The sequence below is a fragment of the Afipia sp. GW822-FHT03D08 genome (assembly GCF_058801645.1).
Genome location: NZ_JBXANK010000001.1, coordinates 1294454 through 1743198, shown reverse-complemented (window position 1 = coordinate 1743198; position 448745 = coordinate 1294454). Strand labels below are relative to the sequence as shown.

Genomic DNA, 448745 nt, shown 5'->3' with positions numbered 1-448745 from the left:
ACGTGGCTCACCGCGCAGCGCCGCCAGTTTCGCAGCCGCCACGCGGCGTTGCTTGAACGGCTCGCCGGAAGCGAAGCTGGCGTTGAGGTGTTCGGATATCTGGAGAAATGGCTGGAGCTCGCGCCGTTCGATCTGCGCGTTCATGAAAATCTCCTCAACGCGTTTGCCCGGCACGGCCGGATTCGTGAGGGTGAAGATCATCTGTCGGCGACGGCGCGGCTGTTCGATGCCGACGGTCTCGATTCCGCGCCGATCCGGGAGGCGTGGCGGGCAGCTCGGGCCCATGCGGACGGATCGCCGAAGCCTCAGGTTCATGCGGCTGATCTGTCGATCATCGCGCCGACCGGGACTGACAGCATCATCACGCCTGCCGAGAGTGTCATCACGTCACCTCGCCGAGCCTCCATCGCCGTCATGCCGTTTGTCGAACGGACCGCCGAGGCCTCGATAGCCCCGGGCGGGCCTGCGGGCGGTCTCGCTCATGACCTCATTACGAGACTCGCAAAGCTGCGAAGTCTCTTTGTCATTGCGCAGGGCACAGTCTTCGCCCTGAGCGAGCGGCATGTGGGGCCGGAGGAAGCCGGCCGCATGCTCAATGTGGATTATGTTGTCAGCGGATCGCTGCAACGTCGGGGCGACCGCCTTACGGTAACCGTCGAACTCGCCGAGACCCGCTCCGCCCGGGTGGTGTGGGCGGAGGTCTTCGATCAGAAATCAGACGATGCATTTCTTGTGCTCGGCGAAATCGGCGACAGGATCGTTGCGTCCATCGCGAACGAAATCGAGATGATCGAGCGAAACCGCGCAATGCTGAAGCCGCCCAGCTCGCTGGATGCCTGGGAGGCCTATCACCGCGGCCTGTGGCACATGTATCGGTTCAACAAGGCCGATAACGAGCGCGCGCAACAGTTTTTCCAGACGGCGGTACATCTCGATCCCACCTTTTCGCGGGCGTATGGCGGTCTGTCCTTCACCCATTTCCAGAACGCATTTCAGGGATGGACCAGGCGCGAGCCGGAGGTTGAGCGTGCCTTCGATGCCGCCGGTCAAAGCCTGATGGCCGACGACCGCGATCCCGGCGCGCACTGGGCGATGGGCCGGGCCCTGTGGCTGCGCGGCCATCAGGATCAGTCGCTCGTCGAACTGGAGCAGGCGATCGACCTCAGTCCGAATTTCGCGCTCGGCCACTACACGCTCGCGTTCGTTCATTCGCAGGGAGGCGATCCGCGGGCTGCCGTGCGGTTCTCCGACCATTCGCGTCACCTGAGCCCGTTCGATCCACTGCTGTTCGGCATGCTCGGCGCCCGCGCGATGGCGCTGGTGAGGCTCAAGCAGTTTGATGAGGCTGCGGAGTGGGGCCTCAAGGCGGCCGCCCGTCCCAATGCCCACGCGCATATTCTGGCGATAGCTGCTTATTGTCTGGCGCTGGCAGGCCGCCTTGAAGAGGCGCGTGCTCAAATGGCTGCGATCCGCAAACGACTTCCCGGATATCGTGTCGATGATTTTCTGACCGCCATGCAGTTCGCACCGGAGAGCGCCGAGTTGTTCCGGCAAGGGGCACGGCGCATCGGCTGATCCGGGCGCCGAATGACTAACGCAGGTTGACCGTTTTGCGGCTGATCGCGTTGTGGTCTTGAAAATCGTCGCCGTCGTTCAACGAAGGAACAAGGTGCGGCGCCACCGTGTAAACGGCGTAGCCGCTTCTCGTTCGTTTGGCCTGATAGAGCGCCTGATCGGCGCGGGCGAGCAATTCGTCCGGTGCGAGCGCGTCGTCCGTCAGCAGCGCAATGCCGACGCTGGTGCCGATCTCGATGGTGTAGCCGTTGACGCTGTAATAGCTGCCGATGTCCTCGACGATGCGGGAGGCCAGTCCGGTGGCTTGTTCACGCTCGGCGACGCCGGTCTGCACCAGCACGAATTCATCGCCGCCGAGCCGAACCAGAATGTCGCTGGCGCGCGTGAGGCGTGACAATCGCTGTGCGACCTGCTTGAGGATCGCGTCGCCTGCGGGATGGCCGTAAAGATCGTTCGCCGCCTTGAAGCGGTCGAGGTCGAGGCTGTGAACGGCAAGGCCGCAGCCGTTGCGCTGTGCATCGCCGATTGCAAGTTCAAGCCGCTCGTTCAGTTCAAGCCGGTTGGACAAGCCGGTCAGCGCGTCCTGCCGTGCAAGCCCCGCGAACTGCCGTTTCAGGGTAATCTGGCTGACGGTGGTGTTGTAGCTGTGCCGGATGACGTCGAACGCGCCAACCAGGAGAATGCCGGTCATCAGCGCGAGGCTCAGGTAGATCGGCCCGCCATGGATGATGCCGGCGACAGGGGTGGGTATGCTGATAATGAGAAGATTGACAATCGCAAGCCGTGGCCGGTGTGCGACCCGCATCAATGTTCCTGCGCAATATGTCGACAGCATCCCGACGGCCAGCATGTGGATCGTCGGATCGGCGAGCATGAAACAGCGCACGCCAATCGCGCTGATGACAAGGGCGCTGGCGATACTGCGGCTGACGTAACGTCGCTCCCAGAGCGTGACGTCAGCACGGGAGAGCGGTTTACCGGATGCCGCATGACGATAGCGGCGCATCATGACAATGCGCTCGATCGAGATCAGGACGATGGCAATGGTCAGTCCGAGAACAGTCAGGTCGCCGGTGTGCAGGGAGATGGCCGAGCCGATCACGCCCTGGCTGATGGCGACCACGACGACCGAGGGCGCGGCGGCAAACAGCTCGTCGATCAGTTCGGCATAGACACCATCGGAAAGCCGTTCCGCCGCAAGCCATTGGAGGGATCGAAATTGCATCGTCTGCTCGTCAGTCCGCCTCGATCATGTGGGGCGATGCTACAGACGGCGAGTAAAACGAAGGGCTTGGGGATTGTTTCAATTTTAATGATTTGGAACTGCGGCCCAAAACTGGCGAGGGGTCCGGCGTATTCCGCCGAACCCCTCATTCTTGCGCATGATCTTTTTCGGATCATGCGACCGGTATCAGCCGGCCTGTAAGCCGGGTTCTGTAGGGCCTGAGTGGTTCGCACCACGCAGACGTGACGGCCATTCCTCTGGGACGCAAGTTACCTTGCGCCTCAAGCAACCTACCCGGACAGCGGGCCTGACATCGCCCCGCGGAGTTATCGCCCGAGAGCGAACTTTCCACTGTGCCGTCCCTATTCGGTTTTGCTCCCGGTGGGGTTTGCCATGCCGTCTCTATTGCTAGAAACGCGGTGCGCTCTTACCGCACCTTTTCACCCTTACCTTCACGGAGTGAAGGCGGTTCGTTCTCTGTGGCACTTTCCCTGGGGTCGCCCCCGCCGGGTGTTATCCGGCACCGTATGTCGATGGAGCCCGGACTTTCCTCCCCGGCGACCTTTCGATCCTTGCCGGAGCGGCCGTCCAGCCGACTGACAGATGAGGACATGAGCGTTCCCGGCAGTCGCGTCAAGTCAAATGCGGTGCGGCGGGCCTCTCAAATAATTTATGCTGAAGATGTCGTTCGGGCCTCGCCCCGTTCGTCTAGGGTTACGGCGAACCGCGCCGGTCAAACGGAGTGACCCACATGCAGTATTTGTTGCTGATCTATCGAAGCGAAGCAGATGAAGCCAAACGGAGCGAGGCTGAAGCCAAGGCAATGACCGACGAATATGGCGCGTTCACGCAATCCATTATCCAAAGCGGGAACTTCAAGGGCGGTGACCGGCTTCACCCGACGTCGATGGCGACCACAGTGCGCGTGCGCGACGGCAAGACCCTGACCACCGATGGCCCGTTTGCGGAAACCCACGAGCAGCTCGGCGGATACTACATCGTCGACGCGAAGGATATCGATGCAGCGCTGGCGATTGCAGCCCGAATTCCGGGCGCCCGGGTCGGTTCGATCGAAGTCCGGCCCATCTACATGTACAACAACTAGCAGAATGCCGCGGTCCACGTCCTGATGGGCAAGGCGATGACGATCGCTGACATCGAAGGCATATTCCGCAATGAGGCGGGTCGCGCGCTTGCGACGCTGATCCGCCTCGTCGGAAGTTTCGATCTTGCCGAGGATGTGTTGCAGGAAGCTTTTGCCGCAGCGTTGGAACGCTGGGCGGAGAACGGCGTGCCGTCAAATCCGCGCGCATGGTTGATCAGCACCGGCCGCAACAAGGCCGTCGATCGTATCCGCCGCGAGACCGCGTTTCGCGCGAAGGAAGGCCAGATCGCCCGTGAGGTAGAACTGCTTGGCACAAACGTGGTGGACGGCGATGGTTCGGCGGACGCGGTTGACGACGACGCGCTGCGGCTGATCTTCACCTGCTGTCATCCATCATTTGCCATCGAAACCCAGGTCGCGCTGACTCTCCGGACGATCTGCGGCCTGACGACGGGGCAGGTTGCGCGTGCTTTTCTGACCAGCGAGGACGCAATGGCGCAGCGTCTGACCCGCGCCAAGCAGAAAATTCGCCTCGCCGGAATTCCCTATGAAGTGCCGCAGCACGATGCGCTGAATGCGCGGCTGCACGGTGTGCTTGCGGTGGTCTATCTCGTTTTCAACGAAGGTTATGCCGCGACCGCCGGTGAGGCGCTGATGCGGTCGGACCTTGCACGCGAAGCGATCCGGCTGTGCCGCTTGCTCGATGTATTGATGCCGGGGCGAAGCGGGGTTCGCGGCCTGCTTGCGCTGATGCTGCTGCACGATGCACGGCGCACCAGCCGCGAGACAGCGGAGGGTGACATCGTACTGCTGGAGCATCAGGACCGCACGCTATGGGATCGCGTCCAGATCTCCGAGGGACTGGCGCTTGTCGAACAGGCGCTGTCGGAGCCGGGCCGCCCCAATTCCTACGCGGTGCAGGCGGCGATCGCAGCGCTGCATGCGCGTGCGCCAAGTTTTGCGGAAACGGACTGGCCGCAGATTGCGGGACTCTATGAGGTGCTGGTCCGGATTGCGCCGTCGCCGGTCGTCGCACTCAACCACGCCGCCGCCATCTCGATGGTCGATGGACCGGCCAAGGCGCTGGCGCTGGTCGATGCTCTTGCCGCGCGCGGCGAACTCGACGGCTATGGTCTGTTGCCTGCTGTTCGTGCGGACCTGTTACGGCGGCTGGAATGCAGCGATGAAGCGCGCGCCGCCTACACGCAGGCGCTCGAATCCACCAGCCTTGAACCGCTGCGGCGTCTCTATCTGCGCCGTCTCGCGGAACTGGACTAGCTCACGAGCGCTTCTTTCGGCATCAGCGCGAGCAGATCGTTCAATGTCGTCAATGTCGATGTGTCGGCGATGCCGTCGATCCGCTCCGGACGGAAGTGCCGCTGGAAGGCGGCGACCACGTCCATGGTGGCCGCGTCATAGAGTCCGTTCAGCGGAACGCCGTAACCGAAGCTCGCCAGCAGCTTTTGCAGGGCGAGTACATCGTCGCCGGATTGTCCGAGCATGGTCTGCACGCCGCGCACGATCGGCGCAGGTTCGACCCAGAGGCCGACGCCGGAATCCGCCAGCAACCGCCACGGAAACTTCTCGCCGGGATCTTTCTTGCGGCCCGGCGCGACATCCGAATGTCCGAGGATGCGATGCTTCGGAATATCGCGGCGGATCATGATGCCCTTGCACAGCGCGATCACCGCCGCGATCTGCCGCAATGGAAAATCGGTGTAGCCGAGATCGTGGCCCTGATTGACGATCTCGATGCCGATCGAAAGCGAGTTGATATCGGTCTCGTTGCCCCACGACGATGCGCCAGCATGCCAGGCGCGATTGGACTCGCGCACGCACTGGACGATGTTGCCGTCCTCGAGCACGACATAATGTGCGGAGACTTCGGTACCAGTCGTACACAGCCGCACGATCGCACTCGCGGCATCGGCCATCCCGGTGTAGTGCAGCACGATCATGTTCGGCGCCAGCACGCCCTTGCGGTCGCCGAAGTTCGGCGATGGCGTGACGGTCGACACGACGGATGAATCGGGCACGAAGTTCAGCATGTCAGCAGGTTCCCCCAGGAAAGTAATCGGGACGCTGACGCTTCGATCCAAATCCAGCAGACTCAAACGATCCTCGCGGCATACAGGGACTCGAAACTGGGCGAGAGAAGGGCGGTAGCAGGCTAGTGGTCCGATTCTGACATTCGCTTCGCGGACTCGCCGCCCGCTGGGCCGCGAATGTCAAATCCACTCCACCCGTCATACGGCAATGCTTTTCCGGTGCAATCGGCGCGGGTTCCATGGCCGGTTCTTGCCCCCAGAACATTGCGCATGGCCGGGTTGCTCGCCGGCGCCGCGGAAGACACCTTCTTTAAAGGCAATCCTCCGCGTCAACCATTCCTTAACGATAACTGCCGCCAATGAAGGGTGGAGAGTCGCGCCGGAACGGTGCGGCTGTGGTCCTTAAATGCGCAAAAAGCCCTGCGAAAAGCTCGATGGCTGGCCAGAAAATCCCATGCGGAACCTCGAATTTAAGGCGCGTCATCGCCAGCGCTTCCGCGTTCAGGTCGATCTGGATGCCGGAAAGGGCCAATCTGGGGCTGTTCGGCCGCGATCTTGCGGACCGCACCGGATATTCCGGCCGGCATGCGGCCGTCTTTCACCGGCAGGCGTTTGAAATGTCGCCCGACGATGCACCCGTACGTCATGTTCCGGTTCTCGGCCGCGAAGCGGTCGAGGCGCTCGCGCCCCGCGACGGCGGCATTTACGTGGACGGAACGTTCGGAGCGGGCGGCTACAGCCGCGCAATCCTGAAAGTTCCCGGCACCCGCGTGATCGGCATCGATCGCGACCGCACCGCAATTGCCGGCGGCTTCGATCTCGTGGACTCCTCGGGCGGGCGGCTGACGCTGGTCGAGGATCGTTTTTCCAATCTGGCGGACGTCTGCGCGGCGCAGGGCATTACGGCCGTCGATGGCGTCGTCATGGATGTCGGCGTCTCGTCGATGCAACTCGATCAGTCCGAGCGCGGCTTCTCGTTCCGCCTCAACGGCCCGCTCGACATGCGGATGGGCCAGGACGGGCCGACCGCCGCCGATGTGGTCGCGAAGGCGTCCGAAACCGACCTCGCCAATATCATTTATATCTTCGGCGAAGAGCGGCATTCCCGCGCGGTTGCGCGCGCCATCGTCGCGGCGCGGAAGGAAGCGCCGATTACAACGACACGCGCGCTGGCTGACATTGTCTCGCGCGTGGTGCGCTCCAAGCCGAATGAAATTCATCCCGCGACGCGGACGTTCCAGGCGCTGCGCATCTTCGTCAACGAGGAACTGGATGAACTTCACGCGGCGCTGGTGGCGGCGGAGCAGATGCTGAAGCCGGGCGGCAGGCTGGCCGTGGTGTCGTTCCATTCGCTCGAAGACCGCATCGTCAAGAATTTTCTTAACGAGCGTGGCAAGCGCGGCGGCGGTTCGCGGCATCTGCCCGAAATCGATCAGGCGTTGCCGAGCTTTGAAATCCTCACCAAGCGCCCGATCGTGGCGGACGATGAGGAAGTCGCGGACAATCCGCGCGCGCGCTCCGCGAAGCTGCGCGCCGCTGCGCGCACCGGTGCGCCTGCGCAATCGGAGACCGCATCATTCGACTGGCCGCAGCTTGCCGACGTGATGAGGGGAGGCTGACATGCGGTTTGTCCACCTCTTTGTCATCTGCGCACTGATCTTCGGCGCGGCCTACGTCTACCGCATCAAGATGGAATCGACGGTGCGGACCGAAAGCGTTCTCCGGCTGCGTGCGGACATCCGCAAGGAGCGCGATTCCATCGCCGCCCTCAAGGCAGAGTGGGCCAAACTGGAATCGCCGAAACGTTTGCAGGAACTGGCCTCGCGTCACCTGTCGCTGCGTTCGATCGAAGCCACACAATATGACTCGCTGAAGAACCTGCCGCCGCGTCCGCCGAGCTTCGTGAGGCCGGGCGATCCCGATCCGATCGGGACCATGATCGAAAGCGTCGATCTGGAAGCGCTTGCCAAAGCCGCGTCGGAAGATGAATCGCTCACCGGCTCGATACCCAAACCGGAGGGCGCGCAGTGACCGAGCAAATCACACGGCCTCCGGAACCCTGGCGGCAACGGCTGATCCGCACGCTGCTTTACGGAAAGAACGTGGACCGCTCGGCCAAGGCGCGTGCGCGCGTCGGCCTTGCGATCATCGCTTTCGCTGCGGTTTACGCTATCATTGCCGGCCGCCTCGTCATGTTCGCGATCGGCGGCGATGGTCACGGCACGCGGCGCACGGCCTCGCAGGATGCCGTCGCCACGGCGCGGCCCGATATCCTTGATCGCAACGGGACGATCCTCGCCACCGACGTCAAGACGCCGTCGCTGTTCGGCGAGCCCCGCCGCATTATCGATAAGGACGAGGCGATCGAGCTTCTCACCGGAACGCTGCCGGATCTCGACGCGGGCGAAGTGCGGGATCGTCTTTCGTCGAAGAAGGGGTTTGTCTGGCTGAAGCGCGAAATTACGCCAACGCAGCAGAAGGAAATCTATCGTCTGGGTCTGCCCGGCGTCGGGTTCCTGCGCGAGAACAAGCGGGTGTATCCAAGCGGCCCCGTGGTGTCGCATCTGATCGGCCATGTGAACATCGACAACCAGGGCATTGCCGGCATCGAGAAGTGGCTGGACACCAACGGTCTGGCCGACCTGCATCGGGCCGGCTTCGCCACGGACCGGCAACAGGAGCCCGTGCGGCTCGCAGTCGATCTGCGCGTCGAACATGCGCTGCGCGATGAACTGCTCAAGGCCAAGGACAAGTTCAAGGCGAAGGCGGCCGCTGGTCTGGTTTCGAACGTCAATACCGGTGAGATCATCGCAATGGTCTCGGTGCCGGATTACGATCCCAACAATCCGCGCGAAGCCAACGACCCGACCCGCATCAACCGCCTGACCACCGGCGTGTTCGAGATGGGCTCGACGTTCAAGTCGCTTACGCTTGCGATGGCGCTGGATTCCGGCCGCGCCACCGTCAACACGCTCTACGATGCGCGTGCGCCGCTGACCTACGGCAAGTTCAAGATTCATGACACCCACAATCTGGGGCGTGCTGTCCCCATGTGGGAGGTCTTCACCGAATCCTCCAACGTCGGCGCGGCGCGTGTCGCGCTGTCGATGGGCGTTGAGGCGCACAAGGCGTTCCTGCGCAAACTGGGACAGCTCTCGCGGCTTCGCACCGAACTGCCCGAAAGCGCAGAGCCGCTGGTGCCGAAACGCTGGGGCGAGTTGAACACCATCACCATCGCGTTCGGACACGGCATGGCCGTGGCGCCGTTGCAGGCCGTGATGGGCATCAACGCGCTGGTCAATGGCGGCTATCTGATCCCGCCGACATTCCTGAAGCGATCACGCGAGGATGCGATGCAACTCGCCAAGCAGGTCGTGAAGCCGGAGACCAGCGCCAGCATGCGCTACATGATGCGGCTGAATGCGGAGCGGGGCACGGCGCGCAAGGCCGACGTCAAAGGTTATTATGTCGGCGGCAAGACAGGCACCTCGGAAAAGGTCGTCAACGGCCGCTATTCCAAGAAGCAGGTGCTGAATTCGTTCACGGCCATCATGCCGGCGGACAATCCGCAATATCAGCTGCTGATCATGCTGGACGAGCCGCAGCCGCTGCCCGAAACCCACGGCTTTATCACCTCGGGCTGGAACACGGTCCCGACCGGCGGCAAGGTCATCGAGCGAATCGCCCCGCTGCTCGGGATGGTGCCGCGGTTCGATTTACCGCCGTCCGACCGCCTTATTCTTGCGGCATCGAAGGAAAGCCGGTAACCGCTCACGGAGTTTTGTGGACGTGCGTATCCCGCAGCGCGGGCGCCGGTTCTGCGGTTAGAATACGCTATGATTCCAAATCCGGGGTGAGATGAAGTTACGCGATCTTTTCAGCGGGGATGCCGTGGTCGGCGCGCAGCATGCCGATGTTGCGGTCGCGGGGATTGCCGTGGACAGCCGCGTGGTGAAGCCGGGCGATGTTTTCTTCGCGCTGGCGGGGACCAGGACCGACGGTGCGCGCTTTATCGATCAGGCGATTGCGTCCGGCGCTGTCGCTGTCGTCAGCGACCGTGTTCCGGAGAGCGACGGTCGCGTTGCATTTATTGCCGTGCCGAATCCGCGACGCGCGCTGGCGCTCGCCGCGGCAAAATTCTATCCCCGTCAGCCCGCGACCATCGCCGCCGTCACCGGCACCAGCGGCAAGACTTCGGTAGCGGTGTTCACCCGGCAGATCTGGCAGCGTCTCGGTTATGCAGCCGCGAGCATCGGGACCATTGGTCTCGTGTCGCCGAAGCGCACTGTCTACGGCTCGCTGACCACGCCCGATCCGATCGCGCTGCATCGGTCACTCGACGAGATCGCGGGCGAGGGCGTGACCCATCTGGCGTTCGAGGCGTCGTCGCATGGTCTCGACCAGCACCGCCTCGACGGGGTGCGCGTCAGCGCGGGTGGATTCACCAATCTGTCGCGTGACCACATGGATTATCATCCGACTGTCGAGCACTATCTCGCAGCGAAGCTGCGGCTTTTCACGGATCTGATCGTCGATGGCGGCGCGGCGATCATCGCCGCCGATCACGAACATTCGCAGGCGGTGATCGATGCCGCGCGCATCCGCAAGCTGCGAATCATCACGGTCGGACGCAAAGGCGAAGGCATCAGGCTTGTCGATGCGGCTGTCGATGGCTTTGCGCAGAAGCTGACGCTGGAGCATGACGGCAAGCGCACTCAGGTGCGGCTGCCGCTGGTCGGAGAATTCCAGATCGAGAACGCGCTGGTTGCGGCCGGACTTGTGATTGCCACCGGCGGCGATGCGGAGCGTGTGTTCGCGGCGCTTGAGCATCTTCAAGGAGCGCCGGGACGCCTCGAACTGGTCGGCGAGCGCAACGGCGCGCCGGTATTTGTCGACTACGCACACAAGCCCGATGCGCTGGCGAAAGCGCTCGAAGCACTGCGCCCCTATACAAAGCGCAAGCTCGTGGTGGTGTTCGGCGCGGGCGGCGACCGCGACGCCGGCAAGCGCCCGCTGATGGGGGCGATCGCCGCTGAGAACGCAGATACTGTCATCATTACCGATGATAATCCCCGATCGGAGAATCCCGCCTCGATCCGGGCCGCCATCATGGCGGCTGCGAAAGGCGCGAAGGATATCGCCGACCGCAATGAGGCGATCCGCGCCGCCGTCGCAGGCCTGCAACAGGGCGATGCGCTGCTGATCGCGGGCAAGGGTCACGAGACCGGACAGATTGTTGGAGATAAAGTGTTGCCGTTCAGCGATCACGACGCCGCCGCGGCGGCATTGGCGGAGCATGCTGCATGAGTGCGCCCTTGTGGACGAGCGCGGCGATGGCGAAGGCGATGCAGGCCTCGACGCGCGGCGCGTTGCCCGATGCGATCACCGGCATCTCGATCGACAGCCGCACACTGACGCCGGGCGAGGCTTACTTCGCCATCAAGGGCGACGTGCACGACGGGCACGACTTCGTTGAGGCGGCGCTGAAGAACGGCGCGGGGCTCGCCGTGGTCTCGAAGGCGCATGCGGACAAGTTCGCCGCGGATGCGCGGTTGCTCGTGGTCGAGGACGTGCTCGCCGGGCTGGTGGACCTCGGCCGCGCGGCACGGGCCAGGCTCGGCGGAAAAGTCATCGCCGTGACCGGATCGGTCGGCAAGACCTCGACCAAGGAAGCGTTGCGCGCGGTGCTCGGCGCGCAGGGCGAGACCCATGCATCGGTTGCGTCCTTCAACAATCACTGGGGCGTGCCGCTGACGCTGGCGCGTTGCCCGGCGTCGTCAAGGTTTGCGATCTTCGAGATCGGCATGAACCATGCCGGCGAGATCGAGCCGCTGGTGAAGATGGTGCGCCCGCATGTGGCGATCATCACCACCGTTGAGCCGGTGCATCTGGAATTCTTTTCCGGCATCGAGGCGATTGCCGACGCCAAGGCTGAAATCTTCTTGGGCGTCGAGCCGGGCGGAGCCGTTGTGCTCAATCGCGACAACCCGCAGTTCGCGCGCCTGACCAAGAGCGCCAACGCAGCGAAGATCGAACGTATCGTCTCGTTCGGCAGTGACGAAAAAGCCGATGCGCGGCTGATCGACGTCTCGCTGCATCCCGCATGCTCGGCGGTGCACGCCAGCATTCTTGGCCAGGACATCACTTACAAGATCGGCATGCCGGGACGGCATATGGCGATGAATTCGCTCGCGGTGCTGGCCGCGGCGTCCCTCGCAGGTGCGGACCTTGCGCTGTCGGCGCTGGCGCTGGCGCAGCTCAAGCCCGCCGCGGGGCGCGGCGTGCGCGAGGTGCTGACCCTCACGGAAGGTACCGCCACGCTGATCGATGAAAGCTACAACGCCAATCCGGCTTCGATGAAGGCAGCGATCACCGTGCTCGGCCAGGCCAGTGTCGGTCCGCGCGGGCGGCGCATCGCGGTGCTCGGCGACATGCTGGAACTCGGCGCGACGGGCCCCGATCTGCACCGCGGTCTCAGCGAAGCCATCAAGGCGAATAATATCGATGCCGTATTTTGCTGTGGTCCGCTGATGCTCAATCTCTGGGAGGCCCTTCCTTCCGCCAAGAAGGGCGGCTATGCCGATCATTCCGCTGCTCTCGAACAGCAGGTTGTCGCCGCTGTTGGCGCCGGCGACGCGATTATGGTCAAGGGTTCGCTTGGTTCTCGTATGAAATTGATTGTGACTGCGTTGCAGAAGCGTTTTCCCGAAAAGGCCGCGCTCGACGGCGCCACACACTAAGGCAATTGGAATGTTTTATTGGCTCACTGAATTGGCCGGCACCATCCCCGGCATCAATGTGTTCCGTTACATCACCTTCCGCACCGGCGGCGCGATGGTCACCGGTGCGCTGTTCGTGTTCATGTTCGGGCCCTGGATTATCGACCAGCTTCGTCTGGCGCAGGGCAAGGGGCAGCCGATCCGTGCAGACGGTCCGCCGACGCACCTGGTGACCAAGAAGGGCACGCCCACCATGGGCGGGCTGATGATCCTGTCGGGACTGATCGTCTCGACACTGCTGTGGGCCAACCTGCGCAATGCGTATGTCTGGATCGTGCTGCTGGTCACGCTCGGCTTCGGCTTTGTCGGTTTCTACGACGACTACCTGAAAGTCTCCAAGCAGACCGACAAGGGATTCTCCGGGCGCTCGCGCCTCGCGGTCGAAGGACTGATCGCGCTGATCGCGTGCACCTGCATCGTCTGGTTCGGCCGCGACGCGTCCGTCACGGCTGTATCGATTCCCTTCATCAAGGAATTCCTCCTCAATATTGGCTGGTTCTACGTGATGTTCGGCATGTTCATCATCGTCGGCGCCGGCAACGCGGTGAACCTCACCGACGGTCTCGATGGTCTCGCGATCGTGCCGGTGATGATCGCGGCCGCGAGCTTCGGCATGATCGCCTATCTGGTAGGCAACGCGGTGTTCGCGGAGTATCTGCAAATCCGTTACGTCCCCGGCACCGGCGAACTCGCCGTGCTCTGCGGCGCGGTGCTTGGCGCGGGCCTCGGCTTTCTCTGGTTCAATGCGCCGCCCGCCTCGATCTTCATGGGCGACACCGGGTCGCTGGCGCTCGGCGGCATGCTCGGCGCGATCGCGGTCGCCACGAAGCATGAAATCGTGCTGGCGGTGATCGGCGGGCTGTTCGTGGTCGAGGCGCTGTCCGTCATCGTGCAGGTGGCGTCGTTCAAGCTGACCGGCAAGCGTTTCTTCCGTATGGCGCCGATCCATCATCACTACGAACAAAAGGGCTGGACCGAACCGCAGATCGTGATCCGCTTCTGGATCGTTTCGGTGATGCTGGCGCTGGCCGGTCTCTCCACGCTCAAGCTGCGGTGAACGCGTGACGCCTGTCACTTCCTTCAAGGGCAAGACGGTTGCCGTGTTTGGCCTCGGCGGATCGGGGCTTGCGAGTTGTCATGCGTTGAAGGCGGGCGGCGCGGAAGTGATCGCCAGCGACGATACGCCGGCGAAACTTGCGGAAGCGGCGAGGGCCGGTTTCATCACCGCGGATCTGCGGACGGTCTCCTGGGCGAATTTCGCGGCGCTGGTTCTGACGCCGGGCGTGCCGCTGACCCATCCTCAGCCGCACTGGACGGTACTTGCTGCAAAGCAGGCGGGCGTCGAGGTGATCGGCGACATCGAACTGTTTTGCCGCGAACGTAAACGTCATGCGCCCGACGCGCCGTTCGTCGCCATCACCGGAACCAACGGCAAGTCCACCACCACCGCGCTTGTCGCGCATCTGATGCGCGAAGCCGGTTACGATACCCAGATGGGCGGTAACATCGGCACCGCGATCCTGTCGCTGGAGCCGCCGGCCAAGGGCCGCGTCCATGTGATCGAGATGTCATCATACCAGATCGACCTCACGCCGTCGCTCGATCCCAGCGTTGGCATCCTGCTCAATGTCACCGAAGATCATATCGACCGTCACGGCAGCATCGAACATTACGCCGCAGTGAAGGAGCGGCTGGTGGCGGGCGTGCAGCGGAACGGGACCGCGATCGTCGGTGTCGACGATCACTGGTGCGCGGCGATTGCCGATCGCGTCGCGCAGGCAGGCAGGAATGTCGTCCGCGTGTCGGTGAAGCATCCGGTGGCCGACGGCATCTGCCTCGAAGGCGACACCATTGTTCGCGTCGATAGCGGAGCCCGGTCGCGGATCGCGAGCATCAATGAGATCGGTTCGCTGCGCGGACTGCATAACGCGCAGAACGCGGCGTGTGCGTCGGCCGCGGTGCTGGCGCTCGGCGTCAGTCACGAGATGTTGCAGCAGGGACTGCGCAGCTTTCCGGGCCTTGCGCACCGCATGGAGCAGATCGGGCGCCAGGGCAATGTGCTGTTCGTCAACGACTCCAAAGGCACCAATGCCGACGCCGCGGCGCGCGCATTGTCGTCGTTCAGGGACATTTTCTGGATTGCCGGCGGCAAGCCGAAGACCGGTGGCATCGAATCCTTGCGCGAATTCTTTCCGCGGATCCGCAAGGCCTATCTGATCGGCGAGGCGGCGCAGGAGTTTGCGGCGACGCTTGGCGATGTGCCGCACGAAATCAGCAAGACCCTTGAGGAAGCGGTGCCGCATGCTGCACGCGATGCGCAAGCGTCTGGTGTCGGAGAGCCGGTTGTCCTGCTGTCCCCGGCCTGCGCCTCTTTCGACCAGTTTCCGAATTTCGAGAAGCGGGGCGACCGTTTCCGCGAAGTCGCCAACGCGCTGCCGGGCGGCCTGACGCCTCCCTGAAGCGAGCCTCTTCCGTTATCCCGTTGCACTTTGACGAGATTTTTTCTCGTATTTGCCCATCCTTAACCCTCCGGAAACCATGATGCGGGAGTAATACCCCGTTAACCGCTCGTGTGGCGGTTCGCAGGTCCGCATCGCTGTGCAGCTAGCTCAATTTGCGGACCGGCGAACCAAGGCCACACGAGAAGTCATATTTATTCAGTGTCCTTCCGAATCCGAAGTTCGCTACGGAACGTGCAGCAGGACTGGCGAACTTCGGATTCGAAAGGACACTGGTACCAGGATGGCGGACGGCCCATGATCTCCCGCGAGCAACGCACACCCTTGAGCGAATGGTGGTGGACGGTGGACCGGCTGCTGGTGGCCGCTTTCATCACGCTCATGCTCGGCGGCGTGATCTTGTCGCTGGCCGCGAGTCCGCCGGTGGCGGCGCGCATCGGCCTCGATCCGTTTCACTTCTTCAACCGGCACGTGCTGTTTCTGGTGCCGTCGCTGATCGTGATGCTCGGCGTGTCGTTCCTGTCGCCGCGTCAGGTGCGCCGTACCGCGCTGGTTGTGTTTACGGTCAGCATCCTGCTGGTCGTGGCAACACTGCTGTTCGGGCCGGAGGTGAAGGGCGCCAAGCGCTGGATCACCATTCTCGGCATCAACATTCAGGCCTCGGAATCCCTGAAGCCAGCTTTTGTCGTTCTCGTGGCGTGGCTGTTCGCCGAATCCGCCAAGCGGCCCGAAATGCCGGCGACGTCGATGGCGCTCGGCTTGCTGCTGATGACAGTCACGCTGCTGGTGCTGGAGCCGGACTTCGGCCAGACCATGCTGATCCTGATGGTGTGGGGCACGCTGTTCTTTATCGCCGGCATGCGGATGATCTGGGTGTTCGGTCTGATGGGCGCGGGCGCGGTCGGATTGTTCGGCGCCTATATGATGGTGCCGCACGTGGCAGGCCGCATCAAACGCTTCATGGACCCTGCTTCGGGTGACACGTTCCAGGTCGACACCGCGATGGAAGCTTTCACCCATGGCGGCTGGTTCGGACAGGGGCCGGGCGAGGGGACAGTGAAGCGCATCTTGCCGGACAGCCATACCGACTTCGTGTTCGCAGTCGCTGCCGAGGAATTCGGAATCATCCTGTGCCTCGCGCTGCTGGCGCTGTTCGCCTTCATCGTGATCCGCGCGCTGTCGCGGGCCTATGCCAGTGAGGATATGTTCGCGCGCTTTGCCGCTGCGGGCCTTGCGATCATGTTCGGTATCCAGGCGTCGATCAACATGGCGGTGAACCTGCACCTGATGCCGGCCAAGGGCATGACCCTGCCGTTCATTTCCTATGGCGGCTCGTCGATGATCTCGCTGGCCTACGGCGTCGGCATGTTGCTCGCGCTGACGCGGCAGCGTCCGCGCGTCGAAATGGAATCGATCGGCGCTGCCAACGCCGCACACGGCTTCGCCTGACGAGGCGGTCATGCCCGACACACCTCTCATCATGCTGGCGGCGGGCGGAACCGGCGGGCACCTGTTTCCCGCCGAGGCGCTCGGCGTGGCGCTGATGAAGCGCGGCGCGCGCGTGCGGCTGATGACGGACTCGCGCGCGGTGCGCTACGGCGGAATGTTCACTTCCGACATGATGGATGTGGTGCCTAGCGAAACCGTCCGTGGGCGCACGCCGTGGGCGCTCGCGCGCACCGGCGCGATGCTCGCGGCCGGCGGCGCGATGTCGCTCGCGCTGCTGTTACGGCAGAAGCCGAAAGCCGTGATCGGGTTCGGCGGCTATCCGACACTGCCACCTTTGATTGCGGCGAAACTCCTCGGCATCCCGACGATCATTCACGATTCCAACGCCGTGCTCGGCCGCGCCAATCGCTTGCTGTCGACGCGGGTCAGCGCGATCGCGACATCGCTGCCTGGTGTCCTTGACCGCGATCCGGCGCTGGCTGGAAAAGCGACGGTCACCGGCACGCCGATGCGGCCTGCGATCCTCGCTGCCGCTGCGGTGCCTTACGCTTCGCCGGATACAACGGGGCCGTTGCGTCTGCTCGTTGTCGGCGGCAGTCAGGGCGCGCGCATCATGGCGGACATCGTGCCGCCGGCGATTGAGAAACTTGAGCCGGCGCTGTGGCGCAGGTTGAGTCTGGTGCAGCAGGTGCGCGAGGAAGACATGAGCCGCGTACGCGCGGTCTATGATCGTCTCAAGATCGAAGCCGAACTGGCGCCGTTCTTCGCCGATCTGCCGGCGCGGCTCGCAGCAACGCATCTGGTGGTCTCGCGTTCCGGAGCAGGGACGGTCGCCGAACTTGGAGCGATCGGTCGTCCGTCAATTCTGGTGCCGCTCCCCGGCGCAATCGATCAGGATCAATTCGCCAACGCCGGCGTGCTGGAAAACGCGGGCGGCGCGATCCGGATTCCGCAAAACGAATTCACACCGGATCGTCTGGCGTCGGAAATCTCCACGCTCGCGGCCGATCCCGCGCGGCTGACCACGATGGCGACCAGCGCGCGTTCGGTCGGACGCCTCGATGCCGCGGAACGTCTCGCCGATCTCGCGGTAAAGGTTGCGGGAATTTAGCTAAAGCTTCACGTGCTCAACCAGGTAATCCAGAAACGCCCGCACCCGCGCCGGCAGTTGTCCGCCATGGCCAACGAACACCGCATGGATCGGTTCGAGATCGCCCGGGTTGAAGTCTTCGAGCACCGGCACAAGGCGGCCCGCCTTGATATCCGCATCGACATGAAAGCGGGCGAGCCGGGAGAGACCTGCGCCTGCAACGGTCAGCCGTTGCATGGCCTCGCCGTCGGAGACCAGCGCAGTACCGACAGGCGGTACGGAGACGATGCCGCCGCTGCTGTCACGAAACGGCCAGCCGTCCATCTGCTTTGAAAAGCAGAAGCCGAGCATATTGTGCTTGGCAAGATCGGCGGGCGTGCGCGGCGTTCCGTGGTCCGCGAGATAGGCGGGCGCCGCGACCACGACCATCCGGCTCTCGCCGAGCTTGCGCGCGAGCAGACGGGACTCGCGCAGCGGTCCCACGCGGATGGCGATGTCCGCGCGCTCTTCCATCAGGTCCACCACCGTATCTGTCAGCGCCACGTCGACATTGACGCCGGGATGCAACTTGAGAAATCCGGGCAATAGCGGCAGCAGCCAATGCAGCCCGAACGGCACGCTGGTATTGACCCGCACGCGGCCGCGCGGGGTTGCGCCGATTGCGGCTTCGCGCTCCGCCGTATTGATGTCGTCGAGAATGCGGATGCTGCGGTCGTAATAAGCCGTACCTTCCGGGGTCAGTTGCAGCTTGCGTGTCGACCGGTTGATAAGGCGCACGCCGAGCCGGGTTTCCAGCCGCGCCACCAGTTTGCTGACCGCGGACGGCGTCATCCGGAAGGCGCGCGCCGCGGCCGAAAAGCCGCCCAGTTCCACCACGCGGGCGAACACTTCCATTTCGCCGGATCGGTTGACGTCCTGACGTGCCATTGTGACTTTGTTTCACAAATATTGTTACTTATGGCAGTCTAGTTCACGAATGGCTTTGCGTCCACTTCTCCGAAGTTGCCGGCGGTCGGCCGGATTCGCCTGAGGGATGCTCCATGCCACTCGCACTTTATGCGCTCACCGCCGGCGCTTTCGGAATCGGCGTCACTGAATTCGTCATTATGGGCCTGCTGATCCAGGTCGGCGCCGATCTCGGCGTCTCCATTCCGGCTGCGGGCCTGCTGATCTCCGGCTACGCCCTCGGTGTCGTGGTCGGTGCGCCGATCATGACCATCGCCACCGCCCGGTGGCCGCGGAAAACGGCGCTGCTGGTGCTGATGGCGGTCTTCACCCTCGGCAATCTGGCCTGCGCGCTTGCGCCGAACTACTGGACCCTGATGGCCGCGCGTGTGCTCACGGCCTTCGCGCATGGAACATTCTTCGGGGTCGGCTCGGTGGTCGCCACCTCGCTCGTGGCGTCCGACAAGAAGGCATCGGCCATCGCGATCATGTTCACGGGACTCACCGTCGCCACCATTCTCGGTGTGCCGTTCGGGACCTGGCTCGGTCAGCATTTCGGCTGGCGTGCAACATTCTGGGCCGTGACGCTGGTTGGTGTGGTTGCCTTCGCCATCATTGCGCTGCTGGTGCCGGCCAGCAAGGAAGCGCCTGAAGCCTTCAATCTCAGGGAAGATCTTGCGGTTCTCAAGCGCGGCCCCGTGCTGGCGGGACTGCTCACCACGGTGCTGGGATGGGTCGGCGTATTCGCTGTCTTCACCTATCTCGCGCCGCTGCTGACCAAGGTGACGGGCTTCTCCGATGCTGCCGTGTCGCCGATCCTGCTGGTGGTCGGCATCGGATTGCTGATCGGAAACCTGCTCGGTGGACGGTTCGCCGACAAGCGGCTCATGCCTACCGTATTTGGCAGCCTGTTCGCACTCTCGGTTGTGCTCGCACTGATGACATTCGCGGTTCACAACAAGATTGCAGTGGTTGCCTTTGCCGCTCTGTTTGGTGTTGCAGCGTTCGCGACGGCTCCGCCGCTTCAGATGTGGGTACTGGACAAGGCGCATGGTGCCGGCCAGTCGCTGGCCTCGAGTTTCAACATCGCAGCATTCAATCTCGGCAATGCTATCGGTGCGTGGCTCGGCGGTGTTGTGATCGATCGCGGACCGGGCCTTGAGTCGGTGCCATGGATCGCGGCGCTGGTGCCGCTGGCTGGTCTCGTGCTCGCGATGGCGAGTTATCGGCTTGAGATACGCGCGAAGCCGGTTCCGGCCCCTGTTTGCCCCGCTGCCGCCGAATAGCGGACGAAGTCGGGCCTTTCCGGCCTATTTGAAAAGAATCGTGTATTTTTCCGAGCTGGCCGGGCTTGTCCCGGCCAGCTTCGTCTGTTTGAAGGACGCCATGGATGCCTGAGACGGCGTCCCCCCATGACTGGAAGATATTGATGAGACTGCCGCGCGAGATCGGACCCATTCACTTCGTCGGTATCGGCGGCATCGGCATGAGCGGCATTGCCGAGGTGCTGTGCAATCTCGGCTACACCGTGCAGGGCTCGGACGCTTCCGAGAATGCCAACGTCACCCGGCTGCGCGACAAGGGCATCAAGATCAGCATTGGCCACAAGGCCGAGAACGTGAACGGCGCGGACGTGATGGTGGTCTCCACCGCCATCAAGCGCGACAATCCTGAATTGATGGCGGCGCGCGGATTGCGCATTCCGGTGGTGCGCCGCGCCGAAATGCTGGCCGAGCTGATGCGGCTGAAAAGCTGCATCGCCATTGCCGGCACCCACGGCAAGACCACCACGACCTCGATGGTCGCGACCCTGCTCGATGCGGGCAATATGGACCCCACCGTCATCAACGGCGGCATCATCAATGCCTATGGCACCAACGCACGTCTCGGCGCAGGTGACTGGATGGTGGTGGAAGCCGACGAGAGCGACGGCACATTTCTCAAGCTCCCCGCCGACGTGGCCATCGTCACCAACGTCGATCCCGAGCATCTCGATCACTTCAAGACGTTCGAGGCTGTGCAGGACGCGTTCAGGGCTTTCGTTGAGGGCGTGCCATTCTACGGCTTTGCGGTGATGTGCATCGATCATCCGGTGGTGCAGGCGCTGGTCGGCAAGATCGAAGACCGCCGCATCATTACCTATGGCGAGAACCCGCAATCCGACGCACGGCTTGTCGACCTGGTGCCGTTCAGCGGCGGTTCGAAATTCAAGGTTGCATTCCGTCATCGCAAGACGGATGCGGCCCACGAGATTTCCGATCTGGTGCTGCCGATGCCGGGCCGTCACAACGCGCTGAACGCAACCGCGGCCATCGCCGTCGCGCACGAGATCGGCATTTCTGACAATGCGATCCGCAAGGCGCTGGCAGGCTTCGGCGGCGTAAAGCGGCGCTTCACGCGCACCGGCGAGTGGAACGGCGTCACCATCATCGACGACTACGGCCATCATCCGGTGGAGATCGCCGCCGTGCTCAAGGCTGCGCGGGATTCCACCAAGGGCAAGGTGATCGCCGTGGTGCAGCCGCACCGCTACACGCGCCTGCAATCGCTGTTCGAGGAATTCTGCACCTGCTTCAACGATGCGGATACGGTCATCGTTGCGGATATTTATGCAGCAGGTGAAGACCCGATCCCGGGCGTGGATCGCGATGCGTTCGTGCTCGGTCTGCGCGCGCACGGCCATCGTGAAGTGATTCCGCTGCCCGGCGTGGACAAGCTTGCGTCGGTGGTGCGCGATGTCGCCAGGCCCGGCGACTTTGTGGTTTGTCTCGGCGCGGGTAACATCACGCAGTGGGCCTACGCGTTGCCGGACGAGTTGAAGGCGCTGGACAAATAGAGTGGCCTTTCCCGACATCAGCGCCGATCTGAAGTCTGCGATGCCCGATCTGCGCGGGCGTCTGCTGGCGAATGAATCCCTCGCGCCTCTCACATGGTTTCGCGTCGGCGGCCCGGCGCAGATTCTGTTCACGCCTGCCGATGAGGACGATCTCGCTTACTTCCTTATGAGGCTGCCGCAGGACATTCCGGTTTATACGGTCGGCGTCGGTTCGAATCTGATTGTACGCGATGGCGGCGTGAGCGGTGTGGTCATTCGCCTGTCGCCACGCGGCTTCGGGGAAGTGAAAGCCGATGGCGATATGGTTCGCGCCGGCACCGCCGCACTGGACAAGCGCGTGGCGGAGACTGCTGCCGCCGCCAACATCGGCGGGCTCGAATTCTATTTCGGGATTCCCGGCTCGATCGGCGGCGCGCTGCGCATGAACGCGGGCGCCAATGGTGGCGAGACCAAGGACGTGCTGGTCGAGGCGCGGGGCATTACGCGCGCGGGCGAGAAGGTCACGTTCTCGAACGCCGATATGAAATTCGTCTATCGCAATTCAGGTGTCGACACCTCGGTGATTTTCACTTCCGCGCTTTATCGCGGGCGGGTCACCGATCCCGAGACGATCCGCACCCGCATGGCCGAGGTGCAGAACCACCGGGAAACCGCGCAGCCGATCCGTGAGAAGACCGGCGGTTCGACCTTCAAGAATCCGCCGGGTCATAGTGCCTGGAAACTGATCGACGCGGCTGGGATGCGCGGCTTTCGTGTCGGCGGAGCCCAGGTCTCCGAGATGCACTGCAATTTTCTGATCAACACCGGCGACGCGACCGGGCACGACATCGAGACACTGGGCGAGACCGTGCGCGCGCGGGTGATGGAGAATTCAGGTATCGATCTGCATTGGGAAATCAAGCGGATCGGCGTCGCGCTGCCCTAGTTCAGCTTCCCTAGTTCAGAGGGCGCGGCGTGATCGCTTCGGGCAGCGACAGGAGCTGCGCCAGAGGCGCCGGCGAAACCCTGAATGCGCCGTTGAACGGATATTCCTGCAGTGCGATGATTCCCAGTGTGACGATCACCGCGCTTGAAAACACGGTCATCGAAGCAGCGAATGCGCGCGGGCGTTCGAGGTGAACGAGGGCGATCGCCACCTGCGTGAACAGCGCCAGCAGGATCACGACGAGCCATTTCAGGTCGTTCGTGTGGTCCGACGAGATGGCCACGCGCTCGTTTCGCGTTGTGCCGATGCGCAGTGCTGAGCCAAGCATTGCGGATTGGACGGCAGAGCCCGACGCTTTTCCGATCGATGGGACGCTTACTTCGTGCAGCAGGTCGTCGTATGCGGCCCCCGTGATCGGCGACGTCTGGCCCCTGTCGAGCGTCGGCCACTCGTCGGTGACGACCGATGTGACATACACTTTGATCGCCCTGCGAATGGACTGCATGTCCGAGACCGACGCCACGCTCAGCGTATGAAGGTTGTGTATTTCACCGGCTTCCGTTTCGACGGCGCGATGGGCGCGCCGGTTGCGTTCGCTGACATCGTTGGCGAGGAAGCCGGTCAGGAGCGCGAACAGGATTGCAACCGAACCGAAGAATGGCGCGACCACGCCGGTCAGCGATTGCACGTGCCGGGCCAAAGGGCTGCGAAAAGAGATCAGCGCCAGAAACAGCGAGAAGCCGAAATAAAGCACGATAAGGACGGCGAAAATTCCGATGGCGGACAGGTCGAGCCAGGCTCGGATCATGAAAATAGCCTTCTTGTTGAGCCTCGCTGCCGGCTCCGATTGCTGTGTCGCGGCGACAATACCTGAATTGCTGCGGCTTGGTCATCGGCTCAAATCAGCGTAGGTAGGCGTATCGGGAGAGATCATGAATCAATTCAAACACGTCGCAGTGCTGATGGGCGGATGGTCGTCGGAGCGGGAGGTCTCGCTGCGCTCTGGCAAGGCTTGCGCCGATGCGCTGGAGCGCAAGGGCTACAAGGTCACGCGCATCGACGTGAAGCGCAACATCGCGACCGTTCTCGAACAGTTGAAGCCGGATGCGGCGCTGGTGATGTTGCACGGCAAGCCCGGCGAGGACGGCACCATTCAGGGCGTGCTCGAAACGCTCGGGATTCCCTATTCGCACTCCGGCGTGCTGTCTTCGTCGCTGGCGATGCAGAAGGACCTCGCCAAGACGGTGATGGCGACGGCGGGGGTGCCGGTGCCGGAAGGGCTGACGCTGACCCGCGCCGAAGTGGCCAAGGGGCACGCCATGGCGCCGCCTTATGTCATCAAACCGGTGGCGGACGGCTCCAGCGTCGGGGTTTTCATCGTCACCGAGGCCCATGCCCACCCTCCGCAGGAGCTGTTCCGCGAGGACTGGCCCCATGGCGACCAGCTTCTGGTCGAGAAATACATCGCGGGTAAGGAACTCACCTGTGCCGTCATTAACGGCGAGCCGACCGGGGTGATCGAGATCGTACCTTTAATCAAATTCTACGATTACGAGGCAAAGTACTCTCCGGGCGCATCAAAACACATCCTGCCTGCACCTATTTTACCTTTTGTTTACCAGGAAGTCCGAAGGTTAACGCTGGCGGCGCATGTGGCGCTTGGCTGCCGGGGCGTAAGCCGTGCGGATTTCCGTTACGACGATCGCATCGAGGGAACAGGGGGATTGACCTGCCTCGAGGTAAACACCCAACCCGGCATGACCGAGACGTCACTTGTTCCAGAGCTTGCGGCTCACGCAGGCGTAACATTTGACGAGTTGGTGCAATGGATGGTGGAGGACGCCTCTCTCGATCGGTGAGATCGCAGAGGCCCCAATCTAATCCTCAGACGAGGGGCGCTTCCGCAGCCCAGCGTCCGCGCGCCCGCGCGCAAGGTGCGGCTCGCCGTGCGAACACCGCACACGTCACCCGATACGAAGAGCCGCAATGGATCGCCGTGCTGGAGCGCCGGCGTCCGCGCGGCTTCGGACTGTTCGCGACCGCCGTGGTGCTGATCGGCGCCGCCGTGCTGGGCGTGGTCAAGGGCGGTCACACCGACGAAGTGCTCGGGGCGCTGAGCGACGCCCGCAACGCTGCGGCCAATTCCGTCGGCTTCCGAATCACCAGCGTCGCTATCACCGGCCGCAAACAGCTTACGCAGGACGAGATTCTCGCCGTCGGCGGCGTCACCGGCCGCTCGTCGCTGCTGTTTCTTGACGCCGCGACCGCGCGCGACAAGCTGAAGGCCGACCCGTGGATTTCCGACGCCACCGTGCAGAAGCTTTATCCGGGCCGCTTGCAGATCGACATTACCGAGCGCTCGCCCTTCGCGCTGTGGCAGGAAAACGGCCGGGTATCGGTGATTTCGTCCGACGGAACGGTGCTTGAGCCCTATGTGGCGCGGCGTTTCGTGTCGCTGCCGCTGGTGGTGGGCAAGGGTGCCGAAACCCGCGCCAAGGATTTCCTCGGACTGCTGGAGCAATACCCGCAGGTGCGCTCGCAGGTGAAGGCGATCGTGTTCGTCGGCGAGCGGCGCTGGAATCTGCGTCTGGCCGACGGCGTCGACGTTCGCCTGCCGGAATTCGAGGTCGAGAAGGCGCTGGCGACCCTGTCCAAGATGGACAAGGAGACCGGCCTGTTCTCGCGCGACATCACCGCCATCGACATGCGGCTGCCGGATCGCCTGACCGTGCGCCTGTCAGAGGACGCGGCCAAGGCGCGCAATGATCTGCTCAAGGACAAGAAAACCCCGAAGAAGGCTGGAAGCGCATGACCAGTCTTGATGGCGTTCAAACCCCGAAGACCCGGCAGATGCCGCCGAACAAGACGGCGCTCGTCGCCGCGCTCGACATCGGCACCAGCAAGATCGCCTGCCTGATCGCGCGGCTGAAGCCGTGCCCGCCGAGCGATGCGCTGCGCGGCCGGACCCATGCCGTCGAACTGATCGGGCTGAGCCATATCCAGTCGCGCGGCGTCAAGGCCGGCGCGGTGGTCGATCTCAATGAATGCGAGCAGGCTGTGCGTCAGGCCGTGGCGCTGGCCGAGCGGATGGCCAAGGTCCGCGTCGAATCGGTGCTGCTGTCGGTCTCCGCCGGCCGCCTGCAAGGCGCTATGGTCGAGGCCTCCTCGGAATTGCGCGGCGGCGCGGTGACGCCCGCCGATATGAGCCGCGTCATCAGCGCCGGCATGCATCATGCGACCCCGCGGGGACGCACGGTGCTTCACGTTCTGCCCGCCACTTACTCGCTGGACGGCGTCAAGGGCGTCCGCGATCCGAGCGGAATGGTCGCACGCCACTTCGGCATCGACATGAACGTCATCACGGCCGACGCGACGGCGGCAAAAAACCTGATGCTGGTGGTCGAGCGTTGTCATCTCAACGTCGAGGCCATGGCTTGCGCGCCTTACGCGTCCGGGCTTGCGGTTCTGACCGACGATGAAGCCGATCTGGGCGCCGCCGTCGTCGAGATGGGCGCGGGTACCACGACGATCGCGACCTATTCCGCCGGTCAGTGTGTTCACGCCAGCGGATTTGCCGTCGGCGGACAACACGTGACGATGGATTTGGCGCGCGGTTTAGGTGCGTGCATTGCGGATGCCGAGCGAATCAAGACGTTATATGGCACCGTGCTGACCGGCGGTTCTGACGCGCGCGAAGTCATGAGTGTGCCGACGGTAGGTGGTCACGACGGTGACGCGCCGCAGATTGTATCCCGCGCCACGATTGCAAACATCGTGAAGCAGCGGGTCGAGGAGATTTTTGAGATGGTCAGGGACCGGCTCGCGGATTCCCCCTTTGCGGCAGAGCCGCGGGCGCGAGTGGTATTGACCGGCGGCGCATCGCAGCTCACCGGCATTCCGGATCTCGCCAGCCGCATTCTCGGCCGCGAGGTTCGTATCGGGCGTCCACTCGGCTTCGGCCGGCTGCCCAACGAGGCCAAGAGTGCATCGTTCGCGGTGCCGACCGGCCTGCTGGTCTATCCGCAATTCGCACACCTTGAACACGTCGAACCGCGGCACACGCGGCAGCTCATGACAGGGACTAACGGCTACTTCGGAAAGGTCGGCAGATGGCTTCGAGAGGGCTTCTGATGATCTCAACACCGGATCGGACCAATTCATCAACCGCTTTGGCGTGCAGCCCAAGCCCCCACGCGCGCGCATAATCGAGAGGCAACCATGACCATCAATCTCACACCCCCGGATGTTCGCGAGCTGAGGCCACGCATCACCGTGTTCGGCGTCGGCGGCGCGGGCGGTAACGCTGTCAACAACATGATCTCCGCCGGTTTGCAGGGGGTCGATTTCGTCGTCGCCAACACCGACGCGCAGGCCCTCACCATGTCGAAGGCCGAGCGCATCGTGCAGATGGGCACTCAGGTCACCCAGGGTCTCGGCGCGGGTTCGCAGCCGGACGTTGGCGCCGCGGCCGCCCAGGAAGTCATCGATGAGATCAAGGATCACCTCTCGGGCGCGAACATGGTGTTCGTCACCGCGGGCATGGGCGGCGGCACCGGCACCGGCGCAGGCCCCGTGATCGCCGCGACCGCGCGCGAGATGGGGATCCTCACCGTCGGCGTCGTCACCAAGCCGTTCCACTTCGAAGGCCAGCGCCGCATGCGCACGGCGGAGGCCGGCATCGCCGAGCTTCAGAAGGTGGTCGATACGCTGCTGATCATCCCGAACCAGAACCTGTTCCGCGTCGCCAACGAGAAGACCACGTTCGCCGACGCCTTCGCGATGGCCGATCAGGTGCTCTATTCGGGCGTCGCCTGCATCACCGACCTGATGGTCAAGGAAGGACTCATCAACCTCGACTTCGCCGACGTCCGCGCCGTGATGCGCGAAATGGGCAAGGCCATGATGGGCACCGGCGAAGCCACCGGCGAGAAGCGTGCGCTGACCGCGGCGGAAGCTGCGATCGCCAACCCGCTGATCGACGATTCGTCGATGCGCGGGGCGCGGGGCCTGCTGATCTCGATCACCGGCGGCAAGGATCTGACGCTGTTCGAAGTCGACGAAGCCGCCACCCGCATCCGCGAGGAAGTCGACAACGACGCCAACATCATCGTCGGCGCGACGTTCGATGAAACCCTTGAAGGCGTTATCCGCGTGTCGGTGGTTGCCACCGGCATCGACACGGTCGCTGCCAGCCGCGCCGCTCCGGCGCCGCAGGTCACTTCAGGTGCACCTGAAAGCCGCCTTGCCGAACTCACGGCGCGTCTGCGCGCCGACAACCAGCGTATGGCCGAACGCGCGCAGCAGCAGAAGACCGCTGCCGCACCTGCGCCGGTACGTGCCACCGCCGACCAGATCGACCGCGCGGCGCTTGCTGCCATCGCGGAAGCTGTCTCTCCGACCGAGCGTCCGGCTCCGGCGCCGATGCAGCCCGCCGCCTATGGCGACGTCAGCGTGCGTCCGATTCCGCCGAAGCCCTCGCTCTTCCCGGATCACGACGAGCCGATGAACCTCCAGGAAGCTGCCCCGCCTGCGTCGTTCATTCCACAGCCTGCCGAGCGCATGCCGCTCCGCGCGCCGCGGATGCCGCAGTTCGAGGAATTGCCGGTTCCGGCCCAGAACCAGATCCGGCAGGCACGCGGCGAAACCGCCGAGGAGCATCCGCCTCAGAAGCGCGCTTCGCTGCTGCAGCGTCTGGCCAATGTCGGCCTCGGCCGCCGCGACGAGGAAACCGAGCCGCCGATCGCCGCCCGTGCGTCCGGCCCGGCCATGCCGTCGATGCCGCCGTTGCCCGAGCGCAAGCCGCAGCGTCCGGTTCCCGCCGAGTTCGGTGGCTCTGGCGCTCCGGTATCTGAATACGCTCGCCGCCCGGCACCTCAGGGGCTTGATTCGCACGGACGTCCGGCTCCGGCTGCACCGCAGGGCGGTGGGGAGGACCATCTGGATATCCCCGCCTTCTTGCGGCGCCAGGCCAACTGACAATTGTTACAATCGCTGAATGCGGCAATGCCCCGGTCACAGGCCGGGGCATTTGCATGAGGCGCCCGCGCAGTTGCCGGGATGTAAATTAAATATTTGTTTTTCCTGATAAAATCTTTGCGTTACAGGCTGCCCCGGATCGGGTGAAAGCCGTCCCCCGGGATCGGGAAAATGGCCAGACCGGCGGCGTGATTGCGGCGAGTTTGGGGTAACAATCTGTAAACAAGCGTGAGTGGCGCTCTTTGTTGCAGAGGTTAAGGTTCTCGCACTTGGGGACGATCCACGGTCGCACCGCCGGCTCAACAGGCGAAACCAGTTCGGTTACAGCGACTTGGGATGACTAAAACTTTGGGCAATCGGGAATGAAATCGAGTCGGCAGACAACGCTCCGGTCGCAGGTCACCGTGACGGGCATCGGCGTTCATTCTGGATCTCCGGTCAGTGTGACGATCGGACCAGCCGAAATCAATTCAGGTTTCATCTTCACCCGCGCTGATCGTGAAGTTGCCGCCATCGCGGCCTCCGTCATCGCCACTGATTTCGCGACCGTGCTGGGCGACGACCAGGGTCCGCTCGTTTCCACCGCCGAACATGTTCTGGCCGCGCTGCGCGGCATGGGCGTCGATAACGCCACCATCGAAGTCGACGGGCCTGAAGTGCCGATCATGGACGGCAGCGCCGCTCCCTTCGTGGATGCGATTGATCAGGCCGGCATCGTTCAGCAGAACGCAGCTCGCCGGTTCATCGAAGTTTTGAAGCCCGTACAGGTCGAGATGGGCGAATCGTTCGGCGAACTCCGCCCCCATGCAGGCGGGTTCCGCGCCGAACTCGAAATTGACTTTGCCAATTCTTCAATCGGCCGACAGGCTTACGCCTTCGACCTCGACGCCGGCAGCTTCCGCCGCGATATCTGCCGCGCCCGGACCTTCGGCTGCGTCGGCGACGTCAACAAGCTCTGGAGCGCGGGCTACGCCCTCGGCGCTTCGCTTGAGAACTCCGTCGTGTTCGACGACACGCGCGTGCTGAACACCGAAGGCCTGCGCTATGCCGACGAATGCGTCCGTCACAAGGTTCTCGACGTGGTGGGCGATCTGGCGCTGGCCGGCCTGCCGCTGATCGGCCTCTATCGCTCGGTGCGTGGCGGTCACAAGCTCAACCATGCCGTGCTCACCGCGCTGATGGCTGATCGCCATGCCTGGCGGATCGTGGAAGCTGTCGAGCCGGTGCTCGAACGTCCGGCGGTTGCACGCCGCGCCGCGCGAGGCCACGCCGATGTCGCGGGCGGCATGGTCGCCGTAGCCTACGGCCCGAACGTCTCCTGAGCGTTTGCCGTTTGCGCGCTGACGGGTTTCGAAACTCCCGGTTTAACGAGTTCGTCGGTTGACCGGGGTAGCGTTTAACCAAGCCATTGTTGAACTGCCGAAATCCGCCTTAATCCCGGCGAATTGTCCACCTATCCGGTTGGTTAAGGCCCGTTTTTCAGTTACATAGGCGCGCTGAACGAGCCTTTGGGGATTGTTTGTGCCGCGATGGCGGCAGCAGGCTGGTCAGCGACCCAAACCACGTCGGATTCATATTCAGGTCGGCCCAAACGTATGACGCTCGAACTGCGCAATAGTCCCGACCCGTCCCTGATGAGCCGTATCGGCCGTCAGGCGCGCCTTGCGTTCGGCCTGATGGTTCTGGCCGTGCCGCTCAGCGGCTGCGGTACCGGCGCCCTGTGGGACAAGTATTTCGCCAAGGAAGAAACCTTCGTCGATGAACCGGCGGACAAGCTCTACAACGAGGGCTTGTACCTGATGAACAAGAAGGGTGACCGCAAGTCGGCGATGAAGAAGTTCGAAGAGGTCGACCGCCAGCATCCGTATTCGGAATGGGCGCGTAAATCTCTTTTGATGTCGGCCTACGCGGCCTACGAGAACGGCGACTACGACGAGTGCATTTCCTCCGCCAACCGGTACGTCGCGTTGCATCCTGGCAGCCCGGACGCCGCCTATGCGCAGTATCTGATCGCCGCCTCGAACTTCGACCAGATTCCGGACGTTTCGCGCGATCAGGGCCGCACCGAGAAGTCCATCGCCGCGCTTGAGGAAGTGATCCGCAAGTATCCGACCTCGGAATACGCGACCAGCGCCAAGCGGAAGATCGAAGCCGCCCGCGACCAGCTCGCCGGCAAGGAAATGACCGTCGGCCGCTACTACATGGACAAGAAGGACTACACGGCGGCGATCAACCGCTTCAAGGTCGTGGTGACTCAGTACCAGACCACCCGGCATGTCGAGGAAGCGCTGGCGCGTCTGACCGAGGCCTATATGGCGATCGGCATTGTCGGCGAGGCGCAGACCGCCGCCGCCGTGCTTGGCCACAACTTTCCTGACAGCCGCTGGTACAAAGACGCCTACAATCTTGTAAAGTCCGGCGGTGTCGAACCGGCCGCCAACAAGGATTCGTGGATGACCCGCGCATTCAAGAAGGTTGGCCTCGGCTGATCTTCTCGTTGCAGGACTAACTCCGCATGCTGGCCCGCCTTTCGATCCGCGACATCGTCCTGATCGAGCGGCTCGATATCGATTTCCTCAAAGGTTTGGCTGTCCTCACCGGTGAAACCGGCGCGGGCAAATCCATCCTGCTGGATGCGTTCGCGCTGGCGCTTGGCGGGCGCGGCGATGCGAGTCTGGTCCGCAACGGGGCCGAGCAGGGCCAGGTGACGGCCGTGTTCGATGTTCCGAAGAAGCATCCCGCCAGCGCCATCCTCCGCGAGAACGGCCTCGACGATACCGGCGAGATGATCCTGCGGCGGGTGCAGCTTGCCGACGGGCGAACCCGGGCTTTCCTCAACGATCAGGCGATCAGCGTGCAAACCCTGAAGGCGGTCGGGACCACCCTGGTGGAAATCCACGGCCAGCATGACGAGCGCGCGCTGGTGGATACCGCCACGCATCGGCGGCTGCTCGATGCTTTCGCGGCCCTCGAGAAGGACGTGACCGCCGTCGAAGCACTCTGGGATGCGCGCCGCACCGCCCGAACGGCGCTGGACGAGCATCGCGCCGGGATGGAACGCGCCGCCCGCGAGGCGGACTATCTGCGCCACGCCTCGGACGAATTGAAGAAACTCAATCCGCTGGAAGGCGAGGAGACCTCGCTGGCGGAACGCCGCACAGTGATGATGCAGGGCGAGAAAATTGCCGAGGATTTGCGCGAGGCGCAGGCCGCGGTCGGCGGTCCGCAATCGCCGGTCTCGTCACTGGCTGCGGCGGTGCGCCGGCTGGAGCGCCGAGCCGGCACCGCGCCGGCGCTGATCGAGCCCGCGGTGAAGGCGATGGACGCCGCGATCAATGCGCTGGAAGAAGCCGACCAGCATCTCAGTGCGGCGCTGATCGCCGCGGACTTCGATCCGCTCGAACTGGAACGGATCGAGGAGCGGCTGTTTGCATTGCGCGGAGCTGCGCGAAAATATTCGACACCGGTCGACGGGCTTGCGGCGCTGGCGCAGCGTTATGCTTCGGACGTCGCGCTGATCGACGCCGGCGCGGACCAGTTGAAGGTTCTGGAAAAGGCGGCCACCGCCGCCGACAAGGCTTACGACGCGGCTGCGCAGAAGCTTTCCGCCGCGCGCAACAAGGCCGCCGAGAAACTTAACAAGGCCGTCAATTCAGAACTCGCGCCGCTCAAGCTGGACCGCGCGAAATTCTCGACGCAAATTGAATCCGATCCTGCGTCGCCGGGACCGCAGGGTTTCGATCGCGTCGAATTCTGGGTGCAGACCAATCCGGGCACCAAACCGGGACCGCTGATGAAAGTCGCGTCCGGCGGCGAGCTGTCACGCTTCCTGCTGGCGCTGAAAGTTGTGCTTTCGGACCGTGGTTCGGCGCCGACGCTGGTGTTCGACGAAATCGATACCGGTGTGGGCGGCGCCGTGGCCGACGCCATCGGCGCGCGGCTGGCGCGGCTGGCCGAGAAGGTTCAGGTCATGGCCGTGACCCACGCACCGCAGGTGGCGGCGCGGGCGGATCAGCATTTGCTGATTTCCAAGGATGCGCTCGACAAGGGCAAGCGTGTCGCGACGCGGGTGGCGACACTGGCCAAGGATCATCGCCGCGAGGAAATCGCGCGCATGTTGGCAGGTGCGGAGATTACCGCCGAGGCGCGCGCGGCGGCAGACCGGCTGCTCAAAGCCGCGACCGCGTGAGGCGCGTCATGGCAGTGAAACCGAAGAAAGCTCCCATCGCCGTCGACAAGCTCACCGAGACGCAGGCCAAGGTCGAGCTCGTTCGGCTGGCGCTCGAGATCGAACGTCACAACGAGGCATATTACAACGAAGACGCGCCGAAGATTTCGGACGCGGCCTATGACGAACTGCGCAAGCGCAGCGACGCTATCGAGGCGCGGTTTCCCGGTCTCGTTACGCGGGACTCGCCATCGCAGAAAGTCGGCGCTGTACCCACAGGCCGCTTCACCAAGGTGCCGCACAGCGTGCCGATGCTGTCGCTCGGCAATGCGTTCAGTGACGAGGATGTCACCGATTTCGTTGATCGGGTGCGGCGGTTTCTGAAACTTGGTGAGGATGAGATTCCGGCCATCGTTGCGGAGCCGAAGATCGACGGGCTGTCGCTGTCACTGCGTTACGAGGATGGCGTTCTGGTACGCGGCGCGACACGCGGCGACGGCTCGGTCGGTGAAGACGTCACAGCCAACGTGCGGACCATCTCGGACATCCCGCACAAGCTGAAAGGCCGCAACATTCCGGCGGTCTGCGAAATCCGCGGCGAAGTCTACATGCTCAAGAAGGATTTTCTGGCGCTGAACAAGCGGCAGGCGGAAGCCGAGGATACGGTGTTCGCCAATCCGCGCAACTCGGCGGCCGGATCGCTGCGTCAGAAGGATGTTTCGGTCACCGCATCGCGGCCGCTGAAATTCTTCGCCTATGCATGGGGCGAGATGAGCGAGATGCCGGCCAAGACCCAGTTCAAGATGATTGAATGGATGGAGAAGGCCGGTTTTGTCACCAATCCGCTCACCACGCTGTGCGACAGTGTCGAAGGTGTCCTGAAATTCTACCGCAAGATCGAAGCCCAGCGCGCCAAGCTTGGCTATGACATCGATGGTGTGGTCTACAAGGTCGATCGCCTCGACTGGCAGGAGCGGCTCGGCTTCATCACGCGCACGCCGCGCTGGGCGATTGCACACAAGTTCGCCGCCGAACAGGCGACCACGGTTCTCAACGATATCGAAATTCAGGTCGGGCGTACCGGGGCGCTGACGCCGGTGGCGAAACTCGCACCGGTGACTGTTGGCGGCGTGGTGGTGCAGAACGCGACGCTGCATAACGAGGATTACATCAAGGGCATCGGCAATGATGGCCAGCCGATCCGTGAAGGCGTCGATATCCGCGTCGGGGACACGGTGGTCGTGCAGCGCGCGGGCGATGTGATTCCGCAGATCGTCAGTGTCGTGCTCGACAAGCGGCCCAGGGATGCAAAGCCGTACAAGTTTCCGACGGTGTGTCCCGCTTGCGGTAGCCATGCTGTGCGTGAGGAAGATCCCAAGACCGGCAGGCCTGACTCGGTGCGCCGCTGCACCAATTCTCTCGCCTGTCCCGCGCAGGCGAAGGAGCGGCTGAAGCACTTCGTCGCCCGCAATGCGTTCGATATCGATGGGCTTGGCGACAAGCAGATCGAGGAGTTCTTCACCGACGGTCTGGTGATGTCGCCGGTCGATATTTTTACGCTCGAAAAACGCGATGCGCGATCGCAGAAAAAACTGGCCGACCGCGAAGGCTTCGGCGCGACGTCGGTGCGCAATCTGTTTGCGGCGATCGATGCGCGGCGGACCATCGCGCTGCATCGCTTTATCTTTGCGCTCGGCATTCGTCATGTCGGCGAGGGCAACGCCAAGCTGCTGGCGCGGCACTACGGCACGGTCGAGGCATTCCGCGCGGCGATGATCGCGGCGGGTGAGGGGCCGCAGTCCGAGGCCTATCAGGATCTCAACGGGATCGAAGGTGTCGGCGCGGTTGTCGCAAACGCGCTGGTCGAGTTCTTCAGGGAGCCGCACAGCGTCAAGGCAGTGGACGATCTGCTCGGTGAGATCGAGGTCCAGCCTGCGGAGAAGGCGAAGACCGACTCCCCGATCGCGGGAAAGATCGTGGTGTTCACCGGGTCGCTTGAGAAATTCACCCGCGAAGAAGCCAAGGCCACGGCAGAACGTCTCGGCGCCAAGGCGTCCGGCTCGGTATCGAAGAAGACCGACTATGTGGTCGCGGGGCCGGGCGCGGGCTCCAAGCTGGCCGAGGCGAACAAGCTCGGCGTCCAGGTGCTGACCGAAGACGAATGGCTGGCGCTCGTGGGTGGTGCTTAACCCCACCTCTCCCGTGGGGAGAGGTCGACTTCGCGGCAGCGAAGTCGGGTGAGGGCGTAGAATCTCTCGATAGATCCAGAGCCCCTCACCCCAACCCTCTCCCCGCCGGGGAGAGGGAGTAGCAGCATTGAGGTGGCGAAGCCTCGATCTAAAGGGAAGTGGTTGCCCTAGATCAGCCCCGTCTCTTCGGCTTCCGCCTCGACAATCTTTTCCGTTGTCACCGCGACATGCGTGCGCGGCACCAGCAGAACGATCACGACCGCGCACGACGCCGAAATAATCAGGATCGCGATATTGAGCGGCAGCGGCGTTGTGAACTGGCCGCCGAGGAATGCGCCGAGCTGAGAGCAGAGGGAGCCGAAGCCCATTTGCAGGAAGCCCATCGTGCCGGCGGCCGTGCCTGCCGCTTGCGGACGAATGCTGATGGCGCCAGCGGAGGCGTTGGCCATCGCGAACGCGTTGCCGAACATCACGATCATATGGGTACCGAACAGCCATAGCGGCATCTGGTTGAGGCCGGTGACGCCCCAGATGACATTGATAATCGATCCGCCGATCTGAAGCGCGATTCCGAGCCAGATCATACGGTCGATGCCATGGCGCGGAGACAGGCGCACCGACACCAGATTGCCGAGCAGGTAAGCCAAGCCCGACGTCGCGAACCACAGTCCGTACTCCGCTGTAGAGCGGCCCATCTGGTTGACGACGATGTAAGGACCGCCGCCCGCAAAGGTGAAGATGATTGCCGAGGCCAGCATTTGACACAGCACATAGCCGAAGAACACGCGGCTGGCCGACAGCGCGCGCACATCCTTAAAGAATCCGCCGTCCTCCGCCGGTCCGCGTGCCGGTCGGGTTTCCGGCAGACCAGCCGCAATTCCCGCCGCGACGGCGACCGACGTTGCCGCCATGAAATAGAAGATCGCGCGCCAGCCGAAGCTGGTTTCCAGCAAACCGCCGATCAGCGGGCTGAGCAACTGCGCGATCATCATCACCGCGATCACAAGGCTGATCATGCCGCCGACGCGTTCGCGCGGGTAGAGATCGCGGATGATGGCGCGGCTCATCACCATGCCGGTGGCGCCGCCCAGGGCCTGCAGGAAACGCCCGGCAATCAGTTGCGGCAGGGTCTGCGCGAACATGCAGATGACGGTCGCAATCACCGCAAGGCCGAGCCCCGCCAGCAGCACCGGCCGCCGCCCGAAGCGATCCGACAATGACCCGGTCACGAGTTGCGAGATCGCCAGCCCGACCATGAATAGCGAGACATTGAGCTGCACGGCGGAGACGTCGCTGTTCAGTGTCTTCGCCAGGATCGGCAGCGCGGGTACGAGAATGTAGAGCGAGACCGGCGCAAGGCCGTTCATCGCCACCAGCATCAGCAGCAGTTTCCACATGGCGGGCGGTGCAGCCTTCACGGCTGCGATCTTTGGTTCGGTCACGTTGTCCGGACTCTTGTTCGTTGTATTCAGCGCGCGGCTTTCACTGTCTCTCGTGTGTCATGGGTTCGGTCGCTGCGTCGAGCCACACTTTCGTCGCCTCGTCGACCAGCGGGCGGATCTCCTGGCGGACTCGCGCGTGATAATCGTTGAGCCAGCGCAGCTCCTGTTTGCTGATGCGGTTGGCGTCGATCAGCCGCCGGTCGATCGGCGCGAGCGTCAGGGTCTCGAACGCGTTCATCTGCTTTTCCGCACCCTCGATCCTGGCCTCGACCACCAGTTCGAGATTTTCGATGCGGATGCCGAAGGCGTCGGTCTTGTAGTAACCGGGCTCGTTGGACAGGATCATGCCGCGCCTCAGTGGCGTGGTGCCGAGCTTGGAAATGCGGGCCGGGCCTTCATGCACCGACAGATAGCTGCCGACGCCGTGACCGGTGCCGTGATCGAAGTCGATGCCGGCGTGCCACAGAAACTGCCGTGCGAAAGCGTCGATCTGCGCGCCGGTGACCCCGTCGGGAAACACCGCGCGCGAAATGGCGATATGCCCGCGCAGCACGCGCGTGAACCGGTCGCGCATCTCGTCTGTCGGCTCGCCGATGGCGATGGTGCGGGTGACGTCGGTGGTGCCGTCCTCATATTGCGCGCCGGAATCGATCAGCAGCAGGTCGCCCGGCGCGATGCGGCGATTGGACTTGCGGGTGACGCGGTAATGCACGATGGCGCCGTTCGGGCCGGTGCCGGAAATCGTCGGGAAAGACACGTCTTTCAGCGCCCCGGTTTCGCGGCGGAAGGTTTCCAGGGCTTCGACGGCGTCGATCTCGGTGAGTTTGCCGCTCGGTGCTTCCTTGTCGATCCACGCCAGAAACCGTACCAGCGCCGCGCCGTCGCGTTTATGCGCTGCGCGAGTGCCCGTCATCTCGGCGGCATTCTTCACGGCCTTCAGCATGGCGACCGGATCGGTCACCCGCACCGGCTTGCCGCCTTCCGCCGCGATCATGCGGCTCAGCGCGTCGGCAGCGGTCGCTGAGTCGAGACCGATGGCGGCCTTGGTGCGCGCCAGTTCGGCGAGCTTCGGCATCAAGGCATCGGGCTCTTCGACGGTGGCGTTCTTCTCCAGATGATCGCGCGCGCTGTTCGACAGTTTGCGGTGATCGATGAAGATGGTCGGCCTGCCGTCTTTAGGGACCAGTGCGTAGGACAACGGCAGCGGAGTGTGCGCAACATCCGCGCCGCGGATGTTGAAGGTCCACGCCACGGCGTGAGAATCCGACAGCACCAGTGCCTCGATGTTGAGCTTCGCGATCTCCTTGCGGATACGCGCGAGCTTGTCGCTTTCGCTCTCACCGGCGAATTGTGCGGGATGAACTTTCACTGCCCCGAGCGGCGGGGCAGGCCGATCATTCCAGATCGAATCGACCGGATTGCTGTCCACCGCGACCAGTTCAGCACCGGCCTTTTCGCAGGCTCTGGCGAGGCGCTCCGCTGCTGCCGAAGTGTGCAGCCATGGGTCAAATCCGAGGCGGTCCCCCGGCGAAAGGTTCGCGGTCAACCAGGTTTCCGGCGGTGGTTCGATCAGGGATTCGATGGTCCAGGCGGTCGTATCGACCTGCTTGGCCGCCTGGATGGTGTAGCGCCCGTCGACGAAAACCGCGGCTTTTCCGGTCAGGACGGCGGCCAGTCCCGCCGAGCCGGTAAAGCCTGTCAGCCACGCCAGCCGCTCGTCGGAGGGCGGCACATATTCGTTTTGCTGGCTGTCGGCGCGGGGAATTACGAATCCCGTCAGTTGCCGGCGCAGCAATTCCTCGCGAAATGCGGACAGCCGCGCGGTCAGCGCAACGCCGCCTTCGGGCTCTTCAAATGTCTGGAACTGGGCTTCGAACATCGCTCGACCTTAGGATTCCGGGGCGGGGGCGGCAATCGGCTGCCGACGTCCGCAAGGGTGGCATGACTTGTGCTTATACATACTCAACCCCGCTTCCAACGACGGCTGTGGGGATTAACAGGTGACGGGGAACGGTTTGGCGATTGCAATTGTTGAGGTTACTGCGCCGCCAGGAAATGCGGAGGGGTGTGTTTTCCAACTCAATGAAGAGGGGATAGGGCATGCCAGCTTTTATGTTTGAGAAGATTTCGGCTCCGGCTCGCGCAAGCACTCCGGCGGTGACAATCAAGGAGCCACGCGGGGTTATCGTTCAGATGCTCGACCGGCTGACGGAAAGCCGGTTGCAGCGTGAAGCCCGCAGGGCGCGATTTGAGGCTGGCTATACCGAGGCGGACATCACGCCCCACCGGATGAGACGGGAATAATCCAGACAATTGAGCGCAAGGTTTCAGCGCCGTTGCATCAAGAGGCTGCTCCAGCCTTCGATCTGAATTCGCTTGAGCAGCTTCAATCCTGCGCCGCGATAGGCGGCGACCACGCTGCTCGCCTGGTGCGGCAGCAATCCCGATAAGATCACGAATGCCTGCGGAGCCAGATGCGCCGCCAGCGACGGCGCAAGCTGCCGCAGCGGGTTGGCGAGAATGTTCGCCAGCACCAGTCCGAACGGACCGTTGGCCGCAAAATGCGGCGACTGAAATCCGGTGGCATGGATCGCCTCGACCCAATTCCCGGCACCGTTAAGCTGTGCATTTTCCCGCGCCACGGCCACCGAGCGGGGATCTATATCGCTGGCCAGCACACGCCGCCGAAGCGCCTTGGCGGCCGCAATGGCCAGGACGCCGGTGCCGGAGCCGAGATCGAGCACGCGCTTCGGGGTGCGCCGGTTCAGGACCTGATCGAGCAGCAGCAGGCAGCCGCGGGTGGTGCCGTGATGGCCGGTGCCGAATGCGAGCGCGGCTTCGATCTCGATCCCGATCTTGTTGGGCGGGACGCGCTCGCGGTCGTGGCTGCCGTGGACGACGAACCGTCCGGCATTCACCGGCACCAGATCCGCGAGGCTGGCCTTGACCCAGTCCTTGGTCTCGACCGTGCTGAAGATGATCGACTGTGCCGCCGCGTCGCCGGCGGTCTCCGTCACCAGCGCCCGGATGAAGTCCTCATCCGGGGCTTCGGCGAAATGCATGGTGATGTCCCAGCGGCCGCCCGGCACCTCGAAGGCGGCAATGGCGAGGTCGTGGCTGGGGTAACGTTCGGTGATGGCATCCACAATGCGGCTGGCCGTGCGCTCATCGCCAATGGCGAAGGTGGCCTGCGTCGCGGGTGAGGAAGGAGATGACATCAGGGACGGGTCCAAATGGCTGAAATCACAGACTGCTTGGCCTATTTCCCCACAGTCTGTCCACAGGTTAGGGGCGTGCAGGGAGCAGGTTCTTCACAGGTTCTTAACCAGAGTTTTCCACACGTTAGTGAAGCTTTAACCATACGGAATTCCACAGGTTATCCACAGGCTTACCCACAGCTTTTCAACAGCCGTGCGGGCCACTTCAAGTGAATAATCCTTGATGATCTTTCAGAATCACCTGGGCGGCGTTGTGCCCCGGTGCACCGGTCACGCCGCCACCGGGATGGGCGCCCGAGCCGCAGTGATAAAGCCCCTTGAGAGGTCCCCGATAGTCCGCATGGCCGAGCATCGGGCGGGCCGAGAACAACTGGTTGAGCGACAGCGCGCCATGGAAAATGTCGCCGCCGAGCAACCCGAATTCCCGTTCGAGATCGAGCGGCGACAGCACCTGCCGCTCGATGACGCTGCGGGCAAATCCCGGAGCGTAGCGATCCACGGTGGCGATCATCAGGTCGGCAACCTCGTCGCGATGATCGTCCCAGGACCGGCCGCCCGGAAGCTGAGGCGCGACATGCTGACAGAACAGACTGGCGACATGCTTGCCGGACGGGGCCAGAGAGTTATCGAGCGTGGAGGGGATCAGAACCTCGACCACCGGCTCGCGGCTCCAGCCATGTTGGCGGGCATCGAGCCAGGCGCGGTCCATGTAGCCGAGGCTCGGCGCGAGGATGATGCCGGCGGTGAGATGGTCGCCAGGGCCGGGCAGCGCCTTGAACGAGGGGAGCGCCGACAGCGCCACGTTCATCCGGAAGGTCCCCGAGCCGTTGCGCCAGTTCTTGATGCGGTCGAGGAACGGCTTCGGCAATGCGTCAGCCGGGATCAGCCCGGTGTACAGCAGCTTCGGATTGACGCCGGATACGATATAGCTCGCGCGGACCGTTTCGCCGTTGTCCAGGATCACCCCAATAGCGCGGTCCTTTGCGACGACCACCTCGCGGACACCGGCATCGGTTTCGATCTCCGCGCCGTGGGCGCGCGCGGCCGCAGCCATCGCCTGCGTGATTGCCCCCATGCCGCCGATGGCGTGGCCCCACAGCCCCTTCCGGCCGTTCACCTCTCCGAACGCGTGATGCAGCATGACGTAGGCCGAACCCGCCGCGTAGGGGCTGGCATAGTTGCCGACGATGGCGTCGAAGCCGAATAGCGCCTTGACCAGATCGCTCTCGAAGCGGTCATCGAGCATGTCCCCCGCAGAGCGGGTGAACAGGTCGAGCAGGGTGCGCTGGCTCTCCAGCGTCAACCTGCGCAGGATGTTGGTTGAGCCGGCCGCGTTGATAGCTTCGCGGATCGCGTGGAGGCCGAAACCTTCGACGATATTCGGGGGCGCGCGGAGCACAAACGCGCGCAGCACGTCGGCAATGGTTTCCAGTTCGCGATTGAATTCGTCGATTTGCAACGCATCCCGTTCGCTGAATTTTGCGATCGATTGATGCGTGCGGCCGTCTCCGGTCAGCAGATAGCGTCCGTCCGGCGCGGGCAGAAAGTTCTGCGCGCGGCGCTCAACGATCCGCAGGCCGTGGCGATGCAATTGCAGGTCGGCGATGACCTTCGGATTGAGCAGGCTGACCGTGTAGGCCGCCACCGAATTGCGGAAACCGGGATGGAATTCCTCGGTCACGGCTGCGCCGCCGACCACCTTGCGGCGATCCACCACCTTCACGCGCAGGCCATTCATCGCGAGATAGGCCGCGCAGGTCAGGCCGTTATGGCCCGCACCGATGATGAGTGCATCGTAATCCGACATGGCTCAGTCATAATCGCGGGGCGCGTCACGTGCGAGTGATTTCTGTCACGCGCATGTTATTGCCCGCTTGTGAAGGCTATGCTCCACTCCGCGCCGCGTCCGGTGATTTGCCGGAAACTGTCCCGGAGCTTCCATGATTTCAGTGCCGTCCGATACCGCGAGCCAGTCCACCGGCGCGAGGAATACGCTTGTCCTGGTGGTCTATACCGCCGCGATCTTCACCAGTGCCCTGCTGCTGTTTTCGGTGCAGCCGCTGTTCACGAAGATGGTGCTGCCCCGGCTCGGCGGATCGCCCGCGGTCTGGTCGGTGGCGATGGTGTTCTTCCAGTCGCTGCTGCTCGGCGGCTACGCCTACGCGCATTACCTGATGACGCTGAAAAGCCGGACCGCGCCGGTGGTTATTCACCTTGTGCTGCTGGCGGTCGCGCTGCTCACATTGCCGCTGTCGATCGCGGGTGGGTGGGGCGAACCGCCGGCCAGCGGCTACGCGTTCTGGCTGCTGGGCTTGTTCGCGGTCTCGATCGGCCTGCCGTTTTTCGCGCTCGCCGCCAACAATCCGATGTTGCAGGCCTGGTTCGTCCGCACCGGGCATCCTGACGGTCCCGATCCGTATTTTCTCTACGCATCGTCGAACATCGGAAGCTTCCTCGCGCTGCTGTCCTATCCCGTGCTGCTGGAACCGATGTTCTCGCTGCGGACCCAGAACCTGATCTGGACCGGCGGCTATGCGCTGCTGATCGTGCTGATCGCGGCATGCGGCGTGCTGCTGCTCCGCTCCCCGCCGATGACGGTCGCGGCGGTCAGCGCCAGCGAAGGCGACGCGCCGGCGCCGACGTGGCCGATGCGGCTGCGCTGGATATTCCTTGCAGCGGTTCCGTCGGGTCTGCTGATCGCGGTCACGGCGCATATCTCCACCGACGTGGCCGCAGCCCCGCTACTGTGGGTGCTGCCGTTGTCGCTGTATCTGCTGACCTGGGTGCTGGTGTTCCAGTCGCGTCCGCTGCTGCCGCATGATCTGATGCTGTCGTTGCAGCCGTTCGCGATTGCCGGCGTCATGGTTCTGCTGGTGGTCGGCGGCGAGCAGAACCTGCTGGCGACACTCGGCGGCCATCTGCTTTGCTTCTTCATCATCGCCATGGCCTGCCACGGCGAGCTGGCGCGCACGCGTCCGGCGGCTCAGTATCTCACCGGCTTCTACGTTGCATTGTCGTTCGGCGGCATGGTCGGTGGTTTGTTCGCCGGCCTGATCGCGCCCTACACGTTCTCGTGGATTGCGGAGTATCCGATTCTGCTGGCGCTGGCCGCGCTATGCCGCCCCGCGGAGACATCCATCGCCCGCGGCGGCTTTGCGCTGTGGGGTCTCGCGGCTGTTGCCGCGCTCGCCCTGATCGGACTGTCGTTCAGGGAAGGGGGCACGTCCGGGTTGTTCGAGACCAACAGGATCTGGCTGGTCGCCGGCGTGGCTTTTGTCATGGTGGTGCTTGCGGTGCTGTGGAAGATCAACCGCTGGCAAATCACCGCACTGGTGGTGCTGGGGTTGATCCTGATCCGGGTCTATCCCGCCGATGACGGACGCGTCGAGACGGTGCGCAGCTTCTTCGGCGTCCACAAGATCGTGGTGACCTCGAACGGCCAGTACCACGTGCTGATGCACGGCACGACGATTCACGGCGCAGAGAAATTCCTGGAAGACGACGGCTCGCCGGTGAAGGGCCGGCCGGAACCGATCAGCTACTATCACAAGGATGGCGGCATGGGCCGCGCCATCGCTGCGATCCGCGAGCGTAAGGGCGGTCCGATCCGCGTCGCGGTGATCGGCCTCGGCGCGGGCACGCTCGCCTGCCACTCGCAGCCCGGCGAGGACTGGAAGTATTTCGAGATCGACCAGACCATGGTCGATACCGCGCGCGATCCGAAATATTTCAACTACGTGAACGCGTGCGATCCCAACATGAAGCCGGTGATCGGCGACGCGCGGCTGACCTTCGCCAAGGAGAAGGACGGGACCTACGACCTCATCATCGTCGATGCCTATTCATCGGACGCAATTCCGATTCATCTGGCCACCGAAGAAGCAATGGCGATCTACAAGGCCAAGCTCGCGCCGCAGGGTGCGGTGGTGATGCATGTCTCCAACCGGCATCTCGAACTCGCGAGCGTTGTCGTCGGCATTGCCGAGGAAAATGATCTCAAGAGCTGGGTCTTCAATGAGGATTCCGGACGTGACGGCGAATACATCTTCACGACCAATGTCGTGATCTCGGCGCATGAAGAGGCGGACGTCGGCAAGATCGCGTCGGACGAGAAGTGGGTGCTGACGGAAGCCACCGAAGGCCAGCGGGTCTGGACCGACGACTATTCCAACGTACTCGGCGCGGTGTGGCGCAGGCTCAGGAATCCCGACGAGTAGCTCACTCAGTCCGCGTAGTAGTAATATCCGCCACGCGGATTGGGAGATCGCGGCTGCTGGTAACGTGCGTCCTGTTCGTAATAGCCCTGTTGTGCGTAACCCTGCGGATAGCCGCGCTGCTGGTAGATGCGGCGCTGCATCGGTCCCGCATCACTGGGGCCGTAGTAAGCCTGATCTTGCGGATAGGACGGATCGCGATAGGCGCGGTCGGGCGTGATCTGGCGTGCGCGTGTGTTGGCGTTGAGGTCTTCGCTGTAAGCCTCCTGCTGACCGGGCGCGATCTGCAACGGCCGGCCATACGCATCGACGTCGCCGCGCGTGGTCGCGACATTGGTGCGCGGCCTTGGATTGCGTGCGAGCGCGACCCGCGACGATCCCGTCAGAGTGACTGTGGTGGTGAGCAGCCCTTCGGCCTTGACCAGGTCCCAGAGCTTCAGCGCATTGGCGCGCGACAGCCGCACACAACCGTGTGACGCCGGGGTGCCGAGACGGCTCACCGCATCGGTGCCGTGGATGGCGTGGCCCTGCTTGGTGAAGAAGATCGCATTCGGCATCGGCGCTTCGTCGAATTCCTTCGAATAATGATCTTCCTCCATGCGGAAGGTCTTGAAGCTGCCGTTGGGTGTTTCGTGCGAGGGATTTCCGCTGGAGACGGGCCAGGTGTACTTCGTCACGCCGTTGACCGAGACGGTCATCTGCTGCGCGTCTTTGTCGACGAGAATGGACACGGCAGCCTGCGCCGCGCTGCCGGAAAGCAGCATCAAACCAGTAAGTGAAATCAATACCGCACGCATGACTGTTGCCTCGTCTCTACCCCTCCCTCTCAATAAAGCATGGAAAGCGGCTTTTTTAACAGTGTCTTCGTCTTAAGGTTGACGGAAGCGGCCATACAGTTTCGTGAACGGCGCACGTTTGTGGCGTCTTTTCGCCAAACTTGACGCAACTTTCCGGCGGTTAAGACGTTGCACGACTGGTCAGAATTCGGCCGCTCATGGAGACTTTCACGATGAAGACTGAGGCTTTGTTCATGTTTACCGCGGCGCATCGCCGCTTCACATTTATCGCAGCGGCTTTGGCGATCCTTGCATTGCCGATTGCGGCGCATGCGCAAGGCGTTTTCAGAGGCATGGAAGGCGGCGCAAATGAAGGTGTTTACCGGGGCAATCGTGCGGCAGGGCCTGTCGGTGGTGTCGTCGGCGGCGCGGTCGGGGCGGGCGTCGGCGGTGTCGTTGGAGGCGTGAACGGCGTGCTCGGCATCGACAACCGCCGCAGCTATCGCGGCCGTCACTATCGCAGCCGTCACTATCGCCATCACAGGCGTTATCGCTAACCTGATGTAAGATCATTTCAAATGGCGCATTCAGAAATGGATGCGCCATTTTTATGTGCCGATGGCCTCGGGCCTTGGGGCCGAATCTGAGATGAGAAATGCTCCAGAGACACCACAGTCGCGCATTGTGTTTCTCCCAAACCTGACGCAACCTCAGCGCTGCTGATTTGCTTCAGGGCGGGCCGGGAGTCGGCCGGGCAGGGAGGTTTCCTCACATGAGAATTGCAGCTTCGTTCATATCCATTTCGGTGCTGGCGTTTCTGGCAGTGCCTGCTGCCGCTCAGCAGCAGGATCCCATCAACGGTGCCATCAGCGGCGCGGCGCAGGGCACGTATCAGGGAAAGACCGCGGCCGGACCGGTCGGCGGTCTCGTCGGCGGCGCGCTCGGTGCAGGTGTCGGCGCGGTGGCCGGCACGCTCAACGTGGTCGGCACCGGTGTGAGCAATGCCGTGCAGCCGGCGACGGTACCTCCGCCTCCGGGCACAGGCCCGAGCGGCTATTACGACAGCAACGGAAACTGGCGCCCGAACTAAGCGGGCCGCACAACCGATTTCCAATACGCCCCGCTTGCGGGGCGTATTTCGTTTGGGGTCAGGTCTTGAGCCGATAACCGGTGCGGAAAATCCACCACACCACGATCATGCACAGCGCGAGAAAGCCCAGGGTCATGCCGAGGCTGACAGCCACGCTGACGTCGGCGATCTCGAAGAAGCTCCAGCGGAAACCGCTGACGAGATAGACCACCGGGTTGAACAGCGTCACGGTCTGCCAGAACGGCGGGAGCATGTGGATCGAATAGAAACTGCCGCCGAGAAAGGTCAGCGGCGTGATCACCAGCAACGGGATCACCTGCAATTTCTCGAAGCCGTCGGCCCAGATGCCGATGATGAACCCGAACAGGCTGAACGTCACCGACGTCAGCACCAGGAAGGTCAGCATCATGAACGGGTGCGCGATCTTCAGCGGCACGAACAGGCTTGCAGTCGCGAGAATGATGAGCCCGAGGATGATCGACTTGGTCGCCGCCGCGCCGACATAGCCGACCACGGCCTCGAACGATGAGACCGGCGCGGAGAGCAATTCGTAGACCGTACCGGTGAATTTCGGAAAGTAGATCGCGAACGACGCATTGGCGATGCTCTGGGTCAGCAGCGACAGCATGATGAGGCCCGGCACAATGAAAGTACCGTAGCTGACGCCGTCGATCTCCGTGATGCGCGAACCGATCGCCGAGCCGAACACCACGAAGTACAGCGACGTCGAGATCACCGGCGAGACGACGCTCTGCAGCAGCGTGCGGAAGGTGCGCGCCATTTCGAATTTGTAGATCGCGCGAATGGCATACAGGTTCATTATTGGTGCACCAGACTAACGAAGATTTCTTCGAGCGAGCTTTGGGTGGTGTTGAGATCGTTGAAGCGGACACCGGACGCATTGAGGTCGTTCAACAGCGCCGTGATGCCGGTGCGCTCGCCCTTGGTGTCGTAGGTGTAAATCAGTTCATCGCCGTCCGGTGACAGTTCGAGATGATGCGCGGCGAGGGCGGCAGGGATTGCGGCGAGCTTCTCCTGCAGATGCAGCTTGAGTTGCTTTCTGCCGAGCTTCTGCATCAGCTTGGCCTTCTCCTCGACCAGCACGATCTCACCCTTGTTGATGACGCCGACGCGGTCGGCCATCTCCTCGGCTTCCTCGATGTAGTGCGTGGTGAGAATGATGGTGACTCCGGCGTCGCGCAGTCCGCGCACGACCTCCCACATCGCCTTGCGCAGTTCGACATCGACGCCAGCCGTCGGCTCGTCGAGAAACAGAATCTGCGGCTCATGTGCCAGCGCCTTGGCAATCATCACGCGGCGTTTCATGCCGCCGGAGAGGGTGATGATCTGGCTCTTGCGCTTGTCCCAGAGCGAGAGCTCCTTGAGCACCTTCTCGATATGCGCGGGGTTGCTTGGCTTGCCGAACAGGCCGCGGCTGAATGAGGCGGTCGACCACGGCGATTCCCATGCGTCGGTATGTAGCTCCTGCGGCACCAGTCCGATCAGCGAGCGTGCAGCGCGGTAATCCTTGACGATATCGTGCCCATCGACCGTCACCGTGCCTGCGGTCTGGACCGCGAGACCGCAGATCACGCTGATCAGCGTGGTCTTGCCGGCGCCGTTGGGGCCGAGCAGCGCGAAGATCTCGCCGCGGCGAATATCGAGATTGATATTCTTCAGCGCGGTGAATCCGGACGCATAGGTCTTCGAGACGTTGGCAACGGAGATGATGGGAGACATGGGGGCAATCTGTCGAGGCGGGAGCATGACATAGGCGCGCGGACGCGCTTGCGCAATGCACTATAACTATCGGGGGGCAGTTACGCGTATCAAAATTCTATTGCGACGAATTCAAATTTGTCATGCGCCTTGGGCGCAACGGCTATGCCTTTGTCACGAAACTGTCGACGACCTTCTTCTCACCGGCCTTTTCAAAGGCGATGGTGAGCTTATTGCCGTCCACCCTAGCGACGTTGCCGTAGCCGAACTTCTGGTGGAACACGCGGTCGCCGAGCGAGAATTCGGAATTGGTGCCGGTCGACTTGGCGATCAGTTCGCCTTCGATCACGGTCGCCTTGCGGCTGAAGCTGCCGCGCGAACCGGAGTCGTAGCGTGCTCCGGTCTCATCGAATCCCTTGCCGCCGCTGCGTGCGCGATTGGCCTGTGCGCGTTGCCAGCCAGGCGTCGTGTAAGTCGAGCCGAACGATTCCACGTTGTCGAAGCGCGATGCGCCGTAACCGCCAGAGCCGCCCCATCCGGAGCCGCCCTTGCTTTCGGTGATCTCGACATTGGCCGTCGGGAGTTCATCGAGGAAGCGCGATGGAATGGTGGTGGTCCATGAGCCATGGATGCGCCGGTTGGTGGCAAAGTAGAGCATGGCGCGCTTGCGTGCGCGCGTAATGCCGACATGGGCGAGGCGGCGTTCTTCTTCGAGCCCCGCGCGGCCCTGCTCGTCGAGGGTGCGCTGGCTTGGAAACAGGCCCTCTTCCCAGCCCGGGAGGAACACGTTGTCGAACTCCAGTCCCTTGGCCGAGTGCAGTGTCATCAGGGACACGGCGTCGTCGTCGGCGCCGCCTTCGCGGTCCATCACCAGCGAGATGTGTTCGAGGAAGCCTTGCAGGTTCTCGAACTCTTCCATCGAGCGCACGAGTTCTTTCAGGTTGTCAAGGCGGCCCGCGGCATCGGCGGACCGGTCCTTCTGCCACATCTCGGTGTAACCGGATTCATCCAGCACAATCTCGGCAAGCTGTGTGTGCGGAACGATGTCGCGTTGCGCGCGCCAGCGGTCGAAATTGGTCATGACGTCGCGCAGGCTGCCGCGCGCCTTCGGCTTCAGCTCGTCGGTCTCGATCACCGCGCGGGCAGCTTCCGTCAGCGGGATACGGCGCTTGCGGGCGACATCGTGCAGCATCTGCACGGTGGCGTCGCCGAGGCCGCGTTTCGGCACGTTGACGATGCGCTCGAAGGCTAGATCGTCGGCGGGCGAATTGATCACGCGCAGATAGGCCAGCGCATCGCGGATTTCGGCGCGCTCGTAGAAGCGCGGCCCGCCGATCACGCGATAGGGCAGGCCAAGCGTGACGAAACGGTCTTCAAACTCGCGCATCTGAAACGAGGCGCGCACGAGAATCGCAATTTCATTCAGCTTCTGGCCGGCGCGCTGAAGCTGCTCGATCTCCTCGCCGATGCCGCGGGCTTCTTCTTCCGAATCCCATGCGCCGGTAACAGTGACCTTCTCGCCGTCCTCATCCTCGGTGCGGAGCGTTTTCCCGAGGCGGCCTTCGTTGTACGCGATCAGGTGCGAAGCGGCAGCGAGGATGTGACCGGTCGAGCGGTAGTTGCGCTCGAGGCGAATGACCTTCGCGCCAGGGAAGTCGTGTTCGAAGCGCAGGATGTTGTCGACCTCCGCGCCGCGCCAGCCATAGATCGACTGATCGTCGTCGCCGACACAGCAGATGTTCTTCGGTGCGGCGAGGGGGGTAACTTTACCCGAGTTGTCATCACCGGGCCGACGCGAAGCGTCGAGACCCGGTGATCCATCTTGTGAAGATTCGATGGATTGCCGGGTCAAGCCCGGCAATGACGAAGCAGAGGACGGCGCCTGCGCCAGCAGCCGCAGCCACAGATACTGCGCGACGTTGGTGTCCTGATATTCGTCGACCAGGATATATTTGAAGCGCTGCTGATACTGCCGCAGCACGTCGGGGTGCTCGCGGAACAGGCGGATGTTCTCCAGCAGCAGATCGCCGAAGTCCGCGGCATTGAGAATCTTCAGCCGCTCCTGATAGCTCGCATAAAGCTTGCCGCCCTTGCCGTTGCCGAACACGGCGGCTTCACCGGCCGGCACCTGCGATGGCGTCAGCCCGCGGTTTTTCCAGCCGTCGATCAGTCCGGCCAGCATGCGCGCGGGCCAGCGCTTGTCGTCGATGTTCTCGGCTTGCAGCAACTGCTTCAGCAGACGGATCTGGTCGTCGACATCGAGCACGGTGAAATTGGATTTCAACTGCACCAGTTCGGCGTGATAGCGCAGGATGCGTCCGCCGATGGAATGGAACGTGCCGAGCCACGGCATGCCCTCCACCGCCTGGCCGAGCATCTGGCCGAGGCGGTGCTTCATCTCGCGCGCCGCCTTGTTGGTGAAGGTGACGGAGAGGATTTCGTGCGGCCGTGCGCGGCCGGTCGAGAGAATATGCGCAATACGCGAGGTCAGGACCCGCGTTTTGCCGGTGCCCGCACCGGCCAGAACGAGGACCGGCCCGTCGAGCGTTTCCACGGCCTCCCGCTGCTCGGGATTGAGCGCGCTCAGATATTGCGGTGCAGCCGACGCGCGCGCCCGCGCAGCGATTCCGCCAGCGGCTGGCTGGTGGCTCGGCACGTCGCGGGACAGGTCTGACGGCGGCAGCTTGTTCGGTTCGGTCATGCGATTCGTCTTTGCCGTCACGATGGCATCGCGACGCCCGAAAGGGGAGGCTTCATATCAGGGTACGGGGACATATAGGCATGATTGGGCTCGCCTGACACCGTTGATCCCCCGCAAACGGGCCGGCGCCGAGGCTGTCCCGCCCATTTTTGTTCCATTTCGGCTGGATTTTTTGACCTTCCAAGCAATGGCACCGGGCTGGAACCCGGGCGCGTCTGGCGGATTGGTTTTGCAGCAGGAGCGCTCGCCGCTCCCCGAACGAAACGCAGGAGCGTGTCATGATGAGTTGGGTGGTTACATTTCTGATTATCGCGCTGGTCGCGGCTCTTTTGGGCTTTGGCGGCATCGCGGGCGCGTCGATCGAGCTTGCCAAGATTGTTTTCTTCGTTGCCCTGATCCTGTTCGTGATTTCGGCGGTGGTGGGCCTTGCCCGCCGCAGCAGCGGTCCGTGATGTGACGACAGACAGCGGCGCGGTGGCGTCATTTGGCCGGCATGGTGATGCGCCGGCCAATGCCATCGGGCCGTGCGACAGTGCCATGCGCCGTGACGACGTCGCGGATGCGCGCAGCGATGTCAGCGGGAAATGGCGCGGTTTTGCGTGCGTTGATGTCCACATGAAGCGTCATGTTTTCGGACGTTGCCGAGAGCCAGCCTTCAGTCGCATGGCGTAGCTCCTCGAAGGTATGGATGCGCTTGTCGTCCGCTTCGATCAGATAAACCGACACCTGCACCGGATCGCCCAGATGCACCTCGCGCAGGTATCGTACATGCGCTTCGGCGGTGAAAGTCGATCCGTGACGTGTCTTCATGTAGTCGGGGCCGATACCGAGTTCGAGCCACATCTGATCGATGCCGCGGTCGAACAGCACGTTGTAGTAAGCCATGTTGAGATGGCCGTTGTAGTCGATCCATTGCGGCTCGATCTGCATCACCGTGGTCAGGAACGGCGCAGCGATATGTTGCGGCGCATTGTTTTTCTGAGGCATGCTTGATGTCATCTCAATTCCCGGTTGGCGTCGGCCCTCTCTCTTGACCCGCTATATATCCTTTGCCACGGTCCGCGCCATAACCGGATCAAAAGAAGAAACGAGCGACCGTGGCCTTTTCCAACGCAGCCCTGACACGTCCCGCAGCATCCGCGCTCTCCAGCGCCATCGAAGCGCTTGCCGCGCGGTTCGGTAATAATCTGATCACGTCGCAGGCGGTGCGCGAGCAGCATGCCCATACCACCACCTGGTTGCCGATGCAGCCGCCGGATGCGGTGGTGATGGCGCGGACCACGGAAGACATCCAGGATGTGGTGCGGATCTGCGCGAAGCACCGCGTTCCGGTGATCCCGTTCGGCACCGGCACCTCGCTGGAAGGGCAGGTCAACGCGCCGGCCGGCGGCGTCTGCATCGATCTGCGGGAGATGAATCGCATTCTTGCGGTGCATGCTGACGATCTCGATTGCGTGATCGAGCCGGGTGTGACGCGCAAGGCGCTCAACGAACATCTGCGCGATCAGGGTCTGTTTTTCCCGATCGATCCCGGTGCCGACGCATCGATCGGCGGTATGGCATCGACCCGCGCGTCGGGCACCAACGCCGTGCGCTACGGCACCATGAAGGACAATATTCTGGCACTGAAGATCGTGCGTGCCGACGGCGAGATCATCACCACCGGCACGCGCGCCAAGAAATCTTCGGCGGGCTACGATCTCACTCACCTGTTTATCGGTGCGGAGGGCACGCTCGGCATCATTTCCGAAATTACACTCAAGCTGCGCGGCATTCCCCAAAGTATCGCCGCCGGTGCCTGCTCGTTCGAGACGGTCAAGGGCGCGTGCGACGCCACCATTCTCGCTATCCAGACCGGAATTCCTGTGGCGCGGATCGAACTGTTGAACGCCGCGCAGGTGAAGGCCTGCAACGCGTATTCAAAGCTAACCTTGCCTGAGACGCCGCTGCTGCTGCTGGAATTCCACGGCACCGAAGCCGACGTGGCCGAGCAGTCAGCAATGTTCGGTGAGATCGCGAAGGAATGCGGTGGCGGTGGATTCGAATGGGCGACACGCCCGGAGGACCGCACCCGGCTGTGGCAGGCGCGGCATGACGCCTACTGGGCCGTGCGCGGGCTTCGCCCCGGTGCGCAGGCGGTGGCGACGGATGTTTGCGTGCCGATCTCCCGGCTGGCCGAATGCGTGGTCGAAACAGAGAAGGATCTCGAAACGGTCGGCTTGATCTCGCCGATCGTCGGTCATGTCGGTGACGGCAATTTTCATTGCTCGATGCTGGTCGATGTCAGCGACCCCGACGAAATGCAGCGCGCGGATGGATTTCTGCATCGTCTGGTCGAGCGGGCTCTGGCCATGGGCGGCACCTGCACCGGCGAACATGGCATCGGGCAGGGCAAGCAGCAGTATCTGGAAACAGAACTCGGGCCCGAAGCCGTGCAGGCGATGCGCGCGCTCAAAGCCGCGCTCGATCCGCACAACATTCTGAACCCCGGCAAGATTCTGCCGTCATGACCGGGACCATAGCCCTGGATGCGAAGAGCGTCGCTGCCGAGGCGTTGTCGGTACTCGGTCAGGGCCGGCAGATTTCGCCGTTCTCGTCGCGCGATCCGGCCTTTGGTCTGGACGAGGCCTACAAGGTCACGCCGATCGTCCGGCAGATGCGCGAGGCGCGAGGCGAAAAGGTACTGGGCCGCAAGATCGGTTTCACCAACAGCACGATCTGGGCGCAGTACAATGTGAGCCGCCCGATCTGGGGCTACATGTACGACCGCACCATTCGCAACCTGAGCGACACCGGCGGGTTAGCCTCTCTTGCGGAACTGACCGACCCGCGGATCGAACCTGAAATCGTCTTCGGTTTGTCGGCTGTGCCTGATGCTGCGATGGACGAGCGCGGCCTGCTGTCCTGTATCGGCTGGGTGGCGCTCGGTTACGAGATCGTGCAGTCGATCTATCCCGACTGGAAGTTTGCCGCGTCCGATACGGTAGCCGCCTTCGGCCTGCACGGCGCAATGCTCATCGGCGAGCGGCATCCGGTGTCCGGCAACGCCGAGGCATGGATGAAGCAGCTTTCGGATTTCGACGTCGAACTCGCCTGTAATGGCAATGTCGTGGATCGTGGCCATGCGCATAATGTGCTTGGCGGCCCACTGTCGGCCTTGCGCCATTTCGTCGATGTGCTGTCAAAGGATGACGTGAACCCGGGCCTCGCGGCGGGAGAAATCGTCACAACGGGCACGCTGACGCGCGCGCTGCCAATCAAGCCGGGTGAGACGTGGACCACGACAGTCTCGGGTATTCCGCTCGGCAGTATCAGCGTCGCCTTCGGATGAAGCCGGCGATCAGTACTTCTTCCGGAAACTGTAACGCATCAGGCTGACCATCCCGGCCCGGAAGCCGCCGGCCGACATGCGCAGGTAGCGGCGGAATTCGTCGGTGTTCGACTTGCCGACAAGCTCCACCGCTTTATCGTAGTTGGCGAGCAGGTTCTGTTCCCACAGTACCAGCGTCCGGTAATAGTGATCGGCGTCGTTGCGCGCGGCGATCAGACTGAACGTGCCTTCGGCGGCCGCGATCGGCTCCCATTCCAGCGGCAGATCGCTTTCCGGGAAGGTCTTGTCCAGCAGCGGCTGAACCTTGGTCCGTTCGGAATAGGCGATGGTTTGCAGCGACACTTTTCCGTTGATCGCCAGCACGCTGTCGCAGTACGCGAAAAATTCGCGATAGGATTTGAGCTTGGCTGCGGGGTCGAGTCCTTTCTGGACGAAATGCTCGAACGCACCGACCGAAATGATGGCGTCGTATCGGCGTTCAGGCTTGTGGTCGCGCCAGTCCTGCTCCAGCACTTCGATTTTTGGATTCTTGCCGTCGCGGATCCAGGCGGCCTGGGACGGGCTGAGCGTCAGCCCGACCGCATGGGCGACACCGGCATGATCGACCAGCCGCCGGAGCATCGCGCCCCATCCACAGCCGATGTCGAGAACCCGCGCGGCGTTCGCTGCACCGGCGGCTTCGATATGGTGATCGAGTTTGCGGCGCTGTGCTGTGACAAGATCGTCGCCGTCCTCGAACAGCGCGCACGAGTAGATCATCTCCGGATCAAGCACGAGCCGGAAAAAGTCGTTGCCCATGTCGTAATGCGACATGATCGCCTCAGGCGACGCGCCTGTTCTCTCCGCGGGCCGCGCAATTTTCTCGGACATTTTCCCCACTGGGTTACAGGGTTGTGAACGGAGCCTGATAAACTTAGTATTCCAAGCTACACACAGGTTCAATATTCGTGCCATCCGGTGTCCGATCCCACTGAGGAAAGACCTTGCAGACCACGCTGCTCGGACTGGCCATCGCTTTCATCCTTGCGCTGATTGCGGCGCTGGTCGGCCCGTATTTCGTCGACTGGAACCAGTTCCGCTCGCAATTCGAGACGGAAGCATCCCGTATTGTCGGTGCGCCGGTGCGCGTCGGCGGCAAACTGGACGCCCTGCTGCTGCCGACGCCGACGCTGCGGCTGCGGTCGGTCGCCATCGGCGGCGACAGCGATCCTGCCAGGGTCCGGGCCGGCAAGCTCGACGTCGAGTTCAGCCTGGGCGCACTGATGCGGGGCGAATGGCGGGCCAGCGAACTGTCGCTGGAGGATTTCGCGCTGGATCTCGGCCTCGATCGTCAAGGCCGCTTCGAATGGCCGGCGACGGCGGGCCGCTTCAATATCGGCTCGCTCGCCATCGACCGGATGAACGTCGCCGGGCGGATCGCGCTGCACGATGCGTCCAGCGGCAAGACGCTGCGGATCGACGATCTCAAATTCAGCGGCGATGTGCGCGCACTGGCCAGCAGCCTGCGCGGAGATGGATCGTTCACGCTGCTCGGTGCGCGGACGCCCTTCCGCATCTCGTCGGGTCAGAGCAGCGACGGCAAGGGTACGCGTGTGCGCTTTGTCGCCGAGCCGGGTGAGCGGCCGCTACTGGCCGATCTCGATGGCGTGCTGACATTCGACAATGCCGTGCCGAATTTCGAAGGTGGCCTGACACTGGCGCGGCCGTCCGATGCCAAATCCGCGGTGCCCGGACAGCCGTGGCGGATGACATCGCGGGTGAAAGCCAGTCCGTCGTCGGCAACGTTCGAGCAGATCGAAGCGGCTTATGGCCCGGAAGACAATGCACTGCGGCTGACAGGCGGCGGGGAAATTCGCTTCGGCGCGTCGCCGTTGCTGCGTCTCGCGCTGTCGGCGCGGCAACTCGATGCAGACCGTCTGTTGATCCGAGGTGCAGCGAGCGCCGAGCCGCTGCGATTGCTTCCCGCGCTGCGGACGCTGGTCACGTCGCTGCCGGTGATGCCGCTTCCCGCGCAAATCGAAGCCAGTGCCGATCAGATCGCGCTCGGCGGACGGCCACTCCAGAATATTGCCGTCGAACTGCGTGGCGATGAGCAGGCGTGGACCGTCGGAAAGTTCGAGATGCGCGCCCCGGGCGCGACCCGCGTCTCGGCAAACGGCACCGTTGCGCAGCCGGGAGCGTCGGCGCGTTTCACCGGGCCGATCAATATTGAATCGTCCGACCCCGATGTGCTGGCTGCATGGCTGCAGGGCCGCAGCGACGCCGCGTATCGCAATCAGAAGTCGCTGCGCCTGCGCGGCGATGCGACGCTTGCGGCGGATCGGGTCGCGCTGGACGGTATCAAGGCCGACATCAATGGCGGCACGATGGAGGGCCGCATCGCGCTGTTGAATGTCGCCAACGGCAAGACGCGGATCGAGGCTGCTCTGAATACGGCGAGCCTCGATCTCGACGCGATGTCGTCGCTTTCAGGTGCACTGGCCGGTCCGCAATCCGGATGGCCGGACGAAGGGCAGGTCGCGCTCAATGCCGAGAGCGCCGTGCTCGCGGGAGAGACGGTTCGCCCGGTCGCTGTCAGTCTGAGTTACAGTCCCACAAAATTCACGCTCGATCGTGTCGAGATCGGCAACACGAGCAGTGATTTCGCCGTCAGCGGGACTGGATCGTTCGATCGCACCGAAGGCGGCGGCAAACTTGGCCTGTACGCATCGGCGTCATCGCTGGAGCGTGTCGGAAGCCTTGTCTCACCGTTCGCCCCCGCGCTTGCGGAGCGACTGGCAGCGGTTCCGAAAGAGCCCGGATCCGCGGTGATGCTGGTGGCCGCCACACTTGGCAAGGCGAAGGACCGCTCCGGCCGCACCGATGCGGAAGCTGTGTTCAATCTGGAAGCGCCGCAGCTCAAGGGTACGATCACGCTAAAGGGATCTCCGAATATCGATCTCGCGCGCGGGCTTGATCTTGCGGCGTTGCGAGGCAACCCATTCAATCTGGAAACCAGCCTGACGGCGAACCAGACTTCAACCATCGTGGCATCGCTCGGCCTGGACCGGATCATTTCGCCGGGTGATGGCCCCGCGCAATTTGAATCGTCGATCGCCGGCGTCTGGGGTTCGCCGCTGCAATTGAAAGCCAAGCTGACCGGGGCGGGTGTCGATGGCGACATTCAAGGCACCGGCAATCCATGGGCGGACCAATCGACGGCCGCGTTGACCGTCGCGGTGCGCCGCGCCGATCTCGCCGCGCTGTTCGATCTGCAACGTGGGAGCATGCCAGCGCCAGGCGTTTCGCTGTCGTCGCGTCTTGGTGTCGCGGGCAACATCTTCACCCTCGACGATCTCGACGCCACGGTGGACGGGTCGCGGATTCGCGGACGGCTCGTGTTGACGCGCGGTGACGAGATCGGCGTCGATGGTGAGCTTGGTCTCGACACGCTCGATCTTGCGGCGGTCACCGGCGTCGCATTCGGAGCTATGGGACGTGATGCCTCGGCGCCGCTCGGCCGGGGATGGTTGCGCGGCTGGCGCGGACGTCTCGCGTTTCAGGCCTTGAGCGGGGTGTTGCCCGGAGGCGGAGAGTTGCGTCCTGTCAGCGGCGCGATCAAGGGCGACGGACAATCCCTCGTGCTGGAGAATGTCAAAGCGAGCATCGGCGGCGGTGAAGCAGTGATCGATCTCGATGCGCGTCAGGGCGCGCAGGGAACCGGTCAGGGAACATCGTTCAATGCGCGGGTGCAGTTGACCGGCGTCGATGGCCCGGCGCTTCGCTACCGCGGCCTTGCGGTGCCGGACGGGAAGGTGGCGCTGCAAATGACACTGGCCGGGCAGGGGCGCAGCGCCGCCGGATTGACCGGTGCGCTCTCGGGCGCTGGCACGCTGACGCTGACCGATGCGCGAATCGCCGGACTCGATCCACGCGCGTTCGAGGTGGCCGTTCGCGCCAGCGACGGCGGGCAGGCGACCGACGATCTCAGGCTGAAGGAGATCGTCGAGCCTGTGTTGACGGCGGGTGCGTTGAAGGTTCCGTCGGCGCAGATTCCCTTCACCATCAAGGATGGCCGCTTGCGGATCGAAGCGGCGACGCTGGGCGCTGCGCGCGCCCGCGTCGCAATTGCCGGTGGATACGACCTGCTGGCGGATCAGGCCGACATCCGCGCGGTGATGTCGCCAGTCACCACGCGCCCGATTCAGGGCCGTCCCGAAATTCGCATTGACCTGAATGGTTCGCCGGACCGGCTGGCGCGTGCCGTCGACGTTGCTGCGCTATCCTCCTGGCTCGGCATGCGTGCGATCGATCGCGAAACGCGGCGGCTCGATCAACTCGAGCGTGGCGTCGGGCCGGGGCCTGAACCCGACGAGCTGTGGGAGGAGGAGTTGCCGAAGGCGGAACCGATTCCACCGTCGGAAGTGAAGATTCCGACTCGCGATCCGCGGCGAAAGAATTCCGGCACAAAGGCCGCGTCTCCGAGACCGCCTGCTGTGCCGCCTGTGGCTGTCCAGCCGGTCCCGCAACCTGCTCCCGCGCCGAGCGGAGGGCCGCTGGTGCAGCCATTGCCGCCGCCGATCGACATCAAACCTGCGCCGGGTGCCATGCGGCTGCCGAAGCAGCGGCCGGCTACCCAAGCGCCCGCCGGGACGTTCTGATTCGATTTCTAGCTTGTCGGCGCGATGCTCGGCGATGGTTGCCGTTCGCCGATGAAGACTGATGTGACGGCGCGCGCGCGGAAGTGATCCAGCACGAACAATCGAATCGCGGACGACAGGTTGCTGGTCTTGCGGGTGCGATCGATGGCGTCGATCTGGGTCGAGAGCGGCAGGCCGCGCCGTGTCGCGATGTCCTTCAGGCTGGTCCAGAATGCGTCTTCAAGGCTGACACTGGTCTTGTGGCCGCCAACCACGACAGAGCGTTTGACCACCGCGAATTCTTTCACGCCCCGGGTCCGGATGTTGTCCGCAGCATCCGCATCCGGCATCGTCGTGTCGTCCTGCATCGAAGTTTCCTCCGCTTCGGCCAAGCGTCCGCACGCGGCGAGACGCTGTCTCGCCGCAGAGGAACTCTGGCACATTGGGTCCGATGTTCGCTCGGACTGCGCGGGATCAGAATACAGATCGCTGCCGCGAAAACTGTAATGGCCGCCCCCGCAGCCGGTCTCGAAACGGTATGTGGTTCGAGACACGGGTACATAGTAACTGAAACCAGTTACCTGCGGTATTCGTGCGAAAACCTATGACGGAGTCAGGATCGTAGCTGGGCCGTGCGCAAAACTACGGATGCGAATCTTCCGCCTGCATCCGGCTGCTGCCGTTCCCCGCTGAAGGCATTGCCCGCGAGCGGAAGTAATCCAGCACGAACAGACGGATTGCGGAGGACAGGTTCCCCTGCTGCCGGCCGCCGTCGATCTCACCGACGAGTTCCGACAGCGTCAGGTTCCGCACCGATGCGATTTCCTTCATGCCATTCCAGAAGGCTTCTTCGAGGCTGACGCTGGTCTTGTGGCCGGCGACGACGATCGATCTTTTGACGACGGGGGATTTCATGCCGGCGTCCCATCATCGATGCGGTGGTGATCGAGGATGTCGCTGGCGCGCTGCGCCTGCTGTTCGTCGCGGCTACGCTCGCCCTTGGTGCGGCCGAAGCGAATGCGATTGGTCTCCGCCTGCTTGTCTGCTTGTTCGCGCGCAATGCGCTTTTTGATTTGTTTCAGGTTGACCAGGTCGCCCATGACGCCTCCTTTATTTCAGGACAGGTTCAACAAAGGCGCGGCATGTAACGGCGCGGTTTGTTCTGTCCTGCGACTCATCCGAGCAGGCTGCTCACACGAGTCCGTTTAAAAGTTGTTCGTTTTGGTGCACGTGCAGTGCGGCAGCTCCCAAAAGTTAGCATGCGATAAGTAGGAGATGGTAGCCAATCGGCGTAGGACTTTAGAAGGTGCGACGAGATGTCCGAACGTTACAGCGAGTTAATGTAAGTGAAACGCGCTCTAACCGGGGTGCGTCATCTTGTCGGGCTTTACGAGCCGATCGAATTCTGCCTCCGAAACGAAGCCGAGACGCACTGCTTCTTCCTTTAGCGTCGTGCCGCGCGCGTGAGCAGTTTTCGCGACCTTTGCAGCATTGTCGTAGCCGATCTTCGGCGCCAGCGCCGTCACCAGCATCAGCGAGCGCCGCATCAACTCGTCGATGCGCTTTTCGTCGGCGCGGATGCCGACGACGCAATGTTCGGTGAACGAACGCGCCACATCGGCCATCAACTGGATCGATTGCAGCATGCAATGCGCCAGCACGGGCTTGTAGACGTTGAGTTCGAAGTGGCCCTGGCTGCCGGCGACGGTGATCGCCGTTTGATTGCCGAAGATCTGGCAACACACCATGGTCATTGCCTCGCACTGAGTCGGGTTGACCTTGCCGGGCATGATCGATGATCCCGGTTCGTTTTCGGGCAGAATCAGTTCGCCGAGCCCGGAGCGCGGCCCAGAGCCGAGCAGCCGGATGTCGTTGGCGATCTTGAACAGGCCGGTCGCCATGGAATTGATCGCGCCGTGCACGAATACATAAGCGTCGTTCGACGCCAGAGCCTCGAACTTGTTCTGCGCGCTGGTGAACGGCAGCTTGGTGAGCGAGGCGACCTGTTTGGCGAACAGTTTGGCAAACCGCGGCTTGGAGTTAAGGCCGGTCCCTACCGCCGTTCCGCCCTGCGCCAGCGGGTAGAGATCCTTCGCGGCGGCGCGGATGCGCGCGATGCCGCTCTCGACCTGCGCGGCGTAACCGGAGAATTCCTGGCCAAGCGTCAGTGGCGTCGCGTCCTGTGTATGGGTACGGCCGATCTTGACGATCTTGGCGAAGGCTTTCTCTTTCTGGCGCAGCGCTTTCAGCAGGATAGTCAGTGCGGGGATGAGGTCGTGGGTGATGCGCTCGGCGGCGGCGATATGCATCGCGGTAGGAAACGAGTCGTTCGACGACTGGCTCATGTTGACGTGATCGTTCGGATGCACCGGCTTCTTGGTGCCAGGCTCGCCGCCGAGCAATTCGCTGGCGCGATTGGCGATCACCTCGTTGAGGTTCATGTTGGTCTGCGTGCCCGAGCCGGTTTGCCAGACCACCAGCGGGAAGTTGTCATCGAGCTTGCCGTCGATGACTTCCCGAGCCGCGCGGACGATGGCGCGTGCGCGGCGCTGGTCGAGCAGGCCAAGCTCAAGATTGGTCTGTGCCGATGCCAGCTTCACGATCGCCAGTGCGCGGACGATCGGCATCGGCATCCGCTCATTGCCGATCTTGAAGTTGTGCTTCGAGCGTTCGGTCTGTGCGCCCCAATAGTGGTCCGCCGGCACTTCGATCGGTCCGAACGTGTCGGTTTCGGTGCGCGTTGTCTTCTTCTGGACGGCCATGATGCTTTTCCGGTGCGTTTTGGGGATGCCGAAGTGTAGGACTTCGCAACCGATCGACGCAACCGCTGCGCGCCTCCGCATGTGCGGAAACGCGTGTCCGAATTTAGAAAAGCTTCAAGATGATGTGAGGTGAGGGCGCGCCGGATTACTTCTTGCGGAAGCGATCGAGCCGCACGACTTCGGCGCCTTCGCCCTGCTTGACAGGCTCGCCGTCTGTTTCAGCAGGGGCTTCGGGTGCAGCCGCGACCGGCAGCGTCTCCACGGTGGGCGCGTCGGCCGCCGCGTCGGCCGCCTCAACGGGCTCGAACTGCAAGCCGAACTGCACCGACGGATCGAAGAAGCTCTTGATTGCGCTGAACGGAATGACCAGGCGCTCCGGAATTCCGTTGAACGACAGTCCAACCTCGAAGCGGTCATCGGTCACGACCAGATCCCAGAACTGGTGCTGAAGGATGACAGTCATTTCCTGCGGATACTGCGACAGCAGGCGCGGGGAAATCTTCACGCCTTCGGCCTTGGACATGAACGTGATGTAGAAATGATGTTCGCCAGGCAGGCCATGCTCGGCAGCGTCCGCGAGCACATGCTTCAGCACGCCGCGCAAGGCGTCGCGCGCGAGAACGTCGTAACGAATATGATCGGTCGCCATCAATGTAGTCCTGTCGAAAGGTAGCTAGTCGAATTTCAGGTCGTCAGACGTGAACGTTCCGACTCGCAAATTCGATCCATGCTATCCGGTCATGGCCCGCAGGTCAGCACCTGCGCTTGGCAGATCGCAGATATTCTCATGCGCCGCAACGCATCCGCCTGACAAATTCAATGCAACAAGATGAAAGTGGAGGCTTCTGTTGCCAGGTGCCTCCGAACCCCGCCTAGAGGGGCTTAATCCCCTAGGACTTTAGACTTGGTTTTTCAAACTGCGTTACGCAGCCTGAGCAACCGGAGCATAGTTGTCGTTTGCAACTATTGCATAGCCCGATAACGGCGGAACCATACCGGGAAAAAGCGAGCCCTTTACGCCCTCGTCGATCCTGTTTCGCCCCCGCCGAAACCCGCCCTTTGGTCGGGAAATCCGGGCTTTGGTGGAGGCGCCGGGTGCTGCCCCCGGGTCCGAATGGTTTATTACGACGGCCATTTATTTCCATAGCCGGCGAACCGGCTCCCTCAATATAGGGGGCAAACCCTAACGACAAAAGGCCTTGTTTCCACTTTCGGGATGGCGCGCGCGGACGGTTTCAGGACGGAAGGCAAGGTTGCGCACTTCGCCTGATCCGCGTCCAGCGCATGCGCCCCGCACCGGAATATCGTTTGGCCGCCGCCTGCGGCCATTCTAAATCGGGCCATGTCTCAAGAGACCGCTCCCGCGATTCCCCAGACCCCTGATGCTTTCGCGCCGGAGCGGCCGGGACTGCTCGAACTGTTCGTGGCGTTCGCCAAGATGTCGCTTGCGGGCTTCGGCGGGGTACTGGTGTGGGCGCGCCGCGCCATCGTCGAGCAGCATCGCTGGATGACGCCTGAAGAATTCAACGAAGCTTTCGCGCTCTGTCATTTCCTGCCGGGCCCGAACATCGTCAATCTGTCCGTGGTGTTCGGCGCGCGCTTTCGCGGAATCCCGGGAAGCATTGCCGCTTTCTTTGGGCTGGTCGGACCGCCGGTGGTGATTGTCACGGTGCTGGCCGCAATCTACGCGCGCTATGGAGAGATTCCGGCGTTGCAGCGCACACTGGCGGGCGTGTCCTGCGCTGCGGTCGGACTCTTCCTTGCGGTTATCCTGCGCATGATGATGCCATTGCTCAAAAAGCGCGATCCCATCGCGCTTGCGCTGCTCGTCGCCGTTTTCATAGCGATCGGGGTATTGCGGTTGCCGCTGGTGGCGGTTCTGCTGACAGCGATCCCGCTCAGCGTTGTCGTGACGTTCCTGATGCGAAGGAGGGCGTCATAGTGAGTTCGCCTAGCGGTACGCTTCTGACGATGGCGTGGACGTTCGGTCTGATGTCGCTGCTCGCGATCGGCGGCGCCAATTCCACGATTCCGGAAATGCATCGGGTCGCTGTCGACGTGCAGCACTGGATGTCGAATGCGCAGTTCGCGGACATGTTTGCGATCTCGCAATTATCGCCGGGGCCGAATGTCCTGATCGTGACGTTGATTGGATACCATGTGGCCGGCATCGCGGGCGCACTGGTCGCCACATTCGCCATGTGCGGTCCGTCCGCGGTCTTTGCCTATTTCGTCAGCAACATGCTGACGCGGTCGAGCCAATCGATCTGGCCTGCGATCCTGCAGGCTGCGCTGGTTCCAATCTCGATCGGGCTGATGTGCGCCAGCGGCTTCATTCTCGCATTAACCACCGGCAGCACATGGGTCGGGGCCGCCCTTATTATCGGCGCCGGGGTGCTTGCATTGGCAACCCGGCTCAACCCACTGTGGATGCTGATTGTGGGTGGCATTCTCGGTTTTGCTGGCGTCGTCTGACGAAAATCGATAAGCAAAGTGCGCAGGGGACAGCCTGCCCGACAAGAATAGACCGGGCTCAAGCCCGTGACTTAAGGGGGATGACGATGAGTGAAGCGCCAGATAGCGCTGCGGGAAAACCCGCGCCGGGGCTTATCAAAGGACCACAGGACTTCTACGGCGGCCTGGCGCTGATGGCGATCGCGCTGTTCGCCCTGTGGGCATCGAGCGATCTGGCGGGGATGCGGGGATTTTCATTCGGTCCCGGCACCGCGCCGCGCATGTTCGCTTATCTCCTTCTGGCGCTCGGTGCTGGTGTTGCCCTTACCGGCTTTTTAGTCGAGGGCCCGCAGTTGCAACGCTACGGCATTCGCGGCCCTGTCTTCGTGACGTTGTCGATCCTGGCTTTCGCCGTCGCAATTCGTCCGCTCGGTCTGATTGTTTCTGCATTCGTGAGCTTCCTGATCGCGGCGATGGGAAGCGACGAGACGCGGTGGAAGGAAGCCGTCATCGTCGGAATATGCCTGACGATCGGCTGTGCTCTGCTGTTCCCGTATGCACTCGGGCTTCCGCTCGATCTCTTCCCACGCATTCTGCGCTGAGGCCGTCATGGATGTTTTTGCAAATCTCGCGCTCGGCTTCGGCGTTGCGTTCTCACCCATCAATCTTGGTCTCTGTCTGATCGGCGCGCTGGTCGGTACGCTGGTCGGCGTGCTGCCCGGAATCGGCACCATTGCTACGGTGGCGATGCTGCTGCCGATCACGTTCGGATTGCCGCCGGTCGGCGCGCTCATCATGCTCGCCGGCATTTATTACGGTGCGCAGTACGGCGGTTCGACCACGTCGATCCTGGTCAACATTCCCGGCGAAGCCGGCTCGGTTGTGACGGCGCTCGACGGCTTCCAGATGGCCAAGCAAGGCCGCGCCGGCCCGGCGCTGGCTATCGCCGCGATCGGCTCGTTCTTCGCGGGCTGCATTGCAACCTTTCTGATCGCATTGCTGGGCGCGCCGCTGACCAAGCTCGCACTGGCATTCGGTCCTGCCGAGTATTTCTCGCTGATGGTGCTCGGCCTGATCTTCGCCGTCGTGCTGGCGAAGGGCTCAGTGCTCAAGGCCATCGCGATGATCGCCTTCGGCGTGCTGCTGTCGATGGTCGGCTCCGACATCGAGACCGGCGCGTCGCGCATGTCGTTCAACATTCCGGAACTCGCCGACGGTCTTGGTTTCGCGACCGTGGCGATGGGTCTGTTCGGTTTCGCCGAGATCATCCGCAATCTCGATCACGGCGCGTCGATGGACCGTGAACTGGTGCAGCAGAAGATCTCGGGTCTGATGCCGACCAAGAAGGATTTGAAGGATTCGGCGCCGGCCATTGTGCGCGGAACGATCCTCGGATCGATCCTCGGCATTCTGCCCGGCGGCGGCGCGGTGATCGCGTCGTTTGCGGCCTACACTTTCGAGAAGAAGATTTCGAAGCATCCTCAGCGCTTCGGCCGCGGTGCGATCGAAGGCGTCGCGGCGCCCGAAAGCGCTAATAATGCCGCGGCGCAGACCTCGTTCATTCCGCTGCTCACCCTCGGCATTCCGCCCAACGCGGTGATGGCGCTGATGGTCGGCGCGATGACCATTCATGGCATCGTTCCCGGTCCTCAGGTGATGCAGAAGCAGCCCGAACTGGTCTGGGGCATGATTGCCTCGATGTGGATCGGCAACCTGATGCTGCTGGTCATCAACCTGCCGCTGGTCGGCATCTGGGTGCGATTGCTGCGGGTGCCTTACCGGCTGCTGTTCCCGTGCATCGTCATCTTCTGCGCGATCGGCATCTACTCGGTGAACAACGCGCCGATGGACGTGGTTCTGACAGCCGCTTTCGGTCTCGTCGGCTACTGGCTGGTGAAGCATGACTTTGAACCCGCGCCGCTGCTGCTCGGCATGGTGCTTGGCCCGTTGATGGAAGAGAACCTTCGCCGTGCGCTGCTGATCTCGCGCGGTGACTGGTCGGTCTTCCTGACCCGGCCGCTGTCTGCGACCCTGATGGCGATCGCAGCGTTCCTGCTGATCCTCTCGCTGCTGCCCGCACTTCGCAAGAAGCGCGACGAGGTCTTCGTCGAGTCCGAGAACTAAGGGTAACGAGGTGCGGCGTTGCGCCGCGCCTCTTCCCTTTGTCTTGGCTGCAAGTTGAATAGACATATCCGGCCCGGTGGTGCTCAGACTGCCGGGCCGAATTTCATCAAAATACTCGGGAGAGCCCAATGAATTTGCTTAAGCGTATGCTCGCGACGTGCGGGTTTTCCGCGCTGGCCGCGGTCGGCGTTGCCGTCGGCGCAGCTCAGGCGCAGGATTATCCGACCCGCAACATCACGATGATTGTGCCGTTCGCGGCGGGCGGTCCGACCGATGTCATCGCGCGCATCGTGACCGGTCATATGCAGCAGACGCTCGGCCAGTCGATCATCATCGAAAACGTGGTCGGTGCCGGTGGCACCACGGCGTCCGCGCGCGCCGCCAAGGCCGCGCCGGATGGCTACACCCTCATCACCGGCCACATGGGCACGCACGCCGCTTCTGTGCCGCTCTATCCGAAGCTGGCCTATCATCCTTCGAAGGACTTCGAGCCCGTCGGACTGATCGCCGGCACGCCGATCCTGATCCTGGCGCGCAAGGATTTCCCGGCAAAGGACCTCAAGGAATTCGTGGCCTATCTGAAAGCCAACACCGACAAGCTCAATGAGGCTCATGCGGGTGTCGGTTCGGTGTCCTACTCGTCGTGCCAGCTTCTGGACGCGGTGCTGAAGATCTCCCCGACGGGCGTTCCGTTCAACGGCACCGGTCCGGCCATGAATGCGCTGGTTGGTGGCCAGGTCGATTACATGTGCGACCAGATCGTCAACGCCGTTCCGCAGGTCAAGGGCGGCACGATCAAGGCCTATGCCGTGGCGACCCCTGAGCGCAATCCCTCGCTGCCTGACGTTCCGACCACCGCGGAAGCTGGGCTGCCCGAATATCAGGCGCAGGCCTGGAACGCGATCTTCGCGCCGAAAGGCACCCCGGCGCCGATCGTCGCCAAGCTCAACGCCGCACTGGTCAAGGCGCTGGATGACGAAGGCGTCAAGAAGCGTCTGCTCGACCTCGGCAGCGTCATTCCGAAGCCGGCAGAGCGAACCCCGGAATCGCTGAAGACCCTCGTCGACAGCGAAATCACCAAATGGTCGGGCGTGCTGAAGCCACTTTCGAACTGATATTGTTGAAAACGAACGGGTTTGGCAGGGGCGGGACGTGAGTTCCGCCCCTTGTCTTTTGTCATTTGGGGCATGATCTTCCGGAAAACCGGTTCCCGCTTTTCCAGATCATGCGCGTTCGCCGCGGGCGGCCACTTTTCAGGGTATAATTGCCCGGCCGAAATCGAATCGCGGCACGCGTCAGGCTAAATAGGTCCCATGAACCAGTATCACGACCTCCTCGAACGCATCCTCAGCGACGGCGCGGAAAAGACCGATCGCACCGGCACCGGGACGCTGTCGATCTTCGGCCATCAGATGCGGTTCAATCTGGCATCGGGTTTCCCGCTGCTGACAACCAAGAAGCTTCATCTGAAGTCGATCGTCCACGAACTGCTGTGGTTCCTGGCGGGTGACACCAACATCAAATACCTGAACGACAACGGCGTTCGCATTTGGGACGAGTGGGCTGACGAGAACGGCAATCTCGGCCCGGTTTATGGCTCGCAGTGGCGGTCATGGCCCGCGCCGGATGGCGGCACGATCGACCAGATTTCCAATGTGATCGAGATGATCCGGAAAAATCCGGACTCGCGCAGGCTGATCGTCAGCGCGTGGAATCCGGCCGAAGTCGACAAGATGGCGTTGCCGCCATGCCACTGCCTGTTCCAGTTCTATGTCGCGAACGGCAAGCTCTCGTGCCAGCTCTACCAGCGCTCGGCGGACGTGTTTCTCGGCGTGCCGTTCAATATCGCGTCCTACGCCCTGCTCACGATGATGGTGGCGCAGGTGACCGGACTGAAGCCCGGAGACTTCGTGCATTCGTTCGGCGATACGCATCTCTACCTGAATCATCTCGATCAGGCGCGGCTGCAACTGACGCGCCCGACGCGTCCGCTGCCGACCATGACAATCAATCCCGATGTGAAGGACATCTTCTCGTTCCGCTACGAGGACTTCAAACTCGAGAACTACGATCCGCATCCGCATATCAAGGCCGAGGTCGCGGTGTGACAGCGCCGCCGTCCGGGACGTCATCTCCGCAGATCGTCTTTGTCGTTGCCGTCGCGGAGAACGGCGTCATCGGCCTCGATAATGCGATGCCGTGGCATCTCAGGTCCGATCTTAAACGCCTGAAGGCGATCACGATGGGGCGGCCTGTCATCATGGGCCGCAAGACGTTCGCGTCGATCGGCCGGCCACTGCCGGGGCGGACCAACATTGTCGTGACCCGTGACAAGGACTTTCAGGCGCCGGGTGTTGTTGTTGCGACGTCTCTCGAGGCCGCGCATGACATCGCGCTCGGCGATGCGCTGCGGCGTTTGGTCACTGAGATCATGGTGATCGGCGGCGCCGACATCTTTGCGCAATGGCTAAGCAGGGCGGATCGTCTCGAAATCACCGAGGTTCATGACAAGCCTGAGGGCGACACCTTCCTTCCGCCGGTCGATCCGGCAAAATGGGAAGAAACCGCACGCGCACGTCATTCCAAAGCGGACGGCGATACGGTCGATTTCTCCTATGTCAGCTATCGGCGGCGCGGCTGAACACCGCATTTCACGCAACCGCTATCCTTGGCATTAACTGCAAACAGCATGTTTGCATTGACAAATTCGCCCTGCGCCATAGCTGTCGTGGGCGGGTGTCCTGCGTTGTAAGGACCGGGCGCGTCCCCTATAAGGCCCCAAGAGTTTGCGGAGCGTGAGCTTCGCGCGGAGGAGATCGACGATGCCGTGGAAGAATCAAGGCGGAGGCCCCTGGGGCTCCGGTCCGAAAGGTCCCTGGGGCTCCGGACCGCAATCACCGGGACCGAAGCCGCCCGATCTCGAGGATCTTCTGCGCCGCGGCCAGGACAAATTGCAGACGATGCTGCCCGGAGGAAACTTCAGCGGCATGGGCATCGCGCTGATCCTCGTCGCCGCACTGGCGATCTGGGGATTGTCCGGCTTCTTCCGCGTGCAGTCCGAAGAACTCGGCGTGGTGCTGCGCTTTGGCAAGCACGTGCGCACGGTTCAGCCTGGTCTGAACTATCATCTGCCTTATCCGATCGAGACCGTGCTGCTGCCGAAGGCGCTGCGTGTTTCGACTCTCAGCATCGGCATGCGCGTTGTCGATGACTCGCGCCGCGGCGGTGGCACCACCATCCGCGACGTTCCCGAGGAAAGCCTGATGCTGACCGGCGACGAAAACATCGTCGACGTGGATTTCACCGTGCTCTGGCGCATCAAGCCCGACGGCGTCGGCGACTTCCTGTTCAACATCCAGAATCCGGAAGGCACCGTGAAGGCAGTCGCCGAGAGTGCGATGCGCGATGTCATCGGCCGCTCGCAGATCCAGCCGATCCTGACCGGCGCGCGCACCCAGACCGAAGCTGCGGTGCTTGAGCTGATGCAGAAGACGCTGGACACCTACGGTTCCGGTATCCTGATTCAGCAGGTGCAGATGCAGAAGGTCGATCCGCCGTCGCAGGTGATCGACGCGTTCCGCGACGTTCAGGCGGCCCGCGCCGACTTCGAGCGTCTGCAGAACGAAGCCCAGACCTACGCCAACCGTGTTATTCCAGATGCGCGCGGCCGTGCTGCGCAGATCCTGCAAGTCGCGGAAGGATACAAGGAGCAGGCGGTGGCCGAGGCCAAGGGCCAGAGCGCGCGCTTCCTGAAGGTCTATGAGGAATACAAGAAGGCGCCGGACGTCACGCGCCAGCGCCTCTATCTTGAAACCATGGAGCGCGTGCTCGGCAACTCCGACAAGCTCGTGCTCGATCAGGGCGCGAACGGATCGGCTCCGGGCGTTGTGCCTTATCTGCCATTGAACGAGATCGGACGCCGCACGACGCCGGCTGCGCCGCAACAGGGCGGGAGCAACCGATGAAAAACGGCATCGCAGGTATCGTTTCTCTTTTCATTCTGCTCGTCGCGGTCGTCGTCGGCTACAGCTCGCTGTTCACTGTGAGCGAGACGCAGCAGGTTCTGCTTGTGCGCCTCGGCGAGCCGGTGCGCGTGGTGACGACGCCGGGCCTGAACTTCAAGGTGCCGTTCATCGACACCGTGATCAGCATCGACAAGCGTATTCTCGATCTGGAGAATCCGGCGCAGGAAGTGATCGCCTCGGACCAGAAGCGTCTCGTGGTGGATGCCTTCGCGCGTTATCGTATCAAGGACGCGCTGCGCTTCTATCAGACCCTCGGCTCGATTCAGGCTGCCAACATCCAGCTCACCACATTGCTGAACGCGGCGATGCGCCGTGTGCTGGGCGAAGTGACCTTCATTACCGTTGTCCGGGATGATCGCGATGCGCTGATGAGCAAGATCCGCACGCAGCTCGACCGCGAAACCGCGAGCTACGGCATTTCGGTGGTCGACGTCCGTATTCGCCGCGCCGATCTGCCCGAGCAGAACAGCCAGGCGGTCTATCAGCGCATGCAGACCGAACGTCAGCGCGAAGCGGCCGAGTTCCGCGCGCAGGGTGGTCAGAAGGCCCAGGAAATTCGCTCCAGGGCTGACCGCGAGGCGACGGTCATCATCGCCGACGCCAACTCGCAGGCCGAGCAGGTCCGCGGTGAGGGCGACGGCGAGCGCAACCGGCTGTTCGCCGAAGCCTACGGCAAGGATGTGGACTTCTTCGCGTTCTATCGCTCGATGACGGCTTACGAGAACAGCATGAAGAGCAACGACACGCGCTTCCTGTTGCGGCCAGATTCGGAGTTCTTCCGCTACTTCGCCAACCCGGCGGGCAAGCCTCCCGCCGCTGCCGGTTCCGCGCGTTAGTATGCGGCGCGGGGTGCGGGATCAGGCAGGAGCCGTATTCGGATGAAATCGATCGGATACGGCGACCTCCTTGTCGGGGTCGGAGTTATGCTGGTTCTGGAGGGCTTGCTGTTTACAGCGCTCCCCAACTGGATGCGTTCGGCGATGAAAAGCGCGCTCTCCTCGCCGGACAACATCCTGCGCGCCGTAGGACTGGTTTCCGCGGTGGTCGGCCTGCTCCTGATCTGGCTGGTGCGGCACTAGCACACATGAGCCAGACCCGGCCCAAAGCCGGGTTTTCGCCGTAATCGGCAGGTTGATCGCTTGAATTACGCTGAATGGTGGTGCTTGCGCACCCGTCGTGTTCAGGCGCAATCTAGATGCAAATGATCCGCCCCTTTTCAGGAGATTTTTCGACCATGTCCGATGCGTTTCAAGCATTGAGCCGCCGTCTGTTGCCGCTGGCCGCGGCTGTCGGCTTCGCCATCGTTGCGACGCCGGCGCTGGCCCGCGGACCGGAAGGCATCGCCGACGTCGCGGAGAAAGTGATTGACGCAGTCGTCAACATTTCCACTTCGCAGACCGTCGAAGCCAAGAACTCCGACAATGACAAGGGCAGCGACGAGCGCGGCAACAGGCGCGGCGCCAATCCGCAACTGCCGCCGGATTCGCCGTTCAGCGAGTTCTTCGACGAGTTCTTCAAGAACCGCCGCGGCGGGCCGGGTGGCGGCAACAATTCGCCGCGCAAGGTGAACTCGCTCGGCTCCGGCTTCATCATTGACACCGACGGCACCGTGGTGACCAACAATCACGTCATCGCCGATGCCGACGAGATCAACGTCATTCTCAACGACGGCACCAAGATCAAGGCCGAACTGATCGGCCGGGACAAGAAGAGCGACCTCGCGGTCCTGAAGTTCACGCCTGAGAAGAAAATCACCGCGGTGAAGTTCGGCAATTCCGACAGCCTGCGTCTCGGTGAGTGGGTGATAGCCATCGGCAACCCTTTCAGCCTCGGCGGCACTGTCACCGCCGGCATCGTCTCGGCGCGCAACCGCGACATCAACTCGGGCCCGTATGACAACTACATCCAGACCGACGCGGCGATCAATCGCGGCAACTCCGGCGGTCCGCTGTTCAATCTCGACGGCGAAGTCATCGGGGTAAACACCGCGATCATCTCGCCATCGGGCGGTTCGATCGGCATCGGCTTCGCCGTGCCGTCGAAGACCGTGATGGCGGTGGTCGATCAGCTCCGCCAGTTCAAGGAAGTCCGCCGCGGCTGGCTCGGCGTCCGCATCCAGCAGGTCACCGACGAAATCGCGGAGAGCCTCAGCATCAAGCCTGCGCGCGGTGCGCTGATTGCCGGCGTCGACGACAAGGGGCCGGCGAAGCCCGCCGGCATTGAACCGGGTGACGTCGTCGTCAAGTTCGACGGCAAGGACATCAAGGAGATGAAGGATCTTCCGCGCGCTGTGGCCGACTCACCGGTCGGCAAGGCCGTGGATGTCGTCATCATCCGGAAGGGCAAGGAAGAGACCAGGAAGGTGACCCTCGGCCGTCTCGACGATGGCGAGAAGCCGGTCGAGGCCTCGGCCAAGACCACCAGTCCGGTCGAAGCTGAAAAGCCGGTGACGCAGAAGGCGCTGGGCCTCGACCTCGCCGGTCTCAGCAAGGATCTGCGGACGCGCTACAAGATCAAGGACAGCGTCAAGGGCGTGATTGTCACCGGCGTTGACGATGGCTCCGATGCCGCCGAAAAGCGGCTCAGCGCCGGCGACGTGATCGTCGAGGTCGCGCAGGAGGCGGTGACGAATGCCGCCGACGTCAAGAAGCGCGTCGACCAGTTGAAAAAGGACGGCAAAAAGTCCGTGCTGCTTCTGGTGTCTAACGGCGCCGGCGAACTTCGCTTCGTGGCGCTGGCGGTGAAGTAACGCCCCAGATCAACAGAATAAAAAATGCCCGGCCAATGTGTCGGGCATTTTCGTTTCGGACAGCGATCGATATGCGGTTTCAGCCCGCAACGAACTCGCTGCGCTTGTAACCCTGCATGTAAAGCAGCGCGGTGAGATCGCCGTGATCGATCCGCGCGCCGGCGGCGGCCGCAACAGCGGGCTTGGCGTGATAGGCGACGCCCGCGCCGGCCTGTTCGATCATGGCAAGATCGTTGGCGCCGTCGCCGACCACCATGGTGTCCAGATTGTCGAGATCGAAGGACTCGCGCAGGTCCACCAGCGTCGCGAGCTTCGCTTCGCGTCCCAGAATTGGCTCGGCCACCTCGCCGGTCAGCTTGCCGTCCTCGACCAGCAGCACGTTGGCGCGGTTTTCCTGAAACCCGATCATTTCAGCAACGCGCTGTGTGAACAGCGTGAAGCCGCCCGAAACGAGGCAGGTATAGGCGCCGTGTGCGCGCATGGTGCGGACGAGGGCGACCGCGCCCGGTGTCAGCGTAATGCGGCTCTTGAGAACTTCATCGACCACGGTGACCGGCAGGCCTTTCAGCAGCGCAACGCGTTCGCGCAGCGCGGGCTCGAACTCGATCTCGCCGCGCATGGCGCGCTCGGTGATCGCAGCGACGTGCGTCTTGAGGCCCGCGAAGTCGGCGAGTTCGTCGATGCATTCCTGGCCAATCATGGTTGAATCCATGTCCGCCAGCAGCAGTTTCTTGCGCCGGTCGGCCAGCGGCTGCACCACCACATCGACGGGAAGCTCGCTCAGGGCCGCGCGCAGGCGATCCGAAATTGTGCGAATGTCCTCGGTGCTGCTAAAGCGAATGTCGGCGGCCACTTCGTTGAAAAGCCATTCCGCCTGAGACGGAGAGGGAAGCGCGGCGCTGGCCGCGTCAATCACGGTGGTGTCGAGTTGGGGATCGACGGGATTGCTGATCAGCGTGGCGACGAGAGACATGACGGCTCGATGTTGAAAGATGGCATAGACGGAAAGGGTGACACCAAGGCCGTGCTTATCGCAGGGCCGACGGCCAGCGGCAAGTCGGCGCTGGCGCTCGCTCTTGCGGAAGCGACCGGCGGCGTCGTCATCAATACCGATTCCATGCAGGTTTATCGGGACTTGCGGATCATCACGGCGCGGCCTTCGCCGGAAGAAGAAGCGCGTGTTCCGCACCGGCTCTACGGATACTGCGACGCTGCGGTGAACTGCTCGGCCGGCACGTGGGTGGCGGATGCCGCCGCAGTGCTCGCGGAAGCCCGGACGGCCGGGCGTCTGCCGATTTTCATTGGCGGTACCGGCTTGTATTTCAAGGCGCTGACCCGTGGTCTATCTGCCGTGCCGCCAATCCCACAAGAGGTGCGTGACGATGTGCGGGCGCGGATGGAGCGCGAGGGCGTCGAAGCGTTGCATGCTGAGTTGGTGCGGCGCGATCCGGTGTCCGGCGCAAAACTCAAGCCCCGCGACAGCGCGCGCATCGCGCGTGCGCTCGAGGTGATCGAGGCGACAGGGCGCGCATTGCCGGACTGGCATAGCGAAGGTCTGCCGCCGCTGCTCGAACCGGGCGGCGTCAAAGCCATATTCCTCGCGCCGGACCGCAAGGAGCTTTATGCGCGGATCAATGCGCGCTTCGAAAGCATGCTTGAGAAGGGAGCGCTGGACGAGGTCGCGGCGCTGGCCGCGCGCAAGCTCGATCCGATCTTGCCGGCGATGAAGGCGCACGGGGTGCCGGCCCTGATCCGGCATCTTGCGGGTGAGATTACGCTGGAACAGGCGATCTATACCGGCCAGATCGACACCCGTCATTACGCCAAGCGGCAATACACCTGGTTCAGGCACCAGCTGCCGGAATTCGAATGGATCGTGCCCGGCGAAGCGGCCAGCCGCTTTCGGGAGTGGGGCTTGCACTAGGTCATTGCGTGGGAATGCGCCGCAGGCCCCAGAGTGCGAGGATCGCAGTTGCCAGCATCGCGACGCCCACTGACACAAATCCGGCGGTCACAACGGCTTCTTGTAACGACGAAGCGCCAAATCCCGCGCCCGCGAGCGGTGTCATGCTATTTGTGCCCGCCGCTGCGGCGAAGCAGGTCATTGCCCAATTGACGTAGGCGCCATAGAGCGCGCTCCAGTACAGCCCTGCCGATAATCCCGTTGGAAGTCTGATGCAGTGCCAGATGGCACCGACGGCTATGAGGAAGGTCCCGTTCATCAGGCCTTCCATATGGGCGGCCAGTCCCATGCGCGGATTCGTGAACTGCATCTGCGCAAGGCCCGTCAGCAGGCCGAGCAGAAACAGAAACATCCCATGCCAGATGATGCTGCGCGCTGTATCTGCGGTCATCGAGCCTCCCGTCTTTCCGTTGGCGATTGGACGTAGCAGCGAGGCTCGCATGGTCGTCCGGCCTGATGCCAGTCCCCATGTCACTTTGGCTCTCGCCAAATGCGAGGAAACCGGTAAGCTCCGAAACCTGAGCGCGGGCTTGACTTTCCCCGACCGGGTCGTATAACCCCGCGCAACCTTTGGAAAATGACGGCGTAAGATGCGCAATAAAGTTACCGACCTTCTTATTATCGTCGTAGCCCGGCACACCGCTGGGGGTGGCTGACGGCTACCCACGACAAAGCGGTGTGCACAGGGTCCTTTCGGGGCCCTTTTTTATTGGCGCGCATGACCCGGACCATCAGGGCAATGCGCAGAAGACGGATGCAGACAGCGCCTCAAGCGCCCCGGAGCGAACCATGAGCGACAGTAAGACACACGATCCCAACCAGATGACCGGTGCGGCGATGATCGTCCGCGCGCTCAAGGACCATGGGGTCAAGCACATCTTCGGTTATCCGGGCGGCGCGGTGCTTCCGATCTACGACGAGATTTTCCAGCAGAGCGATGTCGAGCACATTCTTGTGCGGCACGAGCAGGGCGCGGGCCATGCGGCGGAGGGCTACGCGCGCTCCACCGGTCTGCCGGGCGTTGCGCTGGTGACGTCCGGGCCGGGCGCCACCAACATGGTGACGCCGCTGACCGACGCACTGATGGACTCGATCCCGCTGGTCTGCATCACCGGACAGGTTCCGACGCATCTAATTGGTAATGATGCGTTCCAGGAATGCGACACCGTCGGCATCACCCGGCCCTGCACCAAGCACAACTGGCTGGTGCGGCGGATCGAGGATCTGCCGAAGGTGCTGCATGAGGCGTTCTATGTCGCGACCACGGGCCGGCCCGGCCCGGTGGTGGTGGACGTGCCGAAGGACGTGCAGTTCGCGACCGGCACCTATCATCCGCCGCGCAAATCCGACGTGCATGTTTCCTACGCTCCGCGCGTGAAGGGCGATGCCGCGCAGATCCGCAAGGCAGTGGCGCTGCTCGCGTCGGCCAAGCGGCCGGTGATCTATTCCGGCGGCGGCGTCATCAATTCCGGCCGGGAAGCCTCGAAGCTGTTGCGCGAACTGGTCGAGGTCACGGGCTTTCCGATCACCTCGACGCTGATGGGCCTCGGCGCCTATCCGGCGTCTGGCAAGAACTGGCTCGGCATGCTCGGCATGCACGGCACCTACGAAGCCAACATGGCGATGCACGACTGCGACGTCATGCTGTGCATCGGCGCACGCTTCGACGATCGCATCACCGGCCGCACCGACGCGTTCTCGCCGAACTCGAAGAAGATTCACATCGATATCGATCCGTCGTCGATCAACAAGAACATTCGCGTCGATGTACCGATCATCGGCGATGTCGCCAATGTGCTCGGCGACATTCTGACGGTGTTCAAGGGCGAGGCGAAGAAACCGAAGATCGATCCGTGGTGGTTCGAGATCGGGCGCTGGCGCGCACGCAACTCGCTGGCCTACAAGAAGAACGACGACATCATCCTGCCGCAGTATGCGATCCAGCGGCTGTTCGAACTGACCAAGAAGCACGACACCTACATCACGACGGAAGTCGGGCAGCACCAGATGTGGGCGGCGCAGTTCTTCGGCTTCGAGGAGCCGCATCGCTGGATGACCTCCGGCGGTCTCGGCACCATGGGTTATGGATTGCCGGCCGCGCTCGGCGTGCAGGTCGCGCATCCGGACAGCCTCGTGATCGATATCGCGGGCGACGCCTCGGTGCAGATGACCATGCAGGAAATGTCGTCGGCGGTTCAGTATGAATTGCCGATCAAGATCTTCATCCTGAACAACCAGTACATGGGCATGGTGCGCCAATGGCAGCAACTGCTGCACGGCAACCGGCTGTCGCATTCGTATTCCGAGGCGCTGCCGGATTTCGTCAAGCTGGCCGATGCATTCGGCTGCGTCGGGCTCCAGGTGATGAAGCCCGGCGACCTCGACGGCGCGATCAACGAGATGATCAAGGTCAAACGGCCGGTGCTGTTCGATTGCCGCGTCGCCGCGCTGGAAAACTGCTTCCCGATGATTCCGTCGGGCAAGGCGCACAACGAAATGCTGCTTCCGGCGGAAGCAAATGAAGAAGCAACGACCGCGGCGTTCGCCGGTGGCAAGGCTCTGGTTTAAAGGCGCTGGTGTGACAATGAAAGCAGACACAATGGAACAGCCCGCATCCGCGTACTTCATGGAGGAGCGTCACGATCCGAACGAGACGCACACCTTGTCCGTGCTCGTGCAGAACGAGCCGGGTGTGCTCGCGCGCGTCATCGGCCTGTTTTCCGGCCGCGGCTACAACATCGACAGTCTCACGGTGTCGGAGACCGAGCACGCCAAGCACATGTCGCTGATCACCATCGTCACCACCGGTACGCCGATGGTGATCCAGCAGATCAAGCATCAGCTCGACCGCATGATCCCGGTCTATCGCGTCGTCGATATGACGCTGACCGGACGCGCCATCGAGCGCGAACTGGCGATGGTGAAGGTCAAGGGCACGGGCGATCTGCGGATGGAAGCGCTGCGGCTGTCGGAAGCGTTCCGCGCGCGCGTGATCGATGCCACCACCGAAAGCTTCGTGTTCGAGATCACCGGCGGCACCGCCAAGATCGATCAGTTCATCAACCTGATGGTTCCGCTCGGTCTTGTCGAAGTGTCGCGCACCGGCGTTGCAGCGATCTCCCGCGGCCCGGAAAAGATGTAATCTCGCGCGCATCCCATGAAACCGATCGACATCGTGCTGGCGGTGGTCGTCGCCGTCATCTGGGGCGTTGGCTTTGTCGCGACCCGGTTTGCGGTTGACGAGATGTCGGCGACACTGCTGACCACGCTGCGGTTTGCCATCACCGCGCTGCCGTGCCTGTTTTTGCCGCGCCCGAAATTATCATGGGGACTGATCATTGCGATCAGTTGGCTGCTGGTCGCGCAGTTTCTGGCCCAGACCTATGGTCTGGCCCATGGCGTGCCGGCCGGTCTGACTGCGGTGATCGTGCAGAGCCAGGCGCTGTTCACGGTGGCCTTTGCAGCAATTTTCTTGCGGGAATTGCCGACGCGGATTCAGGTGCTTGGTATTGCGATCGCGATGTGCGGGTTGCTGCTGATCTGCTTTACGGTCGGCTACGACTTCAGCGTCTGGGCGTTTTCGGTGTCGATGACCGCGCCGGTCAGCTTTGCGGTTTCCAACCTGATGCTCCGCCGCGCTCAGGACGTGTCGATGCTCGACCTGTTCGCATGGATTGGCCTTCTGGCAATGGTGCCGTTGCTGATGGTGCTGTGGTTTGTCGATGGTCCCGCTGTGACATGGCAGGCATTGACTCATATGTCGCTGCTGGCGGCGCTGTGTGTGCTGGCGCTGGCGGTGCTCGGAACGACGCTGGGCTACTGGATTTGGGGCCGGCTGCTACGGAGGTATTCCGCCGCGCAGGTGGTGCCGTTCGCGCTGCTGGTGCCGTTCTTCGGCGCGGGGGCGTCGAGCCTCGTTTTCGGAGAGACTTTCGGGACCCTGCGCCTGACCGGCATGATCGTCGTTGTGTTCGGGATTGCGGTGATGCTGCTGTCGCGCCGTCCGCCGCCTCTGGTGGAAGTGGCCTGAACCATGATCTCTCAGCAACTCGCCATCGCCTTCATCGCCTTTGCCGCTGCGGCGCTGTTCACGCCGGGGCCGAACAACATCATGCTGATGGCGTCTGGGCTGAACTACGGATTTCGGCGAACATTGCCGCATGTCGCCGGTGTCACCATCGGATTCTCGTTTCTGGTGGCGGTGATCGGGCTTGGATTGGGCGCGGTATTCGCGGCCTACCCGGTCCTGCACACGATCCTGAAGTATGCGGGCGCGGCCTATCTCATCTATCTCGCGATCATGATTGCGCTGTCCGGGCCTGCGGATACCGGCGGAGCAGGCGAGGGCAAGCCGATGACCTTCCTCGGGGCCGCAATGTTCCAGTGGGTGAACGTCAAAGGCTGGGTGATCGCGGTGGGCGCCATTACCGCCTATGCCGCCATCGCAGCCTATCCGCTGAACATCGCGGCGCTCTCGATCCTGCTGTTCCTGATCGGGCTGGGCTCCTCGCTGACCTGGGTGGTGCTCGGCACCTCGCTGCAAGCGCTGGTAAAATCCCCGCGCGCCGTCCGGATCTTCAATATCGTCATGGCCCTGCTTTTGCTGGCCTCGCTTTACCCCGTTCTGAAGGAGCCGTGAGCTTACTGCACCGCAGAAATCGGGGTTGCGGGCTTGTCTCGCACCACCAGCCGCCCTACACAACGGCGGCAATTCATCCGGGCCCTGGCCCGATCCACCCGAAAACGTTCGATAATTGGCCAATCGGGGCCGCCTGAGAAGGAAAATGAAAATGCGTGTTTATTACGATCGCGATGCCGACCTGAACCTGATCAAGGGCAAGAAGGTGGTCATCGTCGGTTACGGCAGCCAGGGCCACGCCCACGCGCTGAACCTGAAGGACTCCGGCGTCAAGGATGTCGCCATTGCGCTCCGCAAGGGCTCCGCCACCGTCAAGAAAGCCGAGAATGCCGGCTTCAAGGTGATGGAAGTTGCCGACGCCGCGAAGTGGGCCGACGTCGTGATGATGCTCACGCCTGACGAACTGCAGGGCGACATCTATCGTGAGCACCTGCACGACAACATGAAGCAGGGCGCTGCGCTGCTGTTCGCACACGGCCTCAACGTGCACTTCAACCTGATCGAGCCGCGTGCCGACCTCGACGTGCTGATGGTCGCGCCGAAGGGTCCGGGCCATACCGTCCGCTCAGAGTACCAGCGCGGCGGCGGCGTACCGACCCTGATCGCGATCCACAAGGATTCTTCGGGCAACGCGCATGACCTCGGTCTGTCCTATGCTTCCGCTATCGGTGGCGGCCGCGCGGGCGTCATCGAAACCACCTTCAAAGAAGAGTGCGAAACCGACCTGTTCGGCGAGCAGGCCGTCCTGTGCGGCGGTACCGTCGAATTGATCCGCGCCGGCTTCGAGACGCTGGTGGAAGCCGGCTACGCGCCGGAGATGGCCTACTTCGAGTGCCTGCACGAGCTGAAGCTGATCGTGGACCTGATCTACGAAGGCGGCATCGCCAACATGAACTACTCGATCTCCAACACCGCTGAGTACGGCGAGTATGTCACCGGCCCGCGCATCATCACCCCGGAAACCAAGGCCGAGATGAAGCGCGTGCTCACCGACATCCAGTCGGGCAAGTTCACCCGCGACTGGATGCTCGAGAACAAGGTCAACCAGGCCTCGTTCAAGGCGACCCGCGGCCGCAACAACGCCCACCAGATCGAGGCCGTTGGCGAGAAGCTCCGCGCCATGATGCCCTGGATCAAGGAAAAGGCTCTGGTCGACAAGACCAAGAACTGATTTCTGCCCCTTCCTTCTTGAGAAAGGCCGGTTGCCGCGAGGCAGCCGGTCTTTGCTTTTGGGGTAACTGAACGCCCGCTGAAAGCCGGCCTTAACCGAACGAAATATGTCGCAGGGCCAGTCCCTTGCGACTACATGACGGTTACATTACGTTTTTGTGACACGCTGCGGTTTCCGGCCGCGCGGTTGGCTTCCTGGCCTTCGCCAGCCAAGGCCTCAGACAGTGCCGGGGTTAGTTCGCGTCGAGGCAATGTTGCCGCTGCCGACACCAGGTTCTCCAGCGATGACCCCGATGGCTGCCCGCCGTCGCTTTCCGTCGTAGCGGGCGCGCCGTGTCCGTTATCACCACATCGACTCCCGCCAGCAGCAAGGTTCAGCTTTGGCTGAAGTGGCTCGGCGATACCGGATGGTTATGGCGGCTACGCGTCGCGTTAATCGCCGCGATGCATCTCACGGCTATCTACGTTCTCGCCTCGGTCGAGTACGGACCGTTCGCGATGACGCTGGCGTTGTTGACGTGGGGGCTGCTGAACTTCCTCTGGCTGATCGCGTTTCGCCGTCCCGGCGTATCCGCGGCGTTGTCGCTGGCGCTGGTCGCTGCCCTGATCGTGCTGTCGCAGTTCAAGTACGGAATCATGCAGCTTACGCTGACGTTCCTGGATTTCCTGATAATCGACCGCGACACGGTTTCGTTCCTGCATTCGATCTTCCCGCAGCTCAAGACGCAGTCCATCGTGCTGGTGGCCATCGCCGTGCCTGTGATGTGGCTGGTCTGGCGAGCGGACCCGTTCCGGGTCCGCCGCGCGACCGCCGCTGCCGGTGCAGGTGTCTGCATGCTCGGCATCGTCGGGCTGTCGGTAGCTAATCCAGAACAGCCGTGGGAGCCATTCCAGGGCGTCAATCACATCTCCAATCTGGCGCGATCCGGCGTTGTCTCTGTTTCGCACCTGACGTCGACGACGGGCTGGATCGAGGCCGACTCGAAGAGCCTCGTCGGGTCCGCGCAGGCCACGCCGCTCACCACATGCACGCCGCGCGGCAAGCGTCCGAACATCATCATGGTGCTCGACGAATCCAGCTTCGACATCACGGCTGCCCCCGGCATCAAGGTGCCTGAGGATTATCGGAACTACTTCAAATCCTCCGACGGGCAGAGGCGTTCGTTTGTCACCGAATCCAGCGGCGGGCCGACCTGGTACACCGAGTTCAACGTGCTGACCGGTTTGTCGGCGCGGTCATTCGGCAAGATGAAGTTCTATGTCACGCGGATCACGGCGGGGAAGATTTCGCGCGGGTTGCCGCAGGCATTGCAGCGGTGCGGGTACCGGACGTTCTCGCTGTATCCGACTTACGGGAATTTCCTCAGTGCGCGCAACTTCCAGACATCGGCAGGGGTCGGCAAGTTCATCGACATGGCCGACATGGGCGTCAGCGAGGACATGCAGCCCGACAAGTTCTATTTCGATCAGGCGCTGCAACTGATCGCGCGTGAGCGCAGGGCCGAGCAGCCGATATTCGTTTTCGTCTACCTCACCGCCAATCACTTTCCGTGGACGTCGACGTATCGTTCCGATCTCACGCCCGCCGGCTGGAAAGCGCCGGGCAACACCGGGGAGGTCGACGAATACATTCGCCGCCAAGCGATGACGGCGTCGGACTATGCAAGCTTCGTGGCACGGCTGAAGAGCGAACATCCCGATGAGCCGTTCCTGCTGGTGCGGTTCGGTGACCATCAGCCCGCGATCTCGCAGAAGCTGCTGGAGCCGAAGCTGCCGCAACCGCTGCTGGCCGACCGCATCATGACCCACGATCCGCGCTACTACAAAACCTACTATGCGATCGATGCGCTCAACTACAAGCCGGATCTGTCGTCGGCTCTGGAGACGCTGGACGCGGCTTATCTGCCGCTCGCGATTCAGGATGCGGCGGGCATTCCGCTCGATCCGTCGTTCGTCGAGCAGAAGAAGATCATGCTCCGCTGCCGGGGTCTGTTCTATGCATGCAAGGATGGTGCGGAAGCGAAACGCTTCAACCGCCTTCTGATGGACGCGGGGTTCGTGAAGAACCTTTAGCGCTTCCCGATTTTCTCCCAAAGCCACCGCGCCACCGCGTCCGGTGAACTGGCCCCATCGCCGCCGCTGGCGCGCAGGTTGGCCTCGCGCATCGTGGCGATGTCGATCCTGCCGAGCAGCGGCTGTAATGCCTCGCGCAGCTTCGTGTCACTGGTGCGTTTCGGTGCGATCAGCATTACGGCGTCGTAGGGCGGGATCGCTGCTTTCGGATCGCCCAGCACGACCAGATCGTATTTCGCGATCAGGCCGTCGCTGGTGTAGCCCGCAATCACATCCACCTCGCCGGATGCAACCGCCGCGTACATGAAGTCGGGCTGCATCTGCCGCTGCTGGCGAAAGGCGAGATTGTAACTCCGTCGCAGCGCCGCCCATTCCGGACGAGAGAAGAACTCATAATCGCCCGCGATCGAGAGCGAGGATGCGCGCGGCGCAAGATCGGCAATGGTACGGATACCGAGTTCTTCGGCGCGCTTGCGCGGCATCACCAGCGCATAGGCATTCTCAAATCCAAGTTCGCCGAGCAGTGAAATCCCGTATTTGTCCTTGAGCGTTGTTGCCAAGTCGCTCAGCAATTCCTTGCGTGGCCTGATGTCGGTGCGCTTGAGCTGGTTAGCCCACAGCGTGCCGGAATAATCGACATAGATGTCGATGTCACCGGATGCGAGTGCCTCGAAGATCACATTGGAGCCGAGGCCTTCGCGCGGCGAGGCCGACAGCCCCGCGGCTTGCAGGCGCTGCGCGATCAGCGATGAGAGGATGTACTGCTCGGTGAATGTCTTGGCGCCGACGATATAGTTCGTTCTGGCGCGGGCCATTGCAGGCATCAGTGTGGCGGCGATCAATGCGATCAGACCAAGGCACCCCGCGACGATGCGCGTGCGGCTGTTCAGTTTCACGCCGCCTTCGATCAGCGCCAGCAACTGATCGACTGCAAGGGCCAGCAAGGCCGCGGCGGCGCAGCCGAACAGCACGAATACCCAGTTCTGCGTCTGCAATCCGGCGAAGATATAGTTGCCCAGGCTTGTCTGGCCGATCGGCGTCGACAGCGTCGCCGTGCCGATCACCCAGACGGCAGCAGTGCGGATACCGGCCATGATCACCGGCAGCGCCAGCGGAAGCTCAACCATCGTGAGCGATTGCCGCTGTGTCATGCCGACACCTTCCGCGGCTTCCATGATCGCAGGATCGATCCCCTGTAATCCGGTGATGGTGTTCCGCAGCACCGGCAGCATGCTGTAGAGTGCCAGCGCCAGAACCGATGGCAGGAACCCGAAGGCCGAAAAGCCATGGCCGAACCATTGCAGCGACAGTCCGGCCAGCGCCAGTAACAGCGGATAGAACAGCGCGAGCAAGGCAAGGCCTGGGACAGTCTGCACGATGCTGGCGATGCCGAGCGTGATGTCACGCAACACCGGCCGCCGCCGCACGATCAGCGCCAGCGGAAAGCTGATCACAAGGCCGAGCGCCAGCGCCGTCAGACTGACACGGACATGACTGCCGAGATAATCGGGCAGGCGCGTCAGGGCGTCGTTCCATCGCGGATCGGACAAGAAATTCATGCCCGATCCTTTGGCAATAATTCCTGCAATCGCTCGGCCTGACGGCGCGGCGTGTTCAGCAGTTCGCCGACATAGGCGTCGCTGCTGCTGGATAATTCCTGCGCCGCGCCTTGCGCGATCAGACGACCGGCGCGCATCACCGCGACACGATCCGCAAGAAGCAGAGCTTCCGCCATGTCGTGGGTGATCATCACAGTGGTCAGCCCAAGGCTGCGATGGAGCGCACGATAGTCTTCGCCAAGCGCATCGCGGGTGAGGGGATCAAGCGCGCCGAACGGCTCGTCCATCAAAACGATTGTGGGATTTGCTGCCAGTGCGCGCGCCACGCCGACGCGCTGGCGCTGGCCGCCGGAGAGCTCGTGCGGAAACCTGTCTTTGTGCGCCCGCTCCAGTCGGACCAGATCGATCAATTCATCGACGCGCGCGGAAATCTTTTGAGCCGGGGTGCCCAGCAGCCGCGGTGTGATGCCGATATTGTCTGCGACGGTCATGTGCGGGAACAGTCCGCCGCTCTGGAATACGTATCCGATGCTTCGGCGAAGCGCGATGGGATCGAGGCCGCGCACATCGTCGCCGTGAACGCGCACAGTGCCGCTGTCGGGGGCGATCAGGCGGTTGGCCAGCCGCAGCAGCGTTGTTTTGCCGGAGCCGGAGCCGCCGACGACGGCCAGAAATTCTCCGGCCGTCACATTAAGCGAGACGCCGTCGACGGCCTTGATACGGCCCCGCTCGAAGCTCTTGCCGACATTTTCGTAGGCGATGGACGGCGCGGCACTGGTCATGCCGCATGATGGACCATCGGTGCTAGGCTGTCGACGGGCCGTGCGCTGCCGTGTAGCGTGCCGCGATCAATCGGAGAGTTTTCGTTATGGCCAGGAACGGCAAGTCCGCGCAACCGAGCGCGAAACAGTTGAAGTCCTATGTGGACCCGTTCCGGGTCGATGGTTCGCAGGAATTTCACCTCAAATCACACAAGCCCGACGAGAAGGGCGGTCTCGACAAGGACGCGGCGCGCGCGCTCGTCGACGCCAATCGCGGAAGAATGCGCGAACTGCAGGAGAAGCTTTATGCGCAGGATCGCTGGTCGGTTCTGCTGATTTTTCAGGGCATGGACGCCGCCGGCAAGGACAGCGCAATTGAAAACGTGATGTCGGGCATTAATCCGCAAGGCTGCCAGGTCTATTCGTTCAAGCAGCCGTCCACGAAAGAACTCGATCACGATTTCATGTGGCGGACCTCCAAGTGCGCGCCCGAGCGCGGGCGGATCGGCATCTTCAATCGTTCCTATTACGAAGAGGTGCTGGTGGTTCGTGTGCACCCGGAGATTTTGGCGCAGCAGCGGATTCCGCCCGAACTGGTGACGAAGAATATCTGGCGCGAACGCTTCGAGGATATTGCGTCGTACGAGAGATATCTTGCGCGCAACGGCACGCTGATCCTGAAATTCTTTCTCAACATTTCCAAGGAGGAGCAGCGCCAGCGTTTTCTCGATCGGCTCGATCAGCCGGCGAAGAACTGGAAGTTCTCGCTCGGCGATGTGGCTGAGCGCAAATTATGGGACAAGTATCAGGCGGCCTATCAGGACCTGATCCATCATACGTCGGCAAAGCACGCGCCGTGGATTGTCGTGCCGGCGGACCACAAATGGTTCGCCCGCCTCGTGATCAGCTCAGCCATTGTGACCGCGATGGAAAAACTCAACCTGAAATTTCCTGAGGTGGACAAAAGCGACGCCGGTGAATTGAAAAAAGTGAAGGTCGCCCTCGAACGAGAGGGACGGAGCGCGGCCGTTCGTGCGCCGAAAGCAAAGGTTGCGCCCTCGAAAAAGGGAACTGATTGATAGGATTACGACCCGTATCGGTCTGCCCCCGCAATTCACAGTTCCCACATTGCGGGTTGCCGAGAGCGCCTGCCGAAAATATTATGCAGACGGGTGAGGATTCTTTCTGTGGCTAGTCTGCGAACGCTTGGTTTGTTGGTTATATTGATCGGCCTCGGCGCCGCATCGAGCCCGATGGCCTATGCCGAGTGGTGGAAGCTCTATGCGCCGAAAGACTTCGAGGAATGTTCCCAAGGCGCGGAACAGCCGGGTCTGTCGAAGGATGCCCAGGCAAAGATCATCTCGGAGTGCGATTCAAAATTCGCAGGCCGCCGCAAAGCTGGCGGCGGCTACACTTATTTCGATTTCATGCAAAATCGTCACTTCGACATCGCGGGCCCTAATCCCACGCCGCAAGAACTAAAGCGGATGGATCAGGACTATCTGGCCTATCTGGAAACAAACCCGGAAACTCCGACCGAGGTCGTTGATACCGGTCAGGCACTCGCCGCGATCAGCAACCAGATGAAGCCGGTTATTGATCAGAAACCGGCGGTCCGGACCAAAGCCACGGCAGTGGCCGTGGAGACGCCGCCTGCTGCCTCACCGGCACGGGTTCGCAAGAAAGACGTCTGCAAAGACGACGCTCTGTCATGCGGGCTGGCGAAAATCACGGACACCGTGAAGAGCCTGAAGCACGCCGTGCTGGGCGCGGACGCCGGCGTGAAGCGGCCACCTGGCGACCTCTCGAGGTCTCGGCCCGCGGGCGGAGCCTGACGGCTCGTCCGCGCTATAGGGCAGCCTTACTGACCAATCTTTGGCGTTGCGAGGCCGCGCCTTTCTCGTCTAGAACGGCCTGACGGAACGCGTCGGCAACCATCCATCAACGGTTTTGGGCCGATTATGCGTTTTTCGGGGATTGAATCGATGATTCGCGGCGGCATTCAGGGACAGCAGGGAACGGTGGCATTCGCCGCCTGCCTCGACGCGATTCCTGCTGCGCCGATTTCGTCCCTTCTTGGCGGGCTTCTGCTTCTTATCTGCCCCTGAGGGCCGTCTGGGCATTTGCGCCTGGGCACTCAGGGGTTCGACGACAGCACCGAAACCCGAGCGCCCTGATGTGGCGCATCTGACCAAAGGATTTTCCCAATGACCACCGCGAACAAGTCCGACAAGGACCGCGTCGTTATCTTCGATACCACCCTGCGCGATGGCGAGCAGTGCCCGGGCGCCACCATGACGTTCGAGGAAAAGCTCGAGGTCGCGGATCTGCTCGACTCCATGGGTGTCGACATTATCGAGGCCGGTTTTCCGATCGCCTCTGACGGCGATTTTGAAGCCGTCCGCGAGATTGCCAAGCGCACCAAGAACGCGGTGGTTTGCGGCCTCTCCCGCGCGGCCCACAAGGACATCGACCGCTGCGCCGAAGCCATCCGTCCGGCACGGCGCGGCCGCATCCATACGTTCCTGTCCACCTCGCCGGTGCACATGAAGTACAAGCTCCAGATGGAGCCGAAGGACGTGCATGAAATGGTGATCTCGCAGGTCACCCGTGCGCGCAACCACACCGACGACGTCGAGTGGTCGTCGGAAGACGGCACCCGCACCGAATTCGACTTCCTGTGCCGCTGCGTGGAATCGGCGATCAAGGCCGGTGCAACCACCATCAACATCCCGGACACCGTCGGCTACAGCGTGCCGGAGGAATATTACGACCTGTTCAAGCGCGTGCGCGAGACGGTGCCGAATTCCGACAAGGCGGTGTTCTCGGTTCATTGCCACAACGACCTCGGCATGGCGGTGGCGAATTCGCTGGCCGGTGTGCGCGCAGGTGCGCGGCAGATCGAGTGCACCATCAACGGCATCGGCGAACGTGCGGGCAATGCCGCGCTCGAGGAAGTCGTGATGGCGATGCGCGTGCGTAACGACAAGTTGCCGTACTGGAACAACATCGACACCACGATGCTGACGCGCGCGTCGAAGTCGGTGGCGGCGGCGACGTCGTTCCCTGTGCAGTACAACAAGGCCATCGTCGGGCGTAACGCCTTCGCGCACGAGAGTGGCATCCATCAGGACGGCATGCTGAAGAACGCGCAGACCTACGAGATCATGCTGCCGGAGACGGTCGGCGTGAAGCAGACCTCGCTGGTGATGGGCAAGCATTCGGGCCGCCATGCCTTCATCCACAAGCTGGAGGAGATGGGTTACAAGCTCGCCAGCAACCAGCTGGAAGACGCCTTCGTGCGCTTCAAGGCTTTGGCCGACCGCAAGAAGGACATCTACGACGAAGACATCGAGGCGCTGGTTGATCAGGAGATCGCGGAATCGCACGACCGGATTCATCTCGTGTCACTGACCGTCATCGCGGGCACGCATGGTCCGCAACGCGCGACCATGAAGCTCGACATCGAAGGCCAGATCAAAATCGAGGAAGCCGAGGGCAACGGTCCGGTGGACGCAACGTTCAACTGCATCAAGTCGCTGGTGCCGAACGAAGCGAAGCTGGAACTCTATCAGGTCCACGCCGTGACCGCTGGCACCGATGCACAGGCTGAGGTCTCGGTACGGCTGTCGCAGGACGGACGTTCCGTCACGGCACGCGCTGCGGACCCTGACACTTTGGTTGCTTCGGCCAAGGCGTATCTCAGTGCCCTGAACAAAATCGTCATGAAGAAGCAGCGTGACATGCCGGCGGTGGCTGCTGCGGGACACTGATCGCCCTTTCATCTGAACCAACGAAACGCGGTGCATCTTTGATGCACCGCGTTTTGCGTTGCAGCAATCGCGCGTTACGACCCCTGCTAACGGGCAATGGTCTTGACCACGCCGGTCTGCGATGATCCGGTCTGGTTCAGAAAAACTGGAGCTGCGGAACTGCCGTGGTCCAACCAAGCCTCCGGGAGGAAACATGAAAAAACTCATTCTGGCTGCGGCCTCAGTCGCAGTGCTCGCGCTCGTAGGCCCCGCCACGGCGCAATCGCCGATCGTCATCAAGTTCAGCCATGTCGTCGCGCCGAATACGCCGAAGGGGCAGGGTGCCGAGAGGTTCAAGCAACTCGCCGAGAAGTACACCAACGGCAAGGTGAAGGTTGAGGTCTACCCGAACTCGCAGCTCTACAAGGACAAGGAAGAAGTCGAGGCGCTTCAGCTCGGTGCAGTCCAAATGCTTGCGCCGTCGCTTGCCAAGTTCGGCCCGCTTGGCGTGAAGGAATTCGAGGTGTTCGATCTGCCCTACATCCTTCCGGACAAGGCGGCTCTCGGACGCATCACCAAGGGCCCGATCGGCAAAAGCCTTCTGGCGAAGCTCGAGCCGAAAGGCATCACTGGTCTCGCTTACTGGGACAACGGCTTCAAGATCATGACGGCCAACAAGCCGATGCATAAGGTCGCCGACTTTCAGGGCCTGAAGATGCGCATCCAGTCGTCGAAGGTTCTCGAAGCCGAAATGCGCGCGCTTGGCGCCATTCCGCAGGTGCTGGCGTTCTCGGAAGTCTATCAGGCGATGCAGACCGGCGTCGTCGACGGTAACGAGAACACACCGTCGAACGTTTACACCCAGAAGATGCACGAAGTGCAGAAGCACGCCACGCTCTCCAACCACGGCTACATCGGCTACGCGGTGATCGTGAACAAGAAGTTCTGGGATGGCCTTCCTGCCGACGTAAAGCCGCAGGTCGAGAAGGCGATGGCGGAGGCGACCGAATTCGCGAACGACATCTCGCAGAAGGAAAACGACGATGCCATCGCGGCGATGAAGAAGGCCGGAACCACGACCTTCTATGAACTGACACCCGCTGAGCGTGCCGAGTGGATGAAGGCTCTCGAGCCGGTGACTCAGGACATGGCTTCACGCGTCGGCAAGGATCTGATCGCGGCGTTCCAGAAGGAAGCCAACGCCAAGACCAACTAAGGCGGCTTTCACGACAGGATAAGTGGTCCGGGATTCGACCCGGGCCGCTTCCGTCTGATAGGATGACGCTGGGCATCGGCTATATCGGAACGCGCGAAGACGCGGCCGCTGCGGGTGGGGACGAACTTGAAATCATTCATGCGCATCCTCGATCGTCTCGAGGAAACCCTGATTGCAACGCTGATCGCGGCCGCGACGGTGGTGATTTTTGTTGCCGTCGCCCATCGCTACACCACGGATTTCGTGGTCAACCATCGCAGCTGGCCCGGCGCTGTGCCCGCCTACGTGTTCCTCAGCAAGATTCATCTGTCCTGGGCGCAGGAGCTTTGCATCTACATGTTCGTGTGGATGGCGAAGTTCGGTGCGGCCTACGGCGTGCGCACTGGCATTCACGTCGGTGTCGACGTTCTGGTGCTGGCGCTCAGTCCGAAATGGCGCAAGTCGACGATCCTGTTTGGACTGCTCTGTGGCGCGCTGTTCACCGGCATCATCGGCACTATGGGCGCCAGTTTCGTTTACGGCCTGTCGCACACCGACCAGACCTCGCCCGATCTCGAACTGCCGAGCTGGATCGTCTATCTCTGCATCCCGCTGGGTTCTTACCTGATGTGCTTCCGCTTCCTGCAAGTCGCGTTTGCTTACTGGCGCACGGGTGATTTGCCGCATCACGATCATACGCATGTCGAGGGCATCGAGGTCGACACCGCGATTGGTCCGACGCCGGAGGGCGTCCGATGACCACGCTGTTTATCTTCGCGCTTCTCATCGCCCTGATGCTGACCGGTATGCCGATCTCGATCGCACTCGGCCTGACGGTTCTGACGTTCCTGTTCTTCCTGACCAGCGTGCCGATCGAGGCGGTGGCGCTGAAGCTGTTCACCGGCATCGAGAACTTCGAGATCATGGCGATCCCGTTTTTCATTCTCGCCGGTAACTTCCTGACCCACGGCGGCGTCGCCAAACGCATGATCAATTTTGCGACCTCCATGGTCGGGCATTGGTATGGCGGCCTTGGCCTCGCGGGCGTTATGGCCTGCGCACTGTTCGCTGCCATTTCAGGCTCGTCGCCTGCGACCGTGATCGCAATCGGTTCGATCCTGATGCCGGCAATGGTCGCGCAGGGCTTTCCCAAGCGCTTCGGTGCGGGTGTCATCACGACATCGGGCGCGCTCGGCATTCTGATTCCGCCGTCCATCGTGATGGTGATCTATGCGGTGGCGACTGGCGGCAGCGTTGCCTTTGGTCCCGGCGGCGAACGCGTGACATCGGCCTCCGTCGGGCAGTTGTTCATGGCGGGCGTGATCCCCGGACTGATGCTGGCCTCGTTGCTTGGCCTGACAACGGTTTACCGCGCATGGAAGTTCGACTATCCGCGGCTGCCCCGCGCGACATGGGTCGAACGGTTCAAGGCATTCCGTGAATGCATCTGGGGTCTGCTGCTGATCGTGATCGTGCTCGGCGGCATTTACGCCGGCCTGTTCACGCCGACGGAAGCCGCGGCCATGAGCGCGGTTTATGCGTTCATCATCGCCGTGTTCGTCTACAAGGACCTGACGATCAGGGATGTGCCCCGCGTTCTGCTCGGCTCGGCCAGTATGAGTGCGATGATCCTCTACATCATCACCAACGCGGTGCTGTTCTCATTCCTGATGACCAGCGAACAGATTCCGCAGCAGCTCACCGCGTGGATGCTGGAGAAGGGCGTCAACTGGGTCACCTTCCTGATCTTCGTCAACGTCCTGCTGCTGGTCGCAGGCAACGTGATGGAAGCCAGTTCCATCGTGCTGATCACCGCGCCGATCCTGTTTCCGATCGCGGTGAAGCTCGGCATTCATCCGGTGCATCTCGGCATCCTGATGGTGGTCAACATGGAGGTCGGCATGTGCCACCCCCCGGTGGGCCTCAATCTCTATGTCGCCTCCGGCATCGCCAAAATGGGCATCACGGAACTTACGATCGCGGTGTGGCCGTGGCTGCTGACAATGTTGATGTTCCTGGTGGTCGTGACCTTCGTGCCGGAAATCTCGCTGTGGCTGCCGCGAACGTTGGGGATGCTGAATTAATGCGCGTTCACCTAGCTGTCCAAAGCTTAAGTTGAAAGCGCGGCGGTGGCTGTCATCTTCGGGGAAGTTTCACCCGGAGATGCCCCCATGAAAAAAGCTATCCTCGCCGGCGTCGCGGCGGTTGCTATTATCGGATCGACCGCCGTCTACGCACAGCATCGCCATCATCATCAGCGCATGAGCACGGAAGACCGGGCGGCCTTCGTCGATGCGAAGATCGCGGCGGTGAAGGCCGGTCTTCAGCTCACGCCGGATCAGGAAAAGATGTGGCCGCCGGTCGAGGCGGCGGTACGCGATTTCGCCAAGCAGCGGATTGCGCTGGCCAATGCGCGCGCCAGCGAGCGTGATGCGCGCCGTGCGGAACGGGATCAGAAGGGGCCCGAAGACAGCAAGCCGTCAACCGCCGATCAGACCCGCGATCCGGTGGCCCGTTTGCGCGACCGGGCCGACAGGATGGCCGAGACCGCAGCCGGCCTGAAGAAGATCGCTGATGCGGCTGACCCGCTCTACAAGAGCCTCAACGACGGCCAGAAGCGCCGGCTGGCGGTGCTGACCCGCATGGGCGGTCATCACGGCTGGCGCGGACGGGGCTTCGAGCGCGGGCTGGACGATGACCGATTCGACCGGGATCGCGGTCCTGACCGTGATCGCGGCACCGGCGGCTCCGAGCGCCTCTGAAGGATCGGCTGAAAGCCTGTCGCGCCAACAAAAACCGCCGGATTTCCGGCGGTTTTTCGTATCCGGAACCATCTGGTTTTCCATTGCCTCAGGGGCCGGGAAAACACTGCAACCTTGCTGGACATGGCCGTTTCGCTTTGCTAAACGACGCCGTCCTTAACGGACATCCGGATTGGATCCGGGCGCATAGCTCAGTTGGTAGAGCAGCTGACTCTTAATCAGCGGGTCCCAGGTTCGAGCCCTGGTGCGCCCACCAAACAAATCAGACATCTGGTTGTTCTTTATTGGTGGAAACGAGCCGTAATTTTCGGCTCGTCTTGCGGTCTTGTCCTTGCTTCGAGTCGGGATGGCCGCTTCGCAATTCCATTACTTGGGGTAGGCCGCTCCGCTTGCCCAAGCCTCGACGAAGGCTCCGGCTTCTGATTTGGGTGCCTGGAGCCGCAGAACGGCCAAAACCGGGCGGCCAGGCCCGACCCACCAACGTATCTTTCCGATGTGGTCGATCAGGCCGTCGATCTTCTTGCCGCCGTTGCGCGCGGGATCTTCTATCTGCTCGCAGATCTCCGCAGGCTCTTGCCTTCCCACGCCATCTCGCGCGGTGCGAGGTGCCATTCCCGATGTCCCGGCACGCGCCCGCAACGGGGGCAATTCGCCCATCTCATCCAAGGTGCGGGCATGAATCTTCCGGGCAATGGCTACTGCTTATATGCGATCAGATGTTGCGAGATGTCGTCAGCCGCGGCTTTCAGATCCGGCATGAATTTCTTGAACAGCGCCTTGGGAGAATGGCGCGCGAGATTTGTGGACAGGTTGATGGCCGCGATGGTGCTGCCGTTAGCCCCGTAGATCGGAACGGCCATACCGAACGCGCCGAGTTCGAGCTCTTCGGTAACCACGCTCCAGCCCTGAACGCGCACCTTTTCGATTTCCTGCTCAAGCTTGTGGACATCGGTCACCGTCGTTCGGGTCCATTGACGCCGGTCCGAATTGGCGAGCACCGCGGAGCACTCGTCCTTTGGCAGTCCTGCGAGAAGCACGCGCCCCATCGATGTGCAGAACGCCGGAATGCGACTTCCGGTGATCAGTCCTCGGCGCAACACGCTGGTGACTTCGGCACGTGCGATATAGAGAACGTCTGCGCCGTCCAGCACCGAGATGGCGACGACCTCGTCGACCTTGCGGGAGAGGGTCTCGATCACCGGCTGCGCCACCTCGCGCAGCGACAGCGACGACAGATATGCAAAACCCAACTGGAGAATGCGCGGCGTCAGCATGAAGTCGTCACCCTCCTGACGCGCCATCCCGAGTGTGACCAGCGTGTACAGCAGCCGGCGTGCGCCGGCCCGCGGCAAGTTCGTATGCCGGGCGACGTCGGTGAGGGTCAGCTTGCGGTGATCACCGAACGCCGAAATGACGGCGAGGCCTTTTGCGAAGGCTTCGACAAAGGTGTCGCTGCCGCCCGGCCATTTCGAGATGTCTGTCCACGGATCGCTGACGCGCACGGTCATTGTTGCCAAACCCCTCGGCTTGTGGCTAACGTTGTTCGATAGTCGACAATAAGTTCGACAGTCGAACAATGAAAGAGGGGAAATGATGCGACGATCATTTAATTTGCTGAAGGTTCTGGCTCTGGGGGCGGCCTGTCTGGCGGCTCCAACCGCGCTGGCCCAGGATTTTCCGAACCGGCCGATCAAGATCGTCGTCCCGGCCGCGGCGGGCGGTCCCACGCACATCACCGCGCAAATGCTTGCGGAGAAGATGCAGTCATCGCTCGGCCAGCCGGTGATCGTCGAGCCGAAGCCCGGGGCCGGGAACAATCTCGGCGCGGAGTTTGTCGCGAAAAGTGCGCCGGATGGCTACACGCTCCTGTTCGCGACAACGGGCACGCACGCGATCAACCAGACCTTGTTCAAGAAGCTACCGTTCGATCCGATCAAGGATTTCGATCCGGTTTCGCTGGTGGTGCAATATCCCCTGATGCTGGTTGTTTCATCGGACCTGCCGGTTAAATCGGTCAAGGAACTGATCGAGTACGCCAGAAAGAATCCCGGCAAGCTCAATCGTGCATCCGGCGGAATGGGTACGTCGATGCATCTGTCGGGCGAATTGTTCGTCAAGCAGGCCAATATCGAGGCGCCTCACATTCCGTACAAGGGCAGTGCGCCTGCGCTCAACGACCTCATGGGCGGGCACGTCCAGTTGATGTTCGACTCCATGATTACGACGATGCCGCTTGTCGAGAGCGGTCAATTGCGTGCGCTGGCCGTCACAGGCAAGAAGCGCTCTCCGCTGCTTCCTAACGTGCCAACCATCGCCGAAAGCGGGCTGCCGGACTACGAAGCCACCGGCTGGACCGGCATCGTGGTGCCGGCGGGGACGCCGCGGGACGTCATCATGAAACTGAACGGCGCGATCGTCGAAGCGATCAAGTCGCCCCCGGTGCAGGAGGCGTTCAGGAAGCAGGCCGCGGAGCCGGTCGGCTCGTCGCCGGAAGAGTTTGCCGCGTTTATCCGCAAGGAAACCGACAAGTGGGGCGCGACCATCCGCGCTGCGGGCATCAGCGCTGACTGACCGCTACCTGTCATTTTGAACCGGAAGAACGCTCATGCTTCAGTCCCTGGTCTCCGAGAAGAAAATCGATTGTGACGTCCACGTCACTTTGCCGACAACGGCGAAACTGGCGCCGTACCTTGACGACTACTGGCGCGAGCAGGTGACGACGCGTGGAATCGATCGGCTGGAAATGACCAGCGATATCTCGAACATCAGTCCGGCCTTGCGGCCGGACTGGAAGACAGGCAGCGATGTGCAGACAATCCGCACATTGGCGCTGGAGCCGTTCGGCACTGACATAGCCATCTGCAATTGCCTTTATGGCGCGCAGGCGGTCTACAATGCCGACCTCGCCGTGGCGCTGTGCCGTGCGATGAATGATTGGCTGGCCGAAGAATTCCTGAGCAAGGACGAACGGCTGCGTGGATCGATCGTCTTGCCTTGGCAGAGCCCGGAGAAGGCCGCGCTGGAAATTGAGCGCCTCGCATCCGACCGGCGGTTTGTTCAGGTATCGATGATGGCCATGGGCGACATGCCGCTCGGCCGGCGCGCGATGTGGCCGATTTATGCGGCGGCGGAAGCTCACGGTTTCGCGGTCGGGGTTCACGCGGGCACGGCTTACCGGTTCGCGCCCTGGACCAACGGATGGCCGTCCTACCACATCGAGGATCAGGTCGCGCAGAGTGTCGGTGTGCAGACGCAATTGCTCAGCCTGATTACCGAGGGTGTGTTCGAGGAATACCCGAAGCTGAAGGTTGTACTGATTGATTCTGGCGTGACATGGCTTCCGCCGTTCCTGTGGCGCATCGACAAGCTCTGGCGCGGCCTGCGGATGGAAGTTCCGTGGCTGAAGAGGTCTCCGACAGAGATTGTATCCGAGCATGTGCGCCTGACGCTGCAGCCGTTCGACGGTCCCAAGGACGCGCAAGTGATTCAGGAACTGGCCGAACAGATCGGCGAGCACATGCTGCTGTTCTCGACCGATTATCCTCGCTGGAATTTCGACGGCACCGATGCCGTGCCGCTGCGAGGGCAGCCGGATCTGATGCGAAAGCTCCGCACGGAGAACCCATTTGAAACCTACGCACGGCTCCGGGAGGTCTGACATGACGGTGATCGAGAGTCCTCAAGCGGGAATCGCCAGGAAGGCGGATGCCGGCATCATCGACTGCGATATTCACCCGCTTCCGAAGAGCGCCAAGAGCCTCCACCCGTTTCTGCCCAAGCGATGGCAGGAGCACTCCGAACAGTTCGGCGGGCATCTGCGGCAACCCTTCATCAATACGACGCAGTATCCGCGTTCGGCGCCACTGATTTGCCGCCGCGATGCGTGGCCGCCGTCCGGCGGTCCGCCTGGCTCCGATCTCGACTTCATGCGCGAGCAGCATCTCGATCCGTTCAACATCATCAACGGCATTCTCATCCCGTTGTTCGGGAACGTCGGAAGCGAGCGTAACCTCGGTTACGCAGCAGCCCTCGCCACGGCTCACAACGACTGGCAAGTGGCCGAATGGCTCGACAAGGAATCGCGCCTGCGCGGCACGCTTGTTGTTTCGCAGGACGATCCCGTTGCTGCGGTGAAGGAAATCGAACGCTGCGCGCGGGACCGGCGCTTTGTGCAGATCATGCTGGCGCCGCGCAGCAGCGAGCCGCTGGGGCGGCAGCGTTACTGGCCGATCTATGAAGCCGCCGAAGCGCACGACCTGCCGCTCGGCATCCACTCCTATGGCGTCGGCGGTCATGCCTCGACAGGCGGCGGCTGGCCGTCATTCTATATGGAGGAGCACTACGCGACCACCATGGGCGGACCGGCGACCATGAGCAGTCTCATTCTTGAGGGCGTGTTCGAGCGCTTTCCAAAGCTCAGGGTTGTGCTGGTGGAAATCGGTTTCGCGTGGGTGCCCAGCTTCGTCTGGCGCATGGATCGCTTGTGGGAGCGGATGCGCGGCGAAGTCCCTCATCTGAATCATCCGCCGTCGTATTATGCGAAGCGCAATTTCTGGTACACAACCCAGCCGATGGAGGAGCCGGGCAGGCCGGACGACTTGCGCCGCACCTTCGATTGGCTGGGCTGGGACCGGTTGCTGTTCTCCACCGACTACCCGCATTGGGATCAGGACGATCCCGCTTACGCCTTCAACATCAAGCTGACGCCCGCGGAGCGGCGGCAAATCTGCCACGACAACGCCGAACAATTCTACCGGTTCTGAGCATGCCGAAACATCGTATTGCCTTCGTCAAGGAAATCCCGCCGGGGAGCAACAAGGTCGTGAACATCCGCGGCCGTGAAATCTGTGTTTTCAACGTCGGTGGCGACTTCTTTGCACTGCTGAATCGTTGCCCGCATGAAGGCGCGAAGCTCAGCCGTGGCGTTGTCGTCGGCTTGCCGGAATCTGAAACGCCCGGCTGTTACAAACTCTCGCGGCCCGGTGAAATCCTCCGTTGTCCCTGGCACGGATGGGAGTTCGATCTGAAGACAGGAAAATCGCATTGCGATCCCGAACGCATGTTCACGAAGCAATACAAGACGTGCGTCGAGAACGAGACGGCGGTTACCGAGCGCGAGCTTCAGGCGGAGACGTTTCCTGTCGTGGTGGAAGAAGCAACGGTCTTCGTCGAAATGTAACCCGCCGCAGCATTCCCTTCAGAATAAGAAAATGAGCAGACGATGAGCGAAAACGGTTGGCATGTGATTTGTCAGAATACCGATATCGACGAAGGGGGGATGCTTCCCTTCGAGGTCGGCAATTTTCAGGTCGCGCTTTACAAGGTGAACGGCGAGATTTTCGCCACCGACAATGTGTGCACGCACGGCATGGCGCTGCTGACGGACGGTTTCCTGGATGACGATGTCGTTGAATGCCCGCTGCACGGCGGCATGTTCAACGTCAAGACGGGGAAGGCGCTGTGTGAGCCGGTCGACTGTGATGTGAAGGTGTACAAGACGCGTCAGGTCGACGACCGGATCGAGGTCCTGCTCAGCGAGTAGCCGGCGGCGTCTTGCGGGGCTCGATCGCGAAAGATACGTTCGAGTTTTCCAGTTCAGGGGCATGTTCGGATGACGGCGTTACTGTTTGACGGGCCCGAAGCCGCTGACATCACCATTCTTCTCGCGCACGGCGCCGGCGCGGCGATGGATTCCGCTGCGATGACAGCGAGCGCCAAAGCGCTCGCGCAATCCGGCTTTCGCGTCGTGCGCTTCGAGTTTGGCTATATGGCCGCTCGGCGGACGTCGAACACACGGAAGCCGCCGCCCCGCGCGGACCTGTTGAAAACGGAGTATCTCGCGGCTGTCGATGCGCTCGGCGCAACGGGCAAACTTATCATCGGCGGAAAATCGATGGGTGGCCGCGTTGCCAGCATGGTCGGCGATGAGCTCTACGCGTCCGGAAAAATCGCCGGGCTACTCTGTCTCGGTTACCCATTTCATCCGCCGGAGAAACCTGATCAGTTGCGCACCGCGCATCTTGCCGATCTCAAGGTGCCAACGCTCATCGTGCAGGGCACGCGAGACCCGTTCGGAACCATGGACGAGGTTTCCTCGTACTCTCTGTCAAAGATGATCGAGATTCTCTGGCTTGAGGACGGCGACCACGATCTGAAGCCGCGAAAAAGCGTGTCAGGCTATTCCGCGGCAGATCATTTGAAGACTCTTGGAGAGGCGGCCGCATCCTGGGCTCAAAAAATCACGTCCTGAGCACGGTCAGTGCTCTGAGCCACGCGCATCTATCATTTTATCGCAGCGGCATCGGTGGCCGGGGAACGCTGGTATCGCCGGGCGGCGGCGGAAGTTGCTGCACGGGCGCAGGCGCGGGTGGCGGGATGTACGCTTCGCGTTGCGCGGCGGTTTGCGGATAGGCCGGGCTTGGCGAATAAGAATGTGATGGTGCATAGGTCCGCGACACCGCAGGCGAGGGTGGTTGCCGCGGAGCTGGGGCCGGCTTCGCTGCCTGTGCGACAGGCTTGCGTTGCGCCGTTTGCTCTGTGGCTTTCGCGACATCGCGGCTCAGTTGCCGCTGGCCAGCTTGCAACTGTTCGACGGTTTCCTTGAGTGAAGCGATTTCGCGCGCCATGGTTTCAACCGACTTCGCGAGTTCGAGCGAAAGCTCAGCCTGCGCCGGCGAAGCTTCCGGCGCCTGTGTTGATGGCGGTGTCGCGGATTCGGCTGGCGCGGCCGGTGGCGCAGCGACAGTCTCCGGCGCTGATGCGGGTGCGGCAGCTTGCTGGGATTCCGGGATCGGGGAGGCAGCATCCTGCTGTTGGGCGGATTTGGTGTCTTGCGCGGGAGCCGGCGTGCTCACCAAGAGCTGCGGCACGAGGTCTGAGATCTTCTGCTTTGCGGCGTCGCCATAGGAATACCAGACCGCAGCCATCCCGCAGCCGGTGCATGCGATCAGCGCCAGGCGCCTCATACCGCGGCCGAAACCGGTGCGTGATACCGGATCGCGAATGTCGCCGATGTTATCGTTCAGGGGAGTGTCGATAGCCGACGGCTCGCTGGCTGACTCCGTCACCGCGGTCGGTGTCGCATGAACCTCGGACTGATTGGTCGTCAGCCGCGGCGCCAGATCGCGAAGCTGGGCAGCGATGACATCATGCGGATCGTCGGTCTGCGAGTCAGCGTGTTGCAACTTGAATTGCATTGGCGCTCCGTGATTTTGAAAGGTGCGATGCGCGGGAGATTTCCGGCCGATCTGCAGGCGCAAGGGGGACATCGCGCTTTGACCGCAGCAAGGCAGCATCATGAAAACTGTGAGGCAGCGGAACCGTCGCGAATCTCGCACGATGCGGCAGGCGGCCGGCCGGGAAACCTGCATGGGCCAATTGACGACCGTGCAGACAGGTGCAAATTCAGGCGGCCAGCTGGAGGGAAATCCATGCCTCACATCGTCTGCCATTATTCCGCGTCGCCCGATATGCCGCCGATTCTCGATGTGATGCTGGGGCTTCATCATGCCGCGGCGTCGACTGGCGTCGTTCAGGCCGACGATCTGAAGATCCGGGCGCTGCCATTTTCGGATTATCTTGTCGCCGGCGAGGAGCGCTCGTTCTTTCACGTCTCGCTATATCTGCTGGCTGGCAGAACTCCGGAGCAGAAGGAACGGCTGAGCATCGCGCTGCGTCAGGAGCTTGCAGAGCTTCTCCCCGGCATCACCAGTATCAGCATCGACGTCCGCGATATGGACCCGCAGGCTTACAAGAAGCGGCTGCTCGATAGTCCGTCTCGCTCCGCGCGGCAGGCCTAAACCAGCAGCGGCTTGGCCGTGACGGCCATGTCCTTGAGCAACGGGAGGAAGCGGTCGATCATTTCGCCGGTAGTGATGCGGTCGACATGTGCGCCGATATTCGCCGCCGCCACGACCGCGCCATCGTAGCGATGAATCGGCACCGAGATCGAGCGGAAGCCAGGCTCCGCTTCGCGGTCGACCAGCGAATAACCCTTGCTGCGGTCGCTGATGATGGTGGCGATGACGGTGGATTTGTCGGTGACGGTTTCCGGTGTCTGGGCCGTCAGCGTCATGGCCTCAACCGCGGATTTTAGCTCTTCATTGGACAGGCGGCCGAGCAGCACGCGGCCCACCGACGTGCAATAGGCCGGCAGCCGGTAGCCGATGTCGATGCCGGCGGAAAAAACCCGCGCCGGACTGGCCCTTGCGACAAAGACGGCTTCCTGCCCGTCCAGAATCGCAAGCGAGCAGACTTCCCTGGCCTTCGTGGAAATGTCGTCCATCAGCGGCTGCATGACGGCAACGATCTGATTTGACGACAGATAGGCCGAGGCCAGCGCCAGCACACGCGGCGTGAGCGAAAACAGCCGCTCGTCGCCGGCGACGAAGCCGGACTTCTGGAGGGTCAGCAGAATTCTGCGGGCGGTGGCGCGCGGCAGATTGGATGCCTTGGCGATGTCGCTCAGGGTCATCGGGCGATGCTCGGTGCCGAACGATTGCAGCACCCGAAGGCCGCGGTCGAGGCTCTCGATGAACTCGCCGCCGCCGCGTCTGGCTTCTTCTTCCTCTGCGGTGCGCTTCACGCGGGGCATGCTCGGTCGGCCGTTCTTTCCGGTCATGAGTCGATCCGCCAGACGAGACCATAATTCGCGGGATTATGCACCCACCGCTTTGATCGTTGTCAAAAGCGATTTGAAGTCGAACGAGAGGTCAGCGGCTTGCTCCGGCGTCGGTGAAACTCCGCCGCTGATCAGCCGTCGGGCCGCCATCTGATCGCCGGCGCGGTTGACGCTGTCGACGGCGCATAGTTTGTCCCGGCGATAGTAGAAAACCGAGAACTGCCCGTCTTCCAGCGATCCGCGTACCGCCTGCCGGTCGAAATTGCGCGATATCCCCACGGTCTGCAGTTTGGCGTCATACTGATCTGACCAGAAGCGCGGCACGCTGTCGTAAGGCCCGGTTTTTCCGGCGATAGCGAGTCCGGCGGCCTTGGCCTGATCCTGTGCATTCTGGACCGATTCCAGGCGAAGCCAGCCCTGCGCATGGGCGTTGTAGTGATTGGCGCAGTCGCCGGCCGCGTAAATAGCGGGATCGCTGGTCAGGCCGTGGTCGTCGACGACGATTCCGTCGGTGCAGTTCAACTGCGCGTCGCGCGCCAGTTCATCGTTGGGCACGCCGCCGATTCCCACAAGGACGAGATCGGCGCGCAACCGCGCACCGCTTCGCGTTCTCACTACGCCGGCGCGGCCGTTGTGGTCCTCGATTTCTGCAACACCTTCGTTGAGCCGGACGTCAACGCCGTGCCTTGTATGCAGATCGAGCAGGAACTGCGAGACGACCGGCGAGACTGCACGTTCGAGCAGCCGGGACGCGCTCTCGATGACGGTGACTTTCTTGCCGAGCTTGCTGGCGGATGCTGCGACCTCGAGGCCGATAAAGCCGCCGCCGACGATCACGATCTCGGCCGCAGTCCGCAGCCGCTCCTTCAGGTCGATTGCGTCACGGATCGAGCGCAGATAGCACACGCCGTCGAGGTTCGAGCCGGGAATGGTCAGCCGCCGCGCGTGGGAGCCTGAGCCGATGAACAGCTTGTCGAAATCCAGTGTCATGCTGCCGTTGATCGAAAGCTGCCGCGCGCGCCGGTCGATCGCATGGACGCGCGTTTCGAGAATCAGATCGATCTGCTTGAGCTTGAAGAATGCGTCGTCGCGAAGAACCAGCCCATCCTGCTTGACCTTGTCGAGCAGGAAGTCCTTGGACAGCGGTGGGCGCTGATACGGCAGCAAATGATCATCGGCGACGACCGTGATGCGCTCCGCATAACCGCTGTCGCGTGCCGACAATGCGGCCTGGATGCCGGCATACGATGCGCCCACGACAACAAGGCCGCTCATGATTGCGCTCCGGGAATATGGACGGTCAGGGCTGTGATCGAAGGCGGGAGTTTCAACTGGCAACTCAACCGGCTGGTGGGTTTGCGGATAGCGGCGACGGAGCTGAGCAGCTCGAGTTCTTCCGGCTGCGGTGGTGCCAGAACGCCTGAATGGCTTTCGTCTATGTAGACATGGCAGGTGGCGCAGTCGAGGCAGCCGCCGCACTCTGCATCGATTCCAGAAATGCCATTGCGGATAGCGGCGAGCATGACGCTCGTGCCGCTATCGATGTTCACGACATTCTCTGAACCGTCGGGCTGAACGAATGTGATCCGGGCCATGAATGTGTCCACCGCTGATCGCCATATGCGAAGTTCATTTAACGAACATATGGGCGTTCAACGAACATATCAAGCCGGAGGGAGCCGCATAGGTCCGCTCGAAGCATTCAATTTCGCATTTGCAGCACAAATAGGCGCTCGCAGCCGCCAAATTGCACTTGCGTGTTTTCTAATTTGGAGACAGTCTAACACATATCGCACATATGTTCGTTGATCGAACAAACGTGAAGCGCGGAGCAAGAAACCTGAAAAGCAAAGCGGGGCTTCAAAGGTGCTGCCGGGTGAGGAGTTGCCGCTTGCGGCAATTTTGTATCTGAGGGGCCTCGCGTGTTGCGGTGGAAAGGTTTTCAATCGTTGAAGCATCGCGGCTTCAACCTGGCCCAAGCGCGGGCCATCGACGTCTTCGGCAGGAAATCGTCTCGGGACCGGAAGGAAGAAACAGCCATGATGAGCCAAGAGCAGAATGATCTGATCACGCGCACCGGCCCGGCCGATCCCGCCGGCAAGCTGCTGCGAATGTACTGGCAGCCGGCGGCGCTGGTCGACGAACTCGAAGGCCCGCGGCCGATCAGGGCGGTCAAGTTGCTCGGCGAGAACTTCGTTCTGTTTCGCGACGAGCAGGGCCGTTACGGACTGATGGATCGCGATTGTCCGCATCGCGGCGCGGACCTGGCCTTTGGCCGGCTTGAGAATGGCGGCCTGCGCTGTGCTTTCCATGGCTGGCTGTTCGACGTTCAGGGCAACTGCCTTGAGACACCGGCCGAACCTGTGGGTTCGGTGCTCTGCAAGAACATCAAGCAGCGCGCCTATCCCGTCGTGGAGAAGGGCGGCATCCTGTGGGCCTATCTCGGTGAGGGCGAGCCGCCCGCGTTTCCGGAGATCGACTGCTTCGTCGCGCCCGATGCCTATACGTTTGCGTTTAAAGGCCTGATCGAATGCAACTGGCTGCAGGCGCTGGAAGTCGGCATCGACCCGGCGCACGCCTCGTTTCTCCATCGCTTCTTCGAGGATGAGGACTTGGAGAAATCCTACGGCAAGCAATTCCGCGGCGCCTCCGCGGGCAGCGATCTGCCGATGACCAAGATCCTTCGTGAGTACGATCGTCCGATCATCAATGTCGAGAAGACCGAGTACGGCCTTCGTCTGGTGGCGCTGCGCCAGATCGATGACGAGCGCACCCATGTGCGCGTCACCAATCAGTTGTTCCCGCACGGCTTCGTCATTCCGATGAGCCAGGAAATGACGATCACGCAGTGGCATGTCCCGGTCGATGACACGCACTGTTACTGGTATGCGATCTTCACCAGCTACACGACGCCGGTCGACAAGAAAAAGATGCGCGAGCAGCGTCTCGAGCTTTACGAACTGCCCGACTACAAATCGCGCCGCAACAAGACGAATGATTACGGCTTCGATCCTCACGAGCAGGCGACCGAGACCTATACCGGCATGGGCCTCGACATTAACGTCCACGACCAGTGGGCGGTGGAGTCGATGGGTGCGATCCAGAACCGGACCCGTGAACATCTCGGGCAGTCCGACAAGGCGATCATCCAGTATCGCCGCCTGCTGCGTCAGGAAATCGAGAAGGCCATTGCCGGCGGCAAGCCGCTGCTGTTCCTCGATGAAGCGCATGCGCGCAGCATCCAGGGGCCGGCCACAATGGACGGCATCGGGCCGACGCGCGGCTGGGAAATCTACTGGATGGAAGTCGACGTGAAGCGGCGGCGCGGTGCACCGTGGGCTGCACCGATCCCGACAGAGATCGCCGAGAAGGTGCCGCATCTCACCGCGGCCGAATAAGGATCTGCTGAGCCAATGTCAGGGAAAGCAACGTCATTGAGCTTTGTCGCGCGACATCGTCTTTGGTCTGAGGAGCAGAACGAAGCGGCGGTCCGCCTTCGCCGGATCGTCGAGGAGAAGGGACTCGACACCATCCGGCTGTCGTTCCCAGATCAGCACGGGATTCTGCGCGGCAAGACCCTGGTCGCGAGCGAAGCGCTGCGCATCCTTGAAAACGGCTGCACGATCACGACCACGATGCTGGCGAAGGATACGTCGCATCGCACGGTGTTTCCGGTGTTCACCGCAGGCGGCGGCTTTGGGATGAGCGAAATGCAGGGCGCCGCCGACGTTCTGATGATTCCCGACCCAACGACCTTCCGGGTGCTGCCCTGGGCGCCGACCACCGGCTGGATTCTGTGCGATGTTCATTTCGCCGACGGTCGCGCGGTGCCATTCGCAACGCGCGGTCTCTACAAGTCGGTGCTGAACAAGCTGTCCGCGCGCGGTTATGATTTCATGGCCGGGCTCGAAGTGGAGTTTCATGTCTTTAAGGTCAACGACCCGAAGATGCAGCCCGGGCATGCCGGGCAGCCCGGCGAGCCGCCGGATGTCAGCCTGCTGTCGCACGGCTATCAATATCTGACCGAGCAGCGCTACGACCAGATGGAGCCGGTGCTCGAACTGATCCGGCGCGATGTGGTGGCGCTGGACCTGCCGCTGCGCTCGATCGAAGTCGAGTTCGGTCCCAGCCAGTGCGAGTTCACCTTCGCGCCGACCGTCGGGCTCGATCCGGCCGATACGATGGTGCTGTTCCGCAGTGCGGTGAAGCAGATCTGTCATCGCCACGGCTATCACGCCACCTTCATGTGCCGTCCGCGCATTCCGAATGTCGTGTCGTCGGGTTGGCATCTGCATCAGTCGCTGGTATCCCGTGCCGATGGCCGCAATGCCTTCATGTCAGACGCCGACGATGAGTTCCTGTCGGACTTCGGCAAGGGCTATCTCGGCGGGTTGCTCGAACACGCCCGCGCCGCGACCGTGTTCACGACGCCGACGATCAATGGCTACAAGCGCTACCGGTCGTATTCGCTGGCGCCGGATCGTGCGATCTGGGGACGTGACAACCGCGGCGTCATGATACGCGTCCTGGGCGGTCCAAAAGACCCCGCCACACGGTTCGAGAACCGGGTCGGCGAGCCGGCGGCAAACCCGTATCTTTATATGGCGTCGCAAATCCTGTCGGGACTGGATGGCGTGGACCGCGCCATTGACCCGGGCCCGTCAGCCGATACACCTTACGAGACCAAGGCCAGCCTGCTGCCGAAGTCGCTGCGCGAAGCGGTTTTCGCGCTGAACGACGATCCATTTTTCAGGAACGCAATGGGCGCGGAACTGGTAGATTACTACGTGCACATCAAGAACGCCGAAATCGAGCGCTTCCAGGCCGAAGTCACCGAATGGGAGCAGCGCGAATATTTCGAGATGTTTTGACGCGCACGCCGAACGGGTTTGACGTAACAAAAACAAACAGGAGCAGGGGACCACATGAACAAGGCAGTTAATTACGCGTGCGCTCTGGCCGTCGCCGGGCTGATGTCTGGGGCGGCTCACGCCGACACCATCAAGGTCGGCGTGATCGGGACCATGTCAGGGCCGTATGCGTTGTTCGGCCAGAACTTCAAGGCGGGCATCGAGGCGTGGGTTGCCGAGAACGGCAACAAGGTTGCCGGTCACGACGTCGAGTTCATTTATCGCGACGAGGAATCGCCGAACCCCGCGAAGTCCAAGGCGCTCGCGCAGGAACTGATCGTCAAGGACAAGGTGCAGTACATCGCCGGTCTCTATTTCACGCCTGACGCCATGGCGGTCGCGCCGCTGCTCGAAGAAGCCAAGACGCCGATGATCGTCTTTAATGCTGCGACGTCGGCGATCGTCGAGAAGAGCCCGTACATTGTCCGCACCTCATTCACGATGTGGCAGAACACCGTTCCCGCCGCCAAGGTTGCGAAGGCAAAGGGCGCGAAGAAGGTCGCGATCGCCGTCACCGATTACGGTCCCGGCATTGACGCGGAAGCTGCGTTCAAGAAGACCTTCGAGGCCGACGGCGGCACGATCGTCGAAGCCATTCGCATGCCGATCGCCACCACCGATTTCAGCCCGATCATGCAGCGTATCAAGAGCTCGGGCGCTGACACCATCTTCACCTTCCTGCCGGCCGGCCCTCCGACGCTGGGCTTCGTGAAGGGTTATATCGACAACGGTTTGAAGGCGGCCGGCGTCAAGCTGATCTCGACCGGTGACGTGGTGACGGAGCCGGATCTGCCGAATATCGGCGACAACGGTCTCGGTATTCTGTCGACCTATCACTATGCGGTGTCGCATGCGTCGCCGGAGAACAAGGCGTTCCTTGAGCGGCTCGCCAAGGGCGGTACTGCGGCTGACAACGTGACGATGACGTCGGTCGCCGCCTATGACGGTGCGCGCGTGATCTACAAGATGATCGAGGCCACCCTGGGCCAGCGCGATCCGGAAAAGGCTGTAGCCGCGGTCAAGGGCATGAAGTGGGTTAGCCCGCGCGGCCCGGTGTCGATCGATCCAGCGACGCGCCACATCACGCAGAATGTCTATCTGCGCGAAGTCGCGAAAGAAAATGGCAAACTGATCAACAAGGAGCTTCAGACATTCGAAGCTCAGCCCGACTGGGCGCTGGTCAAGAACTAAACCACATACTCGCCACGCATTGATTGGCGCGAGTTCGCTCGCGCCAATCTTTTAGCTAACGGACAATTGGCCGAGCAATGCCGCACAGCCCGGACACCCTGCGATTCATCAATGCGCGGATCTATCGATCCGCCGATGACACGCGACCGGCCAGCGCGCTTGTCACCCGCAAAGGCGCCGTCCATTGGGTCGGCGAGAGGCAGGACGCGCCGGAGGCTGGCCGCACCATCGACATGCAGGGTGCGACGATCATCCCGGGTCTCACCGATGCGCATGTCCATCTGTTCGCCATCGCCAACGAGCGCCAACAGGTTCAATTGAATGGATCGGGCGTTCGCACGATTGCGGATGTTCTGCGCCACGTGTCCGCATTGGCAAAGACGACTCCACCGATGCAATGGATCAGGGCGGTGGGCTTTGACGAGAACAATCTCGCCGAGCATCGCTATCCCACGCGGGATGAAATCGACGCCGTCGCGCCCCATCATCCGGTTATCATCCGCCGCTTTTGCGGGCACACCGCGATCCTCAACAGCGCTGCGCTGAAGCTGCTTCAGATCGGCGAGGGCGTGTCCGATCCGCCGAGCGGATCGTTCGGGCGCAGTGCCGCCGGGCGTCTGGACGGCAGCGCCAAGGAAAGTGCCGCGGAAGCGGTGTTCCGCGCGATCCCGGCTGTCGATCCGGCCGCGATGGCTGCTTCGTTGCGCGAAACCATCGAAGACAGCATGCGGATGGGCCTGACTGCTGCTGTCGAAGCCGCCATTGGTTTCACCTGCGGGTTCGACGATGAATTCGCGGTATGGAAGTTGCTTCGTCAGGAGTCCTCGTTCTCACCGATCCGCCTTGGGTTCATGTATCAGCTCGATCCGAAAGACGCCGCCATGCGTGGCTTCACGCCGCGCCCCGATCCTGACTGGCAGGCGATGACGCTGAAGTTTTTCGCCGACGGCATCGTCGGTGCGCGCACGGCGGCGGTCAGCAAGCCGTTCGCAGATACAGGCTCAACGGGTTTCTTCATGCGCGATGAGGATGATCTCGAACGAGTGATTGTCGAGGCGCATCTCGATGGCTGGCAGACGGCGACCCATTGTGTGGGCGACCGCGCATCCGCACGCGTCATCGCGGCCTTCGAGGAAGCGGAGAGGGCGCTGCCCGGACAAAGGCCGCGCCATCGGATCGAGCACTATTTCGTTCCGCCGGACGGTGGTCTTGCACGCATGAAGGCGCTTGGCGCCTTGATCGTGACGCAGCCGAGCTTCCTGACGCGGATGCGGCGCTCGATCCTGGAAGCATTCGGCCCGGATGCCCACAGCAAATACCCTGCACGATCGGTGATCGATGCCAGTGTCACCTATGTCGGAAGCTCCGATGCGCCGACCGGGCACGTCTCGCCATGGATTGGCATGGCGAATGCCGTGGACCGCGGAGCGTCGCTCGGGTCTCCGATTGGAGCGGATGAGGCTCTGACACGCCGGCAGGCCGTCGGCAGTTACATCCATGGGGGCGCCTTCGCCATGAAGCAGGAAGACTGGCGCGGGACGCTTGTGCCGGGCATGGCGGCGGATTTCATCGCGCTTGATCGTGATCCGTTCGACGCTACTACCGATCTCGCTGCGACTAACGTGCTGATGACGGTACTTCGCGGCGCGGTGCGCCATGACACGCTGTCGGCTGCTGCCGAGATGCAGGCGGGGGTGCACTGATGCTGACCGCGCTGAGCATCCTGCTGGACGCGATATCCTACGGAATGGTGCTGTTCACCATCTCCATCGGCCTGTCGATCATGATGGGCCTGATGCGCGTGGTAAACCTCGCCCATGGCGCGTTCGCGATGATCGGCGGCTATCTTGCGTCCTATGCGTTGAAGACGCTCGGTATCAGTTATCCGATCGCCATTGTCATTGCAGTGATCGGCACAATCCTGATCTCGATTCCCTTCGAAGTCCTGCTGTATCGCCGTATCTACCGTCATTCCGATGCGCTGACCCAGCTCCTGCTCACCATCGGCATCACCTTCGTCATCATCGGGTTGGCGAACTTCACCCTCGGGCCGACCTCGAAGCCCATCCCGCTTCCGGCGGCGCTCAGCGGTCCGTTCGATCTCGGTTTCCGCATGATCTCGACGCATCGGCTGCTGGTGATCGCGTGCGGGCTGACAACGGCGCTGGCGCTGTGGCTGTTGATCGACAAGACGGAGTTCGGCGTGCGGATGCGCGCCGCCGTCGACAACGGCGATATGGCGGAATCCCTCGGCATCCGCACGCAGTGGATCTATTCGGCGACATTTGCGCTGGCCGTGGGGCTTGCGGCATTCGGCGGCGTGCTGGGTGCTGAGATGCTGCCGATCGAGCCGTTCTACGCGCTCCGCTACATGGTCACGTTCCTTGTGGTCGTGTCGGTGGGTGGTGCGGGATCGATCCTCGGCGCGCTCGCGGCGTCGCTGTTTCTGGGGCTCGCGGACACCACGGGAAAGTATCTGGCGCCCGAGTTCGGCGAGTTTTTCTTCTATCTCGCGGTGATCCTGACGGTGTTCCTGTTCCCGCGCGGCCTTCTCGGACGGGCCCACTGACATGACCGAGCAGACCATCAAGTTCGATGTGCCGCGGCCGGGATTTCCGCTCCAGCAGGAAGTCCTTGGTCTGCTGACGGTCGCGGTCGTGGGCGCGATCGGCTATTTCGCGTTTCCCGATGATCTCGCATTCCTGACGCGGCTGATCAGCATCACGTTCCTTGTTCTCTCGCTCGATCTCGTCACCGGCTATTGCGGTGTGGCAACGCTGGGGCAGGCGGCATTGTTCGGCGTCAGCGCCTATGCGGTCGGCAATGCCTGCATCGCAGGGATTACCAATCCGCTGATCCTGCTCGCCATCGGGGCCCTTACCGGCGCGGTGATGGGGCTGATCTCCGGCGCGCTGATCACGCGCTTCCATGGTCTGCCGCAACTCGTGCTGTCCATCGCGATCGGTCAGCTCGTCAGTTCGCTGGCGAACAAGCTGTCGTCATGGACCGGCGGCAGCGACGGTCTGTCAGGCATTTCGCCGGGGAAAATCTTTGGCGTGTTCGCGTTCGATATGTACAGCCGGACATCGTACATCTTCTCGCTGGTGACGCTTGCGGTCGTCATGGTGCTGCTGCTGCGGTTCGTCCGTTCTCCGTTCGGCCTGCTGTGCCGCGGCATCAAGGATGACTCCCTGCGCGCGCTGATGATCGGAGCCTCGGCCTATCCGCGGCTCGTGATGATGTATGGCGTGTCGGGAATCGTTGCGGGTCTTGGCGGCGCGCTGATGGCGATCAACACCGGCGTGGTCGGGCTCGACAGCGTGAGCTTCGAGCGGTCCGCCGAAGTGCTGGTCATGCTGGTGCTGGGCGGGGCCGGAAACCTGTGGGGCGCGCTGGCAGGCGCGGTGATCTTCCAGATCTTCGAGCACATTGTCTCGGCGGCCAATCCGTTCCACTGGATGACGCTGGTCGGGCTGTTGCTCATTATCATCGTTATCTTTGCGCCGCGCGGTCTCGGGCACAGCATCGCCTCGCTCTGGGCTTCGTTCTCGCAGCGGAGGCCGCGCCCATGAGTCCGCTGCTGGAACTGCGAAACGTTTCGAAATCGTTCGGCGGTCTGCATGTCAACCGCGACATTTCCTTCAGTCTCGGCAAGGGCGATCGCGTCGCGCTGATCGGCCCGAACGGGGCGGGAAAGACCACATTGGTCAACGTGATTTCCGGTGATCTCTCGCCGTCCGACGGCAACATTTTCTTCGAGGGCAATGACCTGACGTCGGTCCCGATTCCGGGCCGCGTCCGGCAGGGGCTGGCGCGGACATTCCAGATCACCCGGCTGTTCACCAGTCTCTCGGTCGCCGAAAACGTCGCGCTGGCCGTCATGCAGCGCAAGGGTCTCACGCGCCGGTTCTTCTCGGTGGAGACGTTCGCGCCGCAGGTACGCGACGAATGGATGCATATCCTGGGTATGCTTGGCATTGCACATCTGGCGCAGCTTCCCGTCGCGAAACTGGCCTATGGCCAGCAGCGTCTACTCGATCTCGCCATCGGTCTCGCGTTGACGCCGAAGGTACTGATGCTGGACGAGCCGGCGGCGGGCGTTCCGCACGACGAAGCGCCGAAGATTCTCGAAGCGATCAACCGCCTGCCGTCCGATATTGCGGTTCTCATGATCGAGCATGATATGGACCTCGTGTTCCGGTTTGCGAAGCGTGTGCTTGTGCTCGCCAACGGTCGCCTGATTTTCGAAGGCAGTCCGCAGGACGTCACGAAGGATGATGAAGTCCGCCGCGCCTATCTGGGGAGCTATGCCGATGCCAGCCGCACGGCTTGAGGTCGAACGCCTGAGCGCGGGCTACGGCCCGACGCAGATCGTCTCGGACATGTCGTTCGCCGTGCCGGCCGGCGGCCGCCTTGCGATCCTCGGGCGCAATGGCGTCGGCAAGACGACGCTGCTCGCGACTCTGATGGGGCTGTCGACGCGGCATCACGGCCGCATTCTTGCGGACGGACAGGACATCAGCGCGATGAAGACTTCGGCGCGGGCGCTGCGCGGCATGGGCTACGTGCCGCAGACACGCGATATTTTCGGTTCGCTGACGGTGGAAGAGAACCTGTCGACCGGCTTCAAGACGCGCGAGCGGGACGGGCTGGCCGGAATTTACGAGATGTTTCCACGCCTCGCAGAGCGCCGGCGGCATCTCGGGCTGCAATTGTCCGGCGGCGAGCAGCAGATGCTGTCGATGGCGCGGACGTTGCTCGGAAAACCGTCGATCCTGCTGCTGGATGAGCCACTGGAAGGGCTGGCGCCGGTGATCTGCGATCAGTTGATGGAAACCATCTCTCGCCTTGCCATCAGCGGCGATATGACGATCATCCTGGTCGAGCAGCAGATCGAGCGCGCGCTCAATTTCGCGGATCGCGTGATGGTGGTCGAGCGTGGCCGCGCGGTCTGGGAAGGCGTGTCGGACGAACTGAAGTCCGATCGATCTCTGGTGAACCGGCTGCTTGGTGTAGGCATTCACTGACCGGCTTGCTAAGCTGGCCGGAACAACGAAAAGAAGACGCCCATGACGTTGATCTATCCGCGAGACAGCAACGCCGCACATGCGCCGCGGTTGTCGCCGGCCTACAAGAGCACGGTGCTGCGCTCGCCGACCAAGCCGCTGGTGATGATTCCGCATACGCTGTCGGAATTGACCGGGCCGGTGTACGGACACGAGACGGTGCGCGAGAACGACAACGATCTCACCATCCAGCACAAGGGCGAACCGCTCGGCGAGCGGATTATCGTTCACGGCCATGTCCGCGACGAAGACGGCCGCGGCGTGCCGAACACCTTGCTTGAAGTCTGGCAGGCCAACGCCTGCGGCCGCTACATCCACGTCGTCGATCAGCATCCGGCGCCACTCGATCCGAACTTCACAGGCGCAGGCCGCGCACAAACGGACGCGCAGGGTTACTACCGCTTTATCACCATTAAGCCCGGTGCGTATCCGTGGGGCAATCATCCCAATGCGTGGCGGCCCGCCCATATCCATTTCTCGGTGTTCGGGCACTCCTTCATCTCGCGCATCGTGACCCAGATGTATTTCCCCGGCGATCCGCTGTTCGCTTACGACCCGATCTTCAATTCGGTGACGGACGAGAAGGCGCGGATGCGGATGGTGTCGAGCTTCGACCTGGAAAACACCAAGCCCGACTGGGCGCTCTGCTACCGTTTCGACATTGTATTGCGCGGGCGCAACGCCACGCCGCTGGATAACGACTGATGAGCAACATCACGCCGTCGCAGACCGTCGGTCCTTACTTCAAATACGGCCTCACGCCGGGCAATGACTACGCGTGGAACGACGCGTTCAGCAACGATCTGGTGACGCCTGACGTGTCGGGCGACCGCATCCGCATCGTCGGGCAGGTGTTCGACGGCGAGGGCAAGGTCATTCCCGATTCCATGCTCGAAATCTGGCAGGCCGATGCGCAGGGACGCTTCGCCGATCCGCAGGACACGCGCGCCGCTCCGAATGCCGTGTTCAAGGGCTTTGGCCGCTGCGGCACCGACGCCAAGGGCGGGTTTGAATTCCGCACCATCAAGCCCGGGCCGGTGCCCGGTCCCGGCGGCAAGCCGCAGGCGCCTCATATTCTTCTCGCGGTGTTCGCGCGTGGCATGACACAGCAGGCGATCACGCGGATTTATTTCGAAGACGAGGCGGCCAACGCCGCCGATCCGATCCTTGCGCTTGTGCCGGCGGATCGCCGTGCGACGCTTTTTGCAAAGCGCGAGCAGGGTGATGCCGCAACCTACCGGTTCAACGTTCACCTGCAGGGCGACAGCGAAACGGTGTTCTTCGATCTTTAGCCGGACGGGCTAAACCGGCAGGGCGATCGAATACTTCACCTGACTGAGCGCGAAGCTGGACTCGATCGAGGCAATGCCGTCGAGCCGCGTCAGCTTGGTTTTCAGGAAAGCTTCATAGGACGGAAGGTCGGCGGTCACCACGCGCAGCAGATAGTCACGGTTGCCGGTCATCAGATAGCATTCCAGCACTTCGTCCCACTTCGAGATCGCTCTGGCGAAGCGGTTGAGGTCTTCTTCCTTCTGCCGCTCCAGCTTGATCGAGATGAAAACGCTGACCGGAAGTCCCACCGATTTCTGGTCCACCATTGCGATGTAGCGCGAGATCACGCCGCGCTCTTCGAGCAGTTTCACCCGGCGATGGCACGGCGACACCGAGAGGCCGACCCGATCGGCAAGGTCCTGCATGGTCACGCGGCTGTCGGACTGAAGAATCGCCAGGATTTTGCGGTCGATCGCATCAAGTTCTGTCATTGGAATGAAATCTCACAAATATCCTGCGTATTGGTATAGTATACTAATATTCTGGCGCCGGTCGAGATGATTTGAGATTTTTCAGCGCCCGGCGAGGACTAGCATTGGCTCGGACCCCTTATCCCGGTGAACGCATGCCCATCGAACCTTCTCGTCTGGAAATTCTGTCCGCGCTGACCCGCAAGGTGCTGTGGCTGTCGTCGTGGACCATCCACCATGCCAATCACATCCGGCCGGACTCCGATGGCCTCAAGGTCGGCGGCCATCAGGCCTCATCAGCGTCACTCGCGACGATCATGTCGGCGCTGTATTTCGGCGTGCTCAAGCCCGAGGATCGCGTGGCGGTGAAGCCGCATGCGAGCCCGGTGTTTCACGCGATCCAGTATCTGCTCGGGCAGCAGACGCGCGAGAAGCTGGAGAATTTCCGCGGTTTCAAGGGCGCGCAGTCCTATCCCTCGCGCACCAAGGACATCGACGACGTGGATTTCTCCACCGGTTCGGTCGGGCTTGGCGTGGCGCAGACGCTGTTTTCGTCACTGGTGCAGGACTACGTGAAGTCTCACGGCTGGATGAAGGATCGGCCCGAGGGGCGCATGATCGCGCTGGTCGGCGACGCCGAGCTCGATGAAGGCAATATCTTCGAGGCGCTGCTGGAGGGCTGGAAGCAGGGCCTGCGCAACACCTGGTGGGTGATCGATTACAATCGCCAGAGTCTCGACGCGGTGATCCATGAAGGGCTGTGGGAAAAGCTCGAGACCATGTTCCGCAATTTCGGCTGGGATGTGGTGATCGTGAAATACGGCAAGCTGATGCAGGCCGCTTTCGCGGAGCCTGGCGGCGAGGCGCTGCGGAAGTGGATCGATAACTGCCCGAACCAGATGTACGCGGCGCTGTGCTTCCAGGGTGGCGCGGCGTTTCGCAAGCATCTGCTCGACGACATCGGCGATCAGGGCGCGGTGACGAAACTGATCGAGAAGCGCAGTGATGACGAACTGCTGGCGCTGATGTCCAACCTCGGCGGCCACGACATGGCCAGCATGCTGGAAGCCTTCGAGGCGATCGATCACGATCGTCCGGTCTGCTTCATCGCCTACACCATCAAGGGCGTCGGCCTGCCGTTCCAGGGCCACAAGGACAATCACGCCGGGCTGATGACGGTTTCGCAGATGGAAACCTTCCGCGCGGCGCAGAACATCCGCCCCGGCCACGAATGGGATCGGCTGGAAGGTCTGCCGCTCGACCACGCCCGCATCGAAAAATTTCTGAAGGATGTGACCTTCGCGCGCGATGGCGCACGGCGGTTTGCTGCACCGAAGATCGAGGTGCCTGCACAACTCAATGTGACGCTAACGCCGCGCATGGCGACGCAGCAGGGCTTTGGCCTGATCCTCAACGAACTGGCGCGGGGCGATACAAAACTCGCGGAGCGCATTGTCACCACGTCGCCAGACGTCACGGTCTCGACCAATCTCGGCCCGTGGGTGAACCGCCGCGGCCTGTTCGCGATGGCCGAGAACACCGACCTGTTCCGCAAGGAGAAGATTCCGTCGACTTTCGCATGGGATTACTCGCCAAAGGGCCAGCACATGGAACTTGGCATCGCGGAGATGAATCTCTTCATCATGCTGTCCGCGCTCGGCCTATCGCATTCTATCAATGGCGAACGGCTCCTGCCGGTCGGCACGCTGTACGATCCGTTCATTGAGCGCGGGCTCGATGCGCTGAACTATGCCTGTTATCAGGATGCGCGTTTCATGGTAGCGGCGACGCCGTCGGGAATTACGCTGGCGCCGGAAGGCGGCGCGCACCAGTCGATTGCGACGCCCCTGATCGGCATGGCACAGGATGGGCTCTCGTCATTTGAGCCCGCTTTTGTGGACGAACTTGCGGTCATCATGCGCTGGGGCTTCGAACACATGCAGCGCGACGAGGACGGAGGCTCGGTTTATCTTCGGCTGTCGACACGCACGCTGGATCAGCCGCAGCGAACGATGACGCCGGAACTTGCGAGCGACATTGCCGCGGGTGCTTACTGGCTGCGCAAGCCCGGGCCGAATGCCGAACTGGTGATCGCTTACACCGGCACCGTTGCGCCGGAAGCCATCGAGGCGACGGGATTGCTTGGCGAGTCACGCCGGGACATCGGCCTGCTTGCGATTACGTCTGCGGACCGGTTGCACTCCGGCTGGAGTGCGTCACGCAAGCTTCGCCGCAGCGGCGGGCCGCGCGAACCGAGTCATATCGAGCGGCTGCTTGCGCCGTTGCCGCGTGACTGCGGACTCATCACCGTGATTGACGGTCATCCGGCGACACTGGCCTGGCTCGGCAGCGTTCATGGTCACCGCGTCGAAGCGCTCGGCGTGGAAAAGTTCGGCCAGACCGGCACCATCGGCGATCTCTATGCCCACTACGGTCTCGATGCCAACACCATCATCGATGCGGCGGCAGGCCTGACATTCGGCGGCTCGCCGATCCGGCATCGCAAGATGGCGGTGTGAAAGGGCGCCCGGGCGCGGTTTTAACCACGCGGGGCATCCGCAGCCGGATCGATGAATTGCCGAGTTGACCGGACGCGGCAACCGCAGCACCATTGCCCCCATATGGGTGCTGAATGACCGAGCTTTCCAATCGCCAGTCCGACATTCTGAACATTGCGCGCGCCTCCGGGCGGGTGACGGTGGAGGATCTGGCGCGGCGCTTTGAAGTCTCGGCGCAGACCATCCGCAAGGACCTGAACGATCTGTGCGACCGCCGCTCGATGACGCGGGTTCATGGCGGCGCTATCATCGCCTCGGGCGTCGAAAACCTGGCCTATGAGGCGAGACGGTTCGTCGCGGCGGAGGAAAAGAAAGCCATCGGTGCGGCGGCGGCGGCGCAGATTCCCAATGGCTGCTCGCTGTTCATCAATATCGGCACCACGACGGAAGAGGTCGCGAGCGCGCTCACGGCGCATGAGGACCTGCTGGTCATCACCAACAATCTCAACGTGGCGATGCTGCTCTATCGCCTCCCACGAATCGAGGTCATCGTCGCCGGCGGCACGGTGCGCCGCGCCGACGGCGCCGTGATTGGATCGACGGCGAACAACCTCATCACCCAGTTCAAGGTCGATTACGCCATCATCGGCGCATCGGCGATCGACGAGGAGGGCGCGTTGCTCGACTTCGACTATCGCGAGGTGCAGGCGGCGCAGGCCATCATCGCCAATGCGCGTAGCGTGATGCTGGTGGCCGACAGCACCAAGCTCAGCCGCAACGCGCCGGTTCGCATCGCGCATCTCAGCCAGATCCATACCTTCGTCACCGACCTGCCGTTGCCCGCCGGGCTTCAGGCGATTTGCAATAGCCGGGGCATCGAGGTCATCGCGGCGATGCCCGACAAGCCCGCTGACGTGGCCTGACGGCCTTCAGCCGATTCCGCCGCTTGCTGGTTCGGCTTGTGGACAGTTGGCGCTCGCTTCTTGCTTGTCTGTCGACGCCGGAGCTGTAACTCCCTCACATATCTTCACTTTTCCCGAGCGCTGGCGCGTCTGCCTGCGCATTCATCACGCCGCTTGCTTTCGTTTTAAGTTGTGATTTAATCCAATACGAAAGCGAAATCGCTATAAGTGAAAATAGCGAGCGCCGGGGAGAGACGTTGGACAAGGTTTTCGACCTCGCAATCATCGGCGGAGGCATTAACGGCTGCGGCATCGCCCGCGACGCCGCGGGCCGGGGCAATTCCGTGTTCCTGTGCGAGATGAACGATCTCGCCAGCGGCACATCGTCCTGGTCGAGCAAACTCATCCATGGTGGTCTTCGCTATCTCGAGTATTACGAATTCCGCCTGGTCCGCGAGGCGCTGCTCGAGCGCGAAGTGCTTTGGCAGATTGCCCCGCATATCATTCGCCCGCTGCGTTTCGTATTGCCCCATCACGCGGGACTGCGTCCGGCGTGGCTGCTGCGGCTCGGCCTCTTCATGTACGACTATCTCGGCGGTCGGCGTTTGCTGCCGGCGACGCGCACCGTCAATCTGGCGCGCGATCCGGTCGGTCAGCCTCTTGCCCCCGGCCGCTTCACCAAGGGCTTCGAATATTCCGACTGCTTCGTCGATGATGCGCGCCTTGTAGTTCTGAACGCGCGCGACGCGGCCGATCGCGGCGCGGTTATCCGCACGCGAACCCGCGCGATCGAGGCGCAGCGGCTGGATGATTGCTGGCAGGTCGTGCTGGAAGACACGATCAGCGGTGCGCAGAGCAGCATCAAGGCGCGTGCGCTGGTCAATGCCGGCGGTCCATGGGTCGAGGATGTGCTGAGCCGCCGTGCGGGGATCAACGCCAAGGCCAAGGTGCGCCTGGTGCAGGGCTCGCACATTGTCGTGCCGCGCCTCTATGATCACGATCACGCCTACACGTTCCAGAACAGCGATGGCCGCGTGGTCTTCGTCATCCCGTTCCAGAACGACTTCACCCTGATCGGTACCACCGATCGCGATTACGACGGCGATCCGTCCAAGGTGAAGGCCTCGGCGGAAGAAATCGCCTATCTGTGCCAGTCGGTGAACGACTATCTCGCCAAGCAGGTGACCCCCGCGGATGTGGTGTGGGCCTATGCCGGCGTGCGTCCCCTCTATGACGACGGCGCCAGTGAGGCCAAGGCTGCCACGCGGGATTACGTCTTCGAATTCGATGCGCCGGGCGGGTTGCCGCTGCTGTCGATCTTCGGCGGCAAGATCACCACCTATCGCCGCCTGTCCGAAGAGGCTCTGGAGCGGCTGGAGCAGTATCTGCCGGGCAAGGCAAAGCCTGCGGGCTGGACCGGTACGGCGCCGCTGCCCGGCGGCGATCTCGATGTGTCCGCAATCCCGGCGCTGGCGGATGAACTGATCCGCGACAATTCGTTCCTGTCGCGCTCTCTCGCACTTCGTCTGGCGCACGCCTATGGTACGCGGGCCAGCAAGGTTCTCGACAAGGCGTCGTCGTTGGCGGATCTCGGACAGTTGTTCGGCGACACGCTGACCGAGCGTGAAGTCCGCTATCTCATCGCGCACGAGTTCGCGCGCACCGCCGAGGACATCGTCTGGCGACGGTCCAAGCTGGGTCTGCGTCTGTCGGCCGATGAAGTGAAGGCGCTCGACGACTGGATCGCCACGCATCGCAGCGGCATCGACCGGCCGCTGAAGGAAGCGGGAGGCCGTGCATGAGCGTCACCCTCGACAAGGTTTCGCGCGAGGTCAACGGCGTTCCCTGGATTCGGGATGTCTCGCTGACACTTGAGCGCGGAACATTGAGCGTGCTGCTCGGCCCGACGCTGGCGGGCAAGACATCGATCATGCGGCTGCTCGCCGGGCTCGACAAGCCGACCTCCGGCCGCGTGCTTGTCGATGGCACGGACGTCACCGGCTTCGATGTGCGCAAACGCTCGGTGGCGATGGTCTACCAGCAGTTCATCAACTATCCGACGCTGACGGTTTACGAGAACATCGCGTCGCCGCTGCGCGTGCAGGGCGTCGCGCGCGACGAGATCGAGACCCGCGTCAGGAATGCCGCGAAGCTGCTGAAGCTCGAATCCTATCTCAACCGGACGCCGTTGCAGCTCTCGGGTGGCCAGCAGCAGCGCACCGCCATCGCCCGCGCGCTGGTGAAGGGCGCGGACCTCGTGCTGCTCGACGAGCCGCTCGCCAATCTCGACTACAAGCTGCGCGAGGAACTGCGCACCGAACTGCCCCGCATCTTCGAGGAGTCCGGCGCGATCTTCGTCTATGCGACGACTGAACCGTCGGAAGCCCTGTTGCTGGGCGGCCGGACCATCTGCATGGGGGAAGGGCGGGTGCTGCAGGCCGGTGCGACGCCGCAGGTTTACCGGCGTCCTGACACGGTAGAAGTGGCGGAGGTGTTTTCCGATCCGCCGCTCAACACCGTCGGCATCGAGAAGAAAAACGGCTCGATCTTCTATTCCGGCGGCGAACGCGCGTCGGTGGCCGGTCTTTACGAAGGTTTGAGCGACGGCGCCTACAAGGTCGGCTTCCGCGCGCATCAGCTTGAAGTGGCGGCCCCCTCCAACGGTCGCCATGGATTCGTCACCACCGTCAGCGTGACCGAGATCACCGGCTCCGAAAGCTTCGTGCATCTCAAACGCGAAGGTTACAACTGGGTCGCGGTGCTGTCCGGCATCCACGAGTTTCTGCCTGGGCAGGAGCTTGAAGCGGTGCTCGATCCGAACGACCTGTTCATTTTCGATCAATCCGGCCGGCTCGTCGCCGCGCCGGCAGCACGGTGAGATCATGGCTCGCATCGATCTTGTCGATCTTGCGCATTCCTACGGCGGCAACGCTGCAGACCGGGCGTCCTATGCGCTGAAGCCGATGACCATGACATGGCGGCAGGGCGGCGCTTACGCGCTGCTGGGACCGTCCGGCTGCGGCAAGACCACGCTCCTGAACATCATCTCGGGCATCGTCACGCCGTCGCACGGCAAGGTGCTGTTCGACGGCACCGATATCACGCACTCCACGACGCGCGAGCGCAACATCGCGCAGGTGTTTCAGTTTCCGGTGATCTACGACACCATGACGGTGGGCGAGAACCTCGCGTTTCCGCTCAAGAACCGGGGCCTGCCGCGAAAGGAGATCGACGCCCGGGTGACGGAAATCGCCAAGCTGCTCGATTTGACGCCCTACGTGAATCGCAAGGCGGTCCGGCTCAGCGCCGACGCCAAGCAGAAGATTTCACTTGGCCGCGGTCTCGTGCGGTCCGACGTTGCGGCGGTGTTGTTCGACGAGCCGCTGACGGTGATCGATCCGCACCTGAAATGGGAACTGCGCTCCAAGCTCAAGGCGCTGCACCAGGCGCTCGATCTGACAATGATCTACGTCACCCACGATCAGACCGAGGCGCTGACCTTTGCCGATACGGTGGTGGTGATGCACGACGGCAGTGTGGTGCAGAGCGGGACGCCGGAAGAACTGTTCGCCAAGCCGGCGCATACCTTCGTTGGATACTTCATCGGATCACCCGGCATGAATATCGTACCCGCCGAGGTGAAGGGCAATGAGGCGAAAATCGACGGCCACACCATCAGGTTGAACCGGACCTATGACAGCCTTCCGCTTGGCGCAAAAATCGAAATCGGCGTGCGGCCTGAGTTCGTTCATGTTGCCGCGCCCGCACCGGGATTGCTGTCTGCGCAGATCGAACGGATCGACGACCTCGGCCGCGTCCGCTTTGCGCGCGTACGGATCGGCGATGTGAAGTTCGCTGCCCGCGTGCCGAATGGGTTCTCTGTTCCGGACAACACCGCCGGGCTGGTGTTCGATCCGGCCCATGTTCACGTCTATGCCGACAGTCTTCTGGTTGAAGGGCGCGCGTAATGGACAAGACGATCAACAACAAGGCCTGGTTGCTGGTGCTGCCGGTGTTCCTGATCGTGGCGTTCTCGGCGGTGCTGCCGCTGATGACGGTGGTCAACTATTCGGTGCAGGACACGTTTGGAAACAATCAGTTCTTCTGGAACGGGGTCGGCTGGTTCAAGGAATTGCTCGATCCGTCGACGGACCTCGGCGACCGCTTCCTGGCGTCGCTTGGACGCAATCTGCTGTTCTCCGCCATCATCCTCGCTATCGAAGTGCCGCTCGGCATTCTGGTCGCGCTGTCGATGCCGCGCGAAGGCTGGCGCGTCGCGGCCTGTCTCGTCATTCTGGCGCTGCCACTGCTCATTCCATGGAATGTGGTCGGCACCATCTGGCAGATCTTCGGACGTCCCGACATCGGCCTGATGGGCTACACGCTGAACAAGATGGGATTCGACTATAATTACGTGTCGAACAGCTTCGACGCATGGTGCACCATCATTGTCATGGACGTCTGGCACTGGACCAGTCTCGTCGCGTTGCTGTGCTACGCCGGTCTGAAATCCATTCCCGATGCATACTATCAGGCCGCGCAGATCGACGGCGCGTCTCGCTGGGCCGTGTTCACCGCGATCCAGTTGCCGAAGATGAAGCGCGTGCTGCTGATCGCGGTGCTGTTGCGGTTCATGGACAGTTTCATGATCTATACCGAGCCGTTCGTCGTGACGGGCGGCGGCCCCGGCAACTCTACGACCTTCGTGTCGATCGAACTGGTCAAGATCGCGCTCGGACAGTTCGACCTTGGCAAGGCGGCTGCGCTGTCCATTGTCTACAATATCATCATATTGATCGTGTGCTGGGTGTTCTACACGGTGATGACGAACGCCGATAACGAACGCGCGCAACCGGCGGGAGGCGCATGATGCATACCATTCCCGGACGTCGCATCATTCTCGGACTGTTCCTGATCTTCCTGCTGTTGCCGATCTATTGGCTCGTCAACATGAGCTTCAAGACCAACACGGAAATCGTCACGACCATGACGTTGTGGCCGAACAATCCGACGCTGGTTCACTACAAGCGCATCTTCACGGATTCGAGCTGGTACTCCGGCTACATCAATTCGCTGAAGTACGTCCTCATCAACACCATTCTGTCGATCTCCTTCGCGCTGCCCGCGGCCTATGCGTTCTCGCGTTACCGCTTCCTCGGCGACAAGCATCTGTTCTTCTGGCTGCTGTCGAATCGCATGGCGCCGCCGGCCGTGTTCGCGCTGCCGTTCTTCAATCTGTACTCGGCAATCAATCTGTTCGATACGCCCTGGGCGGTCGCGCTGGCGCACTGCCTGTTCAATGTGCCGCTCGCTGTATGGATTCTCGAAGGTTTCGTGTCCGGCGTTCCGAAAGAGATCGACGAAACCGCATTCCTCGACGGCTATTCGTTTCCGCGCTTTTTCGTGAAGATCCTGATGCCGCTGATCGCGAGCGGCATCGGCGTCGCGGCGTTCTTCTGCTTCATGTTCTCGTGGGTCGAGCTGCTGCTGGCGCGCACTCTCACATCGGTAAACGCCAAGCCGATCGCCGCGACCATGACGCGCACGATTTCCGCGTCCGGCATGGACTGGGGGTTGCTGGCAGCCGCCGGCGTCCTGACCATCATCCCGGGTGCTCTGGTGATCTGGTTTGTCCGCAACTATATCGCGCGCGGCTTCGCGCTGGGACGGGTGTAACCATGGAACATATCGCATGGATGGCCTGGACGGCACCAACGGCGATCTTCTTCTGTCTGCTGGCGGGAACGCTTGGAGTCATGACCTGGCTCGCGGTGCGTTACCCCGAGGCCGAGCGCGTCGGAATCCTGCATATTCCGACCACGCGCGGCGACAGGCTGTTCATATCGCTGATCGCCACGGCGGTCATTCATCTTTTGTGGATTGCATTTGCGGGCACGAACCCGATTGCGACGCTCCCGATCGGCGAGGGCGTCGAGGTCTCGAGTTTGTGGATCGCTACCGTAATTTCCATCATGTCGGCCGTTGTCATATTTCGCAACGTCTAGCGGGTGGAGAAAAGGCAGATCCGTGGATCAACCCGGACCTGAAGTTGTGTTTTCAACGGAGGAAACCATGCGACACGTTACAAAAAGGAATCGTCTTTTGACGATGACAAGCGCGGTGGCATTGATTGCGGCGTCAGCCGCGATCGGCGCGCCGGCTTTCGCAGACGAAGCTGCGGCGAAGAAGTGGATCGACACGGAATTCCAGCCTTCGACATTGTCGAAGGAAGACCAGATGAAGGAGATGCAGTGGTTCATCAAGGCCGCTGAGCCTTTCAAGGGCATGGACATCAATGTCGTGTCTGAAACGATCACGACGCATGAATACGAGTCGGGGACGCTGGCCAAGGCGTTCACCGAAATCACCGGCATCAAGGTCAAGCACGACCTGATCCAGGAAGGCGACGTTGTCGAGAAGCTGCAGACGCAGATGCAGTCGGGCAAGAACGTCTATGACGGCTGGATCAACGACTCCGATCTGATAGGCACCCACTTCCGCTACAACCAGACCGTGGTTCTGTCGGATTACATGACGGGCGAGGGCAAGGACGTCACCGATCCGATGCTCGACGTTGATGATTTCATCGGCAAGTCGTTCACCACCGGACCGGACGGCAAGCTGTATCAGTTGCCGGACCAGCAGTTCGCGAACCTCTACTGGTTCCGGTACGACTGGTTCACCAATCCGGACTACAAGGCGAAGTTCAAGGCCAAGTATGGCTACGAGCTTGGCGTGCCGGTGAACTGGTCGGCCTATGAAGACATTGCCGAGTTCTTCACCAACGACATCAAGGAAATCAACGGCGTCAAGGTCTATGGCCACATGGACTACGGCAAGAAGGACCCGTCGCTCGGCTGGCGGTTCACCGACGCCTGGCTGTCGATGGCGGGCAACGGCGACAAGGGTATCCCGAACGGCAAGCCTGTCGACGAATGGGGCATCCGCATGGAAGGCTGCCGTCCGGTCGGTTCATCCGTGGAACGCGGCGGCGACACCAACGGACCCGCGGCGGTCTACTCGATCGTCAAGTATCTAGACTGGCTGAAGAAGTATGCCCCGCCGCAGGCGCAGGGCATGACCTTCTCCGAAGCCGGCCCGGTTCCTGCGCAGGGCAATATCGCCCAGCAGATCTTCTGGTACACCGCCTTCACCGCGGACATGGTGAAGCCCGGTCTGCCGGTGGTGAATGCCGACGGCACGCCGAAGTGGCGCATGGCTCCGTCGCCGCATGGATCGTACTGGAAGGAAGGCATGAAGCTCGGCTATCAGGACGCCGGCTCCGCGACCTTGCTCAAGTCGACCCCGCCGGACCGCCGCAAGGCGGCCTGGCTCTACCTCCAGTTCATAAACTCCAAGACGGTGAGCCTGAAGAAGAGCCATGTCGGTCTCACGTTCACCCGCGAGTCTGACATCTGGGACAAGTCGTTCACCGAGCGTGCGCCGAAGCTCGGCGGTCTGGTCGAATTCTACCGCTCGCCCGCGCGCGTGCAGTGGACCCCGACCGGCAACAACGTGCCTGACTATCCGAAGCTGGCTCAGCTCTGGTGGCAGAACATCGGCGATGCGTCGTCCGGTGCGAAGACCGCGCAGGCTGCGATGGACTCGCTGGCTGCGGCCCAAGACTCGGTGCTTGAGCGCCTCGAGAAGTCGGGCGTGCAGGGCGCCTGCGGACCGAAGCTCAACAAGAAGGAGACCGCGGAGTTCTGGTTCGCCAAGTCGGAGAAGGACGGCAACATCGCTCCGCAGCGCAAGCTGGCGAACGAGAAGCCGAAGGGCGAAACCGTCGACTACGACACGCTGATCAAGTCGTGGCCGGCCTCGCCTCCGAAGCGCGCCGAAGCGAAATAAAGCAACCTCCCTGTGCGCTCAAGTGATGCGCACAACTTCAAGGCCGGGAGCAATCCCGGCCTTTTTCGTTTGATGCATCGCACTCTTTCGGGTGTTGTTGACACCTCGTTGCGGTTTGGGTCTGATTACGAAAAGGCTCGTGCAAAAACGCATAGCTAATCGACACAAGAACCAAGCAAGGCGATCGATAGGATCGCGGCGTGACCAAATGCGATCGCTAGAATCGCGGCACGTTGGGGAGGGGTAACCGAAGATGCTGGACTTCGTTCAGCAGTTGGTGAGCGGCATTGCGCTCGGCTGTGTCTATGGCCTGATCGCACTTGGCTTTGTCCTTGTTTACAAAGCCACCGAGGTCGTCAACTTCGCGCAGGGCGACCTGATGATGCTGGGCGGGTTCTTCGCCTTCACCTTCATCAGCCTGCTGGGTTTCAATTACTGGCTTGGATTCATTGCCGCGGTCGCGGCGATGGCCATGTTCGGCATGCTGGCCGAGCGTCTCGTGGTGCGGCCGATCCTCGGCTATCCGCAATTCTCCATCATCATGGCCACCATCGGGCTCGGGTTCTTCCTGCGGTCGGTCGCGGGCATGATCTGGGGCACCGACGATCTCAAGATCGAAACGCCGTTCAGCCAGGGCGTGCTGCGGCTCGGCAGCCTGGTGCTGGCCTATGACAAGCTGTCGGTGATTGCTGCGACAATCGTTCTTTGCGTCGTGCTGTATCTCTTCTTCAATAAGACCACCCTTGGCACCGCAATGCGGGCCAGTTCCGAGAACATGCTCGCCGCCTATTACATGGGCATTCCCGTCAAGCGCGTGGTGTCGATCGTCTGGGCGATCAGCGCGGCGGTTGCAACCTGCGCCGGCGTGCTGCTGGCGCCGATCACCTTCGTCCATTCCAATGTCGGACTGGTGCTGGGTCTGAAGGCATTTCCGGCGGCGGTGCTCGGCGGATTCGGATCGATCCCCGGCGCCGTGGTCGGCGGCGTTCTGATCGGCGTGATCGAAAGCATGGCGGGCTTCTATCTGCCGCAGGGCTGGAAAGACGTCGCGCCTTACCTCGTGCTTCTCGCGGTGCTGCTGCTGAAACCCGAAGGCATCTTCGGGATTCACACGCGGAAGAAAGTCTGAGGAGCGTCGCATGCGGTTTCTCTTCAAGACCGACTACAACGACGACATCCGGCTCATCCCGCACAGCGGCTACCTCTGGTCGTACGGTGCGCTGCTGATCCTGCTGGTGATCGCGCCGTTCACGCTTTCAAGCTATCTGATGAGCCAGCTCGTGTTCGTCTGCATCTACGCCACCGTTGGCGTCGGACTGATGATCCTCACCGGCTTCACCGGACAGGCCTCGCTGGGACACGCAGCGTTTCTTGCCATTGGCGCTTATACGGCGGCTTATCTGCAGCAGCTTGGCGTCCCGTTTGTTGTGTATTTCCTTGCCGCCGGCATTCTCACCGGCATCATCGGCGCGATGGTCGGATTTCCGGCGCTGCGGCTGCAGGGCATCTATCTTGTGATCGCGACGATTTCCTTCGCGCTGATTGTCGAGGAGGTGCTGGCGCGCTGGGAAAGCGTCACCCATGGCAACGACGGCATGCGGGTCAAGACCATCCAGTTGCTTGGCAACAGCGTGCCGCGCGATAGCCCTGCGTTCTATTACCTGTGCCTCGGCCTGCTCATTCTCGTGATCGTCGGTACGCTGAACCTGATGCGTTCGCCGACCGGGCGCGCTTTTGTCGCGATCCGCGACAGCGAAACCGCCGCCAAGAGCATGGGCATCAACGTCGCGCGTTACAAAGTGAAGTCGTTCGCCTTGAGTGCTGCGATCACCGGCTTCGCGGGCTGTCTGTTCGCGCACAAGATGTCCTTCATCAGCCCGGAGATGTTTACCCTCCAGCTCTCCATCGAATTCATCATGGTCATCATCATCGGCGGCGTACTGAGCCTGCACGGCGCGGTGCTGGGCGCGATCTTCATCGTGATGGTCGATCCGTTCCTGACCTTCCTGAAGGATGACATTCCCGGCGTGATCGCCGGACTTGCCGCGACATTCGGTGCGGGCGCCGAGCAGGCCGCGCATATCAAGGCGAATGTTGCGGCGATCGCCTCGGCCAACGGACTGAAGGGCGCGATCTACGGCCTGATCATCATGTTGTTTATCTTGTTCGAGCCCTACGGGATCTACGGCCGCTGGCTGAAGATCAAGCTCTTCTTCCAGCTCTTTCCGCTCTACAAGCGCGCGACCTTCAAACGGCAGAAGATCTACGTCAAATCGGAGCGGAACCGATGAGCTGTTTCCGCGCGGAAAATCTCTCGCTTCACTTCGGTGGCCTCAAGGCGGTGGATTCCGTCAGCTTCGCGGTGGAGAAGGGCGAAATTCTCTCGATCATCGGCCCCAACGGAGCCGGTAAAAGCTCGATCTTCAACCTGATTTCGCGGCTCTATGAGCCGACCTCGGGACGGCTCTATTTCGAGGATCAGGATATTACCGGGGAGCCGGCCTACGGCATCGCCAAGCTGGGCATTGCCCGGACCTTCCAGAACATCGAACTGTTCGAGAACGCGACCGTTCTGAGCAACCTTCTGGTCGGGCGGCACCGGCACTCCACCACGACTCTGTGGCAGGAACTCCTGTTCCTGCCGAACGTACGCCGCGACGAAAAAGCGCATCGCCGCCGCGTCGAGCAGGTCATCGATTTCCTTGACCTTGCCGCCCATCGGGACAAGCTCATCTCCGGGCTGCCCTATGGCGTGCGCAAGGTGATCGAACTGGCCCGCGCGCTGTGCACCGAGCCGAAGCTGATCCTGCTGGATGAGCCGTCGTCCGGGCTGAATGTGGAGGAGACCGACGACATGTCGTTCTGGATCCGCGACATGAAGACCGAGCTTGGCATCACCGTGCTGATGGTCGAGCACGACATGACGCTGGTCAACCGCGTCTCCGACCGGGTGATCGCGCTGAACTACGGCCGTGTGCTGGCCATGGGTGCGCCCGCCGAGGTTCAGGCGCATCCCGATGTCGTCGCAGCGTATCTGGGCACATGAGGATTGAGCTCAGATGGTAAAGCGTAAACTATCGATTTTTTGCTTCACCTCTCCCCGTCGGGGAGAGGTCGGCGCGCAGCGCCGGGTGAGGGGGATCGATATTTCCGTTCTAGCATTGAACCCCCTCACCCCAACCCTCTCCCCCAAGGGGAGAGGGAGTACATTACGCCGCGTTCGTGTTGCGAGGACGATGTCATGAGCAGCCCCGACATCATTCTCAGGCTAAGCAACATCGAGAGCTATTACGGGCCGATCATGGCCATCCGCGGCATCAGCCTTGAAGTGCCGCGCGGCAAGATCGTCACGCTGCTCGGCGCAAACGGCGCAGGGAAGACAACCGTACTCAAGACCATTTCCGGTATTCTCGATCCGCAGAAGGGCTCCATCGAATTCAAGGGCCAGCCGATCCAGCGCATGGAAGCCGACCGGATCGTGCGCCTCGGCCTCAGCCATGTGCCCGAAGGGCGCGAGGTGTTCCCGTTTCTCACCGTGCGCGAAAACCTGATGATGGGCGCCTATCCGCGCAAGGATCGCGACGGCGTTGCTTCTGATATTGAGCGTGTCTACGGCTACTTCCCGCGTCTGCGCGAGCGTATCAATCAGCCGGCGGGGCAACTCTCCGGCGGCGAGCAGCAGATGCTGGCCATCGGCCGTGCGCTGATGAATCGCCCGGCCTTGCTGCTGCTGGATGAGCCGTCGCTTGGTCTGTCGCCGCTGCTGGTGAAGGAGATTTTCACCATCATCAAGCGCGTCAATGAAGAGCAGGGCATGTCGATCCTGCTGGTCGAGCAAAACGCCAAGGTCGCGCTGGAGACGGCGGACTACGGATATGTCCTCGAAATCGGCCGTGTGGTGATGAACGATACCTGTGAGAGGCTGATGCAATCGCAGGATATTCAGGAATTCTACCTCGGCGCCAAGGAAGACGGCGCGCGGGGCGAACGGCGCTGGAAGAAAAAGAAGACCTGGCGATAACGATCAGGTTCGAAGTCCGGCAACAAGACCGGGCGGCAAGAATGGGAGAGAACGAACGCCGCGTGATCCGCGGCGAGGATAGGGAGCGAGCTATGGTGAAACCCGCAGTGATCACCGTCGCGGATACAATCGCGAAGAGCTTTCTGCTGGCGGTTGAAACGCGTGGCGACAAGACCGCGATCCGGGAGAAGCATCTCGGCGTCTGGCAATCCACAAGCTGGCGCGAGTGGCTCAACACGGCCAGGGAGATCGCCTACGCGCTCCATGCATCCGGCTTCAAGCCGGGCGATGTTGCCTCCATCGTCTCGAATGCCACTCCTGAATGGGTGTTCGCCGACATGGGCGTGCTCTGCGCGGGCGGCGTCTCGTCCGGCATCTATCCGACTGACTCGGCCTCGCAGGTCGAATACCTGATCAACGACTCGCGCACCAAAGTCATTTTCGCGGAAGATGACGAACAGCTTGACAAGATTCTGGCCTGCCGCGCGCGGTGCCCGACGCTTGAAAAGATCATCGTGTTCGACATGGAAGGTCTCAGCGGCTTCAGCGATCCGATGGTGATGTCGATGGACGAGTTCATGGCGCTCGGGCGCAACCACATGAACGGCCGCGAGGCCTTGTGGGATGAGATGATTGCCAGCCGCGGCCCGAGCGATCTTGCCATTCTGGTCTACACCTCGGGAACGACGGGCCCGCCGAAGGGCGCGATGCACTCCAACCGCAGCGTCACCCATCAGATGCGCTACGCGGACTATCTTCTGGTTCCGACCGATCACGAGGAGCGGCTGGTATTCCTGCCGCTGTGCCATGTCGCCGAGCGCATCGGCGGCTACTATCTGTCGATCGCCGTCGGCTCGATCATGAACTTTGCCGAAAGTCCGGAAACCGTGCCGGACAACCTGCGCGAGGTGCAGCCGACCGCGTTTCTCGCGGTGCCGCGCATCTGGGAGAAGTTCTATTCGGCCATCACCATCGCGCTGAAGGACGCCACGCCGCTCCAGCAATGGATGTATCGGCATGCGCTCGCTATCGGCCAGCGCCTGACCGACTACAGGCTCGAAGGGGAGACGCCGCCGCTGCATTTGCGGCTGGCGGGGAAGGCGGCTTACTGGCTGGTGTTCCGCAACATCCGCCGCATGCTCGGCCTCGACCGCGTGCGCATCGCTTTCACGGGCGCCGCGCCGATCTCGCCAGATCTGATCCGCTGGTATCTCGCCATCGGCCTCGACATGCGCGAGGTCTATGGCCAGACCGAGAATTGCGGCGTCGCGACCCTGATGCCGAACGACCGCATCAAGCTCGGCTCGGTCGGAAAAGCCGCGCCGTGGGGCGAGGTCATGATCTGCCCGAAGGGAGAAATCCTTATCAAGGGCGATTACCTGTTCATGGGTTATTTGAATCAGCCCGAGAAAACCGCTGAAACCATTGATGAAAAGGGCTGGCTGCATACTGGAGATGTCGGCACTATCGACAACGAGGGCTTCGTCAAGATCACAGACCGGATGAAGGACATCATCATCACGTCCGGCGGCAAGAACATCACGCCGTCCGAGATCGAGAACCAGTTGAAGTTCTCGCCTTATATCTCGGACGCCGTGGTCATCGGCGACAAGCGGCCATACCTCACATGTCTGGTGATGATCGACCACGAGAACGTCGAGAAGTTCGCGCAGGACTACAACATTCCGTTCACGAACTACGCGAGCCTGTGCCGCGCGCCGGAAATTCAGGACCTCATCAGACGCGAGATCGAAGCGGTCAATGCGAACTTTGCCCGCGTCGAAACCATCAAGAAATTCCATCTGATCGAGCGGCAGCTCACGCCTGAAGATGAAGAACTGACGCCGACCATGAAGTTAAAGCGGAGCTTCGTGAACAAGTCCTACGCAGCCGAAATCGATGCAATGTACCGGGCGAGCGCTATGGCGTAAGCTCTTGAATACACTGTGGAAGCGCATTCCGCGGCCTGAAAGGGCCGCTCAGCGGCGAAGGTAGCAAGGCCCGGCCTTCGCTGAATATGGGCCAACAGAGAGGAGACCGTTATGTCGAAATCGTTCAAGGCGCTTGGCCTTGCGGTGGGGGCGCTCGCGCTGACCCAGTCGCCGGCCTTCGCACAGACCAAGGTGACCAACGAAGGCATCTCGCCGACCGAAATTGTTGTCGGGTCGCACCAGGATTTGTCGGGCCCGATCAAGGGCTGGGGCGTGCCGGTGGCCAACGGCCTGAAAATGGCGGCTGACGAGATCAACGCCGCCGGCGGCATCAACGGCCGCAAGATCAAGCTGATCGTGGAAGACTCCGGTTACGATCCAAAGCGCGCGGTGCTCGCCTCGCAGAAGCTGATCGAGAAGGACAAGATCTTCGCCATGGTCGGACCGATGGGTTCCCCCACCGTGCTCGCGGCGCAGGACATTCTGTTCGACGCGGGCGTGCTGCAGCTTTTCCCGCTGACAGCGGCCGAATTCACCTTCAAGTTCGATCCGGCGAAGCCGCAGGAACGGCTGAAGTTCAACAACATTCTTCCTTATGTTGAAAGTACACGCGCCGCGCTCAAGCACATGATCGAATGGAAGAAATTCGCCAAGCCTTGCATCATGCATCAGGATGACGAATACGGAAAAAGCGTGCTCGACGGCTTTAACCAGCAGACGGCTGCGATGAAGATCACTCCGGCCGCGATCACCAGCTACAAGCGCGGCGCATCCGACTTCAGCGCGCAGGTCGCGAAGATGAAATCCGATGGCTGCGATCTCGTTGTGCTCGGCACCGTGATCCGCGAAACCATCGGCGCGATGGGTGAAGCCAAGAAGCTCGGCTGGGATGTGACGTTCCTCGGCGCAACACCGACCAACGTCCTCGAAGTGCCTGCGCTCGGCAAGGAAGCCGTTGAAGGTCTTTATGCGGCGGCCGCCTTCGAAATTCCTTATCCGGACACGGCGAAGGGCAAGGCCAAGGACTGGCTGGACAACTACAAGAAGGCGTTTGGCGCTGACGCCAACACGCAGGCGATCATCGGTTATAATGCGATGATGACCTTCGCCCATTACGTTAACAAGGCGGGCAAGGATCTGACCGGTCAGAAAGTGCTCGATGCGATGGAATCCGGCGATGTGTTCCAGGACATTTTCAACTCTCCGCCGACCAAGTTCTCCAAGACCAACCATCTTGCGAGCACCGTGACGCAGGTTCAGCAGGTCAAGGGTGGCCGCTGGGTTCTGGTGAAAGAAGGCTTGATGTTCTGAGCAGGCCGCTCTGAAACGACATCGCGTGCGCGGTTGCCCGCGCACGCGATTTTATTTACGGTCCGGCTCCAACAAGAGAGCCAGCAAGCCCCAAGAATCCAAATGACGATTGAGAGTACGCTCAAGACCGGCATCGCGCGTTGGTTTCCGGGAGCCACAGGCATCGATCGCCTGGCTCAGCTCTCCGGCGGGGCAAGCCAGGAAACCTGGTCGTTCAACGTCCTGCATACTTCGGGTGACATGGCCGTCATTCTGCGCCGCGCGCCATCGGGTTACGGCGCGGCTCCGGGCCGTGCGGCCGGTCTCGAAGCCGAAGCAGTCCTGATGCAGCAGGCCTATGAGGCAGGAGTTCCATCGCCGCGCGTGCGTTATGTGTTGCGGGCGGACGACGGCCTTGGCAGCGGCTTCATCATGGACCGCGTCGAGGGCGAAACCATTCCGCGCAAGATCCTCCGCGATGCGGAGTTCGCCAATGCGCGCAAGGTGCTGGCGAGCCAGCTTGGCAGGGTGGTTGCGGACATTCACGCGCTGGATAAGGCGCGTTTGCCGAAGCTGCGGCTGATGACGGTGGCGGGCGAGCTCGACGATCTTGCCGCCGAATACAAATCCTTCGACTGGCCGCGCCCGGTGTTCGATCTGGCGCTGCGCTGGCTGCGCGACAATGCGCCGACGACGTCCGACACGGTGACGCTGGTTCATGGCGATTTCCGCCATGGCAATCTCATAATCGGCCCCGAGGGTGTCCGGGCGGTGCTGGATTGGGAGCTGGCGCACTTTGGCGATCCGATGGAAGACCTCGGCTGGATCTGCGTGAACTCGTGGCGGTTTGGTGAGATCGACAAACCGGTCGGGGGACTCGGTTCGCGCGAGGATTTGTTTGCGGCGTATGAAGCCGCATCCGGCCGTCCGGTCGATGTGGCTCGGGTGATGTTCTGGGAGACACTTGGCACCTTGCGGTGGGGCATCATGTGCTGCGGCATGATGCAGCGCTTTCGTGCTGGCCCGGATCATTCGATGGAGCGCGCCATGATCGGCCGCCGCGCCTCGGAAACCGAAATCGATCTGTTGCGGCTGCTGGCGCCGCGTCGAGGGAAATAGTATGCAGGATCAGCCCACACCGGTCGAACTGATCAACGCAGTCGCGGAATTTCTTCGCGCCGATGTCGCGCCGCAATTGTCCGGACACGCTGCGTTCAAGTTGCGTGTCGGGCTGAACGCGCTCGATCTGGTCGCGCGTCAGCTCACCCTTGAGGCATCCGGTGATGCGGCCGAACTTGAACGGCTGTCAAAGCTGCTCGGCGCAACCGGCACGCTGGAAGAGCTCAACCGGCTGCTGTCGGCGCGGATCGCAAGCGGCGAGGTCGGCTTTGATACGCCGGGACTGACCGAACACGTCTGGCAGACCACGCTGGACAAGCTCGCCATCGATCAGCCGAATTATGCGTCCTATCGCCGCGAGCGGGACAGCAAGCAAGGCTAGTTTCGTTATTGCGAGGAGCGAAGCGACGAAGAAATCCATGTCTTCAAGGAAAATGGATTGCTTCGCTTCGCTCGCAATGACGCTGAACCGTTTATCCCGGTCTATGAAAGATTACCGCCCCTTCCACTGCGGCGGGCGCTTTTCCGCGAAAGCCTTGGGGCCTTCAATGTAATCCTCTGATGCGGCGAGCGCCTTGACTGCCGGATAGTCGAACTGTTCGGCCAGCGCCTGTTCCAGCGACACGCCGAGGCCGCGATGCATGGCCTGCTTCGAGGCTCGGATCGACATCGGCCCGTTCTGGAGGATGAGATTGGCCCAGCGCTCCGCGCCCGCGAGCGCTTCGCCTTTCGGCACGACCTCGTTGACGAAACCAAGTTCAAGTCCTTCGCGCGCGGGAACGTGGCGTCCGGTCAGGATCATGCCCATGGCGCGCTTGAGCCCGATCAGGCGGGGCAGGCGATGCAACCCGCCGGCAAGTGCAGCGAGGCCGACACGCGGCTCGGGCAGGGCGAAGGTCGCGTTTTCAGATGCGATGATCAGGTCGCAGGCCAGCGCGATTTCAAAGCCGCCGCCCATGGCCACGCCGTTGACCGCGGCGATGATCGGCTTGTCGCAATCAAAACGGTGGGTCAGTCCCGCAAAGCCGCTGGTGTCCCAGCCGCGCTGGCCGCCCTGGGCCTGCCACTTCAGATCGTTGCCCGCGGAAAACGCCCGGTCGCCCGCGCCGGTGACGATCGCGATCCACTGATCGGGGTCCTTGTTGAACTCGTCAAAAACGCGATGCATCTCAAAATGCATCGGCGAATGCACGGCGTTCATCACCTCGGGGCGATTGAGCGTGATGATGGTCAGGGGACCTTTGCGGTCCACCTTGGCGAATTCATAGGCCATGAGCGATTTCCTTGGACGTTTCTTGCGCTGCGTTGCAACATTTGAGCGATGTTGCCGTGCGCGGAATAGACCAGCAAAGAAGCCGCTTCACAAATTAATTAAGCGCTTGACTAACGTCGTCGGTCTTATCTTAATTTGCCTCCACCGGCGGTTCGCGCGAGCAGCACGCCCATAACAAGAAGTCCGAGATGGACATCAGGGAGTTGCGCGTTGGATTTCTCGCTGCCTGAAGATCTGACTGCGTACCTGTCCGAGCTCGATCGCTTCATCGATCAGACCATCAAGCCGCTTGAGCAGCGCGACGACAACATCCGTTTCTTTGATCACCGCCGCGAATGGGCGCGCACGGATTTCGACAAGGGCGGCCTGCCGCGCCATGAATGGGAAGGCCTGCTGCGTCAGGCGAAAAATCTCGCTGATGAGGCCGGGCATCTGCGCTTCGCAATTCCCAAGCGCTACGGCGGCAGGGACGGTTCGAATCTTTGGATGGCGGTGATCCGCGAGCATTTCGCCGCCAAGGGTCTCGGCCTGCACAACGATTTGCAGAACGAGCACTCGATTGTGGGAAACTTTCCATTGGTCACCATGCTGGACCGCTACGGCCGCGACGATCAGAAGGCGATGATCGAAGGCGCGCTCACCGGCAAGTACCGCATCACCTTTGGCCTGACCGAGCCCGATCACGGGTCCGACGCCACCCATATGGAAACGACGGCCGTTCAGGCCACGCGCGACGGCGTCAGCGGCTGGGTGATCAACGGCGAAAAGATGTGGACCACCGGCATGCATGTCGCCACCCACTGCGCGACCTTCGCACGCACATCGGGCAATGACGGCGATGCGCGGGGCATTACGTGTTTTCTTGTTCCGGCGAATGCGAAGGGCGTGAAAGTCGAGGAATATCTCTGGACCTTCAACATGCCGACCGATCACCCGCGCGTCAGCTTCACCGATGTCTTCGTGCCGGACGATGCATTGTTCGGCGAGGTCGGACGCGGTCTGTCGCTGGCGCAGTGTTTTGTGCATGAGAACCGGATTCGTCAGGCTGCGAGTTCGCTCGGCGCGGCTGTGTATTGCATCAACGAGAGCGTGCGCTATGCGCGCGAGCGCAAGCCGTTTGGTCACGCGCTGTCGGAAAATCAGGCGATCCAGTTTCCGCTGGTCGAGCTTGCGACGCAGGCCGAGATGTTGCGGCTTCTGATCCGCAAGACGGCGTGGGAGATGGACCGTATGACCCAGGCCGATGTCGAGCATCGGCTCTCCGACAAGGTGTCGATGTGTAACTTCTGGGCGAACCGGCTGTGCTGCGAGGCGGCGGACCGGGCCATGCAGGTGCACGGCGGCATGGGTTATTCGCGGCACAAGCCGTTCGAGCACATCTATCGCCACCACCGGCGCTACCGCATCACCGAAGGCAGCGAGGAAATCCAGAAGCGCAAGGTCGCCGGATTTCTGTTCGGCTATATGGGGGCGGGAAAATTCGAGACGACGGAGAAGAGCCGCTAATTCGAGTTTCACAAGAGGCGAACAATCGCCCGTGAAGGATATGTTTCTGGAGGAAACGATGCGCAGGTGTACGTCCGGCCGGTCCGACCGGTTCATGCTGATCAGTTCGGAGCGTGTGTTCTACGCCGGGCTGCATGGCAAGCCCTCGGTGCGCACGCTCGGCGCGCTCGCGGTCTGTGTGCCGCTGCATGGCACCGCGTGCCTTGAAGTGGCCGGGCAGCCGCCGCGTGTTGGCGAGATTCTCGCCGTTCCGGCCTATCTGCCGCACAAGATCACATCGGAGTCGCGTGAAATTCTCGGGCTGCTGATCGAGCCTGAATCGGTCAGCGATGACGATCTCGCGCAGATCATCCGCCAGTGCGACGATCCGGTTGCGGCCGGCCGGCTCGCCGCGCGGTTTCGCGAAATCTATGCGACCATGGCGCTCAGCGGGACCAGCGGTTTCACTTCGGCCGATTTCGACCAGATCTTTCTCCAGCGCCGCCTGAAGCCGCGCGACCTTGATACGCGCATATCGACCGTCGTGTCGCGCTTTCAGGCGAAGCCGTCGAGCAGCATCTCGGGTGACGATTGCGCCAGCGGCGTCAAGCTGTCGCTGTCGCGCTTCCTGCATCTGTTCAAGGACGAGACCAGCATGAACTTCAAGACATTCCGCGCCTGGAAGCGCGCGCGGAATATCCTGCATCATGTCAATGTCGAGCGAAACCTTGCGCATTTCGCGCTCGATGCCGGCTATCCGGACTCGACGCATTTCAGTCACTCGCTGCGCCGCATTTACGGGCTTCAACCGAGTGCGCTGTTTTCCGGCTCGCGGCGCTTGCAGATCATCAACGGCAGGGATGTTGCGAGCGACGCCGCGAGTATGCGGGCCTAGGTGGCCGCCGGAACTCTCGGCGCGACCCCTTGCTCCGCGCTGGCGCGGTCCTGTGCGGCAATCGCCTTGCGGAATCCCTCACGCTGCTTCAGCCGCTCCCAGTAGGCGGCGACGGCCGGCGTGAACTGCGCCGAAAGGCCATTGGACTGCGCGAACATCAGGGCATAGCCGACTGAAATGTCCGCAGCTGTAAAGCGCCCGGCGCAGACCCAGTCCGACTGCGAGACGGCGGTTTCCAGCGCGCGCAGCCGGGCGAGGAACCAGCGTGCGTAATCGGCCGCGGCCTGCGGGTTCTTTTTCTCGTCAGGCTCAAGCTGCGAATAGCGGAAATAGATCGTCTGCGGAAACGTCAGCGTCGCTTCGCCGAAGAACAGCCAGTTCAGATACGCGCCATAGGCAGGCTCATCGACCGCGACGTTCAGCGGTGTGGGGCCGTACTTCGTTACGAGATAGAGGCAGATCGCGGACGACTCGGTCATCCGCGCATCGCCATCGACGAGAAACGGAATGGTGCCCAAGGGATTTAGCTCGAGATACTCGCGCTTCAGGAAACGCGGCGGGAAGGGCAGCATCGTCAGGTCGTAGGGAATGCCAAGCTCTTCCAGGGTCCAGAGCGGACGGAAGGAGCGTGCACTCGAGCAGTGATACAGCGTCAGCATATCGATCGATCCCTGAAGATGTCCGGCGTTATACAACGCGGAAGGCGCCTGAATGCAAGCGCTTACTGTTCCGGCAGCGTTCCCATGTATTTGCACAGGATGCTGAGCATCACTTCATCCGCGCCGCCGCCGATGGAGGTCAGGCGGCGGTCGCGATAGGCGCGGCTGACGCGGGTTTCGTTCATAAAGCCCATGCCGCCCCAGTATTGCAGGCAGGCGTCGGGAATTTCGCGGCCCAGACGACCGGCCTTCAGCTTGCCCATCGTCGCCAGCGGGGTCACATCATTGCCCGCGATGTATTCCTCACAGGCGCGATAGAGCAGGGAGCGCAGCAACTCCACTTCGGTCTTCAGTTCGGCAAGCCGGAAGTGGATCACCTGATTGTCGAGCAGCGGCTTGCCGAATGCTTTGCGCTGACGCGTGTAGTCGATGGTCTCGTCGATGGTCTTTTCGTGAGACTTCAGGCACGCGGCAACCGCCCACATCCGTTCCTCCTGGAACTGCATCATCTGATAGGTGAAGCCCTTGCCTTCCTCGCCGATCCGGTTGCGCTTGGGAATGCGCACGTCGGTGAATTTGATTTCGGCGGTGTCCGAGCAGTGCATGCCCATCTTGTCCAGCTTGCGCAGCACCTCAACGCCCTTGGTCTTCATCGGCAGGCAGATCAGCGACTTGTTGCGGTGAACCGGGCCATCGCCGGTGTTGGCGAGCAGGCACATCCAGTCGGCCTGCGTGCCGTTGGTGATCCACATCTTGCCGCCGTTGATGATATAATCGTCGCCGTCGGAGCGGGCCGTGGTCTTGATCGAAGCCACATCCGATCCCGCGCCCGGCTCCGAGACGCCGATGCAGGCAACCATGTCACCCGCAATCGACGGCGCGAGAAATTCGCGCTTCATCTCGTCCGAGCCGAACCGCGCCAGCGCCGGTGTCGCCATGTCGGTCTGTACGCCGATCGACATGCCGACGCCTCCGGCGTTGATCGCGCCGAGTTCTTCCGCCATCACCATGCCATAGCTGTAGTCGAGAGCCGCGCCGCCGTATTCGACCGGCTTGCACAGGCCGAGCAGGCCGAGATCGCCCATCTTCTTGAACACCTGATGGGCCGGATAGATTCCGTCGCGCTCCCATTCATCGACGAACGGATTGATCTCGTTCTTGATGAACTGCTGCATGGTGCGGCAGATGGCGTCGTGTTCCTGCGTGAACTGCATTGCGTTTCCTGATGCCTTTAATTTTTGGCGTACATTTTCTGGATGGATTTGCTTGCGCGGGTTTGTGCGTCAAGCGAGATCGGCTCCCTCTCCCGTGGGAGAGGGTTGGGGTGAGGGCGTAGAATCTATCGAGAGACCGTACGCCCTCACCCGATGCACTTCGTGCATCGACCTCTCCCCACGGGAGAGGTGAAGAAAGGTCTATGCTCTTGCATTCTATCCTCATGGCCGCGCTCTAAAGCCCCATCTGGCGGCTTGCCAGATCCTTCATGATTTCCTCGGTGCCGCCGCCGATGGCGTTGACTTTCACCTCGCGGTAGATGCGCTCGACCTTGGGGCCGCGCATGAAGCCCGCGCCGCCGAAAATCTGCACGGCTTCGGAGGCACAGTAAGCCATGGTCTGTGTCGCCTGATTCTTGCACATGCAGACCTCGGCCACGGGATTGTCGCCTTGTTCCAGCCGCCAGATCAGCATTTCCAGCATCGCCTGCGTCGCCGCCACGCGCTGCGCCATGTCCACGATCTTGTGGCGGATCACCTGATGATCGGCGAGACGCTTGCCGAAGGTCTTGCGCTCGCGGGCATAGGCGATGGCTTCCTCGACGCAGACGCGCGCGAATCCGGTACAACCGGCGGCGAGACCCAGCCGCTCGCTGTTGAAGTTCTTCATGATCAGCTTGAACCCGGCATTCTCGGTGCCGATCAGGTTGGCGACGGGCACGCGGCAATCATCAAAATACAGTGTCGCGGTGTCGGACGCCCACCAGCCCATCTTTTTCAGCGGGGTGCGCGAAAAACCGGGTGTATCGCGCTCGATGAGTAACAGGCTGACGCCGCCCGCGCCTTCGCCGCCGGTGCGCACTGCCACGGTGTAATAGTCCGCGCGCATCCCGGATGTTATGAAAGTCTTCTCGCCCTTGACCACGTAATGGTCGCCTTCGCGACGCGCGGTGGTGCGCAGGTTGGCCACATCCGAGCCGCCGCCGGGTTCTGTGATGGCCAGCGCGGAGATTTTCTTGCCCGCCAGGATGTCCGGCAGCACCCGTGCCTTCAACTCATCGGAGCCGCCATGGACGATGGGCGGCGCGCCGATGGTGTGGCTTTTCAGGCTGGCGCTGACGCCGCCGGCTCCGGCCCGGGCCAGCTCCTGCGCAGCGATCATGGACATGAAGCGGTCGCAAGGGATGCCGCCATATTCTTCAGGGAAGCCAAGCTGAAGCAGGCCGATGGAGGCGGCTTTCAGATAAAGCTCGCGGGGGAATTCCCCGGCCTCGTCCCATTGCGCTGCAAAAGGCTCGATTTCGGTGGCCACAAAGCGCCGCAGCATATCGCGGAACGCCAGATGTTCCGGGGTCAGAAAGGGGCTGGCCGACGTCTCGGCAAACCGCTCGGGGGCATCCATTCTCATCCTCCATGTCGGAGATTTATGGCCCGTTCCCGCGGCGCAGACTTGCGTTAAGCCGCCATGTCTTCTGAAATTATGCGCCCGAAAATTGTGGCAAGCCCAGCTAGTTTTCACAAGACGCTGGCAGCCCCCGCCTTTTACCGTTTGGAGCAACGTCGCGATCGAACCTGAGGACCCGGAATGGATAAAGCTGTCGTTACCTGTGCGCTCAACGGCGTGCTGACCAATCCCAAGCAGCACCATGTCCCGGTCACCCCGGAGGAGATGGCGCGGGAGGCGAAGGCGGCGTTCAATGCCGGCGCATCGGTGATGCACATGCATCTGCGTCAGCAGGACCCCGACAAGGGCCACATGCCGTCGTGGGATGTGAACCTGTCAAAGGAAGTGCAGCAGGCGATCCGCGAGGCGTGCCCCGGCGTCATCATCAATCACACCACGGGCGTCAGCGGCCCGAACTATCAAGGCGCGCTCGATTGCGTGCGCGAAACCGCGCCGGAAATGGCCGCCTGCAACGCCGGCTCGCTGAACTATCTGAAAGTGAAGGCCGATGGATCCTGGGCCTGGCCGCCGCATGTATTCGATAATCCGCCGGACAAGATCCAGAAGTATCTCGACGTGATGAAGATCACCAATACGCTGCCCGAATTCGAATGCTTCGATGTCGGCATCGTGCGCAGCGTGGCGATGTACAAGCAGAACGGCATGTATTCCGGCCCGCTCGAATACAATTTTGTCATGGGGGTCGCTTCCGGCATGCCCGCCGATCCCGAATTGTTGCCGATCCTGCTCAAGCTGAAACTGCCGGACTCCAACTGGAGCGTCACCGCCATCGGCCGCGAGGAAATCTGGCCGCTGCACCAGCGCTGCGCCGAACTGGGCGGCCATCTGCGCACCGGCCTTGAAGACACGTTCTATCTTGGCGATGGCACCAAGGTCACATCGAACGGGCAGTTGATCGAAGGCATCGTCAAGTGCGCGCGTAATGTCGGCCGCGAGATCGCATCGCCGGCCGAAGCGCGGAAAATTCTCAAACTGATGCATTGAGCCGAAGCGGACAAGAAGCGCCGCAGGCTGACACGGGGAGATAACGTCATGAGCGATCTGACCGCAACGGGCGGTGTGCCCGGTCCCGGACGCATCGGGCGCGTGGCTGTCGGCGACATTTTGCGGCGCGCCGCCAAACGATTTCCCGATCGCATCGCGCTGACCGACGGGGCGCGTCGGGTCACCTTCACCGAGGTCGATCACGACGCCAACCGTTTCGCCAACTATCTTCTCGCGCGCGGCCTGAAACCCGGCGACAAGATCTCGACCATCTGCAACAACACGGTCGAATTCGTCAAAGCGCTGTTCGGTATTCACCGCGCGGGTCTGGTCTGGGTCCCGATCAACACCATGCTCGGGCCGGGCGACATGGATTACATCCTCGGCCATGCCGAGGTTCGCTTCGCGCTGATCGACGACAACCTGCATGCGCAGCCGGAGCGGCGCGCGGCGCTGGAGCAGCGTGGCATTGATCTGATCGCGGTCGATCTGACCGGCAAGGCGAAAGAGCAGGGGCTCGAAAGCTTCAACGAGCTGATCAAGGGACAGTCCGACATCGAGCCGGAGATCGCCTTCGACGACCGCGATCTGGCGATGATCATTTATACATCAGGCACGACCTCGCGGCCGAAGGGCGCGATGCACTGTCATCTCGCGGTGGTGATGGCGGCGATGAGCAATGCCATCGAGATGCATCTGGACCGCAATGACGGCATCTCGGGACAATTCCCGCTGTTTCATTGTGCAGCCCATGTCCTGTTGCTGACCTATTTGTCGGTTGGTGGGAAGATGGCCATCATGCGCGGGTTCGATCCCGTCGCCTGCATGGAAGCGATCCAGCGCGACAGGCTGACCATCTTCATCGGCCTGCCGGCGATGTATCAGGCGATCCTCGATCATCCGCGCCGCAAGGAATTCGATCTCTCAACCCTGCGCACCTGCGTTTACACCATGGCGCCGATGCCGCGTCCGTTGCTGGAACGCTGTATCGCCGAGCTTTGCCCGACATTCGTGCAGCCGAGCGGGCAGACCGAAATGTATCCGGCGACCACCATGTCGCAGCCGGACCGGCAGCTTGCGCGCTTCGGTAACTACTGGGGCGAGTCGATGATCGTCAACGAAACCGCGATCATGGATGACGAGGGCAACCTCCTGCCGCCCGGACAGGTCGGCGAGATCGTCCATCGCGGGCCCAACGTGATGATGGGCTATTATAAAGACCCTGAAGCTACTGCTGCCGCGCGAAAATTCGGCTGGCATCACACCGGCGATCTGGCGCTGATCGACGAGCATGGCGAGGTGCTGTTCATCGACCGCAAGAAGGACATGATCAAGTCCGGCGGCGAGAATGTCGCCTCGGTGAAGATCGAGGAAACGCTGCTGGCGCATCCGGAGGTACTGAGCGCGGCGGTGGTCGGCCTGCCGCATCCGCAATGGGGAGAGGCGGTCTCCGCTTTCGTCAAACTCAAGCCCAATGCGCAGGTGCGTGAGGCGGACATCATCGAGCACTGCCGCAAGACGCTCGGCGGATTCCAGATTCCGAAACTGGTGCGAATTCTGGACGAGATGCCGATGACCGCCACCGGCAAGCTGCGCAAGGTCGAGTTGCGTCAGCAGTTTGTCGACCATTTCAACACGACATCAGCGGCCTGAAAGTCAATTGTCCATGGCGGTGATCGAGAATTCCATTTCGCCCACAGGTGAGAGCTATCAGGCCAATCGCGCCGGGATGCTGGCGCTGATCGCGCGGGTCAATGCCGTGGTGGGGCGGACGGTTGCGGCGTCCGAACTGTCCAAGAAGCGATTTCACGAACGAGGACAATTGCTGCCGCGTGAGCGCATCGCGCTGCTGCTCGATGCGGGTGCGCCGTTTCTCGAACTCTCCGCGCTCGCGGGATATTGCCTCGATACGCCGGACCCGGACAAGAGCATTCCCGGCGGCGGCACCATCGCGGGCATCGGCTTCGTGTCCGGCGTGCGCTGCATGGTAACGGCGAGCGATTCCGGCATCGAGGCGGGATCGCTGCAGCCGATGGGTCTCGACAAGCGGCTGCGCTCGCAGGAGATCGCGCTGGAAAACAAGCTGCCGTCGGTTCAGCTTGTGGAGAGCGCGGGCGCGAACCTGATGCGCTACCGTGTCGAGGATTTCATTCGCGGCGGCACGACCTTCCGAAACCTTGCTCTGCTCTCGGCGGCAGGCCTCCCGGTCATCACCGTGACTCACGGTTCATCCACCGCAGGCGGTGCGTACCAAACAGGTCTTTCCGATTATATCGTGATGGTGCGTGGGCGCACCCGCGCGTTTCTCGCGGGGCCGCCGCTGCTGAAAGCCGCGACCGGCGAAATCGCCACTGAGGAAGAATTGGGTGGCGCAGAGATGCACACCAGCATTTCCGGTCTTGGCGATTATCTGGCGGAAGATGACCGCGAGGCGCTCGGCATCGCGCGCCAGATCATGGCCGATCTCAACTGGGACCGTGCGCAGCCAGGGAGCGGCGAGCCGCCGCGTGCACCGTTGTACGACACTGAAGAATTACTCGGCATCATGCCGATGGACCACAAGCGGCCTGTCGATATGAAGCAGATCATCGCGCGCATTCTCGACGGATCTGATTTTCTCGAGATTGGCGCGAACTATGGCCCCGCAACGGTCTGCGGACATGGCCGCATCAACGGCCACGCCATCGGGATCATCACCAATAATGGCCCGCTGGACCCGAACGGCGCCAACAAGGCGACGCATTTCATTCAGGCCTGCTGCCAGTCACGCACGCCGATCCTCTATCTCAACAACACCACAGGCTACATGGTCGGGAAGGCTTACGAGGAAGCCGGCATGATCAAGCACGGCTCGAAGATGATTCAGGCCGTGACCAACGCCACCGTGCCGCAGATCACGATCTATTGCGGGGCGTCTTTCGGCGCGGGCAACTATGGCATGTGCGGGCGCGGTTTTCATCCGCGGTTCTGCTTCTCCTGGCCCAACGCCAAGACGGCGGTGATGGGCGGCGAGCAGGCCGCCGGCACCATGGCGATCGTCGCGGAAGCCGCCGCCGCGCGGCGCGGCAAACCGATGGAGCCGGAGAAACTGGAGGCGATGAAGGCACAGATCATCGATGTGTTCGAAAAGCAGATGGATGTGTTTGCGACCAGCGGGCGGCTGCTCGATGATGGTGTGATCGATCCGCGCGATACCCGCGCGGTGCTGACAAATGTGCTGGCGATCTGCCGCGAAGCGGAACAGCGCAATCCGCAACAGGTCCAGTTCTCGGTGGCGCGGCCATGAGTGGGGCAAAACTGACACCCTTCCGCAAGATCCTGATTGCTAACCGCGGCGAGATTGCGCTGCGCGTGATGCGCACCGCAAAGCGTCTCGGCTATGAGACCGTCGCGGTGTATTCCACCGCCGATGCCAAAGCGCGCCACGTCGGCGAGGCCGATCAGGCGGTGTGGATCGGTGAATCGCAGCCGTCGCAATCCTATCTGCGGATCGACGCCATCGTGGCGGCCGCGAAGGCGAGCGGCGCGGACGCGGTGCATCCCGGCTACGGCTTCCTTGCGGAGAATGCGGAGTTCGCAAAAGCCTGCCGCGATGCGGGTCTTGTGTTCATCGGCCCATCGCCCGAGGCGATTCACGCCATGGGCCACAAGGCGGGCGCCAAGGACATTATGCAGAAGGCAGGCGTGCCTTGCGTTCCCGGCTATCAGGGCGAGGACCAGAGCGACGACGCGATGCTCGCCGCCGCGAAACGCATTGGTTTCCCGGTGATGATCAAGGCCGTGGCTGGTGGCGGCGGACGCGGCATGCGTCTTGTGCCGAACGACGCCGCATTTCCTGATGCGCTGCGCGCTGCGCGATCGGAAGCGCAGAATGCATTCGGCGATCCGGCGGTTATTCTTGAGCGTGCCATCGTCCAGCCACGTCACATCGAAATTCAGGTGTTCGGTGACCGTCATGGCAATGCGATCCATCTCGGCGAGCGCGATTGCTCGGTGCAGCGCCGGCACCAGAAGCTGATCGAGGAAGCGCCATCGCCAGCGGTGTCGCCTGAATTGCGCGCGCGGATGGGCGCGACCGCCGTCGCCGCCGTCAAGGCGATCAACTACGAGGGCGCCGGCACGCTGGAGTTCCTGCTGGATAACGCAGGCAATTACTACTTCATGGAAATGAACACGCGGCTGCAGGTCGAGCATCCGGTGACGGAGGCGATCACCGGGCTCGATCTGGTTGAATTGCAGTTGCGCGTCGCAGGCGGTGAGCCGTTGCCCCTCCAGCAGGAGGACGTCTCGTTCTCCGGCCATGCCATTGAAGTGCGGCTCTGTGCCGAGGATGCCGCGCACAATTTCATGCCGCAGTCCGGCAAGATGCTGCGTTGGCATGCACCCTCGGATTTACGCGTGGAGGACGCGCTGGAATCCGGCGGCGAAATTCCACCATTTTACGATTCGATGATCGCCAAGGTCATCGGTCACGGCAAGACGCGCGATGAGGCGCGGCGGAAGCTGATCGCCGGCCTCGATCGCATGACAGCGCTGGGCGTCACCACCAACCAGTCGTTTCTCGCCTGCTGTCTGGACCATCCGGCCTTCGCGGTAGGGCAGGCGACGACGGCGTTCATCGCAGAACACTCGGCCGATCTGTTGCCGCCGAAATCCGAAGACGGACGTCATGCGGCAGTCGCCGCACTGCTGGTGCATGTTTCAGCGATTGGTTCTGTTCACGCGCAACAGGGCCTCGGGCTGGCGCACGTCTATGCTATTCCGCTGCGCTTTGAGCTCGACGGCCACGTTGTCGAACCGACGGTGCGGCGCGAACGCGGCGACGTCTTCAAGATCGGCATCGCCGAGTTCGAACACGCGCTGACGCTTGGGCCGCGCGACGGCGATATGGTGCATTTTACCAGCGACGGCGTTCTGGGATCAGCGAGGTTCGTTCGCGTCGGGGCTGATCTCTATTTCAGTTTCGCTGGCGTCACGTCGCATGTGCGCGATCTGTCGCACATGGCCGTGATGAAGGCGGGTGCCGCTGGATCGGACGGCAAGCTGCGCGCGTCCATGAACGGGCGGGTGGTGTCGGTGCTGGCGAAGGCCGGGGATATTGTCGCCGCCGGTGCGCCGGTAATTGTGCTCGAAGCTATGAAGATGCAGCATGTCCATGCCGCGCCGGTCTCGGGCAAGCTCATGGCGCTGAATGCTGCGGAGGGCGATCAGGTGACCACCGGGTTTGTGGTCGCTGAGATCGAGGCCGTGCAGGACGCGGCTTGAGTCCGCTCCTGTCATTGCGAGGAGCCATTGGCGCGTTTACGCGCGTCTTCGACGTGTTATGGCGACGAAGCAATCCAGCTTTGCTTGACTCAGAAAGTATGGATTGCTTCGTTTCGCTCGCAATGACGAAAAAACTTCGGGGGATTTTTCATGTCTGACGCACCGGTTCTGCATGACAAGCGCGGCCACGCGTTCTGGATCACGATCAACCGGCCGGACAAACGCAATGCCCTGAATGCCTCGGTGATCGCCGGGATTGTCGATGGTTTCCGCCGCGCGCATGAGGATAATGACGTGCGCGTGATCGTATTGACCGGAACTGGCGACAAGGCGTTTTGCGCGGGCGCCGATTTGCAGCCGGGCGCGGGCTTTGCGTTCGATCTGTCGCAGCCCAATCTCGCCTATGCCGACATGCTGCGCACCGCACAGAACGCCACCAAGCCGACCATTGCCCGCATCAACGGCGTCTGCATGGCGGGCGGCATCGGGCTTCTGTGCATGACCGACATGGCGGTGGCGGCGGACAATGTCGTGTTCGGACTTCCAGAGGTGAAGGTCGGCGTATTCCCGATGCAGGTGCTGAGCCTGTTGCAGGCGATCGCGCCGCCGCGTCTGGTGCGCGAATGGTGTTTCACCGGCGAGCCGTTTACGGCATCGGAAGCCAAGGATGCCGGGCTGCTCAATCATGTGGTGCCTGCCGGCGATCTCGACACCAAGGTTGAATGGCTGGTGGCGCGTCTCATCGACAAGTCGCCGACCGCGATCCGCCGCGGCAAGTATGCCATGCGTGCGATGGCGTCGATGTCGTTCGATCAGGGCATCGCCTACACGGAATCGCAGATCGCGCTTCTTGCGATGACGCAGGATGCGAAGGAAGGCCTCGCGGCCTTCGCCGAGAAGCGCAAGCCGGTCTGGACCGGGAAGTAGCACGATGGCCAAGGTCTGGATCGAATCTGCACTGAACGGACCCTGGACCCGCGCCAAGCAACCGGGCATTCCCGTCGCCGTCGAGGACATCGTTGCGGACGGCATCGCCTGCGCTGAGGCGGGTGCCGCGATCATCCATGCCCATGCCTATGATGTGACGACCGGCCGCCAGAAGGACGACTGGGAGATTTATGCGCGGATCATCGAGGGCATCCGCGCCAAGGCGGATGTGATCGTCTATCCGACCATTCCGAGTCCGGGGCTGGGACAGGACCAGAACACCAATCGCTTCGGCCATACGCTGGAGCTGGCAAGGCGCGGCCTGATCGAATGGGCGGTGATCGATCCGGGCTCCGTGCATATTTCGCGGTTTGACGATCTGGCCCGCGGCGGCGTCTACGCAAATCCGCATGAAGACATTATGGAGGGCATGCGGATTGCGCGCGCCCACAATGTCCATCCAAGCTACGCGATCTATGAGCCGGGTTTCACGCGGCTGGGCGGGGCATTGGCGGCGATTGCGCCGCCATCACCGACGCCGATCTATCGCTTCATGTTCTCGGATGAATTCGCCTGGGGCTTCCCGCCGCGCGAAAAATATCTCGACATTCATCTGGATCTGCTCAGCGAGGTTGCGCCCGGCGCACCGTGGATGATCGCGGGCCTCGGCGTCGATATCACGCCGCTGATCCCGCACACGGTCGTGCGAGGAGGTCACGTCCGTGTCGGGCTTGAGGATGCGCTCTGGGGCAATCCGCGAACCAATGAAGCACTGGTGAAGGATGCGGTGAAGCGTGTCCGCGATGCAGGCGGCGAGCCCGCGACGACGGCGGAGGTGAGGGATGCGTTGCGCGCGATAGATAAAACGCGGGGACGGGCCTGACGAGTTTTCCGTCATTGCGAGGAGCGAAGCGACGAAGCAATCCAGCTAATCTAAGGATGGATTGCTTCGCTTCGCTCGCAATGACGGCTTTACCGACCGACTGCAAATGAGAAGCGAATAAGTTTTCGCGCTCAACGCCCCTTGAACACCGGCTTGCGCTTTTCCATGAAAGCGGCGCGGCCTTCCTTGTAGTCTTCGCTCTTGAAGCACGCATCAACAAGGTCCTCGCAGCGCTTCATGTCGCGCTTGAGTTCGTCCTTGCAGGCTTCGCCGACAATGAACTTGATCGAGTCCACCGTCAGCGGCGCATTGGCGGCGATCGTGGCGGCGTAGTTCTTGACGTAGAATTCGAGTTCGTCATTTTCGACGATGCGGTTCACGAGGCCCATCTCGACCGCTTCCATGGCCTCGAACAGCCGCGCCGTAAAGAAGATTTCCTTGGTGAAGGAGGGGCCAACGACGTCCATCAGCCGCTTTACGCCGGGATAGCCGTAGCCGAGGCCGAGCTTGGCGGCGGGAACGGCAAAGCGCGCATCTTCGGAGCAGATGCGCAGGTCGCAGCAGCTTGCGATGCCCATGCCGCCGCCGACGCAGAAGCCGCGGATCATCGCGATGGTGGGTTTTGGAAATTCATGGACGCTGGCATAAGCGGCTTCCACCGCGTCGTTGTATTTCCGGACGCCTTCCTCGGTCGAGCGCTCATCGCCGAACTTGGAGATGTCCGCGCCCGCGACGAACGCCTTGTCGCCCGCGCCCGCGAGCACGACGACGCGGATGCTGTCGTCTTTTGCGTATTCGCTCATCAGCCGTGTGGTGGCTTCCCACATCTCCAGCGACATGGCATTGCGCCGTTCGGGATTGTTGAAGATCACGTAACCGACGTTGCCGTCCTTGCGCGAGATCACCTTGTCGGTCGAAGCCATGAGCGTATCCTTAAAATTCAGACGACCTTGCTCATTTGGAGCGAGGCGATCTCCTGTTCACTGAAACCGAATTCCGTCAGCACGTCATGTGTCTGCTCGCCAACGAGTGGCGGGCGCGCAGCCATGCGGCTCGGCGTGCGCGACAGCGTGAAGGGCTGGCCGACGAGCTGCTTGCCGCCATCGGGCAAGGCTTGCGCGATGCCGAGATGCTTGACCTGCGTGTCATCGAAGACCTGATCGATGGAGTAGATCGGTCCGCACGGCACGCCGGCATCGTTGAGAACCTTGACCCATTCGCCGGTCGTGCGCTTCGCCATGTAGGTTCCGATCGCGGCGTTCAGCGCATCGCGGTTCTTTGAACGCAGCGCGATGGTCGCGTAGTCGGGATGCGTCAGCAGATCCGGCGCGTCGATGGCCTGCGCGAAGCGCTCCCAGATTCGCCCGCCGGTGGTGGCGATATTGATGAAACTGTCGCTGGTCTTGAACACGCCGGTCGGAATGCTGGTCGGATGATTGTTGCCGGCCTGCTGCGGCACGTCGCCGTCCACCAGCCATCGTGCGGCCTGGAAATCGAGCATGAAGATCTGCGCCTGCAGCAGCGATGTCTGCACCCACTGGCCTTCGCCGGAAACATCGCGCTCCAGCAGCGCGGTCATGATGCCGAGCGCGCAGAAGAGTCCTGCCGTGAGGTCGGCGACAGGAATCCCGGCACGTACCGGGCCTTGTCCCGGCAGTCCGGTGATCGACATCAGCCCGCCCATGCCCTGGGCGATCTGGTCGAAGCCGGGGCGTTTGGCATAAGGGCCGTCCTGCCCGAAGCCGGAGATGCTGGCATAGACGAGGCGCGGATTGATCGCGCGCATGCTTGCGTAATCGATGCCGAGCTTGTCCTTCACGTCGGGACGGAAGTTCTCGACGATGACGTCGGCCTTCGCGGCGAGGCGCTTGAATACCTCAAGACCTTTCGGGTCTTTCAGGTTGAGCGTCATCGCGCGCTTGTTGCGATGCAGGTTCTGGAAGTCCGGGCCGTTGCGCGGCCCGCCCGGCTGCTCGCTGTCGGCGAGGTCGGTCGGCGCCTCGATCTTGATGACGTTCGCGCCCCAGTCCGACAATTGGCGCACGGCGGTCGGCCCGGAACGAATCCGGGTGAGATCCAGAACCGTGAAGCGCGAAAGGGCGGACGAGGCGCGCGGAAACGTCATCGATTTCTCCGAAGAGATTACCCGGCGTTGCCGACCAGGCCTGCGGCGGCGATGCCGGCGAGGGCCGCGGTTTCGTCGTTGTCGGAGGTGTCGCCGCTGATGCCGATGGCGCCGAGCAGGTTGCCGTCCTTGTCATTGATGAGGACGCCGCCAGGCACCGGCACCAGCGCGCCGCGCGCCATGGTGTTGATGGCGTCGACGAAATAGGGCTGCTCGTTGGCGCGCTTGAAGATCGCGCGCGAACCCATGCCCAGCGCCAGCGCGCCGTACGCCTTGCCATGGGCGACTTCGCCGCGCAGCAGGCTGGTATTGTCTTCCGCCACGAACGTCTTGAGCGCGCCGCGCGCATCGAGGATCGCGATGGCCATCGGCTTCAGTTTCAGTTCCCGGCACTTGGCGAGGGCGGCATCGGAAATCTTGCGGGCAACGTCGAGCGTCAAAGTCGTCATGATTGGTCCTTCAAACGAAATAATCTCGGGTCTTTGAGCACGAGGCTGGATAGCGATCAAGCCTCGTGCCGGTGATGTGTCATGCGTGCGGCGACGGGTTAAGGGGCTATGGCGAGTGACTGCAGGCCCGCACTGTCGAACGCCTTGCGGACGGTGCCGTCCCTTTTGGCCTCGTCGACGAATTCTTTCACATAAGCGAGGGCGGCGGGCTTGTTCTTCTGGATGCCGATGGCGACCCCTACGGTCTGAAATGCGCCGTCCAGAATCACGGAGCCTGGAAGCTGCTTCTGCAGCTTTGGCAGAGAGTCGTGGGTCAGGGCGAAGCCCTGCACATCGCCGGCCTTCATCATGGCCATGGCATCGTCCACCGACTTTGCCGGTGTGATGGTGGCTTGCTTCAGAGTTCGGGCCGCCGCCCGCATGGTGGTCGAGCCATCGATGCCGACGAGCTTGATCCCAGGCTTGTCGATCTCGCTCATCGTTTTGATGCCGGAAGCGGCGGTGGTTATGAATGTGCTTTCGATCACGAAGTAGGGCGGGCTGAAATCGAGCTTCTGCCTGCGCGCCTCGTCGGCGGGCATGAATCCGATGTCGATGGTGCCTGCGCTGCCTGCTTCTGTGAGTTCGCCGGTGGTCGCAGTGACATGAAGTTCGACCGGAACGCCGAGCTTTTTGGCCAGAGCATTGCCGATGTCGAACGCGGGGCCGCTGACGTTGGCTCCGTCCCTGGCAACGAAGATCGGCGTGGGCGACGGGGCATAGGCAAGGCCGACGCGCAGCTTGCCGGTGGGGGCGAGTTCCTTCAGCACTTGTTCCTCAGCGGCCATGGTGTGAGTGGAAAAGATTTGGGTCGAAACAGAGGTTGCGGCAATCAATCCGAGAAGCGTGCTCATTTTCATTGGTTTCCCTCCCTTTGTTTTCGCGTGAGTTGTTTAGATCAGCGGTGTCCCCCGCCTTCGGCCGTGACGCCGGTCTTGACGTTGCTGTTCAGGCTCATCGCCAGCACCCGCGCGACATGCAGCGCCCCGCGGCCTGAACCGTCCTTGATCTGGTGGCGGCAGGATGTGCCGTCGGCCACAATCAGTGCGTCATCGGCTGCCTTGCGCACAGCGGGGAGCAGGGAGGCTTCTGCCATCTCGATCGACACATCATAAGTGTCCGCGGCATAGCCGAAGGCACCGGCCATGCCGCAACAGCTCGACTCGATCTTCTCGACCTTCAGGCTGGGCACCAGCCGCAGAATCTTCTCCACCGGCGCGAACGCCCCGAACGATTTCTGGTGGCAATGGCCGTGCACATGCGCGCTCTTGTCGATAGCGCCAAGCGGCAGCCTGAGCTGGCCGGTTTCAGCCTCGCGCACGAGGAATTCCTCGAACAGCAGCGCATGGGCGCTGACCTTTTTCGCAGCTTCGTCAGAGCGCAGCGACAGTAGTTCATCGCGCAGCGTCAGAAGACAGCTCGGCTCGAGGCCGACGATGGGAACCCCGCGCTCGGCGAACGGGATCAGCGTTTCCACCACGCGCTTGAGTTCGGCTTTTGCATTCTCGACCAGTCCAGCAGACAGGAAGGTGCGGCCGCAGCACAACGGCCGTCCGCCATCGATCGCGCGGGGCAGGTGAACGCGATAGCCACCGTCGACAAGAACGCGCAGCGCGGCATCGAGATTCTCGCGCTCATAGGCGCGGTTGAAGGTGTCGGCAAACAGCACCACCTCGGGGCCATTGTCCGGGCCGAATGCAGTTCCGCCCGGCGCGAACACATCGCTGCGGAATTCCGGCAGATCGCGTTTCGCACTGATGCCGGCGATTCTCTCGAACAGGGTGCGGAGAATGCCGCTGCGGTTACGCAGGTTGGCGAGCCACGGGAAACGCGAGGCGAGTCCGGCATAGTGGGGGAGGTAACCGACCAGCCGGTCGCGCAGGGTCAGACCGTGTGTCGCCGCGCGCGCCGCCAGCACCTCGATTTTCATTTTCGCCATGTCGACGCCGGTCGGGCATTCGTGGCGGCAGGCCTTGCAGGACACGCAAAGCTTCATCGTGTCCATCATCGCATCAGACGACAGCGCGTCGGGGCCGAGCTGTCCGGAGATCGCAAGGCGCAGCGTATTCGCACGCCCTCGCGTGACATCCTTCTCGTTACGCGTCGCGCGATAGGACGGGCACATCACGCCGCCCTCCAGCTTGCGGCACGCGCCGTTGTTGTTGCACATCTCGACCGCGCCCTGGAAACCGCCCGCCGCGCCGGGATACGCCGACCAGTCCATCACCGTCTTGATGTTCTCGACCTTGTAGCCGGGTGCATAACGGAACAGCGAACGGTCATCCATCTTCGGCGGATGCACGATCTTGCCGGGATTGAGCGTGTTGTCGGGGTCGAAGCGCTCTTTCACCTCCTCGAAGGCGTGAATGATCCGCTCGCCGAACATCTGCGCGTGGAATTCGGAGCGCACAATGCCGTCGCCGTGTTCACCGGAATGCGAGCCTTTATACTCGCGCACCATCGCAAAGGCTTCCTCGGCGATGGCACGCATCGCCTTGACGTCCTTGTCGAGCTTGAGATTGAGCACGGGGCGGACATGCAGGCAGCCCTCGGAGGCGTGGGCGTACATGGTGCCGCGCGTGCCATGTTTCTCGAAAACCTTGTTGAGCCGCTCGGTGTAATCGGCGAGATGCGGCAGCGGCACCGCGCAGTCCTCCACGAAAGAAACAGGTTTTCCCTCCTGCTTCATCGACATCATGACGTTGAGGCCGGAGGTGCGGAAATCGGTGATCGCCGCCTGCATCGCAGGTTCGATCACTTCGACCACGCCGCCCCACTTGCGTTTCGGCTGGTCCCAGCCGAAGCCGAGATCTCCCATCAGGTCGCCGAGCTGCTTGAGCTTGGCGAGGTTCGCCGCCTGATCCGCTTCTGCGAATTCCACCACCAGCAGTGCTTCCGGCTCTCCCTTCACCACCGCTTCAATGGTTGGCCGGAACATCGCGATATCGCGGCCGAGCGCGACCATGGTGCTGTCCACCAGTTCAACCGCGATCGGTTTCAGCTTCACCAGATGCTGCGTGGCGTCCATTGCTTCATAGAAGCTGCCGAAGTGGCAGACTCCGAACACCTTCGCGCCGATCAGCGGCCACAGCTTGAGTTCGACGCGGGTGGTGAAGGCGAGCGTGCCTTCGGAGCCGACCAGCAGATGCGCCATGTTGTTGACCGGCTGCGGCGTCAGCGCATCGAGGTTGTAGCCGCCGACCCGCCGCTGCACATGCGGGAAGCGTGCCGCGATTTCAGCGGCCTCACGCTCACCGAGCGCCAGCATGTCACGAAACAGGTCGCGGCCGGGCATTTCGGTGTTCTGCCAGGCCATGTCGCGCGGTACTTCGCCGAAATGCAGCAGGGTGCCATCGGCCAGCGCCGCGTCCATCGAGATGGTGTTGTCGCGCATGGTGCCGTAGCGCAGCGAGCGTCCGCCGCAGGAATTGTTGCCGGCCATGCCGCCGATGGTGGCACGCGAGGCGGTGGAGACATCGACCGGAAACCACAGTCCGTGTTTCTTCAGTTGCCGGTTGAGATCGTCGAGCACGATCCCAGGCTCGACCACGCAGGTTCGCTTCTCGACATCGAGCGAGATGATCTTGTTCAGGTACTTCGAGACATCGACCACAATGCCGCTGTTGACGGTCTGGCCGCATTGCGAGGTGCCGCCGCCGCGCGGCGTGACGATGTATCCGTCGTCACGCGCAATCGCCATCGCACGTAACGCGTCGTCCATGGTACGGGGCACAACCACACCGAGCGGCTTGATCTGGTAGAACGACGCGTCGGTGGCGTAGCGGCCGAGATCGAACGGATTGAACAGAATGTCACCGCTGACCTCGCGCCTGAGACGCAGGGCGAGGGCGCTGTCCTGCGCGGTGGCGTTTCCCGTTGCGGCTTTCTGTTGAGCCATGTGTCTCAAGTGCTCTCGATGTTAATTGTCATTGCGAGCGAAGCGAGCTTGCTTTTCTTCACCTCTCCCCGAGGGGAGAGGTCGGCGCGAAGCGCCGGGTGAGGGGGTTCGAATTTCGATTCAGGCATCTAGATCCCCTCACCCCAGCCCTCTCCCCGACGGGGAGAGGGAGTTTGTCTGCCTTCGTCGCTTCGCCCGCAATGACGAGCAGGAACGTCAATTTTCCTCGCCGCGCAGCGCAGAGACATCGGCCCCGCGGCCGCTCGGCTGCTGCTCGCGCATGTATTCGCATACGGCGTCGCACTTACCTCGCATGTGGTCGAACATCAGCTTGCTGAGTTCATCGCCGTTGCGGCGGCGCAGGGCATCGACCATGGCCTCGTGCTCGCGCATGGCGTCGCTGAGCCGGTCGCGCCGCAGAAGATTGGCCGAGTAGCGCAGGCGTCGGACCATGGCGTTCGCGGTGGCGTAGTTCGAACTCAGGAACGGATTCGCCGCGGCATCGACGATGGCCTGATGGATCTTCTGGTTCAGGCGGAAATAGTCGGTCAGCTCCTGGCGCATATAGTGGGTGTACATTTCCAGATGCATGCGCTCGATGGCGGCGATGTCCTCGTCGGAAATCCGCTCGCAGGCCGCGCGGCCGGCGAGGGCATCGAGCCCGGCGATCAGTTCGAACAGATGGCGGATGTCCTGTTCGGAGAACTGGCGGACCCGCGCACCGCGATTGGGCAGCAGTTCGATCAGGCCTTCCGACGCCAGCACCTTGAGCGCTTCGCGCAGCGGCGTGCGCGAGACATCGAACTTCTCGCACAATTCGCGCTCGGGAATGCGGCTGCCCGGCTCCAGATGCCCCTCGACAATAAAGTCGCGGATCTGGCTCAGGAGGTCATCATGCAGTGAGGCCGGCGTGGTCTCGACGATTTCCAGCGACTTGGTTCGCAAAAGATTATTCAAAATCCACAGCCTCCGAGAAGGTGACGTGCTGAATTTTATTCGAAATCGGCCAGCTACGCACGCTTTGCATCGATAAATGGATTAGTACTCGATTTATCTGTTGTCAGGAAGAAAATTTTGAATACAATCCGTTTCAAGAAAATCTTGCGATGCACAATTTATTGCATGCAAAAATGTCAACAAGGTCTTTAGGGAGCGGCGATCCGATGTCCAACGCCTCAGTCCACACCGGGCGGCACTTTCTCCAGATTCCGGGGCCGACCAACGTTCCCGATCGCGTGCTGCGCGCGATGGACATGCCGACCATCGATCATCGCGGTCCTGAATTCGCCCAGCTCGGCCTTGAGGTCATCGAAGGCTCGAAAAAGGTCTTCAAGACCAAAAACCCCGTCATCATCTATCCGTCGTCCGGCACCGGGGCGTGGGAAGCCGCCATCGTCAATACGCTGTCGCCCGGCGACAAGGTGCTGATGGTGGAGACCGGCCACTTCGCGACGCTGTGGCGCGCGATGGCCGACAAGCTGAAGCTCGAAGTCGAATTCGTGCCGGGTGACTGGCGCCACGGCGCGAGCCCTGAGGACATCGAGGCGCGGCTGTCGAAGGATAAGGCCCACAGCTTCAAGGCCGTGATGGTGGTCCACAACGAGACCTCCACCGGCGTCACCAGCCGCATTCACGAGATCCGCAAGGCCATCGACGCTGCGAAACATCCGGCGCTGCTGATGGTCGACACCATTTCGTCGCTCGGCTCGATCGATTACGAGCACGACAAGTGGGGTGTGGACGTCACCGTGTCCTGCTCGCAGAAGGGTCTGATGTTGCCGCCGGGTCTCGGCTTCAACGCCGTGTCCGACAAGGCGCTGGAAGCCTCGAAGAAGAACAGCTCGCTGCGGTCCTATTGGGACTGGCACGAGATCATCGCGGCCAACAAGGGCGGTTCGTGGTCCTACACGCCCGCGACCAACATGCTCTATGGCCTCAAGGAAGCCATCGCGATGCTGATGGAGGAAGGCCTGGACAATGTGTTCGCCCGTCACAAGCGCTATTCGGCGGCGACACGGGCGGCGGTGGAGACCTGGGGTCTGGAAAATCTCTGTCTCGATCCGCGCGAATACTCGCCGATCCTGACCGCGGTGGTGATGCCGGAGGGGCACGACGCCGACCAGTTCCGCAAGGTCACGCTGGACAACTTCGACATGTCGCTCGGCGCGGGCCTCAGCAAGATCAAGGGCAAGGTGTTCCGCATAGGCCATCTCGGACACTTCAACGACCTGATGCTGATGGGCACGCTGGCCGGCGTCGAGATGGCGCTCGATCTTGCGAAGGTGCCGCATCGCGCAGGCGGCGTGATGTCCGCGATGAGCGTTTTGACCGGACGCGATGCGAAGGCCTCGCAGGCGAAGACGGCAGTGGCGTAACGCCGCGTTGGCGGCGCCGGTGATTTGAATTCAAAATCCGCAGGATAGCGGAAACCAAACAAGGTCCGGCGCACGCCGGGCTTCACAAAAGCGATAGGGAGAGACCGCATGAAGAATCTCATCAAGGCGACAAGTGTGCTTGCGCTTCTGGCGGCGACGCCGGCTCTGGCGTGGGAGCCGGCCAAGCCGGTCGAGATCGTGGTCGCGGCAGGCGCTGGCGGCGCATCCGACCAGATGGCGCGTATGATGCAGGCTGCGATCCAGAAGAACAACCTGATGAAGCAGCCGGTCATCGTGTCGCTGAAGGGCGGCGCGTCGGGCGCCGAAGCCCTGATGTATATGAAGGGCAGCGACGGCGATCCCAACAAGGTGCTGATCGCCTATTCGCTGATCTACATGCTGCCGCTGTCGGCGAAGATTCCGTTCAACTGGCGCGAGCTGACGCCGGTCTCGGTGATCGCGATGGACCAGTTCGTGCTGTGGGACAACACCTCGGGCCCGAAGACCGTGAAGGAATTCATTGAAGCTGCGAAGGCCTCAAGCTCCCCGTTCAAGATGGGCGGCACCGGCTCGAAGCGTGAAGACCACGTGCTCACCGTCTTCATGGAAAAGAAGACCGGCGCGAAGTTCTCCTATCTGCCTTACAAGTCGGGCGGCGAGGCTGCGACCCAGCTCGTCGGCAACCACACCGAAGCCAACGTCAACAATCCGTCGGAAAATCTCGAAGTCTGGCGCGCCGGTCAGGTGCGCGCGCTTTGCGTGTTCGACAGCGAGCGCATTTCCTACAAGACCAAGGTCACCGAGACGCAATCGTGGAATGACATTCCGACCTGCAAGGAAGAAGGCCTCGACATGCAGTACCTGATGCTGCGCGCGATGTTCCTTCCCGGCAAGGTGACGCCCGAGCAGGTCGCCTTCTACGACGACCTGTTCAAGAAGGTGACGCAGACTACCGAATACAAGGAATACATGGAGAAGCAGGCGCTGAAGCCCGTCTATCTCAACGGCAAGGACATGCTCAAATTCCTTGAAGAGGACGATGCCCTGAACAAGTCGCTCATGACTGAAGCAGGCTTCGTCGCGAAGTAAAACAAGCGCCTCTCATCCCACGGGATGGGAGGCTGTTTATCGTTTGCTCCAGATTTGTCCTTCACCCGAGCCGCATGTGCGGTTCGGCCTCTCCCCGCACGCGGGGAGGGGTTCAAGACAGCGAATGCATCATGGCCCAAGACATCGAAATCGTCGTTGAAGATCCGAACGCGCCGGACGAGAACTCGCCCGCGATCACCAACAATCGCACGGTCGAGATGGCGGTGATGGCGCTGCTGCTCGGGCTCGCCGTGTTGCTTGGATGGGACAACTGGCGAACCGGTGCGTCGTGGGACGACACGGGTCCGCAGGCCGGTTATTTCCCGTTCTATCTCTCGGTCATCCTCGGCGGCGCGGCGCTCTACGGATTTGTCAGCGTTGCGATCAAGCGCACCGAGGGACTGGAAACTTTCGTCACCCGCGCGCAGTTCCGCCGCGTGCTGCAGGTCTTCGTGCCGACGCTGCTGTTCTGCCTCGCGATGCAGTGGCTCGGCCTGTATGTCGCGAGCTTCCTGCTGATCGCCGGCTTCATGGCGATCATCGGCAAGATCGCGTGGTGGAAGTCGCTGCTCACCGCCTTCATCTTCGTCGCTATCATGTTCGCGACGTTCGATATCGCGTTCGACGTCATCATGCCGAAGGGTCCGCTCGAAGCGGCCTTCGGACGCTAAGCCAGAACCGGGGACAGGATCATGGAAGCACTCGGCCTCTTGTTTCACGGTTTCGCGGTTCTCTTCACCTGGAAGATTCTCGCGCTGATGATGGTCGGGCTGGTGCTCGGCATCTTCGTGGGCGTGCTTCCCGGCCTCGGCGGGCCCAACGGCGTCGCCATCCTGCTGCCGCTCACGTTCTCGATGGACCCGACATCCGCCATCGTGATGCTGTCGTGCATCTATTGGGGCGCTCTGTTCGGCGGCGCGATCACCTCGATCCTGTTCAACATTCCGGGCGAAGCCTGGTCGGTCGCGACCACCTTCGACGGCTATCCGATGGCGCAGCAGGGCAAGGCCGCTGAAGCGCTGACGGCGGCGTTCACGTCATCCTTCATCGGCTCGCTGGTCGCAGTGATGCTGATCACGTTTCTCGCGCCGAGCATTGCGGGTTTTGCACTCAAATTCGGCCCGCCGGAATTCTTCGCGGTCTACCTTCTGACCTTCTGTTCGTTCGTCGGCCTCGGCCGCGAGGCCAAGCACAAGACCGTCATCTCCATGGCGCTCGGGCTGCTGCTCGCCGGCGTCGGTCTCGACACGGTGTCGGGGCAGTTGCGCATGACGTTCGGCTCGAACGATTTGCTGCGCGGCGTGAACTTCCTTGTCGCGGTGATCGGTCTGTTCGGTATCAGCGAAATCCTGCTCACCATGGAAGAGCGGCTGGCGCTGCGCGGCCATGCGGCGCGCATCAGCCTGCGGACAGTCTGGAACGTCTGGAAAGATCTGCCGAAGTACTGGGCGACGCTGGTTCGTTCGTCCGTGATCGGCTGCTGGCTCGGCATCACGCCGGGCGGCGCGATCGCCGCGTCCTTCATGGGCTACAATCTCGCCAAGCGCTTTTCCAAGGACAAGGAATCCTTCGGCAAGGGCCGCATCGAGGGCGTGTTCGCGCCCGAGACCGCCGCGCATGCCTCGGGCACCGCCGCGCTGCTGCCGATGCTCGCGCTCGGCATTCCGGGCTCGGGCACCGCGGCGATCCTGCTCGGCGGCCTGATGGTGTGGGGCCTCAATCCCGGCCCGCTGCTGTTCGTGGAGCACAAGGATTTCGTCTGGGGCCTGATCGCGTCGATGTATCTCGGCAACGTCGTCGGCCTCGTGCTGGTGCTGACCACCGTTCCCATTTTCGCCTCGATCCTGCGGGTGCCGTTCGCGGCGATTGCGCCAATGATCGTGGTGTCCTGCGCGATCGGCGCCTACGCGATCCAGAACGCGATGTTCGACATCTGGCTGATGCTGTTGTTCGGCGTCGTCGGCTATGTGTTCAAGAAGATCGGCATTCCGCTGGCGCCGTTCACGCTGGCGCTGGTGCTCGGCAGCCGCGCGGAAGATGCGTTCCGTCTTGCGATGATCGGCTCGGGCGGCAGCGTGAAGGTGTTCTGGTCGAACGGCCTTGTCGGCACGATCACGACGCTGGCGATCACATTGCTGTTCTGGCCGGTGATCGACCGGATCTTCGCAAGCTTCAGCGGCAAGAAGGAAAGCCCGGCGCGGGCGTAGCCTCGTCATTGCGAGGAGCCATTAGCGCGTCTACGCGCGTCTTTGACGCGCTATGGCGACGAAGCAAGCCATGTCTTCACTCTAGCCAAAGATGGATTGCTTCGCTTCGCTCGCAATGACGTTAGAAATTACCCCTGCACCGCGCCGGTGACCTTGCAAGATCCTTCGGCGGTTTCCTGATCGATGAACGGGAATTTGGTCTTCTTGAACAGCTTGGTGGTCTTCGCCTTGACCGTCAAAGCCAGCCTCTGTTCGGTTTCGATCTTTCGGCCGCCGGTCTTGGACATGTAATCGCATTTCACGCGAATGTCCTTCACGGCGAAGTCATTGTCGTTGGTGATGGTGATATCGGCCGTGCCGGCGTTGTTGGAGCCGGGCTTGCGCCATTTCTCAATCGAAACCTTGACCTTGTCGCCGGGGTCGGCGGCGCTGGCGATGCCGGTTGTGCCCAGAAAAATCCCTGCGATGGCGGTAATAATGATCGTCTTCATGATCGAAATCCTGGTTGCATTCAATACGGCCACGACGCCCGAGCGGCGGCCTGGCCTCAAATCCGGAAAAGAACGAGTGGCCATTGAGCGGGGGCGTTTCGCCGCTACTATAACGGCCACGATATTCAAGCAGCAACGGCGGTTGGACAGGAATTGCAATGAACGACATCTGGCGTCTCTCGGCTACTGAACTTGCGTCGCAGATCAGGTCCAAAAAGCTTTCGGCACGGGAGGCCGCCTCCGCCGCCATCGCGCGCCTGAATGCCGTCAATCCGGCCATCAACGCCGTGATCGATCATCGCCCGGACGAGACGCTGGCGCAGGCCGATGCCGTCGATGCCGCAATTGCGAAAGGGGCGGATGCCGGGCCGCTGGCCGGTGTACCCATCACCGTCAAGGTCAACGTCGATCAGGCCGGATTCGCTACCACGAACGGTTTGACCCTGCAGCGTGACCTTGTGGCGCGGACCAACAACCCGGTGGTCGATAACCTGCGCAAGGCGGGGGCGGTGATTGTCGGGCGCACCAACACGCCGGCCTTTTCGGCCAGGTGGTTCACCACAAATTTGTTGCACGGCGAAACGCGAAACCCGCGCGATCCCTCGATCACGCCCGGCGGCTCCTCCGGCGGCGCGGCGGCGGCGGTAACGGCTGGCATCGGGCACATCGCCCATGGCACCGACATCGCCGGATCGATCCGCTATCCGGCCTATGCCTGCGGGGTCCATGGCCTGCGGCCGACCATCGGGCGTATCCCGGCCTTCAACGCGTCGTCGCCCGAGCGGCCGATCGGCCCGCAGATCACTGCGGTTTCGGGGCCTCTGGCCCGGACCGTCGGCGATGTGCGGCTGGCGTTTCATGCCATGTCGAAACGCGATCCGCGCGATCCCTGGTGGGTGCCGGCGCCGCTGGAAGGCCCAAGCCGCGAGAAGCGTGCGGCGATCTGCCTGCGTCCGGATGGTCTGGAGACTGTGAAAGAGGTCAGCGATGCCGTTGCCGACGCCGGCAAGCGGCTGGCGCGCGCTGGCTGGACCGTCGAGGAGATCACCGAAATTCCGCCGTTTGAAGAAGCTGCGGATATGCAGATGAAGCTGTGGCTGTCGGACGGCTATGACGCGCTGCGGGACATGGCCGAGCGCGAGGGCGATCCCGGCGCGCTGGCCGTTCTGCGTGACCAGGAATCGGTCGCGCGCGCGCTCGATCTCGCGGCGTTCTCAAAACTGCTGACCCGACGCGCGACGCTGGTGCGTGCGTGGGAGATGTTCTTCGAGACCTATGCCGTGATCGTGATGCCGCCCTGCGGCGAACTGCCCTTTGAATGGCAGCTCGATCTCAAGGGCGACGCCTCGCTGCACCGCGTGCTTCGGGCGCAGATGCCGCAGATTGCGCTGCCGTTCATCGGCATGCCGGGCCTGACGGTCTCGACCGGTCTGGTCGGCCGCGTGCCAGTCGGCGTCCAGATCGTGGCGGGACGCTACAGGGAGGATCTTTGCCTGCTGGCGGGCGAGGCGATCGAGGCCGGCGGCGTGCCGGCAAGCCCGGTCGATCCGGTATCGGCCTGAAGGCGGCGCTTGGCGTTGAATACGCTTTCAGTGTCGGCGAGAAGCTGCTGCGTGCGCCGGACGACGTTGCGCCCGGCCTTGAGATCGCGATTGGCAACGTAAAGCAGACGATGCCCTTCGACGACGAGTTCACGGGCATGCTTGATTTGCTCGTCGAACGAGACAGCCTCTGGCGCTGCTTTGGCCGTCGTCATGGTGCGGCTCCCGACTCTGCCTTCGTAGTGTCTGCATCTGCCCGACGATCACCAACGCCGATGTTAGCGAATCGTTCAGGGTGAGTCCCGCGAACCGCCAAACTTTCCACCAAAACGTGATTCGGGCGGCAACGCCTTGGCCGCCTTGGGGGAATTTTGCTTTGAACCCCAAACCTGAGGCGAAGCCGTCCAACAAAAAGCGCGGCGGGGGTGATGGCTTGCCGGCATGGACGCGGTGACCGGCGCGGTCGCAGCCGCCATCACGGTGGCGCGGGTGCGTAAATGGCGGCAGGGCGCAAATCCCGCCGATGCGCCGGTTTGGTGTGGTGGTTCGCAAGTCCGCATCATTCTTCTGCACGCTTTCGCGGACTTTTATTCCCGCAGACTCGCGCTTTTTATCGCGGGCCCTTCGCCAACCTTTGACTTGGCAAAGGCCAAACGGCGTCGCAGAACAAGGGCCATGCGAATGCGCCTGGTTCTTCAGATGCTCTGTCTCTTGTGGCTGCCGCCGGTGGCGGCGAGCGCGGCTGCGCCGATGGAGCGCGGCGTTGCCATCACCGATCCCGGCCTGCTGCAACGGCTTGACGAGTCAGGCTTGAGCCTTGGCAAGCTGCTCGGCGCGGAAGCGGGTGCTGCAACCGCTGATCTGTTCGCATTGCCGTCGATGACGCAGGTTCAGGAAACGACGGATCGCGATTTCAACAGATATGTCCTCGACCATCACGACGATCTCGACACGCTCTTTCTGTTCGACCGCGATGCGCTGAACGCGCCCGGCACGCGGTTCGACATGGTGGGGATCATCAACCGGATGGATCGCGCGTTTGTTTCTCCCGATGCGTGCGGCGAAATCCGCCTGATCTATCGGCCGATCGCCAATCATGACTCCAGGAACAAGGATAATCTGCCGGTACGGCTGCCGATGACGCTTAATCTCGTCATGAAAGCGAAGCCTGCGGGGGCGGATACCACATGCGCTGAACTCGCCCGGCGCTGGCTTGCGCTGGCCGACCGCCCGCCCGCATCCGAACAGTCAGAGATGCTCACTGAAAAAAGCGGTGCGCTGGAATGGGTCACGCGTGATGCCATCGACAGGATCGAAATCAATGTGCAGATCGCACGCGCCTCGGCGGACGCGAATGACTTCGAGGGCCGGGCGGATTACCTGATGAAGGTGTTCCACTTCGATGGATTGAATTTCGTGGAATCTCCCATGGAGAACCAGATCGACGTGGCGCGCATTCGCGCGGATGAAAAGCTGCTGGCCGATTTCAAGGGATGGCTGCTTGATCCGGTTCAAATTGCGAACCTCGATCGCGGGGCCATCGTGCTGCCCGATCGCTTTCTGACATCGGGTTCAATCAACGTGACGCCGGTGCAGGAAAATCCCGAAGACCGGGCACGCGCGCTGTTTACCGAAGATGAAGTCGTGGCGGCTCTCGCCAAGGCATCGGCCAATGCGCCGCTGCAAAACCTGCTGTCGCCTGCGGGTTTTGCGCGTCGTCTCGACGACATGACCTGCAGCGGATGCCACCAGACCCGCGCCGTCGGCGGGTTTCATTTTCCGGGCAGGGAGCGTCCCGAATGGGCGGCGGGCGCGGTGGTGGCGGCAGCATCGCCGCATTTCTTCGGCGATCAGGAGCGTCGCCGCGATGTTCTCGGCGCATTCCGCGATGGCCGCGCCCTCGATTTCTCGCGCGGCTTCTCTGCGCGTCCGCAGGCAAGCCGGTCCAGTGAACTCGCCGGAACGACCTATCTGAATGGCTGGGGCGCTGTGTGTGCCGCGCCGGACGCGAATGCCGCGCCTGACAAGAGCTTTACGTCATGGACCTGTGCCGAGGAGCTGACGTGTCAGGCCGCGACCGGCGCGAAGGATGCGCGGATCGGATTCTGTTTTCCGAAGAGTGAGTAACGCAATCAGAAGATGAAATCCGCTCGTCCCCGCGAAAGCGGGGACCCAGAGTCTTTAAGGTCTGGATTCCCGCTTGCGCGGGAATGAGCGGGAGAAGCTCGCCTGACAGAATGCAATTCTTCTCCTCTCCCACAAGGGGAGAGGAGAAGGAAGAAATTTTACGCCACGATTCCCGCCGCTCGCATCTTGGCGATTTCGGCGGCATTGAAGCCTGCCGCAGCCAGCACCTCGTCGCTGTGCTGGCCGACATTCGGCGCCATGCGCGGCTGCACCTTCTTCGCGCCCTCGATGAAGATCGGCGTGTTGATGGTGCGCAGGTCGCTGTCGGCGAACGGCACGACAGCCTCGGTCACGCGCATCTGCTCGTCGTCCGGAATGTCCTGCGGAATGCCGACCACGCCGAAGATCAGACCGTTGCCATCGAGCGCCTTGCGCCAGTGCGCCAGCGGCTTGGTCGCGAACACCTTGTCGAGGATCGCGATCAGTTCCGGCGCATGCTTGTGGCGTGCGGGTTTGGTTTCGAAGCGCGGATCGGCCAGCAGGTCCTCGCGCTCGATCACCTTGGCGAACACGGGGAACTGCTTTTCTTCATTGAGCAGCGAGAGAATGATCCAGCGGTCGTCGGCGCACTTGTAGTGGCAGGTGACGGCGTTCAGCGCGCGGTCGCGCGGCGGACGCTTCTGGAAGGTCGCGCCGCACAGCGCGGCCTGCGCGTAGATGCCGTTGGACCAGATCCCGTTGACCATGAGATTTGACATCACCTGCGTGCCCTTGCCGGTCTTTTCGCGCTGATAGAGCGCGGTGACGATCCCGGCGAACAGCGACATGGCGCAGGGATGATCGCCCATGCCGGGCATCGAACGGGCAGGCGTGGTCTCGTCGGTTTCGCGCACGAGGTCCATCAGGCCGGAGCGCGCCCACCACGCATTGCTGTCGAAGCCCGGCTTGTCGGCTTCCGCGCCGGTCTCGCCGTAGCCGGTGAAGGACGCGTAGATCAGCCGGTCATTGAGCGGCGCGAGATCCTTGTAGGTGACGCCGAGCTTCTTGCGCACCGGCGGCGGGAAATTGGTGATGAACACGTCGCATTCGGCGGCGAGCTTGCGCAGCACGGCCTGGCCTTCGGGTTTGGACAGATCGAGCGCGAGGCTCTTCTTGTTGCGGCCCTCCAGCATCCACGCATAGTTGTGGGGGCTGATCGGGTATCCCGGCAGGTGGGGCAGGTTGCGGACCGGATCGCCGGCGCCCGGCGGCTCGATCTTGATGACGTCGGCCCCGAAGTCGGACAGCGCAGTGGCGGAGGATGGTGCCGCGATGAAACTCGCGCAGTCGATGACCTTCAGACCCTCGAAAATTCCCATTTCGGCGTGTTCCCTGTGTTTCTTTCAGGGCTGCCGGTGGGGTCGGCGGCCCTTCAATCGTTCTTGCGTTCGTCCGAAATCGCCTTGCCGTCGTTGGGCAATGACCCCGGGCTGACGAAAGTGACATTGCCGGACAGCTTTGTCACGGCACGGAGGGTCGACGCAACTGCATCCCGCAATGCGTCAGCAGGGGTTGCGGTTTCCGCCGAAAGCGTCATCGCGTCGGTCTCCCTGTCGCGGGTCACCACAAGGCGCAGGCGGCCCAATTCGGGATGCCGCTTGCCGATTTCGGCGATCTGCTCGGGGCGCACGAACATGCCCTTGACCTTGGTGGTCTGGTCGGCGCGGCCCATCCAGCCCTTGATGCGCATATTGGTCCGCCCGCAGGGGCTTTCCCCGGCCAATACGGCGCTGAGATCGCCGAGCGCCAGGCGAACCCACGGATGATGCGGATCGAGCGTGGTCACGACGATTTCGCCAACGTCGCCGTCGGTGACCGGCTCGCCGGTGCCGGGCTTGACGATCTCGACGATGATATTCTCGTTCACCACCAGCCCTTCGCGCGCCGGGGTTTCATAGGCGACGATGCCGAGGTCGGCGGTTCCGAAGTTCTGATAGGCGTCGACGCCGCGCGCCTTCATTTCGTCCTGCAGCGATTTCGGGAATGCGGCGCCGGACACCAGCGCGCGCTTGATCGACGACGCATCGCGCCTGGTTTTATCCGCCGCATCGAGCAGGATCTTCAGGAAGTCCGGCGTGCCGGAATAGCCGGCGGGCCGATAGGTCTCGATCAGCTCGAACTGCTGTTCGGTATTGCCGGGGCCGCCGGGAATGACGGCGCAGCCGAGAGCGCGGGCGGAGCTGTCGAAAATGAATCCGCCCGGCGTCAGGTGATAGCTGAAGGTGTTGAGAATGATGTCGCCGGGGCGGAAACCGGCGGCGAACACCGCGCGCGCGCCGCGCCACGGATCGTCCACGGCGGATTCCGGCTCGAAGATCGGGCCGGGCGATGTGAACAGCCGCCCGAACGATCCTGTGGGCGACGACACGAAGCCGCCGAACGGCGGCGCGGCCTTGTGCAGGGCCGGCAGTTCGGATTTGCGCAGCACCGGCAGCGCTGCGAGCGCGGCGCGGCTGGTGATGGCCGCGGGATCGATGCCCTTGAGCCGCTCCGCATAGGCCGGCGCTTTTGCCGCTGCGCGCAGCACATCCGGCAGTCGCTTGAACAGATCGGCCTCGCGCTCGGACGGCGAGCGTGTTTCGAGAGCGTCGTAGTGGTTGGTCATCGGTAGTCCATTTGTTCGTCATTGCGAGGAGCGAAGCGACGAAGCAATCCAGCCTTTGCCTGGCACTGCTGCCTATGGATTGCTTCGCTCCGCTCGCAATGACGGATGTGGTTACAGCCAGCGCTTGCGGCGCTTGAAGCTCTTCAGGTTCTTGAAACTCTTGCGCTGGTCGCCCGCGCCGCCGAGGTAGAATTCCTTGACGTCTTCGTTGTTGCGCAGCTCATCGGCGGTGCCGTCGAGCACCACCTTGCCTTGCTCCATGATATAGCCGTGGCTCGCGACCGAGAGGGCGGCGCGCGCGTTCTGCTCGACAAGGAGAATGGTGACGCCGAGGTCGCGGTTGATCTGCTTGATGATGCCGAACACTTCCTTGACCAGCAGCGGCGATAGGCCCATCGACGGCTCGTCCATCAGGATCATCTTCGGGCGCGCCATCATCGCGCGGCCGATCGCCAGCATCTGCTGTTCGCCGCCGGAGAGATAACCGGCGAGGCCGGTGCGCTCCTTGAGGCGCGGGAAATACTTGTAGACCATGTCGATATCGTCATCGACGTTCTTGTCGCTGCGGGTGAACGCGCCGAGCCGCAGGTTTTCCAGCGAGGTCATGTCGGCGATGATGCGGCGGCCTTCCATCACCTGGAAAATTCCGCGGCGCACGATCTTGTCGGGATCGATGCCATCGACCCGCTCGCCGTCGAACACGATCTCGCCGCGGGTGACTTCACCGTCCTCGGTCTTGAGCAGGCCCGAGATCGCCTTCAGCGTCGTGGATTTGCCGGCGCCGTTGGCGCCGAGCAGCGCGACGATCGCGCCCTTCGGTACGTCGAGGCTCAGCCCGCGCAGCACGAGGATGACGTTGTCGTAAACGACTTCGATGTTGCGCACGGCCAGCAGCGGCGCGGCTGCGGCAGCGACGGCAGGCTTTGCGGTGGTCACGGTTTCGGTTTGCACGTCGGTCGTCCTGGGTTTTCTGAACCTCTCCCCGTTTACGGGGAGAGGTCGAAGCCTGAGCGTAGCGAAGGTTCGGGTGAGGGGCGATGTTCCGAATCGAAGTCTTGCCCCTCACCCCAACCCTCTCCCCGCGAAGCGGGGAGAGGGAGCAGTGCTTACCAGCCGAGCCATTCCGGCTTGCGCGGCAGATCGACGGTCTTCACCTTCTCGAGCTTGATGGTGCCGGCCTTGACGAGATCGGCTACCGAAGCGTCGGTCGCGCCGGAGACCTTCATGCGATAGATGTCGACCTTCAGCGTCGGGCGATGGTCCTTCTCGGTCCAGGTCGAGGGATTGCAGACGCCTTCCATTCCGGCCGGCACCCAATCCTTCTTTTGGTAGAAGCCCTTCTTGACGTTCTCGCCGACCGCGCCGCCGTTCTTGGCAGCCCACTCGACGGCTTCCTTCATGTAGAGCGCGGTGCAGACGCCCGCGACGTAGTGCACGGGACGATAGGCCGTGCCCGCAGCGTCCGACATCTTGGAGATGTCCTGCACCAGCTTCATGCCGGGAGCATTGCCGCCCCAGGCAACAGCGGTGCGCAGCGGGAACACCACGCCGTCGGCGGCAGCGCCCGCGGCCTTCGCGGCGTTCTCGTCCATGCCCCAGACGTTGCCCATGAACTGCACGTCGGTGCCGGCTGCCTTGCAGGCATTGAGCACGGAGATGTTGGAGCCTGCGGTGTTGCCGAGATAGGCGTAGTTCGCACCGGAGCTTTTCAACGTCAGACACTGCGCGCTGTAGTCGCCCGGCGTGAGCGCGAACACGATCGCCGGCAGCACGTCGAAGCCGAGTTCGGCGGCAAGCGCTTCACCCGCAGCCTTCGGCGCGTTCGGATACGGATGGTTCGCGCCCATGTGGACATACTTCGGCTTGCCCGGCTTGCCCTTGGACTTCCAGTCTTCGGCGGCCCAGGTCAGCATGCCGCGCAGCGCGTCGGAATAGCTTGGACCGTAGAAGAAGTTGTAGGGAGCGGCCTTGCCCTTGCCGCCTGCGCCGGTCGGATCGGAGAGCGCCGCCGAGTACGAACCCGAGATATCGGGGATCTTGTCTTCGGACAGGAAGCCGGTGAGAGCTTCGGTATCAGCCGTGCCCCATCCGAGAATGGCCGCAACCTTTTCGCCGCCCGACCACTTTTTGTACTGCGCAATCGCGCGCGGCACCTGATAGCCGTAGTCGACGGTGTCGACATTCACCGGCTTGCCGTTGATGCCGCCGTTCTTGTTCACATAGGCGAATGCATCGGCGACGCCCTGTCCGAATGGCGTGCCGACGTCGGATGTCGCGCCGGAATAATCGGCAAGGTGGCCCAGCGAGATCGGCGCCTGCGCCAGAGCAGATGAGCCGCCAAGCATCACCGCCAGAGCAGCAGTGCTCAGAAAGGTTTTCGTCATCATAAGCGTAATCCTCCGGTTTCCTCTCGAGGTCTTCTTATTGTCTGTCCCGTTCCGACCTCAATGCGAGAACGGGTAGAGTTTCCAGTAAGCCTTTATTTGCCGCCACCGGTGAGCAAGCCCATCCGGCTCGAAGATCAAAAAGACGATGATGATGACGCCGATGGCCATCTCGCGCAAGAAAGCGATGTTGTTCTTCAGTCCCAGCGCATGATCGATCGCGCTGCCGTTGAGCGCCGCGCTGATCCATTCCATCGATTCCGGCAGCAGCACCATGAAGGCGGTGCCGAGCAGCGTGCCCATGATCGAGCCGATGCCGCCGATGATGATCATGGCGAGAAAGATGATCGAGCGGTCGATGCCGAAGCCTTCGTTGGAGACGACTTGATTATAATGCGCGTAAAGTGCGCCGCCGACGCCGGCGAAAAATGCAGCCAATCCGAACGAAAGCGTTCGGTATTTGGTGAGGTTGATGCCCATAATTTCGGCGGAGAGGTAATGATCGCGCACCGCGACCAGCGCCCGCCCGTCACGCGTCCGCATCAGGTTTGTGACGAGCAGATAGCAAACGATCACGTAGGCGAGCACCACATAGAAATACTGACGGTCGCCGCGCAGGGTCTTGCCGAAGATCGAGAACGCATCCGCATGGGCCGGAACGCTGCCGCCGGTGAACCACTCGGCGCGTGAGAAGAAATCGAGCAGGATGAACTGCGCCGCCAGCGTTGCGATTGCCAGATAGAGGCCTTTGAGCCGCGCGGCGGGGAGGCCGAAGATCAGGCCGACCAGCGCCGTGACCACGCCCGATAGCGGAATGGCGAAGAACACCGGAACGTGCAGCTTGCTCGACACATAGGCTGAAGTGAATGCGCCGAAGCCGAAGAACGCGGCGTGGCCGATAGAAATCTGTCCCGTGAAGCCGACCACGATGTTGAGGCCGAGCGCGGCGATGCCGAAGATGCCGATCTGGATCAGCAGGCTAAGCGAATACTCATTCAGCACATATGGCGCAAAGCAGATCAGCACGATGCCGAGGATCATCATGTTCCGGCTGGTCGTGGTCGGAAACACGGTTGTGTCGGCCGCGTACGTGGTGCGGTAGTCGCCTGCGGGGAGAAGGGTCTGGCCTGCCATGATCAGATACGCTCGAACTTGTTTTCACCTCTCCCCACGGGGGAGAGGTCGACGCGCGAAGCGCGGCGGGTGAGGGGGGACGGGGCGCGCGTTGCGGAGGCATGTAACCCCCTCACCCCAACCCTCTCCCCCACGGGGAGAGGGAGTAAATCGAGCCGGTGGCAGACCTTAAATGTTACGTGTGCTATCCTCATGATCAGATCCGCTCGATGTCTTTGGTGCCGAACAGGCCATAAGGCTTGATCATGAGGATGATGATGAGGGCATAGAACGGCGCGATCTCGAACAGATTGCCCCAGTGCAGGTATTCGCTGTCGACGAAGTGCGCGAGGTTCTCGAGCAGCCCGATGATGATGCCGCCGATCACCGCGCCGCCGACGCTGTCGAGGCCGCCGAGGATCGCCGCCGGGAACACCTTGATGCCGTAGGCGGCAAGGCCGGCAGACACGCCGTTGACGACGGCGACGACGACGCCGGCCACCGCGGACACCGTGGCGGAAATCGCCCAGGCCATCGCGAACACGCTTTTCACCGAGATGCCGAGCGACTGCGCGACCTGCTGGTTGAAGGCTGTCGCGCGCATGGCGAGGCCATACTTCGAGACCTTGAAGAACCAGGCCATGCCGCCCATCATCGCCACCGACACCGCAAGGCTGAGGAGGTAGACGGTCTGCACCTGCAGCCCGAAGATGTTGATGAGCTTGGTATGGAAGACCGGCGGGAACGGCTGCAGGTTGACGCCGAACATCCATTTCATCAGCGCGGAAAACACCGTGGACAGCGCGATGGTCACCATGATGACCGAAATGATCGGCTCGCCGATCATCGGGCGCAGGATCACGAGCTGGATCGCGATGCCGAACAGGAACATGAACACCAGCGTGATCGGCATGCCGAGATAGAACGGCACCTGATATTTGGTCAGCAGCCACCAGCACACCCATGCGCCGATCAGCAGCAGTTCGCCTTGCGCGAAGTTCACCACCTGGGTGGCCTTGTAGATCAGCACGAACGACATCGCGACGACGCCATAGAGCGTACCGACCACGAGGCCGTTGATGAGAAGTTGGATCAGAAGCTGGGTGTTCACTCGGCCGCCTCCGCCGTCTTGTTTCGCGTTCCGAGGTCGATCACCGGCAGGGTGCAGCGGATGCGCTGCGTGGTGCCGTCCTGGAAGCGGATCACGGTGTCGATGTCGATGTCGGGTCTGTCGCCGTAGATGGCGTTGATGATGTCGCCATACTTCTCGTTGATGACGGTACGGCGCACTTTCCTGGTGCGTGTCAGTTCGCCGTCGTCGGCATCGAGTTCCTTGTAGAGCAGCAGGAACTTGGAGATGCGCTGCGCCGGCGGGAGCGTGGCATTGACCGCTTCGACTTCCTTGCGCAGCAGCTCATAGGTCTCGGGCCGCGAGGAGAGGTCGGTGTAGGTGGTGAAGGACAACCGGTTCTTTTCCGCCCACTTCGAGACGATGGAGAAGCGGATGCAGAGCATCGCCGCGAGATAGTCACGCCCGTCGCCCAGCACCACGGCTTCGGCGACATAGGGCGAGAACTTCAGCTTGTTCTCGATGTATTGGGGCGAGAAACGGTCGCCGCGCGAGGTCTGCGCCAGATCCTTGATGCGGTCGATGACCACAAGCTGCTTCGCCTTGTTGAAGTAGCCGGCGTCGCCGGAATGCATCCAGCCGTCGCGCATATCGACGGCGGTCGCGGCTTCGTTCTTGTAGTAGCCGGAGAACATGTTCGGATGGCGCACCACGATCTCGCCGACGCCGTTGATGTCGGGATCGCGAATTTCGATCTCGATGCTGTCGGCCATCGACACGCCGGTGGTGTCGGGATCGACCTCGTCGGGCTTGTGCAGCGTGAACGCGCCCAGCGTTTCGGTCTGGCCGTAGAGCGTGCGCAGCGGCACGCCCATCGCGCGGAAGAACTTGAAGGTGTCCGGGCCGAGCGCCGCGCCGCCGGTCGCCGCCGAGCGCAGCCGCGAAAAGCCGAGACGGTCGCGCAGCGCGCGGAACAGCAGGGTGTCCGCCAGAGCGGAATGCTTGCCGTCGGCCAGCGCGGCAAGGCCCGCTTTCATGCCGACATCGTAAAGCCGCTGCTTGAGCGGCGACGCGTCCATCACGCGGGCGCGGACATCGGCGGCAATGGCTTCCCAGATGCGCGGCGCGAACAGCACGAAGGTCGGCGCGATCTCGCGGAAGTCGTTCATCATCGTGTCCGGCTCTTCGACGAAGTTGACCTTCATCCGCGAGAGCAGACCTTTGCCGAGCGCGTAGACCTGCTCCATGATCCAGGGCAGGGGCAGCACCGAGACGTATTCGTCGTCCGGGCCTTTGGGGTCGAAGGCGAGATAATTCGTGCAGTGGCTGAGCACGCGGCCCGCCGCAAGCATGGCGAGCTTGGGGTTCGACGTGGTGCCCGATGTCGTGCAGAGAATGGCGACGTCATCGCCTTTGGTTGCGTCCACCAGTTGATCGTAAAGCTGCGGCTCGCGCGCGGCGCGGTCGCGGCCCATCTTCGCCAGCTTGTCGGCGTCGAGCAGGCGTGGATCGCTGTATTTGCGCATGCCGCGCGGATCGGAATAGACGATGTGCTTGAGGTGCGGCGCGCGGTCGCCAAGTTCGAGCAGCTTGTCGACCTGCTCTTCGTCCTCGGCGAATACGATTTTGGTTTCGCCGTAGGTCAGCAGATACAGCACTTCCTCGGGCAGCGACTCGCGGTACATGCCGAGCGACATGCCGCCGACGGCGTGGGCGGCGATTTCGGCTGCGACCCAGTCCGGCCGGTTGTCGCCGATAATGCCGATCACGTCGCCGCGTTTGATGCCGAGCTCGACCATGCCCAGCGTGAAATCACGCACGCGGGTCTGATAGTCGTTCCAGGTGAAGACGCGCCAGAGACCGAAATCCTTTTCGCGCAGCGCGATCTCGTTGCCGTGCTCCGTCGCATTGAGCCGCAGTATCTTGGGGTAGGTGTCGGCCTGTGCGACGCGGCCTGCATAATCCATCATGCCGTGGCCTCCGCGACAGGATTGGTGTCGTCGAGGACGTCGAGCACTTCGTCTTCCTCGCCGAGATAGGCCTTGCGCACATGCGGATCGTCCAGCACCTCGGCAGGCAGGCCTTCGGCGATCTTGCGCCCGAAATCCAGCACGGTGACGCGATGGGAAATATCCATCACCACGCCCATGTCATGCTCGATCATCATCACCGTCATCCCGTACTCTTCATTGAGATCGACGATGTAGCGGGCCATGTCCTCCTTCTCCTCGAAGTTCATGCCGGCCATCGGCTCGTCGAGAAGAATGAGTTTGGGCTCCAGTGCCATGGCGCGCGCGAGTTCGACGCGCTTGCGCAGGCCATAGGAGAGGGTGCCCGCAGTCGCCTTGCGTACCGACTGGAGATCAAGGAAGTCGATGATCTCTTCCACCTTGCGGCGGTGTTCGAGTTCCTCGCGCCGTGCGCCGGTCAGCCAGTAGAGCGAGCCAGTGATGAAATTGTTTTTCAGGAGGTGATGCCGCCCGACCATGATGTTGTCGAGCACGGTCATGTGGTGGAACAGCGCGAGATTCTGGAACGTGCGTCCGATGCCGAGCGCGGCGCGCGCATTCGGCTTCAGCCCCGTAATGTCGCGGCCCTGATAGAAAAGCTGTCCTTCCGTCGGGGTGTAGCGGCCGGAGACGCAGTTGACGATCGAGGTCTTGCCGGCGCCGTTGGGGCCGATGATCGAAAACAGTTCGCCTTCGTTGACGCCGAAGCTCACATCGGTCAGGGCGCGCACGCCGCCGAACCGCAGTGAGACCCCCCGCACCTCCAATGCGTAAGCCACTCAATTCCTCCCAGATACGGCGCTTGGCGCGCTCTTTATCTATGGTTCGACACCATGGGCCCGATCCTATACCGGGGGGCCTAGGCAAGCCATTCTACTCTAGTGGTCCGGTTCTAACATTCGCATCCCGTTTCGGCAGGCATTTCTGCGAATGTCAGAACCAAAGGACCACTAGCAAATCCAACCTTCCAGTGGAGTTTTGGATTTGACATTCGCTTGAGAGTGCGCTGCTGGCGGTCCGCGAATGTCAAATCCACTCCACTGGGATGTTTTGCGCCGCCAGAACTGGATCACGAGGCGCATTTGCCGTAGCCGTCCTTACGGCAATCCGTGACATTGAAATGTCTTGTGCCTGACAATTCATTGGGCAATTTCGCTGCGTGCGCGGTATACCAAAAGACGGATTACTGCGTCGCAACATGACGCGAGGAGCGATCGGGACAGCATGGTTTCTGCGGAATACCTCAAGCGCATTGCGGTCTGGTCGCGCGGCCTGAATGAGCGGGAAATCGAAGTCGCTCGCGCCGGCGTGATCGAGAAGACGTTCGGGGCGAACGAATTCATCTGCATGCGCGGCGATCATTTCGAATACTGGATGGGCGTGGTCACCGGGCTGGTGCGGATCGGAACCGGGTCGCGTGACGGCAAGGCCGTCAGTTTCACCGGCATGACCAACGGCGCGTGGTTCGGCGAGGGGACCGTCCTGAAGAACGAGGCGAGGCGTTATGACGCGGTGGCCCTGCGCGATACGCGCCTGGCGCTGATGGACCGCGCGACCTTCTTCTGGCTGTTCGAGAACAGCGTGGCCTTCAATCGCTTCCTGGTCGGGTTATTGAATGAGCGCCTCGGCCAGTTCATGGGTCTGGTCGAATATGGCCGGATGCTGGATGCGAAAGCCCGTCTGGCGCGCTCCATCGCTTCGCTGTTCAATCCGATCCTGTATCCGGACCACTCGCGCCATCTCGACATCACGCAGGAAGAACTCGGCGCGATTTCCGGCATCTCGCGGCAGAACGCCAACCAGTGCCTCAAGACGCTGGAGAAAGAAGGTCTGCTGCGGCTCGAATACGGCGGAGTCACCGTGGTCGATCTGGAAAAACTGCGCGGGTATGGAGAGTAGGCGCGGACCTACTCAGCCCATCCCAGATCAGTCGTGAACACGATGGACAGCCAGCGGTCCGGCGTGTCGTTGCCGATGGCCTCGCCAATCTCGTCGCGGATCTTGTCCCATTCCTCGAGCCGCTTTGGCGGCAAGCCAACAGGAACGATGAAATAGAGCTCGATCTGCCGGCCGCGGCCGACCCGCGCAACATAAGCGCGGTATGACAGGAATTGATAGCGCAGCACGATTTGCTTGGCGATGGCCTCGACGTGCTGCATGAGATCGGGCGGCGTGACCAGCAGGGCGTCGGCCAGCGCCTGACGCACCGTGCCGATCGGGATTGGAATCACGATCAGGCAGACGATCGCCAGCGCGGCAGGATCGATGTAGGGCGACAGCCATTTCAGGCTGGTGCCCTGAATCATGTAGCCGAAGATGAAGGCAACGAGCAGCGCGGCGGTCAGCGCCGCCGACATCATCCATGCCTTGGCGTCCAGCGCCACGAAATTGGATTTGATGGTCCGGTTGGCCCGCGCATCGAAGACCGCCATGCCGACCGCGGCGAGGGTGATTACCACCGCGTAGATGATCGCCTGGTCGAAGGCGAGTTCACGCCCGCCCGTCAGCAGGCTGCCGATGGCGTTGATCAGCGCATAGATCGCCGCGCCTATCAGCAGAATGCCGTTCAGACCGAGGACCATCGGCTCCAGATGCCAGAAGCCCATGGTGAACTGTTCGATGAGCCGGGATTTGGAGCCGCCTTCCCGTGTCGATGCCGCGATCAGGTTGGCGACCAGCAGGGCGAGGATGGTCATGACAGCGTCGATCAGCGCATAGACGCCGTCGAAAACAATGGCGTAGGAGCCTGACAGAAGGCCGAACAGAATTCCCATCCCTGCGAGAGCCAGGGTCACGGCGATCGACAGGCGCAGAACACTTTGTTCGGTCATGCGAACGCATCCGGCACTACCGCGACGTCAAGGTCTCCATCGCGGAGCGGAGGGTATCACACTTCCAGCCATTCCTTGCGGACGGCCTGGTTGGCCTTGAGCTCGGCCGGGGTGCCCTCGAACACGATCCGTCCATGGCCCATCACATAGAGCCGGTGGGAGATCCGCATGGCGATGGACAGCTTCTGCTCGACGAGAAGGATCGCCACGCCGCGCTTGGCGATTTCCGCGATCAGGTCGCCGACCTGCTGCACGATCAGCGGCGCCAGCCCTTCGGTCGGCTCGTCGATCATGATGAGTTCGGGATCGCCCATCAGCGTCCGGCAGATGGTCAGCATCTGCTTTTCGCCGCCGGACAGCACGCCTGCGGCCGTATCGGCGCGCGCCTTGAGGTTCGGGAACATCTCAAGCATGTCCTCGAGCTTCCACTTGCCCGGACGCTTGGTGTCCTTGATCCCGAGCAGCAGGTTCTGCCGCACGGTGAGGCCGGGGAAGATGTCGCGATGCTCCGGCACGTAGCCGAGCCCGAGATGCGCGATCTTGTAGTTCGGCAGACCGGCGATGTCCTGGCCCTTGAACTTGATGGTGCCGTGCGGCGGCACTTCGCCCATGATCGCCTTGACCGTGGTCGAGCGCCCGACGCCGTTGCGCCCGAGCAGGCTGACGACCTCGCCGGCACCGATATGCATATCGACGCCCTGAAGGATGTGGCTTTTGCCGTAATAGGCGTGCAGATCCTGGACTTCCAACATCACGCAGCTTCCTCGCCCAGATAGGCTTCCTTGACCTTCGGACTGTTACGGATTTCCTCAGGCGTTCCGGATGCGATGATATGGCCGTAGACCAGCACCGAGATGCGGTCGGCGAGGCCGAACACCACGCTCATGTCGTGCTCGACGATCAGAAGGGTCTTGCCGACGGTGAGGCGGCGGATCAGATCCACCGCACGCTCGGTCTCGGCATGGCTCATGCCCGCGGTCGGCTCGTCCAGCAGGATGACATCGGCGCCGCCCGCGATCGTGATGCCGATTTCCAGCGCGCGCTGTTCCGCATAGGTCAGAAGACCGGCCGGGATGTCGCGCCGCGAGGTGAGGCTGATGTCTTCCAGAATCTGCGCGGTGCGCTCGCGCACTTCCGGCAGCTTGTCGACGCTTTTCCAGAACGCGTATTTGTGTCCCGTGGCCCACAGCACGGCGCAGCGCAGGTTCTCCCACACCGTCATGTTGGCGAAGACGTTGGTGACCTGGAAGCTGCGCGACAGCCCGCGGCGGTTGATCTGGTAGGGCGGCAGGCCCGAGATGGTTTCGCCGCGCATCAGGACATCGCCGCTGGTCGGGGCCATGTAGCCGCTGATGAGATTGAACGTGGTCGATTTGCCGGCTCCGTTCGGGCCGATCAGGGCATGGCGTTCGCCCTGCGCCACTTTCAGATTGAGGTCGCGGATCACCTTGGTGATGCCGAAGCTCTTCTGAACGTCGCGGATTTCGATGGCGTTGGGCTTCACGTCCGAGGTCATGCTGCCAACTCCTTCGCACGTGCTACGGTCAGCGCCTCATCCCAGGCCACGGCGACCCGCTTCCATGTCATCCGCGAGACGAAGAAGCCGCCGACGATCAGGATCACCGACGTGGCCCATGTCAGCGGGCTTGCGGCATTGAACGGAATGCCGAACGCCTTGATGTTCGGATCATCCATCGGATTCATCGTGTAGTGCACGATACATTCGATCCCGAGCATCAGTCCGATCATCAGCGCAAGCGTGGGGACCAGCGCCACGGCATAGGACGGCAGCACGCTGCCGAGCGTGCCGCCCCTGATGAGCGGGCGATGCATCATCAAAAGGCCGGTGATGCCGCCGGGCGCGTACATCACCACCGCGATGAAGAACAGGCCGAAGTAGAGCTGCCACACCGTCGTCAGGTCGCTCAGGCCGAGAGAGAGAATCGTGACGAAGATCGCGCCGACGATCGGGCCGATGAAGAACCCGATGCCGCCGATATAGGCCGATGCCGATCAGGCTGAACGTCGTCAGGGCGCCGCCCGAGCCGAAGACCTTGGGCAGCACAAGCAGAAAGATCGCGACAGCGGCCCAGAGCCCATAGAACTTGAGATTGTCGGCAGCGGTCGGTGGCGGCGGCGCGGCGCGTGAAGTGATGATGCTCATGTTTCACGCGTCCCCAAAAGACCCATCGGACGGAGCGCGAGGATCAGCACCAGCAGCACATAGGGCATGATCGGCGCGATCTGCGCCACAGTGACGTTCCAGATGTCAGCCAGCCATGTTGATGCATAGGCAGGGCTGAGCGGACCGAACACTTCCGACAGCGATCCGTTCATCGAGACCGCGAAGGTCTGCACGAAGCCGATCAGAAGCGAGGCGATGAATGCGCCCGGCAGCGAGCCGAGCCCGCCGACCACCACGACCACGAACAGGATGGGTCCGAGAAGACCGGCCATGTTCGACTGGGTGACCAGCGCGGGGCCTGCGATGACGCCGGCGACTGCGGCGAGCGCGGTGCCGACGCCGAACACCATCATGAAGATGCGTCCGACATTGTGGCCGAGATGGCCGACCATGTGCGGATGGGTGAGGGCGGCCTGAACGATCATGCCGACCCGCGTCCGCTTCAGCACGACCAGCAGCGCGATGAAGATGGCGATCGACACCAGCAGCATGAACATCTTGTAGGCGGGGTAGTTGGTCGAGAAGATCGTGAAGGCCGGGAAATCGAGCAGCGGCGGCACGCGGAAATCGACCGGGCTCTTGCCCCAGATGATCTGCACCACTTCCTCGATCGCGAATGCCAGGCCGAAGGTGAACAGCAGTTCGGCGACATGGCCGTTGCGGTGAACCTGGCGCAGGCCGTAGCGCTCAACGCCCGCGCCGATGATGCCCGCGAGGATCGGGGCGATCAGCAGGGCAGGCCAGAACCCGAACCACCGGCTGATCTGAAATCCGAAGAATGCGCCGAGCATATAGAAGCTTGCGTGCGCGAAGTTCAGCACGCCGAGCATGCTGAAGATGACCGTCAGGCCGCTGGCCATCAGGAACAGCAGCATCCCGAACAGGACGCTGTTCAACGTGGATATGACGATAAGCTCGAGCACGACCCCAGCACTCCCCCCGGATACATGAAGGTCCCGTGTTCACCCCGGCAGGCGCCGGGGCGAACACAACTAGTTGGCGAAAGAAGCCAGCTTGCAGTGACCTCTTATGGGCGGGTCATCTTGCAGGTGGTCGGCAGGATGGTCTTGTCGGTATCGATCTTGGCGACACCCTTCCAGCCCCAGCCGGTCTTCTCTTCGTCGAACGGCTCCTTGTTCTTCAACTCGCCGAACTGGGCGACGTACATCGGCTGGAAGAACTGGTGATCGTCCTTGCGCATGACGCCCTTGCCGCCGGTGAAGACCTCGAATTCCAGGCCTTCGAGGGCCGCAGCGACCTTCACGGGCTCAAGCGATTTGGCCTTCTCGGCAGCCGCCGCGAACATCCGCATTTCGTTCGCTGCGCGCGGATACCAGAAGGTCTGGCCAGCGTACTTGGCGCGGAACGCCTTCTCGAACTCGATCGATTCCTTGTGGTCGATGTTGGCGTAGCCTTCGACGATCGTGAACACCTGATCGTTGAGGTTGCCCTGCTTGATCGCGGTCGGGCCACCGGCGCCGCCTGCGTAGTAGGTGTACCAGCCAACCTTGAGGCCCGCGTCAGCCGCGGCCTTCAGCAGCAGTGCGAAGTCCTGGCCCCAGTTGCCGGTGATCACGGTGTCGGCGCCTGACGCCTTGATCTTCGCAATGTAAGGCGCGAAGTCGGTGATCTTCAGCAGGGGGTGCTTTTCGTCGCCGACGATCTCGATGTCAGGACGCTTTTCTTTCAGCATCGCACGCGCCGTGGTGCGCACGGATTCGCCGAACGAATAATCCTGATTGATGAGATACAGCTTCTTGATGGAGGGAACGCCCTTCATGTAGTTGGTGAGGGCTTCCATCTTGATGTCGGAATTCGCGTCCCAGCGGAAGTGCGCAAAGCTGCACTTGTCGTTGGTGAGGATGGGGTCCACCGCGGCGTAGTTGAAGTAGAGCACTTCCTTGCCGGGGTTGCGTTCGTTGTACTTGGTGACGAAGTCACTCAGCGCGCCGGCCACGGAAGAGCCGTTGCCCTGGGTGAGGTAACGCACGCCGGAGTCGATGGCCTTCTGGGCCTGGATCAAGCTTTCCTGCGGGTTGGTCTTGTTGTCGAGCGGAACGATTTCGACCTTCTTGCCGAGGATGCCGCCCTTGGCGTTCAGTTCATCGGCCAGATACTGAAAGGTCTTGAGGCCGACTTCGCCGACGCTGGCGCCGCCGCCCGAGAGCGGGTCGATATAGCCGATTTTTACAGTCTCCTGCGCCATCGCCGCTCCGCCCAGCATGGGAAGCGCGACTGCCGCAGCCATCATCATTTTACGCATTTTCATCTCCCTGAATTCTCTTTGAGAACGGCCTGTTTGATGGACGGCCAAGATCTTGATCGCAGGATTTTGATCTGGTGCCGTCCGCGGCCATTTCGTGGAACGGATTGTGGTCCAAGGGCCCGCAGGCCGCAAGCCCCGGTCTTGGGCAGGATGGGGAATGCTTAATTTGCCGGTCCCGGCGCGCGTGTGATAAAGCCCCCGAAACCATCCGTCCGGCGTCCGCGACCAACATGTGCACGATCGCGCTCGGTGACAGTTGTATTTTCCGCCGAACTGCTTTTTGGTAATTCGGGCAGCCGGGATTTTGTATGCCAGCATTGATGAAAGAGTTGCGGCCGGCCGGGTCGCGTTTTGGGGTTGCCGATGGCCGCGTTGCCGTTTGATCTGAAGGGCAAGCGCGTCTTTGTGGCAGGCCATCGGGGGATGGTCGGTGGCGCCCTGGTGCGCCGGCTTGCGCGCGAGAATGTCGAAATCCTCATCGCTTCGCGCAGTGAACTCGATCTGCTCGATCAGGCCGCCGTCAACAGGTGGTTCGCGGCGATGCGCCCGCAGGTTGTATTGCACGCCGCCGCGAAGGTCGGCGGCATCGTCGCCAACAACACCCTGCGCGCCGAGTTCATCTACGAGAACCTCCTGATCGCGACCAACGTCATCCATGCGGCGCATGTGCAGGGCGTCGAGAAGCTGCTGTTTCTCGGCTCTTCCTGCATCTATCCGAAACTGGCGCCGCAGCCGCTGCGCGAGGATTCGCTGCTGACCGATACGCTGGAGCCGACCAACGAGCCGTATGCGATCGCCAAGATCGCCGGCGTCAAGATGGCGGAGGCCTATCGCAGCCAGTACGGCAGCGACTTCATCAGCATCATGCCGACCAATCTTTATGGTCCCGGCGACAACTATCATCCCGAATACAGTCACGTTGTCGCAGCGCTGATCCGCCGCTTTCACGAAGCGAAGGAAACCGGCGCGGCGGAGGTCGTGGTGTGGGGCACCGGCACCCCGCGGCGCGAGTTTCTCTATGTCGACGACATGGCCGACGCGTCGATCCATCTGATGAAAAATTATTCCGAGAGCGGTCTCATCAATGTCGGCTCGGGAGAAGATATTTCCATCGCCGATTTCGCGCACGTCGTCGCCCGGACCGTCGGTTATACCGGCAAGATCGTGTTCGATACGTCGAAGCCGGACGGAACGCCGCGCAAGCTGCTCGACGTGAGCAAGCTTGCCAATTTCGGCTGGCGCGCCACGACCTCGCTCGACGAGGGCATGAAGCGCGCCTATGCCGCGTTCCTCAAGGAACAGCGGTAACGCTGTGACGGCGAAAGCTTTCCGGACCTACCGCGATGACGGTGCGGGGTTCTTGCGCATCTGTCTGGCGTTTGCCGAGCGCGGGTTTCGATAACATTCGGCAAAGACCGCAGCGCCCGATTGCTTGCACTCACTATAGGACGCAAACAGGCACTCGCCCGGACGGCTAACGTCCCCCTTTGTCCGGATGCAGAAGGCCTTATCATTGGCTGACGCAGTTGATGGCGACGTCGCGCCGACAAGTGGCGAGGCGAGGCCGGCTGCGGGGATCGCGAGACCGCCGAGGGCGACCAGGACCGTGGAGATGCGCTTCATGGGAACCTCCCGTGCTGTTCAGGAATAACCCCTCCGGCCAGGTCCAGGTTCCGCAATCCCTGGCGCATCCGGCACGGGAATAGCCGATGAACGATGATTTCGATCTTGAGCGGTTCATGGCGGCGCAGGCGCCGGTATATCCGCGCGTGGTATCGGAGCTGCGTGCTGGCCGGAAACAAAGCCACTGGATGTGGTTCATCTTCCCGCAGATCGAAGGTCTCGGATTCAGCGCGATGGCGCAGAAATATGCGGTTCGCTCTCGCGCAGAAGCGGTGGCGTATCTGGAGCATCCGGTGCTCGGTCCGCGGCTGCGCGAATGCACGCGGCTGGTGAACACCGTTGTGGGAAAAGATATCCACGCGATTTTGGGTTCGCCCGACGACATGAAGTTCAAATCGTCGATGACGCTGTTCGCCAACGTGACGCCCGACAACACAGATTTCGTCACGGCCCTGCAAAAATACTACGATGGCGAATTCGATGAGGCGACAATCGCGCGGCTGTGAACATCCATGAAGCAAAGAAAACAGGCATGAAGCAAACACCAGTTCTCTCAACCGGCGTCGAGACCATCGCCAGCGCGGTGCTGACCGTGCCGACGAAGGGCGAGGGCTTCATCGACATCACGGCGCAGGTCGCCCAGTTCCTGCAGCAGACCGGCGGCACGACGGGAGCCATCAGCCTGTTCATTCGGCATACGTCTGCATCCCTGACCATTCAGGAGAATGCCGATCCCGATGTGCTGGCGGATCTGCTTACATCGCTGCGGCGGCTCGCGCCCGCCGATGGCGGCTGGCGTCACACCGTCGAGGGCCCGGACGACATGCCCGCGCATATCAAGACCATGCTGACCTCGGTCAGCCTGCAAATCCCGGTACTCGACGGCGCACTGGCGCTCGGCACCTGGCAGGCGATCTATCTGATCGAACACCGCGCGCGGCCGCACAGCCGCGAGGTGGTGATGCAGTTTATGGGAAGCTAGAGAGTATCATCACGGTCATTCCGGGGCGCTCGCACTTGCGAGCGAGCCCGGAATCCCGAAGTTGCTTCCGATGAACTCTTCTGGATTCCGGATCAGTCCGCTGCGCGTCCTGTCCGGAATGACGCGCTTGAGGAATTAACTCGCCGCACTCGCGGTCTTGCCGTCGTTCTTTTTTGTCTTCGGTTTCGGCAAGGTCGCCTCGGTGCCGATGATCTCGCTGCGCTCCAGCTCGGCGATCTCGGCATCGCTAAGTCCCAGCACCTCGCGCAGCACCTCGTGATTGTGCTGGCCGAGCGTCGGCGCCACGTTCACGATGGCGTAGGGCAACTCGCTGTCGCCCTCGCGATAGGCGACCGACGGCAACAGGTGCGGACCCATGAAGGGCCGGTCGCTCGGCTGCCAGTGGCCGGTCTTGAGCAGATGCGGATCGCTGGCGAGATCCTGCGGCAGCTTGGCGATGCCCGCGGGAATGCCGGCCTTCTGCAATGTCACCATCGCGATATCGGGGCGCACGTCGGCGAGCCAGTGCCGGATCGCGACCTCGATGGAATCTTCGTGTTCGCGCCGGCCTTCGACAGTCGCGAGCCTGGAATCGCCCGCCAGATCCGCGCGCCGCATCACGCCGCACAGCGCTTTCCACTCGTCATCGCTGCGCACCGCGATCGTGATCCACTGATCGATGCCGAGCGTGGGAAAACATCCGTTCGGCACATATTGCGGATGGCGGTTGCCGATACGCGGGCTCGTCGCGCCGGTCGCGGACTGTTCAAGAATCGACGGAGCGACCATCGGCAGCATGCACTCGACCTGGCTCAGATCGATGTGCTGGCCTTCGCCGGTTGTCCGCTGCTGCATGAAGCCCAGCAGCAGCGCAGCGGCAGCATTCAGGCCGCCGATGGGATCGCCGATCGCCGCATGCAGCATGACCGGCGGATCGTCCGGGCCACCGGTGACCGATGGCAAACCTGATGCCTGTTCGAGTGTCGAGCCATAGGCGCGCACGCCGCTCCACTTTCCCGTCATGCCGAAGGCGGGCATGGTCACGACCACAAGACGCGGATTGATCTTGAGAATGTCTTCGACACCAAGGCCAAGGCGCGGCATCACATCGGCGGCGTAATTGTCGATCACTGCATCGGCGTCCTTCATCAGGCGCTTGAGCAACGAGAGACCGGCTTCGGTGGTCAGGTCCAGCGTGATGCCGCGCTTGTTGCGGTTGTTCATCTGGAACCAGTAGGTCTTCTCGTAGGTCCGCTCCTCATGATAGGGCGGGCGCGTGTCGGTGCCGCGGAACCAGTCCGGATACTGGCAGGACTCCACTTTAATAATGTCCGCGCCGAGATCGCCCATCTGGCGCGTCGCGGTCGGCCCGGCCCAGCCCATGGTGAGATCGATGATGCGCAGGCCCTTCAGCGGCAGCGCATCCTGTGGTGTCGCGGCGCGCGTCGCCTTGCGCCGATGCGCGGGCAGGGCGGCCTTGTCGTCCGCCCCGGCCAGCGGCGCGCGGCCATTGGGTTTCGGCCGTGAGCGTGTCAGATATTGCGGAAGCACCGGGCCCTCGAACGACGCCGTGCCGATCTCGACCGCCCCGAATGCGCCGCGCACGCGATACACATCCTGTTCGAGCAGTTCCTTCATGTCGGGCACCACCGCGAGCGGAAGCCGAAGCTCGATGCCCATCTCGAACCACTCGAGCGCGGTCTTCTTCAGCAGCGCCGGCGTGATGATTGCTTTCAGCTCGTCCGCATGCATGAAGCGGCCGATGGTCGCCGAATATTTCGGATCGGCGCCAAGCTCGGGCATGTCGAGCATGGTGCAGAATCCGACCCACTGCGCGGGCGTGACCACGGTGACGCCGAGCCAGCCATGCTTGGTGACGAAGTTGCCGGACGGATAGCCGCGGCCGAACCGGTTGATGCCGGCGCGCGGACGCGTGAAGCCTGACTCAAGCGCAAGTCCGGTGTCGAACTCGCTGATGTGAAGCATGGCTTCGAGATTATTGACGGCGAAGCGGCGCGCGCCATGTCCGTAGCCGTAAAGCCCGGCGAGGGTTGGAATGAACGCGGTCAGTCCGCCGACCACGCCGATCTGTCCGTCGCGCGGCAGCACGGGCGGGCCCTCGACCGGGCCGACCAGCTTCACCAGCCCAGCGAGGCTGCGGCACACGGAATCGGTGGCGAGATAATTGCGATAGGGGCCGTGTTCGCCGAACCATGAGATCGCGGTGATCGCGAGTCCGGGATCGGCCTTGCGCAGGCGGTCGTGCGAGATCAGCGATGCCTTGATCTCGTCGGGATGCCGCGCGTCGAGCAGCAGATCGGCGCCGGCGAGCAGGTCGAGAATCCGGCTCGCACCGTCGGCCGTTTCAGGATCGGCGATGATACTTTTCTTGTTGGTGTTCAGCCACGCGAAGGTGAGGCTCTCGCGCCTGCCTTCGCCCACGTCTGCCAGCGGCGGAATGCGGCGGCCCGGATCGCCGCCCTGCGGCTCGATCTTGATGACCTCCGCGCCGAAATCCGCGAACAGCTTGCCGCAATAGCCGAGCGTATCGCCCGATCCGAGTTCAACGATGCGGAGGGAGGAGAGGGGGAGAGAGGACATTTGATCCCTGTCTTTTATTGGCTTTGTTTTTTTGCAGGGTGCCTGATCTTGGTGAAAAGCTCAATCGGAGGTTTTGTTGTCATTGCGAGCGAAGCGAAGCAATCCACTCCTGAGAGAGAAGCTGGATTGCTTCGTCGCTCTCGCTCCTCGCAATGACGCGCCTGCATCAGAGTTTTCGGATTATCCGTTGTTCTTCGCCGCCCGCGGCGGCGCCTTGTTGAGTTCAAGCGCCATCGCGCTGATCAGCGGCTTCATGAAGAACGACTCATTGGCGGGATAGATGTCGGTGTCCAAGCCGTAGGCTTTCAGCTCATCCGACACCACGGGGCCGACCGACGCCACCGGTGTCTGCGCAAGACCAGCGCGCAATCTGTCCTCGCATCCATGCGCGCGCGCCACGTCGATCAGCCGGCGCACCTGACCCGAACTCGTGAGCGCGATGGCATCGACGCGGCGCTCCGCCATCTCGCCAATGGCTTCGACGATGTTGGTGTCGGCGGCCTGTGCGTCATAGATGTAGGGCAGCACGGTTTCGACGGTCGCGCCGTATGAGGTGATCGCGCTGATCAGCTTGCTGTGATCCTTGTCCGGATAAAGCTGAAGCCCGACGCGGTGGCCCTTCAGGTCCTGCTGCGCCAGCATGGCGGCGACGCCTTCCGACGTCGGCGTCTCGGTCTGCAGATTCGCTTCAAGGCCGATCTCGCGCAGCGCACGAACCGGCTTCGGGCCGCGCGCATATCGTTTCGATTTCGCAATGGCCGCGATGAAATCCTGATCGACGCCGATGCGCTTCGCGACCTTCATCATGCGGCGCAGGCCTTCGCCGGTCATCAGCACCAGATCGTCGAATGGTTTGGCGATGAACAGCCTGATCCAGGCCTCGACCGGGGCAGGGTCCGGCGCGTCATGAATGGTGAACATCGGGCATTGCAGCACGTCGGCGCCCTGTTCCTGCAGCAGCCGCGAAAACTGCGCTTCCTCACGCGTTTCCAGAATCAGGATGCGGTAACCTTCAAGCCTGCCGGGCATGGATGTCTTTCAGAAATGTCCTGTGATGGGTCAATTTAGGCCGCTCCGTCATCGGGTGAAAGGCTGTTTTGCCGCGATATATCACCGTCGTCCCGGCGAAGGCCGGGACCCATACTCCCTGAGCGGTCAGTTTTTGTACGATTGGCTGGGACAATCGTCCTTCGACATCACCGCGTCCTGTGGTTATGGGTCCCCGCTTTCGCGGGGACGACATCGAATGTGTGGCGCGATTCCTGTTCTGCCGCGATCACCACCATTGGCCAAAGTTCGGCGCGGGTGCTAGAGGAGGGGCCACGTTCCACCCTCCAGACCGTGTTTCCCAAGATTCATCCCATGTCCGCACAGCAATTCGTCCTGACCCTGTCCTGCCCGGACCGTCCCGGCATCGTGTCGGCGGTCTCCACCTTCCTGTTCGCCAACGGGCAGAACATTCTCGACGCCCAGCAATACAGCGACACCGAGACCGGCAGGTTCTTCATGCGGGTGAGCTTCGATTCGCCTGCCGCGAAGGCCGATCTGCCGACGCTTCAGGCCGGGTTCGGCGTAATGGCGAAGCCATTCGACATGGTCTGGCAGTTGCGCGACCGCGCCGTGCAGCAGCGTGTGATGCTGATGGTGTCGAAGTTCGATCACTGCCTTGCCGACATTCTCTATCGCTGGCGGCGCGGCGAACTGCCGATGACCCCGACCGCGATCGTCTCGAACCATCCGCTGGAAACCTATGCCGGGCTCGATTTCGCAGGCATCCCGTTTCATCATTTGCCGGTGACGCGCGCGACCAAGGACGAGCAGGAAGGCGCGGTCTGGAAAATCATCCAGGACACCAAGACCGATCTCGTGGTGCTTGCGCGCTACATGCAGGTGCTGTCGGAGGATTTCGCGGGCAAGCTGTCGGGCCGCTGCATCAACATTCACCACTCGTTCCTGCCGGGGTTCAAGGGCGCCAAGCCCTACCATCAGGCGCATGAGCGCGGGGTCAAATTGATCGGCGCAACCGCGCATTACGTCACCAGCGATCTCGACGAAGGCCCGATCATCGAACAGGATATCGAGCGCATCAGCCACCGCGACTCGCCGGAAGACCTTGTCCGCAAGGGCGCGGACATCGAGCGCCGCGTGCTCGCCCGCGCGATCCGCTATCACCTTGAAGACCGCGTGATCCTCAACGGGCGCAAGACCGTGGTGTTCACGGACTGATTGCTATGCCGCCGTCAGGTGCCGCTCGATGTCTGCGAGCGGATGGCTGGTCAGATCCTTGTCGATTTCGGCGATGATGCGGGCTCTCACATGGGCGTCGAGTGCGCGGCGCAAATCCGCAAGTGCGCGCGGCGGGGCAACGATGACGAAGCCCGGGATGTCGCGATCTCGCGCCAGAGCCTCCAGCGCGTCCGCGATGGTTCGGGCAAATCGCTGCTCCCCGATCTCATGCCAGTCGGTCTGTTCGACCGAGCTGCGGCTGCTGCCGACGCTCTGGAAGCTGCGCCCCGGCGGGCCCGATCCCTGGTCGCGCGTCGGCGGATTGTCGTTCTGAAAAACCTGCTCGGTTTTCAGACGGGGCTCGGCTCCGTTGCCTTCGTTGCGCAGGAAAAGGGCTTTGCGGCCATCGCCCACAATGACGTACGCGTTGTGGGGAATGCGAAGGAAGTCGGATTTGGTCATGTGGAAGTCTCCCATGCCTCGGAAACCAACCATTCCGTCCGGGTTTCGTTCCTGCGGGCCGTCCCCGCGGTATCATCGGAATGGAGGGGGCTGGCCGCAATGCGGAAAAGTTGCTCGGTCTTGCTAACCCGATTGTGGTAGTGAGCGCTGCAAAAAGAGGCGCATGAGTCGACCCGGAGAACATGATGCAAAGGCCGAAGCCGCCGTTTCGCGCTGACCATGTCGGCAGCCTGCTGCGGCCGCAACGGGTCAAGGATGCGCGCGCACGGTTCGCCCGCGGCGAGATCACGGCCGCCGAATTGCAGCGCGTCGAGTCGCTCGAAATCGGCAAGATCGTCCAGAAGCAGAAGCAGAGCGGTCTGCGGCTCGCGACCGACGGCGAGCTTCGCCGCTCGTGGTGGCATTTCGATTTTCTGAAGCACCTTGCCGGCTGCGAGCTTCACAAGACCGATGGCATCCAGTTCAACGGGATGACGACGCGCGGCGAAAGCATCCGCGTCACCGGCAAGCTCGATTTCCCGGCCAGCCATCCGATGATCGGGCATTTCAAGCTGCTCAAGGACAAGTGCGATCTCGCCGGCATTATGCCGAAGATGACGATTCCATCGCCGTCGCTGCTGCATTATCGCGGCGGCCGGAGCGCAATTTCGCAGGAGGCCTATCCGCAGATCGATGACTTCTTCATCGACCTGGCTAAAACCTATCGCAAGGCCGTGCAGGCGTTCTACGACGCGGGCTGCCGCTATCTGCAATTCGACGACACGGTGTGGGGCTATCTCTGCTCCGAGGACCAGCGGGCAAAGCTGCGCGGGCGCGGCGAGGACCCCGATGCGCTCCCGGCGGTCTATGCGCGCGTCATCAACTACGCGATTGCCGAGCGCCCCGCCGACATGACCATCACCACGCATGTCTGCCGCGGCAATTTCCGCTCGACCTGGATTTCATCCGGCGGTTACGAGCCGGTGGCCGAAACGCTGCTGTCGCGCGTCAACTACGACGGCTATTTCCTCGAATACGATACCGACCGCGCGGGCGGATTCGAGCCGCTGCGCTTCCTGCCGAAGGGCAACAAGATCGTCGTGCTCGGTCTTGTCACGTCGAAGACCGGCGCGCTGGAGACCAGGAGCGACATCCGGCAGCGCGTGATGGAGGCGGCGAAGCTTGTCCCGCTCGAGCAGCTTGCGCTTTCGCCGCAATGCGGCTTCGCCTCGACGGAAGAGGGCAATATCCTCACCGAGGACGAGCAGTGGGCGAAACTGCGCCTGGTCGCCGATGTCGCGACCGAGGTGTGGGGCACATCCTGACGGGCGGGGCCCTTGAGGCATTAACGCCGTTATAAGGACTGTCCGCACGACGCCCCCCGGAAGACGGCGCACTCTGGGCCGTCACACCACACGTCCAGCCCGCTGTCCCGGAACGTTTTCGGCCGCGCGCCGTTGACCTGCGGGCAGATGCGCCGCTTGCGGCAAGGGAACATGATATTGAACATCGCTGACAGGATTGTGCGGCCGGACGTGACTCCAGCGCCGCGGGGGCCGGGCGTCTCCTCCGCGATTATTGCCGCGCTCATCATCACCGGTCTCTACGTGGGCCGCGAAATCTTCGTCCCCATTGCGCTTGCCATTCTCCTTAGCTTTGTTTTGACGCCGCTGGTGGAGCGCCTCGAGAGCTGGCGCGTGCCGCGCAGCGCAGCGGTGCCCATCGTCGTGGTCGCAGCCTTTCTCGCGATCTTCGCTCTGGGGAGCGTGATCGCTTCGCAGCTCACGCAACTGGCCGAAGGCTTGCCGGGCTATCAGCAGACCATGCAGCGTAAGATTTCATCGCTGCGCAGCGTCACCTCGGTGGGTCCGCTGGAGCGCGCAGCGGGCGTCTTGCAGGATCTCGGCAAGGAATTGAACAGGCCCGAGGCCGATAGCGTCGAAACTCCACGCCCGGTCCCGCAGCCGGATCAAACGAAGCCCATTCCGGTCGAGGTGCGGACGCCGCCGCCAACCGCGCTTGAAAACATTGCATCGCTGATCTCGCCATTGCTGCACCCGTTGGCGACGGTTGGCGTGGTCGTGATCTTCGTCGTGTTCATTCTGTTTCAGCGTGAGGATCTGCGAAATCGCTTGATCAAACTTGCCGGGGCGAATGATCTGCAGGCCGCAACGTCCGCCATTAGCGATGCCACAGGCCGCCTCAGCCGCCTGTTTTTGTCGCAACTCGGATTGAACACGGTCTTCGGCATCGTGATCGGGCTAGGTCTTTCCATTATCGGCGTGCCTAGCGCCATTCTCTGGGGCATTCTTGCCGGCATCATGCGCTTCGTGCCGTATATCGGTGCATTCGTGGCGGCCTTCTTTCCCCTCACGCTCGCGATCGCCGTCGATCCCGGCTGGTCGATGCTGGTATGGACTGTCGGGCTGATCATCATCACCGACGTGCTGGTTGGTCATGTCATCGAGCCGATGCTGTTCGGCCGCAGCAGCGGCCTCTCGCCCTTTGCGGTGGTGGTATCGGCAACATTCTGGACCGCGCTGTGGGGGCCGATTGGTCTCGTGCTGGCGACGCCGATGACGGTATGCCTCGTGGTGCTGGGTCACCATGTGGAAAGCCTGAAGTTTTTCGACATCTTGCTGGGAGATCGGCCGGCACTCTCGCCTCCTGAGATTTTCTACCAGCGCATGCTCGCCGACGATCCGGGCGAAGCCGTCGAGAAGGCCGAGGAATATCTGAAGGAACGCACGCTCTCGGAATACTACGAGGAGGTCGCGCTGAAGGGTCTGAAACTCGCTCAGAAGGATCTGAAGCGGGATCGACTGCCGGCCGCCCGCCTTACTGAAATTCGCGACAGCGTCATCGAATTGATCGACGATCTGGCCGACGAGCGCGATGACGCGCGCGAGGGCAATACGGTTGATGCGGAAGCCGAAGCCGCGATCGAGGCATCGGTGCCCATGCCCGAATTGCCCTTTGTGATCCGCGAAGGTCTCCCCGCCGCATGGCAGGCGGAGCATCCTGTGCTGTGCGTCGCCGAGCGCACGGACCTCGACGAAGCTGCCGCGCGGATACTCACGCAAATCCTGTCGAAACACGGGCTTGGCGCGCGCGTGGCAAAAAAGGAAGACATCTCAAGCAGCGGAATTTTCCGCCTCGATGGCGAAGGCGTCGCGCTTGTCTGTATCTCTGCGCTGGATGATGGAAGTCCGTCCTATACGCGCCATGTCGTGCGCAAGCTGCGGCGCAAGATGCCCGAAGCCAGGATCCTCGTCTGCTACTGGATGGCCGAGAACTCCGCCATAACGAAGGATACCGTTCAGGCCGATGCGATCGCCACGAGTCTCAGCACGGCCGCGAAGTATTGCCTCGACCTCGCGCAGCCGCGGAGCAAAACGGACGAAGAGGGTGCTGCGCCGCGCGATGTCGGTCTTCGCGTTGCCGGCTGAGAGCAACGCAGGCTTCGTGTTGAAGGTTCAGTGTCCGCTCAGTACCAGCGTCTTGACCGGCAGCAGCAGCGCCTGAATCCGCAGCAGCATCGCATGCACGATGCCGACCGCATCGACCGCGTGGAGCCAGATGCGCAGGCCCGAACTGGTGGTCTTGGCGTCGATCAGGTCGTGGTTGCTGGTGTAGGCGTTGGCGATGCAACTGCTGCCCGGCGTCACGCCATCAAGGCCGCCTTTGTAGATCGGCTCCATCAGGACCAGAATTGAACCCGGACGCAGCGTCTGCTGGGCTTCGAGCAGGAGTTCGCCGCCACGGAACTGGCCGGCGGCGATGTAATCCTGCACGCTCGTAATCACCATCGGGATGATGGCCCATGGTTTTGAAATGCAGGTCGCTTCCGCCACCATGCCGACTTTCATCACCTGGGCTTCGATCTGTCCAAATCCGGCAGCAAGAGCTTGCCGTCCTGCGCCCTCGGGAATGAGGATACCGGCCGAGCGGATCATCGGATTGACGAGGTCACCCGGCCGCAACAGGAACTGCTCGACACGCCCGTCCACGCCGGCCCGTATGCTGGTCTTGTCGAGGTCGACCTGTGCCTGGGCGAGAGCGGCTTCCGCGCTGTCCCGCTCCGCCGGCAACAATGTTGTGGTGCGGATCACGGCGGATTGCTTTGCTGCCGTCACGGCGTCGAGCGTGCCCTGTCGCCCCGTCACCACCACTTCGAGCTTTTCGATATCGCGCTGCGGGACGATGCCGGGATTGCGCCGTTGCAGTTCGCGCTTGACCTCGAGTTCATCGGTGGCCTGCTGCAGCGAACTTTTCGCTTCCTGAATCTGGGCGTCGGCTTTCACCACCTCCGATTGCGCGGCGACCATCTGCGCATCGACCTCGGCGATCTTGCGCTGTGCGGTTTTCACCGCGGCTTCCTGCTTTGAACTGTCCAGTCTGAAGATGACGTCGCCCTTCTTGACCGGCGCGCTGAAATCGACGTTGACCTCCGCGACGCGCCCGATTGTCTCGGGAACGAGCGGGACCGTCCTGTAGTACAGGGTGGCGCTGGTGGTGGACGGATGGAAATAGAAAATGACGGTGATGAGCGAGACCGTCAGCATCACGCATGCGGTGATGCCCCATCGCAGTTCGTACCAGACGGAGAACAGCGTGATCTCCTTGCCGATCCGCTTGCCCTGCGCATAGCGCCGATAAAGATAATCGGGAAGGATCGTCAGAATGGAGCAGAGGATCAGCTCAAGCATGGTGCGACTCCACACGCTTGGCTGCTGCGTCCCTGGCTTTGCCGGGTGCGTCCGGGGCAGCGCCGTGAGCTGTCACTTCGTTCAGCGGTTCGGATGGATCGGGGTCCGGCGGAATACCAGCCATTTTCTGGACGGAGCCCGCGATGCTGCGCAGCGGCGTACTGAAATCGGGCAGGTCGACCAGCGCAAGAAGCAGGGCGATCACCCAGAACAGGTGATTGTGGGTGAACAGCGCAAGCAGGCAGAGCACGGCCACGATCTCGAACTGCAGCTTCTGCGATTTGTGCGCCATCCGCTCGGGGAGCGAATGTATTTTCAGGTAGATGTTGCCGACGAACAGGACCGAGGCGAGCAAAATGATTCCGACCACGACCATAAGAATGTCGGTGTCACCGGGAGCGGTGATGAAGCCGGGGAGGTGATGGGGCGCCGCAGGGTGAAGTGACTCGCTCAAGGCAGTCTCCTCTCGCGACCATTGTGGTCAACACATGCAGACATGGATCGTAACTATCGGCATGCCGAAGTTCCATCCTTGCACAGGGATGGAACTTGGCAAGGCCAAAGTGACTGATGTTGATCTGAGTCATGGTCGAGGGAAGAGGCTTTTGGTTGAGGCGGCGCAACGCAGGCCGTTGCGCTAGTCCATCCTGGTGAGGCGCATCAGGTCGAAGCCCTGGCCATCGAGCAGCAGAAGTTTCCGCTGCGCCTGATCGATGCGCCACGTTCTGACTTTCTCAAGCGTGCTGTGGAATTTCGCTTCCTGTCTCATCACCGCGGCCGAGCACGCCATGCGCGTCGAGGCCATCGGCAGAAACTTGATCGTGTTGCCGCTGACCGTCACTGAGCCCGCATAACGGTTGCAGCCACCCATGCCGGTGACGATGCCGTCGTCGCGAATCTCCAGTGTCGTTTGCAGCCGGTCGATCACGCCGCCGCCATCGATGTCTTCCGCCAGCCACTTGCCTGTCGGTGTTGCAGGGTCGGCGGCCGCACCACAGGCGAGCACACAGACAAGAAGCGCGGACGCAGCGAGTTTCTGCAACATGGATATCGGCCCTGGAATGATGGGATTTATGTTCCGCGAGGACAGGTATCCCCGTTCGGGTGGGCGCGGATAGGGCTGATTTAAAGGCGGTGATTTTCCGGAATGGCGGTTTCAATCGTGGGCAGATGATGGTAGGAGACTCGGTACGAATTCGTTCTGCCCACAAATTCTGGCCCACCCGAACGCTGCCCACCGGTCTGATGAAAAACGACCAGCTCCTGGCTCAGATCTCCGAATACTGCCGTCAGGCAGGTATGGCGGAATCGACGTTCGGCCGCCGCGCGGTGAACGACGGCAAGCTGGTGCACCGGCTGCGCGAGGGCAAGCGCATCACCGTCGACACACTGGAGCGGATTAGAGCTTTTCTTGGGGACGGCGTGCCGGTCGTGAGCGTGCCGGAACCGCCGATCGAGAAGCGCGATCCCACCGGCAATTTCCGGTTTTTCGAGAATCGGCAGAAATATCTGCTGTTCGTCCACACCTGCTCGGAAAAGCGGGTGATCGCCGATCGCGTGGCGCTGGAGTTGGGGAGCATCCATCCCAGGCCGCCCGCATTGCGTGTTTTCGACGCAGGGGTGGGCGACGGGACAGTGCTGGCGCGGGTGATGCGCGCGATGCACAGCCGGTTTCCGAACATGCCGTTCTATATCGCCGGCAAGGAAATCAGCCTTGAGGACGTGCGGCTTACCCTGAACAAGGTGCCGGACCGCCTGTTCGAGCATCCGGCAACAGTGTTCGTTCTGACCAACATGAATTACGCCGAGGCGCCGTGGCTGGCGCCGAAATCGCCGACCGCTGCGGCGGCGATGATCTGGCGCGAGGTCGCGCTGCGCGGCTCCTCGTCCGGCGAATTCGAGACGCAGATCGCGGATTTGCAGCCGTTTCTGGAAGAAAACTGGCGCGCCAGCGTCAGCGCCCGTTCGGGCATGCCGGTCTATGAGCGGCCGATCGCGCTTGTGATTTACCGCGAGGATCACCGGTTCCTGCTGGATGCGATGATTCCGCGGGCAGGGCGGGTGGAGGCCAATTTCGATCTGGTGATCGCCTCGCAGCCTTACCGGGCGAGATCGTCGCTGAACTTCCGCGCCAAGAAGATTGTTGCGCCATTGGCCCGCGCGCTGCGCGCCGGCGGACGGCTGATCGGGATTCACTCCTACGGTCACGATCCCGGCATGGAAATTGTGCAGTCGGTGTGGCCGGGAGAAAACCCTTTCGCGGTCAGCCGCCATGAGTTACTGCGCGCCGTGAAATACGAGCTGGGATCGGCCGGCCGCGATCTCAACTTTAACGCTTACGCGGATAACCGCTCTATTTTCCGGTACGATATGGAAGCGCTGCCCAACGAGGTAACAGGGCCCATCGGGACCTCGACGGCCTTTGCAGCATGGAATGCGGCGGTGTATGTCGCTCAGGTCGAAGACGACCGCCTGGACGAAGTCACGCAGAGCGGCCGTTATCTCGACGCCACCAGGGACGTGCTGCGCAAGCATAACGGTCTCTGGTTCTACGACGAATCCTACGTCATCTCCCGGCGTCGCGATTGAAAGAGTTCATGGTGTTTTCAAAAACGGAGCGGTGATCGTTCGCGTCATGAAAGCACGTCAAGTGAAGATGGAGCCCTGGTTCTGAAACCGGGGTTCTGAAAATTCAAAACGGGCCGACCGCGGCCCATCTGGAAGGGATTGGTTGATGCGCGCGTCTTATCTGTTCACGAGTGAATCGGTTTCTGAGGGTCATCCGGACAAGGTTTGCGACCGGATTTCGGACGAGATCGTCGATCTGTTTTTCCGTGAAGGCCCCAAGGCCGGCATCGATCCGTGGGCGATCCGCGCCGCGTGCGAAACGCTCGCCACCACCAACAAGGTCGTGATCGCGGGCGAGACGCGCGGACCGGCCACCGTCACCAACGAGCAGATCGAAGCGACCGTGCGCGCCGCGATCAAGGACATCGGCTACGAGCAGGAAGGCTTCCACTGGAAGACCTGCGATATCGAAATCCTGCTGCATCCGCAGTCGGCCGACATCGCGCAGGGCGTCGACGCACTTCAGCCCGGCACCAACAAGGAAGAGGGCGCGGGCGACCAGGGCATCATGTTCGGTTACGCCACCAACGAGACGCCGGAACTGATGCCGGCGCCGATCCATTACGCGCACAAGATCCTGCGCCTGATCTCGGAAGCCCGCCACTCGGGCGTCGAGAAGGTGCTCGGCCCGGACTCCAAGAGCCAGGTTACCGTGCAGTACGAAAACGGCAAGCCGGTCGGCGTGCGCGAGATCGTCGTGTCGCATCAGCATCTCGTCGAGGACATGACCTCGAACCAGGTGCGCGAGCGCGTCGAGCCGTACGTCCGCAAGGCGCTGCCGGAAGGCTGGATCAACGGCAAGACCATCTGGCACATCAACCCGACCGGCAAGTTCTTCATCGGCGGTCCCGATGGCGACGCAGGCCTCACCGGCCGCAAGATCATCGTCGACACCTACGGCGGTGCGGCTCCGCACGGCGGCGGCGCGTTCTCCGGCAAGGACTCCACCAAGGTGGACCGCTCGGCGGCTTACGCGGCGCGTTATGTCGCCAAGAACGTCGTCGCGGCTGGCCTCGCGGATCGCTGCACGCTGCAGCTCGCTTACGCCATCGGCGTCGCGCGTCCGCTGTCGATCTACATCGACACCCACGGCACCGGCAAAGTCTCGGACGACAAGATCGAGAAGGCCGTCGCGGAATCGATGGATCTGACTCCGCGCGGCATCCGCAAGCACCTCGACCTCAACAAGCCGATCTTCGCGCGCACGTCGGCTTACGGCCACTTCGGCCGCACGCCGGACGCCGACGGCGGCTTCTCATGGGAGAAGACCGACCTCGCCGACACGCTGAAGAAGGCGGTCTGATTCTTTCTTCCCCTCTCCCCTTGTGGGAGAGGGTGCCCGAGCACAGCGAGGGCGGGTGAGGGGTGTTTGCTTGTCGCAGACATCGGCCCCTCACCCAATTGAGTTTTATCGCTGCCATTCGCGCAGCCCTCTCCCACAAGGGGAGAGGGCACAGCAACGGCGCCCCGCACAGGAACCAGGACAGTTAAAATGAGCACCACCACCACCAAGCCCCCGGCAGGCTTCAACGACTACATCGTCGCCGACATCGGTCTTGCCGATTTCGGCCGCAAGGAGCTCTCGCTCGCCGAGACCGAAATGCCCGGCCTGATGGCCACGCGTGAAGAGTACGGCCCGAAGCAGCCTTTGAAGGGCGCGCGCATCGCCGGCTCGCTGCACATGACCATTCAGACCGGCGTGCTGATCGAGACCCTCAAGGCACTGGGCGCCGACATTCGCTGGGTGTCGTGCAACATCTATTCGACGCAGGATCACGCCGCGGCCGCCATCGCGGCGGCCGGCATTCCGGTGTTCGCCGTCAAGGGCGAGACGCTGAAGGATTACTGGGACTACACCGCCAAGCTGTTCGACTGGCACGGCGGCGGCCATCCGAACATGATCCTCGATGACGGCGGCGACGCCACCATGTACGTCCACCTCGGCCTGCGCGCCGAGAACGGCGACACCGCGTTCCTCGACAAGCCGGGCTCCGAGGAAGAGGAAGTGTTCTTCGCGCTGCTCAAGAAGCAGCTCAAGGAAAAGCCGAAGGGCTACTTCAAGGCGATCGCCGACAGCATCAAGGGCGTCTCCGAAGAAACCACCACGGGCGTGCACCGTCTTTATGAAATGCAGAAGGCCGGCACGCTGCTGTGGCCGGCGATCAACGTCAACGACTCGGTCACCAAGTCGAAGTTCGACAACCTCTATGGCTGCCGTGAATCGCTGGTGGACGGTATCCGCCGCGGCACCGACGTCATGATGTCGGGCAAGGTCGCGTTCGTCGCGGGCTTCGGCGACGTCGGCAAGGGCTCTGCCGCGTCGCTGCGTCAGGCCGGCTGCCGCGTGCTGGTGTCGGAAATCGATCCGATCTGCGCGCTGCAGGCGGCGATGGAAGGCTATGAAGTCGTCACCATCGAGGACGCACTTCCGCGCGCCGACATCTATGTCACCGCGACCGGCAACAAGGACATCATCACGCTGGACCATATGCGCGGCATGAAGGACCGGGCCATCGTCTGCAACATCGGCCATTTCGACAACGAAATTCAGGTCGCGCAGCTCAAGAACTTCAAGTGGACCAACATCAAGCCGCAGGTCGACGAGATCGAGTTCTCCTCCGGCAAGCGCATCATCCTCTTGTCCGAAGGCCGCCTCGTGAACCTCGGCAACGCGATGGGCCATCCGTCCTTCGTGATGTCGGCGTCGTTCACCAACCAGACGCTGGCGCAGATCGAACTCTTCGCCAACAACAAGGACGGCAAGTACAAGAAGGAAGTCTACGTGCTGCCGAAGTCGCTCGACGAGAAGGTCGCGCGTCTTCACCTCGCCAAGATCGGCGTGAAGCTCACGGAGCTGCGCAAGGATCAGGCCGACTATATCGGCGTGAAGCCGGAAGGCCCGTACAAGACGGATCACTACCGCTACTGAGAACCACCCGTCATTCCGGACGGTCTGCGAAGCAGGCCGATCCGGAATCTCGATGGGTTGGAAAAGAACCTCTGGATTCAGGGTTCGCTCGCGATGCTCGCGCCCCGGAATGACGGAAACAGAAAAGCCCCGGATTGTTCCGGGGCTTTTTTGCTATTTGCTGCCGGGCGCTGCCGGCGCCGTAATGGTCACGCTGGGCCCGGAGCTTTTGCCCTTCATTCCGCCCTGCAGGAAAAAGAAACCGATGCCGACAACGATTACGGCGCCCACGATCACGCCCAATATTCCAATTCCACCACTTCCGCCTTCAGCCATCTTGTCCTCCTCATAAAGAACGGCAACGGTCACGAAGCTGTTATGTTCCCGCCCGCACAATCCGGCATGCGCGTATCGCAACGGGCGAATCCCGATAAGATGGCCTCAGGTTTCCGGTTCATTCGCTGATGCGAGGTTGCTCGTGACCGAATCAAGCGCCTACCCGACGACGGTTTCGCTGCTCGGTGTGCCCATCGAAGTGGGGGCCTCGCAGAAGGGCGCGCTGATGGGCCCGGCGGCGCTGCGCACGGCGGGGATCGCACAGCTTTTGGAAAGCCTCGACTTCAAGGTGGAGGATCACGGCGACATCGCGCCGCGCGAGCTGAGCTTCAGCGATGAAGCGCCACCGGCGAACGCGAAGCACTACCGCGAGATCAAGGCCTGGATCGGCGAGACCTCAAGGCGTGCCTACGCCATGGCGAGGTCCGGCGCGATTCCGATATTTCTCGGCGGCGATCATTCGCTGTCGATGGGTTCGGTGAACGGCGTCGCGCGGCACTGGCACGAGCAGGAGCGCGAGCTGTTCGTGCTCTGGCTCGATGCCCATGCCGACTACAACACGCCCGCGACCACGATCACCGGCAACATGCACGGCATGTCCGGCGCGTTCCTGTGCGGCGAGCCGGGACTGGACGATCTGCTGCCGCAGAGTGAGCGATCCTCCATCGTGACGCGCCAGCTCGGCCTGTTCGGCCTCCGCTCGGTGGACAAGAAAGAGAAGGAACTGCTCGCGCAGCGCGATGTCTGGATCGCGGACATGCGCCGGATCGACGAGTTCGGCGTCAGCGTCCTGATGCGCGAATTCATCGAGCGGGTGAGGGCGCGCAGCGGCATCCTCCATGTCAGCCTGGACGTGGATTTCCTCGATCCGGTGTCGGCCCCCGGTGTGGGCACCACGGTGTCGGGCGGGGCGACCTATCGCGAGGCGCATCTGGTGATGGAGATGCTGCAGGATTCAGGTCTGGTGCGCTCGCTCGATCTGGTCGAACTCAATCCGTTTCTGGACAACCGCGGCCTCACCGCGCGCACCGTGGTCGAACTGGTCGGCTCGCTGTTCGGCCAGCAGATCCATGACCGCCCGACGCCGAGCAATGCGGTGGTGTAGGGGGTGTGAAAAGAAATCGGTACTTTGTATTGGCGTTTCCGCTTAGAAAATTCTGAGCATTTGCAGTACGAACGACAATCCGTTTGCTACTTCGACCTCGCCTATGACCGCGCCGACGAAAGTGCCTGCTGCGCCTAGGCAAACGGCTCCGATCCAGCCGCCATTGCCATACCCGACGACTGCCCCGATGGTGCCGCCCAAAATGACGAGCACCGCAGCCCAGATGATTTGAACGATTTGAATGAACCGCTGCATCAACTCTATGTAGGGCCTCAAGGCCAAACAAAAATACGACCGTTGCAGCGATAGTTAATTGCGAATCTGTAAAATCGTACTCAGGTTCGATGTCGTCCCCGTGCAGGCGGGCACCCATAGTATCGAACACCATGTCAGCGTCGTCCTGAGGTGCGAGCACTTGCGAGCCTCGAAGGACGACGGCAACAGGCAACCGTGCATCCTTCGAGGCTCGCGCGCTACGCGCGGCTCACACCTCAGGATGACGCGACATCGCTACGTCAGCGATCAATGGGTCCCAGCTGGAGCCTGTCATCGGGCCGGCGAAGCCGGCCACGTTGGCGGGGACGACGTGGAGAGATCGCACCACCGCGTTATGGATGCGCACCGCGTTATGGACGCGCGTGATCTCTTTCGCGATGGCGGCTTTCGTCGCGGCGTCGAGAAAGCCTGCGGGCGCGGTGCAGCGATAGGCCGACATGGATGCCTCGCTGCTTGGTTGAAGTGAATCTTCTGGAAGAGCTTTAAAGCTCATTCCCCACGTTAAGCTGGAAATGCCGCAGTACTTGCGGATTATTTTCAGCACCCAAGCCTCTGGCATTGCTCGCTTAAACGCCTGCGCCGCCGCGCGAACACAATTGAGTTGTTGCTTTAAGGCCGGCAACTGCTACAAGCCTCGCATTCGACCTGCGGCACAGCTTTTGTTAAAGCGCCCTTTGGACCTTTTCGGTCCCCTTCGGCTCCTTACCCTAAGACATCGCTAGATTGGATTTGCTCCGCGCGACGTCGTGCGGGACTGCGCATGTACGCGCCTCTAAGGATTGTTTGTTATGACGACTGGTACTGTGAAGTGGTTCAACGGCCAAAAGGGCTTTGGTTTCATTCAGCCGAACGATGGCGGCACCGATGTGTTCGTTCACATCAGCGCTGTCGAGCGCGCTGGACTGACCGGCCTCGCCGAAGGACAGAAGGTTTCGTACGAAGCCAAGGTTGACAAGATGCGCGGCAAGACCAGCGCAGAAAACCTGCAGATTCTGTAAGGCCGATCGCGGCAGCCGGACACCGGTTGTCGCGCAAGCCCGAACAAGAAAAAGAGCCAGGCGCTGCATCCACGGATGTACTGGTTGCAGCAGCCAGCTTTTCGCTCGTTTCACGGATGTAATGAAACGGACGTCACCAAGCCCCGTCAGAAATGATGGGGCTTTTTGCTTTTCTGCTGCGGCGCACAGCATTGATCCGTCGCGCAGCCGGAACCACCGCCACATGTGCGGCATTGATCTGTCAGCTTCCATCAAGAGGAGTGGCAACAATGCAGAAGCCCGGCGACGGCTGGTTCGACCAGCGGCTGATCGAGTTCGCGGCCGTGATCGCGGTCGTCGTTCTGATCGCGTCCGGCGTGCGATATCTCAACGAGCCCGCGCCAGCGATCCATGCCTCGTTCATCGTGCCGAGCCAGACCGTTCACTGGTAGTTTTCCGCGCGCTGAACGCCTCACTCTCCGGTTGCAATATTGTTCTGCGGCAGACAAATTCCGGCAGGGAGATTTTTCATGCCGGCTGAAGCTGCGGTCGCCAACAAAGTTTCAAACGAAAGCAACCACTTCGATGTGCTGATCGTCGGCGCGGGCCTGTCCGGCATCGGCGCGGGCTATCACCTGCAGAAGAACTGCCCCGGCAAGAACTACGCGATCCTCGAAGGCCGCGAGAGCATCGGCGGCACCTGGGATCTGTTTCGCTATCCCGGCATCCGCTCCGACAGCGACATGTACACGCTGGGCTATTCGTTCAAGCCGTGGACCCAGCCGAAGGCCATCGCCGACGGCCCGCATATTCTGGATTATGTCCGCGAGACCGCGCGCGAGAACGGCATCGAGCAGAAAATCCGTTTCAATCACCAGGTCAAAAGCGCGTCGTGGTCGTCGAAGGACTCGCGCTGGACGGTGGAAGCGGAGCGGGGGCCGGACAAGGAACGCGTGCAGTTCACCTGCGGCTTCCTGTTCATGTGCAGCGGCTACTACTCCTACGAGGGCGGCTATGCGCCGGAGTTTCCCGGCGCAGATACATTCAAGGGCCGCATCGTGCACCCGCAGAAGTGGACCAGCGACATCGATTACGCCGGCAAGCGCGTGGTGGTGATCGGCTCCGGCGCAACGGCGGTGACCTTGGTGCCGGAAATGGCCAAGACCGCGGCCCATGTCACCATGCTGCAACGCTCGCCGACGTATGTGGTCGCGCGGCCCGCGGAAGATGCGCTCGCCAACAAGCTGCGCGAAAAGCTGCCGGCCAGGCTCGCCTATCACGCGATCCGCTGGCGCAATGTACTGTTCGGGATGTATTTCTTCCAGCTCTGCCGCCGCAAGCCGGAGCGCGCCAAGCAGTTGATCCTTGGCGGCGTGCGCCATGCGCTCGGGCCGGATTACGACATCGGCACCCATTTCACGCCGCGCTACAATCCCTGGCAGCAGCGGCTGTGCCTGGTGCCCGACGGCGACCTGTTCAAGTCGATCAAGGAAGGGCGGTCCTCGGTGGTGACCAGCACCATCGACACCTTCACGCCGAAGGGCATCCGCCTCGCTGATGGAAGCGAACTGGAGGCCGATCTGATCGTCACGGCGACGGGGCTTAACCTGCAGGTGCTCGGGGGCATGCAGGTCAGCGTCGATGGACGCGCGGTCGATTTCGCGCAGACCCTGAACTACAAGGGCATGATGTATTCCGACGTGCCGAACCTGGCCTCATCGTTCGGCTACACCAATGCCTCGTGGACGCTGAAATGCGATCTCACCTGCGAGTATGTCTGCCGCCTGATCAACTACATGGACAGGCACGGCTACAGGCAGTGCACGCCGCGCAACACCGATCCCGAGGTGCAGCGCGAGAACTGGCTCGATTTCACCTCGGGCTATGTGCAGCGCGCGGTGGCGAAAATGCCGAAGCAGGGCTCGAAGCGGCCGTGGAAGCTCTATCAGAACTACGCGCTCGACATCGTCTCGCTGCGTCTCGGCAAGGTCGATGACGGCGTGATGGTGTATGAGTAAGCGAGCTTTCTGCCGTCATTCCGGCATGTGGCTTGTTGATCTCTCCACACGTCATTCCGGGATGCGCCCGCTTGGCGCAGACCCGGAATCCATTTTCCTCTAGAACATCACTGGATTCCGGGCTCGCGCGAAGACGCGCGCCCCGGAATGACGATGGAGTTTGATGCGATGAAGTCTCTTCCGTTCGCGCTCGGCCTGATGCTGGCCGCATCGCCGCTCTATGCCGACACCCAGCCTGCAACCACCAAGGTGGTGGTCAGGCCGGTGATGTCAGCCACCACGACGTCGAGCGGGCAGCCGATCGTGCTGCCGCAAAAGGATGCGCAGGTCATCGTTTCGACCTACGAGATTCCGCCGGGCGCGGTGCTGCCCAAACACAAGCATCCCTTTCCGCGCTACGCCTATGTGCAGGCGGGGACCATCGAGGTCACCAATCTCGACACCGGCAAGACGCAGACCTTCAAGACCGGCGACTTCATTCTCGAGGCGGTCGATCAGTGGCACTTCGGCGCCAACAATGGCAAGGTGCCGGTGAAGCTGCTGGTGATCGACATGGTCGAGAAGGGCGCGGTCAACACGGTGCTGCAGAAGTAAGCTTGCTCACATGTGACGGCGGATGAACGCGCCCACGTGTTCCAGCGCGCGGCGGCCCGGCTCGAGATGCGCGTTCCACAGCGGCCAGGCGTGAATCATCTCCGGCCATACTTCCAGCGTCACGTCCACATCCGCCGCGCCCAGCGCTGCCGCGAAGCGCGTGGCGTCATCGAGCAGCGTCTCGTGCGAGCCGACCTGAACCAGAACAGGCGGAAACCCGCGCAGATCCGCAAACAGGGGCGAGATGCGCGGATCGTTGCGCGCCATTCCCGCAGGCACGAAAGCATCGGCGAGTTCGCCGAGATAGCCCTTGTGAATGATCGGATCGACCGCGTCCCTTGTCGCCAGCGAGTTGCCCGACATGGTGAGGTCGGTCCAGGGCGAGGCCAGCCACGCGCAGGACGGATGCTCGCGCTGTTTGCGCAATTCGTTGATCAGCACGGCGGTGAGATTGCCGCCCGCGCTGTCGCCGCCGATGGCGATCTGCGACGGCAGATAGGCCTGCTTGCGCAAGTAGCGCCACGCGGTCATGGCGTCGTCCAGCGCTGCGGGAAACGGATGCTCCGGCGCAAGACGATAGCCGACCGCCAGCGTGCGGATTTTCGCCGCGCGTCCCGCTTCGGTGACCATGCGACGATGGCTTGTGAGCGAGCCTGAGCAGTAGCCGCCGCCGTGGAAGAACATCAGCACGCGCGAGGCATCGCTGTCGGGCGCCAGCGACCATTCACCGGGCACGCCGCCGAGATCGACGCTTGTCAGAACGATGTCATCGGCCACCGGCCAGACCGAGCCGATCTCGTCCAGCCGCTCGCGGCGCTGCGCCCAGCCGACCGGCCGGGCCTTCGCCGTCAGCAGCGCGCGGATGGCGTCGATCTCGGAGGAGGGCATGGTGCTGCTCCTGTTGCGGTGAAGACCTTACTTCTGTTCGAGCCGCCACACACCGTCCCAGTCATCGCCGGGCGGGTCTGACGCAAAGCCGTCGAGACGCTGGATGAATGTCAGCGACGGCCCGTCATCGGGGACAGCTTTGAGCGCCGCGGCAAAGGCGCCGCGCGCATCGTCCCAGCGCCGGGCGCGATAGGCGGCGAGGCCGTCGGAATAGTGATCGCGAAGCGCGGTCTGCGATGCCGTCAGCGTGCCCTTGCGGCCCATGATCTCGAACACCGTCTGCGGCTGGGTCTGGCCCAGCGTCACGATCCGGTCGATCTCGCGCGTCTCGATCTCGCCGGCGGCGCTGGCAACCGTCGCCTCCGAAACAAGGATGCGGCTGCCATAGGCCTTGTTCGCGCCTTCGAGGCGAGAGGCGAGGTTCACCGTGTCGCCCATCACGGTGTAGCTCATCATCAGTTCGGAGCCGATGCTGCCGACCAGCACCTCGCCGGTGGCGATGCCGATGCGGATGTCGAACGGCGCGGGGAGATTGCGCACCCCGAGCAGTTCGGGAAGCTCATTGCGCAGTTGCGGGACAAGCTCCAGCATGTCGAGGGCGGCAATGCTGGCGAGCCGCGCCTGATCCGCATCGGCGGTGAAGGGAGGGCCCCAGTAGGCCATGATGGCGTCGCCGATATACTTGTCGATGATGCCCTCATGCGCGCGCACCGGCGCGGACATCGCCGAGAGATAGCGATTCATCACCTTGACCAGCCCCTGCGGCGTCGTCCCCCGGCTGGTGCTGGAAAATCCCTTCACATCGCAGAACAGCACGGTCATGACGCGGCGCTGCCCTTCGGACGCCAGCGCAGGCCGGTCGATCAGTCCCTCGACCACGCGCGGGTCGATATACTTGCCGAAGGTTTCGCGGATACGCTCCTTGAGACGGAGCTGTTCGACCATGCTGTTGAACGCGGTGGTGAGCTGGCCGATTTCGTCCTGCGTGGTGACGACGATCTTTTCCTCAAGATGTCCGGCTTCGACCGCGCGTGCGCCTTCCAGCAGTTTCCGGACCGGCCGCGTCATGCCGGCGCTGACCAGCATGGAGAACACCAGCCCCATGGTGGCCGCGAGCGCGGTCAGCACCGCGGCGATGATGGTGACCTGCGACTGCTTCTGCCGGGTCCGGTCGGCCTCCGTCCGCAATACCGCGAACATCTCCGCACGGATCGAATCGAGGCTTTCGTTGAGTTCATTGCGCAGGGCATCGACCCGCGCCAGTCCGTCATCGATGGCCTTGGTGTCTCCGGTCTGCAGCAGCGGCAGCATGCGCTCGATCTCGCTGTTGAGATGGCGGCGGGAGACGTCGAGTGCAGTCTCTAAGCGGGTGTCGAGCCGGGCCAACGCTGTCGGGTCGGAGAATGTGACGCCTTTCTGGATCAGGCCGTTGATCAGCGCGCGTGCGGCCTGCACTTCCTGCTCGACTTCAGCGCCTTTGGTCTCAAAGACGCTGCGGATCGCAGTCAGGCGGTCGCTGCCGAATGGCGAGCGAATCCGTTCGATCACCATGCGGCGCAATTCCAGCGCCCGCTCGACGGAGCGGATGTTGGCGCGCGCCAGATTGCCGTAGGCCGGAATGTAGCTGGTCGTCAGTTCTTCGAGGCGGGCGGAGACCTGCATCACCGACACCATGGACAGGATCGCCGTGACCGCCATCAGGACGATGAGCGTCACGGCAATGCCCATGATTTTTCGCCGGATCGACAAACGGATCATCGCAATTCCCCAAGGTGGGGGGAACTTTATCGCGAAATATGCGACCGCGATATGCGGCGGCATCTTGGGGGCAAACCCCACGCCGAGATATTTCAACAATTATTGAAATATTTCTTGCGCCGGCGAAAATATTTCAATAATCATTGAAATATGAACAAGCCGGATATCCTCGCGGCGCTGGCCGCCCTTTCGCAGGAAAACAGGCTGGATGCCTATCGCCTGCTGGTGCAGGCGGGTCCCGATGGAATGCCCGCGGGCGAGATTGCCGCGGATCTCGGCCTCTCTCCGAATGCGCTCACGTTCCATCTCGACCGGCTGCGCGAGGCGGGCCTTGTCAGCGCTCGGCGCGACGGCCGCTCGATGATTTACGCGGCCCAGTTCGACACCATGAACGGTCTGATCGGATACCTCACCGAAAACTGCTGCGGCGGAGCGGTCGATTGTGCGCCCGCTGTGGTGTGCAAGCCTGTGCGCAGGCGCACCAAGGTTTCTGCGTAAACGAAGGAGAGATTCCATGAAGCGTTTGCACGTTCACGTCGCCGTCAACGATCTCAGTCAATCGATCGGCTTCTATTCCGCATTGTTCGCTGCGCAGCCTTCGATCGTGAAATCCGACTATGCGAAATGGATGCTGGACGATCCGCGCGTCAACTTCGCGATTTCATCGCGAGGCAGGGAGGCCGGCCTGGACCATCTCGGCATTCAGGTGGAAGACGCGCAGGAGTTGCAGGAGGTTTACGCGCGGCTTCGTGCCGCCGGTGGCGAGGTCGTCGAGCAGGGCGACACCGCCTGCTGTTATGCAAAGTCGGAAAAGTCGTGGATCGGTGATCCGGCCGGAATCTCGTGGGAGACTTTCCTCACGAAGGGGGAGAGCACCAATTACGGCGACGGAACCGGCGAAAACGAAGCGCGTATCGCACACGAGAAGAAATCGGCGTGTTGTGCGCCGGAGATGAAGCCTGCTGCGGCCTCGGCCTGCTGCTAGAGGTCATGATGTCTGGCGAGATTTACAACGTCCTCTTCCTTTGCACCGGAAATTCCGCGCGCTCGGTGATCGGCGAGGCGATCCTCAACAAGATCGGCGCGGGCAAGTTCCGCGCCTACAGCGCCGGAAGCCAGCCCAAGGGTCAGATTCATCCGGAGACCATCAAGCTGCTGGAAAGTCTCGGTTACGATACGTCTGGCTTTCGGTCGAAGTCATGGGCTGAGTTTGCGCGTCCCAGCGCGCCCTTGTTCGATTTCGTCTTCACCGTCTGCGATAGCGCAGCGGCGGAATCGTGCCCTGTCTGGCCGGGGCAGCCGATGACGGCGCATTGGGGCATACCCGATCCGGCGGAAGCGACGGGCACGCCCGCCGAGATCGCGATGGCCTTCAGGGAGGCCTACCGGCTGCTCAATCAGCGCATCGCAATTTTCATCGCTCTTCCAATTCGCTCTCTCGACGAACTGGCTCTCCGCAACAAACTGAAGGACATCGGCGAGATGGAAGGCGCAACGAAAGCGCCCGAACGGACCTGATGCCTTCACTCGCACAACGCGCCTTTGTGGAATGGCTCGGCACGGCATTCCTGCTGGCGGCGGTCGTCGGTTCTGGAATCATGGCGGAGAAGCTCGCGGGCGGAAACGGCGCCGTCGCGCTCCTGTGCAACACCTTGCCCACTGGCGCAATCCTTGTCGTCCTGATCCTGATCTTCGGTCCGATTTCGGGCGCGCATTTCAATCCGGCGGTTTCGGCCGCCTTCGCGATGCGCGGTGAATTGTCATGGCCCATCGCCGCGCTTTACATCGCAATGCAGGTGACCGGCGGGATCGCGGGCGTGTGGGCCGCGCACCTGATGTTTGAACTGCCGCTCTGGCAGTTCTCGACCACGGTGCGTTCAGGCGGCGGGCAATTGTTCGCCGAGGGCATCGCCACCTTTGGATTGCTGTTGACGATTCTGGGGTGTGTGGCGCGCGCGCCCTCGGCGGTGCCTTACGCGGTCGGGCTCTATATCACCTCGGCATACTGGTTTACGGCGTCCACATCCTTCGCCAATCCGGCGGTAACGATCGCGCGTTCGCTGTCGGATACATTCGCCGGAATCGCACCCGCAGGCGTGCTGGCCTTCATCGCCGCTCAGCTTGTCGGCATGCTTGCCGCCGTCGTAGTGAGCGGCTGGCTGTGGAGGCGAACCACAAAGCCAGCGTAGCCCGGATGAAGCATGGCAATTTCCCATCGTCATTCCGGGATGCGCCCCTTGGCGCAGGCCCGGAATCCATGACTGCGAAAATCACCTGAGTGGCCGTGGATTCCGGGCTCGCACGAAGACGCGCGCCCCGGAATGACGGCGGACTCTCGAAACATTTCGTGATGGGGATACAAATCCCCGCGTTCTGAACCTCACTTATGTTCGCCATGTCCCGCCCCGTCATGAGGGGCGTTTCGCGATCGTCACGATACGCGGGGCGGGATGCGGTGGCGCGGCAGCGTCAGGCAGGAGCGAGGGTCGCAGGGCGCAAGCCTGGATCGCGCGCACGCACCCGAAAGGGCGTGCGCAACATCCGGAGGCGTGTGAGCGATGCAAGCGACGGCAGACGAACCACGCTGTGCGCGCCGGCCCAAGTCGTGTGGTCCCGACGCCCGAAGCTGGCGTCAGTCCGGCAGAGAGCCGCTTCCAACCGGAGGCGGAAACCCTCAGCAGGGATGCGGTGACGTAGCATCGTCCACCGGGGAGAGCACGAAGCAGGCCGGAGCCCCACCGCGTGCGGAACGCCGGATGCAAACGGCGTGACCGTGGTGACTACGCTCGTGTGCTTTCTCACTTTTGCACACGGGGCTGCGGATGCGCTCGCGCATCCGGCGTTCCGCGCGCCCTCAACTTGAGGGAGGAACGAAAGAGAGCTTCGGGCGCCCCCGCGCCGTCATAACAACAGGGGCGATGGCGCGTGGCTGCCCGAGGTTTCGCGCGATGTGCCGGGCGAATGCTAAATTTTAGAAGCATTGCCTTCTGCCTGCGGAAAATACATTCTCCCGGCTCCGTACCTGCAAATCAAAAAGAGCCAAGACAGCCTCAAATGACAGCCTCATCCCGTGACCGCCTCGAACAAGCCCTCGTGAAAATCGCCGATCCCGCCGGGGAAGGCGCGCGCTCCTGCCTCACCGTCTATGCCGACGAGGCCCGCAAGGCGGCCGATGCTGCCGACGCACGCATCAAGTCCGGCGGTTCGCGCGGCCCGCTCGACGGCGCGGTCATCACCATCAAGGATCTGTTCGACATCAAGGGCGAGGTCACCCGCGCCGGATCGAAGGTGCTGCCGGCGCGCAGCAAGCCGGCCACGGCGGATGCCGCCATCGTCACGCGGCTGCGCGAGGCGGGGGCCGTGATCGCCGCCAAAACCAACATGACCGAGTTCGCCTATTCGGGCCTCGGCGCCAATCCGCATTACGGCACGCCGGGCAATCCTGCGGACCGCAAGCGGGTGCCGGGTGGTTCGTCCTCCGGCGCCGCGGTCGCGGTGGGCGACGGCGTCGGCGAGATCGCCATCGGCACCGACACCGGCGGCTCGACCCGTATCCCGGCGGCGTTCTGCGGCGTCACCGGCTTCAAGCCCACGGTGAAGCGCGTGCCGCGCACCGGCGCATTTCCGCTGTCGTTCACGCTGGATTCGATCGGGCCGATCGCGCGCAGCGTTGCCGATTGCGCCAATGCCGACGCCATTCTGGCCGGCGAGACGCCATCGCCGCTGTCGCCGCCTGCGCTCGGCGATGTGCGCGTCGGTCTGGTGCAGGGTTATCCCATCGAGGGCCTCGATGACGTCGTCGGCAAGGCCTATCCGCTGGCGCTGGCCAGGCTCGGCTCGCACTGGAAGGGCAGCGACATCACCCTCGATGCACTCTCCATCATGCACACCGCCAACGAACGCGGCGGTGTCGCCCCGCCGGAGGCGTATGCCATTCACCGCACCCTGCTGGCGGAGGCGGGCGAGGGCGTCGATCCGAATGTGCGGGCGCGCCTGCTGCGCTCGGAGAAGATCAGCGCGGCGGATTACATCCTTGCCTTGCGCGACCGCGAGCGCGGCATCGCGCAGATGGACGCCGTGTTCGACAAGGTCGATGTGCTGGTGATGCCCACGGTGCAGATCGTCGCGCCGACCATGGACGAGGTGTCGACGCCGGAAAGCTTCAACAAGCGCAACGTTCAGGCGCTGATGAACACCGCGATCTGGAATTTCTTCGATACCTGCGCGATCTCGCTGCCGATCCGGCTCGGCAACGCGCTGCCGGTCGGCTTGATGCTGGTCGGCCGTCACGGCGGCGACCGCAAGCTGCTCGCCATCGCGGCTGCGGTGGAGAAACAGTTGGAGGCGTGACGGCGACGTTGCCACATCCTCGATCGTCATCACCGGGCTTGACTCGGTGATCCACCTTCCTAGATGCAATGAAAAACGTGGATGGCCGGGTCAAGCCCGGCCATGACAGTTTCAGAAGTTTGCGTCAGCCGATCGCGACCTTCAGCGTGCCGATGCCGTCGATGCCGCATTCGATCTTGTCGCCGGGCGACAGCGCAGCGACGCCGGCGGGAGTGCCGGTCAGGATGATATCGCCCGCGGCGAGCGAGACCTGAAGCGACAGCTTGCCGATGATCTCGGCGACGTTCCAGATCATCTCGGAGAGATCGCCCTTCTGCTTCTCCGTGCCGTTGACCGAGAGCCAGATCTTGCCCTTCACGGGATGGCCGATCTCGGCGGCGGGACGCAGCGCGCCGCAGGGCGCGGAGAAATCGAACGATTTGCCGATCTCCCAGGGCTGCTCCTTCTTGCGCGACGCCATCTGCAGATCACGGCGGGTCAGGTCGATGCCGACGCCGTATCCGTAAACGTGATCGAGCGCCTTGGCCGGATCGATGTTGGCGCCGCCGCTCTTCAGCGCAACGACCAGTTCGACCTCGTGCTGGAAATCCTTGGTCAGCGAGGGATAGGGGATCGTTGCGCCGTCGCCGGTGATCATGTCGGCGTGCTTGGCGAAAAAGAATGGCGGCTGGCGCTCGTCGTTGCCCATCTCGCGGATGTGCTCGAGATAGTTGCGGCCTACGCACCAGATGCGGCGCACCGGGAAGGATTTCGATTCACCGGCAACGGGAATGGACGGCTGCGTGAGTGCGGGAATGACGAAGCTGGCGCTCATGGGAATTCCGGTTCTGGGAGGGCAACGAGGCGGGAGAGGCGATCTTACGCGCTGGCGGCGACGGGAGCCAGCGGGTTGGCTTCACGATGCTGCAACCGGAAGAACGAGGCATAGCGCCCGCCGCGCCGCAGCAAGTCATCGTGACGCCCGGTTTCGACGATGGTGCCGTTCTCGACCACCAGGATCTGGTCGGCGTGCATGATGGTGTGCAGGCGATGCGCGATCACAATGGTGGTGCGGTTCTGGCACAGATGCTCGATCGCTTCCTGCACCTGCTTCTCGGACTCGGAGTCAAGCGCGGCCGTGGCTTCATCGAGCAGGATGATCGGCGCGTTCTTCACCAGCGCGCGGGCGATGGCGATGCGCTGGCGCTGGCCGCCGGAAAGCTGCGTGCCGTGTTCGCCGACCGGCGTGTCGTAGCCGCGCGGAAAGCTCATGATGAAATCGTGGGCGCAGGCGGCCTTCGCGGCAGCGACGATCTCGTCCTCCGATGCCCCGGCTTTGCCGAACGCGATGTTCTCGCGAATGGTGTCGCGGAACAGGTAGACGTCCTGTCCGACATAGGCGGTCTGCTGGCGCAGCGAGCGGCGCGAGACGTCGGAGATGATCTGCCCGTCGATGACGATGGCGCCGAACTTCGCCTCGTACAGCCGTAGCAGCAGCGCCAGCACGGTGGATTTTCCGCCGCCGGACGGGCCGACGAGCGCGGTCATCTTGCCGGGCTCGGCGACAAAACTCATGCGGTTGAGCACGGTCTCGTTGCCGCGATAGGCAAAGGTGACGTCGCGGAATTCGACCTTGGCTTCGGTCAACTGCAATGCGGGCTTGTCGCTGTCGTCCGGTTCGCTCGCCGGGCTGTCAACGATTTCTAGCAGCTTGCGCGCGCCGATCAGATAGCTGTTGAGTTCGATGTTGAGGCGGGCGAGCCGCTTGGCCGGTTCATAGGCCAGCAGGAACGCGGTGATGAACGAGAAGAACTGTCCCGGCGTCGCGCCGGTCGCGATGATGCGATAGCCGCCATACATCAGGACGCCGGCTATGGCGAAGCCGCCGAGGGTTTCCATCAGCGGGCTGGACCGGCTCTGGACCCGCGCCATTTTGTTGGCGTTGGCTTCAACCATCCCGATGTTCCGGTCGATCCGCGCCTGCATGGTGTCTTCAAGCGTGAAGGCCTTGACCGTGCGGATGCCTTGCAGGGATTCCTGCATGGTTTCGAGAATGTCCGCCGTGCCGGTGAACTGGTTGTGTGCGAGGCCTTTGATCCTCTTCACCAGCTTGCGGATGACGAACAACGCAGGGGGTGCAATCAGCAGCCCGGACAGCGACATCCACGGGTCCTGAATCACCATCACGGCGGCCAGCCCGACCAGCGACAGGAAATCGCGGCCGACGGCGTTGATCAGGAGACTGAGAACCTGGGTCACGGATTGCGCGCCCGCGGTCAGCCGCGCGAGGAACTCGGAGGAATGGCGTTCGGAATAGAACCCGACATTCTCGCGCATCAGTTTCGCGAACAGCCGGCGCTGATTGCTGGCAAGGATGGCGTTGCTGATCTTCGACAGGATGACCGTATGACCGTAGGTCGCTGCGCCCTTGAGCGTGAACAGAACGATGATCGCCAGCGACAGCATCACGATGCCGTTGATGCTGCGATTGACGTAGGTCTGGTTGATCACTTCGCCAAGCAGCCAGGCGGACGCGGCTGTCGCGCCGGCGGACAACGCCATCAGGACGAAAGCGACCGTATAGCGCCGCCAGTGCTGGAGGCCCTGTTCGGTAATCAGGCGGCGAATAAGGGCAGCCGCCCCATAAGGGTCGTCGGTGATTTTTCGTGGAAGCTCGGTCATCCGCGTTCCATTGACGGCCGACACAACCGGCGCCCCGTCAGGGTTTCTGCGATGTCCGTCTCTTGCCCGCTATGGACCGGATTTTCAAGCGGAATCAGGGCCTTTGGGTCAATTCTACACTACGCTGAAACCGCCTGCCGGCCGTCCCGGAGCCGGTCTGCCAGCAGTTTTTCCTCCCATGCCAGCGCATGGCGGGCGATGGTGTCGAGATCGTCGTAGCGCGGCGTCCAGTCCAGCGTGGCGCGAATGCGTGATGTATCCGCGATCATGGTCATGATGTCGCCGGGGCGACGATCGGCATACTGAACGGCGAAATTACGGCCCGACGCACGCCGCACTGCCTCGACGGTTTCGAGCACCGAATAACCACGGCCGTAGCCGCAATTCAGCGTCGCCGAAGGACCGCCGTTCTCGAGATAGGCAAGCGCCGCGCGATGCGCGTCGGCCAGATCGGTGACGTGGATGAAGTCGCGGATACAGCTTCCGTCAACCGTCGGATAATCCGTGCCGAAGACGTCGATCTTGGCGCGCTGGCCAGTCGCGGCTTCGACGGCGATCTTCAACAGGTGCGTCGCGCCGACGGTTGCGAGACCGATCCGGGCTTCCGGGTCGGCGCCGGCGACATTGAAATAGCGCAGCACGACGTAATGCATGCCGTGCGCGGAGGCGACGTCGTGCAGCATGATCTCGGTCATCAGCTTCGACGAGCCATAGGGCGACAGCGGACGTGTCGGCGCTTCTTCGGCAACGGGCATCTGGTCAGGATTACCGTAAACCGCGGCCGTCGATGAAAAGATGAAGCGGCTGATGTTGCACCTGACCGCCGCGTTCAGAAGATTGCGCGTCGTCATCGTGTTGTTGCGGTAGTAGCCGAGCGGATCGCGCAGCGAGTCAGGCACCACCACCGAGCCTGCGAAATGAATGATCGAGCTGACATTGTGCGCGGCGATCACGCCTTCGACCAGGTTCTCGTCCGCGACATCGCCGATGAACAGGGGCACGCCCTCGGGCAGGAACTGCGAAAAGCCGGTCGAAAGATTATCGACGACGACGACGCTTTCGCCCGCATCGACCAGCGTACGAACTGTGTGGCTGCCGATGTAACCTGCGCCTCCGGTGACCAGAACTGTCATGGCTTTCCAATCCGCATTGCGTCCGCGCTCCGTTGGGCGCCTGTTGCGCGGAATGTGGAGCTAAGATGTTGCCGGAAGCTTGCAGAGAAACGATGGAAATGGGGTATAAAGCCGGGCTCTCGCGCCAAAAGGCTTCGCTTTTCCCGGCCGAAACCGCTTTATGGTTTCCAAAACGTAACGCCTAACAAGAGTTCCAGCCCCTCGCTCCGATGCCCGGTATCATTTTCATCAAGACCTCATCGCTCGGCGACGTGGTGCATCACATGCCGGCCGTCACCGATGCGCACCGTCACGCGCCCGATGCGCGGCTGACGTGGGTGGTCGAGGAAGCTTTCGCGCCGCTGGCGCGGCTTCATCCCGCTGTCAGCGAAGTGATTCCGGTTTCGACGCGGCGGTGGCGATCACAATTGATGCGCTCAGAGACCTGGAGCGAGGTCTCCGCGTTCAAGGCGAGATTGAAATCGGTCAAGGCCGAGAAGGTGATCGATACGCAGGGGCTGATCCGCTCGGCATTGATCGCGAAGGCGGCCAATGGCGAGCGGCATGGCTACGACGCATCGAGCATCAAGGAGCCGGTGGCATCGTGGTTCTATGACGTCAAGCATGCGGTCGCGCGCGATCAGCATGCGGTGATGCGCAACCGGACGCTCACCGGGTTGAGTCTCGGCTATCGGCCCGATCAGGCCATCGACTACGGGCTGATTAAGCCGCCGCGCAGTGGTGATGCGCGTTATGCGGTACTGTTTCACGGCACATCGCGCGCATCGAAAGAATGGCGTGAGGTCGACTGGATCGGTGCCGGCAAATGGCTGCACGCGCAGGGCCTTGAGGTTGTGCTGCCGTGGGGCAATGAGCGCGAGCGGTCGCGCTCTGAGCGGCTTGCTCAAGCTATTCCGGGAAGCCGCATTCTTGATCGCGTGCCGCTCGATGAGACGGCAAAAGTGATTGCCAATGCTTCGCTGGTGGTCGGTGTCGATACAGGTTTGCTGCATCTGGCCGCAGCCTATGAGGTGCCGCTGATCGCGGTGTTCCTTGCCACCGATCCCGGCCTGACCGGTCCAGTCGGCAATGGATCGATCACGGTTGTCGGCGGTAAGGATGTTTATCCGTCTTTCGAGCGGGTCATCGAAGCGGCGGAGAAGCTGCCGCTCAAGCGCTGACGCGCTTGCTCAAGATATTCTCGACAAATCCCGAAATATCCGTTCCCGAAAACAGATAGCCCTTGATGCCCGCCGCCGTGCCCGCATCGAGATCGCGCTGCTTGTCGCCGATGACGAAGCTGCGGTCCCTGTCGATCGGCCAGTGCTTCATCAGATCGAAGATCATGCCGGGCTGCGGCTTGCGCCAGTCGCACTCGTGATCGTATCCGGTGACTGTTCCGTCAGGATGATGCGGGCAATAGCGGAAGTCATCGATGCGCGCGCCGTCGCGCGCCAGTTCATCGCGCATCCAGTTGTGCAGCGCGCGCACATCGTCCTCGGAGAAAAAGCCGCGTGCGACGCCGGACTGGTTGGTGAAGACGAAGACGTAATAGCCGGCCTCGTTCAGCTTCCTGATCGCATCCGCCACTCCCGGCATCCACCGGAGTCTGTCGCGGGTGCCGACATAGGCGTCGTCGAGATTGATGACGCCGTCGCGGTCGAGGAACGCCGCGGGTTTGGATGTCGCGCCGCTGTCCGCCGTCATTTTGGTTTTGTCGCGCCGATCAGCACTTGCTCGACCTCGTCGCAGATTGCGTGCATCGCCATCATATGGACCTGCTGGATCACGGGCGTGTCGTCGGTGGGCGAAACGAACAGATGATCGCAGGAGGCGCGCATGCTTTCGCCCTTGGCGCCTGTAAAGCCGACGGTCGTCACGCCCAGATCGCGCGCCACCTTGATCGCGGCGAGGATGTTCGGCGAACGGCCCGATGTGGAGAGCGCAAACAGCACATCGCCACGCTTCGCAAGTCCCTGCACCTGCCGCGCGAACACCTGCTCGAAACCGTAGTCGTTGGCGATGGCCGTCAGCGCGGATGTATCGGTTGTCAAAGCGATCGCAGCCCAGCCGGCGCGCTCCTGCTTGTAGCGGCCGACGATCTCGGCGGCGATATGCTGGGCGTCGGCGGCGCTGCCGCCATTGCCGATCAGCAGCAGCTTGTTGCCGGACTTCAGAGCATCCGCGACAACGCGCGCGATGGTATGCGTCGTCGCGAGAAGCTCGTTGCTCCGCACGGCTTTGGTCAGCCCGTCGAGCGAACTTTGAAAATGTGCCGCGATCCGGTCCTGGCTCACATGTCACCGTGTGGGTTCGAATTCGCCTCAGTGGTAGTCACAGCAGGATAGAGGCGCAAGTGCGAGCGTCTTTCGAGATTAACTGGCGCTGGCGATCACGCGCTGCGCAGTCTCCACGACCTCCGATGCCGTGATGTCGCGCATGCAGTGATGATCGTTCTGGGTGCAGACCGGTTTATGACACGGCTGACAGGGCAGGTCGGTGGCGCGCTTGATCGTCGCCGCGAGGCCGTTCAGCGGCGCCCAGTGATAGGGGCTGGTCGGGCCGAAAATACCGATCGCCGGGGTGCCGATAGCAGCAGCGATGTGCATCAGGCCGGAATCGTTGGAGATCACCGTTTTCGCCGCCGCCATCGCCATGATGCCGTTGCGCAGATCGGTCCCGGTGAGATCGCGCACGCGCGGGCCGGCAAAGTTCACGATCTCGGTTGCGATGGCTTTTTCGCCCGGTCCGCCGACCACCCAGACCTCAAAGCCCTGTTCGGCGAACATCCGCGCCGCCTCGGCATAGTAGGTCCAGCGCTTCGAGGCGCCGACCGATCCGGGCGCCAGCGCAACCGCAGCGCCGAGGCCGAGGTTGTTGGCCTGCCGCCAGGTTGCGACTTCTGCGGGTGGCACCACGAGTTGCGGCACCGGCCATTGCTTCGGCAGCGGGGCGTTGGCGGGCAGGGCGAGGGCGGCGTTCTTGTCGATAAAGCGGGGCATCTTCCGCTCGCCCCACCGCCAGTCGTTGATCAGCCCAAACCGGACCTCGCCGACCCATCCGGTGCGCTGGGGAATGCCCGCCAGCGTCGGCGCGATGGCGGATTTCCAGGTCCGGGGCATCACAAGGGCGGTGCCGTAGCCGGCGGCCCGGAACTGCTGGGCAAGCGCCCATTGCTTCTTCAGGGCGAGCTGCCCCCGCGGGAGGTCCCAGACGATGCCTTTGCGGACGCCGGGCATGTAATCCACCAGCGGCGCGCACAGGCTGGTGACCAGGAGGTCGACCGGCCGGTTCGGCCAGCGCTCTTTGAGGACCCGAACCACGGTATGGCCACGGACGAAATCCCCGATCCACATGTACGGGACGACCAGAACCGGGCTCGTTTCCGTGGGGTCAGGCGTCACGCCAATATCGCCTAGAAATGAATTTATATTCATTTATTGAAGGGTTTCGGGTCGATCATTACGGGTCCGGGAGAATTGTGGACGATCAGCCGGTTACCGCGTCCCCCGCACGGCGTCCAGATGCGTTTTGCGGCTCCGGGCAGGCTGGCGTCCTTCACCACAGCGCGGGACGTGAGTTGCCTGCCGGGCGGGAGTGAGGCAAAGGTGACCCGCGTGAACTGGGCGGGATTCCTCAATGCTGTTGGTGACCGGAGGAGCCGGTTTTATCGGGTCGAACGTCGTCGCCGCCCTCAACGATGCGGGCCGCGCGGATGTGGCCGTATGCGATTTTCTCGGGAATGACGGCAAATGGCGCAATCTCGCCAAGCGGCAACTCGCCGACGTGGTTCCCCCGGCTGAACTGATGCAATGGCTGAACGGCCGCAAGCTCGACGCCATCATCCATCTCGGCGCGATTTCGGAGACCACCGCCACCGACGGCGATCTCGTGATCGAGACCAATTTCCGCCTGTCGATGCGGCTGCTCGACTGGTGCACGGCGAATTCCGTTCCGTTCATCTACGCCTCGTCCGCATCGACCTATGGCGACGGCGAGCAGGGATTTCGCGACGACGCTTCGCTCGACGCCCTGAAGAAGCTGCGGCCGATGAATCTCTACGGCTGGAGCAAGCATCTGTTCGACATGGCCGTGATCGAGCGCGCCGCGAAGGGCGGGAAGATGCCGCCGCAGTGGGCCGGCCTCAAGTTCTTCAATGTGTTTGGCCCGAATGAATATCACAAGGGCACGATGATGAGCGTGCTGGCGCGCCGCTTCGACGACGTCAAATCCGGCCGTGTGGTGCAGCTCTTCAAGTCCCACCGCGATGGCATTGCCGACGGCGATCAGCGCCGCGATTTTATTCATGTGGATGATGTGGTGCGCGTGATCATGTGGCTGCTGGCCACGCGTTCGGTGAACGGCATCTTCAATGTCGGCACCGGCAAGGCGCGCAGCTTCCGCGACCTGATCCTTGCCGCCTATGGCGCGCTCGGCGTCAAGCCGAATATCGAATACATCGACATGCCCGAACAAATTCGCGGCAGCTACCAGTACTTTACCGAAGCAGAGGTCGATCATCTGCGCGGCGCAGGCTACAATGGCGGCTTCACGGCGCTCGAAGATGCCGTCGGCAGCTATGTCAGGGATTTTCTCGACCGGCCCGACCGCTACCGCTGATCGTGCAAGAGACATACAGGCGTTTTCAGGGATACAGGCGTTCTCATGTTCGATTTTGACGCGCTGTCGCAAGCGATTGTCCGCCAGACGGTGCTCTGCGTCGGCGACCTCATGCTGGACGAATTCGTCTATGGCGAGGTTTCGCGCATTTCACCGGAAGCGCCTGCGCCGGTGATCGCGGCCCGGCGCAGCGAGATCAACGTTGGTGGCGCGGGCAACGTTGCCCGAAACATCGCCTCCCTTGGTGCGAAGTGTATCTTCGTCGGGTTGGTCGGGAATGACATTGCCGGCGAGACCCTGAGAGCAGAACTCGCCGGGGAAAAGCTGATCGAGCCGATTCTGGTGACCGATCCGGCGCGGCCAACCACGCGCAAGGTGCGTTTTGTCTCCGAGCATTTTTCGACACACATGCTGCGGGCGGACTGGGAACTGTCGGCGCCCGCGTCGGAAGTCACCGAGCGCAAGCTGATCGACGCTGTGGTGGCCGCGCTGCCTCGCGCCGATATCGTGTTGCTGTCCGATTATGCCAAGGGCGTGCTGACGGCGCGCGTGATCCGCAACATCATCGACGCCGCGCGCAAGCTCGGCAAGCGGGTGATCGTCGATCCGAAGAGCGCCAATCTGGCGATCTATCGCGGCGCGACCCTGCTGACACCGAACCGCAAGGAATTTGCCGAGGCGACACGGCGCCGGATCCAGTCGGATGCCGATATCGCGGACGCGTCGATCGAGGCGCTGCGCACCGCCGACGCCGAGGCCGTGCTGGTGACCCAGAGCGAAGACGGAATGACGCTGGCCCATCGCGACGGCACCCTGATCCATGTTCCGGCGCAGCCGGCGAAGGTTCGCGACGTATCCGGAGCAGGCGACACGGTGGCTGCGGTCCTGGCTGTGACGCTCGCTTCTGGAATGGACTGGGAAACGGCCTTGCGCTGTGCGGCGGCGGGCGCTTCCGTGGCCGTCAGCAAGCCGGGCACGGCAACGGTGTCTCTTGCCGAACTGCGGCGCAAGATCCTGCCGCATGCGTCTCTCGCGGCAGAAGAGAAAATCGCTTCAAGCGCTGCGGACCTTGATGTGCATCTTGCCGAGTGGCGCAGGCAGGGATTGCGCGTCGGCTTCACCAACGGCTGCTTCGACATTCTGCATCCGGGTCATGTGCGCGTGGTGACACAGGCGCGTGCCGCCTGCGACCGACTGATCGTCGGTCTCAACAGCGATGCATCGGTGCGGCGTCTGAAGGGTGCCGAGCGGCCGGTGCAGGATGAGCGCGCGCGGGCCGAAGTTCTGGCCGCGCTCGAGGCGGTCGACCTGGTCGTGATCTTCGAACAGGACACGCCGCTGGAACTGATCACGCAGATCAAGCCGAGCGTTCTTGTGAAGGGCGGGGACTACACCCGCGAGCAGGTTGTCGGCCATGAGATCGTCACCGCCAACGGCGGCGAGATTGTGCTTGTCGACATTCTGCCGGGCCACAGCACGACGTCGCTGGTCAAACGCGCGCGAGAAGGCAAGGCATGACCGCGAACGCGTCCAATCTTGCGACCGGCGTCTCGCCATCGATCTGGCGCAACACAGCCGCCTGGACAAAGGCGGCCGATGTCGCAGTCGTCCTCATGGCCGCTTCGCTGCCATGGTCGACGTCGCTGGTTGCGATCTTTGCGGTGGCATGGCTCATGCTGCTGATTCCAACCGCCGAGCTACGGGATTTTTCTGAAACGCTGAAACGGCCAGCCTGTTTTCTCCCGGTCACACTTTTTGCGCTGGCCTTTGCCGGCACGCTGTGGTCGACGGACATTGCGTGGGCTGCGCGCCTGTATGCGGTCAACCCGGTTGGCAAGCTGATTGCGATCCCGATTCTCATCCGTCATTTCGAGAAGTCGGGCAGAGGCCTGTGGGTTGCGCTGGCCTTCATTGCGTCCTGTGCCGCGGTGATGCTGGCGTCGTGGGCGATGGTCGTTGATCCGAGGCTGGCTTTCGATGCCTCACGAACACCCGGTGTCCCGGTCAAGAACACGATTGCGCAGGGGCAGGAATTCACACTGTGCGCGTTCGGTGCTCTTGGCGGGGCGATGTATGCGCTGTCGCGGCAGCAAAAGAAGATCGCACTGTTGCTTGCGCTGCTGAGCGCAGGTTTCATCGCGAACATGGTTTTCGTCGCCAATTCAAGGACTGCGCTGGCTTGCATCCCGATCTTGTTCGTTCTTTTCCTCGCGATGTATTTCAGCAAACGCACGGCGGTCATATTGGTGATAGGCGGCATCATTGCGGCGACCCTCGCTTGGAATACGTCGTCATACCTGCGTTCTCGCGTGGAGCAAGCGATTACCGAATATCAAGCCTATCGCACGTCGCATGCCGCAACATCGGCCGGGCAGCGGCTGGAATTCTGGCGCAAGTCAGTGAAGTTCTTCGAGGCTGCGCCGATTCTGGGACACGGCACCGGTTCAACCAAACTCTTGTTCGAGCGGGATGCTGTCGGCCAAACAGGCGCTTCAGCCGAAGTGATCGCCAATCCGCACAATCAGACATTGAACGTGGCGGTGCAGTGGGGGATCGCCGGAATCATAGTTCTCTATCTGATGTGGATTTCGCACCTGAAACTCTTCATCGGCAAGGAAGGGTTGTTCGCGTGGATCGGCCTTGCGGCTGTGGTCCAGAACTTCTTCAGTTCGCTGCTCAACTCCCACCTGTTTGATTTTACCGAAGGCTGGATCTACGTGCTGGCGGTGGGGGTTGCTGGCGGCATGATCGCTCGCGCCCAGAACACCGATGCGCTTGCGGGGCAGGGATAGTTATGGCTGGCTTGTCCCGGATCAGATTCCCGCGCCTCACATGGCGAAATCTGCTGATCGTGATCCATGACGTGCTGGCGACGATCTTCGCGGTGGTTGCGAGTTTCTATCTCCGGTTCGAAGGCAGCGGCCTGACGGAGCGCTTGCCGCTGCTGCTCCACATCCTGCCTTACTTCGTCATTTTCAGCATTCTCGTCTGCTACACCTTCAGACTGACGACGACAAAGTGGCGGTTCATTTCGCTGCCGGACTTCTTCAACATCGTCAAAGCATCGACGGTGCTGGCGTTGATGCTGCTGGTGCTGGACTACATTTTCATCGCGCCGAATGTCTATGGGACATTCTTTTTCGGCAAGACGACGATCATCATCTACTGGTTCCTTCAGAACTTCTCGCTTGGCGCGCTGCGAATTGCCTATCGCTATTTCCGCTACACCCGAACGCTAAACCAGGCGCGTGGCCTCGACGCGGCTCCCACGCTGCTGGTGGGGCGCGCTGCGGACGCGGAAGTGTTGCTGCGCGGCATTGAGAGCGGTGCGGTGAAGCGGATGTGGCCGGTCGGTGTACTGTCTCCTTCGGTATCCGATCGCGGACAGTCGATCCGTGGCATTCCCGTGCTTGGTGCCATCGATGATCTCGCCGATATCGTCGATGATTTCTCGCGCCGGGAAAGACCTCTTGAACGCCTGGTCATGATGCCGTCCGCTTTCGAGGCCGATGCGTCACCGGAGTCGGTGCTGACGCGAGCCCGCAAACTTGGACTGACTGTCAGCCGTCTGCCGTCGCTTGAGGGGAGTGGCGAGGCGCCACGTCTCGCACCGGTCGCGGTTGAGGATTTGCTGCTGCGGCCGAGCGTGAAGATCGATTATCAGCGTCTCGAAAGCTTCGTGAAGGGCAAGTCCGTCGTCGTCACCGGCGGTGGCGGCTCGATCGGATCGGAGATATGCGACCGCGTCGTTACGTTCGGCGCGTCACGGCTGCTGATCGTCGAGAATGCCGAGCCGGCGCTTCACGCGGTGATGGAAGACCTGACGGTCAAGTTTCCAACGGCGATTATCGAAGGCCGCATCGCAGACATTCGCGACCGTGCGCGCATTTCGCATCTCATGGCTGAATTCAAGCCAAGCATTGTCTTTCATGCAGCTGCGCTGAAGCACGTCCCGATCCTCGAGCGGGACTGGGGCGAGGGCGTCAAGACCAATATCTTCGGCACCGTCAATGTCGCGGATGCTGCGGTGAGCGCCGGTGCTGAGGCGATGGTGATGATTTCCACCGACAAGGCGATCGAGCCGGTGTCGATGCTGGGACTGACCAAGCGCTTTGCCGAGATGTACTGCCAGGCGCTCGACCGGGAGTTGATGCACAAGGCAAACGGCAAGGCACCGATGCGGCTCATCTCGGTCCGCTTCGGCAACGTCCTGGCGTCCAACGGGTCGGTGGTGCCGAAATTCAAGGCGCAGATCGAAGCCGGCGGTCCGGTGACCGTGACGCACCCGGACATGGTCCGCTACTTCATGACCATTCGAGAAGCGTGCGACCTCGTGGTGACCGCGGCAACCCACGCGCTCGATCCGGTGCGGCCCGATGTGTCGGTTTATGTGCTGAACATGGGGCAGCCGGTGAAGATCGTCGATCTTGCCGAGCGCATCATCAGGCTGTCCGGGCTTCAGCCGGGTTACGATATCGAGATCGTCTTCACAGGCGTCAGGCCGGGCGAGCGTCTGAACGAAATCCTGTTTGCCCATGAAGAGCCGACCGCCGACATCGGCATTGCTGGCATTGTCGCGGCGCGTCCCAACGAGCCGCCGCTCGACACGCTGCAACGGTGGCTATCCACGCTGGAAAAGGCTGTGGCCAGTGAACAGCGCAGCGTCATTGTGGGTGTCTTGAAGGACGCGATCCCGGAGTTCAAAAGCGGGGCCGCGTAATCTAGCCGAGCGGTTCCCGTTGCCGGGAGAACCGGCTGAGCACCAATGCCACGGCGCTTAAGCCCAATGCCAGCGTCATCCCCTGGACGTAGGGCGATTTCAGCCAGATCGTCACCGCGGCAAATGCCGCGAGAACGACATTCAGGATGAAAACTTCGCTGACGACCTGCGTCACGCTGAAACCGTTGTTGGTCGCCTGCTGGTAGAAATGCGACCGGTGGGCAAGCCAGACGGCTTCACCCTTCAGCAGGCGCCGAAAGAGCGTGAGCGTTGCGTCGGCGAGGTAGTAGAGCGGCAGCAAAAGCGCAGCCAGCAGATGGCCGTGTCCCGCAAGCTCAATGAGGCACCATCCCATCAGCAAACCGATCGGCAGGCTGCCCACATCGCCGAGAAACAGCTTCGCGACGGGCTTGTTGAACGGCGCGAAACCGATCATCGCGCCGCAGAGTGCGAGCGCAACGAGTGTTGGGCCAGGAGCTAGCTCGCCGTAGAAGCCGAACAGCGCCAGCGCGGCTGTCACAGGAACGGTTTCCGCGACCGTGATCCAGTCAAGGCCGTCCATGAAGTTGACGAGATTGACGAACCACAGCCCGCCGACCAGTAACAGAGATCGCTCTACCCAGACAGGCAGAGCCGACACGAGCCGGAATTCGGCGGGAAGGGTTGCGAGGACCACGCCGACGGCGACCGCCTGCATCAGAAGACGAGGCATGACAGGCATCGTCCGCAGGTCATCGTAGGCGCCGACCAGGGCGAGCAACACGGTTGCAGCGAAGATCGCGAACAGGGAAGAATTTACCGGTGCGCCAGAAAAAGAAGCCGATATCGCGACCGACGCGATGACTGCCGCGATCACTGCTGCACCGCCGCCCTGTGGTGTCGGTGTGCTATGCGACGAACGTGCGTTCGGCCGCGCCAGCGCATAGCGCGCAAGCAACGGGTGCAGCACGACAATCAGCCCCGCGCACATGATGCAGGCTGCTAGCGGGGTTGCGATGGTCAGCAATGAATTCATGAAATGAGGATCACCCGGTCAGCGCTTGATGCCGACGGCGCACCAGTAAGGTACGCGCTCCGAGAAACGAATGTCCTGAAATCCGGCGGCCGTCAGCATGTCGCCAATCTGCACGCGTGTGAAGCGTTGTTCGAGGCGGGTGCAGAACCGGTCATATGCGTCGGTTCTCATCACGTAGAACGCGCGGTGCTTGTAGGATTCCAGCGGCAGCGCCGCGGCGGAAAATCCGAGCCGTTCGACGAGCGCGGCAAGACGGGCCAGCGGCCAGTAAACGAACACAGCAATGATCTGACTGATCCAGAGGCGCGGCTTTTCCGGGAGGCTTGAAATCACGACGCGGAAGATATTGCTGAATTTCCAGAGCGCGCGATACCAGGCCGGCCGGTTGTCGAGCGCGTAGTAAAGGTAGATCAGGAGAGGCGCGCCGGGTTTGAGTTTTGTCGAGATCTCGGAAATCGCGGCCTGGGTGTCGGGAACATGATGCAGCACACCCAGCGAGAACGCGAAGTCAAGCGAACAGTCGGGCAGGGGAAGTTCTCCAACGCTGGCGTGATGAAAACTCACGTTCTTCGCCGCGGCCAGATTTGTCCGCGCGACATTCAGCGCGTCGGCGCTTGCGTCGAGAAGGTGGAGGTGTCCGACGCGCGGCGCCACCATGACGGACCATCGGCCGCTGCCGCAGCCGACATCCATGCCGACGGCGCTGGCCGGCAAGCGGTCCCAGGGAAAGATGTGAAAATAGGATTCAAAAATGGCAGCCCTGTCGTCCGCGGAAAATGCGTCCTCCCCCTGACGGAAGGTCGACCATTCATGGCCGAATCCGGCGGCAACTGCGGGGTCGACATTGCTGGGCGGACGATCGGTCATGAACTCTCACGTGGCTGCCGACGCGAGGATATATCGGGGCGCGCTTGGGCTTGCGGAGTGTTTAATCAAACTCGGAAGGGGTGACAACGTCCTCCGGGCATACCGCTGGTCCGGAAAATCATCGAACGGGGCGGTGCCTGTCCGCCGCGGCATTTTTTCAAGTCCCGGATGCCGCTTTTCACCGGCGCGCCGAAGCGATAGTAATGCGCCCCGGACAGTCTGGGAGTGGGTAGCTTGGTAGCTATTCGGTTGCTTCAAATGCTGCTCGCGGCTGTGCTGCTCAGCGGGTGTACCTTCTTCTTCGATGTGCAGGATTCCGTTCAGGCGGACCCCCAGCCGGATTCCCGGCAACTGCGGGTCATCATCAGTGAGATCCAGCGCATTACGCAATCGATGAAGCAGGTCGGTGCTTCGGAAGTTTCCAATGTCGGGCCGAATGAGGCGCAGTCGGGTCCGGAAAGATGGACCGTTTGCTCGCGCGCGAACTTCGGCAATGAGATTCGTTACTTCACGTTTTTCCTGAAGGGCGAAGCAGTTGCTAACTGGCGGCCTGCCGTCATCAATGACAAATGCGAAGCGCGTAACTTTGCGCCGCTGGAACAACGGTAGCGCGAGCAGCGTCGGCAGGGATTGAAGCTAGCGAATGCGCTGCAACTGCTCTTCATAGAGGGCGACCGTTGCCGCTCCGATCGCCTGAGCGGACATCTCGTCAACGACGAGTTGCCGGGCCGCCGCGCCATAGCGGGTCCTCAACTCTTGGGATGCAGCCAGTTCACCTATGGCTTTGGCCAGCGCCTGCGGATCCTCGATCGGCACCAGCAAGCCCGTTTTTTCGTGTATCACAATCTCCCGGCAACCGGGGGCGTCGGTGGCAACCATCGGCCGGCCGCAGGCGGCAGCTTCGAGCAGACTTTTCGGCAGGCCCTCGCGGTGGGACGGAAGGGCCGCGATATGAGAGCCTCGCCACAGTGAAGCAATGTCGCCGACTTGGCCCAGCCATTTAATGCCCGGCTCACTATTCCATTGCTGCGCCTCTTCGAGCGTTACCGAATCGGGATTGGCGGGATCGGGAGTTCCTGCGATCAGGAGCCGAATATCCATGCCCTGAGTCCGCAGAATCCTGTGTGCGGCAACCAGCGCGCGAATGCCCTTGCTGGTCAGGAGGCGCCCCGCAAATCCCACGGTGATCGGGCCGTCGGGTTCCGGCAGCGGCGTCAGCTTGTCGGTATCGACGCCGGAGCCAGGAATGCGCGCGAGGCGATGATGATCGATCCCGATTGTTTCCAGCGCTGTGCGGTCGTCGGGATTTTGAACGAGAAAGACCGCGTGATCCCGGTTGAGCAGAAATCGCAACGCGACTGCGATGACGATACGAAGCAGAAGCGCTTGAGCCGTCGTCGAGGTAAACGCGTAGCCAAGACCGGTCATCGCATTGATCTGCGGCGTCGTCATTCCAAGCGACGAAATGCCGCCGAGCACGCAGATCTGCATGCCGACATGGTGCACAATCGCGGGGGCGAGTTCGCGCTTGATCTTGCGAAGCGCTTGAATGGTCGAGATGGCTCCCAAAGGAGACAATCCGCCTCGCCGCAGCGGCATGGGATGGATGGTGAAACCTTCGGCGCGTATGGCCCCCGCGGCAGGTCCAACCGACGTTGCCACGTGAACGTCAAAACCCGCATCACGCGCAGCACGAGCCATGGGAAGCCGATGGGACAGGAACGCCTTGTCCTCGGTCACGACGTAAAGGAGCTTTTGCGTGCGCAGCGTCATTCTTCACTGCGAAGAGGCTTAAGATAAAAAATCTGGCACGCACTTCCCAACCACGGCGCGAGACGCGCGCGCTGCGCGAGGCTTAGTCGCGCGCCAAGGAGCATATGTCCGGTGTAAAACAACCCTGACGGCTCATCATGGATGACGGTAAAACCATTCGCCCTGAAATTGCGCCGCCACCAACGGGGATGAAACAGCCAAAGCTCGGAAATGGTGTTTCCCCGCTCTCCGTGGCGTCGCGGCAGGCATCCGCTAACGAAATGGCGTATTGTTTTGTACCAGGTCTGCCTGAGCCGACCCATCTCCGAAGTGTCGAGCTTCGTTCGAGGCAGCAACTCCGGCGCAGCCGATGCAACCGACACGGCAGCATCGGGGTACGACATCAGTGTCGTCCAGAATCGCCAGGCGTGTGTGGGCAGGATGTGAATGCAGCTACCGGTCGGCTTGAGAACCCGTCGAATCTCAGAGTGCATGTTTTGCAGATCGGGGACATGTTCCAGCACATTTGACGAAAACACCACATCGAACTCGCCGGCCGGCAAGGGGATATGGACACCGTCATAATCGATGATTGGATAGACCCGATTCGCGGCATAGTTCGACACGGGCACTTCGATAGCGGTGACATCGAAGCCACGGCGTTGCAGTTCCAAAGCCTGTTGACCAGTGCCGGCACCTATCTCCAGGATTTTTGCACCGGGTGGAAAAAGGGGCAAAACCCGGTCGATCTCTGCGAGCCGCAATGTATCAAGGTGCCGAAGAGAGAACACGGTTCAGAAATTGTCCTGAGGGGTACTGCGACAGCCCGTTAGTTAGGGCATTCCCCGCCTTGCGGGCAAGATAAAAGCGCAAGGAAAGGGGTGCTAGAAACAGTTCTGACGCGGATTTTGGGAGCGTCGAAGCGCAACCGGCTAAAGTTTATCGTGCTGTAGAGCGGCTGAAATGAGCTTGTCCCATTCGCTGAAAACGATTTCGGGTCCAAATTGACGGACGCTAGTCTTGGCCGCTGTACCTATTTGAGTCCTCAATTCGGCCGACGTCATCAATTGTTGGAGGGCATCGGAGAACGTTAGTTTTTCTCCCTCATTCCTTTCTTGATCATGGCAAACGAGAATGCCAGTCCTCCCGGATATAACCAGCTCTTCAACGCCGCTCACATTCTCAAAGGCCACCGCCGGAAGGCCAACAGCCATGGCCTCAGCAAGAGCATTGGGAAAGCCTTCATAGCGAGACGGAAACGCCATGAGGTGCGAGCGCGCGGCCTCGCTCTCGATATCAGGGGAAATACCCATCAGTCTTATCCGGCCTTCCAGTCCATGGAATGCGATACGGTCAAGCAGAGCCGTGCGGTCTGGTCCTTGCCCGAAAATCACGACGTCCCAATCGGGAAATCTTGCTGAAAGTATTGCGAAGCTCTCGATCAAAATGTCGAACCCCTTCTGGTGATCGAGTCTGCCAATACCAATAATTCGAAAGCGGCCTTCAGGTGACGCCTGATCAGGGCGCGCGGTCACACTAGCGAATGGTACTGGGTTTGGAATTGTAACGATCTTCTCTACAAGTGAGTGTTCGAAGAATTTCGCAGCGCGGCGCGTTTGAACGACTATTCGGGTTGCGCTAGGATACGTCAGTCGTCGGAGAGCCTGATCGATACGAGACAGGCGATGAGCATAAGCTGCTGGATCGATACGCTCGGAAACGATGACGGGAATATTAAGGCCGCGGGTAGCCAGCAGCACCATGACATTTGTGAGGTCGACAAACGATATTACGAGGTCGGGCCGGAGCGCGGCGAGATTTCGCCGCAAGGCGGCTATCCAGGCCGCCACTCTAATAATTCGGGCGACACCTGCACCTTCGGCGAAACGGCCGAGAGGGCGTCGTCGGACTGCGCTGGAAATCTCGTAGAATGGTTTTTCAGAAGCAGAGCCCAGTGTCACAAGGGTAACTTCATCGCCTCTTTCGGCGAGATGATTGCAAAGCTGGGCCATCACCCGCTCAGCGCCGCCGGCTTGCATGCCCGCAATCACACAGGCAACTCGGAGTGAGCGTTCCAAGATGCAGCTCCCGAAAGTATCGAATGAGGCTATTACGATTCCACAGCCAAGATAGCAGTTGCTCGCTGTAAACACGATTCACGAGAGGAGAATTCGTGGTGCGGGGTTTCTGATTCAGATATAAGGAAATGGCTGCCGCATTTGGCTGCTGTCAACCTTGGAAATTCTAGATCATGCCGCTCGCAGTTGATTATCGATTTGTGTTGCTCGCGAAGATTGGAGCGATCCTATATCCGCATTACAGGTTCAAATGGCCGCAAATGGACTGGATTCACGATGAGGATTTCAACGCTTATCTAAGCAGGTTCGATGAACTGAATTCTTGGAACAGCGAGCGGCGATGGCTTGTATGGCAATTGATACGACTTACCGAGGATGTTGAAGGCGATACCGCAGAATGCGGAGCTTTTGAGGGTGCGGATTCTTATTTGATTTGCAAAGCAAATAGAGGGCGGCGGCAGCACCATATCTTTGATTCATTCGAGGGACTTTCTCGGCCAGATGGTGCCGACGGAACGTATTGGCAGGAGGGCGGATTAGCCCGTAGTGAAGAGATTGTAGCGCGCAATCTTGCAGAATTTAGTGCCTATACGTTTTATCGAGGATGGATCCCGTCGCGTTTTGAAGAAGTTGCGAGCCGGCGATTTTCCTTTGTTCATATCGACGTCGATCTTCATCAACCGACACTTGATAGTTTGGCATTCTTTTACCCGCGAATGAATAAAGGAGGAATTATTGTTTGCGATGACTACGGTTCGTCTGTTTGTCCAGGGGCAACAAGCGCGGTGAACGAGTTTTTGGCCGATAAATCCGAAAAAATGATTCCGATGCCGTGTGCCGGGGGCTTTTTGATCAAAGGAACTTCAACTACGCCTAGAGTATATTCTCAGTCGTTATCGACATCTGGGTTCGATGAGATGCTGCTTCCGTCGTGGGGGAAAATTTTTGTGCAGATGCTAGCTCTCCCTTTTCAGAGCGCGTTTAGCGCCGCCAAAATAATCCTACGGAAGATAGTCCGGTAGCGGTTTTGAGAATGAATCCGGTTAGCGGATCATCGCGTGCAACGTATTCCCTGCGGTGCGCAAGTCCGCCACGCGGACAGCCCCGAACAGGAGCGGCAGCGCCGTGATGCATGTCAAAGCCAGAAGCTTTAATGCTGCGCTGGTCCAGCCGAGTTCAAGTGGAAAAACGCAAGCGACTATGCCAGCTGCGACGAGCCACATCAGGCAGTGGCGGCTCCAAGGATATGCGACCGGCATGAAGCGTGCTGAGGCCAGCTGCAGCAGAATAAGCATGACCAGAAAGCTTCCGATCATGGCGACAATGATTCCCCATGCACCAAAGTTTGCAGTCAGAGAAAGGGCGGCTGCAAAGAATACAACAGATGCAATAGCTCCGATCCATGCATAATGGATCGTGCGCTGCCTTGCCTGAAGCCCCTGAGCAAATCCGTTTACAAAACAGAACAGACAATAGGCGATCGCCAGGCCGGGTACAAAAAGATATCCGCTGCGAAAAGCTGGTCCCGCCAGAACAACAAACAGTTCGTGGGCAAATACGCAAAGCATTGCTGCGGCCATTAAGAGCGTCGCTGAGTATAGCGAGAAAATGCGAATTTGAGTTTTAGCAATGTCAGGTTCGTCTTTGCGTCGCAGGACAAACGGTGTCCAGACGCTCTCGAAGCTGCCGGACACGACTACGAGAAGTCCAGCGGCTCCGGAAGCAACCAGAAACAGGCCGCTATCATTGACGTGGCCCGCGCGCGTCAAAAAGAATGCCGCAGAGCTCGTAGCTAGCAATACAGCAATCTGCCAAGGCAGCATTTGCAGACCGATACGGCTTGCGGCAGTGAGTTTACGTATCTGAAACTGGCCGGTTAGCCAGTACCTCAAGACAAATAGGTATGCGGTCGTTGTAAACAGTCCCGCAAGAGTGGTGGCAATATATTGGCTTTTGATGGTCAATGAGGCTGAAGCAACAAACCAACCGATTAAGCTGACTTGCAGAATCAAAGCCGGGATCTGAACTATCGGGTAGAGTTTGTGCTTTTCGGTCAATCGAACGATGATGGCAAGACAAAGCGAGCAAGCATTCAGAAACGCGGACAGCGCCCCCAGAGCGATAACGCCGCTGTATGAAGGGGTGTGAAGAAAGAATACGGATATTTCGCGCGAAAGCAGTGCGGTCGCTAGGTACAAGGCAGAAAGTATGCCGCCGATCGACAGGATGATTGTAGTGCTGATAGCACGGCGGGAGGGGTCCGTTTCAGCATTGCTGAATAGTGTTGGCAGTGCCTGTGCCAAACCGAAGCCGAACAGTAAATTGATCAAAGCGGCACCGTTACCGATAAGCAGCATGACCCCGTAGTCAGCAGGGGTCAAAATACGAGTCATCCAGGGGAGCAACAGGAGCCTGGCCGCATTGTCGGCTATAGTAACTGCCAGGTAACCCGCCGATGATCCGAAGATGAATCTCACGCTCATCGGACGTCGTTCGCTCCCAAGCCGTCCGCAGATGTCGCGGGAGGGTGGCTGATCACCGAGGTGGAAAAAATGGACAAAAGGTTTTGACCGGTTGCCGAGGTGCGGCTCTCTATTGGATTAGTTCACTCTCATTATCGACTTAAGCATGCCTGATCCAGTACAAAGAGGTATGCCCCGCGGACCCTCGAAATCGCCCGAAATGCCTGAAGTCTTGTACGTTATTAGCAACCTCGGCATCGGGGGAGCGGAGCGCCATTTGTCGCTTGTGGGGCGCGCCCTGGTCGGCAGGGGGCACGGCGTCTGCGTTTACAGCCTGGCCGGGGATGGCCCTCTCCGTGGGGTGCTGGAGGAGGGCGGCGTCACCGTTTTTGTCCCTCCTGGGAGCCGCGCCGGTTCCGAAGGGTCGTCCATATCTCGTGCAATGCGATCGGCGCTTGCGGCGGTTCATCTCACCTACGTGATGCTGCGAACGCGACCGAGGATTGTGCATTTTTTTCTGCCCGCGGCATATTTGATCGGTGCGGTCGCCGCCGGTCTGGCGCGCGTAAAAATCCGGGTCATGAGCCGCAGAAGCCTCAACGTCTATCAGCGTGGTTACCCGATGATGCGCTGGCTGGAGATGAAACTTCACGGCGGGATGACTGCCATCCTCGGAAACTCCATGGCGGTCGTCCGTCAGTTACGTGACGAAGAAGGGGTCCCTGAAGACAGGCTTGGCCTCATCTACAACGGAATTGAAATTCCGCAGAGCGCCGGCAATCGCATCGCTGTTCGATCTTCGCTCGGGCTTGACGACAAGACATTGGTATTTGTCATTGTTGCCAATCTTATCCCTTACAAGGGACATCTGGATCTCATCAAGGCTTTCAGCCTCGCGCATGACCGGATCGGTCAGCCCTGGCATCTTCTTGTCGTCGGGCGGGACGATGGCATTGAACCCGAACTGCGAGCGGCTGCCAGCCAACTGAACATCGACAAGCACATCTCGTTTCTCGGACTGCGCTCAGATGTCGCCGGTTTGATGTCGGCGAGCGATGTCGGATTGCTGAGTTCGCACCAGGAAGGTTTTTCGAATACGATCCTCGAAGGGATGGCAGCCGGCCTTCCGATGATTGTGACGAACGTCGGAGGCAATGCCGAGGCGGTCGTCGATGGCGACACCGGATTTGTCGTCAGTCCGCATGATCCCGCATCATTCGCGGAAGCGATTGTTCAGCTTGCGGGTGATCCAGCATTGCGCCAGCGTTACGGTGATGCTGGCCTCAAGCGCATTGAAGCGCATTTTCTGTCGAGCACATGTGCAGAAAAGTATGAAGCCCTGTATCGCGGATTAATGCAGGGAGCGCTGCCGCGCAACATTCCCGAGGTGCGTTACAAGACTGTCTGATCGATAGCTCAGCCCCAGCGTTCCCGCCAGCTTTCGAACATCAGCAGATCCCAAAGCAGATACTGCCAGTTTCTGGCGCCGGACAGATGGTCGTGCCAGTAGCGCCGAACCAGGGCGACATCGAAAAGACCGGTTTCCGCCAGCCGCTGTTCCGACAGCAGGTTCTCCGCCCAATCGCGCAGCGGTCCCCGCAACCATTCCGCAAGCGGAACGCCGAAACCCATTTTGGGGCGTTCAACGAGTTCACGGGGAACATGCCGGTAAAGCACCTGCCGCAGGAGCCATTTTGTGACGCCGCCCCGGATTTTCACAGAATGAGGCAGGCGCCAGGCGAGTTCGACCACGCGATGATCGAGCAGGGGGACTCGCGCCTCAAGCGCGATCGCCATGCTGCAACGGTCGACCTTCGTGAGGATGTCGTCTGGCAAATAGGTCACGAGATCGAGGAACTGCATTCTGTCCAGCAGATCCGGAAAATCCTTTCTCACCGATTCATCCCAAAGGATGCCACGGGTTTCTTCAGTTCCCGCCATAAGAGCTGTTGGCTCCCAGTGGCTGACAAGGCGGCGGTAAAGAGCGTCCGCATCGCGGAGCTTCAGTACGGATGCAACCTTGTGAATCTTGTCGCCGAGTTGTGGCGGTGTGAGGCTGCGAGGAAGGACTTTCGAGAGCCTGTCCCAGCGCTCGGTCGGTTGAGAGGTCAACGCGGCAGCGACACCGTTGCGAGCGAATTCCGGCATGAGCGAAAGCGCTTGCCATGAACGAGAGGTCAGTTGGTAACGATTATATCCCGCAAAGAGCTCGTCTCCGCCGTCGCCAGACAGCGCAACGGTGACGTGTTTGCGGGTCATGGCGGAAACGAGATAGGTCGGAATCTGGGAGGAGTCCGCGAACGGCTCGTCGAACATGTCCGCCAGCTTCGGCACGACATCCAGCGCCTCGCGCGCAGTCACCGTGAGTTCGGTATGATCCGTTCCAAGGTGACGTGCAATTGCAGCGGCGTGCGGCGCTTCATTGAATGCGGCCTGCTCGAAACCAATCGAAAATGTCTTCACCGGGCCGGAATTGGCGGCCTTCATCAGCGCAACGACTGTCGATGAATCGATGCCTCCGGAAAGGAACGCACCAAGCGGAACATCCGCCATCATTCGTTTTCCGACGGCGTCTATGAGCAGGGCTTCAAGGCGGTCCGTGAGCGCTGCATCGGTTTCCTTCAGGGGATTTTGGACGCCCTCGATCGCGATTTTTCTGGCGTCCCAGAACTTTTCCAGCTTCGGCTTTCCGCCCCACGGCAATGTCAGAATTGTGCCGGGCTCCAGCTTGAACACGCCTTCATAAACTGTGTGCGGAGCCGGGATGTAGTTGTGCCGCATGAATGAGGCGACAGCGTCGGATCTGATGCGCGGTGTCCAGTCCGGATGCTGGCGCAGCGCCTTCAGCTCCGAAGCGAAGGCGAACAGTCCATCGGTGTGCATCCAGTAGACAGGCTTGATGCCTAGCCGGTCGCGCACAAGAGTCAGGGTGCGGTCTTTCCTGTCCCAGATGGCAAACGCGAACATCCCGATAAGCCGGGAGGCGGTGGCGGCGATGCCATACTCAGCGACCGCCTCGAGGATGACTTCGGTGTCCGAGTGGCCGCGGAATTGATGGCCGGCTGCTTCGAGGTCCGCGCGTATCGCCAGATGGCTATACACCTCGCCATTGTAGCTGATGATGTAACGCCCATCGGCGGAGTGCATTGGCTGGTGGCCGGCCGGCGAGAGATCGACGATCGCGAGCCGCCTGTGAACCAGGGCAATTCCAGCATCGTCGTCGATCCAGACATCGTGGCCATCGGGGCCACGATGTTCCAGACTGAAATCCATCGCTTTCGCGACGGCTCTCATTTTGTCGGCTGCTGATCGGTGCGCCGGGTCGGCGACGAAGCCCGCGATTCCACACATAGTTATGGGGCCGGCAGCCGACGCAGAATATGTGCTTGGGCAATCATCGAAAGCCGGTCTCGACTTGATCTAGTCATGGCGATAAATCGCGGTTACGCACCGGCTTATAGCGAAATATTGGCTGCCGACGCAAACTGCAAAAGCGGCGCCAATCGGACCAAATTGGCCATTACGAAGCTTGTGAAAACCCGATTGTCAGCGCATAAGTTCGCCCGAAACGGGCCTTTTACAGGCTTTGTCATCTCTGGATTTCATGCAGTAAAATGTTGATAGTTTCTGGTTCTGCCCACAAGCAGGCGATCTTCGCTCATTCGGAGGAATATGCAGCCTCGCGCCCCGAGTGGCGGAGCAAAGCTTCATTTTTTCATGGTGAGGATGAAGCCTATCTGCGGTTCCTGATTCCGAAGAATGCGCGCGTTCTTGAAATCGGATGCGGCATCGGCGACACGCTCGCAGCGCTCAAGCCTGCCCATGGCGTGGGCATTGATTTCAGCCCTGCGCTGGTTGGCATCGCTCGCGAGCGGCATCCAGATCTGACATTTGTCGTTGGCGACGCTGAGGATCCCGCCACGATCGCGTCGGTAGAGGGTCCCTTCGACTATATTCTTGTTCTCGACGCGATCGGATCGCTGGACGATTGCCAGAAGTTTCTCGAACAGCTTCATCCGCTTTGCACGCGCGAGACACGTGTCGTGATCGGATACTTCTCGCATCTGTGGCAACCGGTGCTCAAGTTCGCGGAATGGATCGGCCGGCGCATGCCGTTGCCGCCGCAGAATGCACTGGCGCCTGCCGATGTCGCGGCCATCGCTCAACTTGCCGATTATGAGCCGGTGAAATCCGAGCAGCGAATGCTGATGCCTGTGTCGCTGTTTGGCCTCGGGCATCTGATTAACCGCTTTATCAGCGTTCTGCCCGTATTCCGTTTCTTCGCCTTGCGTCATTACTCTGTTTGCCGGTCATGGCCGGCGGCGAGGGAGGACCTCAAATCGGCGACAGTCGTGATTCCTGCGCGCAACGAACGTGGAAACATCGAGCCTGCGGTGCAGCGGCTGCCGCAGTTCTGCGATGACATCGAAATCATCTTTATCGAAGGTCACAGCAAGGACGGTACCTTCGAGGAGATGGAGCGCGTCAAGGCGGCGTATCCGGACAAGGACATCAAGCTGATGCGCCAGCCCGGCAAGGGCAAGGCGGACGCCGTGTTCACAGCCTACGATGTGGCTCGCGGCGACGTCCTGATGATCCTCGACGCCGATCTTACCATGCCGCCCGAGCAGTTGCCGAAATTCTGGGAGGCGATCAAATCGGGGAAGGGCGAATTCATCAACGGCTCGCGACTCGTTTACCCGCTTGAGGATGACGCCATGCGCTTTCTCAACCTGATCGCGAACAAGATATTTTCCTATCTGTTCTCGTGGCTGCTGAATCAGCGCTATACCGACACCCTCTGCGGGACCAAGGTGATGCGGCGGTCGGACTATTACCGGCTTCGCGACGGCAAGGCCTATTTCGGAGACTTCGATCCGTTCGGTGATTTCGACCTCATTTTCGGGGCGTCGAAGCTCAATCTTAAGACGATCGATCTGCCGATCCGCTATGCCGCCCGGTCCTATGGCGAAACACAGATTTCGCGTTTCCGGCATGGCGTGATGTTGCTGAGAATGGTGGTGTTCGCATTCTTCAAGATCAAAGCGATCTGAGGCGTCTGGGAATTTTGCCAATCGACAACTCTTCGTATTGGCTCGGTGTATAGTTTCCGTAGGAGATGCCGGTCTATGGTCGTTGCCGAGATAGTCCCATACAGGCCCTACGTTCTCCCCAAGCAGATACCCGCATTGACAGGTCTGCGGGCTGTGGCTGCTCTTCTTGTTCTCGGAATCCATACCGATCAAACAGAGCCATCGCAGATTAAGACGTTCTTGCCATTCCTCGGCCAGGGGCATTTGGGGGTGGATTTGTTTTTCATTCTCTCGGGATTTATTATTACGCACGTCTATCTGGCAAACCTCAGGGAGCCAAGTTGGCGCGCAGTCCGCATCTTTCTGTGGCATCGCCTCGTCAGGCTTTATCCCGTACACGTAACCGTACTGTTCGGTCTGATCTGCATGATCAGCATAGCGAAGTCCGCTCACCTTGAATTCAATGGGGCGGGTTGGGAATATGTTGACTTGATATGGCATCTTCTTTTGGTGCAGGCGTGGGGTGTGAGCAATATTCCAACCTGGAACGTGCCTTCTTGGTCGATCAGCGTGGAATGGTTCATGTATCTGATGTTCCCCCCACTTGCGCCGCTCTTGGCTCGAATAAACAATGGCAATTCGGCGCTCGTTCTGGCGGCGATCTCCCTGATGGCGATGACTGGTGCTTTCGTTCTGTTCGGCTGGCCGCTTAGTAGTTGGGTTGGAGTGCCCGCATTGGCGCGGGTAGCTGGCGAGTTTTTATGCGGCGCGACGCTATGTCGTGGGTTGAGTCTCGATACGCGATTTGGTCGGGGACGATGGTCAGGCGATGCGATCGGGGCGGGCGCGTTTGCGGCCTTTCTCGTCTGCAGCTCGATGGCACTTTCGGAGTTTCTGTCGGTTGGTCTGCTGGCTGTCGCAATCGCCGGTGTAGCAGAATCCAGTGGACTGCTGTCGCGAATACTTTCATGCGCGCTATTGGTTTGGCTGGGAGAGATATCCTACTCCGTGTACATGGTACATTTTCCGGTTTTGATTGTTCTTCGTCGTTTGTTCGAGAAGATCGGATATGCGGGCTTGCCCCAGATCGGACGGGTCGACGCTTTTTTCGTTACGGCTCTGCCGATCATTGCCGTATCGGCAGTCGTTTTTTATGTCGTGGAGCGTCCGGTGCGGACAAGGCTGCGAGATCGAATGGGAATTCTTCGTGCGCCGTCCGCCGTCGTTAGCTGACGCGTCGGCAGCGCCGAATTTCAATCGAAGCTGTCCGGCTAATTTGCTCGCGTGATTTCAGTGAATAAAGTTTTGGTCTGCGCGCAGAACGTAGTGAACTTGGAAGGGCCGTCAGCAAAGCCCACCGGACCAAGAACATGCCGCAACGATTCTGAGCGGGTATCATACGCGAGCAGCACCGTGGCGGGCGCGGAAAGAGATCGCCACGTCTGCTTTGCTTCATTTGCCTCCGAAACCCAAAAATCAGTCGGCCGGATATTTGGAGCGATGCTGGGTTTATTGGAGTCGTTCAAGATATTGATTCGTGCGGATCCATATCCAATTCGGATGCCAAGTTCCGTTTCATTTGCTTTGCATTGATGGCCGGTGGCTATCACCGCGGATTGGTTGAGTTGATTGAGTTTAGGCGCGAGCATTGAAACGATCGCGACTACGGCGACGGCAGAGAAAGCCGAGATTCCGATAATTGATCTCACCTGTTTTTTTGGGCGAATGACCACCGGCGGTCGAAGCGCCGTCAGAACGATGGCCATCGTTGCCGCGGTGAAAGGGAAGGTCGCGGCTGTAAGTCGAATGCCACCGTCAAGATAGAAAAACGGTAATGAGCCGACAAACGCGAGCAGCTGCACGATGAGGAAATAATGAAATCGGTCGAGATCGTTGCGCGACCGAATGAGGTTGAAAATGCCAACGCCAAGCAACGGCAAAACAAGGATGCCGGCTACGACGACGTGGATCGTGTGCCATGGCAACCCGCCATCGGATCCATCTGCAATTAAGCGAAGAATGTGGGCGGGAAACGTTGCAATTCCTAAGGCGAGGCTTTTTGTTAGTCCCCAAATCAGCAAATACGGCTTCGTTACGATGGCCTCAAAGGCTTTTTGGTAAAGGAAGTTTGCTATTTTGCCGTCATCGGCCCCGGCTAGTTGCGGGAAATCTGTTAATCCCTGAACCCAGTTGGTGCCGCCCTGTGACAAGCCGTAGATTGTGTAGGAGAAGTTTGAAAGAAGCGTGCCATTAGCCGTTCCGTAAAGAAGGATGATGACATGATTGACAAGCCATGCGATCCCAATTGCGATGGTGGTGGCGAGTATGCTGCTAACTCGGCGTTTCCAATTCGCTGAAAAAAACAGTGCTGCGAATATTACGCATGCAGGTAACGCAAACATTGCGCCGGCTCTCGCCAGCAAGGCAAGTGCCAGCGCAAAAGTTCCGAGCGCGTATAGCGATAGACGTTTGTTGGCAACCCCGCTCCATAAGAGGGCGAAACTAAAAAGTCCTAAGCTGATCCCGAGCGGTTCGCTCAACGTCCTATGGAGACAGCAACTCAGAAATGAGAAGTTGAGCACGAAGAACGCGAGCCCGGCCGATCTGCCATGGGTTTGATATATAGCGCATGTCGATGAGAAAAGCGCGATGGCAGCGAGCAACGCCTGAATGAGCAGGGCGCTGAAAAAGTTATTGCCGGTCAAAATAAGTCGCGCTGCCAAAAAAGCTGCGTTGAGTGGACGCCGCTCGTTCCACGGTGTTAAAGTCCCGTCGTAGACAAGCCGCTCCGCTCCCTCGAAATAGCCGGCAGCATCGCTATAAGGTAAAACGCCGCCAATCGCGCTAACGTCTTGAGTGCCTCCATTCGACCAATTGATCAAAACGGCAAGAAAGCAAAGCGCCGCAGCGGAAGATACAATCATTATAGCGACCGTCGTCGCATCGAATAGTGTGACCAGTTGAGCAGGCCAGGCAGCGCGTGTTTTCTGAATAGCGATGCTTTCACAAAGCAGAACGACAGCGACCGCAAGAGTGACATATCGGGATATTGGATTTAGGTATCGGAGCGTTCCATACTGCGTTTGCAGTTCAAAAAGACCCCACACTAGCAAGAGCGGCACCGCTCCCAATGCCAGCCGCAGCGCTGCGCGTTTCATCGAAGTTTCCCCAACCGAAAATGAATTATTTAAGTGCTGTTGAATGAGGGTGGGTTGGCATTTTTTCCCCGGCAATACCGCTTTCTGACTATTAATCCGATGAGAGAGGCGCGTCGATCCTTCTTTTAAAGCGCCACGGCCGCGGTGCGCGCTTGACCGGCTTCTCAAAGTAAAATGAGGCGCCGGGATATAAAAGTGACCGGCTTGGTGGCAATATCGAGCGAGCATGGAATGTGTTTCGATCGGGTGAGGAAATGGAAGTAAAAAAATTAATGTCCGGTGTTCTTGACGACTATCGTTCGATTTGGGAGCGAAAACCGGTTCTGCGGGCCGTCTATAATGACATTTTCGACCGGATAGCCAGCCGTACCGTTTCGGGAACGACTCTTGAAATCGGTGGTGGCATCGGCAATCTGAAGGAACGGATCGACGACCTTATTTCGTCGGACATTCAGTTCGCGCCATGGCTCGATCTGGTGGCCGATGCGCAAAAGCTTCCATTTGCCGACGGTGCGTTGTCCAACATCGTGATGCTCGACGTGCTTCATCATATCGAATTTCCGGCATTGTTGTTTCGCGAGGCATCGCGCGTGTTGCGTCCGGGCGGCCGGATCATCATGGCGGAGCCGGGCATTACGCTGGGAAGCAGGCTGTTCTATCGCTTGCTGCATCATGAGCCTGTGCAGATGGATGCGAACCCGCTGCTGGAGGGGGCTCCGGATCGATCGCGCGACCCTTACGATTCCAATCAGGCGATCCCGACATTGCTGGCGACCAGTTATCGCGAGCAGTTCCACGCGAAATTTCCGGATCTGACAATCAGCGAAACGCAATGGTTCTCGTTTGTCGCCTATCCGTTTAGCGGCGGATTCAGGCCATGGTCGCTGATGACCGAGCCGATGGCGCGGGGGATGCTGTGGTTCGAGAAGCATGCCGAGGGCGTTCTTGGCCGCCATTTCGGCTTTCGTCTATTGACCGTGGTCGAGAAGCAAGGCCGCTAGCCTTATATCTTGCGCACTGATGGCGCTGGCCTGGCCAGCGCAGAGCGGTTATTCGCCCTCGGGAACGGCATGGGATATCTCGGACGTCTTCTCAGCGCTGAGAATCCAGATCAGCCCGCCGATGGCGCCGACGACGAAGGATGACGCGCCGAACAGAAGGGACACCACGGTGCCGTCGGTGGGCGCGAGACCGGCATAGCCGAACGCAACCATCATCGTCGCCTCGCGCACCCCCCAGCCGGCGATCGAAATCGGCAGCATGGTGATCAGCATGATCGGCGGCACCAGCAGGAACAATTGCTCGAAGGCCGCCGGAGCGGCGATAGAGCGAACCGCGCACCAGGCGATCACCACGGCCATCACATGAATGAGTAACGAGAGGACGGCAACTTTCGGTCCGCTGCTGCGGTTGAAGATCACCTGATTGGCGATCACCGCGCAGGCATGGATGTGGCGCAGCGGCCAGAGGGTCTTGAGCCAGTTCCAGCGCAGCGCGCCGTAAACGAGAAAGCCGAGGCCGGCCGAGATTGCGGCAACGTCGACCAGCAGCAGCGCGAGGCGTCCGCGCGGACTGCCGATCAGGTCGTAGCTCCACGGAAGGCTCGCGACCACGATCAGCGCAAGCGCGATCAGACCAATGGCGCGGTCGACGAGAACTGAGTAAGTGGCGGCGCGCCAGCCTGCACCCGTGTGCCGTACAAGCCAGAGCCGCATCGCGTCGCCGCCGATCGTGGACGGCAGCGTCTGATTGAAGAACGCGCCGATCATGTTGTAACGGAAGGCCTGACCTGTCCCGAGCGGTGCGGCGCATCGCGCGCTGATCTCGCGCCAGCGCAGCGCGCCAAGGAAAATCTGGAAGATCGTCGCCAGCACGGCGAGCAAGAACCAGCCGGGGCTGATCTGGCTCAGGCGGGACTGGATCGCTGCGAAATTGATGCCGCGAAACGCGATATAGAGCAGCGCCGCCGACACCAGTATTCGAGCGGCAAGAAGGAGAAATCCGCGCATTCCGGACCGCGATGGTTAATGTTGCTGAATATCTGACAAGGAGCGCTGAATACAGCGCTTGAGGGCCCTTTTCAGGGGTCTTGGTATGGCTTTAGGGCTGTTCTGGCAATAGGTAAGGTCCGCTATTGCCGCCGCCGCCGCACGGCGGCTAAAGAGGGCGGCTTGTTCGGGGCATCTGGCGTGGTGACGCCTGTTGAGGCTTGGGGACGGAAACGCGTGACACACGGGCGCAAAATTGCGGTCATTGGACTGGGTTATGTCGGATTGCCGGTCGCGGCCGCTTTTGCCCGCGCCGGGGTTCCGGTGACCGGTTTCGATATCGATCAGCGGCGCATCACTGAACTGTGTAATTTTCATGATCGCACCAACGAAGTCGAGGCGGCCGATCTGCGCCATGCGTCGCTTTCGTTCACGCACGACGTGAGTGCGCTGGCCTCGTCCGACTTCTTCATTGTCACGGTTCCGACACCAATCGATGAAGCGCGCCAGCCTGATCTCGGCGCCATGTTCGCTGCCTCACGCACGGTCGGCACCGTGCTGAAGAAGGGCGATATCGTCGTCTATGAATCGACCGTTTATCCGGGCGCTGTCGAAGACGAATGCGTGCCGCTTCTGGAGAAAGCATCCGGCCTCAAGGCAGGAACTGATTTCAAGGTCGGCTACTCGCCCGAGCGTATCAACCCCGGTGATAAGCAGCACCGCTTCGAGACCATCATGAAAGTAGTGTCGGCGCAGGACGCGCCAACCCTCGACATCGTCGCCGACGTCTATGGGTCGGTTGTGACCGCGGGCATTCACCGCGCGCCGTCCATCAAGGTCGCGGAAGCTGCCAAGGTGATCGAGAATACGCAGCGCGATCTGAATATCGCTTTCATGAACGAGCTGTCGTTGATCTTCCAGGCTCTGAACATCGACACCGGCGACGTGCTGGCCGCAGCGCGCACCAAATGGAATTTCATGCCGTTTCAGCCGGGTCTCGTCGGCGGACACTGCATCGGCGTCGATCCCTACTACCTGACCTATCGTGCGGAGCGGGCAGGGTATCATCCTGAAGTTATTCTGGCGGGGCGCCGCATCAATGACGGGATGGGCCAGCGCGTTGCCCGCGAATGCATCAGAGGTCTGCTGCGGCGTAAGAGTAGCGGCGGTATCGTTACAATTCTCGGACTGACCTTCAAGGAAGATGTGCCGGATACGCGCAACTCACGTGTCGTCGATATTATCCGTGAACTGGAGTCATTCGGCCTCAATGTGCAGGTCAGCGATCCGATGGCAGACCCTGCGGATGCCATGCACGAGTATGGTGTGAAGCTGATTGATTCTGGTTCGTTGCAGCCCGCCGATGCAATCATCGTCGCGGTCGCCCACAAGACTTACGTCGATGCGGGATGGCCCATGATCCAGAAATTGTTGAAGGGCGGAAGCGGTCTCGTTCTCGACGTAAAGATGCGGCTCGATCGCGACAGGCTGCCCGCCGGCATCGAGTTGTGGCGCCCTTGATTGCTGGATGGTGAAAAGAATGTCGGATGAGACAATACTCGTTACGGGAGCCGCGGGCTTTATCGGCTTCCACGTCACACAGAAACTCTTGCAGGCCGGCCGCCGTGTCGTCGGACTGGACAACATCAACAGCTACTACGATCCGAAACTGAAGGAAGCGCGCCTCGACGTGCTGAAAAACGATCCGGCCTTCAGCTTCGTCAAGCTCGATCTCGCCGACAGGTCTGGCGTGGCGGACTTGTTCGGCACCCACCGCTTTCCCGTGGTCATCCATCTCGCGGCACAGGCGGGTGTGCGGTACTCGCTCGAAAATCCCCACGCCTATGTCGACGCAAATCTTCAGGGCTTCACGAATATCCTTGAAGGCTGCCGGCACAATGCATGCCGCCATTTGCTGTACGCGTCGTCGTCATCGGTGTACGGCGCCAATACCAAGCTGCCGTTCTCGGTGCACGACAGCGTCGATCATCCCATCAGTCTCTATGCCGCCTCGAAGAAGGCGAATGAACTGATGGCGCATGCCTACAGCCATCTTTACCGCATTCCCTCGACCGGCCTGCGGTTCTTCACGGTGTACGGGCCGTGGGGCCGTCCGGACATGGCGATGTTCCTGTTCGCCAAGGCCATTCTTGAGGGGCAGCCGATCAAGCTGTTCAATCACGGCAACATGCAGCGCGATTTCACCTACGTCGATGACGTGACGGAAGCCATCGTGCGGCTGATCGATCACGCGCCCAAGGGACAGGCCAAGGCGCCGGACGCTGCTCCCGATCCCGGGACGAGCGCCGCGCCCTGGCGGGTTTTCAATGTCGGCAACAATCATCCCGAGGAATTGCTCAAGGTCGTGGCGCTCCTTGAAAAGGAGTTCGGACGCACCGCGGTCAAGGACATGCTGCCGATGCAGCCGGGTGATGTGCCTGCCACTTACGCCGATGTCGATGATTTGATGCGTGAAGTCGGTTTCCGTCCTTCCACCACGATCGAAGACGGCATCGCGCGGTTCTCGGCGTGGTTTCGCGACTATCATCGGCTATAAGCCTCTGAAACATTTTGAGGACGCATGAGCGAGCGAATTATTCCACTGATTATGTGCGGCGGTGCAGGCACGCGGCTGTGGCCGGCTTCGCGCGAAGGGCGTCCCAAGCAATTCCTTCGGCTGTTCGGTTCGAACTCCACCTTTCAGGAAACGATGCTTCGCGTAAGCGATCCGAAGCTGTTCGTGCGGCCCATCGTCATTACCAATGCGGCCTATCGCTTCATGGTGCTCGAGCAACTCGGCGAAATCGGGCTCGAAGCGGATATCCTTCTCGAGCCGGCACGGCGCGATTCCGGCCCTGCGATCGCCACCGGCGCGGCTTTCGCGCTGACCCGCGATCCGGATGCGGTTGTGCTGGCGTTGGCCGCGGATCACGTGGTGCGCGATGCGGCTGCGTTCGTTGATGCCTGCCGGAAAGCGCTGAGCGTTGCGAATGCCGGCAGCATCGTCACGTTCGGTGTTCTGCCGGAGCGGCCCGCGACCGAATACGGCTACATCCGGCCCGGCGAGGTTGTGTCCGGTGATGTTCGGAAGGTCTCGAAATTTGTCGAGAAGCCGGACCCCGCGACCGCGGCGGGCTACGTTGCCGACGGCTATCTGTGGAACTGCGGTAACTTCATGTTTCGCGCCCAGATGCTGCTTGATGAATACCGCGGCGTCGATCCCGACAGCGTCAGCACGCTCGTCGATGCGGTGGCCAACGCCGGCCGCGATCTCGATTTCGTCACGCTCCCGCTCGAGTCGTTCGGGAAAGCGACGCCGATCTCGATCGACTATGCCGTCATGGAAAAAACCACCCAGGCTGCCGTTGTGCCGGTTGATTGTGGCTGGTCCGATGTCGGCTCCTGGCACGCGGTGTGGGAGCTGTCGGACAAGGACGAGCACGGCAATGTTTCGCAGGGGCTGACGGTGTTCGAGGACTCGCGCAACTGCAATGTCTCGACCGACAAGGCACTGGTCGCGCTGGAAGGCGTCGACGATCTTGTTGTCGTGGCGACGCAGGACGCCATTCTGGTGTCCCGCCAGAACGATCCCAACGGTCTGAAGCGGCTGGTCGGCAAGCTGCGAACCGTGGCCCCGCAGGTGACCGAAGACCATATCAAGGTGCATCGGCCGTGGGGGTCATACCAGTCGCTCGATATCGGCGAGCGTCATCAGGTAAAGCGGATTATCGTAAAGTCCGGCGGGCGTCTGTCGCTGCAAAAGCATCACCACCGGTCCGAACACTGGATCGTCGTGCGCGGCACGGCGCTGGTGACGGTGAATGAGATGCAGAAGATGGTTCACGAGAATGAGTCCATCTACATCCCGATCGGCGCAGTCCATCGCATGGAGAACCCCGGCAAGATTCCGCTGGAACTGATCGAGGTCCAGACCGGCAGCTATCTCGGCGAAGACGACATCATCCGCATCGAGGACGACTACCGGCGCTCGTAAACCGGAATCCCTCTGGAAATATTCCAGTTTTCAACGGGTTACGCCGGCCGCCGATGTAATTCTTTGAATCAAAACGTGTCCGAATTCCGGGCTCGTTCGTTCGCCACACATGTGACGGCATGCTAGGACATTTGCGGCGAGTGGGCAGGTGGCTCGTGCCCGGTTTCAAGGAATCAGATGATGAGTTCGACGGCGTCGACGAAGAATACGGCTGGCAATGAAAAGGCGCTGCGCATTGGCGTTGTTGGCGCGGGTGTCATGGGCACCAATCATGCCCGCGTGCTTGCCGGTCTGCCCGGTGTCGAACTTGTCGGCATTGTCGATCCGCTTCAGGCGCATCGCACCCGCGCGGTAGAGATCGTTGGCTGCCCGACTTTCGCGACTCTTGAAGAGATGCTCGACACCGGACCCGATGCGGTCACCATTGCCGCGCCGACGCATCTCCACCGCGATGTTGCGCTCGCCTGCATCGCGCGAAAGATTCACGTCCTCGTCGAGAAGCCGATCGCGTCTTCTGTCGAGGAAGGGAACGAGATCGTCACCGCCGCCCGCAGCGCCGGCGTCACGCTGATGGTGGGTCACGTCGAGCGCTTCAATCCGGCGGTGGCGGCGATCAAGCAGGCGATCAAGGATGAGGAAATTCTGTCGATTGCGATTACCCGCGTCGGCCCGTTTCCGCCGCGCATGTCCAATGTCGGCGTGGTGATCGATCTCGCGGTCCACGACATCGACCTGATCCGCTGGTTTACGGAATCCGACATCGTTGACGTGCAGCCGCAGCTTGCGAGCGCTGTTGCCGAGCGCGAAGATATCGCGCTGCTTCAGTTCCGCACCGCCTCCGGCGTGCTTGCGCATATCAACACCAACTGGCTGACGCCGTTCAAGGCGCGCAGCGTCACCGTGGCGACGCGCGGCAAGTACGTTCAGGGCGACTTGCTGACGCGGCAGGTGACCGAATGCTTCGGTTTCCAGCGCGACGGCAGCTACTCGATGCGGCATCTGTCGGTTGGCCATGACGAGCCTCTGCGCGCCGAACTGGTTGCCTTCCTCGATGCCGTGCGCAGCGGGAATGCGCCTGCGGTCACCGGCGACGAAGGCGTCGCAAGCCTCGAAATCGCGATCAAGTGTCTCGATGCTCCGGCCGGCTCGATTGCCGCGCCGCTGCGCAAGGGACCGCGCGCCGTCGCAAGCTGACGGCAACATCGAACATCTTTCGGAATGGATTCGGCACGCACCATGAACCAGCATCTGCGATCAGAACCCGTGGCTTTTATCGACATCGGTGCGCAGCGCCGCCGCCTCGGTACGAAGATTGACGACGCCGTTGCGCGCGTGTTGACCCATTGCCAGTTCATCAACGGTCCCGAGGTCGCCCAGCTTGAAGCCGATCTGGCGGCGTTCTGCGGCGCCAGGCACGTGGTCGCCTGCGCCAGCGGCACGGATGCGTTGTTGATGGTGCTGATGGCGCAGGGCATCGGCCCCGGAGACGCGGTGCTCTGTCCATCGTTCACCTTCTGCGCCACCGGCGAAGTGGTCGCGCTTGCCGGTGCGACGCCGGTATTTGTCGATGTGAATGAGGCATCGTTCAACATGGACATCGCGTCCCTGAAGAAGGGTATCGCCACCGCCCGCAAGCTCGGCCTGAAACCAAAAGCGATCGTGCCGGTCGATCTGTTCGGCCAGAGCGCGGACCATGACGCGATTGCCGAAGTCGCCAGGAGCGAAGGCCTGTTCGTGCTCGACGACGCCGCGCAGTCCTTCGGCGCCACCTACAAGGGCAAGCGTCTCGGCACGTTCGGTCTGGCGACGGCGACCAGCTTCTTTCCGGCCAAGCCGCTCGGTTGCTACGGCGACGGCGGCGCCATCTTCACGAACGATGCCGATCTTGCCGAGCGCCTGCGAAGCATCAGGGTACACGGGCAGGGCACCGAGAAATACGACAACGTCCGTCTCGGTCTGACCGCGCGGCTGGACACCATGCAGGCCGCGATCCTGATCGAGAAGCTGAAGATTTTCGACGACGAGATCGAGGCGCGTAACAAGGTCGCGAACCGCTATTTCGATGCGCTGCATAACATCGTGATCGCGCCGCGTGTGGCGGACGGCAATGTGTCGACCTGGGCGCAGTACACCATCCGCCTGCCCAAGGGCGGCCGCGAGGCATTCGCCGATGCCCTCAAGGCGCAGGGCATTCCGACCGCGATCTACTATCCGAAGTCCATGCACCAGCAGACGGCCTACAAGCACTATCCGACCGTGGAGGGCGGGCTCCCGGTCAGCGAGAAACTGTCCGCGGATGTCATCAGCCTGCCGATGCATGCCTACCTCGATCAGGCTGCGCAGGACCGCGTCATCAAGGCTGTGCGCGACGCGCTATCCTGAATTTTGCCAGAACTGCCAGATGATCGTCATGCCCGGGCTTGTCCCGGGCATCCGCGTCTTGGTGGCAACGTCAAAAAGACGTGGATGGCCGGAATAAATCCGGCCATGACGGGGCAGGTCAGGACTTCACCGGTTCGCGAACGGGACATCATGCGGTAGGACTAGCGGATGCTCGGACGCATTTTCACCGTCGGCGGCTATACCCTTCTTTCGCGGGTCACCGGGTTCGCGCGCGACATCATGCTTGCGGCGATCCTCGGCGCCGGCCCCCTGGCCGATGCCTTTTTCGTGGCGCTGCGGCTCCCCAATCACTTCCGGGCGATCTTTGCGGAGGGGGCTTTCAATGCCGCCTTCGTGCCGGCCTATGCGCATGTCCATGGCGAGCGCGGCGAGGCCGCGGCAAAGCTGTTCAGCGATCGCATCTTCACCCTGCTGTTCGTTTCGCAGGTCGTGCTGCTGGTCCTGGCGATGGTTTTCATGCCGCAGGCGATGTCGATCCTCGCGCCGGGCTTCACCGACGATCCGGCGCAGCGCAATCTTGCGATCGAACTCACCCGGATCACGTTTCCCTATCTGCTGCTGATCACGCTGGTGACGCTGTATGGCGGGATGCTCAATGTCATGCACCGGTTCGCCAGCGCGGCGGCGGCTCCGATCTTCCTGAACCTGTCGATGATGGCGACGCTGGCGCTGGCCGCGTTCTTTCCGACCGCCGGACATGCGGCGGCATGGGGCGTGCTGATCTCGGGTTTCCTGCAATATGTCCTGCTTGCAGGCGACGCCAAGGTTCACGGTATTCTCCCCAAGTTCACCTCGCTGAAGCTCGATGAAGATGTGCGCGGGTTCTTCCGCGCGCTTGGTCCTGCGACGCTGGGTTCGATGGGGACGCAGGTCGCGCTGTTCGCCGATACGATCATTGCGACGTTCCTGGCCGCCGGTGCGCTATCGGCGCTGTATTATGCGGACAGGCTCAACCAGTTGCCCATCGGGGTAATCGGCATTGCCATCGGCACCGTGCTGCTGCCGGAAATGTCACGGCGAATTACCGCCGGCGATCATGAGGGCGCGATTGCTTCGCAGCGGCGCGCATTCGACTTCACATTGCTATTCTCGGTCCCCTTCGTCGCCGCCTTTCTTGTCGTTCCTGATGTCATCATGCGCGCCATGTTTGCGCGGGGCGCGTTCTCGAAAGCCGATGCGGCCGCCGCCGGTGCGACGCTCGCGGCCTACGCGGTCGGACTCATTCCATTTGTTCTGATCAGGAGCGCCGTCGCCACTTTCTATGCCCGCAAGGACACCGCGACACCCGTCAAGGCTGCGCTCACCGGCGTGGCCGTCAATGTCGGGCTGAAACTCGCGCTGGTCGGGTCGCTGGCGCAAATCGGGCTCGCGCTGGCCACGGCCGTCGGCGCATGGGTGAATCTGCTGCTTGTTGTGCTCTTTGCGGTGCGCCGCAAGTTCTTCGTGTTCGATCGGGCTTTTCTTGTGTCCTTGGCGAAGTTCGCGACAGCGGGTGTGGTATTGGCTGCGGCCCTGTGGCTCGCGTCCCGCTGGGCGGCGACAGCATTGGCCGGGATGACATCGCTTCGCGATGAAACCGCTCTCGGAATTTTGATCGTGGTCGGCGTCATTGTTTACGGCGGCAGCGTGTTGCTGCTGTTCGGAAAGCGATGGCTGACAGCGCTGATTCGCGGGTAAGCCATTTGCGCTTCCTTCCATTCCGCTGCATGATGGACGTTAGAAACGTTCCAGATTGCAGCCGGAGATAGCATGGCTCCCGTAAAATTCGGTGTCGGGCAGAGCGTCCTGCGCAAGGAAGACGACGCGCTCATTCGCGGCAAGGGCCGTTATACGGACGACTATACGCCGGCGGCGGCGATGCATGCCCTGGTGCTGCGGTCTCCGCACGCCCATGCAAAATTCAAGATCGATGTGTCGCGTGCCAGAGGGCTCCCCGGCGTTGGGGCGATTCTCACCGCCGACGACATCCAGGATCTCGGCAGTCTTCCCTGTCTGTTCAACCTGCCTGACGAGCCTTTTACGGGGCCTCCGTATCCGATCCTCGCGCGCGACGTGGTGCGTCACGTTGGCGATGCCGTCGCTTTCGTGGTCGCGGACACTGTGGAGCAGGCACGCGACGCCATTGAGGTGATCGAGGTCGAATGGACGGCGCTTCCAGCCGCCATCGGTCTGGTCAATGCGGTGAAGAAGGATGCGCCGCAGGTCTGGCCCGATCATGCCGGCAACGTTCTGTTCGACACGTCGATCGGCGACAAGAAAGCAGCCGAGGCCGCCTTCGCCAAGGCGCACGCGGTGGCGGAAGTCACCATCGTCAACCCGCGCATCGTGACGAACTACATGGAAACTCGCGCGGTGGTTTGCGAGTATGATGCGAAGCGCGATCATCTGACGCTGACCATCGGCAGCCAGGGCAGCCACCGCCTGCGCGATATCCTTTGCCAGAACGTCCTCAATATTCCCGTCGAGAAGATGCGGGTGATCTGTCCGGATGTCGGCGGCGGTTTCGGCACCAAGCTGTTTCCTTACCGCGAGTATGCGCTCGCGGCAGTCGCCGCGCGCAAGCTGAAGAAAACGGTGAAGTGGACCGCGGAGCGCGCCGATCATTTTGTCGGGGATGCGCAGGGACGCGACAATGTCACCACGGCGCGCATGGCGCTGGCGGAGGACGGTAAATTCCTTGGCATGGACGTCGACCTGATGGGCGACATGGGAGCGTATCTCTCGACCTTCGGGCCGTACATTCCGCATGGCGGCGCAGGCATGCTGCCGGGCCTCTACGATCTTCAGGCGTTTCATTGCCGCGTCCGCACTGTATTCACCAATACCGTGCCAGTGGATGCCTACCGCGGCGCTGGACGCCCGGAAGCCGCCTATGTGGTCGAGCGCCTGGTCGATGCAGCGGCGCGCAAGCTGGGCATGACGCCGGACGCGATCCGCCGCAAGAATTTCATTTCTCCGCGCGCGATGCCGTACACAACCGCCACCGGCAAGATTTATGACTCCGGCGACTTCGCCGCGCACATGAAGCGGGCCATGGACATTGCCGAGTGGAAGGAATTTCCCAGGCGCGCCAAGGCGGCGAAGAAACAGGGCCTTGTGCGCGGCATCGGTATGGGCACCTATGTCGAAGTCTGCGGCACGATGGGCGAGGAAACCGCGCAGGTGCGGCTCGATCCCGATGGGGACATCACCATTCTGATCGGCACCCAGTCCAGCGGGCAGGGGCATCAGACCGCGTATGCGCAACTCGTCGCCGAGCAGTTCGGAATCGCGCCGGAGCGTGTGCATATCCATCAGGGCGACACCGACGAGATTCCGACCGGTCTTGGCACTGGCGGTTCAAGCTCGATTCCGTCCGGCGGCGTCAGCGTGGAACGGGCGACGCGCAAGCTTGGTGAAAATCTGAAAGAGATTGCCGCAGACGCGCTGGAAACCGGCGCAGGCGATCTTGAATTTCGCGATGGAGCGATCCGGATTGTCGGCACCGACCGCACGATCTCGTTCGCCGACCTCGCCAAGCGTGCCGATCCGTCAAAGCTCAACGCAAGCGCCACCTTCAGCAGCGCGGACGGCACCTATCCGAACGGCACGCACATCGCCGAAGTCGAAATCGACCCGGCGACCGGTGTGATCCACGTGGTGAATTACGTCATCGTCGATGACTTCGGAGTGACGCTGAATCCGCTGCTGCTGGCGGGGCAAGTTCACGGCGGCACCATTCAGGGAATAGGGCAGGCCCTGATGGAGGCCGCGGTTTATGACGCTGCCGACGGCCAGCTCGTGACCGGCACATTCATGGATTACGCGCTGCCGCGCGCCGCCGACGGCCCGTCGATCAAGTTCGAAACCCACAACGTGCCGTGCAAGACCAATCCGCTTGGCGTCAAGGGGGCGGGTGAGGCGGGCGCGATCGGCTCGTGTCCTGCGGTGGTGAATGCGATTATCGACGGTCTCTACCGTGAGTATGGCATCGACCATATCGACATGCCGGCAACCGCGGAGCGGGTCTGGATGGCGATCGCGAAAAGCCGCCGCGAGCACCGATTGTAAAAAATTCCCGCCACACAAAGAAATTGTTGGGCTTGTCAGTTCGCGACGGGAATGTTGGATTCTGCCAGGTGTTGCGGAAAGAACAATTTTGAAACCGAGGGAAGGAAATATCCCGATGATCCGTTCCGTTCTTGTGGCCGCCGCGATCTTGCTCGGCGTGACGGCTGTCTCCGCCCAGCAAGACATCGCCGAGCAGCAGGATAAGCTGATGAAGACACTGGCGAGACCGATGTATGGGGTGCTCGGCCGCACGGTGAGAGGCCAGTCTGCCTACGATCAGGCGGCTATCGATGCCGCACTGGTTCAGCTCGAAGAGAATGTCGGAAAGATTGCGAATGTTTTTGCGGTGAATCCGAAGGAAGATGTTTTCGGTGCGGACTATGGATCGTCGCAAAAAATCTGGCAGAACAAGGCGGATTTCGACTCGAAAATTCCTCCGGTTGCCAAGGCCATTGCGGACGCCAAGGGCAAGATCAAGGATGCGGATAGTCTGAAGGCGGCTTACACCACCATCAACGACCGGTGCAACGATTGTCACGAAACCTACCGGGTCAAGCTGAAATGACGGCTTGATTTCATCCAGTTCAGGCAAATGATCACGGGGCGGTCGCATTCAAGCGATCCGCCCCTTTTGTTATCCGGGAAGATCTCGGCTGCGAAACTACTTCGTGACCTGCCCGCGAATTTCGCCGCCTGGATTCGCCGCGGTGTGGACGTTGATGTACAGCTTTCCAGCCATCAGATCAGCGGCCTGCGCATCGGTCAGGGTCGCGCTGCCTTCGGCTCCGCTTGCGGCGTCCTTGAACGGGATCATGACGGGAGCGTTCTTGCCGGGTTCGGCGGGGCCATGAAAATGCGCCATGGTGGCGGGCCCGGTGAGGCCGGAATAGGTCGTCTTCCAGGTCAGCATCTTGCTTGCGGTATCGTAGGTCACGTCCGCCGTGCCCTTGCCGGGGCTGGTGTTGGCAGGCACCTCGGCGGCACTGGTCAGATTGGCCTTCATGCTGATTTTCTCGGCGAAAGCCGGCCCGCTGAGTGCGACGCAAGCGCCGATGGCAAGGACTCCACGCGCAATTGCTTTGCTGTTCATCGTTTTCTCCCTTAGTTTTTGGCTTTCCAGTACCGATTGAACACTGGCCGAGGCCGTTTAGTTCCTGCCGTTTTCTCTGGGGGCACTTATGTTTCGGAAGCTTTTCCTGCTGGCGATCGTTGCGCTTGCTGCCGGTCTGGGAGTTTTCTGGTTCGTCACCGTTCCGGCTGTGGTTTCCGCCGAGGCGTTGCCGGCCTATTCGCCAAACATCGCCAACGGACAGGCCGTCTTCAACGCCGGGGGCTGTGCGTCATGCCATGCAGTGGTGGGCGAGCCGCGAACCATGCTCGGCGGCGGACTTGCCATCCCATCTCCGTTCGGCACTTTCTACGCGCCGAACATTTCGCCGCACAAGCAAAACGGGATCGGCAGCTGGAGCGAGGCGAATTTCGTCACGGCCGTAAAGCACGGCACCTCGCCAAACGGAGAGCACTACTATCCATCTTTTCCGTATGGGTCGTACACGCACGCCACCGACAACGACATCCGCGACCTGTTCGCATATATCAAAACCTTGCCCCCACTCTCCGGCCGTCCGCGTCCGCACGATGTGAACTTTCCGTTCAACGTCCGCCGCCTCATAGGCGGATGGAAATTCCTGTTCATGGACGACAAGCCGTTCACCCCAGACCCGAAGCAGTCAGCGGCGTGGAATCGCGGCGCTTATCTGGTCAACGGACTGGGTCACTGCGCCGAGTGCCACAGCCCTCGCAATTTCCTCGGAGGCATTGTGTCCTCGCAGCGCTTCGCCGGAGGCCCGAATCCCGAAGGCGAGGGCTGGGTGCCCAACATCACCCAGAAGGGCCTCAAGGACTGGAGCGAGAAGGAACTCGCCTGGTTCCTCAAGACCGGCGAATTGCCCAGCGGCGACACCGCGGGCGGCTCAATGGCGCGCGTGATCAAGAACACATCGCAGTTGAGCGAGGAGGATCTCGCGGCGATGGCGGCTTACATCAAGTCCCTGCCGGCGGTGGACGGGCCGGTGCGGCCCAAGAAGAAGACCTGAGGCGGGGTCAGTTCGGGGCCGAAGAGCCCTGCATACCCCGGCCCAAAGCCATGTTGGGAGCGGGGTTTCCCGGATCGCCACCCCGTGCTTTGTCGGCCCGGAATTGCCGCAGGATTCTCGACTTTTTCCATGAATATCGTCAAAGCCGTTTCGTTCAAGGTCGCCAGCACATTGATGTTCGCGGTGATGGGCGCCCAGGTCCGTTATCTGGCCGGGGCCTATCCGGAAGGTCAGGTCGCGTTCTTCCGTTCAGTGTTTGCGCTGATCCCGATTCTTGTCGTCTTCGGCTGGCGCGGACAGCTCAAGGGGGCGCTTCGGACCGAGCGGCCGTCCGATCATCTCCTGCGCGGTGTCTTCAGCGTGGTCGGCACGTTTGCCACCTTCGCCGCGCTGGCCCGGATTCCGATTGCCGACTTCACCGCCATCGCGTTCGCGTCGCCGCTCATCACGGTGATCTTCGCGGCGGTGTTCCTGAAGGAAAAGGTTCACGCCTATCGCTGGTCCGCCGTCGCCTTCGGCTTCTGCGGCGTGATCCTGATGCTGATGCCTTACTTCCGCGATCACGCCGCGCTGACGGCGTCGATGATCGTTGGAATTCTGTTCGCGCTGACCAACGCATTCACCGCAGGCGGGGCGTCGATCCAGATCCGCCGCCTGACGGCGACCGAGACGACGTCGTCCATCGTGATCTTCATGACGATTCTGGTGTTGCTGGTGTCGCTGCTGACCGCGCCGTTCGGCTGGCGCATGCCCTCCACCTGGCAGGATGTTGCGATCCTCGCCGGGATCGGCATCGCGGGCGGGCTCGGTCAGATTTTCTTCACGGACAGTTATAGGTTCGCACCGGCGTCGTTTCTGGCGCCGTTCGATTACACGGCGATGCTGTGGGCATTCCTGCTCGGCTACTGGTTCTTCGGTGAAGTGCCGACGCTCTATGTCGTGATCGGCGCGATCGTTGTCGCCAGCGCCGGAATTTTCGTCATCCTGCGCGAACGTTATCTCGGGCTGAAACGGCTGCGCGATACGCCGGTCGCGGCGATCGCCACCATGGCGGACGATGAAGAGAACCCGGACGCGCCGGTGTCCGACGAGGCCAAGGCCGCCTGAAGAGCCGGCCTGATCACTTACGTTCCGAAGGCCTTGAACGTGATGATGGTGTAGGTGTCCTGGATGCCGGGAATGACCTGCAGCTTCTCGTTCACGAAATGGCCGATGTCGGTCCCGCTGTCGACGTAGAACTTGACGAGCAGATCGTAATCGCCCGCAGTCGAGTAGATTTCCGATGCGATCTCGGCCTCGGCAATGGCATTCGCGACCGTATAGGACTGGCCCAGCTTGCATTTGATCTGGACAAAGAAGGGCACCATCGCTGTGTCTCCGGCAGGGCAATATTGGCTCTTGGAGCGCAATAGAGCCAAATCCGATCCTCGTGGCAAGGCGGGTTGCCGGACGTTTCTTCTTGCTTCCTTCTCCCGTGGGGAGAGGGCGGCGAGCGAAGCGAGCCGGGTGAGGGCGTAGAATCCCTCATCATATCGAACCCCCTCACCCCACCCCTCTCCCCCGAGGGGAGAGGGAGCAGATTGCCTGCGTGGCAATGCTTCTCTCCCCAGTCAAAATGATCTAGAGCCTTGATGCAGGCCGCTGAGAGTTCGGTCGAATGATGAGAGAGCCATGAGCATACCGATTGCGCTCACCATTGCCGGTTCGGATTCGAGCGGCGGCGCCGGGATTCAGGCCGACCTCAAGACGTTCGCGGCGTGCGGCGTTTACGGCGCGTCCGCGATCACCGCGCTGACGGCGCAGAACACAACGGGCGTCACCGGCATTCATGATGTGCCGGCGGATTTCATCACCGCGCAGATCGATGCGGTGTTCAGCGATCTCGACGTCAAGGCCGTCAAGATCGGAATGGTTGCGCGCCGGGAAGCGATCGAAGCCATCGTGGCCGGTCTCGGCCGCTGGGCGCCGAAACACGTCATTGTCGATCCGGTCATGGTCGCGACATCAGGTGACCGGCTGTTGTCGCCAGATGCAATCGATGCTCTGCGGACAAAGCTGTTTCCGCGCGCGAGCCTGATTACGCCGAACCTGCCGGAGGCCGCCGCGCTGCTGAACGAGAGCATCGCAGAGAGCGGTCAGGATATCGAACAGCAGGGCAGGCGATTGCTTGCCATGGGATGTCCGGCTGTTCTGATCAAGGGCGGTCACGGGCATGGACCGGAGAGCACGGATTATCTGATCGATGCGAGTGCCGTGATCCGGCTCGCGGCGCCGCGCATCGCCACCGGCAACACGCACGGCACCGGCTGCTCCTTGTCGTCGGCCATTGCTGCGGGATTGGCCAAAGGGCGCGATCTTGAAACCGCGGTTCGCGACGCCAAGGCTTATGTCAGTGCCGCCATCGCTGCAGCCGACCGGCTCGACGTGGGTCATGGCCACGGGCCCATCCACCACTTTCATGCGTTCGATTGATTGCGAAGCCTGAGAGTGGCTCCCTTCACCTCTCCCGTGGGGAGAGGTCGTCCGGCGGAGCTCGCGCAGCGAGCGAAGACGGGCGGGTGAGGGCGTAGAATCTCTCGATTTACCGAACCCCCTCACCCCAACCCTCTCCCCACGGGGGAGAGGGAGCACATCGCGCCTTGAGATGAGGTTGCGAACGGCTCAGAGCACGCGACAACCTGACGCGTTTGTCGCCTGTTTGTCGTACTCCGCTGCTAATCGCCATTAAGCGAAACAAAATCTGATTCTTCAGAACGCTTATTGGAACCAAGATGAGCTCGACCGATCTCGACAAATCCGTTGTTGAAACCGCCTATGCCCGCTGGGCGCCGATCTACGATGCGGTCTGCGGTCCGGTCATGGTGAAGGGCCGGCGTGCAGCCGCTGCCGCCGCGCGGGCCATCGGCGGGAAAATTCTGGAAGTGGGTGTCGGCACCGGCCTGTCGTTCGATGATTACGATAGCAGCACCGAGATCACCGGCATCGATATGAGCGCGCCGATGCTGGAGAAGGCGCGCGCGAAGATGGCGAGCGGCAAGTATCCGTTCGTCAAGGCGGTCCACCAGATGGACGCCCATCACATGACCTTCGACGATGCGACGTTCGACTGCGTTGTGGCGCAGTTCGTAATCACGCTGGTCGCCAATCCGGAGCAGGTGCTGTCCGAGTGCCACCGCGTCGTGAAGCCCGGCGGCCGCATCATCCTCGTTAATCATCTCTATTCGGAAGTCGGCGTCGCGGCGGCTGTCGAGCGCTGGGCGGCGCAGAAAACCCGTGCGCTCGGCCTGCGGCCTGAATTTCCGTTCGCGCGCCTTCAGGCATGGGCGCAATCAAACGCAGGCACGACCCTCGTCGAGCGGCGCAAAGTTGCGCCGTTCGGCATCTACACACTTGTTTGTTTCGAGCGAACTGTCAGCTCGCAGGCTGCCTAGTCCGTCATCGGACTGTCATGCGATTCTGATAAGCGCTCGCCCATGGAAAGACAGGCTATGAGCGACAGTAGTCCAGAACGGCTCTTTCGCACTTTGTTTATCTCCGACGTCCATCTCGGAGCCCGCGGCTCGCAAGCCGACCGCCTTCTTGATTTTCTGCGCTGCCATGACGCCGATACCATCTATCTGGTCGGCGACATCATCGACGGCTGGGCGCTGAAATCGAACTGGCACTGGCCGCAATCCCACAACGACTTTGTGCAGAAGATGCTGCGCAGGGTCCGCAAGGGCGCTAAGGTCATCTACATCCCCGGCAACCACGACGAATTCCTGCGCTCGTATTACGGCACGCATTTCGGCGGCGTCGAAGTTGTCGAGACCGCGATTCATGAAGGCGCGGACGGCAAGAAGTATCTCGTTATCCACGGCGATATCTTTGATCTTGTCGTGCAGAACGCGCGATGGCTCGCGCATCTCGGCGACCGTGCCTACGACTTTGCGATCCAGATGAATCGCATGGTCAATGCGTTCCGCAAGCTGTTCGGCCGGCCTTACTGGTCGCTGTCGCAATGGGCCAAGCTGAAGGTGAAGAACGCCGTCAACTACATCGGCGCGTTCGAACAGACGCTGGCGGGCGAAGCCAAGCGTCACGGCGCGGACGGCGTGATCTGCGGGCACATTCACTACGCGACGATCCGGGACGAGAACGGCATCCGCTACATGAACTGCGGCGACTGGGTCGAGAGCTGCACGGCGCTGGTCGAGCACGAAGATGGCCGCTTTGAAATTCTGACCTGGACCGACCCGGTGCGCCGGCCGCAGCCCGCACCGCGCGTCACGGCGCAGGCCGCCTGATGCGTATCCTGGTCGCAACCGACGCGTGGCACCCGCAGGTCAACGGCGTTGTTCGCACGTTGACCAAGATGGCGGAAGCCGCCGCGTCGATGGGCGTCGACGTCAAATTCCTGACGCCGGAATCTTTTCGCACGATCTCGCTGCCGAGCTACGCCGACCTGCACGTCGCATTGCCGCGGCCCGGCAAGATTGCTGGCATGATCGAAGAGGCGCAGCCCGACTACATCCATATCGCGACCGAAGGACCGATCGGGATTCTGGTCCGGCGTTATTGCCAGAAGAACAAGGTGCCGTTCACCACGAGTTTCCACACCCGCTTCCCCGAATATGTCTCTGCGCGTTTCCCGATCCCCGAATCCTGGGTCTGGGCCGCGCTTCGCTTCTTCCACGGAACGAGCGATGCCGTGATGGCGGCGACGCCCGCGCTCGCAGATGAACTGCGCGGGCGCGGCTTCCGCAATGTGGTGCTGTGGTCGCGCGGTGTTGACGCAGAGTTGTTCCGGCCGCGTGATTTCGATCTCGCTCTGCCGCGCCCGATATTCCTGTCGGTCGGCCGTGTTGCGGTCGAGAAGAACCTTGAGGCGTTTCTGGATCTGGATCTGCCCGGCACCAAGGTCGTGGTCGGTGATGGCCCGGCCAAGGCCGAGCTTGAACGTAAATATCCTGACGCGGTGTTCCTTGGCACTATGCAGGGCGAGGCTCTCGCTGAGACCTATTCGGCAGCGGATGTGTTCGTGTTTCCGAGCAAGACCGACACCTTCGGTCTGGTCCTGCTCGAAGCGCTCGCCAGCGGTGTGCCTGTCGCGGCGCTGCCGGTGTCCGGCCCGCTCGATGTGATCGGCGACGCTCCGGTCGGTGTGCTGAACAATGATCTACAGGCGGCATGTCTGGCGGCCTTGAATATCCCGCGCGATATCTGCCGCGAATTTGCGGCATCCCGAAGCTGGGGCGCATGCGCGCAGGCCTTTATCGACAACGTGACGCGCGAGCGTCCGCCGCAGGTCAAGCGCCGCTGGCGCCGCCGTCTTGCCCGCCGGCTCCGGCTGACATCGGAATCCCTGCCAACCGCCTGAATCGCGAGGTGCCGCGATTCTTCGTGTCTGATTCTTCGGTGTCGATCGGGAGCGAGACGCACGTTCCTCTTCACCTCTCCCATGGGGAGAGGTCGGATCGCTTGAGCGATCCGGGTGAGGGGTACGCTCTCTCGATAGATTCTACGCCCTCACCCCAACCCTCTCCCCACGGGAGAGGGGGCCGACCGCGTCCGGTGCTGCACCGAGACAAATAATGTAGTTCAGACGGTCAAGCGCCGACGATCTTGCCCATATGCATCAGCGCGCTATACATGCGCCATGACCGAACCTGCTCTTCCCACCAACGCCGATGTCGAAGCCGCCGCGCGTGTTTTGGCGCCCGTCGCCGTGCGAACCCGTCTCATCTCGTCGCCGGCGCTTGATGCGCTCGTCGGCGCGCGCGTGTTTCTGAAACCCGAGGTGTTGCAGCGAACGGGTTCTTTCAAGTTTCGCGGCGCTTTCAACAAATTGTCCTCAATTCCGGAGGCGGCGCGCAAAGCTGGTGTCGTCGCGTTCTCATCCGGCAACCATGCGCAGGGCGTCGCGGCTGCGGCGCAGATTCTCGGCATGCCGGCAGCGATCGTGATGCCGTCCGATGCGCCAGTGTCCAAGGTCGAGCGGACCAAGAGTTACGGCGCTGAGGTCATTCCCTATGACCGCGACAAGGAAGACCGCGATGCGATCGCTCGCGATCTCGCGAGCAAGCGCGGCGCGACTGTCGTTCCTCCTTACGACGATCCGTGGGTGATCGCGGGGCAGGGCACCGTGGGCCGCGAGATTGCGGAGGATTTGTCGGCGCTTGGTGTCGCACCGGACATCGTATCCGCGCCGGCATCCGGCGGCGGGCTGATGGCAGGCATCGCGCTTGCAACCAAAGCGAAGTTTCCCGGTGCGGGGCTGGTCACTGTCGAGCCTCATGGCTTTGACGATCATGCGCGTTCGTTCGCGGCCGGGCATCGCGAGCCGCACCGCGCTGTGGGCCGCACCATCTGCGACGCGCTGATGGCTTCCATTCCGGGCGAGATCACATTCGCGGTCAATCAGAAGTTCGGTGCTCGGGGCGTCACGGTGACAGACGATGAAGTCGCAAAGGCAGTGGGCTTCGCGTTTCGCGAACTGAAACTCGTTGTCGAGCCGGGCGGCGCGGTCGCGCTGGCGGCGCTTCTTGCGGGATACCTCGACGCCAAAGGCAAGACCGTTGCCATCGTCCTGTCCGGCGGCAATGTCGATGCGGATCTCTACGCGAAGCTGATTCAGTAGGCGTCACAATCCGGCCTTTTGCCCGCCTTTTGCGGCGAAGACCGTCACAACTTCGCCTTTAGCTGAAAAAGGCTACTTTCTCGGCCTGGCTCATCCGCCGGATCGGCGCCAGCGGATCGCTGCGCGGCGTCGCGGGCCTTGCGATAATTCCGCTGGCGATCAGGCTCTCACCAAGCGATGCCGGGGCGGTCATCGCGATCTCGGGCACAATCTCCACAGCCGGCTCGGGCGCTTCCGGCAGGATTTCCAACTGTATGGCCATCGCCGGGTCGGACGCCTCGATCGCCTCCGCCGGAATTGCCGGCTCGACCGGCAGGCTTTCTTCCACCAGCAGCACCGCTTCTGTCGCCATCTCCGGGGACGAAGACTCAGACGCGGCCGCTACGTCGAACAATTCCTCATCGGCAGCGGCAATCTGCACCTCATCGGAGGCCTCGATAGCGGCCGTATCGGCGACGTGGAGTGCCGCAACGGATTCAGCTTCGCTCTGCGGCGCGATGGTGGAGGGGGCAATGGCCTCGATCTGGCGCGCAGCCTGATCGAAGGCTTGCAACACGCCGTCTCGAATGCCGCCCGCGGCAACGTGATCGCAGGCGGCGTTGATCGCATCGACCTGCGACTCGAGCAAAAAGCAGATCCGTCCATCTGCACCGGATTCGCGCAGCCCCCAAGCGATCTCGCGGATCACCCGCGCGCACTTGCGCGACGGCGCGAGGGATTCCTCGAACACGCTACCGGACAGGCTCGCGGACACGCTTTCGCGGGCCGCGGCTACTATGGCGCGGACCGCGGCCATCGCCTCAGGTAACTCGTTCGATGGCGGTTCAACCGGCGGGATTTCAACAGCGGCCTGCTGCCGCTGTTCTTCTTTCTGGGCAGCGAGCGAGCTTTCGATGCGGGCGACGGCTTCGAGCACCATCGCGGTGTCGGCGTTGCGGTTGCGCCGTGTGTATTCGTCCAGAAACCAGCGGCCGCGCGCGGTCTCCAGAAACGCCTCGCGAATAGCCTCGAAGTCCGCGTCCGTCGGCGACGCGGCGCGGGCTGAGATCGGCGACAGGGCGAAGGCTTCGTTGGCCATGAAAACCCGTGAAACAGAAACCTGTAGAACAGAAACGCGGTGACGCGATCCACACTCAAAAGCGATGTCCAGATACACCGAACACGCGCTAGATAAAGATCACCACGAACCGCAGCGAATCGCAATTCCCTTGCTCACCAGCGAATCACAAAAGCACCCGGCCGGGCAATCCATCGCCCGCCGATTTGCCGTGCGGATCAGCCTGTTTTACGCCTCGACTTTCGGCATCATCGGTGTCCACCTGCCGTTCTTCCCGGTCTGGCTGAAGGCGATCGGCGTCGACGTGTCCTGGATCGGATTCATCACGGCCGCGCCGTCGCTCTCCCGTTTCACTGTCCTGCCATTTGTCACAGCGGCGGCGGAGCAGCGCCAGATCCTGCGCGGGACCATGATCGCGCTTGCGTTCATCACGGCCGTTGGCTTTGCGATCCTGGGGCTGCTTCGCGACCCGCTCACCATCCTGATCGTGTACGCCGTCATCGCCTGCCTCTGGACGCCACTCAGTCCGCTGACGGACGGTTACGCGCTGAAGGGCGTCACACGTCACGGGCTCGACTACGCGCAGATGCGGTTGTGGGGGTCTGCGTCGTTCGTGGTGTTCGCGATGATTGCGGGCCTTCTGTTCAAGGTCATCGATCCGCAGAATCTGATCTGGATCATCGTTGCGGTCGCGCTTCTCAGTGCCGTTGTTGGTCTCGGCATTGTTCCGCTGGATGCGCCGCCGGCCGGTACCGCACCGCAGGGGCGAGCCAGCGGCCTGTTACGGAAGCCGCTGTTCCTCGCCATCATTGGTGCCTCGGCCCTGATCCAGGGCAGCCACGCCGCTTATTACGCGTTTTCCTCGATCACCTGGCAGAATGCCGGATTTGGCGGATTCGCCATCGCGGCGCTGTGGTCGCTCGGGGTGGTCGCTGAGATCGTCGTGTTCGCGATTTCGCCGCGTCTCGCGTTATCGCCAACGGTCATGGTCCTGATCGGTGCCGTCAGCGCGGTGGTGCGCTGGGCTATCACCGCGCAGGAGCCGCGGATCGAGTTGCTGACGGCGGTGCAGGTGATGCACGGGCTGACCTTCGGGATCACGCAGGTCGGGACCGTCGCCTTGATGGTTCGCAACGTGCCGCATCACATGCTCGCAAGCGCGCAGGGCTATATGGTGGCCTCGCAGGGGGCCGTGACCAGCCTGACCATGATGCTGTCCGGTTTGATCTATGCGCGGGTCGGCGAGGGCGTCTATTACGCCATGGCCGTGATGGCGTTCTCCGGTGGGCTCATTATGGTCGCCGCACGCCGGCGGCTCGATGCGCACCACGCGGTGACGGACTAACCCCAGAGTTCTGCACCGGGCGGATAGACCGTGCTGCCGTCATAGCGCAGCCCGTCATCGCGATCCTTGGCCAGCAGCAACGGCCCGTCGAGATCGACCACCCGCGCACCCTGCGCGATCGTCAGCGCGGGCGCCATCGCCAGCGAGGTGGCGACCATGCAGCCGACCATCAGATCGAACCCCAGTGCCTTGGCGGACTCGGCCATCACCAGCGCCTCGGTGAGACCGCCGGTCTTGTCGAGCTTGATGTTGATGGCGTCGTAGCGTTCCCGCAGGCCTTCCAGCGACGCGCGGTCGTGCACGCTTTCATCGGCGCAAACAGAGACGGGCCGCTTGATCCTGGCCAGCGCCTGATCCTGTCCGGCGGGCAGGGGCTGCTCGATCATCGTCACCCCGGCAGCGGCGCAGGCCGCGAGATGCCGTTCCAGGTTACCGTCGGTCCAGGCCTCGTTGGCATCCACGATCAGTTCGGCGTCCGGCGCAGCCTTCCGTACGGCGGCGATCCGGGCCTCGTCGCCGTCGCCCCCGAGCTTGATCTTGAGCAGCGGGCGGCGGGCAGCCTTGGCGGTTGCTTCCGCCATGGTCTCAGGTGTCCCCAGCGAGATCGTATAGGCCGTGGTCAGCGGGCGCGGCGCGGAGAGGCCAAGGAGCTCCCAGATGCGCTTTTCCGCCACCTTCGCCTCAAGGTCCCACAGGGCGCAGTCGAGCGCGTTGCGGGCGGCACCTGCACGCATCTCCCCTTGCAGCCCTAACCGGTCCAGCCCGCCATCGAGCGCGCCCTGCATGGCGAGGATGGCCTCCAGTGTTCCCTCCGGCGTCTCGCCATAACGGGCATAGGGAACGCACTCGCCGCGCCCGACAATGGCCTTACCGTTGGGGCCTTGGCGACTTACCTCGGCCACAATCACAACGGCTTCTGTCTTGGCGCCCCGGCTGATGGTGAAGCCGCCGGCAATAGGCCAGCGCTCGATCCGGGCGGCGAGTGTCAGCGATGGCATCATTTGTGAAATCGATTTTCGTGAGGGCGGGCTTGCCCAGATACGTCATTTATGGCTCTTAGTCACATCCCCGTACAGTTCGTTGGCATCGTGATAGGTTGCTTGATCAACCGGCACAGGAGTTGGGCTTGAACGGCAATCCGACATTGGAGCAGATACCCGTCGGCGCCGGTCTCGCGCTGCGTGCGGCTGGCCAATGGACGGTCCATCACGCGCCTGACCTCGAAAAGATCATTGAAGACACCGAACGGCTCAAGAACCGGCCGGACAATATCGTGATCGACGTCTCGCAGGTCTCCAGCCTCGATACGTTCGGGGCCTGGCTGATCGAACGGCTGCGCCGCAGCCTGACCCAGGGCGGCGTCGAGCCCAATGTGGCCGGCCTGTCCGCGAACTACGCGAGCCTCGTGAACGAAGTGCGTCAGGTCAAAGCCGGCGTCGTGCACAAGCGGCCGCGGCAAACCCTGCTTGGCATGCTGGACGGCATCGGCCGCAGCGTCGTCGATGTCGGCGGCACGCTGGTCGGCCTGATCGGCATGCTGGGCGCGATCCTCAATGCGATGTTCCGGGTGATCCGGCATCCGACCAGCTTCCGTTTCACCTCGATGATCCATCACCTCGAACAGGTGTGCTGGCGCGCGGTGCCGATCGTGGTGCTCATCACCTTCCTGATCGGCTGCATTATCGCCCAGCAGGGCATCTTCCATTTCCGCAAGTTCGGCGCCGACGTGTTCGTGGTCGACATGCTCGGCGTACTGGTGCTGCGCGAACTGGGCGTGCTGCTGGTGGCGATCATGGTCGCGGGCCGCTCGGGCAGCGCCTACACGGCGGAGCTCGGCTCGATGCGGATGCGCGAGGAAGTCGACGCGCTGCGCACCATGGGCTTCGATCCCACGGAGGTTTTGATCCTGCCGCGGATCGTCGCGCTGATCATCGCCATGCCCATTCTCGCATTCCTTGGCGCGATGGCTGCGCTTTACGGCGGCGGGCTCGTCGCCTGGGGTTACGGCGGCGTACAGCCCGACGCGTTCCTGGTTCGTCTGAAGGAAGCCATCTCCATCAATCATTTCACGGTGGGCATGGTGAAGGCGCCGTTCATGGCGCTGGTGATCGGCATCGTGGCCTGCGTCGAGGGCGCAGCGGTGAAAGGCAGCGCGGAATCGCTCGGCCAGCACACCACGGCCTCGGTGGTGAAGTCGATCTTCTTCGTCATCGTCATGGATGGCCTGTTCGCGATCTTCTTTGCGACGATCAATATTTAGGATTGGATGATGGCGGAGAACTTCGACGATCACATCATCCGGGTGCGCGATCTCACGGTGAAGCTGAACGAGAACCTCATTCTCGATCATCTCGACCTCGATGTTAGGCGCGGCGAGATCCTCGGCTTTGTCGGCGCATCGGGCGCGGGCAAGTCCGTTCTGACCCGCACCATCATTGGCCTGATCCCGAAGCTTGCCGGCACCATCGAAGTGTTCGGCGTCGACATGGGCAAGGCCAGCGAGGATCAGCGCCGCGCGGTCGAGCGCCGCTGGGGCGTGCTGTTCCAGCACGGTGCGCTGTTCTCGTCGCTCAGTGTGAAGCAGAACATCCAGTTCCCTGTGCGCGAATTCATGAACGTGTCCGAGCGGCTGCTCGATGAAATTGCCATCGCCAAGCTCGCGATGGTCGGCCTCAAGCCGGAGGTCGCCGACCGGTTCCCGTCGGAATTGTCGGGCGGCATGATCAAGCGCGTGGCGCTGGCTCGCGCGCTGGCGCTCGATCCGGAGATCGTGTTCCTCGACGAGCCGACCTCAGGTCTCGACCCGATCAGCGCCGGCGATTTCGATCAGCTTGTGATGACTTTGCAGCGCACTTTGGGACTGACCGTTTTCATGGTAACCCATGATCTCGACAGCCTTAAAACGGCCTGCAACCGGATTGCAGTGTTAGGGGATCGCAAGGTTCTCCTGGTAGGCACGATGGATGACATGCTGGCCTCGCAGCATCCCTGGCTGCGGGCCTATTTTCATGGCAATCGCGCCCGGGCCGTGATCGCGTAATGAGTTTGCGTATTTGGAGTTAAGTCGATGGAAACAAAGGCAAATTTCGTCCTGATCGGGGCGTTCACGCTCGCGGTGGTCGCCGCGGCGTTTGGCTTTGTGTTCTGGTTCCAGAACCTCGGCGCGGCCGCCCAGCGCGTTCCGCTGCGCATCGTGTTCGAGGGCGCGGCCTCCGGCCTGCGCACCGGCGGCAACGTCAACTTCAACGGCATCAAGATCGGTGAAGTCACCTCCATCAAGCTCGACGACCCCAAGCGCGTGGTCGTGATCGCCAACGTCGACAAGAACGCTCCGATCCGCAAGGACTCGCTGGTCGGCCTCGAGTTTGCAGGTCTCACCGGTGTGTCGTCGGTATCGCTCAAGGGCGGCTCGATCGAGGCGGGTGGCGTGCCGGTCGCCGAGGACGGCGTGCCGACGCTGACCGCCGATCCGAACGCCATCCAGGATATCGGCGAAGCGGTGCGCGGCGTGCTTCAGAACGTCAACAAGCTGGTTCTTGAAAACCAGGAGACCCTGCACAACAGCATGACCAACATCGAGGTGTTCTCGAAGAGCCTTGCCGCCAACTCCGCTCGCATCGACAGCATCATGGCCGGCGTCGATGGCCTGATGGGCGAGAAGGGCGAATTGCAGGCCGCTGCGAAATCGTTCCGCGAACTGGCCGACAATCTCGACAAGCGCTCCGCCGGCCTGATCATCGACGGCCGCCGCACGCTCGCCGACATCAGCCGCGCGGTGAACAACTTCGACCGCAACCCGACCCGCGTGCTGTTCGGCGCGGGGCAGAAGGACGCTGCACCGGCTCCGCCGCCTCCGGCTCCAACCCCGGTCCGAAGTCCCGCCGACGCTCGCGCGCGGCAGCGGTAAGGGTTTCACCTCGCCCGCTTGCGGCGAGTGGCGTTGAGGCGACAGCGTGCGCCACTTCAATTTTCCGATTCAATTTTCAAACAGCCACGCATGATTGCTCTCGCGATTGATCGCGAGTTGATCTGTTAGTTGCCCCAAACAATGAGGGGCATGGAGCGCCGCGAGGCGCACCTTTGTATCGTCTCGCTTCCGGCATCGCTTGCGAGGCGATGTGAGGTCCGGAAGCGCATCGCCTTGCGGCGCTCCATTGCGGCGATTTTGGGCGAGGGGACCGTACTTCCGGGTGCGGACGGGGGAGGTTACTCGACCCCTGATCCGGACGGTTTTCGCCGCCTTCGTCCGCTCCGCGTCCAGCCGGCGAACGGCAGAGCCACATAGTTGGCCCGGACGGTGACCCCAGCCTCCCGGATGCGTGTTTGCGAGACACGCGCGCAGGCGCCGCATCCTGCTCCGCTTCAAAGCGCCCTCGAGAAGCGCCCCTCACGAACAGGACATGGCGAACTTAAGAGAGGTTGAGAGCGCGGGGACGCGTATCCCCATCACGAAATGTTGCAGCCACCGTCATTGCCGGGAGCGAAGCGACGAAGCAATCCAGTTTTTCGCGGCGAGAAGTGAAGATGGATTGCTTCGCTGCGCTTGCAATGACGAGCGTGGCGATACATGCCCAAAAGAAAAAGCGGAGGCGAGAGCCTCCGCTTTTTGATTTTTGCTGCGCCTTGGAAAAAGGTGAACCTTACCCCAGCCGTCCCGCCGCGTGGGCGAGCAGGGTGTAGACGAGGCCCGTTTCCGACACGAGATGGCTGCGCAGGGCCGCCGGTCCGCGCTCGTCGCGCGAGACTTCGTCGAGCAGGCGCTCGAACTCGTTGATGTAACGGTCCACCGTCTGCTTGAAGTTGCGGTCGGCGCGATACTTGCGGGCGACCTCGTCGAACGCCTTCTGGCCGGCCGGTGTGTAGAGCCGCTTGGAGAACGCCTTGCGTTCGCCGCGTTGATAGCGATCCCACATTTCAGCCGCGAGTTCGCGGTCCACCAGCCGGGCGATGTCGAGCGACAGCGCTTCAAGCGGGTTTGCGGACTGACGCGGAGCGGACGGCGCGGCACGGCCGCGTGCGCCGTCGTCGTTGTCCGAGCGGTTCAGCAGATCGGACAGCCAGCCGTCGTTGTTGCCGCCATTGCCGACCGGGGAGACCGGGGGCGCTTCGGTGCGGCGCGGCGCAGGGCTGGCCGGGCCGAACTCCGGCGCGGGCAGGCTGGATGCGCTGGCAACGTCGCGCGGACGCGGCGCAGGGCGCGAGGCGGTCTCGGCGCGGCCGCCGGCTGTCGCCATCACGGTTTCTTCCTCGCGATAGACGGTGCGGGTGGTCGGCGCAACGTCGAGGCCCTTGCCGTGGCGGGCGACGATGCGGTTCAACTCGGCCAGCGCTTCGATCTGGTCGACGATCACCTTGCGCATCTGCGCGGTGCTCTCAGCCGCTTCCTGCGGCACTTCGAGAACGCCGCGGCGCAGTTCGGCGCGGGTGGCGTCGAGTTCGCCGTGCAGTTCGGACGCCATCTGCTTCATGCCGTGCACGATGGTCGCAAACTTGTCTGCGGCCTGGCGGAACATGTTCTCCGCCTCGCGGGTGCCCTGGTCGTACAGTTCGGCCATGGCTTCGGAGGTCTGGCGGCGCTCGTCCTCGACGGCCATGCGGACCGCTTCGAACTGGCGGCTGACTTCAGCCGAGCTGGAGCCTGCGGTCTGCGCCACGATCTGCGCGATGTCGCGTGCCCGCGTTTCGGCTGCGGCGAGCGAGTCGTCGAGCAGGTTGGTGAAGCGCGAGAGACGCTCGTCGAGGTCGTGGGTCCGAAGGTCGATGGTCGAGACCAGCGATTCCAGCAGGGCGTTGCGTTCGGCGACGGAGTCGCTGGCGCGCTCGTTGCTCCGCTCGATCAGGGTCGCGGCCTCGGCGAGGGCGCGGCCGTGGTTCTCGAACTGCGACGAGATCGAGTTGAGACTTTCCAGCGCGCCCGAGGTCTTGGCGGTGAACAACCCGAGCGACTGTTCCAGCGTTTTGGTGGAGTCGCCGTTGCGGCTGGTGACATCGTTCATCGTCGAGACGAACTCCGCGACCCGCGTAACAAGCGTGCGCTCAAGCGAGTTGAGGTTGTCGTGGGCGCCGGTGAGCACTTCCTGGAGCAGGATGTTGCCTTCACGCAGCCGCTCGAACAGGGCGAGCGTGTCGGTGCGCAGGATCTTCGAGGTCTCCTGCAGCTCGTTGATGGTCGACGTGGCCACCTGACGTGACTGGTCGATCGCCGCGCGCGAGGTCTGGTCGATGTCCTTCAGCGACTTGCTGACGGCGCCGATCGCGATCTCGCTGGCGGTGTTGATCTGGCGGGCCAGATCCGAGGAGTTGTTCATCATCGCGACGGTGAATGCGCCGCCGTGATTTTCGATCGACTTCAGCGCGGAGTCCGCGGCGCTGCCGATGGTGGACGAAATCTCCGCGGCCTTGCTGCCGAGGGCTTCGACCAGTGCACCGCGGCGCGTGTCGACCAGCTGCGAAAGCTGCTCGGTCTGCTCGCGGACGCCGTCGGTGATCGCCTCGACCTTGCCGTTGAGCGTCGCGCCGAAGCGGTCGGTCGAGACCGCGATGGTGCGCTCGATTTCGGCGGAGGCCGACTTGATCTGCGCGGTCGCGCTGGTCGATGCGACGGTGAGGGTGTTCTCGGCTTCGCGCGCGGCCATCTGGATGGAGCGCTCGAGGTCGCCGGAGACCGCCTTGAGGCTGGTGCCGACGTCGCCGGAGATGCCGCGAAGATGCGCGCCGACCTCGCCGGAAATATCCCGGAGCTGGGTGCCGACAACGCTGGTGATGCCGCGAAGCTGCGAGCCCACTTCGCCCGACACCGTCTTCAGATCGGTGCTGACTTCGCCGGACACGGCCTTGAGCTGGCCGGTGATTTCACCGGAAACCGCCTTGAGCTGGCTGCTGACGTCGCCGGAGAGCGAGATCAGCGACTGCTGGGCGGTGCGGGCGCCTTCCTGGATCGTGGTCGAGGTGTTGGACATCAGGCCGGTGAGGGCGCGCTCGGCTTCCTCGACGCGGGCCTTGATCGCCTGGGTCATGTCTTCCGAACGCGAGCCGATCGCCTCGGCGGCATGCTGGCCGCTGGTGGTGACGCGGTTCGCCGCTGCCTCGACCCGCGTATCGAGCAGGTTCTCGAACTGCGCGACGCGCGCGCTGATGTCCGAGGCGAGGGAGGAGACGTTGAACTCCAGATTGCCCTGGATGTCCTTGATGCGCGCGGTCATGGCGCTGGCCATATCGTCGACGCCGCCGGTCAGCATATTCATCACCTGGGTGCCGCGCGACTCCATGGCCTCGGCAATCGAGGCGGCGCGGTTTTCGACCACCGACGCGAAGGCCGCGGCGCGGCTGTCGAAGGTCTGCACCAGCGATGCGGTGCGGGTATCGACGGTATCGGCGAAGGCCGCGGTGCGGGTGTCGATGGTGTCCGCGAAGGCGGCGGTGCGGGTTTCGACGATGTTCGCAAGCGCCGCGGTGCGGGTTTCCAGCGCATCGGTGATTGCGGCCGTCCGGGCATCGACGATGGTGGCGAAAGCTTCCGCTCCGGTGTCGACCCGTTCGGTGATCGCCGCCGTGCGCGCCTCGATGAGATCGGCGAAGGCCGTGGTGCGGCTGTCGATCGTATCGGTGAAGGCAGTGGTGCGGTAGTCGATCGATTCCTTGAACGCCGTGGTCTTGTCGTTGATCGTTTCGGTGAATTCGGCGGCGCGGGTGTCGAACACCTTGGCGATTTCGGCGGTGTGCTCGCCGAGTTTCTCGGTGAACGCCATGGCGCGGCCGTCGATCGCATCGGTGAAGGCGCTGGTGCGCGTATCCATCACCGTGGTGAAGGACGCTGCGCGGTTGCTGACCGTGTCGCCGAAGGCGGCGGCGCGGCTGTCGAACGTTTCCTCGAGGGCCTTGGTGCGGTTCGCAACGGTCTCGTCCAGCGCGTTGACGGTGGAGAGCAGGGACGTGTCGAGGCTCTCGATCCGGGCTTCGATCGCGGTCTTGAAGCCGGTGAGGCTCTGATCGAGCTTGTTGTGAATCTCGTCGCGATGCGTGGTGACGCGGGTGTCGAAGGTGTCGACATAGGCCTTGAGGTTGTCGGCGAGGCCCTGGGTGTGCTCGCCCATGCGTTCGACGATCTCGCCGCCATAGGTTTTCACCGTGCGGTCGAATTCGGCGATGTGGCGGGTGATCAGCGCGCCGAGTGTGCCGCTGTCGCGCGCGAACTTCTCGGCCAGTTCGTTGCCGTGTTCCTTGACGATACCGTCGAACAGGCCGATCTGGTTGCTCAGCGTCTCGTGAGCGCTTTCGGTCTGGCTCACGACCTTCGCCACCAGCGTATTGATGGTGACGTCGAGCGCTTCGCCGGCCTTGTCGCCGCTGGACAGAACGCGGTCGGCCAGGCGATTGCCGGCCTCGTCGATCTGCTCGGAGAGCGTGGCGCCACGGACATCGAGCTCGGAGAGCAGGGACTCGCTCGAAACCCTCATCGATTCGACGATTTTGTCGGTACGTTCCGCAACGCTGGCAACGATTTCCTCCGAGCGGGCGGCGATGCTGTCGACGATGGTCGCCGAGCGCTGTTCGAACTCGCCGGTCATCTTGTCGAGGCGTTCGTTCAGGGCGTCGTGGACGCGGTCGGCGAGGTCCGCGAATTCCTCGTGGACGTGGCCGGTCTTGAAGTTGAGGCTGGCGGTCAGCTTTTCGCTGGCGTCGAGCACGCTGGCGGCGGTCTGGGTGCTGGCTTCCTCGAGGCGGTCGAGCAGGTCGCCGCCGCGCTCGCCGAGCGCGATGATCATGTTGTCGCCGGCGCTGGAGAGCGCGCGGGTGATGTGTTCGCTGCGTTCTTCGAGGGCGCCGGTGATGCTGCTGGCCACTTCATCCACGCGCGATGCGATGGCGTCGCTGATCAGGGCAATGTCCTGACGCAGATCGATCTGCACGCCGGAAATGGCGTTGCGGACCTGCTCGGCCTGGCCGACGAGGTTGTCGCGCTGAACCGCGATGTCCTGGAGCAGGGCGCGGATGCGCACTTCGTTGTCGCTGTAGGCACGCTCCAGCGAGGAGACTTCGTTGGCGACGAGGGCTTCGAGTTCGCCGGCGCGCGCGACGGCACGCTCGACGCCGTCACCCATGGCCGCGACTTCGCGGCGGATCGCCTGACCCACGGTCACGATCGCGCCGTTGGCGACATGCTCGGGCTCGGAGAAGCGGACGGCCATCTGCGCCATCGACTGAGCGATCATGCTCATTTCCTGGCTGCGCCACGCCATGTTGGCGATGAAGTAGAACAGCAGCAGCGGGGCAACGAGAACGGCGATCAGGCCGATCAGCGCCAGCACACCGGCGCTGCCCTGGCCGACGATTGATTCGAGTGCGGGCAGGAAAGCGAACGCAAGGAAGCCGACGCCTGCGATCCACAGGCCCGAAAACAGCGTCGCGACAGTATAGGCGTTGCGCCGCGGGCGGCCCTTCTGGATGGTCTGGAGAATGGCGCCGATGGTTTCGCGGTCGTCATTGGCGGGACTGCGGTCGAAGCTCGGGACGCCGAGGTCGTCGGCAACAGGCGAACGCAGATCAGCACCGCGGCTGGCAGCGCCAAGCGACGGTTCGTTGCGCGCCAGATTGTCCCGACTGCTGTCGGACGGAGGCAGATCGCCGATGTTCAGAGCTTCCTGGATCGCCGAAAGGGCGGCTTCAGTTGGATCCTTGACCTTCGGATTTTTCGCCATGTGTCCCGCACGCCTTTATTTTTTACGCATCCGCAAGTGGCACCGCAGCCAGGGCTGCGCGCCGTCGAATGTTCCCCGATACCGGTAGACGAAACGAAGTTACGTTCGCCGATTTGTCCCGCCGGTTGTCCCGCACTTCCGCAAACATCCTATTGGCTCGGTGGGTCGAATGAAATGGGATGGGTTAATAGATTTTTAATCATCGTTAACACCGGCACGGTTAACGCTTTCAGAAATCAACAGTTTTCAAAAGCACTTTGGTATTTCTAGGCGGCGAAGCGGCGAAAACATGGCTAAATCGCGGCGGGCACCTGATACATTTCATTAACCATTGGTGTGATTGCCTGACGGTGTTTCCGGCCGGATTCGATCCGGCGCCGTCAGCAATTCGGATGGGTCATGTCACTTAACCTGGAGCGGTTGAACTGGATGCCGTCACCACCGCTCGTTCCAGAAGACTCCGCCATCGACGTCCAGCATCTCGGACGCATGACCCTCGGCGAAGCCGCGCTTGAAGCCGAAGTTCTCGGGCTTTTCGCGGCCCAGAGCGCCGATCTCGTCGGCCGCCTCAAAACCATCCCGGCGGACGCGGCCGCGCTGGCGCATACGCTGAAGGGGTCCGCGCGGGCGATCGGCGCATTCCGCGTGGCGGAAGCCGCCCTCGGCGTCGAAGCCGCCATGAAGAGCGATGGCGACGTTGCAGGCGCGATCACGCTGCTTCAGCGCGCGGTCGAGGAAGCCAAAGCCGCGATCGGCCAGATGTTGAACCGGTCCTGACCGGCTTTTCCGCACGGCTTTTATCCCCGGGCAGTGCTGGCGTCTGGCCAACTGACCCGTTATAGGACGTCTCCAACTGAATTATCCGGGCAGCACGTCAAATATGGTCAAGATCAATTTCACCGATCACTCGGGCACCACCCGCACCGTCGACGTCGAGGCGGGCGCGACCGTCATGGAAGGCGCGATCCGCAACGCAATTCCCGGCATCGAAGCCGAGTGCGGCGGCGCATGCGCCTGTGCGACGTGCCATGTGTATGTCGATGAAGCCTGGCGCGAGAAGGTCGGATCGCCGACGCCGATGGAAGAGGACATGCTCGACTTCGGCTACGACGTGCGACCGAACTCGCGGCTGTCCTGCCAGATCAAGGTGACCGACGAACTTGACGGACTTGTGGTGTCGACGCCCGAGCGTCAGGCGTAAGTTCGCTGTCGTCCTCCGGCTCCTCAGCCGGAGGCGGAATTTGTCGGGCAATAATCCATTCGATAATCGCGGTCACAAGGCCGACGACGAACGCGGCGGCCACGATTCGCGTGTCCGCCTGCATCAGCATCGCAACAATGCCGAAGATCCAGATCGCGCCGGTCAGCCGGAGCGCGATCGCGAGCGTCGGTGGCCGATGATGCATAGCCCGAACTCAGAACGGCACTGACGCGCGGGCGCGATAGGTCCAGAGGGCCGCGCCACTGCTGCTGCCGAGTCCGCCGCGCTCCGCGCCGACGGAGATCTGCGCACCGTTGGCGAACTTCAGATTGGCGCCGCTCGCGACACGCGCCGACCAGCCGTCGAGGATGGCGGCTGACACGGTCGCAAGGCTTGCGGGCGGAACGGCCGCAGTGTCGCCGTTGAAGTAATAGTCGCCGTACAATCCGACATACGGCGCAATGGCGACCGACGACCACATCACCGGATAGGCGAGCCGGAGCCCCGCGCTGGCACGGCCTGTAGTGAAGTCGCGCGCGGTTTGAACCGTGCCGAGCGTGTCGGTGTAGGCGTTCTCGTGCTCCCACAGCGCGTAGATGCGCGCCGACGGTTCGATCATCAGGCCGTAGGTTTCATACTTGCCGGTCAATCCGCCCGATACCAGCCAGCGATTGCCGGTGAATGAGCCGGAGGCAGTCCCCGCGGTGCCGTCATAGCCGAGGCCGGAGTATCCGACTGCGGCATCGAAGCGGATGGTCTGGGTGATCTTCCAGCCGAGATAGCCGCCGACCGTCCAGCCGTCGCCCTTCATGCGGCCCTGCAACTGATCCGAGCGATAGTCGAATGTCTCGTAGCCACCGAATGCGCCGATCAGGAAGTTCGGCGCAAGCCTGCGCGTAACACCAGCAAGCACGTTGATCTGGTTGCCATAGAGGGTCGACGTGCCTGCACCCGCCGCGTTCCATCGCTCGAGCGTTGCGCCGCGTACTTCCGCCCAGCCAAGCCAGTCGCGCGGTTCGACGAAACGCTTCGGAGCCTTGACCGGTCCGGCATAGGCGAGGGCATCGAAAGCGTCGTTGACGCGCGACTTGTCCGAGGTCGCGCCGAACGGAGCGGCCGAACTCACCTTTGACGAAGCCTTCGGATCGTCACTGCCGCTGTCGGTGGCGAAGTTGAAACGGATGCCGCTGTTGTTCGGGCTGACCAGCGATCCGCCATCGTCGGCGAAGCCTTCGTTGACGGCATTGTCGATCGCACCGGAGATCGCCTGGCCGGAGAACTGGCTCACCACGGGCGTCGCCATGGCTTGCAGCGCGCGCAGCTTCAGGCTGTCGGCGGGAATGTTGATCGACTGCATCAGCGGCGATGATGTGCCGCTCGTAAAACCGGGGCTGCCGCTGTAACTCGCGGTGATGGTGTGGCTGCCCAGCGCAAGCGCGGACGTGGTGAGCGTGGCGACGCCTGCAGACACGCTGGCGCTGCCGAGCGTTGTCGCACCGTCCATGAAGGTCACGGTGCCGCCGTTCGGCGCACCAGCGCCGCTTGTGACGCTCGCGGTGAATGTCACCGGCTTGCCCACGTCGCTTGGATTTTGCGACGACGCCAGCGTTGTCGTGGTGGTGGACAGGCTGATGGTCTGGGACAGGGCGGAGGATGTCGAACCATTATTGTTGGTGTCGCCACCATACACTGCGGTGATGGAATGCGGTCCCGCAGACAGGGCCGAGGTCGAGAAGGTGGCGCTTCCCGCCGATACAATTCCGGACCCGAGCAGCGTCGCGCCGTCAAAGAACTGCACCGTACCGGTGGGATTGGTGCCGGTGACTGTCGCGGTGAACGTTACGGATTGTCCGAACGGGCTCGGATTGGCGCTCGAGCCGAGTGTGGTGCCTGACGTCCCCGCGCTGACCGTCACCGGAAAAGTGGGCGCGGCGTTCGCGTAGTTCGTATCGCCGCTATAGGTCAGGCTCACGGTGAAGTTGCCCGCGGCCGCATAGGTATGCGTCGTGCTGGCGGTTCCACTGCTCAGCGTGAGAACTGCGTTGGATGAACCGTCACCGAAGTTGATCGTCGCCGTGCCGGTCGGAGCCGGCACCCCCGACGCGCCAGGGACCGTCACTGAAAATGTTGACGCCTGGCCCACGACAGCGGGCGACGGCGTGATGTTCAGACCAGGCGAACTGGTGACCTTGTTGACGGTCTGCGTCATGCTGGCCGAGCTTGCGACATAGTTGGTGCTGTCGCCGCTATAGTTCGCGGTCACGGTCTTGTTGCCCGCCGTCGCATAGGTATGACTGATGGATGCCGTGCCGCCGCTGAGCGTGACGGGTGTTGCCGCTGTGCCGTCGCCGAAGTCGAAGGTGACGGTGCCGTTCGGAGTGCCGTTGGATGCGGTGCCGGTCATGGTGGCGGTGAACGTCACCGATTGTCCGGCGATGCTTGGACTTCCGCTGCCCTGGATTTCCGTCAGGCTGGCATTGGCCGGGCCGGGTGTGCAGGTGACCGTGATCCAGTTCGAGGCGCCGCCTGCGCCATTGTTATAGATGTAGGCGGTGATGGAGGACTCGTTGCCAGCTGCAGTGAGTGTAATGGTGGAGAAATTCGGAGGGTTGTTTCGCTGCACGCTCCTCTGGCTGCCATCCGCGAACACCAGATAGACCAGGTTCAGCGAGCCGTCATTGGTGCGGGCAGTCGCGGTCAGCACATCGCCCGGGGCGAAACGCTTGCCGGAGATGCTACGCGAAGCCATCGGCGTTGACGTGGACGCGGAGACGTCGAGTTCGCCATTGTTGACGGCGTCGCAGCCTGCCGATGCCCATGCGTTTGCCGTGGCCGAGACCGCCAGAAGGCCACCCGCCAACAGCGCGAACGCGGCTCGTTTGATCGCCGCGATCCTCTCAACGCACCCCATGCCCCACCCATTACTCCATGCTCCGTCGCCAACCGGGCGGCGGAGGTCTCAGCAGGAAACGTGTGACAGATCGATTTGGAGGCGTCTTCTCATTGCGCGCACGCGTTCTGTCCGGATGCCTAAAATCCGAATCTTTTCCGGCTTGTGGCGTAGCGGCCACATGGGGCGGCGCGAGAAATTTTTTGGTGATGAAATGGAAGCGCGAAAAATACGGGCGCAACAAATTCTTACGTCATGAAAGGTGACGTGAAGCCTCGCCGATACGCTCTCCAATGGACATGTTTTACCAAGAGAGCCAAAGGCCGTCTTCTCACTCCGCGCAAACGCCAAACTTTTTCGCGCTGCGAGCGCCGTCCGTGTGATCTCAGAACGCCTGGCTGATGCCGAGGCGCGAGACGTAAGTAACCACCTGACCCGGCGTGAGCGAGGCCGTGACCGAGGCGTCCAGCCTCAGCCATTGACGGCTCCCCAACCGGCCTTGGCCTAACAAATCGGGAAAAAGCCGTCTTCTCATTGCGTGCAAACGCTCGGCCCCAAGGCTCAAAAAGAGAGTCTTTTCAGGCCTGTGGTCCGGGTGCCACAGGGTTCACGCGTTGAGAGACATCGCCCGGATATCGCCCGGCGTCATGCCGTAGGCGCTGCGGAAGACGCGGTAGAATGTCGCGATGCTGTCGAAGCCGCAGGCATAGGCGATGTCCGCGACCTGCCGCGCCGGTGTGAGGCCGAGCAGCCGGCGTGCTTCCTTGAGGCGCATCGCGGTCAGCGTCCGCGCGAAGGACAATCCCGTCGGCTCGAACAGCACATGCACCTGCCGCAGCGAGATCGCGAGTTCGGCGGCGACCGTCGCGGACGACAGATCCGGGCGGTGCAGATCGCGGATCATGATCTCGCGCGCGGCGTGAAGAAATCCGGCACGCAGCGCGGCGCGGCCTTCGAGTGAGCCTTGCGCAAGGCGGCCTCGTGCGATCAGGGCAAGCCGGGCGATGGATTCGATCTCGCCCGATGCCTGAAACGGGTCGTGCTCCAGTGCGCTCAGCGTCGCCTTGATCAGCCGAGTCAGGCGGGCGCCTTGCATCAGCGGTTCAGGAAAGAGATCGTGGGTTCGCGCGCCGAGCGCGAGATCGTTCGTGAGCGGGATTTTCAAGGTGCGGAAATCGAAGCCGTCCGATCGTTCCGGTGTTCCCGCGAACATCATGTTCGCGTGGCTGATCGTGACGTCGCCTTCGCGCACCAGATGCACGCGGTCTCCCTTGATCTTCATCCAGCCCGGCCCGCGGATCTGCAATCCGATGCTCAGACTGTCGCTCGAGACGCGCGCGATGTCGGCCGGTGTGCGGCTGACGCGGTAGGACGATGCTGTCATCTCCGCCAGCACGGCGTTTCCAATCGGTGTCGCGGAAAACCGGCCGTGGAAGTCGGCGCGTTTTTCACGCTCCAGTTCGATGGTGACGCCGAACAGACTCTTGCCGCGCACTTCGCACCAGTGGTCGAAGCGATCCTGCGGACGAATGTCGTCGGTGGAGAAACTCAGCATCGCAGACGATCAGTCGAGGACGGCTGCGGTCCGCGCATCGCCTGGCGTGATGCCGTAGACATTGCGGAACACGCGGTAGAACGTGGCGGAGCTGTCGAACCCGGACGCCTGCGCGATCTCCGCAACGGGCTGCATCGGTGCATTCCTGAGGAGCCGCAGCGCTTCGGCGGCACGCATCGCCGTCAGCGTGCGTGCGCAGGACATGCCCGTCGGTTCAAACAGCAGATGCAGTTTCCGCGGCGAGATTCCGAGTTCGGCCGCGACCGCCGCCGGTGTCAGGTTGGGGCGATGCATGTTGCGCGCGAGGACATCGCGGGCGGCGTGCAGAAAACCGGACCGCAGCGCGGCGCGGCTCTCCGGTGAGCCGTGCCGTACACGCCCCTGGGCCAGCAGTGCGAGCTGCGCGAGGTGATCGACGGCGAGATCGAAATCGTTGTCGGGATTCCTGGCACAGTCCGCGGCCAGTGCTGTCAGCGAAGCGGATATGACGGTTTTCAAGCGCGGATTGTCGCGCAGCGGCGCCGGCGACAGACCTCGCGCCGCGCGAACGAGATCCTCGCGGCCGGTGAACGGAATTTTCAGAACGCGCAGATCGAAGCCGTGCGCGGTTGCCGGCCGGGTCAGGTAGGGCAGGTCCGTATGGCTGATGGCAATGTCGTTCGCCGCCACCACGAACTCGCCGCCGCCCTTGCTGTTGAACCAGCTCGCGCCGCCGAGCTGCTGATAGATGCAAAGACTGTCGCCAGGTGCGCGGGCAACATCGGCGGCGGTGCGCGACACCCAGTAGGATGAGGCCTGCATCTCGCTGATCATTGCGCCGCCCGCGGGAACGGCCGTAAACCGTCCCCTGAAATTCTGCCGCTCATGCGGTTTCAGCGAGATCGTCACGCCGAAAAGATTGCGGGCACGTACTTCGCACCAATAGTCAAACCGATCCTGTGGACGGAGATCGTCGGTGTTGAAGCTGAGCATGACGGACGACTGGCCCGGTTGTCGCAAGTTCGCCTCAAAGATTTAGAGGCGAACCGACACGGCGGCAACAGCAATTGCGGGGCAGGTTGTCGCTATGGGCGCAGCATCCAGGGCTGAAATCGCTCGATGATCTCGGGCGTCAGCGGGGTCGGTTTGCGGGTCGTGGCATCCACCAGAACCGTGACCGCTTCCGCCGAGGCGGTGCAGACGTCGCCCGCGAACACCACCTGCGCGAAGGTCGCGGAGGTCCGCCCGAGCTTCGAGACGCCGATCCCCAGCTCGAAGCTTCCAGGCCAGTGCATTTCGGCGCGGAAATCGATGGCGAGATGCACCAGCATCCAGCTCAGGCCCTTCGGCATCAGTCCGCGGTCGCCGCTGCGCAGCAGCGTGACGCGCGCCGTCTCGAAATAGGTCGAATAGACCCCGTTGTTGACATGCTTGTTGGGATCGAGGTCGCCGTAGCGGACGTTATCGGCCAGGCGGAACGGGTAGTCTTCCAGCTTGAAACTGGACTGTGGGCGGATCGGCGCGTTCAACGAATAAGTCTCCGGATTTATGCACCCTTACCTGAAAAAAGCCGGTCGTCACAAGCCGGTGGAGCATGCCCGCCAGCCCGAAAATCCCTTCCCCAGAGGGGCCGTCTTGGCTAGACAATGCCCTTAAAAGCGGCGCCTTACGCGCCCGCACCTCGATCTTTCTCCCATTACAGACCGGAACGAGCATGACCGACACGATCAAAACTGATGTCCTGATTATCGGCGCCGGCCCCTGCGGGCTGTTCGCCGTGTTCGAACTCGGCCTGCTCGATATGAAAGTGCATCTGGTCGATATTCTCGACAAGCTGGGCGGACAGTGCGCCGAGCTTTATCCGGAGAAGCCGATCTATGACATTCCGGCGATTCCGATGGTCACCGGGCAGGGCCTCACCGATGCCCTGATGGAACAGATCAAGCCGTTCAATCCGACCTTCCATCTCAACGAGATGGTCGAGACCATCGAGAAGATCGGCGACCCGCTGTTCCGCGTGACGACGGATGCGGGTCAGGTGTTCGAGACCAAGGTCGTGGTGATCTCGGCAGGCGGCGGCTCGTTCCAGCCGAAGCGTCCGCCGGTGCCCGGCATCGAGGCTTATGAAGGCACCTCGGTGTTCTATGCCGTGCGCAAGATGGAGCAGTTCCGCGGCAAGGATCTGCTGATCGTCGGCGGCGGCGACAGCGCGCTCGACTGGGTGCTGAACCTTCAGCCGATCGCCAGGCGCGTGACGCTGCTGCATCGCCGTGACGACTTCCGCGCGGCGCCGCACAGCGTCGATCAGATGCGCAAGCTCGTTGCCGCGGGCAAGATGGATCTGAAGCTCGGACAGGTGACCGCGCTCGAAGGCGAGAACGGTATGCTGTCCGGCGCGATGGTGAAGGGCACTGACAACGAGACCTTCAAGATCGACTGCAACACCATGCTGCCGTTCTTCGGGCTGACCATGAAGCTCGGTCCGGTCGCGAACTGGGGCGTCAAGCTCGAGAACAATCTGGTGCCGGTGGATACCGAGGCGTTCGAGACCAACGTGCCCGGCATCTTCGCCATCGGCGACATCAACACCTATCCCGGCAAGCTGAAGCTCATTCTCTCCGGCTTCCATGAAGGCGCGCTGATGGCGCAGAAAGCGAGCCGCTACGTCTTCCCGGACAAGCGTGTCGTGTTCCAGTACACCACGTCGTCCTCGAGCCTGCAGAAGAAGCTTGGGGTGAATTGAAGCGTCCGAATTTTTCAACCTGTCATTCCGGGATGCGCCTCTGGCGCAGGCCCGGAATCCATTCTTTGTCGCAACCTTGGATTCCGGGTTCGCGCGAAGGGCGCGCCCCGGAATGACGGTTTTTCCGATAGTCAGGCTGATTATTATCTTGTAGGCGTCGCCGGCGAGAGCGGTTCGCTGACCACTGGTGCCTCTGACAGACCAAGCCCCAGCACGCTCATTGCGGCGGGAAGTGCCGCGTCCGCCATTGCGGCATGACCTTCGGCGGTCGGATGGATCGCACCGCCATAAACGGCGGAGAGCACGCCCCATGTCGCGTCATGAATGTCGCCCGGCTGGTTGGTCGGCGCTTTCTGTGCCTGCGGATAAGTCATCGCCGTGAAGTAGCTGTCATTGGCATCGCGGATCCAGCGCGCGCGCGGCGCGTACGGACGGAAGTCGCTGGCGCCCGCGCCGCAGACCAGCGGATTGTTCGCGGCATCGACGATGTCCGCGACGAAGCTTTCGCCCTTTGCGGAGAAACATTCACGGTCGAACGGCGGATCGGTCTCGGCGCGCGCGCAGAACCCGTGACTGGCGAAGGCGGCCTGATGCTGATCGACGAAGGTCATGCGGTCGCGCGCGGGATTGCCGCACAGCACGCCGCCGCTGCATGTCGCCAGCTTCTTGAGCGAAGGCAGAAACTCGCTCTGCACGAATTCGGTGACCTCGGCGAGGCGCTGCGGGTCGGCGTTGAATGCGGGATGAATGTCGAAGCCGGCGCGTCCGCCGGGGCAGGGCGCGCCATTCAGCAGCGACGGGTTCGCGTAGGATGTGTAGATCACGCGCGAGAGGTCGCCGCCGACGAAAGGTTTCAGCGCCTGACGCAGTTTGCTGAAATTCTGCGGCAGTTCGCGTTGCAGGGTGGAGCGTGCCTCGTCGACCGAACTGAGCACGCCGGTGCGCCGTGACAATGCGCGTTCGGTCTGCCGTTCGACAATGACGTCGGCGACAAGTCCCGAGAAGTCGACATCGTTGGCGCCGATCGAGAGCAGAATGAGATCAAGTCCCCGATCCGGCTGACGCTTGGTTGCCGCGGTCAGCGCCTCGCGCAACTCGGCGACCTGCGCATTCACCGTGCCCTGACAGGTCAGGCTGTTCTTGCCGACCACGCATTCGCGGGCGCGCTGCGCGCCGAACATGCCCTCATCGATCGTCGCGCCGGTGCAGGCCAGCGGCAAGTAAGTCACCGCGATCTGCGGATTCTGCGCGGCCAGCGCGATCGCCATGCGGGCCTGGTAGCTGTAGAGCGAACGGTGGCACGCCGGATTCATCCATTGCGCGCCGGCGCGCTGCCAGTTCTGCAGGCTGGTGCCGTCGGAGGTATCGCAGGCGCGCGCGCCCTTGAAGCCCGCGCGGCCGGGTCGGAAGTACATTCCGGCTGGCCCGCCGAGATAAGAACGGAAACAGAAGCCATCGTCGCTGAGCGTCACTGCGCGATCCGGATTGCCTTCGCCCGATGCGATCGAGTCACCGAGGCCTGCAATGAAAATGTCGCGCACCGCGATCTGTGTCGTGACCCGTTGCGGTGCCTCCGATCCGCTTGAGACGTCCACGGTGACGGGCGTCGGCCGGCCGTAGCGGACGCGCAGGTTGATCGGCTCGGCGCAATCGAGCGTCGACTGCCGCGGCGGATCGCCGTCCTCGAAGGTCCATGCGCAGGTCGCGCCGACCGGCACCGCGCCGGTGAGACGGATCGTCACCGGATGATCGGTGGGCGTGAGATAGCTTTCCTTCACGCCGTCGCGCGTGCAGGGCTCGCTGACACGGCCCGTTGCATCAATGCACAGGCGTCCCAGTATGTTGCGCGCCCAGCCGCGGCCGTCGCTCTGCGTTGCCAGTGCCTGTTCGGATTCAAGAATGGAGCGGCCGCTGAGCGACGCGATATGAAGCTGGAAATCGCGCTCCTCGCGAAACAGGCGGAAGCGATTGCGGACTTCCCACGAAATCTGCATCGCCGTCGTGAGCTGCGGAACGGGCTGTGCGACGGAAGGCGGCACGAGCGGCGTCTGCGCCGCAGCAGCACTTGCCATCGCGCCGCCGAGCGCCGCGATCAGGAGCGATAAGCGGATGACGCGCGACTTGAGCATGAGGGTTTGAAGCCGACGGATAAGGCCAAAATGTGGGGCGGGGCTGAAACCTAAGATACGTTTCGGGACCCCACAAGCCACATCTTTGTGCGCAGGATTACTCCGCGGCCTGCTTCGGTTTCGACTGTGGAGGTGACGATTGCGCGACGGCGGGCGCGGGCTGAAGTTTTCGGCTCTGTTGCCACGGCAGGATGACGCTGAGCCACAATTCCCGGATGCCGAGGATCGTGATCGACGTGGCGAACGGGATCAGGAAGTAGAGGATGCGGAACACCAGCAGCGACGCCAGCAATTCCTCCTTGCCGAGCATCGGCAGGCCGACCAGCATCGCCGCATCGAACACGCCGAGACTGCCGGGCGCGTGACTGGCAAAGCCGAGCAGGGTGGCGAGAATGAACACGACGGAGAGCGTCACGAAATCGAGGTCGGGACTCGACGGCGCGAGGAGATACATCGCAAACGCGCAGAATCCGAGATCGACCACGCCGATCAGGATTTGCAGCGCCGTGAGCGGCGCTGACGGCAGATGAACCTTCCAGCCGTCCTTGCCGAGCTTGCGGCGGCCCTTGCCGGTGGCGATCCATGTCAGATAGATGCCGATGCCTGCGAGCAGGCCGACGCCGATCAACTGGTTGATGCTTTCGGGCAGCAGATCGATCGATGATGCGGCGGCCGGGTGCCAGATCATTCCGATGCCGAGCACGAAGGTGTTGCCGAGCCAGAATGTCAGGCCGGAGATGAAACAGATTTTCGCGACATCGATCGCGGTCAGCCCCCAGTCCGAATAGATGCGGAAACGGATCGCGCCGCCGGTGAACACCGTGGCGCCGATGTTGTGGCCGATCGTGTAGCTGGTGAAGCTCGACAGCGCGGCGATGCGATAGGGAACGTGCATCTTGCCGATCGTGCGCAACGCGAAAAGGTCATAGAACGTCAGCGTGAAGAACGCGCACAGCACGCACACTGCGGCGAGCGCGATCTGGCCTTGCGATTTTTCGGCAAGCGCAGTCAAAACGATCGCCGTGTCCACGCCCTTGAGGGTGCGGAACAGATGCATGATCGCAATGGTCACGATAATTAGGCTGGCAACGATCCCGAGCCGTTTCCAGCCGATTCGTTCCCTGAAAACACGCCCTAGCGTGCTCAACACTTGTTGCATTCGTCCTCCCGGCAGGGCGCGTAACCTATAGAAGCCGATTGAGGCGACAGTGAGCAAGCGGCTGCGGCGGTACTCATACGCGAAATCCCATGCTTGGAAAATAGGTCGTTGTGCGGCGCAAGGTGCCGTTATTGCTAAGAAACCGGGGCCGGCCGGGCTGTCATCTTTGCTTCATATCAGGCCGGATGCCGCGATTCATCGATTAGCCGGATATGGGAAACGAAGATGCTGTTGCAAAGGGTGAGAGAGGCCAACCCTTTTCCCCGGTTGCGATGATCTTCAGGAACATCCGCGTCTTCTTGATGGAATCTATGCGCTCAGGCAGAGCAGCCGTGTTGCAAAAGACTCTCGGCAAGGAAAAGGCGGCCGACCGGAAGCTGACACAACTGGGCGAAAATGGGATCAACCAGAAGGCGGCAAGCCAGCCACGGCTACGATTCAACGTGAGGCTGAATGAGGCAAAAAGCCGCGCCGGCGCAAGCTCGGGGCGGCCTTTCATGCCAAGGGATCAGGCCCGGCGCATTGCGAACTTCGCCCCGCAGAACGCCATGACTGCGCCAAGCCCGAGGGCGGCGAGACCTGCGAGCACACCGGCCAGTGTCGGGATCGCGCTCGGTGCTGCCGCGGCCTGACCCGCGGCCGCCAGCATGATAACGCCGACCACGACCAGAAACTGCCGCAGCCGAAGCGAGATCTGACCGGATACTGCGCTCTGCATCAGCGACGCGGAAATGAAGCCTGCCAGAAACGCCACCGCGGCGATCAGCCACCAGGCCAGCGCGGCACGCGCGGGCATCAGCTCGGGCACGTCGGTGCGCCACAGGTCTCCGAGATTGAGATTGAAGCGCTGGATGATGATGTGGATGCCGAGCGCAAGCAGCACGCCGAACAGGATCGATGCGGCAAGAACGATAGTTTGCGAGAAATAGGCAGGCTTGGCCATCAGGGTGTTTCGTCCGGGCACGGCAGGCTGCTATGACTTGTAGAATAGCGGCCGGTGGTCCCGCAAGGTGACCGGCCCCTGATTGCAGCCGATTGAAGGATTTTCATGCTCTCGCAATTGTTCGGTGCCACGCCGCGCGCCGGAGTGAAAGGCCTGGAGGTGGCTGGCGACGGCACGCAATATATCTTCAAGCCATCACTGGTCGGAGGCGCGTCGCAATTCGACCTCACCGGCGAGGGACTGTCCTGGCAGGTGAGAGGAAAGCATGGTGTCTGGCCGCTGGAGAAGATAGCGGCGATTCGTCTGTCGTATCGTCCCGTGTCGATGCAGTCGCGGCGATTTCGTGCCGACATCGAGGACACGCGCGGCGAACGCGTGACGCTCTACTCAACGACGTGGCACACCGTCGCGCTGATGTCGCCGCAGGACAACGGCTACCGCGCGTTCATCGTGGAATTGCATCGCCGCCTTGCCGCGATCGGCAGCAAAGCCGTGCTGGTGGTCGGAATTAACCCGGCGATCTACACGGCGGGGCTTGTCGTGCTTGGACTTGTCGGTGTCTCGATGCTTGGATTGCTGATCCGTGCGCTGATCACGGGCGAGTTTGCCGGCGCGCTGTTCCTGATCGGGTTTGCTGGGCTGTTCGGCTGGCAGATCGGCGGCTTCCTGCGGCGTAACAAGCCGCGCATCTACACGTTCGATGCTTTGCCGAAGGATGTCCTGCCGTAACAAGAGGTCAGCTCGGCCGGGCGTCGTTGGCCGGCCCGGCCAAACCTTACCGCCCGATGATGGGGATCACCCTCTGGCGGCGGGCTGACCATAGTCCAGGATGAAGCTGGAGAGAAGTCAGCAGAAACGGCGAAAACCGTTTCGTGATGGGTGTGCAACCTTAATGCCGCACCACGAGCACTGAGCATTTTGCATAACGCACGACGTGCCCTGCATTCGAGCCGAGAAAATAACTCTGCATCGAGGGCCGGTGCGATGTCATGACAATCAGGTCGGCGCCGATGTCGGCGGCTTCCTCAAGCACCTCATGATAGATGCCGCCCTGGCGTACAGTGACCGAGATGCGCTTGCTGTCGATTCCGGATTCGCGCGCCACGATGGCCAGCGCTTCCTCGGATGACTGGCGCTGCTGAATCTCGAAATCGGGCGGCACATATTCCGCCAGCATCACCGGCGTGATTGGCATCACGTTGACCAGCCGCACCAGTCCGCCGGAGGATTTCGACAAGGACGCCGCCGTCTCGATGGCCGGTTTTGCGAGATCGGTATCGGCAAGGTCGATGGGGACGAGGATGGATTGAAACATCGGTCTCTCCGGTCGCGCGCGTTGGAATGATCACGATGGATTCGTTGGCGGCAAGATGCAAGGCCGCTTCACCTGAGGGCGTTACGCCCCCTCAGATCCTTCGCGCAGCAGCTTCGGGCTTGCGAAGCGCTCGAGCCGTCCGGTGCGAAAGCCGACCTTCTCCCAGTCGTCGATCTTGAAATCGATCACGGTGACGCCCGCCGTCGGCAGGTTGCTCGCCAGCGCCTGACGCCCGGCGGAATCGCCGCTGGCGACAAGGCCGAGCGCCAGTTCATGCAGTCCCGGGTTGTGCGCGAGAATCAGCAGACATTGCGGATCTGCATCCGCGACACCGTGAATGATCCGCAGCAGTTCGGATGGATCGGCGCCGTACAATGCCGGCAAATGTTTTACCCGCACAGATGGCATCGCTGCGCGAAGCAACTCCCAGCTTTCCTGGGTGCGCGTTGCGGTCGATACCAGTACGAGGTCCGGCCGATAGTCGTGCAGGGCAAGCCATCGCCCCATCTCCGCGCCGTCATGCCGGCCGCGCTCGTCGAGACGGCGATCCTGATCCCTGCCGGAAGGGGCGTCCCGCTCGGTCTTGGCGTGGCGCAGCAGGATCAGACGGCGCATATCGCGATCTCGTTTCGGTGGGCGTGGCAAATGATGCGAACTTCGGTGGTGAACCACTAGGGCACGGCCCGGAATAGTGTACAAGCTTACGTCCGATATTGTGACGGACGGGGACACCGTTACACCCAGAAAATACAGCTTGCGACAGGCGATCTTGGAACAGCGACCATGGACAACCCTTCGGTGAATTCGTCGGCGGATCTGCCGGGCCGCCCGCGGCTGACGTTCGACCTGGATGTCGACATCTGCGTGATCGGAGGAGGGCTCGCCGGTCTGACCATGGCGCGGGAAGCGGCGCGGATGGGCGCAAGCGTCGCGCTCCTTGAAGGCCGTGAGATCGGGTGGAATGCGTCGGGTCATAATCTTGGCACCGTCATGCCGGGCTACGGCATCGCGGTGTCCGATTTGATCGACCGTGTCGGCTTTGATAACGCGCGCGAACTGTGGTCGCTGGCGCAGGAAGGCGCCGACTATGTCCGCGCCACCGTGACCGGCAACGCCATGCCCGGCGTGCCGCTGACGGAAGGCGCGCTCGAAGTTTCCACAGTCGATGCCGGCGATGAACTCATCAGCCGGTTGCAGACGCTCGGAGAAGATTTCGGCACCGAGATCGAAGGCTGGCAGATCGACCGCGTTCGCGAGACGCTGAAAACCGATCGCTACTTTCATGCGATTCATTTCCCGAAGGCGTTTCAGATCGACGGGCGGCGATATGTCCATGGTCTTGCGGCGCTGGCGGAAGAGGCGGGCGTGCGGATCTTCGAGGACACGCCCGTGATCGGTCTCGATCCGGCGGGCATCCGCAAGCGCGTCTTCACGCCGTCCGCGAAACTGCGTTGCACCCATGTTGTGCTCGCGGGCAATGCGCATCTTGGCGCGCCGGGCCGGCGTCTCACGGCAACGCTGCTGCCGACATGGCGATACGCGGTGCTGACCGAGCCGCTCGGCGAGCGGCTTGCCGATGCGATCACCTTTCAGGGGTCGGTCACCGATACCCATGACATCGATCACTTCCGCATTGTCGAGGGCGACCGGCTGTTGTGGTCGAGCCCGGAAACGACATGGCAGGGCGATCCGCAGCGTTATGCGAAGCGCATCCAGAATCGCATCTCCGCGTTTTTCCCGAAGCTCAAGCAGGTCGGGATTGCCGAGGCCTGGAGCGGGATGTTCGGACAGACCGTGCACGGCATGCCGCAGATCGGCGAACTGCAACTGGGTCTTTGGGTGCTGAGCGGCTTCGGGCGTCAGGGATTGAACACGACGGCGATGGGCGGTCAGCTTCTCGCGCGCAGCATTCTGCACGGCGATGATCGCTGGCGGCTGTTTTCGCCGTTCGAGCTGGTCTGGGCCGGCGGCTCGGCCGGGCGTGCGGCGGGGCAGGTGTTCAACATCTGGTCGCGCGGCTATTCGAATGCGGCCAGCGCATTGTCGCGCTATCGCGAGCGCGCCCGCGGCCGCGAACAGATGCGGGAACGCGCCCGGGAGGCGCGGATTGCGGCGGCCAGGGCGCAGACCGCCCGATTGAAATAACACTCTGCCGGCGGGGTTATTGGAACATGAGGGCTGAGGCTGTTCCGGCCTCGCGGGAAAGTGAGCCTGCGGCTGGAGCGTTGCTGTAACTTTTCGCGAAATGGACCGTAGATCGTGATGGACAGCCTGTTTCCCGACTTGCACGGAGCTTTGACGATGATCGACCGCCGTATCCTGCTCGCATCCGCGATGAGTCTCGCCGCATTTTCGGCATTCCGCTGGCTTGGCCTGGGCAGTGCCAGTGCGGGTGAAAAATCCGCCGAGAAATTCGAGATCGAGAAGACGCCCGAGGAATGGCGCAAGCAACTGACCCCTGCGCAATATAATGTGCTGCGCGAAGCCGGCACCGAGCGCCCGTTCACCAGCCCGCTGAACAAGGAGAAGCGCAAGGGAACCTTCACCTGCGCCGGCTGCGACCTGCCGCTGTTTGCCTCCGAGACCAAGTTTGACAGCGGCACCGGCTGGCCGAGCTTCTATCAGGCGCTCCCCAACGCCATCCTCGAGAAGTCCGATCGCAGCTACATGATGGTGCGGACCGAGACCCTGTGCCGGCGGTGCGGCGGCCATCTCGGCCATGTGTTCGACGACGGCCCGAAGCCCACCGGCCTGCGCTACTGCATGAACGGGCTGGCGCTGAGCTTCAAACCCGCGGACGGCTCATCCTCCTGATTTCGCGCGGCAATTCTTGCCCGCTAGGCAATTGTGCCCCGGTCTTTTGGCCGGGGCATTTCTTTTAGTGCATTGATATTGCAGCATAAATGCTGTTGGCACGGCGCTTGCGATCTCTTCTTCGAATACGGCCATGGCTATGGACACACCGGCGGGCCGCCCGGATCGAAGTTGGAGAAAATGTAATGGGTCTCTTTGGCGCACTCACCACGTCCGTCGCAGGTCTTCGTGCTCAGTCCTATGCGCTCGAAAACATCTCCGGAAACATCGCGAACTCGCAGACAACTGCGTTCAAGCGCATCGATACGAGTTTCCTCGACCTCATTCCCGAAACCGGCACCAACAACCAGCTCGCCGGCAGTGTCGCGACCAACTCGCGTGAAACCAACACGGTGCAGGGCGACGTCCAGAAGGCCGCGGTTTCGACCTACATGGCGATCAGCGGCGACGGCTTCTTCGTGGTGCAGAAGCCCGGCAGCTTCACCGACAGCAACCCGGTCTTCAACGGCGTCAACAACTACACGCGCCGCGGCGACTTCACGCTCGACAAGAACGGCTATCTGGTGAACGGCGCCGGTTATTATCTCGAAGGCATTCCGATCGACCCGACCACGGGTAACGTCACCGGCAGCAATCCGCAGGTTCTGAAATTCGGCGGCGACTTCCTGCCCGCGCAGCCCACCTCGACCGTGACCTATCGCGCCAACCTGGCCTCGTATCCGATCACCACGAAGAGCGACAAGTCCGTTCCGGGTTCGGAACTGCTCAACGTCGGCGACTTCACCGTCAATCCGAGCACGGTCGGCACGCCGCCGCTGCCTTATCTCGACAACGTCGGAAGCGGCGCGTCGATGAACAGCGCGCTGACCACCGCGACCAAGATCAACGGCACGACCGCGCTGTCGGGCGCGCCGAACACCAACTCACTGTCGGCGAGCTTTGCGGCTGGCGACACGATCACGGTGAACGGAACGCCGATTACTTTCACCGACGCATCCAGCGTTCCGCCGAACCAGAATGACGCGACCCATATCCCGATCGGCAGCACCATCGATCAGCTCCTCGACAAGATTGACGGGCTGAGCGGCAACTCCGCGCTGTCCTCGACCGTCAGCAATGGCTCCGTGCAGTTGCATACGGGTCTGGCGAATAACCTGGTTATCACCTCGAGCAATGCAACGGCTTTTGCTGCGCTCGGATTCTCCGGCACCGTCACCGTGAATCGCCTGGGCGGCGGTTCGGCGGGCGCCGGTCAGGTCATCGGCTCCGACGCCGCGACATTCATTTCGCAATCGATCGCGGGCGGCGCCACCACCGGCTACGACATCTCCGGCTCGCCTGTCAGCATCCAGTTCCGCTGGGCAAAGATGGACTCATCCACCCTCGGCCCAGGTCATACCGACAAGTGGAACATGTTCTATCAGGTCGATCCGAACGCGACGGGCGGCGCGACGGCCTGGCAGAATATGGGCACCGATTTCACATTCAGCGCAAACGGACAGCTCACCCCGGCGGTGGCATCGGTGACGCTCACCACTCCGACCATCAGCGGCATCACGCTGGGCAACGTCACCGTGAACTTCGGCGTCAGCGGCCTGACCTCGTTCGCCGATGCCAACGGCAACGCGCAGGTCAACGACATTCACCAGGACGGCTTCCCGGCGGGTTCGTTGCAGACGGTTTCGATCGGCGACAACGGCCGCGTGGTCGGCAATTATTCCAACGGCCGCAACATCGATCTGGCGCAGATCACGCTGGCGACCTTCAACGGCGCGAACTTTCTGAAGCGCCTCGATGGCGGCGCGTTCGAGGAGACCGATCAGTCCGGTAACGCGGTTTTCGGAAAGGCCGGCACCATCACGGGTTCGGCGCTCGAAGGATCCAACAGCGATATCGCGGACGAGTTCACCAAGCTGATCGTTACTCAGCAGGCCTATTCGGCGAACACCAAGGTCATCACCACTGCGAACCAGATGGCGCAGGATCTGCTGAACGTGCTGCGATAATCGCTGAACACATTGTCGCGTGATCCGACCTGAGATGGGCAGTATGTTATGGGTCTGAGCCAAGCTCTTTCAACCGCGATGGCCGGCTTGCGGGCAAACCAGGCGTCGCTCGCGCTGGTTTCGTCCAACGTAGCGAACGCGGAAACGCCGGGTTACGTCCGTAAGACGACCAACCAGATCCAGACCGCGGTCGGCAACGGCGCCGGCGTCGAAACCATCGGCGTCAATCGCGTCCTCGACGATTACATCCAAAGCCAGTTGCGGACGGAAACCTCGGGCGCGGCCTACACCCGCACGCGTGCGAATTTCCTGAACAACCTGCAGAGCGTCTATGGTGATCCGGATTCGTCTGCCACGATTGAAGCGGCATTCAATTCGCTCACGACCGCGCTTCAGGCGCTCTCGACGAGCCCCGACTCGCAATCGGCGCGCACCGGCGTGCTCAATGCGGCGCAGGCGCTGGCCCAGCAGTTGAATTCGACCTCGCAAGGCATCCAGGCTTTGCGCAACAGCGCCGAGACGGGGATAGCCAATTCGGTGTCCACGGCCAACAACGCCCTGACCCAGATCGCCAAGATCAACCGGCAATTGCAGGGCTATGCCAACCAGGACGCCGCGACGGCGGCGTTGCTTGATCAGCGCGATCAGTTCATCACGCAATTGTCGGGACTGATGGACGTGCGCGTGGTCAAGGGCGAAGGCAATCAGGTTTCCGTTTACACGACTTCGGGCACGCAACTCGTCGGCGGCTCCGATGCGGCGCAACTGTCGTTCAACACTCAAGGCACGGTCACGCCGGAGGCGCAGTGGAACGCTGATCCGTCGAAAAGCACGCTCGGCACCATCTCCATTTCCTATCCGAACGGCGGAAGCATCGATCTCATCTCCAGCGGAGCAATCCGCTCTGGATCGATCGCGGCGTTTCTCGAGTTGCGCGACAAGACGCTGGTGCAGGCGCAGGACCAGGTCGACCAACTCGCGGCAGCGATGGCGAGTGCGGTGTCCGACAAGACCACAGGCGGCACGGCATATCCGCCAGCCACGCCTGTTCCGCCGCCCGGCACGCCCGCCGGCTTCGATCTTGATCTTGCCGGCCTTCAGGCCGGCAACACCGTTCATCTGAACTACACCGACAATATCACCGGCGTTCAGCACAATATTTCGATCATCCGCGTGGATGATCCGAGCGCGCTGCCGCTGAAGGACACGGCGACGATCGATCCGAACGACAAGGTGATCGGCGTCGATTTCTCCGGCGGCATGTCGTCGGTCGTCTCGCAGCTCAATGCTGCGCTGGGCGGCGCCAGCATCCAGTTCTCGAACCCGGCCGGCTCGACGCTGCGTGTGGTTGATGACGGCGCGACCGGCTTGTCAGACGTCAACGCCGCATCGGTCACGACGACGGCAACATCGCTGACCGGCGGCGGTCCGCAGGTCGCATTGTTCACCGATGGCGGAAGACCTTACACCGGAGCAATCACCGCATCCGGTTCTCAGCAAACGGGCCTCGCGGGACGCATCACCGTCAATTCCGGATTGCTGGCGGATTCGTCGCGCCTGATCGTCTACAGCACGAGTCCCGCGACACCGGCTGGCGACACCACGCGTTCCGACTTCATCCTGTCGCAACTGACGTCCGGCACTTACAGCTATTCGGCAACGACCGGTATCGGCTCGAGCAGCACGCCCTATAAGGGCACGTTGCTCGGATTCACCCAGCAGTTCACGAACATGCAGGCCAATGCCGCGAGTTCGGCGCAGCAGCTCTCCGACGGTCAGGACGTCGTGCTGAACACGTTGCAGAAAAAAATGGATGCGACCTCGGGCGTGGATATCGACACCGAAATGGCCAACCTGCTGGCGCTGCAAAACGCTTACTCGGCAAATGCCCGCGTGATGTCCACGGTCAATTCGATGTTTCAGTCATTGATGCAGGTACTGTGAGGATCTCATGACAATCGATGGCGTTAGCGGCCGGACTTCGTATCTCGGCTCGTCGATTCTCAATCTGAAGAGTCAGCTCGACACGCTGACGCAGCAGCTCGCTTCCGGAAAGAAGGCGACATCCTATGCCGGTCTTGGCGTCGACTCGGGAACCGCGACGGGGCTGCGCGCGCAGATTTCGTCGATCGCCGCTTTTGCGAACACCGGCACCGTCCTCAATACGCGCATCAATGTCGCGAACCTGTCCTTGCAAGGCATCAAAGACGCAGGCAGCCAGGTCAAGGCTGCGGCCGCAGGCGCAACGCTGAATCTCGACAGCAACGGCAAAACCGCCGGGCAGAAGACCGCGATGGCGTCGTTCACGCAGGTTATCGCGCTTCTCAACACCGAAGTCGGCGGGCGTTACATGTTTTCCGGCCGCGCCACCGATACTCCGGCGACCGAGCCGGCCGATGTGATTCTCAACGGCAGCGGCACGCGCGCCGGGTTGAACCAGATCATCGACGAACGTGGTCAGGCTGACGGGACCTCGGGTCTCGGCCGGACAGTGATCACATCGCCGACGCCGACCTCGGTGACGATCGGCGAAGACGTCGCGGGATCTCCGTTTGGCCTCAAGCTGAGCGCGATTACGACGACGTCGGCGACCGCGACCGTGACCGGCCCCGCGCCGCCGGCGGCGCCTCCCGGCGCGCCTTCGGAAATGTCGGTCGATCTCGGTGCGACCAATCCGGCCGATGGCGACAAGGTCCGCTTCACATTCAGCCTGCCGGACGGCACGTCTGAAACCATCGAACTCACGGCGACGACGACGACGCCGGTGCCTGCCGGCGGCTTCGCCATCGGCGCCGATTCAACGGCGACCGCCGCCAATCTCAAAACCGTGCTCAACACCGCGGTCGGCGCCTTGTCGAACACCGCGCTGGTTGCGGCTTCCGCCATGGCCGCATCCGATAACTTCTTCAGCTCGTCGCCGCCATTGCGGGTCGGCGGTTCTCCGCTCAGTACCGCAACGACGCTCGTGAACGGTACCGCTACCGACACCGTGTCCTGGTACACCGGCGAGGACGGTCCTGATCCGGCGCGCGGAACGGCAGTTGCCGGTATCGATCAATCCATTTCGGTGCAGTACGGCGCGCGGGCCAACGAAGATGCTTTCGTTGCGCAGTTGAAGAACATCGCCGTCTATGCCGCGGTGTCCACCAACGCGAGCAATCCGAACGCGAACGGTCAGCTCACCGCACTGAACTCGCGGATTGTCGACAATCTCGCGGTGCATCCGGGTACGCAATCGATCCAGGATATCCAGGCCGATTTCGCCGGTGCGCAGGCTGCGGTCCAGACGGCGAAGGATCGGCAGACCCAGACCGGGTCGGTCGCGCAGTCGATGCTGGATTCGATCCAGGGCATCAACGACAACGAGGTCGCAACCAAGATACTTGCGCTGCAGACTTCCTTGCAGGCGTCCTATCAGACCACCGCCTCGCTCTATCAAATGAGCTTGGTAAAGTTCCTCTAGCCGCCCTGCAACGATAAAACGAAAAAGGCCTCCTTCTGGAGGCCTTTTTTGTTCATTGGTCTGCGTGTGGTGTCAGGCGGCGCTGCTGAGGCTGGCTTCGCGCGCCTGTCCGTCCTTGGCGCTGTCGAGAAGCTGCTTTTCGTAAGCGATCAGTTTTTTCGATTCCTTCAGCGCTCTATAATAGTCGCCGCTTAAAATGTAGTTATTGATTTCTTCGACGAAGCCGGCCGCGCTTGGCGCGACGCTGAGGAAGTCACGCATCACGTCGAAGTACACCGAATGATGCTCCTGCGGATCGTGCGAAATGTACATGAGCTGGACCGCCAGATAGATCAGCTTCGCCGGCGTGTCGGCGGTGTCCGGCGTCAGGATATCTTTCTCTCGCAAGACGGGCAGCCTCTCTCCTTCGATCAGGAATTTCGCGCGCTGATCGGTATTGGTGATGACGCACGACCCGACGATGATCTTTTCGTGCGGCTTGAGTTCGACCTTCAAAGCCATGGCGGTTCTCCGTGCGAGCCGGTTTCAAATCGATCCGGCTGATAGCGCGATCCTTTCGCGTTATGGTTAATGCGAGGTAAACGCCACGGTGACCATAGGGCGGCGGCGTTTAAGAAATAGCCCTGTCAAATCAACGTATTTGCGGTTTGCCGCAGTGCGTCCGCAGCCGCGTTATGCGGACAGTTGAACGAAACCGGTTCACACCTTTTTAGACTGTTGGTTCCAATGTCGGACGGCTCGCTGATCGAAGCTATCAGCGGCACGCTTGTACACGTTGCGTTTTGCGTCACACCAGAAAGGTACGCCCAATGTCTTCTATCGTTCTCTCGTCGTCGGTTCGTCAGAACCTGCTCTCGCTCCAGTCGACCGCAGAGCTTCTGTCGACCACCCAGACCCGCCTTGCCACTGGCAAGAAGGTCAACACCGCTCTCGACAACCCGACCAACTTCTTCACTGCCGCCGGCCTCGATGCCCGCGCCAGCGACATCAACAACCTCCTCGACGGCATCGGCAACGGCGTGCAGGTCATTCAGGCCGCCAACACCGGCATCAGCTCGCTCCAGAAGCTGGTTGATACCGCGAAGTCGATCGCCAACCAGGCTCTCCAGACCCCAGTCGGTTACACCAAGTCGTCCGTGACGTCGCTTGCGACCACCGGCGCGACCGCTGCCAACCTGCTCGGCGATCCTGATACGGCTGCTACGCTCACCGGTGCTGCCACCGGTACTATCGCGGCTGCTTCGGCTCTGACCGGCGCGACCGGCGGTAGCTTCGCTTCCGGCGACACAATCATCGTCAACGGCACCACGATCAAGGTCACGGCTGCCGGCGCTGGTACTGCGACCGTCACCACCGATCCGGATGGCACGATCAACCTGAACACCACCGCGACCACTGCTGCGACCACGACCGACTTGACCGATGCGATCAAGACGGCTCTTGGCGGCGGCACCGCGGCTGCGTCGATCGCCAGCAACAAGGTCACGATTACGGCTGGCAACACCTCCGACAGCATCACCCTCGGCGGCACCGCGCTGGCCAAGATCGGCCTCACCGCCGGAACGACTGCTCCGACCTCGACGGTGACGGGCAAGACGCTGACCATCGGTGCAACCGGCGGCGGCACTGCGACCAACATCACCTTCGGTAAGGGTGCTGGTCAGATTTCGACCCTGAACGACCTCAACGCGGCTCTGCTGTCGAACAACCTGCAGGCTTCGATCGATACCGCTGGCAAGATCACCATCACTACCTCCAACGATGCCGCTTCGGCGAACATCGGAACCATCGGCGGTACGGCGGCGGCGTTTGCCAGTGCAGCGGCTTCCCAGGCGGTTGCCGATCCGAACTCGCAGGCAACCCGCACCAGCCTGGTCAACCAGTACAACAACGTCATCGACCAGATCCGCACGACGGCTCAGGACGCGTCATACAACGGCGTGAACCTCCTGAACGGCGACCAGCTCAAGCTGGTGTTCAACGAAACCGGCAAGTCGACGCTGAACATCACCGGCGTCAACTTCAACCCGGCTGGCCTTGGTCTTGGCTCGCTGAGCGTTGGCACCGACTTCGTCGACAACGCGGCGACCAACAAGGTTCTGGCTTCTCTGAACACCGCCAGCACCACGCTTCGTTCGCAGGCTTCGGCTCTGGGTTCGAACCTGTCGATCGTGCAGACCCGTCAGGACTTCTCGAAGAGCCTGATCAACGTGCTGCAGACCGGCTCGTCCAACCTTACGCTGGCCGACACCAACGAGGAAGCGGCGAACAGCCAGGCGCTGTCGACCCGCCAGTCGATCGCGGTGTCCGCACTGTCGCTGGCCAACCAGTCGCAGCAGAGCGTTCTCCAGCTGCTCCGCTAATACCGGAAGCACTGCAAACCATCAGAACGGCGGGGGAAACCCCGCCGTTTTTTTATGGGTTTTGCTCGCGGAACGGTGCCGGAAGGCTCAAGCGGAAGGGATTTGAGGGGCAGGCGAGGGTCGAAACGCATTTACCCTTCGTTAAGGAAACAATTTAATCGGCTCTTAACCATAATTTAAACGGTGCCTCCTAAGAATTGGGGAAAGACGGTCGTTCTCCAAGTTGCATTACGCCGCTTCGTCGCCGGCTTTTGCTTATCTAAGGAAGGTACACAAATGTCCGATATCGTTCTTACGGCGTCAGTTCGCCAGAACCTGCTGTCGCTGCAATCGACGGCGGACCTTCTCGCAACCACCCAGAACCGCCTCGCGACCGGCAAAAAGGTCAACTCGGCCCTCGATAACCCGACCAACTTCTTCACGGCCGCCGGGCTCGACGCCCGCGCCAGCGACATCAACAATCTTCTCGACGGCATCGGCAACGGTGTGCAGGTCCTGCAAGCCGCCAACACCGGCATCACTTCGCTGCAAAAGCTGATCGACAGCGCAAAGTCGATCGCCAACCAGGCGCTCCAGACCAACGTCGGCTACGCCAAGTCGAGTTTCACAACTGGCCCGAACCCCGGGGCGACGGGCGCCAACCTGCTTGGATTGCCCGATACCGCTGCAACCGTGACCGGCGCTGTCGTCGGCGGCGGCCTGACTCCGGCCACCACGCTGGCCGCTGCCGGCTTTGCCAACGGCGACTCGTTCACCGTTAACGGCAAGACGATTTCGTTCGTCACCGGTTTGGCTGCCGATCCGGCGTCCACGACTGATCCCGTCACCGGCAATGTTTCGATCAGCCTGGCGAGCACCACCGGCGGTACCGTCGCGACCATCCAGAGCGCTATCAACAGCATCACCGGCGGTACGACGAGCATCGCGGGCAACCAGCTGACCGTCAGCAACGCAGTCGCCGACACCAGCAACAGCATTGTCTTCGGCGGCACCAGCAGCGTGCTGGCCAAGCTCGGCCTCTCGACCGGCACCACGCCGCCGACCTATACCTTCTCAGGCAAGACACTGACCATCCCGTCGACTGCGGGTGGACCGGCGACCAACATCGTCTTCGGCAATGGTGTTGGACAGATCTCCACCATCAATCAGCTCAACGCGGCGCTGCTGCCGAACAATCTTCAGGCCAGCATCGATTCGACCGGCGCGATCACCGTCACTACGTCCAACGATGCCGCGTCTTCGACGATCGGCGCCCTCGGCGGCACCGCGACGGCGCCCGGCGAGTTGTTCGCGGGCGTGATCGTCTCCGCGCCGGTTGGCGAAGCCAACTCGCAGGCAACGCGCGCGAACCTCGTGTCGCAGTACAACAACATCATCAACCAGATCAAAACGACATCGCAGGACGCATCGTTCAACGGCGTCAACCTGCTGAACGGCGACCAGCTCAAGCTGGTGTTCAACGAAACCGGCAAGTCGACGCTCAACATCACCGGCATTAATCTCGATCCAGCCGGACTCGGTCTGGGCGCCTTGAGTCAGGGCACCGACTTCATCGATAACGTCGCGACCAACAAGGTGCTCGACTCTCTGAACTATGCCAGCAGCTTCCTGCGCTCGCAGGCATCGACCCTGGGTTCGAATCTGTCGATCGTGCAAATCCGTCAGGACTTCTCGAAGAACCTGATCAACGTGTTGCAGACCGGTTCGACGAACCTGACGATCGCTGACACCAACGAGGAAGCGGCCAACAGCCAGGCTCTGGCGACCCGCCAGTCGATCGCGGTCTCCGCGCTCGCGCTGGCCAACCAGTCGCAACAGAGCGTGCTCAAGCTGCTGCAGTAATCGGTTAACTGAGCCGGAACAAAGCAGCGGGGATAAAATCCCGCTGCTTTCTTGCGTCGTGGAGTTCCGCTATTCTTTCATGCCGCTGTCGATCGCCGTAGCTGGACGCGTTGCGCAACGACGCAGGTTCAAGGGAGATGGAAAGTGGCTCTCAGAGTCGAACTCAAGCCGTTTGAACGCATCGTCATCGGCCAAAGCGTCATCACCAATTCGGAAACGCGTGCGACGTTTCTGATCGATGGTGAGGTGCCGATTCTGCGCGAGAAGGATATTCTGACTGCGGAGACCGCGAACACGCCGGTCAAGCGAATCTATCTCTGCGTTCAGCAGATGTATCTCGAAGACGACATACCGAAATATCAGGATCTCTATCTCGGCTTCGTCAAGGATTTGCTGGAAGCAGTGCCGAGTTTCCGCAGCCACATAGAGGCCGCAAGTAATCTTATTTTAAGCGGTTATCTTTACAAAGCTCTAAGAGAAATCAGGAAACTGATAACTCGCGAAGACGAACTCCTATCGAGGTGATGAATGTCTCACGCTGCCTACGCGCGCACCGCTCAAACGACGGCGTCTCCCCGCGAGATTGAAGCGCAGGCTCTTCTGAAGGCCGCGAACAAGCTTCAGCATGCAATGACGAACTGGGATCATCCCGATACGAATTTCGCCGAGGCGCTGCTTTTCAACCGCAAGCTCTGGGCAATCCTTCTGAGCGCGGTGACCAGCGACGAAAATCCGCAAACCATCGAGGTTCGTCAGAACATTGCCAACATCGGCACGTTCGTCCTGACGCAGACCGCAGAATTGCAGCTCAATCCGCAGCCAGAAAAGCTGAAGTCGCTGATCGACATCAATTGCAATCTGGCGGCTGGCCTGTCCGGCCGCGCCTGACACCAGCGCATGGACGAACGATGGCCGATCTTTTAAGCATCATATCGTCGAACTACGTGGCGGTCGGCTCGAACGTCAACTATTCGAAAGGGCCTTACGTGCCCGTCGATGCCGCCAGCTACGAGGGTAACTGGACCGGCAAGTACGCCAACAACGACACGTTCAGCATTCAGGTCTCCAACGTCATCGGCTTCCGCGCCAAGGCGCGGTATCAGAGCGGCTCGACGGTGAAGTACCAGGACGTCCTGATCAGGGACAACTCGTTCAAGATCGGCGATTCAAAGTTCACGCTGACGAAGCATGGGACGGCGCAGATCAAGACGGTCATGACCACCAACGGCACCCAGACCCTCGAGACCGCCTACGCCCAGCAGAACGGCCGTTAAACCCTCAAATCCGTATTTCTGCGCATGTTTTCCTCACGGGCGAGATCCATTGCCCGCAGATAGGCGCGTGCGCGCAGCCGCGCCTCGTCAGGATACTGGCGGACGACCAGGCTGGTTCTGCTGTCGACGGTGCGATAGACGATCTCGGCCGCGGCGCGATCGATAATCACCTGCTTCGAAAGCCGATCGGTTTCCGCCTGGGGATTGATGCGTGCCTGAACCGAGGGATCCGGCGCCGTAACGGCCTTGTCAGGCGGCAGCTGCGTCTGGACAGCCGTCTTCGCGCCGTTGGATGCCGGCTCGACGTATGTTGCAGAAACCGATGCCCCCACCGGTTTGATGTTGAAATCCGCACTCATGGCAGCCTCTGGCTTCCCCTTGAGTCAAACCCCAACCCTCCAATGCCGATTATGAGTGGAACCGGATGAATCCGGTCCTTATGTTCCCGCGCGGAATTGAATCAAATTATCTGCATTTCGCATCGCGGCGACGTGCGAACGTCATTGCGAGCGAAATGAAGCAATCCAGACGTGCTCCTCACAGGCAGGCGCTGGTGCTTCGCCGCTTACTTCTCGCAATGACGGCGCCGAATATCTAAAAATAATCGCTAAAGCGAGCGGCTGACAGACAGCGGCGTCACCTGACGCGGTCCCGGCGTCGCGCGCTGTCCGCCGGCGGTGTAGCCGTTCGGAAGATTCTTCCGCTGCATTTCGCTGTTGACGCCGCGCACGATGCCCTCGGAGACCGCGTGAGCCGTCGCAAGTACGGTGAGATTGACCTGCAGCATCGCGCGGAACGTGTCGTGATGGCGGTGCAGCGCGGCGAGCAGTTCAGGCGTCGATTGCTTGAGGTAGTCGCGGCTGTGCGCCAGCCGGGAAATCGCGTCGGTGTACTGCCGCGACATCTCGTTCTTTTCGGTCTCCAGCGTCATCGCTTCGCGGATATTGCCGGCGCGGACCAGTTCGGTCTCGCGCTCCACGATCCCGAGCAGGGTGCTCATGATCTGCAGCAGCCCTTCAGCCAGCTTGCGCGCCTCGACCGGCGTCGCTGCCGGCGCGGGAGCCGTGGTTGCTTTGGCATTTTGCTGTTGCGTCATGGGTGCTCTTCCGTTGCGTCTAGCTGGCGCGGTTGGCCTGCTGAAGAATGAGAGTGCGGTAGACGTCGTTGGAAATTCCGACGCCGCCCGCCTGCGCGAAAGACTTGGAGTATTGCTCCGTCATCATCGAGCGCCAGACGCCGGTGCCCGGCGTGTTGCCGTAAGGCCCGTCGCCCTTGATGCCGTTCATCATCTGCGAAAACATCGAGTTGAGAAACACGGCCTCGAAATCCTGCGCCTGGCTCTTGGCTTTCGCCTGTGCCTGCGGCGAAACTTTCGTCAGCGCGTCTTGCAGCGTGAGGTCGGGACGTCCGCCGGTGAAGGTGGTGGGTGCCCGGGTGGTGGTCGGGGTGATGCTCATTACATCACCTCGATGTCGGCCTGGATCGCGCCCGAAGCCTTGATGGCTTGAAGGATGCCGATCAGGTCGCGCGGGCCGATGCCGAGGCCGTTGAGGCCGTCGACCAGTTGTTGCAGCGAGACGCCGTCCTTCACCACCGCGAGTTTCTTGCCGTCCTCCTGAACGCCGACGCGTGTATTCGGTGTGACCACGGTGCGTCCGCGCGAGAATGGCGCGGGCTGGCTGACCTGCGGGCTTTCCGAAATGGAGACGGTAAGATTGCCCTGTGCGACCGCGACGGTGGCGACGCGCACATCGCGGCCCATCACGATGATGCCGGAGCGTTCGTCGATGATGATCTTGGCGCCGAGATCCGGCTCGACCTGCAACTGTTCGATCTCGGTCAGCAGCGCGACCACGTTACCCTTGAACTCCGCCGGAATGCTGAGCTGTACGGTCGAGGGATCGACCGGCTCGGCGGTCTTGGTGCCGAGATAGTCGTTGACCGCGGCGGCAATGCGCTTGGCGGTGGTGAAGTCGCCGTTGCGCAGGGCAAGGCGGACGTTGGGCAGGCGGTTCAGCGCGAACTCGATCTCGCGCTCGATGATCGCGCCGTTGGCGATGCGGCCGACCGTCGGTACGCCCTTGGTGATGCTTGCGGCCGCGCCCTCGGCGGAGAAGCCGCCGATCGCCAGCGATCCCTGTGCGACGGCATAGACGTTGCCGTCGGCGCCGAGCAGGGGGGTGACCAGAAGCGTGCCGCCCTGGAGGCTCTTGGCGTCGCCGAGCGCCGACACCGTGACGTCCATCCGGGTGCCCTGGGTGCCGAAAGCGGGCAGGTTGCCCGTGACCATGACGGCCGCGACGTTGCCGGTGCGGATGGTGGAGCCGCGGATGTTGACGCCCATGCGCTCAAGCATCGCCTGCAGCGACTGCTTGGTGAAAGGGATGTTGTTGAGCGTGTCGCCGGTGCCGTTCAGGCCGACCACGAGACCGTAACCGATCAACTGGTTCTGGCGCACGCCCTCGATGTTCGCGAGATCCTTGATCCGCGATGTCGCCTGGGCCGATGCGCTGAAGGCGGACAGCAGGGCGATCGCCATGCAGGCAGCCTGAAAAATCCGAAACATCCTCTGCTCCCCGCTGAGGTCTCTGCGGTCCGACCCCGTGCTCCCCACGAGGTTAGTCCGCAGTTAACTATGCGAGGGCCGTGCCAGAGCGTGCCGCTCCGTAAGATATTGTTCTGGCTAATGAATTATTGAAGCCGTCAGGTGGCTGTCGGCCGCCCGGAGCGCCGAACTTGCCGTATCCGGCATAAATTGCCGGGTTGTTTACTTCCCGTTAACCATAAATGGCCACTTTGGGGCATGGGGTTCCGCGGACCGGTGTAACAGCAGAGCTGGTGGTCCCGACCTGTTGTCTTGCGAGATAGGCACGATGCGAATCTACGGACCGAATGGAGCCAATCTGACGTCGCCGGCGGCAAACGCGCGGCGCTCAAGCTCGACGTCCTTTTCCCTCGGTGACATCGGCACAACATCGGAAACCCGCCCGGCGGCAGCGCCGCGCGCCACCAGCGGCATCGATGCACTGCTGGCGATGCAGGGTGTTGAAGACTCCACGGAGCGCCGCCGCCGATCGGTGGCGCGGGGCCGGACTGCGCTCGATGTCCTCGATGATCTCAAGATTGGTCTCCTGGCTGGATCGTTCGATTCGACCACGGTCGCCCGCTTGCGCACTGCAGCGGCCGACCTGAAAGCCAGTTCCGGCGACCCCGGACTTGACCAGGTGCTGTCTGAAATCGAGCTGCGGGTGGAAGTCGAACTCGCCAAGGCCGGGCAGTAAGGCGGCTCGAAGGCGGTTCCTTTAGCCCGGAATTCCAGCCATTTCCGCGCCCCGGGCGGGGTGAGGTTCCCTGTGGAAGGCCTTATTTTAGCGCCCTATTCGGGTGCTTTCCGGCCCATCCGCGATATTGTCTGTCACATAGCGTAGCTATATAAGCTGCCGCGCGGACAGGCATTTTCCGTCCGCCTTGCATGTCGACATGGACCGCACTTGGAAAAGTTGAAGAACTACAGGCCCTCTGAAAAAGAGCCTTTCATGAACGAGCGTCAGCGGGAGTATTTCCGCCGGAAGCTGCTCGACTGGAAGGAAGAGATCCTTCGGGAATCGAAGACCACGCTTCAGCAGCTTCAGGAAGAGAACGTCAATCATCCTGATCTTGCCGACCGCGCTTCATCAGAAACCGATCGCGCCATCGAACTTCGCGCGCGCGACCGTCAACGCAAGCTCATCTCCAAGATCGACGCCGCCTTGCAGCGGATCGAGGACAATACCTACGGCTATTGCGAAGAAACCGGCGAGCCGATCTCGCTGAAGCGGCTGGAAGCGCGCCCGATCGCGACGCTGTCGGTCGAGGCGCAGGAGCGCCACGAAAAGCGCGAGAAGGTTTACCGCGACGAATAACGCAACCCGCGTCGCAACCTGTTCATCGATTTAGCCCGGTGGTCGAAAGATCATCGGGCTTTTTCGTTCCGTTTCGGAACAGGAGGGGCCTTCGCGAATTACGCCTAACAACAAAGGGAGGATAATCGTGAAGATACTTTTGATCGCACTGGCGCTGGCGACAGCATCGTTCGCTTTCATCGGTCAGGCCGATGCGCGTGGTTACAGGTACTGCCTGAAGAGTTCGCCTGGCCCCGGCGACTGCAGATACGCAAGCTATCAGCAGTGCAAGGCTTCGGCATCGGGTGTGGGCGGGACCTGCGTGCGCAACTATGGGCGGCGCTGAGCCGGAATTCTCCGGCTATGCGGCAAGGCTGAAGCCGGAGATCTGAACCCGGTTGCGGCCGGAAGCCTTGGCTTCATAGAGTGCAGCATCTGCTCTGCTGAGCAACGCCTGAAGCGTCTCCGGCTCCGCCGAACGGATTGCGATTCCTGCACTGACCGTTGCCCGGACCGGCCCATTCTCCGTGTGAACGATCGTTGCTTCAATTTGCGATCGGATGCGGTCTGCAACAGCGGCCGAAGCCTTCGGACTGGAGTCCGGCATGATGATGCAAAATTCTTCGCCGCCCATCCGCCCGGCAAGATCGTTCGCGCGGATGTTCGCGTGGATCACGTTGGCGAACGCCATCAGAATCCGGTCGCCGGAATCATGTCCGAAGCGGTCGTTGATCGTCTTGAAGTAATCCAGATCCATCATCACGACCGCGGTGCCGGCTGGAGCGGTCCCCATCCGGCCGTCGAATAATGCGCGCCGGTTGAGAAGGCCGGTCAGCGCGTCTCTCATTGCGTCCGACTTGTGGCCGTTCGCGATCCGCATCTGATTGAGGGTGAGGGAGAGTGCCCCGATACCTGTCAGCCCGGCGATCGCCATGATCGAGTTAAACTCCTCGGCCCAGTTTGAAGGCCGTGACGTCAGCACGATCTGACCCTGCTCGGCGAGGGCGTAACCGCATGCGATGAAGGACGCCGCTGTGGCGACACAGCATATGGTGTTCGCCGTCATCAGGAGCGGGGATTCGGCGCGCGCCAGCCAGTAATGACGCGCAATCAATAGAAGAAGCGCGCCAATCGCGATGTTGCCGATCATCGTTCCGATACCGGAGTACCCCAGCGCGAAGGCTGCCGATGTCGAGATGAAAGCAAGCGCGACGGATACGGTTGTCGACGTCCAGTTGCTCCGGCCCGTGCAAAACCTGGCGCAGCCCGCGTGAAGCAATCCAAATCCCGCGATCAGGAACAGGAAGGATGTCAGCAGAAGTCCCGAATTGTACTTATCAACGACAGCGCCGAAGACAACGACGCCGGCGACGATGAGTGCAAGTCCGATCGACCAGATCAACAGATGGGTCTCGGATCGTCCGATCGCCCACATCATGAGGAACGTGATGCCGAGCGATGCGCCCGAAAAGCCGATGGCGACGAGGACGGATAGCTGATCGAGAAACATGACGCGTCCGCGGGTGAATCCTGGCCCCTAGATAGGTCAATGATCGTTACCTAACCAACGACGGCGGCGTCATTCGCTCCTCAGGGTGATCAAATGGTTACTCTGTTCAATCAAAGGATCGAAGTACCTCTTGCGCCGAGAAAGCCAGAGGCACGCACAAAGAAAAATGACCCCGTGAGGGGCCATTTCCTTGCTGTCCGATCGGTGATGTATCGAATCAGCGATAGTCATGATGATGGTGGTGGCCACGCTTGATGACGATCACCTTCTTGTCGTGGCCGCGATGCCATCCATGATGGCGATGCATTTCGGCGCGCGCGCCGCGATATTCACCGTGATGATGACCACGATGCATTCCACGATCGCCGGTCTTGACGACAACGGTCTGCGCGCTGGCGATCGACGGGACTGCGATGGCGAGCGCCGCAACAGCCGCAACAACAAAACCAAACTTCTTCATATCTTTCTCTCCTTTGAATAAAGCGAGAGTAGAACAGAAGCAGCAGGCTATCGTTCCGTGTGTTTCGCCGGTATTTTTATGAACCGCTGTTCATGCGCGGCCGCTAGGCCAGGGTATGTACGATGACGGGTCCGGCGACGGCGGTGGCCGGTCCAGTGAGCAACGGCGCAAGACTCTGCTCGATCCATGCAAGTCCGCGCCTGTTCGACTCTTCCGCGCCCGCGAAATTGTTGAAGATGCTGATCGCCGTCACCGTGTCGTCCGGCGCATAGATCACATAGTAAGCGATGAAGCCTTCGACATCGCTGATGATCGGGATCGCGCCTTCCTTGATCGTGCGTGCGAGTTCCTCGGCCATGCCGGCTTTTGCCTTTCCCTGACGAATAGCGGCGTACATGACACCCTCCTTCACCGGTCGGCTGCTCAAGGTTGCGAACGCTGCGACGTTGCATCGCGCCCATTCAGAGGCGGCCGAGCAGCAGGACTTTCCGCGCTGAAGGGTACGCAGTTTGCGCGGATGGAAATTATCACTTCCGTCGCCCTCTGAACACGGTGAATGTTTGCCCAAACGATCACGGCTCTCATCAGGGGAGCTGATGAGAGCCGCGTCGTGAACACCTTGCTGCGCCTAGGTTCGCCGCCGGGTGTGGGAGCTGGGAGAGAGACGGTGGGAGCCGTCCCTTATCGAAGTGACATCATCCTTTCCGGAAATCGGGCCTGTCTTGAATTGCGCCTCGGTGTGGCGGTTAGAACGGCAGCAGAATATCGAAGGCCTGCTGGCCGTAGCGAGCTTGCTGCACATCGGTGAGCTGGCCGCGGCCGCCGTAGGCGATGCGGGCCTGCGCGATCTTGCTGGAGTCGATGGTGTTGTCGCTCTGGATATCCTCAGGGCGCACGATGCCCGCCACGACCAGTTCGCGGACTTCGAAGTTGACGCGGATTTCCTGTTTGCCTTCGACCACAAGGTTGCCGTTCGGCAGCAACTGAGTCACGACGGCGGCGACGTTGGTCTGCAATGCTTCCTGCCGGTTCACCGAGCCCTTGCCGTCGCTGGACGAGGTGGAGTCCGCGGTCAGCATCCGGCCCGGAGGGATCGCGGCATTGGTGCCGGGAATCTTGTTGATGCCGAAGAAACTGGTGACGCCGGAATTTTCCGAGTTGGTGCGGCTGCGCTGGGTCTCGTTGGCGATATTGGCCTTGTCTGTAATGTTGACCTGCACCGTGAGGATGTCGCCGATCTGGTGCGCGCGCTGATCTTTGAAGAAGGCGCGCGATCCGTTCCGCCACAGCGAGTTCGGATTGAACGACGCCGGCTGCGGCGCGGGCATCGGCATCGACACCGGTTTGTAGCCCGCCTGCGTGGTCGGATTGTCGATCGCCGAGAGTTTCGGCTTTTCACCGATCGCCGCGAGACGATCGAGGGACGAACAGCCGCTGGCCATGGTGCCGAGTGCCAGCAGGCTGCCGGCGACTATGAGGCGATTGAACACGTGGGACTTGGACATGACTGATTACTCGGCTTTTCTGGATTCGGGTGCGGGAGCGGCAGGTGGCTCGCTGTTCGAAAGTGCTGCGGTGGTAAGGCGAGGGCCGGGGGCGGTGATGGTGACCTGACCGGGGCCGGTCACAACGCCCTGGACGGTGCGTTTCGATTGCAGGTTGACGATGTTGACGATGTCGCCTTCGGTGCCGCTGTCGAGCGCTTTGCCGCGGCCGGTGAGATAGAGGCCCGGTGCTTCGTAGATCAGCATGACGCCCTGATCGCGCGAGACCAGATCCGGCTTTCCGAGGTCCGCCGCTTTCAGCGCCTGTCCGGCGCGCATCTGCTTGCGGGCCTGCATGCCGACCGAACGGTCGCGGTTGATCACGTCGTTTCCGATTTCAGTCTTTGGCCGCCGCTCGACCACCACGTCCGATGATCGCAGGATCTCGTTGCGCTCCACCGCGCGGGTCAGCACGGCTGCTTCGATGGTTTCGACCGCGGTGCCGATGAAGCGCAGCTTGGTCGGATTGTAGGTGACGTCGTTGGGAATCTCGAAGGTGATGTCGAAGCGTCCGTTGCGCGGGTCGAACCGCACGATGGTCGCGCGCATGTCGCCGGTATGGGCGGCGTCGAGCTGCAATTCGCGCAGGTCACGCTCGAATGTGACGGAGATGTTGGCGGCGTCGCCGAGGCCGTTGCGCCGTTCCAGCACGCGGGCGATCTGCTGTTCGATCTCTTTCGAGACGAGGGTGCGCGAAGAGCGGGTGATCGACACTTCGCGAAGGTCGCGGGTATCGACGCCGATCACCTGATGCGTGCGCAGCGCGGTCAGGAGCTGCGCGACGGGCAGCGATCCGGTGGTGCCGAGATCGGGCGCACGGAAGATCGCGATCTGCGCGGCGCTGCCGGCGTTCTCTACGATGTCGCCGATGCGGACAATGTCGCTGCTCACCGTCACGCTGGCGCGCAGCGACGGCTGCGCAAGCGTGTCCTGCTCCGACTGCGCCAGCACGGCGCCGGACGTTGCGGCGAGGAGGGCGGCGGCGATGACGAATGAACGCAACATCACTCTCTCCCTTAGCGGAACATGCCGGTGGTGGATTGCATCATCTGATCTGCGGCGCTGACGACCTTGGCGTTCATCTCATAGGCGCGCTGCGCGGCGATCAGGTCGGAGATTTCCGAAACCACCTCGACGTTGGCCGATTCAAGATTGCGCTGCTGCATGTCGCCGAAGCCGTCGGCATTGGCGAGGCCGTCCTGCGGCGGGCCGGAAGCCGGCGTGTCGGTGAACAGGTTATCGCCGATCGATTGCAGGCCGGCCTTGTTGATGAAGCGGGTCAGACCGATCTGGCCGACCACGGTGGGCGTGGTCGAGCCCGGCGTCATGACCGACACCTGGCCCTGCTGGTTGATGGTGAGCTGCGATGAATTCTGCGGGATCGTGATGGTCGGCTGCACCGGGTTGCCCTGTGCCGTTACCACTCGGCCCTGGCCGTCGGTCGTGAACGAGCCGTCCCGCGTGTAGGTGTAGGTGCCGTCGGTCATCTGGATCTTGAAGTAACCCTCGCCGCGGATGGCGATATCGAGATCGCCGCCGGTCGGATTGAGCGTGCCCTGTGTCATCAGGCGCGGCGTGCCGACGGTCTTGACGCCGCCGCCGATATCGATGCCGACCGGAAGGATGGTGCCCTGATCCGACGCCTGCGCGCCGACGCGCTTGACGTGTTCGTAGATGAGATCCTGGAACTGCGCGCGCTGCTTCTTGTAGCCGGTGGTGCGCAGGTTCGCGATGTTGTTGGAAATGACCTGGACGTTGAGCTCCTGAGCCGCCATCCCGGTCGCTGCTGTGTAAAGTGCGCGCATGGATCAGTTTCCTTATGCCGGAACGTCGGCGAGTGTCTGGAGTGCGGTTTTGCGGAGGTCATTCTGCTGCTGCATCAGCGAGGCGACCGACTGATAGGTGCGCATGACTTCCATCATGCGGGTCATTTCAGCCACGGCGCTGACATTGGACTTCTCGACGAAGCCCTGATTGAAGCGCGAGGCGAGGTCAGGCTGGGCCACGGTGCCGGCCGGCGCCGAATACAGGTTCGCGCCTTCCTTCTGGAGCTGCTGCGGATTGTCGAACTTCACCAGCTTGAGCTTGCCGCGAATGGAGTCGAACTGGGTCACGATGCCTTCGCGCACCGTGACCGTGCCTTCGCTCGAGATCACGATCTCCTTGTCAGTCGGCTGGAACACGATCGGACCGTTGGTGCCAAGCACGATGTTGCCGCCGGTGGTGACAAGCTGGCCCTGGGCGTTGATCTGGAACGAGCCGTCGCGGGTGTAGCGCTCGCCCTGCGGGGTCTGCACCGCGATGAAGCCCTTGCCGTCGATCGAGACGTCGAGCGGGTTGCCGGTCTTCTCAGCAGGACCTTGCGTGAAATCGTGATAGGCGGTGCGGTCCTGGACGAAGCTGACGCGGCGGTCGCGAACCGAGAAGTTGTCCTCGTGCGCGCCCGTGTTCAGGTATTCCTCGAACAGCGACTTGTTGGCCTTGAAACCATTGGTGTTGGTGTTGGCCACATTGTTGGCAATGATGTCGATCTGCCGCTCAAGCGACATCTGCCGCGACAAAGCGACGAGAAGCGTATTCTCCATCGGCCAATCTCCCCTTGTTGAGCCGCGCCGTGCCTCTCCCAAGGCGTGACGCGGATCGTGCGAACCGTTGAGGCTCTCCCAAGCCGCGGTTCATCGCTTACAATGCGAGAGGTGTGCCAACTCAAAAATACAAGTAATTTCAATTTGTTATTGATTTGGGGCGCCGCGGGGAGTCGGCAATAACCTCTTGTTGACCATGTTGCCCCGGCAAAATTTTCCCACCTGGAGAGCAAAAGAAAGATTTCGTTAACCATTGCGTCCGTACGGTGCTCAAACAGGGCGCTCACGCGCCGGCGGCCTTTGTATCGCGTCATTTAAAGCCAGTTCGGCAGCATCGAGCCCATCCCAGGACTGCGGGCGGGGGCAATGGCAGACGACGATCAGGTGGAGGAGGGCGCGGAAACCGCGGCTCCGAAGAGCAAACGCAAACTCATTATGATTGGCGGCGCCGCGGTGGTGGTGCTCCTGCTGGCCGGGGGTGGCTGGTTCTTCTTTATGGGCGGACACGGCAAGGAGGAGCACGCGGCTGCTCCGCCGCCGAAGCCGCCGGTGTTCCTCGATGTGCCCGAGGTCCTGGTCAATCTCGCGAACGCGCCGGGCGAGCGGGTTCAGTATCTCAAGGTCAAGGTCGTGCTCGAGGTCAAGGATCAGCCCTTGGTGGCGCAGATCCAGCCGACCATGCCGCGCGTGATGGACCTGTTTCAGACCTATATGCGCGAACTGCGTCCGACCGATCTCAACGGATCGATCGGATTGTTTCGCCTGAAGGAAGAGCTGACGCGCCGCGTCAACGCTGCGATCTCGCCCAGTCAGGTGAACGCTGTGCTGTTCAAGGAAATCGTCGTTCAGTGACGGACGGAAGTTGAATCATGTCTCCGGGCGATAACAATGATGTCGATCAGGATGCGCTAGCCGCCGAATGGGAAGGCGCGCTGGATTCTGAAGACCCGGCCGCGGCTGCGGCTGAGGCGGAAGCCAACACGCTTACCGAAACCATGGCCGAGCAGTGGGCCGCCATGGTCGACGACGGCAGCCGCAATCTTGAAATCGGCAAGGCCGGTGGCGAGCGCGTCCTGTCGCAGGAAGAAATCGACAACCTGCTCGGTTTCAGCGACGGCGAGCTCAATATCGACGAGAACTCCGGCATTCGCGCCATCATCGATTCCGCGATGGTGTCTTACGAGCGCCTTCCGATGCTCGAAATCGTGTTCGACCGCCTGGTGCGGCTGATGACGACGAGCCTGCGCAATTTCACCTCCGACAACGTCGAAGTCTCGCTGGACCGCATCACGTCGGTGCGTTTCGGCGACTATCTCAATTCGATCCCGCTGCCCTGCGTGCTCTCGGTGTTCAAAGCCGAGGAGTGGGAGAACTTCGGCCTGTTCACCGTCGATTCGAGCCTGATCTATTCGATCATCGACGTGCTGCTCGGCGGCCGCCGCGGACAGCCATCGCTGCGCATTGAAGGCCGTCCCTACACCACGATCGAAACCAATCTCGTCAAGCGCCTTGTCGAAGTCGTGCTCGCGGATGCCGAGCAGGCGTTCCGGCCGCTCTCGCCCGTGACCTTCACCATCGACCGGCTTGAGACCAATCCCCGCTTTGCCGCCATCAGCCGGCCCGCCAACGCCGCCATCCTGGTCCGCCTGCGGATCGACATGGAAGACCGCGGCGGCAATATCGAGCTTCTGCTGCCTTACGCCACCATCGAGCCCATCCGCGACGTGCTGTTGCAGATGTTCATGGGTGAAAAGTTCGGCCGTGATCCGATCTGGGAAGGCCATCTGGCCACCGAGATCGCGCGGGCGGAAATCGCCGTCGATGCCGTGCTGTACGAAGCCAACATTCCGCTGAAGCAACTGATGATGCTGAAGGTCGGCGACACCCTGCCGCTCAACGTTCGTCCCGATGCGCTGGTCACCGTCCGCTGCGGCGACGTGCCGCTCAGCGAGGGCCGGATGGGACGCGTCGGCGACCGTGTCGCCATCCGCGTCACCAAGCCGCTGCGCAAGCCGCACACAACTTACGCGATGTTTGAGAAGCAAGACGAGCAAACCAAACTGATGGAGGCACAATGAGTCACTCATTCGGACTGGTGATCGAGAGCCTGGTCGCGGTGCTGCTTCTGCTCACGATCGGCTATTGCATGCTGCTGAACCGGCGGCTCAAGCGGCTCCGGGCCGACGAGCAGTCGATGCGCGGCATGATCGCCGAACTGATTACGGCAACCGAAATCGCCGAACGCGCGATCGGGGGCCTGAAGGTGACTGTGCGCGAATGCGACGAAAACCTCGGGGCGCAACTGAACGCTGGAACTGCGCTGTCAGCAAAGCTCAGCAAGCAGGTGATGGCCGGCGAGGCGATCCTCAACCGTTTGACGCAGATCGCGCTCGCGGCACGGCCCTCCACCCCTGAGCCGGAAACCGAGGCGGAAGCCGAGGCACCCGCGGCGCACAAGCCGTCGAATGCGAAGACCCTGCTCGCCGCCGCCCAGGCGTTCTCCGAACGGCGAAAGGCCACTGGTCTGGCTGCATGAAAGCGCTTCTTCGCGATATCCGGATCATTCCGATACTGCTGATCGCGACCTGTTGTCTGGTCGTGCTCAAGGTATCGGGCCTGCTTCTCGACGGCGGATACATTCTGAACGACACGCCGAAGCCGAAGTCATGGGCGCAGGACACGTTCAACTTCCCGTCGCCGGGCAAGATCGATGCGTCGGACATCACCGGCTCGGTCGCAGCCAAGAAGGAAGAGAAGCCGGTGGTGGCGGCTCCGGAAGCCGCGCCGATCCCGGATGGCAAGGTGGTCTATCCCGATCCGAACCGCGCGGTGACGGCGTCTGAACGAGCGGTTCTCGAAAGCCTTCAGTCACGGCGGCAGGAGATTGAAGCTCGCGCACGCGAAATCGAGATCCGGGAAAGCCTGATGAAGTCCGCCGAAAAGCGGATCGAAGGCAAGATCGAGGAGATGAAGGCGACCGAGGCGCGGGTGTCCGTTGCCGGACAGCAAAAGAGCGAGGTGGAGGCGGCACGGTTCAAGGGGCTCGTGACGATGTACGAGTCCATGAAGCCGAAGGACGCCGCGAAGGTGTTCGACCGGCTCGAACTGTCGGTGCTGTTCGAGATCGCTTCGCAAATTGCGCCACGCAAGATGTCCGACATCATGGGGCAGATGCAGCCGGAAGCCGCCGAGCGGCTGACGGTCGAAATGGCACGCCGCGCGACTGGAGATAAAATGTCATCCGCGAACGACTTGCCCAAGATCGAGGGCAGGCCGCAAGCGCAAGGCCGTAACTGAGGCGTGTTGGGAATGTCCTGCAAGGCCGCCGGCATATACAAGCCCGTCCGCAAGTCCGGCTCGAAAGCCCGGTCTTTCGCGGACAGGCTTCGTCGCGGCCTGCGGCCATCGGCGTTTGCGCTGGCTGTCCTGTTGTCCTGCCTTTCCATCGCTGCGGAAGCCGCTCCGGCTGATCCTGTGAAAGGCGAGGCGACGCTGACGGCGCAGCCCGGCTACGCGCGCCTGATTCTCAAGTTCAAGGAAGACGTTCCGACCGAGGTCATTGTCGCGGGCGCGATCCTGGTCATTCAGTTCAAGAACTCCGTCGATGTTCCCATCGATCTTCTGGCGGATTCCGCGCCAGCCTATGTCGGATCGGTTCGCCGCGATCCTGACGGGACCGCGATCCGCATGGCGCTGACGCAGAAAGTCAGCGTCAATGTGATGACCGCGGGCGAGCGCGTGTTCATCGACCTGTTGCCCGAGAAATGGGTCGGCCTTCCGCCGGCATTGCCGGCCGAGGTCGTGAAAGAACTGTCCGAGCGCGCGCTGGCAGCGGAACGGGCGCTGCGGATTCAGAAGATCGCCGATGAGGCGAAGAAGCGCCCGCCGGTTCGCGTGCGGGCATCGGTTCAGCCGACCTTCGTCCGGTTTGTCTTCGAGATGCCCGATGGCGTGAATGTGTCATCGTCGCTGGGAACGGAAAAGTTCACGCTGTCGTTCACAGCGCCGCTGGTCTTCGATCTCGCGGACGCCAAGATCGCGATGCCCGCGAACATCACCTCGATCAATCAGAAGATCGACGGCGAGGCGTCGCGCGTCGATATTGCGCTGGTCGGCGAGGCGGATATTCATTCGTTCCGCGAGGACAAGAACTACGTCGTCGATGTTGCTTTCGAGCCGTCGCAGAAGCCGCAAACCGTTTCGCCGGCGAAATCCTCTGTCCCCGGTGACAAGGCGAGCGAGTTCGCGCAGCCGACGTCCGAACAGATCGCGCGGCTGATGAAACCGGACGCCAAGCCGTCCGAGATAAAGCCGCCCGAGGTCAAACAGCCGGACGTCAAGCCAGTCGACGCCAAGCCGCCTGCGCCATCGCCCGAGGCCAAGACGGAGGCGGTGATCGCAAAGCCGGAGCCCGCCGCGCCAGCGCCGACTCCGGCTGTGGTCGCGGAAGCGCCCGCGCCAGTGAAGGTGCCGCCGGTGGCTTCGCCGCCCGCCGTGAAGGCACCGCCGCCCGAAGTCGCGACGGCCAAACCCGCAGCCGGGGTGACGGTTGAGGCAAGACTGACCAGTGACGATCTCCGTCTGACATTTCCGTTCAGCACTCCCACCGCCGCGGCGGTGTTTCGCCGTTCGGACTCGATCTGGCTGGTGTTCGACACCGATCAGGCGATCGATACCGGTGCTGTCCGCCGTGACGGCGGATGGATTGTCGCCGACGTGGAGCCGGTCGATCTGCCGAAGGGCCGCGCGCTGCGGATCCGCCTGAACCGTCCGCAGCTCGCAAACCTGATCGGAGACGAGCGCGCATGGACCCTCGTGCTTGCCGACAAGGCGCTGCCGCCGCAACAGCCGCTGATCGCCACGCGCAACATGGCTGATCCGGGCCGCGCCAGCGTCAGCGTCAGCCTCGCGAAGCCCGGACAGCTTCATCGCCTGAACGATCCTGATGCCGGCGATCTCCTGCTGGTGATGACCGCCGGTGCGCCGGCGCGCGGCTTCATCAAGCGCCAGGACTTCGTTGAATTCTCGCTGCTGGAATCGATCCACGGCGTCGTCATCCAGCAGAAGTCCGACGACATCACTGCGGGCATATCCTCCGACACCCTGACCCTGACCCGGCCCGGAGGATTGACGCTATCGACCGCGACATCCGCGCCGGAGCGCGCCGCGTCGCTGATCCGCCCGGTCTTCGATGTCACCGAATGGCGCGACTATCAGAACGCCGAGTTCATCCCGACGCGCAACAAATTTCTGACCAAGGCCGCGCAGGCAACCGGAACGGCGCGCTTGCCGGTCCATGTCGATCTGGCGCGGTTCTATCTCGCGCGCGGGATGTATCCCGAAGCAAAGGGCGTTCTCGACCTGGCGTTTTCCGAGATCAAACCGGGCGAGGAAGACGCGCCGTCACTGACCGTTCACGCGGTCGCCAGCACGCTGGCGGGACGTCCTGCACTTGCGATGGCCGACCTCAACAATCCCTTGGTGACGGCGAATGTCGATTCCCAGCTATGGAAGGCGCTCGCGCTGGCGCGGCAGGAAAAATGGGCCGAGGCACGCGAGAAGTTCAAGAACGTCGAGTTCGCCATCACGGCGCTGCCGCTCGATCTGCAGCGGATCGTGATCGCGGATGCGTTTCGCGCGTCGCTGGAGGTGAGGGATTATCCGGGCGCAGGGGTGCGGAGTAACGATCTGGATGTTGTCGGCGTCGGTCCCGAGCAGACAGCGGCGATCGCTCTGCTTCGCGGACGGCTCGCCGAAGCGCTTAGCCGCGATCAGGATGCGCTGGCTGCGTTCCAGGCGGCCGCAGGATCAGCGGATCGCCCGTCCGCGGTCGAGGCGCAGGTCCGCCAGATTGCACTGCGCCAGAAGCGTAGCGAGATCAGCGATGATGACGCGCTTCGCGACCTTGAAGCCATTTCAGTCACCTGGCGCGGCGATTCCATCGAGGTGAAGACGCTGGAAATGCTGAGCCGGCTCTACGCGGCCAAGGGGCGCTATCAGGAGGCCTTCAGCGCCGTGCGCACGGCGACCATGCTGCAACCGAACTCCGAAGCGTCGCGGAAGATGCAGGACGATGCGTCGGCGATGTTCGAACAGATCTACAACGGCGCCAGGGGGGACGACCTTCCGCCTGTCGAAGCCCTTGCGATGTTCTACGAGTTTCGCGATCTGACGCCGATCGGCCGCCGCGGTGACGAGATGATCCGGCGTCTGGCGGATCGTCTTGTCGCGGTCGATCTGCTGGAGCAGGCGGGCGAACTGCTGCAATACCAGATCGATCACCGGCTTGAAGGTTCGGCCCGCGCGCAGGTCGCCTCACGGCTGGCGATGGTCTATCTGATGAACCGCAAGCCCGAGCGCGCTATTACCGCGCTGCGCACCACGCGAATCGCCGATCTGGCCGGCGAGATTCGCCAGCAGCGCCTGCTGCTCGAGGCGCGGGCGCAGAGCGACATCGGCCGACACGATCTGGCGCTCGACATCATCTCGAACGTCGGCGGCCGTGAAGCGGTCCGGCTGCGGTCGGATATTTACTGGGCTTCGCGGCGCTGGCGCGAATCCGCCGAACAGATCGAATTGCTCTATGGCGATCGCTGGCGCGATTTCCAGCCGCTGTCGCCCACCGAGAAGAGCGACGTCATTCGCGCCGTGATCGGTTATGCGCTGGCGGAGGATGCCATCGGCCTTGCCCGGTTCCGCGAGAAGTACAGTCCGAAGATGGACGGCGGCGACCGCGCGGCCTTTGACGTGGCATCGCAGCCGGCGACGGCGAACAGCGCCGACTTTGCCCGGATTGCGAAAATGGCGGCGACCATCGACACGCTCGATGGCTTCCTGCGCGAGATGAAGGCCCGTTTTCCCGACGCCATGGCGCGCGCCAAGCTGCCGCCGGAAATCAAGGCCGATCCGAATCCGACGGGCAGTCTGCCCGAGATCACTGGATTGAAACGGGTGAAGTCTGGGCGGTGATTGTTATCTCGTCATTGCGAGTGAGGCGAAGCAATCCACTCTTCCCAGGAACAAATCCCAAGAACAAAAGCTGCATTGCTTCGTCGCTGCGCTCCTCGCAATGACGTAAGTGGGCACGCTGACATCACCCGCCGCCGTAGCTTTGCACGAGGCTGCCTGCCACCAGCGACCAGCCGTCCACCAGTACGAAGAAGATCAGCTTGAACGGCAGCGACACCACCACTGGCGGCAGCATCATCATGCCCATCGACATCAGGACCGATGCGACGACGAGATCGATAATCAGGAATGGCAGAAACAGCAGGAAGCCGATCTCGAACGCGCGCTTCAGTTCGGAGATCATGAAGGCGGGGACAAGGATACGCAGCGACATCTGCTCCGGCGACGCGGCAGGCGGCTCGCCCGACAGATCCATGAACAGCTTGAGATCCTTCTCGCGCACATTCTTCTGCATGAAGCTGCGCAGCGGCACGGTGCCGCGCTCGAACGCCTGCTCGACGGTGATCTGGTTGGCGACCAGCGGCTTGATGCCGTCGTCGTAGGCCTGTTGCAGCACCGGCCCCATCACGAAACCGGTCAGGAACAGCGCCAGCGCGATGATGACCGAGTTCGGCGGCGCAGTCGCGGTGCCCAGCGCCGTACGCAGCAGCGACAGCACCACCACGATGCGGGTGAACGACGTCATCATCACCAGGATCGACGGCGCGATCGACAGCACCGTCAGCAGCGCGATCAACTGGATCGCGCGTTCGGTGACGCCGCCGTTGCCCTGACCCAGATTGATGCTGATATCCTGCGCGCCCGCGGGTTCGATCAGGAACCCGGCGGCGGCGACAAGACTGGCAAAAAATAAAACTCTACGCGGTGATGTCGAGGATCTCACGCGGGAGGCTTTGGACGGCCGAGGAGATTGGCCATCTCGTCTTCGAGATTCTCAAACGCAGCCTTCGGAGTGGGCGGCGGCGGAGGCGCCGGCGGCACTGGCGGACGCGGAGCGCCTTCGGAACGGGGCGCCGGCCGGTTGCCCATCGGTTCGGGAGCAACCGGTGGCGCGCCCGGCCGCTCGACCGGGCCGATCGACGGCGCGGTATCAAGGCGCGGTTCGCCGCCGGGGCGGCGCAGGGCGGCTTCGAGCCGCTGCGCCATATCGGCAAGATTCTGATCGGCCGATGACAGCGAAGGATCGGCGGCGGGACGCGCCGGCGGACGCGGCGGCAGCGGCGGCGCTTTCGGAGCGTCGCCCGAGCGCGGCAAGCGCGGTGGCAACGGTTCGCTGCGCTCGCTTCGCGGGATTGCGCGAGGCTCCGAACGCAGCATCGGTTCGGGCCGCAGCGAGGGCTCCGGACGGATCATCGGTTCCGGCGTGAAGCTCGGCATCACATCGGGGCTGTGCCGTTCGGGCAGGGGAGCCGCAGGGCGGCGGGTGTCGTCGAAATGGGGCGCGCGCACCGGGCGCGGCGGCGATTCAGGCGCGAGGGGCTCGCGATGTTCAAATGTGTCGGCATGGGGGGCTTCGCTGTCGGACCAACCGGCATCAGGCGCCAGACGTGGCGGAAGCTCGGTTCCCACAGGCCCGCGCGGCGCTGCCTGGTCGCGCTGCGGCATGCTGCGCACGATATTGGGTTCGACCACGAGATCGGCGGGGCCGCCGATCATCAACAGGTGCTCGACGTTGTCGCGCCGGACCAGCACCAGCCTGCGGCGGCCATCGACCGCCGCGGCGTCGATCACGGCGAGCCGGGGCATGCGTCCCCGGCTGGCTCCGGAACCGCCGAGACTGCTTCCGCCAAACCGGCGAACCAGCCAAGCGGCCACTCCGATCAACGCAAGAACGATGACGAAGGCGATGAAGAACCAAAGCGTTTGCGGCATGTCCTGTCCCCGTCAAACAACACTCGCATCTATGCCAGATTCGCAGGTCACTGGCCGCGAAACAAGCAGTTTGGGACGAATTGAGTGCTAAGTGCGCGCTACCGGTTAATTCTTGGCGGCAAATGCTGCCGCCGGCGGATCAGTACCCTATTAAAGCGCGGCGGGCCGAAATAGTTCTTCTGCCGGTACTTCAATGACTTGTCCGTTGAAGGCCATTCATGGCGAAATTGGGTCCGGCCGGTTCTTAACTCCTTATTAACCATACACACGGCAAATTCTGCCTACCTGAGGCGCTGCGCTTCGGGTTGAGGGCTGGCCGATGGCGATCACCGATCTTCCGATGTTGTCCGCGCTTCGCACCAAGATGCAGTGGCATCAGGAGCGGCAGCGGGTGCTTGCGGACAACGTCTCAAATTCCGACACGCCGAATTTCAAGCCGCGCGACCTGGTGGAACCCAAGTTCGACAGCAGCGGCGCGGGCCCGGTGACTGGCGCGATGCCGTCGCTGTCCATGGCGCGCACCAGCGCCGGGCACATCCAGGCGACCGGCGTCAGCGAGAATTTCAGCTCAAGCAACCGCGGCGGCTACGCGACGCGGCCCGCGGGCAATGCCGTCAATCTCGAGGACGAGATGCTGAAAGTCTCCGCCAACCAGGGCGACTACGCGGCGGTGACCGCGCTCTACACCCGCAGCCTCGGGCTTCTGAAGACCGCCATCGGAAAGCGGTAACGCGCATGACCCCGCCTAGGAGAGCCAAAGCATGAGCGACGGCAACGATTTTCTCAGGTCCATGAGCATCGCGACGTCCGCTCTGCGCGCGCAGGCAGGCCGGATGCGGGTGATTTCGGAAAACATCGCCAACGCGGATTCGACCGCAAAGACCGCGGGCGGCGATCCATATCGCCGCAAGGTGCCGACGTTCTCCTCCGAGCTCGATCGCACGCTCGATTCGCGCGTCGTGACGCTGGGGAAGATCAAGCCGGACAATTCGGAATTCCGCATCAAGCACGAGCCGGGCAATCCGGCGGCGGACGCCAACGGCAACGTCAAATACCCTAACGTGAACTCGCTGGTCGAAATGACCGACATGCGCGAAGCGCAGCGATCTTATGAAGCCAACCTCAACATCATCTCCGCCACGCGCCGGATGATCCAGCGCACCCTCGATATTCTCAAGGCCTGACAAAAGGGAATCAACTCATGGCTTCGCCAACAGTCGCTGCCAATGCCTATGCAAGCCTTGCGAAAATCATGGAATCAGCCGGCGGAGCCGCTGGCGGCGCCAAGGTTGGTGACACCGGCGGGGTATCGTTCGGCGCACTGCTCAAGGAAAGCCTCGGCAGCGTGATGGATGCGGGGCGCAAGTCCGACGCGCAGACCATCGCGATGGCGCAGGGCAAGGCCAACGTCATGGATGTCGTGACCGCGGTGGCCGAAACCGACGTCGCGGTGTCGACGCTGGTCTCGGTGCGCGACCGGGTGATCCAGTCCTACGAAGATATCATGCGGATGCCGATCTGATTCTGGCTTTTGAAATGCCTGCGGGCGGGGGATTGAAATGACAGGTGCTGAAGTTCTCGACGTCTCGCGCGATGCGATCTGGACCATCGTGAAGGTGTCGTCGCCGCTTTTGATCGTCGGCCTCGTGGTCGGCGTCGCGATCTCGCTGGTGCAGGCGCTGACGCAGATTCAGGAGCAGACGCTGGTGTTCGTGCCGAAGATTCTCGCAATCTTCGTCACACTTGTTCTGGCGTTGCCGTTCATGGCGGACGCGCTGAACAGCCAGATGCTGCGGATATCGTCGCGAATCATCGGCGGCTAGCGCATGATCGGGGACTTGTTCAGGGACACGTCGTTCAGGGGCGGGGCAGGTCTTCTCGGAGCAGGTCTTCCATGCGTATCGACATCTCGCTGCTTCCGGCGCTTGCTGCGGCCTTCATGCTGGTGTTCGCCCGCATCGGCGCCATGGTGATGCTGCTGCCCGGATTCGGCGAAGCCAATATTCCTGTCCGGGTCCGCCTTGGCATCGCGCTGGCGCTCACGCTCATTCTCCTGCCGCTGCATCGCAATGCCTATACCGTCAGCATGACCTCCATCGCGCCGCTGCTGGTGCTGATGGTTCAGGAAATCATCATCGGCGTGGTGCTCGGCGCTACCGCGCGCGTCACGCTCTCCGCACTGGCCGTGGCCGGTTCGGTCATCGCCCAGCAACTCGGCCTCGGTTTCGTGACCACGATCGACCCCACGCAGGGCCAGCAAGGTGCGCTGATCGGCAACTTCCTGACCATGCTCGGGCTGACGCTGCTGTTCGCGACCGACATGCATCATCTGGTGATCGCGGCGCTGAGCGAGAGCTACAACGCATTCTCGCCGGGCGAACTGATGTCGAGCGGCGACGTCGCGGCGCTGGCGACCAAGGCCTTCGCGACGGCTTTCAAGATCGGCATCCAGTTGTCAGCGCCGTTCATCGTGTTCGGTCTGGTCTTCAACCTCGGCCTCGGCGTGCTGGCGCGCCTGATGCCACAGATGCAGGTGTTCTTTGTCGGCGTGCCGCTTTCGATTCTCGGCGGCTTCCTGATCCTGGCGGCGATCATCGCCACCATGATGGGAACTTACCTCGACTACTTCGGCGGTGTCCTCCACGAACTCGCGCCGCGGCGCTGAGGGCAGGGCATGTCAGACGAGGACAAGGAATCAAAAACACAGGACCCGACGCAAAAACGTCTCGACGATGCGTTGGAAAAGGGCGATGTCGCCAAGAGCCAGGAGGTCAATACCTGGTTCGTGATCGCTGCCTCGACGCTGCTGCTGTCGTCGTTCTCCGGATCGATCAGCAAGGGCATCGAGGTGCCGATGCGCAACCTGCTGATGAACATGCATCAGATCCGCGTCGACGGTCCCGGCCTGCTGTCGTTGCTCAGCCAGATCGAGCTGATGCTGATCGGCGTTCTCGGCGTTCCGCTGCTGCTGCTCTTGATCGCGGGCGTCGGCAGCAATCTGATCCAGCACCGGCTGGTGTTTTCGACAGAGCCGCTCAGCCCGAAATTCAGCAAGATCTCGCCCATGGCGGGCTTCCAGCGGCTGTTCGGCAAGCAGGCGGGTGCGAACTTCCTCAAGGGCGTCTTCAAGGTCGTTCTGCTCGGCGTCGTGATGTTCCTCGTATTATGGCCCGAGCGTCACCGGGTTGATGCGATGATCCGGTTCGACCCGATGTCGATCCTGAACGTCACCAAGACCATCTCGGTTCAGTTGATGGGCACGGTGGTCGCAGCGCTCGCGCTGGTGGCGGCGCTCGACTACCTGTTCCAGTACCGGCAGTGGTTCGAGCGGCAGAAGATGTCGCTGGAGGAGATCAAGGAAGAATACAAGCAGTCTGAAGGCGACCCGCACATCAAGGGACGCATCCGGCAGCTTCGCCATGCGCGTGCAAAAAAGCGTATGATGGCGGCGGTACCTACGGCATCGGTGATCATCACCAACCCGACCCACTATGCGGTCGCGCTGAAATACGATCGCGGCATGGCGGCGCCGGTCTGCGTCGCCAAGGGTGTCGACGCGCTGGCGCTGAAGATCAGGGAGATCGCGACGGCCAACGATATCCCGATCGTCGAGAACGTGCCGCTGGCCCGCGCACTGCACGCAACCGTCGATATCGACGACGAAATTCCGGTCGAGCACTATCATGCGGTCGCCGAGGTGATCGGCTACGTGATGAAGCTCAAGCGCAGGATTTCCGGCCTTGGCTAATCGCTTGTTGACCTTGGGGAACCGGGTCTGGCGCGGGCGGGAGCACGGACGTAATGTGCCTTGCATTGGAAGGCCCGATTCAGGCACTCAGAGGCCGGTCGACTGCGAACTACAATGACTTGCGCGTCTTTTGCGGACTACGCGCGAACAGGCTGAGATGACAACCGATACGGGCAACGAACTTCGTCCCTCTTTCGCCGCCGTGCATGAGCCGGCCCGGCGAAGCGGAAGCATCTTTCTTGTGCTGCTGGTGGCGGGTGCGATCATTGCCGCGGCCGTAGCCTTTATGACCCTGGGCCGCACCCAGGCCCAGCCTTATATCCTGGTACTGCTGGCTTTGCTGGCGATGGTCGGGCTGTTCACGCTGTTCGCCTTTGCTGCCGGGATCGTGCGGTTCGCCGATCGTCTGGCGGAAGACCCGATCACGCGGCCGATCGCCGATCATGCGTTCGACGGGCTGGCGGTGACCGATCCGCGCGGTCATGTCGTTTACGCCAATACGGCCTATCTCGCGCTGACCGGCGCATCCGGTCCGAACGATGTGCGGCCGGTCGAGCGGGTCTTCATTGGCAATCCCGACGTCTCCGAAGCGGTGTTTCGCCTGCTCAAGGCCGCGCGTGAGGGCAAGCGCCAGCAGGAGGAGGTCCGCGTTGCAGGCGTCGACAGCGCCCATGGCCGCTGGCTGCGCATGCGCGTTCGTCCGCTGGGCACCGACAAGCGGCAGGCAAAATTCGCGGTGTGGTCGGTGGCCGACATCACCCGCGACCGCGAGCGCCAGGAAGACGTCTTCCAGGAATTGCAGCACGCCATCGAATATCTCGATCATGCGCCCTGCGGCTTCTTCTCCGTCAACGCCAAGGGCGAACTGGTCTACGTCAACGCGACGCTCGCCAACTGGCTGGATTACGATCTTGCGGAAATCGGGTCCGGCGGCCTGAAGGTCGCCGACATCATGTCCGGCGACGGCGCGTCGCTTCTGACCTCGATCACCCCGGAGCCGGGCGAGGTGAAGACCGAGGTGTTCGATCTCGACCTGCGGATGCGCAACGGCAAGACCATGCCGGTGCGGCTCTATCACAAGCTGGCGTTCGGCGCCGACGGCACGCCCGGCGCATCGCGTACGCTGGTCATCAATCGCGCGCGCGACGATCATTCCGATCCGCAGCGCGCGGCGGAAGTGCGTTTCATGCGCTTCTTCGATCATACGCCGATGGCGATCGCCACCGTCGACAAGGCGGGCAACATCGTGCGCGCCAATGCACGGTTCGCCAAGCTCACCCAGAGCCTGTCACCGGCCGGCACCGGCAGCAAATCGATCTTCGCGGTGGTGCACGAGCGCGAGCGCGGCGAACTGGTTACCGCGATCAACAAGGCCGCCGACGGGCAGGGCGATATTCCGCCCGTCGAGGCGATGCTGGACAGCACCAAGGAGCGCTGGGGCCAGTTCTTCGTCACCTCCGTCGAGCACGACGCGCGCGATGCGGAAGCCGCGATCGTCTATCTGCTCGATACCACCGAGAAGCGCACGCTCGAGAACAGCTTCGCGCAGTCGCAGAAGATGCAGGCGGTGGGTCAGCTCGCCGGCGGCATCGCCCACGACTTCAACAACGTGCTCTCCGCCATCATGATGGCGAACGACTTCCTGCTGAACGCGCACAAGCCGACCGATCCGTCGTTCCAGGACATCATGCAGATCAAGCAGAATGCCAACCGCGCGGCGGCGCTGGTCCGGCAATTGCTGGCGTTCTCGCGCAAGCAGACGCTGCGTCCCCAGGTGCTCGACATCGGCGATGTGCTCTCCGACATCAATGTGCTGCTGAAGCGCCTGCTCGGCGAGAAGGTGAAGCCCGAATTCGTCTACGGCCGCGACCTGTGGCCGGTGAAGGCCGACCTGTCCCAGTTCGAGCAGGTGATCGTCAATCTGGCGGTGAATGCGCGCGACGCGATGCCCGAAGGCGGCAAGCTGACGATCCGCACTGCCAACGTATCGGCGAAGGATGCCGAGCGCGGCGAATACAAGGGCATGCCGGCGGCGGACTATGTTCTGGTCGAGGTCACCGACACCGGCAGCGGCATTCCGGCGGACATCGTCGACAAGATCTTCGAGCCGTTCTTCTCGACCAAGGAAGTCGGCAAGGGGACCGGGCTCGGTCTCTCCACGGTCTACGGCATCGTCAAGCAGACCGGCGGCTTTATTTATGTCGACTCGGTCGAAGGACGCGGCACCGTGTTCCGGATTTTCCTGCCGCGGCATTTCCCGGAAGTCGAAGCCGTTCAGGAAGCTCCGGCGGCCGCCAGCGCGGTGGCGCAGGCACCGGCTCCGACCCGCGCGCCGGATCTGACAGGGCACGGAACCATCCTTCTGGTCGAGGACGAGGACGGTTTGCGCTCGCTCAACGCGCGCGGTCTTCGCTCGCGCGGTTACACGGTCATCGAGGCGGAGAACGGTCTGGATGCCCTGGAAGCCTTAGAGCGCGAGGAAGGCGCGGTCGATCTCGTTGTGTCCGACGTGGTGATGCCGGAAATGGACGGTCCCACCATGCTGACCGAGATGCGCAAGCGAAATCCGGACCTGCGGATCATCTTCGTATCGGGTTATGCGGAAGATGCCTTCGAGAAGAGCCTGCCGGAAGGCCAGCAGTTCAACTTCCTGCCGAAACCCTTCACGCTGAGCCAACTTGTGGCTTCGGTGAAGGAAACCATGACAGCTCCGTCATAATCCGGGCCTGATTCGACCACGCCCCCGCGACTGAGGGCCGCAGGCCCTGTCCTGCCTATCCGCTTCCCTTATCTCGCGACGCTCCCCATGTATTGCGGGTCCCCTTTGCCGGGGATCAATGCCCCTTGAGGGCCGAGAGGGAACAGACATGATTTCGTCGCAGCGCTTGCGCTCAGTCATCAAAACACTTGCTGTGGTCATGGCGGTCGCCATGCCGCTGGCAGTCACCATTTCATCGTCGGTGGATGCCCGCCCGAGCAGCGGCGGCAGCCGCGGTTCGCGCACATTCTCCGCGCCGCCATCAACTCCGACTGCGCCCAACGCTGCGCAGCCGCTTAACCGCACCATCACCCAGCCCGGCGCGAAGGCACCGGCAGCGGCGCCCGCAGGCGGCGGCTTCTTCAACCGTCCCGGCATGGGCATGCTCGGCGGTCTTGCCGCGGGCTTCCTCGGCGCCGGCCTGCTCGGCATGCTGTTCGGCGGCGGATTGTTCAGCGGCCTCGGCGGCCTGTCCTCGATCATCGGCCTGATTCTCCAGATCGGCCTGATCTACCTCGTGGTTCGTCTTGCGATGTCGTGGTGGAAGCGCCGCAACGCGCCGGCCTACGCCCACGCATCGGCTGCGCCCGGTCAGGCTCCGCAGCCGGATCAGGGACCGATGGCCAACGCGCGATCCGGCTTCGGCTTCGGTCTGGGCGGCGGTTCGAACGACGCGCCGCTTGAGATCAAGCCGGACGACTATGATGCGTTCGAGCGTCTGCTCGGCGAAGTTCAGACCGCGTGGTCGAACGAGGACATCGGCAAGCTGCACACGCTGGCGACGCCGGAAATGGTCTCGTACTTCACCGAAGATCTCAACGCGAACAAGGAACGCGGCGTGATCAACAAGGTGTCCGACGTCAAGCTGCTGCAGGGTGACCTTGCGGAAGCCTGGCGCGAAGGCACCACCGATTACGCAACTGTCGCGCTGCGTTACGGCCTGATCGACAAGACCATCGAGCGTGCCACCGGCAAGATCGTCGAGGGCAGCGATGCGCCGCAGGAGGTCACCGACGTCTGGACGTTCGTGCGCCGCCCCGGCAGCCAGTGGGAACTCTCGGCCATCCAGGCGACCTGATCCCGCCGGATCGCTCAAAGATAATGAGAAAGGCGTCGCGCTCGCGCGGCGCCTTTTTGTTTGGTGGCTGGAAAGCGATCCTTCTGAACATCCGGCCGTGCCGGGTGTTACCATCGCCGGACCATCAAGGGATTCCCCATGCGGTACGAACTCTATTACTGGCCGACCATTCAGGGCCGCGGCGAATACGTCCGGCTCGCGCTGGAAGACGCGGGCGCGGATTACATCGATGTCGCGCGGGGCAGGGGCGGCGAAAGCAAGATGATGGCCATGATGAAGCGCGGAGCGAAGCCGCCGTTCGCACCGCCGTTTCTGAAAGCCGGCAAGCTGGTGATCGGACAGACCGCGAATATCCTGCTCTATCTCGGCGCGCGTCACGGGCTCGCGCCGAAAGCCGAGGCGCAGCGCCTATGGGTGCATCAGCTTCAACTGACCATCGCGGATTTCGTGGTTGAAGTTCATGACACCCATCATCCGCTCGGGCCGACGCTTTATTACGAAGACCAGCGCCCCGCCGCCAAGACGCGCACCGGCGAATTCTGGAGTGATCGTGTGCCGAAGTTTCTCGGCTATTTCGAGCGGCTGATCGGCGCCAGCGGCGGGCCGTATCTCAATGGCCGCAGGCTTTGCTACGCTGATCTGTCGCTGTTCCAGATCGCCGAGGGGCTGCGCTATGCGTTCCCGAACAGCATGAAGCGCTTCGAGCGCAAGGTGCCCCGCGTGATCGAGCTGCGCGACCGGATTGCAGCGCGGCCGAACATCAAGGCCTATCTCGCAAGCGACCGGCGCATCCCGTTCAACGAGGACGGCATTTTCCGCCACTATAAAGCGCTCGACCCGTAGGACGGAATATTCCCTGACGCCATAACAAATCAATTTGATCTGCAATGGCAAATCATGTTGCGGCTTCCCTGCTAATAGTAGCGCGGTAGCGAAGGTACTCAATCAGGGAGCAGACCTATGACGAAATTCGCGCTCTACGTTCCGCTTGAAGCAAAGCCGGGCAAGGAAAAGGATGTCGCCGCGTTTCTGAAATCCGCGCTGCCGTTGGTCGATGCCGAACCCGGCACGATCTCCTGGTTTGCAATCCAGGAAGGTCCGTCGTCGTTCGCGATCTTCGATACATTCAACGACGAAGCCGGCCGTGACGCCCATCTCAACGGCAAGGTGGCCGCGGCGTTGATGGAAAAAGTGAAGACGGGCGATCTGTTCGCCAAGGCTCCGCAGATCATGAAACTCGACATTATCGCTTCCAAGCTTCCGAAATAGGCCTTAGAGCGCGGCGCATCGGTTTTATATCGCTCCTATATCGAAGGCAGCCTGGCCCTCTCGAATTCCTATGGCCCACAGATCATCTTCCGGTTGTCACATCTGCGTTGTGGCGATTTGGGAGATGGCCATGGCCGCTTTGTTTACGGGCGACGACAATCGCAACTTCTATGCCGAGGATGATTATCGCGCCTATCTGATCAGCCGCAATCCGCCGCCGATCGTTCATCACTCCGGCTCGGTTTATGTGAAGCGGTTGCGCGTCCATGGGCGGCGCGCTGTGAATCTCGTGGACTTCGTTCTGCATCGCATGGTCGAAGCGCTGGCCAGATCCAAGACGCGCCGTATCCAACGTGAATTGCAATTGCGCGGCATACGCTATCCGCAAGAGACGCATGACGAGCCGTCATCGCCGCGTTGAAATAAGAACTCCCCGATTGCAGGATTGCCGCGTAGACTGAGCGTCTGTTTCGATGCCGGTCCCGGCGATCCCTCACTCCGGAGTTTTTCTCATGAAGATCACACCATCCGGCTCCGTGCCGACTAAGCGCGCGCCTGCGTCCTATTTCACCGGCACGGTATGGCAGGATCCTGTGATCGACACGCCTGCCCCGGCACGACTCAATGCGACGCGCGTAACCTTCGAGCCCGGTGCGCGCACGGCGTGGCACACCCATCCCGTCGGTCAGACTCTTTATGTGCTGTCAGGCACCGGCCGCGTGCAGACGGAGGGCGGCCCGGTGCTTGAGATTCACCCCGGCGACGTGGTGTGGATTCCGCCGGGTGAAAAACATTGGCATGGCGCCGCGCCGACAAGCCTGATGACTCACCTCGCGATGCAGGAATCCGAGAACGGCAGCTTCGCGACATGGCTTGAGCACGTGACCGACGCGCAATATGCAGTGCAGCCGTCAAAGTAACGGGTGTCATCGCGCTGTCGTGCATCTGCCGCAGCGAAACGGCGTGAATAATTTCATCGCGAAACATGTCCGAAGTGCTGACGCATCGCGTTGCGCGGCGCAACGACGAATGCGCTTGACGATTGGTGTGCATACGACTTTAGTTTGCGCGGTCTGGGAGGTGCGTATCATGCCTTATGGGTCCGGGTTTCTTCTCAACAAACATCCTTGCGCTCAATGCGGTCAGCCGATCGCTTCACCGCTTTGGTCCGAGCGGGAGCGTAATCGCGTTTCGTTTCTGTGGTCATGCCATGCGTGTGACTATCAGTTTGTCACCATCGCGATCCTCAAGTCCGAGATGAGGGAGGATCCGGTTCCGCGGCAACCGCGAATGGCTGAAGTCGCGGTCCACGACGAGCCGGCCATCGCAGCCTGATTGTCTTCAAGCGTCGATGCGGATCAGCGCCGGTCCCAATTCAGGGTCGTGACGCTTGCGCAGATGCGCCGGGCTTTCGGTGAGGATGACTGCGAGGGTGGGGCGCGCATGCGCCTCGCCGAGGTGTCCCGCCATGGCGCTGCCGCCTCGCCGCCCTGTGCGCTGTCCGCCGGTGTCGGGCAGCGGTTTCGATTGCGTCGCAGGTTCCATTTTGACTGAAACGTCAGCGGCGCGCGCGATCAGGGTTCCCGAATCACCCATCTCGCCGCAATACTGTCGCATTCGCCCTGTCTGTTCCGGCTTCATTCACATCGCGAAGCAGGAGGATCGATGCGCATCATCACCCCCGCCATCTATGCAGCCCTGCTCGGGGGCGCGATCTACATCGCCATCTCGCAGAATCCGCTGCCGAACGCGGTCGCATCCGTACAGCCCGAGGGCACCAAGATCGCCTACGCGGTGCCGACCGACAGCAAATCGCCCCCGGTGGTGCGCACCGGCAGGCGCGAAGTCTGCCGCCAGGCGGTGACGGCGAAGCATCTCAGCCGCCATCAAGCCCGCGATCATATGCAACTCTGCGTGGCGCAGGCGCGGGTCGAATGCCTGAAGCAGGCGATCGACCAGAAGCTCCGCGGCGCAGCCCGCCGTGTCTATGTGAAGAGCTGCGTCGCGGCGTAATCCGTCCCTAGCGGATCATCAAATCCTCAACGCGTGCAGCGACAGGCTCTGCTGCCTCCGGCTGTGCTTCGTGGAGAGGCACTGCGGGGAGTTGCAGGACCGTGGCGCGCTGACCGGGATCGAGCTGGGTCAGCAGCACGAGCTGCCCGTCGGGAAATTCCAGCGCGTCATGATGACGGTTCGGGTTGTCGAGATCGACGGTCCGGAACCGCGCCACGGTATGACGAACCTTTTTCCTGAAGAACGCTCCGTCGTATTCCACCTCGCGTTCGAACGCGAGTTCGGTGCCGGGGCGAACGCAGACCGCAACATTCGGCTCACCTTCGCCGGTGAAGCCGCGGGTTACGGTCATGGGAAATTTCGTCGACACCAGCTTTTCGCCAAGCCTGACGGGGCGGCTTGCGACGGCGTGCAGACTATAGTCACACATTGCGGCCACTCCTGTTGTTGATCGATCAACCGGGTGATGCGCGGTGACAAAAAGGTAATGCTCTTGGAGCGGCGTTGTTATGCTGGAGCGTCGTCACCTTTTCGTGAAACGGCGAAGGCCGTGTTGCTCCATCCCTGATGTGTCATGGACGGGACTGACGTGGCCATCCATCTTCGAGTGATGCTTTTGCAAGGATGGATGGATCGCCGGGTCAAGCCCGGTGATGACGTCATGATTGGTTGAGACGTCGCGCTCAGCCCGGTGGGCGGTCAGCGGCTCAGGTGAGCGGGCGTTCTGTCGCGCATGTGTGCGGCGCACTTCTCCCGCGCCATGCGCTCGGCCAGTTCGACGATCTTCAGGCGTCCCTGCATGTTGGGAATGGCCCTGAACGCGGCGAGCAAACGCTGCGCTTCCTCGTCCGATGTCACCAGAATATCCCTCAGCATTGTCCGTCCCTGCGACTTTAAGCGTCTCTTGGTTAGGCCGCTTCTTAGTCGCGGGACGTTACCATCCGGTTCATGCGCGAATGTGACGGTTTTATCGGGGTGCTGGCGTGGTTAAGCGGGCGTAAGCGCGGCGAGGGAACAGCGCGGTTCCTTATGGCGTGTCCGCGCACGCTCTCTCGTCGGCCCCGCGATCTTTCTCCGCTCGTCCCCGCGAAGGCGGGGACCCATACTCCCTGGACCATCGTGTTGTTGGGAGCGGGACAACTCTTTCCTTCGTCATCATAACGCTTAGTGGTTATGGGTCCCCGCCTTCGCGGGGACGACATTGGTCGTGTTGCGCGATCGCGCGCACCATCTTCTCCGGATTCAGTTTTCAAACAGCCCGCACTTGCAGATGTGCGCCATCGCCCCTGTTGTTATGACGGCGTCGCGCGCGGGGCTTGCCCCGTTCGCGCCAAAGACAACCCGCGCCACCAGCGGCCACGCGCCATCGCCCCTGTTGTTATGACGGCGCGGGGGCGCCCGAAACTCTTTCATCGCTTCGCCCCCAATTGAGGGCGCGCGGAACGCCGGATGCGCGAGCGCATCCGCAGCCCCGTGTGCAAAAGTGAAAAGCACACGAGCATAGTCACCACGGTTGCGCCGGAGGCACCCGGCGTTCCGCACGCAATGGTTGGAACGGCTTGCTGCGTGAGGCACCCCCGGTGGCCGGTGCTGAGTACACCACCGTTGTGTGGACTGACGGACTCGTCCATCGCCCTCTGTACGAGGAGCGACGGCGTCGTCCTGCCCCTTGGCGCGAAGCCGATGCGCCGGGATGACACGCCTTGGGCCGTCCGCGATACGGTGTGGTCGTCATCTCCGTGCCGCGCGAAATCACCCGGCAGGCCGGGACATTCCACACGCGTCACGGCCTTCGAACACCGCCGCGGCCACCGCATCCCGCCCCGCGTATCGTGACGATCGCGAAACGCCCCTCATGACGGGGCGGGACGAGAAGGAATATAGTCCTAAAAATGAAATTGTCAAGTCCGGCGACGCGGAGATTTATGAGCAGGCTGGTGCAGTTATGATTGTCATTCCGGGGCGCGCGACTTCGCGCGAGCCCGGAATCTATAGCCGTGCGGTCACAATGGCCTATTACGTCTACCTGCTCGCGAGCAAAAAGAACGGGACGCTCTATCTCGGCGTCACGAACGACATCGTTCGGCGCGGATACGAACATCGAACCAAAGCTGTCGATGGTTTTACAACGCGATACGGCGTGGACAAGCTCGTCTGGTTTGAAGTTCATGATGACGCGCTGACCGCGATCACCCGCGAGAAGGAATTGAAGAAATGGCGGCGGGCGTGGAAGATTCGGCTGATTGAGGAAAACAATTGCGAATGGGTTGATCTATATCCCGAGATTGCAAGTTAGCCATGGATTCCGGGCCTGCGCCAAGAGGCGCATCCCGGAATGACGGGCTGAGGCATTCATGTGGGGCTAAAGCGAGTAGGGCTCCCTGCTATTGAGAGTTCTTCGAGCCTTGCAAGGTCTCGCTGTTCTTGGCCTTTGATCCAACATTCTCTCCACAGCTGAGCTTAGGACAAATGACGTGTTCGCCTCACACACCCTTCTCCCGCGACATCGTGATGCGCACGCCGTTCTTGGCGACAGTGCAGTGGACGTCGAGCTTGCGGTAGCGTGAATCGATATTGTAGCCGCGGATGATGTTGGTGCGGCTGACGCAACGCTTCGCGCCCTTGACCGCGTCGGGCTTGGGGATCGTGAACACCAGCGCCGCCGCCGTGCCGAGGAAATCGTAATAGGCTTCCGCCGGCTTCTTCTTGTCGGTGGAGGCGAACACGTCATTGGTGCGGTTGCGGCTCGAACAGCCGAGCGAGGCCTGCGTCACGGCGGGGTGTTCGAGATAGATCACGCCGGCGACCGTCTTGCCGATCTTGAGCCCGGGAATCTGGTTGACGAGATCTTTTGCGAGATCGTCGCAGCGGTCGGCGCGGGCAGGGGTGCTGCCGAGCGCGGCCACGGCGGCAATAAGCGCAACTGCGACGACGGAATGTCTAAAAACCGAGGTGTTTGTCATGGTTTCTCCCACGGCATTGAAGCGTGCGGGAAGGGTGAGTGCAAGGGGGCGCTCTTTATCCCTCCCCCTTGTGGGGAGGGTAGCTTGTCGCGCACTTGTGCGCGGCAAGCCGGGTGGGGGTGTCGTTCAGCGTCGAAGATTTCAAGCGTAATGATGTACCCCACCCCGGCCTCGCTTCGCTTGGCCGACCCTCCCACAAGGGGGAGGGAGAAGATGCGTCGTTATGAGAATTCAAAACCCGTAGATCATCACGCCGATCGCGAACCCGACGAGCAGCACGAGATTGAACAGCGTCGGGACAGCGACAAGGAATGTCGCGCGGCCGAGATGTTCGTTATGCGCCGCATAGGCGATGGCGCAGGCGGCGATCAGCGGGAAGGCGATGACCTTCGCGGTGGTTTCCACCGCGCCGAACGCGCTCCTGAACGCGAGCCCGTGCGCGATGACCGACGGCATGTCGCTCAGCCATGCCATGATGATGATGGTGCCGAGCGCGACGATCGCGTGCCGCACGCGGCCCATGGCGGCGAACACGATGGCGGCAATGGCCAGCACCGGATGCGCGGCGAGGTGGGCCTTGACCAGTCCGGCGCCGATGCCCGAGCCGATATGCGACATGTCGCCGAACAGCGTCGGCGCGTCGGAGAGCCCGAGCCCGGCCTCGATCAGGGCCAGAATAATGAGCACGGCGCGCAGCCCGAGCATTTGCGGGGCAGGCATCGATGTGGCCTCGGGCGCGGCGGAATCGGCAATCACCGGCGTAGCGGGGGACATGTCTGAAAGTCCTGATCGAAATCCATTCTGAAAGGCCGCACCGTAGCGCGTCCTCAGGCCGCGCACAGCCGCCCTGCAACGCTTCTGGCCATCTTCCCTTTGTCGGAAAAGCGATTAGAACGGTTCAAACCTAAGATGAGGCGCGAGCAGGACCCTTGAAAGTCCAACGCTTTTCGCCCTTCCAACCCGCGAGACCCTCCATGAACGCCCCGATCCCTGTGCCCGCGCCCAAAGCTGTTCCGCCCTACAAGCACACCCCGCTGTTTCCGCTGGGCGCGGACAAGACGCCGTACCGGAAGATCACGGCCGAGGGCGTCCGGGTCGAGACGGTGATGGGCAAGGAGATGCTGGTGGTGACCCGCGAGGCGCTGCGTGCGCTTTCCGAGGCTGCGTTCGGCGACATCAACCACTACCTGCGGCCGGGCCATCTGGCGCAGCTCCGCAAGATTCTCGACGACCCGGAAGCCAGCGATAACGACAAGTTCGTCGCGTTCGACTTTTTGAAGAACGCCAACATCGCCGCCGGCGGCATCCTGCCGATGTGCCAGGACACCGGCACCGCGATCATCATGGGCAAGAAGGGCGCACGCGTCATCACCGAGGGCGATGACGAGGCCGCTCTGTCTGAGGGCGCGCGCGACGCGTATCTGCGCCGCAACCTGCGCTATTCGCAGGTGGCGCCGCTCTCGATGTTCGAGGAGAAGAACACCGCCAACAACATGCCGGCGCAGACCGAGATCTATGCCGAGGGCGATGACACCTACAAGTTCATGTTCATGGCCAAGGGCGGCGGCTCTGCCAACAAGAGCTTCCTGTTTCAGGGGACGCCATCGCTGCTGACCAAGGATCGCCTGCACGCCTTCCTGAAGGAGAAGGTGCTGACGCTCGGCACCGCCGCGTGTCCGCCGTATCACCTCGCCATCGTCATCGGCGGCACCTCGGCCGAACTCTGCATGAAGACGGTGAAGCTCGCCTCCGCGCGCTATCTCGATGAACTGCCGACGCACGGCTCGCCGGACGGCAATGCGTTCCGCGATCTGGAGATGGAGCAGGAAATCCTGAAGATGACGCAGTCGCTCGGCGTCGGCGCGCAGTTCGGCGGCAAGTATTTCTGTCACGACGTGCGCGTCATTCGCCTGCCGCGTCACGGCGCGTCGCTCCCCATTGGTCTCGGCGTGTCGTGTTCGGCGGACCGGCAGGTGCTCGGCAAGATCAACAGGGACGGCGTGTATCTGGAGGAACTCGAACACAATCCGGCGAAGTATCTGCCCGAGGTGGAGGCCAAACTCGGCGGCGAGGTGGTGCAGATCGATCTCAACCAGCCGATGAAGGATATTCTCGCCACGCTGACGAAGTATCCGACCAAGACGCGGCTCTCACTCACCGGCACCATGATCGTGGCGCGCGACTCTGCGCATGCCAAGCTGCGCGAGCGCCTCGAGAAGGGCGAGCCGCTGCCGGATTATTTCAAGAACCATCCGATCTATTACGCTGGTCCCGCGAAGACGCCCGAAGGCTACGCGTCCGGTTCGTTCGGCCCGACCACGGCGGGTCGCATGGATTCGTTCGTGGATCAGTTCCAGGCGGCGGGCGGCTCAATGGTGATGCTGGCGAAGGGCAACCGCTCGGCGGCGGTGCGCGACGCCTGCAAGAAGTACGGCGGGTTCTATCTCGGCTCGATCGGCGGTTCGGCGGCGAACCTCGCCGAACACTGCATCAAGAAGGTAGAGGTGGTGGAATATCCAGAACTCGGCATGGAAGCGATCTGGCGCATCGAGGTCGAGAACTTCCCGGCCTTCATCATCATGGATGACAAGGGCAACGACTTCTTCAAGGAACTGAATCTGGGGTAAGATTTGACCGTGCCAGCCAAATCCAGCAAGCCGCCGTGGAAGAAGCCGAGCCCGCGCAAAAGCCGCGGCGGAAAGTCGTCGAAGCTCTCCCCGGAATTGCGGGAACTGGCGCGCGAACGCGCAGCGAAGGCGGGGCGTCGCTATCCCAACCTCATCGATAATATGTGGGCGGCGCAGCGTGCCAAAGCCTCAAGGATCGATGGCGATGCATGATCGCCCTCGGCCTTGATGGATTCAGAAACGGCTGGGTCGCCGTCCGCATCGATGGCGCGCGGCGCACGATTCATTTTATCGGGCATGTGCGTGAGATTGTTGCGCTCGGCTTTGACCGCGCCGGCATCGATATTCCCATCGGCATGACGGAGAATGGCGTTCGCGACTGCGATCTCATGGCGCGCGAAAAGCTCAGGCCGCATTCGTCGCGCGTTTTCACCGGCGCGCGCCGGTGGCTTTGGCAGGATTTCACCGACCCCGACAAGGCCAACGTTGAAGCGCAGCGGCGTGGGCAACCGCGGGTGTCCCGGCAGCTCTGGCATCTCGGCCCGAAGATCATGGAAGTTGATGCCTTCGTTCAGACGAACCCGTCTCTTGAGGTTCGCGAGGTGCATCCCGAACTCGTGTTCCTGCGGCTCAACGATGGCCAGTCCCTCGAGTCGAAGAAGTCAGCGCGCGGCGCGGAACTGCGACGCGGACTGCTCAGGCGCGAGGGTTTTGCGATGATCGACAAATGGCTGAACGAGACGCGCATCGGCAAGGGTGCGAGAGCAGACGATGTCCTCGATGCCTGTGCCTGCGCGATTGCGGCGCGAGATTTCCGTGCTCGTCTGCCCGAAGGGGACGCACCGCGAGATTCCAGCGGACTGCCCATGCAGATCTGGTTCTAGAACTGGCTCTGCCGCAAGTCGGGCGGCAGTTTACTTCCCCGGCGCGATGCCCTTGAACGACAGCCGCAGCGCCGCAGCGACCCGCGGATCGTTCTTCTTCCACATGCCGTCGCTGATCAGCGATGCCACGCCGTGCGCGACGGCCCATGCCAGCGCCAGCGTATCGGGATCCGTCGGCTTGCCGGGATCGGTCTGGACGCCCGCAACGGCGATCCGCAACTGGTCGAATGAACCGGGGATGCCGTCGGTCTCGGCGCGGCTGTCCGAGCCGAAGCGGCTGAACGCCAGGCGAAACAGCCGCGGCTCCGCGGAGGCGAAGTCGATATAGGCCATCGCGGCGGCGTGCAGCCGTTCCTTGCCCTTGAGGCCTGTCGTCGCCTTCTGCGTGCGATGGGCGAGCAGATTGAGCGCCTCGGCTGCCACCGCCGCCAGCAATTCATCCTTGTCCGCGAAATGCTTGTAGGCGGCGCCCGAGGTGACACCGGCGTCGCGCGCGGCCTCGCGCAGGCTGAAGTTCTCCGCGCCGCCCTTGCGGACGCGCTCCATCGCGAGGGCAACCAGGGCGCTGCGCAGGTCGCCGTGGTGATAGGCCTCTTTTTTTACCGGCTTCATGTAACTGGTGTTTACATTGGCTTGGCCGAGTCGTAAAGTATGCACTGTTTACTTAAGCCAAAAAGGCGTTCAGGGAGAACAAGGATGAGTCAGGTGGAGACCACAGCCGAGAAGCCGTACTGGGAGCGGGGCAACCTTGCGCCGGTCTTTGAAGAGGTGACCGCGTTCGACCTGCCAGTGGAGGGCGCGATTCCGCCCGAGCTGAACGGGCTCTATGCGCGCAATGGCGCCAATCCGCGCGAGGGTCATGCCGGCCATTGGTTCATGGGCGACGGCATGCTGCACGGCGTTTCCCTGAAGGACGGTAGGGCGGAGTGGTACCGGAACCGCTGGGTCCGCACCCCGCGCTTCAACGGCGCGCCGTCGCGGCCCGGTATCCCCGACATCCGCGCCTCCACCGCCAACACCAACGTCATCGCCCACGCCGGAAAAATCATGGCGCTGGTCGAGAACGCGCTGCCGATGATGATGACCCGCGACCTCGATACGGTCGGTTTCCATGACTACGGCGGCAAGCTCGATACGCCGTTCACCGCGCATCCGAAAATCTGTCCGACGACTGGCGAAATGCATTTCTTCGGTTACGGCTTCATGCCGCCGTTCCTGACCTATCACGCAGTGGACGCGAGCGGGGCGCTGTTGCGCAGCATTCCGATCCCGACCAAAACGCCTACCATGATGCACGATTTCGCGATGACGTCGGACCACGTCATCTTCATGGATCTGCCGGTGGTGTTCGACATGCCGGCCGCGCAGCGCGGGACCATGCCGTTCGCGTGGAACGACAGCTACGGCGCACGGCTTGGAATTCTCAAGCGCGGCGCGGGGATCGAGTCGCTGCACTGGGTAGAGATCGATCCATGCTATGTCTTCCATGTCGCGAACGCGTTCGAAGAGGCAGACGGCACCATCGTGATCGATGTGGCGTGGTACAAGGAACTGTGGCGCGGCGGACCTTCGGCAACGAGCTTCGACAAGGCCTCGCTGAAGCGCTGGCGAATTCCGCCCGGAGCAACCAGGGCGCAGGAGCAGTTGCTGGACGACAAGGCGATCGAGTTTCCGCGCGTCAACGAAAGCCTGACCGGCTCGCGGCACAACATCGTCTATTCGGTCGATACCGGATCGGATCTCGCGTCCGGGCGCTACACCAGCGTGCGCAAATACGATCTGAAGTCCGACAATAACACGGTTCATGACTTCGGGACCGGTGTGCCGAGCGAGTTCGTGCATATCGCCCCCGAGGGCGGCACCGGCGAGGATGACGGCTGGCTGATGGGATTTGTCTACGACCGCGCCCGCGACGTCAGCGATCTCGTCATTCTCGATGCGCAGAAGATCGAGTCCAAACCGGTGGCGCGGATCGGTTTGCCGGCGCGGGTGCCGCAGGGCTTCCACGGCAACTGGATGCCGGGAGTGTAATGGATTTCGCCGCGTTGGGGAGGCTGTAATCTCGCTCATTCCCGCGCAAGCGGGAATCCAGTTCTTCAAGTCAGGACTGGGTCCCCGCTTTCGCGGGGACGAGCGGTTGAAGATGCACGGAGCAAGAAGTTGTCATGGCCGGGCATAGCCGTTCGAAGAACGGCGTCGCTTTCGCTCGCCTATGACCCGGCTATCCACGTCTTAAACATACTATGAGCGAAAGAAGAAGACGTGGATCACCGGGACAAGCCCGGTGATGACGTCCGTAAGTGTTGAGGTGTGCGGCGTTTTACAAGTTTCCCTCTACCCGTAAACGGAAGAGGGAGCGCGTTCTTACGCCCGCGTTCCCTTGAACGGGAAGCTGCCCATCGGGCCGATGCTGACATCGCCGGAGATGGAATCGCCGTCGACCTTGCCTGAGAAGGCGAGCGTCAGCGGCATCGGATTGGTGATCGAGGCCTTCCATGCCACGTCATTGCCGTTGACCGTTCCGTCGACGATATCGGCTTCGTTGCCGTCCGCCGCCTGCTTGCCGGTCAGCGCGCCGCCATCGGATTTCAGCGTCAGCGTCGCATCGCGATCGCCAAGCGGCGTGCTCAGGGTGATATTCCAGTTTCCGTCGACTGCCATGTGTTTCCCTCTCTCCGCGCCCCGCAAGCCTGAATTGGTCTGAAGCAGGACGCGCCAGCGCCGATATAACGCATTTTCCAGACGCGGATGCAATTTGCCCGCGTCAATTTGTCAGGCTGATGACACCTGGGCGGCCGCGGCTGCGGCGCGGAGCTTCCGGGTGATGGTGACCCGGAAGACGACATACTGAATGGCGAAGGCCAGCACCTTGGCGCCGATGGCAATCACTGTCACGTAAAACGCCCACAGTTTCACGTCGCCAATCACGGCGAATACAATGACGCCGATGCCGAGGACGAACATCAGAACGGCCCAGGCATAGCCCGCAATGGTGACGAGGTGAGGGATGTTCTCCTGCACGATCGGCGGCAGGTAACGCAGCATCCAGCCTTTGCGCAGCATGATCGCGCCGATGGCGAAATGCGCGATGCTGGGTTTGATCAGGACGAAGCGGGGGTCCTTTGTCAGCAGCGTCGCGCTGCCGAGAACGATGACGAGCCCAAGGCTCGCCCACGTCATGATGTCGAGTTTCTGCTGCTTGATCCGCGCGCGGATGAATTGCCCGACCGCGCCTGTGATGGCGACGCCTGTCGCGATTAAAATGTCTCCCGTCGCGGCATAGACCACGAGGAAGACGATGGTAGAGAAGAAATCGACGAAGAGCTGACGAAAGACGGCGGCCATGCCGCAACTGTCACACGGGGCCGGGCGCCGGAGCAAGGGCTTTCGGGGTTTCCGGAGCTTGGCGGAACGGGACGGGCAAGCTGCGCACCTTGGCCGCGGGCTTGCAGGCGCAATCGGTCACCGCGCCGGTGATGTCGGTCTGCGATACCAGAGGCTCCGTCGTATCGTCGCCGGCAAGAGAAACGCCGGTGAGCGTCAGGACAATTGCGAGACTGCCCCAGATCGCGACGCTTGGCTTCGCGCTGGTGGTTCGCCCGAACACGATCTGGGCGACGACCACGGAGATCGCGGCCAAGGCCGCCAGCACAACATCGCCGACGAGAACGAAGGCAGCGAAAAAGACAGCAGTCGAGAGGAAGCCGAGGACAATCTTGAGAGCAGTGCGGGCCATCGAAGGCTCCTTGAGTTTGTAACGATTGCGCTGTGGTCGGGATCAGGCAGCAGCCGCATTGGCGCTGGCCGCGATCCCGGCGCGAACGTGCTTCGGGTACCATTTCGTGAAGTAGGTGGCGGTGTTGCGGGCGGCGAACGCGATAGCGGCGCAAACCCACAGCGGCGTGCTGGGCAGATAGATCGTCACCATGTCGGCGAGGAGCATCAGAACAAAGGCTGCGCTCCAGACCCAGGTGAGGATGTAGTTGGTCCGCATGAAGTGCGGCAGCTTGGCGGTTTCGGCATCAACCACTTCCCGCGCATGCTGAATCGTGAAGGGCAGGCGGATTGCGATGGAAACGAGTGCGATGGCGAGCACGCTGCCATCGACGGCGAGACGGACGGATGTCGGGCTCATCTCGGCGGCAGCGATAAAGTGGTATCCGGCGAGCGAAGTGAAAATGACTAGGGCGCCGATGGGCAGCATCTTGATCGAGCGGCCTTCGATCATATCTCGGAGGACCAGGCCGAGAGCGACCAGAGCGCTGGCCGCAAGGCTGATCTTCACCGTCGTCAGCAGCATGAGCGTGGCGAAAGTGGCGAACGGAGCGAGGATCAAAAAGAGGGCCATGGCGGTCTGCCTGGAAATATCTTGACGTTGTAAAGATGCATTTAGGCCCTCGCCGGGGAGTCGTCAAGGAAAATCTTGACAGCGTCAAAATGCATACCTAGATTGCGGTCATGGGTGCTCAAAACGCAGCAAAGCGGGAGAAACTCCCGAAGACCGCAGCGGCTGGAAAAAAGCCGCTGTCCAAGCCTGCGTCTGTGAAAAAAACATCTCCGGCCGCTGCCAGGTCCGCTCACAAGGGTGATCGCGGCCAGCCCTATCATCACGGCGATTTGCATGAAGCCCTGCTCAAGGCGGCCAAGACGGTCGCCGAGCGTGAGGGCATCAACGGGCTGACACTGCGTGCGGTGGCGCGCGAGGCGGGTGTCTCACATGCCGCGCCGGCCCATCATTTCGGCGATGTCACCGGTCTTTTGAGCGAACTGGCGGCCATCGGTTTCAAGAAGTTCTCCGAGCAACTGGGCGCTGCGACGTGCAGCGAGGTTGCTCCTGAGGCTGTCGCTGCACGCAAGGCCAGCGCCTACGTCGCCTTTGCGCAGGATAATCCGTGCATGTTCCAGTTGATGTTTCGGGGCGAGCGCCTCGATCACGACCGGCCCGCGCTGCGCGAGGCATCCGAAGCCGCCTTTATCAAGCTCGCCAACATCGTTGCTGCCCGCCGTCACGAAGAGGTCGTACCCGACCATCTGACGCTGGAGCAGGCGGCCGATATCGCGCGGATCTGGTCGATGGTGCACGGATTCGCGATGCTTTATCTGGATGGCCGGCTGTCGCCGATCATGGACGGCCTGCCGCCCGGTACGACCGTGGAAGCGTTGCTTGCCACGATGATGACGCCGGACCATCGGCCAATTTAAGTTCGGCCCTCATGCTGCCGATATTTTGAGCGGTTGCCCCGATGCCCTGCCGGGGAAGGCGCGCGCGGTATCACCGTCATCATGAAAACGCTGTGAAATGTGCCCGGCGCGAACTGGAACCCGTTTTGCCAGGCGCTGTTGTCACACATCGCCATTGGCAGCGTCAGGCGTGTGGATCGTTCTTGGGCTTGACGCGAAAATCATGTCATGTTGTGCGGAATCGCATTAGAACACCGCTAACGCGCCTTGTGTCCTCGTTGGTTTTGCAGTGAGCCATGCCCGAAATATCCTCGAATAAGCCCTATCGCATCGGCCGCTCCAAGACCGGCCTCGGTCTCTTCGCCACGCAGAAGATCAAGAAGGGCACCAAGATCATCCGCTACTTCGGGCCGATGCTTGATTCGAAGAACAAGAAGCACGACGACATCGACAACAAGTATCTGTTTGAAATCAACAATCGCTGGACCATCGACGGCTCGGTCCGCAAGAACATCGCCCGCTACATCAATCACGCCTGCCGGCCGAACGCCGAGTCCGACGTCAACTCGCGCAAGCGCAAGGTCGTGATCCGCGCCATCAAGACCATCCAGCCGGGCGAGGAAATCAACTACGATTACGGCACCGACTACTTCAAGATTTTCCTGAAGCCGATCGGCTGCAAGTGCGACCACTGCGAGAAGAAGCGGGCGAAGAAACGCGCCGAAGCTCGCGCCGAGAAACTGCGGCTGAAGCTGAAGGCCGAGAAGAAGGCCGCCAAAGAGGCGCTGAAGACCGGCAAGAAGGCCGACAAGTCCTTGAAGAAAGTGGTCAAGGCGGCGAAGTCCAAATCCCTGAAATCCAAGGCCGCGCCGAAGCGCAAGACCGTGGTCGGCGGCGCCAGGACGGGCGCAAAGGCCAATCCGCATGCGCGCGGCACCGGCAAGCCGACCAAGACCAAGTCGGCGCGGACCAGGCCGCTCTCGCAGATCGTGCAGGCGCAAAGCCCGGATCGTGCGAGCCGGGCTTCGTCGACCTGATCATCCGGCGGCGGCGCGCAACCGCCGCCCCGACATCCGCGCTCACAGACCTCTGAATAGATTTCCTGCCAGCAACAGGATGTAGCCGATGCCGAGCGTGGCGAAGGCGTGACCGCTGACCAGCGGAATCTTGACGCCGGCATAGGCGACGAGTGCGGCCAGCACGGCGAGAATGACCGAGATCAGAAAGATCGGAAACGTCGGTGCGCTGAGATTCATGACAAGTCCCCCGGAGAGATGCTCCGCACGATTGCGGTGGGGGGACTGAAGCCTGCCCGGACTGCTCCGGGCAAGGGCGCGGCCATGCTCGCCTGTGGATGAATGCCGCGCGCGCTATTCGGCGATGACGGCTTCCACGGCCTTGATGGTCTGCTGAATCGCCGCGATTTCCTGAATCAGGGCCTTTGATAGGGCAGGCGCGCCGGAGCCCATCTGCATCACCAGTTCGCGGCGGCGCTCGCGCAGCAGAACGAGCGGCAGGCGGTGATCGAACGTGTCTTCGGTGGTCGTTCCAAATTCCGCTTCGATAACCGACATCTTCGTCTCCCATCAACGACAGGGATCAAAGCTAGCCGTTTTGAATTAAATGGCCGGAAGGGAGATCGTTAAACTTGGATCGAATCCGGAAATCATGAGGCGACATGAAAATGCCGGGCGGACGGGATGCCCGGCCCGGCATTTGTTTTGAAATCATGACAGTCAGCGTGCGGTCACGGTACCTTCGCTCTTACGCAGCCCGATGAATTCCAGTTCCGCGAACACGCCGACGGCGATCGCCTGCATCACGATAAAGGCCTGTCCGAGAAGATTGGGCGAGACCCAGCCGCTGGCGAGCAATGCGATGCTGTCGATGGTCCAGATCGCGTTGATGACGATCACGGCCCATACGGCAGTCTTTGACACCACGTCGCGCGAGGCGAGGTAACCGACGCCCAAAGCGAAAGGCACCAGCACGAGGCCAGCGTTACGCAGAAAGGCTTCGGGCAGATTCAGCAGCGCGGTGAAGAAACCTGCGCCGAATATCAGCATCAGCGCGGCTGCGCCGCTGAAGATGGCATCGATCTGAAGGGCGCGGCGAAGGAAGGGGGACGCATTGATCATGTCAGTTCTCCTTTGGGGTTGACGGGTGGGTTGGGTCAGAACTTGCGGCGGCGGGCGAGGTATTGACGCAGCAGGGTGAGCGGGCAGAGCGTCTTCAGCGCCCGGTCTTCGGCGGCCTGCACATGGGCAAACACGAACACGCCGGTGTCGTGCAGCAGCGGCTCTGGCATGTTGAGCGAGTGCGCGAGCAGGCGCTTGGCGAGTTTGGCGATCCAGCCCAGCGGGCTTGTCGCGATGATGGAAGTGTCGGGCCCTGCGGTCCGGTCGGCCTTCGCCGAGGGCGGCTGCTGAGCGGCGGGCTGTGGTTGTGATGTCGTTCGCGTGGTCATCGGTCATCTCCTGTGATGCGGAAGATGATCCGGCGAGGGGACCAAATCGATTACCTTGCAGGTAATGGAACGCGTGAATTCTGCATGGTAGGTTTTTCACCATGATGAACGCACCATCTTCGGCGCGCCGCGCCGTCAAATCGTCCGCCAAGTCTTTGGTGAAGACTCCGCCCAATCACTTCGGTGAGCACCTGCGCGAATGGCGGCAGCGCCGCCATCTCAGCCAGCTCGATCTTGCAGGCCATGCCGAGATTTCCGCGCGGCACTTGAGTTTCGTCGAGACCGGGCGCGCCGCGCCGTCGCGCGACATGGTGCTGCGGCTTGCCGAGCGGCTCGACGTGCCGCTGCGCGAGCGCAACGTGCTGCTGGTCGCGGCTGGATTCGCGCCGGCGTTCCCCACGCGCTCGCTCGACGATCCTGCGCTCGCCGCCGCGCGTCAGGCGATGGAGCTTGTCCTCAAAGCCCACGAGCCGTATCCGGCGCTGGCCGTCGACCGGCACTGGAATCTGGTGTCGGCCAACGCCATGATCGCGCCGTTCCTTGCCGGCGTCGCGCCGTCGCTGCTGGAGCCGCCGCTCAACGTCCTGCGCCTCAGCTTCCATCCGCAGGGCCTCGCGCCGCTCACGGTCAATCTTGCGGAATGGTGCGGGCATCTGCTGGAGCGGCTGCATCGCCAGTGCGAGGCCACCGCCGATCCGGTGCTGGTCGCGCTTTATGACGAGCTGAAAACCTACCCGATCCCGGCGCGGGGCGGGGTGCGCTCGAGCCTCGCCGATTCCGTGGCGATCCCTTTCCAGATGCGGTTCGGCAACGAGGTGCTGAGCTTCATCTCCACCACCATGATTTTCGGCACGCCGGTGGACGTCACCCTGTCGGAGCTGGCGCTCGAGACCTTCTTTCCGGCAGATGAGAAGACCGCTGCGTTCATGAGGGCAATGCAGCCGCGGTGATTGCAGGTTCTCTCGTTCATCGCCTACAAGCGCAAAAAACGCATGGATCGATGGACATGATGATAAGCCCCGCTGACGCCGTTGAGACCTACATTCTGGCCAAGGACGGCAACCGGCCGTTCCTGATGCAGCGGGCCTTCGACGCGAATGCCGAGCTTGAAATGGTGGTGAAGACCGACGCCATTTCGTTTCCGAGCACGGCAAGGGGCGTGAAGGCCATCGCGGACGTGCTGGTCCATCGTTTCGGCATCGACTACGAAAACGTCTACACGGTTTGCCTCTCGCGTCCGTCGGACGCCGACCGCCGCAACTTTTCATGTCACTGGCTGGTCGGGATGTCCGCCAAGAGCGACGGCAAGGTCCGGGTTGGTGCCGGGCGTTACGACTGGACGTTCGGTTGGGACGGTCTGGTTGAGAAACTCGTCATCACCATCGATGTGATGAACATGTTCCCGGCCGCCGAACTCGCGGCGACAATGAACTGGCTGTCGCGCTTGCCGTATCCCTGGTGCACGCCCGGCGACGTTCTTGACGGCATGCCGAAGGCCGAGGGATTTGCGGCAATCGCAGCCTACGTCAAGCAGGCCAAGGCGATTCCGCAGGCGCAGTAACGGCCGTCGCGCCTTGTCTCATGGCCTCAATGGCTTATCTTCCGGTCACATTAGGCCGAGGAATAGCCCCCGAGGATTCCATCATGAGCACTTTGAAGCCGTTGAAGATCGATATCGTGTCCGACGTGGTGTGCCCGTGGTGTTACATCGGCAAGAAGCGGATTGAAGATGCGCTGGCGCTGGTGCCGGATGTTCCAGTCGAGGTGAACTGGCGGCCGTTCTTCCTCAATCCGTGGGTGCCGCGCGAAGGCATCTCGCGCGACGAATACCTCACCGCCAAGTTCGGGTCTCCCGAGGCCTACAAAGGCATCGCGGGCCGCGTGGTCGCGGCGGCTGCGGAGGAGGGGCTCGAATACAATTCGGACCGCGTGAAGCGCCAGCCCAACACCATCGATTCCCATCGCCTGATCCACTGGGCCGCGGCGGAGGGCAAGGCGGCGCAGATGAAGCAGCGCCTGATGGAGCTTTATTTCCGCGACGGCGGGGATCTCACCGATACCGATGTGCTGGTGCAGGCGGCGGCTGACGTCGGTCTGGACGCGGACAGCGTGCGCAAGCGCCTTGCCACCGACGAGGACGTGGACCGCATTTCAGGTCAGGCGCAGGAAGCCTCGGAGAAGGGCATTTCCGGCGTACCGACATTCGTGTTCGCGCAGAAGTACGCGGTCTCCGGCGCGCAGCCTGCGGATCAGCTCGCCCGTGCGATCCGTCAGGTCTCGGCGGAGATCAATCAGGCGGCGTGAACGGTTCCGATAATGCCGTCATTCCGGGATGCGCCCCTTGGGCGCAAGCCCGGAATCCATATCTCATCCCTTGTCGTGGATTCCGGGCTCGCAAGCTGCGCTTGCGCCCCGGAATGACGAAGTGAGCGTGGTTACGCCGCCGCCGCAACCGGCGTCGGCAGCTTCGCCGGCAGACATGCCACCGCAACGAAGATGACCGCCGCCGCGCTGGCCATCAGCCGGAACAGCGTGTCGAAGCCGTAATTGCCGTAGACGAATGAGATCATCGGCAGCGCCAGCGCAAGCACCGTGAAGCTGACGACATAGCGCACGCCGTAGATCCGCGCGCGGGCTTCGCCGCTCGCCATCTTGCCGATCATGAAGTCGTTGATCGGAATCTGGCCGAACGCGCCGAGCATGAAGCCGAACGCCGCCGCCAGCGCCCATGCGTCGTGCAGGCCGGGCATCACCGCGAAAAACACGATCTGGATCGCGGCGACGATCATGAAAACCGTGCGCGGCCCGAGCCTGTCGAGCAGGCTGCCGACCACGAGCTGCGCCAATGAGGCCACCGCGAACACGATGAAGGTGAATGCGCCGACCATGGTGGCGATGTCGCCCTTGGCCGCCGCCACGCCGCTCGCCGACAGCCATTGCGTCATGTCGGTGGCGATGCCCTGCAGCCGTTCGTCGAAGATCTTCGGCAGTGCGAACGTGGTCGATTGAAACACCAGGCTGGAAACAGCCGTGGTGAGAAACACGATGGCGGAGATGCGCAGCAGCAGCGCCTTCATGCCGGCGGATTGCGCAGGCGGGGCGGCAGCAGCTGCCGGCGCCTTCTGGTGCGCAGTGGACACTTCGCTCCACTGGTGCGCGGCATAGAGCACGCCGATGACGATGGAGAAGATGCCCGGCACCACGAAGGCGGTGCGCCAGCCGCCGTGATCGATGAAATAGCCGGTAATGAGCGCGGCGCTGGCGACGCCGAGATTGCCCCACACGCCGTTCACGGCGAGGCGCATGCCGGTGTTCTTCCATTTCTGGGTGACAATGGCGAGGCCGACCGGATGATAGATCGCGGCGAACACGCCGACGATGAAGAGACCGATGCCAACCTGAAGCGGCGTCTGCGCGAATGCGGTTGCGATCGACGAAATGCCGATGCCGATGAAGAAAACGACGATCATGCCCTCGCGGCTCCACTTGTCCGCGAGCCAGCCGGCGGGCAGCGAGAACAGCCCGAACGCGAAGAAGCCCGGCGTCGCATATTTCAGGAGTTCGCTGTAGCTGAGGCCCCATTCGCGCGAGAGCGCCAGCGCCGCCACCGTCGCGAAGATCAGCGTGAACAGATGATCCAGATAGTGGCCGATGTTCAGGAACAGGAAATGGATGCGGTCGCGCGTCATGGGAGCCTCGAAACAGAATCTCTGACGAAAAAGTACCCTTGGCAGGATGGCGCGGTCATGCCAATTTTCATCGAGAATCTGCCATCGGGACTTCGACCGGCCATGACCCCCCGTTCACGCCGCAGCACTGACGCCAACGACTATCAGTTCGTGCCGCGTCCGCTGGCGGCGATGTCGAAGAGCTTCAAGGACGGCTTCGAGATCGAGCCGCATCATCATGCGCGCGACCAGCTCGTTTATGCGGTGACGGGCGTGATGCGGGTGCTCACGGCTGACGAGGCGTGGATCGTACCGCCGGATCGCGCGGTGTATCTTCCGGCGCGGACGGTGCACGCGATCAGCATTCGCGGGCATGTGGAAATGCGCACGCTCTACATCGCGCGCGATGCCCGTGACGATCTTCCGTCCGCACCGACGGTGCTCGAAGTCTCGCCGCTGCTGCGCGAACTGGTGCTGGCGCTGATCGAGGAGCCGGTGGTCTATGACGAGCAGGGGCGCGGCGGCGCGGTGGCGCTGCTGATCCTGAGCGAGATCGCAAAGGCGAAACGGCTCTCGCTGGTGATCCCGATGCCGCGCGATCCGCGCCTGCTGCGGGTTTGCAACGCGCTGCTGGCCGATCCGGCAAGCCGCCTCACCCTGGACAGTTGGGTCGATACCGCAGGCGCGTCGACGCGGACGCTGGCGCGGCTGTTCGAGGCCGAGCTGGGATTGAGCTTCGCCGCCTGGCGGCAGCGCGTGCGCTTTCACAACGCGCTGGAGGCTATCGTGAGCGGCGAGCCGATCTCGCGCGTCGCGGAGCGCAACGGCTATCGCAGTTCGAGCGCGTTCTCGGCGGCGTTCCGCAAGGCCATGGGCCAGCCGCCGAGTTCGCTGAGGAGCGAAGGGGTCGCGTGAGCGATTAGCTCACGCCTTCTTCAGATAGTAGTTCGCGTTCTTGCCGAGCGCGATGCGGCGGATGATGCGGCGCATGGTCTCCGAGCCGCGCAGCGGCTCGATGATCGCAGCGGCAGTTCGGTACACGGCGAGTTTCATAGCGTCGAGCGCCGGGTTCTTGCCTGGGGCCGCCTGCGGCAGGCCGAGGCTGCGCAGCATCGAGTTGAAGCGATGCAGGTCGTTCAGGCGGCGCACTTCCTCGGTCTTCCAGGTGATTGCCATGGAGATCGAGTAGGAGCCTGCGGTCTTCACCCAGTGCGGCCACTGATAGGGGATGTAGCAGCCGTCGCCGGCGTCGAGATTGAATTCGATGCCGCGCGGGCGGAAGCTCTCATGGAACGGAACGTTGCGGTGCTTCACGGTCGAGTGCTCGACCTGCGCATCGTCGGCGATCTTGCCGTCGCGGTTGTCGTAGACCGCGAAAATCTTCTCGCCATGGATCTGCACGAAGAAGTTGTCCTCGGCGTCCATGTGGAACGGCGTCGTGGAGTTCGGCGACGACACGAACAGGAAGCCCTCGATCTGCGAAAAGCCCGCGTCCTCGATGCTCTTGAAGCCGCGCGCGCGGGCGACCGATGTCAATGCGTCTTCCAGAAGCTGGCGATACTCAGGCGTCTTCTCGATGCGCTTGAGCACCATCCATGCGCCGGCGGTCTGGATGCGGTTGACCACTTCGACCGGATCGAGGTCGACGCTCTTCACCTTGTCGGGGTCTTGGCTGATCGCGGCGTCGCCGGAATTGTACTCGATCAGGTCGCGGGGCATGCTTGATGCGAGCTGCGCGATGCGCGGCAGCGTCAGCAGCGGATGACCCGAGAGCTTGTGACGGATCGCGAACGGCTTGAGCGGAAAATCCCGTTTCAGCGATTCATTATCCGCAGTGATGACCGGCGAAATGCTTGAGGCGACGTTCATGAGCGTGTCTCCCGGAATTTTCTGATGAAATGAACGAGGCGGCGCGCGGGCTCGCGAACGAGCGTGCGCAAGGCAAGGCCGAGCCGGATAGCCGGCACGAACGGATCGCGGCGATTAAGCGGGATGAGGACGTCGCCGATGGCAAGACGTCCGCGCCAGATCGGATCAATCATGGGGTGGCCGGGCATTGCGGTGGAATCCACCATCGCGATGCTCGGGTCGGCGCACATATGGCGCGTCAGTTCGAGCGTCAGTTGCACGCCGGGCGAATATTTGGCGAAGTTCTCGTCGACACCGAGCTTGAAATAGAAGGCGCGGTCGAGGTGACGCAACACGATGGCGGACGCGACCGGCGTCTCACCCGCATGCAGTGTCACGATTTCGCAACTGCCGCGCGCGGCCGCATCGAACACCGCGCGGCGGACGAACGCGGCGTCGCCTTCGTTCTGGGCCAGCGCTGTGCCGCGCCTGGCTTTCCAACCGCTGGCTTCGAGGGTGAGGAAAATTCCAAGGTCGCGTTTGATTTCGCTCGGCGCGGTCGCGATGGTGAAGATGACCTCGCCATGGTCGGCGAGCCGGTTGCGCTGGCGGCGGAGTTCTTTGAGTTTCTTCGGGCCGAGCGCGTCGCGCAGCAGATCGTCGGCATTGCGCGTGGCGTCGAGGCTGGCGCGGGCGTGACTTTGCAGGATGCGCGGCTTCAATCCATCGCTCGCGAGAGCGCGGGTGAACGCCATCATGGCGGCGCCGTCGATCGGAATGTCGCGCAGGATCAGCGCATGCGCGCCGGCGTTGCGTGCCTGCTGCATCAGGTCTGCTGCAGCCTCGTCCGCGCCGTCGCGGTCGAGCAGCGGCGTTGCCAGTGTGCCGTAAGGGTCGGCGCTGACAAGCGCGGGCAGGGGAAGGTTGTAGGCGCGCCATGCGGAAATCACCGGCAGCAGGCCGATCAGGCGCGGCGCGTCGTTGGGCACGATAGCATCGACGCTCGCCGTGAGGGCGCTGACATTGGTGCGCGCCTGTGCGGAAGCATTCACCGCCAGTTCCCATTCGGGCAGGTAGTAGCCATTCGGCTCGATGGCGTTGTCGCTCAGGCGCCGCCAGCTTTCCGCGGAAATCGTATCTAGCAGCGGCAGTGCGGCCGATGCTCCGGCTACGGAGCGGCCGCTTTCGTCCGCTCGCTCGCGGGCAAAGCCCACCGCGCGGCGCGCGGCGGCGGCTTGTGCTGCGTTGGCAATCTCGACCACGTCCCAGTCCCTGTTCACGCGTTTTTTTTGAGCGCGCAGCTTTTGGCGTCGCGCAGTTTTGTCGTGCGTCCCTGGTCTTCGACGCTATGCGGGAAACATCAAAATCGGATGTGGGGTTCGGGTTAAATGCGCGGTGCTTTTTTCATCAATCGTTAACGATGACGCGGGGGCGGATAATGGCGGCGATAACGCCTGGCGGTATCATTTGGTTGAAAAGGGCCGTACGCTTAAGGAAGTTTAAGTAATTGCGCGTAATGTAGAACTATTATGACACTACCGGCGTCCGGTTTTTGCGGCGCCGGCCGTTTAAGACGACAGTTTTTGTAAACCGAAATTCTGGAAATACATTTTCACAAGCAGCCTCTGAAGGAGGTCGCAATGAGCAAGGAACTTCGTAAGAGCCAGCGCATCGATTTCGAGCGTGGTTTCGATGTTCAGATCATGGGAATAGACGGCACCTGGCGCCGCCCATGCAAGATGCTGGACGTTTCCGAGGGCGGCGCGTTGCTGAAGGTCGACGGCTCCGTCGGGAATCTGGACCTGAAGGAATTCTTCCTGCTGCTGTCCTCGACGGGACTGGCTTACAGGCGTTGCAAGATGGTGCGCGTGAATGGCGACCAGATTGGCGTGATTTTCCTGAAACCGGAAACCACCAAGAAAAAGATGGCCTCACCGTCGGCGAGACGGGCGCCAGTGCAAGGGGTGGCCTGACTGTAATCTCTGCAAAATCATTCACGGATGTTCGCATGCCTCAAGAGCGCCGCTTTAACCGCGTGAAGCCGTCGGGAAGTCTCTCCCGAGCTGCCAAGATCATCGTCGATCCGAAATCTCCGGTGATCGGCTGCAATGTCGTGGACTATTCCGCGGGCGGAGCGTGTCTCGAGGTGACGCCTCGTATGCCGCTGCCGCAGCGGTTCGAACTGCTCTACGCCGGCTCCAAGAAGAAATGCCGCGTCGTATGGGTGAATGGCCCTCGCCTCGGGGTTTCGTTCTAGCTCATCTTCCGGGCTTTGCGGCCGATGCGTTCAGTCGAACGCAATGCCGAAACGTTTGCCGTTGCTCCAGACCACACGGCACCGGGCGAAAAAATCGTCCGCCTTGATCGCGAGCCGGAACGTCGGCGGAATGACCGCCGCGTTGGCGACATCCAGCGCCGCGCCGCCGCCCGAGATGTTGCGCACCGTGCAATCGATTCCCGCGCCGCCGAATGTGATGACGCCGCCCTTGAACACGCGGCGGCGCGCTTGCGACCGCCTGTCCACCTGTGGTGCTTCTGTCATGGCTGCGAGCCTCTGGATCATGGGCGCCAGACTCGTGTGGTGGTTCGCAAGTCCGCATCGTTTCTACGGCGCGCTCCATTGCGGACTTGCGAACCCAAACCTCACGAGAGTTATATTTTCCTAGTGTCTCCCGAATCCGAAGTTCGCTCCAGACGGTGCCGCAGAATCAAGCGAACTTCGGATTCGGACACTAGGGTGTGGCCGGTTGCCAGCCTTTAAACCGATGCCTCGCGCCGGGCGCGGTCGCATTCAGGATTGATTCACGATAGGGGCCGCGCGGCAGGGCTCGGCCGTGCGGACGGATAAAATGACCGTGAAACCGGCTGATTTCGGCCGTTGCGGGGTACTCGCCCCGTCTTGGCCATCGTTTCACGGTGGAGTAGAACGGTGCACGGTCGCCGGTCGGGCGGCGATAACAATCTCAAAAGACGAACAACCTCAAAAATTGACCGGGGTGGGGAGAGTTTCAATGCGCGTGTTTCGGGTGGCGATGCTGATCGGAGCAATGACGGTTTCCGTCTCTATCCCGGCGCTTGCCCAGTTCACTCCCGGTTTCAGGCTCAACGAGACCAAGGAACTCACCGAGGAAGAAAAGGCGCGGAACAAGGCCAATGAGGATGCGGCCAAGGCCGCCCGTTCCAAGATCCCGGACGCCAAGGCGAGCAACGACCCATGGGCCTCGGTCCGCAGCGAGCCTGCGGCCAAGCCGGCAAAATCGAAATCGACCGCCACGAAGTGATGCCGCGCTGGTGGCTATTTCAGAGGTTTCGGATCTGCTGACAGCCAGTTGTTCAGGTTGACGGCGATGTCGAGCTGACTGGCCTTCTTCAAAAGCTCATCGCGCTTCTGGCAGGGCGGCATCTTGCTCGCCTGGTTTCGCGTGTCGTCCGCGATCTTTTGCCACTTTTCTTCGATCGAGATTGAATTGGTCCGGGCCATGGATGGCGCTCTCCTGTTCGTCAGGGGTGAGCCATGGCGGCAGCCTTATCGAAGCAGCCGCCGGTTTCCGTAAACCGGTTCAACCGGCGGTTGGCCGAAATGATCCCTTGGCGAGGATGGCCGGCCGCGACATATTTTTTGCATCGCGGTGGAACGAAAGCCGCGGCTCATTTGTCTTGCTGAGATATGACGAGCGGGGGACGAATGTTCAGCCTGATCCGGCTCATCCAGAGATGGCTATGGCCCGCGGGGGAGGAGACTCCGTCCCCGGCGCAGGATTCGACCAGCATGGCAGACCTGGTCCGGTTGCTCGAGACGGACGCCGAGCCGTCCGACCCAGCGGGGACATCCAAGACGGACGCTGCCGATGGTTCCGGCGCCTGAGGCGTGATGCGGAAATCTTACTTCCCCTCGGGCGGCCGCACCGCGTGCACGAGCCGGTCCCACTTCGGCGATTTGAACGGATCAAAGCCGTCGCAGGTGTCGCACACGTACTGTTTGTGCCTGTTCGTGAAGACCAAGGTCATCCGTTGCCCGCAGACGGGACACATTGAAGGATCGAACGAGTTCATGGGTAGCTCCGCGTGGACGAGGCGGGAGCGCAAAACTCTCAGTCACCGGTGATGCCACAGTCGGACGGTGATGAGACAAGCCTAGCGGGTTCTGTTTTTCGCTGCATCAGAAATCGCATCGGAAAGATCAGAACACGTCTACCTCATTGGAAGTAGGCCAAGGCGATTTTCAAAACTCGGCGGCGCGCAAAGCGCGAGTTGAAGAAGATTTTAACAAAGAGACCGCCTGAGCCGCCGTATGTTGATGCCCGCGCAGCGGATCTAGTGAAGGCGCTCGGCTTCCTGCTGCTGTGCAAGTTTTAGTTCTTCGGCGCGCTCCTGGCGTTCCCTGGCCAGAAACTCCTTCTCGCGTTTTTCAAACGCCTCCAGCTCTTGATGGACCACCTGCATGAACTGGTCGTGCGCCGATTTAGCGATCTGGGTCGGGTTCATGGTCGGCACTCCTGTCAAGAAACTGTCACAGGAGAAAGCATAGCCGTGGCAAAAGTTCGGCTCCATTCATCACTTCGGGTTACAGCCCTGCGGCGCCTTGCAAAAAACCTTGAACGGCGAAGCAACGGAACGGCGGAGAGCGGGCTCGGCGAGGGGGTCTGCAACGCTCGGCGCCCGGGCCTGATCGCCGACGTTGCGGACTGTGACCATCTTCACAGACCCGGCCGTCAATTCGTGGTTTGAAGACGCCGGCTCACGCGAGCCGTCCTGAACCTCAGCGGCGCTCATACCGCTGGGGTGCCCTTGTCGGGCGTTCCTCCCAGACTTGGCCGCCGCTTCCTTGACGGGAGGCGGCGGCTTTTTGGACCAGCCAGGGGCCTTACTTCTTGGGCTCGTGCAAAAGCCCTTTAATCAGCTTCTTCAACTGCGGCGATTTGATCGGGTCTGGCCGATCGCAATGGATGCACTGGTAGGTGCGCGGGCCTTCGCCACCGGGCGGCAGCATCAACTTCAAAGGCTTCCCGCACTTGGGACAGATGTGCTCCTTCACGGGCATTGCGATCACCCTGCCAGGGGAGATCCATCCTAGTTCCTGCGCTGGATGAGAATCGAGTCCAATCTTTGGATGAGGCTACGCCCGGAAAACCCGGCGCCGGGAAGCGGGGGAATTGTTGGATCGGCTCCTGCTCACCCAGTCGTTTGTATGCTTTTCAAAATCCGTGTCAGGCGACGAATAAAGCTGTCGATCCATGTGTCGGGCAAAGGTCGCGCCTTTGGCTTGCGATTAAATTGGTCCAGGCATGAGGGACGGATCGTAGCTTTTGTTAGGCCTGCCATTTCATGTGGTCCTACCGGCAGCCTGAAGGCGGCTGTCACGGAACCAAGTTCGTATAGCGAACATCGTTTCTTTAGAGGCCGCTTCCATAATCAAAACAGGCCACCAGGGGTTAAAACAGGCCAGTACCCGGCCCCTGAAAAGAACATATTGCGAACTTGGAACAAAAAGGGTACATTCTTTTCCATCGGATCACCACCGATTCCGGTCCGCCGACCCTGGGAAGCCGTTTGTCCGGCAGGCGAATCCCATACATAAGAGGAGCATCAGATGGCCCCCGCCGCCCTGCGTATCGTTGAAGGATCGTCCATGGACAAGACCAAGGCCCTGTCGGCCGCGCTCTCCCAGATCGAGCGCCAGTTCGGCAAGGGCTCCGTGATGAAGCTCGGCAAGAACGACCGCTCCATGGACATTGAGGTCATTCCGTCGGGCTCGCTTGGGCTGGATATCGCACTCGGCGTCGGCGGTCTGCCGAAGGGGCGGGTGGTCGAGATCTACGGGCCGGAATCCTCCGGCAAGACTACGCTCGCGCTGCATACGGTAGCAGAAGCCCAGAAGAAGGGCGGCATCTGCGCCTTCATCGACGCCGAACACGCGCTCGATCCGGTCTATGCCCGCAAGCTCGGGGTCAATGTCGATGAACTCCTGATTTCGCAGCCGGACCACGGCGAGCAGGCGCTGGAAATCGCCGACACGCTGGTGCGCTCGGGCGCGGTCGATGTGCTGATCGTGGACTCGGTGGCGGCGCTGGTGCCGCGCGCCGAACTCGAGGGTGAGATGGGCGACGCGCTGCCGGGATTGCAGGCGCGACTGATGAGCCAGGCGCTGCGCAAGCTGACCGCCTCGATCAACAAGTCCCATACCATGGTGATCTTCATCAACCAGATCCGCATGAAGATCGGTGTGATGTACGGCTCGCCGGAAACCACCACCGGCGGCAATGCGCTGAAGTTCTACGCCTCGGTGCGCCTCGATATCCGCCGCATCGGCCAGATCAAGGAGCGCGACGAAGTCGTCGGCAACTCGACCCGGGTCAAGGTGGTGAAGAACAAGCTGGCGCCGCCGTTCAAGCAGGTCGAATTCGACATCATGTACGGCGAGGGCGTCTCGAAGATGGGCGAAATCCTCGACCTCGGCGTCAAGGCCGGCATCGTCGAGAAGTCCGGCGCCTGGTTCTCCTACGACAGCCAGCGCCTCGGGCAGGGCCGCGAGAATTCCAAGGCGTTCCTCAAGGCGAACCCCGAGATCACCGCCAAGATCGAGGCTTCGATCCGGCAGAACTCCGGCCTGATCGCCGAGCAGATTCTGGCAGGCTCGCCCGAGCGCGATGCCGACGGCGAGGAGCCGCAGGACGAATAAAGCGTTTTCAGGCGAAGTGGGAGCCGGTTCGCGTTAAGAAAACGCGACAACTAAAAAGAGTTCATTTTCGACCGGGCTTCAGGGCCCGGCCGGTGCGATCCGAAAAGACGGGAATCCTTTTCGGGCATCCATCGCACCTTCGGAAGCAAACGGGCGTTGTGGATGTTGAGTTGCCGACATCCCCAGCGCCCGATTTGTTTTTGAGCTATGAGCGCGGCTGTTCTCTCTCCGCGTCGTCTCCGCGAAAGCGGGGACCCATACTCCCTGAGCTATCGATGCCGTGGGATGTGGGGTGGATGCGTCGTTCTCTTCAAATGAGAAAGAGGAAGGTGGATCCCCGCTTTCGCGGTGATGACCGGTTTAGAAATCGCGCGTGCGACTACTCCGCCGCCTGCGCGTAATCTGCGACCGGCGGGCATGAGCAGACCAGATTGCGGTCGCCATGAACGTTGTCGATGCGCCCCACGGGCGACCAGTACTTGTCGCTGCGCGAGGTGCCGGCCGGGAAGCAGCCTTCCGCGCGCGTATACGGCCGCTGCCAGTGATCCTCGGCGATGTCGTGCACGGTGTGCGGCGCATGACGCAGCGGCGAGGCCTCGATAGGCCATCGTCCGGCCTCGACGTCGGCGATCTCGCGGCGGATCGCGATCATGGCGTCGCAGAAGCGGTCCAGTTCCGCCTTCGATTCGGATTCGGTCGGCTCGATCATCAGCGTGCCCGGCACCGGGAAGCTCATGGTCGGGGCGTGGAAGCCGTAGTCGATCAGCCGCTTGGCGATGTCGTCCACGGTGACGCCCGATCCTGCCTTGAGCCCCCGCGGATCGACGATGCACTCGTGCGCAACACGGCCGTTGTGGTTGCGATAGAGCACCGGGAAATGCGGATCGAGCCGCCTGGCGATGTAGTTCGCGTTCAGGATTGCGACTTCCGTCGCCCGGGTCAGGCCTTCGCCGCCCATCATCAGGATATAGATGTAGGAAATGACGAGGATCGATGCGGACCCGTAGGGCGCCGCCGACACCGGACCGACCGGGGCCTTGCCGCCGTCGGTTGCGACATGTCCGGGCAGGAACGGCGCGAGATGGGCGCGCACGCCGATCGGGCCCATGCCCGGTCCGCCGCCGCCATGCGGAATGCAGAAGGTCTTGTGCAGATTGAGATGGCTGACATCCGCGCCGTAGTCGCCGGGGCGGGCGAGCCCGACCTGCGCATTGAGATTCGCGCCGTCGAGATAGACCTGTCCGCCGTGACCGTGAACGATGTCGCAGATTTCGCGGATGTGCTCCTCGAAGACGCCGTGGGTCGACGGGTATGTGATCATCACCGCGGCAAGATCGTTCGCATGCTGCGCGGCCTTCTTGCGCAGGTCCTCGACATCGACGTCGCCGCGTGCGTCGCAGGCGACCACCACCACGTCCATGCCGACCATGCTGGCGGATGCCGGATTGGTGCCATGGGCGGAGGAGGGGATCAGGCACACCTTGCGGTGCGCCTCGCCGCGCGAGCGATGATAGGCGCGGATCGCCAGCAGCCCGGCATATTCGCCCTGCGCGCCGGAATTCGGCTGCAGCGACACCGCGTCATAGCCGGTGATGTCGGCCAGCCATTTCTCGAGCGTGGCGAACATGGCGTGATAACCGGCAGCCTGTTCCTTCGGCGCGTAGGGATGCAGTCCGCCGAATTCAGGCCAGGTCACCGGGATCATTTCGGTGGTGGCGTTCAGCTTCATGGTGCAGGAGCCGAGCGGGATCATGGCGCGGTCGAGCGCGAGATCGCGATCCGAAAGCTTGCGCATGTAGCGCAGGACTTCGGTCTCCGAGCGGTGCTCGTGGAACACCGGATGGGTCATGAATTTGCTGGTGCGTGCGAGGCTGGACGGCAGCGCGTCGCGTGCCTCCTTCTCGATGTCGGCGTAAACCAGATTGCCGCCGAAGGTGCGCCACACGCTCTCGACAATCGCAGGCGTTGTGGTTTCGTCCAGCGCGATGCTGACGGTGGTCTCATCGAGACGCAGATTGATGCTCTCATGGGCAGAATGCGAGATGATGGCTTGCCGCTGGCCATTGATGGCCACCGTCACCGTGTCGAAATAGGCGTCGTTCAGCGGCGCGAAGCCGAGCTTCCTCAAGCCGGCCGCCAGCACTGACGTGCGCCGGTGCACGGTCCGTGCGATATGGCTCAAGCCTTCGGGGCCGTGATAGACGGCATACATCGACGCGATCACGGCGAGCAGCACCTGCGCGGTGCAGATGTTCGACGTCGCCTTTTCGCGGCGGATGTGCTGTTCGCGCGTTTGCAGGGCGAGGCGATAGGCAGGCGCGCCGCGCGAATCCACCGACAGCCCGACAATGCGGCCGGGAAGCGAGCGCTTCAGCGCATCCTTCACCGCCATGTAGGCCGCGTGCGGTCCGCCGTAGCCCATCGGCACGCCGAAACGCTGGGTCGAGCCGATCGCAATGTCCGCCCCGAGATCGCCCGGCGATGCGAGCAGCGTCAGCGCCAGCGGATCGGCAGCGACGACGGCAATGCCGCCTTTTGCCTTGAGCGCTGTGATGGCGGCGCGTGGATCGAACACCCCGCCGTGCGTGCCCGGATACTGGAACAGCGCGCCGAACACGTCGGCCTTGTCGAGGTCGCGCGCAGGATCGCCCACGATCAGCGACCAGCCGAGCGGTTCGGCACGGGTGCGCAGCACCGCCAGCGTCTGCGGATGCACTTCATGATCGACAAAGAACGCTTTGGTGTTCACCGATGACGAACGCTCCGCCAGCGCCATGGCCTCCGCCGCCGCGGTGCCTTCATCGAGCAGCGACGCATTGGCGATGTCGAGCCCGGTGAGATCGCAGATCATGGTCTGGAAGTTGAACAGCGCTTCAAGACGTCCCTGACTGATCTCGGGCTGATACGGCGTGTAGGCCGTGTACCATGCGGGATTTTCGAGAATATTGCGCTGGATCACCGCGGGGAGGATCGTGCCGGAGTAACCTTGGCCGATCAGCGACGTGAACACCTGATTGCGCGCCGCGATGCCGCGCATGTGCGTCAGCGCTTCGGTTTCGGAAAGCGGCTTGCCGAGATCGAGTGGCGCCTTCTGCCGAATGGAAGCCGGCAGCGTCTGATCCATCAGCGCACTCAGGCTCGCCACGCCGACGGTCTGCAACATCGCGTTGATGTCGCGCGGCGAGGGGCCGATATGACGGCGGACGAAATCGACGGCGGGTTCAGCGGACGGGCGGATGGCGGTCATGCGTAGGTCCTCACTCTGTCGGGCTTATGCCGTGTGGGCCTTGTAGGCGGCTTCATCCATCAGGCCGTCGAGATCGCCCTTGTTGGCGATCTTCAGCTTGAAGAACCATGCGGCGTTGCCGGGATCGGAATTGATCAGCGCGGGATCGGCGACCAGTGCGTCGTTGATCTCGATCACTTCGCCGGTGATCGGCGCGTAGACGTCGGACGCCGCCTTGACGCTTTCCACCACAGCGGCGGCTTCAGCCTTCTTCAGCGCGCGGCCGACCTTCGGCAGTTCGACGAACACCACGTCGCCGAGCTGGGTCTGGGCGTAGTCGGTGATGCCGATGGTGGCGACATCGCCCTCGATGCGGAGCCATTCGTGATCGGACGTGTACAGTGTGGTCATGAAATCCTCAGCCTGTTGATTGCTATCGTTTGTAGCCATTGGGCACGAATGGCATCGCCGATACGCGCAGCGGCAGACGCTGCCCGCGCACATCGGCGAACACCGCCATGCCTTCGGTGGAAAGAGATGTCGGCAGATAACCCATGGCGACCGGCGCGTTCAGCGTCGGTCCGAAGCCGCCGGAGGTGACCGCGCCGATTTTCTCGGGCGATGTTTCGCTGGCGTACAGTGCAGAGCCTTCGCGCACCGGCGCGCGGCCTTCCGCCCGCAGGCCGACACGTCGGCGCGATGCGCCGGTTTCGAACTGTTTCAGGATGATGTCCGCGCCGGGGAAACCGCCCGCGCGCACGCCACCTAGGCGGCGGCTCTTTTGCACCGACCATTCCAGCGCGCCTTCGACCGGCGTTGTGGTGGTGTCGATGTCGTGGCCGTAAAGACAGAGACCTGCCTCCAGCCGCAGGCTGTCACGCGCCCCGAGACCGATCGGCAGTACGGCGGGATCGGCGAGCAATGCCGTTGCGAGACGTTCGGCGTCTTTCGCGGGCACCGAAATCTCGAAACCGTCCTCGCCGGTGTAGCCGGAGCGTGAGACGAAGCAGCCGATGGCTTGACCAGAGATCTGCACCTTTTGCGGCCCGGCATCCATGAACTTCATCGCAGCTATTGTCGGCGCATGCTTGCTGAGCACCTCGACCGCCTTCGGTCCCTGAAGCGCGATCAGCGCGCGGTCCGGCAGCGGTTCGATGATGCAGGTGCCGGAGAGATGCCTGCGCAGGTGCGCTTCGTCTTCGGTCTTGCAGGCGGCATTGACCACCAGGAACAGGTGATCGCCGAAATTCGCCACCATCAGATCGTCGAGAATGCCGCCGGCATCGTTGGTGAACTGCGCATAGCGCTGGCGGCCGGGCGGAACCGCGACAATGTCCTGCGGGACCAGCGTTTCGAGCGCGCGGGCGGCGTCTTCGACCTTGCCGGATTTCGCCGTGAGCGTGATCTGCCCCATGTGGGAGACATCGAACAGGCCGGCGGAGGCGCGGGTGTGGAGATGTTCCTTCAGCACGCCGGCGGTGTACTGCACCGGCATCTCGTAGCCTGCGAAGGGCACGATCTTGCCGCCGCGCGCCACATGCAGGTCGTGCAGCGGAACACGGTTCAGCGCAGTTTCGGCGGAGTCTGGTTTGCACTCAGTGGCAAGCATATTCAGGGCTCCTGACGGATTCCGGGACGGTTCCCGAAACCTTGTCGAAGCCCCATCTGTCGCTGTGCCTGAGAGTATTATCCCGTCGGCGGATGCCGCGCCGGTCTCCCGGCCGCATCTCTTTCCAGATTTCAGTCAGTCACACGGTCCGTTTGCCTGAGAGTTTCCGGGGCGGTTGCTCCTTCGGCGCCGGCATGAAGCCGGTCTCTCCCGACGTGACTTGTCAGCTTAGTATATAGCTTACTTAGGCAGGGAAACACGCCTTTCGAGGCCCTGTCAACGCAACTGCGAGATTATCAACGGCCTTCATGGCGCGCTTAAGACTGCTTGCAAGCCGCTGATCTGGTGCACACTTTCTGGACATACCCGGCCTGTTCCGTCTAGAAACAGGGCGGGACAAATTGCGCTGCACGCGTCATTGAAGGCGGGCGGCACATCCGAGTGTTTTCGGGCGAAACAGAGCGTGTTTTGCAAGCCGAAAATGCACCAGAACATTCAGGCTTCTTGAAAGCTTTTTGGGCGCGATTGGACGAGCATGAGCGGCGTTAACGAGATCAGGTCGGCGTATCTGAATTATTTCGCGAAAAACGGCCACGAGATCGTGCCGTCGTCGCCGCTTGTTCCGCGCAATGACCCGACATTGATGTTCACCAATGCGGGCATGGTGCAGTTCAAGAACGTGTTTACGGGCCTTGAGAAGCGGCCGTATCAGCGCGCGACCTCGTCGCAGAAATGCGTCCGCGCCGGGGGCAAGCACAACGACCTCGACAATGTCGGCTACACCGCGCGGCATCACACCTTCTTCGAGATGCTCGGGAACTTCTCGTTCGGCGATTATTTCAAGGACCGCGCCATCGAGCTTGCCTGGAATTTGATCACCAAGGAGTACGGGCTCCCGAAGGACAAGCTGCTGGTCACGGTCTATTCCGAGGACGACGAGGCGTTCGGTCTCTGGAAAAAGATCGCAGGCCTGCCCGAATCGAAAATCATCCGAATCGGGACGTCGGACAATTTCTGGCAGATGGGCGACACCGGCCCCTGCGGCCCGTGTTCGGAAATCTTCTTCGATCACGGCGACAAGATCTGGGGCGGCCCTCCGGGTTCGGCCGAGGAAGACGGCGACCGCTTCATCGAGATCTGGAATCTGGTGTTCATGCAGTTCGACCAGATCGCGCCGGGCAACCGCGTCGCGCTGCCCAAGCCCTCGATCGATACCGGCATGGGCCTGGAGCGCATCGCCGCCGTGCTTCAGGGCAAGCACGACAACTATGAGATCGACCTGTTCGTCGCGCTGATCCGCGCGATTGCAGAATTGACGGGCGCCGATCCGAATGGCGAACAGAAGGCGTCGCTGCGCGTCATCGCCGACCATCTGCGTGCCTCGTCCTTCCTGATTTCGGACGGCGTGCTGCCTTCGAACGAAGGCCGCGGCTACGTGCTGCGCCGGATCATGCGCCGCGCGATGCGCCACGGTCAGTTGCTCGGGGCGAAAGAGCCGCTGATGTATCGCCTCGTGTGGGCGCTGGTACGCGAGATGGGCCAGGCCTATCCCGAACTGGTGCGCGCCGAGAACCTGATCGAGGAAACGCTGAAGCTGGAAGAGACCCGTTTCCGCAAGACGCTGGATCGCGGCCTTTCGATTCTGGACGAGAAAAGCGCTTCCCTGAAAAAGGGCGACATGTTCGACGGCGAGACCGCGTTCACGCTGTACGATACCTATGGCTTCCCGCTCGATCTGACGCAGGACGCGCTGCGCAACCGCGGCATCGGCGTCGACATCGCGTCGTTCACCGATGCGATGGACCGCCAGCGTGCCAAGGCGCGCGCCTCGTGGGCGGGGTCCGGCGACACTGCCACGGAGACGATCTGGTTTCCGCTGCGCGAGAAGCTCGGCGCCAGCGAGTTCCTGGGCTACGACACGGAAGTCGCCGAAGGCGTCGTCACCGCGCTGGTGAAGGACGGCAAGGAAGTGGATAGCGCCAAGAGCGGCGACAGCGTCGCCATCGTCATGAACCAGACGCCGTTCTACGCCGAGTCTGGCGGTCAGGTCGGCGACACCGGCGTTCTGACCGGCGACGGCGTGCGCGTGCGCATCACCGACACCCAGAAGAAGGCCGGCGATCTTTATGTGCATCTCGGCACCGTCGAGCAGGGCACGGTGAAGCTCGGCGTGCCGTTGCAGCTCGAAGTCGATCATGGGCGGCGCACGGCGATCCGCGCCAACCACTCGGCAACACATCTTCTGCACGAGGCGCTGCGTCAGGTTCTGGGCGATCACATCGCGCAGCGCGGCTCACTGGTCGCGCCGGAACGGCTGCGCTTCGACTTCGCGCATAACAAGCCGATCACGGCGGAAGAACTGCGCCGTATCGAGGATATCGCCAACGATGTCGTGCTGGAGAACGGCGAGGTCGTCACCCGCTCGATGGCGGTGGACGATGCGCGGGATTCCGGCGCGCGGGCGCTGTTCGGGGAGAAATACGGCGACGAAGTGCGCGTGGTGTCGATGGGCGCGGGCAAGGGCAACGCGCTCGGCTGGTCGGTCGAACTGTGCGGCGGCACCCATGTGCGGCGTACCGGCGACATCGGTCTGATCTCCATCAGCGGCGAAAGCGCGGTGGCTTCGGGCGTGCGGCGTATCGAGGCGCTGACCGGAAACAATGCGCGTCACGCCGTGAATGCAACCATTCACACCGCGAAGGCGGCGGCGGCAGAGCTGAAAACCACGCTCGATGATCTGCCGGCACGCATCGCCGCGCTCGTTGAGGAGCGCAAGAAGCTTGAGCGCGATCTGTCGGATGCACGCAAGAAACTCGCCATGGGCGGAGTCAGCGTTGCGAGTTCTCACCGCACGGAGGACGACTTCCAGGAAGTGAAGGGCGTCAAGTTGATGGCGAAGAACGTGTCCGGCATCGAGATGAAGGACCTCAAGAGCCTTGCCGACGATGGCAAAAAGCGTCTGGGCTCCGGCGTCGTGGCCATCGTCAATGTGGGCGAGGACGGCAAGGCCGGAGTTGTGGTCGGCGTCACATCGGATCTGACCTCGCGGTTCAGCGCGGTTGATCTGGTCAAGATCGCGTCCGAAGCGCTGGGCGGAAAGGGCGGCGGCGGCCGTCCCGACATGGCGCAGGCCGGCGGCCCCGATGGCGCGAAGGCGGACGCTGCGCTGAAGGCGATCGAAGCCGCGATGGGTGCCTAGCGCGACTTAGCGCAAAAACACGTAGTCCGCTGAATAAGGCACGCTCTGGTAAGTGCCGGGTTTGTCGCAAGCACCTTGCAGCTTTCCGCCCGCGGTGTTGATCCGCTGCACGGTCGTGATTCCGCTGAGCGCGCCGCTTCCCCGCTGCGAGACGACTTCGAGCTTGAGCCACGGGATGTCCTTGTCCGTCGCGCCCGGCGCATTGCCGGCCGCCTTGCCGACAACAGCGCTGCCGTCGCTGTATTCCCAGTTCGGTCCGGCGTAATGGCGCCCAACGGTCTTTCCGTCGGCAAGCAATGTCGCAATCGGCTCGCGGAAAACCCACGCGGGTTTTCCTGACGCGTCGGCCTTGCATTCGTAAACCTGCGCGCCTTCCGCGTGCAGCGTCAGCACAACCGTGCCGGTGGCCGCGATAGCAGCCGGCGTCTGCGCGTATGTGGCGGAGAGTGGTGCGAGGACGAAGCCTGCAATCGACAGCAATGCGAGGAGATCAGCTCTTATCGGGGTCATCGCGAGGTCCAATCATCGCCGGCGCTGTCGTCAGCGTGCCATCGTCTCCCGCCCATGTGTCGTAACCTTGTCGTGACTGCATTTAGATCGAGACGCGATTTACTGCGGCGATGGGTAGCGAAAGATGCACTGGCATCCATTTCCCTCATGCGTCAAAATGCGGCATGCATCACAATACTCCTTTGATTTCGACGGTCGTCGTCGGCCTTGTGCTGGCTTTTGTTCTCGGCGCGCTTGCCCAGCGGGTCCGCATTTCACCGCTTGTCGGCTATCTCCTCGCGGGCGTGGTGATGGGCCCGTTCACGCCCGGCTATGTCGCGGATCAGAACATCGCCAACGAACTCGCCGAAATCGGCATCATTCTGCTGATGTTTGGCGTCGGTCTGCATTTCTCGCTGAAAGATCTGCTGTCGGTGCGCGCCATCGCGGTCCCCGGCGCAGTGGTGCAGATCGCTGTGGCGACGCTGCTCGGCATGGGGCTTGGCTGGACGCTGGGCTGGCCGGTCGGCGGGGGGCTGGTGTTCGGCCTCGCGCTGTCGGTGGCAAGTACGGTTGTGTTGCTGCGCGCCTTGCAGGAGCGGCGGCTGGTCGACACAGAGCGCGGGCGAATCGCGGTCGGATGGCTGATCGTCGAGGATCTCGCGATGGTGTTGACGCTGGTGCTTCTGCCAGCGCTCGCGGGATTGCTGAAAGGCGAGGGCACAAGCGGTCTCAGCGCCTACGCGATGGCGCAGCCGGTGCTCATTACGCTCGGCAAGGTCGCGGCGTTCGTCATCTTCATGCTGGTGGTCGGCCGCCGCGTGATCCCGTGGGTCCTGCATTACGTGGCGCATACGGGTTCGCGCGAACTGTTTCGTCTCGCGGTGTTTGCGATTTCGCTCGGTGTGGCGTTCGGCGCGGCAGTTCTCTTCGACGTGTCGTTCGCGCTCGGCGCGTTCTTCGCCGGCATGATTCTGAGCGAATCCGAACTCAGCCAGCGCGCCGCGAACGAAACCCTGCCGCTGCGCGACGCATTTGCGGTGCTGTTCTTCGTGTCCGTCGGCATGCTGGTCGATCCCGCGATCATCGTGCGGGAGCCGCTGCCGCTGCTGGTGACCGTCTTCATCATCATCTTCGGAAAATCCGTCGCGGCTTTCGGCATCGTGCGCATGTTCGGGCATCCGACATCCACCGCACTGACGATCTCTGCAAGTCTCGCCCAGATCGGCGAGTTCTCCTTCATTCTCGTCAGTCTCGGCGTCAGCCTTGCGCTGCTGCCGGACCGTGGCCGTGATCTTGTTCTTGCGGGAGCAATCATCTCGATCATGCTGAACCCGCTGTTCTTTGTGTTGCTGGATCGCTATGAGGCGAAAAAACAGGCAGCCGAGGAAGCCGCGGCAGCAGCCTTGTCAGCGGAGGATTCCGCTGCAGAGGTGGCCGCGGAGGCGGCAAGGAAGAAGCCGGCCCGCGTCGAGTTGCCTGTCACCGCTCTCACCGGTCATGTCGTGCTGGTCGGATACGGGCGCGTCGGGAGTGTTGTCGGCGCATCGTTAAAGCAGGGAGGCGTGCCGCTTCTGGTCATCGAAGATAATCCGGGATGCCTCGAAAAGCTCGCTCAGGCGGGAATCGAGAAGATCACGGGCAATGCGGCGGCACCGGGAATGCTGGTTGCGGCAAACCTCGAGGCCGCGCGCGGGCTCATTGTCGCAATACCCGATGCGTTCGAGGGCGGGCAGATCGTCTCCAAGGCCCGCGCGATCAGCGCGACGCTGCCAATCATCGCGCGGGCGCATTCGGAAGAGGAAATCGCGCACCTCAAGCATCACGGCGCGAATAGCGTCATCATGGGCGAGCAGGAGATCGCCAAGGCGATGATTGCGCAGATCGGTCTCGCCAGCATCTGAGCGCTGGCTGCCGCGGGTCAGGATGCGAGATGCTTCTCGCGTGTTGCGATCAGGTTGCGGATCTCCGGAGTGATCGGAGCAGGCCGATGCGTCGATTGATCGGTGTTCACCCAGACGATTTCACCGGTGGCCATCAGATCCGCGCTGTCATTCAGGAAGATCGCCAGTTCGAACGTCATGCTTGAACTGCCGATCCGCGCGACGCGGACGCCGACCTCGATCTCGGCATCGAAGCGGATCGGCGATTTGTACTCGACGACGGACTTCACGACATGGAAGTCCATGCCGGTCTTCTTGGCGTCGGCGTACTGATCGTATTTGAGCTCACGGAAATATTCGGTGATGGTGGTGTCGTAGAACGTCAGGTAATGGGCGTTGAACACCACGCCCTGACCGTCGATCTCCGAATAGCGGATGCGGAAGGGATGGAAGAAGCTGAATTGGTCTCGCGTCATGTCCGGCGTTCCGGTTCTTTTTGAAATTGACAAGCAAACGGCGCAGACAATGTCTGCGCCGTCAAAAACATGAGATGCAGCTTGCGGCGCCTTACGCCGCAGGAGCCATCGCCTTGGTGAGGTTTTCCGCGACCTTGTCGAGGAAGCCCGTGGTCGAGAGCCACTTCTGATCGGCGCCGACCAGCAGCGCGAGGTCCTTGGTCATGAAGCCGGACTCGACCGTATCGACGCAGACCTTCTCCAGCGTCTTGGCGAACTTCGCCAGTTCCTCGTTGTTGTCGAGCTTGGCGCGGTGGGCGAGGCCCTGCGTCCAGGCGAAGATCGACGCGATGGAGTTGGTCGAGGTTTCCTTGCCCTTCTGGTGTTCGCGGTAGTGGCGGGTCACGGTGCCGTGGGCAGCTTCGGCTTCCACAACCTTGCCGTCCGGCGTCAGCAGCACCGAGGTCATCAGGCCGAGCGATCCGTAGCCCTGAGCCACGGTGTCGGACTGCACGTCGCCGTCATAATTCTTACAGGCCCAAACGTAGCCACCTGACCACTTCAGCGCCGAGGCGACCATGTCGTCGATCAGGCGATGTTCGTAGGTAAGGTGCTTGGCTTCGAAGTCCTTCTTGAATTCGGTGTCGTAGATTTCCTGGAAGATGTCCTTGAAGCGCCCGTCATAGACCTTGAGGATGGTGTTCTTGGTCGACAGGTACACCGGATAGCCGCGCGACAGGCCGTAGTTCATCGAAGCGCGTGCAAAGTCACGGATGGAATCGTCCAGGTTGTACATGCCCATCGCCACGCCGGCGCCGGGAGCCTTGAACACCTCACGCTCGATCACCGTGCCGTCCTCGCCGACGAACTTCATCGTCAGCACGCCCTTGCCCGGGAACTTGATGTCGGTAGCGCGGTACTGGTCGCCGAAAGCGTGGCGGCCGATGATGATCGGCTTGGTCCAGCCGGGAACCAGACGGGGCACGTTCTTGCAGATGATAGGCTCGCGGAAAATCACGCCGCCGAGAATGTTGCGGATGGTGCCGTTCGGCGACTTCCACATTTCCTTGAGGCCGAATTCCTTCACGCGGGCTTCGTCCGGCGTGATGGTGGCGCACTTGACGCCGACGCCGTGCTTCTTGATCGCGTTGGCCGCGTCGATGGTGACCTGATCGTTGGTCTTGTCGCGGTATTCCATCCCAAGGTCGTAATATTCGAGCTTCACATCGAGGAAGGGGTTGATCAGCTTGTCCTTGATGTACTGCCAGATGATCCGGGTCATCTCGTCGCCATCGAGTTCGACGACGGGGTTGGTCACCTTGATTTTTGCCATGGGGGATCGGGCCTTAAATTGGGGGCGGAGAGGGCGAGAGAACCGCAACGGTTCCGTAGCGAGGCTATAGCACCCGCGTTCGCGGGCTGGAAGGCAACGCACCTGAGACTTTCTGGCATGTCGGGCGAGACACGCGTGCCGGCAGGTCAATCCTGGAGCCATTTCAGCCGGTGATTTTGAAGCGGTTCGCGCTTTTGCGGCCGCTCGCCGAAACCGTGCAGTGGCAAAACCCTTCAGCACTTCCGCCTGGTGCCGTTTGGCGGGCCGTAACGGCGAGGATTGCCGGCGGGCACTCCCGCCTGGCGTTTCGCGCGAGATTCAAACGATTCGATAACCCCATTGATTTATAAGGGTAATTTCAGGCGACCAAGACCGGAGCTGAATCGATCTGTTCGGTTCTTGAATCAATTCCTTCACGGGTTGAATCAAAATCTTCAGAAGGTGATTCAAAACCTTCACGCGTTGAATCCGCATCATCAGAACCTGATTCAAGACCTTCACCGCGCTGATTCAGAATGTTGGGATTTCGGGCGGAGAACGGCGCTATCGGGCTTTGGGTGTGAAGGGCCCGGGCGGGGATTTCGTAATCAGGGCGGTCACGAGAAGCCCCATGATCGCGAAACCGAAGGTCAGCCAGAAGCCGTCGATATAGGCCAGCACGTTGGCCTCGCGCTGGACCATGCCGGCCAGTGTTCCGACGCTGCGCGCGGGGGCCGTCGCTGTGCCATGGCCAGCGAAATAGCCCGACATGCGGGCAAGAAACTGCTCCACCTGATCGGTGGCGTGGGTGATGTGCTGACCGATCAGGTTGGAGTGGGTCTGTTCGCGCACCCGCAGCCAGGTGGCCATCAGCGCAATGCCGATTTCTGCGCCGCCGAGGCGCATGATCTGGATATAGGCCGCAAACGCCGTCGCCCGGGTCGGATCGGAGTTGGACAGCGCGATGATAATGATCGGGAACAGCGTGAATGCCTGGCCGACCGATTGCAGCAACACAATCGGGATGAAGTCGGCCAGCCGCCAGCTATTGGTGATTTGCGTTCCGAGCAATGCGGCGATTCCGAACGTGATCAGGCCGATGATCAGGACGATTCTCACATCATATCGCCGCAGCAGCCAGATCGAGAGGGGAAACAGCACGGCAAAGGGAAGAACGCCATAGATCACAAGCAGGCGCCCCGTCTGTTCGGGCCGGAGCTGCGCAACGGCCGAAAGGAAGTTCGGCACCAGCGACGAGTTGGAGAGACTGGTCAGGGTGTAGAGCAGGATGACGACCAGCGCGAAGCCGATATTGCGCGAGAACAGCACATTGGCGTGCGCCCACGGCTCCTCCACCACGGCCTCGTTGATGAAAAACGCCACCAGCAGAAACGCACCGCAGCCGAGCATTGCGACAACGGTTCCGGAATTGAGCCAATCCAGACGGTTCCCTTGATCGAGGCCGGCATAGACCATGGCGATGCCGGTCCCCAGCAACAGCATGCCGCCCCAGTCCGCGGTTTCCAGCAGCGTCCGGTTGACCGGATCGCGGGCGGCGCCGAAGTAAACCAGGATCGCCATCAGCACGGCGATGATCGCATCCTGCCAATACAGCCATTGCCAGCCGATCTGATCAACATAGAAGCCGACCAGCGCCGGACCGAAGTTGAGCGCAAAGCCGACTCGCAACGAATAAATCCCGATCGCCACCAGCCACCACTGCATCGGCAGGTTGCGGAAAATGATCATCAGCGTGGCCGGCACGAAGGTGCCGATCAGCAGGCCATGAAGGATCGTGAGGGCCAGAAGTGTCTGGTAATCGCGGACAAATGGGAGAACCAGCGAGATCACCGCGAAGACCAGACTAGGTATGCCGAGAATGCGGCGCAGGCCGAATACGGTGGCAAGCCAGGCCACCGAAGGCGCGATGAAAATCTGCGACGCGGTCGAGGCCGTGCTCAGCCAAGCGCCTTCGTCGAAGCTGAGAGAAAAGGCGCCCTTGATATCGGGCAGCCCGATCGTGAACATCCGGCTGTCGATGTTGGCCATCGACGAGCCGAGCAGCACGGCGATCACGGCGAGCAGCGGATGGTGAACAGCCTGACCGACCGAGACCGGCCCGCTGGCGATGATTTTAGCTTCCGCCACCGGCTTTGGCTCCGGCGTTCGAGGGCACAACGGTTCCCTCTGTGTTGATCCGCGTCACCGCCGACATGCCCGGCAGCAGACGATCGAGCAGCGGCTGGCCCTTGTCGAATTCGATCCGCAGCGGAATTCGCTGCACCACCTTGGTGAAATTGCCCGTGGCGTTGTCGGGCGGCAGCAACGCGAATTGCGATCCGCTCGCCGGGGAAACACGTGCGACATGCCCGCTCAGCTTCGCGTCCGGGAAGGTATCGATGGTGATTTCCACCGGCTGCCCCGGCTTCACGCGCGTCAGCTGCGTCTCCTTGTAGTTCGCGATGACATAGACATTCGGCAGCGGCACCACGTTGAACAGGTTGCTGCCGATGTTGACGTAATCTCCTGGCTGAACCTGCCGTGCTCCGACCACACCGTCGAACGGGGCGACGATCCGGGTGTAGCCAAGCTTGAGTTTTGCGGCTTTCAGCGCGGCCTGAGCGGCGAGAACATCGGCGGCGCGCTGCTTTTTCGTTCCGGCGAGAACTTCGAGCTGGTGCCTTTGTGCGGCGATGACAGCGCGGCTGGCGCGGACATCGGCGTCCGCCTTTGCAAGGGCGGCGGTCGCCTGCTCGAGCCGCTGGCGGGTGAAGGCAGGGCTTTGGATCAGACCATGCTGGCGGTCGTATTCCTGCTGCGCTTCGACCTGGATGGCTTCGGCGGAGGCGAGCTGCGCTTCGGACTGCGCGATGGTGGCGTATTGAAGTTCGACCTGATTGGCGAGGTTGTCGAGCGCGGCCTGTGCTCCGGCGACGGCGGCTTCCGCCTGCGCAACCTGCGCCTCGTAGTCCGCAGGGTCGATCTCGACGAGCAGATCGCCCGCCTTGACGTGCTGATAATCGCTCGCGGCGACTTTCAGCACTTCGCCGGCGACGCGGCTGCTGAGTTGTGTTGTCTCGGCGCGAACATAGGCGTCGTTCGTGGTCTGGATCACGGCGCCGCCGATCCAGGCGTCCCAGCGCAGCGTCGCCACCATCACGAAGGTCGCCGCCGCAATCAGGCAGGCGACGGGAATCGCGACCCGGCGCAGCGTGGCGCTGACATGCGAAGGCTCGGGAGGCGGGGCGGACGCTGCCTGCTGTGGGGGAGTGCCGGCGGCGGGGTTATCTGTCTGAGCCATGGGTCACGCTACTCCAACCGGCGGAGAAAGTTCAAAGCCAAACCTGCAATTTCGGCATGACCGTATTGCAGGGGTTTTGCCGGACTTCCAGCGGCCCGAAAACGAAAAATGTCTTGACCTGTCCGGCGTCAACTGCGTTACGGCATGGGAAAATGTGACACACAAAGCAGGGACAATGACCGGTTCAGGCACCGACAAAACCAAGACGCGCAAAGAATTGAACGGGCCCATCGTGGTGCTGGTCGAGCCGCAGCTTGGCGAGAACATCGGCATGTGCGCGCGCGCCATGGGCAATTTCGGCCTGACGCGGCTGCGCATCGTCAATCCGCGCGACGGCTGGCCCAATATGGCCGCCCAGCGCGCCGCCGCGGGCGCCGATCACATTCTTGATAAAGTCGAACTGTTCGACACGGTGGAAGCTGCGGTCGCCGATTGTTCGCTGCTGTTCGCGACCACGGCGCGGGCGCACGATCAGGCCAAGCCCGTTGTCGGACCGGAAGAGGCGGCGCGCCAGATCGTTCATGAGACGGTCGCGAGCGGCACCACGGCGATCATGTTCGGGCGCGAGCGCTACGGTTTGCAGAACGACGAGGTCGCGCTCGCCAATCGCATCATCACGTTTCCGGTCAATCCGGGCTTCGCTTCACTCAACCTTGCGCAGGCCGTGCTGCTGATGGGCTACGAGTGGTTCAAGCTGGCGACATCGAACGCCCTGCCGTTCGCCATGCCCGAGCGCTCTGAGCGTGCGTCCAACCATCAGATGCAGGCGTTCTTCGACAACCTCGTCAATGAACTCGACAAGGTTGAATTCCTCCGCCCGCCGGAAAAGCGGGACACCATGCTGGTGAACATGCGCAACATTTTCACCCGCATGGAGCCGACCAAGCAGGACATGCACACGTTGCACGGCGTGATCATGGCCATCGCGGAAGGCCGGAAAGGCCCGGCGAAAGGCGGGGTTCTCGACGGCAACGAAGCGACGCGGCTCCGTGCCTTGCTGGCGGAACAGTCCGACGGCCGCACACCATCCGAAAGCGGCGGCACGGTGAGGGGACTGGCGCGCCTGCTGCGGCGTAATCCGACCGATGCGGAGCGTATTCTCTGGCAGGCGCTGAGGACGGACCGCCGTTTCGCATCCCACTTCAAGCGGCAGACGCCGGTTGGGCGTCACATTCCGGATTTCGTATCGTTCACGAGGCGGCTGGCGATCGAACTCGTCAACGCCAATGAGACCGATGTCATCGCTCGCGACCGCGCGGCCCGGCGCGAATGGCTTGAGGCGCGGGGATATCGTGTTTGCCTCATCAACGCGGCTGAAGTGGAAGCAAACCTCGATGCGCAGCTCGAACGGCTCGCCACAACGGCCTAGCCCTTCGCTTGTGCAATATCGATTCTTGTTCTGCCGCGGGATTAAAGCAGGATAGGAAGGGTTGCTACAAAAACGCACAAACCAAAAACCATCAAAGGGAGGCTTCAGTATGCGTTCACTCGGTCTTGCAGCATTGACGACTGCTGCAATCGTTCTCGCCGGTCCGGCTCACGCGCAGGCGCCGCAGGTTGAAAAGAACGTCTCGATGGCGATGGCTATCGCCATCATCCAGGGCACCATCGAGCAGTGCACCAAAGACGGCTACAAGGTGTCCGTCACAGTGGTGGACAAGGCCGGCAATGTCGCGGCGCAGGTTCGCGGCGATGGCACCAATCCCCACACCATGGAGTTCAGCCGCCTGAAGGCCTACACCTCGCGCACGCGCGGCCAGACCTCGCTCGAATTCATGAAGCTGGTTGAAAAGCCCGAGACGGCCTACCTTAAGCAGGTCCCGGGGACCGTGGCTGTCGGCGGCGCGGTTCCGATCAAGGTGGGCAACGAAATCATCGGCGCGGTCGGCGCATCGGGTGCGCCCGGCGGCGAAAAGGACGAAGTCTGCGTCCTCGCCGGCGTCGCGAAGGTTCAGGACTCGCTGAAGTAACGCGATTCTGAATCGTCATTGCCAGGAGCGCAGCGACGAAGCAATCCAGCTTCAAAGGTGGATTGCTTCGCTTCGCTCGCAATGACGGGAAGGTTTTAGGTCGATGCGCGGCAGGCTTACTGCCCGGCCTTGATCTGGGCGACGGCGACCGCCACCAGTTCGTCCATCTTCTTGCGAACGTCGGCTTCCGACACGCCCTTGCTGGCCAGGTCGGCGGCCACCTTGCGCAGGACGTCGGTATCGCCGGCTTCCTCGAAATCGGCCGCGACGACCTCCTTGGAGTAGGCCACGGCGTCATCACCGGTTTTGCCCAGTTTTTCGGCCGCCCAGAGACCCAGCAACTTGTTCCGGCGGGCTTCCGCCTTGAACTTCTGTTCCTCGTCGAGGGCGAACTTCTTCTCGAAGCCTTCCTGGCGCTTGTCGAAAGTGGACATATATCTGTTCCGTAAGCTGAATTTGATGCCGCGAGGAGAGGAGCGGCGGGACCCTGCATATAGGGGTTGCGGCCCCTGCAAGGCAACGTCCGAGAGGTCGCAGGAAGCCTAAAAGGAGCCGGTAAAACGCCTCTCCTTACATTGTATCGGTCACATCAATCGGTTAGGTTGCCGATGAGTCCGGTTCGCGGTTTGTTTCACGATTCCGGACTTCACGGCAGCTCCGCCGTGGGTCGCGTAAATCACCCGGAGCACCCCATTCATGGACTTCAACAGAACACGGTACATCCCTATGAGCCGTCGGCGTCGCATTTACGAAGGCAAGGGCAAGACCCTTTACGAAGGGCCTGAGCCTGGAACCCTGATTCAGCATTTCAAGGACGACGCCACCGCGTTCAATGCCAAGAAACACCAGATCATCGAGGGCAAGGGCGTCCTCAACAACCGGATCTCGGAGTACGTCTTCCAGCACCTGAACGACATCGGCGTGCCGACGCATTTCATCAAGCGTCTCAACATGCGCGAGCAGTTGATCCGCGAGGTCGAGATTGTGCCGCTCGAGGTTGTGGTGCGCAACGTCGCCGCGGGATCGCTGTCGCAGCGCCTCGGCATCGAGGAAGGCACGCAGCTGCCGCGTTCGATCATCGAGTTCTACTACAAGAACGATCAGCTCGGCGATCCGATGGTCTCCGAAGAGCACATCACCGCGTTCGGCTGGGCCACGCCGCAGGAGATCGACGACATGATGGCGCTGGCCATTCGTGTGAACGACTTCCTCACCGGCCTGTTCCTCGGTGTCGGCATCCGTCTTGTGGACTTCAAGATGGAGTGCGGCCGCCTTTTTGAGAACGACATGATGCGCATCATCGTCGCCGATGAAATCTCGCCGGACTCGTGCCGGCTATGGGACATCAAGTCGAATGAGAAGATGGACAAGGACCGCTTCCGCCGCGATCTCGGCGGCTTGCTGGAGGCCTACACCGAAGTGGCCAAGCGTCTCGGCATCCTGATCGAGAACGACCGTCCCGCGGGCTCCGGCCCGGTGCTTGTGAAGAGCTGAGTTCGATGAAGGCACGCGTTACCGTCACATTGAAGAACGGCATTCTCGACCCACAGGGCAAGGCCATCGAAGGCGCGCTGAAGTCGCTCGGCGTCGATGGCATTGCCAGCGTGCGGCAGGGCAAGGTGTTCGACATCGAAGTCGCCGGCGCGGACAAGGCGAAAGCCGAAGCCGCGCTCAAGGAAGCAGCAGACAAGCTGCTGGCGAATACGGTGATTGAGAACTACCGCGTCGAGATCGTCTGATCCGATTGCGTCCGGACATGAAAAAACCACCGGCCGAACGGCCGGTGGTTTTGTTTTGAAATCTCAGACCAGCGTGAATTCCAGGTCGCCGAGCTTCTCGATGCTGGAGACGATCTTGTCGCCTGCCTTCAGCCAGACGCGCTTCTCCGGCGGGTAGCCGAGGATCACACCTTCCGGCGTGCCGGTGAAGATCAGGTCACCGGGCTCCAGCGTCATGTAACGCGAGGCGTAGCTGACGAGCTGCTTCACGCTGAAGATCATGTTCTTGGTGTTGGCGGACTGGCGCTGCTCACCGTTGACCAGGGTTTTCAGGTTGAGATTTTCCGGATCGACCTGATCGCCGGTCACGAGCCATGGGCCGATCGGACCCCAGCCGTCACCGGTCTTGCCGAGCATCCATTGGCCCGAACGCATCTGCTGATCGCGCTCGGAGAAGTCCTGCCCGGTGCAATAGCCGAACACATAGTTGAGTGCATCGGCCTCGCTGACATTGCGCGCCTGCTTGCCGATCACGGCCACGAGTTCGGTCTCGTAGTCGAAGTTCTTGCCGGGCTCCTTCGAAACGGCAATCGTTCCGCCGTGATTGTTGAGGGTGGAATTGTACTTGTTGAACAGGATCGGCTCTTTTGGCAGCTTCTCGTTGGCTTCCGCCGCGTGTGCCTTGTAGTTCAGGCCGACACACAAAATCTTGCTGGGCTCGGTGACGCAGGGGCCGAACTTGGCGGACTTCTCCGCAACGAGATACTTGCCGCTGGCCTTGGCCTTCTCGACAGTGGCTTTCAATGCACCGGCATTGTACTCGCCGCTGATCACCTCGTCGGTCGAGAGCGGTGCGCCGAGTTTGAAAGCCTGCTCGGCGGCTCCCACATCCACAATGCCCTTGTCGGTGCGCACGCCGAGCGACAGGCCGTTGGCGGTCTGGAGCATGGCCAGCGTCATGTTCCTGGTGGTTTCCAGCTTCGGCGGCTGGCCTGGGGCAGGGGCCGCGCCCTTGGTCTTGTCCTGGGCGAAGGCTTCGCGTGTTCCGGCGGAGAGCAGGCCGCCGGCCACCACGCCGGCAGCAGAGGATTTCAGGAATTTGCGGCGATCATTGTTCATGGTTTCCATCCCGATTTCTTGTTGTCAGCACCGTTTGGATGGTGCCGGGATACTAACTTACACTGGAAAACTGTCCCTCAAATGGGATAAGTCATGTGGTGAAGGCATGACTAGTGTCCTGAATGCGAAGTTCGCTTCATTTTGCAGCGCATCCCGTAGCGGACTTCGGATTTCAAAAGGACACTGGAAATGATGATTCTAGTGTGGTTTTGGTTCGCAAGTCCGCAGGTGGACATGCCGCAGTGACGACGCGGACTGGCGAACCACCGCAATAGCCTGTGCAGCCCGCAATCGGAAACTCAATGAAATCCGCAATTCTTGTTTTCCCCGGCATCAATCGTGAACGCGACATGGCGCGCGCGCTCAAGCTCGCGTCCGGCAATGACGCCGCGATGGTGTGGCACGCCGACACGGCGTTGCCGAAAGGCACCGATCTGGTCGTGGTGCCGGGTGGTTTCTCTTATGGCGACTATCTGCGCTGCGGAGCGATCGCGGCACGTGCGCCGATCATGGACGCGGTTCGCGCTCATGCCGCTGCCGGCGGTTTGGTGATGGGCGTCTGCAACGGTTTTCAGATTCTCTGCGAGTCGGGCCTGCTGCCCGGCGTATTGATGCGCAATGCACAGCTCAAGTTCATCTGCCGCGACGTGCATCTGCGTGTCGAGCGTTCCGATACGCCGTTTACGCGCGGCTACAATGCCGGGCAGGTAATCCGCGTGCCGGTGGCGCATGGCGAGGGCAACTATGCCGCCGACGAGGAAACCATCCGCCGTCTCGAAGGCGAGGGCCGGGTGCTCTATCGCTATTGCTCCGCCAACGGCGAAGTTGGCGACACCCACAACATCAATGGCGCGGCTGCGTCCATTGCGGGCATTGTCAGCGACAAGGGCAACGTCCTCGGCATGATGCCGCACCCGGAAAACCACGTCGAAGACATCATGGGCTGCACCGACGGCCGCGGCCTGTTCGCTGGCCTTGTGGCGCATTTGAAGGCCGCCTAGAGGGCTTTTTTAGCCGGGATTTCTCCCTATCTGATGCTTGCCGCAGGCCGGGCCGCCGTGCACAAAGAAGCCCGGAATCACGCATATTCCGCCTTGTCCGACCCCTCTGAACCCCCGGAGGGCCGCCGAAGCATTTGACCCGGAGCGACGTCGCCTTGACGATCAGGAACGAACCCCAGATCACCCCCGAACTCGTCGCCCAGCACGGCCTGAAGCCGGATGAATACGAGCGCATCCTGAAGCTGATCGGGCGGGTGCCGACGTTTACGGAACTCGGCATCTTTTCGGCGATGTGGAACGAGCACTGTTCCTACAAGTCCTCGCGCATCCATCTGCGCGGCCTGCCGACCAAGGCGCCGTGGGTCATCCAGGGACCGGGCGAGAACGCGGGTGTCATCGATATCGGCGACGGGCTGGCCGTGGTCTTCAAGATGGAGAGCCACAACCACCCGAGCTACATCGAGCCGTATCAGGGCGCCACCACCGGCGTCGGCGGCATCCTGCGCGACGTGTTCACCATGGGCGCGCGGCCGATCGCCTGTCTCAACGCGCTGAGCTTCGGCGATCCGAAACATCCGAAAACCCGCCATCTCGTGTCCGGTGTGGTCGCGGGCGTCGGCGGCTACGGCAACTCGTTCGGCGTGCCGACGGTGGGCGGCCAGACGCGCTTCCACACGCGCTACGACGGCAACATCCTCGTCAACGCAATGGCGGTCGGCCTCGCGGAAAGCGACAAGATTTTCTATGCGGCCGCCTCCGGCGTGAACATGCCGATCGTCTATCTCGGCTCCAAGACCGGGCGCGACGGCATTCATGGTGCGACCATGGCGTCGGCAGAATTCGATGACGACAGTGAGGAGAAGCGTCCGACCGTGCAGGTCGGCGATCCGTTCGCGGAAAAGCTGCTGCTGGAAGCCTGTCTCGAAATCATGGCAGCGGATTGCGTGATCGCGATTCAGGATATGGGCGCGGCGGGCCTCACATGCTCGGCGGTCGAGATGGGCGCGAAGGGCGACCTCGGCGTCGAACTGCATCTGGACTCGGTGCCGACGCGCGAACCTGGCATGAGCGCCTACGAGATGATGCTCTCGGAAAGCCAGGAGCGCATGCTCATGGTTCTCAAGCCCGAGAAGGAAAAGCAGGCCGAGGCGATCTTCAAGAAGTGGGGCCTCGATTTCGCCATCGTCGGCTACACCACGCCGACCCAGCGTTTCGTCGTCAAGCACGGCGGCGATGTAATGGCCGATCTCCCGATCAAGGAACTGGAGTCGGAAGCGCCGCTTTATGACCGTCCGCATGTGCCGTCGCCGCAACTTCCGGTGATCCATGCGCGCGACGTCAAGGCGCCGGTGTCGATCACCGAAGCGCTGTCGAAGCTGATCGCCACGCCTGAACTGTGCTCGAAGCGCTGGGTGTGGGAGCAGTACGATCATGTCATCGGCGGCAACACCTTGCAGCGCCCGGGCGGCGATGCCGCGGTGGTGCGCGTGCAGGACGGGCCGAAGGGCCTCGCGCTGACCTGCGATGTCACGCCGCGCTATTGCGAGGCCGATCCGTTCGAGGGTGGCAAGCAGGCCGTGGCCGAAGCCTGGCGCAACATCACGGCGGTGGGCGGCAAGCCGCTCGCGATCACCGACAATCTGAATTTCGGCAATCCCGAGCGGCCTGAGATCATGGGCCAATTCGTCGGCTGCCTGAAGGGCATTGCGGAAGCCTGCCGCACGCTGGATTTCCCGGTCGTGTCCGGCAACGTGTCGCTCTACAACGAAACCAATGGCCGCGGCATTCTTCCGACGCCGTCCATCGGTGGCGTGGGCCTGCTGGACGATTTCACCAAGTCCGCGACGCTGGCGTTCAAGGCTGAGAACGAAGCGATCCTGCTGATCGGCGATACGCAAGGCTGGCTCGGCCAGTCGGTCTATCTCCGCGATATCTGCGGCAAGGAAGAGGGCGCGCCGCCGCCGGTGGATCTTGCCATCGAGAAGCGGAATGGCGATGTCGTGCGCGGCATGATCAAGGGCGGCACTGCGACCGCCGTGCATGACGTTTCCGACGGCGGCCTGCTGGTGGCGCTGACCGAAATGGCAATGGCCAGCGGCATCGGCGCGATCCTCGATGCGCCGCCGGAGGAGATCGTGCCGCATGCGTGGTGGTTCGGCGAAGACCAGGCGCGCTACGTCATCACCGTGCAGGAAGAGCATCTGCTGACGGTGCTGAGCAAGCTCAAGGCGGTCGGAGTGCCGTGCCATGTCATCGGCAAGACCGGTGGGCACGACATCGCGGTCGAAGGCGAGAAGCCGGTTTCGGTGGCGTCGCTCAAGGCAGGCTTTGAGAACTGGCTGCCGGCCTACATGTCCGGAAAGAACTGATCGCGCGCTGCGATCATTTCCTGCTTTGACGTGTGCGCCGTCGCGGCTGTTTCTGCCGCGATGCCATGAATCTTTTCGCGACGTCGATGAACCGCGCCGCCAGCGGCGACAGATGATCCTCGCGCCACACCAGCGAGATATCGAGCGTCGCAGTCGCGTCCGCGATTTCCAGCGATACGATTCCCGGCGGCAGTGTCGGAATGAAGGATGCATCGAGGATAGTGCAGCCGAAACCCGACCGCACCAGTTGCAGGAGCACTGGAACGTCGTCGGCTTCTTCCGCAATTGTCAGGGAGAAGCCACGGTCCGTCACCAACTCATCGATGAGCGCACGAAAGCCGCGCCACCGGCGGGTGCTACCGATCACCAGCGGTGAGGTGGACAGGGTTCGCAGCGAAATCGCACGATTTGCCGCCCAAGCGTGACTCGCCGGCACCAGGGCGACCAGCCGTTCGCGCGAGATCGGAAGTGTCTGCTGCGGCGGCACTACGACATTCGACATCATGAAGCCGAGATCGAGTGTGCCTTCGTCGAACGCGGCTGCCTGTTCGGATGACGCGAGCAGCCGCAGGCCGACCTGGGCCTGCGGGTGATGCTTGCGGAATTCGATGATGATGTCGGACATCGGGCCGGTGGCGGCGAATGTCGAGTAGCCGACGCTGACGGTGCCGCTGAGCCCCTGCGCGACACGCTCGGCATGCATCGTGGCGCGGGCGAGACGCTGCATCGCGTCGGCGCTTTCGCGATAGAGCACTTCGCCTGCGGGTGTCAGCGCGACGCGGCGGGTCGATCGTTCGAACAGGGCGAATCCCAATTGTTTTTCGAGATCCCGGATGCTGCGGCTGAGCGCGGGCTGGGCGATGCCAAGTTGCTCGGCGGCCTTGCGGAAGTTCAGCGTTTCGCCGACGGCGAGGAAGTAGGAAATTCTGGCGGGAAGCAGGGGACGGATCATGAGAACGGGGCCGCGCGAGCGGGTTCCTATTATTGCTTTGAAGGTATCAATCCAAGCTTGATTGGTATTGGACAGGTATGAATGCCATCTGTCAAACCGGTCCGCATCAGCCTGCGGGGTGCGGTTCGCCCTGCCTCGCCGCGCCGGCGCAACCAGAAGAAACTCACGGGAGAGACCATTGCCCAAAGGCAAGGAGATGATCGTCGCGGCGCAGGCAGAAGCGGCGGAGGCCGGAGCGGACATGCTGCGGGCCGGCGGCAACGCCATCGACGCTGCGATCGCATGCGCGCTGGTGCAGGGCGTGGTCGATCCGCTGATGACGGGTATCGCCGGTTTCGGAAGCTGCGGAATCTATTTTCCCGGTCAGAGCTTCCATCAATATCTCGATTTCCATGCGCCGGCGCCTGCCGCTGCCCGCCCGGATATGTGGGAAGATCTAATCGAGGGCGAGGCGCGCGATGGCTATGGCTTCATCCTGCGCGGCAAGGTCAACGACCTCGGCTATCAGTCGATTTGCGTGCCTGCGTCATTGAAAGCTTATTACGAGGCGCATTCGCGGTTCGGTGTGCTACCGTGGCGCGACATCGTTGCGCCAGCGATCGCATGGGCCGAGCGCGGCTGGATGGTGCGCCCGCATGTCGAACTGTTCTGGTCCGACCCCGGCATCATGGATCGCGCATCCGGCATCGACCGCCTCTCGTTCACGGCGTCGGGGCGGAAGCTCTATTGCCGCGAGGACGGCAGCTACAAGCGCGTTGGCGACATCGTCAAGAATCCGGATTACGCGCAGACGCTGCGCATGATCGCAGAAGGCGGTTCGGACGTCTTCTATCGCGGCGAACTGGCGAAGCGGATCGCCGCTGACATGAAGGCCAATGGCGGTCTGATCACCGAAGAAGATCTCGCAAACTTCCAGCCGCGCTGGTGCGAACCGCTGCGCGGCCAGTATCGCGGCTATGAAGTGACGACCAACAATCCGCCGGGCGGCGGGGTCATGCTGCTCGAGATGCTCAATGTGGTCGAGAACTTCGATCTCGCGGCGCTCGGGCACAACAGCGTCGAATATCTGCGCGTGGTCTGTGAAGCGATGAAGCGCGCGACTGCGGACAAGGATCGGTTCCTTGGCGATCCCGGCTTCCTCGATATTCCCGTCGGCAAACTGACGTCGAAGGACTATGCCGCCACGATGGCGGCCGAGATCAAGGCGCGCGTGAAGGGCGACGTGCCGCGCTTCAATTCGGGCCATCCGTCCAAGGACACGACGCACGTCTCGGTGGTCGACCGCGACGGCAACTGCGTGACCATGACCCATTCGCTCGGCATGCCGTCAGGCGTCATCACGGATGGTCTCGGCTTCATCTACAACGGCTGCATGGGTGTGTTCGATCCACGTCCAGGTCGTCCCGGTTCAATTGCGCCGGGCAAGGCGCGTTTCACGTCCGTGGTTCCGTCGATCGTTTTCAAGGACAGCAAGCCGTACCTCGTGATCGGCGCGCCGGGCGCGACGCAGATCGCCATGGGTGTGCTGCAGGCCATTCTCAACGTGCTCGACTTCGGCATGACCATGACCGAGGCGGTGAGTGCGCCGCGCTTCTCGGCGACCAGCAACGCAATCGATGTGTCCAACCGCATCGTCCACGGCGTGACGCGCGCGCTTGAAGCCGATGGCTATGAGGTGATCCGCAGCCCGTACACCTTCGGCTTCGCGGCCGTGCACGGCATCCGGATCGACGGCGACAGGCTCGATGGCGGCGCAGACCCCGGACACGATGGCATCGCGCTGCCGGTCTGACACAGAACAAGAGATAACAGAGGGAGGAAGAATTATCGTGAGAACAACAAGGATCGGACTGACCGTCGCGGCCATGCTGATGGCAGGCAGCGCGGCGCAGGCGCAGGTCTCGGACGATGCCGTCAAGATCGGGGTGCTGACCGACCACTCGGGCGGCTTCGCTTATCTGGTCGGCAAGCACTCGGTCGAGGCGGCGCAGATGGCGGTCGATGATTTCGGCGGCAAGGTGCTGGGCAAGCCGATCAGTGTCGTCACGGCCGACCATCAGAACAAGGCGGATATCGCGTCCGCGATCAGCCGCAAGTGGTTCGAGACCGAGGGCGTCGACACCATCACCGACGTCGCCGGGTCAGCCGTGGCGCTGGCGACCCAGGAAATCGCGCGCTCGCGCGGCAAGGTGCTGCTGATCTCCGGCGCCGCCACCACCGAACTGACCGGCAAGGCCTGCTCGGAGACCACGTCGCAGTGGAGCTACGACACCTACGCCTTCGCCAAGGGCACGGCGAGCCAGGTCACCAAGCAAGGCGGCGACAGCTGGTACTTCCTGACCAGCGATTACGCGTTCGGTCATTCGCTCCAGCGCGATGCGAGCCGTTTTGTCGAGGCCAGCGGCGGCAAGGTGTTGGGAAGCGTGCGATTCCCGTTCGGTTCGCCGGACTTCTCGTCGTTCCTGCTTCAGGCGCAGGCGTCCAAGGCCAAGGTGATCGGGCTCGCCATGTCGGGCGCGGACCTTCTGAGCGCGGTCAAGCAGGCGCGTGAATTCGGCATTGTGCAGTCCGGGCAGAACCTCGCCAGCCTCGTCATCTACATCAACGATATCGAAGGTGTGGGGCTGAACGTGGCGCAGGGCCTGACGCTGACGACCTCGTTCTACTGGGACGCCAACGACGAGACCCGCGCCTGGGCCAAGCGGTTCATGGAGCGCTCGGGCGGCTTCATCCCGAACCTGATCACGGCGGGCACCTATGCGTCGGTGCTTCACTATCTGAAGGCCGTCGAGGCCGCCGGCACCGATGAAGGCAAGGCCGTGGCTGCGAAGATGAAGGAGCTGCCGGTCAATGACTTCTACAACAAGAATGTGCAGATCCGTGCCGACGGCCGCGTGATGCACAAGACTTTCCTGATGAAGGTCAAGTCGCCCGCGGATTCGAAATATCGCGGCGATTTCTATCAGCAACTGGCCGAAATGTCTGGCGACGAGTCGTTCAAGCCCCTGGCGGAAAGCGAATGTCCGCTGGTTAAAAAATAGAGGCACAACGAAAGCGCGTGACTGAAACAGAAAAACCGCAGGTCAGCCTGCGGTTTTTCTTCGTTCTGACTGCGGTTTGCTGAATTACCAGCGGTCGCGTCCGACACCTATGCCGATTCCGACGCCCGGCGCGTATACGCCGACGCCAGGACCTTCGTCGTAGTAGCCGCGCTCCCTGTATCGGCGCTGCGGAGCGTAAGCATACGAGTCGTCCTGAACAATCACACGGCGTGCGCCGCGGGTTCGATAACAGCGTCCGCTTTCATCGCACACCATGCGGACATGCTCGATGTCCGATCCGGTCTTCACACCCGAAATATTCGTTATTGGCGCTGCAATCGCACTGCCAGCAAAAAGAGCGCTGGCGCCTGCTAAAAGCGCTATCGTGAAATGTCTCATTGTATGTCTCCTACCGGCAAAAGTACCGCTGGGGAGGCAACAGAAGGGACCGGTTGTTGTTCCATGTCATTCTGCGCGCGACAGAGCCGTTTATCGAGGCGCGCGCATGGCGGATTACATTTCCTCGATCGTGACCTTGTTGGGGTAAAACGCCAGATGCCCTTCGATCTCTTTCACCGATTCATAGGGCGTCTCGTAGGTCCAGATCGCGTTTTCCAGCGTCTGGCCGCCTGAAACGATGCTGAAATAGCTCGCGTCGCCCTTGTAGGGGCAATAGGTGCTGTGGTCCGTCCGCTTGAGCTTGTCGGAATTGGCATCGGCGCGGGGAATATACTGGACGGCGGGATAACTTGCCTCTTTGAGCGTCAGGGCGTGGCTGGTTTCGGCGATCACCTCGCCACCGACGCTGATCCGGACCCGTTTGGGGTTCTCTGCGATTGTAATCGGGTGGTCCGGGCCTGGAATCTTCATACGAATGTTCATGGCGGGCTTCCTGTTGAGAGCCACAATATAGGAGCTATCTTCCGCAATGCCCGCGTGACGGCGCGGGTTGCAAGGGCTAGAATCAGGCATATTTCGATGCGTTGCTTGAGCCGGGATTGGCTCAACATGAGGAGATTCAAAGACATGCCAATGGACGCGCGGGACATCGAAACGATGATCAAGGCTGCCTTGCCTGACGCGCAGGTCACCATCCGCGATCTCGCCGGGGACGGCGATCACTACGCGGCCACCGTCATCTCGGAATCCTTCCGCGGCAAGTCGCGGGTGCAGCAGCACCAGATCGTCTATCAGTCGCTGAAGGGGCAGATGGGTGGTGTGCTGCATGCGCTGGCGTTGCAGACGGGTGTGCCTGACGCCTGATCGACGAAAGCGGGGGCGCCGTGTCGACAAAGAGGACATTGCTGCGGGCGCGCGCGCCGCACCAGCATCATCGCGTCACTTACGTCGAGCTTTTCTTCGATCTGGTCTTCGTTTTCGCCATTACGCAGATTTCCCACACGCTGCTGGCGCATTTCACGCCGCTCGGCGTTCTGCAAACCACGATCCTGTTTCTGGCGGTGTGGTGGGTCTGGATCTACACATCCTGGATCACCAACTGGCTCGACCCGGAGCGCACGCCCATCCGGGTGATGCTGTTCGGTCTGATGATCGCCGGCCTGCTGCTGTCCACATCCATTCCCAAGGCCTTTGAAAGCAGGGGGGTGGCGTTCGCGCTGGCCTTTGTCGCCATGCAGGTCGGCCGCTCGGCCTTCACCTATTGGTCGATACCCAGGTCTGAGCCCGGTTTGCGCATGAATCTGTTGCGCATCACCCTGTGGCTCGCGTGCAGCGGCCTGTTCTGGATAGCAGGCGGCCTCGCTGAGGGGCAGGCGCGGCTTCTTCTGTGGATCGTCGCGGTCGCGATCGAGTATTGCGGACCGATGATGCGATTCCGGTTTCCCGGGTTAGGCGCGACGCCTCTCGAAGACTGGGAGGTCGAAGGCGGCCATATGGCCGAGCGCTGCGCGCTGTTCATCATCATCGCGCTGGGCGAGTCCATCGTGGTGACCGGAGCCACCTTCGCGGAAGCTACATGGACCGCGCCGACGGTCTCTGCCTTTGTTGTCGCTCTGCTCGGGAGCATCGCGATGTGGTGGGTGTATTTCCATATCGGGGCCGAGGCCGGAGCCGAGCATATTTCGCAGTCCAGGGACACCGGCCGGCTGGCCCGGCTTGCCTATACCTATCTGCACCTACCGATTGTTGCGGGGGTCGTGGTGACGGCGGTCGGCGACGAACTGGTGCTGGCGCATCCCGCGGGTCATGCGGACACCAAGGCCATACTCAGCATCATCGGCGGGCCGCTGCTGTTTCTGATCGGCACGATCTTGTTCAAGCGCAGCATCCGCGGCATCTTTCAGCTCTCCCACCTTGTCGGTATCGCTCTGCTGGTCGTGCTGATCCCGTTCGCGCACTCGCTGTCACCGCTGCTGCTATCAACAGCAACGACGATCGTCATGCTGATCGTCGCGGCCTGGGAAGCGATCTCGCTCGGCTCCGGGACGAAGGAAGACGAGATCTAGAGGTTGGCCGCTCCCACCTTGCGGGGATGCCTACGCCACCAGCGCGTGTACCGAGAACATTCCGTCGGGATCGGTCCATGAAGCGCGCGGCGTCCATCCCGAACTGCGCGCCAGATCCGTAAAGCGGTCGATGCTATACTTATAGCTGCTTTCGGTGTGGATCGTCTCGCCGGTACGGAACGTCGCCGTGTGGTCCAGCACCCGCACAGTCTGCGGCTTGCGGCTGATCAGGTGCATCTCGATGCGATGGCGCTCGCGGTTGTAGATCGCACGGTGTTTGAAGCCGTCAAGATCGAGGTTGGCGCCGAGTTCGCGATTGATGCGCGCCAGCACATTGAGATTGAACTGACCGGTCACGCCTGCCGCGTCGTTATAGGCGTCGTGGAGCACGCGCTCGTCCTTCTCGAGATCGACGCCGACGATCAATGTCGCGCCTTCCCCGAGAATGGCGCGCGCGCTGCGCAGGAAGGCACAGGCTTCATGCGGGTCGAAATTGCCGATGGTCGAGCCTGGAAAGAAGCCTACTTTCGGCATGTCCTTCACTTCCCGCGGCAGTTCGAACGGCTTGGTGAAATCGGCCGTCACCGGATAGACCGCAAGATCGGGGAAGTCCTCGCGCAGCGCGCTGGCCTGACCGTTGAGGAAATCGCCGGAGATATCCACCGGCACATAGGCCTTGAACGCGCACTGTTTCAGGAGAAGACGCACCTTGGTTGTCGCACCGGCACCGAATTCCACCAGCGCCGCGTTGGTCGGAATCGCGGTTGCGATCTCTGTCCCGCGATCGCGCAGAATGCGCAATTCGGTGCGGGTCGGATAGTATTCCGGCAGCAGTGTGATCTGTTCGAACAGTTTCGAGCCTGCCTCGTCGTAAAAATATTTGGGCGACAGCTTTTTCGGCTGTTGCGACAATCCCTCAATCACGTCCTGCGCGAAGGAACGGTCAATTTGATCGGGGGACGGAGCATCAGTCCGCGCGTTGATATGCACATTCATGACGATCTCATGCGTTGAGGATTCAGACGGCGTAATCGGCGAGGCGCAGTCCGGTGAACTGCCAGCGGTGATGTGGATAGAAGAAATTGCGATAGGTGATACGGCTGTGGTTGTCGGGTGTTGCCAGCGAGGACCCGCGCAGCACCAGTTGGTTGACCATGAACTTGCCGTTGTATTCACCCAGCGCGCCTTCGACCGCGCGATAACCGGGGTAGGGCGAATACGAACTCCGGGTCCACTGCCACACGATGCCGAAAGCATCGTTCAGATGGCCGGCGCGGGCGGCAACTTCCCATTCCATTTCCGTGGGCAGGTGCTTTCCGCTCCAGCGCGCGAAGGCATCGGCCTCATAGTAGCTGACATGTGAGACGGGGGCTGATGGATCGATCGGCTGCAAACCGCCGAGCGTCATGATCTTCCATTCTCCGTCAGTGTTGCGCCAATGGCCGGGGGCCTGCCATTCCTCACGTTCGGCGGCAGCGAAGCCGTCCATTAGCCACAGTGTCGGCGTCGTGTAACCACCGTCGTTCATGAAGGCGAGCCACTCGGCATTGGTGACGAGATTGCGCGCCAGTTTCACAGGGCCGACCAGCGCGCGGTGCGCAGGCTTCTCGTTGTCGAAATGGAATGACTCGTCGGTATGACCGATGGTGTGGATGCCTTCCATCAGCGTGACCCATGCGTCGCCGGTGCGGGTCGCAGCCGGAAATCTCCAGCCAGGCTGGTAGGCGGGCGGGATCGGGTTCTGTGCGAAGGCGTGCAGGATGTCGGTGAGCAGCAATTCCTGGTGCTGCTGCTCATGATTGAGACCGACCTCAATCAGTGGCTCCAGCTTCGCCAGCGTGTCGGCGTCCGCTGAATCGAAAAATGCCGCGACCGCGGCATCGACGTGCTTGCGATAGGCCGTCACCTCGTCCGCACCAGGGCGGGTGAGGTGGCCGCGCTGGGCCCGGGCGTGACGCGGCCCGGCGCTGACGTAATAGGAGTTGAACAGGTAGGCGTAATCCGGGTGGTAAGGCCTGTAGCCGGGAGAATGCTGACCCAGCAGGAATTGCTCCCAGAACCAGGTGACGTGGGCGCGGTGCCATTTGGTGGGGCTGGCATCCGGCATCGACTGGACCAGCTGGTCCTCGGGCGACAGCGTGGCCGCCCGCTGCTCGGTCTCGTCCCGGACCGTGCGATAGGCTGTCAGCAGCCGGGCCGCCAGTTCGTTGCGGGATTCCTGGCCAGATTTGGCCGTAAATGCGGAGGAAGTGGCGACACGGGCGTCTGACTGGGATGCTGGTTTCGTCACGAGTATCTCCGATTGAGGAGAGAACGATTCTTCTCCGGAACGGTTCCGCAGAAGGGATGCTCTAGATAGGGCGCCCCGCCGGAGATAAAAGGTAGCGTCGGCCATGAAATCGATACGTTGCGGAGGCGACGATTGTTTCAGGCGCCCGGCATGGCAGATCCGCGCTCCCGTCCGGGGGCGCCGCATGGCACCTTTTCGGCGATTTGATTGGGCTGCCGAGCCGTTTCACGCTACATATATGGGGAGAGAGCAGGTCGGTGACCGAATCCCGGCCTGGGCAAGCCAATTAAGGACGCGAATATGAGCATCGACCAATTCATCGACAACGAAGTGAAGTCCAACGACGTCGTGCTGTTCATGAAGGGCACGCCGCAGTTTCCGCAGTGCGGCTTCTCGGGCCAGGTGGTCCAGATTCTCGACCACGTGGGCGTTGCCTACAAGGGTCTGAATGTTCTCGAGTCCGGCGAACTGCGCGACGGCATCAAGATCTATTCGAACTGGCCGACCATTCCGCAGCTCTACGTCAAGGGCGAGTTCGTCGGTGGCTGCGACATCATCCGTGAGATGTTCCAGGCTGGCGAATTGCAGCAGTTGCTCGCCGACAAGGGCATCGCGGTTCAGCAGCCAGTTGGCTGATGTTTTTCAAGGCGAGACGGCTTAAGCCGTCTCGCTTGTGCGGCCGCCTTTTTCACAGATACAGTCCTTCCGTCCCGGACACGTGCCATCCGGGATGGAGGGATTTTTTATGCCCGTTTCCGCAACTCGTCAGCTGATCGGGGCAACGCCCATTCTGCGCCATGCCCGCAGCATTCTGCCTGTCGCGCTTTTTCTCATCACCGCTGGTCAAGCATCGGCGGACAGCGCAATGCGGACTTATCCGCTGAACGCCGTTCTTTCTCCGCAGCGCCTTGAGCGCATCACCGACTTTTTCAATGCCGAAGTCGCGAACAACAAAATTGCCGGCGCGATCGTTCTGGTTCAGCACCGCGGCAAGCAGGCCTATTTCAAATCCTTCGGCAAGATCGACGTGGCGACCGGCGAGCCAATGACACCGGACGCGATCTTCCGGATTTTCTCGATGACCAAGCCGATCACGAGCGTTGCCGCGATGCTGCTGGTGGACGACGGCAAGCTCAAGCTCGACGATCCGGTGTCGAAATACATTCCGTCATTTGCGGAAGCCAAGGTCGGCGTGGAAACCAAGGCCGAGAACGGTGATCCCGTTCTCAAACTTGTGCCGCTGGAGCGTCCGATCACCATTGAAGACCTCATGCGGCAGTCAGCCGGTATCCCGTATGGGTTTTATGGGACGGGCCTGGTGCGCTCTGCCTACAAGAATGCCGATATCTACGCCGAAGGCACTGACAACGCCGCCGTGGCCGAAAAGATCGCGCGGCTGCCACTGGCCGAGCAGCCCGGCACGCTGTGGGACTACGGCCACTCGCTGGACGTGCTCGCACGCGTGATCGAAGTAATATCGGGAAAATCGCTTTACGCCTTCGAAAAGGAACGGCTGTTCGATCCGCTTGGCATGAAGGACACCTCGTACTATGTGGCCGACCCGGCGCAGTATCGCCGGATTGCTGAGCCGCTGCCGAGCGACAGCAATTTCAGGACCGGGAATTCCCGTGATCCGCGTAAACCCTATAAATGGGAGCCGGGGACCAGCGGGTTGCTCACCACCATCGGAGATTATAGCCGGCTGGCGCAGATGCTGCTCAATGGCGGCGAGCTTGACGGCAAGCGTTATCTGAAGCCTGAGATATTCGCGACGATGACTGCGAACCACATCGCGCCTGCAACTGGCTTTCAGCGCGGGCTGAATGCGGCCGCGTTCTGACGGCGACTCATGGTTTATGATGCTTTAGAGTGACCGGCGCGCTTTGCACGATAGCCGCTGCCCGCTAAAGTCCGGCTCATTGACCGGATTTGCGGAGATCGGTTTTGTTTTATTCAAATATCGTCCGGCGCGCGGGCGCCGCCGTGGTTGTCGCAGCGATCTCTGCCGCAGTCATAACGACATCACTGCCGGCTTGCGCCGAAAGCCTTGGGCGAACAGACCCGGACAAAGCCGGGTTCTTCCCGCAACGGCTCGCGCGCATCACCGCGTATTTCAACAACGAAGTCGCGACCGGCAAGATCCCGGGCGCGGTCGTGCTGATCCAGCGCCACGGTCAGCCCGCATACTACGAATCGTTCGGCGTCCGCAGTCCTGCCACCAAAGCGCCGATGACGCCGGACACCATCTTCACGCTGTTTTCGATGACCAAACCGATCACATCGGTGGCGGCGCTCATGCTGGTGGAGCAAGGCAAGCTCGCGCTCGATGATGAGGTGGGGCAATATGTCAAAGGTTTTTACCATATCAAGGTCGGCGTGGAGAAACCGGGCCCGGATGGCAAGCCCGAACTCGATCTTGTCGCGCCGCGCCGCCCGATCCAGATTCACGATCTGCTACGGCATTCAGCGGGCATTCCATATGCATCGCTCGCGTATGGCGTGGTGAAGAAGCCCTACGAAGATGCCGACCTGATGTCCGGCAAATTCACCAACGCAGAAGTTGCGGACAAGATCGCCGCGCTGCCGCTGATCAGTCAGCCCGGAGAATACTGGACCTACGGTCACGCCACAGATGTGCTCGGGCGGGTGATCGAGGTGGTGTCGGGAAAATCGCTTTACCAGTTCGAGAAGGAGAACCTGCTCGGGCTGCTCGGGATGACCAATACGAGCTTCTTCGTCACCGATCCGGCGAAGCAGGCGCTGATCGCCGATCCGTTTCAAACCAAATATGACAAGCTCGATCGCGATCCGCGTGAGGTCACCAAATGGGAATCCGGCGGCGGCGGCATGGTGTCGTCGATCGCGGACTACGCGCGCTTTGTGCAGATGCTGCTCAATGGCGGTGAACTCAACGGCACGCGCATTCTGGCGCGCAAGACCGTCGACCTGATGACGTCGAACCACATCGGCGAGGGAACGGGCATCAAACCGTGGGTGTACTATTTCCCTGGTGCCGGATTTGGCTTCGGCCTCGGCGTTGCCGTGCGGACGGACGCTGGCGTCAGCCACTGGCCCGGCTCGGTCGGCGAGTTCGAGTGGAGTGGGGGCAGCGGAACGTATTTCCTGGCAGATCCAAAGGAAAACATGTTCGCGATCCTGATGATCCAGTCGCCTTCACAGCGCGGACGCATCCAGTCGGCATTCAGGAGCCTTGTTTACGGCGCGATGAAATAATCAGAATCTCACAGCAAGGTTGGCCCTGACCGAATGGGCGCTGGCATCGGCGGCGAGACGCCCGGTGTATAGAATTCCCAGAATTGCATTCCGGTGAACGAGCGCGTCCAGCCCGGCCTCGACCAGCAGCGTGTCGGCGGCAATCGGAACGCCAGCAATCGCAAATGGCGACGGGCTTGCTGCAAGCGACATCAGCGAGACTGGCGTAGCTCCATCGTAGGCGTGCTGCCATCCGAGCGACCCGCGCGCGGTCATGGCCCATGGGCCGATCGCGGGGATCGGCGCCTGTGCGCGCAGGCCGAGCGTTGAATAAGTGGCGGCGGTGGTGACCTGTGCGACTCTGAGCGCTGCCGGCCCGCCTGTTTCCGTGAAGCCGTCGCTTCGGACCGACACGTAAGCGAGGTTTGCGAAGGCCTCGGCGTTCACCCAGCTCCTGACGACGCCGTAGGCGGCTTCGCCGAAGACCTGTGCCGTGCTGGCGCTGTAGCCCGCGGTAGCCATGTCCGCGAAGCCCGGGAAGGCGATGGTGCGTGTAGTGGAGATGTCGTGATGCGAATAGGCCCCGCCGGTGCGGACTGCGAGGTCGCCAAGTCGCCCGCCGCCATAAGCCGCCAGATGGAACGTGTCGATGGTGGCGGATGACGTGCGTGCATCGACGCGGGCATCGGTTCGTCCGCCGCCGGTCGCTACGCCGAGGCGCCAGTTTTGATCGAGGGTCACGTCTACGCCGCCAATGGCCCCGCCGCTGGTTGCGCGCAGCGTCGCGGCGTTGCCGTCGCTGTTGAGGCGCGTCCAGTTGCCGTAACCCTGCACCCACGCGGCATAAACCGGTGCGATGACGGGTGGCGGCGCCTTGATCGGCCACTTTGGCCCGCCCTTGGCCTTGCGCGTCTTCTTCGCATAGGCGAGTGCGGATTCCCCTTCATCTGCAAATCCGGTTGCCTGTGAGCCGCTCGCGGGGTCCAGCCGCTGCCGTCCGAGAATGGCGTCGCGGATCAGAGAACTCTCATCCAGCATCAGCGAGCGCAGACTCGGATGAATCTCGCCCGATACGCTGTCAAAGGCCGCACGGGCCTGATCCGGCGTCAGCATCAGCGCCGCGCTGACGATCGGGTTGGTCATGCCCAGCGCGGCGAGGCCGCCGCCCGCCGAAATCTGGTTCGGTGTCATGCCGACGCTGGCGAAGTCGATGCTGTTACGGACCAGCGTCAGATAGACGTTGTTGGGATCGTAGGTGAGCGTCGGATCGAGGAACGCGAAGTTCGATGTCACGCCGCTGAAGGTGCCGTTTCGGCCGCCCGTGGTCGTCAGGATCGTATACTGCGTAGAGGGCGCGTAGCTGCCGACGCCAGCCATCACGCGCACGGTGCCGCCGTTGAGGGTGGCAGTGTGGCCGGCTCCGGTGATTGCGAGCACGCCGTTGGCGGAGGGGGTGACCCCCACGGTGAAGAACGCACCCATCTGGTGGATGTAATTGCCGTTGAACGCCAGCGTTCCGCTGTCGACCCGCACATTGCCGCCGGTGTTGTTCGTGACGTTGCCGACAACAGTGCCGTTGCCGGTCACCGTGCCCCCGCTCTGCACGCCGACAGCGGGGCTCGTGAGTTGTCCGTTGATCCGGAGCGTTCCGGCCTGAACGGTCGTGGTGGTGGAGAAGGTCCCGTTGCCGGTCAGGGTCCAGTCCACGCCATTCATAGTCAATGTTTCGAAGTTGGAGAACTTCGCGATGCCCTCGGTGCCTGTGCCTTCCAGGATCAGGTTGTCGGTGCCGGTACCGCCCACGACGTTTCCGATAAGGACAGAGCCGGTTTGCAGCCGAAGGGTATGGGTCGCTCCCGCAGGCACGCCAGCGGCGGCCGCAAATGTAATTGCATTTGTTTTGCCGGAGATTGTGCCGCTGTTGATAATCTCGGCAGCGGCGGTGTTGCGCACCAGAATTCCGTTCCAGTCCGTGGCATTTCCGGCGCTGCCGGTGTTCGAAATGGTGCCGCTGTTTGTGATCGCACCGCCGCCGGTGGCTTCAACCGCCGCGCCTCGATTCGAGGTAATCGAGCCAGCATTGCTGAACGAGGTCCACACCGCGGTGGCGCTCCCATAGACGCCATTATAGTCACCGAAGATCACACCGGTGCTGGTGTTCGTGAATGTCGATGGGCCACCTTGAATGAGCACGCCGGTGCTGAAACCCGTCGTCTTGTTCGATTGGATCGTGCCTGCATTGTATAAGGTGCGGGACGTGCCTTGTCCGATGGACACCGCATTGACGCCGGTATCGGTCTTGATCAAGCCGCCGGAATAGTTGTTCACCGTGCCGCCGAGCCACATCGTCACGCCTTCGACACCGGCGGTGATCGTGCCGTAATTGTTTAACGTGCCGGGGCCGCCGGCCGGAGGCAGGCTAAACGGCTTGTAGCCAAAGGTGATTGCGGTCAGCGTGCCTGTGACGGTCGCCGCGGCCGTGTTGGTAAATGTGCCGCCCTGGTCAAGCTTTACGGTATTCCCACCGGTCACGGTGCCGTCGTTGGTAACGGACCATGCCTGCAATGTGGCGCTGATGGCCGGATTTCCCGATCCCACGGTGACGCCGGTGGCGATATGCGCGGTCGTCCCTGCGAAGGTATCAAGATTGACGCTCGGCGTGTTGCTTGTGATCTCGACATCGGCGGCTTTCGCGGCGTTAGGACCGAAAGTGTCGGCCATCAACAACGCAGCCACGCTGGCGGCGCACACAATCACGTCCCGCGCGCGCTCTGCGCGACGCGTCCCACCAATAGATTTTGTCACAATCGCCCCGCATTCCACCCGCAATGGAAAAACGGTGCCAAAGGTATGGGAGCAACGCACTATTCAAATGAATAGGGTTAGTTTTAAATTGCTATGCCATTTTAGCTTTCCACAGCGGGTGCGGCGGGGTGGTCGTGAGCGAGGCCGAAGGCAAATTTCTGGATGCCCTTTATCAAGGAGTTTCCGACAGCGCCCAACTCACTCTCGCGCTGGAGCTGATCCAGAACATGTTCGGCTGTCGCAGCGCCGTTCTGGTGATGGTTGACGCACGCGATCCGACGGCGAATTTTGTCGAGACATCGGGCACGCTGCTTCAGAGCTTGCAGCTTTATGTCGAGAAATATGCCCAGATCGATCCTGCCCCGGCGCGCTTTCTCAGCCTGCCGGCGGGCCGCGCCATGAGTACGGATCGTCTGTTCACGCCCGAAGAACGCGCCACCGGTCAATTTTATAATGAATTCTTCAAGCCGATCGGGCTGATCGAAACGCTTGGCGGGCCCCTCTATTCCAGCGACGGAAATTTCGCGATGATCGCGCTGATGCGCGGCGATGATCGTCCACCCTTCGACGATCGGGAAGCGGCTTATCTGGAGCAGCTTATGCCGCACATCACGCGCGCGCTGCAACTGCGCCGCACGTTCTTCCGGATCGATTCACGAAATGTCGGCTTGCAGGCGACGCTCGACCGGCTTCAAGCCGGCCTGATGTTGCTGGCGGCTGACGGGGAGGTGCTCTTCGTCAACGCGGCGATGCACGCTCTCACACAGCAGAGCGACGGCTTCGTGCTTGGCCGGATGGGCAAGCCTCTGGTCACCCATACCGACGCGCGCCGACGCTTTGATGCGCTGTTGATCAATGTCGCAGGTGGCGGTGCCGGCGGTGTGGTTGCCGTGCCGCGCGCCAGAGGACGGGACTATGTTGTCCTGGTCGCGCCGTCTCCGGCGTCCTCCGCGCAATCCGACTGGGAGCGCGGCGGGCCGCGTGGCGCGATCGTTGTCGTCCACGATCCCGATTCCGGATCTGCCAATACGTCCGAAATTCTGGAGCAGGGGCTAGGGCTGTCAAAGGGAGCCGCGCGGCTGGTCGCGGCTCTGGCGGCTGATCACGATCTCAAGACCTTTGCCGAAAGCGAAGGCGTCACGATTCATACCGCGCGATTCCATCTTCGGAGTGCGCTGTCGCGCACCGGAGCCAAGACACAGGCCGAGGTGGTGCGGATCGCGGTGCGCCTGTTGCGGGATTTCGCTTTGGCCGAACCCAATCCGGTATCCTCCACCTGATGCGGTCAGCCAAAGAAAAAGGCCGCCCGGTGAGGCGGCCTTTCGCTTTCTGTCATCCGCGCTGAGGAATTAGCGCGAATAGAATTCGATGATGAGGTGCGGTTCCATCTGAACCGGGAACGGCACTTCCGAAAGACCCGGAACGCGCACGACCTTGGCAGTCTGCTTGCCGTGATCGACTTCGAGATAGTCCGGCGTGTCGCGTTCGCCGAGCTGGTTGGCTTCGAGCACGAAGGCGAGTTGCTTGGACGATTCCTTGATCTCGACGACGTCGCCGACCTTCACCTTGTAGCTGGCGATGTTGACGCGCTTGCCGTTCACCTTGATGTGGCCGTGGTTGATGAATTGACGTGCGGCGAACATGGTGGCCACGAACTTCGCGCGGTACACGACGGTGTCGAGGCGGCGCTCGAGCAGGCCGATCAGGTTTTCACCCGAGTCGCCCTTCAGGCGGCTGGCTTCGACGTAGATCGCGTGGAACTGACGCTCGGAAATGTTGGCGTAATAGCCCTTCAGCTTCTGCTTGGCGCGGAGCTGCGTGCCGAAGTCGGAGAGCTTGCCCTTGCGGCGCTGGCCGTGCTGGCCGGGGCCGTATTCACGCTTGTTGACGGGGCTCTTCGGGCGGCCCCAGATGTTCTGGCCCATACGGCGATCGATTTTATACTTCGCCTCACTACGCTTAGTCATCGCGTCCTCTTTCTTTGAACGTTGGTTTTGAGGAAACGCGCCCTCCTGTGCAGCGGGATATGGTCCCGGTGCTGACAGGTCCGCCTCATAAGCTTGATGGGGAGGACCACGGGTCGCGAAACGCAACGCGGGCCGAAAACCGGCCCGCGAGCAACGTGTTCATAGGTAGAAAAGGCCGATAAGTCAAACCATTCAGGCCGTTATTTGGGTGCCGGCGTCGCCACTGGCTTGCCTTCCTCGACCACGTAAACAGCCATGATTTTCAAGCCTTTAGCCCCGGTCTTGACGTCATGCGGAATGCCGGCGGGCACCGCATAGGAATCCCCGGCCTTGATAGCCTGGTCCGGCTTGCCTTCGACCATCAGCGTGGCGTCACCTTCGAGCACATATCCCGTATCGATGCCCGGATGGGTGTGACGGCCGGCTAGCGTGTCGGCCGGAATCTCGGCGATGACGGTGATGGTATTGTAACCCTTGGGGAACTCCACCTTTTGCAGCGGGGTGCGCTTGATGGCGTTGGCAGGGGCTGTCTGAGCCATTGCCGCGCCGATGCCCGCGAACGCAACGATCGCGAGGCCGAGAACCATTTTCTTGAGCATGTGTATCTCCCTTTCGCTGCTCTCTCCGGAGCAGACCGGGCGAAAGCTAGCAGCCGGACGGTATCTGCGGAAGGCCGTTCTTAGTTGGCAACGCTGGCGCGGATGAACGGCTCCAGCGCCCTGGCCAGAACCGGGGATGGCGCCTGCCCCGATGTGAACAGAAAGCGCGCTTCCGGCCCTTCGCCATTGCCATTTGCCGGGCCGAGGAGATCACCCACCCGCCGCGCGATCGCGGGTGCCGGGTCGATCCAGTCCACCCCCCATGGCGCAAGCGCAAGCATCTGATCGATCAACAGGGGATAGTGCGTGCAGGCCAGCACCACGGTGTCGGTTCGTGCATCGCCGTTGAGGAAGCACGGCGCAATCTCGGCCGCGATGGCGTCGTCGCTGACCCGCTCGCCGCGCAGCGCCGCTTCGGCGAGGCTTGCAAGATTTTCCGCGCCGACCAGCGTCACGTCGCAGCCCTGAGCGAAATCCGCGATCAGTTTCTTGGTGTATTCGCGCTTTACGGTGCCTTTGGTGCCGAGCACCGAGACGCGTTTGGTCCTGGACGAGGCGCAGGCGGGCTTGATCGCCGGCACCGTGCCAACGAACGGGACCGTGTAGGCTTCGCGCAGATGGGTCATCACCAGCGTTGACGCGGTGTTACAGGCGATGACGACAAGGTCGGGCGTGTGCTCGGCGATCAGGTCGCCGACCAGCGGCACGACGCGGGCGACGATCTCGTCCTCGGTGTGCTGGCCGTAGGGGAAATAGGCGTCGTCCGCGACGTAGGTGTAACGTGCGCCCGGCCGCAGCTTCACGATCTCGCGGAAGACGGTCAATCCGCCGAGGCCGGAGTCGAAAACCAGGATGGTGGGAACACGGGACACGGCGGGAGTGTATCGAAAGAGCCGTTACGATTCAGTTGTTTTAACGCCAGTCTGGCCTGCCCGAATGATGGCAGCGGCGGCGCTCTTCAGGCGTTCCCCGCTGACTGAGCGCGGGTCGATGCTGCCCGAGGCATAAGCTCCGTTGACCAGCAGCATAATTTGCTCGGCGATCCATCCCGGATTGGCGACGGATAGCTGCGCCGCAAGGCGCTCAAGCTCGGTCTTCAGCCGCATCTTGTTGGCGGAGGCCATGATGCGTGCCGGATGAGTTTCGTCGGGAATTTCCACCGCCAGGTTGATCATCGGACAGCCGCGATACGCCGGGCGCGCGATGCTCTCTGCCACGTCGTCGAGAGCGGCATTGATCTGATCGAGCGGGCTGTCCTGATGAGCCTCGGCGGCCTTATTCCATTTGTCCCAGAACCGTTGGTCGTGGGCTTCTGCGTAGGCCGCGATCAGTTCGTCCTTCGACTGGAAAACCCGATAGAGGCTAGTCTTCGACACCCCTGACACCTCGACGATCCGGTCAACGCCCGTCGCACGGATGCCTTCCCGATAAAACAGGTCAGCGGCCACGGACATGATCCGCTCTCTGGCCGTTGCGTCGGTCTTTCGGGGGGCACCACGCCGGGGCCGGGATAATTCCAGTTCGCTCAAAGGCCTGCTCGGGTTCACCAGTTGAAGTTGACAATGTAACAGGTTTGTAACTATGTACAAGTAACAGACAGGTCTGTAACTTTATTGGAGCAAGCTGATGCGCGTCATCGAAGCATTTGAATTCACGGGATATTCGGGGTTGCGACTGGTCGAACGCGAGAACCTTGCGCCGAGCCGGGACTTGGTAACCGTCCGCCTGACAGCGGCAGGCGTGAACCCGCTCGATCACACGGTTCTGTCCGGCGGGCATCCGCGCGCCAAGCCTCCCGCTGTGTTCGGCAACGAGGGCGCGGGCGTTGTCACGCATAGCGGTCCGTCGTCGCTGCCAGTGGGCGCGCGCGTGATGTTCACCGCTCCATTCGGCAACGGGAGCTGGCAGGAATACGTACAGATCAAGGCTGAAGAACTGCAGCCCATCCCCGACGGTGTCGACGACGTCACCGCAACCGCAGCCGTCGTGGGTTATCTGTCGGCCTATCTGACGCTGCAGCAGGCGGGTTTTGCGGCGGGCAAATCGGTGCTCGCGCCTGCGATCGGCGGCGCTGTCGGCAACGCCACCTATCAGCTTGCCAGGGCGCTCGGCGCGTCGAAAGTGGTTTCAACCGCGGGCAGCAAGGCGAAGGCCGAGCAGGCGCGTGAGCGCGGCTACGACAACGTTGTCGATCTGTCCGCAGAGTCGCTCGCGCAAGGCGTGCGGAGACTGACCGATGGTGCTGGCATCGACGTGGTGATCGATGCCATTGGCGGCACCATCACGAGCGAAGCGCTCAAGGCCATGGCCATGGGAGGATCGCTGGTGACGCTCGGCTATTCGGCAGGCCGCAATACCACGATCGATGTGACGGACATCATCTGGAAGGATCTTTCGGTCACCGGATTCAGCCTGTTCCGGTCCACGCGTCAGGAGATTCAAGCCGCGTGGGACGTGATCTCGCCGCTGCTTGTGAAGGGCACGGTCAAGCCGCCGGTGGCGCGCATTTTCCCGCTGGAGGAGGCGGCGAAGGCGCTTCAATACCTGATCGAGGAGCGGCCGTTCGGCAAGGTTATCCTGAAAATCGCCGACTGACGTTCGGCGCGGAAAAGTCCGAATGATCCGTCATGCCCGGCTCTATGCCGGGCACTCACATCTGATGTGTTTCCGTACTTCAGACCGGTTCGAGCGCCCGGTGCGGACCGTCCGGCAATTCCACCCGGATGGGATCGCCCGGCCGCACGTCGCCTCCGGCGAGCACGATGCTCATGACTCCGGCTTTGCGGATCAGCTTGCCGCCGGAGTCCTTCTCCAGGGTCGCAGCCATCAAACCCTTCTGGAATCGGTCGATCTGGATGCAGGGGTTGCGCAAGCCGGTGACCTCGACCACAGCGCTTTCGCCCAAGTGCAGCCGGGTGCCTGAGGGAAGGCCGAGCAGGTCGATGCCGCGGGTGGTGACGTTCTCGCCCATCTCGCCGGGGCGGACGATGAAGTTCTTGGGAGCGAGTTCGTGAAACAGCTCTTCGTGGATGAGATGGACCTGACGCAGGTTCGGCACCGTGGGATCCTTGGCAACCCGCGAGCGGTGTTTCACCGTCTCGCCCATATGCGCGTCGCCGTCGACACCGAGCCCTTTCAGCAAGCGAATGCTCAGGGAATTCGTCTTGCTGAAATGATGGCCTTTGCGAAGGCTGACGGCGGTGACGACACCCATTAGATCAGGCAGCTCCGAATACCCGCTTGAAGATCGTATCGACGTGCTTGAAGTGATACGCGAGATCAAATTGCTCTTCGATCTCCTTGTCCGACAGATATTTCTTCACGTCGACGTCCTTCTTCAGAAGTGACTGGAAGTCGCCTTCGCCGCGCCAGACCGGCATCGCGTTGCGCTGGACCAGCTTGTAGGCGTCCTCGCGCGAGGCGCCTTTCTGCGTCAGCGCAATCAACAGCCGCTGCGAATGAACGAGGCCCCCGAGGCGATCGAGGTTCTTCTGCATGTTGGCCGGATAGACCAACAGCTTTTCGACAACGCCGGCGAGGCGGTTGAGCGCGAAGTCCAGCGTCACTGTGGCGTCGGGACCGATCATGCGCTCGACAGACGAGTGCGAGATGTCGCGCTCATGCCAGAGCACGACATTCTCCAGCGCGGGTGTCACGGCGGAGCGAACGATGCGCGCGAGGCCGGTGAGGTTTTCCGTCAGCACCGGGTTGCGTTTGTGCGGCATCGCCGACGAACCCTTCTGGCCTTCGGAGAAGAATTCTTCGGCTTCCAGCACTTCGGTGCGCTGCATGTGACGGATTTCGGTAGCGAGACGCTCAACCGAGGAGGCGACAACACCAAGCGTCGCGAAGAACATCGCGTGGCGATCACGCGGGATCACCTGCGTCGAGATCGGCTCGACCGTGAGCCCCATCGCCTTCGCCACGTGCTCCTCAACCCGCGGATCGATCTGCGCGAAGGTGCCGACTGCGCCGGAAATGGCGCAGGTCGCGATTTCCTTGCGTGCGGCAATCAGGCGCTCTTTCGCGCGGGTGAATTCGGCATAGGCATAAGCCAGCTTGAGACCGAACGTCACCGGCTCGGCGTGAATGCCGTGAGAGCGGCCGATGGTCGGCGTCATCTTGTGTTCGAAGGCGCGGGTCTTTAGCGCGGCGAGTACCTTCTCAACGTCCGCGATCAGGATGTCGGCGGCGCGCGCAAGCTGGACATTCAGGCACGTATCGAGCACGTCGGACGAGGTCATGCCCTGATGCACGAAACGTGCTTCGGGGCCGACGATTTCGGCGAGATGCGTCAGGAAGGCGATGACGTCGTGCTTGGTCTCGCGCTCGATCTCGTCAATGCGCTCTACGTTGAAGGTCGCGTCCTTGGCCTTGGCCCAGATGGTCTTGGCGGCGTCCTTCGGGATAACGCCGAGGTCAGCGAGTGCGTCGGCGGCATGCGCCTCGATCTCGAACCAGATCTTGAAACGCGTCTGCGGCTCCCAAATGGAGACCATTTCGGGGCGGGAATAACGGGGAATCATTGCGAACTCATGGGCTTGGGGGATTACGCCGCGCTTTAGCAGATCAAGGCTGGCGAAACCACCCTCGGAACGCAGCTCTGCCCCGAAAATCAGGGCCTTTGCGTTAAATCGCCTCGCCGCGCGCGGAGGCAGCAGCACCCCGGATCGCGGAAATATTGCCCTTGTAGCTCTCCAGCGTGCCGCCTTTGAACACGGCCGAGCCTGCGACCAGCGCGTTTGCGCCCGCGGCTGCGACCTTGGCCGCATTGTCTGCGGTGACACCGCCATCGACTTCGATATCGATCGGACGCCCGGCGCACATGGCGCGGACCTGCGAGATTTTCTCCAGCACGGCGGGGATGAACGACTGTCCGCCGAAGCCCGGGTTGACCGACATCACCAGCACCAGATCGATCATGTCGATGACGTACTCGATGGCGCTCGCAGGCGTTGCCGGATTGAGCGACACGCCGGCCTTCTTGCCGAGGGCGCGGATCGCCTGCAGCGAGCGATGCAGATGCGGGCCCGCCTCGGCGTGCACGGTGATGATGTCCGAGCCGGCCTTGGCGAAGGCTTCGAGATACGGATCGCACGGCGCAATCATGAGATGCGTATCGAAGATCTTCTTCGAATAGGGGCGCATCGCTTTGATGACGTCGGGACCGTAGGAAATGTTCGGCACGAAATGGCCGTCCATCACGTCCAGGTGAATCCAGTCGGCGCCGGCCTGATCGACGGAGCGGACTTCCTCGCCAAGTTTCGCGAAATCCGACGCCAGGATCGACGGCGCGATAATCAGCGGACGAGATGCGAAGGGCTGGGACATGGCGGTTTCCGGTGGTTCCCCTTGCGCAGGGGCGATGGCTTCGCCTAACACGCCGCCCCTGCGCGGGCAACGAGAGGCGGCTGGCGTGCACAGGAACCACGCGCTGAACCGGCAAATCCTGCCGCCGCGGGCAGAAATTGCCCTGCGGGGCGTGCCGATCGAGGGAGAAAAACCCTGCATTTGCTGGGCTTTTCGAGCGGCACGGCAATTGCTGGATATCTGCCGGGATCATCTCGGCCGCGTGTCCGCGGCCTTGGGGAGTGTTGTGATGTTCTTTGCCGCAGGAGCAGTCGGGGCCGCAGCCGTTGGTGCGCTGGATTTGCTGTCGTCGCTGACGCCGGATAAATCGAATGCGGCCAAGACCGGCGTCAAGCAGACGAACTCACTGTTCGATGTGGGCACGAGCGCCAGCGCGACCAACACAGCGACAATCACCTCAAGCACCCCGACGCAGGCCGGAGCGCTGTCGCCATCGACATTCAACGCATTGCTGTCGGCGCAGGATGCGAACGGAAAAGCCAACCCGTCGGATGCCTTGAAGGATCTGTTCGCGCAGATCGACATCAACGGCGACGGCAAGATCACCAAGGCCGAGTTCGAAGACAAGCTCGGCGCAGGCGGGACCAATATCGCGGCGGCCGACAATGTTTTTGACAAGATGGATGCCGACAGTGACGGCTCCGTCAGTCTCGACGAGATGGCGTCGGCTTTGAAGCCCAAGGGCGGCCACCCCCATGCACATCGCGCCGGTGGCGGCGCTGATGCTCTGATGCAGGCGCTGCAAGGCGCTTCGAGCACCTCGACAACGAACAGCGACGGTTCGATCACCACCACGCTGACATATGGCGACGGCTCGAAGATCACGATCAGCCAGCCTGCGGCTTCCGGCACGTCGACCAGTGCTTCATCGCAGTACAATCTCGTTGATAAAATGATGCAGCGTCAGACAGATGCGCTTGCCGCTGCGGCGAAGCAGTCGGTGTCCGTCAAGGTCTGATCGCTGATGTAGTTGATACCGCCTGCATCGGTAGCACTACGCACAAGTCTTTCATTTTCATCAGTCGCTAACCACGCCGGATCGCTAATCGCGCTACGCAAATTTTGCGAGGTGCGAAGTGCAGATTGTGCTGAGGATAGCGGCGTGTGCCGGCGTTATCGCTGCCGGCGCGAACAGCGTTCATGCCGAAGACGATTTCATTGCCTCGCTGCGGCTGCGCGGGGGCTACGACACCAATCCGCAATTCTCCAACGGAACCGGAATTGGCGGGAGCGCCTTCGTCGGCACGGACACCGCGCTTGCCGCCGGCACCAAAGAGAAGGATTACAGCTACGGAGTCGCGGCGGAAGCAAGCACCACGCAGTACGCCAATCGGCTCGCGGTCCCCGCGCTGAGCGGAAAGGTCATTCTCCGCGGCGCCTATGGCAGTGACGATGCCAATATTGCGGCCACCACGACCCTCGCCGACACCAACACCTACAATCTGCGTTCGTCCGATCTCGTGCAATCGATCAAGGGCGAGGCGAAATTCGGATCAATCAAGATTTTCACGACGGTCGAGGGGGCGCGCTCGGGTCTCAACCAGACCAACGCGATCTTTCAGGATTTCCTCCCATCGCCGCAGGTGTATCTGCGCGGCACGTTGATCCCCGGCATTGCCTATGTCGCGGACAAGTTCGAGATCGGTGCATCGGTCAATCTGTCGGTCCGGCGTTACGAAAAGGATCTGGATGATTTCGGCTATCGGCGTGATAACGAGCGCGTACAGCCGTTCCTGTTCGCCAAGTATCAGGACAAGGACATCACGGTGTTCGGCTCGATTTCGCAGCTGTACGGCACCTTTCATGACATCGACTTCACCAACGTCAACACGACCCTGTTCGATACGAGCCTGAGCTGGCGGATTGCGCCGTTTACGGTCGATCTTGCCGCCTATCGCCGCGCCAGCGAGACCACATTTCCGATCTCGCCGATCACCATCGATACGGCTTATACGGCGAAAGCGAGCTGGCTCGTCGAGCCGAAGCTGACGCTGACGGCGGCGGTCGGGTATGCCACGACGGATTATCTGGATTCGCGATTTAGCGCACAGACGCTGAGTTACGGCATTGGAGCGTCGCACGATCTTGGAAATGGTTATGCGATCGGGCTCGATGTGACGCGTGCGCAAGGGACACTCATCTCCGGTGAGAAAGCCAGCGCGATCGTCATCAGTTCATCGCTGACGAAGAAGTTTTCACCTTTCGCAAAGGACGAGAAGAAAGAAGCGCCGAAAGATAAACCGGCGGTGACGAAGAGCTAGGTGGCAGCCTGATCGAGCAGGGGGAATGCCGACCAGGCTGCCGCGCGAATGAGGCTTGGGAGGTTGGGGATCTCATTCGCGTTCGCGCAGTGGCCTAGACGTCAGTGTCCGCAGCCGCAGCCGCCGCCCAGCAGGCCGCCAAGCGCGCCGCTCTTGCCGAGAACGGCGCCGAGGACGCCGCCCTTGCCGGTGGTGACCGAGGCATTGACCACCAGAGCGCCGCGCCCATCGAGCAGGCCGAGCACGCCGCCCTTTCCGGTGAGCACGTTCGCTCCGACACCCACGCCTTTGCCACCGCCGCCACCTCCGGCGAGGGCGGGAGCGCTGATGAACACCGTCGCGACAACGGCCAGGCACAGCATTTTCTTCATGACGTTTTCTCCACTGTTGCGTGCACGACGTTGTGCACACAGCGGACCGTATTGCGGAGAATGCCGGCTGCAATCGAAAGGGAAAGATAACCTTAAACGGCAGGGGTTTTCTGCATTTTGCGACAGCATGATGCGTGAGTACTTACGGACAAATACGTAAGCAGCCGCACGGCAAAATCCGTCACTATCTTGCGAACCGCATTTTCCACGACGGCAACGCGCCGGCGAAAGGCAACGCGTTGGCTTCATAGACGCCGCGTGCGATCGCACGCGCGACGACGTTCGCGGCAACGGCGCCTAGCTCGGTTAGCCCATACAGCGGATCGATTGCGTTCTCGCAGGTCGCCGCCGCGAACACGACGTCGCCATCGAGTGGCGCGTGCACCGGATAGATCGCGCGGGCAAATCCGGTCTGTGCAATGATAGCGAGGCGCTTTACCTGCGGCTTGGTCAGGATGGCGTCAGTGACGACAATTGCCAGTGTTGTGTTTTCGATCGCCGTAGCGGCGGGGCCGCCCTTGAGCCGCATCGCGAGCATGTCTGCGGTGAACGCAGGCGGCAGGCCACGTCCGCCGAGTTCATTGTTTTGTTCGAAGGGCGCCGCCCAGAACCAGGGCCCGTCGCCGACCGTGACGCTGCCGACCGCATTGACCGACGCGATGGCCGCGACACGCACGCCATTTGCCATCACGGCCGACGCGGAACCAAGGCCGCCTTTGAAATTGGCGGTGGTCGCGCCGAATCCTGCACCGACGCTGCCGAGCGCGAACGCGCCATTGGTCGCAGCGGCTGCCGCCGTGTATCCCAGATCGCGATAGGGCGGGAAGCGGCCCCACTTTTTGTTGCCGCCGTTCAGCATATCGAATTGAACGGCTCCCGGAACGATCGGGATCAGAGCGTCTCCGACTGCAAAGCCCCGTCCTTGCTCGGCCAGCCAGGCCTGCACGCCGCCGCCGGCCTCCAGCCCGAAGGCGGAGCCGCCTGAAAGCGTGATTGCATCGACGCGCTCGACCGTATTGACCGGCTCAAGCAACGCGCCGTCCCGGATTCCCGGTCCGCCGCCGCGGACATCGACAGAGGCCACAGCGGCCTTGTCGAAGATCACCGCGGTCACGCCGGACGCAACGCTTTCGTCGTGGGCATGGCCGACGCGGATACCGGGAATGTCGGTCAACAGGTTCTTCAAGGCGGCGAACTCCGATCACAGTCCGTTCACAACAGGCGGAACGGGTACGGCTGAGCTTGCATAGCATATGGGCGACAGTGCAATAAGCGGCATGATCCAGGACGTTTCCATCCCCGCCGCGCTCGCCGCCGGCATCATCAGCTTTCTGTCGCCCTGCGTGTTGCCGCTGGTGCCCCCGTATCTGATTTACCTGACGGGCGCGACCATCGAGCATGTCGCTAACGACGAGGAACCACGCGCATCCAAACGCGCAGTGATGTTGTCTGCGCTGGTGTTCGTGCTTGGCTTCTCCACCGTTTTTGTTGCGCTCGGCGCCAGCGCCAGCCTGATTGGCGGCCTCATCCGGGCCTGGTCCACGCAACTGTCGATCGTCGCCGGCATCGCCATCATTCTGATGGGGCTGCATTTCCTTGGCCTGACACGCATCGGCTTCCTGATGCGCGAGGGACGCCTGCCGATTCCCAAGCCGGTCGGGTTGTGGGGCGCTTACGTCATGGGCTTGGCGTTTGCATTCGGATGGACGCCATGCATCGGGCCGATCCTCGCGGCAATCCTGTCGGTGGCGGCGTCGGAGACAACGGTCATGAAGGGAGCGGGGCTGCTCGCGGTCTATTCCGCGGGTCTCGGCATTCCGTTCCTGATCGCGGCATTTATGGTGGAGCAGTTTTCAGCAGTGCTCGCGCGGATGAAAAAACATCTCGCCACCGTCGAACGCGTGATGGGCGTCCTGATGATCCTGGTGGGAATCGGATTTCTTACCGGCGCAGTGACGGATGTCAGCATCTGGCTGCTGGAGACATTCCCGGCGTTGCAGAACTTCGGGTAACGGCGAACTAAAAGCCTATCATGCCCGGGCTTGTCCCGGGCATCCCGATAAGCTGATCACAGTGGTCTATTAATCGAGATCACCGGGACAAGCCCGGTGATGACCATTGAATGTGACTTTGGCCGACGAGCTTACGATCCCTTGTTCAACTCGGCGTAGTTGCCCTTGGCATCCCACTTGTAGACCACGTAGTCGAGCAGCTTGATGTCGCCCTTGGCATCGAACGACAGCTTGCCCAGCACGGTGTCCCATTCGCCGCCCTTGATGGCCTCGATGACCTTCTTCGGATCGGTGCTCTTGATCTTGTTCACGGCCTGCGACCAGACCTGGAACGAAGCGTAGGTGTAGAGCGTGTAGCCTTCTGGATCGATGCCCTTCGCCTTGAACTTCTCGACGATGGCCTTCGCGGTCGGCTTGTTGCGCGGATCGGGGCCGAAGGTGAACAGCGTGCCTTCCGCAGCCGCACCGGTGATCGAGGCGAATTCCTTATCGTTCATCGCATCGCCGGCCATCAAGACCGTCTTCAGGCCCTGATCGCGCATCTGACGCAGGATCAGGCCGGCTTCCTGATGATAGCCGCCGACATAGACCAGATCGATGTTGTCGCGCTTCAGGCGCGAAACGATGGAGTTAAAGTCCTTGTCGCCCTTGTTGTAGGACTCGAACAGCTTCTCCTTGAAGCCGGCGGCGTTCAGCGCCTTCTTGGTCTCGTCCGCAAGACCCTTTCCGTAGGTGGTCTTGTCGTTAAGGATGGCGACGTTCTTGCCGGCGAACGCCTTGAGGATGTACTGCGCGGCGACAAGGCCCTGCTGGTCGTCACGGCCGCAGACGCGGAGCACGTTCCACAGCTTGCGCTCGGTGAACACCGGATTGGTCGAAGCCGGGGTTATCTGCAACACGTTGCCTTCCGCGTAGGCTTCCGACGCCGGGATCGACGACGACGAACAGAAATGACCGGCAACGAACTGGACTTTCGAGCTCGCGAGCTTTTCGGCCACCGACCGCGCCTGCTTGGGATCACATGCGTCGTCACCGACCTGCAATGCCAGCTTCTTGCCGTTGACGCCGCCCGCGGCGTTGAGATCGGCGACGGCGAGGTCCGCGCCGTTCTTCATCTGGCGGCCGAATGCGGACTCGCTGCCGGTCATCGGACCGGCGACGGCGACCGAAATGTCTTGCGCAAACGCAGCAGTCGACATGGCAATCGACGCGCCGAGTGCGAGGCCAAGGATGTGGATCGATTTCATAGGACAGTCCTCATGAAGGTCTCGAAGGGCGTGGCCGGACGGCCCGCCGGGCGAACAAATCCTGCGTATTGTCGGCTGATTTTACCGCCAAGTCATCGGCAATTTTGGTGACGGCTCAGGAGTTGGATGGCGCATCTTGCCGCAGCCGCCAGCCGAGGGGGCCGCTTGGCTCGTAGAGCCAGTAATACTGCTTCACCATCTGCCAGGCGCGGGTTCGCTGGAACGCGAGGCACGAAATTGCCATGAGGATGATGGTTTCCAGCAAATAGGTTTGCGGTTGCCACAGTGTTTCGTTGAACAGCGCGAAATGCACGAATCGCACCGCCAGTCCCATCGGAATCATGGCAACGGCCGCAATCCAGATGCTTCGCCACGTGAGCGCAATCGCGCGGCCCGCGAGCAACGCGCATCCGCCGCCAAGCACCAGGGTGATGAACAGCACCTGAAAAACGGATTCGTTGGCGTAAAACTGCTGCATCAGCGTCGCCCGCCTTCAAGGTAAGCTGCCCTGATCTCCGGCCGCGCCAGCAGTTCCTCGCCGGTTCCGCTGAGCGTGATCAGGCCGTTGACCATCACGTAACCGCGGTTCGCCAGTTTCAGTGCATGGTTGGCGTTCTGCTCGACGATCAGAACGGTCAGACCATCCTGCCGGTTGAGCGTGCGGACGGCATCGAAGATCTGCCGCGCAATCAACGGAGCGAGGCCAAGCGACGGTTCATCAAGCATCAGAAGCCTTGGACGGCTCATCAGCGCGCGTCCGATCGCCAGCATCTGCTGCTCGCCGCCCGACAGCGTGCCGCCTCGCTGCGCGATGCGCTCCTTGAGACGGGGAAACAGCGTGAAGACGCGTTCGAGATCGACGCTGCGCTCGGCCTCGGTGCTTTCCACGGCGGCGTCCGCGCCCATGCGCAGGTTTTCCGCCACCGTCATGCGCGGAAAGATGCGCCGTCCTTCTGGGGACTGCGCAATACGCAGCCGAGCCACATGGTGAGTCGGCTCGTTGGTGATGTCCCGGCCGTCGAACTCAATCGTGCCGGCGCGGGCGCGTGGCCGGCCGAACACCGACATCATCAGCGTTGACTTGCCGGCGCCGTTGGCGCCAATCAGGGCCACGATCTCGCCGGCATTGATGTCGAGGTCGACGCCCTTCAGCGCTTCGATATTGCCGTAGGCTGCGACGAGGCCGCGAATCGAAAGGAGCGCACTCATGTGCCGCCATCCATGACTTCGATGGCGGTCTTTTCGTCGGCGCCGAGATAAGCAGCGATGACCTTGGGATCGTCGCGGATTTCACGCGGCGTTCCGGCGGCGATCTTGACGCCGTGGTCGAGCACGAAGATGCAGTCGGAGATTTCCATCACCACCGACATGTCGTGTTCGATCAGCAGGATCGATGTGCCGTGATCCTTGCGGATCGCGCGGAGCAATTCGCTCAGTTCGTCACTCTCGCGTGCGTTCAATCCGGCGGCTGGCTCGTCGAGACAGAGCAGTGCGGGTTCGGAGCACATGGCGCGTGCGATCTCGAGCCGCCGCTGGTCGCCGTAGGGCAGGTTTCCCGCGGCATCATCGGCGCGGGCGGTGAGGCCGATGCGATCGAGCCAATAACGCGCTCGCTCGATGGCGTCACGTTCCGCGCGGCGAAAACCCGGCGCGCCGACAAGGCCGAGAAATGTGTAGCCCGACGCCAGCATCAGCGCGTTGTGCTGCGCCACCATCAGATTTTCCAGTGCGGTCATGCCCGCGAACAGCCGGATGTTCTGGAACGTGCGCGCGACCTTCGCGACCTTGGAGATGCGATAGTCGAACAGCCGCTCCAGCAGGAACTCGCGGCGATCTTCGTGAACGAGGCGCATCATGCCGGTGGTTGGCTTGTAGAAACCGGTGATGCAGTTGAACACGGTGGTCTTGCCGGCGCCGTTCGGGCCGATCAGTGCGGTGATGTCGCCGCGCTTCGCGGTGAACGACAGATCGTTGACCGCGACGATGCCGCCGAAGCGCATCGACAGGTGATCGACGTGAAGAATGTTGTCGTCGCCCGCCATCAGCCGTGGCCTTCCTTGACCATGGACGATGAGATCTGGGTCGGTTTTTCCAGAAACACCGACGGTGCGCGGTGGCCGATCAGGCCACGTGGGCGCCAGATCATCAGCAGCACCATGGCCGAGCCGAACACCAGCATGCGGAACTGTTCCAGCCCCCTGAACAGCTCAAAGCCGCCGATCATTGTGAGTGCGGCGAGGGCGACGCCGAGTTGGGAGCCCATGCCGCCGAGCACGACGATCGCGAGCACCAGCGCGGACTCGTGGAACGTGAAGGATTCAGGGCTGATGAAACCCTGACGTGTGGCAAAGAACGCGCCGGCAAAGCCGCCGAACATTGCACCGGTCGCGAAGGCCGTGAGTTTCGTGGTGGTGGTGTTGATGCCGAGCGAGCGGCACGCGACTTCGTCTTCGCGCAGTGCTTCCCATGCGCGGCCGATCGGCAGACGGCGCAGACGGATGGTGACCCAGTTGGTCAGCAGCGCGAGCGCCAGGATCAAATAGAACAAAAACACCACGCGGTGTGTGGTGGAGAACTCGATGCCGAGCAGGGCCGCGAGTCCGTCGTCGGTGTTGGTCAGCGGAATGCCGAAGAACGAGGGGCGCGGAATGCCGGTGATGCCGTTGGGCCCGCCGGTGACATGCTGCCAGTTGAGCAGGATGAGGCGGATGATTTCGCCGAATGCCAGCGTGACGATGGCGAGATAATCGCCGCGCAGCCGCAGCACCGGGAAGCCCAGCAGCACGCCCCAGAAGGCGGAGAGAATGCCCGCCAGCGGCAGGCAGGCCCAGAACGACAGGCCGAAGGTCGTCGCCAGCAGCGCGTAGGAATAGGCGCCGACCGCATAGAACGCGACGTAGCCGAGATCCAGCAGGCCGGCGAGACCCACGACGATGTTCAGACCCCATCCGAGCATGATGTATGTCAGCACGAGGATGCCGAGATCGAGGATGTAGCGCTGATCGTAAAAGATCACCGGCACCAGCAGGGCGAAGACAAGCAGCGCCGGAGCGAAGAAACGGCCAAGGGTATCAACCGCGCCCTTGGCTGACTCTGGAACGAGCGAGATGCTTTTTGACGGCCCGATCCACTGCCGCAGCAATTCGACCATGATGCTGCCGAAAAACACCGCCGCCACGAGCGCGGCAAGATCACCGAACCGCGTCCAGTAGATCAACTGTCCTTCCGGTCCGGCTTCGGTGCGGACGCCGATCATCAGCGAAAACAGAACCAGCGCCACAAGGGCGCTGATGAGGGATTTCTTGAGAATGAAAGCGACGCCGTGCGGAGCAGCGGCGGCGGCTTTGGGCGTGCGGGCGGCGGGATCGGTCGGACGCGCCACGCTGCCTCTCAGACTTTTTCGACTTCCGGGCGGCCCAGCAGGCCGGTCGGAAGAAAGATCAGGACGACGATCAGGATCGAGAACGCCGCGACGTCCTTGTATTCGGACGAGAAGTACGCGGACCAGAACGTCTCGATCAGGCCGATGAGGAGGCCGCCGAGCATCGCGCCGGGCAGGGAGCCGATGCCGCCGAGCACCGCCGCGGTGAACGCCTTGATGCCGGCGACGAAGCCCATGAAGAAATCGACCACGCCGTAATAGAGCAGGTACATCATGCCAGCGACCGCGGCGAGCGCGGCGCCGATCACGAAGGTCATCGAGATGGTGCGATCGACATCGACGCCGAGCAGCGCCGCCATGGTCTGGTCCTGCTCGCAGGCGCGCATGTCGCGCCCGAGCCGCGTCCGCGCCACCAGCCAGGAGAAGATCGCCAGCAGGATGACGGTGGTGATGACGACGATGATCTGGATGTTGGACAGCCGCACCACGAAGCCGTCGTTTTCGAACAGCGTGTAGCCGCCGGTGATGACAGGAGGCACCGGCTTGACGCGCGCACCCTGCGACACCTGCGCGTAGTTGGTCAGGACGAACGACATGCCGATGGCGGACAGCATCGGCGCGAGACGGAACGATTGCCGCAGCGGGCGATAGGCGATCCGCTCCACGGTCCAGCCGTAGAGGGCGGTGATGGCCATCGCCACCAGCAGCACAAGCAGCAGGATCACGGGAATGGCCGTGAGGCCGATCGAGACCAGGATGAGGAACGTGATGAGGGCGATGAATCCGCCGATCATGAAAATATCGCCATGGGCGAAATTGATCATGCCGACGATGCCGTACACCATCGTGTAGCCGATCGCGATCAGGCCGTAGATCGAGCCGAGCACCAGTCCGTTGATGAGTTGCTGGGCGAAATAATCCATGGGCTGCCGTGTTCGAGCGAAGCGAGCGACACGTCGAAGGCCCCGGCAGCCGGATCGTCGCGTCGTCTCATTTTCTAACAGCGGGAACTGGGTGCGGCAACCGTACCGGGTGCGGCGTGGGGTCGTCGTCCACGATGTTTGCGTTGCCGCGAAATGGTCACGCCGGAACTCGGGTTCCTCTGAAACCAATGGAGATGCCGGCCGTTGGGGCTATGTTCAACGAAGGAGAGTCAACATGGGTAACCAGAACAATCCGAACCAGAACCCCGGCCAGCAGAGCCAGAATCCCAGCCAGAAGCCGGGTCAGCAGCAGGGTGGCGGCCATAAGCCGGGCCAGCAGCAGCAGGATCCAAGCCAGAAGCCCGGCCAGCCGGGTCAGCAGAAGGGCGGACACTGAATTTTCGGGCATGATCTTCATGCCTTGATTGTTCGGTTCGGACAGTCTGAGGAAAATCCCGCCGAAAGGCGGGATTTTTCGTTCGCGGCCTGGTCCCGGTCGTTGTCCACCGGGGCGGGTGCGCCGTTAAGGTTAAAAAAGGGTTTAAATTGCCGCTCGCCTTTGAGGGGCGTTAGCTCCGCCAATCATCATTGCGGTGTCCAAGGGGGCGCTGCTTTGGCCGGGCATGATCGAAGCGCCAGTTTCAAGGCGCCGTGCCCTTCAGATCAGGGTGAGGCGGCATGCCGAAGGATTGGCGGATCAGCACGTTCAATGGCGTGCTTCTGGCGTGCTACTTCATCCCGTCATGGGTGATTTCGGCGATGAAAATCTGGGTCTCGCCGATCCGTGGCTTTTATGATCGCACCAATATCGCCGCCGCGATGTATGTCAGCGATTTTACGAGCCTTCCAGCGATGGGAACCATCCGCGTCGCGTGGCTGCTCGCCCTCTCCAAAGTGATCGTAGCCGCGTTCTTCTTCGTGTTTCTGCTGCTGGTAATCCGTGCGGCGATCCGCAACAAGGGCGGAGCCGACGAGGCGCTGGCTTTCGCGCTCGGGGTTGGCTCCTTCATCAGCATGGCAAGCCTGATCGCTGCGTCAAAAGTCGGCGAACTCGCCGCGCTGCGGCTTCATGCCAGTGAATCACTGTTGCTGATCGGCGCCGCGATTTTGCTGATCGTCGATACCGATCAGGCAACTGTGCCTTCCAGCGAGCCGGCGGCGTCAGCGGCGGAGCCGCATCACAGCTACTTCTCGAGCAGCCCCAATTCCTGAACCACGGCGGCGGCTTCCTTGACCGCATGGTTGGCGGCGGGGACGCCGCAATAGATCGCCTGTTGCAGCAGGATTTCCTTGATGTCGTCCGGCGTGAATCCGCCTTCGGTCAGGGCCGCGCGGACGTGCAGGCGAAATTCATCCCATTGTCCCAGCGCCACCATCGTGCCGATCACCAGCACGCGGCGGGTGCGTTCGTCGAAATGCGGACGCGTCCAGATATCACCCCATGCGTAGCGCGTGATGAGATCGATGAAGTCGGCATTGAATGCGTTCTTGCCGGTCACCGATTTATCGACCCAGGCGTTGCCGAGCACCTTGCGCCGTTTTGCCGTGCCCTGATCGCGGCGTTGATTGTCGTCCATGGGTTCTCTCAGCGCTGGGTCAGGAAGCCGACCACGGCTTCAGTGAAGTTGTGCGATTGCTCGACGTTGGAGATGTGCGCCGCGTCAAGCAGGGTCATGCTTGCGTTGGGAATGTTGCTGCGGATGTAGACGCTGGCCTCGACCGGCGTCGAGACATCGTGGCGTCCTGCGATCACCAGCGTCGGCGCGGTGATGCGGGGCAGCAGGTCGCGCTGGTCGAGCCGGCTCAATGCCTCGCAGCAGGCGATATAACCTTGCACCGGGGTGGCGACCAGCATGGCCTTCATGCGTGCGGTGATTTGCGGCTCGCGTTCGCGGAAATCCGCCGTCAGCCATGCAGCGATAACGGCATCCGCGATGGAGGCGATCCCACCGTCGTTGACCGCCTTGATGCGGTTCAGCCAGTTGGTCGGATCGGGATAGTAGCAGGACGTATTGGCGAGAATCAGCTTTTCGATCCGCTCCGGCGCGTTGGCGCCGAGCCACTGGCCGACCATTCCGCCCATCGACAGGCCGCACCAGTGGATCTTTTCAATATTGAGATCGTCGAGAATCGCCAGCACGTCCTTGCCGAAACGCTCCATCGAATACGGCCCGGCTGGAACGCCGGATTTGCCATGGCCGCGCCGGTCGTAACGGATGACGCGATACAGCTTTGTCAGCGCCGCCATTTGCGGCTCCCACATCTGCATCGTCGCGCCGAGCGAATTCGACAGCATGATCGTTGGTCCGCCGTCGCGCCCCTCCACCGAGACATTGAGCAGGCATCCGTCGGCGTCGATCATAGGCATGTTGGGTCTCCGTGAGTTCTTGTTGTTATTCGCTGGCCAGCGATGCCAGCAGCCGGTCGATCAGCGTTTGCGCGACGCCCTGATAGGCCATCGGATCAAACAGGCCCTTGAGCGTATCGGCGTCTATGTGGGTCGTGACACGGGTATCTTCCGCAAGAACCTCGTGCAGATGCCGCCGGGTCTCGATCGCCCTGCGGCTTGCGGCCTCGACGATGTGATGCGCTTCGCTCTTGCCGACCTTTTCCGCCAGCGCCATCGATACGGCCTCGGCCATGACAAGACCTTGAGTCATGTCGAGATTGGCGCGCATCCGCTCGGGATCGACCTCGAGTCCCTCTGCGATCTCTGCAATCGCCTCAAGCGCCCCCGATGTGACCAGTTGCAGCGTCGGCAATGTCGGCCATTCGGCATGCCAGGGGCCGGCGCTGCGCTCATGATCCTGAACCTGAGCGGCCATGATCGTCGCTGCAAGATTCGGCGCCATGGTCGCGGCCGCCAGTACTCTTGCGGCGGCAACCGGGTTGCGCTTGTGCGGCATCGTCGACGACCCGCCGCGGCCTTCGTCCGCGGGCTCAAAGGCTTCCGCGACATCGGTCTGCATCATCAGCGAGACGTCGCGGGCGATCTTGCCGCAGGTGCCGGTGAGAATCGCCAGCGCCGACGCCACATCCGCGATTCGGTCGCGGTGCGTATGCCATGGCGCATCCGGCAGCGGCAGCAGCAATTCCTGGGCGAGCTGTTCGGCGACCTTGAGGCCGTTGTCGCCAAGGGCGGCGAGCGTTCCGGCGGCACCGCCGAATTGCAGGGCGAGGGTTTCGCGGCGGAGCCGCTTCAGCCGCTCGCGCGACCGATGCAGCGCCGCGGCGTATTCCGCCAGCTTCAATCCGAACGGCATCGGCAGGGCATGCTGCAACCAGGTGCGCGCAACGACCGCCGTCTCGCGGTGCCGGATCGCCAGGCGGGCAAATCCTGCAATCGCGCGGTCGAGATCCGCGATCAGGGCGTTGAGGGCAGCACGCAGGCCCAGCATCGTGGCGGTATCGATCACGTCCTGGCTGGTCGCACCCCAATGCACATAGCGCGCAGCAGAGGGGTCCAAGGTGGCGACCTTCGCGGTCAGCATCTTCACCAGCGGAATCGCCAGATTTCCGGCTTGTACCGCAGCCTCGGCAAGCGCTGCGCGGTCGAACGATTCGGCATGACAGGCTTTCGCGATACTGACCACGGCGCTCGCTGGAATGATGCCGACCGCTGCTTCAGCCCGCGCAAGGGCGTGCTCGAAGTCCAGCATATGCTGCAAATAGACTTCATCGTCGCACACGGTGCGCATGGCGGCGCTCGACAGCAAGGGCGCGAGCAGGGGCGGCAGGGAGGAACTCATGATGCGCGGACCCTATCCAAGCCATGCAGGTGTGCCAATAGCGCGATACCCATTGCCGGAAGCGCCGCAACATTTCCCGGGCGCATTGCGTAAGTTTTGCAACGCTCCTTCCCCCACGATACCCTTTCCTTTGCGGGCGCTGTATTCTAACTGAGACCGGCAGAGCCGCAGGACGCGGTTAAAGAACGAGGAGGCTTGCACATGGCGATGACGATGACGGGCGAGGTGCAGCTTCCTGCTTCCCGCGAAGTGGTGTGGGCCAAGCTCAACGATCCGGCCGTTCTGAAGGCCTGCATTCCGGGCTGCGAAGAACTGAATGTCGCTGGCGAGAACCAGTTCGAGGCCGTTGCCAAGATGAAGGTCGGGCCGGTGTCAGCGCGCTTCAAGGGCAAGGTCACGCTCAGCGATTTCGACCCGCCGAGCAGCTACAAGATTTCCGGCGAAGGCGAGGGCGGAGTCGCCGGGTTCGCCAAGGGCGGCGCGACGGTCGCGCTGGCCGAAAAGGATGGCGGCACCCTGCTGAGCTATAATGTGGAGGCCCAGATCGGCGGCAAGCTCGCGCAGCTCGGGCAGCGGCTTATCAACGGCGCGGCCAAGAAGCTGGCCGATGAATTTTTTGCGAAGTTCGCCGACGCGGTGAAGACGGGCTGAGGCCGTTTCGGCATATCAGGTCCTCGTACAAATCAAGCCTTCTTGTTCGGAAGCGGCGCGCCATGAGGTTGCTCATTGCCGCAATGGCCCATATTATGAATTTGGAACCATTATAAACGCGTTTTGCGCCGCGCCATGCGGTGCTGCGTGAGTCCCAGAACTTGAGTCCCACAATCTGGGCGCCAAGCTGAAAACAAGAGAGTGTTGATGGCCAAGATTTCACTGATCGTGAACGGCAATCCCGTGACAGGGAAAGTCGAACCGCGCACGCTGCTCGTCCAGTTCTTGCGGGAGCATCTGCGGCTGACAGGCACCCATGTCGGCTGCGACACCTCGCAATGCGGCGCCTGTGTCGTCCATCTCGACGGCAAGGCCGTGAAGTCGTGCACCACGCTGGCGGTGATGGCCGACGGGCACGAGGTCAAGACCATCGAGGGTCTTGCTGCCGACGGCGCTCCGCTGCACCCGATGCAGGAAGCCTTCCGCGAGCATCACGGATTGCAGTGCGGCTTCTGCACGCCGGGAATGATCATGACTGCGGTCGATCTCGTGCATCGCAAGGGCCACGACCTGAGCGACGAAGTGATCCGGGAAGAACTCGAAGGTAATTTGTGCCGTTGCACCGGTTACCAGAACATCGTCTTGTCGATCGCAGCCGGCGCCAAGGCGATGGCCAAATCCGATCTCGCGTAACCGACGCCGTTCCCGAAGGACCGCTCATGTACGATTTCAAATATCATCGTCCGGGGACTGTGCGGCAGGCCGCCAATCTTCTCGTCAAGAACGAGGACGCCAAGCTGATCGCCGGTGGTCACACGCTGGTGCCGGTAATGAAGCAGCGGCTCGCCAGCCCGCCGCATCTGGTCGATCTCAGCCACATCGAAGGGCTTAACAGCATCGAGATGAAGGGCCGCAATCTGGTGATCGGTGCGACCGCTACCCACGCGGAGGTTGCGAACTCCGCCGTTGTCGGCGAAGCGATCCCGGCGCTTGCGGAGCTTGCCGGTCTGATCGGCGATCCCGCCGTTCGCCACAAGGGCACCATCGGCGGCTCGCTCGCCAACAACGATCCGACGGCGGATTATCCCGCTGCCGTCACGGCGCTGGGTGCGACCATCGTCACCAACAAGCGCCGGCTGAAGCCGGAAGAATTCTTCCAGGGCCTGTTCACGACCGCGCTGGAGCCGGACGAGATCATCACCCGCGTCATGTTTCCGCTGCCGAAAAAGGCCGCGTATCAGAAATTCCGCAATCAGGCGTCGCGTTATGCTCTGGTCGGCGTGTTCGTCGCGCGGCGTCCGTCGGATGTCCGTGTTGCAGTGACCGGTGCGGGCGGTGACGGGGTGTTCCGCGCCACCGAGTTCGAAGAAGCGCTGAAGAAGCGGTTTTCGGCGAAGTCGCTCGAGGGGCTCACGGTGTCTGCCGATGGCCTCAACAGCGACATTCACGGCAGCGCCGAATATCGTGCGCATCTGATCGGCGTGCTTGCGCGCCGTGCTGTGGAAGCCGCGACCGCGAAGAGCTGAATTTGGAGTCTGTGTGAGCATGAGCAAAATTCCCGCATCCGTCGATGCAACGCTCGATCTGCTCACCAGCCGTGGCTATCTCGCGGAGCGCTCGCTGGCGACGGTGGTCTACCTGTCGCTCAAGATGGGCCGCCCGCTGTTTCTCGAAGGCGAAGCCGGCGTCGGCAAGACTGAGATTGCAAAGGTTCTCAGCGCTGCTCTCGGGCGCAAGCTGATCCGCCTGCAATGCTATGAAGGCCTCGACGTCGCGTCCGCAGTCTACGAGTGGAACAGCGCTGCGCAGATGATCGCCATTCGTCTGGCCGAGGCCAGCGGTGAAACCGACCGCGAGCAACTGTCGGCCGACGTGTTCGCGGAAAAGTATCTCATCAAGCGGCCGCTGCTTCAGGCGCTGGAGCCGGATGTCGCCGGACCGCCGGTGCTGCTGATCGACGAACTTGACCGCGCGGACGAGGCCTTCGAGGCGTATCTGCTGGAAATTCTCAGCGACTTTCAGGTCACGATTCCGGAATTCGGCACGGTGAAAGCACCGCAGCCGCCGATCGTCATCGTCACGTCAAACCGCACCCGCGAGATCCATGACGCCCTCAAGCGCCGCTGTCTCTATCACTGGGTCGATTACCCCTCTGCCGAACGCGAGCTTGCCATCGTCAAGTCGCGGGTGCCGAATATCGGCGCGAAGCTGTCGGAGCAGGTGGTCGGATTCGTGCAGGCGCTGCGCGAGCAGGATCTGTTCAAGGTGCCCGGCGTCGCCGAGACCATCGACTGGGCGACGGCGCTCACCGAACTCGATGCCCGCTCGCTGACGCCGCAGGTGGTGGGCGATACGCTTGGTGCGCTGCTGAAGTATCAGGATGATATTGCGCGCATGCAGGGCCCGGCACTCGACAAGGTCATCAAGGAAGCCGTCAGCGATCCTGCGGCCTGAACGCGCTTTCGGGAATCGTCATGCCAGATGACATCGAGACCCCAACGACCGGATTGATTGCGGACAATGTTATCGGCTTCGCGCGTGCGCTGCGCGTCGCCGGGTTGCCGATCGGGCCGGGTGCCGTGATCGATGCGCTGAAGGCGATGCGGCTGATCGATATCGGCAACCGCGCCGATCTGTTCACCACGCTGGAATCGATTTTCGTCAAGCGCCATGAGCACGCGCTGATTTTCGCGCAGGCGTTCGACCTGTTCTTCCGCCGCGCCGAAGGCATCGAAAGCATGCTCGACTCGGTGCCGCTGCCACCCGAAGCGCAGAAGCCGCCGCCGCCCGCCTCGCGTCGTGTTCAGGAAGCCTTTGCGCAGAGCCGCAACATCGAAGGACCGGAGATCGAAGAGAAGGACGTCCAGCTTTCGGTGTCCGATCGCGAGGTCCTTCAGCGCAAGGATTTCGCGCAGATGAGTGCCGCCGAGATCGCGGAAGTGACCCGCGCCATCGCGAAGATGAAGCTCCCGCAGGCTGAACTGCGCACCCGCCGCTTCAAGCCGGACGCGCGGGGCCAGCGGCTCGATCTGCGGCGGACGCTGCGTGGCAGTCTGCGCACCGGCGGCGAGATTGTAAAATTCCAGCGGCTCGGGCGCATCGATAAGCCCGCACCCATTGTGGCGCTGCTCGATATTTCCGGCTCGATGACCGACTATACCCGTCTGTTCCTGCAATTCCTGCATGCGATTACCGACGCGCGCAAACGCGTCTCGGTGTTTCTGTTCGGCACGCGTCTGACCAACGTGACGCGTGCGCTGCGCGCCCGCGATCCTGACGAGGCGCTGGCGGCATGCTCAAGCAGCGTCGAGGATTGGGCCGGCGGGACGCGGATCGCGACCTCGCTGCACAACTTCAACAACCTCTGGGGCCGCCGGGTGCTCGGGCAGGGTGCCATCGTACTCCTGATTTCCGACGGGCTGGAGCGAGAGGCCGATTCCCGGCTGGAATTCGAGATGGACCGGCTGCATCGGTCGTGCCGCCGCCTGATCTGGCTCAACCCTCTTCTGCGTTTTGAGGGCTTTGAAGCCAAGGCGCAGGGCATCAAAATGATGCTTCCGCATGTTGATGAATTCCGTCCCGTGCATAACTTGAAGTCCATGGAAGGGCTGATCGGCGCACTGACCGCGGACCAGCCGCCCCGCCGGATCGAAACCCGCTCCGCAGCTTGAGGAATCGAACCATGCTCAACCGCGACGACGACATTCTGAAAGCCGCTGAGACCTGGATGAAGTCCGGACACGGCGTGGCGCTCGCCACCGTGGTCGAGACCTGGGGCTCCGCGCCGCGCCCGGCGGGATCGAGCCTCGTCATCAATGACGATGGGACGTTTCTCGGCTCCGTCTCCGGCGGCTGCGTCGAAGGCGCGGTGGTCACCGAAGCGCTCGATGTGATCGCCAGCGGCAAGCCGAAGATGCTGGAATTCGGCGTCGCGGATGAGACCGCGTGGAATGTCGGGCTGTCGTGCGGCGGCACGATCCGGCTTTTCGTCGAGAAGGTGGGCAACTCTTGAAACAGAATACGCTGGCTGAGCTGAACGCCGAGCGCGCGGCGCGCCGGGCCGTGATCGTTGTGACCGATGTCGTCAGCGGCGATCAGCGCCTCATCAAGGCCGCGGACATCGCAGCCGATCCGCTGCACGCCGAACTCGACAAGCATCTGCGCATGGGCAAGAGCGGCATGATCGAGAGCGACGGCAGGAAGCTGTTTCTCAATGTCTATGCCCCGACCGCGCGCCTGGTCATTATCGGCGCGGTCCACATCAGTCAGGCGCTGGCGCCGCTGGCGCAGTCGCTGGACTACGATGTGTTCGTGGTCGATCCGCGTACGGCCTTTGCCTCGCCCGAACGTTTTCCCGATGTGCCGCTGTTTGCGGATTGGCCCGATGTGGCGCTGCCGCCGCTCAACATCGACCGCTACACGGCGTTCGTCGCGCTGACCCACGATCCCAAGATCGACGATCCGGCGCTGTTGCATGCGCTTGAACGCGACTGTTTCTACATCGGCGCGCTGGGCTCGCGGAAAACGCATGGCAAACGTCTCGAGCGGCTGAAGGCCCAGGGTGCGAGCGACGCCGCGCTGGCGCGCATTCATGCGCCGATCGGTCTCAATATCGGCGCGGTGTCGCCCTCGGAGATCGCGGTTGCGATCATGGCCGAGATCACGGCGCGGCTGCGGCTTCCTGCCGACACGCCGCTCAAGACGAAGTCAGCGGCATGAAATTCGGTCCTGTTGCGCCGGAAGACAGCATCGGCGGCGTCACCGTTCACGCCATCCGTCAGGGGCCGCTTGTCCTCAAGAAGGGCACCGTCATCGGTGCGGCTGAGGTCACGGCGCTGAAACACGCAGGCGTCAAGGAAATCGTCGTCGCGCGCCTCGACAAGGACGACGTGTCCGAGGACGAGGCGGCCGCCAGTATCGCTGCGGCGGTGGCGGGCGAGGGCGTCAATGTCGAGCGCGCCTTTACCGGCCGCGCCAATCTGTTCGCGGCGGAAGCCGGCGTGCTGGTGGTGGACCGCGAGGCCGTCGACCGCATCAACCGGGTGGACGAAGCCATCACCTTCGCCACGCTTTCGGCGTTCAAGCCGGTGGTGGCCGGTGAAATGATCGCCACCGTCAAGATCATTCCGTTCGGCCTCGAGGCGAAGCTGCGCGACGCTGCGGTGGTCGCCGCCCAAGCTGGGCGGATGCGGGTCGCGCCGTTCACGATCAAGCGTGTCGGGATCGTCTCGACGATCCTGCCGGGGCTGGCCCCGAAGGTGATCGAGAAGACCTTGCGCGTCACCGAGGAACGTCTCGCGCCGACCGGCGCACGCATCATCGGTGAGCGCCGCGTCCCGCACGATGAAGGCGCGCTTGCGCCGGCGATCGAAGAACTGCTCGGGCTCGGTGCCGAACTGGTGCTGGTGTTCGGCGCCTCCGCCATTGCCGACAGGCGGGATGTGATTCCGGCGGCGATCGAACGGATCGGCGGGGCGGTCGAGCACTTCGGCATGCCGGTCGATCCCGGCAATCTCATGCTGATCGGAAACGTCAGGAATTTTCCGGTCCTCGGCGCGCCGGGCTGCGCGCGCTCGCCGAAGGAAAACGGGTTCGACTGGATCCTGATGCGGTTGCTGGCGGGGCTTCCGGTCACCCGTGCGGATGTCACCGGCATGGGAGTCGGTGGGCTCCTGATGGAAATCGTGACACGGCCGCAGCCGCGCGTGCCAATCGAGGCCGACGGCAATCGCAAGGTCGCTGCCGTGATCCTCGCCGCCGGGCGCTCCACCCGGATGGGCGGACCGAACAAGCTGCTGGCCGAACTGAACGGCAAGAAGCTGGTGCGGATCGTCGCCGAGCAGGCGCTGGCCTCGAAAGCATCGTCTGTCATTGTCGTCACCGGCCATCAAAGCCTCGAGGTCGAGGCGGCGCTGAAGGGGCTGAAAGTCGAATTCGCCCGCAATCCAGATTTTGCCGAAGGTCTTGCGACGTCGGTGAAAGCCGGCATCGGTGCGGTGCCTGACACCGCCGATGGCGCGGTGGTCTGCCTCGGGGACATGCCGCTGATCGACGCCAAACTGATCGACCGCCTGGTGGATGCTTTCGCGCCGGATCGCGGTTCGCTGATCGTGGTGCCGGTAGCGGGCGGGCGTCGCGGTAATCCGGTGTTGTGGTCGCGGAGATTCTTCCCGGAATTGATGACGCTCGACGGCGACATCGGCGCGCGGCATCTGATCGCCCAGCATGCCGAGGCGGTGGCGGAAGTCGAGGTCGAGGGCAAAAGCGCCTTTCTCGATATCGATACGCCGGAAATGCTGGCGGACGCGCGGCGCGGCTAGCGTTTACCTCTTTCCTTTCCACCCTGTTCACCAAGTTGAAACGCCCTCCCGCCTAATGTCCTTTCCGGAATGACCTCGGGGGAGGGGACGTTGACGGCTTTCGTGGCGGCGCGTTGCCGCGCACTTTTTGTTTTTGCTTTGGTTTCAGCTTTTGCCGCCTATCTCGTCACAACACCGGCTTCCGCGGCCGGCGCGCTGGCGATTGGCAAGTGCGGCGCCTATGGCCAGGCGTTCGATTATCCGGCCGAGCAGGCTGCGCGGGCCGCGGCCCTCAAGCAGTGCAAGGGCGATTGCTCCGCCGTGACCATGAAACGCGCCTGCGCCGCGCTGTCGCTCGATATGACCAAGCCTTGCGGGGCTCACGGCTACGCTGTTGCTCCGCGCATCTCGACCGCGCTCAATGACGCGATGAAGAAGTGCTACGCTTTCGGCGGCAAGGAATGTGTTATCCGCGCCTGGGCTTGCGACGCAAAAGGCTAGTTTGCGGCTCCGCGCGGCCTTGCCGTTGCCCGAGGCGGCCAAGTCTCCTGTGTAATATTCTTATAATTCAATGACTTGTGCGATTTCTTAAAACGATTGTCTTTATCCTTGAATATGACTGACCAGTCAGTCATATTCAAGGAATGGCAAAACGACCTCTGATCAGCACCCGTCTCGTCAAAGATGAACCCGCGCGCGGTGCGCGAACGCGCGCGTCCGCAGATCGCACTGCGCCATCGCGCCCGTCAAAGCGCGCGGTCGGCGCGACCGAGCGGCGGGCTGCGATCATCGCAGCAGGTCTCGATGAATTCACCGCGAAGGGCTTTGCCGCAACGCGCCTCGACGATGTGGCCAGGCGCGCGGGTGTCGCCAAAGGCACGATCTATCTGCACTTCAAGGACAAGGAAGCGCTGTTTCAGGAACTGGTGCGCACCGCGCTCGGACCATTGATCACACGGATTTCGAATCCGCAGATCGGGGCGGGCGCAGGATCGGCGCGCGCGGCGATCGAATCATTGGCCGAGACGTTTGCCCGCGATGTCATCGGCACAAAACGCGCCGATATCGTGCGGATGATTATTTCCGAAGGCACGCGCTTCCCGCAGCTTGCGGAATTCTACTACCGCGAGGTGGTTGCACACGGCATCGCCGGAATGCGCAAGCTGATCGAATACGGCGTCGCACGCGGTGAAATCCGTAACCCGGGGCTGGCGGAATTTCCGCAACTTCTGGTCGGGCCGCTGGTTGTTGCGGTGATCTGGCAAGGTCTTTTCGGCAAGCAGGCACCGCTCGATGTTGCCGCGATGCTGCGGGTTCATCTCGATCTGATTTTCAATGAAGGGAAAGCGACATGATTGCGTCGCGAAGCATTTCACGGGGCCTCGTGCTTTTGCTGGCCTCGATAAGTCTGGCCGGTTGCTGGGATTCCAAAAATCCCGGCTATCAGGGATGGGTCGAGGCCGACATGATCTTCGTCAGCCCGGACGAGCAGGGGCGTGTGGTCAAACTCAATGTCCGTGAGGGCGACAAGGTCGAGGTCGGCATGCCGCTCTATGCCGTCGATGACGATCTTCAGCAGGCCGCGCTGAACCAGAGCAATGCCACGCTCGCCAACGCGCAGCAGGCCTACGATCGCGCGGCGTCTCTGAGCAAGACCGGCTCCGGCACACAGGCCAATTTCGATTCCGCGCTGGCCGGGCTGCGCGTTGCCGAGGCACAGGTGAACACATCGCAGACGCGGCTGGCGCGCCGGCGCATGAACGCGCCCATCGCCGGCACGATCCAGCAGATCTATTTCCGTGAGGGCGAAACCGTTCCCGCGCAGAAGCCGGTGGTGTCGATCCTGCCGCCCGGCAACATGAAGGTTCGCTTCTTCGTGCCGGAGCCCGAGTTGCCGAAGTTGAAGGTCGGCGAGGACGTTCGCGTGACATGCGACGGTTGCGCCAGCGATCTGACCGCGAAGATCTACTTTATCGCGACCATGGCGGAATACACGCCGCCCGTGATCTACAGTCTCGATGAGCGCTCGAAGCTGGTCTATCTGATCCAGGCGCGGCCGAACAAACCGGATAGCCTGCGCGTCGGTCAGCCGGTCAGCATCTTCACAGACGGCAAGACGCCGTGAGCACCGACACCGCACAATCCGGTATCGCGATCGAGGTCCATGGCCTGTCGAAATCGTTCAATGGCCGTGAGGTGGTGCACGACCTGTCGATGCAGGTGAAGCGCGGCTCGATCTACGGATTTCTCGGTCCCAACGGCTCAGGAAAAACCACGACCATCCGCATGCTCTGCGGCCTGCTGACGCCGGACAGCGGCGAGGGGACATGCCTCGGCTACGACATCCGGCGCGATGCCGACAAGATCAAGCGGCGCGTAGGCTACATGACGCAGCGCTTCAGCCTCTATCAGGACCTGTCGGTGCGCGAGAACCTGGAGTTCGTCGCGCGGCTTTACGGCGTGCCGGACCCGCGCGGCGCGGCGCGCGAGATGATCAAGCGGATCGGGCTGTCGGGGCGCGAAGAACAGCTTGCCGGCGAACTGTCCGGCGGCTGGAAGCAGCGGCTTGCGCTGGGCGCGTGCACATTGCCAAGTCCGCAGTTGCTGTTGCTCGACGAGCCGACTGCCGGTGTCGATCCCAAGGCGCGGCGCGAATTCTGGAACGAGATCCATGCGCTGGCGGCGGAAGGGCTCACGGTGCTGGTCTCAACGCACTACATGGACGAGGCCGAGCGATGCCACGAGATCGCGTATATCGCCTACGGCAACCTGCTGGTGCACGGCACCGTCGAAGACGTCATCGCGAAGTCGGCGCTGACGACCTACACCGTGACCGGCGAGGGATTGAACAAGCTGACTGCCGATCTCACCGGCAAGCCTGGGGTCGATATGGTCGCGCCGTTCGGCACCAGTCTGCATGTGTCGGGACGCAATGCGGCAGCGCTTGAGGACGCAATCGCGCCATACAGGTCTGGCGGCGATACGACGTGGCACAAATCCGAACCATCGCTCGAAGATGTCTTCATTGAGTTGATGAGCCGCTCGAAGGATAACTTCCAATGAGCGCAACCGAAACAAGCAACGGCGGCGCGCGCGGCTTCTGGCAGCGCACCTATGCGATGCTGGTGAAGGAGTTCCTTCAGCTCCGCCGCGACAGAGTCTCGTTCGCGATGATCGTGATGCTGCCGATCATGCAACTCCTGCTGTTCGGCTATGCCATCAATACCACGCCGCGCAATCTGCCGACCGCCGTGCTGTTGCAGGAGGACAGCGACCTCGGACGCTCGATCCTGAAGGCGCTGCAGAACACCGCCTATTTCCGCTTCACGCGCGAGGTTCACACTGTCGCTGAATTCGACAGTCTGCTCGAGTCCGGCAAGGTACTGTTCGGGGTCGAGATCCCGCGCGGCTTCGAGCGCGCCGTTCGGCGCGGCGACAAGCCCGCGCTGCTGGTGGCGGCGGACGCCACTGACCCTGTAGCGTCCGGCTCTGCGCTCGGCGCGCTGGGGCAGATCGCGCAGTCGGCCCTCAAGCATGATCTTTACGCCGGCGATCCGCCTTCGATGCCGTTCGAAATCCGCGCCCATGCCCGCTATAATCCGGCGGCGGAGTCGCGGCTGAACATCGTGCCGGGTCTGGTCGGGACGATCCTGACCATGACGATGCTGATCTTTACCGCGCTGTCGGTGACGCGCGAAATCGAACGCGGCACCATGGAAAACCTGCTGGCGATGCCGATCACTCCGGTGGAGGTGATGCTCGGCAAGATCATTCCCTACGTGCTGGTTGGTTTTCTCCAGGCCACCATCATCATCGGCATCGGCTACTTCCTGTTCCAGGTGCCGATCCTCGGCAGCTTGTGGATGCTGGCGCTGCTCTCGACACTGTTCATCGCGGCCAATCTGTCGATCGGCTACACGTTCTCGACCATTGCGCAGAACCAGCTTCAGGCGATGCAGATGTCGATGATGTTCTTCCTGCCGAACATTCTTCTGTCCGGATTCATGTTTCCATTCGCGGGCATGCCGGTCTGGGCGCAATGGATCGGCGAGGCGCTCCCGCTGACCCACTACATCCGCATCGTCCGCGCCATCATGCTGAAAGGCGCGTCGCTGGAGAACCTGCAGTATGACGCCATCGCTCTGTGCGTGCTGGTGCTGGTCGCCATGAGCATCGCTGTCACGCGATTCCGGCGCACTTTGGATTGAGGCCGCTGGCCGACGTGTAAGGCAATATCGGATCGCCGCGGCGCGAGGAATACACCATTCGCAGTTTCTGATCTCGTCGGCCGTCCGCGAATCTCTCGGCGCAGCATGCGCCGACGCGGTCTCGCTCGGCGAGGTCGCGGTGAAAGGCTACGAACAGCCGATGGCGGTCTGGCGTCTGGGTTGACCGGTTACGCGGTTGCCGGTTTCCGATTTGGCCGCTTCAACGGTCCTTAGGTTTGGAATCGACCAAAGTCCAGACCTGCGCTACCGGCGCGTGAGCACACCGATGCGCCCATAGACTCCGGAGCGATGGCTGTTGTCCTGGACATAGCCTGCGCCGAGCGACCACTCGAAAGCCGACATTTTGAACGATGTCAGGTGGGCGCCGATCCGGTACTGCCGATAGACCGCATCCCCCGACGTTTCCACTTCGGGTCCCGCCCAGAACCGATCCATGACGCGCCAGCCGGCAGCGCCGCGCACACCGAAGCTGTTGCCGATGGTCGAGCCGGAGATCGACGATGCCAGCATCATTGTCGCTGTCGGCTCCCACCACAGGTCCGCGGCGACACGCAGTCCGACATGATTGCCGCGCAGACCGTTTCCTGGATCGTCCGGAGAATAGCGATGGTTCTGGACATCGGGACCGGCGAAGACCTTGATTTCGAAGTCGCCGCGCTTGATCCGCCAGCCCGGCAGGACGGCGCCGAGCAGTCCAGTTCCGCGAATGTTGTTGCTGCCGGCGAGATAACGGTAGCTGCTTTGCGCAAGGAGCAGCTTGAGGGTGAAGCCATCCTGATTGAGGCCACCGGGTGCCCACTGAAGGCCGCCGTAGAAAGAGCCGCCACTCCGCCAGAGATCGAACCCGCTGAAATAGAGAAACTTCTCGGGATATGCGCCGCCGCTGAGAGCGCTGGCCGGTGGCAGCAGAAGATCATTCAGGGGATCGGCCGCAGTTGGAGAGCCTCCGCAAAGCAACGCGGCGGCGGCGACGCAAAACGCGCGCACCCTTCCAACGCAACGCATGGAGCCCCCAAGCCCCGGACACAAAAATACTTACGTAAAAATGCCTCGTGATTAGAGCGTCAAAGGGGGAGTTCGTCTAGCGAACGAGCGGGAACGCGCCGTGAACGGGCTGGAAAAATTTTCCGCCAGCCTGTGGATAACTCAGAACTGCGGGGCGACCAGGTTTTCGATCTTCACGCCTTCGCGGTCCTCAATGATCTCGGCAATGAACTTGCGATGGCAGGCTGTGTGATCGCGCTCGTAACAGAGAATACAGACCGGTCCGGCTTTCATCACCAGTGCCGCAAGCTCATCCATCTCCGCGCGCGCCTGCGGGGTTTTCAGATGCGCGTGATAGATTTTCGACAGCGCCTTCATGTCGCCGCTGCGCGCGGCTTCGCGGCCATCCTTCGGTGTGCCGAGGCCCCGCAGATGGACGTAGGATATGCCGCGCTCATCAAGACCAGCGGCAAGCTGGGTCTTCGAGAAGCCGGGACGGCGCGATGATGCGATCGCCCGCACGTCGACGAGGAGCTTCACGCCCGCGTGTTGCAGTTCATCGAGAACTGCCTTCGGCGGCGTTTGTTCGTAGCCGATAGTGAAGAGCTTTTTGGCTTTGGCCATGCTGTCTCCCGTCCTCGTTCGCTCACGTCACGCGCTCGATCAATTCCATCGCCCCAGCCGGAGCCCGGATTTTCCCCTCGTGGATCACATAGGCGAATACATCGCGGGGTTCTTTCTTCGGCGGCGTCTTGTCGGAGCGGGCAAGGTCATCCGGCTCGCTGCCCTGCGCCCACAACGTCAATCGCTTCGCCCATGCATCCAGTTCCTTGGGCGGGTAGGCGGTCTTCACCGTATCCTTGCCGGTTTGGAGGCGGACGTAAACGAAATCGGAGGTTATGTCTGCGATCGCCGGATACTTCGCATGATCGGCGTAGACCACCGCGACGTTATGTTTGCGCAGCAGCGCGATGAACGCCGGCGTGCAGAAACTGTCATTTCGCACTTCGACCACATGGCGCAGGGTGAGGCCGTCGAACTTGCGTGGCAGCAGGTCAAGAAAGGCGCCGAAGTCGGCTTCGTCGAATTTTTTGGTCGGCGCAAACTGCCACAGCACGGGGCCTAGCCGGTCGCCCATTTCCGTGACGCCGGAATCGTAGAACCTCTTGATGGAATCCCCGGCCTCAGCCAGCACGCGGCGGTTGGTGGCGAACCGCGGGCCCTTGACCGAGAAGACAAAGCCGTCCGGGACCTCGCTGGCCCATTTGCGGAAGCTTTCCGGCTTCTGCGAGCCGTAATAGGTGCCGTTGATCTCGATCGAGGTCAGCTTGGAGGCGGCGTAGGACAGTTCTTTCGCTTGGGTCAGCTTCTCCGGATAGAACACGCCCCGCCAGGGCGCGAAGGTCCAGCCGCCGATCCCGATATGAATTTGACCTGATTTCTTAGCCATTTCCCGTTTCCCTTGGAGACCCTTGCGGAACGCCGGTTGCGTACCTATCTCGTTTCTATCGGCAATGTTGCAGCTTCCGCTCCATTGCCGGGACGACCACGAGAAGAACCGTGAGAAGTTGAGCGCGCCGGATGTACGCGCAGACTTGATTCTCTCACTGGTTTCCCTCCGTGGTCGTTGGCATTTCTGGACCCCTGAATGCCCGGGCCACCCGATTTCCAGCCATTATCGCATCGAAATCGCGTCCCGGCAGGGCGTCTTGGCATCGTCCGGTCCCCCGGATATACGCTGGCTCCATGACTGAGGCCATCTCACCCGGGGCAGCACCTGCACGTCAATTGTGTGTCGTGGTGCCGACTTTCAAAGAGCGCGACAACGTTCCCAAGCTTTTTGCGAAGCTGGACGCCGCGCTGTCCGGCATCGCGTGGGAGGTCATCTTCGTCGATGACAATTCTCCCGACGGGACATGGGAGGTTGCGCGTCAACTGGCCCAGACCGACACCCGGGTTCGGTGCATTCGCCGGATCGGCCGTCGCGGGCTGTCCGGCGCCTGTATCGAAGGCATCCTGGCCTCAAGCGCGCCCTATGTCGCGGTGATGGACGCCGACCTTCAGCATGACGAAACCCAATTGCCCAAGATGCTCGGACTGCTGCAATCGGGGCAGGCCGAACTCGTGGTCGGCAGCCGTTATGTCAGCGGCGGCGACACCGGCAGTTTCGGGAGTGCGCGCCTTGGCGGCAGCGTGCTTGCGACCAACATCGCAAAGAAGCTGCTGCATGTCGAAATCGCCGACCCGATGAGCGGGTTTTTCATGATCCGGCGCGAACGGTTCGAGCAGCTTGCGCCGTCGCTGTCCGTGCAGGGGTTCAAGATCCTGCTGGATATCGTGGCGACTGCCGGCGGAAAGCTCCGCGTGGTCGAGGTGCCGTTTTCGTTCGGCGCGCGCCAGCACGGCGAGAGCAAACTGGATTCACTGGTCGTGCTGGACTTCCTCGGTCTCGTGCTGGCCAAGCTGACCGGCGATCTGGTGTCGCTGCGCTTCCTGCTGTTCGCGCTGGTCGGTGCAATCGGTCTCTTCGTTCACTTCGCCACGCTGTACACGTCGCTTGCGCTCAACGTCCCGTTCGCCGAAGCTCAAGGCGTCGCTGCGTTTGTCGCGATGACCGGAAACTTTCTGCTCAACAACCAGCTCACCTATCGCGACCAGCGCCTGAAGGGCGGTGCTCTCATTCGCGGTCTCCTGCTGTTCTATCTCGTTTGCAGCGTCGGGCTTCTCGCCAATGTCGGCGTTGCGGCGACCGTGTTCGATCAGGAGCCGATCTGGTGGCTCGCGGGCGCGGCGGGGGCGCTGATGGGCGTGGTCTGGAACTACGGCGTGTCCAGTCTCTTCGTCTGGCGCGCAAAATGATCTCCGAGACGAAACTGGCGCGCGGTGCGGCTTTCACCGTGGCCGCGCTGGTGCTGCTTCGTCTGGTCGCGGCGGCGTTCACGCCGCTGACCTTTGACGAGGCGTACTACTGGACATGGTCGAAGCATCTGGCCGGCGGGTACTACGATCATCCGTCGATGGTCGCGGTGGTGATCCGGCTCGGCACGATGATCGCGGGTGACACGGAATTCGGTGTTCGCTTGGTATCGATCCTGCTGGCGCTGCCGATGAGCTGGGCGGTCTATCGCGCCGCGCGGATTCTGTTCGATGATGCGCGGATCGCCGCGACGGCGACGATCCTGCTCAACGCCACCCTGATGGCGTCGGTAGGCACCACCATCGTGACGCCGGATGCGCCGCTGATGGTGGCATCGGCCTTTGTCCTGTACTTCCTCGCAAAAATTCTGGAGACCGGCCGCGGTATCTGGTGGCTTGGCGTCGGCGCAGCGGCGGGCTTCGGACTGCTCTCGAAATACACTGCGCTGTTTTTCGGCGCGCAGATCCTGCTGTGGCTGGTGCTGATGAAGGACCAGCGGCGGTGGCTGGCATCGCCGTGGCTTTATGCCGGCGGCATCGTCGCCGTTGCGATCTTCTCACCGGTGATCCTGTGGAATGCCGATCATCAATGGGTGTCGTTCATCAAGCAGCTTGGCCGCGCGCGCGTCGCGGATATGACGCTCAAATATCTCGGCGAAATGATTCCGACGCAGTTCGCATTCGCAACGCCGTCCGTATTCATTCTTGGTGTGCTCGGCCTCTACGCGCTGGCGCGGGGCAGGGCGGCGAACGCTGCAAGCGCCACGCTGATCAACATCAGCGTCTGGATGATCTTTCTCTACTTCGTCTGGCACTCGCTGCACGCCCGCGTGGAGGCCAATTGGCTCGGACCGATCTATCCGGCATTCGCGATCGCAGCCGCATTCGCCGTGTGGGGCACGACATGGAAGGCGCGCGAGCAGCGTACGGTGAACTGGTCGCGCCGTTTCGCGCTGCCGATCGGCGTAACTTTGTTCGTGGTTTTGATCGTCCAGACCAACACCGGGCTGCTCACCGGCTTCCGCCGCGATGCCACCGTGCGCAGCGTCGGGGTCGGCTGGCCTGAACTGGCCAGGGAGATCGAAGCGCTTCGCATCAAACAAAATGCAAGCTGCGTGCTGGCGGCGGACTACGGCACCACGTCATGGATGATGTTCTATCTGCCGAAGGGGACATGTGTCGCGCAGTTCCAGCAGCGCTATCGCTGGACTTTCATGCAGGAGCCGGATGCGAATCTGCTGAAGGGCAAAGCGCTGCTGATTGGTCCGGTGGATTCCAGTCCGTATTACCGCGCGAGGTATGTCCGCTCCGAGAAACTGGCCGAACTCACCCGCAAGCGCAGCGGCGTCGGCTTCGAGACCTACCAGGTCGACCTGCTCGACGGCGTGAAAGGCGAGACGCTCGACCGCTCGCCGGCGCCCGAGCTCGGCGGACATCAATAAAATCCGCGTTCCGTTGCTTCCCAAACGTTGCCGCCGCGCGCTCATTATTTGCGCGCGATGCGGAGAAATGATGCGGGAACGGCTTTGACGGCCGATGCGTTGGCTCACTACCATCGATCTATCCAGGGAGGCGGTCCATGGGGAAGGTTGCCGGTTTTGTTGCGTTGGCCGTCGTTGTCTGCGTGCAGCCGTGCTTCGCGCAGGGAACCGAGCAGGAGCGCGAGGCCTGCACGCCGGATGCCATGCGCCTGTGCGGACAGTTCATCCCCGACGGCGGCCGTGTCGAGACTTGTCTGCGGAACGCGGGCCCGCGGCTCAGCCCGGCTTGTTATGCGGTGTTCAATCCGCCGCGCGCGGCGAACCAGCCGCGGTCCGCGCAACAGCCGTCCCGGAAAGCGCCTCCGCCGCCGCCCGATGACGACGAGGATTGATGGAACCCGGCTGGTCTGAGGGTCTGCCTTACATCTGCCCTCACTTAATCCGCATTTAACTAAATGCCGCCTTAATGCCGCTCCGCACCTTTGCGAGATGTCGCGTGGGGAACTCCAAGCTCCGCAAGGCAACTGACGCTGGCTCGCTTTCGCATGCGCTGTTCGCGCGTGAACTGCCGAATGCAGCCAGCGGAACAAGGTGGGATTGTTCTGGATGCAAGGCGTATGAGTACCAGTTCTGTCGCGCGTACCGGCTTCACGGCCCATCACCACGGACGTTCCAAGAGAACCTCCAGCCCTTTGAATATTGCAGGCGGCGCAGCGATTGCGTTCGTGACGCTTGCCTGCGGCTGGACGCTCTACAGCAATGTGTTCGGCAGCAACCCATTCGGCACCGGCTATGAATTGGCGTCGCGCGATGCGCGTGTCGTGTTCGTCCCCGCAGGCCCCGGCCTCGACCAGCAGGCGTTTGCCGATCGCTTTACCGCGCTCACCGATGTTGCCGCCGACGAGCCGCCCGCACTCACCGTCGAGCAGAAGAACTACGCCGCGCTGATGGACGTGACCCATTCGCTCGGCGCGCCGCCGGTGACGTTCAAGCCGACCGTCGTCGCTGCGCCCGACACGCCGAAGCCGGGCCCGTCGCGGGCGGAGATCGCCAGGGCGCCCGATGTCGCGCTGCCGCCGACGACACCTGCGCGCGTCGCCAGCATTCCGCTTCCGGCTTCGCGCCCGGGCGACTTCAAGTTCGCGCAGCAGCCCCGCGTCAAGCCCGGCCACTCCGAGATGGTAGAGCGGGCGAAGAACGCCGCGCTCGCGGCGATGGCCTCCAAGACGCCGAGCCTGTTCGACAAACTGTTCGGCAAGACACCCGCGCCGGGTCCCGTGCTAGCCTATGCCGGCTCCGATGGCGGCGTGATGAACGATGGCACCTCGGCAACCCCGGCGGGTTCGAGCGAAGACGACAAGCTCACCGCGATCTACGACATCACCGCGCGCACCGTGTACATGCCGGACGGCTCGAAGCTGGAGGCGCATTCCGGCCTCGGATCGAAGCTGGACGATCCGCGCTACGTCAATGTCCGCATGCACGGCGCGACGCCGCCGCACATCTACACGCTCAAGCCGCGCGAATCGCTGTTTCATGGCGTGGCGGCGCTGCGGCTGACGCCGGTGGGCGGCGAGGGCGCGATCCACGGCCGCACCGGACTCCTTGCGCACACCTACATGCTCGGGCCGAACGGCGATTCCAACGGCTGCGTGTCGTTCAAGGACTACAACGCATTCCTGAAAGCCTATCAGCGCGGCGAAGTGCGCCGCCTGGTCGTCGTCGCGAGCATGTAACCGCGCGTAGGACCTGCATCATTGCGACAGCGCGGGCTTCGCCGCTGCGCTGTCCGGCGCACGGGACACGGCGGCGGGCGCGGTGCTCATGCCGAGCAGCCAGCGCATCGGCCGCCATGGCCGGATCAGCCAGTGATATATCGCCAGCGAAACCGCGATGGTCGCGAGCAGGATCACCGTAACCTTGCTCCAGACCGGCAGCGGCAGGTTCATCACCTCGACGCCGATCAGCAGCAGCACCGCATGGTGGATGATGTAGACCGGCAGCGTGGCCGCGGCGAGGTATGTCAGCGCCGGCGTGGCGACGGCGGGCTTGAAGCGAATGGCGAAGCCGAGCGCGGCGCAGACGCAGAACCACGCCGTCAGTCCGACAAACACGCGTCCCGGCGTGGAGACGCCGAAATACGCCACGCCGGCGAAGGCCAGCGCCATCAGGACGGCGAAGCGCGGCGCCTGCGCGCGTAACTGCACGTCGATCCCCGGCCATGCCGCGATCATGGCGCCGAACGTCATATACATCGCGAAGTAAAAGAAGTTGGTCCAGTCGCCGATCAGGTTCGGCAGGAACGGCCAGTAGCCGTCAAACGCCGCGAGATAGAGGCCGAGCGGCAGCGCGGGCAGAAACAGCACCGCGGCATTCAGCTTCGACGGGTCCGGCGCGCGGCGCGCCAGCAGCACCAGCAGCGGCAGAAGCATCAGCGAGATGATGAGGAGGTAGCCGAGGAACCAGAGATGCGACCATGTCAGCAGGTTCAGGATGCCGAGATTGCGCGGGAAGAAATCGAAAAAGCCGAGCGGGACGCTGGGGTCGACATCGAGCATCTGCTGCAGGGTGCGGGCCTTGCGCAGGCCGTGGAAGCCGAAATCGCGGCCCTGCATCATCTCGATGTATTTGATGATGGTGCCGGAGGTCACGACCCCGAAGAGCAGCGGAACGAACAGCCGCACCACGCGGGTCCTGGCGAATTCCAGCGGCCCGCGCGAACGCAGCGAGGCCACCGCCGTATAGCCCGCGATGGTGAAGAACGTCGCCATCGCCGAGATGCGGATGAACTCGGTCGCGAGGGTGGCGAACTGCGACGGCTCCGCGCTCTTGATGTGATAGTTGGGGTCCGCCGAGAAAATGATGAGCGCGTGCGCCAGGATGACAGCCGCACACAATGCGATACGCAACACCTCAAGATCAGTCCGGCGCATGGTGCTCAACGTTCCCGAAAATCCGCGAAATACAGGGTTTGTGAAAAGCCGCGCATCTTATCCGGCGGGCTCACGGGAGGGCAAGGCGCGGGGGCTTCATTCCCGCGTGAGGCGTGATCGCTCTCCGGTCGTCCCCGCGAAGGCGGGGACCCATACTCCCTGAACCATCGTGTTGTTGGGAGCGGGACAACTCTTTCCTTCGTCATCACAACGCTTAGTGGTTATGGGTCCCCGCCTTCGCGGGGAGGACATCGAGGGTGGGGCAACATGGCGTGTCCGCGTCATCCTGAGGTGCGAGCCGCGTTTGCGGCGAGCCTCGAAGGATGCACGGTTCGCGTCGTTGTCATCCTTCGAGGCTCGCAAGCGCTCGCACCTCAGGATGACGATCCGTTGCATTTCAGATCCACCGATTCAAACAGCCCGCGCGCGGGGCTTGCCCCGTTCGCGCAAAAGACAACCCGCGCCGGCAGGCACGCGCCATCGCCCCTGTTGTTGTGACGGCGCGGGGGCGCCCGAAACTCTTTCATCGCCTCGCCCTGAGTGAGGGCGCGCGGAACGCCGGATGCGCAAGCGCATCCGCAGCCCCGTGTGCAAAAGTGAAAAGCACACGAGCGTAGTCGCCACGGTCACGCCGGAGGCATCCGGCGTTCCGCACGCGATGGTTGGAACGGCCTGTTTCGCGCTCTCCCCGGTGGACGGGCTCTTTCGCCACCGTTCTGGAAACTACGATCTTCCGCCTTCTTCGCGAACGAAGCGACGGCTCGATGTCTCCGTTCGACGCCAGCATCGCGGCGCCAGGACCACACGACTTCAACCGTCCGCGAGCTGCGCTGTCGTCATCCGGCGCACTTTTCATGTGCCGGATCTGACGCCGCACGCGGCCACCGCATCCCGCCCCGCGTATCGTGACGATCGCGAAACGCCCCTCATAACGGGGCGGGGCGAGAAGGAATATAGTCCTAAATCAAAAGAATATCAAGCGGTGAATGCGCGGAAGGAGAGATGTCCTTTGGCCAACAGATCCATCCCGTCGAAGCCAGATTCTCTGCGAGATGCGAAAGGTGCGGTGGCCCGGAGTAAAGAACATCAGTGCCAGCAAATACGTAGGATTATGCGGTGTGCCAGTTTGTGCTATTTCGATGAAAAGAAATTAGTAGGGCAAAAAATAGAAAATATTGGGGGTTAAGAGTGAAGAGATTTTTGACGTGGCAAAAGGTGTTGGGCATTCTTGGAGTTCTCATTCTGGGCGGCTTTGCCAGTACAGTTTCAGACCTAGTATTTAAGCCGGTGGTATTAGGATTAGGCGATTTCTTACTAGATGTTGCTACGCTTGGAATATCGTCAGTCCGGGACGGGATGTATGTTGAAGTTGCTAAAGGAAGTTACGAACGTGCAGCCGTCTATGTACTGCTAGCCTGGACAGCAGTTGTTTTCGGGGTCACGTTTTTTACGGCGGCGATAGCACTGATTATCACGCGGCCTGGATTTTTAACACGCCTACGGGCTGAAATGAAATCAGCAAAAGAAACTGACGAGGCGACTACATCAAAAGGTAGGAAGCTAATCTATGCTCTGATCACCCTGAATTGTTTGACCGCAGGCTTTGTTACAATCAGCAGCATCCGAATGATTTATGTGGTACGAGCAGCCAACCATCTCGAACAATTGCAGCGAGTTATATCCCCGTACACAGATGCTGATAAAAGGTTACAAATCCAATCGAGTGTTGCGCAGATCGGAAGCAGGAAAGACTATGAGGCCGTTGTGGCTCAGATGATCAAAATTGCGGAAGCCCACAACCTGCGTATCCCAACATTTGACATCAATTGATCCGAGGGTTCCTGTTAGCTGCCTGCATGCAGCAAAATCCAACCTCAAACAAAAACCCTGGCATCGCTGCCGGGGTTTTGCATGTCGTCATCGCTGAGCGAGATTCCGGGTCTGCGGAGCGGCATGAAGAATGCCGCACCGCGCCCGGAATGACGGCTTCTCTCAGAAGTCGGATGTCGCCCAAGCCGTAAACGCAGAGGCGTTGGGACTGTCAGCCCCTTATCTAAACCCGCCGGTCACGTGCAGCGTTTCGCCGGTGATGCAGGACGCGCCTTCCGAGGCGAGGAAGGCGACGACCGAGGCGATTTCCTCGACCTTGCCGACGCGGCGCATCGGGATGGCGGTTTCGATCCAGGTGCGCAGCTCGCCTTCATGACGCCTTGACGATCACGCCCGGATTGACCGCGCTGACGCGGATCTTGCGCGCGGCAGCTCCTTCGACAGCACCTCAATGATCGCATCGGCCGACGCCCTGGCCGCGCTGGTGGCCGCGTACCAATCGCGAAACGCCCTCATCAACGCGGCAAAACATCGTGAATAATTCCTGTCTCGGGGGCTGTTAAGCCGGCCCGAGCCCCAGCGTCTTCACCGACTGGAAAGGCTGTTTGCACGTTCTGGACATGGAAACGCGTCCGAAACGCGGGATTAATACGTATGCGATCTGGTAGTCCCGGAGTTCGCAATGTCCAATTATTCAAATCTGTTGTTCGTTTATCATCACGGGTTGATTTTCATTGCCGCCGCCGTGTGCCTGTTCGGCACCTGGGTTGGAATGCGCCATTTCGCCCGTGCCCGCGCCACAGAGGGAGCCACCCGCTATGGCTGGCTGTTCATGGCCTCGCTTGGAACCGGCGCTGCCCTCTGGGCATCGATCTTCATCTCTATCCTGTCTCAGGCGCCGCTGTTGCCCAGCGGCTTCGATCTCGCGCCCGTCGCGGGTGCTCTTCTGATTGCGATCGTCTCATGCGCTCTCGGGTTTGAAATCGGCAGCCGCAAGCGGCCGTCGCTCGCTCCCGAACTCGGCGGCATGGTGGTTGGCGCAGGCATTCTGGCCATGCACTACGTCGGCCTGAAGGGATGGCACGTCGCCGGCACCGTCACCTGGAACTGGTTCGGCATCGCGATCAGCATCATTTTCGGGCTTGGGCTCGGAGCCTTGTCCGTCAACCGGGCGAACCGGCCCGTGACCCGTTACTGCCGCCACGGCGCGGCTGTCGTGATGACGTTTCTCGTATGCGTCATGCATTACACGCTGCTGGCGTCTCATCACTTCATTGCCGACAGCGCTGTCCCCCTGCCGCCGAATCTTGTCGCGGCCCACACCCTCGCGATCGGTGTCGTCGGCGCGGTGCTGCTCGTCATCGGCAGCGGTTTTTCGTCGTACATCATCGATCTGCGGTCGCGCACCGAGGCAGCGGAGCGGATCTATCAATTGTCGTTCAACGACTCGATGACAGGCCTGCCAAACCGTGTCGCGTTTAACGAGCGTCTGGCTTTCGATGTCTCGGATGCCCACGAGAAAGCTCACAAGCTCGCCGCGTTCTCCATCGATATCGACGGGTTCAAGGACGTCAACGATGTGTTCGGGCACAGCGTCGGAGATCTCGTGCTGATCGAGGTTGCTGAACGCATTCGCCGGATTCTGCAGCCCGGAGAATTTCTGGCGCGTCAAGGCGGCGATGAGTTTCTCGCCCTGCAAATGTCCGGAAATCAGCCGGTCACGGCGCAGCAATTCGCAGAGCGTATCAGCGCGGCACTGCGCGAACCTTTCAATGCAAAGGGTACGCCGGTCAAGCTGACGGCTTCGATCGGCTATGCCATATTCCCGACCGATACGCCGGAACGCGATCAATTGCTGAGCAACGCGAAGCTCGCCATGCATCGCTGCAAAATCACCCAGCGGGGAACGATAGGCCGTTACGATCAGCGGATGGATGAACCGGCGCGCGACCGCCGGGCTCTGGCGCGCGACCTTCACTCCGCCATCGAGGGCAACGAGCTTCACCTCTGCTATCAGTTGCAGACGTCCCTGGCGGACGGATCGATCCGGGGGGCGGAGGCCCTGATGCGCTGGAATCATCCGACCCGCGGCGTCGTCTCGCCGGGAGAATTCATCCCGCTTGCCGAGGAATCCGAACTGATCATTCCGATGGGCATCTGGGCCTTGAGAACCGCCTGTCGCGATGCCGCCGAGGGCAAGGTTCCGGGCGTCGTGGCCGTCAATCTGTCACCGGTTCAGCTCAAACAGCCCGATCTGGTGGAAACCATTCACACGATCCTGCTGGAAACAGGTCTTTCTCCATCGCGGCTTGAAGTCGAGATCACCGAATCGTCGCTGATGAAGGATCAGACCAGCGCGATGCACGTTCTTCGCAGACTGAAGGGCATGGGCGTGGCAGTCGCGATGGACGATTTTGGCACCGGTTATTCGTCGCTGGCGACGCTGCACGCGTTTCCGTTCGACAAGATCAAGCTCGACCAGTCGTTCGTCCGTAAAATTCCCGAAAACATGTCTGCCGTCGCCATTGTGCGGACCGTGCTGGCGCTGGGCAAGAGCCTCGGAATTCCCGTCCTTGCCGAGGGCATCGAGACGGAGGAGCAGCTGCGGTTTCTCGCGCGCGAGGGCTGCGATGAAGGGCAGGGCTATCTGATGGCGCGGCCGGTTGAAGCGGGAAAACTTGCGGATGCCATCGCTGCAATCGAGCGGCGCACGACGCGGCACGTTGACTTTGACGATGCCCTGACCCGGTCCGGCAATATCGCCGCAGCATGATCAACCCCGGCATCGCTGCCGGGGTTTTGCATGTCGTATTCACTGAGCGAGATTCCGGGTCTGCGGAGCGGCAATGAAGAATGCCGCACCGCGCCCGGTCGGCTGCCGCTTACTTGAATCCGCCCGTCACGTGCAGCGTCTCGCCGGTGATGTAGGACGCGCCTTCGGAGGCGAGGAAGGTGACGACCGAGGCGATCTCCTCGACCTTTCCGACGCGGCCCATCGGGGTGGCGGTTTCGATCCAGGTGCGCAGCTCGCCTTCATGGAAGCCCGCGGACTTCACGCCTTCGGTGACGATCATGCCGGGATTGACCGCGTTGACGCGGATCTTCTTCGCGGCGAGCTCCTTCGACAGCACCGACGTGATGGCGTCCACCGACGCCTTGGTCGCGGTGTAGACCGCCGAGCCCGGAGGCGCGATGGTCGAGACGCCCGACGAGATGTTGACGATACTGCCGCCGTTCGCATTGAAGTGCTGCACGGCTTCCTGCGAGACCAGCAGCAGGCCCAGCACGTTCAGGTCGAAGTGCTTGTGGAAGTGCTCCGGCGTGATGGCCTCGAGCGGGGCGAACTCGTAGACGCCGGCGTTGTTGACCAGAATGTCGATCGGCCCGAGCGCCTTCACCGTGTCCGCCACGACAGACTTCGCGGCCTTCGCCTCGGAGAGGTTGCCGTGCACGGCCACGGCCTTGCCGCCCCTGGCCTTGATCTTCGCCACCACATCGTCCGCACCCTGCTTGCTCGACGCGTAGTTGACGGCAACGCTGGCGCCTTCCTCTGCGAGCTGAAGCGCGATTTCCGCGCCGATGCCCTTGGATGCGCCGGTGACCAGCGCGACCTTGCCTTCAAGTTTCTTCGTCATGTCCTGTTCCCTTTATCCTGCCTGATGTCTCTCTTGGATCAATTATCCAATAGTTCCGAAATATTGAACTATTGAACCAGTTCAAGGTGCGTCCTATATTATTTTTATGGTGCAGTTCGTTCATCCCGCGAGGCAGGACATCACGCTGGCCGGCGTGCTCGCCGCGCTGGCCGATCCGGCGCGGCTGATGATCGTCAAGAGCCTGATCGGCCAGAAGGATTGCATGTCGTGTACGGCGGCGGCGCCGTGCCCGGACATGGCGAAGTCGACGCTGTCGAATCATTTCCGCGTGCTGCGCGAGGCGGGCCTGATCCACACCACCAAGCAGGGCGTCGAGCATCGCAACGCCGTGCGCGTGGCCGACATCAACGCGCGCTTTCCGGGGCTGTTGAAGTCCATCCTCAAGCACGCGGACGAATAGGCTGCTGCGATGCCTCGCAGCCGCGCGGTCGCGTCCTAGTAGCGGAAATTCAAGCCGGCCCGCACGATGTCGTAGGCATTGCTGAAGGTCACATTGGCAAAGCCGTTGCCGGTCGCGGGGCTCTGGACGTTCAGCCGGATCGTCTGGTCGCCGAGGTCGATGTGGAGATATTCGGCCTTCAGCGTGATGTTGGGCAGGATCGCATATTCAAGGCCGCCGCCTGCGGTCCACCCGGCGGAGGTTTGTGAGGCTGCACCGGAAAGACAGGTCGAGAAGCCGTTGCAGATGATCGTTGTCGCGGCGCCGACGTTCCAGCCGGTGGCGTGAATGATCGAGATGGCGGCCTGCCCCTTGGTTTCGCCATAGGCGAGGCCCGCCGTGGCGAAGGCGAGCAGCCGGTCGGTGATGAGATAGCCGAGGCGCGCGCGCACGGTGCCGAACCACTTGAGCTGATGCGAGGAGGTCGCGCCGAGATCCACGCCGCCGCCACTGTCGGGTGCTGCAAAAAGCGCGCTGCTCTTCAGGTTCGCGTATTGAAGATCGGCTTCGAAGCCGGTGATCCAACTCGGCGCGACCTGCCAGTTGTAACCAAACTGCCCCCCGCCGGCGAATCCGGACATGCGATACGCCTGGCGGTAGGCGGGATGATTGGTGCTCGGCCCCTGTAGGGACTGGTCGACGAGCCCGTCCGTGAAGATCGTGCCGGCGCCCGGAATCGTTCCGAAGGAATCGCCACTGAACGCGGCATTCTTGTCCTGCCAGCCATAGCCAGCATTGAGACCGGCATACCATCCGGTCCAGCTATAAATTTTGGCCGATGGCGCCTTGAGGGGAAGGTCGGCAGCCAAAGCTGGCGATAACGCCGCGATGGAAAGAATGGCGCCGGTCGCAATCAACGTCTTCATCCTGAAATGCCTTCTCAGTCGGTACTCGTCTGCTGTGTGATGTGAGGGATTCCGCTTCGCCTGTCTTGCACGCGGCGGAACAGCAATTGCACTCGGCGGCAGGCCTGCGGAAATCGTTCGCCATGTTGCGCCGTTACAACGATGCAGAGGGCCATATCGCCGTGATTGACCTCGACGGCGCTGGGCTTGATTTATGCGGCAGGAGTGCCCGTTTTCGTGCCACCTGTTGGGTCGCCAGCCGCTGCCGTTCACGGTGGCGTGTGGTAGGGTGGTAGGAAGGGGAACCCATTTGCAATACAGCAGGCGAACATGCCGAAGGTCGATTACTCGTCGGATCAGCTTCCCGCGCATTTGAGTGACAAGGCGCGCTTCATGTTGTGGCGCGATATCTGGCTGGAGCAGCTCGGCGCGGCCGAGATCAAGCACGCTGACGACAAGCCGTTCGCGACGTCGTCCAGGAATGTCATGCTCGGCAATCTCGGCGTCAGCCGATTCAGCACGACCACGAACCACTACGTTCGCACCCGCAAGCATGTCGCCAACGACCGTGACGACATCTACATCGGATTTTATCGCAGCCCCAAGCCGCAAATCTGGAGTGCGGGCAATCGCGATCTCGCCATGAAGAACGGCAGCGTGATGGCCTACAATATCGCGCAACCATGTTCGAGCTTCACCGATGGCGTCACCTCATGGGTGATGGCCTCGATCCCGCGCGCGCAGATTCTCAAGGTCGTGCCGCATGCCGACGATCGCTCGGTAACCGCGCTCGACAGAAGCGATCCGATTGTGCGGCACCTCGAGCACACCATCGATTTTCTGCTCAATGCCGATGAAGTGCATGAATCGCCGCCTTTGATGCAGCATGCCGAAACCATGCTCGCCGATCTGATCGCGCTGGCGCTGGGCGCGCGCGGCGACGAAGCCCAGGTCGCGCAGACGCGCGGCCTGCGTGCTGCCCGCCTGCGTGAACTTTTGTCGATCATCGAGGCGCGTTTTGCCGATCCCTCGCTCTCACCCGCCGCGATTGCGGAGAGTCTCGGGCTGTCCGACCGCTACGTGCGGGACCTGTTGTTTGAAAGCGGCGAGACGTTCTCCGAACGGGTGCTGGAATTGCGCCTGCAGAAGGCGCGCGCCATGCTCTCCGACCTGCGTTTCGACAGGCTGAAGGTGTCGGATATTGCGCTGGCCAGCGGCTTCAACGAAGTGACTTATTTCAACCGCTGCTTCCGCGCGCGCTTCGGCTGCTCGCCGACGCAATATCGCGCCGGGTTGTGAGGCGGAGGCGCGGGGTATTCTCGCGCAATGAGAATGCCGCGCCGCCCTCGGCATGACAACGCGGAGCGGACAGAAAAGAAAAGGCCCGGATTGCTCCGGGCCTTTTGCATTTCGTAACTGCGAAAGACGCGTGGATCAGAAGTCCATGCCGCCCATGCCGCCGCCCGGCATTGCCGGTGCGCCAGCGCCGCCCTTCTTCGGCACTTCAGCGATCATCGCTGGATGTTGGCAAGGAATAAAACCCCAAATATGTCGTTGGCACCACAATGTCAGAATGTAGTGCTGAGCCGCAATGATGGCGGCGGGTGCTAAGAATTTGTCGGAGTTTTACTTATCTCTGAATGATGGCGGTCTGGGGAAATTCCCTGAGATTGTGAAAACTGTGTTTTGTCGTATGCGGGAAGCGAGTTGATAGCTTCTTGAATTGCAGAGCCGCATTCCTTGATAAGTTTGGAAATTCGTTCTGCGACTTGGGTAAGTTCGCTCATAGGGACCGGAGTTGGCTGAAACACTAGCGTCCGATCAGCCGTTATACGAAGCTGCGTGAACTCGCCGGTCTTCGCACTTACTGCCGATACGTCATGAATAATTCTGTTTCGTTTTTGTCCTAGTTCGTCGGCGGTGCCAGATAGGCTGTTGAGCGACTTAATATGGGCGTCGTTACAGCCGCGATACTTGAGCAAAGATACGAGGGCCTTGAACCTGGCTATCGGCGCCCCGATATGGGCGGTGATGCAAGCCCCCGCGTGCTGTTCGACGTTCGCCAATTCCCAAATAGCGTGGTTGATAAGGACTTCGAAGTACGCCCAACCGGCTGCAATCCTGCCTATGGCAGCGTAGTATTCTTGGGGTACTTTGGTGCTTTCGTTCATGGTGGCTCCGTGCCAAAAGATGACAAGTGGAATTTTCAAAGGAAGAATCCGAGAGGCGCATGACGGCAGCATTGCGCGGCGCGCGTTTAGCGCAGCCTAAGTCAATGGCAGAGATTCCGTCAAAGAGGTCCAAGACCGCAACGCAAAAACGCCTTCTCTTAAAGAAGAAGGCCTCCAAGCGGGATTGACCTTTCAATAGCGGTCCAAGTTATAGCTTTTGGTGTTGAGCTTTTTAGCGGCAAACAAAAACCCCGGCATCGCTGCCGGGGTTTTGCATTTCGTAACTGCGAAAGACGCGTGGATCAGAAGTCCATGCCGCCCATGCCGCCGCCCGGCATTGCCGGTGCGCCAGCGCCACCCTTCTTCGGCACTTCAGCGATCATCGCTTCGGTGGTGATCAGCAGCGCCGCAACCGAAGCTGCGTTCTGGATCGCCGCACGCACGACCTTGGTCGGGTCGATGATGCCCTTGGTGACGAGGTTGCCGTATTCGCCGGTCTGCGAGTCGAAGCCGTAGGAATACTGCTCTTTCTCGAGCACCTTGCCGACGATGACCGAGCCGTCTTCGCCAGCGTTGATGGCGATCTGGCGGGCCGGAGCGGAGAGCGCCTTGCGGACGATCTCGACGCCGGTCTTCTGGTCGTCGTTCGCGGTCTTGATGCGCTTGAGCTGCTCGGAGGCACGGAGCAGGGCGACGCCGCCGCCCGGCACGATGCCTTCTTCAACAGCCGCGCGGGTCGCATGCATCGCGTCATCAACGCGATCCTTGCGCTCCTTCACCTCAACTTCGGTCGCGCCGCCGACGCGGATCACCGCGACGCCGCCTGCGAGCTTGGCCAGACGCTCCTGCAGCTTCTCGCGGTCGTAGTCCGAAGTGGTCTCTTCGATCTGCGCCTTGATCTGCTGAACGCGGGCTTCGATGTCGGCCTTCTTGCCGGCGCCGTTGACGATGGTGGTGTTTTCCTTGTCGATCATCACCTTCTTGGCGCGGCCCAGCATGTTCAGGGTCACGTTCTCAAGCTTGATGCCGAGGTCTTCCGAGATCGCCTGGCCGCCGGTCAGGATCGCGATATCCTGCAGCATGGCCTTGCGGCGGTCGCCGAAGCCCGGAGCCTTCACAGCGGCAACCTTGAGGCCGCCGCGGAGACGGTTGACGACGAGGGTGGCGAGAGCTTCGCCTTCGACGTCTTCAGCAACGATGACGAGCGGCTTGCCGGTCTGCACGACGGCTTCCAGCAGCGGAAGCAGTTCGTTCAGCGAGGAGAGCTTCTTCTCGTTGATGAGGATGTAGGCGTCGTCGAATTCAACGCGCATCTTGTCGGCGTTGGTGACGAAGTAGGGCGAGATGTAGCCGCGGTCGAACTGCATGCCTTCGACGACGTCGAGTTCGGTGTCGAGCGACTTGGCTTCCTCAACGGTGATGACGCCTTCGTTGCCGACCTTCGCCATGGCCTTTGCGAGGAAGTCGCCGATTTCCTTGTCGCCGTTGGCCGAGATGGTGCCGACCTGGGCGATCTCGTCGTTCGACGTGACCTTCTTGGAGTTCTTGACGAGGTCTGCAACGACCGCTTCGACCGCGAGGTCGATGCCGCGCTTCAGATCCATCGGGTTCATGCCGGCGGCAACCGCCTTGGCGCCTTCCTTCACGATGGCCTGGGCCAGAACGGTCGCGGTGGTGGTGCCGTCGCCGGCAGCGTCTGCCGACTTCGAGGCCACTTCACGGACCATCTGCGCGCCCATGTTCTCGAACTTGTCTTCAAGCTCGATGTCCTTGGCGACAGTGACGCCGTCCTTGGTGATACGCGGAGCGCCGAACGACTTGTCGAGGACGACGTTGCGGCCCTTCGGACCGAGCGTCACCTTGACGGCGTTGGCGAGGATGTCGACGCCCTTGAGCATCTTGTCACGGGCTTCGACGCCGAATTTGACTTCTTTGGCGGACATGTTGGGTTTCCTTGAGTGTCAGGACAAGTTGGAATTCTGGGTGGGAGAGGGCGCTCTTAAGCGGCCTTCTTCTTGGCGCTGCCATCGGTGATGACGCCCATGATGTCGCTTTCCTTCATGATCAGCACTTCCTGGCCGTCGATCTTGACCTCGGTGCCGGACCACTTGCCGAAAAGGACGATGTCGCCGACGTTCAGGTCGATCGGGATCAACTTGCCGGCCTCGTCGCGGCCGCCCGGACCGACCGACAGGATCTCGCCCTGGGAAGGCTTTTCCTTCGCGCTGTCCGGAATGATGATACCGCCTTTGGTCTTCTCTTCGGCGTCGATGCGCTTGACCACG

The 448745-nt window shown here is 62.1% G+C and carries 421 protein-coding genes, 1 tRNA gene, 2 other RNA genes, 4 pseudogenes and 1 riboswitch (2 of these 429 running past the window's edge); of the genes and pseudogenes, 250 read left to right on the top strand and 178 right to left on the bottom strand.

Going from position 1 to position 448745, the window contains the following annotated elements; all coding sequences use genetic code 11:
* On the top strand, positions 1 to 1575 hold the 3' portion of the coding sequence (locus AC1RM7_RS08585; protein WP_034459242.1) for a transcriptional regulator. 492 nt of this gene lie to the left of the window's left edge; only the last 1575 of its 2067 coding nucleotides appear in the window; the start codon falls outside the window, past its left edge; it ends in the stop codon at positions 1573 to 1575.
* A 16-nt stretch (positions 1576 to 1591) separates the two neighbouring features.
* Here AC1RM7_RS08585 and AC1RM7_RS08580 read toward each other — a convergent pair whose 3' ends face one another.
* Positions 1592 to 2800: a GGDEF domain-containing protein gene (locus AC1RM7_RS08580; RefSeq protein ID WP_024920371.1), complete on the bottom strand. Its 1209-nt coding sequence runs from the start codon at positions 2798 to 2800 to the stop codon at positions 1592 to 1594.
* 182 nt (positions 2801 to 2982) lie between these two features.
* Positions 2983 to 3400, bottom strand: an RNA gene (gene rnpB / locus AC1RM7_RS08575) — RNase P RNA component class A.
* 151 nt (positions 3401 to 3551) lie between these two features.
* Between rnpB and AC1RM7_RS08570 the strand changes: the two genes are divergently transcribed.
* Together AC1RM7_RS08570 and AC1RM7_RS08565 are read left to right on the top strand one after the other, a co-directional pair.
* Positions 3552 to 3905, top strand: a complete 354-nt coding sequence (locus tag AC1RM7_RS08570) for a YciI family protein (protein WP_024920370.1) — start codon at positions 3552 to 3554, stop codon at positions 3903 to 3905.
* Between the two features lie 36 nt (positions 3906 to 3941).
* Positions 3942 to 5183, top strand: coding sequence for an RNA polymerase sigma factor (locus AC1RM7_RS08565; protein ID WP_024920369.1), 1242 nt, complete (start codon positions 3942 to 3944; stop codon positions 5181 to 5183).
* Here AC1RM7_RS08565 and AC1RM7_RS08560 read toward each other — a convergent pair.
* Positions 5180 to 5953, bottom strand: coding sequence for an N-acetylmuramoyl-L-alanine amidase (locus AC1RM7_RS08560; RefSeq protein WP_024920368.1), 774 nt, complete (start codon positions 5951 to 5953; stop codon positions 5180 to 5182). The two genes, AC1RM7_RS08565 and AC1RM7_RS08560, sit on opposite strands and share 4 nt — an antisense overlap.
* A 434-nt stretch (positions 5954 to 6387) precedes the next feature.
* On the opposite strand from AC1RM7_RS08560, the gene rsmH reads away from it, so the two are divergent.
* The 9 genes from rsmH (at position 6388) to murG (ending at position 17751) form a co-directional block, all read left to right on the top strand.
* Entirely contained in the window at positions 6388 to 7572 is a 1185-nt protein-coding gene (gene rsmH, locus AC1RM7_RS08555) for a 16S rRNA (cytosine(1402)-N(4))-methyltransferase RsmH (protein ID WP_024920367.1), read from the top strand.
* A 1-nt stretch (position 7573) separates the two neighbouring features.
* On the top strand, positions 7574 to 7984 hold the full coding sequence (gene ftsL / locus AC1RM7_RS08550; RefSeq protein WP_024920366.1) for a cell division protein FtsL: 411 nt from the start codon (positions 7574 to 7576) through the stop codon (positions 7982 to 7984).
* Positions 7981 to 9720 carry a peptidoglycan D,D-transpeptidase FtsI family protein gene (locus AC1RM7_RS08545; RefSeq protein WP_024920365.1) on the top strand — a complete coding sequence of 580 codons (1740 nt, stop codon included), beginning with the start codon at positions 7981 to 7983 and terminating at the stop codon, positions 9718 to 9720. Before ftsL ends, AC1RM7_RS08545 begins: the two co-directional genes overlap by 4 nt.
* Before the next feature lie 91 nt (positions 9721 to 9811).
* Positions 9812 to 11260 (top strand): UDP-N-acetylmuramoyl-L-alanyl-D-glutamate--2,6-diaminopimelate ligase, encoded by a 1449-nt coding sequence (locus tag AC1RM7_RS08540; protein ID WP_024920364.1) that lies wholly within the window; start codon positions 9812 to 9814, stop codon positions 11258 to 11260.
* Positions 11257 to 12693, top strand: a complete 1437-nt coding sequence (locus AC1RM7_RS08535; RefSeq protein WP_024920363.1) for a UDP-N-acetylmuramoylalanyl-D-glutamyl-2,6-diaminopimelate--D-alanyl-D-alanine ligase — start codon at positions 11257 to 11259, stop codon at positions 12691 to 12693. Before AC1RM7_RS08540 ends, AC1RM7_RS08535 begins: the two co-directional genes overlap by 4 nt.
* Before the next feature lie 10 nt (positions 12694 to 12703).
* Positions 12704 to 13789 carry a phospho-N-acetylmuramoyl-pentapeptide-transferase gene (mraY, locus tag AC1RM7_RS08530; protein ID WP_006021719.1) on the top strand — a complete coding sequence of 362 codons (1086 nt, stop codon included), beginning with the start codon at positions 12704 to 12706 and terminating at the stop codon, positions 13787 to 13789.
* Between the two features lie 4 nt (positions 13790 to 13793).
* A complete protein-coding gene (gene murD / locus AC1RM7_RS08525) occupies positions 13794 to 15191 on the top strand; it encodes a UDP-N-acetylmuramoyl-L-alanine--D-glutamate ligase (protein WP_006021718.1) in 1398 nt (465 codons plus the stop codon).
* 297 nt (positions 15192 to 15488) lie between these two features.
* Positions 15489 to 16640 carry a putative lipid II flippase FtsW gene (gene ftsW, locus AC1RM7_RS08520; RefSeq protein WP_006021717.1) on the top strand — a complete coding sequence of 384 codons (1152 nt, stop codon included), beginning with the start codon at positions 15489 to 15491 and terminating at the stop codon, positions 16638 to 16640.
* A gap of 10 nt (positions 16641 to 16650) precedes the next feature.
* Positions 16651 to 17751, top strand: a complete 1101-nt coding sequence (gene murG, locus AC1RM7_RS08515; protein WP_024920362.1) for an undecaprenyldiphospho-muramoylpentapeptide beta-N-acetylglucosaminyltransferase — start codon at positions 16651 to 16653, stop codon at positions 17749 to 17751.
* Here murG and AC1RM7_RS08510 read toward each other — a convergent pair whose 3' ends face one another.
* Positions 17752 to 18657 carry a LysR family transcriptional regulator gene (locus AC1RM7_RS08510; RefSeq protein WP_024920361.1) on the bottom strand — a complete coding sequence of 302 codons (906 nt, stop codon included), beginning with the start codon at positions 18655 to 18657 and terminating at the stop codon, positions 17752 to 17754. It lies immediately after the preceding gene.
* 113 nt (positions 18658 to 18770) lie between these two features.
* On the opposite strand from AC1RM7_RS08510, the gene AC1RM7_RS08505 reads away from it, so the two are divergent.
* From AC1RM7_RS08505 to murB, 3 genes are all read left to right on the top strand, one after another.
* Entirely contained in the window at positions 18771 to 19961 is a 1191-nt protein-coding gene (locus AC1RM7_RS08505) for an MFS transporter (protein ID WP_024920360.1), read from the top strand.
* Positions 19962 to 20104: 143 nt separating this feature from the next.
* Positions 20105 to 21511 carry a UDP-N-acetylmuramate--L-alanine ligase gene (murC, locus tag AC1RM7_RS08500; protein ID WP_024920359.1) on the top strand — a complete coding sequence of 469 codons (1407 nt, stop codon included), beginning with the start codon at positions 20105 to 20107 and terminating at the stop codon, positions 21509 to 21511.
* 1 nt (position 21512) lies between these two features.
* Positions 21513 to 22436 carry a UDP-N-acetylmuramate dehydrogenase gene (murB, locus tag AC1RM7_RS08495; RefSeq protein WP_024920358.1) on the top strand — a complete coding sequence of 308 codons (924 nt, stop codon included), beginning with the start codon at positions 21513 to 21515 and terminating at the stop codon, positions 22434 to 22436.
* 10 nt (positions 22437 to 22446) lie between these two features.
* On the opposite strand, the gene AC1RM7_RS08490 is transcribed toward murB, so the two are convergent.
* Complete coding sequence (locus AC1RM7_RS08490; protein WP_006021711.1) at positions 22447 to 23244, bottom strand: bestrophin-like domain; 798 nt, start codon at positions 23242 to 23244, stop codon at positions 22447 to 22449.
* 124 nt (positions 23245 to 23368) lie between these two features.
* Here AC1RM7_RS08490 and AC1RM7_RS08485 point away from each other — a divergent pair, with 124 nt between their 5' ends.
* The 8 genes from AC1RM7_RS08485 (at position 23369) to ligA (ending at position 34769) form a co-directional block, all read left to right on the top strand.
* Positions 23369 to 24295 carry a D-alanine--D-alanine ligase gene (locus AC1RM7_RS08485; protein WP_024920357.1) on the top strand — a complete coding sequence of 309 codons (927 nt, stop codon included), beginning with the start codon at positions 23369 to 23371 and terminating at the stop codon, positions 24293 to 24295.
* The gene (locus tag AC1RM7_RS08480; protein ID WP_024920356.1) at positions 24262 to 25248 is read left to right on the top strand and encodes a cell division protein FtsQ/DivIB; all 987 of its coding nucleotides are present in this window, start codon (positions 24262 to 24264) and stop codon (positions 25246 to 25248) included. The genes AC1RM7_RS08485 and AC1RM7_RS08480 overlap by 34 nt, the downstream gene beginning before the upstream one ends.
* Positions 25245 to 26567 (top strand): cell division protein FtsA, encoded by a 1323-nt coding sequence (gene ftsA / locus AC1RM7_RS08475; RefSeq protein ID WP_006021708.1) that lies wholly within the window; start codon positions 25245 to 25247, stop codon positions 26565 to 26567. The genes AC1RM7_RS08480 and ftsA overlap by 4 nt, the downstream gene beginning before the upstream one ends.
* An 87-nt stretch (positions 26568 to 26654) precedes the next feature.
* Positions 26655 to 28412 carry a cell division protein FtsZ gene (gene ftsZ / locus AC1RM7_RS08470; RefSeq protein ID WP_006021707.1) on the top strand — a complete coding sequence of 586 codons (1758 nt, stop codon included), beginning with the start codon at positions 26655 to 26657 and terminating at the stop codon, positions 28410 to 28412.
* A gap of 362 nt (positions 28413 to 28774) precedes the next feature.
* Positions 28775 to 29734 (top strand): UDP-3-O-acyl-N-acetylglucosamine deacetylase, encoded by a 960-nt coding sequence (lpxC, locus tag AC1RM7_RS08465; protein WP_006021706.1) that lies wholly within the window; start codon positions 28775 to 28777, stop codon positions 29732 to 29734.
* Between the two features lie 273 nt (positions 29735 to 30007).
* Positions 30008 to 30901 carry an outer membrane protein assembly factor BamD gene (locus tag AC1RM7_RS08460; RefSeq protein WP_006021705.1) on the top strand — a complete coding sequence of 298 codons (894 nt, stop codon included), beginning with the start codon at positions 30008 to 30010 and terminating at the stop codon, positions 30899 to 30901.
* 26 nt (positions 30902 to 30927) lie between these two features.
* Entirely contained in the window at positions 30928 to 32601 is a 1674-nt protein-coding gene (gene recN / locus AC1RM7_RS08455; RefSeq protein WP_024920355.1) for a DNA repair protein RecN, read from the top strand.
* 8 nt (positions 32602 to 32609) lie between these two features.
* Positions 32610 to 34769, top strand: a complete 2160-nt coding sequence (ligA, locus tag AC1RM7_RS08450) for an NAD-dependent DNA ligase LigA (protein ID WP_024920354.1) — start codon at positions 32610 to 32612, stop codon at positions 34767 to 34769.
* Between the two features lie 167 nt (positions 34770 to 34936).
* Here ligA and AC1RM7_RS08445 read toward each other — a convergent pair whose 3' ends face one another.
* Entirely contained in the window at positions 34937 to 36211 is a 1275-nt protein-coding gene (locus AC1RM7_RS08445; RefSeq protein ID WP_024920353.1) for a multidrug effflux MFS transporter, read from the bottom strand.
* A gap of 40 nt (positions 36212 to 36251) precedes the next feature.
* Positions 36252 to 38090, bottom strand: coding sequence for an aminopeptidase P family protein (locus tag AC1RM7_RS08440; RefSeq protein WP_024920352.1), 1839 nt, complete (start codon positions 38088 to 38090; stop codon positions 36252 to 36254).
* Positions 38091 to 38311: 221 nt separating this feature from the next.
* Here AC1RM7_RS08440 and AC1RM7_RS08435 point away from each other — a divergent pair, with 221 nt between their 5' ends.
* On the top strand, positions 38312 to 38515 hold the full coding sequence (locus AC1RM7_RS08435; RefSeq protein WP_006021700.1) for a hypothetical protein: 204 nt from the start codon (positions 38312 to 38314) through the stop codon (positions 38513 to 38515).
* A 23-nt stretch (positions 38516 to 38538) separates the two neighbouring features.
* Here the strand turns inward: AC1RM7_RS08435 and AC1RM7_RS08430 are convergent, their stop codons facing one another.
* Entirely contained in the window at positions 38539 to 39429 is an 891-nt protein-coding gene (locus AC1RM7_RS08430; RefSeq protein ID WP_006021699.1) for a 50S ribosomal protein L11 methyltransferase, read from the bottom strand.
* Between the two features lie 205 nt (positions 39430 to 39634).
* Positions 39635 to 41236 carry a phytoene desaturase family protein gene (locus AC1RM7_RS08425; RefSeq protein WP_024920351.1) on the bottom strand — a complete coding sequence of 534 codons (1602 nt, stop codon included), beginning with the start codon at positions 41234 to 41236 and terminating at the stop codon, positions 39635 to 39637.
* Between the two features lie 133 nt (positions 41237 to 41369).
* Between AC1RM7_RS08425 and AC1RM7_RS08420 the strand changes: the two genes are divergently transcribed.
* Complete coding sequence (locus AC1RM7_RS08420) at positions 41370 to 43646, top strand: fused MFS/spermidine synthase (RefSeq protein WP_024920350.1); 2277 nt, start codon at positions 41370 to 41372, stop codon at positions 43644 to 43646.
* Positions 43647 to 43651: 5 nt separating this feature from the next.
* Here AC1RM7_RS08420 and AC1RM7_RS08415 read toward each other — a convergent pair whose 3' ends face one another.
* Complete coding sequence (locus AC1RM7_RS08415) at positions 43652 to 44440, bottom strand: L,D-transpeptidase (RefSeq protein ID WP_006021696.1); 789 nt, start codon at positions 44438 to 44440, stop codon at positions 43652 to 43654.
* A 212-nt stretch (positions 44441 to 44652) separates the two neighbouring features.
* Here AC1RM7_RS08415 and AC1RM7_RS08410 point away from each other — a divergent pair, with 212 nt between their 5' ends.
* Positions 44653 to 44976, top strand: coding sequence for a hypothetical protein (locus AC1RM7_RS08410; protein ID WP_024920349.1), 324 nt, complete (start codon positions 44653 to 44655; stop codon positions 44974 to 44976).
* A gap of 215 nt (positions 44977 to 45191) precedes the next feature.
* Complete coding sequence (locus AC1RM7_RS08405) at positions 45192 to 45509, top strand: hypothetical protein (RefSeq protein WP_024920348.1); 318 nt, start codon at positions 45192 to 45194, stop codon at positions 45507 to 45509.
* A gap of 58 nt (positions 45510 to 45567) precedes the next feature.
* Here AC1RM7_RS08405 and AC1RM7_RS08400 read toward each other — a convergent pair whose 3' ends face one another.
* The 3 genes from AC1RM7_RS08400 to AC1RM7_RS08390 all read right to left on the bottom strand — a co-directional run bounded on the left by AC1RM7_RS08400 (position 45568) and on the right by AC1RM7_RS08390 (position 49929).
* Complete coding sequence (locus AC1RM7_RS08400; RefSeq protein WP_006021693.1) at positions 45568 to 46329, bottom strand: ABC transporter permease; 762 nt, start codon at positions 46327 to 46329, stop codon at positions 45568 to 45570.
* Positions 46329 to 47249 carry an ABC transporter ATP-binding protein gene (locus tag AC1RM7_RS08395; RefSeq protein ID WP_024920347.1) on the bottom strand — a complete coding sequence of 307 codons (921 nt, stop codon included), beginning with the start codon at positions 47247 to 47249 and terminating at the stop codon, positions 46329 to 46331. The genes AC1RM7_RS08400 and AC1RM7_RS08395 overlap by 1 nt, the downstream gene beginning before the upstream one ends.
* A gap of 142 nt (positions 47250 to 47391) precedes the next feature.
* Positions 47392 to 49929 (bottom strand): ATP-dependent helicase, encoded by a 2538-nt coding sequence (locus AC1RM7_RS08390; protein WP_006021691.1) that lies wholly within the window; start codon positions 49927 to 49929, stop codon positions 47392 to 47394.
* Between the two features lie 278 nt (positions 49930 to 50207).
* Between AC1RM7_RS08390 and AC1RM7_RS08385 the strand changes: the two genes are divergently transcribed.
* Positions 50208 to 50381 carry a DUF1328 domain-containing protein gene (locus AC1RM7_RS08385; RefSeq protein WP_006021690.1) on the top strand — a complete coding sequence of 58 codons (174 nt, stop codon included), beginning with the start codon at positions 50208 to 50210 and terminating at the stop codon, positions 50379 to 50381.
* 28 nt (positions 50382 to 50409) lie between these two features.
* Here the strand turns inward: AC1RM7_RS08385 and AC1RM7_RS08380 are convergent, their stop codons facing one another.
* Positions 50410 to 50928 (bottom strand): thioesterase family protein, encoded by a 519-nt coding sequence (locus tag AC1RM7_RS08380; protein WP_024920346.1) that lies wholly within the window; start codon positions 50926 to 50928, stop codon positions 50410 to 50412.
* 98 nt (positions 50929 to 51026) lie between these two features.
* On the opposite strand from AC1RM7_RS08380, the gene AC1RM7_RS08375 reads away from it, so the two are divergent.
* Positions 51027 to 52439: an FAD-binding oxidoreductase gene (locus AC1RM7_RS08375; protein WP_024920345.1), complete on the top strand. Its 1413-nt coding sequence runs from the start codon at positions 51027 to 51029 to the stop codon at positions 52437 to 52439.
* Positions 52436 to 53260, top strand: a complete 825-nt coding sequence (locus AC1RM7_RS08370) for a 2-keto-4-pentenoate hydratase (protein WP_024920344.1) — start codon at positions 52436 to 52438, stop codon at positions 53258 to 53260. Before AC1RM7_RS08375 ends, AC1RM7_RS08370 begins: the two co-directional genes overlap by 4 nt.
* A 9-nt stretch (positions 53261 to 53269) precedes the next feature.
* Here the strand turns inward: AC1RM7_RS08370 and AC1RM7_RS08365 are convergent, their stop codons facing one another.
* Entirely contained in the window at positions 53270 to 54130 is an 861-nt protein-coding gene (locus AC1RM7_RS08365; protein WP_024920343.1) for an SAM-dependent methyltransferase, read from the bottom strand.
* Between the two features lie 113 nt (positions 54131 to 54243).
* On the opposite strand from AC1RM7_RS08365, the gene AC1RM7_RS08360 reads away from it, so the two are divergent.
* Positions 54244 to 57900, top strand: coding sequence for an AsmA family protein (locus tag AC1RM7_RS08360; RefSeq protein ID WP_024920342.1), 3657 nt, complete (start codon positions 54244 to 54246; stop codon positions 57898 to 57900).
* A gap of 8 nt (positions 57901 to 57908) precedes the next feature.
* Here the strand turns inward: AC1RM7_RS08360 and AC1RM7_RS08355 are convergent, their stop codons facing one another.
* The 6 genes from AC1RM7_RS08355 to ssrA all read right to left on the bottom strand — a co-directional run bounded on the left by AC1RM7_RS08355 (position 57909) and on the right by ssrA (position 61840).
* On the bottom strand, positions 57909 to 58247 hold the full coding sequence (locus AC1RM7_RS08355; protein WP_006021684.1) for a ribbon-helix-helix domain-containing protein: 339 nt from the start codon (positions 58245 to 58247) through the stop codon (positions 57909 to 57911).
* A 274-nt stretch (positions 58248 to 58521) separates the two neighbouring features.
* Positions 58522 to 58794, bottom strand: a complete 273-nt coding sequence (locus tag AC1RM7_RS08350; protein WP_006021683.1) for a ribbon-helix-helix domain-containing protein — start codon at positions 58792 to 58794, stop codon at positions 58522 to 58524.
* Complete coding sequence (locus AC1RM7_RS08345) at positions 58791 to 58979, bottom strand: DUF4169 family protein (RefSeq protein ID WP_006021682.1); 189 nt, start codon at positions 58977 to 58979, stop codon at positions 58791 to 58793. The genes AC1RM7_RS08350 and AC1RM7_RS08345 overlap by 4 nt, the downstream gene beginning before the upstream one ends.
* A 258-nt stretch (positions 58980 to 59237) precedes the next feature.
* Positions 59238 to 60641, bottom strand: coding sequence for a class II fumarate hydratase (gene fumC, locus AC1RM7_RS08340; protein ID WP_024920340.1), 1404 nt, complete (start codon positions 60639 to 60641; stop codon positions 59238 to 59240).
* A 145-nt stretch (positions 60642 to 60786) separates the two neighbouring features.
* Complete coding sequence (locus AC1RM7_RS08335; protein WP_024920339.1) at positions 60787 to 61290, bottom strand: SspB family protein; 504 nt, start codon at positions 61288 to 61290, stop codon at positions 60787 to 60789.
* A 185-nt stretch (positions 61291 to 61475) separates the two neighbouring features.
* Positions 61476 to 61840, bottom strand: a transfer-messenger RNA (tmRNA) gene (gene ssrA, locus AC1RM7_RS08330).
* Positions 61841 to 61983: 143 nt separating this feature from the next.
* Here ssrA and AC1RM7_RS08325 point away from each other — a divergent pair.
* The 11 genes from AC1RM7_RS08325 (at position 61984) to AC1RM7_RS08275 (ending at position 71993) form a co-directional block, all read left to right on the top strand.
* Positions 61984 to 62583 carry a chromate transporter gene (locus tag AC1RM7_RS08325; RefSeq protein ID WP_024920338.1) on the top strand — a complete coding sequence of 200 codons (600 nt, stop codon included), beginning with the start codon at positions 61984 to 61986 and terminating at the stop codon, positions 62581 to 62583.
* A 29-nt stretch (positions 62584 to 62612) separates the two neighbouring features.
* A complete protein-coding gene (locus AC1RM7_RS08320) occupies positions 62613 to 63116 on the top strand; it encodes a chromate transporter (RefSeq protein WP_051055015.1) in 504 nt (167 codons plus the stop codon).
* Positions 63117 to 63202: 86 nt separating this feature from the next.
* Positions 63203 to 63697, top strand: coding sequence for a tripartite tricarboxylate transporter TctB family protein (locus AC1RM7_RS08315; RefSeq protein WP_006021677.1), 495 nt, complete (start codon positions 63203 to 63205; stop codon positions 63695 to 63697).
* Between the two features lie 7 nt (positions 63698 to 63704).
* Positions 63705 to 65219, top strand: a complete 1515-nt coding sequence (locus tag AC1RM7_RS08310; RefSeq protein WP_006021676.1) for a tripartite tricarboxylate transporter permease — start codon at positions 63705 to 63707, stop codon at positions 65217 to 65219.
* Between the two features lie 146 nt (positions 65220 to 65365).
* A complete protein-coding gene (locus AC1RM7_RS08305; RefSeq protein WP_085947402.1) occupies positions 65366 to 66334 on the top strand; it encodes a tripartite tricarboxylate transporter substrate binding protein BugD in 969 nt (322 codons plus the stop codon).
* 198 nt (positions 66335 to 66532) lie between these two features.
* A complete protein-coding gene (locus AC1RM7_RS08300; RefSeq protein ID WP_006021674.1) occupies positions 66533 to 67327 on the top strand; it encodes a thymidylate synthase in 795 nt (264 codons plus the stop codon).
* Entirely contained in the window at positions 67324 to 67860 is a 537-nt protein-coding gene (locus AC1RM7_RS08295) for a dihydrofolate reductase (RefSeq protein ID WP_006021673.1), read from the top strand. Before AC1RM7_RS08300 ends, AC1RM7_RS08295 begins: the two co-directional genes overlap by 4 nt.
* Positions 67861 to 68041: 181 nt before the next feature.
* On the top strand, positions 68042 to 69184 hold the full coding sequence (gene hflK / locus AC1RM7_RS08290) for an FtsH protease activity modulator HflK (RefSeq protein ID WP_024920337.1): 1143 nt from the start codon (positions 68042 to 68044) through the stop codon (positions 69182 to 69184).
* Positions 69181 to 70080, top strand: a complete 900-nt coding sequence (hflC, locus tag AC1RM7_RS08285; protein WP_006021671.1) for a protease modulator HflC — start codon at positions 69181 to 69183, stop codon at positions 70078 to 70080. The genes hflK and hflC overlap by 4 nt, the downstream gene beginning before the upstream one ends.
* Before the next feature lie 42 nt (positions 70081 to 70122).
* Positions 70123 to 70323 (top strand): DUF2065 domain-containing protein, encoded by a 201-nt coding sequence (locus tag AC1RM7_RS08280; protein ID WP_006021670.1) that lies wholly within the window; start codon positions 70123 to 70125, stop codon positions 70321 to 70323.
* Positions 70324 to 70478: 155 nt separating this feature from the next.
* Entirely contained in the window at positions 70479 to 71993 is a 1515-nt protein-coding gene (locus AC1RM7_RS08275) for a DegQ family serine endoprotease (protein WP_006021669.1), read from the top strand.
* A gap of 79 nt (positions 71994 to 72072) precedes the next feature.
* Here AC1RM7_RS08275 and serB read toward each other — a convergent pair whose 3' ends face one another.
* On the bottom strand, positions 72073 to 72966 hold the full coding sequence (gene serB / locus AC1RM7_RS08270) for a phosphoserine phosphatase SerB (RefSeq protein ID WP_024920336.1): 894 nt from the start codon (positions 72964 to 72966) through the stop codon (positions 72073 to 72075).
* 9 nt (positions 72967 to 72975) lie between these two features.
* Here serB and miaA point away from each other — a divergent pair, with 9 nt between their 5' ends.
* Positions 72976 to 73917, top strand: coding sequence for a tRNA (adenosine(37)-N6)-dimethylallyltransferase MiaA (gene miaA, locus AC1RM7_RS08265; RefSeq protein ID WP_024920335.1), 942 nt, complete (start codon positions 72976 to 72978; stop codon positions 73915 to 73917).
* A 1-nt stretch (position 73918) separates the two neighbouring features.
* Here miaA and AC1RM7_RS08260 read toward each other — a convergent pair whose 3' ends face one another.
* Complete coding sequence (locus AC1RM7_RS08260) at positions 73919 to 74347, bottom strand: styrene oxide isomerase (protein WP_024920334.1); 429 nt, start codon at positions 74345 to 74347, stop codon at positions 73919 to 73921.
* A 398-nt stretch (positions 74348 to 74745) separates the two neighbouring features.
* On the opposite strand from AC1RM7_RS08260, the gene AC1RM7_RS08255 reads away from it, so the two are divergent.
* From AC1RM7_RS08255 to AC1RM7_RS08230, 6 genes are all read left to right on the top strand, one after another.
* On the top strand, positions 74746 to 76524 hold the full coding sequence (locus AC1RM7_RS08255; RefSeq protein ID WP_024920333.1) for an acetolactate synthase 3 large subunit: 1779 nt from the start codon (positions 74746 to 74748) through the stop codon (positions 76522 to 76524).
* Positions 76525 to 76555: 31 nt separating this feature from the next.
* Positions 76556 to 77098 carry an acetolactate synthase small subunit gene (ilvN, locus tag AC1RM7_RS08250; protein ID WP_006021663.1) on the top strand — a complete coding sequence of 181 codons (543 nt, stop codon included), beginning with the start codon at positions 76556 to 76558 and terminating at the stop codon, positions 77096 to 77098.
* Positions 77099 to 77113: 15 nt separating this feature from the next.
* Positions 77114 to 77986: an EamA family transporter gene (locus AC1RM7_RS08245; protein WP_006021662.1), complete on the top strand. Its 873-nt coding sequence runs from the start codon at positions 77114 to 77116 to the stop codon at positions 77984 to 77986.
* 3 nt (positions 77987 to 77989) lie between these two features.
* Positions 77990 to 78595 (top strand): LysE family translocator, encoded by a 606-nt coding sequence (locus tag AC1RM7_RS08240; RefSeq protein WP_034459259.1) that lies wholly within the window; start codon positions 77990 to 77992, stop codon positions 78593 to 78595.
* Between the two features lie 151 nt (positions 78596 to 78746).
* Entirely contained in the window at positions 78747 to 79766 is a 1020-nt protein-coding gene (gene ilvC, locus AC1RM7_RS08235) for a ketol-acid reductoisomerase (protein WP_006021660.1), read from the top strand.
* 332 nt (positions 79767 to 80098) lie between these two features.
* Positions 80099 to 81838: an LTA synthase family protein gene (locus tag AC1RM7_RS08230; protein ID WP_492838024.1), complete on the top strand. Its 1740-nt coding sequence runs from the start codon at positions 80099 to 80101 to the stop codon at positions 81836 to 81838.
* On the opposite strand, the gene AC1RM7_RS08225 is transcribed toward AC1RM7_RS08230, so the two are convergent.
* Both AC1RM7_RS08225 and AC1RM7_RS08220 read right to left on the bottom strand, forming a co-directional pair.
* Complete coding sequence (locus AC1RM7_RS08225; RefSeq protein WP_024920870.1) at positions 81835 to 83397, bottom strand: ABC transporter permease/substrate-binding protein; 1563 nt, start codon at positions 83395 to 83397, stop codon at positions 81835 to 81837. The two genes, AC1RM7_RS08230 and AC1RM7_RS08225, sit on opposite strands and share 4 nt — an antisense overlap.
* Entirely contained in the window at positions 83394 to 84179 is a 786-nt protein-coding gene (locus AC1RM7_RS08220; RefSeq protein WP_024920869.1) for an ATP-binding cassette domain-containing protein, read from the bottom strand. Before AC1RM7_RS08220 ends, AC1RM7_RS08225 begins: the two co-directional genes overlap by 4 nt.
* Before the next feature lie 86 nt (positions 84180 to 84265).
* Between AC1RM7_RS08220 and AC1RM7_RS08215 the strand changes: the two genes are divergently transcribed.
* From AC1RM7_RS08215 to AC1RM7_RS08180, 8 genes are all read left to right on the top strand, one after another.
* On the top strand, positions 84266 to 85237 hold the full coding sequence (locus AC1RM7_RS08215) for a polyphosphate kinase 2 family protein (protein WP_024920868.1): 972 nt from the start codon (positions 84266 to 84268) through the stop codon (positions 85235 to 85237).
* 132 nt (positions 85238 to 85369) lie between these two features.
* Complete coding sequence (locus tag AC1RM7_RS08210; RefSeq protein ID WP_244434514.1) at positions 85370 to 85993, top strand: hypothetical protein; 624 nt, start codon at positions 85370 to 85372, stop codon at positions 85991 to 85993.
* 372 nt (positions 85994 to 86365) lie between these two features.
* Complete coding sequence (locus AC1RM7_RS08205; RefSeq protein WP_006021653.1) at positions 86366 to 87931, top strand: 2-isopropylmalate synthase; 1566 nt, start codon at positions 86366 to 86368, stop codon at positions 87929 to 87931.
* Positions 87932 to 88124: 193 nt separating this feature from the next.
* Positions 88125 to 89126 (top strand): TRAP transporter substrate-binding protein, encoded by a 1002-nt coding sequence (locus AC1RM7_RS08200; RefSeq protein WP_006021652.1) that lies wholly within the window; start codon positions 88125 to 88127, stop codon positions 89124 to 89126.
* A gap of 138 nt (positions 89127 to 89264) precedes the next feature.
* On the top strand, positions 89265 to 89864 hold the full coding sequence (locus AC1RM7_RS08195; protein WP_034460922.1) for a TRAP transporter small permease: 600 nt from the start codon (positions 89265 to 89267) through the stop codon (positions 89862 to 89864).
* A complete protein-coding gene (locus AC1RM7_RS08190) occupies positions 89861 to 91189 on the top strand; it encodes a TRAP transporter large permease (RefSeq protein WP_006021650.1) in 1329 nt (442 codons plus the stop codon). Before AC1RM7_RS08195 ends, AC1RM7_RS08190 begins: the two co-directional genes overlap by 4 nt.
* Before the next feature lie 87 nt (positions 91190 to 91276).
* Positions 91277 to 91867 (top strand): Spy/CpxP family protein refolding chaperone, encoded by a 591-nt coding sequence (locus AC1RM7_RS08185; protein ID WP_024920865.1) that lies wholly within the window; start codon positions 91277 to 91279, stop codon positions 91865 to 91867.
* A 180-nt stretch (positions 91868 to 92047) separates the two neighbouring features.
* Positions 92048 to 92123: transfer RNA gene (locus AC1RM7_RS08180), tRNA-Lys, on the top strand.
* Positions 92124 to 92233: 110 nt separating this feature from the next.
* On the opposite strand, the pseudogene AC1RM7_RS08175 reads toward AC1RM7_RS08180, so the two are convergent.
* Both AC1RM7_RS08175 and AC1RM7_RS08170 read right to left on the bottom strand, forming a co-directional pair.
* Positions 92234 to 92502: pseudogene (locus tag AC1RM7_RS08175) on the bottom strand (Isoquinoline 1-oxidoreductase subunit); the annotation flags it as partial.
* 60 nt (positions 92503 to 92562) lie between these two features.
* Entirely contained in the window at positions 92563 to 93375 is an 813-nt protein-coding gene (locus AC1RM7_RS08170; RefSeq protein ID WP_024920863.1) for an IclR family transcriptional regulator domain-containing protein, read from the bottom strand.
* 85 nt (positions 93376 to 93460) lie between these two features.
* Between AC1RM7_RS08170 and AC1RM7_RS08165 the strand changes: the two genes are divergently transcribed.
* The 6 genes from AC1RM7_RS08165 to AC1RM7_RS08140 all read left to right on the top strand — a co-directional run bounded on the left by AC1RM7_RS08165 (position 93461) and on the right by AC1RM7_RS08140 (position 98117).
* On the top strand, positions 93461 to 94438 hold the full coding sequence (locus tag AC1RM7_RS08165) for a Bug family tripartite tricarboxylate transporter substrate binding protein (RefSeq protein WP_024920862.1): 978 nt from the start codon (positions 93461 to 93463) through the stop codon (positions 94436 to 94438).
* A 34-nt stretch (positions 94439 to 94472) separates the two neighbouring features.
* Positions 94473 to 95525 carry an amidohydrolase family protein gene (locus tag AC1RM7_RS08160; RefSeq protein ID WP_024920861.1) on the top strand — a complete coding sequence of 351 codons (1053 nt, stop codon included), beginning with the start codon at positions 94473 to 94475 and terminating at the stop codon, positions 95523 to 95525.
* 1 nt (position 95526) lies between these two features.
* On the top strand, positions 95527 to 96630 hold the full coding sequence (locus tag AC1RM7_RS08155; protein WP_024920860.1) for an amidohydrolase family protein: 1104 nt from the start codon (positions 95527 to 95529) through the stop codon (positions 96628 to 96630).
* A 2-nt stretch (positions 96631 to 96632) separates the two neighbouring features.
* On the top strand, positions 96633 to 97046 hold the full coding sequence (locus AC1RM7_RS08150) for a Rieske (2Fe-2S) protein (RefSeq protein ID WP_024920859.1): 414 nt from the start codon (positions 96633 to 96635) through the stop codon (positions 97044 to 97046).
* A gap of 42 nt (positions 97047 to 97088) precedes the next feature.
* Entirely contained in the window at positions 97089 to 97409 is a 321-nt protein-coding gene (locus AC1RM7_RS08145) for a non-heme iron oxygenase ferredoxin subunit (RefSeq protein ID WP_024920858.1), read from the top strand.
* A gap of 69 nt (positions 97410 to 97478) precedes the next feature.
* Positions 97479 to 98117 (top strand): alpha/beta hydrolase family protein, encoded by a 639-nt coding sequence (locus AC1RM7_RS08140; RefSeq protein ID WP_024920857.1) that lies wholly within the window; start codon positions 97479 to 97481, stop codon positions 98115 to 98117.
* Positions 98118 to 98154: 37 nt separating this feature from the next.
* Here the strand turns inward: AC1RM7_RS08140 and AC1RM7_RS08135 are convergent, their stop codons facing one another.
* Positions 98155 to 99063, bottom strand: coding sequence for a hypothetical protein (locus AC1RM7_RS08135; RefSeq protein WP_024920856.1), 909 nt, complete (start codon positions 99061 to 99063; stop codon positions 98155 to 98157).
* Positions 99064 to 99297: 234 nt separating this feature from the next.
* Here AC1RM7_RS08135 and AC1RM7_RS08130 point away from each other — a divergent pair, with 234 nt between their 5' ends.
* The gene (locus AC1RM7_RS08130) at positions 99298 to 99666 is read left to right on the top strand and encodes a 5-carboxymethyl-2-hydroxymuconate Delta-isomerase (protein ID WP_024920855.1); all 369 of its coding nucleotides are present in this window, start codon (positions 99298 to 99300) and stop codon (positions 99664 to 99666) included.
* Here the strand turns inward: AC1RM7_RS08130 and AC1RM7_RS08125 are convergent.
* The 3 genes from AC1RM7_RS08125 to AC1RM7_RS08115 all read right to left on the bottom strand — a co-directional run bounded on the left by AC1RM7_RS08125 (position 99663) and on the right by AC1RM7_RS08115 (position 102082).
* A complete protein-coding gene (locus AC1RM7_RS08125; protein WP_024920854.1) occupies positions 99663 to 100460 on the bottom strand; it encodes an IclR family transcriptional regulator domain-containing protein in 798 nt (265 codons plus the stop codon). The genes AC1RM7_RS08130 and AC1RM7_RS08125 overlap by 4 nt on opposite strands.
* Positions 100461 to 100523: 63 nt before the next feature.
* Positions 100524 to 101762: an NAD(P)/FAD-dependent oxidoreductase gene (locus AC1RM7_RS08120; protein WP_024920853.1), complete on the bottom strand. Its 1239-nt coding sequence runs from the start codon at positions 101760 to 101762 to the stop codon at positions 100524 to 100526.
* The gene (locus AC1RM7_RS08115; RefSeq protein WP_024920852.1) at positions 101759 to 102082 is read right to left on the bottom strand and encodes a 2Fe-2S iron-sulfur cluster-binding protein; all 324 of its coding nucleotides are present in this window, start codon (positions 102080 to 102082) and stop codon (positions 101759 to 101761) included. Before AC1RM7_RS08115 ends, AC1RM7_RS08120 begins: the two co-directional genes overlap by 4 nt.
* A gap of 444 nt (positions 102083 to 102526) precedes the next feature.
* Between AC1RM7_RS08115 and AC1RM7_RS08110 the strand changes: the two genes are divergently transcribed.
* From AC1RM7_RS08110 to pcaG, 10 genes are all read left to right on the top strand, one after another.
* Positions 102527 to 103885 (top strand): aromatic ring-hydroxylating dioxygenase subunit alpha, encoded by a 1359-nt coding sequence (locus AC1RM7_RS08110; protein ID WP_024920851.1) that lies wholly within the window; start codon positions 102527 to 102529, stop codon positions 103883 to 103885.
* A 15-nt stretch (positions 103886 to 103900) separates the two neighbouring features.
* Complete coding sequence (locus AC1RM7_RS08105) at positions 103901 to 105358, top strand: glutamine synthetase family protein (protein ID WP_444826208.1); 1458 nt, start codon at positions 103901 to 103903, stop codon at positions 105356 to 105358.
* Positions 105359 to 105412: 54 nt separating this feature from the next.
* The gene (locus tag AC1RM7_RS08100; RefSeq protein WP_024920849.1) at positions 105413 to 106588 is read left to right on the top strand and encodes an ABC transporter substrate-binding protein; all 1176 of its coding nucleotides are present in this window, start codon (positions 105413 to 105415) and stop codon (positions 106586 to 106588) included.
* Between the two features lie 77 nt (positions 106589 to 106665).
* Positions 106666 to 108291 carry an amidohydrolase gene (locus AC1RM7_RS08095; RefSeq protein WP_492838033.1) on the top strand — a complete coding sequence of 542 codons (1626 nt, stop codon included), beginning with the start codon at positions 106666 to 106668 and terminating at the stop codon, positions 108289 to 108291.
* Positions 108291 to 109157 carry a branched-chain amino acid ABC transporter permease gene (locus tag AC1RM7_RS08090; protein ID WP_006021632.1) on the top strand — a complete coding sequence of 289 codons (867 nt, stop codon included), beginning with the start codon at positions 108291 to 108293 and terminating at the stop codon, positions 109155 to 109157. Before AC1RM7_RS08095 ends, AC1RM7_RS08090 begins: the two co-directional genes overlap by 1 nt.
* 1 nt (position 109158) lies before the next feature.
* On the top strand, positions 109159 to 110160 hold the full coding sequence (locus AC1RM7_RS08085) for a branched-chain amino acid ABC transporter permease (protein ID WP_024920847.1): 1002 nt from the start codon (positions 109159 to 109161) through the stop codon (positions 110158 to 110160).
* Positions 110157 to 110921 (top strand): ABC transporter ATP-binding protein, encoded by a 765-nt coding sequence (locus AC1RM7_RS08080; protein WP_024920846.1) that lies wholly within the window; start codon positions 110157 to 110159, stop codon positions 110919 to 110921. Before AC1RM7_RS08085 ends, AC1RM7_RS08080 begins: the two co-directional genes overlap by 4 nt.
* Positions 110902 to 111615: an ABC transporter ATP-binding protein gene (locus AC1RM7_RS08075; RefSeq protein ID WP_024920845.1), complete on the top strand. Its 714-nt coding sequence runs from the start codon at positions 110902 to 110904 to the stop codon at positions 111613 to 111615. Before AC1RM7_RS08080 ends, AC1RM7_RS08075 begins: the two co-directional genes overlap by 20 nt.
* Positions 111616 to 111657: 42 nt before the next feature.
* A complete protein-coding gene (gene pcaH / locus AC1RM7_RS08070; RefSeq protein ID WP_024920844.1) occupies positions 111658 to 112359 on the top strand; it encodes a protocatechuate 3,4-dioxygenase subunit beta in 702 nt (233 codons plus the stop codon).
* Positions 112359 to 112946 (top strand): protocatechuate 3,4-dioxygenase subunit alpha, encoded by a 588-nt coding sequence (pcaG, locus tag AC1RM7_RS08065; protein WP_024920843.1) that lies wholly within the window; start codon positions 112359 to 112361, stop codon positions 112944 to 112946. The genes pcaH and pcaG overlap by 1 nt, the downstream gene beginning before the upstream one ends.
* A gap of 9 nt (positions 112947 to 112955) precedes the next feature.
* Here the strand turns inward: pcaG and AC1RM7_RS08060 are convergent, their stop codons facing one another.
* Positions 112956 to 113417, bottom strand: a complete 462-nt coding sequence (locus AC1RM7_RS08060; protein WP_006021626.1) for an Lrp/AsnC family transcriptional regulator — start codon at positions 113415 to 113417, stop codon at positions 112956 to 112958.
* Between the two features lie 134 nt (positions 113418 to 113551).
* Here AC1RM7_RS08060 and AC1RM7_RS08055 point away from each other — a divergent pair, with 134 nt between their 5' ends.
* The 17 genes from AC1RM7_RS08055 (at position 113552) to AC1RM7_RS07975 (ending at position 133390) form a co-directional block, all read left to right on the top strand.
* The gene (locus AC1RM7_RS08055; RefSeq protein ID WP_024920842.1) at positions 113552 to 115915 is read left to right on the top strand and encodes a thiamine pyrophosphate-binding protein; all 2364 of its coding nucleotides are present in this window, start codon (positions 113552 to 113554) and stop codon (positions 115913 to 115915) included.
* 113 nt (positions 115916 to 116028) lie between these two features.
* Entirely contained in the window at positions 116029 to 116817 is a 789-nt protein-coding gene (locus tag AC1RM7_RS08050) for a DeoR/GlpR family DNA-binding transcription regulator (protein WP_006021624.1), read from the top strand.
* 236 nt (positions 116818 to 117053) lie between these two features.
* Entirely contained in the window at positions 117054 to 118598 is a 1545-nt protein-coding gene (gene glpD / locus AC1RM7_RS08045; RefSeq protein ID WP_024920841.1) for a glycerol-3-phosphate dehydrogenase, read from the top strand.
* On the top strand, positions 118595 to 119674 hold the full coding sequence (locus tag AC1RM7_RS08040; RefSeq protein ID WP_024920840.1) for an ABC transporter ATP-binding protein: 1080 nt from the start codon (positions 118595 to 118597) through the stop codon (positions 119672 to 119674). The genes glpD and AC1RM7_RS08040 overlap by 4 nt, the downstream gene beginning before the upstream one ends.
* Positions 119675 to 119678: 4 nt before the next feature.
* On the top strand, positions 119679 to 120764 hold the full coding sequence (locus tag AC1RM7_RS08035; protein ID WP_024920839.1) for an ABC transporter ATP-binding protein: 1086 nt from the start codon (positions 119679 to 119681) through the stop codon (positions 120762 to 120764).
* Positions 120764 to 121666: a carbohydrate ABC transporter permease gene (locus AC1RM7_RS08030; protein ID WP_006021620.1), complete on the top strand. Its 903-nt coding sequence runs from the start codon at positions 120764 to 120766 to the stop codon at positions 121664 to 121666. Before AC1RM7_RS08035 ends, AC1RM7_RS08030 begins: the two co-directional genes overlap by 1 nt.
* Complete coding sequence (locus tag AC1RM7_RS08025) at positions 121666 to 122472, top strand: carbohydrate ABC transporter permease (protein ID WP_006021619.1); 807 nt, start codon at positions 121666 to 121668, stop codon at positions 122470 to 122472. The genes AC1RM7_RS08030 and AC1RM7_RS08025 overlap by 1 nt, the downstream gene beginning before the upstream one ends.
* Before the next feature lie 2 nt (positions 122473 to 122474).
* Positions 122475 to 122801 carry a DUF2160 domain-containing protein gene (locus AC1RM7_RS08020; protein ID WP_024920838.1) on the top strand — a complete coding sequence of 109 codons (327 nt, stop codon included), beginning with the start codon at positions 122475 to 122477 and terminating at the stop codon, positions 122799 to 122801.
* A 103-nt stretch (positions 122802 to 122904) separates the two neighbouring features.
* Positions 122905 to 124647 (top strand): ABC transporter substrate-binding protein, encoded by a 1743-nt coding sequence (locus AC1RM7_RS08015; RefSeq protein WP_024920837.1) that lies wholly within the window; start codon positions 122905 to 122907, stop codon positions 124645 to 124647.
* 253 nt (positions 124648 to 124900) lie between these two features.
* Entirely contained in the window at positions 124901 to 125776 is an 876-nt protein-coding gene (locus AC1RM7_RS08010) for a branched-chain amino acid ABC transporter permease (protein WP_024920836.1), read from the top strand.
* A 10-nt stretch (positions 125777 to 125786) separates the two neighbouring features.
* Positions 125787 to 126938 (top strand): branched-chain amino acid ABC transporter permease, encoded by a 1152-nt coding sequence (locus tag AC1RM7_RS08005; RefSeq protein WP_024920835.1) that lies wholly within the window; start codon positions 125787 to 125789, stop codon positions 126936 to 126938.
* Positions 126935 to 127693: an ABC transporter ATP-binding protein gene (locus AC1RM7_RS08000; protein ID WP_024920834.1), complete on the top strand. Its 759-nt coding sequence runs from the start codon at positions 126935 to 126937 to the stop codon at positions 127691 to 127693. The genes AC1RM7_RS08005 and AC1RM7_RS08000 overlap by 4 nt, the downstream gene beginning before the upstream one ends.
* Before the next feature lie 195 nt (positions 127694 to 127888).
* A complete protein-coding gene (locus tag AC1RM7_RS07995; RefSeq protein ID WP_024920833.1) occupies positions 127889 to 128668 on the top strand; it encodes an ABC transporter ATP-binding protein in 780 nt (259 codons plus the stop codon).
* Positions 128669 to 128760: 92 nt separating this feature from the next.
* Positions 128761 to 130599, top strand: a complete 1839-nt coding sequence (locus AC1RM7_RS07990; protein ID WP_024920832.1) for an AMP-dependent synthetase/ligase — start codon at positions 128761 to 128763, stop codon at positions 130597 to 130599.
* Between the two features lie 111 nt (positions 130600 to 130710).
* Positions 130711 to 131910 carry an ABC transporter substrate-binding protein gene (locus AC1RM7_RS07985; protein ID WP_024920831.1) on the top strand — a complete coding sequence of 400 codons (1200 nt, stop codon included), beginning with the start codon at positions 130711 to 130713 and terminating at the stop codon, positions 131908 to 131910.
* A 102-nt stretch (positions 131911 to 132012) separates the two neighbouring features.
* Positions 132013 to 133008: a phosphotransferase family protein gene (locus AC1RM7_RS07980; RefSeq protein ID WP_024920830.1), complete on the top strand. Its 996-nt coding sequence runs from the start codon at positions 132013 to 132015 to the stop codon at positions 133006 to 133008.
* Position 133009: 1 nt separating this feature from the next.
* Positions 133010 to 133390 carry a DUF6285 domain-containing protein gene (locus AC1RM7_RS07975; protein WP_024920829.1) on the top strand — a complete coding sequence of 127 codons (381 nt, stop codon included), beginning with the start codon at positions 133010 to 133012 and terminating at the stop codon, positions 133388 to 133390.
* Between the two features lie 111 nt (positions 133391 to 133501).
* Here the strand turns inward: AC1RM7_RS07975 and AC1RM7_RS07970 are convergent, their stop codons facing one another.
* Positions 133502 to 134281, bottom strand: coding sequence for an enoyl-CoA hydratase-related protein (locus AC1RM7_RS07970; protein WP_024920828.1), 780 nt, complete (start codon positions 134279 to 134281; stop codon positions 133502 to 133504).
* A 210-nt stretch (positions 134282 to 134491) separates the two neighbouring features.
* On the opposite strand from AC1RM7_RS07970, the gene AC1RM7_RS07965 reads away from it, so the two are divergent.
* A complete protein-coding gene (locus tag AC1RM7_RS07965; RefSeq protein ID WP_024920827.1) occupies positions 134492 to 135787 on the top strand; it encodes an acyl-CoA dehydrogenase family protein in 1296 nt (431 codons plus the stop codon).
* A 58-nt stretch (positions 135788 to 135845) separates the two neighbouring features.
* A complete protein-coding gene (locus AC1RM7_RS07960) occupies positions 135846 to 136661 on the top strand; it encodes a helix-turn-helix domain-containing protein (protein WP_024920826.1) in 816 nt (271 codons plus the stop codon).
* Here the strand turns inward: AC1RM7_RS07960 and AC1RM7_RS07955 are convergent.
* The 3 genes from AC1RM7_RS07955 to AC1RM7_RS07945 form a co-directional block, all read right to left on the bottom strand.
* On the bottom strand, positions 136658 to 137320 hold the full coding sequence (locus tag AC1RM7_RS07955) for a glutathione S-transferase family protein (protein WP_024920825.1): 663 nt from the start codon (positions 137318 to 137320) through the stop codon (positions 136658 to 136660). The genes AC1RM7_RS07960 and AC1RM7_RS07955 overlap by 4 nt on opposite strands.
* A 62-nt stretch (positions 137321 to 137382) precedes the next feature.
* On the bottom strand, positions 137383 to 138534 hold the full coding sequence (locus tag AC1RM7_RS07950; RefSeq protein ID WP_024920824.1) for an acyl-CoA dehydrogenase family protein: 1152 nt from the start codon (positions 138532 to 138534) through the stop codon (positions 137383 to 137385).
* A 235-nt stretch (positions 138535 to 138769) separates the two neighbouring features.
* The gene (locus AC1RM7_RS07945) at positions 138770 to 139936 is read right to left on the bottom strand and encodes an acyl-CoA dehydrogenase family protein (protein WP_024920823.1); all 1167 of its coding nucleotides are present in this window, start codon (positions 139934 to 139936) and stop codon (positions 138770 to 138772) included.
* A gap of 183 nt (positions 139937 to 140119) precedes the next feature.
* On the opposite strand from AC1RM7_RS07945, the gene AC1RM7_RS07940 reads away from it, so the two are divergent.
* The 6 genes from AC1RM7_RS07940 (at position 140120) to AC1RM7_RS07915 (ending at position 148058) form a co-directional block, all read left to right on the top strand.
* Positions 140120 to 140983: a beta-keto acid cleavage family enzyme gene (locus AC1RM7_RS07940; protein WP_024920822.1), complete on the top strand. Its 864-nt coding sequence runs from the start codon at positions 140120 to 140122 to the stop codon at positions 140981 to 140983.
* Between the two features lie 48 nt (positions 140984 to 141031).
* Positions 141032 to 142636 (top strand): AMP-binding protein, encoded by a 1605-nt coding sequence (locus AC1RM7_RS07935; protein WP_024920821.1) that lies wholly within the window; start codon positions 141032 to 141034, stop codon positions 142634 to 142636.
* 13 nt (positions 142637 to 142649) lie between these two features.
* Positions 142650 to 144269, top strand: coding sequence for an acyl-CoA carboxylase subunit beta (locus tag AC1RM7_RS07930; protein WP_024920820.1), 1620 nt, complete (start codon positions 142650 to 142652; stop codon positions 144267 to 144269).
* A complete protein-coding gene (locus AC1RM7_RS07925; RefSeq protein ID WP_024920819.1) occupies positions 144266 to 146248 on the top strand; it encodes an acetyl/propionyl/methylcrotonyl-CoA carboxylase subunit alpha in 1983 nt (660 codons plus the stop codon). Before AC1RM7_RS07930 ends, AC1RM7_RS07925 begins: the two co-directional genes overlap by 4 nt.
* Before the next feature lie 150 nt (positions 146249 to 146398).
* On the top strand, positions 146399 to 147175 hold the full coding sequence (locus AC1RM7_RS07920; RefSeq protein WP_024920818.1) for an enoyl-CoA hydratase/isomerase family protein: 777 nt from the start codon (positions 146399 to 146401) through the stop codon (positions 147173 to 147175).
* Between the two features lie 4 nt (positions 147176 to 147179).
* Positions 147180 to 148058, top strand: a complete 879-nt coding sequence (locus AC1RM7_RS07915) for a beta-keto acid cleavage family enzyme (RefSeq protein ID WP_024920817.1) — start codon at positions 147180 to 147182, stop codon at positions 148056 to 148058.
* A gap of 131 nt (positions 148059 to 148189) precedes the next feature.
* Here AC1RM7_RS07915 and AC1RM7_RS07910 read toward each other — a convergent pair whose 3' ends face one another.
* The 6 genes from AC1RM7_RS07910 to AC1RM7_RS07885 all read right to left on the bottom strand — a co-directional run bounded on the left by AC1RM7_RS07910 (position 148190) and on the right by AC1RM7_RS07885 (position 155526).
* Positions 148190 to 148981 carry an enoyl-CoA hydratase gene (locus tag AC1RM7_RS07910; protein ID WP_024920816.1) on the bottom strand — a complete coding sequence of 264 codons (792 nt, stop codon included), beginning with the start codon at positions 148979 to 148981 and terminating at the stop codon, positions 148190 to 148192.
* 17 nt (positions 148982 to 148998) lie between these two features.
* Positions 148999 to 150183: a CaiB/BaiF CoA transferase family protein gene (locus tag AC1RM7_RS07905; RefSeq protein WP_024920815.1), complete on the bottom strand. Its 1185-nt coding sequence runs from the start codon at positions 150181 to 150183 to the stop codon at positions 148999 to 149001.
* Positions 150184 to 150200: 17 nt separating this feature from the next.
* Positions 150201 to 150632: a GlcG/HbpS family heme-binding protein gene (locus AC1RM7_RS07900; RefSeq protein ID WP_006021595.1), complete on the bottom strand. Its 432-nt coding sequence runs from the start codon at positions 150630 to 150632 to the stop codon at positions 150201 to 150203.
* Positions 150633 to 150730: 98 nt separating this feature from the next.
* Positions 150731 to 151531 (bottom strand): transporter substrate-binding domain-containing protein, encoded by an 801-nt coding sequence (locus AC1RM7_RS07895; RefSeq protein ID WP_024920814.1) that lies wholly within the window; start codon positions 151529 to 151531, stop codon positions 150731 to 150733.
* A gap of 38 nt (positions 151532 to 151569) precedes the next feature.
* Entirely contained in the window at positions 151570 to 154569 is a 3000-nt protein-coding gene (locus AC1RM7_RS07890; protein WP_024920813.1) for an FAD-binding and (Fe-S)-binding domain-containing protein, read from the bottom strand.
* A gap of 216 nt (positions 154570 to 154785) precedes the next feature.
* Complete coding sequence (locus tag AC1RM7_RS07885) at positions 154786 to 155526, bottom strand: GntR family transcriptional regulator (RefSeq protein WP_024920812.1); 741 nt, start codon at positions 155524 to 155526, stop codon at positions 154786 to 154788.
* Between the two features lie 206 nt (positions 155527 to 155732).
* Here AC1RM7_RS07885 and AC1RM7_RS07880 point away from each other — a divergent pair, with 206 nt between their 5' ends.
* From AC1RM7_RS07880 to AC1RM7_RS07865, 4 genes are all read left to right on the top strand, one after another.
* Positions 155733 to 156944, top strand: a complete 1212-nt coding sequence (locus tag AC1RM7_RS07880) for a pyridoxal-phosphate-dependent aminotransferase family protein (RefSeq protein WP_024920811.1) — start codon at positions 155733 to 155735, stop codon at positions 156942 to 156944.
* A gap of 108 nt (positions 156945 to 157052) precedes the next feature.
* Entirely contained in the window at positions 157053 to 158033 is a 981-nt protein-coding gene (locus tag AC1RM7_RS07875; protein WP_006021590.1) for a tripartite tricarboxylate transporter substrate binding protein, read from the top strand.
* A 131-nt stretch (positions 158034 to 158164) separates the two neighbouring features.
* Entirely contained in the window at positions 158165 to 158704 is a 540-nt protein-coding gene (locus tag AC1RM7_RS07870; RefSeq protein ID WP_006021589.1) for a tripartite tricarboxylate transporter TctB family protein, read from the top strand.
* A gap of 21 nt (positions 158705 to 158725) precedes the next feature.
* A complete protein-coding gene (locus tag AC1RM7_RS07865) occupies positions 158726 to 160240 on the top strand; it encodes a tripartite tricarboxylate transporter permease (RefSeq protein ID WP_024920810.1) in 1515 nt (504 codons plus the stop codon).
* Positions 160241 to 160368: 128 nt separating this feature from the next.
* On the opposite strand, the gene AC1RM7_RS07860 is transcribed toward AC1RM7_RS07865, so the two are convergent.
* A complete protein-coding gene (locus tag AC1RM7_RS07860) occupies positions 160369 to 160731 on the bottom strand; it encodes a hypothetical protein (RefSeq protein ID WP_024920809.1) in 363 nt (120 codons plus the stop codon).
* A 158-nt stretch (positions 160732 to 160889) separates the two neighbouring features.
* Between AC1RM7_RS07860 and AC1RM7_RS07855 the strand changes: the two genes are divergently transcribed.
* Positions 160890 to 162293 (top strand): amidase family protein, encoded by a 1404-nt coding sequence (locus tag AC1RM7_RS07855; protein WP_024920808.1) that lies wholly within the window; start codon positions 160890 to 160892, stop codon positions 162291 to 162293.
* Here AC1RM7_RS07855 and AC1RM7_RS07850 read toward each other — a convergent pair.
* The gene (locus AC1RM7_RS07850) at positions 162206 to 162487 is read right to left on the bottom strand and encodes a hypothetical protein (protein WP_024920807.1); all 282 of its coding nucleotides are present in this window, start codon (positions 162485 to 162487) and stop codon (positions 162206 to 162208) included. The two genes, AC1RM7_RS07855 and AC1RM7_RS07850, sit on opposite strands and share 88 nt — an antisense overlap.
* A gap of 466 nt (positions 162488 to 162953) precedes the next feature.
* Here AC1RM7_RS07850 and AC1RM7_RS07845 point away from each other — a divergent pair, with 466 nt between their 5' ends.
* Positions 162954 to 164399 (top strand): hypothetical protein, encoded by a 1446-nt coding sequence (locus AC1RM7_RS07845; protein ID WP_024920806.1) that lies wholly within the window; start codon positions 162954 to 162956, stop codon positions 164397 to 164399.
* Positions 164400 to 164557: 158 nt separating this feature from the next.
* Here AC1RM7_RS07845 and AC1RM7_RS07840 read toward each other — a convergent pair whose 3' ends face one another.
* The 8 genes from AC1RM7_RS07840 to AC1RM7_RS07805 all read right to left on the bottom strand — a co-directional run bounded on the left by AC1RM7_RS07840 (position 164558) and on the right by AC1RM7_RS07805 (position 174397).
* The gene (locus tag AC1RM7_RS07840) at positions 164558 to 165757 is read right to left on the bottom strand and encodes a CaiB/BaiF CoA transferase family protein (protein ID WP_006021583.1); all 1200 of its coding nucleotides are present in this window, start codon (positions 165755 to 165757) and stop codon (positions 164558 to 164560) included.
* A 53-nt stretch (positions 165758 to 165810) separates the two neighbouring features.
* Complete coding sequence (locus tag AC1RM7_RS07835; RefSeq protein WP_024920805.1) at positions 165811 to 167043, bottom strand: phenylacetate--CoA ligase family protein; 1233 nt, start codon at positions 167041 to 167043, stop codon at positions 165811 to 165813.
* Positions 167044 to 167154: 111 nt separating this feature from the next.
* Positions 167155 to 167994: an ABC transporter ATP-binding protein gene (locus AC1RM7_RS07830; protein WP_006021581.1), complete on the bottom strand. Its 840-nt coding sequence runs from the start codon at positions 167992 to 167994 to the stop codon at positions 167155 to 167157.
* A 155-nt stretch (positions 167995 to 168149) separates the two neighbouring features.
* Positions 168150 to 169430, bottom strand: a complete 1281-nt coding sequence (locus tag AC1RM7_RS07825) for an ABC transporter substrate-binding protein (RefSeq protein ID WP_006021580.1) — start codon at positions 169428 to 169430, stop codon at positions 168150 to 168152.
* 57 nt (positions 169431 to 169487) lie between these two features.
* Positions 169488 to 170561 carry a branched-chain amino acid ABC transporter permease gene (locus AC1RM7_RS07820; protein ID WP_024920804.1) on the bottom strand — a complete coding sequence of 358 codons (1074 nt, stop codon included), beginning with the start codon at positions 170559 to 170561 and terminating at the stop codon, positions 169488 to 169490.
* A 196-nt stretch (positions 170562 to 170757) separates the two neighbouring features.
* Complete coding sequence (locus AC1RM7_RS07815; RefSeq protein WP_024920803.1) at positions 170758 to 171651, bottom strand: branched-chain amino acid ABC transporter permease; 894 nt, start codon at positions 171649 to 171651, stop codon at positions 170758 to 170760.
* Positions 171648 to 173579 (bottom strand): long-chain fatty acid--CoA ligase, encoded by a 1932-nt coding sequence (locus AC1RM7_RS07810; protein WP_024920802.1) that lies wholly within the window; start codon positions 173577 to 173579, stop codon positions 171648 to 171650. The genes AC1RM7_RS07815 and AC1RM7_RS07810 overlap by 4 nt, the downstream gene beginning before the upstream one ends.
* Entirely contained in the window at positions 173576 to 174397 is an 822-nt protein-coding gene (locus tag AC1RM7_RS07805; RefSeq protein WP_024920801.1) for an ABC transporter ATP-binding protein, read from the bottom strand. The genes AC1RM7_RS07810 and AC1RM7_RS07805 overlap by 4 nt, the downstream gene beginning before the upstream one ends.
* Before the next feature lie 445 nt (positions 174398 to 174842).
* Here AC1RM7_RS07805 and AC1RM7_RS07800 point away from each other — a divergent pair, with 445 nt between their 5' ends.
* On the top strand, positions 174843 to 175517 hold the full coding sequence (locus AC1RM7_RS07800) for a Crp/Fnr family transcriptional regulator (protein ID WP_006021574.1): 675 nt from the start codon (positions 174843 to 174845) through the stop codon (positions 175515 to 175517).
* Positions 175518 to 175525: 8 nt separating this feature from the next.
* Here AC1RM7_RS07800 and AC1RM7_RS07795 read toward each other — a convergent pair whose 3' ends face one another.
* The 6 genes and pseudogenes from AC1RM7_RS07795 to AC1RM7_RS07770 all read right to left on the bottom strand — a co-directional run bounded on the left by AC1RM7_RS07795 (position 175526) and on the right by AC1RM7_RS07770 (position 180897).
* Positions 175526 to 176449, bottom strand: coding sequence for a cation diffusion facilitator family transporter (locus tag AC1RM7_RS07795; protein ID WP_024920800.1), 924 nt, complete (start codon positions 176447 to 176449; stop codon positions 175526 to 175528).
* A 56-nt stretch (positions 176450 to 176505) separates the two neighbouring features.
* The gene (locus tag AC1RM7_RS07790) at positions 176506 to 177201 is read right to left on the bottom strand and encodes an ABC transporter ATP-binding protein (RefSeq protein ID WP_006021572.1); all 696 of its coding nucleotides are present in this window, start codon (positions 177199 to 177201) and stop codon (positions 176506 to 176508) included.
* Positions 177201 to 177965, bottom strand: a complete 765-nt coding sequence (locus AC1RM7_RS07785; protein WP_024920799.1) for an ABC transporter ATP-binding protein — start codon at positions 177963 to 177965, stop codon at positions 177201 to 177203. Before AC1RM7_RS07785 ends, AC1RM7_RS07790 begins: the two co-directional genes overlap by 1 nt.
* A pseudogene (locus tag AC1RM7_RS07780) lies at positions 177962 to 178456 on the bottom strand (branched-chain amino acid ABC transporter permease); the annotation flags it as partial. The gene AC1RM7_RS07785 and the pseudogene AC1RM7_RS07780, both read right to left, overlap by 4 nt.
* Positions 178457 to 178609: 153 nt before the next feature.
* Positions 178610 to 179557, bottom strand: coding sequence for a branched-chain amino acid ABC transporter permease (locus AC1RM7_RS07775; protein ID WP_006021569.1), 948 nt, complete (start codon positions 179555 to 179557; stop codon positions 178610 to 178612).
* 104 nt (positions 179558 to 179661) lie between these two features.
* Positions 179662 to 180897, bottom strand: a complete 1236-nt coding sequence (locus tag AC1RM7_RS07770) for a branched-chain amino acid ABC transporter substrate-binding protein (RefSeq protein ID WP_006021568.1) — start codon at positions 180895 to 180897, stop codon at positions 179662 to 179664.
* A 366-nt stretch (positions 180898 to 181263) separates the two neighbouring features.
* On the opposite strand from AC1RM7_RS07770, the gene fcl reads away from it, so the two are divergent.
* Complete coding sequence (gene fcl / locus AC1RM7_RS07765; protein ID WP_024920797.1) at positions 181264 to 182208, top strand: GDP-L-fucose synthase; 945 nt, start codon at positions 181264 to 181266, stop codon at positions 182206 to 182208.
* A 27-nt stretch (positions 182209 to 182235) separates the two neighbouring features.
* On the opposite strand, the gene AC1RM7_RS07760 is transcribed toward fcl, so the two are convergent.
* Positions 182236 to 182523, bottom strand: coding sequence for a DUF3551 domain-containing protein (locus AC1RM7_RS07760; RefSeq protein ID WP_081758757.1), 288 nt, complete (start codon positions 182521 to 182523; stop codon positions 182236 to 182238).
* 86 nt (positions 182524 to 182609) lie between these two features.
* Between AC1RM7_RS07760 and AC1RM7_RS07755 the strand changes: the two genes are divergently transcribed.
* Together AC1RM7_RS07755 and AC1RM7_RS07750 are read left to right on the top strand one after the other, a co-directional pair.
* Positions 182610 to 183029, top strand: a complete 420-nt coding sequence (locus AC1RM7_RS07755) for a DUF1810 domain-containing protein (RefSeq protein ID WP_024920796.1) — start codon at positions 182610 to 182612, stop codon at positions 183027 to 183029.
* A gap of 26 nt (positions 183030 to 183055) precedes the next feature.
* A complete protein-coding gene (locus AC1RM7_RS07750) occupies positions 183056 to 183505 on the top strand; it encodes a secondary thiamine-phosphate synthase enzyme YjbQ (RefSeq protein ID WP_024920795.1) in 450 nt (149 codons plus the stop codon).
* Between the two features lie 135 nt (positions 183506 to 183640).
* On the opposite strand, the gene AC1RM7_RS07745 is transcribed toward AC1RM7_RS07750, so the two are convergent.
* Complete coding sequence (locus AC1RM7_RS07745; protein WP_024920794.1) at positions 183641 to 186106, bottom strand: CaiB/BaiF CoA-transferase family protein; 2466 nt, start codon at positions 186104 to 186106, stop codon at positions 183641 to 183643.
* Between the two features lie 180 nt (positions 186107 to 186286).
* On the bottom strand, positions 186287 to 187135 hold the full coding sequence (locus AC1RM7_RS07740) for a uroporphyrinogen-III synthase (RefSeq protein ID WP_024920793.1): 849 nt from the start codon (positions 187133 to 187135) through the stop codon (positions 186287 to 186289).
* A gap of 333 nt (positions 187136 to 187468) precedes the next feature.
* Here AC1RM7_RS07740 and purU point away from each other — a divergent pair, with 333 nt between their 5' ends.
* Entirely contained in the window at positions 187469 to 188332 is an 864-nt protein-coding gene (purU, locus tag AC1RM7_RS07735) for a formyltetrahydrofolate deformylase (RefSeq protein ID WP_024920792.1), read from the top strand.
* 3 nt (positions 188333 to 188335) lie between these two features.
* On the opposite strand, the gene AC1RM7_RS07730 is transcribed toward purU, so the two are convergent.
* Complete coding sequence (locus tag AC1RM7_RS07730; protein ID WP_024920791.1) at positions 188336 to 188794, bottom strand: baeRF12 domain-containing protein; 459 nt, start codon at positions 188792 to 188794, stop codon at positions 188336 to 188338.
* A gap of 185 nt (positions 188795 to 188979) precedes the next feature.
* Here AC1RM7_RS07730 and AC1RM7_RS07725 point away from each other — a divergent pair, with 185 nt between their 5' ends.
* Positions 188980 to 190098, top strand: coding sequence for a cobalamin-independent methionine synthase II family protein (locus tag AC1RM7_RS07725; protein WP_024920790.1), 1119 nt, complete (start codon positions 188980 to 188982; stop codon positions 190096 to 190098).
* A 177-nt stretch (positions 190099 to 190275) separates the two neighbouring features.
* Positions 190276 to 192222 (top strand): AI-2E family transporter, encoded by a 1947-nt coding sequence (locus AC1RM7_RS07720; protein ID WP_051472521.1) that lies wholly within the window; start codon positions 190276 to 190278, stop codon positions 192220 to 192222.
* Positions 192223 to 192249: 27 nt separating this feature from the next.
* On the opposite strand, the gene AC1RM7_RS07715 is transcribed toward AC1RM7_RS07720, so the two are convergent.
* The 3 genes from AC1RM7_RS07715 to AC1RM7_RS07705 all read right to left on the bottom strand — a co-directional run bounded on the left by AC1RM7_RS07715 (position 192250) and on the right by AC1RM7_RS07705 (position 194527).
* Complete coding sequence (locus tag AC1RM7_RS07715) at positions 192250 to 193482, bottom strand: HlyD family secretion protein (protein ID WP_024920788.1); 1233 nt, start codon at positions 193480 to 193482, stop codon at positions 192250 to 192252.
* Positions 193475 to 193936, bottom strand: coding sequence for a hypothetical protein (locus tag AC1RM7_RS07710; protein ID WP_024920787.1), 462 nt, complete (start codon positions 193934 to 193936; stop codon positions 193475 to 193477). The genes AC1RM7_RS07715 and AC1RM7_RS07710 overlap by 8 nt, the downstream gene beginning before the upstream one ends.
* A 183-nt stretch (positions 193937 to 194119) precedes the next feature.
* Positions 194120 to 194527 (bottom strand): META domain-containing protein, encoded by a 408-nt coding sequence (locus tag AC1RM7_RS07705; RefSeq protein WP_024920786.1) that lies wholly within the window; start codon positions 194525 to 194527, stop codon positions 194120 to 194122.
* A 200-nt stretch (positions 194528 to 194727) separates the two neighbouring features.
* Here AC1RM7_RS07705 and AC1RM7_RS07700 point away from each other — a divergent pair, with 200 nt between their 5' ends.
* From AC1RM7_RS07700 to rocF, 5 genes are all read left to right on the top strand, one after another.
* Positions 194728 to 196071 carry a hypothetical protein gene (locus AC1RM7_RS07700; protein WP_006021554.1) on the top strand — a complete coding sequence of 448 codons (1344 nt, stop codon included), beginning with the start codon at positions 194728 to 194730 and terminating at the stop codon, positions 196069 to 196071.
* A 145-nt stretch (positions 196072 to 196216) separates the two neighbouring features.
* Entirely contained in the window at positions 196217 to 197413 is a 1197-nt protein-coding gene (metK, locus tag AC1RM7_RS07695; protein WP_006021553.1) for a methionine adenosyltransferase, read from the top strand.
* Positions 197414 to 197602: 189 nt separating this feature from the next.
* On the top strand, positions 197603 to 199039 hold the full coding sequence (gene ahcY / locus AC1RM7_RS07690; protein ID WP_024920785.1) for an adenosylhomocysteinase: 1437 nt from the start codon (positions 197603 to 197605) through the stop codon (positions 199037 to 199039).
* Positions 199040 to 199096: 57 nt separating this feature from the next.
* A complete protein-coding gene (locus AC1RM7_RS07685; protein ID WP_152544171.1) occupies positions 199097 to 199483 on the top strand; it encodes a hypothetical protein in 387 nt (128 codons plus the stop codon).
* Positions 199484 to 199496: 13 nt separating this feature from the next.
* Positions 199497 to 200459, top strand: a complete 963-nt coding sequence (rocF, locus tag AC1RM7_RS07680; RefSeq protein ID WP_034460930.1) for an arginase — start codon at positions 199497 to 199499, stop codon at positions 200457 to 200459.
* A 42-nt stretch (positions 200460 to 200501) separates the two neighbouring features.
* On the opposite strand, the gene AC1RM7_RS07675 is transcribed toward rocF, so the two are convergent.
* Both AC1RM7_RS07675 and AC1RM7_RS07670 read right to left on the bottom strand, forming a co-directional pair.
* Positions 200502 to 200714, bottom strand: coding sequence for a hypothetical protein (locus tag AC1RM7_RS07675; protein ID WP_152544170.1), 213 nt, complete (start codon positions 200712 to 200714; stop codon positions 200502 to 200504).
* Positions 200715 to 200943: 229 nt separating this feature from the next.
* Entirely contained in the window at positions 200944 to 201279 is a 336-nt protein-coding gene (locus AC1RM7_RS07670) for an ATP-dependent 6-phosphofructokinase (protein ID WP_152544169.1), read from the bottom strand.
* Positions 201280 to 201523: 244 nt separating this feature from the next.
* Here AC1RM7_RS07670 and AC1RM7_RS07665 point away from each other — a divergent pair, with 244 nt between their 5' ends.
* The 4 genes from AC1RM7_RS07665 to AC1RM7_RS07650 all read left to right on the top strand — a co-directional run bounded on the left by AC1RM7_RS07665 (position 201524) and on the right by AC1RM7_RS07650 (position 204324).
* Positions 201524 to 201733, top strand: coding sequence for a cold-shock protein (locus AC1RM7_RS07665; RefSeq protein ID WP_006021548.1), 210 nt, complete (start codon positions 201524 to 201526; stop codon positions 201731 to 201733).
* Positions 201734 to 202002: 269 nt separating this feature from the next.
* On the top strand, positions 202003 to 202164 hold the full coding sequence (locus tag AC1RM7_RS07660) for a hypothetical protein (protein ID WP_160166463.1): 162 nt from the start codon (positions 202003 to 202005) through the stop codon (positions 202162 to 202164).
* A gap of 78 nt (positions 202165 to 202242) precedes the next feature.
* Positions 202243 to 203730 (top strand): flavin-containing monooxygenase, encoded by a 1488-nt coding sequence (locus AC1RM7_RS07655; protein ID WP_024920780.1) that lies wholly within the window; start codon positions 202243 to 202245, stop codon positions 203728 to 203730.
* Between the two features lie 168 nt (positions 203731 to 203898).
* Positions 203899 to 204324, top strand: a complete 426-nt coding sequence (locus AC1RM7_RS07650) for a cupin domain-containing protein (RefSeq protein WP_024920779.1) — start codon at positions 203899 to 203901, stop codon at positions 204322 to 204324.
* A gap of 6 nt (positions 204325 to 204330) precedes the next feature.
* On the opposite strand, the gene AC1RM7_RS07645 is transcribed toward AC1RM7_RS07650, so the two are convergent.
* Positions 204331 to 205212: an alpha/beta hydrolase gene (locus AC1RM7_RS07645; RefSeq protein ID WP_024920778.1), complete on the bottom strand. Its 882-nt coding sequence runs from the start codon at positions 205210 to 205212 to the stop codon at positions 204331 to 204333.
* A 27-nt stretch (positions 205213 to 205239) separates the two neighbouring features.
* A complete protein-coding gene (locus tag AC1RM7_RS07640; protein WP_024920777.1) occupies positions 205240 to 206970 on the bottom strand; it encodes an adenylate/guanylate cyclase domain-containing protein in 1731 nt (576 codons plus the stop codon).
* 150 nt (positions 206971 to 207120) lie between these two features.
* Here AC1RM7_RS07640 and AC1RM7_RS07635 point away from each other — a divergent pair, with 150 nt between their 5' ends.
* The 5 genes from AC1RM7_RS07635 to AC1RM7_RS07615 all read left to right on the top strand — a co-directional run bounded on the left by AC1RM7_RS07635 (position 207121) and on the right by AC1RM7_RS07615 (position 211320).
* Positions 207121 to 207468, top strand: a complete 348-nt coding sequence (locus AC1RM7_RS07635) for an ArsR/SmtB family transcription factor (protein ID WP_024920776.1) — start codon at positions 207121 to 207123, stop codon at positions 207466 to 207468.
* A 16-nt stretch (positions 207469 to 207484) separates the two neighbouring features.
* Entirely contained in the window at positions 207485 to 207955 is a 471-nt protein-coding gene (locus AC1RM7_RS07630; protein WP_024920775.1) for an ArsI/CadI family heavy metal resistance metalloenzyme, read from the top strand.
* An 8-nt stretch (positions 207956 to 207963) separates the two neighbouring features.
* Complete coding sequence (locus AC1RM7_RS07625; protein WP_024920774.1) at positions 207964 to 208488, top strand: arsenate reductase ArsC; 525 nt, start codon at positions 207964 to 207966, stop codon at positions 208486 to 208488.
* On the top strand, positions 208488 to 209159 hold the full coding sequence (locus AC1RM7_RS07620; RefSeq protein WP_024920773.1) for an aquaporin: 672 nt from the start codon (positions 208488 to 208490) through the stop codon (positions 209157 to 209159). The genes AC1RM7_RS07625 and AC1RM7_RS07620 overlap by 1 nt, the downstream gene beginning before the upstream one ends.
* An 865-nt stretch (positions 209160 to 210024) precedes the next feature.
* Positions 210025 to 211320 (top strand): amidase, encoded by a 1296-nt coding sequence (locus AC1RM7_RS07615; protein ID WP_024920772.1) that lies wholly within the window; start codon positions 210025 to 210027, stop codon positions 211318 to 211320.
* A gap of 124 nt (positions 211321 to 211444) precedes the next feature.
* Here the strand turns inward: AC1RM7_RS07615 and AC1RM7_RS07610 are convergent, their stop codons facing one another.
* The 3 genes from AC1RM7_RS07610 to galE all read right to left on the bottom strand — a co-directional run bounded on the left by AC1RM7_RS07610 (position 211445) and on the right by galE (position 215114).
* Positions 211445 to 212134: a fumarylacetoacetate hydrolase family protein gene (locus tag AC1RM7_RS07610; RefSeq protein ID WP_024920771.1), complete on the bottom strand. Its 690-nt coding sequence runs from the start codon at positions 212132 to 212134 to the stop codon at positions 211445 to 211447.
* A gap of 44 nt (positions 212135 to 212178) precedes the next feature.
* Positions 212179 to 213981 carry an ABC transporter ATP-binding protein gene (locus AC1RM7_RS07605; RefSeq protein ID WP_024920770.1) on the bottom strand — a complete coding sequence of 601 codons (1803 nt, stop codon included), beginning with the start codon at positions 213979 to 213981 and terminating at the stop codon, positions 212179 to 212181.
* A 119-nt stretch (positions 213982 to 214100) separates the two neighbouring features.
* Positions 214101 to 215114, bottom strand: coding sequence for a UDP-glucose 4-epimerase GalE (galE, locus tag AC1RM7_RS07600; RefSeq protein WP_024920769.1), 1014 nt, complete (start codon positions 215112 to 215114; stop codon positions 214101 to 214103).
* A 209-nt stretch (positions 215115 to 215323) separates the two neighbouring features.
* On the opposite strand from galE, the gene waaC reads away from it, so the two are divergent.
* A complete protein-coding gene (gene waaC, locus AC1RM7_RS07595; protein ID WP_024920768.1) occupies positions 215324 to 216274 on the top strand; it encodes a lipopolysaccharide heptosyltransferase I in 951 nt (316 codons plus the stop codon).
* On the opposite strand, the gene AC1RM7_RS07590 is transcribed toward waaC, so the two are convergent.
* The 3 genes from AC1RM7_RS07590 to waaF all read right to left on the bottom strand — a co-directional run bounded on the left by AC1RM7_RS07590 (position 216264) and on the right by waaF (position 218530).
* A complete protein-coding gene (locus tag AC1RM7_RS07590) occupies positions 216264 to 216800 on the bottom strand; it encodes a D-glycero-alpha-D-manno-heptose-1,7-bisphosphate 7-phosphatase (protein ID WP_024920767.1) in 537 nt (178 codons plus the stop codon). The genes waaC and AC1RM7_RS07590 overlap by 11 nt on opposite strands.
* Positions 216797 to 217390: a D-sedoheptulose 7-phosphate isomerase gene (locus tag AC1RM7_RS07585; RefSeq protein ID WP_024920766.1), complete on the bottom strand. Its 594-nt coding sequence runs from the start codon at positions 217388 to 217390 to the stop codon at positions 216797 to 216799. Before AC1RM7_RS07585 ends, AC1RM7_RS07590 begins: the two co-directional genes overlap by 4 nt.
* Positions 217391 to 217468: 78 nt before the next feature.
* On the bottom strand, positions 217469 to 218530 hold the full coding sequence (gene waaF / locus AC1RM7_RS07580) for a lipopolysaccharide heptosyltransferase II (RefSeq protein ID WP_024920765.1): 1062 nt from the start codon (positions 218528 to 218530) through the stop codon (positions 217469 to 217471).
* Positions 218531 to 218732: 202 nt separating this feature from the next.
* On the opposite strand from waaF, the gene rfaD reads away from it, so the two are divergent.
* From rfaD to AC1RM7_RS07560, 4 genes are read left to right on the top strand one after another with little or no spacing between them, the layout of a single operon-like run.
* Positions 218733 to 219713, top strand: coding sequence for an ADP-glyceromanno-heptose 6-epimerase (gene rfaD / locus AC1RM7_RS07575; protein WP_024920764.1), 981 nt, complete (start codon positions 218733 to 218735; stop codon positions 219711 to 219713).
* Positions 219714 to 219758: 45 nt separating this feature from the next.
* A complete protein-coding gene (rfaE1, locus tag AC1RM7_RS07570) occupies positions 219759 to 221231 on the top strand; it encodes a D-glycero-beta-D-manno-heptose-7-phosphate kinase (RefSeq protein WP_024920763.1) in 1473 nt (490 codons plus the stop codon).
* On the top strand, positions 221228 to 222505 hold the full coding sequence (locus tag AC1RM7_RS07565) for an O-antigen ligase family protein (protein ID WP_024920762.1): 1278 nt from the start codon (positions 221228 to 221230) through the stop codon (positions 222503 to 222505). Before rfaE1 ends, AC1RM7_RS07565 begins: the two co-directional genes overlap by 4 nt.
* 2 nt (positions 222506 to 222507) lie before the next feature.
* Positions 222508 to 224433 (top strand): nucleoside-diphosphate sugar epimerase/dehydratase, encoded by a 1926-nt coding sequence (locus AC1RM7_RS07560; protein WP_006021527.1) that lies wholly within the window; start codon positions 222508 to 222510, stop codon positions 224431 to 224433.
* A gap of 1 nt (position 224434) precedes the next feature.
* On the opposite strand, the gene AC1RM7_RS07555 is transcribed toward AC1RM7_RS07560, so the two are convergent.
* Positions 224435 to 225448, bottom strand: a complete 1014-nt coding sequence (locus tag AC1RM7_RS07555; RefSeq protein WP_024920761.1) for an MraY family glycosyltransferase — start codon at positions 225446 to 225448, stop codon at positions 224435 to 224437.
* Between the two features lie 18 nt (positions 225449 to 225466).
* Complete coding sequence (locus AC1RM7_RS07550; protein WP_492839363.1) at positions 225467 to 226315, bottom strand: class I SAM-dependent methyltransferase; 849 nt, start codon at positions 226313 to 226315, stop codon at positions 225467 to 225469.
* 234 nt (positions 226316 to 226549) lie between these two features.
* Between AC1RM7_RS07550 and AC1RM7_RS07545 the strand changes: the two genes are divergently transcribed.
* A complete protein-coding gene (locus tag AC1RM7_RS07545) occupies positions 226550 to 226924 on the top strand; it encodes a hypothetical protein (protein WP_024920759.1) in 375 nt (124 codons plus the stop codon).
* A gap of 27 nt (positions 226925 to 226951) precedes the next feature.
* Here the strand turns inward: AC1RM7_RS07545 and AC1RM7_RS07540 are convergent, their stop codons facing one another.
* The 3 genes from AC1RM7_RS07540 to AC1RM7_RS07530 form a co-directional block, all read right to left on the bottom strand.
* Positions 226952 to 228088, bottom strand: a complete 1137-nt coding sequence (locus AC1RM7_RS07540) for a glycosyltransferase family 4 protein (protein WP_024920758.1) — start codon at positions 228086 to 228088, stop codon at positions 226952 to 226954.
* Positions 228085 to 228858 carry a class I SAM-dependent methyltransferase gene (locus AC1RM7_RS07535; protein ID WP_081758756.1) on the bottom strand — a complete coding sequence of 258 codons (774 nt, stop codon included), beginning with the start codon at positions 228856 to 228858 and terminating at the stop codon, positions 228085 to 228087. The genes AC1RM7_RS07540 and AC1RM7_RS07535 overlap by 4 nt, the downstream gene beginning before the upstream one ends.
* A gap of 141 nt (positions 228859 to 228999) precedes the next feature.
* On the bottom strand, positions 229000 to 230145 hold the full coding sequence (locus tag AC1RM7_RS07530) for a glycosyltransferase family 4 protein (RefSeq protein WP_152544096.1): 1146 nt from the start codon (positions 230143 to 230145) through the stop codon (positions 229000 to 229002).
* A 173-nt stretch (positions 230146 to 230318) separates the two neighbouring features.
* Between AC1RM7_RS07530 and AC1RM7_RS07525 the strand changes: the two genes are divergently transcribed.
* A complete protein-coding gene (locus tag AC1RM7_RS07525; RefSeq protein WP_024927796.1) occupies positions 230319 to 231167 on the top strand; it encodes a TylF/MycF/NovP-related O-methyltransferase in 849 nt (282 codons plus the stop codon).
* Between the two features lie 21 nt (positions 231168 to 231188).
* Here AC1RM7_RS07525 and AC1RM7_RS07520 read toward each other — a convergent pair whose 3' ends face one another.
* The gene (locus AC1RM7_RS07520) at positions 231189 to 232628 is read right to left on the bottom strand and encodes a lipopolysaccharide biosynthesis protein (RefSeq protein ID WP_024918885.1); all 1440 of its coding nucleotides are present in this window, start codon (positions 232626 to 232628) and stop codon (positions 231189 to 231191) included.
* A 199-nt stretch (positions 232629 to 232827) separates the two neighbouring features.
* On the opposite strand from AC1RM7_RS07520, the gene AC1RM7_RS07515 reads away from it, so the two are divergent.
* Positions 232828 to 234015, top strand: coding sequence for a glycosyltransferase (locus tag AC1RM7_RS07515; RefSeq protein WP_034460909.1), 1188 nt, complete (start codon positions 232828 to 232830; stop codon positions 234013 to 234015).
* A gap of 8 nt (positions 234016 to 234023) precedes the next feature.
* On the opposite strand, the gene asnB is transcribed toward AC1RM7_RS07515, so the two are convergent.
* Positions 234024 to 235958 (bottom strand): asparagine synthase (glutamine-hydrolyzing), encoded by a 1935-nt coding sequence (gene asnB, locus AC1RM7_RS07510; RefSeq protein ID WP_024918887.1) that lies wholly within the window; start codon positions 235956 to 235958, stop codon positions 234024 to 234026.
* 263 nt (positions 235959 to 236221) lie between these two features.
* Between asnB and AC1RM7_RS07505 the strand changes: the two genes are divergently transcribed.
* Positions 236222 to 237661 (top strand): glycosyltransferase, encoded by a 1440-nt coding sequence (locus AC1RM7_RS07505; RefSeq protein ID WP_024918888.1) that lies wholly within the window; start codon positions 236222 to 236224, stop codon positions 237659 to 237661.
* Between the two features lie 75 nt (positions 237662 to 237736).
* Complete coding sequence (locus AC1RM7_RS07500; RefSeq protein WP_024918889.1) at positions 237737 to 238873, top strand: acyltransferase family protein; 1137 nt, start codon at positions 237737 to 237739, stop codon at positions 238871 to 238873.
* A 38-nt stretch (positions 238874 to 238911) separates the two neighbouring features.
* On the opposite strand, the gene AC1RM7_RS07495 is transcribed toward AC1RM7_RS07500, so the two are convergent.
* A complete protein-coding gene (locus tag AC1RM7_RS07495) occupies positions 238912 to 240798 on the bottom strand; it encodes a hypothetical protein (RefSeq protein WP_024918890.1) in 1887 nt (628 codons plus the stop codon).
* Positions 240799 to 241070: 272 nt separating this feature from the next.
* On the opposite strand from AC1RM7_RS07495, the gene AC1RM7_RS07490 reads away from it, so the two are divergent.
* Positions 241071 to 241799: a class I SAM-dependent methyltransferase gene (locus AC1RM7_RS07490; RefSeq protein WP_024918891.1), complete on the top strand. Its 729-nt coding sequence runs from the start codon at positions 241071 to 241073 to the stop codon at positions 241797 to 241799.
* A gap of 48 nt (positions 241800 to 241847) precedes the next feature.
* Here the strand turns inward: AC1RM7_RS07490 and AC1RM7_RS07485 are convergent, their stop codons facing one another.
* The gene (locus AC1RM7_RS07485) at positions 241848 to 242807 is read right to left on the bottom strand and encodes a lysylphosphatidylglycerol synthase transmembrane domain-containing protein (protein WP_024918892.1); all 960 of its coding nucleotides are present in this window, start codon (positions 242805 to 242807) and stop codon (positions 241848 to 241850) included.
* Between the two features lie 216 nt (positions 242808 to 243023).
* Between AC1RM7_RS07485 and AC1RM7_RS07480 the strand changes: the two genes are divergently transcribed.
* The 8 genes from AC1RM7_RS07480 to AC1RM7_RS07445 all read left to right on the top strand — a co-directional run bounded on the left by AC1RM7_RS07480 (position 243024) and on the right by AC1RM7_RS07445 (position 253798).
* A complete protein-coding gene (locus tag AC1RM7_RS07480; protein ID WP_024918893.1) occupies positions 243024 to 244307 on the top strand; it encodes a nucleotide sugar dehydrogenase in 1284 nt (427 codons plus the stop codon).
* Positions 244308 to 244326: 19 nt separating this feature from the next.
* On the top strand, positions 244327 to 245343 hold the full coding sequence (locus tag AC1RM7_RS07475; RefSeq protein WP_024918894.1) for an NAD-dependent epimerase: 1017 nt from the start codon (positions 244327 to 244329) through the stop codon (positions 245341 to 245343).
* 24 nt (positions 245344 to 245367) lie between these two features.
* Positions 245368 to 246780, top strand: a complete 1413-nt coding sequence (locus tag AC1RM7_RS07470; protein WP_024918895.1) for a mannose-1-phosphate guanylyltransferase/mannose-6-phosphate isomerase — start codon at positions 245368 to 245370, stop codon at positions 246778 to 246780.
* Positions 246781 to 246960: 180 nt separating this feature from the next.
* The gene (locus AC1RM7_RS07465) at positions 246961 to 247974 is read left to right on the top strand and encodes a Gfo/Idh/MocA family protein (RefSeq protein ID WP_024918896.1); all 1014 of its coding nucleotides are present in this window, start codon (positions 246961 to 246963) and stop codon (positions 247972 to 247974) included.
* Positions 247975 to 248016: 42 nt separating this feature from the next.
* Positions 248017 to 249162: a DegT/DnrJ/EryC1/StrS family aminotransferase gene (locus tag AC1RM7_RS07460; protein ID WP_024918897.1), complete on the top strand. Its 1146-nt coding sequence runs from the start codon at positions 248017 to 248019 to the stop codon at positions 249160 to 249162.
* Positions 249163 to 249330: 168 nt separating this feature from the next.
* The gene (gene murJ / locus AC1RM7_RS07455) at positions 249331 to 250860 is read left to right on the top strand and encodes a murein biosynthesis integral membrane protein MurJ (RefSeq protein WP_006021485.1); all 1530 of its coding nucleotides are present in this window, start codon (positions 249331 to 249333) and stop codon (positions 250858 to 250860) included.
* A 72-nt stretch (positions 250861 to 250932) separates the two neighbouring features.
* Positions 250933 to 253233: a xanthine dehydrogenase family protein molybdopterin-binding subunit gene (locus AC1RM7_RS07450; RefSeq protein WP_492839370.1), complete on the top strand. Its 2301-nt coding sequence runs from the start codon at positions 250933 to 250935 to the stop codon at positions 253231 to 253233.
* Positions 253234 to 253348: 115 nt separating this feature from the next.
* Complete coding sequence (locus tag AC1RM7_RS07445) at positions 253349 to 253798, top strand: cytochrome c (RefSeq protein ID WP_024918899.1); 450 nt, start codon at positions 253349 to 253351, stop codon at positions 253796 to 253798.
* A gap of 96 nt (positions 253799 to 253894) precedes the next feature.
* Here the strand turns inward: AC1RM7_RS07445 and AC1RM7_RS07440 are convergent, their stop codons facing one another.
* Positions 253895 to 254323 (bottom strand): CHRD domain-containing protein, encoded by a 429-nt coding sequence (locus AC1RM7_RS07440; protein WP_024918900.1) that lies wholly within the window; start codon positions 254321 to 254323, stop codon positions 253895 to 253897.
* A gap of 88 nt (positions 254324 to 254411) precedes the next feature.
* On the opposite strand from AC1RM7_RS07440, the gene AC1RM7_RS07435 reads away from it, so the two are divergent.
* Positions 254412 to 255329, top strand: a complete 918-nt coding sequence (locus AC1RM7_RS07435) for a c-type cytochrome (RefSeq protein WP_024918901.1) — start codon at positions 254412 to 254414, stop codon at positions 255327 to 255329.
* A gap of 129 nt (positions 255330 to 255458) precedes the next feature.
* Positions 255459 to 256436 (top strand): DMT family transporter, encoded by a 978-nt coding sequence (locus tag AC1RM7_RS07430; RefSeq protein WP_024918902.1) that lies wholly within the window; start codon positions 255459 to 255461, stop codon positions 256434 to 256436.
* A gap of 17 nt (positions 256437 to 256453) precedes the next feature.
* Here the strand turns inward: AC1RM7_RS07430 and AC1RM7_RS07425 are convergent, their stop codons facing one another.
* The gene (locus AC1RM7_RS07425; RefSeq protein WP_006021479.1) at positions 256454 to 256696 is read right to left on the bottom strand and encodes an Lrp/AsnC ligand binding domain-containing protein; all 243 of its coding nucleotides are present in this window, start codon (positions 256694 to 256696) and stop codon (positions 256454 to 256456) included.
* A gap of 304 nt (positions 256697 to 257000) precedes the next feature.
* Here AC1RM7_RS07425 and thiD point away from each other — a divergent pair, with 304 nt between their 5' ends.
* The 5 genes from thiD to AC1RM7_RS07400 all read left to right on the top strand — a co-directional run bounded on the left by thiD (position 257001) and on the right by AC1RM7_RS07400 (position 261948).
* On the top strand, positions 257001 to 257801 hold the full coding sequence (thiD, locus tag AC1RM7_RS07420) for a bifunctional hydroxymethylpyrimidine kinase/phosphomethylpyrimidine kinase (protein WP_024918903.1): 801 nt from the start codon (positions 257001 to 257003) through the stop codon (positions 257799 to 257801).
* 299 nt (positions 257802 to 258100) lie between these two features.
* On the top strand, positions 258101 to 258760 hold the full coding sequence (locus AC1RM7_RS07415) for a class I SAM-dependent methyltransferase (RefSeq protein ID WP_024918904.1): 660 nt from the start codon (positions 258101 to 258103) through the stop codon (positions 258758 to 258760).
* 57 nt (positions 258761 to 258817) lie between these two features.
* Complete coding sequence (locus AC1RM7_RS07410) at positions 258818 to 259615, top strand: UDP-2,3-diacylglucosamine diphosphatase (protein WP_006021476.1); 798 nt, start codon at positions 258818 to 258820, stop codon at positions 259613 to 259615.
* Complete coding sequence (locus AC1RM7_RS07405) at positions 259615 to 260688, top strand: glycosyltransferase family 4 protein (RefSeq protein ID WP_006021475.1); 1074 nt, start codon at positions 259615 to 259617, stop codon at positions 260686 to 260688. The genes AC1RM7_RS07410 and AC1RM7_RS07405 overlap by 1 nt, the downstream gene beginning before the upstream one ends.
* Before the next feature lie 279 nt (positions 260689 to 260967).
* A complete protein-coding gene (locus AC1RM7_RS07400) occupies positions 260968 to 261948 on the top strand; it encodes a threonine ammonia-lyase (RefSeq protein WP_024918906.1) in 981 nt (326 codons plus the stop codon).
* 58 nt (positions 261949 to 262006) lie between these two features.
* Here AC1RM7_RS07400 and AC1RM7_RS07395 read toward each other — a convergent pair whose 3' ends face one another.
* Positions 262007 to 263026: a hypothetical protein gene (locus AC1RM7_RS07395; RefSeq protein ID WP_024918907.1), complete on the bottom strand. Its 1020-nt coding sequence runs from the start codon at positions 263024 to 263026 to the stop codon at positions 262007 to 262009.
* A 64-nt stretch (positions 263027 to 263090) separates the two neighbouring features.
* On the opposite strand from AC1RM7_RS07395, the gene AC1RM7_RS07390 reads away from it, so the two are divergent.
* Entirely contained in the window at positions 263091 to 264350 is a 1260-nt protein-coding gene (locus tag AC1RM7_RS07390; RefSeq protein WP_024918908.1) for an MFS transporter, read from the top strand.
* Here AC1RM7_RS07390 and dgcA read toward each other — a convergent pair.
* The gene (gene dgcA / locus AC1RM7_RS07385; RefSeq protein ID WP_024918909.1) at positions 264347 to 265351 is read right to left on the bottom strand and encodes an N-acetyl-D-Glu racemase DgcA; all 1005 of its coding nucleotides are present in this window, start codon (positions 265349 to 265351) and stop codon (positions 264347 to 264349) included. The two genes, AC1RM7_RS07390 and dgcA, sit on opposite strands and share 4 nt — an antisense overlap.
* A gap of 125 nt (positions 265352 to 265476) precedes the next feature.
* Here dgcA and AC1RM7_RS07380 point away from each other — a divergent pair, with 125 nt between their 5' ends.
* From AC1RM7_RS07380 to AC1RM7_RS07370, 3 genes are read left to right on the top strand one after another with little or no spacing between them, the layout of a single operon-like run.
* Positions 265477 to 266610, top strand: a complete 1134-nt coding sequence (locus AC1RM7_RS07380) for an ABC transporter permease (protein WP_006021470.1) — start codon at positions 265477 to 265479, stop codon at positions 266608 to 266610.
* Between the two features lie 9 nt (positions 266611 to 266619).
* Positions 266620 to 267390: an ABC transporter ATP-binding protein gene (locus AC1RM7_RS07375; RefSeq protein WP_425990684.1), complete on the top strand. Its 771-nt coding sequence runs from the start codon at positions 266620 to 266622 to the stop codon at positions 267388 to 267390.
* Between the two features lie 27 nt (positions 267391 to 267417).
* Positions 267418 to 268257 carry an MlaD family protein gene (locus tag AC1RM7_RS07370; RefSeq protein ID WP_006021468.1) on the top strand — a complete coding sequence of 280 codons (840 nt, stop codon included), beginning with the start codon at positions 267418 to 267420 and terminating at the stop codon, positions 268255 to 268257.
* Between the two features lie 733 nt (positions 268258 to 268990).
* On the opposite strand, the gene AC1RM7_RS07365 is transcribed toward AC1RM7_RS07370, so the two are convergent.
* Positions 268991 to 274048: an apolipoprotein A-IV repeat region-like domain-containing protein gene (locus AC1RM7_RS07365; protein WP_492839376.1), complete on the bottom strand. Its 5058-nt coding sequence runs from the start codon at positions 274046 to 274048 to the stop codon at positions 268991 to 268993.
* Between the two features lie 399 nt (positions 274049 to 274447).
* Between AC1RM7_RS07365 and AC1RM7_RS07360 the strand changes: the two genes are divergently transcribed.
* Together AC1RM7_RS07360 and AC1RM7_RS07355 are read left to right on the top strand one after the other, a co-directional pair.
* Positions 274448 to 274825, top strand: a complete 378-nt coding sequence (locus tag AC1RM7_RS07360; RefSeq protein ID WP_492839378.1) for an Hpt domain-containing protein — start codon at positions 274448 to 274450, stop codon at positions 274823 to 274825.
* A gap of 103 nt (positions 274826 to 274928) precedes the next feature.
* Positions 274929 to 275249 (top strand): 2Fe-2S iron-sulfur cluster-binding protein, encoded by a 321-nt coding sequence (locus tag AC1RM7_RS07355; RefSeq protein ID WP_006021465.1) that lies wholly within the window; start codon positions 274929 to 274931, stop codon positions 275247 to 275249.
* 214 nt (positions 275250 to 275463) lie between these two features.
* Here the strand turns inward: AC1RM7_RS07355 and AC1RM7_RS07350 are convergent, their stop codons facing one another.
* The 4 genes from AC1RM7_RS07350 to AC1RM7_RS07335 form a co-directional block, all read right to left on the bottom strand.
* Entirely contained in the window at positions 275464 to 278160 is a 2697-nt protein-coding gene (locus tag AC1RM7_RS07350) for an autotransporter family protein (RefSeq protein ID WP_492839380.1), read from the bottom strand.
* 586 nt (positions 278161 to 278746) lie between these two features.
* Positions 278747 to 279694, bottom strand: a complete 948-nt coding sequence (locus tag AC1RM7_RS07345) for an AraC family transcriptional regulator (RefSeq protein WP_024918916.1) — start codon at positions 279692 to 279694, stop codon at positions 278747 to 278749.
* 9 nt (positions 279695 to 279703) lie between these two features.
* Positions 279704 to 280666, bottom strand: a complete 963-nt coding sequence (locus tag AC1RM7_RS07340; protein WP_492839382.1) for a helix-turn-helix transcriptional regulator — start codon at positions 280664 to 280666, stop codon at positions 279704 to 279706.
* A 92-nt stretch (positions 280667 to 280758) separates the two neighbouring features.
* Complete coding sequence (locus AC1RM7_RS07335; RefSeq protein ID WP_024918918.1) at positions 280759 to 281202, bottom strand: acyl-CoA thioesterase; 444 nt, start codon at positions 281200 to 281202, stop codon at positions 280759 to 280761.
* Positions 281203 to 281387: 185 nt separating this feature from the next.
* Between AC1RM7_RS07335 and AC1RM7_RS07330 the strand changes: the two genes are divergently transcribed.
* On the top strand, positions 281388 to 282416 hold the full coding sequence (locus AC1RM7_RS07330) for an NAD(P)/FAD-dependent oxidoreductase (RefSeq protein WP_024918919.1): 1029 nt from the start codon (positions 281388 to 281390) through the stop codon (positions 282414 to 282416).
* Positions 282417 to 282559: 143 nt separating this feature from the next.
* Here AC1RM7_RS07330 and AC1RM7_RS07325 read toward each other — a convergent pair whose 3' ends face one another.
* The 3 genes from AC1RM7_RS07325 to AC1RM7_RS07315 form a co-directional block, all read right to left on the bottom strand.
* Positions 282560 to 284545, bottom strand: coding sequence for an SGNH/GDSL hydrolase family protein (locus tag AC1RM7_RS07325; protein ID WP_024918920.1), 1986 nt, complete (start codon positions 284543 to 284545; stop codon positions 282560 to 282562).
* Positions 284546 to 284642: 97 nt separating this feature from the next.
* Positions 284643 to 285704 carry a lysylphosphatidylglycerol synthase transmembrane domain-containing protein gene (locus AC1RM7_RS07320; RefSeq protein ID WP_006021456.1) on the bottom strand — a complete coding sequence of 354 codons (1062 nt, stop codon included), beginning with the start codon at positions 285702 to 285704 and terminating at the stop codon, positions 284643 to 284645.
* 508 nt (positions 285705 to 286212) lie between these two features.
* Positions 286213 to 286647, bottom strand: coding sequence for a hypothetical protein (locus AC1RM7_RS07315; protein WP_024918921.1), 435 nt, complete (start codon positions 286645 to 286647; stop codon positions 286213 to 286215).
* A gap of 105 nt (positions 286648 to 286752) precedes the next feature.
* Between AC1RM7_RS07315 and AC1RM7_RS07310 the strand changes: the two genes are divergently transcribed.
* On the top strand, positions 286753 to 287376 hold the full coding sequence (locus AC1RM7_RS07310) for a hypothetical protein (RefSeq protein ID WP_024918922.1): 624 nt from the start codon (positions 286753 to 286755) through the stop codon (positions 287374 to 287376).
* A gap of 160 nt (positions 287377 to 287536) precedes the next feature.
* On the opposite strand, the gene AC1RM7_RS07305 is transcribed toward AC1RM7_RS07310, so the two are convergent.
* Together AC1RM7_RS07305 and AC1RM7_RS07300 are read right to left on the bottom strand one after the other, a co-directional pair.
* A complete protein-coding gene (locus AC1RM7_RS07305; protein ID WP_006021453.1) occupies positions 287537 to 287962 on the bottom strand; it encodes a universal stress protein in 426 nt (141 codons plus the stop codon).
* A gap of 81 nt (positions 287963 to 288043) precedes the next feature.
* Positions 288044 to 288577 carry a SixA phosphatase family protein gene (locus AC1RM7_RS07300; protein WP_006021452.1) on the bottom strand — a complete coding sequence of 178 codons (534 nt, stop codon included), beginning with the start codon at positions 288575 to 288577 and terminating at the stop codon, positions 288044 to 288046.
* 168 nt (positions 288578 to 288745) lie between these two features.
* On the opposite strand from AC1RM7_RS07300, the gene AC1RM7_RS07295 reads away from it, so the two are divergent.
* The 5 genes from AC1RM7_RS07295 to AC1RM7_RS07275 all read left to right on the top strand — a co-directional run bounded on the left by AC1RM7_RS07295 (position 288746) and on the right by AC1RM7_RS07275 (position 296245).
* Positions 288746 to 290107: an NAD(P)/FAD-dependent oxidoreductase gene (locus tag AC1RM7_RS07295; protein ID WP_024918924.1), complete on the top strand. Its 1362-nt coding sequence runs from the start codon at positions 288746 to 288748 to the stop codon at positions 290105 to 290107.
* Between the two features lie 156 nt (positions 290108 to 290263).
* Complete coding sequence (msrB, locus tag AC1RM7_RS07290; RefSeq protein ID WP_024918925.1) at positions 290264 to 290776, top strand: peptide-methionine (R)-S-oxide reductase MsrB; 513 nt, start codon at positions 290264 to 290266, stop codon at positions 290774 to 290776.
* A gap of 185 nt (positions 290777 to 290961) precedes the next feature.
* Entirely contained in the window at positions 290962 to 292782 is a 1821-nt protein-coding gene (locus AC1RM7_RS07285; protein ID WP_006021448.1) for a flagellar hook-basal body complex protein, read from the top strand.
* A gap of 48 nt (positions 292783 to 292830) precedes the next feature.
* A complete protein-coding gene (gene flgK / locus AC1RM7_RS07280) occupies positions 292831 to 294726 on the top strand; it encodes a flagellar hook-associated protein FlgK (RefSeq protein WP_024918926.1) in 1896 nt (631 codons plus the stop codon).
* 7 nt (positions 294727 to 294733) lie between these two features.
* Complete coding sequence (locus tag AC1RM7_RS07275; protein ID WP_024918927.1) at positions 294734 to 296245, top strand: flagellar hook protein FlgL; 1512 nt, start codon at positions 294734 to 294736, stop codon at positions 296243 to 296245.
* 72 nt (positions 296246 to 296317) lie between these two features.
* On the opposite strand, the gene flbT (AC1RM7_RS07270) is transcribed toward AC1RM7_RS07275, so the two are convergent.
* Complete coding sequence (gene flbT / locus AC1RM7_RS07270) at positions 296318 to 296746, bottom strand: flagellar biosynthesis repressor FlbT (RefSeq protein WP_024918928.1); 429 nt, start codon at positions 296744 to 296746, stop codon at positions 296318 to 296320.
* Positions 296747 to 297054: 308 nt separating this feature from the next.
* Between flbT (AC1RM7_RS07270) and AC1RM7_RS07265 the strand changes: the two genes are divergently transcribed.
* The 5 genes from AC1RM7_RS07265 (at position 297055) to AC1RM7_RS07245 (ending at position 301724) form a co-directional block, all read left to right on the top strand.
* Complete coding sequence (locus tag AC1RM7_RS07265; protein ID WP_024918929.1) at positions 297055 to 298608, top strand: flagellin N-terminal helical domain-containing protein; 1554 nt, start codon at positions 297055 to 297057, stop codon at positions 298606 to 298608.
* A 276-nt stretch (positions 298609 to 298884) separates the two neighbouring features.
* Positions 298885 to 300450 carry a flagellin N-terminal helical domain-containing protein gene (locus AC1RM7_RS07260; protein ID WP_024918930.1) on the top strand — a complete coding sequence of 522 codons (1566 nt, stop codon included), beginning with the start codon at positions 298885 to 298887 and terminating at the stop codon, positions 300448 to 300450.
* A gap of 144 nt (positions 300451 to 300594) precedes the next feature.
* Positions 300595 to 300975: a flagellar biosynthesis repressor FlbT gene (flbT, locus tag AC1RM7_RS07255; protein WP_024918931.1), complete on the top strand. Its 381-nt coding sequence runs from the start codon at positions 300595 to 300597 to the stop codon at positions 300973 to 300975.
* Between the two features lie 3 nt (positions 300976 to 300978).
* On the top strand, positions 300979 to 301338 hold the full coding sequence (gene flaF, locus AC1RM7_RS07250; RefSeq protein ID WP_006021439.1) for a flagellar biosynthesis regulator FlaF: 360 nt from the start codon (positions 300979 to 300981) through the stop codon (positions 301336 to 301338).
* A 20-nt stretch (positions 301339 to 301358) separates the two neighbouring features.
* On the top strand, positions 301359 to 301724 hold the full coding sequence (locus AC1RM7_RS07245; protein WP_006021438.1) for a hypothetical protein: 366 nt from the start codon (positions 301359 to 301361) through the stop codon (positions 301722 to 301724).
* Here the strand turns inward: AC1RM7_RS07245 and AC1RM7_RS07240 are convergent.
* The 4 genes from AC1RM7_RS07240 to AC1RM7_RS07225 form a co-directional block, all read right to left on the bottom strand.
* Positions 301721 to 302083 (bottom strand): hypothetical protein, encoded by a 363-nt coding sequence (locus AC1RM7_RS07240; RefSeq protein WP_024918932.1) that lies wholly within the window; start codon positions 302081 to 302083, stop codon positions 301721 to 301723. The two genes, AC1RM7_RS07245 and AC1RM7_RS07240, sit on opposite strands and share 4 nt — an antisense overlap.
* Positions 302084 to 302331: 248 nt before the next feature.
* Positions 302332 to 302820, bottom strand: a complete 489-nt coding sequence (locus AC1RM7_RS07235; RefSeq protein ID WP_024918933.1) for a hypothetical protein — start codon at positions 302818 to 302820, stop codon at positions 302332 to 302334.
* 19 nt (positions 302821 to 302839) lie between these two features.
* Positions 302840 to 303181 carry a flagellar assembly peptidoglycan hydrolase FlgJ gene (gene flgJ, locus AC1RM7_RS07230; RefSeq protein ID WP_006021435.1) on the bottom strand — a complete coding sequence of 114 codons (342 nt, stop codon included), beginning with the start codon at positions 303179 to 303181 and terminating at the stop codon, positions 302840 to 302842.
* Positions 303181 to 304290, bottom strand: coding sequence for a flagellar basal body P-ring protein FlgI (locus AC1RM7_RS07225; RefSeq protein ID WP_006021434.1), 1110 nt, complete (start codon positions 304288 to 304290; stop codon positions 303181 to 303183). The genes flgJ and AC1RM7_RS07225 overlap by 1 nt, the downstream gene beginning before the upstream one ends.
* 307 nt (positions 304291 to 304597) lie before the next feature.
* On the opposite strand from AC1RM7_RS07225, the gene AC1RM7_RS07220 reads away from it, so the two are divergent.
* The 3 genes from AC1RM7_RS07220 (at position 304598) to AC1RM7_RS07210 (ending at position 305951) form a co-directional block, all read left to right on the top strand.
* Entirely contained in the window at positions 304598 to 305005 is a 408-nt protein-coding gene (locus AC1RM7_RS07220) for a flagellar assembly protein FliX (protein WP_024918934.1), read from the top strand.
* 255 nt (positions 305006 to 305260) lie between these two features.
* Positions 305261 to 305626, top strand: a complete 366-nt coding sequence (gene dksA / locus AC1RM7_RS07215) for an RNA polymerase-binding protein DksA (RefSeq protein WP_006021432.1) — start codon at positions 305261 to 305263, stop codon at positions 305624 to 305626.
* Positions 305627 to 305753: 127 nt separating this feature from the next.
* Complete coding sequence (locus tag AC1RM7_RS07210) at positions 305754 to 305951, top strand: DUF3551 domain-containing protein (RefSeq protein WP_034459086.1); 198 nt, start codon at positions 305754 to 305756, stop codon at positions 305949 to 305951.
* A gap of 15 nt (positions 305952 to 305966) precedes the next feature.
* Here the strand turns inward: AC1RM7_RS07210 and AC1RM7_RS07205 are convergent, their stop codons facing one another.
* From AC1RM7_RS07205 to flgF, 7 genes are all read right to left on the bottom strand, one after another.
* Positions 305967 to 307115 (bottom strand): GGDEF domain-containing protein, encoded by a 1149-nt coding sequence (locus AC1RM7_RS07205; RefSeq protein ID WP_024918935.1) that lies wholly within the window; start codon positions 307113 to 307115, stop codon positions 305967 to 305969.
* Between the two features lie 217 nt (positions 307116 to 307332).
* Positions 307333 to 307575, bottom strand: coding sequence for a hypothetical protein (locus AC1RM7_RS07200; protein WP_081758513.1), 243 nt, complete (start codon positions 307573 to 307575; stop codon positions 307333 to 307335).
* A 103-nt stretch (positions 307576 to 307678) separates the two neighbouring features.
* Complete coding sequence (locus tag AC1RM7_RS07195) at positions 307679 to 307972, bottom strand: hypothetical protein (RefSeq protein ID WP_006021428.1); 294 nt, start codon at positions 307970 to 307972, stop codon at positions 307679 to 307681.
* 349 nt (positions 307973 to 308321) lie between these two features.
* On the bottom strand, positions 308322 to 309080 hold the full coding sequence (gene flgH, locus AC1RM7_RS07190) for a flagellar basal body L-ring protein FlgH (protein ID WP_024918937.1): 759 nt from the start codon (positions 309078 to 309080) through the stop codon (positions 308322 to 308324).
* 6 nt (positions 309081 to 309086) lie between these two features.
* Complete coding sequence (gene flgA / locus AC1RM7_RS07185; RefSeq protein WP_024918938.1) at positions 309087 to 310124, bottom strand: flagellar basal body P-ring formation chaperone FlgA; 1038 nt, start codon at positions 310122 to 310124, stop codon at positions 309087 to 309089.
* An 11-nt stretch (positions 310125 to 310135) separates the two neighbouring features.
* Positions 310136 to 310924, bottom strand: coding sequence for a flagellar basal-body rod protein FlgG (flgG, locus tag AC1RM7_RS07180; protein ID WP_006021425.1), 789 nt, complete (start codon positions 310922 to 310924; stop codon positions 310136 to 310138).
* A gap of 12 nt (positions 310925 to 310936) precedes the next feature.
* On the bottom strand, positions 310937 to 311704 hold the full coding sequence (gene flgF, locus AC1RM7_RS07175; protein WP_024918939.1) for a flagellar basal-body rod protein FlgF: 768 nt from the start codon (positions 311702 to 311704) through the stop codon (positions 310937 to 310939).
* Positions 311705 to 312070: 366 nt separating this feature from the next.
* On the opposite strand from flgF, the gene fliL reads away from it, so the two are divergent.
* From fliL to AC1RM7_RS07150, 5 genes are read left to right on the top strand one after another with little or no spacing between them, the layout of a single operon-like run.
* The gene (fliL, locus tag AC1RM7_RS07170; RefSeq protein ID WP_024918940.1) at positions 312071 to 312556 is read left to right on the top strand and encodes a flagellar basal body-associated protein FliL; all 486 of its coding nucleotides are present in this window, start codon (positions 312071 to 312073) and stop codon (positions 312554 to 312556) included.
* Between the two features lie 17 nt (positions 312557 to 312573).
* Positions 312574 to 313782 carry a flagellar motor switch protein FliM gene (gene fliM, locus AC1RM7_RS07165; protein ID WP_006021422.1) on the top strand — a complete coding sequence of 403 codons (1209 nt, stop codon included), beginning with the start codon at positions 312574 to 312576 and terminating at the stop codon, positions 313780 to 313782.
* Complete coding sequence (locus tag AC1RM7_RS07160) at positions 313779 to 314240, top strand: DUF6468 domain-containing protein (protein WP_024918941.1); 462 nt, start codon at positions 313779 to 313781, stop codon at positions 314238 to 314240. The genes fliM and AC1RM7_RS07160 overlap by 4 nt, the downstream gene beginning before the upstream one ends.
* The gene (locus tag AC1RM7_RS07155) at positions 314237 to 315001 is read left to right on the top strand and encodes a MotE family protein (protein ID WP_006021420.1); all 765 of its coding nucleotides are present in this window, start codon (positions 314237 to 314239) and stop codon (positions 314999 to 315001) included. The genes AC1RM7_RS07160 and AC1RM7_RS07155 overlap by 4 nt, the downstream gene beginning before the upstream one ends.
* Positions 315002 to 315013: 12 nt before the next feature.
* Entirely contained in the window at positions 315014 to 318673 is a 3660-nt protein-coding gene (locus tag AC1RM7_RS07150; RefSeq protein ID WP_024918942.1) for a hypothetical protein, read from the top strand.
* A gap of 124 nt (positions 318674 to 318797) precedes the next feature.
* On the opposite strand, the gene fliP is transcribed toward AC1RM7_RS07150, so the two are convergent.
* On the bottom strand, positions 318798 to 319556 hold the full coding sequence (gene fliP / locus AC1RM7_RS07145; RefSeq protein ID WP_024918943.1) for a flagellar type III secretion system pore protein FliP: 759 nt from the start codon (positions 319554 to 319556) through the stop codon (positions 318798 to 318800).
* Complete coding sequence (locus AC1RM7_RS07140; RefSeq protein ID WP_024918944.1) at positions 319553 to 320545, bottom strand: flagellar biosynthetic protein FliO; 993 nt, start codon at positions 320543 to 320545, stop codon at positions 319553 to 319555. The genes fliP and AC1RM7_RS07140 overlap by 4 nt, the downstream gene beginning before the upstream one ends.
* Positions 320546 to 320864: 319 nt before the next feature.
* Here AC1RM7_RS07140 and flgB point away from each other — a divergent pair, with 319 nt between their 5' ends.
* The 12 genes from flgB (at position 320865) to AC1RM7_RS07080 (ending at position 330318) form a co-directional block, all read left to right on the top strand.
* On the top strand, positions 320865 to 321275 hold the full coding sequence (gene flgB / locus AC1RM7_RS07135; protein ID WP_024918945.1) for a flagellar basal body rod protein FlgB: 411 nt from the start codon (positions 320865 to 320867) through the stop codon (positions 321273 to 321275).
* A 31-nt stretch (positions 321276 to 321306) separates the two neighbouring features.
* The gene (gene flgC, locus AC1RM7_RS07130; protein WP_006021415.1) at positions 321307 to 321729 is read left to right on the top strand and encodes a flagellar basal body rod protein FlgC; all 423 of its coding nucleotides are present in this window, start codon (positions 321307 to 321309) and stop codon (positions 321727 to 321729) included.
* Between the two features lie 17 nt (positions 321730 to 321746).
* On the top strand, positions 321747 to 322067 hold the full coding sequence (fliE, locus tag AC1RM7_RS07125) for a flagellar hook-basal body complex protein FliE (RefSeq protein ID WP_006021414.1): 321 nt from the start codon (positions 321747 to 321749) through the stop codon (positions 322065 to 322067).
* Between the two features lie 37 nt (positions 322068 to 322104).
* Positions 322105 to 322368: a flagellar biosynthesis protein FliQ gene (gene fliQ / locus AC1RM7_RS07120; RefSeq protein WP_006021413.1), complete on the top strand. Its 264-nt coding sequence runs from the start codon at positions 322105 to 322107 to the stop codon at positions 322366 to 322368.
* 71 nt (positions 322369 to 322439) lie between these two features.
* Positions 322440 to 323210 carry a flagellar biosynthetic protein FliR gene (fliR, locus tag AC1RM7_RS07115; protein ID WP_006021412.1) on the top strand — a complete coding sequence of 257 codons (771 nt, stop codon included), beginning with the start codon at positions 322440 to 322442 and terminating at the stop codon, positions 323208 to 323210.
* 9 nt (positions 323211 to 323219) lie between these two features.
* Positions 323220 to 324293, top strand: a complete 1074-nt coding sequence (flhB, locus tag AC1RM7_RS07110) for a flagellar biosynthesis protein FlhB (protein ID WP_006021411.1) — start codon at positions 323220 to 323222, stop codon at positions 324291 to 324293.
* A gap of 157 nt (positions 324294 to 324450) precedes the next feature.
* Entirely contained in the window at positions 324451 to 327012 is a 2562-nt protein-coding gene (cckA, locus tag AC1RM7_RS07105) for a cell cycle histidine kinase CckA (RefSeq protein WP_024918946.1), read from the top strand.
* 148 nt (positions 327013 to 327160) lie between these two features.
* Entirely contained in the window at positions 327161 to 328129 is a 969-nt protein-coding gene (locus tag AC1RM7_RS07100) for a Tim44 domain-containing protein (RefSeq protein WP_024918947.1), read from the top strand.
* A gap of 138 nt (positions 328130 to 328267) precedes the next feature.
* The gene (locus AC1RM7_RS07095) at positions 328268 to 328972 is read left to right on the top strand and encodes a glutathione S-transferase (protein ID WP_024918948.1); all 705 of its coding nucleotides are present in this window, start codon (positions 328268 to 328270) and stop codon (positions 328970 to 328972) included.
* A gap of 117 nt (positions 328973 to 329089) precedes the next feature.
* Positions 329090 to 329398 carry a putative quinol monooxygenase gene (locus tag AC1RM7_RS07090; RefSeq protein ID WP_024918949.1) on the top strand — a complete coding sequence of 103 codons (309 nt, stop codon included), beginning with the start codon at positions 329090 to 329092 and terminating at the stop codon, positions 329396 to 329398.
* A gap of 130 nt (positions 329399 to 329528) precedes the next feature.
* Positions 329529 to 329819: a hypothetical protein gene (locus AC1RM7_RS07085; protein ID WP_006021406.1), complete on the top strand. Its 291-nt coding sequence runs from the start codon at positions 329529 to 329531 to the stop codon at positions 329817 to 329819.
* A gap of 91 nt (positions 329820 to 329910) precedes the next feature.
* Positions 329911 to 330318, top strand: a complete 408-nt coding sequence (locus AC1RM7_RS07080) for a (R)-mandelonitrile lyase (protein WP_492839392.1) — start codon at positions 329911 to 329913, stop codon at positions 330316 to 330318.
* Between the two features lie 421 nt (positions 330319 to 330739).
* Here AC1RM7_RS07080 and AC1RM7_RS07075 read toward each other — a convergent pair whose 3' ends face one another.
* Complete coding sequence (locus AC1RM7_RS07075; protein ID WP_444826139.1) at positions 330740 to 331015, bottom strand: hypothetical protein; 276 nt, start codon at positions 331013 to 331015, stop codon at positions 330740 to 330742.
* A gap of 48 nt (positions 331016 to 331063) precedes the next feature.
* On the opposite strand from AC1RM7_RS07075, the gene AC1RM7_RS07070 reads away from it, so the two are divergent.
* Positions 331064 to 331411: a hypothetical protein gene (locus AC1RM7_RS07070; RefSeq protein ID WP_006021403.1), complete on the top strand. Its 348-nt coding sequence runs from the start codon at positions 331064 to 331066 to the stop codon at positions 331409 to 331411.
* A gap of 7 nt (positions 331412 to 331418) precedes the next feature.
* Here AC1RM7_RS07070 and AC1RM7_RS07065 read toward each other — a convergent pair whose 3' ends face one another.
* Positions 331419 to 331841, bottom strand: coding sequence for a hypothetical protein (locus AC1RM7_RS07065; protein ID WP_024918952.1), 423 nt, complete (start codon positions 331839 to 331841; stop codon positions 331419 to 331421).
* Between the two features lie 269 nt (positions 331842 to 332110).
* Complete coding sequence (locus AC1RM7_RS07060; protein WP_006021401.1) at positions 332111 to 332287, bottom strand: hypothetical protein; 177 nt, start codon at positions 332285 to 332287, stop codon at positions 332111 to 332113.
* A 1132-nt stretch (positions 332288 to 333419) separates the two neighbouring features.
* Here AC1RM7_RS07060 and AC1RM7_RS07055 point away from each other — a divergent pair.
* On the top strand, positions 333420 to 333707 hold the full coding sequence (locus AC1RM7_RS07055) for a GIY-YIG nuclease family protein (protein ID WP_024918953.1): 288 nt from the start codon (positions 333420 to 333422) through the stop codon (positions 333705 to 333707).
* Positions 333708 to 333894: 187 nt separating this feature from the next.
* Here AC1RM7_RS07055 and AC1RM7_RS07050 read toward each other — a convergent pair whose 3' ends face one another.
* Entirely contained in the window at positions 333895 to 334374 is a 480-nt protein-coding gene (locus tag AC1RM7_RS07050) for a hypothetical protein (protein ID WP_024918954.1), read from the bottom strand.
* A 231-nt stretch (positions 334375 to 334605) separates the two neighbouring features.
* Complete coding sequence (locus AC1RM7_RS07045; protein ID WP_024918955.1) at positions 334606 to 335148, bottom strand: hypothetical protein; 543 nt, start codon at positions 335146 to 335148, stop codon at positions 334606 to 334608.
* Between the two features lie 200 nt (positions 335149 to 335348).
* On the opposite strand from AC1RM7_RS07045, the gene AC1RM7_RS07040 reads away from it, so the two are divergent.
* From AC1RM7_RS07040 to AC1RM7_RS07030, 3 genes are read left to right on the top strand one after another with little or no spacing between them, the layout of a single operon-like run.
* On the top strand, positions 335349 to 337001 hold the full coding sequence (locus AC1RM7_RS07040; protein ID WP_024918956.1) for a fumarate hydratase: 1653 nt from the start codon (positions 335349 to 335351) through the stop codon (positions 336999 to 337001).
* Positions 337002 to 337010: 9 nt separating this feature from the next.
* Positions 337011 to 337214, top strand: coding sequence for a hypothetical protein (locus AC1RM7_RS07035; protein ID WP_024918957.1), 204 nt, complete (start codon positions 337011 to 337013; stop codon positions 337212 to 337214).
* Positions 337211 to 337885, top strand: a complete 675-nt coding sequence (locus AC1RM7_RS07030; RefSeq protein WP_024918958.1) for a DUF429 domain-containing protein — start codon at positions 337211 to 337213, stop codon at positions 337883 to 337885. Before AC1RM7_RS07035 ends, AC1RM7_RS07030 begins: the two co-directional genes overlap by 4 nt.
* Positions 337886 to 337915: 30 nt before the next feature.
* Here AC1RM7_RS07030 and AC1RM7_RS07025 read toward each other — a convergent pair whose 3' ends face one another.
* Positions 337916 to 338497, bottom strand: coding sequence for a TetR/AcrR family transcriptional regulator (locus AC1RM7_RS07025; protein WP_024918959.1), 582 nt, complete (start codon positions 338495 to 338497; stop codon positions 337916 to 337918).
* Positions 338498 to 338581: 84 nt separating this feature from the next.
* On the opposite strand from AC1RM7_RS07025, the gene AC1RM7_RS07020 reads away from it, so the two are divergent.
* Positions 338582 to 339916 carry a carotenoid oxygenase family protein gene (locus AC1RM7_RS07020; protein WP_024918960.1) on the top strand — a complete coding sequence of 445 codons (1335 nt, stop codon included), beginning with the start codon at positions 338582 to 338584 and terminating at the stop codon, positions 339914 to 339916.
* A gap of 333 nt (positions 339917 to 340249) precedes the next feature.
* On the opposite strand, the gene AC1RM7_RS07015 is transcribed toward AC1RM7_RS07020, so the two are convergent.
* From AC1RM7_RS07015 to AC1RM7_RS07000, 4 genes are all read right to left on the bottom strand, one after another.
* The gene (locus AC1RM7_RS07015; protein WP_006021392.1) at positions 340250 to 340546 is read right to left on the bottom strand and encodes a hypothetical protein; all 297 of its coding nucleotides are present in this window, start codon (positions 340544 to 340546) and stop codon (positions 340250 to 340252) included.
* A 111-nt stretch (positions 340547 to 340657) separates the two neighbouring features.
* A complete protein-coding gene (locus AC1RM7_RS07010; RefSeq protein ID WP_024918961.1) occupies positions 340658 to 341230 on the bottom strand; it encodes an inner membrane-spanning protein YciB in 573 nt (190 codons plus the stop codon).
* A 10-nt stretch (positions 341231 to 341240) separates the two neighbouring features.
* Positions 341241 to 341621 (bottom strand): hypothetical protein, encoded by a 381-nt coding sequence (locus AC1RM7_RS07005; protein ID WP_024918962.1) that lies wholly within the window; start codon positions 341619 to 341621, stop codon positions 341241 to 341243.
* A 42-nt stretch (positions 341622 to 341663) separates the two neighbouring features.
* Positions 341664 to 342233, bottom strand: coding sequence for a hypothetical protein (locus AC1RM7_RS07000; protein ID WP_024918963.1), 570 nt, complete (start codon positions 342231 to 342233; stop codon positions 341664 to 341666).
* 110 nt (positions 342234 to 342343) lie between these two features.
* Here AC1RM7_RS07000 and AC1RM7_RS06995 point away from each other — a divergent pair, with 110 nt between their 5' ends.
* Positions 342344 to 343087: a TetR/AcrR family transcriptional regulator gene (locus tag AC1RM7_RS06995; protein ID WP_006021388.1), complete on the top strand. Its 744-nt coding sequence runs from the start codon at positions 342344 to 342346 to the stop codon at positions 343085 to 343087.
* A gap of 275 nt (positions 343088 to 343362) precedes the next feature.
* The gene (locus AC1RM7_RS06990) at positions 343363 to 344103 is read left to right on the top strand and encodes an SET domain-containing protein (protein ID WP_006021387.1); all 741 of its coding nucleotides are present in this window, start codon (positions 343363 to 343365) and stop codon (positions 344101 to 344103) included.
* Between the two features lie 42 nt (positions 344104 to 344145).
* Here the strand turns inward: AC1RM7_RS06990 and AC1RM7_RS06985 are convergent, their stop codons facing one another.
* The 4 genes from AC1RM7_RS06985 to AC1RM7_RS06970 form a co-directional block, all read right to left on the bottom strand.
* A complete protein-coding gene (locus AC1RM7_RS06985; RefSeq protein ID WP_006021386.1) occupies positions 344146 to 344322 on the bottom strand; it encodes a hypothetical protein in 177 nt (58 codons plus the stop codon).
* A 114-nt stretch (positions 344323 to 344436) separates the two neighbouring features.
* A complete protein-coding gene (locus AC1RM7_RS06980; protein ID WP_024918964.1) occupies positions 344437 to 344640 on the bottom strand; it encodes a hypothetical protein in 204 nt (67 codons plus the stop codon).
* 162 nt (positions 344641 to 344802) lie between these two features.
* A complete protein-coding gene (locus AC1RM7_RS06975; RefSeq protein WP_024918965.1) occupies positions 344803 to 345204 on the bottom strand; it encodes a hypothetical protein in 402 nt (133 codons plus the stop codon).
* Between the two features lie 35 nt (positions 345205 to 345239).
* A complete protein-coding gene (locus tag AC1RM7_RS06970) occupies positions 345240 to 345533 on the bottom strand; it encodes a hypothetical protein (protein ID WP_024918966.1) in 294 nt (97 codons plus the stop codon).
* Positions 345534 to 345637: 104 nt separating this feature from the next.
* On the opposite strand from AC1RM7_RS06970, the gene AC1RM7_RS06965 reads away from it, so the two are divergent.
* The 3 genes from AC1RM7_RS06965 to AC1RM7_RS06955 all read left to right on the top strand — a co-directional run bounded on the left by AC1RM7_RS06965 (position 345638) and on the right by AC1RM7_RS06955 (position 347837).
* Positions 345638 to 346483, top strand: coding sequence for a helix-turn-helix domain-containing protein (locus AC1RM7_RS06965; RefSeq protein ID WP_024918967.1), 846 nt, complete (start codon positions 345638 to 345640; stop codon positions 346481 to 346483).
* Between the two features lie 56 nt (positions 346484 to 346539).
* Positions 346540 to 347094 (top strand): hypothetical protein, encoded by a 555-nt coding sequence (locus AC1RM7_RS06960; RefSeq protein ID WP_192824446.1) that lies wholly within the window; start codon positions 346540 to 346542, stop codon positions 347092 to 347094.
* An 83-nt stretch (positions 347095 to 347177) separates the two neighbouring features.
* Complete coding sequence (locus tag AC1RM7_RS06955) at positions 347178 to 347837, top strand: DsbA family oxidoreductase (protein WP_006021380.1); 660 nt, start codon at positions 347178 to 347180, stop codon at positions 347835 to 347837.
* A 131-nt stretch (positions 347838 to 347968) separates the two neighbouring features.
* Here the strand turns inward: AC1RM7_RS06955 and AC1RM7_RS06950 are convergent, their stop codons facing one another.
* Positions 347969 to 349222 (bottom strand): MFS transporter, encoded by a 1254-nt coding sequence (locus tag AC1RM7_RS06950; protein ID WP_024918969.1) that lies wholly within the window; start codon positions 349220 to 349222, stop codon positions 347969 to 347971.
* Between the two features lie 102 nt (positions 349223 to 349324).
* Between AC1RM7_RS06950 and AC1RM7_RS06945 the strand changes: the two genes are divergently transcribed.
* Complete coding sequence (locus tag AC1RM7_RS06945; protein WP_034459149.1) at positions 349325 to 350116, top strand: AraC family transcriptional regulator; 792 nt, start codon at positions 349325 to 349327, stop codon at positions 350114 to 350116.
* 9 nt (positions 350117 to 350125) lie between these two features.
* On the opposite strand, the gene AC1RM7_RS06940 is transcribed toward AC1RM7_RS06945, so the two are convergent.
* Together AC1RM7_RS06940 and AC1RM7_RS06935 are read right to left on the bottom strand one after the other, a co-directional pair.
* Positions 350126 to 351070 (bottom strand): cupin-like domain-containing protein, encoded by a 945-nt coding sequence (locus tag AC1RM7_RS06940; RefSeq protein WP_024918971.1) that lies wholly within the window; start codon positions 351068 to 351070, stop codon positions 350126 to 350128.
* Positions 351067 to 352311, bottom strand: a complete 1245-nt coding sequence (locus AC1RM7_RS06935; RefSeq protein WP_024918972.1) for a GNAT family N-acetyltransferase — start codon at positions 352309 to 352311, stop codon at positions 351067 to 351069. Before AC1RM7_RS06935 ends, AC1RM7_RS06940 begins: the two co-directional genes overlap by 4 nt.
* 378 nt (positions 352312 to 352689) lie before the next feature.
* Between AC1RM7_RS06935 and AC1RM7_RS06930 the strand changes: the two genes are divergently transcribed.
* Both AC1RM7_RS06930 and AC1RM7_RS06925 read left to right on the top strand, forming a co-directional pair.
* A complete protein-coding gene (locus AC1RM7_RS06930) occupies positions 352690 to 353022 on the top strand; it encodes a PilZ domain-containing protein (RefSeq protein WP_006021375.1) in 333 nt (110 codons plus the stop codon).
* A gap of 35 nt (positions 353023 to 353057) precedes the next feature.
* Positions 353058 to 353306: a PilZ domain-containing protein gene (locus AC1RM7_RS06925; RefSeq protein WP_024918973.1), complete on the top strand. Its 249-nt coding sequence runs from the start codon at positions 353058 to 353060 to the stop codon at positions 353304 to 353306.
* Between the two features lie 30 nt (positions 353307 to 353336).
* Here AC1RM7_RS06925 and AC1RM7_RS06920 read toward each other — a convergent pair whose 3' ends face one another.
* Positions 353337 to 353591, bottom strand: coding sequence for a PilZ domain-containing protein (locus AC1RM7_RS06920; RefSeq protein ID WP_034459147.1), 255 nt, complete (start codon positions 353589 to 353591; stop codon positions 353337 to 353339).
* Positions 353592 to 354060: 469 nt separating this feature from the next.
* On the opposite strand from AC1RM7_RS06920, the gene AC1RM7_RS06915 reads away from it, so the two are divergent.
* Positions 354061 to 354330, top strand: coding sequence for a hypothetical protein (locus tag AC1RM7_RS06915; protein WP_024918975.1), 270 nt, complete (start codon positions 354061 to 354063; stop codon positions 354328 to 354330).
* A gap of 14 nt (positions 354331 to 354344) precedes the next feature.
* On the opposite strand, the gene AC1RM7_RS06910 is transcribed toward AC1RM7_RS06915, so the two are convergent.
* From AC1RM7_RS06910 to AC1RM7_RS06895, 4 genes are all read right to left on the bottom strand, one after another.
* Positions 354345 to 354530 (bottom strand): hypothetical protein, encoded by a 186-nt coding sequence (locus tag AC1RM7_RS06910; RefSeq protein ID WP_006021371.1) that lies wholly within the window; start codon positions 354528 to 354530, stop codon positions 354345 to 354347.
* A gap of 401 nt (positions 354531 to 354931) precedes the next feature.
* Positions 354932 to 355102, bottom strand: coding sequence for a hypothetical protein (locus AC1RM7_RS06905; RefSeq protein ID WP_006021369.1), 171 nt, complete (start codon positions 355100 to 355102; stop codon positions 354932 to 354934).
* Between the two features lie 261 nt (positions 355103 to 355363).
* Positions 355364 to 355534 (bottom strand): hypothetical protein, encoded by a 171-nt coding sequence (locus tag AC1RM7_RS06900; RefSeq protein ID WP_162832187.1) that lies wholly within the window; start codon positions 355532 to 355534, stop codon positions 355364 to 355366.
* 379 nt (positions 355535 to 355913) lie between these two features.
* Entirely contained in the window at positions 355914 to 356090 is a 177-nt protein-coding gene (locus tag AC1RM7_RS06895) for a zinc ribbon domain-containing protein (protein ID WP_160166480.1), read from the bottom strand.
* Between the two features lie 549 nt (positions 356091 to 356639).
* Here AC1RM7_RS06895 and recA point away from each other — a divergent pair.
* Positions 356640 to 357728: a recombinase RecA gene (recA, locus tag AC1RM7_RS06890; protein ID WP_006021366.1), complete on the top strand. Its 1089-nt coding sequence runs from the start codon at positions 356640 to 356642 to the stop codon at positions 357726 to 357728.
* Between the two features lie 379 nt (positions 357729 to 358107).
* Here the strand turns inward: recA and gcvP are convergent, their stop codons facing one another.
* Genes gcvP through gcvT form a run of 3 tightly spaced genes read right to left on the bottom strand, consistent with a single transcriptional unit; the run spans position 358108 to position 362563 of the window.
* Positions 358108 to 360975, bottom strand: coding sequence for an aminomethyl-transferring glycine dehydrogenase (gene gcvP / locus AC1RM7_RS06885; protein WP_024918977.1), 2868 nt, complete (start codon positions 360973 to 360975; stop codon positions 358108 to 358110).
* Between the two features lie 24 nt (positions 360976 to 360999).
* Positions 361000 to 361365 (bottom strand): glycine cleavage system protein GcvH, encoded by a 366-nt coding sequence (gcvH, locus tag AC1RM7_RS06880; protein ID WP_024918978.1) that lies wholly within the window; start codon positions 361363 to 361365, stop codon positions 361000 to 361002.
* 22 nt (positions 361366 to 361387) lie between these two features.
* A complete protein-coding gene (gene gcvT / locus AC1RM7_RS06875) occupies positions 361388 to 362563 on the bottom strand; it encodes a glycine cleavage system aminomethyltransferase GcvT (protein ID WP_024918979.1) in 1176 nt (391 codons plus the stop codon).
* 134 nt (positions 362564 to 362697) lie between these two features.
* Positions 362698 to 362787, bottom strand: a riboswitch (glycine riboswitch).
* A gap of 311 nt (positions 362788 to 363098) precedes the next feature.
* Here gcvT and alaS point away from each other — a divergent pair.
* Positions 363099 to 365762, top strand: a complete 2664-nt coding sequence (gene alaS / locus AC1RM7_RS06870; protein ID WP_006021362.1) for an alanine--tRNA ligase — start codon at positions 363099 to 363101, stop codon at positions 365760 to 365762.
* Positions 365763 to 365768: 6 nt separating this feature from the next.
* On the opposite strand, the gene AC1RM7_RS06865 is transcribed toward alaS, so the two are convergent.
* Positions 365769 to 366272: a DUF3455 domain-containing protein gene (locus AC1RM7_RS06865; protein WP_006021361.1), complete on the bottom strand. Its 504-nt coding sequence runs from the start codon at positions 366270 to 366272 to the stop codon at positions 365769 to 365771.
* Between the two features lie 164 nt (positions 366273 to 366436).
* On the opposite strand from AC1RM7_RS06865, the gene ybaL reads away from it, so the two are divergent.
* Positions 366437 to 368155, top strand: coding sequence for a YbaL family putative K(+) efflux transporter (gene ybaL, locus AC1RM7_RS06860; protein WP_024918981.1), 1719 nt, complete (start codon positions 366437 to 366439; stop codon positions 368153 to 368155).
* Between the two features lie 17 nt (positions 368156 to 368172).
* Here ybaL and AC1RM7_RS06855 read toward each other — a convergent pair whose 3' ends face one another.
* From AC1RM7_RS06855 to AC1RM7_RS06840, 4 genes are all read right to left on the bottom strand, one after another.
* Entirely contained in the window at positions 368173 to 368610 is a 438-nt protein-coding gene (locus AC1RM7_RS06855) for an acyl-CoA thioesterase (protein WP_006021359.1), read from the bottom strand.
* A gap of 91 nt (positions 368611 to 368701) precedes the next feature.
* Positions 368702 to 369922 carry an NADP-dependent isocitrate dehydrogenase gene (locus tag AC1RM7_RS06850; protein ID WP_006021358.1) on the bottom strand — a complete coding sequence of 407 codons (1221 nt, stop codon included), beginning with the start codon at positions 369920 to 369922 and terminating at the stop codon, positions 368702 to 368704.
* Between the two features lie 543 nt (positions 369923 to 370465).
* Positions 370466 to 372049 carry an MFS transporter gene (locus tag AC1RM7_RS06845; RefSeq protein ID WP_006021357.1) on the bottom strand — a complete coding sequence of 528 codons (1584 nt, stop codon included), beginning with the start codon at positions 372047 to 372049 and terminating at the stop codon, positions 370466 to 370468.
* Positions 372036 to 373202 carry an HlyD family secretion protein gene (locus tag AC1RM7_RS06840; protein WP_006021356.1) on the bottom strand — a complete coding sequence of 389 codons (1167 nt, stop codon included), beginning with the start codon at positions 373200 to 373202 and terminating at the stop codon, positions 372036 to 372038. Before AC1RM7_RS06840 ends, AC1RM7_RS06845 begins: the two co-directional genes overlap by 14 nt.
* A gap of 175 nt (positions 373203 to 373377) precedes the next feature.
* On the opposite strand from AC1RM7_RS06840, the gene AC1RM7_RS06835 reads away from it, so the two are divergent.
* Both AC1RM7_RS06835 and AC1RM7_RS06830 read left to right on the top strand, forming a co-directional pair.
* On the top strand, positions 373378 to 374571 hold the full coding sequence (locus tag AC1RM7_RS06835) for a TrmJ/YjtD family RNA methyltransferase (protein WP_024918983.1): 1194 nt from the start codon (positions 373378 to 373380) through the stop codon (positions 374569 to 374571).
* 109 nt (positions 374572 to 374680) lie between these two features.
* Entirely contained in the window at positions 374681 to 375172 is a 492-nt protein-coding gene (locus tag AC1RM7_RS06830; RefSeq protein WP_024918984.1) for a GlcG/HbpS family heme-binding protein, read from the top strand.
* 116 nt (positions 375173 to 375288) lie between these two features.
* On the opposite strand, the gene AC1RM7_RS06825 is transcribed toward AC1RM7_RS06830, so the two are convergent.
* Positions 375289 to 375606: a DUF1476 domain-containing protein gene (locus tag AC1RM7_RS06825; RefSeq protein WP_006021353.1), complete on the bottom strand. Its 318-nt coding sequence runs from the start codon at positions 375604 to 375606 to the stop codon at positions 375289 to 375291.
* Positions 375607 to 375898: 292 nt separating this feature from the next.
* Between AC1RM7_RS06825 and purC the strand changes: the two genes are divergently transcribed.
* Together purC and purS are read left to right on the top strand one after the other, a co-directional pair.
* Positions 375899 to 376666 carry a phosphoribosylaminoimidazolesuccinocarboxamide synthase gene (gene purC / locus AC1RM7_RS06820; protein ID WP_019196322.1) on the top strand — a complete coding sequence of 256 codons (768 nt, stop codon included), beginning with the start codon at positions 375899 to 375901 and terminating at the stop codon, positions 376664 to 376666.
* A 5-nt stretch (positions 376667 to 376671) separates the two neighbouring features.
* Complete coding sequence (gene purS, locus AC1RM7_RS06815; protein ID WP_006021351.1) at positions 376672 to 376911, top strand: phosphoribosylformylglycinamidine synthase subunit PurS; 240 nt, start codon at positions 376672 to 376674, stop codon at positions 376909 to 376911.
* A 63-nt stretch (positions 376912 to 376974) separates the two neighbouring features.
* Here the strand turns inward: purS and AC1RM7_RS06810 are convergent, their stop codons facing one another.
* A complete protein-coding gene (locus AC1RM7_RS06810) occupies positions 376975 to 378009 on the bottom strand; it encodes a fumarylacetoacetate hydrolase family protein (RefSeq protein WP_006021350.1) in 1035 nt (344 codons plus the stop codon).
* A gap of 302 nt (positions 378010 to 378311) precedes the next feature.
* On the opposite strand from AC1RM7_RS06810, the gene purQ reads away from it, so the two are divergent.
* Together purQ and purL are read left to right on the top strand one after the other, a co-directional pair.
* Positions 378312 to 379010 (top strand): phosphoribosylformylglycinamidine synthase subunit PurQ, encoded by a 699-nt coding sequence (gene purQ / locus AC1RM7_RS06805; protein ID WP_006021349.1) that lies wholly within the window; start codon positions 378312 to 378314, stop codon positions 379008 to 379010.
* A 155-nt stretch (positions 379011 to 379165) separates the two neighbouring features.
* A complete protein-coding gene (gene purL / locus AC1RM7_RS06800) occupies positions 379166 to 381379 on the top strand; it encodes a phosphoribosylformylglycinamidine synthase subunit PurL (protein WP_024918985.1) in 2214 nt (737 codons plus the stop codon).
* A gap of 13 nt (positions 381380 to 381392) precedes the next feature.
* Here purL and AC1RM7_RS06795 read toward each other — a convergent pair whose 3' ends face one another.
* On the bottom strand, positions 381393 to 382331 hold the full coding sequence (locus AC1RM7_RS06795) for a LysR family transcriptional regulator (protein WP_024918986.1): 939 nt from the start codon (positions 382329 to 382331) through the stop codon (positions 381393 to 381395).
* A 196-nt stretch (positions 382332 to 382527) separates the two neighbouring features.
* Between AC1RM7_RS06795 and ggt the strand changes: the two genes are divergently transcribed.
* Both ggt and AC1RM7_RS06785 read left to right on the top strand, forming a co-directional pair.
* On the top strand, positions 382528 to 384123 hold the full coding sequence (gene ggt / locus AC1RM7_RS06790; protein WP_034459072.1) for a gamma-glutamyltransferase: 1596 nt from the start codon (positions 382528 to 382530) through the stop codon (positions 384121 to 384123).
* A 73-nt stretch (positions 384124 to 384196) separates the two neighbouring features.
* Complete coding sequence (locus AC1RM7_RS06785; protein ID WP_034459069.1) at positions 384197 to 385372, top strand: ABC transporter substrate-binding protein; 1176 nt, start codon at positions 384197 to 384199, stop codon at positions 385370 to 385372.
* A gap of 84 nt (positions 385373 to 385456) precedes the next feature.
* Here the strand turns inward: AC1RM7_RS06785 and AC1RM7_RS06780 are convergent, their stop codons facing one another.
* Positions 385457 to 385771: a hypothetical protein gene (locus AC1RM7_RS06780; RefSeq protein WP_024918988.1), complete on the bottom strand. Its 315-nt coding sequence runs from the start codon at positions 385769 to 385771 to the stop codon at positions 385457 to 385459.
* A gap of 114 nt (positions 385772 to 385885) precedes the next feature.
* Positions 385886 to 386254 (bottom strand): DUF427 domain-containing protein, encoded by a 369-nt coding sequence (locus tag AC1RM7_RS06775; RefSeq protein ID WP_152544097.1) that lies wholly within the window; start codon positions 386252 to 386254, stop codon positions 385886 to 385888.
* A 144-nt stretch (positions 386255 to 386398) separates the two neighbouring features.
* On the opposite strand from AC1RM7_RS06775, the gene AC1RM7_RS06770 reads away from it, so the two are divergent.
* Together AC1RM7_RS06770 and AC1RM7_RS06765 are read left to right on the top strand one after the other, a co-directional pair.
* The gene (locus tag AC1RM7_RS06770; protein ID WP_006021342.1) at positions 386399 to 386635 is read left to right on the top strand and encodes a BolA family protein; all 237 of its coding nucleotides are present in this window, start codon (positions 386399 to 386401) and stop codon (positions 386633 to 386635) included.
* A 20-nt stretch (positions 386636 to 386655) separates the two neighbouring features.
* Positions 386656 to 387837 carry a low temperature requirement protein A gene (locus tag AC1RM7_RS06765; RefSeq protein WP_024918990.1) on the top strand — a complete coding sequence of 394 codons (1182 nt, stop codon included), beginning with the start codon at positions 386656 to 386658 and terminating at the stop codon, positions 387835 to 387837.
* 30 nt (positions 387838 to 387867) lie between these two features.
* Here AC1RM7_RS06765 and egtD read toward each other — a convergent pair whose 3' ends face one another.
* Positions 387868 to 388833, bottom strand: a complete 966-nt coding sequence (egtD, locus tag AC1RM7_RS06760) for an L-histidine N(alpha)-methyltransferase (protein WP_024918991.1) — start codon at positions 388831 to 388833, stop codon at positions 387868 to 387870.
* A gap of 22 nt (positions 388834 to 388855) precedes the next feature.
* Positions 388856 to 390127 carry an ergothioneine biosynthesis protein EgtB gene (egtB, locus tag AC1RM7_RS06755; RefSeq protein ID WP_024918992.1) on the bottom strand — a complete coding sequence of 424 codons (1272 nt, stop codon included), beginning with the start codon at positions 390125 to 390127 and terminating at the stop codon, positions 388856 to 388858.
* Between the two features lie 300 nt (positions 390128 to 390427).
* Between egtB and grxD the strand changes: the two genes are divergently transcribed.
* The 3 genes from grxD to AC1RM7_RS06740 all read left to right on the top strand — a co-directional run bounded on the left by grxD (position 390428) and on the right by AC1RM7_RS06740 (position 393361).
* On the top strand, positions 390428 to 390763 hold the full coding sequence (grxD, locus tag AC1RM7_RS06750) for a Grx4 family monothiol glutaredoxin (protein WP_006021337.1): 336 nt from the start codon (positions 390428 to 390430) through the stop codon (positions 390761 to 390763).
* Between the two features lie 229 nt (positions 390764 to 390992).
* Complete coding sequence (locus AC1RM7_RS06745) at positions 390993 to 391967, top strand: serine hydrolase domain-containing protein (RefSeq protein WP_492839394.1); 975 nt, start codon at positions 390993 to 390995, stop codon at positions 391965 to 391967.
* A 104-nt stretch (positions 391968 to 392071) separates the two neighbouring features.
* On the top strand, positions 392072 to 393361 hold the full coding sequence (locus AC1RM7_RS06740; RefSeq protein ID WP_024918994.1) for a serine hydrolase domain-containing protein: 1290 nt from the start codon (positions 392072 to 392074) through the stop codon (positions 393359 to 393361).
* Here AC1RM7_RS06740 and AC1RM7_RS06735 read toward each other — a convergent pair whose 3' ends face one another.
* On the bottom strand, positions 393362 to 396061 hold the full coding sequence (locus AC1RM7_RS06735) for an autotransporter outer membrane beta-barrel domain-containing protein (protein ID WP_024918995.1): 2700 nt from the start codon (positions 396059 to 396061) through the stop codon (positions 393362 to 393364).
* 218 nt (positions 396062 to 396279) lie between these two features.
* Between AC1RM7_RS06735 and AC1RM7_RS06730 the strand changes: the two genes are divergently transcribed.
* A complete protein-coding gene (locus tag AC1RM7_RS06730) occupies positions 396280 to 397425 on the top strand; it encodes a PAS domain-containing protein (protein ID WP_006021332.1) in 1146 nt (381 codons plus the stop codon).
* Positions 397426 to 397494: 69 nt separating this feature from the next.
* Here AC1RM7_RS06730 and rpsD read toward each other — a convergent pair whose 3' ends face one another.
* From rpsD to AC1RM7_RS06710, 4 genes are all read right to left on the bottom strand, one after another.
* A complete protein-coding gene (gene rpsD / locus AC1RM7_RS06725) occupies positions 397495 to 398112 on the bottom strand; it encodes a 30S ribosomal protein S4 (protein ID WP_006021331.1) in 618 nt (205 codons plus the stop codon).
* 200 nt (positions 398113 to 398312) lie between these two features.
* A complete protein-coding gene (locus AC1RM7_RS06720; protein WP_006021330.1) occupies positions 398313 to 398711 on the bottom strand; it encodes a cupin domain-containing protein in 399 nt (132 codons plus the stop codon).
* Between the two features lie 80 nt (positions 398712 to 398791).
* Positions 398792 to 399583 carry a glutamate racemase gene (murI, locus tag AC1RM7_RS06715; RefSeq protein ID WP_024918996.1) on the bottom strand — a complete coding sequence of 264 codons (792 nt, stop codon included), beginning with the start codon at positions 399581 to 399583 and terminating at the stop codon, positions 398792 to 398794.
* Between the two features lie 24 nt (positions 399584 to 399607).
* On the bottom strand, positions 399608 to 400165 hold the full coding sequence (locus AC1RM7_RS06710; RefSeq protein WP_006021328.1) for a TetR/AcrR family transcriptional regulator: 558 nt from the start codon (positions 400163 to 400165) through the stop codon (positions 399608 to 399610).
* 172 nt (positions 400166 to 400337) lie between these two features.
* Between AC1RM7_RS06710 and AC1RM7_RS06705 the strand changes: the two genes are divergently transcribed.
* Positions 400338 to 401306: a quinone oxidoreductase family protein gene (locus AC1RM7_RS06705; protein WP_024918998.1), complete on the top strand. Its 969-nt coding sequence runs from the start codon at positions 400338 to 400340 to the stop codon at positions 401304 to 401306.
* A 79-nt stretch (positions 401307 to 401385) separates the two neighbouring features.
* Here AC1RM7_RS06705 and AC1RM7_RS06700 read toward each other — a convergent pair whose 3' ends face one another.
* The 3 genes from AC1RM7_RS06700 to rpe form a co-directional block, all read right to left on the bottom strand.
* On the bottom strand, positions 401386 to 401925 hold the full coding sequence (locus tag AC1RM7_RS06700) for an MOSC domain-containing protein (protein WP_024918999.1): 540 nt from the start codon (positions 401923 to 401925) through the stop codon (positions 401386 to 401388).
* Positions 401926 to 401929: 4 nt separating this feature from the next.
* Complete coding sequence (gene purB / locus AC1RM7_RS06695) at positions 401930 to 403237, bottom strand: adenylosuccinate lyase (RefSeq protein WP_024919000.1); 1308 nt, start codon at positions 403235 to 403237, stop codon at positions 401930 to 401932.
* A gap of 103 nt (positions 403238 to 403340) precedes the next feature.
* Entirely contained in the window at positions 403341 to 404042 is a 702-nt protein-coding gene (rpe, locus tag AC1RM7_RS06690) for a ribulose-phosphate 3-epimerase (RefSeq protein ID WP_006021324.1), read from the bottom strand.
* Between the two features lie 268 nt (positions 404043 to 404310).
* Between rpe and AC1RM7_RS06685 the strand changes: the two genes are divergently transcribed.
* Both AC1RM7_RS06685 and AC1RM7_RS06680 read left to right on the top strand, forming a co-directional pair.
* Positions 404311 to 405039, top strand: a complete 729-nt coding sequence (locus AC1RM7_RS06685; protein ID WP_024919001.1) for an EF-hand domain-containing protein — start codon at positions 404311 to 404313, stop codon at positions 405037 to 405039.
* 118 nt (positions 405040 to 405157) lie between these two features.
* A complete protein-coding gene (locus AC1RM7_RS06680) occupies positions 405158 to 406342 on the top strand; it encodes an outer membrane beta-barrel protein (RefSeq protein ID WP_244434387.1) in 1185 nt (394 codons plus the stop codon).
* A gap of 101 nt (positions 406343 to 406443) precedes the next feature.
* Here AC1RM7_RS06680 and AC1RM7_RS06675 read toward each other — a convergent pair whose 3' ends face one another.
* Complete coding sequence (locus AC1RM7_RS06675) at positions 406444 to 406713, bottom strand: hypothetical protein (RefSeq protein ID WP_024919003.1); 270 nt, start codon at positions 406711 to 406713, stop codon at positions 406444 to 406446.
* Positions 406714 to 406897: 184 nt separating this feature from the next.
* Positions 406898 to 407899 (bottom strand): P1 family peptidase, encoded by a 1002-nt coding sequence (locus AC1RM7_RS06670; RefSeq protein ID WP_024919004.1) that lies wholly within the window; start codon positions 407897 to 407899, stop codon positions 406898 to 406900.
* Positions 407900 to 407990: 91 nt separating this feature from the next.
* Between AC1RM7_RS06670 and AC1RM7_RS06665 the strand changes: the two genes are divergently transcribed.
* Entirely contained in the window at positions 407991 to 408725 is a 735-nt protein-coding gene (locus tag AC1RM7_RS06665; protein ID WP_024919005.1) for a cytochrome c biogenesis CcdA family protein, read from the top strand.
* Positions 408726 to 408856: 131 nt separating this feature from the next.
* On the opposite strand, the gene AC1RM7_RS06660 is transcribed toward AC1RM7_RS06665, so the two are convergent.
* The 6 genes from AC1RM7_RS06660 to AC1RM7_RS06635 form a co-directional block, all read right to left on the bottom strand.
* Positions 408857 to 409972, bottom strand: a complete 1116-nt coding sequence (locus AC1RM7_RS06660; protein ID WP_024919006.1) for a branched-chain amino acid ABC transporter substrate-binding protein — start codon at positions 409970 to 409972, stop codon at positions 408857 to 408859.
* Positions 409973 to 410087: 115 nt separating this feature from the next.
* A complete protein-coding gene (locus AC1RM7_RS06655; RefSeq protein ID WP_024919007.1) occupies positions 410088 to 410450 on the bottom strand; it encodes a DUF6867 family protein in 363 nt (120 codons plus the stop codon).
* Positions 410450 to 411181 carry an ABC transporter ATP-binding protein gene (locus AC1RM7_RS06650; protein ID WP_024919008.1) on the bottom strand — a complete coding sequence of 244 codons (732 nt, stop codon included), beginning with the start codon at positions 411179 to 411181 and terminating at the stop codon, positions 410450 to 410452. The genes AC1RM7_RS06655 and AC1RM7_RS06650 overlap by 1 nt, the downstream gene beginning before the upstream one ends.
* Positions 411178 to 412014, bottom strand: coding sequence for an ABC transporter ATP-binding protein (locus AC1RM7_RS06645; protein ID WP_024919009.1), 837 nt, complete (start codon positions 412012 to 412014; stop codon positions 411178 to 411180). The genes AC1RM7_RS06650 and AC1RM7_RS06645 overlap by 4 nt, the downstream gene beginning before the upstream one ends.
* Positions 412014 to 413354, bottom strand: a complete 1341-nt coding sequence (gene livM, locus AC1RM7_RS06640; RefSeq protein WP_024919010.1) for a high-affinity branched-chain amino acid ABC transporter permease LivM — start codon at positions 413352 to 413354, stop codon at positions 412014 to 412016. Before livM ends, AC1RM7_RS06645 begins: the two co-directional genes overlap by 1 nt.
* Positions 413355 to 413362: 8 nt before the next feature.
* On the bottom strand, positions 413363 to 414277 hold the full coding sequence (locus tag AC1RM7_RS06635; RefSeq protein WP_006021312.1) for an ABC transporter permease subunit: 915 nt from the start codon (positions 414275 to 414277) through the stop codon (positions 413363 to 413365).
* 235 nt (positions 414278 to 414512) lie between these two features.
* On the opposite strand from AC1RM7_RS06635, the gene AC1RM7_RS06630 reads away from it, so the two are divergent.
* Both AC1RM7_RS06630 and AC1RM7_RS06625 read left to right on the top strand, forming a co-directional pair.
* A complete protein-coding gene (locus AC1RM7_RS06630) occupies positions 414513 to 414674 on the top strand; it encodes a hypothetical protein (protein WP_006021311.1) in 162 nt (53 codons plus the stop codon).
* 281 nt (positions 414675 to 414955) lie between these two features.
* Positions 414956 to 415489, top strand: a complete 534-nt coding sequence (locus AC1RM7_RS06625) for a hypothetical protein (protein ID WP_006021310.1) — start codon at positions 414956 to 414958, stop codon at positions 415487 to 415489.
* Here AC1RM7_RS06625 and AC1RM7_RS06620 read toward each other — a convergent pair.
* From AC1RM7_RS06620 to AC1RM7_RS06610, 3 genes are read right to left on the bottom strand one after another with little or no spacing between them, the layout of a single operon-like run.
* Positions 415462 to 415854: a carboxymuconolactone decarboxylase family protein gene (locus AC1RM7_RS06620; RefSeq protein WP_024919012.1), complete on the bottom strand. Its 393-nt coding sequence runs from the start codon at positions 415852 to 415854 to the stop codon at positions 415462 to 415464. The two genes, AC1RM7_RS06625 and AC1RM7_RS06620, sit on opposite strands and share 28 nt — an antisense overlap.
* Positions 415855 to 415862: 8 nt before the next feature.
* On the bottom strand, positions 415863 to 416645 hold the full coding sequence (gene pcaD, locus AC1RM7_RS06615) for a 3-oxoadipate enol-lactonase (protein ID WP_006021307.1): 783 nt from the start codon (positions 416643 to 416645) through the stop codon (positions 415863 to 415865).
* A gap of 25 nt (positions 416646 to 416670) precedes the next feature.
* Positions 416671 to 418026, bottom strand: coding sequence for a 3-carboxy-cis,cis-muconate cycloisomerase (locus tag AC1RM7_RS06610; RefSeq protein ID WP_006021306.1), 1356 nt, complete (start codon positions 418024 to 418026; stop codon positions 416671 to 416673).
* 201 nt (positions 418027 to 418227) lie between these two features.
* Between AC1RM7_RS06610 and AC1RM7_RS06605 the strand changes: the two genes are divergently transcribed.
* The 14 genes and pseudogenes from AC1RM7_RS06605 to AC1RM7_RS06540 form a co-directional block, all read left to right on the top strand.
* The gene (locus tag AC1RM7_RS06605) at positions 418228 to 418677 is read left to right on the top strand and encodes an SRPBCC family protein (RefSeq protein ID WP_006021305.1); all 450 of its coding nucleotides are present in this window, start codon (positions 418228 to 418230) and stop codon (positions 418675 to 418677) included.
* 207 nt (positions 418678 to 418884) lie between these two features.
* Positions 418885 to 419370 carry a (2Fe-2S)-binding protein gene (locus tag AC1RM7_RS06600; protein WP_006021304.1) on the top strand — a complete coding sequence of 162 codons (486 nt, stop codon included), beginning with the start codon at positions 418885 to 418887 and terminating at the stop codon, positions 419368 to 419370.
* Between the two features lie 26 nt (positions 419371 to 419396).
* Positions 419397 to 420203: an FAD binding domain-containing protein gene (locus AC1RM7_RS06595; protein WP_006021303.1), complete on the top strand. Its 807-nt coding sequence runs from the start codon at positions 419397 to 419399 to the stop codon at positions 420201 to 420203.
* A gap of 19 nt (positions 420204 to 420222) precedes the next feature.
* Positions 420223 to 421131, top strand: a complete 909-nt coding sequence (locus tag AC1RM7_RS06590; protein ID WP_006021302.1) for an AAA family ATPase — start codon at positions 420223 to 420225, stop codon at positions 421129 to 421131.
* A 20-nt stretch (positions 421132 to 421151) separates the two neighbouring features.
* Complete coding sequence (locus tag AC1RM7_RS06585; protein ID WP_024919013.1) at positions 421152 to 422348, top strand: vWA domain-containing protein; 1197 nt, start codon at positions 421152 to 421154, stop codon at positions 422346 to 422348.
* 11 nt (positions 422349 to 422359) lie between these two features.
* Complete coding sequence (locus tag AC1RM7_RS06580) at positions 422360 to 422689, top strand: XdhC family protein (protein WP_492839395.1); 330 nt, start codon at positions 422360 to 422362, stop codon at positions 422687 to 422689.
* Positions 422686 to 423396, top strand: a complete 711-nt coding sequence (locus AC1RM7_RS06575; protein WP_006021299.1) for an XdhC family protein — start codon at positions 422686 to 422688, stop codon at positions 423394 to 423396. The genes AC1RM7_RS06580 and AC1RM7_RS06575 overlap by 4 nt, the downstream gene beginning before the upstream one ends.
* On the top strand, positions 423393 to 424997 hold the full coding sequence (locus AC1RM7_RS06570; protein ID WP_024919014.1) for an NTP transferase domain-containing protein: 1605 nt from the start codon (positions 423393 to 423395) through the stop codon (positions 424995 to 424997). The genes AC1RM7_RS06575 and AC1RM7_RS06570 overlap by 4 nt, the downstream gene beginning before the upstream one ends.
* 69 nt (positions 424998 to 425066) lie before the next feature.
* Entirely contained in the window at positions 425067 to 425477 is a 411-nt protein-coding gene (locus AC1RM7_RS06565) for a DUF4189 domain-containing protein (RefSeq protein WP_051472466.1), read from the top strand.
* Positions 425478 to 425620: 143 nt separating this feature from the next.
* Positions 425621 to 426331 (top strand): TetR/AcrR family transcriptional regulator, encoded by a 711-nt coding sequence (locus AC1RM7_RS06560; RefSeq protein ID WP_024919016.1) that lies wholly within the window; start codon positions 425621 to 425623, stop codon positions 426329 to 426331.
* Positions 426328 to 427101, top strand: a complete 774-nt coding sequence (locus AC1RM7_RS06555) for an HlyD family secretion protein (protein ID WP_024919017.1) — start codon at positions 426328 to 426330, stop codon at positions 427099 to 427101. Before AC1RM7_RS06560 ends, AC1RM7_RS06555 begins: the two co-directional genes overlap by 4 nt.
* On the top strand, positions 427098 to 428039 hold the full coding sequence (locus tag AC1RM7_RS06550; RefSeq protein ID WP_024919018.1) for an ABC transporter ATP-binding protein: 942 nt from the start codon (positions 427098 to 427100) through the stop codon (positions 428037 to 428039). Before AC1RM7_RS06555 ends, AC1RM7_RS06550 begins: the two co-directional genes overlap by 4 nt.
* Positions 428036 to 429184, top strand: a complete 1149-nt coding sequence (locus AC1RM7_RS06545) for an ABC transporter permease (protein WP_024919019.1) — start codon at positions 428036 to 428038, stop codon at positions 429182 to 429184. The genes AC1RM7_RS06550 and AC1RM7_RS06545 overlap by 4 nt, the downstream gene beginning before the upstream one ends.
* A 20-nt stretch (positions 429185 to 429204) precedes the next feature.
* Positions 429205 to 429368, top strand: a pseudogene (locus AC1RM7_RS06540) (adenylate/guanylate cyclase domain-containing protein); the annotation flags it as partial.
* An 80-nt stretch (positions 429369 to 429448) separates the two neighbouring features.
* On the opposite strand, the gene bcsS reads toward AC1RM7_RS06540, so the two are convergent.
* From bcsS to AC1RM7_RS06525, 3 genes are all read right to left on the bottom strand, one after another.
* Positions 429449 to 430210, bottom strand: coding sequence for a cellulose biosynthesis protein BcsS (gene bcsS, locus AC1RM7_RS06535; RefSeq protein ID WP_034459060.1), 762 nt, complete (start codon positions 430208 to 430210; stop codon positions 429449 to 429451).
* A 141-nt stretch (positions 430211 to 430351) separates the two neighbouring features.
* Positions 430352 to 430813 carry a DUF488 domain-containing protein gene (locus AC1RM7_RS06530; protein WP_006021291.1) on the bottom strand — a complete coding sequence of 154 codons (462 nt, stop codon included), beginning with the start codon at positions 430811 to 430813 and terminating at the stop codon, positions 430352 to 430354.
* Positions 430814 to 430835: 22 nt separating this feature from the next.
* Positions 430836 to 431639 carry a DUF72 domain-containing protein gene (locus tag AC1RM7_RS06525; protein ID WP_024919021.1) on the bottom strand — a complete coding sequence of 268 codons (804 nt, stop codon included), beginning with the start codon at positions 431637 to 431639 and terminating at the stop codon, positions 430836 to 430838.
* Between the two features lie 296 nt (positions 431640 to 431935).
* On the opposite strand from AC1RM7_RS06525, the gene AC1RM7_RS06520 reads away from it, so the two are divergent.
* From AC1RM7_RS06520 to AC1RM7_RS06505, 4 genes are all read left to right on the top strand, one after another.
* The gene (locus AC1RM7_RS06520) at positions 431936 to 433048 is read left to right on the top strand and encodes a glycosyltransferase (RefSeq protein ID WP_024919022.1); all 1113 of its coding nucleotides are present in this window, start codon (positions 431936 to 431938) and stop codon (positions 433046 to 433048) included.
* Positions 433045 to 434547 carry a glycosyltransferase family 39 protein gene (locus AC1RM7_RS06515; RefSeq protein WP_024919023.1) on the top strand — a complete coding sequence of 501 codons (1503 nt, stop codon included), beginning with the start codon at positions 433045 to 433047 and terminating at the stop codon, positions 434545 to 434547. The genes AC1RM7_RS06520 and AC1RM7_RS06515 overlap by 4 nt, the downstream gene beginning before the upstream one ends.
* Before the next feature lie 137 nt (positions 434548 to 434684).
* Positions 434685 to 434978, top strand: coding sequence for a hypothetical protein (locus tag AC1RM7_RS06510; RefSeq protein WP_024919024.1), 294 nt, complete (start codon positions 434685 to 434687; stop codon positions 434976 to 434978).
* A gap of 225 nt (positions 434979 to 435203) precedes the next feature.
* Positions 435204 to 436322 carry a DUF2778 domain-containing protein gene (locus AC1RM7_RS06505; RefSeq protein WP_024919025.1) on the top strand — a complete coding sequence of 373 codons (1119 nt, stop codon included), beginning with the start codon at positions 435204 to 435206 and terminating at the stop codon, positions 436320 to 436322.
* Between the two features lie 18 nt (positions 436323 to 436340).
* Here the strand turns inward: AC1RM7_RS06505 and AC1RM7_RS06500 are convergent, their stop codons facing one another.
* Positions 436341 to 437519: an acyltransferase family protein gene (locus tag AC1RM7_RS06500; protein WP_024919026.1), complete on the bottom strand. Its 1179-nt coding sequence runs from the start codon at positions 437517 to 437519 to the stop codon at positions 436341 to 436343.
* Between the two features lie 1188 nt (positions 437520 to 438707).
* Between AC1RM7_RS06500 and AC1RM7_RS06495 the strand changes: the two genes are divergently transcribed.
* Positions 438708 to 439349, top strand: coding sequence for a hypothetical protein (locus tag AC1RM7_RS06495; protein WP_152544098.1), 642 nt, complete (start codon positions 438708 to 438710; stop codon positions 439347 to 439349).
* A gap of 219 nt (positions 439350 to 439568) precedes the next feature.
* Here the strand turns inward: AC1RM7_RS06495 and AC1RM7_RS06490 are convergent.
* Positions 439569 to 439841, bottom strand: a pseudogene (locus AC1RM7_RS06490) (SDR family oxidoreductase); the annotation flags it as partial.
* Between the two features lie 190 nt (positions 439842 to 440031).
* Here AC1RM7_RS06490 and AC1RM7_RS06485 point away from each other — a divergent pair.
* Positions 440032 to 442122: a putative bifunctional diguanylate cyclase/phosphodiesterase gene (locus AC1RM7_RS06485; protein WP_024919028.1), complete on the top strand. Its 2091-nt coding sequence runs from the start codon at positions 440032 to 440034 to the stop codon at positions 442120 to 442122.
* 109 nt (positions 442123 to 442231) lie between these two features.
* On the opposite strand, the gene AC1RM7_RS06480 is transcribed toward AC1RM7_RS06485, so the two are convergent.
* Positions 442232 to 442984 (bottom strand): SDR family NAD(P)-dependent oxidoreductase, encoded by a 753-nt coding sequence (locus AC1RM7_RS06480; RefSeq protein WP_024919029.1) that lies wholly within the window; start codon positions 442982 to 442984, stop codon positions 442232 to 442234.
* A gap of 106 nt (positions 442985 to 443090) precedes the next feature.
* Here AC1RM7_RS06480 and AC1RM7_RS06475 point away from each other — a divergent pair, with 106 nt between their 5' ends.
* The gene (locus tag AC1RM7_RS06475) at positions 443091 to 443405 is read left to right on the top strand and encodes an ArsR/SmtB family transcription factor (RefSeq protein WP_024919030.1); all 315 of its coding nucleotides are present in this window, start codon (positions 443091 to 443093) and stop codon (positions 443403 to 443405) included.
* A 35-nt stretch (positions 443406 to 443440) separates the two neighbouring features.
* Here the strand turns inward: AC1RM7_RS06475 and AC1RM7_RS06470 are convergent, their stop codons facing one another.
* Positions 443441 to 444310 (bottom strand): outer membrane protein, encoded by an 870-nt coding sequence (locus tag AC1RM7_RS06470; protein ID WP_024919031.1) that lies wholly within the window; start codon positions 444308 to 444310, stop codon positions 443441 to 443443.
* 309 nt (positions 444311 to 444619) lie between these two features.
* Between AC1RM7_RS06470 and AC1RM7_RS06465 the strand changes: the two genes are divergently transcribed.
* On the top strand, positions 444620 to 445588 hold the full coding sequence (locus AC1RM7_RS06465; RefSeq protein ID WP_024919032.1) for an AraC family transcriptional regulator: 969 nt from the start codon (positions 444620 to 444622) through the stop codon (positions 445586 to 445588).
* 308 nt (positions 445589 to 445896) lie between these two features.
* On the opposite strand, the gene AC1RM7_RS06460 is transcribed toward AC1RM7_RS06465, so the two are convergent.
* The 3 genes from AC1RM7_RS06460 to AC1RM7_RS06450 form a co-directional block, all read right to left on the bottom strand.
* Positions 445897 to 446460 (bottom strand): hypothetical protein, encoded by a 564-nt coding sequence (locus tag AC1RM7_RS06460; RefSeq protein WP_024919033.1) that lies wholly within the window; start codon positions 446458 to 446460, stop codon positions 445897 to 445899.
* Between the two features lie 302 nt (positions 446461 to 446762).
* Entirely contained in the window at positions 446763 to 448403 is a 1641-nt protein-coding gene (groL, locus tag AC1RM7_RS06455; protein ID WP_006021277.1) for a chaperonin GroEL, read from the bottom strand.
* A gap of 56 nt (positions 448404 to 448459) precedes the next feature.
* A protein-coding gene (locus AC1RM7_RS06450; RefSeq protein WP_006021276.1) for a co-chaperone GroES crosses the window boundary here: on the bottom strand, positions 448460 to 448745 show its 3' portion. It continues 29 nt past the right edge of the window; the window shows 286 of its 315 coding nt (coding positions 30–315); its start codon lies beyond the right edge, outside the window; its stop codon occupies positions 448460 to 448462.

What these genes read in the sequence shown, in the direction of transcription:
- AC1RM7_RS08580 (WP_024920371.1), bottom strand. Translation starts at nt 2,800, where the DNA reads ATGCAATTTCGATCCCTCCAATGGCTTGCGGCGGAACGGCTTTCCGAT.
- AC1RM7_RS08570 (WP_024920370.1), top strand. Translation starts at nt 3,552, where the DNA reads ATGCAGTATTTGTTGCTGATCTATCGAAGCGAAGCAGATGAAGCCAAA.
- AC1RM7_RS08565 (WP_024920369.1), top strand. Translation starts at nt 3,942, where the DNA reads ATGACGATCGCTGACATCGAAGGCATATTCCGCAATGAGGCGGGTCGC.
- AC1RM7_RS08560 (WP_024920368.1), bottom strand. Translation starts at nt 5,953, where the DNA reads ATGCTGAACTTCGTGCCCGATTCATCCGTCGTGTCGACCGTCACGCCA.
- rsmH (WP_024920367.1), top strand. Translation starts at nt 6,388, where the DNA reads ATGGCTGGCCAGAAAATCCCATGCGGAACCTCGAATTTAAGGCGCGTC.
- ftsL (WP_024920366.1), top strand. Translation starts at nt 7,574, where the DNA reads ATGCGGTTTGTCCACCTCTTTGTCATCTGCGCACTGATCTTCGGCGCG.
- AC1RM7_RS08540 (WP_024920364.1), top strand. Translation starts at nt 9,812, where the DNA reads ATGAAGTTACGCGATCTTTTCAGCGGGGATGCCGTGGTCGGCGCGCAG.
- AC1RM7_RS08535 (WP_024920363.1), top strand. Translation starts at nt 11,257, where the DNA reads ATGAGTGCGCCCTTGTGGACGAGCGCGGCGATGGCGAAGGCGATGCAG.
- mraY (WP_006021719.1), top strand. Translation starts at nt 12,704, where the DNA reads ATGTTTTATTGGCTCACTGAATTGGCCGGCACCATCCCCGGCATCAAT.
- ftsW (WP_006021717.1), top strand. Translation starts at nt 15,489, where the DNA reads ATGATCTCCCGCGAGCAACGCACACCCTTGAGCGAATGGTGGTGGACG.
- murG (WP_024920362.1), top strand. Translation starts at nt 16,651, where the DNA reads ATGCCCGACACACCTCTCATCATGCTGGCGGCGGGCGGAACCGGCGGG.
- AC1RM7_RS08510 (WP_024920361.1), bottom strand. Translation starts at nt 18,657, where the DNA reads ATGGCACGTCAGGACGTCAACCGATCCGGCGAAATGGAAGTGTTCGCC.
- AC1RM7_RS08505 (WP_024920360.1), top strand. Translation starts at nt 18,771, where the DNA reads ATGCCACTCGCACTTTATGCGCTCACCGCCGGCGCTTTCGGAATCGGC.
- murC (WP_024920359.1), top strand. Translation starts at nt 20,105, where the DNA reads ATGAGACTGCCGCGCGAGATCGGACCCATTCACTTCGTCGGTATCGGC.
- AC1RM7_RS08490 (WP_006021711.1), bottom strand. Translation starts at nt 23,244, where the DNA reads ATGATCCGAGCCTGGCTCGACCTGTCCGCCATCGGAATTTTCGCCGTC.
- AC1RM7_RS08485 (WP_024920357.1), top strand. Translation starts at nt 23,369, where the DNA reads ATGAATCAATTCAAACACGTCGCAGTGCTGATGGGCGGATGGTCGTCG.
- AC1RM7_RS08480 (WP_024920356.1), top strand. Translation starts at nt 24,262, where the DNA reads ATGGATGGTGGAGGACGCCTCTCTCGATCGGTGAGATCGCAGAGGCCC.
- ftsA (WP_006021708.1), top strand. Translation starts at nt 25,245, where the DNA reads ATGACCAGTCTTGATGGCGTTCAAACCCCGAAGACCCGGCAGATGCCG.
- ftsZ (WP_006021707.1), top strand. Translation starts at nt 26,655, where the DNA reads ATGACCATCAATCTCACACCCCCGGATGTTCGCGAGCTGAGGCCACGC.
- lpxC (WP_006021706.1), top strand. Translation starts at nt 28,775, where the DNA reads ATGAAATCGAGTCGGCAGACAACGCTCCGGTCGCAGGTCACCGTGACG.
- AC1RM7_RS08460 (WP_006021705.1), top strand. Translation starts at nt 30,008, where the DNA reads ATGACGCTCGAACTGCGCAATAGTCCCGACCCGTCCCTGATGAGCCGT.
- recN (WP_024920355.1), top strand. Translation starts at nt 30,928, where the DNA reads ATGCTGGCCCGCCTTTCGATCCGCGACATCGTCCTGATCGAGCGGCTC.
- ligA (WP_024920354.1), top strand. Translation starts at nt 32,610, where the DNA reads ATGGCAGTGAAACCGAAGAAAGCTCCCATCGCCGTCGACAAGCTCACC.
- AC1RM7_RS08440 (WP_024920352.1), bottom strand. Translation starts at nt 38,090, where the DNA reads ATGTTCGAAGCCCAGTTCCAGACATTTGAAGAGCCCGAAGGCGGCGTT.
- AC1RM7_RS08435 (WP_006021700.1), top strand. Translation starts at nt 38,312, where the DNA reads ATGCCAGCTTTTATGTTTGAGAAGATTTCGGCTCCGGCTCGCGCAAGC.
- AC1RM7_RS08430 (WP_006021699.1), bottom strand. Translation starts at nt 39,429, where the DNA reads ATGTCATCTCCTTCCTCACCCGCGACGCAGGCCACCTTCGCCATTGGC.
- AC1RM7_RS08425 (WP_024920351.1), bottom strand. Translation starts at nt 41,236, where the DNA reads ATGTCGGATTACGATGCACTCATCATCGGTGCGGGCCATAACGGCCTG.
- AC1RM7_RS08420 (WP_024920350.1), top strand. Translation starts at nt 41,370, where the DNA reads ATGATTTCAGTGCCGTCCGATACCGCGAGCCAGTCCACCGGCGCGAGG.
- AC1RM7_RS08415 (WP_006021696.1), bottom strand. Translation starts at nt 44,440, where the DNA reads ATGCGTGCGGTATTGATTTCACTTACTGGTTTGATGCTGCTTTCCGGC.
- AC1RM7_RS08410 (WP_024920349.1), top strand. Translation starts at nt 44,653, where the DNA reads ATGAAGACTGAGGCTTTGTTCATGTTTACCGCGGCGCATCGCCGCTTC.
- AC1RM7_RS08405 (WP_024920348.1), top strand. Translation starts at nt 45,192, where the DNA reads ATGAGAATTGCAGCTTCGTTCATATCCATTTCGGTGCTGGCGTTTCTG.
- AC1RM7_RS08400 (WP_006021693.1), bottom strand. Translation starts at nt 46,329, where the DNA reads ATGAACCTGTATGCCATTCGCGCGATCTACAAATTCGAAATGGCGCGC.
- AC1RM7_RS08395 (WP_024920347.1), bottom strand. Translation starts at nt 47,249, where the DNA reads ATGTCTCCCATCATCTCCGTTGCCAACGTCTCGAAGACCTATGCGTCC.
- AC1RM7_RS08390 (WP_006021691.1), bottom strand. Translation starts at nt 49,929, where the DNA reads ATGACCGAACCGAACAAGCTGCCGCCGTCAGACCTGTCCCGCGACGTG.
- AC1RM7_RS08385 (WP_006021690.1), top strand. Translation starts at nt 50,208, where the DNA reads ATGATGAGTTGGGTGGTTACATTTCTGATTATCGCGCTGGTCGCGGCT.
- AC1RM7_RS08380 (WP_024920346.1), bottom strand. Translation starts at nt 50,928, where the DNA reads ATGACATCAAGCATGCCTCAGAAAAACAATGCGCCGCAACATATCGCT.
- AC1RM7_RS08370 (WP_024920344.1), top strand. Translation starts at nt 52,436, where the DNA reads ATGACCGGGACCATAGCCCTGGATGCGAAGAGCGTCGCTGCCGAGGCG.
- AC1RM7_RS08365 (WP_024920343.1), bottom strand. Translation starts at nt 54,130, where the DNA reads ATGTCCGAGAAAATTGCGCGGCCCGCGGAGAGAACAGGCGCGTCGCCT.
- AC1RM7_RS08355 (WP_006021684.1), bottom strand. Translation starts at nt 58,247, where the DNA reads ATGCAGGACGACACGACGATGCCGGATGCGGATGCTGCGGACAACATC.
- AC1RM7_RS08350 (WP_006021683.1), bottom strand. Translation starts at nt 58,794, where the DNA reads ATGAAATCCCCCGTCGTCAAAAGATCGATCGTCGTCGCCGGCCACAAG.
- AC1RM7_RS08345 (WP_006021682.1), bottom strand. Translation starts at nt 58,979, where the DNA reads ATGGGCGACCTGGTCAACCTGAAACAAATCAAAAAGCGCATTGCGCGC.
- fumC (WP_024920340.1), bottom strand. Translation starts at nt 60,641, where the DNA reads ATGGCCGTCCAGAAGAAGACAACGCGCACCGAAACCGACACGTTCGGA.
- AC1RM7_RS08335 (WP_024920339.1), bottom strand. Translation starts at nt 61,290, where the DNA reads ATGGCGACCGATCATATTCGTTACGACGTTCTCGCGCGCGACGCCTTG.
- AC1RM7_RS08325 (WP_024920338.1), top strand. Translation starts at nt 61,984, where the DNA reads ATGTCTCAAGAGACCGCTCCCGCGATTCCCCAGACCCCTGATGCTTTC.
- AC1RM7_RS08320 (WP_051055015.1), top strand. Translation starts at nt 62,613, where the DNA reads ATGGCGTGGACGTTCGGTCTGATGTCGCTGCTCGCGATCGGCGGCGCC.
- AC1RM7_RS08315 (WP_006021677.1), top strand. Translation starts at nt 63,203, where the DNA reads ATGAGTGAAGCGCCAGATAGCGCTGCGGGAAAACCCGCGCCGGGGCTT.
- AC1RM7_RS08310 (WP_006021676.1), top strand. Translation starts at nt 63,705, where the DNA reads ATGGATGTTTTTGCAAATCTCGCGCTCGGCTTCGGCGTTGCGTTCTCA.
- AC1RM7_RS08305 (WP_085947402.1), top strand. Translation starts at nt 65,366, where the DNA reads ATGCTCGCGACGTGCGGGTTTTCCGCGCTGGCCGCGGTCGGCGTTGCC.
- AC1RM7_RS08300 (WP_006021674.1), top strand. Translation starts at nt 66,533, where the DNA reads ATGAACCAGTATCACGACCTCCTCGAACGCATCCTCAGCGACGGCGCG.
- hflK (WP_024920337.1), top strand. Translation starts at nt 68,042, where the DNA reads ATGCCGTGGAAGAATCAAGGCGGAGGCCCCTGGGGCTCCGGTCCGAAA.
- hflC (WP_006021671.1), top strand. Translation starts at nt 69,181, where the DNA reads ATGAAAAACGGCATCGCAGGTATCGTTTCTCTTTTCATTCTGCTCGTC.
- AC1RM7_RS08280 (WP_006021670.1), top strand. Translation starts at nt 70,123, where the DNA reads ATGAAATCGATCGGATACGGCGACCTCCTTGTCGGGGTCGGAGTTATG.
- AC1RM7_RS08275 (WP_006021669.1), top strand. Translation starts at nt 70,479, where the DNA reads ATGTCCGATGCGTTTCAAGCATTGAGCCGCCGTCTGTTGCCGCTGGCC.
- serB (WP_024920336.1), bottom strand. Translation starts at nt 72,966, where the DNA reads ATGTCTCTCGTCGCCACGCTGATCAGCAATCCCGTCGATCCCCAACTC.
- miaA (WP_024920335.1), top strand. Translation starts at nt 72,976, where the DNA reads ATGTTGAAAGATGGCATAGACGGAAAGGGTGACACCAAGGCCGTGCTT.
- AC1RM7_RS08260 (WP_024920334.1), bottom strand. Translation starts at nt 74,347, where the DNA reads ATGACCGCAGATACAGCGCGCAGCATCATCTGGCATGGGATGTTTCTG.
- AC1RM7_RS08255 (WP_024920333.1), top strand. Translation starts at nt 74,746, where the DNA reads ATGAGCGACAGTAAGACACACGATCCCAACCAGATGACCGGTGCGGCG.
- ilvN (WP_006021663.1), top strand. Translation starts at nt 76,556, where the DNA reads ATGGAACAGCCCGCATCCGCGTACTTCATGGAGGAGCGTCACGATCCG.
- AC1RM7_RS08245 (WP_006021662.1), top strand. Translation starts at nt 77,114, where the DNA reads ATGAAACCGATCGACATCGTGCTGGCGGTGGTCGTCGCCGTCATCTGG.
- AC1RM7_RS08240 (WP_034459259.1), top strand. Translation starts at nt 77,990, where the DNA reads ATGATCTCTCAGCAACTCGCCATCGCCTTCATCGCCTTTGCCGCTGCG.
- ilvC (WP_006021660.1), top strand. Translation starts at nt 78,747, where the DNA reads ATGCGTGTTTATTACGATCGCGATGCCGACCTGAACCTGATCAAGGGC.
- AC1RM7_RS08225 (WP_024920870.1), bottom strand. Translation starts at nt 83,397, where the DNA reads ATGAATTTCTTGTCCGATCCGCGATGGAACGACGCCCTGACGCGCCTG.
- AC1RM7_RS08220 (WP_024920869.1), bottom strand. Translation starts at nt 84,179, where the DNA reads ATGACCAGTGCCGCGCCGTCCATCGCCTACGAAAATGTCGGCAAGAGC.
- AC1RM7_RS08215 (WP_024920868.1), top strand. Translation starts at nt 84,266, where the DNA reads ATGGCCAGGAACGGCAAGTCCGCGCAACCGAGCGCGAAACAGTTGAAG.
- AC1RM7_RS08205 (WP_006021653.1), top strand. Translation starts at nt 86,366, where the DNA reads ATGACCACCGCGAACAAGTCCGACAAGGACCGCGTCGTTATCTTCGAT.
- AC1RM7_RS08200 (WP_006021652.1), top strand. Translation starts at nt 88,125, where the DNA reads ATGAAAAAACTCATTCTGGCTGCGGCCTCAGTCGCAGTGCTCGCGCTC.
- AC1RM7_RS08195 (WP_034460922.1), top strand. Translation starts at nt 89,265, where the DNA reads ATGCGCATCCTCGATCGTCTCGAGGAAACCCTGATTGCAACGCTGATC.
- AC1RM7_RS08190 (WP_006021650.1), top strand. Translation starts at nt 89,861, where the DNA reads ATGACCACGCTGTTTATCTTCGCGCTTCTCATCGCCCTGATGCTGACC.
- AC1RM7_RS08185 (WP_024920865.1), top strand. Translation starts at nt 91,277, where the DNA reads ATGAAAAAAGCTATCCTCGCCGGCGTCGCGGCGGTTGCTATTATCGGA.
- AC1RM7_RS08170 (WP_024920863.1), bottom strand. Translation starts at nt 93,375, where the DNA reads ATGACCGTGCGCGTCAGCGATCCGTGGACAGACATCTCGAAATGGCCG.
- AC1RM7_RS08165 (WP_024920862.1), top strand. Translation starts at nt 93,461, where the DNA reads ATGCGACGATCATTTAATTTGCTGAAGGTTCTGGCTCTGGGGGCGGCC.
- AC1RM7_RS08160 (WP_024920861.1), top strand. Translation starts at nt 94,473, where the DNA reads ATGCTTCAGTCCCTGGTCTCCGAGAAGAAAATCGATTGTGACGTCCAC.
- AC1RM7_RS08155 (WP_024920860.1), top strand. Translation starts at nt 95,527, where the DNA reads ATGACGGTGATCGAGAGTCCTCAAGCGGGAATCGCCAGGAAGGCGGAT.
- AC1RM7_RS08150 (WP_024920859.1), top strand. Translation starts at nt 96,633, where the DNA reads ATGCCGAAACATCGTATTGCCTTCGTCAAGGAAATCCCGCCGGGGAGC.
- AC1RM7_RS08145 (WP_024920858.1), top strand. Translation starts at nt 97,089, where the DNA reads ATGAGCGAAAACGGTTGGCATGTGATTTGTCAGAATACCGATATCGAC.
- AC1RM7_RS08140 (WP_024920857.1), top strand. Translation starts at nt 97,479, where the DNA reads ATGACGGCGTTACTGTTTGACGGGCCCGAAGCCGCTGACATCACCATT.
- AC1RM7_RS08135 (WP_024920856.1), bottom strand. Translation starts at nt 99,063, where the DNA reads ATGCAATTCAAGTTGCAACACGCTGACTCGCAGACCGACGATCCGCAT.
- AC1RM7_RS08130 (WP_024920855.1), top strand. Translation starts at nt 99,298, where the DNA reads ATGCCTCACATCGTCTGCCATTATTCCGCGTCGCCCGATATGCCGCCG.
- AC1RM7_RS08125 (WP_024920854.1), bottom strand. Translation starts at nt 100,460, where the DNA reads ATGCCCCGCGTGAAGCGCACCGCAGAGGAAGAAGAAGCCAGACGCGGC.
- AC1RM7_RS08120 (WP_024920853.1), bottom strand. Translation starts at nt 101,762, where the DNA reads ATGAGCGGCCTTGTTGTCGTGGGCGCATCGTATGCCGGCATCCAGGCC.
- AC1RM7_RS08115 (WP_024920852.1), bottom strand. Translation starts at nt 102,082, where the DNA reads ATGGCCCGGATCACATTCGTTCAGCCCGACGGTTCAGAGAATGTCGTG.
- AC1RM7_RS08110 (WP_024920851.1), top strand. Translation starts at nt 102,527, where the DNA reads ATGATGAGCCAAGAGCAGAATGATCTGATCACGCGCACCGGCCCGGCC.
- AC1RM7_RS08105 (WP_444826208.1), top strand. Translation starts at nt 103,901, where the DNA reads ATGTCAGGGAAAGCAACGTCATTGAGCTTTGTCGCGCGACATCGTCTT.
- AC1RM7_RS08100 (WP_024920849.1), top strand. Translation starts at nt 105,413, where the DNA reads ATGAACAAGGCAGTTAATTACGCGTGCGCTCTGGCCGTCGCCGGGCTG.
- AC1RM7_RS08095 (WP_492838033.1), top strand. Translation starts at nt 106,666, where the DNA reads ATGCCGCACAGCCCGGACACCCTGCGATTCATCAATGCGCGGATCTAT.
- AC1RM7_RS08090 (WP_006021632.1), top strand. Translation starts at nt 108,291, where the DNA reads ATGCTGACCGCGCTGAGCATCCTGCTGGACGCGATATCCTACGGAATG.
- AC1RM7_RS08085 (WP_024920847.1), top strand. Translation starts at nt 109,159, where the DNA reads ATGACCGAGCAGACCATCAAGTTCGATGTGCCGCGGCCGGGATTTCCG.
- AC1RM7_RS08080 (WP_024920846.1), top strand. Translation starts at nt 110,157, where the DNA reads ATGAGTCCGCTGCTGGAACTGCGAAACGTTTCGAAATCGTTCGGCGGT.
- AC1RM7_RS08075 (WP_024920845.1), top strand. Translation starts at nt 110,902, where the DNA reads ATGCCAGCCGCACGGCTTGAGGTCGAACGCCTGAGCGCGGGCTACGGC.
- pcaH (WP_024920844.1), top strand. Translation starts at nt 111,658, where the DNA reads ATGACGTTGATCTATCCGCGAGACAGCAACGCCGCACATGCGCCGCGG.
- pcaG (WP_024920843.1), top strand. Translation starts at nt 112,359, where the DNA reads ATGAGCAACATCACGCCGTCGCAGACCGTCGGTCCTTACTTCAAATAC.
- AC1RM7_RS08060 (WP_006021626.1), bottom strand. Translation starts at nt 113,417, where the DNA reads ATGACAGAACTTGATGCGATCGACCGCAAAATCCTGGCGATTCTTCAG.
- AC1RM7_RS08055 (WP_024920842.1), top strand. Translation starts at nt 113,552, where the DNA reads ATGCCCATCGAACCTTCTCGTCTGGAAATTCTGTCCGCGCTGACCCGC.
- AC1RM7_RS08050 (WP_006021624.1), top strand. Translation starts at nt 116,029, where the DNA reads ATGACCGAGCTTTCCAATCGCCAGTCCGACATTCTGAACATTGCGCGC.
- AC1RM7_RS08040 (WP_024920840.1), top strand. Translation starts at nt 118,595, where the DNA reads ATGAGCGTCACCCTCGACAAGGTTTCGCGCGAGGTCAACGGCGTTCCC.
- AC1RM7_RS08035 (WP_024920839.1), top strand. Translation starts at nt 119,679, where the DNA reads ATGGCTCGCATCGATCTTGTCGATCTTGCGCATTCCTACGGCGGCAAC.
- AC1RM7_RS08030 (WP_006021620.1), top strand. Translation starts at nt 120,764, where the DNA reads ATGGACAAGACGATCAACAACAAGGCCTGGTTGCTGGTGCTGCCGGTG.
- AC1RM7_RS08025 (WP_006021619.1), top strand. Translation starts at nt 121,666, where the DNA reads ATGCATACCATTCCCGGACGTCGCATCATTCTCGGACTGTTCCTGATC.
- AC1RM7_RS08020 (WP_024920838.1), top strand. Translation starts at nt 122,475, where the DNA reads ATGGAACATATCGCATGGATGGCCTGGACGGCACCAACGGCGATCTTC.
- AC1RM7_RS08015 (WP_024920837.1), top strand. Translation starts at nt 122,905, where the DNA reads ATGACAAGCGCGGTGGCATTGATTGCGGCGTCAGCCGCGATCGGCGCG.
- AC1RM7_RS08010 (WP_024920836.1), top strand. Translation starts at nt 124,901, where the DNA reads ATGCTGGACTTCGTTCAGCAGTTGGTGAGCGGCATTGCGCTCGGCTGT.
- AC1RM7_RS08005 (WP_024920835.1), top strand. Translation starts at nt 125,787, where the DNA reads ATGCGGTTTCTCTTCAAGACCGACTACAACGACGACATCCGGCTCATC.
- AC1RM7_RS08000 (WP_024920834.1), top strand. Translation starts at nt 126,935, where the DNA reads ATGAGCTGTTTCCGCGCGGAAAATCTCTCGCTTCACTTCGGTGGCCTC.
- AC1RM7_RS07995 (WP_024920833.1), top strand. Translation starts at nt 127,889, where the DNA reads ATGAGCAGCCCCGACATCATTCTCAGGCTAAGCAACATCGAGAGCTAT.
- AC1RM7_RS07990 (WP_024920832.1), top strand. Translation starts at nt 128,761, where the DNA reads ATGGTGAAACCCGCAGTGATCACCGTCGCGGATACAATCGCGAAGAGC.
- AC1RM7_RS07985 (WP_024920831.1), top strand. Translation starts at nt 130,711, where the DNA reads ATGTCGAAATCGTTCAAGGCGCTTGGCCTTGCGGTGGGGGCGCTCGCG.
- AC1RM7_RS07980 (WP_024920830.1), top strand. Translation starts at nt 132,013, where the DNA reads ATGACGATTGAGAGTACGCTCAAGACCGGCATCGCGCGTTGGTTTCCG.
- AC1RM7_RS07975 (WP_024920829.1), top strand. Translation starts at nt 133,010, where the DNA reads ATGCAGGATCAGCCCACACCGGTCGAACTGATCAACGCAGTCGCGGAA.
- AC1RM7_RS07970 (WP_024920828.1), bottom strand. Translation starts at nt 134,281, where the DNA reads ATGGCCTATGAATTCGCCAAGGTGGACCGCAAAGGTCCCCTGACCATC.
- AC1RM7_RS07960 (WP_024920826.1), top strand. Translation starts at nt 135,846, where the DNA reads ATGCGCAGGTGTACGTCCGGCCGGTCCGACCGGTTCATGCTGATCAGT.
- AC1RM7_RS07955 (WP_024920825.1), bottom strand. Translation starts at nt 137,320, where the DNA reads ATGCTGACGCTGTATCACTGCTCGAGTGCACGCTCCTTCCGTCCGCTC.
- AC1RM7_RS07950 (WP_024920824.1), bottom strand. Translation starts at nt 138,534, where the DNA reads ATGCAGTTCACGCAGGAACACGACGCCATCTGCCGCACCATGCAGCAG.
- AC1RM7_RS07945 (WP_024920823.1), bottom strand. Translation starts at nt 139,936, where the DNA reads ATGGATGCCCCCGAGCGGTTTGCCGAGACGTCGGCCAGCCCCTTTCTG.
- AC1RM7_RS07940 (WP_024920822.1), top strand. Translation starts at nt 140,120, where the DNA reads ATGGATAAAGCTGTCGTTACCTGTGCGCTCAACGGCGTGCTGACCAAT.
- AC1RM7_RS07935 (WP_024920821.1), top strand. Translation starts at nt 141,032, where the DNA reads ATGAGCGATCTGACCGCAACGGGCGGTGTGCCCGGTCCCGGACGCATC.
- AC1RM7_RS07930 (WP_024920820.1), top strand. Translation starts at nt 142,650, where the DNA reads ATGGCGGTGATCGAGAATTCCATTTCGCCCACAGGTGAGAGCTATCAG.
- AC1RM7_RS07925 (WP_024920819.1), top strand. Translation starts at nt 144,266, where the DNA reads ATGAGTGGGGCAAAACTGACACCCTTCCGCAAGATCCTGATTGCTAAC.
- AC1RM7_RS07920 (WP_024920818.1), top strand. Translation starts at nt 146,399, where the DNA reads ATGTCTGACGCACCGGTTCTGCATGACAAGCGCGGCCACGCGTTCTGG.
- AC1RM7_RS07915 (WP_024920817.1), top strand. Translation starts at nt 147,180, where the DNA reads ATGGCCAAGGTCTGGATCGAATCTGCACTGAACGGACCCTGGACCCGC.
- AC1RM7_RS07910 (WP_024920816.1), bottom strand. Translation starts at nt 148,981, where the DNA reads ATGGCTTCGACCGACAAGGTGATCTCGCGCAAGGACGGCAACGTCGGT.
- AC1RM7_RS07905 (WP_024920815.1), bottom strand. Translation starts at nt 150,183, where the DNA reads ATGACGTTTCCGCGCGCCTCGTCCGCCCTTTCGCGCTTCACGGTTCTG.
- AC1RM7_RS07900 (WP_006021595.1), bottom strand. Translation starts at nt 150,632, where the DNA reads ATGACGACTTTGACGCTCGACGTTGCCCGCAAGATTTCCGATGCCGCC.
- AC1RM7_RS07895 (WP_024920814.1), bottom strand. Translation starts at nt 151,531, where the DNA reads ATGAAAATGAGCACGCTTCTCGGATTGATTGCCGCAACCTCTGTTTCG.
- AC1RM7_RS07890 (WP_024920813.1), bottom strand. Translation starts at nt 154,569, where the DNA reads ATGGCTCAACAGAAAGCCGCAACGGGAAACGCCACCGCGCAGGACAGC.
- AC1RM7_RS07880 (WP_024920811.1), top strand. Translation starts at nt 155,733, where the DNA reads ATGTCCAACGCCTCAGTCCACACCGGGCGGCACTTTCTCCAGATTCCG.
- AC1RM7_RS07875 (WP_006021590.1), top strand. Translation starts at nt 157,053, where the DNA reads ATGAAGAATCTCATCAAGGCGACAAGTGTGCTTGCGCTTCTGGCGGCG.
- AC1RM7_RS07870 (WP_006021589.1), top strand. Translation starts at nt 158,165, where the DNA reads ATGGCCCAAGACATCGAAATCGTCGTTGAAGATCCGAACGCGCCGGAC.
- AC1RM7_RS07865 (WP_024920810.1), top strand. Translation starts at nt 158,726, where the DNA reads ATGGAAGCACTCGGCCTCTTGTTTCACGGTTTCGCGGTTCTCTTCACC.
- AC1RM7_RS07860 (WP_024920809.1), bottom strand. Translation starts at nt 160,731, where the DNA reads ATGAAGACGATCATTATTACCGCCATCGCAGGGATTTTTCTGGGCACA.
- AC1RM7_RS07855 (WP_024920808.1), top strand. Translation starts at nt 160,890, where the DNA reads ATGAACGACATCTGGCGTCTCTCGGCTACTGAACTTGCGTCGCAGATC.
- AC1RM7_RS07850 (WP_024920807.1), bottom strand. Translation starts at nt 162,487, where the DNA reads ATGACGACGGCCAAAGCAGCGCCAGAGGCTGTCTCGTTCGACGAGCAA.
- AC1RM7_RS07845 (WP_024920806.1), top strand. Translation starts at nt 162,954, where the DNA reads ATGCGCCTGGTTCTTCAGATGCTCTGTCTCTTGTGGCTGCCGCCGGTG.
- AC1RM7_RS07840 (WP_006021583.1), bottom strand. Translation starts at nt 165,757, where the DNA reads ATGGGAATTTTCGAGGGTCTGAAGGTCATCGACTGCGCGAGTTTCATC.
- AC1RM7_RS07835 (WP_024920805.1), bottom strand. Translation starts at nt 167,043, where the DNA reads ATGACCAACCACTACGACGCTCTCGAAACACGCTCGCCGTCCGAGCGC.
- AC1RM7_RS07825 (WP_006021580.1), bottom strand. Translation starts at nt 169,430, where the DNA reads ATGATGACGAAAACCTTTCTGAGCACTGCTGCTCTGGCGGTGATGCTT.
- AC1RM7_RS07820 (WP_024920804.1), bottom strand. Translation starts at nt 170,561, where the DNA reads ATGGCAGGCCAGACCCTTCTCCCCGCAGGCGACTACCGCACCACGTAC.
- AC1RM7_RS07810 (WP_024920802.1), bottom strand. Translation starts at nt 173,579, where the DNA reads ATGATGGATTATGCAGGCCGCGTCGCACAGGCCGACACCTACCCCAAG.
- AC1RM7_RS07800 (WP_006021574.1), top strand. Translation starts at nt 174,843, where the DNA reads ATGGTTTCTGCGGAATACCTCAAGCGCATTGCGGTCTGGTCGCGCGGC.
- AC1RM7_RS07795 (WP_024920800.1), bottom strand. Translation starts at nt 176,449, where the DNA reads ATGACCGAACAAAGTGTTCTGCGCCTGTCGATCGCCGTGACCCTGGCT.
- AC1RM7_RS07790 (WP_006021572.1), bottom strand. Translation starts at nt 177,201, where the DNA reads ATGTTGGAAGTCCAGGATCTGCACGCCTATTACGGCAAAAGCCACATC.
- AC1RM7_RS07785 (WP_024920799.1), bottom strand. Translation starts at nt 177,965, where the DNA reads ATGACCTCGGACGTGAAGCCCAACGCCATCGAAATCCGCGACGTTCAG.
- AC1RM7_RS07770 (WP_006021568.1), bottom strand. Translation starts at nt 180,897, where the DNA reads ATGCGTAAAATGATGATGGCTGCGGCAGTCGCGCTTCCCATGCTGGGC.
- fcl (WP_024920797.1), top strand. Translation starts at nt 181,264, where the DNA reads ATGGCCGCGTTGCCGTTTGATCTGAAGGGCAAGCGCGTCTTTGTGGCA.
- AC1RM7_RS07760 (WP_081758757.1), bottom strand. Translation starts at nt 182,523, where the DNA reads ATGAAGCGCATCTCCACGGTCCTGGTCGCCCTCGGCGGTCTCGCGATC.
- AC1RM7_RS07755 (WP_024920796.1), top strand. Translation starts at nt 182,610, where the DNA reads ATGAACGATGATTTCGATCTTGAGCGGTTCATGGCGGCGCAGGCGCCG.
- AC1RM7_RS07750 (WP_024920795.1), top strand. Translation starts at nt 183,056, where the DNA reads ATGAAGCAAACACCAGTTCTCTCAACCGGCGTCGAGACCATCGCCAGC.
- AC1RM7_RS07745 (WP_024920794.1), bottom strand. Translation starts at nt 186,106, where the DNA reads ATGTCCTCTCTCCCCCTCTCCTCCCTCCGCATCGTTGAACTCGGATCG.
- AC1RM7_RS07740 (WP_024920793.1), bottom strand. Translation starts at nt 187,135, where the DNA reads ATGCCCGGCAGGCTTGAAGGTTACCGCATCCTGATTCTGGAAACGCGT.
- purU (WP_024920792.1), top strand. Translation starts at nt 187,469, where the DNA reads ATGTCCGCACAGCAATTCGTCCTGACCCTGTCCTGCCCGGACCGTCCC.
- AC1RM7_RS07730 (WP_024920791.1), bottom strand. Translation starts at nt 188,794, where the DNA reads ATGACCAAATCCGACTTCCTTCGCATTCCCCACAACGCGTACGTCATT.
- AC1RM7_RS07725 (WP_024920790.1), top strand. Translation starts at nt 188,980, where the DNA reads ATGCAAAGGCCGAAGCCGCCGTTTCGCGCTGACCATGTCGGCAGCCTG.
- AC1RM7_RS07715 (WP_024920788.1), bottom strand. Translation starts at nt 193,482, where the DNA reads ATGCTTGAGCTGATCCTCTGCTCCATTCTGACGATCCTTCCCGATTAT.
- AC1RM7_RS07705 (WP_024920786.1), bottom strand. Translation starts at nt 194,527, where the DNA reads ATGTTGCAGAAACTCGCTGCGTCCGCGCTTCTTGTCTGTGTGCTCGCC.
- AC1RM7_RS07700 (WP_006021554.1), top strand. Translation starts at nt 194,728, where the DNA reads ATGAAAAACGACCAGCTCCTGGCTCAGATCTCCGAATACTGCCGTCAG.
- metK (WP_006021553.1), top strand. Translation starts at nt 196,217, where the DNA reads ATGCGCGCGTCTTATCTGTTCACGAGTGAATCGGTTTCTGAGGGTCAT.
- ahcY (WP_024920785.1), top strand. Translation starts at nt 197,603, where the DNA reads ATGAGCACCACCACCACCAAGCCCCCGGCAGGCTTCAACGACTACATC.
- AC1RM7_RS07675 (WP_152544170.1), bottom strand. Translation starts at nt 200,714, where the DNA reads ATGCAGCGGTTCATTCAAATCGTTCAAATCATCTGGGCTGCGGTGCTC.
- AC1RM7_RS07665 (WP_006021548.1), top strand. Translation starts at nt 201,524, where the DNA reads ATGACGACTGGTACTGTGAAGTGGTTCAACGGCCAAAAGGGCTTTGGT.
- AC1RM7_RS07660 (WP_160166463.1), top strand. Translation starts at nt 202,003, where the DNA reads ATGCAGAAGCCCGGCGACGGCTGGTTCGACCAGCGGCTGATCGAGTTC.
- AC1RM7_RS07655 (WP_024920780.1), top strand. Translation starts at nt 202,243, where the DNA reads ATGCCGGCTGAAGCTGCGGTCGCCAACAAAGTTTCAAACGAAAGCAAC.
- AC1RM7_RS07650 (WP_024920779.1), top strand. Translation starts at nt 203,899, where the DNA reads ATGAAGTCTCTTCCGTTCGCGCTCGGCCTGATGCTGGCCGCATCGCCG.
- AC1RM7_RS07645 (WP_024920778.1), bottom strand. Translation starts at nt 205,212, where the DNA reads ATGCCCTCCTCCGAGATCGACGCCATCCGCGCGCTGCTGACGGCGAAG.
- AC1RM7_RS07640 (WP_024920777.1), bottom strand. Translation starts at nt 206,970, where the DNA reads ATGATCCGTTTGTCGATCCGGCGAAAAATCATGGGCATTGCCGTGACG.
- AC1RM7_RS07635 (WP_024920776.1), top strand. Translation starts at nt 207,121, where the DNA reads ATGAACAAGCCGGATATCCTCGCGGCGCTGGCCGCCCTTTCGCAGGAA.
- AC1RM7_RS07630 (WP_024920775.1), top strand. Translation starts at nt 207,485, where the DNA reads ATGAAGCGTTTGCACGTTCACGTCGCCGTCAACGATCTCAGTCAATCG.
- AC1RM7_RS07625 (WP_024920774.1), top strand. Translation starts at nt 207,964, where the DNA reads ATGTCTGGCGAGATTTACAACGTCCTCTTCCTTTGCACCGGAAATTCC.
- AC1RM7_RS07620 (WP_024920773.1), top strand. Translation starts at nt 208,488, where the DNA reads ATGCCTTCACTCGCACAACGCGCCTTTGTGGAATGGCTCGGCACGGCA.
- AC1RM7_RS07615 (WP_024920772.1), top strand. Translation starts at nt 210,025, where the DNA reads ATGACAGCCTCATCCCGTGACCGCCTCGAACAAGCCCTCGTGAAAATC.
- AC1RM7_RS07610 (WP_024920771.1), bottom strand. Translation starts at nt 212,134, where the DNA reads ATGAGCGCCAGCTTCGTCATTCCCGCACTCACGCAGCCGTCCATTCCC.
- AC1RM7_RS07605 (WP_024920770.1), bottom strand. Translation starts at nt 213,981, where the DNA reads ATGACCGAGCTTCCACGAAAAATCACCGACGACCCTTATGGGGCGGCT.
- galE (WP_024920769.1), bottom strand. Translation starts at nt 215,114, where the DNA reads ATGACAGTTCTGGTCACCGGAGGCGCAGGTTACATCGGCAGCCACACA.
- waaC (WP_024920768.1), top strand. Translation starts at nt 215,324, where the DNA reads ATGCCCGGTATCATTTTCATCAAGACCTCATCGCTCGGCGACGTGGTG.
- AC1RM7_RS07590 (WP_024920767.1), bottom strand. Translation starts at nt 216,800, where the DNA reads ATGACGGCGGACAGCGGCGCGACATCCAAACCCGCGGCGTTCCTCGAC.
- waaF (WP_024920765.1), bottom strand. Translation starts at nt 218,530, where the DNA reads ATGAATATAAATTCATTTCTAGGCGATATTGGCGTGACGCCTGACCCC.
- rfaD (WP_024920764.1), top strand. Translation starts at nt 218,733, where the DNA reads ATGCTGTTGGTGACCGGAGGAGCCGGTTTTATCGGGTCGAACGTCGTC.
- rfaE1 (WP_024920763.1), top strand. Translation starts at nt 219,759, where the DNA reads ATGTTCGATTTTGACGCGCTGTCGCAAGCGATTGTCCGCCAGACGGTG.
- AC1RM7_RS07565 (WP_024920762.1), top strand. Translation starts at nt 221,228, where the DNA reads ATGACCGCGAACGCGTCCAATCTTGCGACCGGCGTCTCGCCATCGATC.
- AC1RM7_RS07560 (WP_006021527.1), top strand. Translation starts at nt 222,508, where the DNA reads ATGGCTGGCTTGTCCCGGATCAGATTCCCGCGCCTCACATGGCGAAAT.
- AC1RM7_RS07555 (WP_024920761.1), bottom strand. Translation starts at nt 225,448, where the DNA reads ATGAATTCATTGCTGACCATCGCAACCCCGCTAGCAGCCTGCATCATG.
- AC1RM7_RS07550 (WP_492839363.1), bottom strand. Translation starts at nt 226,315, where the DNA reads ATGACCGATCGTCCGCCCAGCAATGTCGACCCCGCAGTTGCCGCCGGA.
- AC1RM7_RS07540 (WP_024920758.1), bottom strand. Translation starts at nt 228,088, where the DNA reads ATGACGCTGCGCACGCAAAAGCTCCTTTACGTCGTGACCGAGGACAAG.
- AC1RM7_RS07525 (WP_024927796.1), top strand. Translation starts at nt 230,319, where the DNA reads ATGCCGCTCGCAGTTGATTATCGATTTGTGTTGCTCGCGAAGATTGGA.
- AC1RM7_RS07520 (WP_024918885.1), bottom strand. Translation starts at nt 232,628, where the DNA reads ATGAGCGTGAGATTCATCTTCGGATCATCGGCGGGTTACCTGGCAGTT.
- AC1RM7_RS07515 (WP_034460909.1), top strand. Translation starts at nt 232,828, where the DNA reads ATGCCTGAAGTCTTGTACGTTATTAGCAACCTCGGCATCGGGGGAGCG.
- asnB (WP_024918887.1), bottom strand. Translation starts at nt 235,958, where the DNA reads ATGTGTGGAATCGCGGGCTTCGTCGCCGACCCGGCGCACCGATCAGCA.
- AC1RM7_RS07505 (WP_024918888.1), top strand. Translation starts at nt 236,222, where the DNA reads ATGTTGATAGTTTCTGGTTCTGCCCACAAGCAGGCGATCTTCGCTCAT.
- AC1RM7_RS07500 (WP_024918889.1), top strand. Translation starts at nt 237,737, where the DNA reads ATGGTCGTTGCCGAGATAGTCCCATACAGGCCCTACGTTCTCCCCAAG.
- AC1RM7_RS07495 (WP_024918890.1), bottom strand. Translation starts at nt 240,798, where the DNA reads ATGAAACGCGCAGCGCTGCGGCTGGCATTGGGAGCGGTGCCGCTCTTG.
- AC1RM7_RS07490 (WP_024918891.1), top strand. Translation starts at nt 241,071, where the DNA reads ATGTCCGGTGTTCTTGACGACTATCGTTCGATTTGGGAGCGAAAACCG.
- AC1RM7_RS07485 (WP_024918892.1), bottom strand. Translation starts at nt 242,807, where the DNA reads ATGCGCGGATTTCTCCTTCTTGCCGCTCGAATACTGGTGTCGGCGGCG.
- AC1RM7_RS07475 (WP_024918894.1), top strand. Translation starts at nt 244,327, where the DNA reads ATGTCGGATGAGACAATACTCGTTACGGGAGCCGCGGGCTTTATCGGC.
- AC1RM7_RS07470 (WP_024918895.1), top strand. Translation starts at nt 245,368, where the DNA reads ATGAGCGAGCGAATTATTCCACTGATTATGTGCGGCGGTGCAGGCACG.
- AC1RM7_RS07465 (WP_024918896.1), top strand. Translation starts at nt 246,961, where the DNA reads ATGAGTTCGACGGCGTCGACGAAGAATACGGCTGGCAATGAAAAGGCG.
- AC1RM7_RS07460 (WP_024918897.1), top strand. Translation starts at nt 248,017, where the DNA reads ATGAACCAGCATCTGCGATCAGAACCCGTGGCTTTTATCGACATCGGT.
- murJ (WP_006021485.1), top strand. Translation starts at nt 249,331, where the DNA reads ATGCTCGGACGCATTTTCACCGTCGGCGGCTATACCCTTCTTTCGCGG.
- AC1RM7_RS07450 (WP_492839370.1), top strand. Translation starts at nt 250,933, where the DNA reads ATGGCTCCCGTAAAATTCGGTGTCGGGCAGAGCGTCCTGCGCAAGGAA.
- AC1RM7_RS07445 (WP_024918899.1), top strand. Translation starts at nt 253,349, where the DNA reads ATGATCCGTTCCGTTCTTGTGGCCGCCGCGATCTTGCTCGGCGTGACG.
- AC1RM7_RS07440 (WP_024918900.1), bottom strand. Translation starts at nt 254,323, where the DNA reads ATGAACAGCAAAGCAATTGCGCGTGGAGTCCTTGCCATCGGCGCTTGC.
- AC1RM7_RS07435 (WP_024918901.1), top strand. Translation starts at nt 254,412, where the DNA reads ATGTTTCGGAAGCTTTTCCTGCTGGCGATCGTTGCGCTTGCTGCCGGT.
- AC1RM7_RS07430 (WP_024918902.1), top strand. Translation starts at nt 255,459, where the DNA reads ATGAATATCGTCAAAGCCGTTTCGTTCAAGGTCGCCAGCACATTGATG.
- AC1RM7_RS07425 (WP_006021479.1), bottom strand. Translation starts at nt 256,696, where the DNA reads ATGGTGCCCTTCTTTGTCCAGATCAAATGCAAGCTGGGCCAGTCCTAT.
- thiD (WP_024918903.1), top strand. Translation starts at nt 257,001, where the DNA reads ATGAGCATACCGATTGCGCTCACCATTGCCGGTTCGGATTCGAGCGGC.
- AC1RM7_RS07415 (WP_024918904.1), top strand. Translation starts at nt 258,101, where the DNA reads ATGAGCTCGACCGATCTCGACAAATCCGTTGTTGAAACCGCCTATGCC.
- AC1RM7_RS07410 (WP_006021476.1), top strand. Translation starts at nt 258,818, where the DNA reads ATGAGCGACAGTAGTCCAGAACGGCTCTTTCGCACTTTGTTTATCTCC.
- AC1RM7_RS07405 (WP_006021475.1), top strand. Translation starts at nt 259,615, where the DNA reads ATGCGTATCCTGGTCGCAACCGACGCGTGGCACCCGCAGGTCAACGGC.
- AC1RM7_RS07400 (WP_024918906.1), top strand. Translation starts at nt 260,968, where the DNA reads ATGACCGAACCTGCTCTTCCCACCAACGCCGATGTCGAAGCCGCCGCG.
- AC1RM7_RS07395 (WP_024918907.1), bottom strand. Translation starts at nt 263,026, where the DNA reads ATGGCCAACGAAGCCTTCGCCCTGTCGCCGATCTCAGCCCGCGCCGCG.
- AC1RM7_RS07390 (WP_024918908.1), top strand. Translation starts at nt 263,091, where the DNA reads ATGTCCAGATACACCGAACACGCGCTAGATAAAGATCACCACGAACCG.
- dgcA (WP_024918909.1), bottom strand. Translation starts at nt 265,351, where the DNA reads ATGATGCCATCGCTGACACTCGCCGCCCGGATCGAGCGCTGGCCTATT.
- AC1RM7_RS07375 (WP_425990684.1), top strand. Translation starts at nt 266,620, where the DNA reads ATGGCGGAGAACTTCGACGATCACATCATCCGGGTGCGCGATCTCACG.
- AC1RM7_RS07370 (WP_006021468.1), top strand. Translation starts at nt 267,418, where the DNA reads ATGGAAACAAAGGCAAATTTCGTCCTGATCGGGGCGTTCACGCTCGCG.
- AC1RM7_RS07365 (WP_492839376.1), bottom strand. Translation starts at nt 274,048, where the DNA reads ATGGCGAAAAATCCGAAGGTCAAGGATCCAACTGAAGCCGCCCTTTCG.
- AC1RM7_RS07360 (WP_492839378.1), top strand. Translation starts at nt 274,448, where the DNA reads ATGTCACTTAACCTGGAGCGGTTGAACTGGATGCCGTCACCACCGCTC.
- AC1RM7_RS07355 (WP_006021465.1), top strand. Translation starts at nt 274,929, where the DNA reads ATGGTCAAGATCAATTTCACCGATCACTCGGGCACCACCCGCACCGTC.
- AC1RM7_RS07350 (WP_492839380.1), bottom strand. Translation starts at nt 278,160, where the DNA reads ATGGGGTGCGTTGAGAGGATCGCGGCGATCAAACGAGCCGCGTTCGCG.
- AC1RM7_RS07345 (WP_024918916.1), bottom strand. Translation starts at nt 279,694, where the DNA reads ATGCTGAGTTTCTCCACCGACGACATTCGTCCGCAGGATCGCTTCGAC.
- AC1RM7_RS07340 (WP_492839382.1), bottom strand. Translation starts at nt 280,666, where the DNA reads ATGCTCAGCTTCAACACCGACGATCTCCGTCCACAGGATCGGTTTGAC.
- AC1RM7_RS07330 (WP_024918919.1), top strand. Translation starts at nt 281,388, where the DNA reads ATGACCGACACGATCAAAACTGATGTCCTGATTATCGGCGCCGGCCCC.
- AC1RM7_RS07325 (WP_024918920.1), bottom strand. Translation starts at nt 284,545, where the DNA reads ATGCTCAAGTCGCGCGTCATCCGCTTATCGCTCCTGATCGCGGCGCTC.
- AC1RM7_RS07320 (WP_006021456.1), bottom strand. Translation starts at nt 285,704, where the DNA reads ATGCAACAAGTGTTGAGCACGCTAGGGCGTGTTTTCAGGGAACGAATC.
- AC1RM7_RS07315 (WP_024918921.1), bottom strand. Translation starts at nt 286,647, where the DNA reads ATGGCCAAGCCTGCCTATTTCTCGCAAACTATCGTTCTTGCCGCATCG.
- AC1RM7_RS07310 (WP_024918922.1), top strand. Translation starts at nt 286,753, where the DNA reads ATGCTCTCGCAATTGTTCGGTGCCACGCCGCGCGCCGGAGTGAAAGGC.
- AC1RM7_RS07305 (WP_006021453.1), bottom strand. Translation starts at nt 287,962, where the DNA reads ATGTTTCAATCCATCCTCGTCCCCATCGACCTTGCCGATACCGATCTC.
- AC1RM7_RS07300 (WP_006021452.1), bottom strand. Translation starts at nt 288,577, where the DNA reads ATGCGCCGTCTGATCCTGCTGCGCCACGCCAAGACCGAGCGGGACGCC.
- AC1RM7_RS07295 (WP_024918924.1), top strand. Translation starts at nt 288,746, where the DNA reads ATGGACAACCCTTCGGTGAATTCGTCGGCGGATCTGCCGGGCCGCCCG.
- msrB (WP_024918925.1), top strand. Translation starts at nt 290,264, where the DNA reads ATGATCGACCGCCGTATCCTGCTCGCATCCGCGATGAGTCTCGCCGCA.
- AC1RM7_RS07285 (WP_006021448.1), top strand. Translation starts at nt 290,962, where the DNA reads ATGGGTCTCTTTGGCGCACTCACCACGTCCGTCGCAGGTCTTCGTGCT.
- flgK (WP_024918926.1), top strand. Translation starts at nt 292,831, where the DNA reads ATGGGTCTGAGCCAAGCTCTTTCAACCGCGATGGCCGGCTTGCGGGCA.
- AC1RM7_RS07275 (WP_024918927.1), top strand. Translation starts at nt 294,734, where the DNA reads ATGACAATCGATGGCGTTAGCGGCCGGACTTCGTATCTCGGCTCGTCG.
- flbT (WP_024918928.1), bottom strand. Translation starts at nt 296,746, where the DNA reads ATGGCTTTGAAGGTCGAACTCAAGCCGCACGAAAAGATCATCGTCGGG.
- AC1RM7_RS07265 (WP_024918929.1), top strand. Translation starts at nt 297,055, where the DNA reads ATGTCTTCTATCGTTCTCTCGTCGTCGGTTCGTCAGAACCTGCTCTCG.
- AC1RM7_RS07260 (WP_024918930.1), top strand. Translation starts at nt 298,885, where the DNA reads ATGTCCGATATCGTTCTTACGGCGTCAGTTCGCCAGAACCTGCTGTCG.
- flaF (WP_006021439.1), top strand. Translation starts at nt 300,979, where the DNA reads ATGTCTCACGCTGCCTACGCGCGCACCGCTCAAACGACGGCGTCTCCC.
- AC1RM7_RS07245 (WP_006021438.1), top strand. Translation starts at nt 301,359, where the DNA reads ATGGCCGATCTTTTAAGCATCATATCGTCGAACTACGTGGCGGTCGGC.
- AC1RM7_RS07240 (WP_024918932.1), bottom strand. Translation starts at nt 302,083, where the DNA reads ATGAGTGCGGATTTCAACATCAAACCGGTGGGGGCATCGGTTTCTGCA.
- AC1RM7_RS07235 (WP_024918933.1), bottom strand. Translation starts at nt 302,820, where the DNA reads ATGACGCAACAGCAAAATGCCAAAGCAACCACGGCTCCCGCGCCGGCA.
- flgJ (WP_006021435.1), bottom strand. Translation starts at nt 303,181, where the DNA reads ATGAGCATCACCCCGACCACCACCCGGGCACCCACCACCTTCACCGGC.
- AC1RM7_RS07225 (WP_006021434.1), bottom strand. Translation starts at nt 304,290, where the DNA reads ATGTTTCGGATTTTTCAGGCTGCCTGCATGGCGATCGCCCTGCTGTCC.
- AC1RM7_RS07220 (WP_024918934.1), top strand. Translation starts at nt 304,598, where the DNA reads ATGCGAATCTACGGACCGAATGGAGCCAATCTGACGTCGCCGGCGGCA.
- dksA (WP_006021432.1), top strand. Translation starts at nt 305,261, where the DNA reads ATGAACGAGCGTCAGCGGGAGTATTTCCGCCGGAAGCTGCTCGACTGG.
- AC1RM7_RS07205 (WP_024918935.1), bottom strand. Translation starts at nt 307,115, where the DNA reads ATGTTTCTCGATCAGCTATCCGTCCTCGTCGCCATCGGCTTTTCGGGC.
- AC1RM7_RS07200 (WP_081758513.1), bottom strand. Translation starts at nt 307,575, where the DNA reads ATGAAGAAGTTTGGTTTTGTTGTTGCGGCTGTTGCGGCGCTCGCCATC.
- AC1RM7_RS07195 (WP_006021428.1), bottom strand. Translation starts at nt 307,972, where the DNA reads ATGTACGCCGCTATTCGTCAGGGAAAGGCAAAAGCCGGCATGGCCGAG.
- flgH (WP_024918937.1), bottom strand. Translation starts at nt 309,080, where the DNA reads ATGTCCAAGTCCCACGTGTTCAATCGCCTCATAGTCGCCGGCAGCCTG.
- flgA (WP_024918938.1), bottom strand. Translation starts at nt 310,124, where the DNA reads ATGTTGCGTTCATTCGTCATCGCCGCCGCCCTCCTCGCCGCAACGTCC.
- flgG (WP_006021425.1), bottom strand. Translation starts at nt 310,924, where the DNA reads ATGCGCGCACTTTACACAGCAGCGACCGGGATGGCGGCTCAGGAGCTC.
- flgF (WP_024918939.1), bottom strand. Translation starts at nt 311,704, where the DNA reads ATGGAGAATACGCTTCTCGTCGCTTTGTCGCGGCAGATGTCGCTTGAG.
- fliL (WP_024918940.1), top strand. Translation starts at nt 312,071, where the DNA reads ATGGCAGACGACGATCAGGTGGAGGAGGGCGCGGAAACCGCGGCTCCG.
- fliM (WP_006021422.1), top strand. Translation starts at nt 312,574, where the DNA reads ATGTCTCCGGGCGATAACAATGATGTCGATCAGGATGCGCTAGCCGCC.
- AC1RM7_RS07160 (WP_024918941.1), top strand. Translation starts at nt 313,779, where the DNA reads ATGAGTCACTCATTCGGACTGGTGATCGAGAGCCTGGTCGCGGTGCTG.
- AC1RM7_RS07155 (WP_006021420.1), top strand. Translation starts at nt 314,237, where the DNA reads ATGAAAGCGCTTCTTCGCGATATCCGGATCATTCCGATACTGCTGATC.
- AC1RM7_RS07150 (WP_024918942.1), top strand. Translation starts at nt 315,014, where the DNA reads ATGTCCTGCAAGGCCGCCGGCATATACAAGCCCGTCCGCAAGTCCGGC.
- AC1RM7_RS07140 (WP_024918944.1), bottom strand. Translation starts at nt 320,545, where the DNA reads ATGCCGCAAACGCTTTGGTTCTTCATCGCCTTCGTCATCGTTCTTGCG.
- flgB (WP_024918945.1), top strand. Translation starts at nt 320,865, where the DNA reads ATGGCGATCACCGATCTTCCGATGTTGTCCGCGCTTCGCACCAAGATG.
- flgC (WP_006021415.1), top strand. Translation starts at nt 321,307, where the DNA reads ATGAGCGACGGCAACGATTTTCTCAGGTCCATGAGCATCGCGACGTCC.
- fliE (WP_006021414.1), top strand. Translation starts at nt 321,747, where the DNA reads ATGGCTTCGCCAACAGTCGCTGCCAATGCCTATGCAAGCCTTGCGAAA.
- fliQ (WP_006021413.1), top strand. Translation starts at nt 322,105, where the DNA reads ATGACAGGTGCTGAAGTTCTCGACGTCTCGCGCGATGCGATCTGGACC.
- fliR (WP_006021412.1), top strand. Translation starts at nt 322,440, where the DNA reads ATGCGTATCGACATCTCGCTGCTTCCGGCGCTTGCTGCGGCCTTCATG.
- flhB (WP_006021411.1), top strand. Translation starts at nt 323,220, where the DNA reads ATGTCAGACGAGGACAAGGAATCAAAAACACAGGACCCGACGCAAAAA.
- cckA (WP_024918946.1), top strand. Translation starts at nt 324,451, where the DNA reads ATGACAACCGATACGGGCAACGAACTTCGTCCCTCTTTCGCCGCCGTG.
- AC1RM7_RS07100 (WP_024918947.1), top strand. Translation starts at nt 327,161, where the DNA reads ATGATTTCGTCGCAGCGCTTGCGCTCAGTCATCAAAACACTTGCTGTG.
- AC1RM7_RS07095 (WP_024918948.1), top strand. Translation starts at nt 328,268, where the DNA reads ATGCGGTACGAACTCTATTACTGGCCGACCATTCAGGGCCGCGGCGAA.
- AC1RM7_RS07090 (WP_024918949.1), top strand. Translation starts at nt 329,090, where the DNA reads ATGACGAAATTCGCGCTCTACGTTCCGCTTGAAGCAAAGCCGGGCAAG.
- AC1RM7_RS07085 (WP_006021406.1), top strand. Translation starts at nt 329,529, where the DNA reads ATGGCCGCTTTGTTTACGGGCGACGACAATCGCAACTTCTATGCCGAG.
- AC1RM7_RS07080 (WP_492839392.1), top strand. Translation starts at nt 329,911, where the DNA reads ATGAAGATCACACCATCCGGCTCCGTGCCGACTAAGCGCGCGCCTGCG.
- AC1RM7_RS07075 (WP_444826139.1), bottom strand. Translation starts at nt 331,015, where the DNA reads ATGCGACAGTATTGCGGCGAGATGGGTGATTCGGGAACCCTGATCGCG.
- AC1RM7_RS07070 (WP_006021403.1), top strand. Translation starts at nt 331,064, where the DNA reads ATGCGCATCATCACCCCCGCCATCTATGCAGCCCTGCTCGGGGGCGCG.
- AC1RM7_RS07065 (WP_024918952.1), bottom strand. Translation starts at nt 331,841, where the DNA reads ATGTGTGACTATAGTCTGCACGCCGTCGCAAGCCGCCCCGTCAGGCTT.
- AC1RM7_RS07060 (WP_006021401.1), bottom strand. Translation starts at nt 332,287, where the DNA reads ATGCTGAGGGATATTCTGGTGACATCGGACGAGGAAGCGCAGCGTTTG.
- AC1RM7_RS07055 (WP_024918953.1), top strand. Translation starts at nt 333,420, where the DNA reads ATGGCCTATTACGTCTACCTGCTCGCGAGCAAAAAGAACGGGACGCTC.
- AC1RM7_RS07050 (WP_024918954.1), bottom strand. Translation starts at nt 334,374, where the DNA reads ATGACAAACACCTCGGTTTTTAGACATTCCGTCGTCGCAGTTGCGCTT.
- AC1RM7_RS07045 (WP_024918955.1), bottom strand. Translation starts at nt 335,148, where the DNA reads ATGTCCCCCGCTACGCCGGTGATTGCCGATTCCGCCGCGCCCGAGGCC.
- AC1RM7_RS07040 (WP_024918956.1), top strand. Translation starts at nt 335,349, where the DNA reads ATGAACGCCCCGATCCCTGTGCCCGCGCCCAAAGCTGTTCCGCCCTAC.
- AC1RM7_RS07030 (WP_024918958.1), top strand. Translation starts at nt 337,211, where the DNA reads ATGATCGCCCTCGGCCTTGATGGATTCAGAAACGGCTGGGTCGCCGTC.
- AC1RM7_RS07025 (WP_024918959.1), bottom strand. Translation starts at nt 338,497, where the DNA reads ATGAAGCCGGTAAAAAAAGAGGCCTATCACCACGGCGACCTGCGCAGC.
- AC1RM7_RS07020 (WP_024918960.1), top strand. Translation starts at nt 338,582, where the DNA reads ATGAGTCAGGTGGAGACCACAGCCGAGAAGCCGTACTGGGAGCGGGGC.
- AC1RM7_RS07015 (WP_006021392.1), bottom strand. Translation starts at nt 340,546, where the DNA reads ATGGCAGTCGACGGAAACTGGAATATCACCCTGAGCACGCCGCTTGGC.
- AC1RM7_RS07010 (WP_024918961.1), bottom strand. Translation starts at nt 341,230, where the DNA reads ATGGCCGCCGTCTTTCGTCAGCTCTTCGTCGATTTCTTCTCTACCATC.
- AC1RM7_RS07005 (WP_024918962.1), bottom strand. Translation starts at nt 341,621, where the DNA reads ATGGCCCGCACTGCTCTCAAGATTGTCCTCGGCTTCCTCTCGACTGCT.
- AC1RM7_RS07000 (WP_024918963.1), bottom strand. Translation starts at nt 342,233, where the DNA reads ATGGCCCTCTTTTTGATCCTCGCTCCGTTCGCCACTTTCGCCACGCTC.
- AC1RM7_RS06995 (WP_006021388.1), top strand. Translation starts at nt 342,344, where the DNA reads ATGGGTGCTCAAAACGCAGCAAAGCGGGAGAAACTCCCGAAGACCGCA.
- AC1RM7_RS06990 (WP_006021387.1), top strand. Translation starts at nt 343,363, where the DNA reads ATGCCCGAAATATCCTCGAATAAGCCCTATCGCATCGGCCGCTCCAAG.
- AC1RM7_RS06985 (WP_006021386.1), bottom strand. Translation starts at nt 344,322, where the DNA reads ATGAATCTCAGCGCACCGACGTTTCCGATCTTTCTGATCTCGGTCATT.
- AC1RM7_RS06980 (WP_024918964.1), bottom strand. Translation starts at nt 344,640, where the DNA reads ATGTCGGTTATCGAAGCGGAATTTGGAACGACCACCGAAGACACGTTC.
- AC1RM7_RS06975 (WP_024918965.1), bottom strand. Translation starts at nt 345,204, where the DNA reads ATGATCAATGCGTCCCCCTTCCTTCGCCGCGCCCTTCAGATCGATGCC.
- AC1RM7_RS06970 (WP_024918966.1), bottom strand. Translation starts at nt 345,533, where the DNA reads ATGACCACGCGAACGACATCACAACCACAGCCCGCCGCTCAGCAGCCG.
- AC1RM7_RS06965 (WP_024918967.1), top strand. Translation starts at nt 345,638, where the DNA reads ATGAACGCACCATCTTCGGCGCGCCGCGCCGTCAAATCGTCCGCCAAG.
- AC1RM7_RS06960 (WP_192824446.1), top strand. Translation starts at nt 346,540, where the DNA reads ATGATGATAAGCCCCGCTGACGCCGTTGAGACCTACATTCTGGCCAAG.
- AC1RM7_RS06955 (WP_006021380.1), top strand. Translation starts at nt 347,178, where the DNA reads ATGAGCACTTTGAAGCCGTTGAAGATCGATATCGTGTCCGACGTGGTG.
- AC1RM7_RS06950 (WP_024918969.1), bottom strand. Translation starts at nt 349,222, where the DNA reads ATGACGCGCGACCGCATCCATTTCCTGTTCCTGAACATCGGCCACTAT.
- AC1RM7_RS06945 (WP_034459149.1), top strand. Translation starts at nt 349,325, where the DNA reads ATGACCCCCCGTTCACGCCGCAGCACTGACGCCAACGACTATCAGTTC.
- AC1RM7_RS06940 (WP_024918971.1), bottom strand. Translation starts at nt 351,070, where the DNA reads ATGAACGTCGCCTCAAGCATTTCGCCGGTCATCACTGCGGATAATGAA.
- AC1RM7_RS06930 (WP_006021375.1), top strand. Translation starts at nt 352,690, where the DNA reads ATGAGCAAGGAACTTCGTAAGAGCCAGCGCATCGATTTCGAGCGTGGT.
- AC1RM7_RS06925 (WP_024918973.1), top strand. Translation starts at nt 353,058, where the DNA reads ATGCCTCAAGAGCGCCGCTTTAACCGCGTGAAGCCGTCGGGAAGTCTC.
- AC1RM7_RS06920 (WP_034459147.1), bottom strand. Translation starts at nt 353,591, where the DNA reads ATGACAGAAGCACCACAGGTGGACAGGCGGTCGCAAGCGCGCCGCCGC.
- AC1RM7_RS06915 (WP_024918975.1), top strand. Translation starts at nt 354,061, where the DNA reads ATGCGCGTGTTTCGGGTGGCGATGCTGATCGGAGCAATGACGGTTTCC.
- AC1RM7_RS06910 (WP_006021371.1), bottom strand. Translation starts at nt 354,530, where the DNA reads ATGGCCCGGACCAATTCAATCTCGATCGAAGAAAAGTGGCAAAAGATC.
- AC1RM7_RS06905 (WP_006021369.1), bottom strand. Translation starts at nt 355,102, where the DNA reads ATGAACTCGTTCGATCCTTCAATGTGTCCCGTCTGCGGGCAACGGATG.
- AC1RM7_RS06900 (WP_162832187.1), bottom strand. Translation starts at nt 355,534, where the DNA reads ATGAACCCGACCCAGATCGCTAAATCGGCGCACGACCAGTTCATGCAG.
- AC1RM7_RS06895 (WP_160166480.1), bottom strand. Translation starts at nt 356,090, where the DNA reads ATGCCCGTGAAGGAGCACATCTGTCCCAAGTGCGGGAAGCCTTTGAAG.
- recA (WP_006021366.1), top strand. Translation starts at nt 356,640, where the DNA reads ATGGCCCCCGCCGCCCTGCGTATCGTTGAAGGATCGTCCATGGACAAG.
- gcvP (WP_024918977.1), bottom strand. Translation starts at nt 360,975, where the DNA reads ATGACCGCCATCCGCCCGTCCGCTGAACCCGCCGTCGATTTCGTCCGC.
- gcvH (WP_024918978.1), bottom strand. Translation starts at nt 361,365, where the DNA reads ATGACCACACTGTACACGTCCGATCACGAATGGCTCCGCATCGAGGGC.
- gcvT (WP_024918979.1), bottom strand. Translation starts at nt 362,563, where the DNA reads ATGCTTGCCACTGAGTGCAAACCAGACTCCGCCGAAACTGCGCTGAAC.
- alaS (WP_006021362.1), top strand. Translation starts at nt 363,099, where the DNA reads ATGAGCGGCGTTAACGAGATCAGGTCGGCGTATCTGAATTATTTCGCG.
- AC1RM7_RS06865 (WP_006021361.1), bottom strand. Translation starts at nt 366,272, where the DNA reads ATGACCCCGATAAGAGCTGATCTCCTCGCATTGCTGTCGATTGCAGGC.
- ybaL (WP_024918981.1), top strand. Translation starts at nt 366,437, where the DNA reads ATGCATCACAATACTCCTTTGATTTCGACGGTCGTCGTCGGCCTTGTG.
- AC1RM7_RS06855 (WP_006021359.1), bottom strand. Translation starts at nt 368,610, where the DNA reads ATGACGCGAGACCAATTCAGCTTCTTCCATCCCTTCCGCATCCGCTAT.
- AC1RM7_RS06850 (WP_006021358.1), bottom strand. Translation starts at nt 369,922, where the DNA reads ATGGCAAAAATCAAGGTGACCAACCCCGTCGTCGAACTCGATGGCGAC.
- AC1RM7_RS06840 (WP_006021356.1), bottom strand. Translation starts at nt 373,202, where the DNA reads ATGGCTCAGACAGATAACCCCGCCGCCGGCACTCCCCCACAGCAGGCA.
- AC1RM7_RS06835 (WP_024918983.1), top strand. Translation starts at nt 373,378, where the DNA reads ATGACCGGTTCAGGCACCGACAAAACCAAGACGCGCAAAGAATTGAAC.
- AC1RM7_RS06830 (WP_024918984.1), top strand. Translation starts at nt 374,681, where the DNA reads ATGCGTTCACTCGGTCTTGCAGCATTGACGACTGCTGCAATCGTTCTC.
- AC1RM7_RS06825 (WP_006021353.1), bottom strand. Translation starts at nt 375,606, where the DNA reads ATGTCCACTTTCGACAAGCGCCAGGAAGGCTTCGAGAAGAAGTTCGCC.
- purC (WP_019196322.1), top strand. Translation starts at nt 375,899, where the DNA reads ATGAGCCGTCGGCGTCGCATTTACGAAGGCAAGGGCAAGACCCTTTAC.
- purS (WP_006021351.1), top strand. Translation starts at nt 376,672, where the DNA reads ATGAAGGCACGCGTTACCGTCACATTGAAGAACGGCATTCTCGACCCA.
- AC1RM7_RS06810 (WP_006021350.1), bottom strand. Translation starts at nt 378,009, where the DNA reads ATGAACAATGATCGCCGCAAATTCCTGAAATCCTCTGCTGCCGGCGTG.
- purQ (WP_006021349.1), top strand. Translation starts at nt 378,312, where the DNA reads ATGAAATCCGCAATTCTTGTTTTCCCCGGCATCAATCGTGAACGCGAC.
- AC1RM7_RS06795 (WP_024918986.1), bottom strand. Translation starts at nt 382,331, where the DNA reads ATGATCCGTCCCCTGCTTCCCGCCAGAATTTCCTACTTCCTCGCCGTC.
- ggt (WP_034459072.1), top strand. Translation starts at nt 382,528, where the DNA reads ATGATCGTCGCGGCGCAGGCAGAAGCGGCGGAGGCCGGAGCGGACATG.
- AC1RM7_RS06785 (WP_034459069.1), top strand. Translation starts at nt 384,197, where the DNA reads ATGCTGATGGCAGGCAGCGCGGCGCAGGCGCAGGTCTCGGACGATGCC.
- AC1RM7_RS06780 (WP_024918988.1), bottom strand. Translation starts at nt 385,771, where the DNA reads ATGAGACATTTCACGATAGCGCTTTTAGCAGGCGCCAGCGCTCTTTTT.
- AC1RM7_RS06775 (WP_152544097.1), bottom strand. Translation starts at nt 386,254, where the DNA reads ATGAACATTCGTATGAAGATTCCAGGCCCGGACCACCCGATTACAATC.
- AC1RM7_RS06770 (WP_006021342.1), top strand. Translation starts at nt 386,399, where the DNA reads ATGCCAATGGACGCGCGGGACATCGAAACGATGATCAAGGCTGCCTTG.
- egtD (WP_024918991.1), bottom strand. Translation starts at nt 388,833, where the DNA reads ATGAATGTGCATATCAACGCGCGGACTGATGCTCCGTCCCCCGATCAA.
- grxD (WP_006021337.1), top strand. Translation starts at nt 390,428, where the DNA reads ATGAGCATCGACCAATTCATCGACAACGAAGTGAAGTCCAACGACGTC.
- AC1RM7_RS06745 (WP_492839394.1), top strand. Translation starts at nt 390,993, where the DNA reads ATGCGGACTTATCCGCTGAACGCCGTTCTTTCTCCGCAGCGCCTTGAG.
- AC1RM7_RS06735 (WP_024918995.1), bottom strand. Translation starts at nt 396,061, where the DNA reads ATGGCCGACACTTTCGGTCCTAACGCCGCGAAAGCCGCCGATGTCGAG.
- rpsD (WP_006021331.1), bottom strand. Translation starts at nt 398,112, where the DNA reads ATGACTAAGCGTAGTGAGGCGAAGTATAAAATCGATCGCCGTATGGGC.
- AC1RM7_RS06720 (WP_006021330.1), bottom strand. Translation starts at nt 398,711, where the DNA reads ATGCTCAAGAAAATGGTTCTCGGCCTCGCGATCGTTGCGTTCGCGGGC.
- AC1RM7_RS06710 (WP_006021328.1), bottom strand. Translation starts at nt 400,165, where the DNA reads ATGTCCGTGGCCGCTGACCTGTTTTATCGGGAAGGCATCCGTGCGACG.
- AC1RM7_RS06705 (WP_024918998.1), top strand. Translation starts at nt 400,338, where the DNA reads ATGCGCGTCATCGAAGCATTTGAATTCACGGGATATTCGGGGTTGCGA.
- AC1RM7_RS06700 (WP_024918999.1), bottom strand. Translation starts at nt 401,925, where the DNA reads ATGGGTGTCGTCACCGCCGTCAGCCTTCGCAAAGGCCATCATTTCAGC.
- purB (WP_024919000.1), bottom strand. Translation starts at nt 403,237, where the DNA reads ATGATTCCCCGTTATTCCCGCCCCGAAATGGTCTCCATTTGGGAGCCG.
- rpe (WP_006021324.1), bottom strand. Translation starts at nt 404,042, where the DNA reads ATGTCCCAGCCCTTCGCATCTCGTCCGCTGATTATCGCGCCGTCGATC.
- AC1RM7_RS06685 (WP_024919001.1), top strand. Translation starts at nt 404,311, where the DNA reads ATGTTCTTTGCCGCAGGAGCAGTCGGGGCCGCAGCCGTTGGTGCGCTG.
- AC1RM7_RS06675 (WP_024919003.1), bottom strand. Translation starts at nt 406,713, where the DNA reads ATGAAGAAAATGCTGTGCCTGGCCGTTGTCGCGACGGTGTTCATCAGC.
- AC1RM7_RS06665 (WP_024919005.1), top strand. Translation starts at nt 407,991, where the DNA reads ATGATCCAGGACGTTTCCATCCCCGCCGCGCTCGCCGCCGGCATCATC.
- AC1RM7_RS06660 (WP_024919006.1), bottom strand. Translation starts at nt 409,972, where the DNA reads ATGAAATCGATCCACATCCTTGGCCTCGCACTCGGCGCGTCGATTGCC.
- AC1RM7_RS06655 (WP_024919007.1), bottom strand. Translation starts at nt 410,450, where the DNA reads ATGCAGCAGTTTTACGCCAACGAATCCGTTTTTCAGGTGCTGTTCATC.
- AC1RM7_RS06650 (WP_024919008.1), bottom strand. Translation starts at nt 411,181, where the DNA reads ATGAGTGCGCTCCTTTCGATTCGCGGCCTCGTCGCAGCCTACGGCAAT.
- AC1RM7_RS06645 (WP_024919009.1), bottom strand. Translation starts at nt 412,014, where the DNA reads ATGGCGGGCGACGACAACATTCTTCACGTCGATCACCTGTCGATGCGC.
- AC1RM7_RS06635 (WP_006021312.1), bottom strand. Translation starts at nt 414,277, where the DNA reads ATGGATTATTTCGCCCAGCAACTCATCAACGGACTGGTGCTCGGCTCG.
- AC1RM7_RS06630 (WP_006021311.1), top strand. Translation starts at nt 414,513, where the DNA reads ATGGGTAACCAGAACAATCCGAACCAGAACCCCGGCCAGCAGAGCCAG.
- AC1RM7_RS06625 (WP_006021310.1), top strand. Translation starts at nt 414,956, where the DNA reads ATGCCGAAGGATTGGCGGATCAGCACGTTCAATGGCGTGCTTCTGGCG.
- AC1RM7_RS06620 (WP_024919012.1), bottom strand. Translation starts at nt 415,854, where the DNA reads ATGGACGACAATCAACGCCGCGATCAGGGCACGGCAAAACGGCGCAAG.
- pcaD (WP_006021307.1), bottom strand. Translation starts at nt 416,645, where the DNA reads ATGCCTATGATCGACGCCGACGGATGCCTGCTCAATGTCTCGGTGGAG.
- AC1RM7_RS06610 (WP_006021306.1), bottom strand. Translation starts at nt 418,026, where the DNA reads ATGAGTTCCTCCCTGCCGCCCCTGCTCGCGCCCTTGCTGTCGAGCGCC.
- AC1RM7_RS06605 (WP_006021305.1), top strand. Translation starts at nt 418,228, where the DNA reads ATGGCGATGACGATGACGGGCGAGGTGCAGCTTCCTGCTTCCCGCGAA.
- AC1RM7_RS06600 (WP_006021304.1), top strand. Translation starts at nt 418,885, where the DNA reads ATGGCCAAGATTTCACTGATCGTGAACGGCAATCCCGTGACAGGGAAA.
- AC1RM7_RS06595 (WP_006021303.1), top strand. Translation starts at nt 419,397, where the DNA reads ATGTACGATTTCAAATATCATCGTCCGGGGACTGTGCGGCAGGCCGCC.
- AC1RM7_RS06590 (WP_006021302.1), top strand. Translation starts at nt 420,223, where the DNA reads ATGAGCAAAATTCCCGCATCCGTCGATGCAACGCTCGATCTGCTCACC.
- AC1RM7_RS06585 (WP_024919013.1), top strand. Translation starts at nt 421,152, where the DNA reads ATGCCAGATGACATCGAGACCCCAACGACCGGATTGATTGCGGACAAT.
- AC1RM7_RS06580 (WP_492839395.1), top strand. Translation starts at nt 422,360, where the DNA reads ATGCTCAACCGCGACGACGACATTCTGAAAGCCGCTGAGACCTGGATG.
- AC1RM7_RS06570 (WP_024919014.1), top strand. Translation starts at nt 423,393, where the DNA reads ATGAAATTCGGTCCTGTTGCGCCGGAAGACAGCATCGGCGGCGTCACC.
- AC1RM7_RS06565 (WP_051472466.1), top strand. Translation starts at nt 425,067, where the DNA reads ATGACCTCGGGGGAGGGGACGTTGACGGCTTTCGTGGCGGCGCGTTGC.
- AC1RM7_RS06560 (WP_024919016.1), top strand. Translation starts at nt 425,621, where the DNA reads ATGGCAAAACGACCTCTGATCAGCACCCGTCTCGTCAAAGATGAACCC.
- AC1RM7_RS06555 (WP_024919017.1), top strand. Translation starts at nt 426,328, where the DNA reads ATGATTGCGTCGCGAAGCATTTCACGGGGCCTCGTGCTTTTGCTGGCC.
- AC1RM7_RS06545 (WP_024919019.1), top strand. Translation starts at nt 428,036, where the DNA reads ATGAGCGCAACCGAAACAAGCAACGGCGGCGCGCGCGGCTTCTGGCAG.
- bcsS (WP_034459060.1), bottom strand. Translation starts at nt 430,210, where the DNA reads ATGCGTTGCGTTGGAAGGGTGCGCGCGTTTTGCGTCGCCGCCGCCGCG.
- AC1RM7_RS06530 (WP_006021291.1), bottom strand. Translation starts at nt 430,813, where the DNA reads ATGGCCAAAGCCAAAAAGCTCTTCACTATCGGCTACGAACAAACGCCG.
- AC1RM7_RS06525 (WP_024919021.1), bottom strand. Translation starts at nt 431,639, where the DNA reads ATGGCTAAGAAATCAGGTCAAATTCATATCGGGATCGGCGGCTGGACC.
- AC1RM7_RS06520 (WP_024919022.1), top strand. Translation starts at nt 431,936, where the DNA reads ATGACTGAGGCCATCTCACCCGGGGCAGCACCTGCACGTCAATTGTGT.
- AC1RM7_RS06515 (WP_024919023.1), top strand. Translation starts at nt 433,045, where the DNA reads ATGATCTCCGAGACGAAACTGGCGCGCGGTGCGGCTTTCACCGTGGCC.
- AC1RM7_RS06510 (WP_024919024.1), top strand. Translation starts at nt 434,685, where the DNA reads ATGGGGAAGGTTGCCGGTTTTGTTGCGTTGGCCGTCGTTGTCTGCGTG.
- AC1RM7_RS06505 (WP_024919025.1), top strand. Translation starts at nt 435,204, where the DNA reads ATGAGTACCAGTTCTGTCGCGCGTACCGGCTTCACGGCCCATCACCAC.
- AC1RM7_RS06500 (WP_024919026.1), bottom strand. Translation starts at nt 437,519, where the DNA reads ATGCGCCGGACTGATCTTGAGGTGTTGCGTATCGCATTGTGTGCGGCT.
- AC1RM7_RS06485 (WP_024919028.1), top strand. Translation starts at nt 440,032, where the DNA reads ATGTCCAATTATTCAAATCTGTTGTTCGTTTATCATCACGGGTTGATT.
- AC1RM7_RS06480 (WP_024919029.1), bottom strand. Translation starts at nt 442,984, where the DNA reads ATGACGAAGAAACTTGAAGGCAAGGTCGCGCTGGTCACCGGCGCATCC.
- AC1RM7_RS06475 (WP_024919030.1), top strand. Translation starts at nt 443,091, where the DNA reads ATGGTGCAGTTCGTTCATCCCGCGAGGCAGGACATCACGCTGGCCGGC.
- AC1RM7_RS06470 (WP_024919031.1), bottom strand. Translation starts at nt 444,310, where the DNA reads ATGAAGACGTTGATTGCGACCGGCGCCATTCTTTCCATCGCGGCGTTA.
- AC1RM7_RS06465 (WP_024919032.1), top strand. Translation starts at nt 444,620, where the DNA reads ATGCCGAAGGTCGATTACTCGTCGGATCAGCTTCCCGCGCATTTGAGT.
- AC1RM7_RS06460 (WP_024919033.1), bottom strand. Translation starts at nt 446,460, where the DNA reads ATGAACGAAAGCACCAAAGTACCCCAAGAATACTACGCTGCCATAGGC.
- groL (WP_006021277.1), bottom strand. Translation starts at nt 448,403, where the DNA reads ATGTCCGCCAAAGAAGTCAAATTCGGCGTCGAAGCCCGTGACAAGATG.